This is a genomic window from Cellulosimicrobium sp. So1_17 (genome assembly GCF_055181235.1).
Map to the genome: position 1 here is coordinate 2,352,104 of NZ_CM143702.1, position 461,373 is coordinate 2,813,476.

The 461,373-nt window shown below is 74.3% G+C and carries 386 protein-coding genes, 4 tRNA genes, 1 pseudogene and 2 riboswitches (1 of these 393 running past the window's edge); of the genes and pseudogenes, 168 read left to right on the forward strand and 223 right to left on the reverse strand.

Annotated elements, in window-relative coordinates; translation table 11 throughout:
* Positions 1-19 precede the first annotated feature (19 nt).
* The 5 genes from ACZCLJ_RS10390 (at position 20) to ACZCLJ_RS10410 (ending at position 4,502) form a co-directional block, all read left to right on the forward strand.
* Complete coding sequence (locus tag ACZCLJ_RS10390) at positions 20-1,015, forward strand: EamA family transporter (protein WP_463103615.1); 996 nt, start codon at positions 20-22, stop codon at positions 1,013-1,015.
* Positions 1,016-1,136: 121 nt separating this feature from the next.
* Positions 1,137-2,603, forward strand: coding sequence for an APC family permease (locus ACZCLJ_RS10395; protein WP_251152574.1), 1,467 nt, complete (start codon positions 1,137-1,139; stop codon positions 2,601-2,603).
* Positions 2,604-2,640: 37 nt separating this feature from the next.
* Positions 2,641-3,036: a YrdB family protein gene (locus ACZCLJ_RS10400; RefSeq protein WP_463103616.1), complete on the forward strand. Its 396-nt coding sequence runs from the start codon at positions 2,641-2,643 to the stop codon at positions 3,034-3,036.
* 48 nt (positions 3,037-3,084) lie between these two features.
* Entirely contained in the window at positions 3,085-3,558 is a 474-nt protein-coding gene (locus ACZCLJ_RS10405) for an NUDIX hydrolase (RefSeq protein ID WP_463103617.1), read from the forward strand.
* Positions 3,555-4,502, forward strand: a complete 948-nt coding sequence (locus ACZCLJ_RS10410) for a DUF2599 domain-containing protein (protein ID WP_463103618.1) — start codon at positions 3,555-3,557, stop codon at positions 4,500-4,502. Before ACZCLJ_RS10405 ends, ACZCLJ_RS10410 begins: the two co-directional genes overlap by 4 nt.
* Positions 4,503-4,737: 235 nt before the next feature.
* Here the strand turns inward: ACZCLJ_RS10410 and ACZCLJ_RS10415 are convergent, their stop codons facing one another.
* Together ACZCLJ_RS10415 and ACZCLJ_RS10420 are read right to left on the reverse strand one after the other, a co-directional pair.
* On the reverse strand, positions 4,738-6,870 hold the full coding sequence (locus ACZCLJ_RS10415; RefSeq protein ID WP_463103619.1) for an acyl-CoA dehydrogenase family protein: 2,133 nt from the start codon (positions 6,868-6,870) through the stop codon (positions 4,738-4,740).
* Entirely contained in the window at positions 6,867-7,649 is a 783-nt protein-coding gene (locus ACZCLJ_RS10420) for a TetR family transcriptional regulator (RefSeq protein ID WP_463103620.1), read from the reverse strand. Before ACZCLJ_RS10420 ends, ACZCLJ_RS10415 begins: the two co-directional genes overlap by 4 nt.
* Positions 7,650-7,872: 223 nt before the next feature.
* Here ACZCLJ_RS10420 and ACZCLJ_RS10425 point away from each other — a divergent pair, with 223 nt between their 5' ends.
* From ACZCLJ_RS10425 to ACZCLJ_RS10435, 3 genes are read left to right on the forward strand one after another with little or no spacing between them, the layout of a single operon-like run.
* Positions 7,873-9,282: an acetyl-CoA C-acetyltransferase gene (locus ACZCLJ_RS10425; RefSeq protein WP_463103621.1), complete on the forward strand. Its 1,410-nt coding sequence runs from the start codon at positions 7,873-7,875 to the stop codon at positions 9,280-9,282.
* Between the two features lie 28 nt (positions 9,283-9,310).
* Positions 9,311-10,750 (forward strand): 3-oxoacyl-ACP reductase, encoded by a 1,440-nt coding sequence (locus tag ACZCLJ_RS10430; protein WP_463103622.1) that lies wholly within the window; start codon positions 9,311-9,313, stop codon positions 10,748-10,750.
* The gene (locus ACZCLJ_RS10435; protein WP_463103623.1) at positions 10,747-11,856 is read left to right on the forward strand and encodes a MaoC/PaaZ C-terminal domain-containing protein; all 1,110 of its coding nucleotides are present in this window, start codon (positions 10,747-10,749) and stop codon (positions 11,854-11,856) included. Before ACZCLJ_RS10430 ends, ACZCLJ_RS10435 begins: the two co-directional genes overlap by 4 nt.
* 76 nt (positions 11,857-11,932) lie before the next feature.
* Here ACZCLJ_RS10435 and ACZCLJ_RS10440 read toward each other — a convergent pair whose 3' ends face one another.
* Positions 11,933-12,556, reverse strand: coding sequence for a GNAT family N-acetyltransferase (locus ACZCLJ_RS10440; RefSeq protein ID WP_463103624.1), 624 nt, complete (start codon positions 12,554-12,556; stop codon positions 11,933-11,935).
* A gap of 133 nt (positions 12,557-12,689) precedes the next feature.
* Here ACZCLJ_RS10440 and ACZCLJ_RS10445 point away from each other — a divergent pair, with 133 nt between their 5' ends.
* Both ACZCLJ_RS10445 and ACZCLJ_RS10450 read left to right on the forward strand, forming a co-directional pair.
* Complete coding sequence (locus ACZCLJ_RS10445) at positions 12,690-14,600, forward strand: alkyl/aryl-sulfatase (RefSeq protein WP_463103625.1); 1,911 nt, start codon at positions 12,690-12,692, stop codon at positions 14,598-14,600.
* A 104-nt stretch (positions 14,601-14,704) separates the two neighbouring features.
* Entirely contained in the window at positions 14,705-14,875 is a 171-nt protein-coding gene (locus ACZCLJ_RS10450) for a CsbD family protein (protein WP_251152583.1), read from the forward strand.
* Positions 14,876-15,070: 195 nt separating this feature from the next.
* Here ACZCLJ_RS10450 and ACZCLJ_RS10455 read toward each other — a convergent pair whose 3' ends face one another.
* Complete coding sequence (locus tag ACZCLJ_RS10455) at positions 15,071-16,507, reverse strand: aminotransferase class V-fold PLP-dependent enzyme (protein ID WP_463103626.1); 1,437 nt, start codon at positions 16,505-16,507, stop codon at positions 15,071-15,073.
* Positions 16,508-16,541: 34 nt separating this feature from the next.
* Positions 16,542-16,657, reverse strand: a riboswitch (SAM riboswitch).
* 145 nt (positions 16,658-16,802) lie between these two features.
* Positions 16,803-16,904, forward strand: a riboswitch (SAM riboswitch).
* A 6-nt stretch (positions 16,905-16,910) separates the two neighbouring features.
* Between ACZCLJ_RS10455 and ACZCLJ_RS10460 the strand changes: the two genes are divergently transcribed.
* From ACZCLJ_RS10460 to ACZCLJ_RS10470, 3 genes are all read left to right on the forward strand, one after another.
* Positions 16,911-17,378, forward strand: a complete 468-nt coding sequence (locus tag ACZCLJ_RS10460; RefSeq protein ID WP_463103627.1) for a rhodanese-like domain-containing protein — start codon at positions 16,911-16,913, stop codon at positions 17,376-17,378.
* Positions 17,375-18,628: an O-succinylhomoserine sulfhydrylase gene (locus tag ACZCLJ_RS10465; RefSeq protein WP_463103628.1), complete on the forward strand. Its 1,254-nt coding sequence runs from the start codon at positions 17,375-17,377 to the stop codon at positions 18,626-18,628. Before ACZCLJ_RS10460 ends, ACZCLJ_RS10465 begins: the two co-directional genes overlap by 4 nt.
* 73 nt (positions 18,629-18,701) lie before the next feature.
* A complete protein-coding gene (locus ACZCLJ_RS10470; RefSeq protein WP_463103629.1) occupies positions 18,702-19,562 on the forward strand; it encodes a class I SAM-dependent methyltransferase in 861 nt (286 codons plus the stop codon).
* Here the strand turns inward: ACZCLJ_RS10470 and ACZCLJ_RS10475 are convergent.
* Complete coding sequence (locus tag ACZCLJ_RS10475; RefSeq protein ID WP_463103630.1) at positions 19,484-19,864, reverse strand: VOC family protein; 381 nt, start codon at positions 19,862-19,864, stop codon at positions 19,484-19,486. The two genes, ACZCLJ_RS10470 and ACZCLJ_RS10475, sit on opposite strands and share 79 nt — an antisense overlap.
* 168 nt (positions 19,865-20,032) lie before the next feature.
* Here ACZCLJ_RS10475 and recC point away from each other — a divergent pair, with 168 nt between their 5' ends.
* The 4 genes from recC to ACZCLJ_RS10495 all read left to right on the forward strand — a co-directional run bounded on the left by recC (position 20,033) and on the right by ACZCLJ_RS10495 (position 29,503).
* On the forward strand, positions 20,033-23,482 hold the full coding sequence (gene recC / locus ACZCLJ_RS10480) for an exodeoxyribonuclease V subunit gamma (RefSeq protein ID WP_463103631.1): 3,450 nt from the start codon (positions 20,033-20,035) through the stop codon (positions 23,480-23,482).
* On the forward strand, positions 23,479-26,991 hold the full coding sequence (locus ACZCLJ_RS10485; protein ID WP_463103632.1) for a UvrD-helicase domain-containing protein: 3,513 nt from the start codon (positions 23,479-23,481) through the stop codon (positions 26,989-26,991). Before recC ends, ACZCLJ_RS10485 begins: the two co-directional genes overlap by 4 nt.
* Positions 26,988-29,003, forward strand: a complete 2,016-nt coding sequence (recD, locus tag ACZCLJ_RS10490) for an exodeoxyribonuclease V subunit alpha (RefSeq protein WP_463103633.1) — start codon at positions 26,988-26,990, stop codon at positions 29,001-29,003. Before ACZCLJ_RS10485 ends, recD begins: the two co-directional genes overlap by 4 nt.
* A 92-nt stretch (positions 29,004-29,095) precedes the next feature.
* Positions 29,096-29,503, forward strand: coding sequence for a RidA family protein (locus tag ACZCLJ_RS10495; RefSeq protein WP_463103634.1), 408 nt, complete (start codon positions 29,096-29,098; stop codon positions 29,501-29,503).
* Positions 29,504-29,554: 51 nt separating this feature from the next.
* Here ACZCLJ_RS10495 and ACZCLJ_RS10500 read toward each other — a convergent pair whose 3' ends face one another.
* On the reverse strand, positions 29,555-29,911 hold the full coding sequence (locus ACZCLJ_RS10500; RefSeq protein WP_251152592.1) for a hypothetical protein: 357 nt from the start codon (positions 29,909-29,911) through the stop codon (positions 29,555-29,557).
* 177 nt (positions 29,912-30,088) lie between these two features.
* Between ACZCLJ_RS10500 and ACZCLJ_RS10505 the strand changes: the two genes are divergently transcribed.
* The 6 genes from ACZCLJ_RS10505 (at position 30,089) to ACZCLJ_RS10530 (ending at position 34,245) form a co-directional block, all read left to right on the forward strand.
* Complete coding sequence (locus ACZCLJ_RS10505) at positions 30,089-31,159, forward strand: LLM class flavin-dependent oxidoreductase (protein WP_463103635.1); 1,071 nt, start codon at positions 30,089-30,091, stop codon at positions 31,157-31,159.
* 10 nt (positions 31,160-31,169) lie between these two features.
* Complete coding sequence (locus ACZCLJ_RS10510) at positions 31,170-31,658, forward strand: DUF7832 domain-containing protein (protein WP_463103636.1); 489 nt, start codon at positions 31,170-31,172, stop codon at positions 31,656-31,658.
* Between the two features lie 98 nt (positions 31,659-31,756).
* Positions 31,757-31,999, forward strand: coding sequence for a type II toxin-antitoxin system Phd/YefM family antitoxin (locus ACZCLJ_RS10515; RefSeq protein WP_463103637.1), 243 nt, complete (start codon positions 31,757-31,759; stop codon positions 31,997-31,999).
* Positions 31,996-32,382, forward strand: a complete 387-nt coding sequence (locus ACZCLJ_RS10520; RefSeq protein WP_251152596.1) for a type II toxin-antitoxin system VapC family toxin — start codon at positions 31,996-31,998, stop codon at positions 32,380-32,382. Before ACZCLJ_RS10515 ends, ACZCLJ_RS10520 begins: the two co-directional genes overlap by 4 nt.
* Position 32,383: 1 nt before the next feature.
* Positions 32,384-33,334, forward strand: coding sequence for an MBL fold metallo-hydrolase (locus ACZCLJ_RS10525; RefSeq protein WP_463103638.1), 951 nt, complete (start codon positions 32,384-32,386; stop codon positions 33,332-33,334).
* 29 nt (positions 33,335-33,363) lie between these two features.
* Complete coding sequence (locus tag ACZCLJ_RS10530) at positions 33,364-34,245, forward strand: LLM class flavin-dependent oxidoreductase (protein WP_463103639.1); 882 nt, start codon at positions 33,364-33,366, stop codon at positions 34,243-34,245.
* Positions 34,246-34,258: 13 nt separating this feature from the next.
* Here ACZCLJ_RS10530 and ACZCLJ_RS10535 read toward each other — a convergent pair whose 3' ends face one another.
* The 4 genes from ACZCLJ_RS10535 to purS all read right to left on the reverse strand — a co-directional run bounded on the left by ACZCLJ_RS10535 (position 34,259) and on the right by purS (position 36,815).
* Positions 34,259-34,552, reverse strand: coding sequence for a hypothetical protein (locus ACZCLJ_RS10535; protein WP_251152599.1), 294 nt, complete (start codon positions 34,550-34,552; stop codon positions 34,259-34,261).
* A 90-nt stretch (positions 34,553-34,642) separates the two neighbouring features.
* Positions 34,643-35,809 carry a GNAT family N-acetyltransferase gene (locus ACZCLJ_RS10540; RefSeq protein WP_463103640.1) on the reverse strand — a complete coding sequence of 389 codons (1,167 nt, stop codon included), beginning with the start codon at positions 35,807-35,809 and terminating at the stop codon, positions 34,643-34,645.
* Positions 35,806-36,528 carry a phosphoribosylformylglycinamidine synthase subunit PurQ gene (gene purQ, locus ACZCLJ_RS10545; protein WP_251152601.1) on the reverse strand — a complete coding sequence of 241 codons (723 nt, stop codon included), beginning with the start codon at positions 36,526-36,528 and terminating at the stop codon, positions 35,806-35,808. Before purQ ends, ACZCLJ_RS10540 begins: the two co-directional genes overlap by 4 nt.
* A complete protein-coding gene (gene purS / locus ACZCLJ_RS10550; protein WP_251152602.1) occupies positions 36,528-36,815 on the reverse strand; it encodes a phosphoribosylformylglycinamidine synthase subunit PurS in 288 nt (95 codons plus the stop codon). Before purS ends, purQ begins: the two co-directional genes overlap by 1 nt.
* Before the next feature lie 396 nt (positions 36,816-37,211).
* On the opposite strand from purS, the gene ACZCLJ_RS10555 reads away from it, so the two are divergent.
* The gene (locus ACZCLJ_RS10555) at positions 37,212-37,544 is read left to right on the forward strand and encodes an HNH endonuclease signature motif containing protein (RefSeq protein ID WP_463103641.1); all 333 of its coding nucleotides are present in this window, start codon (positions 37,212-37,214) and stop codon (positions 37,542-37,544) included.
* Between the two features lie 5 nt (positions 37,545-37,549).
* Here ACZCLJ_RS10555 and ACZCLJ_RS10560 read toward each other — a convergent pair whose 3' ends face one another.
* Positions 37,550-38,542: a phosphoribosylaminoimidazolesuccinocarboxamide synthase gene (locus ACZCLJ_RS10560; RefSeq protein ID WP_463103642.1), complete on the reverse strand. Its 993-nt coding sequence runs from the start codon at positions 38,540-38,542 to the stop codon at positions 37,550-37,552.
* 18 nt (positions 38,543-38,560) lie between these two features.
* Between ACZCLJ_RS10560 and ACZCLJ_RS10565 the strand changes: the two genes are divergently transcribed.
* Positions 38,561-40,027 (forward strand): AAA family ATPase, encoded by a 1,467-nt coding sequence (locus tag ACZCLJ_RS10565; protein WP_463103643.1) that lies wholly within the window; start codon positions 38,561-38,563, stop codon positions 40,025-40,027.
* 24 nt (positions 40,028-40,051) lie between these two features.
* On the opposite strand, the gene purD is transcribed toward ACZCLJ_RS10565, so the two are convergent.
* Positions 40,052-41,374, reverse strand: a complete 1,323-nt coding sequence (gene purD / locus ACZCLJ_RS10570) for a phosphoribosylamine--glycine ligase (protein WP_463103644.1) — start codon at positions 41,372-41,374, stop codon at positions 40,052-40,054.
* 109 nt (positions 41,375-41,483) lie between these two features.
* Complete coding sequence (locus ACZCLJ_RS10575) at positions 41,484-42,770, reverse strand: adenylosuccinate synthase (protein ID WP_251152608.1); 1,287 nt, start codon at positions 42,768-42,770, stop codon at positions 41,484-41,486.
* 253 nt (positions 42,771-43,023) lie between these two features.
* On the opposite strand from ACZCLJ_RS10575, the gene ACZCLJ_RS10580 reads away from it, so the two are divergent.
* Positions 43,024-43,458: a DUF3151 domain-containing protein gene (locus ACZCLJ_RS10580; protein ID WP_251152609.1), complete on the forward strand. Its 435-nt coding sequence runs from the start codon at positions 43,024-43,026 to the stop codon at positions 43,456-43,458.
* 83 nt (positions 43,459-43,541) lie between these two features.
* Positions 43,542-43,904 (forward strand): STAS domain-containing protein, encoded by a 363-nt coding sequence (locus ACZCLJ_RS10585; RefSeq protein ID WP_251152610.1) that lies wholly within the window; start codon positions 43,542-43,544, stop codon positions 43,902-43,904.
* Positions 43,905-43,975: 71 nt separating this feature from the next.
* Here the strand turns inward: ACZCLJ_RS10585 and ACZCLJ_RS10590 are convergent, their stop codons facing one another.
* On the reverse strand, positions 43,976-46,210 hold the full coding sequence (locus ACZCLJ_RS10590; RefSeq protein ID WP_463103645.1) for a SpoIIE family protein phosphatase: 2,235 nt from the start codon (positions 46,208-46,210) through the stop codon (positions 43,976-43,978).
* A gap of 178 nt (positions 46,211-46,388) precedes the next feature.
* Here ACZCLJ_RS10590 and ACZCLJ_RS10595 point away from each other — a divergent pair, with 178 nt between their 5' ends.
* Positions 46,389-46,814, forward strand: a complete 426-nt coding sequence (locus tag ACZCLJ_RS10595; RefSeq protein ID WP_463103646.1) for an STAS domain-containing protein — start codon at positions 46,389-46,391, stop codon at positions 46,812-46,814.
* Positions 46,815-46,920: 106 nt separating this feature from the next.
* Here ACZCLJ_RS10595 and fbaA read toward each other — a convergent pair whose 3' ends face one another.
* From fbaA to ACZCLJ_RS10610, 3 genes are all read right to left on the reverse strand, one after another.
* On the reverse strand, positions 46,921-47,943 hold the full coding sequence (fbaA, locus tag ACZCLJ_RS10600; protein ID WP_251152612.1) for a class II fructose-bisphosphate aldolase: 1,023 nt from the start codon (positions 47,941-47,943) through the stop codon (positions 46,921-46,923).
* Between the two features lie 70 nt (positions 47,944-48,013).
* The gene (locus ACZCLJ_RS10605) at positions 48,014-48,766 is read right to left on the reverse strand and encodes a TrmH family RNA methyltransferase (RefSeq protein WP_463103647.1); all 753 of its coding nucleotides are present in this window, start codon (positions 48,764-48,766) and stop codon (positions 48,014-48,016) included.
* Entirely contained in the window at positions 48,763-49,767 is a 1,005-nt protein-coding gene (locus tag ACZCLJ_RS10610) for a DUF368 domain-containing protein (RefSeq protein WP_463103648.1), read from the reverse strand. Before ACZCLJ_RS10610 ends, ACZCLJ_RS10605 begins: the two co-directional genes overlap by 4 nt.
* A gap of 101 nt (positions 49,768-49,868) precedes the next feature.
* Between ACZCLJ_RS10610 and ACZCLJ_RS10615 the strand changes: the two genes are divergently transcribed.
* On the forward strand, positions 49,869-50,609 hold the full coding sequence (locus ACZCLJ_RS10615; protein WP_251152670.1) for an HAD-IIA family hydrolase: 741 nt from the start codon (positions 49,869-49,871) through the stop codon (positions 50,607-50,609).
* Positions 50,610-50,707: 98 nt separating this feature from the next.
* On the opposite strand, the gene ACZCLJ_RS10620 is transcribed toward ACZCLJ_RS10615, so the two are convergent.
* The 3 genes from ACZCLJ_RS10620 to ACZCLJ_RS10630 all read right to left on the reverse strand — a co-directional run bounded on the left by ACZCLJ_RS10620 (position 50,708) and on the right by ACZCLJ_RS10630 (position 56,996).
* Positions 50,708-55,420, reverse strand: a complete 4,713-nt coding sequence (locus ACZCLJ_RS10620) for an HtaA domain-containing protein (RefSeq protein WP_463103649.1) — start codon at positions 55,418-55,420, stop codon at positions 50,708-50,710.
* Positions 55,421-55,631: 211 nt separating this feature from the next.
* Complete coding sequence (pyrE, locus tag ACZCLJ_RS10625) at positions 55,632-56,207, reverse strand: orotate phosphoribosyltransferase (RefSeq protein WP_251152616.1); 576 nt, start codon at positions 56,205-56,207, stop codon at positions 55,632-55,634.
* Between the two features lie 24 nt (positions 56,208-56,231).
* The gene (locus ACZCLJ_RS10630; RefSeq protein WP_463103650.1) at positions 56,232-56,996 is read right to left on the reverse strand and encodes an SDR family NAD(P)-dependent oxidoreductase; all 765 of its coding nucleotides are present in this window, start codon (positions 56,994-56,996) and stop codon (positions 56,232-56,234) included.
* A gap of 75 nt (positions 56,997-57,071) precedes the next feature.
* Between ACZCLJ_RS10630 and ACZCLJ_RS10635 the strand changes: the two genes are divergently transcribed.
* From ACZCLJ_RS10635 to ACZCLJ_RS10645, 3 genes are all read left to right on the forward strand, one after another.
* Positions 57,072-57,863, forward strand: coding sequence for an exodeoxyribonuclease III (locus ACZCLJ_RS10635; protein ID WP_251152618.1), 792 nt, complete (start codon positions 57,072-57,074; stop codon positions 57,861-57,863).
* 100 nt (positions 57,864-57,963) lie between these two features.
* Positions 57,964-58,602 carry a DUF4190 domain-containing protein gene (locus tag ACZCLJ_RS10640; protein ID WP_463103651.1) on the forward strand — a complete coding sequence of 213 codons (639 nt, stop codon included), beginning with the start codon at positions 57,964-57,966 and terminating at the stop codon, positions 58,600-58,602.
* 2 nt (positions 58,603-58,604) lie between these two features.
* Positions 58,605-59,426 (forward strand): DUF4190 domain-containing protein, encoded by an 822-nt coding sequence (locus ACZCLJ_RS10645; protein WP_463103652.1) that lies wholly within the window; start codon positions 58,605-58,607, stop codon positions 59,424-59,426.
* Between the two features lie 31 nt (positions 59,427-59,457).
* Here ACZCLJ_RS10645 and ACZCLJ_RS10650 read toward each other — a convergent pair whose 3' ends face one another.
* Positions 59,458-60,120: a TetR/AcrR family transcriptional regulator gene (locus ACZCLJ_RS10650; RefSeq protein ID WP_251152621.1), complete on the reverse strand. Its 663-nt coding sequence runs from the start codon at positions 60,118-60,120 to the stop codon at positions 59,458-59,460.
* A 401-nt stretch (positions 60,121-60,521) separates the two neighbouring features.
* On the opposite strand from ACZCLJ_RS10650, the gene ACZCLJ_RS10655 reads away from it, so the two are divergent.
* Positions 60,522-62,270, forward strand: coding sequence for a cellulase family glycosylhydrolase (locus tag ACZCLJ_RS10655; RefSeq protein WP_463103653.1), 1,749 nt, complete (start codon positions 60,522-60,524; stop codon positions 62,268-62,270).
* Positions 62,271-62,307: 37 nt separating this feature from the next.
* Here the strand turns inward: ACZCLJ_RS10655 and ACZCLJ_RS10660 are convergent, their stop codons facing one another.
* Positions 62,308-63,147 carry a peptidoglycan-binding domain-containing protein gene (locus tag ACZCLJ_RS10660; RefSeq protein ID WP_463103654.1) on the reverse strand — a complete coding sequence of 280 codons (840 nt, stop codon included), beginning with the start codon at positions 63,145-63,147 and terminating at the stop codon, positions 62,308-62,310.
* 291 nt (positions 63,148-63,438) lie between these two features.
* On the opposite strand from ACZCLJ_RS10660, the gene ACZCLJ_RS10665 reads away from it, so the two are divergent.
* The 4 genes from ACZCLJ_RS10665 to ACZCLJ_RS10680 all read left to right on the forward strand — a co-directional run bounded on the left by ACZCLJ_RS10665 (position 63,439) and on the right by ACZCLJ_RS10680 (position 67,146).
* Positions 63,439-64,152: an ABC transporter ATP-binding protein gene (locus tag ACZCLJ_RS10665; RefSeq protein WP_251152624.1), complete on the forward strand. Its 714-nt coding sequence runs from the start codon at positions 63,439-63,441 to the stop codon at positions 64,150-64,152.
* Positions 64,152-65,024 carry a hypothetical protein gene (locus ACZCLJ_RS10670; RefSeq protein ID WP_251152625.1) on the forward strand — a complete coding sequence of 291 codons (873 nt, stop codon included), beginning with the start codon at positions 64,152-64,154 and terminating at the stop codon, positions 65,022-65,024. The genes ACZCLJ_RS10665 and ACZCLJ_RS10670 overlap by 1 nt, the downstream gene beginning before the upstream one ends.
* A 146-nt stretch (positions 65,025-65,170) precedes the next feature.
* Positions 65,171-66,490 carry a sensor histidine kinase gene (locus ACZCLJ_RS10675; RefSeq protein WP_463103655.1) on the forward strand — a complete coding sequence of 440 codons (1,320 nt, stop codon included), beginning with the start codon at positions 65,171-65,173 and terminating at the stop codon, positions 66,488-66,490.
* The gene (locus ACZCLJ_RS10680; RefSeq protein ID WP_463103656.1) at positions 66,487-67,146 is read left to right on the forward strand and encodes a response regulator transcription factor; all 660 of its coding nucleotides are present in this window, start codon (positions 66,487-66,489) and stop codon (positions 67,144-67,146) included. Before ACZCLJ_RS10675 ends, ACZCLJ_RS10680 begins: the two co-directional genes overlap by 4 nt.
* Here the strand turns inward: ACZCLJ_RS10680 and ACZCLJ_RS10685 are convergent.
* The 5 genes from ACZCLJ_RS10685 to clpB all read right to left on the reverse strand — a co-directional run bounded on the left by ACZCLJ_RS10685 (position 67,130) and on the right by clpB (position 72,983).
* Entirely contained in the window at positions 67,130-67,870 is a 741-nt protein-coding gene (locus ACZCLJ_RS10685; RefSeq protein WP_463103657.1) for a YqjF family protein, read from the reverse strand. The two genes, ACZCLJ_RS10680 and ACZCLJ_RS10685, sit on opposite strands and share 17 nt — an antisense overlap.
* Entirely contained in the window at positions 67,867-68,616 is a 750-nt protein-coding gene (locus ACZCLJ_RS10690) for a UdgX family uracil-DNA binding protein (protein ID WP_463103658.1), read from the reverse strand. The genes ACZCLJ_RS10685 and ACZCLJ_RS10690 overlap by 4 nt, the downstream gene beginning before the upstream one ends.
* A gap of 74 nt (positions 68,617-68,690) precedes the next feature.
* Positions 68,691-69,131 (reverse strand): hypothetical protein, encoded by a 441-nt coding sequence (locus tag ACZCLJ_RS10695; protein ID WP_463103659.1) that lies wholly within the window; start codon positions 69,129-69,131, stop codon positions 68,691-68,693.
* Positions 69,132-69,210: 79 nt separating this feature from the next.
* Positions 69,211-70,200, reverse strand: coding sequence for a diacylglycerol/lipid kinase family protein (locus tag ACZCLJ_RS10700; protein ID WP_251152631.1), 990 nt, complete (start codon positions 70,198-70,200; stop codon positions 69,211-69,213).
* Positions 70,201-70,358: 158 nt separating this feature from the next.
* Positions 70,359-72,983, reverse strand: coding sequence for an ATP-dependent chaperone ClpB (clpB, locus tag ACZCLJ_RS10705; protein ID WP_251152632.1), 2,625 nt, complete (start codon positions 72,981-72,983; stop codon positions 70,359-70,361).
* A gap of 193 nt (positions 72,984-73,176) precedes the next feature.
* Here clpB and ACZCLJ_RS10710 point away from each other — a divergent pair, with 193 nt between their 5' ends.
* On the forward strand, positions 73,177-74,694 hold the full coding sequence (locus ACZCLJ_RS10710) for an LppM family (lipo)protein (RefSeq protein ID WP_463103660.1): 1,518 nt from the start codon (positions 73,177-73,179) through the stop codon (positions 74,692-74,694).
* A gap of 77 nt (positions 74,695-74,771) precedes the next feature.
* On the opposite strand, the gene ACZCLJ_RS10715 is transcribed toward ACZCLJ_RS10710, so the two are convergent.
* Positions 74,772-75,872: an enoyl-CoA hydratase/isomerase family protein gene (locus ACZCLJ_RS10715; protein ID WP_463103661.1), complete on the reverse strand. Its 1,101-nt coding sequence runs from the start codon at positions 75,870-75,872 to the stop codon at positions 74,772-74,774.
* A 22-nt stretch (positions 75,873-75,894) separates the two neighbouring features.
* Between ACZCLJ_RS10715 and ACZCLJ_RS10720 the strand changes: the two genes are divergently transcribed.
* The 3 genes from ACZCLJ_RS10720 to ACZCLJ_RS10730 all read left to right on the forward strand — a co-directional run bounded on the left by ACZCLJ_RS10720 (position 75,895) and on the right by ACZCLJ_RS10730 (position 79,222).
* Entirely contained in the window at positions 75,895-76,923 is a 1,029-nt protein-coding gene (locus tag ACZCLJ_RS10720) for an alpha/beta hydrolase (protein WP_463103662.1), read from the forward strand.
* A 65-nt stretch (positions 76,924-76,988) separates the two neighbouring features.
* Complete coding sequence (locus ACZCLJ_RS10725) at positions 76,989-78,662, forward strand: AlkA N-terminal domain-containing protein (RefSeq protein ID WP_463103663.1); 1,674 nt, start codon at positions 76,989-76,991, stop codon at positions 78,660-78,662.
* A complete protein-coding gene (locus tag ACZCLJ_RS10730) occupies positions 78,659-79,222 on the forward strand; it encodes a methylated-DNA--[protein]-cysteine S-methyltransferase (RefSeq protein ID WP_463103664.1) in 564 nt (187 codons plus the stop codon). Before ACZCLJ_RS10725 ends, ACZCLJ_RS10730 begins: the two co-directional genes overlap by 4 nt.
* A 90-nt stretch (positions 79,223-79,312) precedes the next feature.
* On the opposite strand, the gene ACZCLJ_RS10735 is transcribed toward ACZCLJ_RS10730, so the two are convergent.
* From ACZCLJ_RS10735 to dcd, 10 genes are all read right to left on the reverse strand, one after another.
* Entirely contained in the window at positions 79,313-80,278 is a 966-nt protein-coding gene (locus tag ACZCLJ_RS10735) for a CAP domain-containing protein (RefSeq protein WP_463103665.1), read from the reverse strand.
* A gap of 54 nt (positions 80,279-80,332) precedes the next feature.
* Positions 80,333-81,355, reverse strand: coding sequence for a cation diffusion facilitator family transporter (locus tag ACZCLJ_RS10740; protein WP_463103666.1), 1,023 nt, complete (start codon positions 81,353-81,355; stop codon positions 80,333-80,335).
* Positions 81,356-81,537: 182 nt separating this feature from the next.
* Entirely contained in the window at positions 81,538-82,029 is a 492-nt protein-coding gene (gene mnhG / locus ACZCLJ_RS10745) for a monovalent cation/H(+) antiporter subunit G (protein ID WP_463103667.1), read from the reverse strand.
* Positions 82,029-82,436: an MrpF/PhaF family protein gene (locus ACZCLJ_RS10750; RefSeq protein ID WP_251152640.1), complete on the reverse strand. Its 408-nt coding sequence runs from the start codon at positions 82,434-82,436 to the stop codon at positions 82,029-82,031. The genes mnhG and ACZCLJ_RS10750 overlap by 1 nt, the downstream gene beginning before the upstream one ends.
* Positions 82,433-83,110, reverse strand: a complete 678-nt coding sequence (locus ACZCLJ_RS10755) for a Na+/H+ antiporter subunit E (protein ID WP_463103668.1) — start codon at positions 83,108-83,110, stop codon at positions 82,433-82,435. The genes ACZCLJ_RS10750 and ACZCLJ_RS10755 overlap by 4 nt, the downstream gene beginning before the upstream one ends.
* Complete coding sequence (locus tag ACZCLJ_RS10760) at positions 83,107-84,675, reverse strand: Na+/H+ antiporter subunit D (RefSeq protein WP_251152642.1); 1,569 nt, start codon at positions 84,673-84,675, stop codon at positions 83,107-83,109. The genes ACZCLJ_RS10755 and ACZCLJ_RS10760 overlap by 4 nt, the downstream gene beginning before the upstream one ends.
* Positions 84,675-85,238 (reverse strand): Na(+)/H(+) antiporter subunit C, encoded by a 564-nt coding sequence (locus tag ACZCLJ_RS10765; protein ID WP_353050466.1) that lies wholly within the window; start codon positions 85,236-85,238, stop codon positions 84,675-84,677. Before ACZCLJ_RS10765 ends, ACZCLJ_RS10760 begins: the two co-directional genes overlap by 1 nt.
* Positions 85,235-88,294, reverse strand: a complete 3,060-nt coding sequence (locus tag ACZCLJ_RS10770) for a Na+/H+ antiporter subunit A (protein WP_251152643.1) — start codon at positions 88,292-88,294, stop codon at positions 85,235-85,237. The genes ACZCLJ_RS10765 and ACZCLJ_RS10770 overlap by 4 nt, the downstream gene beginning before the upstream one ends.
* 238 nt (positions 88,295-88,532) lie before the next feature.
* Positions 88,533-89,606, reverse strand: a complete 1,074-nt coding sequence (locus ACZCLJ_RS10775) for a hypothetical protein (protein ID WP_463103669.1) — start codon at positions 89,604-89,606, stop codon at positions 88,533-88,535.
* A gap of 10 nt (positions 89,607-89,616) precedes the next feature.
* A complete protein-coding gene (dcd, locus tag ACZCLJ_RS10780; protein ID WP_251152645.1) occupies positions 89,617-90,192 on the reverse strand; it encodes a dCTP deaminase in 576 nt (191 codons plus the stop codon).
* 141 nt (positions 90,193-90,333) lie between these two features.
* On the opposite strand from dcd, the gene ACZCLJ_RS10785 reads away from it, so the two are divergent.
* A complete protein-coding gene (locus ACZCLJ_RS10785) occupies positions 90,334-90,660 on the forward strand; it encodes a YtxH domain-containing protein (RefSeq protein ID WP_251152646.1) in 327 nt (108 codons plus the stop codon).
* A 9-nt stretch (positions 90,661-90,669) separates the two neighbouring features.
* On the opposite strand, the gene ACZCLJ_RS10790 is transcribed toward ACZCLJ_RS10785, so the two are convergent.
* On the reverse strand, positions 90,670-91,251 hold the full coding sequence (locus ACZCLJ_RS10790; RefSeq protein WP_463103670.1) for a TM2 domain-containing protein: 582 nt from the start codon (positions 91,249-91,251) through the stop codon (positions 90,670-90,672).
* 114 nt (positions 91,252-91,365) lie between these two features.
* On the opposite strand from ACZCLJ_RS10790, the gene ACZCLJ_RS10795 reads away from it, so the two are divergent.
* Positions 91,366-91,436 (forward strand) — tRNA-Gly (locus tag ACZCLJ_RS10795).
* A 68-nt stretch (positions 91,437-91,504) separates the two neighbouring features.
* Here the strand turns inward: ACZCLJ_RS10795 and ACZCLJ_RS10800 are convergent.
* The 12 genes from ACZCLJ_RS10800 to ACZCLJ_RS10855 all read right to left on the reverse strand — a co-directional run bounded on the left by ACZCLJ_RS10800 (position 91,505) and on the right by ACZCLJ_RS10855 (position 113,493).
* Positions 91,505-92,299, reverse strand: a complete 795-nt coding sequence (locus ACZCLJ_RS10800) for a DUF234 domain-containing protein (protein ID WP_463103671.1) — start codon at positions 92,297-92,299, stop codon at positions 91,505-91,507.
* 57 nt (positions 92,300-92,356) lie between these two features.
* On the reverse strand, positions 92,357-92,815 hold the full coding sequence (locus ACZCLJ_RS10805) for a GNAT family N-acetyltransferase (RefSeq protein WP_463103672.1): 459 nt from the start codon (positions 92,813-92,815) through the stop codon (positions 92,357-92,359).
* 126 nt (positions 92,816-92,941) lie between these two features.
* Positions 92,942-94,228 carry an AGE family epimerase/isomerase gene (locus ACZCLJ_RS10810; protein ID WP_463103673.1) on the reverse strand — a complete coding sequence of 429 codons (1,287 nt, stop codon included), beginning with the start codon at positions 94,226-94,228 and terminating at the stop codon, positions 92,942-92,944.
* 172 nt (positions 94,229-94,400) lie between these two features.
* A complete protein-coding gene (locus ACZCLJ_RS10815) occupies positions 94,401-99,821 on the reverse strand; it encodes a GH92 family glycosyl hydrolase (RefSeq protein ID WP_463103674.1) in 5,421 nt (1,806 codons plus the stop codon).
* Positions 99,822-99,991: 170 nt separating this feature from the next.
* Positions 99,992-101,191, reverse strand: a complete 1,200-nt coding sequence (locus tag ACZCLJ_RS10820; protein WP_463103675.1) for an OmpA family protein — start codon at positions 101,189-101,191, stop codon at positions 99,992-99,994.
* Positions 101,188-101,706, reverse strand: coding sequence for a hypothetical protein (locus ACZCLJ_RS10825; protein ID WP_463103676.1), 519 nt, complete (start codon positions 101,704-101,706; stop codon positions 101,188-101,190). The genes ACZCLJ_RS10820 and ACZCLJ_RS10825 overlap by 4 nt, the downstream gene beginning before the upstream one ends.
* Positions 101,707-101,819: 113 nt before the next feature.
* Complete coding sequence (locus ACZCLJ_RS10830) at positions 101,820-102,917, reverse strand: LacI family DNA-binding transcriptional regulator (RefSeq protein ID WP_463103677.1); 1,098 nt, start codon at positions 102,915-102,917, stop codon at positions 101,820-101,822.
* A gap of 3 nt (positions 102,918-102,920) precedes the next feature.
* Positions 102,921-104,141 carry a sugar ABC transporter permease gene (locus ACZCLJ_RS10835; protein WP_251152258.1) on the reverse strand — a complete coding sequence of 407 codons (1,221 nt, stop codon included), beginning with the start codon at positions 104,139-104,141 and terminating at the stop codon, positions 102,921-102,923.
* Positions 104,138-104,908 carry an ATP-binding cassette domain-containing protein gene (locus ACZCLJ_RS10840; RefSeq protein ID WP_251152257.1) on the reverse strand — a complete coding sequence of 257 codons (771 nt, stop codon included), beginning with the start codon at positions 104,906-104,908 and terminating at the stop codon, positions 104,138-104,140. The genes ACZCLJ_RS10835 and ACZCLJ_RS10840 overlap by 4 nt, the downstream gene beginning before the upstream one ends.
* A complete protein-coding gene (locus tag ACZCLJ_RS10845) occupies positions 104,905-106,029 on the reverse strand; it encodes a substrate-binding domain-containing protein (protein WP_463103678.1) in 1,125 nt (374 codons plus the stop codon). Before ACZCLJ_RS10845 ends, ACZCLJ_RS10840 begins: the two co-directional genes overlap by 4 nt.
* Positions 106,026-107,144 carry an ROK family transcriptional regulator gene (locus ACZCLJ_RS10850; RefSeq protein ID WP_251152255.1) on the reverse strand — a complete coding sequence of 373 codons (1,119 nt, stop codon included), beginning with the start codon at positions 107,142-107,144 and terminating at the stop codon, positions 106,026-106,028. The genes ACZCLJ_RS10845 and ACZCLJ_RS10850 overlap by 4 nt, the downstream gene beginning before the upstream one ends.
* A gap of 178 nt (positions 107,145-107,322) precedes the next feature.
* The gene (locus tag ACZCLJ_RS10855; protein ID WP_463103679.1) at positions 107,323-113,493 is read right to left on the reverse strand and encodes a glycoside hydrolase family 2 TIM barrel-domain containing protein; all 6,171 of its coding nucleotides are present in this window, start codon (positions 113,491-113,493) and stop codon (positions 107,323-107,325) included.
* A gap of 459 nt (positions 113,494-113,952) precedes the next feature.
* Here ACZCLJ_RS10855 and ACZCLJ_RS10860 point away from each other — a divergent pair, with 459 nt between their 5' ends.
* The 6 genes from ACZCLJ_RS10860 to ACZCLJ_RS10885 all read left to right on the forward strand — a co-directional run bounded on the left by ACZCLJ_RS10860 (position 113,953) and on the right by ACZCLJ_RS10885 (position 126,311).
* Positions 113,953-115,245: an ABC transporter substrate-binding protein gene (locus ACZCLJ_RS10860; RefSeq protein ID WP_251152253.1), complete on the forward strand. Its 1,293-nt coding sequence runs from the start codon at positions 113,953-113,955 to the stop codon at positions 115,243-115,245.
* Positions 115,246-115,394: 149 nt separating this feature from the next.
* A complete protein-coding gene (locus ACZCLJ_RS10865; protein WP_251152252.1) occupies positions 115,395-116,294 on the forward strand; it encodes a carbohydrate ABC transporter permease in 900 nt (299 codons plus the stop codon).
* The gene (locus ACZCLJ_RS10870) at positions 116,294-117,196 is read left to right on the forward strand and encodes a carbohydrate ABC transporter permease (RefSeq protein WP_251152251.1); all 903 of its coding nucleotides are present in this window, start codon (positions 116,294-116,296) and stop codon (positions 117,194-117,196) included. Before ACZCLJ_RS10865 ends, ACZCLJ_RS10870 begins: the two co-directional genes overlap by 1 nt.
* 216 nt (positions 117,197-117,412) lie before the next feature.
* Positions 117,413-121,135, forward strand: coding sequence for a glycoside hydrolase family 97 catalytic domain-containing protein (locus ACZCLJ_RS10875; RefSeq protein WP_463103680.1), 3,723 nt, complete (start codon positions 117,413-117,415; stop codon positions 121,133-121,135).
* A 209-nt stretch (positions 121,136-121,344) separates the two neighbouring features.
* Positions 121,345-125,313, forward strand: a complete 3,969-nt coding sequence (locus ACZCLJ_RS10880) for a discoidin domain-containing protein (RefSeq protein ID WP_463103681.1) — start codon at positions 121,345-121,347, stop codon at positions 125,311-125,313.
* A gap of 257 nt (positions 125,314-125,570) precedes the next feature.
* A complete protein-coding gene (locus tag ACZCLJ_RS10885; RefSeq protein ID WP_463103682.1) occupies positions 125,571-126,311 on the forward strand; it encodes a hypothetical protein in 741 nt (246 codons plus the stop codon).
* Between the two features lie 46 nt (positions 126,312-126,357).
* Here ACZCLJ_RS10885 and ACZCLJ_RS10890 read toward each other — a convergent pair whose 3' ends face one another.
* The 5 genes from ACZCLJ_RS10890 to ACZCLJ_RS10910 are packed head-to-tail and all read right to left on the reverse strand — an operon-like array spanning position 126,358 to position 134,753.
* A complete protein-coding gene (locus ACZCLJ_RS10890; protein WP_463103683.1) occupies positions 126,358-128,955 on the reverse strand; it encodes a phosphotransferase in 2,598 nt (865 codons plus the stop codon).
* Positions 128,948-130,849, reverse strand: coding sequence for an ABC transporter ATP-binding protein (locus tag ACZCLJ_RS10895; protein ID WP_463103684.1), 1,902 nt, complete (start codon positions 130,847-130,849; stop codon positions 128,948-128,950). Before ACZCLJ_RS10895 ends, ACZCLJ_RS10890 begins: the two co-directional genes overlap by 8 nt.
* Positions 130,842-132,035 (reverse strand): glycosyltransferase family 4 protein, encoded by a 1,194-nt coding sequence (locus ACZCLJ_RS10900; RefSeq protein ID WP_463103685.1) that lies wholly within the window; start codon positions 132,033-132,035, stop codon positions 130,842-130,844. Before ACZCLJ_RS10900 ends, ACZCLJ_RS10895 begins: the two co-directional genes overlap by 8 nt.
* The gene (locus tag ACZCLJ_RS10905) at positions 132,032-133,363 is read right to left on the reverse strand and encodes a glycosyltransferase family 4 protein (RefSeq protein ID WP_463103686.1); all 1,332 of its coding nucleotides are present in this window, start codon (positions 133,361-133,363) and stop codon (positions 132,032-132,034) included. Before ACZCLJ_RS10905 ends, ACZCLJ_RS10900 begins: the two co-directional genes overlap by 4 nt.
* Entirely contained in the window at positions 133,350-134,753 is a 1,404-nt protein-coding gene (locus ACZCLJ_RS10910; protein ID WP_463103687.1) for a glycosyltransferase family protein, read from the reverse strand. Before ACZCLJ_RS10910 ends, ACZCLJ_RS10905 begins: the two co-directional genes overlap by 14 nt.
* A gap of 198 nt (positions 134,754-134,951) precedes the next feature.
* Between ACZCLJ_RS10910 and ACZCLJ_RS10915 the strand changes: the two genes are divergently transcribed.
* Both ACZCLJ_RS10915 and ACZCLJ_RS10920 read left to right on the forward strand, forming a co-directional pair.
* Positions 134,952-136,811 (forward strand): ribonucleoside triphosphate reductase, encoded by a 1,860-nt coding sequence (locus tag ACZCLJ_RS10915; RefSeq protein WP_463103688.1) that lies wholly within the window; start codon positions 134,952-134,954, stop codon positions 136,809-136,811.
* Positions 136,798-137,511 carry an anaerobic ribonucleoside-triphosphate reductase activating protein gene (locus ACZCLJ_RS10920; RefSeq protein ID WP_463103689.1) on the forward strand — a complete coding sequence of 238 codons (714 nt, stop codon included), beginning with the start codon at positions 136,798-136,800 and terminating at the stop codon, positions 137,509-137,511. Before ACZCLJ_RS10915 ends, ACZCLJ_RS10920 begins: the two co-directional genes overlap by 14 nt.
* Positions 137,512-137,595: 84 nt before the next feature.
* Here the strand turns inward: ACZCLJ_RS10920 and ACZCLJ_RS10925 are convergent, their stop codons facing one another.
* From ACZCLJ_RS10925 to ACZCLJ_RS10960, 8 genes are all read right to left on the reverse strand, one after another.
* Positions 137,596-138,237 carry a GyrI-like domain-containing protein gene (locus tag ACZCLJ_RS10925; RefSeq protein ID WP_463103690.1) on the reverse strand — a complete coding sequence of 214 codons (642 nt, stop codon included), beginning with the start codon at positions 138,235-138,237 and terminating at the stop codon, positions 137,596-137,598.
* Positions 138,238-138,247: 10 nt separating this feature from the next.
* Positions 138,248-139,309 carry an alpha/beta fold hydrolase gene (locus ACZCLJ_RS10930; protein ID WP_463103691.1) on the reverse strand — a complete coding sequence of 354 codons (1,062 nt, stop codon included), beginning with the start codon at positions 139,307-139,309 and terminating at the stop codon, positions 138,248-138,250.
* 119 nt (positions 139,310-139,428) lie between these two features.
* Positions 139,429-140,028 (reverse strand): TetR/AcrR family transcriptional regulator, encoded by a 600-nt coding sequence (locus ACZCLJ_RS10935; RefSeq protein WP_463103692.1) that lies wholly within the window; start codon positions 140,026-140,028, stop codon positions 139,429-139,431.
* A gap of 150 nt (positions 140,029-140,178) precedes the next feature.
* Entirely contained in the window at positions 140,179-140,580 is a 402-nt protein-coding gene (locus ACZCLJ_RS10940; RefSeq protein WP_463103693.1) for an ectoine synthase, read from the reverse strand.
* A gap of 83 nt (positions 140,581-140,663) precedes the next feature.
* The gene (ectB, locus tag ACZCLJ_RS10945) at positions 140,664-141,962 is read right to left on the reverse strand and encodes a diaminobutyrate--2-oxoglutarate transaminase (protein ID WP_463103694.1); all 1,299 of its coding nucleotides are present in this window, start codon (positions 141,960-141,962) and stop codon (positions 140,664-140,666) included.
* 98 nt (positions 141,963-142,060) lie between these two features.
* A complete protein-coding gene (gene ectA, locus ACZCLJ_RS10950; protein WP_463103695.1) occupies positions 142,061-142,672 on the reverse strand; it encodes a diaminobutyrate acetyltransferase in 612 nt (203 codons plus the stop codon).
* A gap of 174 nt (positions 142,673-142,846) precedes the next feature.
* Positions 142,847-143,455, reverse strand: a complete 609-nt coding sequence (locus tag ACZCLJ_RS10955) for a GDSL-type esterase/lipase family protein (protein WP_463103696.1) — start codon at positions 143,453-143,455, stop codon at positions 142,847-142,849.
* A 96-nt stretch (positions 143,456-143,551) separates the two neighbouring features.
* Positions 143,552-143,624, reverse strand: a tRNA-Arg gene (locus ACZCLJ_RS10960).
* Positions 143,625-143,893: 269 nt separating this feature from the next.
* Between ACZCLJ_RS10960 and ACZCLJ_RS10965 the strand changes: the two genes are divergently transcribed.
* Positions 143,894-144,694, forward strand: a complete 801-nt coding sequence (locus tag ACZCLJ_RS10965) for an ABC transporter ATP-binding protein (protein ID WP_463103697.1) — start codon at positions 143,894-143,896, stop codon at positions 144,692-144,694.
* On the forward strand, positions 144,691-146,061 hold the full coding sequence (locus ACZCLJ_RS10970) for an FtsX-like permease family protein (protein WP_463103698.1): 1,371 nt from the start codon (positions 144,691-144,693) through the stop codon (positions 146,059-146,061). The genes ACZCLJ_RS10965 and ACZCLJ_RS10970 overlap by 4 nt, the downstream gene beginning before the upstream one ends.
* A 239-nt stretch (positions 146,062-146,300) precedes the next feature.
* Here the strand turns inward: ACZCLJ_RS10970 and ACZCLJ_RS10975 are convergent.
* From ACZCLJ_RS10975 to ACZCLJ_RS11010, 8 genes are all read right to left on the reverse strand, one after another.
* Positions 146,301-146,392: transfer RNA gene (locus tag ACZCLJ_RS10975), tRNA-Ser, on the reverse strand.
* Between the two features lie 175 nt (positions 146,393-146,567).
* Positions 146,568-147,851, reverse strand: a complete 1,284-nt coding sequence (locus ACZCLJ_RS10980) for a threonine/serine exporter family protein (protein ID WP_463103699.1) — start codon at positions 147,849-147,851, stop codon at positions 146,568-146,570.
* Between the two features lie 100 nt (positions 147,852-147,951).
* Positions 147,952-148,641: a hypothetical protein gene (locus ACZCLJ_RS10985; RefSeq protein ID WP_463103700.1), complete on the reverse strand. Its 690-nt coding sequence runs from the start codon at positions 148,639-148,641 to the stop codon at positions 147,952-147,954.
* A 10-nt stretch (positions 148,642-148,651) separates the two neighbouring features.
* A tRNA-Ser gene (locus tag ACZCLJ_RS10990) sits at positions 148,652-148,736 on the reverse strand.
* A 115-nt stretch (positions 148,737-148,851) separates the two neighbouring features.
* Entirely contained in the window at positions 148,852-149,451 is a 600-nt protein-coding gene (locus tag ACZCLJ_RS10995) for a GTP-binding protein (protein WP_251152294.1), read from the reverse strand.
* A gap of 403 nt (positions 149,452-149,854) precedes the next feature.
* Complete coding sequence (locus tag ACZCLJ_RS11000; protein ID WP_251152230.1) at positions 149,855-150,268, reverse strand: DUF742 domain-containing protein; 414 nt, start codon at positions 150,266-150,268, stop codon at positions 149,855-149,857.
* A 10-nt stretch (positions 150,269-150,278) separates the two neighbouring features.
* Positions 150,279-150,728: a roadblock/LC7 domain-containing protein gene (locus tag ACZCLJ_RS11005; RefSeq protein ID WP_251152229.1), complete on the reverse strand. Its 450-nt coding sequence runs from the start codon at positions 150,726-150,728 to the stop codon at positions 150,279-150,281.
* A 36-nt stretch (positions 150,729-150,764) separates the two neighbouring features.
* The gene (locus tag ACZCLJ_RS11010) at positions 150,765-154,610 is read right to left on the reverse strand and encodes a sensor histidine kinase (RefSeq protein WP_463103701.1); all 3,846 of its coding nucleotides are present in this window, start codon (positions 154,608-154,610) and stop codon (positions 150,765-150,767) included.
* Positions 154,611-154,828: 218 nt separating this feature from the next.
* Between ACZCLJ_RS11010 and ACZCLJ_RS11015 the strand changes: the two genes are divergently transcribed.
* Positions 154,829-155,806 carry an NAD(P)H-quinone oxidoreductase gene (locus tag ACZCLJ_RS11015; protein WP_463103702.1) on the forward strand — a complete coding sequence of 326 codons (978 nt, stop codon included), beginning with the start codon at positions 154,829-154,831 and terminating at the stop codon, positions 155,804-155,806.
* A gap of 112 nt (positions 155,807-155,918) precedes the next feature.
* Positions 155,919-156,530: a bacterial proteasome activator family protein gene (locus tag ACZCLJ_RS11020; RefSeq protein WP_251152226.1), complete on the forward strand. Its 612-nt coding sequence runs from the start codon at positions 155,919-155,921 to the stop codon at positions 156,528-156,530.
* Here the strand turns inward: ACZCLJ_RS11020 and ACZCLJ_RS11025 are convergent.
* The 5 genes from ACZCLJ_RS11025 to ACZCLJ_RS11045 form a co-directional block, all read right to left on the reverse strand.
* Positions 156,527-157,396, reverse strand: a complete 870-nt coding sequence (locus tag ACZCLJ_RS11025) for an EamA family transporter (protein ID WP_463103703.1) — start codon at positions 157,394-157,396, stop codon at positions 156,527-156,529. The genes ACZCLJ_RS11020 and ACZCLJ_RS11025 overlap by 4 nt on opposite strands.
* A 72-nt stretch (positions 157,397-157,468) precedes the next feature.
* Complete coding sequence (locus ACZCLJ_RS11030; RefSeq protein ID WP_463103704.1) at positions 157,469-158,425, reverse strand: carbohydrate ABC transporter permease; 957 nt, start codon at positions 158,423-158,425, stop codon at positions 157,469-157,471.
* On the reverse strand, positions 158,422-159,411 hold the full coding sequence (locus ACZCLJ_RS11035; RefSeq protein ID WP_251152224.1) for a carbohydrate ABC transporter permease: 990 nt from the start codon (positions 159,409-159,411) through the stop codon (positions 158,422-158,424). The genes ACZCLJ_RS11030 and ACZCLJ_RS11035 overlap by 4 nt, the downstream gene beginning before the upstream one ends.
* 128 nt (positions 159,412-159,539) lie before the next feature.
* Entirely contained in the window at positions 159,540-160,937 is a 1,398-nt protein-coding gene (locus tag ACZCLJ_RS11040; protein ID WP_463103705.1) for an ABC transporter substrate-binding protein, read from the reverse strand.
* 254 nt (positions 160,938-161,191) lie between these two features.
* Positions 161,192-162,217: a LacI family DNA-binding transcriptional regulator gene (locus ACZCLJ_RS11045; protein ID WP_463103706.1), complete on the reverse strand. Its 1,026-nt coding sequence runs from the start codon at positions 162,215-162,217 to the stop codon at positions 161,192-161,194.
* 173 nt (positions 162,218-162,390) lie between these two features.
* Between ACZCLJ_RS11045 and map the strand changes: the two genes are divergently transcribed.
* On the forward strand, positions 162,391-163,182 hold the full coding sequence (gene map, locus ACZCLJ_RS11050; RefSeq protein WP_251152221.1) for a type I methionyl aminopeptidase: 792 nt from the start codon (positions 162,391-162,393) through the stop codon (positions 163,180-163,182).
* A gap of 244 nt (positions 163,183-163,426) precedes the next feature.
* Here the strand turns inward: map and ACZCLJ_RS11055 are convergent, their stop codons facing one another.
* The 3 genes from ACZCLJ_RS11055 to serS all read right to left on the reverse strand — a co-directional run bounded on the left by ACZCLJ_RS11055 (position 163,427) and on the right by serS (position 166,095).
* The gene (locus ACZCLJ_RS11055) at positions 163,427-163,906 is read right to left on the reverse strand and encodes a GNAT family N-acetyltransferase (RefSeq protein ID WP_463103707.1); all 480 of its coding nucleotides are present in this window, start codon (positions 163,904-163,906) and stop codon (positions 163,427-163,429) included.
* A 102-nt stretch (positions 163,907-164,008) separates the two neighbouring features.
* A complete protein-coding gene (locus tag ACZCLJ_RS11060; RefSeq protein WP_251152219.1) occupies positions 164,009-164,812 on the reverse strand; it encodes an HAD family hydrolase in 804 nt (267 codons plus the stop codon).
* Between the two features lie 2 nt (positions 164,813-164,814).
* Positions 164,815-166,095 carry a serine--tRNA ligase gene (gene serS / locus ACZCLJ_RS11065; protein WP_251152218.1) on the reverse strand — a complete coding sequence of 427 codons (1,281 nt, stop codon included), beginning with the start codon at positions 166,093-166,095 and terminating at the stop codon, positions 164,815-164,817.
* Positions 166,096-166,193: 98 nt separating this feature from the next.
* Between serS and ACZCLJ_RS11070 the strand changes: the two genes are divergently transcribed.
* On the forward strand, positions 166,194-167,345 hold the full coding sequence (locus tag ACZCLJ_RS11070) for a diacylglycerol/lipid kinase family protein (protein WP_463103708.1): 1,152 nt from the start codon (positions 166,194-166,196) through the stop codon (positions 167,343-167,345).
* A 98-nt stretch (positions 167,346-167,443) separates the two neighbouring features.
* A complete protein-coding gene (locus ACZCLJ_RS11075) occupies positions 167,444-172,030 on the forward strand; it encodes a hypothetical protein (protein ID WP_463103709.1) in 4,587 nt (1,528 codons plus the stop codon).
* A 55-nt stretch (positions 172,031-172,085) separates the two neighbouring features.
* Here ACZCLJ_RS11075 and ACZCLJ_RS11080 read toward each other — a convergent pair whose 3' ends face one another.
* The 5 genes from ACZCLJ_RS11080 to ACZCLJ_RS11100 all read right to left on the reverse strand — a co-directional run bounded on the left by ACZCLJ_RS11080 (position 172,086) and on the right by ACZCLJ_RS11100 (position 177,692).
* Complete coding sequence (locus ACZCLJ_RS11080; protein WP_463103710.1) at positions 172,086-172,973, reverse strand: glycosyltransferase family 2 protein; 888 nt, start codon at positions 172,971-172,973, stop codon at positions 172,086-172,088.
* A gap of 275 nt (positions 172,974-173,248) precedes the next feature.
* Positions 173,249-174,073, reverse strand: coding sequence for a DUF5926 family protein (locus ACZCLJ_RS11085; protein ID WP_463103711.1), 825 nt, complete (start codon positions 174,071-174,073; stop codon positions 173,249-173,251).
* Positions 174,074-174,187: 114 nt separating this feature from the next.
* Positions 174,188-175,348 (reverse strand): pirin family protein, encoded by a 1,161-nt coding sequence (locus ACZCLJ_RS11090; protein ID WP_463103712.1) that lies wholly within the window; start codon positions 175,346-175,348, stop codon positions 174,188-174,190.
* A 665-nt stretch (positions 175,349-176,013) separates the two neighbouring features.
* Positions 176,014-177,024, reverse strand: coding sequence for a hypothetical protein (locus ACZCLJ_RS11095; RefSeq protein ID WP_463103713.1), 1,011 nt, complete (start codon positions 177,022-177,024; stop codon positions 176,014-176,016).
* Positions 177,025-177,110: 86 nt separating this feature from the next.
* Positions 177,111-177,692 carry a DinB family protein gene (locus tag ACZCLJ_RS11100; protein ID WP_463103714.1) on the reverse strand — a complete coding sequence of 194 codons (582 nt, stop codon included), beginning with the start codon at positions 177,690-177,692 and terminating at the stop codon, positions 177,111-177,113.
* Positions 177,693-177,766: 74 nt separating this feature from the next.
* Here ACZCLJ_RS11100 and ACZCLJ_RS11105 point away from each other — a divergent pair, with 74 nt between their 5' ends.
* The 7 genes from ACZCLJ_RS11105 (at position 177,767) to ACZCLJ_RS11135 (ending at position 184,655) form a co-directional block, all read left to right on the forward strand.
* Positions 177,767-178,384, forward strand: coding sequence for a TetR/AcrR family transcriptional regulator (locus ACZCLJ_RS11105; protein WP_463103715.1), 618 nt, complete (start codon positions 177,767-177,769; stop codon positions 178,382-178,384).
* A 127-nt stretch (positions 178,385-178,511) separates the two neighbouring features.
* Complete coding sequence (locus tag ACZCLJ_RS11110) at positions 178,512-179,801, forward strand: MFS transporter (protein ID WP_463103716.1); 1,290 nt, start codon at positions 178,512-178,514, stop codon at positions 179,799-179,801.
* A 93-nt stretch (positions 179,802-179,894) separates the two neighbouring features.
* Positions 179,895-180,563, forward strand: a complete 669-nt coding sequence (locus tag ACZCLJ_RS11115) for a biliverdin-producing heme oxygenase (protein WP_463103717.1) — start codon at positions 179,895-179,897, stop codon at positions 180,561-180,563.
* Between the two features lie 257 nt (positions 180,564-180,820).
* Entirely contained in the window at positions 180,821-181,999 is a 1,179-nt protein-coding gene (locus tag ACZCLJ_RS11120) for a heme/hemin ABC transporter substrate-binding protein (protein WP_251152208.1), read from the forward strand.
* Positions 182,000-182,142: 143 nt separating this feature from the next.
* The gene (locus tag ACZCLJ_RS11125; protein ID WP_463106395.1) at positions 182,143-183,153 is read left to right on the forward strand and encodes a FecCD family ABC transporter permease; all 1,011 of its coding nucleotides are present in this window, start codon (positions 182,143-182,145) and stop codon (positions 183,151-183,153) included.
* Complete coding sequence (locus ACZCLJ_RS11130) at positions 183,150-184,022, forward strand: heme ABC transporter ATP-binding protein (protein WP_251152207.1); 873 nt, start codon at positions 183,150-183,152, stop codon at positions 184,020-184,022. The genes ACZCLJ_RS11125 and ACZCLJ_RS11130 overlap by 4 nt, the downstream gene beginning before the upstream one ends.
* Positions 184,023-184,112: 90 nt before the next feature.
* Positions 184,113-184,655, forward strand: coding sequence for a hypothetical protein (locus ACZCLJ_RS11135; RefSeq protein ID WP_251152206.1), 543 nt, complete (start codon positions 184,113-184,115; stop codon positions 184,653-184,655).
* A gap of 146 nt (positions 184,656-184,801) precedes the next feature.
* Here the strand turns inward: ACZCLJ_RS11135 and ACZCLJ_RS11140 are convergent, their stop codons facing one another.
* Positions 184,802-186,877, reverse strand: coding sequence for an elongation factor G (locus tag ACZCLJ_RS11140; RefSeq protein WP_463103718.1), 2,076 nt, complete (start codon positions 186,875-186,877; stop codon positions 184,802-184,804).
* A 165-nt stretch (positions 186,878-187,042) separates the two neighbouring features.
* Here ACZCLJ_RS11140 and ACZCLJ_RS11145 point away from each other — a divergent pair, with 165 nt between their 5' ends.
* Positions 187,043-187,750, forward strand: coding sequence for a VOC family protein (locus ACZCLJ_RS11145; protein WP_463103719.1), 708 nt, complete (start codon positions 187,043-187,045; stop codon positions 187,748-187,750).
* Between the two features lie 18 nt (positions 187,751-187,768).
* Here ACZCLJ_RS11145 and ACZCLJ_RS11150 read toward each other — a convergent pair whose 3' ends face one another.
* Together ACZCLJ_RS11150 and ACZCLJ_RS11155 are read right to left on the reverse strand one after the other, a co-directional pair.
* Entirely contained in the window at positions 187,769-188,623 is an 855-nt protein-coding gene (locus ACZCLJ_RS11150) for an endo alpha-1,4 polygalactosaminidase (protein ID WP_463103720.1), read from the reverse strand.
* Positions 188,624-188,672: 49 nt separating this feature from the next.
* Positions 188,673-189,488, reverse strand: coding sequence for a MerR family transcriptional regulator (locus ACZCLJ_RS11155; RefSeq protein WP_463103721.1), 816 nt, complete (start codon positions 189,486-189,488; stop codon positions 188,673-188,675).
* Positions 189,489-189,654: 166 nt separating this feature from the next.
* On the opposite strand from ACZCLJ_RS11155, the gene ACZCLJ_RS11160 reads away from it, so the two are divergent.
* The gene (locus ACZCLJ_RS11160; protein WP_463103722.1) at positions 189,655-190,464 is read left to right on the forward strand and encodes an SAM-dependent methyltransferase; all 810 of its coding nucleotides are present in this window, start codon (positions 189,655-189,657) and stop codon (positions 190,462-190,464) included.
* Positions 190,465-190,511: 47 nt separating this feature from the next.
* Here ACZCLJ_RS11160 and ACZCLJ_RS11165 read toward each other — a convergent pair whose 3' ends face one another.
* The 3 genes from ACZCLJ_RS11165 to ACZCLJ_RS11175 all read right to left on the reverse strand — a co-directional run bounded on the left by ACZCLJ_RS11165 (position 190,512) and on the right by ACZCLJ_RS11175 (position 192,310).
* Positions 190,512-191,219: an HAD hydrolase-like protein gene (locus tag ACZCLJ_RS11165; RefSeq protein ID WP_463103723.1), complete on the reverse strand. Its 708-nt coding sequence runs from the start codon at positions 191,217-191,219 to the stop codon at positions 190,512-190,514.
* A gap of 174 nt (positions 191,220-191,393) precedes the next feature.
* Complete coding sequence (locus tag ACZCLJ_RS11170) at positions 191,394-191,924, reverse strand: DinB family protein (protein ID WP_463103724.1); 531 nt, start codon at positions 191,922-191,924, stop codon at positions 191,394-191,396.
* Positions 191,925-191,953: 29 nt separating this feature from the next.
* Positions 191,954-192,310 carry a MazG nucleotide pyrophosphohydrolase domain-containing protein gene (locus ACZCLJ_RS11175; protein ID WP_463103725.1) on the reverse strand — a complete coding sequence of 119 codons (357 nt, stop codon included), beginning with the start codon at positions 192,308-192,310 and terminating at the stop codon, positions 191,954-191,956.
* Positions 192,311-192,444: 134 nt separating this feature from the next.
* Here ACZCLJ_RS11175 and helR point away from each other — a divergent pair, with 134 nt between their 5' ends.
* Positions 192,445-194,631, forward strand: coding sequence for an RNA polymerase recycling motor ATPase HelR (gene helR, locus ACZCLJ_RS11180; RefSeq protein WP_463103726.1), 2,187 nt, complete (start codon positions 192,445-192,447; stop codon positions 194,629-194,631).
* 4 nt (positions 194,632-194,635) lie between these two features.
* Here the strand turns inward: helR and ACZCLJ_RS11185 are convergent, their stop codons facing one another.
* Together ACZCLJ_RS11185 and ACZCLJ_RS11190 are read right to left on the reverse strand one after the other, a co-directional pair.
* A complete protein-coding gene (locus tag ACZCLJ_RS11185) occupies positions 194,636-195,493 on the reverse strand; it encodes an ABC transporter permease (RefSeq protein WP_463103727.1) in 858 nt (285 codons plus the stop codon).
* On the reverse strand, positions 195,493-196,515 hold the full coding sequence (locus ACZCLJ_RS11190; protein WP_463103728.1) for an ABC transporter ATP-binding protein: 1,023 nt from the start codon (positions 196,513-196,515) through the stop codon (positions 195,493-195,495). The genes ACZCLJ_RS11185 and ACZCLJ_RS11190 overlap by 1 nt, the downstream gene beginning before the upstream one ends.
* Positions 196,516-196,649: 134 nt before the next feature.
* Here ACZCLJ_RS11190 and ACZCLJ_RS11195 point away from each other — a divergent pair, with 134 nt between their 5' ends.
* Both ACZCLJ_RS11195 and pgm read left to right on the forward strand, forming a co-directional pair.
* Positions 196,650-197,597: a TetR/AcrR family transcriptional regulator gene (locus tag ACZCLJ_RS11195; protein ID WP_463103729.1), complete on the forward strand. Its 948-nt coding sequence runs from the start codon at positions 196,650-196,652 to the stop codon at positions 197,595-197,597.
* 55 nt (positions 197,598-197,652) lie between these two features.
* Entirely contained in the window at positions 197,653-199,335 is a 1,683-nt protein-coding gene (pgm, locus tag ACZCLJ_RS11200; protein WP_463103730.1) for a phosphoglucomutase (alpha-D-glucose-1,6-bisphosphate-dependent), read from the forward strand.
* 94 nt (positions 199,336-199,429) lie between these two features.
* Here the strand turns inward: pgm and ACZCLJ_RS11205 are convergent, their stop codons facing one another.
* Complete coding sequence (locus ACZCLJ_RS11205) at positions 199,430-200,272, reverse strand: 2Fe-2S iron-sulfur cluster-binding protein (protein ID WP_463103731.1); 843 nt, start codon at positions 200,270-200,272, stop codon at positions 199,430-199,432.
* The gene (locus ACZCLJ_RS11210) at positions 200,269-202,218 is read right to left on the reverse strand and encodes an FAD-binding protein (protein ID WP_463103732.1); all 1,950 of its coding nucleotides are present in this window, start codon (positions 202,216-202,218) and stop codon (positions 200,269-200,271) included. The genes ACZCLJ_RS11205 and ACZCLJ_RS11210 overlap by 4 nt, the downstream gene beginning before the upstream one ends.
* Before the next feature lie 218 nt (positions 202,219-202,436).
* On the opposite strand from ACZCLJ_RS11210, the gene ACZCLJ_RS11215 reads away from it, so the two are divergent.
* Positions 202,437-203,165: a hypothetical protein gene (locus ACZCLJ_RS11215; protein WP_463103733.1), complete on the forward strand. Its 729-nt coding sequence runs from the start codon at positions 202,437-202,439 to the stop codon at positions 203,163-203,165.
* Between the two features lie 96 nt (positions 203,166-203,261).
* On the opposite strand, the gene ACZCLJ_RS11220 is transcribed toward ACZCLJ_RS11215, so the two are convergent.
* Positions 203,262-203,561: a GNAT family N-acetyltransferase gene (locus ACZCLJ_RS11220; RefSeq protein WP_463103734.1), complete on the reverse strand. Its 300-nt coding sequence runs from the start codon at positions 203,559-203,561 to the stop codon at positions 203,262-203,264.
* A gap of 46 nt (positions 203,562-203,607) precedes the next feature.
* Here ACZCLJ_RS11220 and ACZCLJ_RS11225 point away from each other — a divergent pair, with 46 nt between their 5' ends.
* Positions 203,608-204,912, forward strand: coding sequence for an MFS transporter (locus tag ACZCLJ_RS11225; RefSeq protein WP_353050455.1), 1,305 nt, complete (start codon positions 203,608-203,610; stop codon positions 204,910-204,912).
* A gap of 160 nt (positions 204,913-205,072) precedes the next feature.
* On the opposite strand, the gene ACZCLJ_RS11230 is transcribed toward ACZCLJ_RS11225, so the two are convergent.
* Entirely contained in the window at positions 205,073-205,666 is a 594-nt protein-coding gene (locus ACZCLJ_RS11230) for a helix-turn-helix domain-containing protein (protein ID WP_463103735.1), read from the reverse strand.
* Between the two features lie 47 nt (positions 205,667-205,713).
* On the opposite strand from ACZCLJ_RS11230, the gene ACZCLJ_RS11235 reads away from it, so the two are divergent.
* The 5 genes from ACZCLJ_RS11235 to ACZCLJ_RS11255 all read left to right on the forward strand — a co-directional run bounded on the left by ACZCLJ_RS11235 (position 205,714) and on the right by ACZCLJ_RS11255 (position 212,959).
* A complete protein-coding gene (locus ACZCLJ_RS11235) occupies positions 205,714-206,622 on the forward strand; it encodes a class I SAM-dependent methyltransferase (protein ID WP_463103736.1) in 909 nt (302 codons plus the stop codon).
* Between the two features lie 24 nt (positions 206,623-206,646).
* Positions 206,647-207,789, forward strand: coding sequence for an NAD(P)/FAD-dependent oxidoreductase (locus ACZCLJ_RS11240; protein ID WP_463103737.1), 1,143 nt, complete (start codon positions 206,647-206,649; stop codon positions 207,787-207,789).
* A 119-nt stretch (positions 207,790-207,908) separates the two neighbouring features.
* Complete coding sequence (locus tag ACZCLJ_RS11245; RefSeq protein WP_463103738.1) at positions 207,909-209,318, forward strand: MFS transporter; 1,410 nt, start codon at positions 207,909-207,911, stop codon at positions 209,316-209,318.
* 138 nt (positions 209,319-209,456) lie between these two features.
* A complete protein-coding gene (locus tag ACZCLJ_RS11250) occupies positions 209,457-211,265 on the forward strand; it encodes a pyruvate dehydrogenase (protein ID WP_463103739.1) in 1,809 nt (602 codons plus the stop codon).
* Complete coding sequence (locus tag ACZCLJ_RS11255; RefSeq protein WP_463103740.1) at positions 211,262-212,959, forward strand: RecQ family ATP-dependent DNA helicase; 1,698 nt, start codon at positions 211,262-211,264, stop codon at positions 212,957-212,959. The genes ACZCLJ_RS11250 and ACZCLJ_RS11255 overlap by 4 nt, the downstream gene beginning before the upstream one ends.
* 15 nt (positions 212,960-212,974) lie before the next feature.
* Here ACZCLJ_RS11255 and ACZCLJ_RS11260 read toward each other — a convergent pair whose 3' ends face one another.
* Entirely contained in the window at positions 212,975-213,817 is an 843-nt protein-coding gene (locus tag ACZCLJ_RS11260; RefSeq protein WP_251152182.1) for an ABC transporter permease, read from the reverse strand.
* Positions 213,814-214,731, reverse strand: coding sequence for an ABC transporter ATP-binding protein (locus tag ACZCLJ_RS11265; protein ID WP_251152181.1), 918 nt, complete (start codon positions 214,729-214,731; stop codon positions 213,814-213,816). Before ACZCLJ_RS11265 ends, ACZCLJ_RS11260 begins: the two co-directional genes overlap by 4 nt.
* Positions 214,732-214,926: 195 nt before the next feature.
* Here ACZCLJ_RS11265 and ACZCLJ_RS11270 point away from each other — a divergent pair, with 195 nt between their 5' ends.
* The 3 genes from ACZCLJ_RS11270 to ACZCLJ_RS11280 all read left to right on the forward strand — a co-directional run bounded on the left by ACZCLJ_RS11270 (position 214,927) and on the right by ACZCLJ_RS11280 (position 219,030).
* Positions 214,927-215,397, forward strand: a complete 471-nt coding sequence (locus tag ACZCLJ_RS11270) for an NfeD family protein (protein WP_463103741.1) — start codon at positions 214,927-214,929, stop codon at positions 215,395-215,397.
* Between the two features lie 123 nt (positions 215,398-215,520).
* On the forward strand, positions 215,521-217,002 hold the full coding sequence (locus ACZCLJ_RS11275) for a flotillin family protein (RefSeq protein WP_463103742.1): 1,482 nt from the start codon (positions 215,521-215,523) through the stop codon (positions 217,000-217,002).
* Between the two features lie 243 nt (positions 217,003-217,245).
* The gene (locus ACZCLJ_RS11280; RefSeq protein ID WP_463103743.1) at positions 217,246-219,030 is read left to right on the forward strand and encodes a collagen-binding domain-containing protein; all 1,785 of its coding nucleotides are present in this window, start codon (positions 217,246-217,248) and stop codon (positions 219,028-219,030) included.
* A 99-nt stretch (positions 219,031-219,129) separates the two neighbouring features.
* Here ACZCLJ_RS11280 and ACZCLJ_RS11285 read toward each other — a convergent pair whose 3' ends face one another.
* Positions 219,130-219,960: a GAP family protein gene (locus tag ACZCLJ_RS11285; protein WP_463103744.1), complete on the reverse strand. Its 831-nt coding sequence runs from the start codon at positions 219,958-219,960 to the stop codon at positions 219,130-219,132.
* 139 nt (positions 219,961-220,099) lie between these two features.
* Between ACZCLJ_RS11285 and ACZCLJ_RS11290 the strand changes: the two genes are divergently transcribed.
* The 3 genes from ACZCLJ_RS11290 (at position 220,100) to ACZCLJ_RS11300 (ending at position 224,520) form a co-directional block, all read left to right on the forward strand.
* Complete coding sequence (locus ACZCLJ_RS11290) at positions 220,100-221,446, forward strand: sensor histidine kinase (RefSeq protein ID WP_463103745.1); 1,347 nt, start codon at positions 220,100-220,102, stop codon at positions 221,444-221,446.
* Complete coding sequence (locus tag ACZCLJ_RS11295) at positions 221,446-222,153, forward strand: response regulator (protein WP_463106396.1); 708 nt, start codon at positions 221,446-221,448, stop codon at positions 222,151-222,153. The genes ACZCLJ_RS11290 and ACZCLJ_RS11295 overlap by 1 nt, the downstream gene beginning before the upstream one ends.
* A 69-nt stretch (positions 222,154-222,222) precedes the next feature.
* Entirely contained in the window at positions 222,223-224,520 is a 2,298-nt protein-coding gene (locus tag ACZCLJ_RS11300; RefSeq protein WP_463103746.1) for a glycoside hydrolase family 65 protein, read from the forward strand.
* A 52-nt stretch (positions 224,521-224,572) separates the two neighbouring features.
* Here ACZCLJ_RS11300 and ACZCLJ_RS11305 read toward each other — a convergent pair whose 3' ends face one another.
* Positions 224,573-225,166, reverse strand: a complete 594-nt coding sequence (locus tag ACZCLJ_RS11305; protein WP_463103747.1) for a TetR/AcrR family transcriptional regulator — start codon at positions 225,164-225,166, stop codon at positions 224,573-224,575.
* Positions 225,167-225,257: 91 nt separating this feature from the next.
* Here ACZCLJ_RS11305 and ACZCLJ_RS11310 point away from each other — a divergent pair, with 91 nt between their 5' ends.
* On the forward strand, positions 225,258-226,337 hold the full coding sequence (locus tag ACZCLJ_RS11310) for an ABC transporter permease (protein WP_463103748.1): 1,080 nt from the start codon (positions 225,258-225,260) through the stop codon (positions 226,335-226,337).
* Positions 226,338-226,397: 60 nt separating this feature from the next.
* Here ACZCLJ_RS11310 and ACZCLJ_RS11315 read toward each other — a convergent pair whose 3' ends face one another.
* The 3 genes from ACZCLJ_RS11315 to ACZCLJ_RS11325 are packed head-to-tail and all read right to left on the reverse strand — an operon-like array spanning position 226,398 to position 229,175.
* Entirely contained in the window at positions 226,398-227,312 is a 915-nt protein-coding gene (locus ACZCLJ_RS11315) for a carbohydrate kinase family protein (protein ID WP_251152172.1), read from the reverse strand.
* Positions 227,313-227,322: 10 nt separating this feature from the next.
* Complete coding sequence (locus tag ACZCLJ_RS11320) at positions 227,323-228,237, reverse strand: NAD(P)-dependent oxidoreductase (RefSeq protein ID WP_463103749.1); 915 nt, start codon at positions 228,235-228,237, stop codon at positions 227,323-227,325.
* Positions 228,234-229,175, reverse strand: coding sequence for an NAD(P)-dependent oxidoreductase (locus ACZCLJ_RS11325; protein ID WP_463103750.1), 942 nt, complete (start codon positions 229,173-229,175; stop codon positions 228,234-228,236). Before ACZCLJ_RS11325 ends, ACZCLJ_RS11320 begins: the two co-directional genes overlap by 4 nt.
* 225 nt (positions 229,176-229,400) lie before the next feature.
* Here ACZCLJ_RS11325 and ACZCLJ_RS11330 point away from each other — a divergent pair, with 225 nt between their 5' ends.
* Positions 229,401-229,811: a winged helix-turn-helix transcriptional regulator gene (locus tag ACZCLJ_RS11330; protein ID WP_463103751.1), complete on the forward strand. Its 411-nt coding sequence runs from the start codon at positions 229,401-229,403 to the stop codon at positions 229,809-229,811.
* A 53-nt stretch (positions 229,812-229,864) separates the two neighbouring features.
* Here the strand turns inward: ACZCLJ_RS11330 and ACZCLJ_RS11335 are convergent, their stop codons facing one another.
* The gene (locus ACZCLJ_RS11335) at positions 229,865-231,265 is read right to left on the reverse strand and encodes an MFS transporter (RefSeq protein ID WP_463103752.1); all 1,401 of its coding nucleotides are present in this window, start codon (positions 231,263-231,265) and stop codon (positions 229,865-229,867) included.
* A 74-nt stretch (positions 231,266-231,339) separates the two neighbouring features.
* Between ACZCLJ_RS11335 and ACZCLJ_RS11340 the strand changes: the two genes are divergently transcribed.
* Together ACZCLJ_RS11340 and ACZCLJ_RS11345 are read left to right on the forward strand one after the other, a co-directional pair.
* Positions 231,340-232,062: a class I SAM-dependent methyltransferase gene (locus ACZCLJ_RS11340; protein ID WP_463103753.1), complete on the forward strand. Its 723-nt coding sequence runs from the start codon at positions 231,340-231,342 to the stop codon at positions 232,060-232,062.
* 167 nt (positions 232,063-232,229) lie between these two features.
* Positions 232,230-233,693 (forward strand): ThuA domain-containing protein, encoded by a 1,464-nt coding sequence (locus ACZCLJ_RS11345; protein WP_463103754.1) that lies wholly within the window; start codon positions 232,230-232,232, stop codon positions 233,691-233,693.
* Positions 233,694-233,820: 127 nt separating this feature from the next.
* Here the strand turns inward: ACZCLJ_RS11345 and ACZCLJ_RS11350 are convergent, their stop codons facing one another.
* On the reverse strand, positions 233,821-234,705 hold the full coding sequence (locus ACZCLJ_RS11350; protein ID WP_251152165.1) for a sugar phosphate isomerase/epimerase family protein: 885 nt from the start codon (positions 234,703-234,705) through the stop codon (positions 233,821-233,823).
* Positions 234,706-234,816: 111 nt separating this feature from the next.
* Here ACZCLJ_RS11350 and ACZCLJ_RS11355 point away from each other — a divergent pair, with 111 nt between their 5' ends.
* A complete protein-coding gene (locus tag ACZCLJ_RS11355) occupies positions 234,817-235,086 on the forward strand; it encodes an HPr family phosphocarrier protein (protein WP_251152164.1) in 270 nt (89 codons plus the stop codon).
* A gap of 1 nt (position 235,087) precedes the next feature.
* Here the strand turns inward: ACZCLJ_RS11355 and ptsP are convergent, their stop codons facing one another.
* Together ptsP and ACZCLJ_RS11365 are read right to left on the reverse strand one after the other, a co-directional pair.
* Positions 235,088-236,794 (reverse strand): phosphoenolpyruvate--protein phosphotransferase, encoded by a 1,707-nt coding sequence (gene ptsP, locus ACZCLJ_RS11360; RefSeq protein ID WP_463103755.1) that lies wholly within the window; start codon positions 236,792-236,794, stop codon positions 235,088-235,090.
* Positions 236,791-238,224 (reverse strand): PTS transporter subunit EIIC, encoded by a 1,434-nt coding sequence (locus ACZCLJ_RS11365; protein ID WP_463103756.1) that lies wholly within the window; start codon positions 238,222-238,224, stop codon positions 236,791-236,793. Before ACZCLJ_RS11365 ends, ptsP begins: the two co-directional genes overlap by 4 nt.
* Positions 238,225-238,491: 267 nt before the next feature.
* Here ACZCLJ_RS11365 and ACZCLJ_RS11370 point away from each other — a divergent pair, with 267 nt between their 5' ends.
* From ACZCLJ_RS11370 to ACZCLJ_RS11385, 4 genes are all read left to right on the forward strand, one after another.
* The gene (locus ACZCLJ_RS11370; RefSeq protein WP_251152162.1) at positions 238,492-239,307 is read left to right on the forward strand and encodes a GntR family transcriptional regulator; all 816 of its coding nucleotides are present in this window, start codon (positions 238,492-238,494) and stop codon (positions 239,305-239,307) included.
* A gap of 12 nt (positions 239,308-239,319) precedes the next feature.
* Positions 239,320-239,565: a glucose PTS transporter subunit EIIB gene (locus ACZCLJ_RS11375; protein ID WP_251152161.1), complete on the forward strand. Its 246-nt coding sequence runs from the start codon at positions 239,320-239,322 to the stop codon at positions 239,563-239,565.
* 77 nt (positions 239,566-239,642) lie between these two features.
* Entirely contained in the window at positions 239,643-239,873 is a 231-nt protein-coding gene (locus tag ACZCLJ_RS11380) for a glucose PTS transporter subunit EIIB (protein WP_251152160.1), read from the forward strand.
* Positions 239,873-240,337 (forward strand): PTS sugar transporter subunit IIA, encoded by a 465-nt coding sequence (locus ACZCLJ_RS11385; RefSeq protein ID WP_463103757.1) that lies wholly within the window; start codon positions 239,873-239,875, stop codon positions 240,335-240,337. The genes ACZCLJ_RS11380 and ACZCLJ_RS11385 overlap by 1 nt, the downstream gene beginning before the upstream one ends.
* A gap of 115 nt (positions 240,338-240,452) precedes the next feature.
* On the opposite strand, the gene ACZCLJ_RS11390 is transcribed toward ACZCLJ_RS11385, so the two are convergent.
* Positions 240,453-242,540: an NHL domain-containing thioredoxin family protein gene (locus tag ACZCLJ_RS11390; protein WP_463103758.1), complete on the reverse strand. Its 2,088-nt coding sequence runs from the start codon at positions 242,538-242,540 to the stop codon at positions 240,453-240,455.
* A gap of 78 nt (positions 242,541-242,618) precedes the next feature.
* Between ACZCLJ_RS11390 and ACZCLJ_RS11395 the strand changes: the two genes are divergently transcribed.
* Positions 242,619-243,845, forward strand: a complete 1,227-nt coding sequence (locus tag ACZCLJ_RS11395) for an alpha/beta hydrolase family protein (RefSeq protein ID WP_463103759.1) — start codon at positions 242,619-242,621, stop codon at positions 243,843-243,845.
* 20 nt (positions 243,846-243,865) lie between these two features.
* Here ACZCLJ_RS11395 and ACZCLJ_RS11400 read toward each other — a convergent pair whose 3' ends face one another.
* The 4 genes from ACZCLJ_RS11400 to ACZCLJ_RS11415 form a co-directional block, all read right to left on the reverse strand.
* Positions 243,866-244,132: a hypothetical protein gene (locus tag ACZCLJ_RS11400; RefSeq protein WP_463103760.1), complete on the reverse strand. Its 267-nt coding sequence runs from the start codon at positions 244,130-244,132 to the stop codon at positions 243,866-243,868.
* Positions 244,133-244,210: 78 nt separating this feature from the next.
* Positions 244,211-245,269: a chymotrypsin family serine protease gene (locus tag ACZCLJ_RS11405; RefSeq protein ID WP_463103761.1), complete on the reverse strand. Its 1,059-nt coding sequence runs from the start codon at positions 245,267-245,269 to the stop codon at positions 244,211-244,213.
* A 77-nt stretch (positions 245,270-245,346) separates the two neighbouring features.
* Complete coding sequence (locus tag ACZCLJ_RS11410) at positions 245,347-247,476, reverse strand: YhgE/Pip family protein (protein WP_463103762.1); 2,130 nt, start codon at positions 247,474-247,476, stop codon at positions 245,347-245,349.
* The gene (locus ACZCLJ_RS11415; protein WP_463103763.1) at positions 247,473-250,385 is read right to left on the reverse strand and encodes an MMPL family transporter; all 2,913 of its coding nucleotides are present in this window, start codon (positions 250,383-250,385) and stop codon (positions 247,473-247,475) included. The genes ACZCLJ_RS11410 and ACZCLJ_RS11415 overlap by 4 nt, the downstream gene beginning before the upstream one ends.
* A 211-nt stretch (positions 250,386-250,596) precedes the next feature.
* Here ACZCLJ_RS11415 and ACZCLJ_RS11420 point away from each other — a divergent pair, with 211 nt between their 5' ends.
* The 4 genes from ACZCLJ_RS11420 (at position 250,597) to ACZCLJ_RS11435 (ending at position 255,311) form a co-directional block, all read left to right on the forward strand.
* Positions 250,597-251,685: a hypothetical protein gene (locus tag ACZCLJ_RS11420; RefSeq protein ID WP_463103764.1), complete on the forward strand. Its 1,089-nt coding sequence runs from the start codon at positions 250,597-250,599 to the stop codon at positions 251,683-251,685.
* A 67-nt stretch (positions 251,686-251,752) separates the two neighbouring features.
* The gene (locus ACZCLJ_RS11425; protein ID WP_463103765.1) at positions 251,753-252,982 is read left to right on the forward strand and encodes a glycosyltransferase; all 1,230 of its coding nucleotides are present in this window, start codon (positions 251,753-251,755) and stop codon (positions 252,980-252,982) included.
* Positions 252,983-252,993: 11 nt separating this feature from the next.
* Complete coding sequence (locus ACZCLJ_RS11430; protein ID WP_463103766.1) at positions 252,994-254,022, forward strand: glycosyltransferase family 2 protein; 1,029 nt, start codon at positions 252,994-252,996, stop codon at positions 254,020-254,022.
* Positions 254,010-255,311, forward strand: a complete 1,302-nt coding sequence (locus tag ACZCLJ_RS11435) for a hypothetical protein (RefSeq protein ID WP_463103767.1) — start codon at positions 254,010-254,012, stop codon at positions 255,309-255,311. The genes ACZCLJ_RS11430 and ACZCLJ_RS11435 overlap by 13 nt, the downstream gene beginning before the upstream one ends.
* On the opposite strand, the gene ACZCLJ_RS11440 is transcribed toward ACZCLJ_RS11435, so the two are convergent.
* On the reverse strand, positions 255,230-256,081 hold the full coding sequence (locus ACZCLJ_RS11440; RefSeq protein ID WP_463103768.1) for a helix-turn-helix transcriptional regulator: 852 nt from the start codon (positions 256,079-256,081) through the stop codon (positions 255,230-255,232). The genes ACZCLJ_RS11435 and ACZCLJ_RS11440 overlap by 82 nt on opposite strands.
* An 81-nt stretch (positions 256,082-256,162) precedes the next feature.
* Here ACZCLJ_RS11440 and ACZCLJ_RS11445 point away from each other — a divergent pair, with 81 nt between their 5' ends.
* A complete protein-coding gene (locus tag ACZCLJ_RS11445; RefSeq protein WP_251152144.1) occupies positions 256,163-256,939 on the forward strand; it encodes an alpha/beta fold hydrolase in 777 nt (258 codons plus the stop codon).
* 104 nt (positions 256,940-257,043) lie between these two features.
* Entirely contained in the window at positions 257,044-257,250 is a 207-nt protein-coding gene (locus tag ACZCLJ_RS11450) for a hypothetical protein (RefSeq protein ID WP_463103769.1), read from the forward strand.
* Positions 257,251-257,425: 175 nt separating this feature from the next.
* Here the strand turns inward: ACZCLJ_RS11450 and ACZCLJ_RS11455 are convergent, their stop codons facing one another.
* Positions 257,426-259,780 carry a S9 family peptidase gene (locus ACZCLJ_RS11455; protein ID WP_463103770.1) on the reverse strand — a complete coding sequence of 785 codons (2,355 nt, stop codon included), beginning with the start codon at positions 259,778-259,780 and terminating at the stop codon, positions 257,426-257,428.
* 315 nt (positions 259,781-260,095) lie between these two features.
* Here ACZCLJ_RS11455 and ACZCLJ_RS11460 point away from each other — a divergent pair, with 315 nt between their 5' ends.
* Positions 260,096-261,103: a type IV toxin-antitoxin system AbiEi family antitoxin domain-containing protein gene (locus ACZCLJ_RS11460; RefSeq protein WP_463103771.1), complete on the forward strand. Its 1,008-nt coding sequence runs from the start codon at positions 260,096-260,098 to the stop codon at positions 261,101-261,103.
* Between the two features lie 34 nt (positions 261,104-261,137).
* Here the strand turns inward: ACZCLJ_RS11460 and ACZCLJ_RS11465 are convergent, their stop codons facing one another.
* Together ACZCLJ_RS11465 and ACZCLJ_RS11470 are read right to left on the reverse strand one after the other, a co-directional pair.
* The gene (locus ACZCLJ_RS11465; protein WP_463103772.1) at positions 261,138-263,309 is read right to left on the reverse strand and encodes a cytochrome c oxidase assembly protein; all 2,172 of its coding nucleotides are present in this window, start codon (positions 263,307-263,309) and stop codon (positions 261,138-261,140) included.
* Positions 263,310-263,399: 90 nt separating this feature from the next.
* Positions 263,400-263,864, reverse strand: a complete 465-nt coding sequence (locus tag ACZCLJ_RS11470) for a PPOX class F420-dependent oxidoreductase (RefSeq protein WP_463103773.1) — start codon at positions 263,862-263,864, stop codon at positions 263,400-263,402.
* A gap of 253 nt (positions 263,865-264,117) precedes the next feature.
* On the opposite strand from ACZCLJ_RS11470, the gene ACZCLJ_RS11475 reads away from it, so the two are divergent.
* The 6 genes from ACZCLJ_RS11475 to ACZCLJ_RS11500 are packed head-to-tail and all read left to right on the forward strand — an operon-like array spanning position 264,118 to position 269,774.
* The gene (locus ACZCLJ_RS11475) at positions 264,118-265,116 is read left to right on the forward strand and encodes an AAA family ATPase (RefSeq protein ID WP_251152139.1); all 999 of its coding nucleotides are present in this window, start codon (positions 264,118-264,120) and stop codon (positions 265,114-265,116) included.
* Between the two features lie 29 nt (positions 265,117-265,145).
* Complete coding sequence (locus ACZCLJ_RS11480) at positions 265,146-266,048, forward strand: DUF58 domain-containing protein (RefSeq protein ID WP_463103774.1); 903 nt, start codon at positions 265,146-265,148, stop codon at positions 266,046-266,048.
* The gene (locus tag ACZCLJ_RS11485) at positions 266,035-266,538 is read left to right on the forward strand and encodes a hypothetical protein (protein WP_251152137.1); all 504 of its coding nucleotides are present in this window, start codon (positions 266,035-266,037) and stop codon (positions 266,536-266,538) included. Before ACZCLJ_RS11480 ends, ACZCLJ_RS11485 begins: the two co-directional genes overlap by 14 nt.
* Positions 266,535-267,596 (forward strand): vWA domain-containing protein, encoded by a 1,062-nt coding sequence (locus ACZCLJ_RS11490; RefSeq protein WP_463103775.1) that lies wholly within the window; start codon positions 266,535-266,537, stop codon positions 267,594-267,596. Before ACZCLJ_RS11485 ends, ACZCLJ_RS11490 begins: the two co-directional genes overlap by 4 nt.
* 28 nt (positions 267,597-267,624) lie before the next feature.
* Complete coding sequence (locus ACZCLJ_RS11495) at positions 267,625-268,701, forward strand: vWA domain-containing protein (RefSeq protein ID WP_463103776.1); 1,077 nt, start codon at positions 267,625-267,627, stop codon at positions 268,699-268,701.
* Positions 268,698-269,774 (forward strand): hypothetical protein, encoded by a 1,077-nt coding sequence (locus ACZCLJ_RS11500; protein WP_463103777.1) that lies wholly within the window; start codon positions 268,698-268,700, stop codon positions 269,772-269,774. Before ACZCLJ_RS11495 ends, ACZCLJ_RS11500 begins: the two co-directional genes overlap by 4 nt.
* Positions 269,775-269,805: 31 nt before the next feature.
* On the opposite strand, the gene soxR is transcribed toward ACZCLJ_RS11500, so the two are convergent.
* A complete protein-coding gene (gene soxR, locus ACZCLJ_RS11505; RefSeq protein WP_463103778.1) occupies positions 269,806-270,321 on the reverse strand; it encodes a redox-sensitive transcriptional activator SoxR in 516 nt (171 codons plus the stop codon).
* A 68-nt stretch (positions 270,322-270,389) separates the two neighbouring features.
* Here soxR and ACZCLJ_RS11510 point away from each other — a divergent pair, with 68 nt between their 5' ends.
* Positions 270,390-271,541, forward strand: a complete 1,152-nt coding sequence (locus ACZCLJ_RS11510; protein WP_463103779.1) for an alcohol dehydrogenase catalytic domain-containing protein — start codon at positions 270,390-270,392, stop codon at positions 271,539-271,541.
* Entirely contained in the window at positions 271,538-273,058 is a 1,521-nt protein-coding gene (locus ACZCLJ_RS11515; RefSeq protein ID WP_463103780.1) for an MFS transporter, read from the forward strand. The genes ACZCLJ_RS11510 and ACZCLJ_RS11515 overlap by 4 nt, the downstream gene beginning before the upstream one ends.
* 83 nt (positions 273,059-273,141) lie before the next feature.
* Here the strand turns inward: ACZCLJ_RS11515 and ACZCLJ_RS11520 are convergent, their stop codons facing one another.
* Positions 273,142-273,696, reverse strand: a complete 555-nt coding sequence (locus ACZCLJ_RS11520) for a TetR/AcrR family transcriptional regulator (protein WP_463103781.1) — start codon at positions 273,694-273,696, stop codon at positions 273,142-273,144.
* Positions 273,697-273,753: 57 nt separating this feature from the next.
* On the opposite strand from ACZCLJ_RS11520, the gene ACZCLJ_RS11525 reads away from it, so the two are divergent.
* On the forward strand, positions 273,754-274,638 hold the full coding sequence (locus tag ACZCLJ_RS11525) for an alpha/beta fold hydrolase (protein WP_463103782.1): 885 nt from the start codon (positions 273,754-273,756) through the stop codon (positions 274,636-274,638).
* A 148-nt stretch (positions 274,639-274,786) separates the two neighbouring features.
* Here the strand turns inward: ACZCLJ_RS11525 and ACZCLJ_RS11530 are convergent, their stop codons facing one another.
* From ACZCLJ_RS11530 to ACZCLJ_RS11585, 12 genes are all read right to left on the reverse strand, one after another.
* Positions 274,787-275,617: a sirohydrochlorin chelatase gene (locus ACZCLJ_RS11530; RefSeq protein ID WP_463103783.1), complete on the reverse strand. Its 831-nt coding sequence runs from the start codon at positions 275,615-275,617 to the stop codon at positions 274,787-274,789.
* On the reverse strand, positions 275,614-276,705 hold the full coding sequence (locus ACZCLJ_RS11535) for a uroporphyrinogen-III synthase (protein WP_463106397.1): 1,092 nt from the start codon (positions 276,703-276,705) through the stop codon (positions 275,614-275,616). Before ACZCLJ_RS11535 ends, ACZCLJ_RS11530 begins: the two co-directional genes overlap by 4 nt.
* Before the next feature lie 41 nt (positions 276,706-276,746).
* Positions 276,747-278,078 carry a uroporphyrinogen-III C-methyltransferase gene (gene cobA / locus ACZCLJ_RS11540; RefSeq protein ID WP_463103784.1) on the reverse strand — a complete coding sequence of 444 codons (1,332 nt, stop codon included), beginning with the start codon at positions 278,076-278,078 and terminating at the stop codon, positions 276,747-276,749.
* A complete protein-coding gene (nirD, locus tag ACZCLJ_RS11545) occupies positions 278,075-278,479 on the reverse strand; it encodes a nitrite reductase small subunit NirD (protein WP_463103785.1) in 405 nt (134 codons plus the stop codon). Before nirD ends, cobA begins: the two co-directional genes overlap by 4 nt.
* Positions 278,476-281,145 carry a nitrite reductase large subunit NirB gene (nirB, locus tag ACZCLJ_RS11550; RefSeq protein WP_463106398.1) on the reverse strand — a complete coding sequence of 890 codons (2,670 nt, stop codon included), beginning with the start codon at positions 281,143-281,145 and terminating at the stop codon, positions 278,476-278,478. Before nirB ends, nirD begins: the two co-directional genes overlap by 4 nt.
* Positions 281,146-281,412: 267 nt before the next feature.
* A complete protein-coding gene (locus ACZCLJ_RS11555) occupies positions 281,413-283,326 on the reverse strand; it encodes an FAD-dependent oxidoreductase (protein WP_463103786.1) in 1,914 nt (637 codons plus the stop codon).
* Positions 283,323-285,713 carry a molybdopterin oxidoreductase family protein gene (locus ACZCLJ_RS11560; protein ID WP_463103787.1) on the reverse strand — a complete coding sequence of 797 codons (2,391 nt, stop codon included), beginning with the start codon at positions 285,711-285,713 and terminating at the stop codon, positions 283,323-283,325. The genes ACZCLJ_RS11555 and ACZCLJ_RS11560 overlap by 4 nt, the downstream gene beginning before the upstream one ends.
* A gap of 20 nt (positions 285,714-285,733) precedes the next feature.
* Positions 285,734-287,215 (reverse strand): MFS transporter, encoded by a 1,482-nt coding sequence (locus tag ACZCLJ_RS11565; RefSeq protein WP_463103788.1) that lies wholly within the window; start codon positions 287,213-287,215, stop codon positions 285,734-285,736.
* A 141-nt stretch (positions 287,216-287,356) separates the two neighbouring features.
* Positions 287,357-288,064, reverse strand: a complete 708-nt coding sequence (locus ACZCLJ_RS11570) for a DUF6766 family protein (RefSeq protein WP_463103789.1) — start codon at positions 288,062-288,064, stop codon at positions 287,357-287,359.
* Between the two features lie 85 nt (positions 288,065-288,149).
* A complete protein-coding gene (locus ACZCLJ_RS11575; RefSeq protein ID WP_251152121.1) occupies positions 288,150-288,602 on the reverse strand; it encodes a hypothetical protein in 453 nt (150 codons plus the stop codon).
* 94 nt (positions 288,603-288,696) lie between these two features.
* A complete protein-coding gene (locus ACZCLJ_RS11580) occupies positions 288,697-289,359 on the reverse strand; it encodes a LysE family transporter (protein ID WP_463103790.1) in 663 nt (220 codons plus the stop codon).
* Positions 289,356-290,276: a helix-turn-helix transcriptional regulator gene (locus tag ACZCLJ_RS11585; protein ID WP_463103791.1), complete on the reverse strand. Its 921-nt coding sequence runs from the start codon at positions 290,274-290,276 to the stop codon at positions 289,356-289,358. Before ACZCLJ_RS11585 ends, ACZCLJ_RS11580 begins: the two co-directional genes overlap by 4 nt.
* A gap of 191 nt (positions 290,277-290,467) precedes the next feature.
* On the opposite strand from ACZCLJ_RS11585, the gene ACZCLJ_RS11590 reads away from it, so the two are divergent.
* Together ACZCLJ_RS11590 and ACZCLJ_RS11595 are read left to right on the forward strand one after the other, a co-directional pair.
* Positions 290,468-293,155 (forward strand): glycoside hydrolase family 3 C-terminal domain-containing protein, encoded by a 2,688-nt coding sequence (locus ACZCLJ_RS11590; protein WP_463103792.1) that lies wholly within the window; start codon positions 290,468-290,470, stop codon positions 293,153-293,155.
* Between the two features lie 70 nt (positions 293,156-293,225).
* Positions 293,226-295,163 carry an adenylyl cyclase gene (locus ACZCLJ_RS11595; protein WP_463103793.1) on the forward strand — a complete coding sequence of 646 codons (1,938 nt, stop codon included), beginning with the start codon at positions 293,226-293,228 and terminating at the stop codon, positions 295,161-295,163.
* Between the two features lie 57 nt (positions 295,164-295,220).
* Here ACZCLJ_RS11595 and ACZCLJ_RS11600 read toward each other — a convergent pair whose 3' ends face one another.
* The 4 genes from ACZCLJ_RS11600 to ACZCLJ_RS11615 all read right to left on the reverse strand — a co-directional run bounded on the left by ACZCLJ_RS11600 (position 295,221) and on the right by ACZCLJ_RS11615 (position 299,406).
* Positions 295,221-296,666 carry a dihydrolipoamide acetyltransferase family protein gene (locus ACZCLJ_RS11600; protein WP_463103794.1) on the reverse strand — a complete coding sequence of 482 codons (1,446 nt, stop codon included), beginning with the start codon at positions 296,664-296,666 and terminating at the stop codon, positions 295,221-295,223.
* Positions 296,667-296,704: 38 nt separating this feature from the next.
* The gene (locus tag ACZCLJ_RS11605) at positions 296,705-297,703 is read right to left on the reverse strand and encodes an alpha-ketoacid dehydrogenase subunit beta (protein WP_463103795.1); all 999 of its coding nucleotides are present in this window, start codon (positions 297,701-297,703) and stop codon (positions 296,705-296,707) included.
* Positions 297,700-298,854 carry a pyruvate dehydrogenase (acetyl-transferring) E1 component subunit alpha gene (pdhA, locus tag ACZCLJ_RS11610; RefSeq protein WP_251152284.1) on the reverse strand — a complete coding sequence of 385 codons (1,155 nt, stop codon included), beginning with the start codon at positions 298,852-298,854 and terminating at the stop codon, positions 297,700-297,702. The genes ACZCLJ_RS11605 and pdhA overlap by 4 nt, the downstream gene beginning before the upstream one ends.
* Before the next feature lie 285 nt (positions 298,855-299,139).
* A complete protein-coding gene (locus tag ACZCLJ_RS11615) occupies positions 299,140-299,406 on the reverse strand; it encodes a DUF805 domain-containing protein (protein ID WP_251152115.1) in 267 nt (88 codons plus the stop codon).
* Positions 299,407-299,494: 88 nt separating this feature from the next.
* On the opposite strand from ACZCLJ_RS11615, the gene ACZCLJ_RS11620 reads away from it, so the two are divergent.
* Positions 299,495-299,773 (forward strand): type II toxin-antitoxin system Phd/YefM family antitoxin, encoded by a 279-nt coding sequence (locus ACZCLJ_RS11620; RefSeq protein WP_463103796.1) that lies wholly within the window; start codon positions 299,495-299,497, stop codon positions 299,771-299,773.
* The gene (locus ACZCLJ_RS11625; protein WP_463103797.1) at positions 299,770-300,093 is read left to right on the forward strand and encodes a PIN domain-containing protein; all 324 of its coding nucleotides are present in this window, start codon (positions 299,770-299,772) and stop codon (positions 300,091-300,093) included. The genes ACZCLJ_RS11620 and ACZCLJ_RS11625 overlap by 4 nt, the downstream gene beginning before the upstream one ends.
* 81 nt (positions 300,094-300,174) lie before the next feature.
* Here ACZCLJ_RS11625 and hisC read toward each other — a convergent pair whose 3' ends face one another.
* A complete protein-coding gene (gene hisC, locus ACZCLJ_RS11630; RefSeq protein ID WP_463103798.1) occupies positions 300,175-301,254 on the reverse strand; it encodes a histidinol-phosphate transaminase in 1,080 nt (359 codons plus the stop codon).
* 184 nt (positions 301,255-301,438) lie between these two features.
* On the opposite strand from hisC, the gene ACZCLJ_RS11635 reads away from it, so the two are divergent.
* A complete protein-coding gene (locus tag ACZCLJ_RS11635; protein WP_463103799.1) occupies positions 301,439-304,474 on the forward strand; it encodes a BTAD domain-containing putative transcriptional regulator in 3,036 nt (1,011 codons plus the stop codon).
* Here the strand turns inward: ACZCLJ_RS11635 and ACZCLJ_RS11640 are convergent.
* From ACZCLJ_RS11640 to ACZCLJ_RS11675, 8 genes are all read right to left on the reverse strand, one after another.
* A complete protein-coding gene (locus tag ACZCLJ_RS11640; protein ID WP_463103800.1) occupies positions 304,395-305,201 on the reverse strand; it encodes an NADase-type glycan-binding domain-containing protein in 807 nt (268 codons plus the stop codon). The two genes, ACZCLJ_RS11635 and ACZCLJ_RS11640, sit on opposite strands and share 80 nt — an antisense overlap.
* A 347-nt stretch (positions 305,202-305,548) precedes the next feature.
* The gene (locus ACZCLJ_RS11645; RefSeq protein ID WP_251152111.1) at positions 305,549-306,109 is read right to left on the reverse strand and encodes a phage tail protein; all 561 of its coding nucleotides are present in this window, start codon (positions 306,107-306,109) and stop codon (positions 305,549-305,551) included.
* The gene (locus tag ACZCLJ_RS11650) at positions 306,106-308,052 is read right to left on the reverse strand and encodes a putative baseplate assembly protein (protein ID WP_463103801.1); all 1,947 of its coding nucleotides are present in this window, start codon (positions 308,050-308,052) and stop codon (positions 306,106-306,108) included. The genes ACZCLJ_RS11645 and ACZCLJ_RS11650 overlap by 4 nt, the downstream gene beginning before the upstream one ends.
* A 1-nt stretch (position 308,053) precedes the next feature.
* Positions 308,054-308,476: a GPW/gp25 family protein gene (locus tag ACZCLJ_RS11655; protein WP_463103802.1), complete on the reverse strand. Its 423-nt coding sequence runs from the start codon at positions 308,474-308,476 to the stop codon at positions 308,054-308,056.
* A gap of 15 nt (positions 308,477-308,491) precedes the next feature.
* Positions 308,492-310,348: a VgrG-related protein gene (locus ACZCLJ_RS11660; protein ID WP_463103803.1), complete on the reverse strand. Its 1,857-nt coding sequence runs from the start codon at positions 310,346-310,348 to the stop codon at positions 308,492-308,494.
* Positions 310,338-311,123 (reverse strand): CIS tube protein, encoded by a 786-nt coding sequence (locus tag ACZCLJ_RS11665; RefSeq protein WP_463103804.1) that lies wholly within the window; start codon positions 311,121-311,123, stop codon positions 310,338-310,340. Before ACZCLJ_RS11665 ends, ACZCLJ_RS11660 begins: the two co-directional genes overlap by 11 nt.
* Before the next feature lie 6 nt (positions 311,124-311,129).
* On the reverse strand, positions 311,130-311,579 hold the full coding sequence (locus ACZCLJ_RS11670; protein ID WP_251152106.1) for a phage tail protein: 450 nt from the start codon (positions 311,577-311,579) through the stop codon (positions 311,130-311,132).
* Positions 311,576-312,520, reverse strand: a complete 945-nt coding sequence (locus ACZCLJ_RS11675; protein ID WP_463103805.1) for a hypothetical protein — start codon at positions 312,518-312,520, stop codon at positions 311,576-311,578. Before ACZCLJ_RS11675 ends, ACZCLJ_RS11670 begins: the two co-directional genes overlap by 4 nt.
* 559 nt (positions 312,521-313,079) lie before the next feature.
* Between ACZCLJ_RS11675 and ACZCLJ_RS11680 the strand changes: the two genes are divergently transcribed.
* A complete protein-coding gene (locus tag ACZCLJ_RS11680; RefSeq protein WP_463103806.1) occupies positions 313,080-313,295 on the forward strand; it encodes a hypothetical protein in 216 nt (71 codons plus the stop codon).
* Positions 313,296-314,979: 1,684 nt separating this feature from the next.
* Here the strand turns inward: ACZCLJ_RS11680 and ACZCLJ_RS11685 are convergent.
* The 4 genes from ACZCLJ_RS11685 to ACZCLJ_RS11700 form a co-directional block, all read right to left on the reverse strand.
* On the reverse strand, positions 314,980-315,138 hold the full coding sequence (locus ACZCLJ_RS11685) for a DUF6760 family protein (protein ID WP_251152103.1): 159 nt from the start codon (positions 315,136-315,138) through the stop codon (positions 314,980-314,982).
* On the reverse strand, positions 315,135-315,599 hold the full coding sequence (locus ACZCLJ_RS11690; protein WP_251152102.1) for a hypothetical protein: 465 nt from the start codon (positions 315,597-315,599) through the stop codon (positions 315,135-315,137). Before ACZCLJ_RS11690 ends, ACZCLJ_RS11685 begins: the two co-directional genes overlap by 4 nt.
* A complete protein-coding gene (locus ACZCLJ_RS11695) occupies positions 315,599-316,045 on the reverse strand; it encodes a phage tail protein (RefSeq protein WP_251152101.1) in 447 nt (148 codons plus the stop codon). The genes ACZCLJ_RS11690 and ACZCLJ_RS11695 overlap by 1 nt, the downstream gene beginning before the upstream one ends.
* Positions 316,046-316,114: 69 nt before the next feature.
* Entirely contained in the window at positions 316,115-317,680 is a 1,566-nt protein-coding gene (locus ACZCLJ_RS11700) for a phage tail sheath family protein (RefSeq protein WP_463103807.1), read from the reverse strand.
* A gap of 321 nt (positions 317,681-318,001) precedes the next feature.
* Here ACZCLJ_RS11700 and ACZCLJ_RS11705 point away from each other — a divergent pair, with 321 nt between their 5' ends.
* Positions 318,002-321,142 carry an alkaline phosphatase D family protein gene (locus ACZCLJ_RS11705; RefSeq protein WP_463103808.1) on the forward strand — a complete coding sequence of 1,047 codons (3,141 nt, stop codon included), beginning with the start codon at positions 318,002-318,004 and terminating at the stop codon, positions 321,140-321,142.
* Between the two features lie 117 nt (positions 321,143-321,259).
* Here the strand turns inward: ACZCLJ_RS11705 and ACZCLJ_RS11710 are convergent, their stop codons facing one another.
* From ACZCLJ_RS11710 to ACZCLJ_RS11740, 7 genes are all read right to left on the reverse strand, one after another.
* On the reverse strand, positions 321,260-323,185 hold the full coding sequence (locus ACZCLJ_RS11710) for an alpha/beta hydrolase domain-containing protein (RefSeq protein ID WP_463103809.1): 1,926 nt from the start codon (positions 323,183-323,185) through the stop codon (positions 321,260-321,262).
* A gap of 208 nt (positions 323,186-323,393) precedes the next feature.
* A complete protein-coding gene (locus ACZCLJ_RS11715) occupies positions 323,394-325,067 on the reverse strand; it encodes an eCIS core domain-containing protein (protein ID WP_463103810.1) in 1,674 nt (557 codons plus the stop codon).
* Positions 325,064-326,173: a hypothetical protein gene (locus ACZCLJ_RS11720; protein WP_463103811.1), complete on the reverse strand. Its 1,110-nt coding sequence runs from the start codon at positions 326,171-326,173 to the stop codon at positions 325,064-325,066. The genes ACZCLJ_RS11715 and ACZCLJ_RS11720 overlap by 4 nt, the downstream gene beginning before the upstream one ends.
* Positions 326,173-328,212 (reverse strand): ATP-binding protein, encoded by a 2,040-nt coding sequence (locus ACZCLJ_RS11725; RefSeq protein WP_463103812.1) that lies wholly within the window; start codon positions 328,210-328,212, stop codon positions 326,173-326,175. The genes ACZCLJ_RS11720 and ACZCLJ_RS11725 overlap by 1 nt, the downstream gene beginning before the upstream one ends.
* A complete protein-coding gene (locus ACZCLJ_RS11730; protein ID WP_463103813.1) occupies positions 328,209-328,916 on the reverse strand; it encodes a Pvc16 family protein in 708 nt (235 codons plus the stop codon). The genes ACZCLJ_RS11725 and ACZCLJ_RS11730 overlap by 4 nt, the downstream gene beginning before the upstream one ends.
* A gap of 4 nt (positions 328,917-328,920) precedes the next feature.
* Positions 328,921-332,592, reverse strand: a complete 3,672-nt coding sequence (locus ACZCLJ_RS11735) for a hypothetical protein (protein ID WP_463103814.1) — start codon at positions 332,590-332,592, stop codon at positions 328,921-328,923.
* A 132-nt stretch (positions 332,593-332,724) separates the two neighbouring features.
* On the reverse strand, positions 332,725-333,351 hold the full coding sequence (locus ACZCLJ_RS11740) for a helix-turn-helix transcriptional regulator (protein WP_463103815.1): 627 nt from the start codon (positions 333,349-333,351) through the stop codon (positions 332,725-332,727).
* A 179-nt stretch (positions 333,352-333,530) separates the two neighbouring features.
* Between ACZCLJ_RS11740 and ACZCLJ_RS11745 the strand changes: the two genes are divergently transcribed.
* From ACZCLJ_RS11745 to ACZCLJ_RS11755, 3 genes are all read left to right on the forward strand, one after another.
* Complete coding sequence (locus ACZCLJ_RS11745) at positions 333,531-334,898, forward strand: COG1470 family protein (protein WP_251152090.1); 1,368 nt, start codon at positions 333,531-333,533, stop codon at positions 334,896-334,898.
* 1 nt (position 334,899) lies between these two features.
* The gene (locus ACZCLJ_RS11750) at positions 334,900-335,208 is read left to right on the forward strand and encodes a PAAR domain-containing protein (protein ID WP_435738056.1); all 309 of its coding nucleotides are present in this window, start codon (positions 334,900-334,902) and stop codon (positions 335,206-335,208) included.
* 90 nt (positions 335,209-335,298) lie between these two features.
* Positions 335,299-335,688 carry a phage holin family protein gene (locus ACZCLJ_RS11755; RefSeq protein ID WP_251152088.1) on the forward strand — a complete coding sequence of 130 codons (390 nt, stop codon included), beginning with the start codon at positions 335,299-335,301 and terminating at the stop codon, positions 335,686-335,688.
* 10 nt (positions 335,689-335,698) lie between these two features.
* Here ACZCLJ_RS11755 and ACZCLJ_RS11760 read toward each other — a convergent pair whose 3' ends face one another.
* Both ACZCLJ_RS11760 and ACZCLJ_RS11765 read right to left on the reverse strand, forming a co-directional pair.
* Positions 335,699-337,399, reverse strand: coding sequence for a hypothetical protein (locus tag ACZCLJ_RS11760; RefSeq protein ID WP_463103816.1), 1,701 nt, complete (start codon positions 337,397-337,399; stop codon positions 335,699-335,701).
* Positions 337,396-337,707, reverse strand: a complete 312-nt coding sequence (locus tag ACZCLJ_RS11765) for a hypothetical protein (RefSeq protein WP_463103817.1) — start codon at positions 337,705-337,707, stop codon at positions 337,396-337,398. Before ACZCLJ_RS11765 ends, ACZCLJ_RS11760 begins: the two co-directional genes overlap by 4 nt.
* Before the next feature lie 214 nt (positions 337,708-337,921).
* Between ACZCLJ_RS11765 and purB the strand changes: the two genes are divergently transcribed.
* The 4 genes from purB (at position 337,922) to ACZCLJ_RS11785 (ending at position 344,341) form a co-directional block, all read left to right on the forward strand.
* Positions 337,922-339,400, forward strand: coding sequence for an adenylosuccinate lyase (gene purB, locus ACZCLJ_RS11770; protein ID WP_463103818.1), 1,479 nt, complete (start codon positions 337,922-337,924; stop codon positions 339,398-339,400).
* A gap of 198 nt (positions 339,401-339,598) precedes the next feature.
* Positions 339,599-340,969: a glycoside hydrolase family 6 protein gene (locus ACZCLJ_RS11775; protein WP_463103819.1), complete on the forward strand. Its 1,371-nt coding sequence runs from the start codon at positions 339,599-339,601 to the stop codon at positions 340,967-340,969.
* A 100-nt stretch (positions 340,970-341,069) separates the two neighbouring features.
* A complete protein-coding gene (locus ACZCLJ_RS11780; RefSeq protein WP_463103820.1) occupies positions 341,070-342,626 on the forward strand; it encodes an arylsulfotransferase family protein in 1,557 nt (518 codons plus the stop codon).
* A 74-nt stretch (positions 342,627-342,700) separates the two neighbouring features.
* The gene (locus tag ACZCLJ_RS11785; protein WP_463103821.1) at positions 342,701-344,341 is read left to right on the forward strand and encodes a glycoside hydrolase family 10 protein; all 1,641 of its coding nucleotides are present in this window, start codon (positions 342,701-342,703) and stop codon (positions 344,339-344,341) included.
* 116 nt (positions 344,342-344,457) lie between these two features.
* Here ACZCLJ_RS11785 and ACZCLJ_RS11790 read toward each other — a convergent pair whose 3' ends face one another.
* Positions 344,458-345,696: an SH3 domain-containing protein gene (locus ACZCLJ_RS11790; RefSeq protein WP_463103822.1), complete on the reverse strand. Its 1,239-nt coding sequence runs from the start codon at positions 345,694-345,696 to the stop codon at positions 344,458-344,460.
* 155 nt (positions 345,697-345,851) lie between these two features.
* On the opposite strand from ACZCLJ_RS11790, the gene ACZCLJ_RS11795 reads away from it, so the two are divergent.
* Positions 345,852-347,204 (forward strand): CoA transferase, encoded by a 1,353-nt coding sequence (locus tag ACZCLJ_RS11795; RefSeq protein ID WP_463103823.1) that lies wholly within the window; start codon positions 345,852-345,854, stop codon positions 347,202-347,204.
* Between the two features lie 6 nt (positions 347,205-347,210).
* Here the strand turns inward: ACZCLJ_RS11795 and ACZCLJ_RS11800 are convergent, their stop codons facing one another.
* Entirely contained in the window at positions 347,211-348,167 is a 957-nt protein-coding gene (locus ACZCLJ_RS11800) for a Ppx/GppA family phosphatase (protein ID WP_463103824.1), read from the reverse strand.
* A 115-nt stretch (positions 348,168-348,282) separates the two neighbouring features.
* Between ACZCLJ_RS11800 and ggt the strand changes: the two genes are divergently transcribed.
* Entirely contained in the window at positions 348,283-350,223 is a 1,941-nt protein-coding gene (gene ggt, locus ACZCLJ_RS11805; protein ID WP_463103825.1) for a gamma-glutamyltransferase, read from the forward strand.
* Positions 350,224-350,244: 21 nt separating this feature from the next.
* Here the strand turns inward: ggt and ACZCLJ_RS11810 are convergent, their stop codons facing one another.
* A complete protein-coding gene (locus tag ACZCLJ_RS11810; RefSeq protein ID WP_463103826.1) occupies positions 350,245-351,609 on the reverse strand; it encodes a glutamyl-tRNA reductase in 1,365 nt (454 codons plus the stop codon).
* Positions 351,610-351,659: 50 nt separating this feature from the next.
* Between ACZCLJ_RS11810 and hemE the strand changes: the two genes are divergently transcribed.
* From hemE to hemL, 6 genes are all read left to right on the forward strand, one after another.
* Positions 351,660-352,802, forward strand: coding sequence for a uroporphyrinogen decarboxylase (gene hemE, locus ACZCLJ_RS11815; RefSeq protein WP_251152074.1), 1,143 nt, complete (start codon positions 351,660-351,662; stop codon positions 352,800-352,802).
* Positions 352,799-354,256, forward strand: a complete 1,458-nt coding sequence (locus tag ACZCLJ_RS11820; protein ID WP_463103827.1) for a protoporphyrinogen/coproporphyrinogen oxidase — start codon at positions 352,799-352,801, stop codon at positions 354,254-354,256. Before hemE ends, ACZCLJ_RS11820 begins: the two co-directional genes overlap by 4 nt.
* 167 nt (positions 354,257-354,423) lie before the next feature.
* Complete coding sequence (hemC, locus tag ACZCLJ_RS11825; protein ID WP_463103828.1) at positions 354,424-355,560, forward strand: hydroxymethylbilane synthase; 1,137 nt, start codon at positions 354,424-354,426, stop codon at positions 355,558-355,560.
* Positions 355,557-356,543, forward strand: coding sequence for a uroporphyrinogen-III synthase (locus ACZCLJ_RS11830; protein WP_463103829.1), 987 nt, complete (start codon positions 355,557-355,559; stop codon positions 356,541-356,543). Before hemC ends, ACZCLJ_RS11830 begins: the two co-directional genes overlap by 4 nt.
* Positions 356,544-356,628: 85 nt before the next feature.
* Complete coding sequence (hemB, locus tag ACZCLJ_RS11835; protein ID WP_463103830.1) at positions 356,629-357,687, forward strand: porphobilinogen synthase; 1,059 nt, start codon at positions 356,629-356,631, stop codon at positions 357,685-357,687.
* Positions 357,687-359,090, forward strand: a complete 1,404-nt coding sequence (gene hemL / locus ACZCLJ_RS11840; RefSeq protein ID WP_463103831.1) for a glutamate-1-semialdehyde 2,1-aminomutase — start codon at positions 357,687-357,689, stop codon at positions 359,088-359,090. The genes hemB and hemL overlap by 1 nt, the downstream gene beginning before the upstream one ends.
* A gap of 210 nt (positions 359,091-359,300) precedes the next feature.
* Here hemL and ACZCLJ_RS11845 read toward each other — a convergent pair whose 3' ends face one another.
* From ACZCLJ_RS11845 to ACZCLJ_RS11855, 3 genes are all read right to left on the reverse strand, one after another.
* Positions 359,301-359,900: an HdeD family acid-resistance protein gene (locus ACZCLJ_RS11845; protein WP_251152070.1), complete on the reverse strand. Its 600-nt coding sequence runs from the start codon at positions 359,898-359,900 to the stop codon at positions 359,301-359,303.
* A 157-nt stretch (positions 359,901-360,057) separates the two neighbouring features.
* Positions 360,058-361,173, reverse strand: a complete 1,116-nt coding sequence (locus tag ACZCLJ_RS11850; protein WP_463103832.1) for a DUF2330 domain-containing protein — start codon at positions 361,171-361,173, stop codon at positions 360,058-360,060.
* A gap of 76 nt (positions 361,174-361,249) precedes the next feature.
* Positions 361,250-361,732: a hypothetical protein gene (locus ACZCLJ_RS11855; RefSeq protein WP_251152068.1), complete on the reverse strand. Its 483-nt coding sequence runs from the start codon at positions 361,730-361,732 to the stop codon at positions 361,250-361,252.
* Between the two features lie 178 nt (positions 361,733-361,910).
* Between ACZCLJ_RS11855 and ACZCLJ_RS11860 the strand changes: the two genes are divergently transcribed.
* The 3 genes from ACZCLJ_RS11860 to ACZCLJ_RS11870 all read left to right on the forward strand — a co-directional run bounded on the left by ACZCLJ_RS11860 (position 361,911) and on the right by ACZCLJ_RS11870 (position 365,969).
* Entirely contained in the window at positions 361,911-362,252 is a 342-nt protein-coding gene (locus ACZCLJ_RS11860) for a metal-sensitive transcriptional regulator (protein WP_285821129.1), read from the forward strand.
* A 108-nt stretch (positions 362,253-362,360) separates the two neighbouring features.
* Positions 362,361-362,723 (forward strand): heavy-metal-associated domain-containing protein, encoded by a 363-nt coding sequence (locus tag ACZCLJ_RS11865; protein ID WP_251152067.1) that lies wholly within the window; start codon positions 362,361-362,363, stop codon positions 362,721-362,723.
* A 279-nt stretch (positions 362,724-363,002) separates the two neighbouring features.
* Positions 363,003-365,969 (forward strand): heavy metal translocating P-type ATPase, encoded by a 2,967-nt coding sequence (locus ACZCLJ_RS11870; RefSeq protein WP_463103833.1) that lies wholly within the window; start codon positions 363,003-363,005, stop codon positions 365,967-365,969.
* A 53-nt stretch (positions 365,970-366,022) separates the two neighbouring features.
* Here the strand turns inward: ACZCLJ_RS11870 and ACZCLJ_RS11875 are convergent, their stop codons facing one another.
* The 4 genes from ACZCLJ_RS11875 to ACZCLJ_RS11890 are packed head-to-tail and all read right to left on the reverse strand — an operon-like array spanning position 366,023 to position 368,901.
* Entirely contained in the window at positions 366,023-366,850 is an 828-nt protein-coding gene (locus ACZCLJ_RS11875; protein WP_463103834.1) for an ABC transporter permease, read from the reverse strand.
* Positions 366,847-367,890 (reverse strand): ABC transporter ATP-binding protein, encoded by a 1,044-nt coding sequence (locus ACZCLJ_RS11880; protein WP_463103835.1) that lies wholly within the window; start codon positions 367,888-367,890, stop codon positions 366,847-366,849. Before ACZCLJ_RS11880 ends, ACZCLJ_RS11875 begins: the two co-directional genes overlap by 4 nt.
* Positions 367,887-368,192, reverse strand: a complete 306-nt coding sequence (locus ACZCLJ_RS11885) for a transcriptional regulator (protein ID WP_251152064.1) — start codon at positions 368,190-368,192, stop codon at positions 367,887-367,889. The genes ACZCLJ_RS11880 and ACZCLJ_RS11885 overlap by 4 nt, the downstream gene beginning before the upstream one ends.
* The gene (locus ACZCLJ_RS11890) at positions 368,185-368,901 is read right to left on the reverse strand and encodes a hypothetical protein (RefSeq protein ID WP_463103836.1); all 717 of its coding nucleotides are present in this window, start codon (positions 368,899-368,901) and stop codon (positions 368,185-368,187) included. Before ACZCLJ_RS11890 ends, ACZCLJ_RS11885 begins: the two co-directional genes overlap by 8 nt.
* A gap of 215 nt (positions 368,902-369,116) precedes the next feature.
* Here ACZCLJ_RS11890 and ACZCLJ_RS11895 point away from each other — a divergent pair, with 215 nt between their 5' ends.
* From ACZCLJ_RS11895 to ACZCLJ_RS11905, 3 genes are all read left to right on the forward strand, one after another.
* Complete coding sequence (locus ACZCLJ_RS11895) at positions 369,117-370,085, forward strand: SPFH domain-containing protein (RefSeq protein ID WP_463103837.1); 969 nt, start codon at positions 369,117-369,119, stop codon at positions 370,083-370,085.
* Positions 370,082-370,372, forward strand: a complete 291-nt coding sequence (locus ACZCLJ_RS11900; protein WP_463103838.1) for a type II toxin-antitoxin system antitoxin — start codon at positions 370,082-370,084, stop codon at positions 370,370-370,372. The genes ACZCLJ_RS11895 and ACZCLJ_RS11900 overlap by 4 nt, the downstream gene beginning before the upstream one ends.
* An 85-nt stretch (positions 370,373-370,457) precedes the next feature.
* Positions 370,458-371,306: a CPBP family intramembrane glutamic endopeptidase gene (locus ACZCLJ_RS11905; protein ID WP_463103839.1), complete on the forward strand. Its 849-nt coding sequence runs from the start codon at positions 370,458-370,460 to the stop codon at positions 371,304-371,306.
* Positions 371,307-371,381: 75 nt separating this feature from the next.
* Here ACZCLJ_RS11905 and ACZCLJ_RS11910 read toward each other — a convergent pair whose 3' ends face one another.
* The 7 genes from ACZCLJ_RS11910 to ACZCLJ_RS11940 all read right to left on the reverse strand — a co-directional run bounded on the left by ACZCLJ_RS11910 (position 371,382) and on the right by ACZCLJ_RS11940 (position 380,109).
* Positions 371,382-371,963 carry a DUF6993 domain-containing protein gene (locus ACZCLJ_RS11910; protein ID WP_463103840.1) on the reverse strand — a complete coding sequence of 194 codons (582 nt, stop codon included), beginning with the start codon at positions 371,961-371,963 and terminating at the stop codon, positions 371,382-371,384.
* Between the two features lie 146 nt (positions 371,964-372,109).
* Positions 372,110-373,090 (reverse strand): class A beta-lactamase, encoded by a 981-nt coding sequence (gene bla / locus ACZCLJ_RS11915; RefSeq protein WP_463103841.1) that lies wholly within the window; start codon positions 373,088-373,090, stop codon positions 372,110-372,112.
* Positions 373,087-374,817: a dipeptide ABC transporter ATP-binding protein gene (locus ACZCLJ_RS11920; protein ID WP_463103842.1), complete on the reverse strand. Its 1,731-nt coding sequence runs from the start codon at positions 374,815-374,817 to the stop codon at positions 373,087-373,089. Before ACZCLJ_RS11920 ends, bla begins: the two co-directional genes overlap by 4 nt.
* Positions 374,814-375,848, reverse strand: coding sequence for an ABC transporter permease (locus tag ACZCLJ_RS11925; RefSeq protein WP_463106399.1), 1,035 nt, complete (start codon positions 375,846-375,848; stop codon positions 374,814-374,816). Before ACZCLJ_RS11925 ends, ACZCLJ_RS11920 begins: the two co-directional genes overlap by 4 nt.
* Positions 375,849-376,005: 157 nt before the next feature.
* On the reverse strand, positions 376,006-377,109 hold the full coding sequence (locus tag ACZCLJ_RS11930; RefSeq protein WP_251152056.1) for an ABC transporter permease: 1,104 nt from the start codon (positions 377,107-377,109) through the stop codon (positions 376,006-376,008).
* Positions 377,110-377,193: 84 nt separating this feature from the next.
* Entirely contained in the window at positions 377,194-378,837 is a 1,644-nt protein-coding gene (locus tag ACZCLJ_RS11935; RefSeq protein WP_463103843.1) for an ABC transporter substrate-binding protein, read from the reverse strand.
* 297 nt (positions 378,838-379,134) lie between these two features.
* A complete protein-coding gene (locus tag ACZCLJ_RS11940; RefSeq protein WP_463103844.1) occupies positions 379,135-380,109 on the reverse strand; it encodes an HdeD family acid-resistance protein in 975 nt (324 codons plus the stop codon).
* A gap of 198 nt (positions 380,110-380,307) precedes the next feature.
* Here ACZCLJ_RS11940 and ACZCLJ_RS11945 point away from each other — a divergent pair, with 198 nt between their 5' ends.
* Positions 380,308-383,115: a flippase-like domain-containing protein gene (locus ACZCLJ_RS11945; protein WP_463103845.1), complete on the forward strand. Its 2,808-nt coding sequence runs from the start codon at positions 380,308-380,310 to the stop codon at positions 383,113-383,115.
* Between the two features lie 7 nt (positions 383,116-383,122).
* Here the strand turns inward: ACZCLJ_RS11945 and ACZCLJ_RS11950 are convergent, their stop codons facing one another.
* Positions 383,123-383,461 (reverse strand): hypothetical protein, encoded by a 339-nt coding sequence (locus tag ACZCLJ_RS11950; RefSeq protein WP_463103846.1) that lies wholly within the window; start codon positions 383,459-383,461, stop codon positions 383,123-383,125.
* Positions 383,462-383,695: 234 nt separating this feature from the next.
* Between ACZCLJ_RS11950 and ACZCLJ_RS11955 the strand changes: the two genes are divergently transcribed.
* Both ACZCLJ_RS11955 and pntB read left to right on the forward strand, forming a co-directional pair.
* Positions 383,696-385,351 carry a Re/Si-specific NAD(P)(+) transhydrogenase subunit alpha gene (locus ACZCLJ_RS11955; RefSeq protein ID WP_463103847.1) on the forward strand — a complete coding sequence of 552 codons (1,656 nt, stop codon included), beginning with the start codon at positions 383,696-383,698 and terminating at the stop codon, positions 385,349-385,351.
* Positions 385,348-386,754 carry a Re/Si-specific NAD(P)(+) transhydrogenase subunit beta gene (gene pntB / locus ACZCLJ_RS11960; protein ID WP_251152050.1) on the forward strand — a complete coding sequence of 469 codons (1,407 nt, stop codon included), beginning with the start codon at positions 385,348-385,350 and terminating at the stop codon, positions 386,752-386,754. Before ACZCLJ_RS11955 ends, pntB begins: the two co-directional genes overlap by 4 nt.
* Positions 386,755-386,775: 21 nt before the next feature.
* Here pntB and ACZCLJ_RS11965 read toward each other — a convergent pair whose 3' ends face one another.
* The 9 genes from ACZCLJ_RS11965 to ACZCLJ_RS12005 form a co-directional block, all read right to left on the reverse strand.
* Entirely contained in the window at positions 386,776-389,019 is a 2,244-nt protein-coding gene (locus ACZCLJ_RS11965) for an immunity protein Imm33 domain-containing protein (RefSeq protein WP_463103848.1), read from the reverse strand.
* A 168-nt stretch (positions 389,020-389,187) separates the two neighbouring features.
* Positions 389,188-390,087, reverse strand: a complete 900-nt coding sequence (locus ACZCLJ_RS11970; RefSeq protein WP_463103849.1) for an HpcH/HpaI aldolase/citrate lyase family protein — start codon at positions 390,085-390,087, stop codon at positions 389,188-389,190.
* Positions 390,081-390,644, reverse strand: coding sequence for a MaoC family dehydratase (locus ACZCLJ_RS11975; RefSeq protein ID WP_463103850.1), 564 nt, complete (start codon positions 390,642-390,644; stop codon positions 390,081-390,083). Before ACZCLJ_RS11975 ends, ACZCLJ_RS11970 begins: the two co-directional genes overlap by 7 nt.
* 127 nt (positions 390,645-390,771) lie before the next feature.
* Entirely contained in the window at positions 390,772-391,947 is a 1,176-nt protein-coding gene (locus tag ACZCLJ_RS11980) for an acyl-CoA dehydrogenase family protein (RefSeq protein ID WP_251152047.1), read from the reverse strand.
* On the reverse strand, positions 391,944-394,409 hold the full coding sequence (locus ACZCLJ_RS11985) for an acetyl/propionyl/methylcrotonyl-CoA carboxylase subunit alpha (RefSeq protein WP_463103851.1): 2,466 nt from the start codon (positions 394,407-394,409) through the stop codon (positions 391,944-391,946). Before ACZCLJ_RS11985 ends, ACZCLJ_RS11980 begins: the two co-directional genes overlap by 4 nt.
* A 5-nt stretch (positions 394,410-394,414) precedes the next feature.
* Entirely contained in the window at positions 394,415-396,115 is a 1,701-nt protein-coding gene (locus ACZCLJ_RS11990; protein ID WP_463103852.1) for a carboxyl transferase domain-containing protein, read from the reverse strand.
* Positions 396,112-397,815: a dihydrolipoamide acetyltransferase family protein gene (locus tag ACZCLJ_RS11995; RefSeq protein WP_463103853.1), complete on the reverse strand. Its 1,704-nt coding sequence runs from the start codon at positions 397,813-397,815 to the stop codon at positions 396,112-396,114. Before ACZCLJ_RS11995 ends, ACZCLJ_RS11990 begins: the two co-directional genes overlap by 4 nt.
* The gene (locus tag ACZCLJ_RS12000; protein WP_251152043.1) at positions 397,815-398,891 is read right to left on the reverse strand and encodes an alpha-ketoacid dehydrogenase subunit beta; all 1,077 of its coding nucleotides are present in this window, start codon (positions 398,889-398,891) and stop codon (positions 397,815-397,817) included. The genes ACZCLJ_RS11995 and ACZCLJ_RS12000 overlap by 1 nt, the downstream gene beginning before the upstream one ends.
* Positions 398,888-400,249, reverse strand: coding sequence for a thiamine pyrophosphate-dependent dehydrogenase E1 component subunit alpha (locus ACZCLJ_RS12005; protein ID WP_463103854.1), 1,362 nt, complete (start codon positions 400,247-400,249; stop codon positions 398,888-398,890). Before ACZCLJ_RS12005 ends, ACZCLJ_RS12000 begins: the two co-directional genes overlap by 4 nt.
* A 148-nt stretch (positions 400,250-400,397) precedes the next feature.
* Between ACZCLJ_RS12005 and ACZCLJ_RS12010 the strand changes: the two genes are divergently transcribed.
* Together ACZCLJ_RS12010 and ACZCLJ_RS12015 are read left to right on the forward strand one after the other, a co-directional pair.
* On the forward strand, positions 400,398-400,886 hold the full coding sequence (locus tag ACZCLJ_RS12010) for an Lrp/AsnC family transcriptional regulator (RefSeq protein WP_251152275.1): 489 nt from the start codon (positions 400,398-400,400) through the stop codon (positions 400,884-400,886).
* A 49-nt stretch (positions 400,887-400,935) separates the two neighbouring features.
* Positions 400,936-401,787, forward strand: coding sequence for a YrhB domain-containing protein (locus ACZCLJ_RS12015; RefSeq protein WP_463103855.1), 852 nt, complete (start codon positions 400,936-400,938; stop codon positions 401,785-401,787).
* Positions 401,788-401,792: 5 nt separating this feature from the next.
* Here the strand turns inward: ACZCLJ_RS12015 and ACZCLJ_RS12020 are convergent, their stop codons facing one another.
* The 4 genes from ACZCLJ_RS12020 to rpmF all read right to left on the reverse strand — a co-directional run bounded on the left by ACZCLJ_RS12020 (position 401,793) and on the right by rpmF (position 409,973).
* A complete protein-coding gene (locus ACZCLJ_RS12020; RefSeq protein WP_463103856.1) occupies positions 401,793-404,189 on the reverse strand; it encodes a glycoside hydrolase family 95 protein in 2,397 nt (798 codons plus the stop codon).
* A gap of 57 nt (positions 404,190-404,246) precedes the next feature.
* Positions 404,247-408,212, reverse strand: a complete 3,966-nt coding sequence (locus ACZCLJ_RS12025) for an SCO7613 C-terminal domain-containing membrane protein (RefSeq protein WP_463103857.1) — start codon at positions 408,210-408,212, stop codon at positions 404,247-404,249.
* Between the two features lie 197 nt (positions 408,213-408,409).
* A complete protein-coding gene (locus ACZCLJ_RS12030; protein WP_463103858.1) occupies positions 408,410-409,705 on the reverse strand; it encodes a YibE/F family protein in 1,296 nt (431 codons plus the stop codon).
* 97 nt (positions 409,706-409,802) lie between these two features.
* Positions 409,803-409,973 carry a 50S ribosomal protein L32 gene (gene rpmF / locus ACZCLJ_RS12035; protein ID WP_251152039.1) on the reverse strand — a complete coding sequence of 57 codons (171 nt, stop codon included), beginning with the start codon at positions 409,971-409,973 and terminating at the stop codon, positions 409,803-409,805.
* Between the two features lie 161 nt (positions 409,974-410,134).
* Here rpmF and ACZCLJ_RS12040 point away from each other — a divergent pair, with 161 nt between their 5' ends.
* Entirely contained in the window at positions 410,135-410,506 is a 372-nt protein-coding gene (locus tag ACZCLJ_RS12040; protein WP_251152038.1) for a hypothetical protein, read from the forward strand.
* An 87-nt stretch (positions 410,507-410,593) separates the two neighbouring features.
* Here the strand turns inward: ACZCLJ_RS12040 and ACZCLJ_RS12045 are convergent, their stop codons facing one another.
* The 4 genes from ACZCLJ_RS12045 to aztD all read right to left on the reverse strand — a co-directional run bounded on the left by ACZCLJ_RS12045 (position 410,594) and on the right by aztD (position 413,954).
* Positions 410,594-410,875, reverse strand: coding sequence for an HU family DNA-binding protein (locus tag ACZCLJ_RS12045; protein WP_021482680.1), 282 nt, complete (start codon positions 410,873-410,875; stop codon positions 410,594-410,596).
* Positions 410,876-411,007: 132 nt separating this feature from the next.
* Entirely contained in the window at positions 411,008-411,400 is a 393-nt protein-coding gene (locus tag ACZCLJ_RS12050; protein WP_251152274.1) for a Fur family transcriptional regulator, read from the reverse strand.
* Between the two features lie 74 nt (positions 411,401-411,474).
* Positions 411,475-412,419 carry a metal ABC transporter substrate-binding protein gene (locus tag ACZCLJ_RS12055; RefSeq protein ID WP_463103859.1) on the reverse strand — a complete coding sequence of 315 codons (945 nt, stop codon included), beginning with the start codon at positions 412,417-412,419 and terminating at the stop codon, positions 411,475-411,477.
* 122 nt (positions 412,420-412,541) lie between these two features.
* Complete coding sequence (gene aztD / locus ACZCLJ_RS12060) at positions 412,542-413,954, reverse strand: zinc metallochaperone AztD (protein ID WP_463103860.1); 1,413 nt, start codon at positions 413,952-413,954, stop codon at positions 412,542-412,544.
* Between the two features lie 387 nt (positions 413,955-414,341).
* On the opposite strand from aztD, the gene ACZCLJ_RS12065 reads away from it, so the two are divergent.
* The 4 genes and pseudogenes from ACZCLJ_RS12065 (at position 414,342) to ACZCLJ_RS12080 (ending at position 416,620) form a co-directional block, all read left to right on the forward strand.
* Positions 414,342-414,686: an Imm10 family immunity protein gene (locus ACZCLJ_RS12065; RefSeq protein WP_463103861.1), complete on the forward strand. Its 345-nt coding sequence runs from the start codon at positions 414,342-414,344 to the stop codon at positions 414,684-414,686.
* 167 nt (positions 414,687-414,853) lie between these two features.
* Positions 414,854-415,849, forward strand: coding sequence for an IS481 family transposase (locus tag ACZCLJ_RS12070; RefSeq protein WP_463106400.1), 996 nt, complete (start codon positions 414,854-414,856; stop codon positions 415,847-415,849).
* Positions 415,850-416,099: 250 nt separating this feature from the next.
* A pseudogene (locus ACZCLJ_RS12075) lies at positions 416,100-416,162 on the forward strand (hypothetical protein); the annotation flags it as partial.
* 116 nt (positions 416,163-416,278) lie between these two features.
* A complete protein-coding gene (locus tag ACZCLJ_RS12080) occupies positions 416,279-416,620 on the forward strand; it encodes a PDDEXK nuclease domain-containing protein (RefSeq protein WP_463106401.1) in 342 nt (113 codons plus the stop codon).
* A gap of 6 nt (positions 416,621-416,626) precedes the next feature.
* Here the strand turns inward: ACZCLJ_RS12080 and ACZCLJ_RS12085 are convergent, their stop codons facing one another.
* Both ACZCLJ_RS12085 and ACZCLJ_RS12090 read right to left on the reverse strand, forming a co-directional pair.
* Positions 416,627-418,345 carry an ATP-dependent nuclease gene (locus tag ACZCLJ_RS12085; RefSeq protein ID WP_463103862.1) on the reverse strand — a complete coding sequence of 573 codons (1,719 nt, stop codon included), beginning with the start codon at positions 418,343-418,345 and terminating at the stop codon, positions 416,627-416,629.
* 132 nt (positions 418,346-418,477) lie between these two features.
* Positions 418,478-419,119 carry an Abi family protein gene (locus ACZCLJ_RS12090; RefSeq protein ID WP_463103863.1) on the reverse strand — a complete coding sequence of 214 codons (642 nt, stop codon included), beginning with the start codon at positions 419,117-419,119 and terminating at the stop codon, positions 418,478-418,480.
* Positions 419,120-419,180: 61 nt separating this feature from the next.
* Between ACZCLJ_RS12090 and ACZCLJ_RS12095 the strand changes: the two genes are divergently transcribed.
* Positions 419,181-419,612, forward strand: a complete 432-nt coding sequence (locus ACZCLJ_RS12095) for a barstar family protein (RefSeq protein WP_463103864.1) — start codon at positions 419,181-419,183, stop codon at positions 419,610-419,612.
* A gap of 71 nt (positions 419,613-419,683) precedes the next feature.
* On the opposite strand, the gene ACZCLJ_RS12100 is transcribed toward ACZCLJ_RS12095, so the two are convergent.
* Complete coding sequence (locus ACZCLJ_RS12100) at positions 419,684-420,028, reverse strand: Imm10 family immunity protein (RefSeq protein WP_463103865.1); 345 nt, start codon at positions 420,026-420,028, stop codon at positions 419,684-419,686.
* Positions 420,029-420,087: 59 nt separating this feature from the next.
* Positions 420,088-420,528, reverse strand: a complete 441-nt coding sequence (locus ACZCLJ_RS12105) for a MarR family winged helix-turn-helix transcriptional regulator (protein WP_251152030.1) — start codon at positions 420,526-420,528, stop codon at positions 420,088-420,090.
* Positions 420,529-420,617: 89 nt separating this feature from the next.
* Between ACZCLJ_RS12105 and ACZCLJ_RS12110 the strand changes: the two genes are divergently transcribed.
* The 6 genes from ACZCLJ_RS12110 to ACZCLJ_RS12135 all read left to right on the forward strand — a co-directional run bounded on the left by ACZCLJ_RS12110 (position 420,618) and on the right by ACZCLJ_RS12135 (position 425,577).
* On the forward strand, positions 420,618-421,295 hold the full coding sequence (locus ACZCLJ_RS12110; protein ID WP_463103866.1) for a maleylpyruvate isomerase family mycothiol-dependent enzyme: 678 nt from the start codon (positions 420,618-420,620) through the stop codon (positions 421,293-421,295).
* On the forward strand, positions 421,292-421,669 hold the full coding sequence (locus tag ACZCLJ_RS12115; RefSeq protein ID WP_463103867.1) for a DUF1304 family protein: 378 nt from the start codon (positions 421,292-421,294) through the stop codon (positions 421,667-421,669). Before ACZCLJ_RS12110 ends, ACZCLJ_RS12115 begins: the two co-directional genes overlap by 4 nt.
* Before the next feature lie 209 nt (positions 421,670-421,878).
* On the forward strand, positions 421,879-422,619 hold the full coding sequence (locus ACZCLJ_RS12120) for an Atu4866 domain-containing protein (RefSeq protein ID WP_463103868.1): 741 nt from the start codon (positions 421,879-421,881) through the stop codon (positions 422,617-422,619).
* Positions 422,616-424,007, forward strand: coding sequence for an amidohydrolase family protein (locus ACZCLJ_RS12125; protein ID WP_463103869.1), 1,392 nt, complete (start codon positions 422,616-422,618; stop codon positions 424,005-424,007). Before ACZCLJ_RS12120 ends, ACZCLJ_RS12125 begins: the two co-directional genes overlap by 4 nt.
* Complete coding sequence (locus ACZCLJ_RS12130) at positions 424,004-424,642, forward strand: Atu4866 domain-containing protein (protein WP_251152025.1); 639 nt, start codon at positions 424,004-424,006, stop codon at positions 424,640-424,642. The genes ACZCLJ_RS12125 and ACZCLJ_RS12130 overlap by 4 nt, the downstream gene beginning before the upstream one ends.
* Before the next feature lie 101 nt (positions 424,643-424,743).
* Positions 424,744-425,577 (forward strand): helix-turn-helix domain-containing protein, encoded by an 834-nt coding sequence (locus ACZCLJ_RS12135; RefSeq protein ID WP_463103870.1) that lies wholly within the window; start codon positions 424,744-424,746, stop codon positions 425,575-425,577.
* Positions 425,578-425,880: 303 nt separating this feature from the next.
* Here the strand turns inward: ACZCLJ_RS12135 and ykgO are convergent, their stop codons facing one another.
* From ykgO to rpmB, 5 genes are read right to left on the reverse strand one after another with little or no spacing between them, the layout of a single operon-like run.
* Positions 425,881-426,003 (reverse strand): type B 50S ribosomal protein L36, encoded by a 123-nt coding sequence (ykgO, locus tag ACZCLJ_RS12140; protein WP_251152023.1) that lies wholly within the window; start codon positions 426,001-426,003, stop codon positions 425,881-425,883.
* Complete coding sequence (locus ACZCLJ_RS12145; protein WP_463103871.1) at positions 426,000-426,293, reverse strand: type B 50S ribosomal protein L31; 294 nt, start codon at positions 426,291-426,293, stop codon at positions 426,000-426,002. The genes ykgO and ACZCLJ_RS12145 overlap by 4 nt, the downstream gene beginning before the upstream one ends.
* 37 nt (positions 426,294-426,330) lie before the next feature.
* On the reverse strand, positions 426,331-426,636 hold the full coding sequence (rpsN, locus tag ACZCLJ_RS12150; RefSeq protein WP_251152021.1) for a 30S ribosomal protein S14: 306 nt from the start codon (positions 426,634-426,636) through the stop codon (positions 426,331-426,333).
* Positions 426,636-426,803 carry a 50S ribosomal protein L33 gene (rpmG, locus tag ACZCLJ_RS12155; protein WP_463103872.1) on the reverse strand — a complete coding sequence of 56 codons (168 nt, stop codon included), beginning with the start codon at positions 426,801-426,803 and terminating at the stop codon, positions 426,636-426,638. Before rpmG ends, rpsN begins: the two co-directional genes overlap by 1 nt.
* Positions 426,803-427,039: a 50S ribosomal protein L28 gene (gene rpmB, locus ACZCLJ_RS12160; protein WP_463103873.1), complete on the reverse strand. Its 237-nt coding sequence runs from the start codon at positions 427,037-427,039 to the stop codon at positions 426,803-426,805. The genes rpmG and rpmB overlap by 1 nt, the downstream gene beginning before the upstream one ends.
* Positions 427,040-427,155: 116 nt before the next feature.
* On the opposite strand from rpmB, the gene ACZCLJ_RS12165 reads away from it, so the two are divergent.
* A complete protein-coding gene (locus tag ACZCLJ_RS12165; RefSeq protein WP_463103874.1) occupies positions 427,156-428,334 on the forward strand; it encodes a CobW family GTP-binding protein in 1,179 nt (392 codons plus the stop codon).
* Positions 428,335-428,556: 222 nt separating this feature from the next.
* Here ACZCLJ_RS12165 and ACZCLJ_RS12170 read toward each other — a convergent pair whose 3' ends face one another.
* The 7 genes from ACZCLJ_RS12170 to ACZCLJ_RS12200 form a co-directional block, all read right to left on the reverse strand.
* The gene (locus tag ACZCLJ_RS12170; protein WP_463103875.1) at positions 428,557-429,174 is read right to left on the reverse strand and encodes a DUF1775 domain-containing protein; all 618 of its coding nucleotides are present in this window, start codon (positions 429,172-429,174) and stop codon (positions 428,557-428,559) included.
* Positions 429,171-430,919 (reverse strand): copper resistance CopC/CopD family protein, encoded by a 1,749-nt coding sequence (locus ACZCLJ_RS12175; RefSeq protein ID WP_463103876.1) that lies wholly within the window; start codon positions 430,917-430,919, stop codon positions 429,171-429,173. Before ACZCLJ_RS12175 ends, ACZCLJ_RS12170 begins: the two co-directional genes overlap by 4 nt.
* 7 nt (positions 430,920-430,926) lie before the next feature.
* Positions 430,927-431,655, reverse strand: coding sequence for a DUF1775 domain-containing protein (locus tag ACZCLJ_RS12180; protein ID WP_463103877.1), 729 nt, complete (start codon positions 431,653-431,655; stop codon positions 430,927-430,929).
* Between the two features lie 98 nt (positions 431,656-431,753).
* Positions 431,754-432,302, reverse strand: coding sequence for a hypothetical protein (locus tag ACZCLJ_RS12185; protein WP_463103878.1), 549 nt, complete (start codon positions 432,300-432,302; stop codon positions 431,754-431,756).
* A 207-nt stretch (positions 432,303-432,509) separates the two neighbouring features.
* Positions 432,510-433,229 (reverse strand): copper resistance CopC family protein, encoded by a 720-nt coding sequence (locus ACZCLJ_RS12190; protein WP_463103879.1) that lies wholly within the window; start codon positions 433,227-433,229, stop codon positions 432,510-432,512.
* A 110-nt stretch (positions 433,230-433,339) separates the two neighbouring features.
* On the reverse strand, positions 433,340-434,017 hold the full coding sequence (locus ACZCLJ_RS12195; protein WP_463103880.1) for a hypothetical protein: 678 nt from the start codon (positions 434,015-434,017) through the stop codon (positions 433,340-433,342).
* A 22-nt stretch (positions 434,018-434,039) separates the two neighbouring features.
* Positions 434,040-434,801, reverse strand: a complete 762-nt coding sequence (locus tag ACZCLJ_RS12200) for a Pr6Pr family membrane protein (protein WP_463103881.1) — start codon at positions 434,799-434,801, stop codon at positions 434,040-434,042.
* 158 nt (positions 434,802-434,959) lie between these two features.
* Here ACZCLJ_RS12200 and ACZCLJ_RS12205 point away from each other — a divergent pair, with 158 nt between their 5' ends.
* Positions 434,960-436,231 (forward strand): amidohydrolase, encoded by a 1,272-nt coding sequence (locus tag ACZCLJ_RS12205; RefSeq protein ID WP_463103882.1) that lies wholly within the window; start codon positions 434,960-434,962, stop codon positions 436,229-436,231.
* 60 nt (positions 436,232-436,291) lie between these two features.
* A complete protein-coding gene (locus ACZCLJ_RS12210) occupies positions 436,292-436,696 on the forward strand; it encodes a hypothetical protein (RefSeq protein WP_251152009.1) in 405 nt (134 codons plus the stop codon).
* A gap of 52 nt (positions 436,697-436,748) precedes the next feature.
* Here the strand turns inward: ACZCLJ_RS12210 and ACZCLJ_RS12215 are convergent, their stop codons facing one another.
* On the reverse strand, positions 436,749-437,105 hold the full coding sequence (locus ACZCLJ_RS12215; protein WP_463103883.1) for a TraR/DksA family transcriptional regulator: 357 nt from the start codon (positions 437,103-437,105) through the stop codon (positions 436,749-436,751).
* 144 nt (positions 437,106-437,249) lie between these two features.
* Here ACZCLJ_RS12215 and ACZCLJ_RS12220 point away from each other — a divergent pair, with 144 nt between their 5' ends.
* The 7 genes from ACZCLJ_RS12220 to ACZCLJ_RS12250 all read left to right on the forward strand — a co-directional run bounded on the left by ACZCLJ_RS12220 (position 437,250) and on the right by ACZCLJ_RS12250 (position 441,378).
* Positions 437,250-437,801, forward strand: a complete 552-nt coding sequence (locus ACZCLJ_RS12220; protein ID WP_463103884.1) for a universal stress protein — start codon at positions 437,250-437,252, stop codon at positions 437,799-437,801.
* The gene (locus ACZCLJ_RS12225) at positions 437,789-438,211 is read left to right on the forward strand and encodes a fluoride efflux transporter FluC (RefSeq protein ID WP_463103885.1); all 423 of its coding nucleotides are present in this window, start codon (positions 437,789-437,791) and stop codon (positions 438,209-438,211) included. Before ACZCLJ_RS12220 ends, ACZCLJ_RS12225 begins: the two co-directional genes overlap by 13 nt.
* Entirely contained in the window at positions 438,208-438,588 is a 381-nt protein-coding gene (locus ACZCLJ_RS12230; protein WP_463103886.1) for a fluoride efflux transporter FluC, read from the forward strand. Before ACZCLJ_RS12225 ends, ACZCLJ_RS12230 begins: the two co-directional genes overlap by 4 nt.
* A gap of 128 nt (positions 438,589-438,716) precedes the next feature.
* Complete coding sequence (locus ACZCLJ_RS12235; RefSeq protein ID WP_463103887.1) at positions 438,717-439,664, forward strand: quinone oxidoreductase family protein; 948 nt, start codon at positions 438,717-438,719, stop codon at positions 439,662-439,664.
* Between the two features lie 136 nt (positions 439,665-439,800).
* On the forward strand, positions 439,801-440,265 hold the full coding sequence (locus ACZCLJ_RS12240) for a hypothetical protein (protein WP_463103888.1): 465 nt from the start codon (positions 439,801-439,803) through the stop codon (positions 440,263-440,265).
* 92 nt (positions 440,266-440,357) lie between these two features.
* Positions 440,358-440,777, forward strand: a complete 420-nt coding sequence (locus tag ACZCLJ_RS12245; RefSeq protein ID WP_463103889.1) for an MmcQ/YjbR family DNA-binding protein — start codon at positions 440,358-440,360, stop codon at positions 440,775-440,777.
* A 121-nt stretch (positions 440,778-440,898) separates the two neighbouring features.
* Positions 440,899-441,378: an SRPBCC family protein gene (locus tag ACZCLJ_RS12250; protein WP_463103890.1), complete on the forward strand. Its 480-nt coding sequence runs from the start codon at positions 440,899-440,901 to the stop codon at positions 441,376-441,378.
* A gap of 152 nt (positions 441,379-441,530) precedes the next feature.
* Here ACZCLJ_RS12250 and ACZCLJ_RS12255 read toward each other — a convergent pair whose 3' ends face one another.
* The gene (locus ACZCLJ_RS12255) at positions 441,531-442,922 is read right to left on the reverse strand and encodes a dicarboxylate/amino acid:cation symporter (RefSeq protein WP_463106402.1); all 1,392 of its coding nucleotides are present in this window, start codon (positions 442,920-442,922) and stop codon (positions 441,531-441,533) included.
* A 642-nt stretch (positions 442,923-443,564) separates the two neighbouring features.
* Between ACZCLJ_RS12255 and ACZCLJ_RS12260 the strand changes: the two genes are divergently transcribed.
* A complete protein-coding gene (locus ACZCLJ_RS12260) occupies positions 443,565-443,864 on the forward strand; it encodes a hypothetical protein (RefSeq protein ID WP_463103891.1) in 300 nt (99 codons plus the stop codon).
* A 64-nt stretch (positions 443,865-443,928) separates the two neighbouring features.
* Here ACZCLJ_RS12260 and ACZCLJ_RS12265 read toward each other — a convergent pair whose 3' ends face one another.
* The 9 genes from ACZCLJ_RS12265 to ACZCLJ_RS12305 all read right to left on the reverse strand — a co-directional run bounded on the left by ACZCLJ_RS12265 (position 443,929) and on the right by ACZCLJ_RS12305 (position 455,644).
* Positions 443,929-444,651, reverse strand: a complete 723-nt coding sequence (locus ACZCLJ_RS12265) for a helix-turn-helix domain-containing protein (protein WP_463103892.1) — start codon at positions 444,649-444,651, stop codon at positions 443,929-443,931.
* A 44-nt stretch (positions 444,652-444,695) separates the two neighbouring features.
* Positions 444,696-446,291: an alpha/beta hydrolase gene (locus ACZCLJ_RS12270; protein ID WP_463103893.1), complete on the reverse strand. Its 1,596-nt coding sequence runs from the start codon at positions 446,289-446,291 to the stop codon at positions 444,696-444,698.
* Between the two features lie 146 nt (positions 446,292-446,437).
* The gene (locus tag ACZCLJ_RS12275; protein ID WP_463103894.1) at positions 446,438-448,348 is read right to left on the reverse strand and encodes a penicillin-binding transpeptidase domain-containing protein; all 1,911 of its coding nucleotides are present in this window, start codon (positions 448,346-448,348) and stop codon (positions 446,438-446,440) included.
* Positions 448,349-448,581: 233 nt separating this feature from the next.
* Positions 448,582-449,235 (reverse strand): hypothetical protein, encoded by a 654-nt coding sequence (locus ACZCLJ_RS12280; RefSeq protein WP_251151996.1) that lies wholly within the window; start codon positions 449,233-449,235, stop codon positions 448,582-448,584.
* Positions 449,232-450,731, reverse strand: coding sequence for a WXG100 family type VII secretion target (locus ACZCLJ_RS12285; RefSeq protein WP_463103895.1), 1,500 nt, complete (start codon positions 450,729-450,731; stop codon positions 449,232-449,234). Before ACZCLJ_RS12285 ends, ACZCLJ_RS12280 begins: the two co-directional genes overlap by 4 nt.
* Positions 450,732-450,904: 173 nt before the next feature.
* Positions 450,905-452,155 carry a MalY/PatB family protein gene (locus ACZCLJ_RS12290; protein WP_463103896.1) on the reverse strand — a complete coding sequence of 417 codons (1,251 nt, stop codon included), beginning with the start codon at positions 452,153-452,155 and terminating at the stop codon, positions 450,905-450,907.
* 110 nt (positions 452,156-452,265) lie between these two features.
* Positions 452,266-453,117, reverse strand: a complete 852-nt coding sequence (locus tag ACZCLJ_RS12295; protein ID WP_251151993.1) for a hypothetical protein — start codon at positions 453,115-453,117, stop codon at positions 452,266-452,268.
* Positions 453,114-454,802, reverse strand: a complete 1,689-nt coding sequence (locus ACZCLJ_RS12300) for a bifunctional lysylphosphatidylglycerol flippase/synthetase MprF (protein WP_463103897.1) — start codon at positions 454,800-454,802, stop codon at positions 453,114-453,116. Before ACZCLJ_RS12300 ends, ACZCLJ_RS12295 begins: the two co-directional genes overlap by 4 nt.
* Positions 454,803-454,897: 95 nt before the next feature.
* Positions 454,898-455,644, reverse strand: coding sequence for a DedA family protein (locus ACZCLJ_RS12305; RefSeq protein WP_463103898.1), 747 nt, complete (start codon positions 455,642-455,644; stop codon positions 454,898-454,900).
* 109 nt (positions 455,645-455,753) lie between these two features.
* Here ACZCLJ_RS12305 and ACZCLJ_RS12310 point away from each other — a divergent pair, with 109 nt between their 5' ends.
* On the forward strand, positions 455,754-456,185 hold the full coding sequence (locus ACZCLJ_RS12310) for a DUF1905 domain-containing protein (RefSeq protein WP_463103899.1): 432 nt from the start codon (positions 455,754-455,756) through the stop codon (positions 456,183-456,185).
* 13 nt (positions 456,186-456,198) lie between these two features.
* On the opposite strand, the gene ACZCLJ_RS12315 is transcribed toward ACZCLJ_RS12310, so the two are convergent.
* Positions 456,199-457,374, reverse strand: a complete 1,176-nt coding sequence (locus ACZCLJ_RS12315; protein WP_251151989.1) for a serine hydrolase domain-containing protein — start codon at positions 457,372-457,374, stop codon at positions 456,199-456,201.
* A gap of 252 nt (positions 457,375-457,626) precedes the next feature.
* Between ACZCLJ_RS12315 and ACZCLJ_RS12320 the strand changes: the two genes are divergently transcribed.
* Both ACZCLJ_RS12320 and ACZCLJ_RS12325 read left to right on the forward strand, forming a co-directional pair.
* A complete protein-coding gene (locus tag ACZCLJ_RS12320; protein WP_463103900.1) occupies positions 457,627-458,061 on the forward strand; it encodes a VOC family protein in 435 nt (144 codons plus the stop codon).
* 25 nt (positions 458,062-458,086) lie between these two features.
* Complete coding sequence (locus ACZCLJ_RS12325; RefSeq protein ID WP_463103901.1) at positions 458,087-459,133, forward strand: LLM class flavin-dependent oxidoreductase; 1,047 nt, start codon at positions 458,087-458,089, stop codon at positions 459,131-459,133.
* A gap of 25 nt (positions 459,134-459,158) precedes the next feature.
* Here the strand turns inward: ACZCLJ_RS12325 and ACZCLJ_RS12330 are convergent, their stop codons facing one another.
* The 3 genes from ACZCLJ_RS12330 to ACZCLJ_RS12340 form a co-directional block, all read right to left on the reverse strand.
* Positions 459,159-460,787: a polyamine aminopropyltransferase gene (locus ACZCLJ_RS12330; protein ID WP_463103902.1), complete on the reverse strand. Its 1,629-nt coding sequence runs from the start codon at positions 460,785-460,787 to the stop codon at positions 459,159-459,161.
* Between the two features lie 2 nt (positions 460,788-460,789).
* Positions 460,790-461,014: a DUF350 domain-containing protein gene (locus ACZCLJ_RS12335; RefSeq protein ID WP_251151985.1), complete on the reverse strand. Its 225-nt coding sequence runs from the start codon at positions 461,012-461,014 to the stop codon at positions 460,790-460,792.
* 71 nt (positions 461,015-461,085) lie between these two features.
* Positions 461,086-461,373, reverse strand: the 3' end of a protein-coding gene (locus ACZCLJ_RS12340; RefSeq protein WP_463103903.1) for a DUF4178 domain-containing protein. It continues 474 nt past the right edge of the window; 288 of the gene's 762 nt are visible here — the last part of the coding sequence; its start codon lies beyond the right edge, outside the window; it ends in the stop codon at positions 461,086-461,088.

Sequence of the window (461,373 nt, forward strand, 5' to 3'; positions counted from 1 at the left end):
GACCGGTCAGGCTGGCCCCATGCCCCTGCGCCCGTCCCTCCTCGCGGTCCTCGTCGCCGTCATCTGGGGAGCGAACTTCGTCGTCATCGACCTCGGTCTCGGCGACCTGCCGCCCACGCTGTTCGTCGCGCTGCGGTTCGTCGCGGTGCTCGTGCCGGCGATCTTCCTCGTCCCCCGCCCGGCCGCCCGGTGGCGCGACGTCCTGCTCGTCGGCTTCTTCATGAGCCTGTGCCAGTTCGGCCTGCTCTACACGGCCCTCTCGCTGGGGATGCCGCCGGGGCTCGCGTCGCTCGTCCTCCAGGCCCAGGTGGGCCTCACGGTCCTGTTCGCGGCGCTCGCGCTGCGCGAGGTGCCGACGCGCTGGCAGCTCGTCGGCGTCGTGGTCGGCGCGGCGGGGCTCGTCGTCGTCGGGCTGGGCCGCAGCGCGTCGACGCCGGCGCTCGCGTTCGTCGTCACGCTCGCCGCGGCGGCGTCGTGGGCGGTCGGCAACGTCGTCCAGCGGCGTTCGGGCAGCCGCGCCGCCGCCCAGGCGGACCGGGGTACCACCTCACGGCGACGCCCCGCTCCCGCGTGGGCCGACGGGCTGTCGATGACGGTGTGGTCGGCGCTCGTCGTCCCGGTCCCCCTGCTCGGGCTGGCGCTGTGGACCGACGGGCCGGACGCCGTCGGGCACGCGCTGACCCACCTGACTCTCGCCCCGCTGCTGTCGACCGCGTACACCGCGTGGCTCGCGAGCCTCGTCGGGTACGGGATCTGGAACGGCCTCCTCGCGCGCTACCCGGCGTCCGCCGTCGTGCCGTTCACGATGCTCGTCCCCGTGGTGGGGATGCTCGCGGCGTGGCTCGTCCTCGACGAGGTGCCCAACGTCGCGGAGGCGACGGGCGGCGTCGTGCTGCTGCTGGGCGTCGCGATCACGACGGGCGTCCTGCGCCGACGCCGGCCGGCCCGACTCGTCCCAGGTGCCGAGCCCACCCCCACCGCCGAACCCCGGGTCGTGCGCCGATCCGCGGGCTGATCGCCGCACAACCCCGGGCTCGGCGAGGAGAGCGACGCGACACGCCCCCTCTCGCGCTGACATCCCGCCTCCGCCGCGGTCGAATGGAGGTCAAGGACGCCGAGACGCGAGGGAGCCTCTCATGAGCCAGACCGCAGGGCAGACGGAGGCAGCGCGCGAGCAGCCGGAGCTGCGGCGGGTCATGGGGCCCAAGCTGCTGCTCCTGTTCATCGTCGGCGACATCCTCGGCACGGGCGTGTACGCCCTGACGGGACAGGTCGCGGGCGAGGTCGGCGGAGCTGCGTGGCTGCCGTTCGCCCTCGCGTTCGTCGTCGCGACGATCACCGCGTTCTCCTACCTGGAGCTCGTCACGAAGTACCCGAGCGCTGCCGGCGCGGCGCTCTACACGCACAAGGCGTTCGGCATCCACCTGCTGACGTTCGTCGTCGCGTTCATGGTCATGAGCTCGGGCATCACGTCGGCGTCGACGGCGTCCAACGCGTTCGCCGGGTTCGTCTCCGACGGCTTCGGGCTGGGTCTGGAGACGGGCGGTGCAGGTCGCCTGTGGATCGCGCTCGGCTTCATGGCGCTCGTCGCGCTCGTCAACTTCCGCGGCGTCGCGGAGAGTGTGCGGACGAACGTCGTCCTGTCGCTCGTCGAGCTCTCGGGCCTGCTGCTCGTGATCTTCGTCGGGCTGTGGGCGACGACGCAGGGCCGCGCCGACTTCTCGCGCGTCGTCGTGTTCGAGAGCGCCGACGACAAGAGCGTCTTCCTCGCCGTGACCGCCGCGACGACGCTCGCGTTCTTCGCGATGGTCGGCTTCGAGGACTCGGTGAACATGGCGGAGGAGTGCAAGAACCCCGTGCGCGACTTCCCGCGCATGATGCTCACCGGCCTGTCGGTCACCGGCGTCATCTACGTGCTCGTCGCGATCACCGCGGTCGCGCTCGTCCCCGTCGGCGACCTCGTCGACGAGTCGAGGGGTTCCGCGCTCACGCAGGTCGTCGCGGCGGGTGCGCCGAACCTGCCGTTCGACACGATCTTCCCGTTCATCGGCATGTTCGCCGTCGCGAACTCGGCGCTCATCAACATGCTCATGGCGTCGCGCCTGCTCTACGGGATGGCGAACCAGGGCGTCCTGCCGCGCGCGTTCGGGCAGGTCCACCCCTTCCGCCGCACGCCGTGGGTGTCGATCCTCGTGACGACGGCCATCGCGTTCGCGCTGATCACCTACGTCGTGCTCCAGTCCGCGACCGAGGGCGGGGCGAACGCGATCGCGCTGCTCGGCGGGACGACGTCCCTCCTCCTGCTCGTCGTCTTCACGATCGTCAACATCGCGCTCCTCGTGCTGCGTCGCGACCACGTGGACCACGCGCACTTCCGGACGCGGACCTGGCTCGCGGTCCTCGGCGCGCTGACGTGCGCGTACCTCGCCGGTCCGTGGGCGCGCAGCGCCGAGCAGCAGGAGCAGTACGTGATCGCCGGGGCGCTCGTGGCCCTGGGCATCGTGCTGTCGTTCGTCACCTGGCTCTACAACCGCGCGGTGCGCCACCGGCAGATCCAGTTCTCCGACGTCTCGCGGCTCGAGGACGACATCGACGAGAAGTGAGCCGCCGCCGCCGCCCGGACCGCCTATCGTTCGCGACATGGCGCGACGAACGGACGACGCGGAACCGGGTGCCCCCCGCGTGCAGCACGTCGGCCCCACCGACGTCCTCGCGTTCCTCTGCGAGATCGCGCTGGTCGTCCTGCTCGCCGTCGCCGGCTGGCGCCTCGGGACGTCGACCGGTCTCGCGTCGCCGCTCCCCGTGCTGCTCGGCGTGCTCCTCGCGCTCGCCCTCCCCGCGGCGGCGATCGCCGTGTGGGGCCGCTGGCTCGCGCCGCGCGCCGCGCGTCGCCTGTCCCAGCCGTGGAGGCTCGACGCCCAGATCGCCGTCTTCGTCGCGTCCGGTCTCGTCGTCGCCGCGGCAGGGCTCGTCTGGTGGGGCGTGGGCCTCGCGCTCGTCGGCACGACCGCGTTCGCCCTCACCCGGGCCCGTTGAGCCCGGCCGAGGCGCGCTGTCGCGCACCGGCCGGGCAGGATGGGGTCCATGCAGATCCGCGTCGCCGCCTACGCCGTGATCGTCCGTGACGACGGGAGGCTGCTCCTGCCGCACTGGACCGAGGGCGGTCACGACGGCTGGACCCTTCCCGGCGGCGGGATCGACCCCGGCGAGCATCCCGAGGACGCGGCCGTTCGCGAGGTGCGTGAGGAGACCGGGTACGACGTCGAGCTCGACGGGCTGCTCGGCGTCGACAGCATCGTCGTCGGCGCCCCCGACCGGCTGCGGCCCGAGGACCGGGACCACGCGATGCAGGGGATCCGGATCGTGTACCGCGCGCACGTCGTCGGCGGCGAGCTGACCGTCGAGCAGGACGGGAGCACCGACGACGCCCGCTGGTTCACGCCGGACGAGGTCGACGCGCTCGACCGGGTCGAGCTCGTCGACGTCGCCCGTCGCTGGGCAGGGCTCGTGCCCGACCCGGCCGTGCCGCACCCGTCGTCGACGCCGCGGAACCCGTGAGACGGTCGTCCCCGCGCGCCCGACGCGCGGGGCTCCTCCTCGTCGGCGGCCTCGCCCTGGGCGCGGCGAGCGCGTGCACGACCGACGCTCCCGCGGCACCGGCCCCCGCGACGACGCAGGCCGGCACGTCCGCGCCCGACACCGACGACGAGAGCCCGGAGGAGCAGCCGTCCACGACCGTCGCCGCGGCGCGCGTGTCCTCGGGTGACGTGGCCCTGGACGTCGAGGTACCCCGCCCCGCCGAGGCGACCCCGGCCACGGAGGACGGTGGCCCGGGAGCCGTCGAGGTCGGCACGGACGACGACGGTGCGGCGACCCTGACGGTCGCGGCCGTCACGGGGCCCGTCGCGCTCGTGCTCGCGACGCCCGGGACGTTCGCCGCCAACGCCGACGGGACGGTCACCGTCCTGGCCGCGGACGGCACGCCCGTCGGCGGCCTGACCCGGCCGACCGCCACCCCCGCAGGGTCGGCAGCGGGACCGGCCGGCGGTGCCGACGGACCGGCGGGCAGCGGCGACGGGCTGGGGACCGCACCGCGTGCCCGGTTCGCCGTGGCCGGGCCGACCCGGGTCGAGCTGACGGTCGACGCGGCGGAGGCTGCGGTCGACGCGGCGGAGGCTGCGGCGTCGGGCGCCCCGGGCGCCGCCGTGACGACGACGCTCGGCACCGACGCCCTGCGCACCGCAGACTGGGGCGAGCGCGAGGGCGGGCGGTCGCTCGCCGTCGACCCGACGGCCTGGGGGCGCACCGGCGGGACGGCGGCGCAGGACGTCCTGTGGGCGGCGCTCGTCGCCGCCGAGCCCGAGGCGGACACGCCCGGCATGCACGACCAGCTCGCCTGTCACGCGCTGGGCGCACCGGACAAGGCGACGTGGAACCTCGAGCCCTGGCGGCCCGACGTCGGGCTCGTCGCCGTGCTCGCGGCCCGCTGCAACCCGACCTGACCGTCGCGAACGCGCTCGCGCGCCGTCGAGCACGACCTGAGGGACGTCTACGGCCCCGGAACGACCGCCAGGTCGTGATCGGCACAGCAGGAGGCCCGGGCGTCGCGACGGCTGGTGGTCGTCACGACGCCCGGGCCGGGCCCCGACAGGCGGTACCGCTCCGCCGTGCACGTCGGGGCAGGTGGCGCGCCGGACCCACGCGTCCGGGTCGACGCGGTGGCCCGGTGGCGCGGCGTCAGTGGCGGGTGGCCACCGACGAACCCTTCGCGGCCTTCTCCGCCTTGCGGAGCGACTTCTCGCTGAGCGGCTGGTCGCCGCTCGCGCGCAGGCGCCGGTAGTAGTCGCGCGCCTCGTCCTGGCGCTCCTTCTCCGCGCCCGACGCGATCTTCGCCCGCAGGTGCTCGGGGCCATAGCCCCATGCGTCGACCAGGTCCTGCGCGTGCGGGCGCAGGCGGTCGATGAGGCGGTCGAGGTAGCTCGTCACGGTGCGCGCGCGCTGCGTCGAGAGGCGCCCGTTGAGCAGGTACCACGCGAGGTGGCGCTCGACGAGGCTCAGCCCGTACAGGTCCCGGACCGTCGTGAGCACCTCGCGCGTGCCCTCGTCCTCGACCGTCGGCAGCGCCTGCGTGAACGCCTCCCAGCGCAGCAGCTCGGCGTGCGCGCGGGCGGCCTCGACCAGCTCCACCTGGTGCGCGTTGAAGAGGTTCGCCGCGGTCTCGGGGTCGGCCTTCTGCGCGGGGCGCAGCGCCTGCGCGACCTCGGCGACCATCGTCTCGACGCGGTCGGTCAGGAGCGCGCGCTGCGTCTCGGCGTCGCGCAGGTGCCCGGCCGCGCGACGGGGGTCGCCGACGTCCGCGAGCGCCTGCGCGGCGCGCTTGAGCGGCGTGCGGTGCAGCGCCATGTCGCCCGCGCGCTCGACGACGACGCGCGCCATCTGCCCGGGCGTGATGCCCTTGAACTGCTTGCCGTAGTCGGCGAGCAGGCGCTTGGCGACGAGCTGGAGGAGCACGGTGTTGTCGCCCTCGAACGTCGCGTAGACGTCGAGGTCGGCGTGCAGGCTCGTGATGCGGTTCTCGGTGAGGAAGCCCGCGCCACCGCAGGCCTCGCGCGTCTCCTGCAGCGTGTCGAGCGCGAACCGGGTGCTCGTCGCCTTGAGCGCGGCGGCCGTGGTCTCGAGGTCCTCGCGCTGCTCGGGTGTGTCCTCCTCGCCGGAGAACACCGAGTGGAAGAGGTCCAGGAGGCGGTCGTGCGCGAAGTGCCCGGCGTACGCCTCGGCGATCGGGACGACCAGGCGGCGCTTGTGCGTGCCGTAGTCGAGGAGCACGACCTCGTCCGTCGCGGACCCGCCCGTGAACTGACGGCGCTCGTTCGCGTACCGCACGGCGATCGCGAGGCCGAGCTTGGCCGCGGTGACGGCGGCGCCGTCGAGCGACACGCGACCCTGCACGAGCGAGCCGAGCATCGTGAAGAAGCGGCGACCGGGGCTGTCGATGGAGCTCGAGTACGTGCCGTCGGCGGCGACCGACCCGTAGCGCGCGAGCAGGTCGGCGCGCGGGATGCGCACGTGGTCGAAGTGCAGGCGGCCGTTGTCGATGCCGTTCAGGCCGCCCTTCTGGCCGTCGTCCTCGCCGCCGACACCCGGCAGGAAGGGCAGGCGGCCGAGCTCGTCGCGCTCGCCCTGCGGGTCGCGGATCGGCACGTAGAACGCGTGCACGCCGTGGTCGACGTTCTTGGTGACGAGCTGCGCGAAGACCACCGCCGCGGTCGCGTGGACCGCCGCGTTGCCGAGGTAGTCCTTCCACGCCCCGCGGAACGGGGTGTGGACGACGAACTCCTCGGTCCCGGGGTCGTAGGTGGCCGTCGTGCCGATGCTCGCGACGTCGGACCCGTGGCCCGTCTCCGTCATCGCGAACGCGCCGGGGACCGACAGGTCCATCGCGCCGGGCAGGAGGCGGTCCTGCTGCTCGGGCGTGCCGAGGTGGAGGATCGCCGACCCGAACAGGCCCCACTGGACGCCCGCCTTGATCTGCAGCGACGGGTCCGCGGCCACGAGCTCCTCGAAGCCGGCGAGGTTGCCGCCCGGGTCGTCGGCGCCACCGAGACGCTCCGGGTACCCCCGCCACACCTGCCGCTTGTCGACGAGGAGGCGCATCTGCTCGAGCACGTGCTCGCGGTGGACCTCCTTGCTCTGGCCCTCGACCCGCCAGAAGGCGGACTCGCCCGCGGTGGCGCGCGCCGCGGCGCGCAGCTCGGACCACCGACCGAGCAGGAGCCGCTCGAGGCCCGGGACGTCGACGCGCGCGTCCGAGCCGGTCGTGAGGGAGCCGTCCACGGGGCTGAGAGCGGGACGGTCGGACGTGGCGGTCATCGGGACTCCTTGGGTGCTGAGGACGACGTCGGAGGACGGTGCGAGCCGCCGGGGTTCTGGGAGAGGACGCCCACCGGCCCGGCCCACAGCCAGGCGGCGACGCGCTCGGTGAGCTGATCGCGGTCGGGGGTGCCGGGACGACCGCGGTGCGCGAGCCACCACTCGCCCGCGCCCCGGACGAAGCCGACCGCGCCGGCCGCCCACGCCGCGGCGTCGGCGGGCGGGACGTCGGTGGCGCGGGCGAAGGGCTCGGCCACGAGCTCGATGACGGAGTCGAGGAACGCGGCGAGCGGGGCCTGCGACCCGGTGGCGACGTGTCCGGCGGCGAGCGCGACGCCCGCAGCCTCCTCGGTCCCGGCGACGGCGCTCGTGCGCGTCACGAAGTAGTAGACGTTGGGCGAGCTCTCGATCATCTCGAGATAGACGCCGACCATCGCGCGCAGCGCGCGCCGCGGCGTCTCGGCGGCCTCGGCCGCCTGGGTCAGCGCGTCGTGCATCTGCCCGACGACGGCGGCGCCGAGCGCGACCTGGAGGCCCGTCTTGTCGTCGAAGTAGCGGTAGATGATCGACTTCGACGTGCCGGACGCCGCGGCGATCTCGTCCATGGAGACCCCCGGGCCGCCACGGTGCACGGCCTTGCTGGCGGCCCGGATGAGCTCGGCGCGGCGCGCGGCGCGGTGCTCGTCCCAGCGGGTGGAACGCCCGTCGGTCGACGGGCCGGGCTGACCCCGTCCTCGGGTCCCGGCGGCGGTGCCGATGCCGCCCACGCTTGTGTTCACGCTGTCCTCCGTCGCGACGTCTGTGTCGTCATGGGTCGTGATGGGTCGTGATGGTTCGTGATGGGTCGTCGCGAGCCCTTCGCGGCACTCACCGCCGGTGCCGTCGGTCGAGGGCAGGGCGGATCGTGTGACCCGACTCACGATACTGACAGTATCAGGTACTGTAGGTCTTGGACACCCGAGCAACGCAGCGCAGCGAGTGCGGACGAGGAAGTGAGACGCAGTGGCCATCAGGAAGACACCGGCGACCAGGTCGACGCAGGCGGGCACCGAGCAGGGCGCAGGCGGTGGGTCCGGTCGCGAGACCCCCGGGCTGCGCGACGCCTACGTGATCGGCGGCAACCGGATCCCGTTCGCCCGCGCGGGCGGCAAGTACTCCCGCGCGAGCAACCAGGAGATGTTCACCGCGGCCCTCGAAGGGCTCGTCGCGCGCTTCGGCCTCCAGGGCGAACGGATCGGCGAGGTCGTCGGCGGTGCGGTGCTCAAGCACTCGCGCGACTTCAACCTCGTGCGCGAGTCCGTGCTCGGCTCGTCGCTCTCGCCGCAGACCCCGGCGTACGACCTCCAGCAGGCGTGCGCGACCGGGCTCGAGGCGACGATCGCCGTGGCGAACAAGATCCGGCTCGGGCAGGTCGAGTCCGCGATCGCGGGCGGCAGCGACACCGTCTCCGACGCACCGATCGCCGTGAGCGAGGGGCTGCGGCGGGCGCTCCTCGACGCCTCGCACGCCAAGACCTTCCAGGCGCGGGTGAAGGCGTTCGCGAAGGTCCGCCCCTCCGACCTCGCTCCGCTCACACCCGCGACCGACGAGCCCCGCACCGGCCTCTCGATGGGTGAGCACCAGGCCGTCACGACGGCGCGCTGGGGCATCACGCGCGAGGCGCAGGACGAGCTCGCGCTCGCCTCGCACGAGCACCTCGCCGCGGCCTGGGACGCCGGGTTCTTCGACGACCTCGTCACGCCGTTCCGCGGCCTCGTGCGCGACCAGAACCTGCGCGCCGACTCGTCGCTCGAGAAGCTCGCGGCGCTCAAGCCGGTCTACGGCAAGCGGCTCGGCGGCGCGTCCGAGGGCGTCGAGCCCACGATGACCGCGGGGAACTCGACGCCGCTCACCGACGGTGCGTCGACCGTGCTCCTCGGCTCGCGCGAGTGGGCCGCCGAGCGCGACCTGCCCCTGCTCGCGCGCGTCGTCGACGCCGAGACCGCCGCCGTCGACTTCGTGCACGGTCACGAGGGCCTGCTCATGGCGCCCGCGCACGCCGTCCCCCGCCTGCTCGCGCGGAACGGCCTCGCGCTCGGCGACTTCGACCTCTACGAGATCCACGAGGCGTTCGCGTCGACCGTCCTCACCACGCTCAAGGCCTGGGAGGACGACGACTACTGCCGGACCCAGCTCGGCCTCGACGGCCCGCTCGGCTCGATCGACCGCTCGCGCCTCAACGTGAACGGCTCCTCGCTCGCCGCGGGGCACCCGTTCGCCGCGACCGGCGGACGCATCGTCGCGACGGCGGCGAAGCTCCTCGCGGCGAAGGCCGCGGAGACGGGCCGCCCCGCCCGCGCGCTGATCTCCGTGTGCGCGGCCGGCGGTCTCGGCGTCGCCGCGATCCTCGAGTCCGTCCCCGCCACCGCGTGACCGCCCCGACGACCGAGAGGACCACCCCGTGACCGACTCCTACGTCCAGGCCGTCAACTCCGGCTTCACCAAGACCCTCGCGAAGAAGCTCGGCCTGCCCCGCCCCGCGGTCCTGCGCCGCCACCGCGCGGGCGACCCGCTGACCGTCGGGCCCGTCCTCGTGCTCGGCGGCAACCCCGGCGTCCACGACGACGCCGACCGGGTCGCCTCCGCGCTGCTCGACACGTTCGGGCTCGATGTGCGGCAGAACACCGACGACCAGACCCGCTGGGGCGCGATCGTCGTCGTGCTCACGCGGGCCGAGCGGCCGCAGGACGTCTCCGGCACCGTCATGGCGCTGTCGGCGAGCCTGCGCGGCCTCGCGCCGAACGGCCGCGTCGTGACGATCTCCCGTGCCCCGGACGACGGCGACTCCCCTGAGCTCGCCGCGACCCGCGAGGGCGTCGAGGGCTTCCTCCGCTCCGTCGCCAAGGAGCTCCGCAACGGCGCGACCGGCAACGGCGTCCAGCTCACCGACGACGCGCCCGTCGACAGCGCGAGCGCCCTCGCCACGCTGCGCTTCTTCCTCTCCGCGAGGTCCGCGTTCGTCGACGGCCAGGTCCTGCGCGTCGGCGCCTCGACCGCGGCGGACCGGGGTACTACCTCGGCCCTGCGTGAGCCGAGCTCCGGGGCGGGGGTGGTGGCCTCCCCCGCCGCAGCCGACCCGAGCATCACGATCGACCGGCCGCTGCAGGGCAAGGTCGCCGTCGTCACGGGCGCGGCACGGGGCATCGGCGCCGAGGTCGCCCGCACGCTCGCGCGCGACGGCGCGAAGGTCGTCGTCGTGGACGTCCCGGCGGCGGGCGAGCAGCTCGCCAAGGTCGCCAACGAGATCGGGGGCACGGCCCTCCAGCTCGACGTCACCGCCGACGACGCGGGCGCGCGCATCCTCGAGCACGCCCGGGCACGGCACGGCGGCCTCGACGTCCTCGTCCACAACGCCGGCATCCTGCGCGACAAGCTGCTCGCGAACATGTCCGCCGACAAGTGGGACGCCGTGGTCGCGGTGAACCTCGCCGCGCAGCTGCGCATCACGGAGTACCTGCTCGGCGCCAACGGGTTCTCGGGCGAGCCGCGCATCGTGTCGCTCGCGTCGACGAGCGGCATCGCCGGCAACCGTGGCCAGGCGAACTACGCGTTCTCGAAGGCGGGCGTCATCGGGCACACGCGGGCCTTCGCGCGTCTGCTCGGCGGGCCGGCGGGACCCGGCGGCACGGCGAACGCCGTCGCGCCGGGGTTCATCGAGACCGAGATGACCGCGTCGATCCCGTTCGTCACGCGCGAGGTCGCGCGCCGCGTCTCGTCGCTGCAGCAGGGCGGGCAGCCGGTCGACGTCGCGGAGGCGATCGCGTTCCTGGCCTCGCCCGGGGCGGCGGGCGTCAACGGGCAGGTCCTGCGCGTGTGCGGACAGAGCCTGGTGGGCCGGTGACGGCGGCTCAGGACACCGGGCCGGAGCAGGTGCCGGACCCGGTGGCGGACTCGGTGCCCGAGCGCGTCGAGACCCTGGCCGCGATCCCCGGTCTCGGCGGTCTCTACGCCCGCGGGGTCGTGGCGTCGGCCCGTCTGGCCGCCGCGAGCCGCCTGCCGGGCCGGGGCAGCGGCGACCTCGATCTTCCCCAGGTCGTGTATCGCGTCGCCGGCGTCCCGACGGGTGACGCCGCCGGCCCCGGCGCGGTCGGCAGCACCCAGCACCTCGCGCGGTACGACGACGTCGTGGGCGAGGCGCCGTCGGACGTGCTGCCTGCCGGCTACCTGCACGTGCTCGGCTTCCCGCTCGCGACGGCGCTCATGGTGCGCGGCGACTTCCCGCTGCCCCTGCTGGGCATGGTGCACCTCGCGAACTCGGTGTCGCTCGTGCGGCCCGTGCGTCTCGGCGACTCGCTCGAGGTCCGGGCGTGGGCGCGCGACCTGCGGCCGCACCGGCGGGGCGTCCAGGTGGACCTCGTCACGGAGATCTCGGTCGAGCGCACCGACGCGGAGCGTGCTGCGGGCTCCGGGCTGCCCGCGACGGCGCTCGCGTACCGCGGCGTGTCGACCTACCTCGCGAAGGGCGTGCGCCACCCCGACGAGTCCGGCCGGCAGGACACCCCGGTGACCTCGGGCCCTGACACGTTCGTGCCACCGCTGCCCACGGCGCGCTGGTCGCTCCGGCCCGGGACCGGACGTGCCTACGCCGCGGTGTCCGGGGACCGCAACCCGATCCACACGTCCGCGCTCGGCGCGAAGGCCTTCGGGTTCCCGCGGGCGATCGCGCACGGCATGTACACCGCCGCGCGCGCCCTCGCCGAGGCAGGCCCGACGCGGGGCGAGACCTACGACTGGACCGTCACGTTCGCGAAGCCGGTGCTCCTGCCGAGCACGGTCGACGTCGCCATCCGCCCGGCCGGGGGCGTCCCGGCCGAGGTGCGGGCCGCCGTCGGGCAGGTCGCACCCGCCGTGCCCGACGGCGCAGCCGACCCGGGCTCCGGTCTCACCTACCTCGCGTGGAACCGCACCGGCCGGCTGCACCTGTCGGGGTCGGTCGTCCCGCGCTGACCGGCCTGCGACGTCGTCGCGACCGGGCGACGGAACGGCCCGGGCAGACCACGTCCCGGGTGCAGCACGCTCCCTGTCAGGAGGTCTGCAGACGGGCGAGGAGCCCGTCGCGGACGGTCGGCCACTCGTCGAGGAGGACCGAGAAGTACGCGGTGTCCTGGCGTGAGCCGTCCGGGGCGACGCGGTGGCTGCGGAGCACACCCTCGGGCACGGCACCGATCCGGGTGATCGCCCCGATCGACCGGGAGTTGCGCGCGTCGGCGCGGAGAGCGACGCGCGCCACACCGAGCTCGTCGAACGCGTGCCGCAGGAGCAGGTACTTGCAGGCCGGGTTCGTCACGCCGCCCCACCACTGCCGGGCGTAGAACGTCGAGCCGAGCTCCACCCTCCCCTGCGCCGGGACCCACTCGTAGAGCGAGGTGCTCCCCCGGACCGTCCACGCGGCGTCAGGCGCGGCGTCCTCGTGCAGGCCGGGAGCCGGGTCCGGCCCGAGGACCGCGAACGCGAGCCGACCGGGCGCGGCGACGGCGTCGCGCACGTACGCGGTCATGGCCTCGTCGCCCCGCGGCGTCGGGCTCGACATCCCTGCCCAGATGCCGTCGTCGACGAGCGCGCCGAGGGCAGGCGCGTGGTGCTCGGCGAGGGGGACGAGGCGGATGCCGAAGCCGTCGAGGGTCGTCTGGTGCTCCACGGAGGACATCTGACCACGATCCCTGGCCGTGGCGAGGGCGGCGCGGACGAGTTGCGGCACGGAGGACCGCGCGAGAACGTCAGCGGGGGCGGTACGGATCGACGCCCTCCACCGCCGTCACCAGCCTGTCGAGGGAGCCACCGTGCCGTACACCCCGAAGGACGCCACCGCCACGACCGCCGCCGCGAACCGGGACGACCGGGCGCTCTACGCTCTCGACGACGTCGAGGACTTCGAGACCGCCCGGCAGGGGAAGATCGCCGACATCCCGGACGGCAAGGTCCGGCTCGCCGACGGGAGCGTCGCCTACGACCGGACCGCCCTGTCGTTCCTCGACGACGACGGCGCACCCAACCCGGACACGGTGAACCCGAGCCTGTGGCGGCAGTCCCAGGTGATCCACGAGCCCGGCCTGTACAAGGTCGTCGACCGCCTCTACCAGGTGCGCAACAACGACATCGGCAACCTCACCATCGTCGAGGGCGACGACGGCCTCGTCGTCATCGACTGCACGACCGGCGTGGAGATCGCGCAACAAGGGCTGGCGCTGTTCCGCGAGCACGTCGCGGACAAGCCCGTCGTCGCGGTGATCTACACCCACACGCACATCGACCACTACGGCGGGGTCAAGGGCGTCGTCGACGAGGCCGACGTCGCCTCGGGCAAGGTGCCCGTCATCGCGCCGGGCACGATCGCGAGCTTCGACAAGTTCGCGATCGGGGAGAACGTCGTCGCGGGCAACGCGATGAGCCGCCGCGCGGCCTACGCGTTCGGCAACCTCCTGGACAACGACCCGCACCAGATGATCACCAACGGCATCGCGTCCGTCGGCGGCCACGGGATCACGGTGTCGTACATCTCGCCCACGGACCCGATCACCGAGACCGGCACGACGCGGAGCCTCGCCGGCCTCACGTTCGAGTTCCTCTACGCGCCGGACACCGAGGCGCCGGAGGAGATGCACGTCTGGATCCCCGAGCTCAAGGCCCTCACGTGCGCCGAGAACGCGAACCACTCGCTGCACAACATCCAGACCTTGCGCGGCGCGCGCACGCGCGACGCCCGCAACTTCGCCCGCTACCTCGACGAGACGCTCGTGCGGTGGGGCGACGAGGTCGAGGTCCACTACGGCCCGCACACGTGGCCCGTGTGGGGCAACGCGAAGGTCGTCGCGTTCCTCGAGTCGCAGCGCGACACGTACAAGTACATCCACGACCAGGCGCTGCGCCTGGCCAACAAGGGGTACACGCCGCTCGAGGCCGCGGAGGTGGTCGAGCTGCCCGAGGTGCTGCGCCGCCGGTGGTTCAACCGCGGCTACCACGGCACCCTGCACCACAACGTGCGGGCGGTGTTCACCAAGGAGCTCGGCATGTGGGACGGCGACCCGGTATCGCTGCACCCGCACACCCCTGTGGACACCGCGAGCCGCTACGTGACCGCGTTCGGCCGCGACACGATCCTCGCCGAGGGCCGCCGGGCGTTCGAGGAGGGCGACTACCGGTGGGCCGCGCAGGTCCTGCACCACCTCGTGTTCGCCGACCCGGACGACCGCGAGGCCAAGGATCTCCAGGCCGACGCGTACGAACAGCTCGGCTACCAGGTCGAGGGCCCGCAGTGGCGCGGCATCTACCTCACGGCCGCACGCGAGCTGCGTGAGGGCGTCATCCCCGCACGGTTCGCGAGCGGGAGCCCGGACACCATCGCCGGGATGCCCGTGGACATCCTCTTCGACTACGCCGCCGTGCACGTGATCGGTGAGAAGGCGGCCGAGGTGGACGTGCGGTTCGACGTGGACTTCACCGACCGCGGCGAGACCTGGACGGCCTGGGTCGCGAACGGCGTCCTCAACGCCCGCCCCGGCGCGTCGACCGACGCCCTCCTCACCGTCCGCGCACCCAAGGCACTGGCCGCCGCGGTGCTCCTGCAACCAGCAGCGGCGGGGAAGCTCGCGGCGGCCGGGAAGGTCACGCTCGACGGTGACCCCGCCGTCCTCGACGCCTACGCCTCGGTCCTCGACGAGTTCGACCCGAACTTCGCCATCGTCACACCGTGACTCCCGCCCTCGTCGCATGCGGTCCGCTCACCCCCGGTCGCCCAGCGCGTGCGAACGCGCGCAGCCGTGCTTACGGTCGGAAGGACCGACGAGAGGAGACCCCCATGGGACTCGGTGACAAGATCGAGCACGCTGCCGAAGAGGCCAAGGGCAAGATCAAGGAGACCACCGGCAAGGCGAAGGACGACGAGCGCCTCGAGGCCGAGGGCAAGGCCGAGCAGTCCAAGGCCAACGTCAAGCAGGCCGGTGACGACGTCCGCGACGCCTTCAAGTAGTCGGACCCCGCGGTCCTCGTGACCGCGGCTGCGCATCCCGAGGGCCCCGTCGTGAGGCGGGGCCCTCGTCGCGTCCGGGACCATCGCGCAGAGGACCTGATGTCAGGAGGCGACGCGCAGCGCGTCGCGGAGACGGTGCCGGCGAGCGGCTCACCACGCTCCGGGGCCAGCAGCTCCCGGGCGAGAGCACCGACGTCAGTCGGCGGGACCGCACCCCGCGGCGTCGGCGAGGAATCCTGCCGCGGCGGTCGCGAAGAGCCCTTCGAGACCGGAGCCCGCGGGGACGGGACGCGGGTCGTCGACGACGGTCCAGCACCCGTCGACCACGGCGTACCGGACCTGCGGCCCCTCCTCCACGTACGCGCGCACGGCGTCGACGAGGCGCGCGACCTCCGCGCCCGACGTCCCGACGCCGACCGACGCGCGGATGGCACCGGCGTCGAGCCCGAGCCGGGCGAGCAGCGGGTGCGCGCAGAACCGGCCGTCGCGGACACCGATGCCGTGCTCTGCCGACAGGTACGCGGCGACGAGGCCCGGGTCGTGCCCGGTCACGGAGAACGTCACGACGCCCACCGGGTCGACGGCGTCCGGCCACACGCTCACGACCTGCACGCCGTCGACAGCGGACAGCCCGGCGACGAGCCCGGCACGCAGCGCCGCCTCGTGCTCGTGCAGTGCTGCCGGGTCGAGGCCCGCGAGCGTGTCGCACGCCGCGGCGAGGGCGACGGCGCCGACCACGTTGGGCGAGCCGGCCTCGTGGCGCGCGGGGGCCGGCTGCCAGTCGGTGCCGTCGACGCGCACCTGGCGCACCGCCCCACCGCCCGCGAGGTACGGGGTGCCCGCGTCGAGCCAGTCGCGGCGACCGACGAGGGTGCCCGCGCCGAACGGCGCGTAGGTCTTGTGCCCCGAGAAGGCGACGTAGTCGACGCCCGTCTTCGCGAGCGAGAAGCCGCGGTGCGGGACGAGCTGGGCGCCGTCGAGCACGACCCGCGCCCCGGCGTCGTGCGCGATCCGCACGACGTCCGCGACGGGCAGCGACTCACCCGTGACGTTGGAGGCCCCCGTGACCGCGAGGAGCGCGTAGTCGAAGCGCGCGAGCTCCGCGCGCAGCCCGGACAGCGTCTCGGCGACGCTCACGCCGCCCGCGAGGACCGTCGCGCCGCCCGTCCGCTGCCACGGCAGGAGGTTCGCGTGGTGCTCGACGTCGAGGACGAGCACGCGGCCGGGCGACCCGTCGGGGTTCGCCGGCACGCAGCCCGCGAGGAGGTTGAGCGAGTCGGTCGTGTTGCGCGTGACGACGGTGACGTCCTCCTCGCGCGCGCCGACGAACGACCCGATCGTGCGGCGCGAGGCCTCGTAGAGCGCCGTCGACACCTGGGAGAGGTAGCCCGCGCCGCGGTGCACGCTCGCGTACAGCGGCAGGACCTCGGTGACGCGGTCGGCGACCGCGCGGAGCGCCGGTGCCGACGCGGCGACGTCGAGGTTCGCGTACGGGACGGTGCGGCCGTCCACGAGCGGGACCAGCGTGTCGGCGCCGACCACGGGGAGCAGGGCCGGCAGCGCGGCGAGGTCCTCCGTCCGAGCGCCCGTCGCGGCGGCCGTCGGACAGGAGAGTTCGGCGAGAGCGGTCATGGCACGGTCCTCCGAGGTCGTGTCGGGGAGGTGCTCCCCGCGCTTGCCGCGCGCCGGTCGGCGTGCGGCCCGGTCGTCACCCGGGGCACCCCGCCGCGAGAGGAGGGTTGCCGGCCAGCAAACCGGGGTTTCACGCTGGCACTCATGACCTGTCACCCAGGATGTGCGCGGGGTGCTCGTCGTGTCAACCGGTGGTCAGCAGGTCTCGCATCGCGGGACGACGCACTGCCGCCCGGCCCTTCCACGACGCGAGACGCACGTTCCGGCCACGGGGCACCGTGACGTACGATCCGAGCAACCATCCGGAGCGGCCGAGTGACGTGGCACGTCGACGCCGCAGCAACCCCCCGACCCGAGAGGGCACGGGCGAGGGTGCTACTGCCACGATCGATGGAGGAGAACCATGAGCGAACTGACTCCCCGACCCGCCGTCGGCTACGCGGGCGACATCACGCCGCAGGAGGCGTGGGACCTGCTCGTCGCGGACGAGCGCGCCGTCCTCGTGGACGTCCGCACCGAGGGCGAGTGGCGCACCGTCGGCGTGCCCGACGTCGCGGGGCTCGGCCGCGAGGTCGTCTTCGACGAGTGGGTGACGCCCTTCGGGCCCAACCCCGCTTTCGTGGACCGGCTCGCCCAGGCAGGCCTCGCCCCGGGCGACGACCGCCCCGTCGTGTTCCTGTGCCGTTCCGGCCAGCGCTCGATCGGCGCCGCGCGCGCCGCGACCGCCGCCGGGCTCGGCCCCGCCTACAACGTCCTCGAAGGCTTCGAGGGCGCGCCCGGCTTCTCCGGCGTGCGCGACGCGGAGGGCTGGAAGGTCCGTGGTCTGCCCACCACCACCTACGCCGATGCCGAGGGCGAGGCCGGTCGGTGAGCGCGGGAGACGGCGTCGGGCAGGTCCCGGGCGGCTCCGGCCGCAAGCCGCTGCCGGCGAGCGCCCGTCCCGCGACGCTCGCCGTGCGGGGCGGCAACGCGCGCACCGAGTTCCAGGAGACGTCCGAGGCGCTGTTCCTCACGCAGGGCTACACGTACGACCGCGCGTCCGACGCCGAGGCGGCCTTCAAGGGCGAGCTCGACCGGTTCGTGTACTCGCGGTACGGCAACCCGACCGTGCACACGTTCGAGGAGCGGCTGCGCCTGATCGAGGGCGCGGAGGCCTGCTACGCGACGGCGTCGGGCATGTCGGCCGTGTTCACGTCGCTCGCGGCGCTCGTGCAGTCGGGGTCGCGGATCGTCGCGGCGCGCGCGCTGTTCGGGTCGAGCGTCGTGATCTTCGACGAGATCTTCGCCAAGTGGGGCGTGCGGACCGACTACGTCGACGGTCACGTGCTCTCCCAGTGGGAGGAGGCGCTGTCGACGCCCGCGGACGTCGTGTTCTTCGAGACGCCGTCGAACCCCATGCAGGACATCGTCGACGCGCGCCGCGTGGCCGACCTCGCGCACGCGGCCGGCGCCGTCGTGGTGCTCGACAACGTGTTCGCGACGCCGCTCATGCAGAAGCCGCTCGAGCTCGGCGCGGACGTCGTCGTGTACTCCGCGACGAAGCACATCGACGGCCAGGGGCGCGTGCTGGGCGGCGCGATCCTCGGGACCGAGGAGTACATCGGCGGGCCGGTGCAGACGTTCATCCGCAACACGGGCCCGACCCTCTCGGCGTTCAACGCGTGGGTCCTGCTCAAGGGCCTGGAGACGATGCCCGTGCGCGTGGCCGCCCAGAACGCCGGGGCCGAGCGGATCGCCCGGGTGCTCGAGGGCCTGCCGGGGATCGCGCGGGTGCGCTACCCGTTCCTCGAGTCCCACCCGCAGGTCGAGCTCGCGCGCTCGCAGCAGACGGGTGGCGGGACGGTCGTGACGTTCGACCTCGCGGTGCCCGAGGGGACGGATCCGGAGACCGCGAAGAAGCGCGCGTTCACGTTCCTCGACGCGCTGCAGGTCGTGGACATCTCCAACAACCTGGGCGACGCGAAGTCCATGGTCACGCACCCGGCGACGACGACGCACCGCAAGCTCGGACCCGAGGGTCGCGCGGCGGTCGGGATCGCCGAGACGACGGTCCGGCTGTCGGTGGGGCTCGAGGACCCGCTCGACGTGATCGAGGACGTCGAGCAGGCGCTGCACGCCTGACCGCGCCCCCGGAGCGTGGTCGACACCGACATTGCCGTGGACGACGGCGGGGTGCGCGCCTAGCGTCGCGGTCGTGCCCGACGCGATCTTCGACGACCCGACCCTCGCCGCGCTGTACGACCCGCTCGACCCGGACCGCTCCGACCTCGACGCGTACGTGGCGATCGTCGACGAGCTGGGCGCGCGGTCGGTCCTGGACGTGGGCTGCGGCACCGGCACGTTCGCGTGCCTCCTGGCGCTGCGGGGCATCGAGGTCGTGGGGGTCGACCCTGCCGGCGCGTCGCTCGACGTCGCGCGCCGCAAGCCCGGCGCAGACCGCGTGCGCTGGCTCCACGGCGACGCAGCCACGCTGCCGCCGCGCCCGCGGCTGCAGGTCGACCTCGCGACCATGACGGCGAACGTCGCGCAGGTGTTCCTCACCGACGACGCGTGGACCGCGACGCTGCGCGGCGTGCACGCGGCCCTCGCCCCGGGCGGTCACGTGGTCCTCGAGACCCGGGTGCCCGCGCGCCGGGCGTGGGAGGGGTGGGTGCGCGACGAGACGTTCGTGCGGGTCGACGTCCCCGGTCTCGGGATCGTCGAGAGCTGGACCGATCTGGCGGAGGTCGCCCTCCCCCTCGTGTCCTTCCACGACACGACCGTCCTGCCCGACGGGCGCGTGCTCCGCTCGGACTCGACGCTGCGGTTCCGCTCGCGCGAGGAGGTCGAGGCGTCGCTCGCCGCGTGCGGGTTCGTGGTCGAGGACGTCCGTGACGCCCCGGACCGCCCCGGCTGCGAGTGGGTCTTCGTCGCACGCGCGGCCGACACGGGTGACGGGGGCGAGACGCACCGCCACCGCCGCGTCGTCCGGCCTGGTCAGGCGTCGCCCCACACGCCGAGCTCGTTGCCGCTCGGGTCGAGGAAGTGGAACCGGCGACCACCGGGGAACTCGTAGGGACCGTTGACGACGGTGCCGCCGGCGGCCTTCACCTGGTCCAGGGTGCCGTCGAGGTCGTCGCTGTAGAGGAGGACGAGCGGGCCGCCTCGGCTGACGGACTCGGCGAGCAGCAGCCCACCGGCCTCCTCGGACTCGCTCTCGGACTCCGCGGCCGTGCGGATGCCCGAGTACTCGTCCCCGTACGAGGTGAACGACCAGCCGAAGGCCGCGCCGTAGAAGTCCTGTGCCGCGCGCATGTCGGTGACGGAGAGCTCGATGTAGTCGATGGTGAGCGGGATGGAGTGCTTGTGCCGAGCCATGCGGACACGTTCCCGCACGCCACCCACAGCGGCGGTGGCCGGAGCGCCTGCTGTGGACGGCGGTTCGACGGTGTCGGTCGCACCTCGTAGCCTCCTCGTAGCGCCCGGCGGTCCGGCCGGCGCGGCGGCCCACCGGCCGGTCGTGGACAGAGTCGAGGGGGCAGCTCCGTGTTGCACGTGCACCGCTCCGAGCGTGCCGACGCGCTCGTCGAGCCGCTCGCGCGCCTCCTGGCCGACCCGCTGGACGACCCGTTCGCGGCCGACGTCGTCGCCGTCCCCACCCGTGGTGTGGAGCGCTGGCTCGCGCAGCGGCTGTCCCACCACCTCGGCGTACCGGCCGACGGGTCCCCCGGCGCGCCCGACGGCACGTCCGGGGTGTGCGCGAACGTCGACTTCCGGGGGCCGCGACGGCTCGTCGAGCAGGTGGTCGCCGACCTCACCGGCGTGGAGCCCGAGGACGACCCGTGGCGGCCCGACCGCCTCGCCTGGTCGGTGCTCGAGGTGCTCGACGCCCATCTCGGCGAGCCGTGGGCGGCGCCGCTCGCACGCTACGTCGGCGATCCCGGCGACGAGGTCCGCAGGGGCCGTCGCCTCACGCTCGCGCGTCGCGTGGCAGACCTCCTCGTCGACTACGCGCGGCAGCGTCCCGACGTCGTGCTCGCGTGGTCGGCGGGCGTCGACGCGCCGGCCCCCGGACCGCGGAGGACGCGGGCCGTGGACGTGCCCGACGACCTCGCGTGGCAGCCCGAGCTGTGGCGGCGTCTGCTCGCCCGCGTGCCCGGCACGGACCCGGCCCGCCGTGTCGAGGACGCGGTCGTCGCGCTGCACGCCGACCCGGCGGCGGTCGACATGCCGCCGCGACTGTCCGTCTTCGGCCCCACGCGGCTGCCGGAGGACGAGCTGCGGGTGCTGCGCGCCCTCGCCGAGCACCGCGACGTCCACCTGTGGCTCGTGCACCCCTCCCCCGCCCTGTGGGAGAAGGTCGCCGGCCACGACGACGGCGGGACCCTGCGCGCCGACGTGCCGACGTTCGCCCGGCACCCGCTGCTCGCGTCCACCGCGCGCGACGCCGTGGAGCTGCAGCTTCGCCTGGCCGGCGCGGAAGCGACCCACCACACGACGACCTCGCCCCCGCGCACCCTGCTCGGCGCCCTGCAGTCGGCCCTCCGCGCGGACTCCCCGGACGGTGCGCACGTCCTGGACCCCGCCGACCGGTCGGTGCAGGTGCTGTCGTGCCACGGCCGCGCGCGGCAGGTCGAGGTCCTGCGGGAGACGCTCGTCGGGCTCTTCGCCGCCGACCCCACGCTGCAGGCGCGCGACGTCATCGTGCTCTGCCCCGACGTGGAGACGTTCGCCCCGCTCGTCACCGCGACGTTCGGCGCGGTGCCGGAGCTCGGCGACGACGCCCACCCGGGCCAGCGCCTGCGCGTCAGCCTCGCGGACCGGGGTGCGGGCACGACGAACCCGGCCCTCGCGCTGCTCGCGACGCTGCTGCGCCTCGCGGACGGGCGCGTCACGGCGTCGGAGGTGCTCGACCTCGCGGCGAGCGACCCGGTGCGCCGCCGCTTCCGGTTCTCGGACGACGACGTCGACCGGCTGCGCCAGTGGGCCGTCGAGGCGGGCGTGCACTGGGGCGAGGACGGCGAGCGTCGCGCGCGCTTCGGGATCGACCCGCACGTGCGGCAGGGCACGTGGGACGCCGCGCTCGACCGCATCCTGCTCGGCGCCGCGATGGCGGACGAGGGCGCCCGGTTCGTCGGTCCGGCGCTTCCGCTCGACGACGTCGGCTCGACCGACGTGGACCTGGCCGGGCGCCTCGCCGAGCTCGTCGCCCGGGTGACCCACGTCCTGGACGGCCTCGACGGCGTCCACCCGCTCGGGCACTGGCTCGACACGCTCGACCGGGCGCTGACGCTGCTCGCGGAAGCGCCACCGACGGAGACGTGGCAGATCGGCGCGGCCCGTCGCGCTCTCGGCGACGTGCGCGCCGCCGGGTCGGACCACGGCGACGTCCCGCTGCGGCTCGCGGATGTGCGCGCGGTGCTCGCCGACCGGCTCGCGGGACGACCCACCCGGGCCGGCTTCCGGACCGGAGCGCTCACGGTGTGCTCGCTCGAGCCGATGCGCTCCGTGCCGCACCGCGTCGTGTGCCTGCTCGGCCTGGACGACGGCGCGTTCCCCCGCGTCGGCGCCGCCGCGGGCGACGACCTGCTGGCGCGCCACCCCGAGATCGGTGAGCGCGACCCGCGCAGCGAGGACCGGCAGATCTTCCTCGACGCCGTCGCTGCGGCGGGCGACCACCTCGTCGTCGTGCACACCGGCGCCGACGAGCGCACGGGCGCTCCGCGGCCGCCGGCCGTCCCGGTCGCGGAGCTCCTCGACGCCCTCGGCCGCGTGGCGACGACACCCGGCGGCGGACCGGTGCGCGAGCACGTCGTGGTCCGGCACCCGCTGCAGACCGTCGACGCGCGCAACTTCACGCCCGGCGCGCTCGGCGTGCCCAGGGCGTTCAGCCACGACCGCGCGGCGTTCGCCGGCGCGCGCACCGCGCGGGGCGAGCGTCAGACGGTCGGAACGCTGGTCAGCGTGCCGCTCGCCCTCCCCTCCGCGGACCGCGGTGCGCCGGGCGACGTGGCGCCGGGTGCTCGCGACGTCGAGCTCGACGACCTCGTGCGCCTGCTCGAGAACGCGCCGCGGTGGTTCGCCCAGACGACGCTCGACGTGGGGCTCGTCGTGGACGAGGACGACGTCGACGACCGCCTGCCGCTCGCGCTCACGGGGTTGTCCGGATGGGGCGTCGGCGACCGCGTGCTGCGTGCCGCGCTGGCGGGAGTCGAACCCGGCCGGGCCATGCAGGCCGAGTGGCGGCGTGGCCAGGTCCCGCCGCGCGAGCTCGGCCGCACCGCGCTGCAGGAGGTGGCACAGGCCGTCGGCCCGCTGCGGCTGGTCTCCGTCGAGGCCGCGCGCGAGGCGGACGCGGCGGCAGGGCGTCCCCCGAGCCCGGACGTGCTGCGGTCCGGCGAGACGGTGGACGTCCGTGCCGTGCTGCCGGACGGCCGCACTCTCGTCGGGACCGTGCCCGGGGTGCACGGCCGCCGCGTGGTCCGCACCGAGTACTCGCGGCTCGGCCCCAAGCACCGCCTGCGCGCCTGGGTGCAGGCCCTCGCCCTCGCGGCGAGCAGCCCCGGGCACGCGTGGGACGCCGTGACGGTCGGGCGGTCGCCCCGCGGTCCCGGGGTCGCCTGGTCCACCATCACCCCTCCGGAGGCGGACGCCGCGGCGACGCTCCTCGGCGAGCTCGTCGCGCTGCGCGACGAGGCGGCCCGCGAGCCCCTGCCGCTGCTGCCCGAGGTGTCGTTGAAGTACGCCGAGGAGCGGCGCACCACCGACGCGCGCGACGCCCTGATGCGCGCCGGCTGGCTGTGGAACAAGGGGTTCGAGCGCAAGGACCCGTACGTCGTGCTCGCCTGGGGTCGCGACCCGCAGCTGGCCGACGTCGCCGGTCAGGCGTCGACGGCGGACCTGGGCAGGTTCCCCGACGACCCGTCCCGGCTCGGCGCCCTGTCACGCCGCGTGTGGGAGCCCTTGCTGGAGAACGAGCTGCGAGGTGCCCGATGATCGGCCCGACGTCCGCCCCGCTGCCGACGACGCCATCGACGACACCGCCCACGCCCGTGACCACGAGCGCGACGAGGTCCGGCGGCGCGCCCCGACGCTTCGACCCCTTCGCCAGCCTCCCCGACGGGACCGTCGTCCTCGAGGCGAGCGCCGGCACGGGGAAGACGCACACCATCGCGACCCTCACGACGCGGTACGTCGCCGAGGGCGTCGCGACGCTGCCCGAGATCATGCTCGTCACGTTCGGCCGTGCGGCGACGTCCGAGCTCCGTGACCGCGTCCGCGAGCGCCTCGTCGCCACGGAGCGCGCCCTGCGCGAACCGGACCCGGCGAAGGACCCGGACCCGCTCGTGGGGTTCCTCGGGGCGGTCGACCCCGCCGAGCTCGACCGTCGCCGCGACCGCCTGCGCGTCGCGCTGTCCCAGCTCGACGCCGCGACCATCACGACCACCCACGGGTTCTGCCAGCAGATGCTGTCCGCCCTCGGCACGGCCGCGGACGTCGACCTCGCCACGGGCTTCCTCCCCGACGTCTCCGACCTCGTCGAGGAGGTCACGGACGACCTGTACGTGCGGCTCTTCGCCGACCAGGCCGAGCCACCGCTCGCCCCGCGGGGCGTGTCCGACGTCGCGCGCGCCGCGGTGAGCGACCACGGCGCCGTCCTCGCCCCGGGCGACGCCGCCACGGGCTCGGTGGCGGCCGTGCGGTACGAGGTCGCCGTCGCCGCGCGGCGTGAGGTCGAGGCGCGCAAGCGCGCGATGCACCTGCTCGACTACGACGACCTCCTCGTGCTCCTGCGCCGCGCGCTGACGGACCCCGAGCACGGCGAGACGGCGGCCGAGCGAGTCCGCAGCCGGTACCGCGTCGTCATGGTCGACGAGTTCCAGGACACGGACCCCGACCAGTGGGAGATCCTGCGCACCGCGTTCCACGGGCACCGCACGCTCGTGCTCATCGGGGACCCGAAGCAGGCGATCTACGCGTTCCGTGGGGCGGACGTCGTGACGTACCTGAGCGCCGTCGAGGTCGCGGAGGACGTCGCGACCCTGAGCACGAGCTGGCGCAGCGACGGTCCGCTCCTCGCCGGGCTCCACGCCCTCCTGGGCGAGACCGCGCTGGGTGACCCGCGCATCGTCGTGCGGCCGGTCGACGCCGCGAACCCGCAGGCCCGCCTCGCCGGCGGCGCGCCGGTCCGGCTGCGGCAGGTCACCCGCCGCGCCTACCGGCTCGGCGGGTCGTCCGCGCCGTCCGCCCCCGACGCGCGGTCCCTCCTCGCGAAGGACGTGGCGGCCGACGTCGCGGGGCGGCTCGGGACCGCGACCGGAGGTGACCGTGTGCTCGACGGCGTCGATCCTTCCGACGGTTCCGAGCACTGGCGCGGGCTCGAGCCGCGCGACGTCGCGGTGCTCACGAGGACGAACGCGCAGGCGGAGGCGGTCCGGTCCGCGCTCGTGGCGCTCGGGGTCCCCGCCGTCGTGTCCGGGCCGTCGAGCGTGTTCGGCTCCGCGGCGGCCCAGGACTGGCTCACGCTGCTCGCCGCCCTCGAGCAGCCAGGTCTGCACCGCCGCGCGACGGCGCTCGCGCTCACGCCCTTCGTCGGCTGGGACGCGCAACGGCTCGCGACGGCCGACGACACCGACCACGACGAGCTCGGCGACACGGTGCGCGCGTGGGCGCGGTTGCTCGCCGACCGCGGGGTGGCCGCCGTCGCGGAGGTCGCCGCGCGGCGGGGAACGACGCAGCGGGTCATGGCCCGTACCGACGGCGAGCGCTACCTCACGGACCTGCGGCACGTCACGCAGGCGCTGCACGAGGCCGCCACCACCGAGGGCCTGGGGACGGCGGCGCTCACCGCGTGGCTGCGCAGCAGGATCGCCGAGGTCGGCACGGTGTTCACCGACGAGCGGACCCGGCGCCTCGAGACGGACGCCGCCGCCGTCCAGGTCGTCACCGTGCACGCCGCCAAGGGCCTCGAGTTCGGCGTGGTCTACGTCCCGTTCGGCTGGGAGCGGTTCGAGCCCGACGACCAGGAGCTCTTCGCGTTCCACGACGACCACGGTCAGCGCGTGCTGCACGTGGGCGGCATCGGTTCGCCCGGGTTCGTGGACGCCCGGACGCGCTCGCGCGACGAGGAGCTGGGCGAGGATCTGCGCCTGCTCTACGTCGCGCTCACGCGGGCGCGCCACCAGGTGGTGGTGCACTGGACGCCGTCGAAGCGCAGCACCGGCTCCGGCCCGCTGACGCGCCTGCTGCTCGCCGACCGGCTGCTCGGTGGCGAGCCGGGTCGTCACGCGCGGCCCGACGCGATGCGCGACGACGCGGTGCGCGCCGCGTTCGAGGCCGTCGCCGCGCGCTCGGGCGGGACGGTCGTCGTCGAGCAGGTGGACTCGCGCCCGAAGGGCCGGCCGTGGTCGCCGGCGCAACGCCCCGAGACGGAGCTGGAGGTCGCGACGGCCGGTCACCTGCCCGACCGTGAGTGGCGGCGCGCGTCCTACTCCGCGCTCACCGCCGCCGCGCACCACGGTCCTGTCGGTGGGGTCGAGTCGGAGCCGGAGGACCCCGGGGTGCAGGACGAGCCGGAGGACGTCCCCGACGACGACGCGCAGGACGCCGCTCCGGCCGCGACACCCGATGCCGCGCCGGGTGCCGACGTCCCGTCACCGTTCGAGGGCCAGCCCGGCGGGACCGCGTTCGGCACTCTCGTGCACGAGATCCTCGAGTACGTGGACACCGCGGCCGACGACCTGGACGCGGAGGTGCTGGCCCGGTGCGCCCAGGCGGCGACCGTCCGCGTGCCAGGGGTCGAGCCCGTCGCGCTCGCCACGGCGCTCGGGCTCGCTCTGCGCACCCCGCTCGGGCCGCTCGCCGGGGGGCTCACGCTCGCCGAGGTGCATCCGCGCGACCGCCTGCCCGAGCTCGAGTTCGAGCTGCCGCTCGCGGGGGGCGACCTCACGGAGGGCATCCGCCCGTCGACGCTGCGCGACCTCGCCGCCGTCCTGCGCGCCCACCTCGCCCCGGACGACCCGTTCGTCCGCTACCCCGACCTGCTGGCCGCGCTCGCCGACGAGTCCGGGACGGTGTCCGACGGCGTGCCGCTGCGCGGCTACCTCACGGGCTCGATCGACGCGGTGCTCCGCGTGCCGGGACCGGACGGGCGGCTCCGCTACCTCGTCGTCGACTACAAGACGAACCGCGTCGGCCCGCCCGGTCTGCCGCTCACCGTCGCCGACTACCGGCCCGAGGCGACGCGCGACGCGATGCTCGCCTCGCACTACCCGCTCCAGCTCGTGCTCTACCTCGTGGCGCTCCACCGCTACCTGCGCTGGCGGCTGCCCGGCTACGACCCGGACCAGGACCTCGCGGGCGGTGCCTACCTGTTCGTGCGCGGCATGGCCGGGCCGGGAACGCCGACAGGTCCCGACGGCGCCCCGTACGGGGTCGTCGCGTGGACGCCGCCGCCCGGGCTCGTCGTCGCCCTGTCCGCCCTGCTCGACGGAGTCCGCGCATGACCGCTACCGCAACGCCGGTCCCGCTGCCGGACGAGGGCGACCCGCGCCTCGCCGTCGGCGTCCCGGCCTGGCTCGCGCGGTTCAACGCGGCCCGTGTGGTCTCGGCGACCGACCTGCGCGTCGCGCTACGGCTCGGCCGCCTGACGGGCGAGCACGACGACCAGGTGCTGCTCGCCGTCGCGCTCGCCGTGCGCGCGGTCCGCAACGGGTCGGTGTGCGTGCGCCTCGACGACCCGTCCCTCCGGCTCCCCGAGGACGAGGAGGCGGCGGGAGCCGAGGCCGCGCACCTGCCGTGGCCCGACGACGCGGCCTGGGCCGAGGCGGTCGCGCGCAGCCCGCTCGTCGCAGCGGGGGTGGGCGCGCCCGACGACCGTCCGGCGCGCTGGGTCGGCGGGCTGCTCTACCTCGACCGGTACTGGCGCGACGAGCTCGCGGTGCGCCGCGACGTCGACGGCCGGCTGGCCGCGGACGACCTCCCCGTGGACGACGCCCGCCTGGACGTCGCCCTGGCCCGCCTGTTCCCGTCGGGACGCGACGCCCGCCAGCGCCTCGCCGCGGCGCACGCCGCCCACCGCCGTCTCACCGTCCTGACGGGTGGTCCCGGCACCGGCAAGACGACGACCGTCGCACGCCTTCTCGCCGTCCTGCACGACGCCGCCGTCCCGGCCGGACAGCCGGCCGACGGCCAACCGGCCGGACAGCAGGCCGGTGGTCCGGTGGACGGGTCGGTCGGCGGGCCGACCGAGAGCACCGTGCTCCGGGTCGCGCTCGCCGCCCCGACGGGCAAGGCCGCCGCCCGCCTGCAGGAGGCGGTGCGCGACGTCGTGTCCCGCTTCGACGACCCGGTCGACCGCGAGCGCGTCGGGTCACCGGTCGCCTCGACGCTGCACCGCCTGCTCGGCTACCGGCCGGGCAGCACCACGCGGTTCCGGCACGACGCGCACCACCACCTGCCGCACGACGTGGTCGTCGTCGACGAGACGTCGATGGTCGCGCTGCCGCTCATGGCGCGGCTGCTCGAGGCGCTGCGGCCCGACGCGCGGCTCGTCCTCGTCGGTGACCCGGACCAGCTCGCGTCCGTGGAGGCGGGTGCGGTGCTCGGCGACCTGGTGAACCGGCCACAGGTCGCCGCCCACCCCGCCGCCGCAGCGGTCCGCGCCGTCGCCGACGACGCCCTCGCCGACGCTCCTGCGCCCGCCGAGGGCGAGGTGGACGACCGCTCGGCCCTGGGCAACGGTGTCGTCCGCCTGCGCACCGTCCACCGGCAGGAGAGCGGCTCGGCGATCCTTCCGCTCGCCGAGGCGATCCGGCGCGGGGAGGCGGACACGGTCCTCGAGCTGCTGCGCGCGGGCGACGCCTCCGTGGAGTTCTTCGAGTCTTCCGACGGCGAGCCGGACGACGCCGCGCTCTCCGCCGTCCGGGCCGACGCCGTCGCCGCCGGCACACGGCTGGTCGCCGCGGCGCGCGACGGCGACCCCACCGGTGCCCTCTCGGCTCTCGCGCAGCACCGCGTCATGGTCGCGCACCGCCGGGGACCCGCCGGCCGCACCCGCTGGGCGGCGCAGGTCGAGGCGTGGGTCGAGGAGGCCACCGAGCGCCCCGCGACGGACACGCCGTGGGTCGCCGGCCGGCCGCTGCTCGTCACGACCAACGCCCCGGACGTCGGCCTCTACAACGGCGACACCGGCGTCCTCGTCGCCGACGGGGACGGCGTCGTGGCGGTGTTCGGCGACCCGGGCGCCCCCGTGCGCGTCCGCACCCATCGCCTGCCCCCGGTCGAGAGCGTGCACGCGATGACCGTCCACCGCGCGCAGGGCAGCCAGTTCCGCCGCGTCACGCTCCTCCTGCCTCCCGAGACCTCTCCGCTGCTCACGCGCGAGCTGCTCTACACGGCGGTCACCCGCGCCCAGGACGCCGTGCGCGTGGTGGGGAGCGAGGCTGCGGTGCGCGCCGCCGTCGGGCACGCGGTGCGCCGGGCGAGCGGGCTGCGGGAGCCGCTCGGGACCGGCTGAAAGCCCTGGAGCGTGGGTGGCGGGCGTGCGACGATACGGCGTCGTCCGAGGACGGGCCCGTCCCTGACCCTCGGCTCCCACCTGGAGGTCCCGTGCCGAAGAACGTCACCCTCATCCGTTCACGCGAACTGTCCGACGTCGCCGAGTACGCCTACGCCGCCACCGTCGCGGCCGACGCGAGGCTGGTCTTCCTCGCCGGCTCGTGCCCGCTCGACGCGGACGGACGGACCGTCGCGCCCGGCGACCACGCCGGCCAGGCCGCGCGCTGCGTCGAGAACATGGTCGTCGCGCTCGCGGCGGCCGGCGCCACCCTCCAGGACGTCGTGAGCACGCGGGTCCTCGTCGCGTCGTCGCGACAGGCCGACCTCGTCGCCGCGTGGGAGGTCGTGCGCGACGCGTTCGGCGACCACGACGTCCCGAGCACGCTGCTCGGCGTCACGGTGCTCGGCTACGACGACCAGCTCGTCGAGGTCGAGGCGGTCGCGGCCGTCCGGGACTGACGCACGCGGACGTCCGCCGGCATCATCGAGGCGCGAGACCGGGCCACCTCGTCACACGAAGCCCGGGTACTCCCACGGCTCGACGTCGAACAGCGCACGCGACGCCGGGTTGCCCTGGACGAGCGCGTCCACCACGTGCTGGTGCAGCACCTCGGCGCCGCTGCGCGTGAACGACGAGCTGAACAGGCCACCGGGCTCGACGCGCGTCGAGTACATGAGCGGCATGCGGCCCTCGGAGCGGTCGTAGCCGACCCAGCGCGTGAACACCGACCAGCCCGCGACCACGTCCAGCCCGACGACCGACCGGTCGTCCCCGCGCAGCTCGTGCCAGGTCTGCTCGTCGATCGGCATGCCGTCGAAGTCGTAGTACAGCACCACGTCGGCGTGGAAGTTGATCTCGTCGTCCACGGCCGCTCCCCTCGCCCCAGGGTCGTCGTCCCCCAATGCGGTCGCCACGTCGTCGCGACCACCGCACCGCCTTGTGCAGCCGATGATGCCGCTCCCGGTCCGATACCGCCATCCGGCGCGCGCACGGCCCGAGGACGGCGGGAATGCGCGTCCGGTGCGCCGGGGTTGTCCCTCGTGATGAGCACCTCGCCCGACGCCGCGGCGTCCCCCAGCCCTCGCCTGTCCGTCCTCGACCTCGTGCCCGTGCGCACGGGCCAGACGAGCCCCCAGGCGGTCCACGCCTCGCTCGACCTCGTCCGTCTCGCGGACCGGCTCGGGCTCGAGCGCTACTGGTTCGCCGAGCACCACAACATGGCCGCGGTCGCTGCGTCGACTCCCCCGGTGATGATCGCGGCGGCCGCGTCGGCGACGGAGCGGATCCGGGTCGGCTCGGGCGGCGTCATGCTGCCGAACCACGCGCCGCTCGTCGTCGCGGAGCAGTTCGCGGCGCTCGAGGCGATCGCCCCGGGGCGCGTGGACCTGGGGCTCGGGCGCGCGCCGGGCTCGGACCCCGTGGTGACCCAGCTCCTGCGCATCACCGGACCGACGGCCGACGTCGACCGCTTCCCGCAGCACGTGACGGACATCCTCGCCCTCATGAGCCCGCAGGGCGCGCAGCTCCGGCTCACGAGCGGCCAGGTGTACGACGTCCACGCGACCCCGGCCGCCGAGAGCACGCCCACCGTCTGGCTCCTCGGGTCGAGCGACTACTCCGCCCGGCTCGCCGCCGAGCTCGGCCTGCCGTACGTGTTCGCGAACCACTTCTCGGGTCAGGGGATCGACGAGGTCCTCGCGCTCTACCGCGAGGGCTACCGCGCGAGCGAGGCCCACCCGGAGCCGCGCACGTTCCTCACCGCGAACGTCGTCGTCGCCGAGACTGCGGAGGAGGCCCACGCCCGCGCGCTGCCGCAGCTGCGGATGATGGCGCGCCTGCGGTCCGGTCAGGCGCTCTCGGCGCTGGAGACCGTCGAGGAGGCGCTCGCGACGCCGCTCGACGCGCTGTCCGAGCAGACCATCGAGGCGATGCGGTCGCGCTGGATCATCGGGACGCCCGACGACGCGGCGGCGGAGCTCCGCCGGCTCGCCGACCGTCACGGCGTGGACGAGGTCATGGTCGTCCCCGTCGCGGCGTCGCGCGCGGACGAGCCGCTCGACGCGACCCCGGGCCGCACCCGCACGCTCGAGCTCCTCGTCGGTGCCCTCGGGTAGCGTCGCCGCCATGACGACGAAGCTCGACGACGCGTCCTGGCACTCCGACGGCGAGGGGTTCCCGCCCGAGACCGGCCCCGAGGCGGGAGCCACGCACATCGGGGTGTTCCTCGCGTGGGCCGTGCTCGGCGGGCACGTCTCCGACGACCTGGAGGAAGAGGCCGCCGAGGAGCTCGCCGCGCTGCGCGCCCGCGAGCTCACCGGTGGCCGGTTCGTCCACGAGTCGTGCGACGGGAAGCTCGTCACCGACGACCTCGCCCCCGACGCCGCCGCGTTCGCCCTCGCGTACTACGCCGGGGACGACGAGGACGAGGACGACGGCGGCCTCTACCTCGAGGACTACGTGGACTCCGTCAGCCCGGGCGACGGCGAGCCCGAGGACGTCTACCGCGTGCCGGACACGTGGGAGACGTACGACCTCGTCGGCCCGCTGATCGAGGCGCGGTTCTCGCAGTGGCAGGACGAGGGCCGGCCCGCTGTCCTGCGTCAGCGCGCCTGACCGGGCGTCGTCATGATGCAGCCCTTCCTCGCCGACCGGTGATGGACTAGACTGACTTAGTCCGCCTGGTCCAGTCTCGTTCTCGGCGCGGAGGCACCATGAAGACCGTCAACGTCCACGAGGCGAAGACCCACCTGTCGCGCCTGCTCGCCGAGGTCGAGGCAGGCGAGGAGATCGTCATCGCCCGCGCCGGGAAGCCGGTGGCTCGCCTCACGGCGGCTTCGCCCGCCACACCTGCGGAACGGCGGCTCGGGTTCTTCCGGGGCCGCACCACGGTCCCTGACGACTTCGCCACGTGGGGGCAGGACGAGATCGTCGCGATGTTCGAGGGGACCGAGTGAGGATCCTGCTGGACACGCATCTGCTGCTGTGGGCGGGCGACGAGGTAGACCGCCTGCCACGCGGGGCTCGCGACCTTCTGGCCGACCCGGACGTCGAGCCGTGGTTCAGCGCGGCCAGCATCTGGGAGATCAGCATCAAGCACGCCCGGAGACGGGCGGACTTCAGCGTCGAGCCCGGCCCATTCCGTCAGGCACTCCTCGGAGCAGGCTTCGTCGAGCTCGCCGTGACGGGTGCCCACGCCGCCGCCGTCGCCGCACTCCCACCGGTCCACCGCGACCCGATCGACCGGTTGCTCGTCGCACAGGCGGTCAGCGAAGGCGTCCAGCTCCTGACGCACGACGCCGTTCTCGGCCGTTACCCCGGCCCGATCCGGGTCGTCTGAGATGACCGCACACCGACCCGTCACCCGGATCGCCTCCGCCGTGCGCGCCGACAACCCTGGACCCATGACGCTCGACGGCACGCGCTCGTACGTCCTGCGCGCGCCCGGTGCCGACGCGTGCGTCGTCGTGGACCCTGGGCCCGACGACGCGGCGCACCTCGACGCGCTCGTCGCGGCCGGGCCGGTGGCCCTCGTCCTCGTGACCCACCGCCACGCCGACCACACCGCGGGATCGGCCCGTCTGCACGCCCTGACGGGCGCACCCGTCCGGGCAGCCGATCCCGTGCACTGCCACGGCGGCCCGCCGCTCGTGGACGGCGAGACGATCGACGTCGCCGGTGTGCGCATCGCCGTGCTCGCCACGCCGGGCCACACCGCAGACTCCGTCTGCCTGGTCCTGCCCGACGACGGCCCGGTCATCACCGAGGCCGAGGCACCCGGGCACGACGCACGCGGGCACGACGCACGCGCGGACGCGGCCACCGAGGCCGGGGCACCGTCGGGCACGGTGCTCACGGGTGCCACGGTCCTCACGGGTGACACGATCCTCGGGCAGGGCACGACCGTCATCGCCGAGCCGGACGGGTCGCTCGGCCGCTACCTCGCGAGCCTGGACCGGCTGGGCGCGCTCGTCGTGGACCGGCGCGTCATCGGGCTCCCGGGTCACGGCCCGGTGATCGACGACCTCGGTGAGCGGGTGCGCGCGTACCGGGCCCACCGGCTCGAACGGCTCGCGCAGGTGCGGGCCGCGCTCGCGACGCTCGGCCTCGCGCCGGGCGACGAGTTCGCGGCCGAGCGCGTGACCGCGCACGTCTACGCGGACGTCGACCCGTCCGTGCTCGGAGCGGCCCGGCAGAGCGTCCTGGCGCAGCTCGCGTTCCTCGCCGAGGTGGACCGGCGCGCACGCCCACCGCGCCGCGGGCCGTCGGGAGTGCGGCAGCGCGACACCTGAGTGTCCGAGGCGCGAGGCACGATGGGGGCATGACGACACCTCGGCTCGGCATCGCCTACGTCCCCACCCACCCTCCGGAGACGCTGCGCGCGCTCGCGACGGGCGCGGAGGCCGCCGGCCTCGACGACCTGTGGGTGTGGGAGGACTGCTTCAAGCAGAGCGGTCTCGCGTCCGCGGCGGCGACGCTCGCCTGGACGGACCGCGTGCGCGTCGGGCTCGGGCTCATGCCCGCGCCGCTGCGGAGCACGGCGATCACCGCGATGGAGGTCGCGAACCTCGGGCGCATGTTCCCCGGCCGCTTCGTCGCGGGGGTCGGGCACGGCGTCCAGGAGTGGATGGGGCAGGCGGGCGTCCGGGTGTCGTCGCCGCTGACGCTCCTGCGCGAGCACACCGTCGCCCTGCGCGCCCTGCTCGCGGGCGAGGAGGTCACGACGTCGGGCCGGTACGTGACGCTGGACCGCGTGCGTCTCGACTGGCCGCCGACCGAGCCGGTCCCGCTGTGGCTCGGCGGAGTCGGTCCGCGGTCGGTCGCGCTCGCGGGCGAGCTCGGCGACGGACTGATCCTCGCCAACGCGTTCACGCCCGCCGAGGTCCGCGAGACGGTGGACGCCGTCCGGGCTGCGGCGCGAGACGCGGGGCGCCCGGACCCTGACGTGCACGCGACCCTCATCGCGGCGACGGGCCCCGGCGCGCAGGAGCGGGTCGACCGCGAGGTGCCGACGTGGGGCCGGGAGGCAGGGATCGGCATCGGGGCGGGCGGCGACGCGCGCGCGATCGCCGACGGCGTGCTCGCCCTCGCGGGCGCCGGGGCGACCGCCGTCGCGGTGCAGCCCACCGCCGACGAACCGGACCTCGACGCGTTCGTCCGGTTCCTCGGCGAGGAGGTCCGGCCGCTCGTCGTCGCGGGCTGAGGACCGGCTGGCCTCAGCGCCCGGTGTGCGCCAGTGCCCGACGCCGCTCGCGCACCCCGTGCACGACGGCGGCCGTCGCGCACACGAGCGCCACCAGGGCGACGGCGAGGAGGAGACGCGAGGGGAAGGCGGCGTAGAGGTCGGTCACCTCGGCCACCGGGATGCCCCAGTCCGTCACGATCTCCCGGGCCTCGGTCGCGAGACCCCCGACACGACCCGGCACGAGCGCGACGGCTCCGAGGACCCAGCCAAGCAGCTCCCCGAGCAGTGCGGGCACGGAGTAGGCACTGGTCAGAGAGGGGATCACGCGGACCACCCTATCGGCTCGCCGGAGGACGAACCAGGGCAAAGCTCAGCCCGCACGCGCCCGGTCGCGACGGACTTCACGGGCGGACGATCAGTGCAGCGTCATGGCGAAGCACAGCGCGATGCCGTTGTCACCGCGGTCGAACGGCGGGTAGGGCAGCACGGCGCGGAAGCCGAGGGATCGGTAGAGCGTGATCGCGCTCGGCTGCCGGATGCCGGTCTCCAGGAGCAGCGCCGTCGCACCACGACGGCGCGCCTCGCGCTCGACCTCCGCCATGAGCAGCCGGGCGACACCGGCACCACGAGCCGTCTCGCGGACGAAGACCTTCTTCACCTCGAGCGCCTCCGCGTGGCGGTCGGGCGCACCGGCCGTCGCGCGCTGCAGCGACGCGCAGCCGAGCGGTTCGTCGCCGCGCCAGGCGACGAACGTCGCGACGGAAGCGGCGCCGAGACGGGCGTCCACGGCGTCGAACCCGCCCGCGGCCTCCAGCCCGGCGAACAGCTCCGGGTTGAGGACCGCCGACGACGTGTCGTGCATCTCGCGGCGCAGCGCGGACGCGTCGGGGTCGTCCCACGGCACCGCTCGCACCTCGATCCCGGCGCGCTCATCCGGGCGGGCAGCACGTCGGTCGTACCCACGGGTACCGAGGCCTCGCGGCCCGAGCGTTCCGGTGCGCGCGACGTCACCAGACGATCGCCGTCGCGCCGTGGCCCGGTCACCGTCCGGCGCTCCGTCGAGGTCGAGCGCGAAGCACCGGGAGAGCGGGTCACCGGCGTAGTGGCCGTAGGACTCGGTGGGGAGGTAGCCGAGGTCGAGGTAGAGGTCGATCGACTCCGGCTGCCGCGTGCCGGTCTCGAGCACGAGGCGCCGCAGGCCGAGCGCGGCGGCGCGCTCGTGCATCGCATCCATCGCGGTCCGTGCGTGCCCGCGCCCCCGGTGCTGGGGCAGGACGAAGAGGCGCTTCACCTCGCCGGTCGACGGCGCGTGGTGGCCGCCGCGACCATCGGGCGCCCCGGAGACGTCGCGCAGCGCGACGCACGCCACGGGCTCCGTCCCGTCACGCACGACGAGCGCCGCGAGGAGCTCCGCTGCGTCGAAGGCACCGCTGTCGGGCTCGCCGTAGCGTTCCGCGAGCTCGGCCTGCTGGCGCGCGAACAGGGCGAGCGCGTCGGCGTCGTCCCCGGGTACCGGGACCACGGTGACGCCCGCCGACCCGACGGCCGACGCGCCGTCGGCCGTGCGAGCGACGACGCTCACGCGTGGACGAGCGCGCTCAGCACCGAGGTGAAGAAGCCGAGCCCGTCCGTGCCCGCGCGCGGGCCGGCCTCCGAGGCCGGACCGAAGCCGGCCTCGACGGCGTGCTCCGGGTGCGGCATGAGACCCACCACGTTGCCTGCGGCGTTCGAGATGCCCGCGATGTTGCGGCGCGAACCGTTCGGGTTCCAGCCGTCGTAGCGGAACACGACGCGACCCTCGGCCTCGAGCTCGTCGAGCGTGCGGTCGTCGGCGACGAACTGCCCGTCCTGGTTCTTCAGCGGGATCGTGATGCGCTGGCCGGCGGAGTAGTCGCGCGTCCACGCGGTGTCCGCGTTCTCGACGACGAGGACCTGCTCGCGGCAGACGAAGTGCAGGTGGTCGTTCTTGATCATCGAACCCGGCAGCAGGTGGGCCTCGGTGAGGACCTGGAAGCCGTTGCAGATGCCGAGCACCGGGAGCCCGCCCTGCGCGGCGTCCACGAGGGTCTCCATCACGGGCGCGAAGCGGCTGATCGCCCCGGCACGCAGGTAGTCGCCGTAGGAGAAGCCGCCCGGGAGGACGACCGCGTCGACGTCGTGCAGGTCGGCGTCCGCGTGCCAGAGCGCGACGGGCTCGCCGCCGGCGAGGCGGACGGCGCGCGCCGCGTCGCGGTCGTCGAGCGTGCCGGGGAAGGTGACGACGCCGACCCGCGCCGTCGCGAGGGAGGTGGCCCCGGTCATCAGGCGAGCCCCTCGGAGGCGATCGTGCCGGCCGCGTCGGTCGCGGCGTCGGCAACGCGGACGACGTCCTCGATCACGGGGTTGGAGAGCACCGTCGCGGCGGCCTCCTGCGCGGCGGCGAGGACCTCGGGCGTGACGTCGCCCTCGACCTCGAGCTCGAACCGCTTGCCCTGACGGACCGACGTGAACTGGGTGAAGCCGAGGCGCGGCAGCGCCCCGACGACGGCCTTGCCTTGCGGGTCCAGGATCTCGGGCTTGGGCATGACCTCGACGACGACGCGTCCCACGGGTGCTCCTTGGCGAAGAGTTCGGGAGGGCCGGGGCTCCGGGATCCCGGTCACGGGCGCGTGCTGCACGTGGCGGCACGTCACGGCGTGAGCGAGCGGGAGCCGACGGCGGGATTCCGCGGTCAGTCTACCCGCGCGCCGGGCGCGACCAGGTCGCCGTCCACGGTCACGGGAAGACGTCCAGGGCCGACCGACGCAAGCCGCACGGCGACCCGTGTCGGCCACGGCCGCGTCGGCGGACCGCCACCGCGACGGCGCCCGGCGAGGCGTTGTCAGAGGCTGCCGCTAGCATCGAACACGTGTTCGAGACGCACGCTCGACCACGCGTGCGAGGGCGGGGTCCTGCCCCTTCCCCGCCTTCGCACGCCTCACGACGCCAGCGGACGGAGACCGGTCATGGCCGCACCACCACTCCCCCCGACCAGCGACCTCGCGACGACGGGCCGCCCCTCGGTGCGGACGGTCGCCGCGGTCCTCGCACGGGACGTCACGTGCACGTTCCCGGGGTGCGCCGTGCCGGCGTTCCGGTGCGACCTCGACCACGTGGTCGCCCCACGGCCCGGCGACGAGTCCGCGCACGCGGCGGACAACCTCGTCGCGCTGTGCCGGCACCACCACGTGGTGCGTGCCCGCGACGGGTGGCGTCCCACCCTCCTCCACGACGGCACGGTCCGGTGGACGGCGCCGAGCGGGCACACCTACGTCCGCGCGGGAGCACGGACGGCGTGAACGCCTCAGGCCAGCGACGAGCCCGTGAGCCGCTCGTAGGCCTCGAGGTACCGGTCGCGAGTGCGGGCCACGACGTCCGCGGGCAGCGGCGGGGGCGGCGCGTCGGCCGAGCGGTCCCAGCCAGACTCCGGCGAGGTGAGCCAGTCGCGCACGTACTGCTTGTCGAAGCTGGGCTGGGCACGGCCGGGCTCCCACTGGTCCGCGGGCCAGAACCGCGACGAGTCGGGCGTGAGCACCTCGTCGCCGAGCACGGTCGCGCCCGTGGTCGGGTCCACCCCGAACTCCAGCTTGGTGTCCGCGAGGATCACACCGCGCTCGCGCGCGATCTCGTCCGCCCGCGCGTACACCGCGAGGGTGAGGCCGCGCAGCCGCGTCGCGTCCTCGACGCCGATCTGCTCCGCGACCACCTCGAACGACACGTTCTCGTCGTGCTCCCCGACGGCGGCCTTCGTAGCGGGGGTGAAGATCGGCTCGGGCAGGCGCGAGCCGTCGACCAGGCCGTCGGGCAGCGGCACACCGCACACGGCGCTGCCGGCTCGGTACTCGACGAGGCCCGAGCCCGTGAGGTAGCCACGCGCGACGCACTCCACCGGGAACATGTCGAGCCGGCGGCAGATCATCGCGCGGCCAGCGACGACGTCGGGCACGAGCCCGTCGCCCGGCTCGGCCGACACCTCGGTCGACACGACGTGGTTCGGCACGAGGTCGGCCAGCTGCTCGAACCACCACAGGCTGAGCTGCGTGAGCACGACGCCCTTGTCCGGGATGCCCGGCGACAGCACGTGGTCGTACGCGCTGACCCGGTCGCTCGCCACGACGAGGACCACGTCGCCGAGCGGGTGCACCCCGCCGACGGCGGGCAGGTCCGGCTCGTAGAGGTCCCGGACCTTGCCCGAGTAGACGTGGCGCCAGCCCGGCAGCTCGAGCGTGGCGGTGTCGAACGCGTCGGCCTCGCCGAGCGAGAGCGGCGGCGTGTGGTCCCGTGGCGTGTCAGTCACGGGCCCTAGTTTCGCACCATGCACTTCACGCCCTCCGCCGCGTCCGCGCCCGAGCCTGCCGACGACCTCGCCGGCGACGAGCGGACCGCCGACTTCCTGGACACGTTCTCGACGTTCATGGCCGTGGTGAACGAGCGCAGCCAGCGACAGCAGGCCGGATCCGCTCCCTCGGTCGCGTCCGTGCTGCGCGAGCACCTCGGTGCCGACCCGCGCGGCCTGGCCGTGGTCTCCGAGACCGTCTCCTCGCTCCGCCAGGTCGACGCGGACGTGGCGCTCGAGGTCGTGATGGCCCGGCACGGCGGCGGACGGCTCGTCGGCGTCGGTGGTGGCGAGCAGCGCATGCACATGTCGTTCTCGGAGATCGTCGAGCACTCGGCTCTGTGGCAGCAGTTCCCCGTCGGAGCGGTCGACTACGCGCGCGCGGCGACCGGACCGGACTCCGACCGGCGGACCGTCGCCTTCGGCCTGCACCTCTTCACGCACGCGAGCACCCCGGTCGCCGTGCTCCAGCGTGCGGGCAGCCCTCGGCACGGGAACGAGGCAGCCCTGGAGGTCATGTGCCAGGGCGAGGACGCGGCGCTCGAGCTCCTCGCCGAACTGCGTACCGCCATGGTGGAGCACAGCGTGCTGCGCGGGCAGGTCGTCACCTTCACGACGTCCGACTTCGGCCCCACGGCAGGGGGTCTCACGTTCCTGCGACGCGACCGGGTCCCCGCGTCGGACGTCGTGCTCCCCGAGGGCACGCTCGGCCGCATCGAGCGTCAGGTCGTCGGGGTCGCCCGTCACCGGGAGGCGCTGCGGGCGGCAGGTCAGCACCTCAAGCGGGGCGTCCTGCTGTACGGACCGCCCGGCACCGGCAAGACGCACACCGTGCGCCACCTCGTCGGCGAGAGCCCCGGCACCACCGTGCTGCTGCTCGCCGGAGGGGCGCTGCAGCTCGTGCGGCTCGCCGCCGAGACCGCGCGCGCGATGCAGCCCGCGATCATCGTCCTCGAGGACTGCGACCTCATCGCGGAGGACCGGTCGTTCCACGGCGGACCCCAGCCGTTGCTCTTCGAGGTGCTCGACGCGATGGACGGCCTCGGGAACGACGCCGACGTCGCGTTCCTGCTCACCACCAACCGCGCCGACCTCCTCGAGCGCGCCCTCGCGCAACGCCCCGGGCGCGTGGACCTCGCCGTCGAGATCCCGCTCCCGGACCAGGACGCGCGACGACGTCTCTTCGAGCTCTACCGAGGAGGGTTGCCGTTCGCGCCCGCGACCCTCGACGCCGCGGCGGAAGGCACCGACGGCGTCACCGCCTCGTTCGTCAAGGAGGTGATCCGGCGCGCGGTGCTCCGTGCGGCCGAGGCGGGCCGCGGCCCGACGGACGACGATCTCCTGACCGCCGTCCACGAGATGACCGAGGACGAGGAGCGCATCACCCGGTCGCTCCTCGGCTCGTCGCCCGACGCCGAGCAGTGGCCCGACGTCGACGAGGAGTGACGTCCCTCGGGATCAGGCGGGGGCTCAGCCCGCGGTCGCGACGCCCCCGGCGGCAGCCGTCGCCGCGATGTCGGTCCGGTGGTGCGAGCCGGGCAGCACGATGCGGTCGACCGCGGCGTACGCGCGACGTCTCGCCTCGGCGAGGTCAGCGCCCTGCGCGACCACCGAGAGGACGCGGCCGCCCGACGCGACCAGCCCGCCGTCGTCGTCGCGCGACGTCCCGGCGTGCAGCACGTGCACCCCCTCGACGTCCTCGGCCGCGTCGATGCCCGTGATCGGGTCGCCGCCGCGGACCGTACCGGGGTAGCCGTGCGCGGCGACGACCACGGTGACCGACGCGTCGTCGGACCACGAGAGCCGGGGCTGCTCGGCGAGCCGGCCCTGTGCCGCGGCGAGCATGAGCGCGGACAGCGGGGTGAGGAGCCGTGCGAGCACCGACTGGGTCTCCGGGTCGCCGAACCGTGCATTGAACTCGACGACCCGCGTCCCGCGGCTCGTCAGCGCGAGGCCGACGTAGAGCACCCCGACGAACGGGGTCCCGCGTCGCGCCATCTCGTCGATCGTCGGCTGCGCGACGCGCGCGACGACCTCGTCCACCAGCCCGTCCGGCGCCCACGGCAGCGGGCTGTACGCGCCCATGCCGCCCGTGTTCGGGCCGGCGTCCCCGTCGAACGCGCGCTTGAAGTCCTGGGCGGGCTGCAGCGGCACGACGGTCGCGCCGTCGGACAGGCAGAACAGCGACACCTCGGGTCCGTCGAGGTACTCCTCGACGACGACGCGCGGGTCCTCGGGCGTCCCGTCCGCGGCTGTCCGTGGGGACGAGAAGCACGCCGCCGCGTGCTCGAGCGCCGCCTGCCGGTCCTCCGTGACGACGACGCCCTTGCCCGCGGCGAGGCCGTCGTCCTTGATGACGTAGGGGGGGCCGAACGCGTCGACTGCCGCAGCGACCTCGTCGACGTCCGTGCACACGTGCGCGAGCGCCGTCGGCACGGACGCGGCGGCCATGACCTCTTTGGCGAAGGCCTTGGAGCCCTCGAGCCGCGCGGCCTCCGCGGAGGGGCCGAACACCGGGATCCCGGCGGCGCGCACGGCGTCGCCCACGCCGGCGACGAGGGGCGCCTCCGGGCCGACCACGACGAGGTCCGCGCCGAGCTCCGTCGCGAGCGCGGCGACCGCAGCACCGTCGAGCTGGTCGACGCGGTGCAGCGTCGCCTCGGCGGCGATCCCCGGGTTGCCGGGCGCCGCGTGGATCTCGTGCGGCGCGGTGCCGAGGCGGTCGGCCTCGCGCGCGAGGGCGTGGACGATGGCGTGCTCGCGGGCACCGGTCCCGACGACGAGGATCTTCACGGGCGCCGAGTCTACCGAGGACGTCCCCGCGGCCTGTCGGCGTCCCACCGGGCGGAAGACCCGAGGGACGCCGACAGGCCGGGGAACCGCGGCCCTCCGACGACGGGGCTCAGTGGATGAGGTCGTGCCGCGGGATGATCGCGTCGCGGCTCGGGCCGACGCCGATCGCCGACATCCGCGTCCCGGACATCTCCTCGAGCGCGAGCACGTAGCGCTGCGCGTTGACCGGCAGGTCCTCGAACGTGCGGGCGCCGGAGATGTCCTCCCACCAGCCGTCGAGCTCCTCGTAGATCGGCGTCGCGTGGTGGAACGCCGTCTGGTCGAGGGGCATCTCGTCGTGGCGGACGCCGTCGACGTCGTACGCGACGCAGACCGGGACCTTCTCGAAGCCCGTGAGGATGTCGAGCTTGGTGAGCACCATGTCGGTGATCCCGTTGACGCGCGTCGCGTAGCGCGCGATGACCGAGTCGTACCAGCCGCAGCGCCGCGCGCGACCCGTCGTCACGCCGTACTCGCCGCCCTGCTTGAGCAGGTACTCGCCGTTCGCGTCGAAGAGCTCGGTGGGGAACGGCCCCTCGCCCACGCGCGTCGTGTACGCCTTGATGACGCCGATGACCGAGCCGATGCGCGTCGGACCGACGCCCGACCCCGTGAGCGCGCCGCCCGCCGTCGCGTTCGACGACGTGACGAACGGGTAGGTGCCGTGGTCGACGTCGAGCATGGTCGCCTGGCCACCCTCGAAGAGGACGTTCTTGCCCTCGTCGAGCGCCTTGTTCAGCACGAGCGACGTGTCGGCGACCATCGGCTTGATGCGCTCCGCGTACTGCAGGAGCTCCGCGAGCGTCTCGTCGACGGTGATCGCGCGGCGGTTGTAGACCTTGACCAGCAGGTGGTTCTTCTGGTCGAGCGAGCCCTCGATCTTCTCCGCGAGGATCTTCTCGTCGAACAGGTCCCACATCCGGATGCCGACGCGGTTGATCTTGTCCGCGTACGCCGGGCCGATGCCGCGGCCGGTCGTGCCGATGCGGCGCTTGCCGAGGAATCGCTCGCTCACCTTGTCGATCGTGCGGTGGTAGCCCGCGATGATCTGCGCCGACCCCGAGACGAGCAGCTTCGAGACGTCGACGCCGCGCGCGACGAGGTCGTCGAGCTCCTGGAACAGGACCTCGATGTCCACGACGACACCGTTCGCGATGACGGGCGTGACGCCGGGCGACAGGATGCCCGACGGGAGCAGGTGCAGCGCGTACTTCTCGTCGCCGATGACGACGGTGTGGCCGGCGTTGTTGCCGCCGTTGAACTTCACCACGTAGTCGACGCGCGACCCGAGGAGGTCTGTCGCCTTGCCCTTGCCTTCGTCGCCCCACTGGGCACCGATGAGCACCACGCCTGGCATGGATTCCCCACTTTCGACTGCCTGTTCCTCGGGCCGGTCATGTCGTGCGCGCGTCGATCGCGCGACAGGTGCCGGTCGTGCCCGACGGCGCGGCTCCCGCGGGGCCCGAGGCGTCCCGCGGGCGGCAGTCACCCGGGGACCGCGACGAGTTTACCGGTCGTTGACCTTCGGGGTGCAGGCCGTCCACGGCGCGCCGCCCGCGGGCTGCCGAACCCCGGGAGCCGCACGACCCCGGGTTCGGCACAATGGGCCCATGAGCGACTCCCACCAGAACCTCCTCGACGGACCGGCACCGGTCCGTCTCCCCGACGACTTCGCCGCCGTGCGCGACGGCCTCGACGCCGGGGGCGACCCGTACGAGATCGCGGCGCGCGAGCCCGCGTCGTCGCTCGCGTGGGCGTTCCTCGCCGAGGACTACCTCCACGAGAACGGCTCGAAGGGCGCCGTGACCGCGTACGCGTTCGCCCGCACGGGCTACCACCGCGGTCTCGACGCGCTGCGCCGCGCGGGCTGGCGGGGCCAGGGACCCATCCCCGCCGACCACGTCCCCAACCAGGGCTTCCTGCGCGCGCTGCTCGCGCTCGCCGAGTGCGCCGCGTACATCGGCGAGGTCGACGAGGCCGAGCGCTGCGAGCAGTTCCTGCGCGCGTCCGGCACGTCCGCCGACGAGGTGCGCGCCCTGCGCTGAGCGGGCGCCGCCGGGCTCGTCGGTCGGCGCAGCCGCAGAGCCGTGGGGTGCAGGTGCTCCGGGCCGCGTCTACAGTCGACAGCATGATCGAGATCGCCACCTCCCCCGCGACGACGACGCTCGTCATCACCGGGGACCTCGATCTCGCCGAGCGTGACCAGTTCCCGGAGATCGCGGCGCGCGTCGTCGGGCTGCGGCGCCAGCTCCTCGTCATCGACATGTGCCGCGTGACGTTCATGGACTCGACGGGCGCGGCGTTCCTCATCTCGCTCGCCGACTCCGGCCGCAAGCGCGGCGGTGCGACGGTCCTGCGCGGCTGCGACGACCGTGACCTCTTCGTCCTGGAGGTCTGCGGCGCGCTCGAGCTGTTCCGCATCGACGCGGACCACCGCTGCGAGCCCGCGACGCCGCCGTCGGGGTTCGCCAAGGTCGAGCCCCAGGCCTAGCACCCGCTCCCCGCGTGCGCCGGGAGCAGGTGTTCCCGGCGACGCATACCTGCGCGACGCCTACCTGCCGGTCAGGTCTGACGCGCGGCCGACTGGGGCCGCAGGGTCGCCCAGACGAGCTTGCCGGACGCCGTCGGACGCCAGCCCCAGTCCGCGAGCCGCTCGACGATCTGCATGCCGAACCCGCCCATGCGGTTGGCGTGGCCGTCCGTCGGGACGGGCGGCGCGGGGTTGGAGTCCTCGACCTCGACCCGGATCCCGTCGCCCGTGTCGAACAGCCGCAGCGCGAGGTGGCCCCAGCCGTGGAGCACGCCGTTCGCGACGAGCTCCGACACGACCAGCTCGGCGTTCGCGCTGTCCTTGACCCCCCACGCCTGGCACGTGCGCACGACGGCGTGCCGCGCCCGGCCGATCGACGCCGGCTCGCTCGGCAGGAGCCACCGGCGGCTGCGCGGGCTGAGCACGACGGCCGTCGCGTCGCCCACCGGGTCGGGGATGCGCACGACGACGAGCGCGACGTCGTCCTCCGGGGCGTCCGCGAGCCGCGAGAGGAGCTCCTCGCCGACCCCTGCGGCGTCCACGGCGGTGACGGCGGCGGACGCGGCGACGAGCGCGTCGAGCCCGACGCGCAGCGCGCGGTCCCGTCGTTCGATGAGGCCGTCGGTGTAGAAGACGAGCGTGTCCCCGGGGCGCAGCGACACCTCCCCGGTGGACCGGGTCCGCCCGCCGAACCCGACGAGCGCGCCGCCGGCGTCGTCGAGCTGGGTGACCGTGCCCTCGCGCAGGAGCAGCGGGGGCAGGTGGCCGGCACGCGAGTACTCGATGCGCCACGCGTCCTCGGTGTCCGTCGCGTCGGGGCGCGTGAGCGCGGCGTAGACGAGGCTCGCCGAGCGCGGGATGCGCATGCCCTGGACGAGCTGGTCGACCCGGTCGAGGACCGGTCCCGGGGTGGTGAGCTCGTAGGCGTAGGAGCGCACGACGGACCGCAGCTGGCCCATCGCGGCAGCCGCCTCGACGTCGTGCCCCACGACGTCGCCGATGACCAGGCCCACGACGTCCGGGGTGATCTGCAGGACGTCGTACCAGTCGCCGCCGACCTGGGCGTGCTCGGAGTTCGGCGCGTAGTACGTCCAGACGTCGAGACCCGTGACGTCCGCCTGCTCCGGCAGCATGGCCCGCTGCAGCGTCTCCGCGAGGCGGTGCTCGCGCGCGTAGAGCCGGACGTTGTCGATCGCGGTGCCCGCGCGCCGGGCGATGACCTGCAGCAGCGTGCGGACGCTCTCGCGAGCCTCCGTGTCGACGCCGCGCGGACCCGTGGTGTCCTCGTCGCCGCACGACACGAGGAGCCCCAGGATGCGCCGACGGCCCGGGACGGCGGTGACCGTCACGGCGCGAGGCCGGCGCGCGAGGCGCGAGAGCCGGTGCTCGAGGTCGCGCCGGAGCCAGCCCGAGGCGGACCACTGGGGGAACTCGGCGGTCAGGTCGAGCTCGACCGGGCCCTCGATCCGGCCGTCGAGCAGGTCCTGGACGCGGTCGGGGACGTCGACGAGGCGGGGCCGCGGGGACGACTCGTCGGTGACGGCCGCGTCACCGAGCGCGTCGGTCTCGGCGATGCCCGGACGCCCCAGCGCCCCCACCCCCGGCGTGTAGCGACCGTGGCGCTGCCCGCGTCCGCTGGGCGGGGCCGACGTGTCGACGCCGTCCGCGAAGCGCAGCCCGTCGTCGTTGAGGTAGAAGCCGGCCCAGTCCACGACATACCCGGCGAGGAGGCTCGTGATGTCGCGCAGGGCGTACGGCTGGTCGAGGTCGGCGAGCAGGTCCGAACTGCGCGCGACGACGTCGAGCACCGCCCGCTCGCGCCGCTCGAGCGCGAGCGACGCGACCTGGGCCGCGTACCGCTCGAGGTGGTCCGACACGTCGACCTGGACGCCGACCCAGTGCGTGACCTCACCCTCGGGGCCGAGGATCGGGGAGAGCGAGAGCTGGGCCCACACCGGCTGGCCGTCGCGCCGTCGCGCACGGACGGTGTGGGTGATCTCACGCCCGGCGAGGATCGCGGCCCGGAGCTCGTCCACCTCGACCGGCTCGGCGAGCAGGGCCTCGAGCGCGCGCGGGCTGCGCCCGACGACGTCCTGCGCGGCGAACCCCGTGTCCCGCTCGAACGCCCGGTTGACCCAGACGAGAGGCATGCCCGCAGACCGTGGGCCCGTGACGAACATCGCGACGCCCGCGCTGTCCATCGCGCGGGTGCACAGCTCGAGGACGTGTGCGGGCAGGTCGGTGCCGAGTCCCAGCGGTCCGCCCATCCTCACCTCCGACGGTCTGCTCTGCGCGTGAGCCATCGTCAGGCACCGTCCTGTGGACGCCTGACGGTCGCATCTGGCTGCACACGCTCCGGTCGCGTTACTGTCCCGACTGGACATTCAACCGTAGATTGGTGCTTCCCGAGACCGGAACGGTCCTGGAGCCGCTGAAAGGAGCGCCGTGCGCGAAGGTACCTCCTCGTCCGCCGACCGGCCGGTCGGCGTCGCCGGTGACCCTGCACGGTCGGGCGACCCGGCGAGCGTGCACGTCATCGTGGGCACCACGCGTGCCCGCATCGTCCTGTCGGGTGAGATCGACGCCGACCTGGGCGCGGACCTCCAGGAGGCGACCGCGGCCGCCGAGGACTCGGGGCTGCCCGTCGAGATCGACGCGCACCACGTGACCTTCATGGACTCGTCCGGCGTCGCGTTCCTCGCCCGTCTGGCGTCGCGCGGCCCGCACCGCGTCCGCGTGCTCCGCGCACCGCCGACCGTCCGGTTCCTCCTCGAGGTGACACGCATCGGCGAGCTGCTCGACATCGTCGACACGGATCCGGGCTTCGACCTCGAGGAGCCTGCCGACGGACCGGAAGCGCCCGGCTCCTGACCGGCACCCGACCACCACCACGACACGAGAAGGCCCCCGGTCCGCGGACCGGGGGCCTTCTCGTGCGGCGCAGGTCCTGACGCAGGGCGTCAGGACACCGTGTGCGTCAGCGGAGCTTGTTGCCCGCCGAGCGCAGCTGCTGCGCGGCCTCGACGATGCGGGCGGCCATGCCGGCCTCGGCCAGCTTGCCCCAGGCGCGCGGGTCGTAGGCCTTCTTGTTGCCCACCTCGCCGTCGACCTTGAGGACGCCGTCGTAGTTGCCGAACATGTGGCCGACGACGGGACGCGTGAACGCGTACTGCGTGTCCGTGTCGATGTTCATCTTGATCACGCCGTGGTCGACCGCCTCGGAGATCTCCTCGGCCGTGGAGCCCGAGCCGCCGTGGAACACGAGGTCGAACGGGTTCTCCTTGCCGATCTCCGCGCCTACGGTCTTCTGGATCTCGGCGAGGATCGACGGGCGCAGCTTGACGGCACCCGGCTTGTAGACGCCGTGCACGTTGCCGAACGTGAGGGCCGTCAGGTAGCGGCCCTTCTCGCCGGCGCCGAGCGCGCGGACCGTCGCCAGGCCGTCCTCGGCGGTCGTGTAGAGCTTCTCGTTGATCTCGGCCTCGTGGCCGTCCTCCTCGCCGCCGACGACGCCGACCTCGATCTCGAGGATCGTGCGGGCCGCCTGCGAGAGCTCGAGGAGCTCCGCGGCGATGACGAGGTTCTCGTCGAGCGGGATGTCCGAGCCGTCGAACATGTGCGACTGGAACGTCGGCAGGCCGCCGTTCCTCACCTGCTCGGCCTCGATCTGCAGGAGCGGGCGGACCCAGGAGTCGAGGTTCTTCTTGACGCAGTGGTCCGTGTGGATCGCGATCTGCACGGGGTAGCTCTTCGCGACCTCGGCGGCGTACGCGGCGAGCGCGAGCGAGCCGGAGATGCGGTCCTTGACCGTCGAGCCCGACGCGTACTCGGCGCCACCCACCGAGACCTGGATGATGCCGTCGGACTCCGCCTCGGCGAAGCCCTGGAGCGCGGCGGTGACGGTCTGCGACGACGTGATGTTGACGGCCGGGTAGGCGAACTTGCCTGCCTTCGCCCGGTCGATCATGTCGGCGTAGACCTCGGGGGTTGCGATGGGCATGCGGAGCTCCTGGGGAGTCGTGCTGGGTGGTGTTGTCGGTCAAAGTCTGGCACGGATGGCTGCGGGGCCGTCAGGGCCGTTCGACCTGTGGTCCCCCGACGTCCGCGTGCTGCACGACCCACGCGTGCATCGCGATCGCGGCGGCCGCGCCGGCGTTGAGCGAGCGCGTCGAGCCGAGCTGCGTGATGTGCAGGACGGCCTCGCTCGCCGCGACGGCCTCGGGCGTGAGGCCCGAGGACTCCTGGCCGAGCAGCAGAACGCACGCGCGCGGGAGCGCGAAGCCCTCGATCGGCACCGAGCCCGGCACGTTGTCGACGCCGAGCACGGGAAGCCCTTCGGTCTCCGCCCACGCCGCGAGGTCCTCGACCGTGGCGTGGTGGTGCACGTGCAGGTAGCGGTCGGTGACCATCGCGCCGCGCCGGTTCCAGCGCCGTCGGCCGACGACGTGCACGCCCGCCGCGCTGAACGCGTTCGCCGTGCGCACGACCGAGCCGATGTTGAGGTCGTGCGCCCAGTTCTCGATCGCGACGTGGAAGAACCGGTCCGCGGGCCGTCGTGCGTCCAGGTCCGCGACGACCGCGTCCACCGTCCAGTACCGGTAGGCGTCGACGACGTTGCGCCGGTCGCCGTGCTCGAGCAGCTCGGGGTCGTACCGCGGGTCGAGCGGGTCCTGCGGGTCGGTCGACGGCGCGCCCGCGGGATCGACCCGGGGCCACGCCGTCGGCCCGCCCGGCCACGGACCGACGCCGACCTCGCGCTCCTCCGCGGGACGCCTCGAAGCGTCGTCCGACGCCCCGGACGACGCCCCGGACGCCGCGGTCACGCGTCCGCGGCCCGGCGCGCGACGCGCGCCTCCCAGACCATCGCGCCGGCGACGACGGCCGCGCCGGCGAGAGCGAGCAGCACCGGCACGACGACGGACCCGGTCGGGGCGAGGAGGCTCCCGTCCTCCTCCTGCCAGGGCCACAGCGCGCGCAGCGACCCGATCATCAGGCCCGCGAGCACCGCCATGGTCGTCTGACGGCGGTGGTGCAGCAGCCACTGCAGCAGCTTGACGAACGACGCGAGGCCGACCGCGGCCCCGAGCACGAACGCCCCGACGAACGCGAGGTCGCGGTCGGACAACGCCTGCTGGACGGGCACGTACAGCCCCATGGCGAGGAGGACGAACGAGCCGGAGACGCCGGGGAGGACGAGCGCGTTGATCGCGATGGCGGCACCGAGGAACACGAACCACAGCGAGGGGTCGTCGACCTGCCCGGGCGGCAGGCTCGTGAGGAGGAAGCCCACCACCGCGGCGACGACGAGCAGCGCGCCGTCGAGAGCGCGGAAGCGGCCGGGCATGAGTCGCAGCGGGACCGCCACGGAGACGACGATCATGCCGAAGAACACCGACCGGACGGGGACGGGGTGCGACTCGAGCAGCGGCGCGATGAGGCGCAGGGACAGGAGCAGCACGACGAGCATGCCGAGGAGGACGGGGACGAGCAGCGGCCAGTCCACGGCACGGAGCGCGGCCACCGCCGGTGCGACGCCACGGCGCCGGACCACTCCGACGACGAGCTCCCGGGCGGCGTGCAGCAGCTCGCTCGCGGCGTCGATGAGGTCGTCGTACAGGCCGACGACGAGGGCGATAGTGCCGCCGGAGATGCCGGGGACGGACTCCGCGGCACCGACGAGGCCTCCGCGGACCGCGGAGGCGGGCGCCGAGCGCCACGAGGTCCGCCGACGCGCGAGGTGCGCGGGGTGCTCGTCGTGCTCGGGCCGGTCGAGCTGGTCCAGCCGCTCACCGAGGTCGGCGGGTTCGTCGCGAGGGGTCGTCACCCGCGAAGGGTAGCCCGGACGCCCAGTACCCTGGCGGTGGCACCACCGGCGAAGGAGAGCGCAACGTGACACACCGGACGATCGAGTCGTGGCTCACGGACATGGACGGGGTCCTCGTCCACGAGGGCCACGCGATCCCCGGCGCGCCCGAGTTCGTCCGGGCCCTGCGGGACAAGGGCCGGCCGTTCCTCATCCTCACGAACAACTCGATCTTCACGGCGCGCGACCTGCGGGCGCGGCTCGCGACGTCGGGCATCGAGGTGCCCGAGGAGGCGATCTGGACCTCGGCGCTCGCCACGGCGCAGTTCCTGCACGACCAGATCCCGGGCGGCAGCGCGTACGCCGTGGGCGAGGCGGGGCTCACGACGGCGCTCTACGAGGCGGGGTACACGCTCACCGAGTCGGACCCGGACTACGTGGTGCTCGGCGAGACGCGCACCTACTCGTTCGAGGCGATCACTAAGGCGATCCGGCTCGTGCTCGGTGGCGCACGCTTCATCTGCACCAACCCGGACACGACCGGACCCTCGCAGGAGGGTCCCCTGCCGGCGACCGGCGCCGTCGCGGCGATGATCACGTCGGCGACGGGACGCAAGCCGTACTTCGTCGGCAAGCCGAACCCGATGATGTTCCGGTCCGCGCTCAACCGCATCGACGCGCACTCGGAGAAGACCGCGATGATCGGCGACCGCATGGACACCGACGTCGTCGCGGGCATCGAGGCGGGCCTGTACACCTACCTCGTCATGACGGGCTCGACCCGCATGTCCGAGGTCGACCGCTTCCCGTTCCGGCCGAGCAAGGTCGTCGACTCGGTCGCGGACCTCGTCGACCTGGTCTGAGCCGAGCCGCCCGCGGGCGTCACCTCGCGGGCCAGCGCGGACAGCACGACGACGCCCGGTCACCGAGGTGACCGGGCGCCGTCGTTCTCCCTGTGCCGTCAGGCGGTCACACGCGCCCGAGTCCGACGACGCGTGGTGGCGCCCACGAGGACCGTGCCCGTGAGGAGCAGGACGAGGGCCGTCAGCGCCACGTCCGCCCCGTCCGAGCCGGTGGCCGCGAGGCCCGAGTACACGTCGCACTCGACGTCGCCGCCGACGGGGAACGAGAACGTCACCGGCGAGAGCGCGGTGCCCGCGTCGTAGAACCCGGCGAACGCCGCCGCCCCGGCCGCGGTGAGCGTCGCGGGCGCGCCGCTCCACGTGACGGTCGAGCCCGACGTCGACCTCGCGCCCGACAGGTCCAGGCTCGCGAACGCGACGCCGTTCGACGAGGACTTGGCGCCCTCCATGTCGCTGCTCCGGACGTCGACCACGAGCGTCCCCGTCGAGCCGTCCACCACGACGCGCGGGTTCGAGATCTGCAGGTCGAGGATGCCGTCGTGGCCCGAGAAGGAGACCGTGCCGCCGTAGCTCGCGCGTCCCTTGCCGAGGTCGGTGTTGAAGGACCCCTTGCCGCCGCTCCACGTGAACGTCGTGCCGTTGTCGCGCACCCCGCTCGTCGAGACGGCGCCCTGGGCGATCGGGCCCGTGACGTAGGCGCGGAAGCGGTCGCTCACGCCCCACGTCAGCGTGGCGCCGTTCACGCCCTGCGCGAAGCACTTCTCCTCCGCAGCACCCTGCCCGGAGCCCGAGCCCGTCGTCGTGCCGCTCCCGACGATCGTGATCGGTGCCGTCGCCTCGTGGCTCGCGCCGACGAGCGCGAGCGTGTGCTCACCCGGCGCGACGTCCGCCGGGATCGTGACCGTCGTGCTCGCGGCACCGCCCGCGTTCGCGACGACGTCCGTCGCGAGGGTCTGCGGCGTGGACCGGATCTCGGAGCGGATGCCGGCCTCGTTCGCGCCGAACCCGACACCGCTGATCGTCACCTCGTCGCCCGGGGCGGCCTGGGAGACCGAGAGCGTCGCCCTCGCCGGGTCGACCGAGCCGCCCGTCGACCCGTCGCCGGGGGTGCCGATCTGGCCGCCGCCGCCGGGAAGCGTCGCCGCGGCGCCGATCGTGAAGGTGACGTCGTCGAGCGCCGTCCCCGCCGGGTAGAAGCCCGCGAACGCGGCGGAGCCGTCGGCCGTGAGCGTCGCGCGCGCGCCGCGGTACGTGACCGCGCCGTCGGCTCCCGTGGTGGGCGTGCCGAGCGCGAGCGTCGCGAACACGACGCCGTCCCGGTCGAACGAGGAGCCGTCGAGGCCCGTCGACGTCGCGTCCACGAGGAGGCGAGCCGTGCCGGCCCCGGTGATGTCGACGACCGGGTTCGTCAGCGCGAGGTCGAGCAGGCCGTCGTGGCCGGTGAACCGGACCGCCCCGGCGTACTCGACCGTCCCGCGACCCGCGCTCGACGACCACGTGCCGCCCTCGGCCTGGCCGAAGCGGAAGAGCCCGTCGACGACGGCCGCACCGGCCGTGGCGCTGGCACCGCCGTGCGCGATCGGCCCGACGATGTAGCTCCGGAACGACTCCTTGACGCCCCACGTGAGGCTGCCCGCCGTGCTCGGGCCGGTCGGCTTCGCCGAGACCTTCACGGAGACCGCGTCCGACGTGGAGCCGAGGAAGGCCGCGCCGTCGGCGGGAACGAACGTCGCGGTCACGGCGTGCGTGCCCACAGCGAGGGTCTTCGCCTCGACCGTCGCGGCGCCGTCGACGACGGTCGCCGTCCGGAGCACCGCGCTCCCGGCGACGAACCGGACCGTGCCGGCGGCCCGCGGCGAGACCGTGGCCGTCAGCGTGACCGCGGAGCCCTCGACCAGGCTCGACGACGACGCCTTCAGCGACGTCGTGGTCGGCTGCGCCTCGGGAGCCGGCTGCGCGATCCCCAGCGGGGTGAACGTGTCCAGACGACGGTCGGTCGCCGACAGGCCGTGCGCCGCCGACGTCGCGACCACGTACTCCACCTCGGGGTCGAACGATCCCGCCGGCACCGTGAACGTCGTGGTGAACGCGCCGTCCACGATCTGCCGCGGCTGCACCCACCCGAGGTTCAGCCACCCCGACGCGACGAGCGGGCCGGAACCGTCCCAGATCGACGCGTCGCCCAGCACCACGTACGCGCCGTACTGCGCGGCGTCACCGACGAAGCCGGTCCCGGACACCGTGAACGTGTTCTCCACCGCGGGATCGATCCCCGACGACGGCGTGACCGTCACCTTCGGGTCCGCCACGAGCGGCGCCCTCACCGTGAGGGTCGTGCTGCCCGAGACCCCGAGCGCCGACGTCACGGTGACCGTGACGTCGCCGTCGACGGCGTCGTCGGGGATCGTCAGCACGACCGTGCCGCCCTCGCGGGTGTGCGTCGCCGCCTTGCCGCCGAACGTGACGTCCTTGACGGTGTCGTCCGCGGAGAGGCCCCCGACGGTCAGGGCGACCGTGGTGCCCGGCTCGACCGTCGACGACGCGGGCGTCACCGTGAGCGGTGCCGGGGCGTCGTACGCGACCGGGACGTAGAGCTCCTGGTCGGCGTTCGTCACGCCGCCCGCGCCGTAGGTGTAGACGCCGTGGCGTCCCCCCTCGATCGCTGCGGGGTTCTTCACGACGAGCGTGGCCTCGAACGTGCCGTCCTCGGCGATGTCCGCCCACTGCGCCCTGATCGCGGACTGGAACTGCGCGGGCACCTGGTCGAGGACCGGCTCCGCGAGGCCCCACACCTGCGAGCCGACCTTGCGGTTCGCGGACGGGGCGCCCTCGGACGGGCGCCACTGCTCGGCGAAGCTGCCGAACACGACGTAGGTGCCCTGGGGAAGGTGCGCCGGGACGGGCACGCCCCGCCCGCCGACGTTCGCCGCCGGGTCGAAGCCCGAGCCCTTGACGACGACCGTGTCGCCGACCGTCACCTCGGTGTCGCCGAGCGGGGTCGAGCCGTCCGCCGCGAAGACCTCGACGGCGGGCTCCCAGACGGGTGCCGGCGGCTCGGTGGTGAAGGCGACCGGCGCGTAGAGCTCCTGGTCGGCGTTGGTGACGCCGCCGGCACCGTAGGTGTAGACGCCGTAGCGCCCCTCGGCGTCGGACGCGTCGACCGTGAGCGTCGCCTCGAAGGTGCCGTCGGGCGTGATCTGCGCCCACTGGTCCCGGATCGTCTGCTGGAACGCCGCCGGGACCTGGTCGAGCACGTCCTCCGCCAGCGCCCACCTCTGCGACACGACCTTGCGGGCCGAGGACGCGACGCCCTCCGACGGGCGCCACTGCTCGGCGAACTTCCCGAGCACGACGTACGTACCCTGCGGCAGGGTCGCCGGGATCGGCATGCCGCGGCCGCCGACGTTCGCCTCCGGGTCGAACCCGGAGCCCTTGACGACGATCTCGTCACCCGCCCGCACGGCGGTGTCGCCGAGAGGCGTCACGCCGTCCGCGGCGTAGACGGTGATCGACGGCTCCCAGACGGGCTCCTGCGGCTCGGCGCCCTGGACGGCGACCGGCGTGAAGGTGTCCAGGCGGCGGTCGGTCGCCGACAGGCCGTGCGCCGCCGACGTCGCGACCACGTACTGCACCTCGGGGTCGAACGACCCCGCCGGCACCGTGAACGTCGTCGTGAACGCGCCGTCCACGATCTGCCGCGGCTGCACCCACCCCAGGTTCAGCCACCCCGACGCCACCAGCGGACCCGAACCGTCCCAGATCGACGCGTCGCCCAGCACCACGTACGCGCCGTACTGCGCGGCGTCACCGACGAAGCCGGTCCCGGACACCGTGAACGTGTTCTCCACCGCGGGGTCGACCGGTGCGGAGGGTGTGACCGTCACCTTCGGGTCCGCGACGGGCTCGGGCTCCGGCTCGACGGCGGTGACCGCGTGGCCGACGGCGGCCGACGTCGAGCCGGCGAACGCCGCGGGGTCCGCGGGGGTGAAGACCGCGGAGAGAGCGTGGTCGCCGACGGCGAGGTCGCTCTTCTCGAGGCGAGCGACGCCCTCCGCCGTCTCGGCGGTGCCGAGGACCGAGCCACCGTCACGGAACTCGACCACACCGGCCGCAGCGGGCGAGACGGTCGCGCTGAGCGTCACGGCGTCGCCCTCGGCCGAGGTGCCCGACGGCGAGACGGCGAGCGTCGTCGACGTCCCCACCGCCGGCGCGACGGGCTCCGGCGCCGTGAACGTCGCGGTCAGCGGCGCGATCGCCCGCCCGGAGTACATCGAGAAGTAGCTCGACACGCCCGCGAGCGAGGCGCCGACCGTCCCGTTCGCGGTGAGGGTGACGTCGTCGCCCACCCGGGTCGCCGCGACCGTCACCTCGGCGACCGTGGCGTCGTTCCCGGCGCCCTCGGTGACCGTGCCCGAGAAGTCGGCGCGCAGCACACCGGTCGTCGGGCCGGTGAGCTCGAGCGTGAGGTCCGAGATCGTCACGTCGAGGGCGCCGTGATGACCCTCGTAGCGCGTGGAGCCGGCGAGGTGCACGGTGCCGGTGCCCGTCTGGCTGTCGTAGGTGCCCGACGCGGGCGCGTACACCGAGCCCCCAGGCCCTGGCGCCGGCGTGATGGTGCCCTGCGCGATGGGACCCGTGACGTAGCTCGACCACGAGTCCACGAAGTTCCAGGTCGCGGAACCACCCTCGACGGCGGGCGCCGCCGCGTGGGCGGGGGCCACGACGCCCCCGACGGTGAGACCGGCGACCAGTGCGCCGGTGAGGAACGTGGCGAGGGCGCGACTGAGGCGTCCTGGCAGGGATGTGCGCACAAGGTCTCCGGTGCTGGATCTTCGCGGCCGCCTCGGCAGGGCTGCGGGCGGGACGGACGGCGAGGTGACACGCCGTCGCGTCGTGACCATATAAGGCAATCCTCACCAAGGCAAGGTTAGCCTTGCCTGGTTCCCGTGGTGTGACCGACCGCACGACGACGCCCCACGGCCGAGGGCCGCAGGGCGTCGCGAGCAGAGGGCCCGGCCGGGCTCAGGCCAGGCCGAGGTCCTCCAGGCTGAAGAGGAAGTGGTACGGCACGCCGAGCGCCTCGATCTTCTCGCCCGCGCCCGTCGCGCGGTCCACGATCGTCGCGACGCCCACGACCTCGCCACCGGCCGCGCGGACGGCCTCGATCGCGGCGATGGGCGACCCGCCCGTGGTCGTCGTGTCCTCCACGACGACGACGCGGCGACCCGTGACGTCGGGCCCCTCGATCTGACGCTGCATCCCGTGCGCCTTCGCGGCCTTCCGCACGACGAACGCGTCGAGGTCCTGGCCGCGGGACGCCGCGGCGTGCAGGAGCGCCGTCGCGATGGGGTCGGCACCCAGCGTCAGCCCGCCGACGGCGTCGACCTCGGCCGTCCCGAGGCCCTGCTCCTCGAGGAGGTCCAGCATCTGGTGCCCGATGAGCGGCGCGGCGCGGTGGTGCAGCGTGACGCGTCGCAGGTCGACGTAGTAGTCCGCCTCCTTGCCCGAGGAGAGCGTGACCTTGCCGTGCACGACGGCGAGCTCGCGGATGAGGTCGAGCAGCTGCTCGCGCGGGGTCGAGGAGAGGTCGGTAGTCACGACCGCCAGGGTAGTCGCCGCGGTCTACCGGTACTTGCCGATCGCCCGTACGGCCGAGCGAGGCATCGCGCGCAGCGCCGCGGAGGCGAGCCGGTACCGCGTCGACGGCGTCGAGATGACGACGCCGCGCCGCACGTCCGCGAGCGCCGTGGCGACGACGCGGTCGGCGTCGAGCCAGGCGACGTCGGGCAGGCCGGACATGTCGATGCCGGCGCGGTCGTGGAACTCGGTGTACGTGAAGCCCGGGCACAGGACCGTCGCGCTCACGCCCGAGCCGGCGAGCTCGACGGCGAGGCCCTCGGTGAACGTGCGGACCCACGCCTTCGCGGCGGCGTACGTGCCGCCGGCGGTGAGCGCGGCGACCGAGGCGACGTTGAGGATCGCGCCGCGTCCCCGGGCGGTCATCTGGCCGGCGGCGGCGTGCGACAGGACGAGGACGGCCCGGACCATGACGTCGAGGGCGCCGATCTCGACGTCGATGTCGCCGCCCACGAACCGCTGGTGCGTCGCGAAGCCGGCGTTGTTGACGAGGAGGCCGACCGGGCGCTGCTCGCCGTCGCCGGACGCGGCGAGGCGCTCGGCGACCCGCGCCACGTCGTCGGGCGCGGCGAGGTCTGCCGGCAGCACCTGGACGTGGACGCCCGCGGCGGCCCGGATCTGCCCGGCGACCTCGTCGAGACGGTCCTCGTCGCGCGCGACGAGGACGAGGTCGTGCCGCGCCGTGGCGAGCTGCCACGCGAACTCCAGGCCCAGGCCGGCGCTCGCGCCGGTGATGAGTGCTGTCGCCATGGCCACAGCCTACGGTCGCGGCGACGGCCGGGCGTGCGGACGTGCGGGCAGGGGTACGGACCTACGCTGGTCCTCGTGCGCCTCGCGACCTGGAACATCAACTCGATCCGTGCCCGCGTCGACCGGGCGGTCGCATTCCTCGAGAGGTCGGGCACGGACGTCCTGGCGCTCCAGGAGACCAAGTGCACCGACGCGCAGTTCCCCGTCGGGCCGTTCGAGGACGCGGGCTACGAGGTGGCGCACGTCGGGGTGAACCAGTGGAACGGCGTCGCGGTCGTCTCACGCGTCGGCCTGGACGACGTCGAGACCTCCTTCCCCGGTCAGCCCGCCTTCGGGGACCCTGCCCGGGTCGAGGCGCGCGCGCTCGGCGCGACGTGCGGCGGCGTGCGCGTGTGGAGCCTGTACGTCCCGCACGGGCGCGAGGTCGGCGACCCCCACTACGAGTACAAGCTGCGCTGGCTCGACGAGCTGCGCGACCGGGCCGCCGGCTGGCTCGCGGACGACCCGTCGGCACAGGTGGCGCTGGTGGGCGACTGGAACGTCGCACCGCTCGACACCGACGTGTGGGACGTCGCGAAGTTCGCGGGCAAGACGCACGTGACACCCGCCGAGCGCGACGCATTCGCGGCCTTCGGCGCGGCCGGGTACACCGAGGTCACGCGCGAGGCGATCCCCGCGGAGCGCACCTACACGTACTGGGACTACCAGCGCCTGCGCTTCCCCCGCAACGAGGGCATGCGCATCGACTTCGCGTACCTGTCCCCCGCGGCGCGCGCCCGGGCGACCGGCGTCGTGATCGACCGGGACGAGCGCAAGGGGAAGGGCGCGTCCGACCACGTGCCCGTCGTCGTCGACCTCGCCGGCTGACCGCAGACCGACCGCCGACCGGACGCCGACCCACCCCTTCCTTCCACGACCCTGTGGGCGCCCATCGGGGCTGACCGCCCGGACGACTTACGGTGTGTCCATGACGACGCCGCCCGTCCCGCCGTACGGCTCCCCGGACGACCCCTCGGACCCGTACGCGCCCCGTCGCCCGCAGCAGCAGCCGTGGTCGCCGTACGACCTGCCGGCCGAGGACGACGCCGTCGCCCCGGCCGCACCTCCGGCCGGCAGCACGGCCCCGGGGACCGGGGACGACGGGTTCGCACCGCCGTCGGGAGCCGTGGGCACGCCGTCCGGACCGGCGGCGTCGCCGTACGGCCCGGCGTCACCGGTGCCGTACGGGACACCGCCCGGCACGACGCCGTACCCCGGGTCGGTCGACCCTGCCGCCGGGTACCCCCCACCGGGCTACCCGCCACCGGGCTACCCGCCACCCGGCTACGGCCCCGTGCACCCGGGCGCGTACGGGCAGCCGTACGCCCCCGTGACACCGATGAACGGGCTCGCGGTCGCGTCGATGGTGGTCTCGGTCGCGAGCCTCCTCCTGTGCCTCGGTCTCACGGGCGTCGTCGGGCTGGTCCTGGGCATCGTCGCGCTGAACCAGGTGATGCGTGACGGCAAGCGCGGCAAGGGCTTCGCGGTCGCCGGGATCGCCGTCGGGGCGGTGGGGACGGTCGCGCTGGGGCTCGTGCTCCTCGGACTGGTCACGGGCGGGGTCTGACCATGGCCGACGACCTCTTCGCCTCGCCCGACGACCGGCCGCGCCCCCCGGGGCCGCCACCGGCTCCCACGGGCGGCCCACCCGACGCGTCGCCGTCCGGCGTTCCCGCGGCCGCACCGTCGGCGCGGCCGGCGCCGCCTCCCCAACCCTCCGGCGACCGTGCCGCCACGGAGGGCTACCCGGCGACGGGCGGCTTCGCGCCCGAGACGTACTACGCGCCCGGCTGGGCGCCGCCTCCCCCGCGCACGGAGCCGCTCGCCGTGGCGAGCGTGCCCGCAGGGCTCCTCCTCGGTCCGGTCGGGATCGGCCTGGGCGGCGCCGCGCTGTCCCGGGTGCGCGCGTACCGCACCCGCGGGCGCGGGCTCGCGCTGACCGGGATGGTCGTCGGCGCAGCCGTCACGCTCGGGTGGGTCGTCGGCGGTCTCGCCTGGTGGCAGGGCGAGCAGGCGCGGACGCCCCTCGCGGGCGACGTCGACGAGCCCGCGACCGTGCACGCCCGCCAGCTCGTGCTCGGCAGCTGCCTCGACGAGCTGCCGCCCGACGGCGAGGTCACGCGCGTCCGCGTGGTCCCGTGCGTGGACGAGCACCGAGCCCAGGTCGTCGCGCGCACCGACTTCGGCGCCGACGAGGCGTGGCCCGGGCAGACCGCCGCCGACCGCCGGGTCGCCCGCGTGTGCGGACCGGAGTCGCTCGGCGGCGCGGCGCCCGAGGGCGTCGAGCGCGTCGTGTGGGTACCGACCGAGGCGTCGTGGCGCGACGGCGACCGGACCGGGCTGTGCCTCGCCGCGAGCGACGCGCCGCTGCCGGCGGACCTCCTCGGCTGAGGGCGACCGGGGCCCGCCTCGGCGGCGCGCCTCAGACGGTGAGGATCAGCCGGAGGTACGCCCGGAGGTCCGACGCCATGTCGACGTGTCCCGCGTCGTCGCGGTCGAGCGAGAGCAACCACTGGACCTGCAGTCCGTCCATGAGCGCGACGAGGTGACGCGCCGCGACGGCGACGTCGACCCCGTCGCGCAGCCGTCCGGCGTCGGCGTAGCGCTGCAGCCCGTCCTGCATGGCCGCGACGGTCGTGGCGTACCGCCGGACGAAGTACTCGTGCGCCGGGTGGTCCGGCGAGGTCGCCTCCGCAGCGAGCGCCGTGAACAGCTCGACGACGACCCGCTTCCTGCTGTTGCGCTCGACGAGCGCGACGAGCGCGTCGAGGTAGTCGACGCCCTGCTCGATCTCCTCGCCGAGATCCGACCGGTCGACGACGTCACGGTGCTCGAGCACGGCCTCGAGCAGCGCCACCTTCGTCGGGAAGTGGTGGAGGAGCCCGGGATGGGACATCCCCACCCGCGAGGCGAGCTCGCGCAGCGACGCCGAGTGGTACCCGACCTCGCCGAAGAGCTGGATCGCCGCCTGGAGGATCTGCTCGCGCTTCGCCCGCCCTTTCGCGTACCCGCGGCCAGGGTCCGCGGGATCGGTCCGACGGCGTGCGCCGCCGGCTTGTCCCGTCCCGATCGTCGCGCTCGTCATCGCGTTCTCCCGTCCGTCGTCCCGACTTGAACCTTACCGACCGGAAAGCGGGTCTCCCGACGACACCGTGCTCCTCGTCGCGTGGCGGTACCGCGGGGTCCCGTCCCGTGCGGGCGAAGCGGTTCGCCTTCAGCGCGGCAGTGTCCGGACGCCGTGACAGGGGTGCGGGACACCGTGACCCCTCCGGCTACGCCCTGCTTCTCGCTGCACGGGCCGCCCGCCGGACCGTGCGGCCCCTTGCCGGACCGTGCGTCGTCCCCTACCGTGACGGTCGAAGCGCTTCGACCGCACAGTCGCGGTGAGGCGTACCAGACCGGGGGCGACGGACCCGTCCCCCCGACGGACCGCTCGCCGGAGAGCACCCCGACGGGCGACGGACCTGCGCGACGAAGGGCATCCCCGTGACACCATCCCGACCCACCCGTCTCCTGGCGCTCGCCGCGACCGTCGCGGTGGCGGCGTCCCTCGCGGCTCCTGCGACCGCGAGCACCGGTACCGCCGCGGACCTCGGCGCGAAGCGACCGGCCCCCACGCCGTCGGCGAGCCAGGTCGTCGCCGCGATGCAGCCCGGCTGGAACCTCGGCAACTCGCTCGACGCCGTCGGCGCGGACGAGACGGCCTGGGGCAACCCCGCGATCACGCGGGCGCTCCTCGACGAGGTCGAGGACCAGGGCTTCGAGAGCGTCCGCATCCCGGTGACGTGGGGCCAGCACCAGGGTCCCGCGCCCGAGTTCACGATCGACCCGGCCGTGCTGGACAGGGTCGAGCAGGTGGTGGACTGGGCGGTCGACGAGGACCTCTCGGTGCTCCTCGACGTCCACCACGACTCGTGGATGTGGACCCATCGGATGGGCACCGACCACGACGCCGTGCTCGCGCAGTTCACCGCGACGTGGGAGCAGCTCGCGGAGCGGTTCCGCGACCAGCCCCGCACGGTGCTCTTCGAGAGCATCAACGAGCCGCAGTTCGCGGACGTCGACGACGCGACCGCCTACGCGCTGCTCGACGAGCTCAACACCGTGTTCCACGACGTCGTCCGCGCGTCCGGTGGCCGCAACGCCGACCGCGTGCTCGTGCTGCCCACGCTACACACCAACGCCGACCAGGGTCGGCTGGACGCGCTCGTCGAGACCTTCGACGCGCTCGACGACCCGAACCTCGCGGCGACGTTCCACTACTACGGCTACTGGCCGTTCAGCGTGAACGTCGCGGGCGGCACACGCTTCGACGACGTGGCCCGGGCCGACATGGACGGGACGTTCGCGCGCGTCCACGACACGTTCGTCGCGCGGGGCGTCCCCGTGATCCTCGGCGAGTACGGGCTCCTCGGGTTCGACCGGCACACCGGCACGATCGAGCAGGGCGAGAAGCTCAAGTTCTTCGAGCGGCTCGGCCACCAGGCCCGGACGACGGGCATCACGACCATGCTGTGGGACAACGGCCAGCACCTCGACCGGACGGCGCTCACCTGGCGTGACCCCGAGCTCTTCGACCACGTCTCGACGAGCTGGACGCGGCGCTCCGGGACGGCCTCCACGGACCAGGTGTTCGTCCGGGCCGGCGCGGTGACCGCGCAGACCGTCGTCCTCGAGCCGAACGGCACGCGGTTCCGCGACCTGTACGACGGGAAGAAGAAGCTCAAGGAGGGACGCGACTACACGCTGGTCGGCAACGACCTGACGCTCTCGGCCGGGCTCCTCGACCGCCTCGCGGGCGACGGGACCCTGGGCACGCGGACGGAGCTGCGCGTGAAGTACGCCGGCGGGCTGCCCTGGTGGATCGAGGTCGTCGGCGCCGACGTCCCCGTCCTGGGCGGGGCCACCGGCACGACGGACGACTTCGCCGTCCCGACGCAGTTCCGCGGCGACCGCCTCGCGACGATGGAGGCCCGCTACGCCGACGGGACGAACGCCGGTCCGCACGCGTGGACGTCGTTCAAGGAGTTCGACGTGACGTTCGCACCGGACGCGACGGCCGAGGAGATCGTCCTGCGTCCCGCCTTCTTCGCCGAGGTGACCGACGGCGCGCCCGTGACCCTCACGTTCCACTTCTGGAGCGGCGAGGTCGTCGAGTACACGGTCCAGCGCGACGGTGCGACGGTGACCGGCACCGCGGTCACGGGCACCGCGGTCACCGGGACAGCGGGCTGACCCGACCTGCGCCGGGGCCGACCGACGGGGACGTCCGTCAGTCGGTCCCGTCGCCGGCGGTGGACGGCGTGGACTGCACGGACGGCGCAGCGCCCTCGCCGTTCGTCGTGGAGCCGGGAGAGGTCGGCTCGGTGGGCGTCGTCGGCTCCGTCGGCGGTGTCGTGGGCGGCGGGGTCGGGTTCGTCTCCTCGCCACCTCCGGACTCCTCCGGCGCGGCGGCGAGCGCCGCGCGCGTCTGCGTCCCGACCCGGCCGTCGGCCGTCAGGCCGTGCGCCTCCTGGAAGTCGCGCAGAGCCGCGACGGTCGGGGCGTCCATCGTCCCGGTGACCTCGACGTCGACCCCGTGGACCTGCAGGCGCTCCTGGACCCACGTGGCCGAGGGTGCGTCGGGCTCCGTGGTGGGGTCGGGGGCCGGTGTCGCCGTGGGCGTCGGGCTCGGGGCCGGTGCCGCGCTCGGGGTCGGTGCGGGAGCCGGTTCTGCGAGGGGCGGTGCCGGAGGCGTCACGGCGGGCCGGTCAGGGGTCGACGACGGGCGCGGCGCCGGCTCCTCGTCCTCGGGAGGCGGGATCCGGGTGACGACGGGTCGCGGCTCGTCCGGGCGCGGCACGACCACCGGGTCCGCCCCGGCGTCCCAGTCCTCGGCGGCGCTCGCCGGGACGACGACGGGCGGCGACCCACCGGTCGCGGCGCCGACCATGCCTGCCGCCGCGACGACGATCGTCACCGCACCGGCACCCGCGACGACGGCACCCCACGGCAGGGACGACCGCGCACGCCGGCGGACGTCGCGACGGCTCGCGGAGGGCGCTCCGGTGGCGTCGGGGCTGTCCGGGGAGCCCGGTCGGGGCTCGTCGATCAGGTCGGGACGGCGGTGCACATCGCCTCCTTCCAGCGCGGTCGGGACCGGTGGACGGCGCAGCAGGCAGCCCGCCGAGCGGTCGTGTCGGGCTCACCAGACTGCCCCATGCCCACCCGCCCTGTCACGCTCGCCGCCGTGACCTGCGCCGACACCGGCACGGTCACCCGGCGGCCGGGCGTCGAGCCCCTCCGGGTCCGCCGGAGGTCGCAAGCAGGGTTCCCCCACGCGGCCCAAGACGCGGGACGGCCGTCCCCACGAGCCTGGTGTGACCGCACGGAGAGCCCGTGCGGTCCACCGGAAGGGGACGCTGTGCCTGCTGTCCAGATCACCGGGTTGCGCAAGTCCTTCGGCCCGTTCGACGCCGTCCACGACGTGACCTTCGCGGTCGAGCCGGGACGCGTCGTCGGGCTGCTCGGGCCGAACGGCGCCGGCAAGACCACCACCCTGCACGTGCTGCTCGGGCTGGCGTCGGCGACCGCCGGCACCGCGACGGTCCACGGGCGCGCGTTCCACGAGCTGTCCGACCCGGCCCGCACGGTCGGCGCCCTCCTCGACGCCGGCGGCCTGCACCCCGGCCGCACCGGCCGTGACCACCTGCGCGTGCTCGCCGCGGCGGGCCGGCTCCCGGCGCGCCGCGTCGACGAGGTGCTCGCGCTCGTCGGCATGACGCCCGCTGCCGACCGCCGCGTGCGCACCTACTCGCTCGGCATGCGTCAGCGCCTCGGCCTCGCGGCGGCGCTGCTCGGCGAACCGCGGGTGCTCGTGCTCGACGAGCCCGCCAACGGCCTCGACCCCGCGGGGATGCGCTGGCTGCGCGACCTGCTGCGCGGGTTCGCCGACGACGGCGGCGCCGTGCTGCTCGCGAGCCACGTGCTGTCCGAGGTGCGCCAGGTCGCCGACGACCTCGTCGTGATCGGCCAGGGGCGCGTCGTCGCCGACGGCCCGCTCGACGCCCTCGTGAGCGACCGCTCCCTCGAGGACTACTACCTCGACCTCACCGCGACGACCGAAGGAGTCCGCTGATGTACCGCGCCGAGATCCTCAAGCTCCGCACCACGCGCGCCGCGTGGGTGATCGGGGGCGTCGCCCTCGCGGGCATGCTGCTCGTCCAGGGTTTCCTCGTGGCCCTCCCCCACGTGCTCGGGAGCCTCGGGTCGCTGGGCGGGACGACCCCCGGTCTTCCGGCCGACCTCGAGCCCGACCTCTCGTCGCTCGCCGACCCGACGCAGGCCGCGTTCCAGCGGACCGTCCTCGACGTGCTCGCCACCGGCGGCGGGAGCGGCGGGTCGACCGGGATCACCGCGGTCTGCATGCTGCTGCTCGGCGTCCTCGCCGTGACCACGGACTTCCGCACCGGCGGCATCGTGCCCACCGCGCTCGTGCAGCCGTCCCGGCTCCGTGTCCTCGCCGGCAAGGCAGGAGCGACGGCGACCGTCGCGCTCGTCGTCGGCGTCGCGCTCGCCGTCGTGAGCGCCGCCGGGCTCCTCGTCGCGATCGCGACGACGCCGGGCGCACGCCTCGAGCTGTCGCCGGGCGAGGTCCTCGGCATCTGGGGCCGCGGCCTCGCCGTCCTCGTGCTGCTCTCCTGGTTCGGCCTCGCGGTCGGCACGCTCGTGCGCCACCAGGTGGCGGCGGTCGTCACCGTCGGGGCGCTCGCGCTCGTCGAGCCGCTCGTCCAGGCGGTCGTGACGCTGCTCTCGGGCGGACAGTCGGCCGCGGCGTCGTGGCTCCCGCTCGGCCTCGCGTCGCTCGCCACGACGGGGCAGGGCGCGGCCGAGCTGCTCGGCGGGAGCGCGCCGTTCGGCGTGACCGTCGCGCTCGCGGGGCTGTGCGCGTGGGTCGTCGTGCTGCTCGGCAGCGGTGCCCTGACGTTCCGGCGGCGCGACCTCGTGTGAGCGCATCGGACGCCGCACCGAGATCGGCCGGTCGGCGTGACGTCGGTCGTCTCCCGGACCGATCTCACGCCGGGCGACCGATCTCGCAGCACGCCACCTAGGGTGAGCGCATCACCCTCCCCCGCCCCCCGACCCTGGAGACCCGTGTGACCCTGACTCTGCGCCGGTGGCTCGCCGCCCTCGGAGTGCGCACCGAGACGGGACGCGACGCCGTCCTCGCCGGTGTCGTCGCGCTCGTGAGCGTCGCGCTCTTCCTCGGCGTCGAGCGGGTCGTCGTGTCCGACGCCGGGAGCGCGTTCGGCGCCGGCCCGGGCGCCGTCGTCGTCACGACGGGCGAGCGCGTCGCCGTGCTCGTGGTGCTCGTCGCGCAGGCGGCATGCCTCGTGGTCCGGCGCCGGTTCCCGGTCACGTGCCTCGCGCTCACCGTCGCCGGGCAGGTCGCGCTCCTCGCGATCCTGCCGTCGTACCTGTCGTTCCAGGCCCCGGCGACGCTCGTCTCCGCATACTCAGCGGGCGCCTACGCGCCGCGGCGGCGCGGGCTCGTCGCCGCGGCCGCGGCGGCCGCAGGGCAGGCGCTGCTCCTGTTCGCGCTCGGCGGGGTGGGCACGCTCGGCACGAGCGGCGCCGCCTATGCGGCGCAGGCGTCCGGGGCGCTCCTCAACGCGCTCGCGACCTACCTCGTCGCCGCGCTCGTCGGGGAGTACGTCGCGACGCGGCGCTCGCTGCTCACCGAGCTCCGCGACCGGGTGCGCCGTGCGGAGCGTGAGCGCGAGGCCCTGGCCGCGAGCGCCGTCCTCGAGGAGCGGGGACGCATGGCGCGCGAGCTGCACGACGTCGCGGCCCACCACCTCTCCGGCATCGTCGTCCAGGCCGCCGCCGCCGAGCGGCTCGTCGACCGCGACCCCGAGCAGGCCAAGGAGTCGATGCGCCGCATCCGCGCGCAGGGCCGCGAGACGCTCGACAACCTGCGCCTCGTCGTCGGCCTGCTGCGCGGGTCCGGCACCGCCGAGCCCGCGCCGCAGCCGACCCTCGACGACGTGCCCGCCCTGCTCGACGACGCGCGCGCGGCGGGCGCGGTCGTGCGCGACGAGGTGCGGGGCGACCCCTGGGACCTGCCGCCCGCCGTGCAGCTCACCGTGTTCCGGGTGCTCCAGGAGGCCCTCTCGAACGCGCGCCGGCACGGCCCCGGCCGTCCCGTCGACGTGCTCCGCGAGTACGGTCCGACCGACCTCGTCCTCACGGTCCGCAACGCGGTCCCCGCGGGCGCCCCGGGGTCGGCCGACGGACCACCGGGGCACGGCGTCATCGGCATGGGCGAGCGGGCCGCGATGGTCGGCGGCACGCTCGCCGCGGGACTCCTGCCCGACGGCGCGTGGCGCGTCCGCCTGACCGTCCCCCGGTCCGCCCCGCCCGACCGCCGCGCGGCGCCCGCGCACCCGTCCACGACCGGCAAGGAGACCCCGTGACCCGCGTGGTGCTCGTCGACGACCAGGCCGTCGTGCGCGCCGGCTTCACCGTGATCCTCGAGAGCGAGGGCCTGGAGGTGGTCGGTGAGGCGTCCAACGGCGCGGACGCCGTGCGCGTCGCCCGCCGCGAGCGGCCCGACGTCGTGTGCATGGACGTGCGCATGCCCGGCGGGGACGGGATCACGGCGACGCGCGCGCTCGCCGGGCCGGACGTCGCCGACCCCGTGCCCGTGCTCGTCGTGAGCACGTTCGACCTCGACGACTACGTGTTCGGCGCGCTCGAGGCGGGCGCGAGCGGGTTCCTCCTCAAGGACGCGGAGCCCGAGGTGCTCGTCGAGGCCGTGCGGCGCGTCGCGTCCGGGGACGGGCTCGTCGACCAGTCGCTCACGCGCCGCGTCATCGACGAGTTCGCGCGGCGCCGCTCCCCGGCGACCCGGGACGAGGACGCGGCCGGGCTGCTCACCGCTCGCGAGCACGACATCGTCGCGCTGCTGTGCCGGGGGTCGTCGAACGCGGAGATCGCGGCGGCGCTCTTCCTCGAGCCGAGCACCGTCAAGTCGCACCTGAGCCGGGTCATGACGAAGACGGGCGCGCGCGACCGCGTGCAGCTCGTCGTGTGGGCGTACGAGCACGGGCTCGTCACGCCCGGGGCGTGACCTCCGGGCGCCCGGCGGGCCGCGGGAACCCGAGGCGCGCGTCGACCGGCCGGGCCGCGACGTGGACGAGCGGCGCTCCGGCGGCCGAGAACCCGTGGCGCTTGAGCGCGTCGGTCGCGAGGTGCTCGACGCTGCCGCAGCGCAGGGTCCAGGGCTCGTGCTCGACCGGGATCCGCCACGTCCGCCCCGCCCGCACGGCGTACGCGGCCCAGCGCGCGGTGAGCCAGCGCTCGAGGCCCGACGACGCGTCCACCTCGCCGAGCGCCCGCACCTGGGCGTCGAACCGCACGGGCGCGGAGCGCGACGTCGAGGCGAACCGGTACCGCAGGACGTCGCCCGCGTCGTCGCGCACCGCCGCACGGCACCGGTGGTACGGCACCCCTGCGGCGCGCGTCGCCGCGACGAACGCGGCGCGCTCGCACCAGAGCGCGAGGAACCACACGCCCTCTCCGCCCGCGACGTCCCGGACGTAGACGCGCAGGTTGAGCTCACCGAACGTCGACCACCCCGGGACCACGGGCAGCGGCCCGAGCCGTACGTCCTCCATGCGGAACGGCACGAGGCCGACGTACGTCGCGCCGTCGTACGTCTGGACACTCAGGTCGCGGGGCAGCAGCCGCTGCACGGCGGCGGCGTCGACCGGCCAGTGGAGGAAGGTCAGCGCCGCCCACCGCTGCGTCGTGACGGGGAGCCGGACGGCCGCGTCGGGGACGGCGGGCGTCACGCGTCGCGCGTCCCGAGTCCCGCCGCCTCGGCGGCGACGCGCAGGTCGGCGGCGAGCGCGGCGAAGGCCTCGTCCCAGCCCGAGCGGTCGCGCAGACGCAGGAGCGCCGAGGGGTGGGTGGTGACGACCACGAGGGGCGACGCCCCCGTCGTGCCGCCGTGGGAATCGTGGGCGCCGTCCTGCGGCCCGCCACGACGGGACTCCTCCGAACCGTCGTCCTGGTCGAGGACGCGCCCCCGCTCGGCGGTGACCCGGGCCGGTCGGCCGAGCACGGCGCGCGCGGCGGTGGCGCCGAGCGCGACGACGACACGCGGCCGGACCGCGGCGACCTCCGCCTCGAGCCAGGGCAGGCAGGCGCGGACGTGCGCGACGTCGGGAGTCTTGTGCAGCCGGCGCTTCCCCCGCTGTTCGAAGCGGAAGTGCTTGACCGCGTTCGTGAGGTACACGCGCTCGGGGTCGATCCCGGCGGCCTCGATCGCGTCGGCGAGGACGCGACCTGCCGGCCCGACGAACGGCTCTCCCTCGCGGTCCTCGCGATCGCCCGGCTGCTCGCCCACGAGGACGAGCGGAGCGTCGTCGGCTCCCCGAGAGAACACCGCCTGCGTCGCGTCCGCCCACAGCTCGCACCCTCGGCAGCCCTGGACGGCCCCGGCGAGCGCGTCGACGTCGCGGGCCGCTGCGCCGTCGGGGACCCACTTCTGCGCGCCGGGTCGGCGTGGTGCGGTCGCAGCACGGGACGGGCTCATCGCCCCACCGTGCGCCCGACGGCGGCGCCTCGCACCCGTACGTCATCGTGGACGCCGGCCGGCGACGGAGCGGTTCAGAAGGTCCGCAGGATCACGCCCTGGAGGAGACCCAGCACGACGCTCACGAGAGCCGCCGCCCCGAGCGCCGTGCCCGCGGCCGCGAAGCCGGTCCCGGGCGCGCGCCGCACGAGCACGACGAGCCCTGTGACCACGGCGACGAGAGCGAGGACCACGGACAGGATGCCGTGCCCGGCCTGCAGGACGACGTACGACGTCGAGGTGAAGCTCATCGACCGGATCACGACGGGCAGCGCGAGCGTGTAGACGGCGCCGACGAGCACCGTCGCGACGCCCGCCCAGAACGACACGAGGGCGAGGCCCGACCGGAGCGTGGGCTTCGTCGGCCCTGCCGGGGACGGAGCGCCCGGCTGCGCGCCGGGCGGGTAGGCGTCGCCGTACGGGTGGGGCGCCGCGCCGTACGGCGAGGCGGGTGGCGGGGTCTCCGGGGCGCTCATGGCAGTCATCCTGCCGGAGTCCTCCGTGGCCAGGGCGGCGACCCGCCGCCGGCGGCCGCCGCCGCGAGGTCAGGGAGAGTCAGGAGCCCTTCGGCCCGCCCTCGGCGAGGTCGTCGGACTCCTCGGGCTGGTAGACGCACACCACGAGCGCGTCCGGGCGGACACTCACGTCGAGCCGTTCGGACGGCTCGATGACGTCGCCGTCGAGCTGTCGCGGCTGGGGCCGGTCGGAGACGACGGAGATCTCCCGGCCCCGCACGACCTCGCGGCTCGGCACCCGGCTCTTGCCGCGCACGACCCCCCACAGCAGCTGGACCCAGTGCTTGACGTTGCGCGGTGCGATGATCGCGACCTCGAGCTGGCCGTTGTCGGGCTCCGCGTCGGGGAGGAGGTTCGTCCCGGCCTGGAGCCGGCCGACGTTCCCCACGACGACGGTGCGAGCGCGGCGGCGACGGGTCGCGCCGTCGACGGTCACCTCGAGGTGCATCTCGTCGTCCGCCAGGTGCTTGAGGGCGGAGAACACGTACGCGATCGACCCGGCGCGCGCCTTGAGCGCCGTGGGGGCGTCGTCCATCATCGCGGCGTCGAGGCCCATCCCGGCCATGACGGCGAAAGCCTGGCCGTCGACCTCGCCGACGTCGATCGTCCGACGCCCCCCTTCGAGCGCGATCCGGATGCCGTCGACGGAACGCGTCGGGATGCCGAGGTTGGTCGCGAGCAGGTTGCCGGTGCCCCCGGGGAGGATCGCGAGCGCGGCGCCCGTGCCCGCGAGCCCTTCGATGCAGGCGCGCACCGTGCCGTCGCCCCCGGCGACGAAGACGACCTCGGCGCCGCCCTCGACAGCGCTGCGCGCCTGGCCCGTCCCCGGGTCCTCGGCGGTCGTGTCGAACCAGGCCGGCTCGGGCCAGCCCGCGTCCGCGAGCGCGTCGGCGATCTCCTCGCGGAGCTCGTCGAGCCCCTCGACGCGGTTCGGGTTGACGATCACCGCCGAGCGCAGCGGGCGGCGGTCGTCCTCCCGCTGCTCGACGGCGGGCTGGGCGGTCTCGGGGGCCTGCGGGTCGTTGGGCACACCTGAGTATGGCGAGGTCGGCGCCTCCGCGCGCCCCGGCGGGGGTCCGGCGGCGCACGACGACGGTTCGGGAGCCCGGACGCGCCTCGGCGGCCCGGGCCGTGCTCGGCAGCGCGAGCTGCCGAGGACGCGACCGGGCCGCCGAACCGTCACCGCCCTCAGGCGGTCAGCACCTCCGTGGCCAGGGTGAGGCCCCCGCCGTCGGGATCGCGGTCCACGCGCACGACGTCTCCGTCCGCGACGTCGCCCGCGAGGAGCATTCGCGCGAGGCGGTCGCCGATCTCGCGCTGCACGAGGCGGCGCAGCGGGCGCGCGCCGTAGGCGGGGTCGAAGCCCTCGAGCGCGAGCCACTCGCGCGCGGCGGGCGACACGTCGAGCGTGATCCGGCGGTCGGCGAGGCGCGCCGCGAGGTGCGCCACGCTGAGGTCCACGATCCGGCCGAGCTCCTCAAGGTTCAGCGGGTCGAACACGATGACGTCGTCGAGGCGGTTGAGGAACTCCGGCTTGAAGCTGGCCCGGACGGCGCTCATGACGGCCTCGTGCTTGGCGGAGTCCTCGAGCAGCGGGTCCACGAGGAACTGCGAGCCCAGGTTCGACGTGAGCACGAGGATGACGTTGCGGAAGTCGACGGTGCGGCCCTGGCCGTCGGTGAGACGGCCGTCGTCGAGCACCTGGAGCAGGATGTCGAAGACCTCGGGGTGCGCCTTCTCGACCTCGTCGAGCAGCACGACCGAGTACGGCCGACGGCGCACGGCCTCGGTGAGCTGGCCACCCTCCTCGTAGCCGACGTAGCCCGGGGGCGCGCCGACCAGGCGGGCGACGCTGTGCTTCTCGGAGTACTCCGACATGTCGATGCGCACCATGGCGCGCTCGTCGTCGAACAGGAAGTCCGCGAGCGACTTCGCGAGCTCGGTCTTGCCGACGCCCGTGGGGCCGAGGAAGAGGAACGAGCCCGTGGGACGGTCCGGGTCGGCGACGCCCGCACGCGCGCGCCGGACGGCGTCGGACACCGCGGACACCGCGGAGCGCTGCCCGATGAGGCGCTCGCCGATGACCTCCTCCATGTGGAGGAGCTTCTCGGACTCGCCCTGGAGCATGCGGCCCGCCGGGATGCCGGTCCACGCCGAGACCACCTCGGCGATCTCGTCCGCACCGACCTTGTCCGCGATCATCGGCGCGGTGTCCGCTCCGCCGACCGCGTCGGCCGCGCCCTCGGCGGCCTCGGCGCGCTCCGCCTCGTCCACCTCGCGCTGCACCTGCGGGATCTCGCCGTACTGCAGGCGCCCGGCGGTCTCGAGGTCGCCCTCGCGGATCGCGCGCTCGACCTGGACGCGCAGCTCGTCGAGCTTCGCGCGCAGGTCGCCGACGCGGTTGTGCCCGGCCTTCTCGGCCTCCCACCGCGCGGTGAGCGACGCGAGCTCCTCCCGGCGGTCGGCGAGGTCGGCACGCAGCCGCTCGAGGCGCTCGAGGCTCGCGGGGTCGGTCGACTCGGAGAGCACGACCTCCTCCATCTCGAGACGTGTCACCGCGCGCTGCAGCTCGTCGACCTCGACGGGCGACGAGTCGAGCTCCATGCGCAGGCGCGACGCGGCCTCGTCGACGAGGTCGATCGCCTTGTCGGGGAGCTGGCGGCCGGGGATGTACCGGTCGGACAACGATGCGGCGGCGACGAGCGCGGAGTCCGCGATCGTCACCTTGTGGTGCGCCTCGTACCGCTCCTTGAGGCCGCGCAGGATCGCGACCGTGTCCTCGACGGACGGCTCGCCGACGAAGACCTGCTGGAAACGGCGCTCGAGCGCCGGGTCCTTCTCGACGTGCTCGCGGTACTCGTCGAGCGTCGTGGCGCCGACGAGCCGCAGCTCGCCGCGGGCGAGCATGGGCTTGAGCATGTTGCCCGCGTCCATCGCGCCCTCTCCACCTGCGCCGGCGCCCACGACGGTGTGCAGCTCGTCGATGAAGGTGACGACCTCGCCGTCGGACGAGCGGATCTCCTCGAGCACGGCCTTGAGCCGCTCCTCGAACTCACCGCGGTACTTCGCGCCCGCGACCATGCTCGCGAGGTCCAGGGAGATGAGCCGCTTGCCCTGCAGGGACGTGGGGACGTCGCCGGCGACGATGCGCTGCGCGAGGCCCTCGACGACGGCCGTCTTGCCGACGCCGGGCTCCCCGATGAGGACGGGGTTGTTCTTCGTGCGGCGCGACAGCACCTGGACCACGCGGCGGATCTCGGAGTCGCGGCCGATGACGGGGTCGAGCCTGCCGTCGGCGGCCGCGGCCGTGAGGTCGGTGCCGTACTGCTCGAGCGCCTTGTAGGTGCCCTCGGGGTTGGGGCTCGTGACACGTGCGCTCCCCCGGACCGCGGGCAGCGCGGAGCGCAGCGCGTCCGCCGGGGCGCCGGCCTGCTGGAGGATCGTCGCGGCCTGCGACGAGCCCGCGGCCAGACCGATGAGCAGGTGCTCGGTCGAGACGTACTCGTCGCCGAGCCCCTGCGCCTCCTTCGAGGCGTTCTCGAGCACGGCCGAGGTCGCCCGCGACGGCTGGGGCTGCGCGACGGCGGAGCCGCTCACCGTGGGCAGCGCGACGAGCGCGGCGCGCAGCCGCTGGCCGATCGCCTGCTTGTCCGCGCCGACGGCGTCGAGCAGCCCGACGGCGACGCCGCCGTCCTGGGCGAGCAGCGCCGCCAGGAGGTGGGTCGGCTCGAGCTGGGGGTTGCCCGCAGCGGTGGCGGTCTGGATCGCGTCGCCGATCGCCTGCTGCGACATCGTGGTGAACTTCGTCTCCATCGGGGCTCCGGTGGTTGATCAGGGAACAGGGTCTGACCAGTGGAACGGTCCTCAAGTTGAGTGTATTCCGCTCAACTTGGCTCGCCCGCCATGCGCACGGCCCTGCGGGCCGGGACGGATGAAGTCTCCGGACGTTCGTCTCAAATCGGCATCGACCCTCGCCCCCGCCGCGGATCCGCGACATGCTGGACAGGTGAACCCCTCGCCACTGCGCAAGCGACTCGGACTCGGCGCCCTCCTCGCCACCCTTGCACTGTTCCTCGCCGGGTGCATGAGGATCGACATGGACCTCACGCTCAACGAGGACGACACGGCCGACGGCACGATCGTCATGGCGATCTCCGACGAGACGGCCGAGGCGCTCGGCCAGGACCCGCAGGCGCTGTGGGACCAGATGGGCTCGGAGATGGAGGGCGAGCTCCCGCCCGGTGCGACCCAGGAGCCCTACGCCGAGGACGGCTACACCGGCACGCGGATGACCTACACCGGTCAGCCGATCTCCGACATGTCGACGGGCGCCACGGACGAGCTCTCCATCACGCGCGAGGGCGACGAGTTCGTGGTGAGCGGCTCGATGGACATGTCCGACGAGGAGATGGGCATGGACGGGACCGATCCGGAGTCGGACGAGATGACCCGCCAGATGATGGAGGGCTTCGAGGTCAGCATCTCCATCACGTTCCCCGGTGAGGTCGCGGAGACCAATGGCGAGGTCGACGGCAACACCGTGACCTGGACCCCCGTGATCGGCGAGGTCACCGAGCTCTCGGCCCGCGGGTCGGCCGTTGCCGGGGGCGCCGCGGCGGACCCGGGCGACGGGACCACGGACGGCTCGACCGACGGCTCCGACGACGGCACGGACGACGGCACCACGGGCTCGTCCGCGGACTCGGACGGCGACGAGGGCTCCGGCTTCCCCTGGTGGGTCCTCGGCCTGGTCGGCGGGCTCCTCCTGCTCGCGATCATCGGCCTCGTGCTCTGGCTGGTGCTGCGCAAGAAGCCGGACGCGCAGGACGGTGACGCGGGACTCGCCCAGGGCGGCTACCCGGGTCAGCCCGGCGCGCCGCAGGGTCAGTACCCGGGCCAGTACCCGGGCCAGCCGGGTCCCCCGCAGGGCCAGTACCCCGGTCAGCCCGGCCAGTACGCCGGTCAGCCGGGTCAGTACCCCGGTCAGCCGGGCCAGTACCCCGGCCAGCCGGGTCAGCAGCCGCCCGCCGCCTACCCCGGGCAGCAGGGCCAGCCTGGCCAGTACCCCCCGCAGCAGGGCGGCTACCCCGGTCAGCAGGGCCAACCCGGCCAGTACCCGCCGCAGCAGGGCGGATATCCCGGCCAGCAGCCCGGCCCGCAGGGTCAGCAGCCCGGCCCGCAGGGGCAGCAGCCCGGCCCGCAGGGGCAGTACCCGCCCGCGCCGGGCCAGCAGCCCGGCCGTCCGGGTACCCCGCAGGGCCCGTACGCGCCGCCGCAGGGCCAGCAGCCCGGATACCCCGGCGCACCCGGGCACCCGCAGCAGGCACCGACGACTCCGTACCAGCAGGGCCCGGCCACCACGCAGCCGCTGCCTCCGCAGCCCGGACCGGTGCCGCCCGCCCCGACCCAGCCGCTCCCGCCGCAGCCGGGCGCCGCGGCGTCGGACCCCGGTCGCACGGGGCCCGGCAACGACGACGGTGACGACGAGATCGACGACGCGACGCGGCTCCGCCCGCCGACCTGACGCCTAGCCTGTTCCGCGAGGTAGTACGGCAGGTCGCGAGGTAGAACCCGGCGGGTTCTACCTCGCGACCTGCCGTACTACTTCGCGACCCTGCCGGCCGAGCCCCAGAGGGGTTCTGCCGGTTCGTAGGCGAGCGCGACGGCGCCGAGCCCGGGGTCGACGTCGGCCAGCGAGCCCGGCGACCACGAGGGGTCGCGGTCCTTGTCGACGACCTGGGCGCGGATCCCCTCGACGAGGTCCGGCTGCGTGTCGACGAACCAGGCGACGAGGCGGTACTCCTGCTCGAGGGCGGACCGCAGGTCGGTGAGCCCACGAGCGCTGCGGACCGCTGCGAGCGTGACGGTCACGGCGGTCGGGGACAGCACCTCGAGCTCGTCGGCCTCGGCACCGGACTCCTCGTCGCCCGCGTCGGCCTCCGCACGCAGCGCGGCGACGATCCCGGGCACGCCCTCCTCGCCGTAGCAGCGGTCGACGCGGTCCTGCCGGGCCGCGAGCGCCGACGGGGGCGGCACGATCGCGTGCCGCAGCGCCACGGCGTGGACGGCCTGCGGGTCCAGCGGGTCGACGCCGGAGGTCGCGAGCGCGACGAGGTCCTCGTGCAGCAGCCCGAGCCGTTCGGTCGGCACGTAGTGGTCGGCGAGGCCCGCGTGGATCGCGTCGGCGCCGTCCATCGTCACGGCGCCGAGGGCGAGGTGCTCGCCGAGCCTCCCGGGCGCCCGCGCGAGCAGCCACGAGCCCCCGACGTCGGGCGTGAAGCCGATGCGCGTCTCGGGCATCGCGACCCGCGAGCGCTCCGTGACCACGCGCACGGTCGCGTGCCCGGCCAGGCCGACCCCGCCGCCCATGGTGACGCCGTCCATGATCGCGACGACGGGCACCGGGCTCTCGGCGAGCGCGGCGTCCACGGCGTACTCCCGACGGAAGTACCGCCGTGCGTCGGCCGTCCGTCCCGCGACGATCGACGCGTGCAGCTCCCGGATGTCGCCGCCCGCGCAGAGTCCGCGGTCGCCGGCGCCGTCGAGCAGGAGCACGCGGACCGTCGGGTCGTCGCGCCACGCGTCGAGGACGGCGGCGATCTCGCCGAGCATGTCGTAGCCGAGCGCGTTGAGCGCACGGGGACGGTCGAGGGTCAGGTGGCCGACGGCGTCGTCGGCGCGCGCGATGATCTGGCTCGTCATCCGTGTCACGGTACCGTCGGGCATGGCTTCCGCGACGGACGACTGGCGACCCGACGTCCTGGGCGACGACTGGGTCGCCCGCGACCTCCCCCTGCCCGACGGCGCGGTGGCGACCCTCGTGCGGCGGGTGCGCCCCGGCGTCGGGCACCCGGCGGAACCGGCCGACGGCGAGGCCGCGGACGGCGAGGCCGCCGCCGTCCGGCCCGCCGACCACCCGGCCGTGCTGTACGTGCACGGGTACATCGACTACTTCTTCCAGACCCACGTCGCCGCGGCGTTCGAGGCCCGCGGCTACCGGTTCTACGCGCTCGACCTGCGCGGGTACGGCCGGTCCGTCGGTCGCGGCTCGGGCGCGCCGTCGCGGCCCGACGACGACCCGAACTTCGTCACCGACCTCGCCGTGTACGCGCAGGACCTCGATGCCGCCGCGCGCGCGATCCGCGCTGAGGGTCACGACCGCCTCGTCGTCCTCGGCCACTCGACGGGCGGCCTCGTCGCGAGCCTGTGGGCCGACGCGCGGCCAGGACTGCTCGCGGCGCTCGTCCTCAACAGCCCGTGGTTCGAGCTCAACAGGCCGTGGATCTACCGCGGCCCGGTCACGTGGGCGATCGACGTGGTCGGGCGGTTCGCGCCGCGGCTCGTCGTCGGGCACCTGGACGAGAGCTGGCCGCGAGCGCTGCACGTGAGCACGGGCGGCGAGTGGGACTTCGACCTCGCCTGGAAGCCGCTCGAGGGGTTCCCGGCGCGGGCCGGCTTCGTGCGCAGCGTGCGCCGGTCGCAGTCGCGCCTCGCCCGAGGCCTGGCGATCGACTGCCCTGTGCTCGTGCTCTCGTCGGCGCGGAGCGGCCCCGCCGCCGGATGGCACGAGGAGCTGCTCACGACGGACTCCGTGCTGGACGTCGAGCACATCACGACGCGTGCGCGGCACCTCGGAGACGACGTGACGGTCGTGACCGTGGAGGGCGGCGCGCACGACCTCGCGCTCTCCCCCGAGCCTGCCCGGACAACGTACCTCCGCGGGAGCCTCGACTGGCTCGACCAGCACGTCTGACGGCCGCCTCCGCCATGTCCGATTCCCGCTAGCCAGCGACGCCTGCCGCGCGCGAGGATCGGGTCATGACCACGACGCACCCGACCTCGACGCCCACCGACGCGCCGACGACGGCGAGCGACGACCCGGTGTTCGCCGAGCGCTACCGCGCCATCGCGTCGCGTGACCGCCGGTTCGACGGGCAGTTCATCACCGCCGTGCGGACGACGGGCATCTACTGCCGCCCGTCGTGCCCCGCCCGTACGCCGCGGCCCGAGAACGTCACGTTCTACCGCACGTCCGCCGCTGCGCACGAGGCCGGCTACCGCGCCTGCAAGCGGTGCCTGCCCGAGGCGGTCCCCGGGACGCCCAGCTGGGACCTGGGGCACGACCTCGCGGCGCGCGCGATGCGGCTCGTCGGCGACGGCGTGGTGGACCGCGAAGGTGTCGACGGCCTCGCCGCGCGCCTCGGCTACTCGCCGCGCCACCTGCACCGCGTCCTGCTGGCCGAGCTCGGCGCGGGGCCCATCGCGCTCGCCCGCGCGCTGCGCGCCCAGACGGCGCGGTCCCTGATCACGGGGACCGACCTCCCTCTGGCCGACGTCGCGTTCGCCGCGGGCTTCGGCAGCATCCGCCAGTTCAACGACACCGTCACCGAGGTGTTCGCGACGACGCCGAGCGAGCTGCGCCGTCGGGCACGGCCCCGCACCACGCCGGCCCCCCACCGCCCCCCGGTCGACGCCGCGGTCGACGCCTCGGTCACCGCGAGCACCGTCGACGGTCCGCCCGACGCGCCGACCGCCGCAACCACCACGGCGACGCTGGCGCTCACGCTGCCGCTGCGCGAGCCGTACGACGCCCGCGGGGTCTTCGGCTTCCTCGCCGCCCGCGCGGTGGGCGGCGTGGAGGTCGTCGGTCCGCTCGACGCACCCCACCTCACGTACGCGCGCACGATCGCCCTGCCCCACGGGCCCGGGGCGTTCCGCGCGTCCTACGGCCCGGTGCCGGGCGAGTCACGGTTCCACGTCGAGCTCGAGCTCACGTCCGTCGCCGACCTGCCCGCTGCCGTCGCGCGCGTCCGCCGCCTGTTCGACCTCGACGCGGACCCGCAGGCCGTCGACGCCGCGCTCGCCGTCGACCCGGCTCTGGCGGGCTCCGTCCGCGCGACCCCGGGCGTCCGGGTCCCCGGCGCGGTCGACCCGGTCGAGATCCTCGTGCGCGCGCTCGTCGGTCAGCAGATCTCCGTCGCGGCCGCGCGCACGCACCTGACCCGCCTCGCGGGCGCGCTCGGCACGCCCTTCGCGTCCCGGTTCGGGCCGACGCGCCTCTTCCCGACGGCGGCGGCGATCGCCTCCGAGGGCGCCCACCACCTGCGCGGGCCGGCGCGCCGGACCGCCGCGATCCTCGGCGTGGCCCGCGCGCTGGTCGACGGCGGCCTCAGCCTGTCCACGGCCGACGAGCCGGTCGCGATGCGGTCCGCGCTCGAGGCGCTGCCCGGCGTCGGGCCGTGGACCTCCGGCTACGTCGCGATGCGGGTCCTGCACGACCCGGACGTCCTGCTCGACGGCGACCTCGCCCTGCGGGCCGGCGCCCGCGCGCTCGGCCTGCCCGCCGACCGCCGCGCCCTGGCCGACCACGCCGAGCGCTGGGCCCCCTGGCGCTCCTACGCGGCGATGCACCTGTGGCGCGCCGCCGCGACGTCGCCCGCGGCCCCGATGACGACACCGCCCACCACGACCCTCCTGGAGGAGACCCCGTGACCCCCACCGCCACCGCCACCACCACCGCCACGACGACCACGGTCGCCACGCCCGACGGGCCCTTCACGGTCGTCGCCGCGCCCGACGGCGCCGTGCTCGCCTCCGGGTGGACGGACGACGTCGACGCGCTCGTCGCGCTCGTCCACCCCGACCTGCGGCCGTCCGACGTCACGCCCGTGCCGGACGACGCCACCCCTGTCGCGGCCGCCGTCGTCGCGGTCCTCGCCTACTACGCGGGCGACGTGCACGCCATCGACGGTGTCCCCGTCCGGCAGGTCTCCGGACCGTTCCGCGCCCACGCGTGGGACGTGCTGCGCACGGTCGAGCCCGGCGCGCCCGTGACCTACACCGGGTACGCCGAGCTGTCGGGCCGGCCCGCCGCCGTGCGCGCCGCGGCGGGGGCGTGCGCCATGAACGCCGCGGCGCTGTTCGTGCCGTGCCACCGCGTCCTGCGGACCGACGGCAGCCTCGGCGGGTACCGCTACGGCCTCGAGATCAAGCGCAGCCTGCTCGACCGGGAGCGCGCCGTCGCCGGCGCCGTCGGGACCCTTGCCGTGTGAGACGCCCGGCCGCCACCGCCGGGCCGCCGGCCCGCAGTGCGGTGTCCCCGCGGAGGACGGCACGGAGGATGCAGCTGGGCGGTGGCTTGCTCAGCCCCGACCGAAGAGCTGCGTCCAGACGCGCTCGGCGTGCCCGACGCCGATCTCCCGCAGGTCGCAGTCCAGGATGTTCGCGCGGTGCCCCGGCGAGTCCATCCAGGCCCGCACGACCTCCTCGGCCGTGGCCTGCCCCTTCGCGATGTTCTCGGCGCCCGGGTTCTCGTAGCCCTGCGCCTCGGCCCGGTCCCACGGTGAACGCCCGTCGAGGCTCGTGTGGTCGAAGTAGTCCTGCGCGAGCATGTCCTCGCTGTGGAGCTGGGCCGCGGCGGTGAGCCGCTCGTCGACGGCGAGCGGCTCGCACCCCGCGGCGGCACGCTCGGCGTTCGTCAGCTCGACCACCGCCGCTCCCTCCGCCGAGAGCACGTCCGGTCCGGGTGCGGCGGCGACGGTCGGCGCCGCGGCGGGCGGTGACGCGCTCGGCGGGGCGGGTTCCACCGTCGCGTCCGGCGCGGCCGTGGGCGCGGGTGACGGCTCGGGCTGCGGAGCGGCCTCCGCGGCCGGCGGCGCGGCGTCGGTGGTCGGCGTGTCCGCGGCCGGGGATCCCGAGGCCGCGGTGCTCGTCCCCGGGGTGCCCGACGGCGCGGCGGGTCCGGCGCCGTCGACGTCGTACCGCTGGGGCAGCGTCCGGGAGGCGGCGTACCGCTCGCGCTCCGCGAGCAGGTCGCCGGGCACCGCACCGGGAGACCAGGGCAGGGCGGCGACGACAGGCCCCAGGCGGCCGGCGTGCTCAGGGCGCAGCTCGCCGGTCATCGTCGCCGCGGTCAGCCCGGCCGACGGCCCGAGGACCAGCACCGCCGTGACACCGGCGGTGACGGCTCCCACCGCACCGGGCGTCGACCGCAGGTGGCGCGCGGGGGCGCCCGAGCGCCGTCGGGCACCGGACGGCGGCGCTGCTGCGGGCGCCGGTACCGGGACCGGACCGCCGCGGAGGTGCCGGGGCGTGCGGGGCGGGGCCATCGCACGACCCTAGCGAGGTTCGTCCGATCTGTGCACGCGAGCCCCTCCGGCGCCTCAGAGCAACGAGGGCTCCTCCGGCGTGGACACGGTGAACACGGCGCCCGCGACGAGCGTCGACGCCGTCGCCGCCCGCTCGAGCTCGTCGAGGCGGCGGGCGACGGACGTCTCGGCCTCGTCGCCCGTGAGGTCGACGCTCGCGACGAGGTAGAGCGAGCGCGGCCCCACGTACTCGAGGCGCAGGTAGGTGACGCGCTCGACCTGCGGCATCGCCGCGATCGCGCGGAGCACCGCGTCGCGCGTCGCGGGCAGGGCCGCCTCGCCGACGAGGAACCGCCGGTTGCGGTCGATGAGCACGACCGACACGACGGCCAGCACGACGCCGACGACGATCGACCCGATCGCGTCGGGCACCGGCGAGCCCGTGAGCTGGTGGGCGAGCACGCCGCCGAACGCGACGACGAGCCCGACGAGCGCCGCCGCGTCCTCGGCGAAGACCGCGCGCAGGGTCGGGTCGGAGGTCACGAGGACGTGGTGCAGGGTGTCGTGCTGCGCGCGCCGCGCCTCGGCTCGCACCTGCCGGCGCGCCTGGAGGAACGAGATCCCCTCGAGCACGAACGCGAGTCCGAGCACCGCGTAGGCGACGCCGAAGCTGCCTGCCGGCTCAGGATGCACGAGCTCCTGGATGCCGTGCGTGATCGAGACGCCCGCGCCGACGGCGAACAGGCCGATCGCCGCGAACATCGACCACACGTACGCCTCGCGGCCGAAACCGATCGGGTGCGCGGCGTCGGCCGGGCGTCGCGAGCGCCGGTTCGCGACGAGGAGGAACACCTCGTTCCCGGTGTCGGCCCACGAGTGGACCGCCTCCGCGAGCATCGAGGCCGACCCGGTCACGACGGCGGCGAAGGACTTGGCGACGGCGATGAGCGCGTTGGCGCAGAACGCGACCACCACCGTGAGCGTGCTCTCCCCGCCGCCGTCGCCCTGCACGACACGCGGGCTCGTCCCGGGGAACGGGGCGGCCGACGCCGCGGCCGGCGCCGGGCGGTGGTCGGACGGCATGTCGCTCGCTGGCACGGGTCCGGTCTACCACGCGCCCGCCCGCCCGGCACGAGGACTCCTCGGCTACCGCGCCCGCGTCCCGCACTCCCCCGGTACCACCCTCACGACAGCCGTACCACCTCGCGTGACAGCCGCACTACCTCGCGTGACAGCCGTACTACCTCGCAACAGCCGTACTACCTCGCGTGGCAGCCGTCCTACCTCGCGCGACCGCCCTCCTCCTTCGGTGGGGCGGGGTCCGCCCTCCCGTGGTCGGCCGCGTCGCCCGTGCCGGCCAGGTCTGCCGCGGGCCGGCGTCCTGCCGGGAGGTCGTGCTCGCCGACGTCCTCGCGGTCGGCAGCGTCCTGGTCGCGCGTCAGCTCGTCGACCACGAGGTGGGACGTGTCGACCTTGCCCGTGCGGTACCCCGCACGGCCGACCATGTGCGCCGCGACCGGCGAGGTGAGGAGCTGGAAGACGACGACGAGGGCGAGCGTCGCGAGGGCTCCCCAGGACCGCAGGCGCAGGCTCAGCCCGAGCAGCACGAGGATGAGACCGAGCACCTGCGGCTTCGTCGCCGCGTGCATGCGGGCGAGCAGGTCGGGGAAGCGCGCGACGCCGACGCCGGCGGCGAACGCGAGGAACGCACCCAGCAGCAGGAGCACGGCGGACACGATGTCGGCGACACCGTCCCAGAACGCGGTGTCCATCAGCGCACCTCCCCCTCGGGCGTGGTGCCGTGGTGGTCGGCGTCGATCGCGGCGTCGCGCTCGTCCTCCTCGGCGGCGCGGCGCTCGGCGTCCTCGCGCGCCACCTCCTCGGGGGTGCGGATGCGGCCCTCGCCCTCGGGCTCGACGGACGCGAACCGGGCGATCGTCACCGACCCGATGAAGCCGACGAGCGAGAGCACGACGAGCAGCGGGATCGTGTCGGTGCGGCGCGAGAACGCAGCCTCGAGCGCGATCGCACCGACGAGCGTCGTCGTGAAGACGTCGAGCGCGATGGTGCGGTCGAGCATCGACGGACCGCGCTCGGCCCGGACGACGGCGAGCGTCGCGGCCGCCCCGAGCAGCACCGCCGCCGCGATCACGACGACGAGGTAGACGGTGTCGGTCACGGCTCGCTCCTCTCCCCGGTGGCCGGTCCTCGGGCCGCGCCCGTCTCGTGGCCGGGCCGCCCGCCGCCCTCGCCCGGGTCGTCGGGCGCTGGCGTCCCCCCGGTGCCGTGGTAGAGCCCGGCCGCGCGCAGGTCCTCGTTCGACGCGAACGCGTGCAGGATGCGCGCCTCGAGCGCGAGCGTGTCGGCGCGCACCTGCTCGACGCCGCCCACCTGGTCGACGTCGAGCACGTGCAGGTAGAGCATCCCCGTGAGCCGGTGCGCCTCGACGACGAGCGACCCGGGGACGAGCGAGCTGAGCTCTGCCGTCATGGTCATGTACAGGTCGGACGGGTTCCGCAGGCGCACCCCGACGACGGCCCCGTGCGGCGTCCGCCGCGGGTCGAGCGCGAGGAGGCTCACCTGGAACGACGCGGTGACGAGGTCGGCCACGAACCTCGCGAGCAGCACGAGGAGCGGCCACGGGCGGACGCGGCCGCTGGTCGCGACCGACGGCAGCGGGAACATCACGAGCACCACGGCGCCCAGCACCGCACCCGCGACGACGTTGCCCCACGACAGGTCGCCCCAGAGCATGACCCACACGAGGGTCAGCCAGAGGACCGTGCGCCACTGCGTGGTGACGCGGCGGAACCACCCGACGGCCAGGTTGCTGCGGCGGCGGTGCAGGCTCATGACCCGTCACCGTCCTCGGCGACGTCGCTCGAGACACCCTGCCCGCGCTCGGAGCCGCCGACGAACACCGCGTCGACGTAGGTGTGGCCGTCGAGCAGGGTCGCGGCCGCGCGTTCCGTGTAGGAGTAGAGCGGGCCGGCGACCACGGTGAGCGCGAGGCCGAACGCCACGAGCGCCGCCGCGGGCCCCACCATGCCGCGCGGCATGGTGACGCCCTGCGGGATCTCGACGGGCGGCGTCTGCCAGAACGCCTTGTTCCAGGCCTTGACGATCGCGTAGAGCGTGAGGAGCGACGTCACGACGGAACCGACGACGAGCGCCCACGTGAGCGGCGTGCCCTGCGCGACACCCTCCTCGAGCAGCCCGAGCTTGCCGAGGAAGCCCGAGAGCGGCGGGATGCCCGCGAGGTTCATCGCCGGGACGAAGAACAGGATCGCCAGGCCCGGCGCGAGCTTGGCGAGACCACCGAGGCGGTCGAGCGACGTCGACCCGCCGCGACGTTCCACGAGGCCCACGACGAGGAACAGCGTGGTCTGCACCGTGATGTGGTGCACGACGTAGAAGATGGCCGCCGCCATGCCCGGCTCGGACGCGAGCGCGATGCCGAAGATCATGAAGCCGATGTGGCTCACGAGCGTGAAGGACAGCAGCCGCTTGATGTCGTTCTGCGCGACGGCGCCGAGGATCCCGACGACCATCGTCAGCAGGGCGAGCCACAGGAGCAGGTCGTCGACGCGGTCGTCCTGCGGGAACAGCAGCGTCTGGGTGCGGATGATCGCGTACACGCCGACCTTGGTGAGCAGGCCCGCGAACACCGCGGTGACCGGTGCGGGCGCCGTCGGGTAGGAGTCCGGGAGCCAGGACGACAGGGGGAACAACGCGGCCTTGATCCCGAACGCGAGCAGCAGCAGGAGCTGGATCGTCAGCCGCACGCCGGGGTCGATCTCGGCGAACCGCTCGGAGAGCTGCGCGAGGTTGACCGTGCCCGTCGACGCATAGGTGAGCGCGATCGCGACGAGGAAGATGATCGACGACAGCAGCGCGACGACGACGTAGATCGATCCCGCCCGGATCCGCTCGCCCGTCCCGCCGAGCGTGAGCAGCACGTAGCTCGCCGCGAGGAAGATCTCGAACCCGACGTAGAGGTTGAACAGGTCGCCGGAGAGGAACGCGTTGAACACGCCCGCCGCGAGGACCATGAACGTCGGGTGGTAGATCGCGACCGGCGCCTCCTCGTCCCCGTCGGCCACGCCCTGGGCCAGCGAGTACAGCAGGACGCACAGCATGACGAAGCTCGACACCGTGAGCATGAGGGCCGAGAGCCGGTCCGCCACGAGGTCGATGCCGACCGGGGCGGCCCACTCGCCCACGTCGACCACGATGGGGCCGGAGTCCGCGGCGACGAGCAGCACGACGGACGTGACGAGCACGAGGGAGAGCGCCGCCGTCGCGATGATCCGCTGGGCGCGCGCGTGGCGCCACAGCGCCAGGGTGAGCCCGGCCGCGATGAGCGGCAGCACGACGGGCAGGGGGACGACGGTGCGTGCGACCTCGGTCAGGTCCATCAGCGCTCCTCCCCCTCGTCGTCGTCCGTGCCGTGCGGCCGGGACCGCTTGCGGCCGAGCCGCGCGTCGGTGATCCCGTCGCGGTCCGCGTCGGTCTCGTCGTGCACCTCGGCCGCCTCGTCGTCCAGCGTCTGACCGCTCTCCTCCGTGTCGAGGTCCTCGAACGCGGGTGCGTTGCGCGCCGCGTGGCGCGCGACGCGGCGGTCCTCGAGGTCGTCCTGGACCTCGTCGTGGCCGTGGAGCTGCCACGAGCGGTACGCCATGGCGAGGACGAACGCCGTGAGCCCGAGGGTGATGACGATCGCGGTGAGGACCATCGCCTGGACGAGCGGGTCGCTCATCTCGTCGTCGGGCGTGGTCCCGACGATCGGTGCCCCGCCCGCCCGGCCGCCGGCGACGAGGAAGAGCAGGTTCGCGCCGTTCCCCATGAGGATGAAGCCGAGCAGCACCCGGGTGAGGCTGCGCTCGAGGAGCAGGTACACGCCGGTGGCGAAGCACACGCCGATCGCCAGCACGAGGACGATGCTCGGGGTCATGTCGATCACGCCCGCGGGCCCGTTCATCGTCGACCACCGCCGATCGCGTCCGGCTCCATCGCCTCGAGCGGACCGGTGTCCTCGCCGGGCTCGCGCCCGGCGGCGGCACGTTCGGTCTGCCGGTCGATCTCCGCGCCGAGCGTGCGCAGGATGTCGAGGACGAGGCCGACGACGACGAGGAACACGCCCACGTCGAAGAACAGCGTCGTGACGAACTTGACGTCCCCGAACACGGGGACGGTCACCTCGAGGATCGCGCTCTGGAGCACCGAGCCGCCGAAGAAGAGAGGGACGAGCCCGGCCCCGGCGGAGAGGAACAGGCCGAGACCCAGGAGCAGGCCGGGGTGCACCGGCGCGGCCTCGCCCAGCTCGTACCGCCCGCCCGCGAGGTACCGCACGACCAGCGCGATGCCGACGACGAGGCCCGCCGCGAAACCGCCGCCGGGGTTGTTGTGGCCCGAGAACAGCAGGAACAGCGCGAAGACAATCATCGAGTGGAAGAGGACCCGGGTGACGACCTCGAAGATCACCGAACGTCGTTGCGGCGCGAGCGTGCGGCCCGCGTTGAGCCACACGGACATGCGCGGCTGCGCCGCGTCGTCCACGCCGCGCCGCCGCAGCGCCGCACCCGGGTCGGGCTCGCCGCCCCAGACGCCCGTGCCCTTGCCGTCGGGCTTGCCCGTGACGACCCGGGCGTTCGCGATCCGCAGCACCTCGCCGCTGCGCGTGCGCAGGAAGACGAGCGACGCGACGCCGGTCGCCGCGGCGAGGAGCACCGAGATCTCGCCCATGGTGTCCCACGCGCGGATGTCGACGAGCGTCACGTTGACGATGTTCTTGCCGCCGCCCCACTCGTACGCCTCCTCCGGGAAGTCGACGGAGACCGGGATCGCGACGCGCGCCAGCGGCACGACGACCGCGAACCCCATCATCACGACGCCCACCGCGACGGCGACGCCGAGGCGCACCCACCGGCTGGACGCGAGCGGGCGGTCGGAGAAGTAGGGCGGCAGGCGGCGCAGGACGAGCACCATGACGACGAGCGTGATGGTCTCGACGAGGACCTGGGTGAGCGCGAGGTCGGGCGCGCCGTGCAGGAGGAAGAGCACGGCGTTGCCGTAGCCCGCGATGCCGATGAGGATCACGGCCTTGAGCCGGCGCCGCGAGCGGGCGGCGAGGATCGAGGCGACGCAGATCGCGACGACGGCCGCGAGCTGCGCGGGGCGGTCCCACGCCTTGAGCTGCTCGGGCCAGCTCGTCTGCGCGACCATCACGAGCCCGGGCCCGAGGACCAGCACCGTGAGGATGATGCCGAGATACAGCGGGAGCGAGCCTCGCTGGGTCACCGCGGTGACGTCCGCGGCGACGTCGTCGAGCTTGCGCATGACGCGCCGGTAGGTGACGTCCGCCTCCGGGCCGGTCCACAGCGAGGCCTGGAACCGCTCGACGCGCGAGCGCTGCCAGAAGAGCAGGACGCCGACCGCCAGGACGAGCACCGTGAGGGCGAGCGCGGGAGTGAACCCGGCCCACAGCACGAGGTGGCCCGGCTCCCCCGCCGGGTACGTCTCGGCGTAGGGCTGCAGCAGGTCCTCGCCGAAGTGCGGCACGAGGGCGGCCGCGAGGCCCAGCACCGCGAGCACGACGGCGGGCGCCACGAGCAGGAACGGCAGGGGCTTGATCCGGGCCGGGTCGACGGGCGCCTCGTCCGCCTCGATGACGGGGCCCCGGCCGGGGGCGCGGAGGTCCAGGTGGTCGTTCGCGCGCGCCGGGGAGCCGTGGCGCTTGTGCGACGAGAAGGCGCCCCACCAGAACCGGAGACCGTAGGCGACCGTGAACATGGAGCCGACGACGACGGACCACAGGACGACGGCGTCGACCCACGCGGGCCCCTCGCCGTGCAGCAGCGCCTCGAGCGCCGCCTCCTTCGCGACGTAGCCGGCGAAGGGCGGCAGGCCGATCATCGACGCGGTCGCGAGCCCGCCCGCGAACGCCGTCCACGGCAGCCGCCGGCCGACGCCCGTCAGCCGGCGCAGGTCGCGCGTCCCGGTGGCCGCGTCGACGGCGCCGACGACGAGGAACAGCGACGCCTTGAACATCGCGTGCGCGCCGATCATCGCGAGCCCGGCGAGGGCGGCACCGCGCGTGCCGATCCCGACCAGGAGGATGATCAGGCCGAGCTGGCTCACCGTGCCGAACGCGAGCACGAGCTTGAGGTCGTACTGGCGCAGCGCGCGGTAGCCGCCGACGAGCAGCGTCCCGGCGCCGAGGGCGATGACGATCGAGCGCCACACCGTCGTGTCCGAGTAGGCGGGCGCGAACCGCGCGACGAGGTAGACGCCGGCCTTGACCATCGCCGCGGCGTGCAGGTAGGCGCTCACCGGCGTCGGAGCGGCCATCGCGGCGGGCAGCCAGAAGTGCAGCGGGATCAGCGCCGACTTGCTCACCGCACCCACGAGGACGCACACGACCGCGGCCGTCACCGCGCCGCCGGTGGGCGGGTCCGCGACGATCTCGGAGAGGCGGTACGTGCCCGCCTGCACCCCGAGGACGATGAGCCCGACGAGCATCGCCAGGCCGCCCGCCGTCGTCACGACGATCGCCTGCATCGCCGCACGCCGGCTCGCCTTGCGGTCGGCGTAGTGGCCGATGAGGAGGTAGGAGAAGACGGTCGTCAGCTCCCAGAAGACGAACAGCAGGAGCACGTCGTCGGCGACGACCAGGCCGACCATCGCGCCCGCGAACGCCGTGAGGACGCCGCCGAAGCGGCGCAGGCCCTGGGCCGTCGGCGAGAAGTACGCCGAGCAGTAGACGAGCACCAGCGCACCGACGCCGCCGACGAGCAGCAGCATCAGCCAGGACAGCGTGTCCATGCGGAACGCGAGCTCGAGCCCGAGGCCGGGCACCCACTCGACGACCGACGTCGGGTGGTCGCCGGCCATGACGCGGTCCGTCCACGCCAGCGCGTAGACGGCGGCGGACGCCGGCGCGAGCGCGAGGACGAGGAAGGCCCGGCGACCGAGGAGGGAGACGAGTGCAGGCGCGCCCAGTGCCATCGCGAGATGCGCGAGGAGCACGTAGAGCACGGGCCGCTCCGTCCGGGTCGGGGGCGGGTGGGCGGGTCTTGCTGACCTTGCTGGACTTGTCAGACGCCGCGGCGACCGGCCTTCCGGCGGCGCGCGCGACGAAGCAGGGCGTCGACCCCCGCGGGGACGAGGTGTCGAGCCGCCTCTACTTTACCGACTGCCGACATGTGCCCGCGGGCCGGGGGCCGGATCGTGACCGATTCCTCACCCGCTGCGCGGCCGGGACGGGCCGTCGGCGTCAGAGGTCCTCGGGCTCCACCAGGAAGTCGGACTCGTCCGCGACCTCGCCGCCCACCGCGCCGTGCAGAGCGGTCGTGATCTGCCCGACGACCTCCCCGGCGCGCTTGCGCGCGATCCGGTGCTCCATCGACGGCTGCTCCTGCTGCGACTCGAGGAGGTCGCGCGGCTCCCACCGGACCCGGTAGCTCACCGCGCCGCCCGCCGTCCACGGCAGGCCGCGCAGGAGCAGCGGGAGCTGGTCCTCGCCGCCCACCTCGACCGCGACGAGCCCGTCCAGGCCGAGGTCGACGAGCAGACCGTAGCCGTCGAGCACCGAGCCGGTCGTCAGGGCCTTGATGTCGACGTCGTCCGCGGCCGCGTGGATCGCGCGACGCAGCTCCGGGTCCATCTTCTCGCCCCGGTACAGGGGCATCTCGGTGATGCCCTTCGGGGGGCCCTGGTAGGACGCACCCTCGGTCGCGAGGATCGTGCGCGGGTGCAGGCGCGCGACGAGCGCGAGCGCGGCGTTCGGCTCGAGCCAGACGTCGGAGTACAGGCACATGTCGATCGTGACGCCCGGGTCGGGCGTGAGGACGACCCCGGGTCCGGCCGGGTTCCCGACGTCGGTGCGCACGGACCCGCCGAGCCGCCGTGCGGCCGCGACGAGCCACGCGACGACGCGCTCCTCCTCGCGCACGGGCAGGCCGCCCGGGAACGCGCGGCCGACGCCGTCGCGGTCGCTCCCGCCGGGCCAGGGCGCCTCGCCCCGCTCGCGAGGGCACACGACGTCGAACACGAGCTCCGTCCCGGGCGGCAGACCCGAGCCGGTCGCGGCGAACGGACCGGTGAGCGACGAGTGCCGTGAGGTGCGCAGCACCCCGGGCTCGCCAGGGCCTGCCGTGCGCGCGGGCGGGACGAGCGGCTCGGTGCCCGCCGGTGCGACGTCCCACCGGGCGCCCGCGAAGCGCGAGAGCGCGAGGGTCTCGACCTCGTCGACCAGCACGTCCCCCGGCAGCCCGAGCAGGTGCCGCGCCTGGTACCCCTGCGCGGCGCCGCGGCCGTCGGGGTTCGCCAGGAGGGGCAGGGTCGTCATCGGGGCCACCTCACACGTCCGTCCGGTGGAAGTTCTGGAACGAGCGCGACGCCGTCGGGCCCCGCTGGCCCTGGTACCGCGAGCCGTACTGCTGCGACCCGTACGGGTGCTCGGCGGGCGACGACAGCCGGAAGAAGCACAGCTGGCCGATCTTCATGCCCGGCCACAGCGTGATGGGCAGCGTCGCGACGTTGCTCAGCTCGAGCGTCACGTGACCGGAGAACCCGGGGTCGATGAAGCCGGCCGTCGAGTGCGTGAGCAGCCCGAGCCGCCCGAGGCTCGACTTGCCCTCGAGGCGCGCCGCGACGTCGTCGGGCAGCGTCACCGCCTCGAACGTGGACCCGAGGACGAACTCCCCCGGGTGCAGCACGAACGGCTCGGCCGGGTCGACCTCGACGAGGCGCGTGAGGTCCGGCTGGTCCTGCGCCGGGTCGATGAACGGGTACTTGTGGTTGTCGAACAACCGGAAGAACCGGTCCAGGCGCACGTCGATGCTCGACGGCTGGAGCATCGCCGGCTCGTACGGCTCGAGCTGGACGCGGCCGGCGTCGAGCTCGGCCCTGATGTCGCGGTCGGAGAGCAGCACGGGGCCACGCTAGCCGACGCCACGACCCGCGCCGACGCACGCCCACGCCTCGCCCGTACCGGCCCCGTTCCGGGCCCAGCCCGCGCGAGCAGGCACGCCACTGACTACGTTCGCCTGACCAGCCGAACGAGGAGGAACCCCATGAAGTCGAAGATCGCACTCGTCGTCGGGATCGGGATCGGGTACGTGCTCGGGACCCGCGCCGGACGCGAGCGGTTCGAGGAGATCAAGGTCAAGGCCAAGGACCTCTGGCAGTCCGAGGACGTCCAGTCGGCGGTCCACACCGCGCAGGACAAGGTGACCACGGTCGCGAAGGAGCAGGGCGCGAAGCTGGCGGACGTCGCCAAGGAGCAGGGCGGCAAGGTCGCCGGGGCCGTCAAGGACCAGGCGTCCGGACTCGGCAAGCACGGAGGGCCCGACGACGCGGCGTCGCCCGACCCGAAGGGCCGGGACGACTACCGCATCTGAGCCGTCGGCTCAGGCCCGGAGCGGGCGACCCGTCGAGTCCACCGCGTAGGAGCCCTGCTTCGCCGTGAGGTAGAGGATGCCCTCGACGAGACCCCAGACCGACACCGCGACCGGAGCGAGCCCGAACGTGGGCAGCGCGCCGATGACGGAGACGAGCAGCATCGTCAGGCCGATCCCCGTGTAGCCCAGGTAGAAGCGGTGGATGCCGAGGCTGCCGAGGAAGATGCCCAGCAGGCCCGCGGCGAGCCGCGACTTCGCGTTCGGGTCGAGGTTGGGGTCGTAGCCGCCCGGGTAGCCGTACGGCTGGCCGGGCTGGCCGGGCTGGCCGGGGTGGCCCTGCGGCGGGTACCCGTACGGCTGGCCCGGTGGCGGGTACGCCTGCTGCCCGGTGGGCTGGCCGTAGGCGGGGTCCTGCGGGGCCGCCGGGGCGGGCTGGCCGTAGCCCTGGGCGAGCGGCTGGGTGGGCGGCGTGCCCGACGTCGGCGCCGGGCTCCCGTACGCGGGCTCGCCCCGGTCCTGGCTCGCGGCGCTCGCCTCGTAGGGCGTGGGCTGCTGCGGGTCGGGCTGCTGCTGGTACGGGTTCTGGGACAAGACGCCTCCTCGGAGCGGTGCTGGCATCCCCGGCGTCGTCCGCTATGATCGGGGCGCGCGCTGGTTCGCCGAGGATCCTCCCAGAGGAGCCGGGGCGAGCGCCACCAGCGTCGCGCGGGTGTAGTTCAATGGTAGAACTTCAGCTTCCCAAGCTGATAGCGCGGGTTCGATTCCCGTCACCCGCTCAGCGCCCGAGAGCCCCGCACCACGAGGTGCGGGGCTCTCGTCGTCCACGGGTCCGCCGACGACCGGGTCACGGCCACGCGGCGAGCAGGTCGTCCGCGGTCCAGACCTGCGCGAGACGCGGGTCGTCGACCGCCCCCGCGGGGCACACGGCCACCATCGGCGTCGCGGCGCCGACGCCCGGGACCTTGATGGCGTCCGCGGCGAGCCTGCTGATCTCCCGTACGTCGACGGGTCGGTCCGCGTGCCACTTCACCGTGCCCACGAACGCGATGCTCCTCGCCGGACGTCTGTCGGCCGCGACGAGGTCGATCTCCGGGGTGTTCGACCGCGGCCACCACCCGCCGAGCTCGCGCGCGGCCGGCCACCGGTCGTCGGGAAGCAGCCGCCCGAGGGCCTCACGCACCACAGGTTCCACCGCGCGCCCTCGCCACGAGGCGAACTGCGCATCGAACCTCGCCGCCGCGAGGTCGGGCCGGCCGCGGTCGACGTCGGGGAGCACGGGGTCCACGAGAGCGAGCCAGAAGCGGAGCGCTGGGTCCGAGACCCGCCACCGGCGGCCCTTGCTCGCGTCCTTGGTCGACAGCGGTTCGTCCGCGACGATCACGCGTTTCGTGGCGAGCATGGCCAGCGCACGGTCGAGCGTCGCGGGCGAGAGCACGCCGTCAAGGGTTCGCAGGACGCCGGTGTAGGTCCGCTCTCCTCGCCCGCCGATCGCGGTGAGTACCGCTCTCGCGTGGGTCGACTCCGGGAACTCGCTGTCCAGGACGCGAGAACCGGAGACGACGAGCGCGCTGGTCGACCGCTCGAAGGACCGTCGGACGAACGTCCGGGGCGCCTCGCCGGCACGCCACTCCTGGGCCACGTCAGCCCTCCTCGACGTAACCCGCATCGAGAATAGTAAACCTTGTGAGGGTTGACGTCAGAGGGCCTTCGCGAAGTGGTGCCCCACGATGCTCAGGCGCTCGCGCAGGTAGAAGCGGTGGGCGTCGAACCGCTGCACGCCCGAGTCGAGGTCGAGCGCCGAGCACCCGGCGTCGCGCGCCCGGCGTTCGAGCTCGCCGAGAAGCGCCGCCCCGACACCGCGGGACCGCGCTCCAGGCGCCGTCACGAGGTCGTCGACGTGCAGCTTGCGCACCGCGCACGTGTTCGCGAGGACGCGCCAGCCCGCGACGCCGAGGCACGAGTCGCCGTCGAACGCCGCGAGGAAACGGGGGCCAGATATGTCGTCGGCGAGGACCTGCCGCAGGAGGTCCGCCGTGAGGTGCGGCCGCAGCGCCTGCAGCACGGGCAGCGCCGCGGCCCAGCGCGGGTCGTCGGCGCCGAGGTCGACGAGCGTCAGGCGTGCCGTTGCGGCAGGGGCGGTCGTGTCAGAGGTCACGCCGGCACCCTAGCCGTCCATCTGACCCGCCGAACCCCGGGCTGTGCCCCGATCAACCCCCTCATTGCAGCGCAACCCGGGGTTCGGCAGACCTCGTGACCCACCACCCGGGTTCGGCGGAGCGCCTCAGCCCAGGATCCGGCCCGCCGCCTTGGCCGACGCCGCGAGCGAGCCCGTGAGCGGGAGGTCCGGCAGGATCACGGCCTGTGCCGCGTGGTAGACGTCGGGCTTGCCGACCCACGTGACGCCGTCGGGCCGGTTGGCCCTGTCGAGCTCGTGGTGCCACGACCCGCGCTCGTGGTCCACGAGATACCGGTCGATCCACGCCCACCAGCCCGCTGCGGCCTCGGCGAACCGCGGGTCGCCCGTCACGCGGCCGAGCACGTCCGCCGCGGCGACGGCCTCGGCCGCGACCCAGTGGTAGCGGCGCGGCTCGACGGGCACGCCGTCCCAGCCGACGGTGTAGACGAACCCGCCGCCGTGCGCGCCGTCCCAGCCGTCGGCCACGGCGCGGTCGAACAGCGCGACGGCCGCCTCGGTCCGCGCACCGGGCGTGCCGGCGGCGACGTCGAGCTGCAGCAGCAGCCGCGCCCACTCCAGGCCGTGGCCGGGCGTCGAGCCGTACGGCTTGAACGGGTCGCGCGGACGGTCCGCGTTGTACTCCGGCAGCGGCGTCCACGACGCGTCGAAGTGCTCGGGGATGCGCCAGTCGTTCTCCGCGGCCCAGCCCACGACGCGGTCCGCGACCGACGCCGCGCGGGCGAGCCACTCGCGGTCGCCCGTCGCGTCGTGCGCGGCGAGCAGCGCCTCGACGGAGTGCATGTTGGCGTTCACGCCGCGGTAGTCGTCGAGCACGGTCCAGTCGCGCGACCACTCGTCGGCGTGCATGCGCGGGCCGGCCTCCCAGAACCGCTCGTCGAGCACGGCGAGCGCCGCCTCGAGCAGCTCGCGCGCCCCGTCGCGGCCGGCGATCGTCCCCGAGGCCGCGGCGAGCACGACGAACGCGTGCGCATAGGCGCTCTTCGTCCCGTCGACGGGCTCCTCGGCGGAGTCCACGACGTCGCCCGGCCGGGGCGCCGGTCCCCGCGACGACACCCAGCCGCCGTGCTCGGCGTCCACGAGCACCGCTCGCAATCCGTGCAGCGCGCGGTCCGCGCGCTCCCCCGCGCCCGGGACGCCGAGCAGCGACGCGAACGACTCGACGTGCGCCGTGCGGGACGTGATCCACGTGTGCACGGGGCGCGTGAGGTCGGGGCGACCGTCGTCGTCGAGCCACTGCGCCGCGCCGTCGGCGCGCAGCGTCGGCTCGGCGAAGCGCAGCAGCGCGGCGAGCTGGTCGCGACGCCAGGCGGCGAGGTCCGGGATCCGGTCCGCGGTGAGGTCCGTGGCGGGCGTGGGTCGGTCGGTGGTCATGAAGGCCCTTCGGTGTGCGGAGGTGGGCGACGCCTGCGCCCGGATTCCCTCCGGTACGGCGCGGTGCCCCGGGACGATCATCCCGGGGCACCGACGGTGGTGCGTACCCGCCTCACGACCTGGACCGTCCGAGGACGGGTGCAGGCCGTGGGGCGGGCCTCCTGCTGTGAGGCTAGCCGCAGCTGATCGCGTCGAAGCCGGCCTCGATGCTCGCGGTCACCTCCTCGTCGCCCGAGCCTCCGACGGCCTCGACCGTCACGGTCCCGGCGTCCACGGACGCCGCGCGGACGGCGAACGACTGGTACGCCGACTGACCCGGCTGCACCGCGGCGAACGCCTTGGTCCCGAACGGCGTGACGAGCCGGATCGCGAGCGGGGCGTCCTCGCCGTTGACGGCGCGGACGGCGACGTAGGCCTTGCCCGCGAGGCACCGCGTGCTCGCGGTGACCTCGACGTCGAGCGTCGGGGCCGCGTCGGTCACGGTCACGGGGACCTCGACCACGCTGCTCGTCCACCCGTCGTCGACCACGACGTACGCCGTGTACGTCCCGGCCTCGGTGTAGGCGTGCGCGCCCGTGACCTGACCGTCGGCGACGGCCCCTGCGGCGACGTCGGACCCGTCACCCCATGTGATCGCGGCGCGGAGCTCCGCGCCCTCGCGCCCGCCGGTGACGGTCGCCAGGACGGTGTCGGTCTCCTGCCCGACGGCGACGCTCACGCCGTCCGCAGCCGTCACCTCGAGCGCGGGCTGCTCCACGAAGGTCCCGTCGTGCGCGAACGCGACCACGTGGATGCGGCCGTCGCGCTCGAGCACGCCCGGCTGGTCCGGGAGCGTGATGCTCACGGGCCGCTTGCCCTCGGGGAGCGTGATCGGCGCCGTCGCGAAGAACGCGGCGGGCGTACCGGTCTGCGGGCTGCCGCCGCGCAGGCGGCTGTCCGTCACGGCCACGGGGATGTTCCCGAACACGGGGTTGCGGGCCGCGCCCGACCAGTCGCCGAAGCTCAGGTCGATGGCCTGGGTGGAGCCGTCGTCGAACGTCAGCGTGCCCGAGGCCTGCTGGTTCTTCTCCGTGCCCGTCCCGATGATCGAGAGCTGCTCCGCGTCCGCGGGGACGTCGAGCTCGATCGTCTGGCCGTCACCGGTCGCGTTGTCCGGCTCGCCCGCGGGGACCGCGGGCACGTCGAACTGCAGGTCGGTGCCGGGGACGGACCCGCGCTCACCCTGGACGAAGCCCTTGGCCGCGAGCTGCGTGCGGTCGAAGAACACGCCCTGGCCGTCGCACGAGCCGACGGTCGTGCCCGGGTCGCCGATGCAGACGTTGTCGAAGGCCCCGAGGAGCGAGCCCTCGCGCAGCAGCGAGACCGACATGGACGAGGTCGCCGTGACCGGCTCCCCGCCGTCCGGCGTCACCGTGACCGTGACCGGGTAGACGCCCGGAGCGGTCCACGTGTGCGCGGCCTGCACCGACCACGACCCGAACGCGCCCTGCACCAGCGTGGCAGCGGCGGGCTCGGAGCCGTCGCCGAACGTCACCGAGACGTCCAGGCCCTCGGCGTCGTCGACGCCCGTGAGCGTGGCGAACGTCCCCGTGACCTCGCGACCCGTGACGGCGTCGCGGTCCGCCGCGGCGTTGAGCGTGAGCTCGGTGGCCCCGGACTCGGACGGGTCGGCGAGCAGCTCGACCTCGGCGAGCGAGAGCGCGCCCTCCCCGGCCGACGCCGTGACGACGACCCGGTAGTGCGCGTACGCCGCCGGCTCGGCGACCGTGAACGGCCGCGTCTGCAGCGCCCAGCGGAACTGCTCGCCGGAACGCTCGTCGAGCGTCGTCCACGTCTCGCCGTCGTCGGAGCCCTCGAGGGCCCATGCGGACGGCGACGCCGTCCCGCTCGCGCCGGAGGTCAGCGTGTACGTGCCGACGGTCGGCCGGATGCCGTTGCCCGACCACGTGACGGTCGGGGTGGCACCGGCGAACGTCGTGCGCGTCGCCGACGTGTCGTCCACGAGCGCCGCGGCGCTCGTCGCGGCGTCACCGTCGGTGACGGTCGTCGTGCCGAGGCCCGACGCCGTCGCGTCCTTCACCGGCTCCGGTGCCTCGTCGCCCTCGGTGAGCGACGGCGGCGCGTCGTCCTCGCCCGTGCCCCACGCGGACGGCTCCGGACCCATGACGAAGTCCAGGGTCGCGCCGCCCGAGAGGTCGGCCTGCGAGAGCGACGTCGACGTGCGGGCCTCGCCGTCGACGGCGAGCGACTGCACGTAGACGTTGTCCACCGAGTTGTTCTCGGCGTTGACCACGAGGTCGCCGCCGGGCAGGTGCACGGTGGCCTTGTCGAACAGGGGCGAGCCGACCGCGTACTCGTCGGAGCCGACCTGCAGCGGGTAGAAGCCGAGGGAGGCGAAGATCCACCACGACGACATCTCGCCGTTGTCCTCGTCACCCGGGTAGCCCTGGCCGATCTCGCTGCCCACGAAGAGGCGGCGCGTGACCTCGCGGACCTTCTCCTGCGTCTTGTGCGGAGCGCCCGCGGCGTCGTAGAGCCACGGGATGTGGTGGGACACCTGGTTGCTCATGCCCCACATGCCCATGCGGACGTCGCGCGCCTCGCGCTGCTCGTGGATGCCGCCGTTGCCCGCGCCCTGCTCCGGCGTGGAGAAGAACTCGTCGAGCTTGGCCTCGAGCCCCTCCTTGCCGCCGTAGAGGTTGGCGAGACCCTGCGGGTCCTGCGGCGCGTGGAACGCGAAGTTCCAGCCGCTCGTCTCGGTGTAGCCGCCGCCCCAGGCCTCGGGGTCGTACGTCTCCGGGTCCACCGCGAACTCGCCGTCCGCGTGGCGCGGGACGAAGAAGTCGACCTCGGGGTCGAACAGCTCGACGTAGTGCGTGGCGCGCTCGAGGTAGTACGCGGACTCCTCGCGCAGCGTCTCGCGACGCTCGTCCGGCGTGGCCGGGTCCTCGGCGAGGGCCGCGGCCATGTTGCCGATGCCGAAGTCGTTGATCAGGCCCTCCAGGCCCCACGACACGGACTCGTGCGTGGACTCCGGCGTGAACCCGAGGAACGGCGACGTCTGCAGGCCCTTGCGGCCCACGGCGTTGTTCGGCGGGGAGACGGACGCGTTCTTCACCGCGGCGTCGTACGCCTCGAGCGCCACGTCGGTCGGCAGCGAGCCCTTGAGGTAGGCGTCGGCGAACGCGACGTCCGAGCTCGTGCCCGTCATGAGGTCGGCGTAGCCGGGCGAGGACCAGCGGGCGATCCAGCCGCCGTCGCGGTACTGCTCGACGAAGCCGTCGATCAGCTCGCCCGCGAGCTCCGGGTAGAGGAACGAGTACGCCGGCCAGGCCGTGCGGTACGTGTCCCAGAACCCGTTGTTGACGTAGATCTTGCCGTCCACGACCTTGGCGTTCGTCGTGGTGTCGGTCGCGCTGCCCGACGTCGGCGACACCGGGCTCGCGTACTTGTGGACCGGGGCCTCGGGCGTGCCCGTGTTCTCGAACTGCGAGTTCGGGTACAGGTTGAGGCGGTAGAGGTTCGAGTACAGCGTGACGAGCTGGTCCTCGCTCGCGCCCTCGACCTCGACGACCTCCAGGCGGTCGTTCCACGCGTCCGTCGCCGCGGCCTTGACCTCGGTGAACGACTTCCCCTCGACCTCCTGCGCCAGGTTCTTGCGGGCCTGGTCGAGGCCGATGAACGACGTCGCGACGCGCAGCTCGACGGTGTCGTCGGACGACGTGTCGAACGTGGCGTAGCGCGCGTCCGCGCGGTTCCCCGCGGCATTCCCGACCGCCGTCGGACTACGGTCGAAGGTGCCGGCGACGAACATGCGCGTGCGGCCCACGGACAGGCCCGAACCGTTCTCGACCCAGCCGGAGAGCGTGCCCGTGGCCTGGTCGAAGGACAGCTTGGAGGTGCCGTCGACCTTGTCGACGAGCACGTGCCCGACGTCGCCCGGGTAGGTGAAGCGCAGCACAGCGGCGTGGTCCGCCGGGGCCACCTCGAGGGCGCTGTCGTTGGTGAACGTCACGCCGTAGTAGTCCGGCCGCGCCGTCTCGTCGGCGTGGTCGAACTCGAGGCCGCGCTGCGCGAGCGTGCCGTTCGGCGCACCCGTCGCGGGCCCGACGGCGGGCAGGAACGCGAGCTGGTTGCGGTCGCCCATCCACGGGCTCGGCTCGTGCGAGATGCCGAGGCCCTGCAGGACCGGCTTGTTGTTCGCGTTGTTGGCCTTCTGGTACTCGTACAGCCAGCTCTGCGACGACGCGTTGGTCATCGGCACCCAGAAGTTGAAGCCGTTCGGGACCGCGGCCGCGGGGATGTTGTTGCCGCGCGAGAAGCTGCCGCTCGACAGCGTGCCGCGGCGCGTGTCCACGTAGTTGGCGAGGCTCGAGCCGTCGACCGTCTCCGGCTGCGCCGTGAGCGCGACGTCGTCGAGCCAGCCCGCGAACCGCGTGCCGGCCTCGCCGCCCGGGTTGTCGTAGCCGAGGAGCACCTGGTCGACGGTCTTGCCCTCGGCCACGTCGCCGACGTCGACGCGCACGGAGTTCCACTGGTCGGCGTAGAGGATCTTGCCCTCGCCCTGCGCGCGCGCCGTCGCGACGGTCTCGTGCGCGTCGCGCGCCTCGAGGTCGGACAGGTACGTGCCGTCGGTGAAGAGCAGGTCGACCGCGGCGTACGTCGACGGGTACTGCAGGTCGTCGAGGAGCTCGGGGAAGATCGTGTAGCTGAGGCGCGTGTCCTCGCCGATCTCGACGTCGACGTCGTCGTAGAGGACGTTCGTCGCGTTCGCCGGGCCGTCCGCGAGGTGCGAGCCGTCGTAGCGGAGCGAGGCGAGGCCGGAGAACCCGACGCCCGCCTTGTTCGTGAAGTTGACCCGCGGCCCGGTGCCGACCTTCGTCGTCATGGGCGCGGCGCTCGGACCGGCGGACATGTCGGCCGAGAGGTCCCACCCGGCGAGCTGGATGATCGGGTCGCCCGAGTTCGCGGTGACGTTCAGGCGCAGGTGCGTGTACGCCGCCGTCGGCGCGTCGAGCTCGAAGAGCCGCTGCTGCTGACGCTGCGGGAAGTCCTCCTCGGCGCGCTGGTCGAGGGGCGTCCACGTCGAGCCGTCGTTCGAGCCCTCGATGGTCCACGTCTTCGGGTCGCGGCCCGCCGCGTCGTCGGCCGACGTCAGCGCGTAGGCGCCGAACGCGACAGGCTCGGTGAACTCGTACGTGACCCAGCCGGTCGAGGCGAACGCGAGCCACTTGGTGCCGGAGCTGCCGTCGGCGAGGTTCGCGGCGCCCTCGTTGGGCAGGTTCTGCGCGCTGGCCGTGACCGTCTTGATCTTCCCGAGCACGCTGCCCGGCAGGCCGCTCGTGAAGGAGCCGACGTTGGTCTGCCAGGGGGCGCCGTCGCGCTCCGCCACGGTGGTGGCGAGCGGCGCGGGGTCGGCCTGCTCGAACGACGACGCGAAGTCGCCGGGCTCGGCGGCCGCGGCGGGCAGGGCCGTCGCGGCGCCCAGCGGGACGGCGAGGGGGACGGCCAGGGCTGCGGCGATCGCGATCCCGAGGGATCTCGACCTGCCTGAGGGTCGGTGCGCGGCGCGTGCGCGGTGGAGTGGGGTCATGACGAGCGATCTCCTTCGATCGACAGCGCTGTCAGCCTGAGCGGGTGCCCCCGACAGCGCGCAGGGGGTAGCGCTGTCAGGGGCAGGGCGAACCTATGCGCCCGTGGCACCGGTGTCAACGGGAGCGCGACCGCCCACGACGTCGTCCCGGTGCCGTCGTCCTCCCGCGCTCAGTCCCGGACGACCGGGACGTCCTCGAACGTGGGCCACGTCGGGAGGACGGACACGTACAGCGAGGAGAGCGACTCGTCGACCGGCCGCGGGAGGTACACCTCGTAGCGCACCGTTCCGCCGACCGCCGTGCTCGCGCCGAACTGGTCGGTCTCGAGCTCGAGGCCGCGGCTGGACACCGGCTCGTAGGACACGAGCCGGTACGGGTCCACGGCCCGGGGGTGGAGCTCGCCCGCGGTCATGTCGTAGACGGTGATCCGGTCCTCGTCACCACCGACCGGACCGAGGGGCGTGAGCTGCAGGCGCAGCCGCATCGTGGAGCCCCGCACGACGATCGGCTCGACGCCGACGCGGACCTGCTCGTCGCCACCGTCCTCCGACGGGACGGTCACGACCTCCTCCGCGACCGTCTCCACGTCCTCGACGAGCTCGACGCGCGGGCCGTCCCCGGCGACGAACGGCACCGTGACCGGCTCGAGGTCCTGCTCCTCGCGCTCCAGCGTCGCACCCCCGGCCGTCGAGCCCGAGTAGCGCAGCTCCACGCGGCGGTTCTGCGCACGCGCGTCCGCGACCTCGTCGCCGCTCTCCGCCACCTTGAGCCGGGACTCGCCGAGCCCCTCCGCGGCGAAGGCCACGTCGGGTCGCTCCGCGGCCGCGGCGTCGGCGACCGCCTGCGCGCGGCGCAGCGACAGGTCGTGGTTGGCGTCCTCCTCCCCCACCGAGTCGGTGTGGCCCACGACGCTCGCGACCACGTCCGCGGGCAGCTCGCTCGCCACCTCGCGCACGCGCTCGACCGCGGCCTCGGAGAGCTCGGTGGAGTCGACGTCGAACAGCACGTCCGTCTCGAGCGTGACGACGACCTCCTCCTCGAACACCTCGACGTACTCGAAGGACTTCACCGCACCCTGAAGCTCGAACGTCCTCGCGACGGCCGGGTCGAAGCGCGTCACGGCCTGGTCGAGCAGCTCGCGCGACGGCTGCCCGCCGAGGTCCTCGACCGTGACCGGGTCGATGCCGGGCAGGGACGCGGCCTCGTCGGTCGGCCCGGTCCCGGTCTGGTCGGCCTCGGTCGCACCGGCCCCGGTCGGCCCGGCCACGGTCGTCGAGGCCGCCGCCGGGGTGAGCGACGCCGCGGCCACCAGCCCGGCGGCGACCGTCGCGGCGAGCGCGGGACCGGCGACGCGGCGTCGGCGCGTCACTCGGTCGCCTCCCAGGTCACCGGCACGTCCTCGAAGGCCGGCCACGCGTCGTGCAGCCGCACGTCGACGGTCGCGGGGTCGCCCTCGGGGCGCGGGAACCACGCCTGGTAGAGCAGGGGGTGGCCGTTGGCCGTCTGCGCGTACACGACGTCCGTGGCCATGTCCTTGCCCGGGGCGGAGACGACGTCGTACCGCGTGAGCGAGCCGACGTCGAGCAGCCAGGGGTCGTGGTGGCCGCCCAGCATGTCGTACACCGAGTGCTCCTCGGGCCGGTCCGGGTCGTCCTCCGCGAAGTGCGGGGTGAGGACGACCCGCAGCTCGACCGTGGAGCCCTCGGCGACGAGCGAGACGAGCCCGACGGTCACCTCGTCCTCGGCCGAGCCGGGGACGGGCAGCCGCGTCTCGAGGATCGGCTCGTACTCGGTCGCGCCGACGACGACCGGCGTCGGCGCCTCGGCCGCGTCGTCACCCGAGCACGCTCCGAGGGCAAGTCCCAGGACGACGGCTCCTGCCACCACGGCGACCGTCCGTCGACCCCGGTGTCCCCGCGACGGGGCGGCGGGCTGCGGGCCGGAGCGTCGTGGGCGCGTCATGGCCCGGAGGGTAGCGGATGTCCCGGACGGGACCGTCAGCCGTCCGTCCCCGGGGCCGCGACCTCTCCCGTCCCCCGCACGACGAGCCGGGTCGGCACGACCACGAGCCGCGGCGGGAGGTCCGGGTTCTCCGAGCGGGACACGGCGAGCGCGGCGGCCTTGCGGCCCATCTCGACGACGTCGTAGCCGACGACCGTCACGTCGAGGAGGTCGGCGAGCGCGAAGTCGTCGAACCCCACGAGCGCGACGGGTGCCGCACCGGGACCCCCGGCGTGGTCGCGGAGCGCCTGGAGGGCGCCCACGGTGATCTTGTTGTTGGCCGTGAGCAGCGCGGTCGGCGGCTCGGGGAGCGCGAGCAGCTCGGTGACGAACGCGCGGGCGAGGTCGGCGTCGTGCGCCCCGTCGCGCACGTAGTCGTGAGGCGACTCGACGCCCGCTCCGCGCAGGGTCGCGACGAACTCGTCGCGACGCTCCTGGAACGTCCACAGCCTCGACTCGTCGCCGACGAGCGCGATGCGCCGGTGGCCGTGCGCGAGGAGGTGCGTCACGGCGTCGCGCATCCCGCCGCGGTTGTCGATGACCACGGTGTCGGCCTCGACGCCCTGCGCCGGGCGGTCGACGAAGACGACGGGGAGCCCGCCGTCGAGCTCGTGCTGCAGGGACGAGTGGTCCGTGGCCGTGGGCGTCACGACGAGCGCCCCGACGCGACGCTCGACGAGCGCCTCCGTGAGCGAGCGCTCGCGCTCCGGGTCCTCGTCGGAGCTCGTGGTGATGAGCTGGAGGCCGTGGTGGCGCAGCTCTCGCTCGATCCCGCTCGCGAGGGCGGAGTAGAACGGGTTCGCGAGGTCGCCGGTGACGAACCCGACGAGACGCGACGAACCGCCGCGCGCCAGGTCGGCCGCGACGGCGTTGCGCCGGAACCCGAGCCGCTGGGCCGCCTCCTGGACCTTCTCCCGCGTGGGCGCGGCGACGTTGGGCTCGTCGTTGAGGACGCGCGAGGCCGTCTTGAGGCTCACGCCCGCGAGCTCGGCGACGGCGGCGAGCGTCGGGCGCCGACCGCCGCGCGCACCGGGCGCGCGCCTCTCGCCGCGAGACGTCGTCGCAGCCGTTCCGGGTTCCCCCTGCAGCACCATCGTCTAGACCTCTCGTCGACCGCGGATGAGCATGTCGACGACGATAGCGAGCAGCAGGACCGCTCCCGTCACGATGTACCGCGTCGCCGTGTCGAGGTTGAGCAGCGTGAGGCCGTTCGCGATCGACTGGATGACGAGCACGCCGAGCAGCGCCGACCACGCGCTGCCACGCCCGCCGAACAGGCTCGTGCCGCCGATGACGGCCGCCGCGATGGCGGTGAGGTACGTGTCCGCGCCGCCCGTGCCCTGGTTCGCGGCGGCGAGCCGGCCGGCCGCGAGGACGCCGCCGAGCGCCGCGAACGTGGAGCACGCGACGAAGCACGACACGACCGTGCGGCGCACCGCGACGCCGGCGAGCAGCGCCGACCGCCGGTCGCCGCCGACGGCGCGCACCGACCGCCCCCAGCGCGTGCGCCGCAGGAGGACGTCGACCACGACGACGAGCGCGACGAACAGCACGACCGTGTACCCGACCCCGCGCGCCGTGCCGAGGTACGCGACCGTGCCCGCGAGCACGACGGCGAGGATCCCGGTCCGCACCGCGATGCGCGCCACCCCCGGCGCGGGGAGCTCTGCGCGCACCCGGCGCACGTGGTCGACCACCTGGACCGCGAGGTACCCGGCGACGACGACCACGACGACCGCCCAGGCGGCGGCCTGCGGCAGGAAGCCCTGCTGGACGGTGCGCACGAGCCACGACTCGAACGGGAGGTTGATCGAGCCCTTCGGCCCGAGGACGCGCAGCTGGACGCCCGCGAGGATCAGCAGCCCGGCCAGCGTGAAGACGAACGACGGCAGCCCGAGGCGCGTCGACAGCGCGCCGTACCCGAGCCCGACGACGACGCCCACCGCGAGCGCCGCGAGGATCGCGAGCGCGACGGGCCACCCGAGGCTCACCGTCCCGACGGCGAGCACGGCCGCGGCGAGACCGCTCACCGAGCCGACGGACAGGTCGATCTGCCCCACGAGCAGCACGAGGACGACGCCGAGCGCGATCATCCCGGTGGGCGCGCTCTGGAGCGTGAGGTTGACGAGGTTCTCGGCGGACAGGAACGCGGGGTTGATCGCGCCGAGCACGGCCCAGATGAGCAGGAGCGCGCCGACGATCGGGAGCATGCCGAGGTGCGCGCCGCGGACCCGCTGCACGACGGAGCCCGAGAGCGTGCCGTGACGGTCGGCCGCGCGGTCGAGGGGGACGCCCGCGGAGGGGCCGGGGACGCTCATCGCGGCACCGCCCTCGGGCCGCCGGTGCGACCGGGGCGCACGGCACCCGTCATCGCGGCGAGCAGGTCCTCGTACGACGTGTCGCCCGCGAACTCGCCGTGCACGCGCCCGAGCCGGAGCACGAGGATGCGGTCGGCGACGGCCTGCAGCTCGCCCGCCTGGTGGCTCACGAGCACGACGGCGTGGCCGCGCTCGCGCAGCTTCTCGATGAGGTTGAGGACCTCGGCGGTCTGGCGCACGCCGAGCGACGCCGTCGGCTCGTCGAGGACGAGCACGCGCGGCGCGCCGAGGAGGGCGCGCGCGACGGCGACGACCTGACGCTGCCCGCCGGACAGCGCCCGGACGGGGAGCCGCACGGACGGGACGGTCGCCGCGAGCTGGTCGAGCAGGCCCCACGCCTCGCGCTCCATCGCGACCTCGTCGAGGAACGGTCCGTGGACCGTCTCCTGCCCGAGGAAGAGGTTCTCGACGACGTCGAGGTCGTCGACGAGCGCGAGGTCCTGGAAGACGGCGGCGATCCCGAGCTCGCGAGCCGCCTTCGGGGACGAGATGGCGACGGGCTCGCCGTCGAGCAGGACCTGCCCGGTGTCGGGGCGGAACGCGCCGGCGACGACGCCCGCGAGCGTGGACTTCCCCGCGCCGTTGTCGCCGACGACGGCGAGGACCTCGTGCTCGTGCACGTCGACGTCCACGTCGACGAGCGCGCGCACGCCGCCGAAGCTCTTCGACACGCCGCGCAGGGACAGCACCGGCTGGGGCGCGCTCACGAGGCGGCCTCCAGCAGTCCGACGTCGAGGCAGGCCTCGACGTAGTACGGGGTGCAGATCTCGTCGACGGTGTAGACGCCGCCGTCGACGAGGACGCGCTGCACGTCGTCGGGCCCGACGGCGCGGGGCGCCAGCAGGAGGCTCGGGACGCCGTCGATCACGGCCGTGGCGCGCGGGTCCTGCCCGCGCAGCAGCCGCACGGCGAGCTCCGCGGCGGTGCGCGCCTGCTGCGAGGTCGCCTTGTAGACCGTCATGTACTGGTCGCCCGAGATGACGCGCTGCACCGCGGCGAGCTCGCCGTCCTGGCCGGTGGTCGGCGGCACGGGGTCGAGGCCGGCGGCCTTCATCGCGGCGATGGCGCCCCCCGCGATACCGTCGCTCGCGGCGAAGACGCCGTCGACGCGGCCGGGGTACTGGGTGAGCTGCCCCTCGACCCACTCGGTGGCCTTGTCGGGGCTCCAGTCGGGGGTGTCGTACTCGGCGAGCACGTCGATGTCCTCTCCGTCGAGAGCGCGGTGGGCGCCCGCGGCGAGCGCCGCGGAGTTCGGGTCGGTCGGCGACCCCTGGACGAGCAGCACCCCCGGTCGGCCCTCCGCGGGCGGGTCCTCCTCGGCGCGGGCCTCGACCGCGCCGACCAGGGCCTCCCCCATGAGGTAGCCGATGAGCTCGTTGTCGAACGACACGTAGTAGTCCGCGTCGGCGACGAAGCGATCGTAGGCGATGACGGGCACCCCGAGGCGCCGGGCCTCCGCCACGACGCTCACGGCGGCGACCGTGTCGACGGCGTCGAGCACGAGGACGTCCGCCCCGCGCGCGAGCATCGACTCGGCCTGCTGCTGCTGGTTCGCCGCGTCCTGCGCGGCGTTGGCGTACAGCACCTCGCACGTGGGGCAGCGCCGCTCGACGACGGACACGAACGTCGGCCGGTCCGTCGTCTCGTACCGGGCCGTCTTCGCCTCGGGCAGCAGGAGCCCGATCGTGCCCTCGGTGGGGCCGGTCTGCTCCGCGCCCTGGTCGACGGCGCAGCCCGCCCCGAGCGCGAGCGTCACCGCGGCGAGCGCCGCGACGCGGAGGGCCCGACGACGCGGTGCGGGCCGCGCGGCCCCGGGTCGACGGCTCACGCCCCCACCCCCAGCGCGCCGCTGACGCGGGCCGTGTCGAGCGCGACGGCCAGCGCGCCGCGGACCTCGGCCGCGGAGCCCAGCGCGGACGCGACGACCTCGACCGGCCCGGCCGTGCTCGGCACGGTGCGCTGCTCGAGGACGGTGCGCAGCGGTCCGAGCAGGATCTCGCCCGCCTCGGCGAGCTGCCCCCCGACGACGACGATCTCGGGGTCGACGAGGTTGCACAGGTTCGCCGCGGCGACGCCGAGGTGCTGCCCGGCGTCGAACAGGACGCGTCGGCAGCCGGGGTCGCCCTCCCGGGCCCGGGCGATGACGTCGCGCAGCGTGAGGTGGCCGCGGCTCTCGGACAGCATGCCGAGCAGCACGTTCGCCCCGACGAACGTCTCGAGGCAGCCGCGGTTGCCGCACCGGCAGATCGGCCCGTTCTCGTCGATCGTCACGTGCCCGATCTCCCCCGCGACCCCACCGCGCCCGTGCACGAGGCGGCCGCCGAGCACCAGCCCCCCGCCCACGCCGTGCGAGACGCGCAGGTAGGCGACGGCGTCGTGGCCCTGGGCCGCGCCGAACCGGGTCTCGGCGAGCGCGCCGAGGTTCGCGTCGTTGTCCACGGTGACAGGTGCGCCGACCTCTGCCTCGAGCAGCTCGGGGACCACCACGCCGTCCCACCCGCGCAGCATCCCCACCGTCGCGATCCGCCCGGTGCGCACGTCCACGGGCGCTGGGACACCGACCCCGACGGCGAGCAGCTCGCCGGGCGCGGCGTCGACCGAGGCGACCATCTCCTCGACGAGCATCGCCGCGCGCTGGAGCCCCGTGTCGGCACGGTGGTCGGGCGCGAGGGGCATGCGCTGGTCGGCGAGGACCCGCATCGAGGCGTCGGCGAGCGCGACGCGCAGCGAGCGGGTGCCGAAGTGGACGCCGGCGACGAGGCCGAGGTTGCGCGCGAGCGTGACCTGCAGCGCGCGCCGGCCGCTGCGCGTCGACGGCGACGTGTGCAGGACGCCCGCGCCGGTGAGCTCCTTGACGATGTTGGAGACGGTCGCCGGGGACAGCCCCGTGACGCCGGCCAGCTCGATCTGCGTGAGGGAGCCACGCTGCTGGACGGCGCTCACGATCCGGGCTCGGTTGGCCTCACGCAGTGAAGTCTGCGAGCCCGGGGTCACCCGGTCAGCGCGCACGAGCGCCAGAATAGCTCCTTGCGTTCACTTCCTGGCCTGAACTGCGAGGCCGAGGGTGCCCCGGGTGCGCCGGTCCGACGGTCGGACGACCGGCGCACCCCGGGCGGTTCCGTCAGCCGCAGGTCGGAGCGGGGTGCTCCGGCCTGGCGACGGTCTCGCGGTCGTCGCCGGCGTCCGACGGTCGGACGGTGACCGTCACGGCGTCGGCCTGCGGGTCCGCGCCCCGCACCGCGAAGGACTGGTACGCGTTCTTCCCCGGCGCGACGCCGGTGAACGTCTTCGTCCCGTACGGGGTGGCGATCTCGACGTCCAGCGGGACGTCGTCGTCGTTGACCGCACGGACGGCGAGGTAGGGCTTGCCCGCGAGGCACCGCACGTCGGCGGTGACGGTGACCGCCACGCCCTCGGGGGCCTCGGGACGCTCGATGACGCCGTCGACGCCCTGGCCGCCCACCCGCACCGTGATCGCGTCGAGCGAGCTCGCGGCGGACCGGTAGGTGTAGTCGAGCACGCCCCGGCCGTCGGCCGTGACGAACGCGACGTGGTCCAGACCGTCCACGCCGTCCGCCGTCCCCTCGACGACGAGGACCGCACCCGGGGAGAACCCGGACCCGTGCAGCGTGACCGACTGCGTGTCCGCCGCGAAGTCCACCTCGAACGCCGTTTCGGCGCCGGGGACGACCTCGCGCAGCGCCGAGTGGGAGAAGGACTCCTCGCCGGCCGCGAGGTCCTTCGTCCAGGCACCCGCCACCGGGGCGAGCGTGCCGTCCTGGACCAGGAGGTAGGACAGCGACGCGGGCGTGGTGCCCTCCGGCAGCGAGATCGGCAGGTCGCCGTCCTGGTTGCCGTCCTCCGTGTCGAACGTGACCTCGCGGTAGCCGAGCATCCGGTTCGCGTCGTCGTACGCCACGGCGATGCTGCGGATCTTCTGCCCGGTCGGCTCCGTGCTGAGCAGGTAGCCGATCGACGCCGTCGTCCCGCTCACCTCGGACGTCAGCCGGATCATGTCGACGGGCTCGTCGAGCTCGTCGCCCACGAAGGTGACCTGCGGGTCGCCCCACACCCCCTGCGCGGGAGCCGTCGCACCCTCGACCGGGAGCATCACGAGACGCAGCGCCTCGTACGGGTGACGCTCGCCGTCCTCGCCCTCGTACGTCAGGTCGAGGTCGAACCGGTGCAGGTCACGCTGCACCTCGAGGTCGCCCGTGTACCCGGCGTTCGCCAGGACCGGAGAGGTGCCCAGCTCGTCCCAGCCCTCGGTCGGCACGTCGGCGCCCGTCGCCCCGGCGTAGAAGCCGTTCGTGAGCGCCGCGGCGTCGCGCGCACCCCACACGGCGAACCGCACGGCCGCGCCGTCGCCGCCGTCGGGCTGCATCGTCCAGTCCACGCCGACGTCCGCCGTGAAGCGCAGCGCGTCCCGGTGGGACACGTCGACGTCGAGCACCTGCGCGGCCCGGCCGGCCAGGCCGTGCTCGTACTCCCGGACGACGGCACCGGCGCCCTCGCCGCTCTCGCGCAGGCGCAGGGTCGCGTCGCCCCCGGCGCCCTCGCTGCGGTCGAGGTAGACGCCCCCGGAGCCGCTGTACGCGTACAGCAGGTTGCCGTGCAGCACCGCGGCCTGGTCCTCGCCGTCCTCGGCGATCGAGCCGGGGATCGTGACGAGGTCGCCGACGTACGCCTGCTGGCCCTCCGGGGACTCCGCGCGCTCGAACGTGACCTCGTAGGTCTCGGTGCCGACGCGGACCGTCGCAGTGCCCGGGACCTCCGTGGCCTGGGTGACGTGGACGAAGAGACCACGGTCGTGGTCGACCGAGACCGTCGGCACGTCGGCGCCGGACCCGAGCACCAGCGTGTACTCGTGCACCTCGGGGTCGAAACCGGGCAGCGTCGCGCCGTCGAGCGAGATCCCGTGCAGCTGAGGGTCCTCCGGCAGGTCGACGGCGATGCGCGGGTCGCCCCACACACCCTGGTCGTGGCCGTTGTCGCCGTTGGCGTTCATGACGAGGCGCAGCGCCTCGTAGCGGGCGGTCCCGCCGTCCGCGTCGTAGGTCAGAGGGACCTCGTCGAACGCGAAGTCGTTCCGCCCGGAGATCACCGGGCTGGCGGCGAGCTTCGTCCAGCCGTCCGTGACGACGGTCCCGGTCCCGGCGGACCCCGGGGCCATCGGGGCGTAGTAGTCGGCGGTCAGGGCGTCGACGTCCGGGTGGCCCCACACCTCGAAGACCACGCTGGATCGCGTCGCGCCCGAGCCCGACCACTTCGACGGGTCGATCCCGCCGGTGCCGGAGAACGTGGTCACCGCGTGGTCGGAGATGTCGAGGTCGACGATCTGGTGCGCGTTGCCCTGGAACCCCTTCTCGTAGGTGCCGCTCGCCGTCTGGAGGGCGGCACCCGTCCCGCTGACGTCCTCGAAGATCCGCGAGTAGCCGCTGTACGCGTAGAGCAGGTCGCCCACGCCGGGCTGCCCGCCGGTGTAGGCGCCGGACGCCGACACGGTCGGCGGGACGTCCACGAGGTCCGAGACCGCGAGCACCGGTTGCGGCTCAGGGGCCCGCGTGATGTTCACGGTGTAGTCCACCGACGACGCACCGGACGTCACGTGCAGCACGGCCGTCCCGGGGATCTCCGTCGGCTGGTCGATCGTCACCGTGGTGCCCTCGGGCGCGGTCGCCGTGACCTCCGGCAGCAACGACTCCGGGTAGTACTCGGGGAGCGTGAAGTCGTAGCCGAACGTCTCCGGCGTGAACCCCTCCAGCGGCATGCCGTCGACCGCCACGGAGTCCAGCAGCGCGAACGTCGGCGCCGGATAGATGGCCTTGGACCGCGCCATCGGGTCGGAGCCGGCCTCGAGCGGCGTCAGCGTGTACGTGTAGTCGAGCAGCGCCGCGTCGGTCTTGCGGATCATCGCCGACGGCGGCTCGGAGCCCCAGTCGAGGTTGCCGACGCCCTTCTGGTGCTCGAGCACGCGCAGCACCACGTCGTCCGTCCGCTCGGCCTCGTGCGGGTAGCGCTTCTTGGAGCTGAAGGACGACAGCGACTCCGGCGTGTGGTGGAGCGCGACCGCCTCCAGGGGGTCGCCCGAGTAGCCCTCGCCGTACGTCATGGAGGCGAGCAGGCCCGTGCCGTCGTCGTCGGTGAGCGCCATCCAGCGCACGTCCGTCTTGTTGCCGTTCTCCTGGATGCGCGGGTAGGGCACGAACTGGTCGGTGACGGTGCCGGACCACACGCCGACGTTGTTGCCCGCCTTGCGGTCCCAGTACGTCTCCGACGGCCCGCGCCCGTACCACTCGACGTTCTCGAACCGGCTCGGGAGCTGCATCATCATGCCGAACTCGCCGAGCTGGTCGGGCGCCTCGGCGGACGGCACGAGCCGCGCGCCCACGACGACCGTCCCGTCGGCGTACACCGTGTACATCGTCGTGTACGCGCTGCCGTTGCGCAGCGCCGCGTTGACGACGATCTTCGTCGTCCCGCCGTCGCCGCCCAGCGTGTTGACGGAGACGTCCTGCAGGTCCTCGCCCTGGTTCAGCCAGGCCTGGTAGCCCTCCGGCGTAGCGAGGTTGTGCGCGTTGCCGCGCACCGCGCCGTTCTGGTCGGTCTCCGCGCGGAAGAACGAGCCGACGGGGGCCTTGGTGACGAGGTCGTCGTCGCCGACCCGGTACGTGTCCAGCAGGCCCGTGGCCTTGTCGACCGCGACCGTGAAGGGCGAGCCCTCGGGCGTCGTGCCCGTGACGGTCACGGCGTCGTCGGTGGTGTCGGTGCGCGACGCGCCGAGCGCCTCCGGGTCGACGACCTGGTCGACGCCCCGGGCGTCGAGCGCGAACTGGGCGCTGCCCTGGACGTAGCCCGCCTCCGCGTAGGGCGTGGCGGCGGCGAGCCGGTACTCGACGAGGAGCTGGTACTCGGCCCCCGGCGTCGGGTCCTCGATCCCGTACGGGAGCGTCACCGTCGTCGTCGAGCCCGCGTCCACGTCACCCGTCGGCGGCGCGAGGTCCGCCTCGGCGTCGGTCAGCGTGCCGCTCTGGACGGTCGTGCCGTCCTCCTGCAAGGACCACACGACGTCGTAGTAGTTGGCGTTCTTGAACCGGTTGAGGTTCGTGATCGTGACCTGGCGCTCCGCGCGCTGCGCGTCCGTCTGGGAGAACTTGAGGTCCTGGTACTGCTTCTTGACCTCGTAGGCGCCGGGCTTCCACGTGCGGTCCGGGAACAGCACGCCGTTCATGAGGAAGTTCCCGTCGCCGGACACCTGCGGCCAGCTGCCGTCCATGCCGAAGAACAGCTCGTCCCGGGTGACCCCGTCGGACGTGTCCGCGCCCTCCTTGAGCGTGAGCGCCGACTGGTCGACGTAGTCCCAGATGAACCCGCCCTGCTGGCGGTGGCTGCCCTCCATGATCTCGACGTAGCGCGACAGCTCGCCGCCCGTGTTCCCCATGAAGTGCTGGTACTCCATCATGATGAACGGCTTCTCCGCCGTCGGGCGGTTCGCGGCGCTGTAGGCCGGGTACATCGCGCCGATCATGTCGACGCGCGGGTTGCCGTTGTCGCCCTGGTAGTGGACCAGCTTCTCGCCGTCGAGCTCCTTGATGACGTCGATCATCGTGTCGAAGTTCGGGCCGGTGCCCGCCTCGTTGCCGAGCGAGTAGATGATCACCGAGGGGTAGCCCTTGTCCCGCTCGACCATGCTGCGCATGCGCTGCTCCATCGAGACCGTGTACCGCGAGTCGTTGCCCGGGAAGTCACGGCTCGTCAGCGAGGGGTCGATGGCGTACGGCGTGTTGTTGATGCCGTCGCGCCCGTTGTGCGACTCGACGTTCACCTCGTCCATGACGTACAGGCCGTACTCGTCCGCGAGGTCGAGCAGGTGCGGGTCCGGCGGGAAGTGGCTCGTGCGGATCGCGTTCATGTTGAGCTGCTTCGCGTTGCGCACGTCGGCCACGACGTTCTCGTACGGCACGTGGTGCCCGAACGCGGGGTCGTTCTCGCCGCGGTTGACGCCGTAGAGCTCGATGTTCTGGCCGTTGATGCGCATGTTCGACGTCGAGTCCGACGTGCCCGCGTGCTCCATGTAGAACTCGCGGAAGCCCACGCGCTTGCCGAAGGTCTCGAGCGTCGTGCCGTCCGCGTCCGTCAGCTCGAGGACCAGCGTGTAGAGGTTCGGCAGCTCGGCGGACCAGAGCGCGGGGTCCTCGACGGTGGTGGTGAGGTCGGCGGTGCTTGTCTCGCCGGCGCCCACCGTCACGGACGTGCTCACGGGCTCACCGACCGGCTCGCCCTGCGCGTCGAAGAGGTGCGCCTTTACCGTGCGCTCGGCGGCCTCCGCTGACGTGTTCGCCACGTCGACCTCGACCTCGAGCTGCGAGGACGAGTAGTCGTGGTCCGTGAACGTCGTCTCGACGTCGTAGTCGTACACCGCGACGTCGGGCTGGACGGTCAGGTAGACGTCGCGGTGGATCCCGGCGAAGTTCAGCCCGTCCTGGCTCTCCAGGAAGCTGCCCGTGGTCCACCGGTACACCTGGACCGTGATGAGGTTCTCGCCCTCGTGCACGTAGTCGGTGACGTCGAACTCCGACGTGCTGAAGCTGTCCTCGCCGTACCCGACGACGGCCCCGTTCACGGAGAGGTAGAAGCCGGACTCGACGCCGAGGAACGACAGGATCAGCCGGTTGTCGGTGATGTCCTCGGCGGTCAGGTCGAGCGTGCGCATGTAGGTGCCGACCGGGTTGAACGCCGTCGGCGCCTGCGCTGCGTCGAAGTCGCCCTGGTTCGGGACACCTCCGCCGGAGGACTGGAAGGGGTAGTCCTGGTTGTTGTAGATCGGGAAGTCGGTGCCCAGGGCGCCCGCGTACCTGCCGGCCACCTGCCAGCTCGACGGGACCTCGATGTCCTGGTACCCCTCGTCGGGGATGGTCGTCACGCCGGAGACGTCGGGCTTGTCGGCCGGGGCGTCCACCTGGTTGAACTGCCACGTGCCGTTGAGCAGGCGGATGTTCTCCGACGCGCGCTGCGCCTGGTGGAGGGTCGGGTTGGCCTTGGCCTCGTCGACCGTGTCGAACGGCACCATGACCGAGCGTGACGGCGTCTGACCGACCTTCACCGCCGTCGGCGTCGTCCACTCGGTCCCGGTGACCTCCGGGTTGTCGACCGCCTGGACGGCCGGCGCGGCACCGGCCGCCGGAGCGACCAGCCCCGACACGGCGAGCCCTGCGGCGGTCGCGACCGCGACCGCCCATCGTGCGGGCCTGCTGTGGACAGGACGTCCGGGGACGTCGCTCGTGCTTCGCATCTCTCTCCTTCGAGGGCGCGGTGCTGCTCAGGGTGGCTGCGCGTCGGCGACGACGCGGACCGGAGGACTGCCAGGACGGGGGGCGACGCGCGGGTCGCACCGCAGGGGACGAGCGCTCGGGGGACCAGCGCACGCGCAGTCTACGATCACATCTCAACAAAAAACAACACGACCCATCATGACGGTGGCGCGGCCCGCCTCGCCGCCGAGCAGCCCTTGCCCACCCGCGCGCCAGGCCCGGCGCGGCAGTCCACCCCGGGTCACGCGCGCCTTGCGTCCAAGTCATGATGGGAACATCACGAAAGAGTCTCGGCTGCGTTCATTTCTTGACATCAAGCCCTGGCCGACGTTGTATGGGGCTCGGGTTCGAGGGCGCACCGATGCGCCCGGCCGACGACGTGGACCTCCCCCGTCCGCCCGCCGGCCCCCGACACCGAAGAAGGCGTAGGGATAGACACGATGCGACTCACTCGCAGGACGAGCGCGACGGTGGCCGGTGCCGCCCTCGTGGGTCTGGCACTCGCCGCGTGCAGCGGCGGCGGTTCCGGTGACGACAACACCGAAGGCGGTAGCGGCGGCGGCGACGAGGTGGAGGTCTTCACCTGGTGGGCGGCCGGCTCCGAGAAGGCGGGCCTCGACGCCCTCGTCGGCGTGTTCGACGAGCAGCACCCCGACACCGAGTTCATCAACGGCGCGGTCGCCGGCGGCGCAGGCTCCGCCGCGAAGGACCTCCTCCAGTCCCGCCTCCAGGCGCAGGACCCGCCGGACACGTTCCAGGCGCACGCCGGTGCGGAGCTCCAGGACTACATCGACGCCGCGCAGATCGAGGACGTCTCCGACCTGTACGACGAGTTCGGCCTCACCGACGTGTTCCCGGCCGACCTGGTCGACCGCGTCACGGCCGAGGACGGCGCGATCTACTCGATCCCGTCGAACGTGCACCGCGCCAACGTCGTGTGGGCCAACCCGACCGTGCTCGAGGACAACGGGATCGACCCCGCCGCCGAGTACGCCGACCTCGACGCCTGGATGGCCGACCTCGAGACGCTGAAGGCTGCCGGCGTCACGCCGCTGTCCGTCGCGACGACGTGGACCCAGGTGCACCTGCTCGAGACCGTGCTCCTCGCCGAGCTCGGCGCCGAGTCGTACACCGGTCTGTGGGACGGCTCGACCGACTGGGAGGGTGCCGAGGTCACCGGCGCGCTCGAGAAGTTCGAGACGCTCATGAGCTACACCAACACCGACCGTGACGGGCTCGACTGGCCCGAGGCGACCCAGATGGTGATCGACGGCAACGCCGCGTTCAACGTCATGGGCGACTGGGCGGTCGCGGCGTTCGAGGAGCAGGACAAGGCTCTCGGCACCGACTTCATCGCGTTCCCCGTTCCGGGCACCGACGGCGTGTTCGACTTCCTCGCCGACTCGTTCACCCTCCCGGTGGGCGCGCCGCACCCCGACGGCGCCAAGGCGTGGCTCGAGACCGTCGGCTCCCTCGAGGGCCAGGTCGCGTTCAACAAGGCCAAGGGCTCCATCCCGGCCCGCACCGACGCCGACCCCTCGGAGTTCTCCGAGTACCAGCAGACGGCGATCGAGTCGTTCGGCCAGGACACCATCGTGTCCTCGCTCGCGCACGGTGCCGCCGCGCCCGTCGCGACGCTCAACGCGGTCTCCGACGCGACGAGCAAGTTCACGTCCGGTGGGTCCGACCTCGCGACCTACCAGACCGAGCTCGCCGCCGCCGCGCAGGGCTGACCTCCGGGGTGCGGGGCCTGCGCGGGCGACGCGCAGGGCCCGCACCCGCACGCCCGGGCCGCCGCGCGTCGTCGGGCACCGCCCCGACGACGCGCGGCCGGCCCGTGCCGACCGCCTGACGCACAGTCCCCGACCCGGGAAGTCCAACCATGCTCAAGTCCCTGCGGCGAGCAGGCCCCGCGCTGCTCATGCTCGCCCCCTCGCTGATCCTCGTGGGCGTCTTCGTCTACGGGCTCATCGGCGCGAACTTCCAGACCTCGATCACCGACAACCACACCGCCGCACAGGCCACCGGCCAGCAGCCGTCGGTCGTCGTGTGGTTCCAGAACTACACCGACCTGCTGGGCAGCGAGGCGTTCCAGCACTCGCTGAAGAACCTCGTGCTGTACACGGTGGTGTTCCTCGTCGGCACGATGCTCATGGGATTCCTGTGGGCCTGGCTCCTCGACAAGCCCCTGCGGGGCGAGGGGATCTTCCGCTCGGTCTACCTGTTCCCCATGGCCGTGTCGTTCGTGGCGTCCGGCGTGGTGTGGCGCTGGCTGCTGAACTCGAACCAGGACGAGTCGGCGAGCGGGCTCAACCGCCTGTTCCAGATGGTCGGCCTGGACTTCCTGCAGAACAACTGGTGGAACAACGTCTCCTGGGGCATCACCGCGATCGCCATCCCGGCGATCTGGCAGCTCTCCGGGTACGTCATGGCCCTGTTCCTCGCCGGGTTCCGCGGTATCCCGGACGAGCTGCGCGAGGCCGCGCGCATGGACGGCGCGAGCGAGTGGAAGCTGTACCGCCACGTGCTGTTCCCGCAGCTGTCGCCCATCGCGCTCTCGGCGCTCATCATCATCGGCCACATGTCGCTCAAGGCGTTCGACCTCATCATGTCGATCTCCAAGCCGGCGAACTACCAGACCAAGGTGCCCGCCGTCGACATGTACGTGTTCAAGTCGAGCTTCGACTACGCGAGCGCCGCGGCCGTCGGCTCGATCCTCCTGGTCATCGTCGCCGTCGTCATCGTGCCGTACCTGATCCGCACCAACCGTCAGGAGAAGTGATGACGACCACCTCGACCCCGGCCGTCCCTGCTCCGGACGTCGTCGGCACGCCGACCGAGACCCGCCGCCCGCGGGGACGCGAGCGCTTCTCCCTCGGGCGCACGCTGCGCTACGCGGCCCTGATCGCCTTCCTGCTCATCGTCCTGATCCCGGTCTACGTGCTCTTCGTGACGAGCTTCAAGGGCGCCGGCGACGCGTCACCGGCACGCGCGTGGGCTCTGCCCGAGATCTGGACGCTCGACAACTGGCAGGCTGCGTGGGACTCGCTGGCGCCGGCCATCTGGCGCACGCTGCAGATGGTCGTCCCCGCCTCGATCATCGCCGCGTTCCTCGGGTCCCTCAACGGCTTCGTCCTGGCGCGGTGGTCCTTCAAGGGCGCGAACCTCGTCTTCACGCTCATCCTGTTCGGGATGTTCATCCCGTACCAGGCCGTGATCATCCCGCTCAACCAGCTCGTGCTGGGACTGGGCATCCCGAGCGGCGTCCCGACCCTGATCCTGCTGCACGTGGTCTTCGGCATCCCGATCACGACGCTCATCTTCCGCAACTACTACCAGACGATCCCGCACGAGCTCATCGAGGCCGCGCGCGTGGACGGCGCGGGCATGCTGCGCACGTACTGGTCGGTCGTGCTGCCGATCTCGGTCCCGGCGTTCGTCGTCGTGCTCATCTGGCAGTTCACCTCGGCGTGGAACGACTTCCTCTTCGCGGTGTTCTTCTCGTCCAGCCAGAACGGCCCCGTCACGCTCGCGCTGAACAACCTCGCGAACGGCGCGCTGCTGCAGAACTACGGCGTGTCGATGGCGGGAGCGCTCTTCGCGTCCCTGCCCACGCTGGTCGTCTACATCCTCCTCGGCAAGTACTTCGTCGGGGGCCTGATGTCCGGCTCGGTCAAGGGCTGACGACCGCGCACCCTCTCCCCGCACGGCAGAGCGGTCCCGCGAGGTGGTGCCCCGGTCCCTGACCAGGGCTCCACCTCGCGGCCGCGACGCCTCCGCCACCACCCGCACGACGCCGGTCGCCCCACCCAGCGCGACCGCGGCGCCGCGCGGTGCCGCGCCACCGCGCGGACCCCGCCGGCATCCGCAAGACGACGACGTCCCAAGGAGCCCCACCGCATGCATCCCACCGCCTCTCGACCCCCGTCCCCCGGGCCTCGCGCGTCCCGCTCGCACGCCGCCCGACGACTCACGGGCGTCGGTCTCGCCCTCGCCCTGCTGGCCCCCGTCGCCGCCGCGACGCCCGCCCTCGCGGCGCCGACAGCGCTGCCATCCGGGTCCCGGGCGGCGGTCCCCGCCGCCGTCCCGCAGATCACCGGGCACGACGTCGTGTCCCCCGACGGCAGCCTCGACCTCACGCTCGGCGTCGTCGACGGGCGCCTCACCTACGACGTCGTGCGCGACGGCTCGACGAGCGTCGTCGGCGCGTCCGGGCTCGGCCTCGCCCTGCGCGGCCCGGACGTCGACCTCACCACCGGCATGACGATCGAGTCGGTCGAGCGCGACGAGGTCGACGAGACCTGGACCCCCGCCTGGGGGACGCAGTCCTCCGTCCGCAACCACGCGAACGAGCTCACGGTGCACGCACGCCACGAGTCCGGTCTCGAGATCGACGTCGTCGCGCGCGTCTTCGACGACGGCGTCGGGTTCCGCTACGTCTTCCCGCAGCAGCCGGCGCTCGACGGGCCGTTCGTCGTCCTGTCGGAGTCCACCGAGCTCGCGCTCCCCGACGACCTCACGGCGTACTACCTCGAGGCCGGCAAGGACTGGCGTGCGGACGAGAAGCACTACAGGACCGCGCCGATCGGCGACGTCGCGACCGCCCAGACCCCGATCACGTTCTCGCGCGGCGGGGACCTGTTCCTCGCGGTGCACGAGGCGGACCTGACGGACTACGCGAGCATGAGCCTCAAGCGCGTCAGCGGGAGGCCCGGCACGTTCGTGAGCGAGCTGAACTCCCTGCCGGACGGGACCAAGGCGGTCCTGGACACGACCGCGGACGACTTCGCGACGCCGTGGCGGACCGTGCAGATCGGCCGCGAGGCGGGCGACCTCGCCGAGTCGCACCTGATCCAGAACCTCAACGACCCGTGCGCGATCTGCGACGTCGACTCCGACGGCGACGGCATCGACGACACGACGGACTGGATCGATCCCGCCACGTACACGGGCGTGTGGTGGGAGCTGCAGCGCCGCCACACGACCTGGAACGCGGGCCCGAAGCACGGCGCGACGACCCAGCGCATCAAGGACTACGTCGACCTCGCGGCCGACGCGGGGGCGAAGTACGTGCTCGCCGAGGGATGGAACACCAACGCGGGCGGGTCGTGGACCAACCAGGACTTCGTCACCCCGCAGGCCGACGTCGACATCGACGAGGTGCTGGCCTACGCGGAGTCGAAGGGCGTCGGGTTCGTCGCCCACAACGAGACGCGCGGCTACGTCGACTACTACGACACGCACATGGAGGAGATCTTCAGCCAGTACGAGGAGTGGGGCGTCCACGCGATCAAGACGGGCTACGCGACCCGGTTCGAGCTCGGCGGCGTGAACCGCAGCACCTTCGACCAGGAGGCGGTCGAGCACTTCCAGCGGGTCATCGACGCCGCGGCACGGCACAAGATCTCGATCAACGCGCACGAGGCGATCAAGCCCACCGGCAAGGAGCGCACCTACCCGAACATGATGACGGGCGAGGGCGTCGCGGGCATGGAGCAGCAGAACTACATGGGCTCGAACGGCAACCCGCCGGAGCAGGCCACGATCCTGCCGTTCACCCGCTGGATCGGCGGCCCGGCGGACTACACGCCGGGCGTGCTCGACGTGCTGTGGGACCCGGCGAACCTGGGCACGCGCGTGCAGACGACGACCACGACCCAGCTCGCGCTGTACACGACCTTCTACAGCCCGCTGCAGATGCTCGCCGACACCCCGGAGAACTACGCGAAGCACCCCGAGGCGTTCGAGTACCTGAAGGACATGCCGGCCACGTGGGACGAGTCGCACGTCGACGCCGAGATCGGTGACCACGTCACGACGGCACGCCGCAGCGGCGACGACTGGTACGTCGGCGTCGTCACGGACGAGAACGACCGCACGCTCGACGTCCCGCTCGACATGCTGGATGCCGACGTCACCTACGTCGCGGAGGTCTGGGCCGACGCCCAGGACGCGAGCTGGAAGGGGAACCCGACCGCGGTCGAGGTGACCCGGTCCCTCGTCACGGCGGACGACGTCCTCAGCGCGTCGCTCGTCGGTGCGGGCGGGCAGGCCGTGCGGCTGCGCCCGGCGACGGACGACGACGTCGCGACCCTCGCGCCGTACGCGCGCCCGAGCGTCGAGGCCGTCGGGTCACCGGCGACGTCGTACGACCCGGCGACGCGCACCGTCACGGTGACGCTCGAGGCGCACAACGCCGGCACGTCGGTCGCGGACGTGCGGCTCGTGCTCGACGGCGAGCCCGCGGACGTCCCGGCCGCGCGCATCGCGGGCGGCGGCTCGCGCGACCTCGTCTACACGCTCGCCGCCGACGACGTCCCGTACGTCGCGTCCTCCTCGCTCGCTCTCGTGGCGGGCGACGCGGACGCCGGCGAGCCCGTCGACGTCGCGCTCCTGCCGTTCCCGGACGGCGCCGCGCTGACGGCGCTGCTCGAGGACGCGCAGGCGGACGGCTCGCTGTCGTCCGCGACGGCGCGGGTCCTGCGCGACCGCGTGGACGCGCTCGTGTCCGCGGCGGCGGACGGCGACCTCGCGGGAACGGAGCAGGCGGCGCAGAGCATCCGCACCGTCGCCGTCACGCGCGGCCCGTCCGACGTCGACACCGCGACCCTCGCCGCGCTCGAGGACACGGTCTCGCCGTGGCTCGGGGACGCCGTCGGGCTGCCGGAGGTCCTGTCGGACCTGAGTGCGGCAGAGACGGACGGCGGGGTCGACCCCGCGTCGGCGACGCAGGTCCGCGAGCCCCTCGCCGCAGCGCTCCGGGCAGCGGTCCGGGGCGACGACGACGCCGTGGACCGCACGCTCGGTCGTGCGGTGGACGCCCTCCACGCCGCAGACGGCGACGCGGTCGCCGCGCTCTCCGCGAGGGTCGAGGCGCAGCGCGTCGACCTCGTCCTGGAGGCGGAGAACGGCACGCTGTCGGGCGGAGCGATCACGACGAAGGAGCACCCGGGCTACACGGGTACCGGGTTCGTGCGCACGCTGTCGAAGCTCGGAGCGGCGTTCGAGGTCGACGCCGACGTCGTCGCGGGGACGACCTACGACGTGTCGTTCCGCTACGCGAACGGCATGGTCGTCGCGCCGCTCGACCGTCAGCTCTCCCTCACGGTCGACGGCGAGAACGTCGGTCCGCAGGCGTTCCCGAACCTCGGCCAGGACGCCGACCGGTGGCGGCGCTGGGACTACTCGCCGTCGGCGCGCGTCACGTTCGACGAGGACGCCGGCACGGTCGGCCTGCTGTACGCGGCAGGCGACACGGGCAACGTCAACGTCGACCACGTGCGGCTCGTGCCGTCGCGCGGGGTCCTCGTGAGCACGCCCGAGCACGCGGTCGACGTCACCGTCGAGGCGCAGTCCCGCTGCCTCGCGGGGAAGGCGTACGTGTCCGTGCGGGCGCTCAACGCCGAGGACGTGCCCGTCGACCTCGCGCTCACCCTGCGGACCGCCGTCGGCGAGCGGACGTCCGCGTCGGTCACGCCCGGGACCAGCGCCTACCAGTCGTTCGCGACCCGGTCCGTCGCCGTCGACGCGTCCACCGCGACGGTCGTGGCGAGCGGCACGCTCGGCGGGGAGCCTCTCGCCGCCGAGGTCGCGGTCGACGTCCCGGCGGTCGACTGCGGCTGAGCCGTCGACGCACTCCCGATGCCGACCCCGGGGTTGCGCGGCACCAGAGCGGTCTGGTGCCGCGCAACCCCGGGTTCGGCAGTACCGCCCGCTGTCCGAGCACCGTATGCTGATAGCGCTGTCACCTCAGTGAGCCGGTTGCCCCGAACGGCGACACGCCCCCGGATCTCCTACCCGTCGTCGACGACGGGACCGACGAGAGGATGTCGATGACGACACCGACCACGCGCCCGCCGCGCGCCCGACGGACGGGTGCGCTGCTCGCGGCCGTCCTGACCGGGACCCTGCTGGTGCCCGCGTCCGCGGCGCACGGCGAGACCACCGCCGACGCCGCCGTCGACCACGGCGCACCCGACCCGATCGCCGCCGACTACTACGAGGCCCTGCTGCGGCACACCAACTGGGTCGAGACCGTCTGGGACGACGCCGCCGGCGTCTACCAGGCGAAGGACATGAACTTCGCCGTCGTCCTCGGCAACGCGGTGCTCCTCACGCACGGCGAGTACGACGCCGACATCGCCGGCGTCCCCGAGGCCGAGCTGCGCGCGCAGACGATCGCGACGATCGAGCACTACGCGGCGACGAACCGCTTCGTCGACCCCGCAGGGACGTGGGGCAAGAAGCTGTTCTGGGACTCGACGTTCCAGTCGTACTTCCTCGACGCGGGGACGCTGATGTGGGACGAGCTCGACGAGGCGACGCGGGCGAACCTCACGACGATCGCCGTCGAGCAGTCGCGCTACACGGCCGACCTGGACTTCGGCAAGGACCCGTTGTCGGGGAGCTGGACCGCGGACTGGCCGACCGGCAAGCACGTCGGCGACACCGCGCAGGAGGAGGCCGGCGTCTACACGCAGGCCCTCGCGCCGGGTCTCGCGTGGGCACCCGACGACCCCGACGCCGCCCGCTGGGACGAGCAGCTCGGCGACTGGGGGCGCAACGCCGCCGGCCAGCCGACCGCCGACCGCAACAACCCGGCCGTCGTGGCCGGGAAGCCGGTGTCTTCCAACACGATGCAGACGATCTACGACACGTACCTCGTCGAGAACCACGGCTCGTTCGGGCCGCACTACCAGTCGGACATCTGGCGGTCGGGCGCGCGCAACGCGATCCACTTCCTCCTGCACGACGAGCCCCTGCCCGAGATCCTCACGCGGCAGCCGAACTCGGCGGAGCTGTGGGAGGCGATCAAGCTCGTCATGTCCGAGCAGGGCGAGCCGTTCATGCCCATGGTGAACGACCGCGAGTTCCTCTACGGGCGCGACGTGCTGCCCATGGCCTTCCTCGGCCAGGTGCTGCGCGACCCCGACGCCGCCCGGGCGGAGGCCGGTCTCGCCGCCGCGCTCGAGGACTACCAGGGCTACGCGCCCGAGTACCGTCTCACCAAGTTCTCCGGCGAGCCGAAGTACGAGCCGGAGGCGCGCGCCGAGATCGCCATCTCCTACCTCCTGCACGTCGAGGCGGCGGAGCACGAGGACGGCCCCGTCGTGCCCACCCCGGAGGGCGAGCTCTTCGACCGCCTCGCGGGCGTCCGCGACTTCGGCGCAGGTCCGGGCCTCACGGTCCAGCAGACCGGCGCCGCGTGGGCCGCGGCCGGGAGCCGCAAGGGCTTCCTCAAGTTCCCGTGGGTGCCCGGGCACGACTCGTGGCTCTTCCACGTCTCGGGCTCGACCCCGTTCCTCTACCCGACGCCGGGCGCGACGGTCGACGACCGCGCCGTCACGACGTACACCGAGCCGCGCGACGGCTTCGAGGGCACGTCGTCCGTGTTCCGGATCGGTGCCGGCTACGCGGGCCAGGTCACGCTCCCGACGGGCTCGGCGCTCTACGCCTCGACCGGCGCAGGGGCCGACGACGCGAGCCTGTCCGTGCGCAACCTCGACATGGACGGCTACTCCGGTCTCGACGGCTCGCGCACCTACACGACCGCCGAGGGCGAGACGACGGCGTCGCTCCCGGTGACCCGGCCGGCCGACCCCGCGGACGCCCGGGCCGCGCGGGTCGACGACCTCACGTTCGAGCCGGTCACCGCCCGCTACGTGCGGATGCTCGGGCAGCAGGGCAACGCGCAGTACGGGTACTCCATGCACGCGTTCCACGCCTACGGCGCCGACGACGCGTCCCCCGTCGACCTCGCGGCCGGCCGGCCGGCCACGGCGTCCAGCCAGGACGCCGCGAACGGCCGCACCGCCGCCCGCGTGACCGACGGCAACCCGACCACGCGCTGGGCCGTCGCCGTCGCCGAGCGCGCCCGACCCGACTCGTGGATCCAGGTCGACCTCGGCGAGCAGACCACGGTCGGCGGCGTCCGGCTCGCGTGGGAGGCGAGCGCCGGGGCCAGGTACCTCGTCCAGACCTCGACCGACGGCGTCACCTGGACGACGGCGACCGCCTACGGCAAGGCACCCGCCGACGTGAACGTCGCGCGGCTCGACACCGTGGACCTCGTCCCCGAGGGCGCGACGGAGCCGGCCCCGGTCTCCGCCCGCTACGTGCGCATGCAGGGCGTGCGGGGCAACCCCGAGTACGGCTACTCGCTCTACCACCTGCGCGCGTTCTCGCCCGCGGGCACGGACGTCGCGGCGGGCCGTCCGGCGAGCGCGTCGAGCGCCGACGGCAGCAACGGCGCGGGTGCCGTCACCGACGGCAGCGCGACGACCCGGTGGGCCGTGTCGCGGGAAGACCGCACGCGTCCTGACTCGTGGGTCCAGGTCGACCTCGGCGCGGCCGTGGACGTCGCACAGGTCCAGCTCGGCTGGGAGTCCGCGGCCGGCCAGGAGTACCGGGTCCAGACCTCGCTCGACGGCACGACCTGGCACGACGCCGCGAGCTTCCGGTACACCGGTGACCAGGTGCTCGAGAGCGCCGGGGACTGGCTGAACGTCGAGGGCACGGCGGGCTTCGTCGTGCGGGGCTCCCAGGCGCCGATCAGCGTCTCGCGGGCGACCGACACGCGGCACGTCGTGCGCCTCGCGGACGGCGCGGACGGGCCGCGGCTCGTCGAGATGCTGCCCGGCGACGCGTCGGCGACCGCCGCGCGGGCCGCGGCGCCGCAGGCCACCGCCGACGCCGAGGACGTGCTCGTGAGCACGCTCGACGGGTACCTGACGGCGTTCAACCTCTCCGGGTCGGACGTGACGACCACCGTCACGGTCCCCCACGAGGGCTCCGACGTGGCGCTCTACGCCGGCACGCAGGTCGTCGGCGCGGACACGTCGTCCGTCGAGGTCACCGTGCCGGCGGGCTCGGCGGTCGTCCTGGCACCGCGGGCCACGCTGTCCGCCGAGCACGGGGCACCGGACGACGTGACGGGCGGCGTGACGGTGACGGTGCCCGACGCGCGGACGGTGCGTCTCTCGGTCGAGCGCAGCTCCGCGTCGGTGGAGGTGCGCAACACCGAGACGGGCGAGGCCCGCGAGACCCAGGTCTCGGCGTCGGGCACGACCGTGCGCTTCCCCGACGCGACGCCGTACCCGGTCGCCGACCACGCGCTGAGCACGCTCACGTTCCCGGCATCGGTGCTGCCCGAGGGCATGACGTCGCCGTCGCTGGCCGTCGACGGCGACCCGGCCACGGCCTGGGTCCCCGGGACGGACGGGCGGATGGTCACCGACCTCGGCGCACCGCGCGAGATCGGGTCCGTCGTCACGACCTGGGACGCCGACGGCGCACCCGACGCCGTGGTCTCGGTGAGCGACGACGGGCTGACGTTCACCGACGTGGGCACGATCGGCGGGGCCGTCGACGGCACCACCGTCCGCGGCTCGCTCGCGGTCGACCGGACCGCGCGGTACGTCGCGCTCAGCACGTCGTGGACGGACGGCGACCCCGCGCTCGCCGCGCTGCGCGTCCTGGCCCCCGGGGCGAGCGACCCGGACCTCCCGGCGCCGGTCGCGGTGACGGCGACGGCCGAGGTGCGCTGCCTGGCCGGGAAGCCGTACGTCGCCGTGCGCGTGGTGAACGACGACGACACGGCCCTCGACGTCGAGGTCACCACGCCGTTCGGTTCGCGGACGTTCACGCACGTCGTGCCCGGGAAGAACGCGTACCAGTCGTTCGCCGTCCGCGCGGCCGACGCGCCCGCGGGCGACGCGACCGTCACGGTGCGCCCGAGCGACGACGCCGACGTCCGCGAGACGGTCGTGAGCGCGTCGTACGAGAGGCCAGCCTGCGGCTGACCCGCTCCGCCGAACCGGACAGCGCCGAACCCGGGGTTGCCGGCCACCAGAGCAGTCTGGTGACCGATAGCCCCGGGTTCGGGACGTCCCGGGAAGGCCGTGCCGCTGTCGAGGACGGGGTTCTCGGACGGGACCTTCGATGGACGGTTCGGTGGCCGCACCTCGCACCGGTGGCGCGCAGCGGCAGGACGCCGCTCCCGCGCGCGGGACGAGGAGCGACGTCGCGGGCCGCGCCAGCCTCTGCGAGGGTGAGGTGCATGCGACTCACGATCCGGACGTCTGCCCTCGCCGTGTGCGCCCTCCTCCTGGCGGCCTGCTCGGCGTCGCCCGCACCCGACGGGTCGGATCTACCGTCAGCCCCTCCCGCGTCGTCCGAGGCGCCCGACGACGCGGCGAGCCCCGAGGTCTCGGAGACCGGAGCGCCGAGCGACGACGTGCCGACCGACCTGACGCCCGAGGCGCTGCTCCCGGGCTCGGCCTGGGAGGCGTCAGCCGGGCCGCGCGAGGAGTCCGACGGCGTCGTCGCCTGGCGTCTGCCCGAGGCCTGCACCGCCGGCGAGCCCACGACGGCGACGACGATGAGCACCGTCACGCAGGGCGACGGCGCCGAGGAGGCGCCCGTCGGGGTGCAGCAGGTCACGCTATTCGCCGACGCGGACGCCGCCGCGGCCGAGGCGGACCGGCTGGCCGCCGCCGTCGCCGCGTGCGCCGAGCAGGTGCCCGACGACGCGACCGGAGGCACGACGTATGTCGCCGAACCCGTCGAGGTCGGCGCCCAGGGCACCGGGCTCGCGACGGACTACTACGGCGCCGCCGAGGGCGGCGGGCTCGACGACGCGCTCGGCACCTACCTCGCCACGACGCGCCGGGGCACCGCGGTGACGCTCGTCGCGCTCGACGGGGGCGAGAGCACCGTCGGCGTCGCGCGCGAGACCGTCACCGGCAACGCCCAGGCGGCGTGGGAGCTGCTGTGCGCGTACGACTCGGTGGGCTGCTGAGCCGGGCACCGCGCGGTCGGGGCGGGCGTGGCCGTTCCGGTGCTGGTCATGATGCCTCCAGGAGGGTCGGTCGGTGGGTGCCGGCGAGGACGGCGTCGAGCAGCCGGGCCGGCACGTCACCGGGAGCCGGGCGGAACGCGTAGACCGCGACGAGGCGCGCCCGCGCGGCGGTGGTCCACGCGGGCAGGGCTGCGAGGACGTCGTCGTGCGGGGCGTAGCCGTCGAGGACCGCGGCCGCGACCGCACGCGCCCGGGTCGGCCCGCACACGCCCTGCAGCGCGCGCAGCTCGAGGTGGGCGAGCAGGTTCGCGAGGTCGAGGGCCGGGTGGGCCGTCGTCGCGAGGTCGAGGTCGAGCAGGCCGACCCGGTCGGGGTCGCGCTCGTCGACGAGGAGCTGTTTGTCGTGCAGGTCGCGGTGCGTCGGCACGGGCGGAGGATCCTCGGCGCCGCACCGCCGCAGCGCGTCCTCGACGTGCGCGAGCACCTCGTGGGCGAGCGTCGGCGTCACCGCCTCGTGCACGACCGCCCAGGACCACCAGCGCTCGACGACCGCGAGCTCGGCCGCGGCGTCGTGCCGCGCGGGAGGCACTGCGGCTCGGTGCCCGACGTCGGTCCGCGGCGCCTCCCCGGACGCGGCGCCGGGCCCCGCCTGAAGACCGCGCAGCCCGCGCCCGACGGCTCGGCCGGCCCGGGCCAGCGCCTCGTCGGGGACGCACGGGTCGGCGAGGAGCGCGTGCAGGGTGCGCCCGGGCAGGGCGCTCGTCGTGACCGCCCCGTCTCCCCGGGAGACCACCGCGGGCGTGGAGAACGCGCCGTCGGGCACGACGGGCTCCGGCACGGACCGGCCGGGACGGACGAGCTTGGTGTACGTCCCCTCGGGGTCCCGCACGACGCCGCGTCGGCCGGGCCGGTGCGCGACGAGCCGCGCCCCCGGGCGGCGGACCGCCTCCGCGAGCCCCGGCAGGTGCAGGTCCGCGCCGTCGTGGTGGACGACGACGGCGCCGCGGGCCGTCGCGACGGACGTCCCGTCCACCCCGAGCCGGTCGGCGACGCGCGCCGCACGGCCCGGGTCGGCGAACCACTGGCCGGCGAGGACGCGCGGGTCGCCACCAGATGACGAGGCCGCCGTCGGACGCGCGGGGCCCTCGGTCCCGACGAGGAGCAGGTGCTCCGCGGAGCGCGGGATCGTCGCGCGCAGCGTGCGACCGCCCTCGGCGAGGCGGACCGCGATCTCGACCGCGCGCGGCGCGTACCGCACGCGCGAGGACGCGGATCGCACCGACGGGTCACGGCGCGGCCGGTCCCGCGGGCTCTGCTCTGCCGTGCGCGTCTCACCGGTGTGCGTCGCCGAGCCGTCGAGTACCCGCGCCAGGTCGCCCCGGCCGTCGAGCACGTCGCGCGCGGCGACGAGCAGCGCGGCGCACGACCCGTCCCAGCCCGGTTCGAGGCGGCGGAAGGGTTCCGTCGCGCGGCGCAGCAGCTGGGCGGCCGTCGCGTGCCGCAGCGCGTCCGAGGCGAGCGGCCGCCCGCCCGCGGCGCGGTACCCGTCGAGCACCGCACGTGCCGCGTCGGGCGCACCGGTGGCGTCGGCGCGGACGAGCGACGCGACCAGGGACCCGAGGTCGTCGACGGCGTCGCCCGGCCCGGCGGCGTCCGCGTCGACGAGCCCCAGGACGCCGTCCGGCGCGAGCACGACCTGGTCGAGCGACAGGTCACCGTGCACGAGCACGCGCCCGCGGCCCGCCAGGCCCGGGACGGTCGCCGAGAGGCGCCGCGCGAGCCGCCGCGCGTCGTCGGCGAGCTCCGGCAGCAGCACCGCGACGGCCTCCGCCGCGGCCGGCACCGCACCGGGGCGACCGGCACCGGGGACCGGCGCACCGGCCCCGTCGGCCCGGTCGGCACGGTCGGCACGGTGGGAATGGAGCGTCGCCACCGTCTCCCCCACCCGCCGGAGCAGCGCGACGTCGCGCGGCAGCGTGTCGACCGGCGTCCCGTCGAGCCACTCCGTGACCACGAGGCCGAGCGCCTCGTCGACGGCGAGCACGGCGGGCGACGCGACCGGACCGGCCGCGAGGGCCGCGTACCCCCGGACGACGCGCGCGACGTCGTCGGGCCGGACCGCGCGGACGAGGAGCGTGCCTCCCGGGCCGTCCGCGCGGAGGACGGCGCGCCGCTCGGGGTTGTGCCGCACGAGGCGGGGCGCCCGGTCGAACGACGGGCGCAACCGTGCGGGCAGCGTCGCGGTCCACGCCGCACGACGGCCGCCGTCGGTGAGGACGCGGAGGCCCGGGACGTCCCGGTCGGCCTGCCACGTCGTGACGACGAGGCCGGCGTCGCGGTCGACGAGCAGCACGTCCGCGGGGTCGGCCTTGCGAACCGTCTTGTCGAGCTTCGGCAGCGCGTGCGGCGCGTACGCCCGCGCGACGACGCCCTCGGGCTCGCGGTCGTCCGTCGTCCACGTCGCGGCGAGGACGCAGCTCGTGCCGGGCTTGAGCCGCAGGTACGGCCGGGTGAGCGAGCCCGCCCTCCCGGTGGCCTCGGCGAGGCGACCGGCGAGGGCGTCGAGGCCCACGGCGCGCGCGGGCGCCGGCAGGCCCGGCGCAGCGGCGGGCACGGAGACGGGGACGGTGCGGGTGTCAGCCACGGCGCACCGCCTCGCGCGTGGACGGGCCATCGCCGGCCGCGGGACGTCCGGCCGCTCGACCGTCCGGATCGGTGACCTCTCGACCGTCCGGATCGCCCGCCGCGCGACCGACGGTCGCGAGGCCGCCGAGGACGTCCGCCGGCCGCCCCTGCGCGACGACGCGCCCGCCCTCGACGCGCGCGACGCGGTCGCACCCGCGCGCGGCGCCGAGGTCGTGCGTGATGACGATCGTCGTGCGCCCGGACGTCAGCCGGCCCATCGCCTCGACGACCTCGCGCTCGGTGTCCTCGTCGAGACCGGTCATCGCCTCGTCGAGCACGACGATCGGCGCGTCGAGGATCGCGGCGCGCGCGATGGCGATGCGCTGGCGCTGACCGCCCGAGAGCGTGGCCCCCCGCTCCCCCACCACGGTGTCGTACCCGTGCGGCAGCGCGAGGACGAAGTCGTGCGCCCCCGCGAGCCGCGCGGCGCGCTCGACGTCGACGTCGGTCGCGTCGTCGAGCCCGGTCGCGATGTTCTCGCGCACCGTGCCCCGGAACAGCACGCTCTCCTGCAGCACGACCGCGACCGACGAGCGCACGCTGCGCACGGTGAGCTCGCGCAGGTCGTAGCCGTCGATCCGGACGACGCCCGCGTCGGGGTCCCGCAGGCGGGACAGCAGCGCCACGAGGCTCGACTTCCCCGCGCCCGACGCCCCGACGACGGCGATCCGCTCCCCCGGCCGGACCGTGAGGTCGAGGCCGCGCAGGACCGGGTGGCCCGGCACGTAGGACAGCCACACGCCCTCGAACCGGACCGCGCCCCGGACCCGGGTGAGGGGCCGCGCCCAGGTCGCGTCCACGACGTCGGGCCGCTCCTCGAGCACGTCGACGACGCGCTCGCTCGACGCCGCCGCCTGGGCGATGCGGCCGGTGTACTTCGCGAGGTCGCGCATGGGCTTGAACGCCGCCTTGAGGTAGGTGAGGAACACGGTGAGCTCGCCCGGCGTGAGGGCGCCGTCGAGCACGCGGCGCGCGCCGACGTAGAGGACGAGCGCCGTCGCGGCGCCGACGAGCACGTCGGTCGAGCGTTCGAGCCCGGCCGACAGGCGCTTGGCCTTCACGCCCTCGCGCAGCGACGTGTCGTTCGAGCGCGCGAACCCGGCGCGCATCCGGTCCTCGAGCGAGTACGCCTGCACGACCTTGACCGCCGAGAGCGTCTCGGTCGCGAGCGAGGCGAGGTTGCCCTCGGCCTTGCGCTGGTCGCGCGAGACCGTGCGGATGCGCCGCGTGAGCCGCGTGCTCGTGAGGAGGAAGACCGGCAGCACGACGAGCATGACGAGCGCGAGCTGGAGGTCGAGCACCGCGACCACGACGACCATCCCGACGAGCGTCACGACGTTCCCGAGCATGGGGAGCATCGCCGTGACGGACACCTCCTTGAGGCGCCCGACGTCGCTCGTCACGCGCGTCACGAGGTCTCCCGTCGGTGTCCGGTCGTGGAACGCGAGCGACAGGCGCTGGAGGTGGTCGTAGAGGTCGGCGCGCACGCCCGTGAGCACGCGGTTGCCCGCGAGCGCGAAGCACACGGTGCTCGCGTACGCGGCGGCGGCGCGCAGCACGGCGATCACGAGGAGCGACAGCGCGGCGTAGAGGATGACGAGCCCGAGGTTCGCGGGCGCGGGCCCGGCGACGGTCGACCCGGTCGCCGCGACGATCCCGTCCACGACGAACTTCAGCGGCCACGGCTCGAGGAGGCGCATCACGACCTCGGCGAACAGCGCGAGGGTCCCGAGGACGAGCAGCCGGCGCTGCGGCCCGACGTGCTCGCGCAGGTGCGGCCACGAGCGGCGGAACGACCGGCCCGTCCCACGCAGCGACGTCCGGCCCGTGCGCGGGCTCCGGGTCTCAGCCACGGGACACCTCCGCCCGTGCGGCGTCGGGCAGGCCGACGCCCGCCCGGTCGAGCGCGCGCCCGACGACGACCGTCCAGTCGTGCCGCGCGACGGCGGCCTCCCGGGCCCGAGCGCCGAGCGCGGCGCGGCGCGCGGGGTCGTGCGCGAGCCCCACGAGGGCGTCGGCGAGCGCCGCGGCGTCGCCCGGCGGGACGAGCACGCCGAGCGCGCCGCCGTCCGGGCCGGCGAGCGCGGCGGGCAGCTCGCCGACCGCGCTCGCGACCACGGGCAGGCCTGCCGCGAGGTACTCGTACGCCTTGAGTGGCGAGAAGTAGAAGTCGTCGAGCGCCGGGTAGGGCGCGACGCCCACGTCCGCGCGGTGCAGGAGCGCGGGGACGTCCGACGGCGCGACGGCACCCGTGCGCTCGACCGCGGGGCCGATCCCCAGGGCGCGGGCGCGCTCGTCGACCCTGTCGGCCTGCGGGCCGTCCCCGACGACGAGGAGCCGCGCGTGCGGGACCCGGGGCAGCACGCGGGCGAACGCGTCGAGCAGCACGTCGACGCCGTGCCACGGCTTGAGCGTCCCGACGAACGCGACGGTGAAGCGGTCCGCCGGGCGCCGTGCCGGGGTGACGCGCGTCGTGTCGACGCCGTTGGGCAGCACGTGCACCCGCGCCGGGTCGACGGCGCGCTCCGCGGCCCACGCGGCCACCGGCCCGCTCACCGCGACGACCGTCCCGGCGGCGCCGATCGCGGCCCGGGCGCAGCGCTCGGCCCCCTCGGCGTCGACCAGCTCGCGGTGCCGTGCCTGCTCCTGCGGGAGGGGCGCGTTGACCTCGAGCACGCTCGGCGTCCCCGTCCTGCGCGCCCACGCGGTCGCCGCGGTCCCCCACAGCGCGTACCGCTCGTAGACGAGGTCGAGGCCGCCGCCGGCGGCGAGGTCGTCGAGCAGGGGCCCGACGCGCGCGTCCGCCTCCTGCAGCGCCCGCTCGCGCTCGGCGGTCGAGCGCGTCGCGGCCACGGGAAGGGTGTGCACGACGACGTCGCTCAGGTCGGGCGGCACGTCGTCGCCCGGGCGCGTGGTGACGAGGTGGACGGTGGCGCCGGCCCGCACGAGCACGCGCAGGACGGCCTGGACGTGGACCGACGAGCCCTTGCGCCCGAAGACCGGGACACCGGGGTCGGTGCTGACGTAGGCGATCCTCATGCCGCCCTCCCCTCGGACGTGGCGCTCGTCGGGGCGCCGGTCGTGGACCCGCGCGGGACGGCCCCGGAGGGATCTGCTGCGGACCGGAGCAGGTCGAGGAGCGCGGCCGACGTGCGCTCGACGTCGAACTCCGCCTCCACGAGAGCGCGGGCGCCGTCGGCGAGCCGGCCCGCGAGCGCCGGGTCGGCGAGGACCCGCCCGAGGGCCGCGGCGAGCGCCGGCACGTCGCGCTCGGGGACGAGCAGGCCGGTCTCGCCGTCGCGCACGGCCTCGGGGATCCCCGTGACGGGCGTCGAGACGACGGGCGTCCCGGCGGCCATGGCCTCGAGCAGCACGGTCGGCAGCCCGTCCCGGTTGCCGTCCGCGCCGAGCACGCACGGCGCGGCCAGGACCGTGGCCCGTGCCACGACGTCGCGCACACGGTCCTGGGACAGCGGCCCGTGGAAGGTCACCTGCGTGTCGAGGCCCAGCCGCGCCGCCCGGGCCCGCAGCGTCTCGTCCTCCGATCCGGTGCCGACGAGGTCCAGGTGGACGTCACGGCCGTCGCGCACGAGGAGGGCGACGGCGTCGAGCAGGTCGCCGAAGCCCTTCTTCTCGACGAGCCGCCCGACGGCGGCGATCCGGCCCGGCGTGCGGGGGTCGCGTGAACGGGCGTGCTCGACGAGGTCGAGGCCGTTGTACACGCGGCGCACGCCGTCGGCCGCGGGGCCGAACGTCGTGCGCAGGTGGGCGAGGTTGTGGTCGCTCACCGTCACGACGGCGCGCGCGTCGGCGAGCTTGCGGCGCAGGTCCTCGGCGTCGACGTCCTCGTGGAAGATGTCCTTCGCGTGCGCCGTGAACGTGAACCCGACGCCGAGCACGACCGCCGCGAGGCGCGCGACCGTGGTGGCGACGGACCCGAAGTGCGCGTGCAGGTGCGTGATCCCGGCGGCGTCGGCCGCGAGCGCGACCTCCAGGGCCTGCGTCGCGTCCTCCGGGTCGGCGGCGAGGAGCTCGTCGAGCACCGGTCCCGAGAGGGCGTCACCGAACCGGGCGTGCGCCGCGGCGAGCGCGCGCCACACGTCCGACGGCCGCGTCGTGCGCGGCACGTAGCGGACGGGCGCGCGCACGGCGGCGAGGGAAGCGTGGAAGCGCGTGTCGACGGGTGCGCGCAGCGAGAAGATGGCGATCTCCACACCGCGGCGCTCGAGGCCGCGCACCTCGTTGACGACGAACGTCTCGGAGAAGCGCGGGTACATCTTCGTGACGTACCCGACGCGCAGCGCGGCGGGCGGCACGGAGGTCGGTCCTGCGGTCGGTCCTGCGGTCGGGTTCTCAGGCGGTCGCACGGTGGTCCTCCTCGGTCGGCGCGGTCGTGGTCGGGGCGGTCTTGAGCGGTGCGGTCCGGACGCGGGCGTCCCGAGTCGCCGCGACGTCCGCCGTGACGTCCGGCGTGACGTCCGGCGTGACGTCGGCGGAGCGCGCACGCGCGACGAGCCGGGCGACGAGGGCGGGCACTCGCGCGAGCCCGTCGAGGTCGACCTCGACGGCGGACGGCGCGCGTTCGGCCCGGCGTGCTTCGCGGCCGGCGGTCCCGTCGCCCCCGGCGACCCCGCGCAGCCAGGACGCGAGCCGCTCGGGTGCGGGGTCGCCGTCGAGCACGTCGACGAGGCCGAGCTCGGCGAGGCGCCGGGCGCGCACGAGCTGCTCGGCCCGGGGTCGGGTGCGGGGCACCACGAGCGCCGGGCGGCGGCTCGCGAGCACCTCGCACACCGAGTTGTAGCCGCCCATCGTCACGACGGCGCGCGCTCCCTCGACGAGCGGGACGACGTCGCGCACGAACGCGTGCACCTCGAGGTCCGGGCGGGCGAGCGCGGCGCGGCGCAGCACCGCACGCGTGGCGGCGGGCAGGTAGGGGCCGGTCACGAGGACGCCCCGGACGCCGTCGGGCAGGGCGGTCCGGGCGAACGACCGGGCGAGCTCCGCGCCGTCCTGCCCGCCGCCGACGAGGCACAGGACGTACGGCACGTCCGGGACGGCCACGGCGCGCGCAGCGCGGTGGTCGGCGGGCGAGCCCACCCGGGCCGCCGCGACCGACCGGCCGTGGCCCAGGTACCCGGTGAAGACCGTCCGCCGCGCGACGACGTCGGGGAGCGCGTACTCGACGAGCGGGTCGTAGACGCGCGCGTCGCCGTAGACCCACACCTCGTCGTAGAAGCGGGCCACGACCGACGTGCTGCGCTGGTCGTCCCACTCGCGCACGGCGACCTCCGGGACGTCGAGCACGTCGCGGAGCCCGAGGACGCAGGCCGTGCGGCCCCGGGCACGCAGTCGCTCGAGCGCCGGGCGCAGCTCTCCGCCGACGCCGAGCGGGACCTTGTCCACGACGAGCACGTCGGGGTCGAACGCGGCGAGCGCGCCGTCGAGCACCCCGGCGCGCACGTCGACGACGCCGCCGAGGTCGCCGCCCCAGCGGCGCGGCCCGTACCCCGTGGCCAGGTCCTTCGTGATGCCCGGGAGCGTGACGACCTCGGTCCGCTCCGGGAGCGGCAGGCTGGTCGCCTCGGCCGCGCCGGAGAGGAGCAGGACGTCGACGTCCGGGTCGGCCTCGACGACGGCGCGGGCGAGGAGCGACGTGCGGCGCACGTGGCCCAGGCCCTGCGTGTCGTGCGAGTACAGCGCGATGCGCCGGCGGGTGCGGTGACCGCGACCGGCGAGGTGTTCGGGTGCCCCTGTCATGACCGCCACGATGTCGTCGCGCGGTGAGACGCCCGTGAACGTGCTGTGAGAGGACTCTCATGCCCCTGCGTCCGTCGGGGCCCCGACCGAGGAGCGCCCGTGCGGGAGCCCATGTGAAAGCCTTCACATGGGCTAGGGTGACGATGTCCCGTCGCCGGCGGGAGGTGGGCGCCTCAACTCGGCCGGAAGGAAGCGCCCATGGGTCACGTCGACGTCGCGAGCACCGTCTCGGAGTACCTCGACCGCTCGGACTGGCGGGTGAACGCCAACGCCAACCAGGGCTTCTCGCTCGGAGGGCTCGTCCTCAGCACGGCCGGCAAGGTCGTGGCGAACTACTGGCTCGACGAGGTCTACGCCCCCGACCTCGCCGTGGCGCACCGCAGCGGAGACCTGCACGTGCACGACCTCGACGTGCTCGGTGGCTACTGCGCCGGCTGGTCGCTGCGCGCGCTCCTGTCGGAAGGGCTCGGCGGGGTCCCCGGCGCGGTCGACTCCGCTCCCCCGCGGCACTTCTCCTCGGCGATCGGCCAGGTCGTCAACTTCCTGGGGATCCTCCAGAACGAGTGGGCGGGCGCGCAGGCCTTCAGCTCGTTCGACACGCTCATGGCACCGTACGTGCGCGTCGACGGCCTGACGTACGAGCAGGTGCGGCAGGGCGTCCAGGAACTCGTCCACAACCTCAACGTGCCGTCGCGCTGGGGCACGCAGACGCCGTTCACCAACCTCACGTTCGACCTCACGTGCCCGCACGACCTCGCCGACGTGCACCCGGTGGTCGGCGGCGCGACGGCCGACTTCACGTACGGCGACCTCGCGGTCGAGGCGGACATGATCAACCGCGCGTACATCGACGTCATGACGGCCGGCGACGCGACCGGGCGGGCCTTCACGTTCCCGATCCCCACGTACAACGTCACGGAGGACTTCGACTGGGACTCGCCGCTCGCGGACGCGCTCTTCGCGATGACCGCGAAGTACGGCACGCCGTACTTCCAGAACTTCGTGAACTCCGACATGGACCCGGGCGACGTCCGGTCCATGTGCTGCCGGCTCCAGCTCGACCTGCGCGAGCTGCTCAAGCGCGGCAACGGCCTGTTCGGGTCCGGCGAGCAGACGGGGTCGGTCGGCGTCGTGACGATCAACTGCGCGCGCCTGGGGCACCTCCACCGAGGAGACGTCGACGGGCTGCTCGGCGCGTTCGACCGGTTGCTCGACCTCGCGGTCGAGTCGCTCGAGACGAAGCGCGCGACGGTGCAGCGCCTCCTGGACGACGGCCTCTTCCCGTACACGCGTCGCTACCTCGGGTCGCTCGACGCGCACTTCTCGACCGTCGGGGTCAACGGCGTCAACGAGATGATCCGCAACGTCACGGGCGACGCGCACGACCTCACGAGCGAGAACGGCCACGCCCTCGCCGTGCGCCTCCTCGACCACGCGCGCGAGCGGCTCGTCGCGGTGCAGGAGACGACCGGGAACCTGTACAACCTGGAGGCGACCCCCGCCGAGGGCACGACCTACCGCTTCGCCAAGGAGGACCGCGCGCGCTTCCCGGGCATCCTCCAGGCGGGCACGGACGACAACCCGTACTACACCAACTCGACCCAGCTCCCCGTGGGCTTCACCGAGGACCCGTTCGAGGCCCTCGAACGCCAGGACGACCTCCAGACCCGGTACACCGGCGGGACCGTCCTGCACCTGTACATGGGCGAGGCCGTCTCTGGTACGCAAGCGTGCAAGGAGCTCGTGCGGCGCGCGATCACGCGGTTCCGCCTGCCCTACCTCACCGTCACCCCGACCTTCTCCGTGTGCCCCACGCACGGCTACCTCGTGGGCGAGCACCGGACGTGCCCGGCCTGCGGCGCGACCGCCGAGGTCTGGACGCGCGTCATGGGGTACTTCCGGCCGGTGTCGTCGTTCAACATCGGCAAGAAGGGCGAGTACGCCGAGCGCACACCGTTCCGGGAGGAGCCCGCAGCGGCGCACGTCGACCGCGAGCCCGAGCAGGACGTCGAGGCGCGCGGGCGCGACGTCGAGGCGGGCGACCGTGTCCCGGCCTGAGCTCGTGCTCGCCGGGATGTCCCCGCTCTCCACCGTCGACTGGCCCGGGCGGCTCGTCGCGACCGTCTTCACGCAGGGCTGCCCCTGGCGCTGCGCGTACTGCCACAACCCGGGTCTCGTGCCGGTCCCGCCACCCGGCGCAGCCGCACCCGAGGGCACTCCGCGGTGGTCGGAGGTCCTCGCGTTCCTCGAACGACGGCGCGGTCTGCTCGACGGCGTCGTGTTCTCCGGCGGCGAGCCGACGCTCCATCCCGGACTGCTGGGGGCGATCGACGACGCACGCTCGCTGGGGTTCGCCGTCGGGCTGCACACGGGCGGCGCCTGGCCCGCCCGGCTCGCGCGGATCCTGCCGTTCCTCGACTGGGTGGGGCTGGACGTCAAGCACCTGCCGTCGCGCTATCCCGCCGTGACGGGGACCGTGCCGTCCGGGCGTCGGGCGTTCGAGTCTCTCGCCGTGCTCCTGCGGTCGGGTGTCGACCACGAGGTCCGCACGACCGTGGACCCGCACGTCCACACCCGTCCCGAGCTCCTCGCGCTCGGCACGCACCTGCACCGCCTCGGCGTCCGACGCTGGGTCCTCCAGGAGGCGCGGCCCGACGGCGCGGACCCGGCCTGGGCCGCGAGGCTCGCCGGGCGACGTCTCGCCGACGTCCTCGACGAGACCGACCTGCCCTGGGCGAGCCGCCGCACCACCGCCTGACGCCGAGCACGGGGTCGGCCACCGTTTCCGCGTGGAACCGGTGGACGGTCCCGTGCTCGGCCGTCGGCAGCCCCGTGCTCGGCGCTACGCCATGGGTCGCACCGGCTGCCGCAGGACCGTCCGCAGCTTCGCCGGGTCCGTGCGGCGCGGGTCGCTGAGATAGATCTCGTGGTGCGGCCCGGCGAACGTCAGCCCGTGCTCGGGCAGGTAGACGTCGTGCAGCTCCGCGAGCACCGGTGTCTCGGCGTCGTACGACCCGACGTGCAGCGTCTGCACCGATCGACCCTCGGTGATCGCGCGCCGCTCGACGAGGTCGAGGGCCGGCAGGTCCTTCGTCGCCCGGACCGTCGACGTCACGTCGGCCACGAGGTCCGCGTCGACCCAGTCGGGTTGCAGGACGAGCATCGTCCACCGCCAGGCGTCCTTGTCCCGACGCACGAACGCGCGGGGGTCCTCGGCCGTCCACAACCCCTCCAGCGGCCCGACGACGTAGTCCCTGCCGAGCTCCCGCTTGCTCGCGAACTTCACGGCGTACGACAGCCCGAACAGCGTCTCGACAGCCTCGCGGTACGACGCCGCGGTGTTGGGGTCGCCCTCGCCGTCGACCGCGAGGTAGATCAGCGACGGGACGTCGACCTCCACGAACCGCCCGCGCGGCGGGGCGTACAGCTCGCGGTGCAGCCTCTTGAGGTCGACCTTGGGCGGGGCGTCGTCGCTGGCGGCCATGGGAGGGACGTTACGCGTCGCCGACCCCGGCCGCCCGCACGCCGACCGGCGCCAGGTAGTCGACGACCGTGCGCACCACCGTGGGGTCGCGGAGCAGCCGGTGGTGCCCGAGGCCGTCCGTGGCGAGGAGCTCGCCCTCGGGCCACGCCGCCGCGAGCGCGGCCCCGACCTCGAACGGCACCTCCTTGTCGGCGCGGTCGTGCACGACGAGCGCCGGTGGCAGCGGGTGGCTGCGCACGGTGTCGAGCACGTCCAGGTCCGAGAGCGGACGGCCGGCCACGTCGAGGATCAGCGCACGGAGCAGCGCACGCGTCGGTGCCGCGAGGCGCAGGGCATCGGCGAACCGCTCCAGCTCGCCGAGCGGGTCGGCGATCGCGGCGACGAGCACGAGGCGACCGACCTCCAGCCCGTCCCGGACGGCGAGCGTCGTCGTCGCCGTGCCGAGCGAGTGCGCGACGACGGCCGTCGGCTCGCCGTGGACGCGCGTCACCGCAGCGAGCGACTCCGCCATCTCGGGCACCGTGCTCCGGCGCGGCCCGAAGCGCCCGGGGCCGGAGTCACCGTGGCTGAGGGCGTCGAACGCCACGACGCGGTACCCGGCCGCGCGCAGCGGCTCGACGAACGCGCCGAGCTGGCCGCGCCACCCGCCCCAGCCGTGGACGAGGTAGACGGCGCCGAGGTCTGCGACGGTCCCGCCCGGCGTCGACCCGGACGACGGCGCGACCGCGGTCGACGCTCCCGTCACCAGCGCCTCCGCCGGTGCCGGGCCGGACGGCGGTGACCACGTCTCGACGACGAGGTGCGACCCTCCGTCGGTCGTCACCGAGCCGAGCGTGCCGGGCGCGGGTCTGTCGTCGCGGCGGCGGCCGGCCCCGTCGGGCGGCGTGGCCCACAGGTCCAGGGCGTGCTGCGCGGCCCGGCGCGGAGCGATGCGCTGGAGGAGCCCGAGGCGCGCGCGGACGACGGCGAGCTGCAGCGCTGCTCGCCGACGGCGGGCAGCACGGCGGCGCGCGACGCGACGATCCGACTCGGCACGAACGATCGTGCTTTTCTGAACGCCTGGCTCCGTCATGGCGACTTCCTCTCGGTGGTGGTGGGATCGGGGTGGGACGGCGAGGGTGGCGGTCGGGCGGGTCCTCGGCGGCGAGCCCGGGTCGGGCGGGTCTGGGTCGGGCGGCCTGGGCGGCGCGGTCAGCCGACCGGGGTCTGGACGCGCGCGGCGTCGAGCAGGGCCTCGAACGCGCGCCGGGCGCGGTCCTCGGCGGCGGCGTCGCCTATGAACACGTGCGCGTGGTGGAGCGCGAGCATGATCCCGTAGAGGTCCGACGCGACCTGCTGCGCGTCGACGTCGTCGCGGAACCCGTCGTCGACGCACGTGCGGTACACCTGGGCGATCGCGTCGTAGAGGTCCTGATGGTCGCGGACGAGCTGGTCGCGGACCGGGCCGGACTGCGCCGAGAGCTCCGTCGCCGCCTTGACGAACAGGCACCCGCCGGGCTGCTGGACCAGGTCGCACCACACCCAGCGCTCGAACAGGGTCCGCAGGCGCTGCTCGCCGCGCGGCGTGCGGAGCGCGGGCAGGACGACCGACTCGACGAACTCGGCGCGCGCCTGCTCCAGCACGGCCAGCTGCAGCGACTCCTTCGACCGGAAGTGCGCGTACAGCCCGCTCTTGGACATCCCCGTGCTCCGGGCCAGCTCGCCGATGGTCAGCCCGGACAGCCCGACGCGGTAGGCGGCCTCCACGCCGTGGTGCAGGATCGCCTGCCGCGTCTCGTCGCCCTTGGTCACGCTCGCGACGTTAGCACGACCGTGCTGAAACGGGGAGAGTCTCGCGCCAACCGACTCCGGACGGCCCCGAACCTGCGTGCGCCGAACCCCGGGTTGTGAGGCGATCCGGCGTCGGATCGCCTTATAACCCGGGGTTCGGCGTCGAGCCGGTCAGACCGGCGCGGGCTCCTCGGTGACGAGCGGGTACACGCCGTTCTCGTCGTGCACCTCGCGACCCGTCACCGGGGGGTTGAACACGCACACGGTGCGCATCTGCGTGCGGGGTCGCACGACGTGCTTGTCATGGTCGTCCAGCAGGTACAGCGAGCCCGGCGCGAGCTCGTGCGTCTCGCCCGTCGCGAGATCGGTGATGCTTCCTTCGCCCTCGACGACGAAGACCGCCTCGATGTGGTTCGCGTACCAGAACTCGTTCTCCGTGCCCGCGTAGAGCGTCGTCTCGTGGACGGAGAACCCGACGCCCTCCTTCGCGAGGACGATGCGCTTGCTGCGCCAGTTCTCGCTCCGCACGTCGGCGTCGGTGTCGGTGATCTCGTCGATGGTGCGCACGATCATGGGTACCTCCAGTGCTGGTTCGGCAGGTCGGTCGACGGGCGTCCCGCTCCCGAGCACGACGACGGGCCCGGGTGCGGGACGGTTCAGGGGAGGACGACGGCGATCGCCTCGTCCAGGATCGCGAGCCCTCGGCGCAGCTCGTCCTCGGTGATCGTGAGGGGCGGCAGCAGCTTGACGACCTCGCCGTCGGGGCCCGACGTCTCCATGAGCAGGCCCCGCGCGAAGGCCTCCTCGCAGACCCGGCCCGCGACCTCGCCGTCAGCCATCTGGAGGCCGCGCGCGAGACCACGGCCCTTCGAGATCAGCCCGGCGTCGGGGTGCTGCGCGACCGCCGCGTTGAAGTGCGACTCCACGAGCGCGCCCTTCGCGAGCGTGGCGCGCTCGAGCGCGTCGTCCGACCAGTAGGTGCGGATCGCCTCGGCCGCCGTCGCGAACGCGGGCGCGAAGCCGCGGAACGTGCCGTTGTGCTCGCCGGGCTCCCAGATGTCGAGCTCGGGACGCACGAGCGTGAGCGCCATGGGCAGCCCGTAGCCCGAGATCGACTTCGAGAGGCAGATGATGTCGGGGACGATCCCGGCCTCCTCGAAGCTGAAGAACCCGCCCGTGCGGCCGCAACCCATCTGGATGTCGTCGACGATGAGCAGGATCCCGTGGCGCGTGCACAGGTCCGCGAGCCCGCGCAGCCACTCGGCGCGTGCGGCGTTGATGCCGCCCTCGCCCTGCACGGTCTCGACGATCACGGCGGCCGGCTCGTTGAGACCGCTGCCCCCGTCGCCCAGCAGGCGCTCGAGGTACACGAAGTCGTCGACGTCGCCGTTGAAGTAGTCGTCGTAGGGCATCGGCGTCGCGTGGACGAGCGGGATGCCCGCGCCGCCGCGCTTCATCGAGTTCCCTGTCACCGACAGCGCGCCCAGCGTCATGCCGTGGAACGCGTTCGTGAAGTTGATGACCGACTCGCGTCCTGTCACCTTCCGCGCGAGCTTGAGCGCCGCCTCGACCGCGTTGGCGCCGCCCGGACCGGGGAACACGACCTTGTGGTCGAGCCCGCGGGGCCGCAGGATCGTCGACTCGAAGGTCTCCAGGAAGTCACGACGGGCGGTGGTCAGCATGTCGAGGCTGTGCACCATGCGGTCGTCCGCGAGGTAGTCGATCAGCACCTTCTTCAGGCGCGGCTCGTTGTGGCCGTAGTTGAGCGAGCCCGCCCCGGCGAAGAAGTCGAGGTACTCGGTGCCGTCCTCGGCGAACACCGCAGCGCCACGTGCCCGGTCGAAGACGACGGGCCAGGCGCGCGAGTAGCTGCGGACACCGGACTCCAGCGAGGTGAAGCCGAGCGGGTCGTCGGCGGTGTGCGCGGCGGCGGTCAGGACGGTCGAGGTTGTCACGAAGGAGCTCTCCTTGTGCTGGTGCGCACGGGTGCGTGGCGTGTCGGAGGCTGCGTCGTCACCCGCGCGCCGGACCGGCGCAGCCCGATGTCGTGCGGTCAGCGAGCGTGGACGCCGTCGATGACGAGCATCGGCTCGTCGCCGTGGGCGTCGGGGAAGTGGTCCGCGGTGAAGAGCGGGGTCGTGCCGATCGTCGCGCCGCGACGCGCGGCCCAGCGGACGAAGAGAGTCCGCGACGCGACGTTGTCCTCGGCGACGGTGGTCTTCACGGTCGTCAGGTCGGGCGCGCCGTCGACGAGCGCGTCGAGCAGCCGGCCCGCGACCCCGTAGCCGCGCGCCTCCTCGTCCACGGCGACCTGCCAGACGAAGAGGTGCGCGACGTCGTCGGGGAGCCGGTAGCCGGAGACGAACCCGACGACCCGCTCTCCCGTCGGGCTCGCGCCGTCCGGGACGACCGCCACACGGCAGGTCTCCGCGAAGTGCTCGGCCAGCACCAGGTACGCGTAGGACGAGTTGAGGTCGAGCTCCCCGGAGTCGCGGGCGACGCGCCACATGGCGGCGCCGTCGGCCGTGGCGGGCCGGCGGACGCGCAGGCCTGCCGGCGGACCGTCGTGGTGGGCGAGCGCTGCAGGGCTCGCGCTCCGGGCGGTGCCCGGGGTCCTGCTCGGGGTCGGAGGTGCTGTGGGCGCGGCGTTCGTCGTCGTGTCCATACCGTCGACGACCCTAGGCGCATCCGCGCCGGACCGACACCCGGAGATGGTGATCCCGTGACGAACGGCGAGCCGGATACAGGCTGGGATCCGCAACAGACCGCGGTTCGTGCCTGTCAGGTATCGATTCGATCACGGACACACCGCGTGTCTCTCCTGGTGAGACCTCTGTGCTCAGCCGACCCAGTCGAGGACCCGGGCGACCACCAGGTCGGCGAGGATCTCGTAGCCGTTCGCGCCCGGGTGGTAGCCGTCCCCCGCCACGACGGCGTGCCGCCACGCCTCGTCGCGCGACGTCGCGTCGAACACCGGGACGTACGGGATGCCGAGCCTCTCCGTCTCGACCGCCAGCGCGTCGTCGAGCCGCCCGATCCGCACGGCGTGCTCGACGTCCGCGACGGCGACCGGTCCGACCACCAGGAGGGGGACGTCCAGCTCGTCGCGGACCACGACGCGCACCCGGTCGAGCGCGGCGAGCGTCTCGTCGACGGAGAGCCGGGGCGCACCGCCGTCGAGGACCGTGTCGTTCACGCCGAACGAGACGACGACCCGCGGTTCGGTCGCCTCCCGGAGTCGCGGCGCGACCTCACCCGCGACCCGTGCCGCGACGTCCGCCGACGTGTCGCGCCGGACGCCGAGGTTGTACGACGTCAGCGGCAGCCCGCGCGTCGCGGACGCGGCGGCGACGCGCCCGACCCAGCCGAGCGCGGTCTCGTCACCGACTCCCGCGACGTAGGAGTCGCCGACGAAGCACACCCGCACGTCACGGTCCGATCGAGGCACGGCGGCAGTCTAGGGGCGCGGAGACGGCCGTGCCCGGACCTCCGGAGCCGGGAACGACGAAGCCCCGGAACCGTCACGGTTCCGGGGCTTCAGCTGTGCGCCCGAAGGGATTCGAACCCCCAACCTTCTGATCCGTAGTCAGATGCTCTATCCGTTGAGCTACGGGCGCTGGTCGTGCTCTGCTCTCGCAGGGCCGGCGATCGCTCACCGGCCGTCCAGAAGACTACCGTGTCCCGGCGGCGATCCCAAACCGATACGGCCCCGGGACGGCGGAGGTGACGGACGCCACGGCCGTCCTCCCGTCCGCTCCCGACCGCGCGGCAGTCCCGTGTCCGCCTGGCGCACCACACCCGGTCCTCCCACGGTGGGACACGCCTGGCGACACGTCCCTCCCGCAGCCCGACGCCGCGTCGGCGGTCGACGCCCGAGGATCGAACCATGACGTCCACGCACCCCGCCCCCTCCCCCGGTGGCTCGCCGCTCGTCGCGAGCGCCCTCACGAAGGTCTACGGCACCGCCGAGGCGACGACGACCGCTCTCGCCGGCGTGAGCCTCACCGTCCACCCGGGCGAGTCGCTCGCGATCATGGGCCCGTCCGGCTCCGGCAAGACCACGCTGCTGCACTGCCTCGCCGGGATCCTCACGCCGACGTCCGGCTCGGTCGCCTGGCGCGGGGAGGACGTCGCGACGCTCTCCGACGCGCGCCGCACCGTGCTGCGGCGCAACGACTTCGGCTTCGTCTTCCAGTCGGGGCAGCTCCTGCCGGAGCTTCCCGCGGTGGAGAACGCGGCGCTGCCGCTCATGCTCGCGGGCACGTCGCGCGCCGAGGCGACGGCGGTCGCGGCCCGGTGGCTCGCCCACCTCGGGCTCGCGGGGATGGAGCAGCGGCGACCGGGAGAGCTCTCGGGCGGCCAGGCGCAGCGCGTCGCCATCGCACGGGCGCTCGTCGGCTCGCCCGGCGTGGTCTTCGCGGACGAGCCCACGGGCGCGCTCGACCAGTCCACCGGTTCCGAGGTCCTCGACGTCCTCACGCGCGCGACACGTGCGTCGGGCGCCGCACTCGTGATCGTCACGCACGACGCCGGCGTGGCCCGCCACTGCTCCCGCACGGTGACGATGCGCGACGGACGCATCTCGGGCGAGTTCCGCGCCCCCGGGACGCAGGCAGCGCCGGCGAGCGCCGCCGTGCAGCACGCGGTCCCCGCCCCCCCGGCGACGAGCACGGAGGGTGCACGATGAGGACGGTCGACCTCTGGTGGCTCCTGCGCCGCCGCAGCGCCGACGACCGCGACCCGCAGCGGCTGACCACCGTCCTCGCCGTCATCGCGTTCGCGACGACGACCGCGGTGCTGCTCGTCGTGGTCGGCGGGTTCGGCGCGTTCCTCGCCCGTGGTGGAGGCCTCGAGGGGTTGCGCACGGGCATCGCCGACGGCAGCGACTACGACACCCAGTACCCGGTCCTCGCGGGGATCGCCATGCTCCTGCTGCTCATCCCGCTCGTCACCCTGGGTGGAGCGGCTGCACGCCTCGCCGTCGCGCGGCGGGACGCGCGCCTCTCCGCGCTGCGCCTCGCCGGCGCCACGACCGGCCAGGTCACCACCCTCACCGTGCTCGACGCCGCGGCGCAGGCCGTGGCCGGTGCGCTCGCCGGGACCGTCGGCTACGCGGCGCTCCTGCCGCTCGTCGCGCAGCTGCGCTTCCAGGGCCGCACCTTCGGGATCGGCGAGCTGTGGGTCGGGGTTCCCGCGCTGCTCGGCTCGGTGGCGCTCGTGGTGGTCGTCGCGCTCGTCTCGTCGCTGGCGAGCCTGCGCCGCGTCGCGATCACGCCGCTCGGCGTCGCGGCCCGCGTCACTCCCCCCGGCCTCAAGGCCGTGCGCCTGGTGTCGACGGGGGTCGCGTTCGTCGCCCTGATCGTCGTCACCAACATGTCGTTCGGGTCGGCCGCCGTCGTCATCACCGTGCTGACCGTGATCCTGCTCGTCGGGTTCGCGACGCTCAACCTCGTCGGGCCCTTCGTCATCTGGCTCGTCGGGAAGATCACGGCAGGCCGCGCGCGCCGTGTGCCGACGCTGCTCGCGGGACGTCGCATCGTCGACAGCCCCAAGACGGCGTGGCGCTCGGTGGGCGGAGTCGCGCTCGCGACCTTCATCGCCGGACTGACGAGCATCTTCGCGCTCTTCGACCCGGGCGCAGGAGCCGACTCCGCCGAGGTCCAGTTCCTCACCGACCTCAAGACGGGCGGCTTCCTGACGCTCGCGATCTCCGGGGTTCTCGCCGCCGTCTCGACGGGCGTCATGCAGGCCGGTCGTGTCATCGACCAGCGCGGCGAGTACCGGACGCTCGTGCTCGCCGGCACGGACCTGCGCACGCTCGACCAGGCACGGTTCCGCGAGACCCTCGTCCCGCTCGCGGTGAGCGTCGGCGTCGCGACCGTCGGGGCGCTGATGTTCATGGTCCCCGTGATCGGGCTCAACGCGTTCGCGAACGTGGGCGTCGTCGTCCAGTTCCTGCTCTGCGTCGCGGCCGCGTCGGGCCTCGTCCTGGCGGGGGCGGGAGCCTCACGGTTCGTCGTGCGGTCCGCGCTCGCGACGTCGGGCACGGCGTAGCCGACAGGCTCCCCCGGACCGGGTCCGCTCAAGGTTCCGGCGGGCGGACGTCCTCTGCCGAACCCCGGCTTGTGCGGCGTTCAACGCCTTGGGTGACCCACAACCCGGGGTTCGGCGAGGGCGGGTGACACACAACCCGGGGTTCGGCGTCGCGGCGCGCGGGACGCGGGGCGTGACGCGCGGTCGACCGTGCGCGGGCAACAGAAAAGGCTCCGGGCGCTGGGCTGCCGGAGCCTTCCTGGCGGAGACGGAGGGATTTGAACCCTCGAACGGGTTGCCCCGTTACCACCTTAGCAGGGTGGCGCACTAGACCTGACTATGCGACGTCTCCTCGCGGGACCTGCTCGTGCCGACGCATCGACGACGGAGCTGCACCCGCGTCGCCCAGGGTACCGGGGCCTCGGCGCACGACCAAACCGCGCCCCGCCGACGGCGCCTGGCCCGCGGAACCGCGGGCGCAAGGGCCGCGCGGGCCGCGCGGGCGTGCGACGGTCTGCGACGGCCGCCTACCGCTCGAACGTCCACCGCCGGTCGGTGAGCATGCGCGCGACGGCCAGCCCGATCGCCAGCGCCACGATGACGAGCCCGGCCTCGACGGCATAGGCGAGCGCCTGCGTCGTCGCACCGGTGTTGAACTCGTAGACCGCGCGGTACGCCGTGACGCCCGGGACCATGATCACCACGGCCGGCACCGAGACGGTGATGCGCGGCACGCGCAGCGCGGGCGCGAGCGTCGCGGCGAGGAGACCGACCAGGAGCGCCGCCCCTGCCGCCGCGGCCTGCGGCACCACGCCGCCGTCGACCAGGAAGAGCCGGCCGACGTTGGCGACGGTCCCGATCGCCGCCGCACCGAGCGCCATCGCCCAGGGGCTGTTGAACATCAGCGCGAAGCCGAGCACGCCGAGGAAGCTCGCGAGCGTGCGCAGGGCGACGAGCGCCGGCTCGTCGAGGCCCGGCGGCGGGACGGGGTCGGGAGCGAGCCCCGCGATCGCGGACACCCCCCACACGGCGAGGGCTGCGGACGCGAGGATCATCAACGCGTACGTCAGCCGGGCGACCCCTGCGGAGAAGTCGAGCTTCGCGAGGTCCAGGGCCCCGGTGACGAGCGCGAACCCCGGCACGAGGAACAGCACCGCGGAGACGTAGCCCGCCTCGTGGCTCCCGCTGACGCCGGCGAGGTCGGACAGACCGAGCACGAGGACGAGGTACGCGATGCTCGCCACCGCCGCGGCGAGCATCGTCACGCCGAACTGGTTGATCCCCCGGTGCAGCATCGCCCGGCGCACGAGCTGGCCGAGCGCCGCCGCGACGAGCACGGCACCGCACTCGACCGCTCCCCCGTTGTTGAGGAACGCGAACGCCGCGCACGCCACGCCCGCCCACGTCGCGTTGAGCAGGGCCCCGTAGAGCGGCGGCTTGCGCGCGATGCGGTCGAGCTCGGCGTCCACCGCGTCCAGGTCCGCTTCCGGTGGCAGCGCGGACGAGAACCGCTCGAGCTCGCTGAGCCTGTCGGCGTCGATCCCGACGGAGCGCACCTCCGTGAGCTCCGTGCGGAAGATCGGACCGCGGTACGACGTCGCCGTGATCTCCGTGAGCGTCACGTGCGCGGCGACCCGGTCGAGGCCGAGCGCCCGCCCGGCGCGCCACATGTGCGACTTCACGCGGTAGCTGCCCGTGCCCGCCGACAGCGCGAGCCTGCCGATGCGCAGCACGGTCCCCGACCGTCGGATGAGCTCGACCGGCTCGAGCGATGCCTCGTCGGAGGAGGGACCGGGGGGCTGGCGCGTCACTCAGCCATGATGGCGCACACGGCCGCGCGTGTCCCGTGCCGGGAGGTCGCGCAACCTGCAGCGGCTCCCGTGGGCGCGCGCGAGCGGACGACGTCCGGGCTCAGCCGCGCACGGTGACGTGGAGGTGGTCGAAGTGACCGCCCGTGACGTCCGCGGGGTCGTGCATGCCCCCGCCGCCGTACGGCCGCCACTCGGCCCCCCACCATCGCGACGACCAGATGCCGCCCTGCCAGATGACGTAGTCCACCCCGAGCACGTCGGCGTGGGTCTGCAACCAGGCCGTCATGGCCCACCCCTGCTCCAGGGCATCGCCGATCGCCGCCTCACCGAGAGCGTTGCCGTACGTCACGTCGCACGCCCGGCCGAGGGGGTGCTCGGAACGGGTCCCGGGCCGCGGCGACCAGCACGACCAGGAGGAGCCGGGGAACTCGGCCAGCGCGAGGTCCATCACCTGGGCCGTGCGCGCGGTGATCAGCCCGTCCGACGTCGGGTCGTCGAGCATCCGGTCCAGGTCGTCCACCGCCACCGTGTCGGGCCGCTCCGCGGCCAGCCCGGCCTCGATTCCCGCCACGCACTCGTCGTGGTCGCTCACCTCGCTGGGCCCGGGGACGACGTCAGCGGGGTGCAGGTCGGAGCACAGCTCGACGCTCGGGACGGACGACGGCGCCGCGCACCCCCCGAGCACCACCGCCGCGACGCACAGCGTGAGGACGGCACGACGCGCCGCCGGTGCGGCGTGCGCGCGGGGCGAGGGCACCGAGAGGCTGGAACCGGACGTGGTGGTGTTCATGGTCGTCGAGCGGAGGGCGAGGGATTCGAACCCCCGGTGCGTTGCCGCACAACGGTTTTCAAGACCGTCACATTAGGCCGCTCTGTCAGCCCTCCTCGGGCCTCGCGGGCCCGGCGTGCCATTCTGGCACGTCGTCCCCGTGCACGACGACGGCGGGTCGCCCTGTGGAGGGTGACCCGCCGTGGTCGGTGGTGATGCCGGGCGGAGCGTTCAGGCCGCGCCGCGGAGCTGCCGCATCGCGAGCTGGACCAGCGCGATGAGCGTCTGCTTGGTGGCGGCCCGCGACCGCGCGTCCGTGTAGAGCATCGGCACGTGGGCCGGGATCTGCAGCGCCTCGCGCACGTCCTCGAGCTTGTGCTTGGCCACGCCGTCGAAGCAGTTCACGCCCACGACGAACGGGATGTTGCGCGACTCGAAGTAGTCGATCGCCGGGAAGCACTGCTCGAGACGGTCGGTGTCGACGAGCACGACGGCACCGATCGCGCCGCGCACCAGGTCGTCCCACATGAAGAGGAAGCGGTCCTGGCCCGGCGTGCCGAACAGGTAGAGCCACAGGTTGCCGGGGAGCGACACACGGCCGAAGTCCATGGCGACCGTGGTCGTCGTCTTGCGGTCGGTGACGCCGCCCGCGTCGTCGACGCCCACCGAGTGCTCCGTCATGGCCGCCTCGGTGTTGAGAGGCTCCACGTCGGAGATCGAACCGATGAACGTCGTCTTGCCGACGGCGAAACCGCCCGCGACGACGATCTTCACGACCGTCGGCGCCGTGCGAGGCGCCGACGGCGCCGCACCCGCCTGGGCGGAGGCCATCGGCTGCGGTGCGGTGCGCGGCTGCTGCGGCGCTGGGGCCTGGGCGACGGGCACCTGGGCTGCCGGCACGTGCGCGGCCGGCGCCTGGGCCACGGGCTGGTGCGACGAGGTCGGTGCGACCGGTGCCACCGTCGGGCTGGGCGCGGGCTGCGCGGCCGGCGCGGACGCCTGACCCGGCACGCCGTGCTGCGCGGTCGCCGCGGCCTGGACGGGAGCCACCGACGCGGGAGCCACGGGCGAGCTCTGCGCGGGAGCGTTCTGCGCGGGGGCTGCAGGCGCCGTCGTCGACGACCCTCCCCCGGCGACGGGCGTCCACGACGGTCCGCTCGCCGCCCTCGCGCCACCGGGGACGGCGGAGATCACACCGGACGGCTGGCCGCCCTGAGGCGCGACGCCCGAGCCCTCAGAGGGTGGAAATGCCATTGAGAACACTCTCCAAGACGCTCAGGGACAGGCCCGAGTGGTTGCTTCCGTGACCCGTGTGCACGTTGAGCGGGGTCGACGTGTGCACGGTGATGTAGTTGTCCTCCTGCAGGTCCGCGACGAGCACCTTCGTCACGCCGAGGGGGAGCCGCAGCAGGGCTGAGAGCTCGGCGATCGAGACGTACGTGTGCGCGGCGTGCTGGAGGATCGAGCGCTTCTCCGGCGGCAGCCCGTAGCTGTTCACGGCGCCCGGCATGACCTCGACGAGCGCCTCGAGAGGCAGGTCCGACGTCGCCGAGCGCACACGACCGCCCGTCACGGCGTACGGACGCACCGTCGACGCCTCGTAGCCGTCGGAGTGGGCTCCGGCACGGCCGAAAGGTACGTTCGTCATCGATCAGACCTCATCCCACGGGGGCTCGGGTGGCACCGTCAACGGGGAGGCTCCCCCGCATCTCGGAGATCAGCTGCGGGGTCAGCGTAGCCTCCGTGCGCGAGACCAGGAGCGCCATCTCGTAGCCGATGAGCCCGATGTCGCACGTGGCCTCCGCGACGACCCCGAGAACGGACCCGTTCGACACGTTCATCAGGAACAGGAAGCCGTTGTCCATCTCGACGATGGCCTGCCGGACGTTGCCGCCGTTGAGCTGACGCGCGGCCCCGCGCGTCAGGCTCGACATGCCCGAGACGATGGCCGCGAGCTGGTCACCGCTCGTCCGGTCGAGCTGGTCCGACATCGCCATGAGCAGGCCGTCGGCCGACACCACGAGCGTGTGCCGGCTCCCCGGGACCGTTCGCACGAAGTTGTCGAGCAGCCACCCGAAATTCGTGGCCTCGGTGCTGAGCGCGTTCACACTTCCTCCTCGTCAGTTGCCGCAGCGGGCACGTGATCACCGCGCCTGCGGCGCTGAATCAGGGACATAATCCATGGTCTCCGGGGTCCACGTCGAGCCCGGCTCGTCCTGGCCCTCGACGCGGCCTCGTGCCGTGGCGGACTGGAAGGCCGACAGGCGGGCGCGCAGCTGCTCCGGGTCACGGTCGATGCGGGCCGTGAAGCGGTCCACGTAGCCCTCGCGGTTCTCGCCGCGCGAACGGCGGGTGAGGCCGGCCGGCGGGGCCGACTCCACCGTGAGGGGCTGGTACGTGCCGTCGTTCGGGTCCGCCAACGTCGCTTCCTGGAAGTCGGTGCTGCCCCGCAGCAGGGTGGACATCTCCTCGTACAGGACGGCCGAGGCCATCCAGTCGGAGCGCGCCTCGACCGAGTCGCTCACGTAGCCCGGCTCGAGCGGCTCGATCGCCTCGGGAACCTGGCGACGGACGAGCGGCGTCGGCGCACCGAACCCCGTGCCCGGCGCGGTCGCGACCGCGGGCCGGACCGGGTCGACCGGCGCGTACGAGTCCGTGCCGGCGACCCCGACCGGGGCGACGGTCTCCACGGCCCGAGGCGTCGCGGGCTCCGGCTGCGCGAAGACCGAGGCGCGGGCCACGGCGGGCGCAGGCTGGGGCCCCGTCACAGGAGCCGGTGCCGGTGCCGCGAACGGCGACGGTGCGGCGTCCGGCCCTGACGCGGACGACGGCGCCTGAGCCGCGAACGCCGAGGCACGGACCGGTGCCGGCGTCGGGACGTCGTCGACCAGCTCGGCGGGCGTGAGCGTCAGCGGTGCCGACGGAGCGGGCTCGGCCGGGACGGGCCCCGCAGGACGTGAGGCGAGGGCCGCCGCGGACGGACCGTCCGGGGCCACCGTCGCCCGCGGTGTGGCGGTCGTGCGCGGGCGGCGGCCGAAGAGCCCCCGCTTGCGCACCTGGCTCTCCCGCAGCGAACGTCGCGTCGGCAGGTCCGCCATGAGTTCCTCGAAGCGCGGCAACGCCTCGAAGGACAGCTCTGCCGGCACCTCCTGGTCGGCCTCGCCGTGCACGACGGGCACGTCGCTCACCGGGTCCGGGACACGTGCCGGCTCGGAGGCCGGCACCCGCTGCGCGAGCGGGGCACGAGCCACCGTCGCGTCGTCGACGGGTTCGCTCCAGCGCTCGGGTTCGGCGGGGACCGCGGGCACGACGCGCGTCGCGTCGGACGTGTCCGTGACCGGCGCCGTCGCCCGACCCGAGAGCGTCTCGTCGGACCAGGCCTGCTGGGGGGCCCACGGCTGCTCGGCCGGCGCCTGCGGCGCCCATGCCTCCTGCTGGACCACGGGCTCCTGCGGCGCCCACGGCGACTCGGCGACCGGCTCGCTCACGACGGCGTCCGCGGCGAGCGGGATGTCCGTCGCGGTGACCTCGGGTGCCGCCGGGAGGTCGACCGGGTTCTCCGTCGCAGCGCGCTCCCCGACCGGACGGAAGCTCGAGAAGAGCGCGCTGCGGGTGCTCACGTCGAGGACGGGGATCTCCTGCGAGACCGGCTCGACCGTCGGTGCCGCCTGGCGCGCGCGGCTCGGGAGGGCGTTGCCCGCGGGAGCGACCTCGGCGGGCGGGGTCCAGGCGTCCTCGCCCGCGGGCAGCTCGTCGGGCAGCGCGGGGGTCGCGAGCGGCGGCAGGACGATCGCCCCCGTCTGCGGACCGGACGCGAACGACGCGCTCGGCGCCGACGCCGCGGGGTCGACGGTGCGCGACCGACGACGCGGCATCCCGGTCTGGGTCGTGCCGTCGGTGAGGGCGGCGAGGTCGACGGGGACCGCGACGGGAGCCGCCTCGGGCTCGACGGCCGGGGTCGCGGACGTCACCGTCGGGGCGGCAGGAAGCTGCTGGACCTGCTGCGGCTGCTGCGGCGCGGGCGCCTCCACGGCCGGCACCACGCCGGTGGCGGCCAGCTGCTGGGCGGCGGCCTGCGTGCGCGTCTCCAGCGGGTCCGTCGGCTGCGGGAGCGGCACGTTGGAGTCGGGCACGAACAGCACACCCGGGAACGACACGGTGACCTCGGTCCCGTTGCCGTCGGACCCGGCGGCGAAGCGCACGCGCGCGCCCAGGCGGTCCGCGAGGCGGCCGACCACGAAGAGGCCGAGGCGCTGGGCGCCGACGACGTCGGACGCCGCGTGCGTCGCGACCTTGCGGTTCGCCTCGGCGACCTCCTCCGCGGTCATGCCGAGACCGTGGTCGCGCACCGTGATGTAGACGGAGTGCTCGTCGCGACCCGTCGTCACCTCGACCGGCGTGTGCGGCTCCGAGAACATCGTCGCGTTCTCGAGGAGCTCGGCGAGCAGGTGCGCGGCGTTGAGCGCGTTGTGCCCGAGCATGAGCGGGTCGACGACGAGGTTGAGCCGGACGCGGTCGTAGAGCTCGATCTCGGACGACGCCGTACGGATCACGTCGGACGCCGGCATGGGCTGACGCACGCGACGGCCGGAGTCGATGCCCGCGAGGACGAGGAGGGACTCCGCGTTGCGGCGCATCCGGGTCGCGAGGTGGTCGAGCCGGAACAGGTTCGACAGCGTCCCCGGGTCCTCCTCGGAGCGCTCGAGGTCGTCGAGGAACGCGAGCTGGCGGTTGAGGAGCACCTGGTCGCGACGGGCGACGTTGACGAACATCTCGGCGATGGAGCCACGCAGCGCGGCCTGCTCGCGCGCGACCTTGACGGTCGTCGAGTTCACGTCGTTGAACGCGGTCGCGAGCTGCCCGACCTCGTCCGTGGACTCCACGGTGATCGGCGTCAGGTCGATGCCCGGGCCCTGGCCGGGGACCGCGACCTGCTCGACGAGCTTCGGGAGCTGGTCACGGACGTCCTCGGCGGCGTCGGTCAGGCGGCGCAGCGGGTTGACGATCGCGCGGGCGATGAGGCCCGCGACGAGGATCGAGGCGACGACTGCGGCCAGCGTCGCGGCGATGGTCAGGATCGCGCGCGTGGTGGCGGCGGTCGCGAGCGCGGAGGCCTCGGTGATCGTCTCGGACCGCACCGCGTCACGCACGGGCGTGGTGTTCGCACGGTCCTCCGTGGACAACGTCTGCCACTCGCTCGCGGCGGTCGCGGTGACCGACGCCGGGCGGGAGCCCGCGACGTTGGCACGCAGCTGGTTGTAGACCGCGCCGGGCACGGGGAGCGCCTGGTCGAAGTCCGGCAGGAGGCGGATGGCCCGACGTGCCTCCTGGCTGAGCGTGTCACCCGTGGTCAGGAGGACCGCGGCCCGCTGGTTCGCGGTCTCGTTCTCCTGGCCTACCTGCGCCGCGGCGATCACGCTGCCCGCGACGGGGAGCTCGACGGCCTGCTGGGCGAGCAGGCGGTCCAGCACCACGTAGGCGTCGAGGTACTGCGCGAGACCACGCTGGGTCGAGGTGTCCGCGAGGCTGGCCGGCACGTCGAGCGCGTTGTTGATGAGTCCCGTGTACAGGGCCGTGCGCTGCTGCTCACCGAGGCTCGACCGGTCGATCCCGCGGCGGATCGACTCGAGCTCCTGCCGGTCGGCGATCGTCTGCTCGACCGCGTCCTGCACGCGGGTGTCCAGCGCCGAGAGGTTCAAGGCTTCGTAGGCCCGGTCACGGGTGTCGAGCGCGCGGTCGGTCTTCTCGCGCTGTGCGAGCATCTGCTCCTCGGCGCCCTCCGACCGGTAGGACTCGAGGATCGAGAGCGAGCGCTCGGCCGCGATCTCCGTCCCGGCGACGTCCTGCTTCTCGAGAGCGTCGACGAGCGCGCTCGTCTGGCTCGCCGTGCGTGCCGACGCGATCGCCTGACCGGAGATCACGGCCGCGGCGATGAACAGCACGAGGACCGGCACCGCGAGAGCCGCAAGGATCTTCCCGCGGACGCTCAACCTGCGGAGCATTCGAACCTGCCTCCATCACCCTGGTCAACCCGGATCGGCGCCCCCGACGCGTCCGTTGCGTCCCGTCTCCCCGGTCGTGCGTACTAACTATCGGTGCACTTCCCCCGGACGCCTAATCCGGACGCAAGCGCTCCCACGCCTGCTGTCGGCCCCCTCGCCCCGCGGCGGACCGGCGCCCCCGGCGGCCCACGCGTAGTCTCGACGTCGTGCGAGGCGTCACGATATCCGGCCCCGGCGGCCCTGCGAAACTAACGGTTTCCGAGCTCCCTGACCAGACCCCTGGGCCCGGGGAGCTCGTCCTGCACGTCGCTTCCGCTGGCGTGAACCGCGCTGACCTGCTACAACGCGCTGGATCCTACCCTCCGCCGCCCGGCGCACCGGACTGGCCGGGGCTCGAGGTCTCGGGCACCGTCGCCCTCCTCGGCGACGAGGTCAGCGGGTGGTCCGTCGGCGACCGGGCCGTCGCGCTGCTCGACGGCGGAGGCTACGCCGAGCAGGTCCGCGTCCGCGCGACGCAGGTCCTGCCGGTCCCGGCAGGGGTGGACCTCGTCGACGCCGCGGCGCTGCCCGAGGCGGCGTGCACCGTCTGGAGCAACCTCGTGGACGTCGGCCGGCTCGCCGCGGGCGAGTGGCTCCTCGTGCACGGTGGGTCGGGCGGCGTCGGGACGATCGCGGTGCAGGTCGGGGCCGCGCTCGGGGCACAGGTCGCCGTCACCGCCGGCGGGCGTGAGCGCGCGGACCGGTGCCTGGCGCTCGGGGCGAGCCTCGCCGTCGACCACCGCGAGGAGGACTTCGTCGCGGCGGTGCGCGAGGCGTCCTCTGGACGCGGCGCGGACGTCGTGCTCGACGTCGTGGGTGCCGCCTACCTCGACCGCAACCTCGAGGCCCTGGCGACCAACGGTCGGCTCGTCGTCATCGGCATGCAGAAGGGAGCCCGTGCCGAGCTCGACCTGGGCCGGCTCCTCGCCCGCCGCGCCACGGTCGCGGGCACGACGCTGCGCTCGCGTCCCGCGCACGAGAAGGCGCGCATCGTCCACGACGTCCTCACGCACGTCTGGCCGATGGTCGAGGACGGGCGGGTCCGACCGGTCGTCCACGCGCGCGTCCCCCTCGCCGAGGCGGCCCGGGCGCACGAGCTCCTCGAGTCCGGCGACGTGTTCGGCAAGGTCCTGCTCGTCCCGTAGCCCCTGCTCGCCCGGGTCCCGGATCTCGGGCGCCGGCCCTGGGACCGCTCCCGCGGGCGGGCCGCACCGCGTGGCCTGTGCGCGCGTGGGCGGGGCACGCAAGACTGTCCCCATGGCTGACGAGACGCGCGAACCCCGCCCCGACGAGCCCGTCCAGACCCCGGAGACCGACGACGGACCCGACCGCGTCACGGTCGTCACGCCGGACGGCGTCGGGGTGAGCGTCGTCGAGAGCGACGACTCGACGGACGCCGACCGCAACCCGGCGACCGTGATCGAGGAGCCGGCGAAGGTCATGCGCATCGGCGGCATGATCAAGAAGCTGCTCGACGAGGTGCGCGACGCGCCGCTCGACGAGGCCGCGCGCTCGCGCCTCGCGGAGATCCACGAGCGGTCGCTGACCGAGCTCGAGGAAGGCCTGTCGCCCGACCTCGTCGAGGAGCTGCACCGCATCACGCTGCCGTTCTCGGACGACTCCGTCCCCACGGACGCGGAGCTGCGCGTCGCCCAGGCCCAGCTCGTCGGGTGGCTCGAAGGGCTCTTCCACGGCATCCAGACGGCGCTCGTCGCCCAGCAGATGGCGGCGCAGTCGCAGCTCTCCCAGATGCGACGCGCCCTGCCGCCCGGGGCGATGCCCATGGGCCCGGGCGGTCCCGGCGTGCCGGGGCAGCAGGGTGGCCACGATCCGCACGACGGTCGCCCGTCGCCTGGCCAGTACCTCTAGGGCGTCCGGCGCGCCGTCATCGCGATCGCGCCGGAGACGAGCAGCAGGCCGACGAGCTCCGGCGCCGTGGGGATCTGCCGCAGGACGACGGCGCCGATCACGGCGGCGGTCGCCGGCAGCAGTGCGAGGAGCACCGAGAACGTCGCGGCGCTGACCCGCCGGAGGATGACCTGCTCGAGCGCGTACGGCACCACCGACGAGAACAGCGCGATGCCGACCACGGCGAGCGCGTACCGCCAGTCGGTCAGCACGGGGAGGGCCGAGGACGCGAGGAACGGCGCGAACACGAGCGCGCCGAGCGTCATGGCGACCGACAGCGACGTCACGCCCGACCCGGCGACCGCCACCCGCCGGCCCAGGACGATGTACGCGGCCCAGCACGCTGCCGCGACGCCGATCGCCGCGAGCCCGACGACGACGTCCTCGCGCGGCAGCCCCGACTCGACGGTGACGCCCGCGAGGAGCACGACGCCGAGCGCCGCGACCCCGATGGCGCCTCGCTCGCGCCAGCCCCGCCCCGTGACCGCCGCGACGGCGACGGGGCCGCAGAACTCGATCGCGACCGCCGTCCCGAGCGGCAGGTGGTCGACCGCGACGTAGAACGCGAGGTTCATCGTCGCGAGGGCGACGCCGAAGACCGCGACCCACGCGACGTCGTGCCGGGTCCACCGGCTGCGCCACGGACGCCGCCAGACGAGCAGGAGCGCGGCGGACGCCGCGATGCGCAACCACCCGACCTCGACGGCCCCCGCGACGGCGAACAGCCCGACGGCGATCGCCGCGCCGAGGTACTGCGTCAGGCCGGAGACGACGAAGAGGGCGGGCACGGGCACCCGCCCGAGCGCGGAGGCAGGACGGACGGGCACCCGTCGACTCTAGGCGTCCGCCCGGCCCGCACCGGTCCGGCGCGGGCGGGTGCCGCGCGCCGGACCGGACGGTCAGCCCTTGACCGACCCCGCGAGGAGGCCGCGGACGAAGTATCGCTGGAGCGCGACGAACACGACGAGCGGCACGATGATCGAGATGAACGCGCCGGCCGTGAGGATGTGCCAGTCCCCGCCGCGCGAGCCCGCCATCTCGGCGATGCGGACCGTCAGCGGGTAGGACTCGGTGTTCGCGAACGTCAGGCCGACGAGCAGGTCGTTCCAGACCCACAGGAACTGGAAGATCGCGAACGACGCGATGGCCGGGACGAGGAGCGGCAGGAGCACCTGGAAGAAGATCTTCACGTGCCCCGCACCGTCGACCCGGGCGGCCTCGACGAGGGAGCGCGGGATGTCCTTCATGAAGTTGTGCAGCAGGAAGATCGCGAGCGGGAGCGCGAAGATCGAGTGGGAGAGCCACACGGTCCAGAAGGTGCCGTTCAGCCCGACGTTCACGTAGTCGCGCAGCAGGGGGACGAGCGCCACCTGGAGCGGGACGACCTGCAGGGCGAAGATCGCGACGAAGAGGATCTCGCGCCCCCGGAAGTCGATCCACGCGAACGCGTAGGCGGCGAGCAGCGCGATGGTGATCGGGATGAACACGGCCGGCAGGGTGATGACGAACGAGTTGACGAAGTACGTCGACAGCGAGGACCCGCTGCCGTAGAGGGCCTGGTCGTAGTTGTCGAGCGTGAACTCGGCGTTCCCCGTGAAGACGGTCCACCACCCGCTGCGGCGGATGTCCAGCTCGGGGCGGAACGACGTCACGAGGAGGCCGATCGACGGGACCGTCCACAGGATGGCGATGAGGATCGCGATGAACGACGCCCAGGGCGAGCTGAGCTTGCCCTTCGCCGCGATGGCACGCTTCTCGAGCCGGCTGATCTTGCGCGGTGCCCGCGGGCCCTCGAGCTCGGCCTCGGTGGTGAGGTCCGTCGTGGAGGCGACCGGGGGGATCGGGGTGCTGGTCATCGGATCTCCTCGGCGAGACGCATCTGACGGACGTTGTACACGATGATCGGGACGACGAGGATGAAGAGGATCACCGCGAGCGCCGAGCTCAGGCCCTGGTTGTTCTGGCGGAACGCCTGCGTGTAGAACTCGTTCGCGACGACCTGCGTGCCGAACTGGCCGCCGGTCATCGTGCGGACGATGTCGAAGATCTTGAGCGTCGCCATCGCGATCGTCGTGAGGACCACGACGAGGGCCGGCCGGACGCTCGGGATCGTGATGTAGCGGAACATCCCCCAGCCCTTGAGGCCGTCGAGGCGGGCCGCCTCGACGATGTCGTCAGGGATGGCCTTGATGGCCGCCGAGAGCACCGTCATGGCGAAACCGGTCTGGATCCAGATCATGACGACGATGAGGAAGAACGTGTTCCACGGCTGACCGATGAGGAACTGCTGCGGCTGACCGCCGAGCCAGACGATGACCTGGTTGAGCAGACCGATCTGCTGGACACCGGGCTGGTCCGGGCGGAACTCGTAGACGAAGCCCCAGATGATCGACGCGCCGACCATGGAGATCGCCATGGGGAGGAACACGAGAGCCTTCGCGAACTTCTCGAACCGCGTCCTGTCGACGAGCACGGCGTAGACGACGCCGATGAGCGTCGAGAGGAGCGGCACGACGACGACCCAGATCGCGGTGTTCCGCAGGACGAGCTGGAACTGGTCCGTCGTGAACGCGGTGACGTAGTTGTCGAGGCCGACGAACTCGTTGCCCCGGCGGTCGAACAGCGAGTTCCACACCGTGATGATGGCGGGCCTCACCAGACCCCAGGCCAGGCCGATCACGGCCGGCCCGACGAACGCGAGGACGACGACCCAGCGGGGTACCCGCTTGGGCCGGTCCACCGCCAGCAGGATCGCGCCCATGACGACGACGAACAGCACGATCGCCAGGAACATCAGGCCGAACTTCTCCACGGGAGAGCTCGGGTCGGTCAACCAGTCCATGGTGGCCTCCGGTCTGCTCGCCCACGGCTCTGAGGGTCGAGCACGGTCAACGGGTGGAGCCGGTGCGGGGGGTCCGCCGGTCTCGGCGGACCCCCCGTCCGGTCATGCTCGCGGCGCGCGAGGCGTCGTCAGGACGAGGCCGGCCAGGACGCCTCGATCGTGTCGACGACCTCCTGCGTGTCGGCCCCGGTGAACCAGTTGACCATCCCGGTCCAGAACGTCCCGGCGCCCACCTCGCCCGGCATGAGGTCCGAGCCGTCGAAGCGGATGACCGCGTCGGGGTCGGCGAGGATCTCCGCGGACAGCTTGTCGAAGTCCGTGGCGAGGTTCTCCGGGTCGAGGCCGTTGTTCGCGCTGACCCAGCCACCCATGGGGGTCGTGGTCGCCTTGGTGTTCGCCCAGTCCGCCGAGGACAGGTAGGTCTGGAAGGCCTGGACCTCGGGGCGGTCGTCGAAGGCCGCGACGAACTCGCCGCCGCCGAGGACCGGCTTGATGTCGGTCTGGTCGGTCGGCAGGTAGAAGGCGTAGACGTCGCCGTCCTCGGCGACCTCCGTGCCCTCGGGCCACTGCGTCTGGTAGAAGTTCGCGGCGCGGTGCAGCCAGCAGGTGCCGTCGAGGATCGGGTAGCCCGCGTCGGTCCACGTCGTGGTCGCGATGGAGTCCACGCCGCCCAGGCCCGCGTTGACCATCGCCGGGTCCTTGAGGATCTCGCCCGCGGTGTCGAACGCCTCGACGATCTGCGGGTCGTTGAACGGGATCTCGTGGGTGACCCACTGGTCGTAGACCTCGGGCCCCGCCGTGCGCAGCACGACGTCCTCGATCCAGTCCGTGGCGGGCCAGCCGGTGGCGTCACCGGACTCGACGCCCGCGCACCACGGCATGGCGCCGTCCTCGACGATCTGGTCGCTGAGGTCCATCATCTCGGTCCACGTGGTGGGGACCTCGTAGCCGGCGTCCTCGAACATCGAGGGCGAGTACCAGACGTAGGACTTGACGTTCGAGCCGAGCGGCGCGGAGTAGAACGTGCCGTCGACGGTCCCGTACTCCTTCCACGACTCGCTGAAGAACTCGTCGACGTTCGCGACGGTTCCCTCCGGAGCAGCGACGATCTCCCCGGGGAAGTCGTTGACGATCGTGTTGAGCAGGCCCGGCTGCGGCAGGTACGCGATGTCCGGGGCGTTGCCGGCCTGGATGCGGACGAGCAGCTGCGCCTCGAACTCGCGCGAGCCCTCGTAGTTCACCGTGACGCCCGTGCACTCCTCGAACGGGTCGTAGGACGCCTCCTGCGTCTCCTGCTCGGGCTCCACGATCGAGGTGTAAACCGACACCTCGGTGCCCTCCAGGTCGCCGAACTCCTCGTAGGGCGCGCAGTCGATCTCGGCCGCCTCGGCTTCGCCCTCGCCGCCGCCGTCTCCCCCGTCGCCGCCACCGCCGCACGCGGCGAGGACGAGCGCGAGGCTCGCCCCGCCCGCCGCCACGGCCATCGCGCGCCGGCGCCCGGCGCGGGACATCGTGCTCCTGGTCATGTCAAGCCTCCACCTCGTCGTGAGTGCTGACGCAGCTCGCGCCGACCGGTCCGGTCTGGCGCGTCGCGACGTCGCGAGCGCGGGTGCGCTCTCGCCCGAGATCCATGCAAGCGTTTACATCGCCGTTCTGCAAGCACAGGGCGGCGGCCTTTGGGTAACGATTCCGTCACGGGAGCGGCGGAGGCGTCGACGGCACGGCCCTGCGGTGGCCACGCTCCCACACCCCGCGGGGAGGTGCGCGCCGGAGCGCGCCGTCAGGACGCGTGGGGCGGAGGACCGGACCGCGGCTGCGCTGTCGAGCCCCGCCGGACGAGCTCCGTCGGGTAGGTGAGGCTCGCGGGCACCGGCGCGCCGTTGATCATCTCGAGCAGGAGCGTCGCCGCGTCGGCGCCCTGCTGGTAGGCGTCCTGGGCGATCGTCGTCAGGCCCGCCACCTCTCCCAGGTCGTGGCCGTCGACCCCGATGACCGAGAGGTCCTCGGGCACCCGCAGGCCCAGGTCGCGCGCTGCGAGCAGCGCGCCCATCGCCATCTCGTCCGAGGCGGCGAAGATGCCCGTGACGTCCGGTCGACGACGCAGCAGGTCCGCCGTCGACGCGCGACCGCCCTGCACGTCGAAGTCGCCGTTCACCTCGAGGTCCGGGTCGTGCACGACCCCCGCCTCCCGGAGCGCCCGCGCGTAGCCCTGCGACCGCTCGGACGGAGGCGACCACGACGACACCAGGTCGGGGGTCCCCGTCACGTGCCCGACGACGCGGTGACCCAGGTCGAGCAGGTGCCGGGTCGCGGCGTGGCCCGTGGCGACGTCGTCGAGCCGCACCGTCACCTGGTCCACCGGACCGGACCCGACGAAGGCGAGCGGGCGGTCGAGACCCACGAGCGCGAGCACCTCGTCGTCGTCGAGCGGCAGGCCCACGACGAGCGTGCCGTCCACCCGGTGCCGCAGGACGCTGGGGTCGACACGGCGCCGCTCCTCGTCCCGGCGCACGACGAAGGTGTGCAGCAGCACGTCGTAGCCGACGTCGCGCAGCGCGCGCTCGGCCCCCTCGATGACGTTCGCGAAGAACCAGCGGCTCACCCACGGCGTGAGCAGGCCGATCGTCCGCGTGCGCCCGGTCGCGAGCGACGACGCCGACGGCGTGGGGACGTAGCCGAGCCGAGCCGCCTCCGCGTGGACCCGCCGACGGGTCGACTCCGACACGTTCGGCAGGCCGCGCAGGGCGCGCGAGACCGTCGCCGTGGACACCCCGGCGGCCCTCGCGACGTCGTCGATGCCAGCCACGAGGGCTGATTCTCCCCCGTGCGGGCACGGCTCGCGACATCCGCGCGGACGGGCCGGGTCCGGGCCGCACCCGCACCGCGTCCCCACCGCCCCCGGACGCGCCGGGCGCCCTGGCAGATATCGTGGACCGCGGTCGTGCACCCACGACCCCACCCTGCCCCGGAAGGACACCGATGATCGAGCTGAGGACGCCGCGCGAGATCGAGCAGATGCGACCCGCCGGACGGTTCGTCGCCGACGTCCTCACCACCGTCCGCGCCGCGGCGAAGGTCGGGACGAACCTGCTCGAGCTCGACGAGGTCGCGCACCGCATGATCCGCGAGCGCGGCGCCGAGTCGTGCTACATCGACTACCACCCGTCGTTCGGCGCGAGCCCGTTCGGGAAGGTGCTGTGCACCTCCGTCAACGACGCCGTGCTGCACGGGCTCCCCCACGACTACGCGCTGCGCGACGGCGACCTGCTGAGCATCGACTTCGCCGCCTCGGTCGACGGCTGGGTGTCGGACTCGGCGGTCTCGTTCGTCGTCGGGACGCCGCGCGCCGGGGCGCTCGGCGAGGCGGACGCGAAGCTCGTCCAGACGACGGAGCGCGCGCTCGAGGCCGGGATCGCGGCCGCGCAGGTGGGCAAGAAGGTCGGCGACATCTCCGCGGCGATCGCGGACGTCGCGCACGCGGCCGGGTACTCGGTGAACACCGACTTCGGCGGGCACGGCGTCGGGCGCACGATGCACGGCGAGCCGCACATCCCGAACGACGGGCGCCGCAAGCGCGGGTTCCCGCTCAAGCCGGGCCTGGTCGTCGCGATCGAGCCGTGGTTCCTCGAGACGACCGACGAGATCTACACCGACCCCGACGGCTGGACCCTGCGCTCGGCCGACGGCTCGCGCGGCGCGCACAGCGAGCACACCGTCGCGATCACCCCGGACGGCCCGATCATCCTCACCGCACGCGAGCCGCGCGACTGACTCGAAGCAGTACTGCAGGCGGCTGAAGCAGTACCGCAGCTCGGCGAAGTAGTACCGCAGTTCGGCGAAGTAGTACAACGGTCCGCGAGGTGGCACCCGGGTGGGCCGAAGTAGTACCGCGGTCTACCGAGGGGATGTACCGGGGAGGACCGCGGTACTACCTCGCGGACAGCGGTACTACCTCGCGCTCCGGGCGCCCGTCGGCCGTCGGCCGTCGGCCGTCGGCCGTCGGGACCTGTGTCGTTCACGCTCCGAGCTGCTTGCGGAAGAACGTCGCGGACGCCTCGTAGCCGAGCGCGGTGTAGAAGTCCGCGGCCCGGCGCGTCGCGAGCGACACGTAGGCGGCCCCGGACCCGGACGCCCACTCCTCGGCTGCGCCGAGCAGGAGCCGGCCGACCCCGCGGCGTCGGGCTGCGGCGTCGACCACGACCTCCCCGACCCACACCACCGGGGCGTTGGCGTAGAGCGTCCCGTGGCGGTGCGCCACGAGGTAGCCGACGACGGCGTCGCCCGCCTCCGCCACCACCACGCACGCGTCGGGCGCGGCGAGCAGGGCGGGGAACGACGCGTCGAAGGCTGCGCGCTCCGGGACGTACGACGTCGCGAGCTCCTGGACGAGCGGCCAGACCGCCGCGGCGTCGTCGGGCCGGGCACCTCGGACCCGGACGGCCGTCGCGTCGGCGCCCGTCGGCTCGGCTGCGGCTGGGTCGGCTGCGGCGTCCACGAGCGCCGACGATACCGGCCGAGGGAGTACCGCTGTCGCAACCCGCGTACTACCTCGCGCAACCCGCGTACTACCTCGCGCGACCGGGGTACTACCTCGCGGTCAGGGGAGGAGGGTGCGCAGGAGCTGGACGGCGCCGTCGTCGGCGATCGACCCGGTCACCTCGTCGGCGGCCGCCTGCACGACGTCGTCCGCATGGCCCATGGCGACGCCGCGCGCCGCCCAGCGCAGCATGTCGACGTCGTTGCGGCCGTCACCGATCGCGACCGTGCGGTGCGGCTGGACGTGCAGCGCCCGCCGCACCTGCTCCAGCGCGGTCGCCTTCGTGACGCCGAGGGGGGCGAGGTCCATCCACGCGGTCCAGCCGACGGCGTAGGTGACGTCCTCGAGGCCGAGCCGCTCGACGAGCTCGTGGAAGTCCTCGCTCGTGGACTCCGGCGCGCGCACGACGACGCGCGTCACCTCCCCCGACCACAGCTCGTCGAAGTCGACGACGCGGTGCACCCCGTCGAGCTCCCCGTCGGGGAAGAGCTCGTTCATGCGGAACCCGACACCGATGTCCTCGACCGCGTACCGGGCGTTCGGCAGGTGCTCGCGCAGGAGACGCAGCGCCGGCCCGGGGTCGAACGTCACGACGTCCTGCAGGACGTACCCCTCGGCCTGCTCGGGGTCGAGCCGCGCCGTCACCGACCCGTTCGACGCGACGAGCCAGCCGCTGTCGATCCCGAGGACCTCCGCGACGGGCGTCATGGCGACGAGGGACCGCCCCGACGCGAGGACCACGTGGTGACCCGCGGCGCGCAGGTCCGCGACGACGTCGCGCACGTCGTCCGACATCTCCTGGTCGTACGACATGAGCGTGCCGTCGACGTCGAGCGCGACGAGCAGGGCGTCCCCGTCCGCCATGCTCAGCGGACCGGCTCGAGGACCTCGAGGCCGCCGAGGTAGGGCCGCAGCCCCTCGGGCACGCGGACCGAGCCGTCGGCCTGCTGGTGGTTCTCGAGGATCGCCACGATCCAGCGCGTCGTGCCGAGCGTGCCGTTGAGCGTCGCGACGGTCCGCGTCTCCGTCCGGCCGTCGACCTCGACGCGCTCGCGCACGCCGAGGCGGCGGGCCTGGAACGTGGTGCAGTTCGACGTCGACGTGAGCTCGAGATAGCGGTTCTGCGTGGGCAGCCACGCCTCGCAGTCGAACTTCCGCGCGGCGCTCGACCCGAGGTCCCCGGCGGCGGTGTCGATGACGCGGTAGGGCAGCTCGGCCTTGCGCAGCATCTCCTCCTCCCAGCCGAGGAGGCGCTGGTGCTCGGCCTCGGCGTCGGCCGGGTCGCACCACGAGAACATCTCGACCTTGTGGAACTGGTGCACGCGGATGATGCCGCGCGTGTCCTTGCCGTACGAGCCGGCCTCGCGGCGGTAGCACGCGCTCCAGCCGGCGTAGCGCAGCGGTCCGTCCGACAGGTCGACGATCTCGTTCGCGTGGTAGCCCGCGAGGGCGACCTCGCTCGTGCCGACGAGGTAGAGGTCGTCGGCCTCGAGCCGGTAGACCTCGTCCGCGTGCGCGCCGAGGAACCCGGTGCCCTGCATGACCTCGGGCCGCACGAGGGTCGGCGTGATGACGGGCGTGAACCCCGCCGCGATCGCCTGGTCCATCGCCGCGTTGAGCAGCGCGAGCTCGAGCCGCGCCCCGACGCCGGTGAGGTAGTAGAACCGCGCGCCCGACACCTTGGCGCCGCGCTCGGTGTCGATCGCGCGCAGGCCCTCGCCGATGTCGAGGTGGTCGCGCGGCGTGAAGCCCTCCGCCGCGAAGTCGCGGATCGTGCCCTCCTCGCGCAGCACGACGTAGTCGTCCTCGCCTCCGGGAGGGGCACCCGCGATGACGTTCGAGATGCGGTACTGCAGGCCGCGGAGCTCCTCGGCCGCGGCGTCGGCGTCGGCCTGGCGGGCCTTGACGTCCTGGGCGAGCTGCTTGGTGCGCGTGAGCAGCGCCGTCTTCTCCTCGCCCTGCGCCTGGGCGACCTGCTTCCCGAGGGACTTCTGCTCCGCACGCAGCTGCTCGAACTCGGTGAGCGACGCGCGGTGGCGCGCGTCGGCGTCGAGGGCGGAGTCGACGAGCGCGGGGTCGTCACCACGGGCGACCTGGCTGGCTCGGACGAGGTCGGGGTTGTCGCGCAGGAGGCGGAGGTCGATCACCCGTGCAGCCTAACGAACGCGGAGGCCCGCGGGCCGGAGGTTCCCCGACCGGACCGGCCCGGGGCTGCGTCGAGAGGCCGGGGACTACGGTGGCGCCCATGAGATGGGAGCTGTGGCTGGCGTTCGCCGCCCTCGCGGTCGCGCTGGTCGCGCTCGTGCTCGTGCTGTCGCTGCGTGCGCAGCAGGAGCGCCAGCGCCGCGCCGTGGAGCGCGCGGCGGGCGGCGCGCCCGACGCCGAGGGGCCGGAGGACGACCCGCGCGAGCTCGTCGCGTTCGTCGCCAACCCGTCGAAGCCCGGCGTCCCCGCCCTCGAGGCCACGGTGCGCGCCACCTTCGCGGAGGCCGCGCTCCCCGCCCCGCTCTGGCTCGAGACGACGATCGAGGACCCGGGCGTCGGTCAGACGCGCGCGGCGCTCGCCAGGGGCGCGGACGTCGTCGTCGCGGTGGGCGGCGACGGGACGGTGCGTGCGGTCGCCGAGGCGATGGTCGGCAGCGGACGCCCGATGGGCCTGGTCCCCGTCGGCACGGGCAACCTCCTCGCGCGCAACCTCGACCTCCCGGTCGGCGACGCGCGTGCCGCGCTGCGGGTCGTCATCGCCGGCGCCGACCGCCCGGTGGACGTCGGGTGGGCGCGCGTCCTGCGCTGGGCGGAGAAGCCCGGCGAGGTCCCGGGCGACGAGGACCGCGTCCCCCCGGTCACGCCCCCGGACGGCCCGGGCGGCAAGGAGCACATCTTCCTCGTCATCGCCGGGCTCGGGTTCGACGCCGCGATGGTCGCCGACGCGGACGACGTCCTCAAGGCGAAGGTCGGCTGGATGGCGTACTTCGTCGCGGGGATCCGCCACCTGCACGGTCGCCGCATGCGTGCCACCATCCAGCTCGACGACCGGCCGCCGGTGGACGCGCGCCTGCGCTCGCTCATGATCGGCAACTGCGGGCGGCTGCCCGGAGGCATCACGCTCCTGCCCGACGCCGTCATCGACGACGGCGTGCTCGACGTCGCGGCGGTCGACACGCGCGGCGGGATCGTGGGGTGGGCCCAGCTGTTCGGCGAGGTCGTCATGCAGGGCTTCGGCGTGCGCAACGAGCTGCCCGCGAAGATCGGCCGGATCGACCACACCCGGGCCCGCCGGGTACGCGTCCGCGTCGAGGGCGGCGAGCAGGCGCAGGTCGACGGCGACGTGCTCGGCCAGGCGCTCGAGCTCGAGTGCCGGGTCGACCCCGGGGCGCTCGTGGTGCGCACCGCCTGAGCCGGACCCCGTGGAGGGGGCGTGAGCGTTCCGGTCGGACCCTCGCCGGGACCCCCGGGCGCCCCGACGGCACGGACCCGCCCCCGTACGCTGGTCCGGTGACCTTCCCGGCCCGCGGTGCTCGTGCCGTCCTCACCCTGCTGGCCGTGGTGCTCCTCGGCCTCCCCGCGCTCACGGCCGCGGGGGCCGAGACGGACGACGCCACGACCGTGCCGACGCACGACCCCGAGCCGGTGGTCCTCGTCGCCGTCGCCGGCCTCTACTGGAGCGACGTCTCCCCCTCGGCGACACCGTCGCTGTGGACGATGATCCGGTCCGGGTCGGTGGCGTCGATGAACGTCGGGCGCACGTGCCCCACCGACGCCTGGCTCACGCTCTCCGCCGGGCAGACGATCTCGACCGCCGAGCACGTCGCGGAGCCCGTCCCCGACGGGACAGCGGACGCCGGCTCGACGACCGCCGAGGACCCGGCGGCGACCGGGTGCCCGCCGATCCCTACGCCGGTCGGGGCCACGACACCGGCCCCCGTCGACGTCCCCGGCTGGTCGACGCTCGTCACGCCCGCCACCGAGGCGGACCCGCCGACGGCGACGCAGCACGCGCCCGGGACCCTCGCCGCGCGCCTCGCGCCCACGGGGGTCTGCACGACGGCCGTCGGACCGGGCGCGGCCCTCATGCTGGCCGACGGCACGGGCCACGTCGCCCGGTACGCGCCGACGCTGGACGCCCTGCCCGAGGGCGGGCTCGAGGCGTGCGACGTCACGGTCGTGGACCAGGGCGAGCTCGTCGACACCGCCGCGGGTCGTGGCGAGAGCCTCGACGCGCTCGACGACACGCTCGACCGCGTCATGGGCGAGGTCGCGCGGGGAACGCGCGTCCTCGTCGCGGGCATCTCGGCCGACCCCGTGGGCGAGCCGGGGCTCCAGGTCGTCGTCGACTGGCGCAAGGGCGAGGCGACGGGGCAGTGGCTGCACTCGCCGAGCACGCAGAAGGACGGCATCGTCCAGCTCGTCGACCTCACCGCGACGGTCGTCGAGGCGGCGGGCGGGAGCACCGAGGGTCTCGTCGGCGCGCCGCTCGAGCTCGGCGAGACCCGCCGCCTCGACGTGGCGCGCACGGTCGAGAACCGCCAGTACCTCAACGTCCTGACGAGCACGATCCCGACGCACTACCCGGTGCTCGTCGGCCTGCTCGTGGCGACCCTCGTCGCGACGCTCGGCGGCGCGCTGTGGGTCCGACGCTCCGCCGCCCGGCGCGGCGAGCCCGCGCGTCCCGGGCCGGCAGGGCGCCGCGTCGTCACCGCCGTGCTGATGATCGCGGCCTCGGCCCCGGTCGCCGCGTCGCTCGCGAGCCTGTCCCGCTGGTGGGTCTGGAGCTCGCCCGCCGCAGCCCTCACGCTCGCGCTCGCGGTGAGCGCCGTCGTCGTGGCCCTCGCCGCCTGGGGGGTGTCGCGGCTCCTGCCCCGGGAGCCGTGGGCGCTCCCGACGGCGCTCGCCGGGGTCACCTGGCTCGTCCTCACCGTGGACGGCGCGACCGGCACGACCCTCCAGCAGGCGTCGCTCCTCGGGACGTCGGCCGTCGTCGGCTTCACGCGGTTCTACGGCTTCAACAACGTGACGTTCGCGGTGTACGCCGTCGCGGGCCTCGTCCTCGCCGGCGGTCTCGCGACGGCGGCGATCGGCCGCGGCCGGCGACGCCTCGCGGCGTGGTGCGTCGTCGCCGTCGGCCTCGTGACGGTCGTCATCGACGGCTGGCCCGCGTTCGGCGCCGACTTCGGCGGGATCCTCGCGCTCGTCCCCGCGTTCGCGGTCCTCGCGCTGCTCGTCGCGCAGGTCCGCATCACGGGGGCGCGCGTGCTCGTCGTCGCGGCCGTGACGGTCCTCGCGGTCGCGCTCGTCGCGGTGGTCGACTGGCTCCTGCCCGGCGGCTCGTCGCACCTCGGCGGGTTCGTCCAGACGGTCGTCGACGGCGGTGCCCTCGAGGTGGTCTGGCGGAAGGCTCTCGGTGCGTGGGCGACCGTCGCGAACCCGGTCGGTGCGGTCGCAGCGGTGCTCGTCGTCCTCGTGGCCCTCGCGGTGCTGCGGCCGGACCGGGCGCGACTGCCCGAGGTCGCCCGCGCGTACGAGAGGTGGTCGCTGCTGCGCCCCCTCGTCGTGTCGCTCGTGGTCGTGGCGGGCGTCGGGTCGTTGCTCAACGACTCGGGCGTGATCATCGGCGCGATGGTGCTCGTCGTCGGCGCCGCGATGGTCGTGCCAGGGTTCACCGCGCTGCCCGCCGCGGCTCCGACGGCGGGGCGCGACCGGCCGGATCGCGCGCTGCAGGGGCGCGCACTGCCCGAGCCGGGCGTCCGCCGGATGCCGTCGATGCTGCTCGCCGTCGGCGGTGGCCTCCTGCTCGTGGTCCTGCTCGCCTCGGCGGTCCTGGGCTCGAGCGGCCTGCGCCCCGCGTCGGCGGCGGCGCGAGCGGGCGCCGAGGTCTCCCCCACCCGGGCCGACGCCGTCGCGACCGACCGACCGCTCGTCGTCGTGGGCACGACCGGCGTCACGTGGGAGGACGTCGCCGAGCTGCGCACCCCGACGCTCAACGCGCTGCTCACCGACGGCGCGGGCGCCGCGGGCGTCGCGCAGCCGACGGGCGCCGCGAGCCGGTGCACCGCGGGCGGGTGGCTCGCGCTCTCCGCCGGACAGCTCACCGAGGTCGCGTCCGGCCGGGCCGCGGACGGCACGTGGGAGTGCCCGACGGCGCAGCCCGTCCCGGCCGGCGACGGCGCCCGGGTCGACGGCTGGGACGACCTCGTCGCGCTCCAGCAGGGCTCCGGGTACCAGGCGCGCCTCGGCGTCCTGGGCGACACGTTCGCCGGGGCCGGGCGCGCGGCGTGCGCGACCGCCGTCGGACCGGGTGCCGCCCTCGCGCTCGCCGACGGGGACGGGGACGTCGCGCGCTACCGCGAGCTGGCCGATGCCACCACGGCCGACGGCGACGCGTACGACTGCCCGGTGACGGTCGTCGACGCCGGGGACGCGACGGCCCCGCCCGCCGACCCGACGCTCCCCCCGGAGGAGCGCACCGCCGTCCGCGACGCGCTGCGCGCCGAGCGGCTCGCGGCCGTCGACGCGACGGTCGACGCCGTGCTCGACCGGGTGCCCGCCAGGACCACCGTGCTCGTCGTCGACGTGACCGGGACGCCGGGCGGCCGGCCGGTGCTCGGCACCGCGCTCGTCCGGCCGTCGTCGGACGGCCCCGAGCAGGCCCGGTACCTCACGAGCGCGGCGACCCGGACGGACGGAGTCGCCCGCGTGCTCGACGTGCCCGCGACGATCCTCGACGCCGCGGCGCTCGCACCGCCGGTGCGCGTGCAGGACACGCCGCTCGCGTGGGGCACCCCGCGCCCCCCGGACGCGGCGACCACCGCGGACGCGCTCGCCGACCTCACGTCCCGGGACCACGTGCGCCGCGCCGTGTACACGTACTTCGTCGACGTCCCGTTCTACGCGGGCCTGGCGCTCGCGGGGCTGTGCCTGCTGCTCGCGCCGCGCGCACGACGGGCCACGGGCGACCGTGCCCGGCTGCGCTGGGCGCGCGCGGCCCGCTGGGCCCGCGGGGCGGCGCTCGTCGTCGCGGCGGTGCCCGCCGCCGCGTTCGTCGTGTCGCTCACCGGCTGGTGGAGGTTCGGCGAGCAGACGGTCGCGATGGTGGTCGCGACCGTGCTCTCGACCGCCGCCGTCGCGGGCCTCGGCGCGCTCGCCCCACGGCGACCCGTGTGGCTCGGCCCTGGCCTCGTCGCGGGGATCACGTTCGGCGTGCTCACGCTCGACGCGCTCGTGGGGACGCCGCTCAACCGGGCGAGCCCGCTGGGCTCCGCACCGACGTTCGGCGCGCGGTTCTACGGCTTCGGCAACCCGACGTTCTCCGTGTACGCGGTCGCGGCTCTCGTGCTCGCCGCGGCGCTCGCGCAGTGGCTCGTCCGGCGCGAGCGCCCGCGCACGGCCGCCGCGGTCGTCGCCGGGATCGGCGTCGTGACCATGGTCGTCGACGTGTGGCCGACGCTCGGTGCCGACCTCGGTGGCGGGCTCGTCGTCGTGCCGGCCTTCGCGGTGCTGGGCCTCGCGGCGTCGGGCGCGCGCGTCACGTGGCGACGGTTCCTCGTGGTGGCGGCGGCGGGCGTCGCGGCCGTGGCCGTGGTCGGCGTGCTGGACTACCTGCGCCCCGCCGACCAGCGCTCGCACCTCGGCCGCTTCGTCGAGCAGGTCGTCGACGGCTCGGCCTGGGAGACGCTTCTGCGCAAGGCGGGCTACGCGCTCCGGTCGGTGCTGGGCGGCGTGCCCGTCTGGATCACGATCCTCGTGCTCGTCGCGGCAGCCCTGCTCCTCTTCGCGCCGCGCCGGTTCACGCCGCGCTGGTTCGCGCGCACCGAGGCGGCCTGGCCGCTCCTGCGCCCGACGGTCCTGGCGCTGTGGATCGTGTGCGTGGCCGGGTCGGTCGTCAACGACTTCGGGGTGCGCATCGCTCTCATCGCCCTGATCCCGGCGGTGCCCCTGCTCACGCTCGCCGCGCTCCACGCGGCCGGGGACCCCGCGCCCGACGGCCCGGACGGCGACGTGCCCGACGGCGCGGGCGTCCGACGGAGCACGAGCGCGGGCACGGGGCAGGACGCGGTCACGGCAGGACCTGGCCGGACCACCTGAGGGCCCGCACGGCCCGCACCGCCCGCACCGCCTCGAGCGGGACGGCCGGGGAAGGCTACCTCGTGGCGGTCCGCACCTTGTCGACGGCGTAGCGCACCTTGCGCGCGTTCACGGCCACGAGCACGTCGCGGTACTGGGCGGCCCGGTGGAGCTGCCCTTTGAGGTCGTTGGTCGACGCTCGGTGCCGCAGGTCGCACGGCACCTCGACCGCCACGTACCCCTGGCGGAGCAGGTCGATGGTCATACCGGTCTCCACGCCCCAGCCGCGCGCCAGCGGCGTGGCCGCCTCGAAGGCCTCGCGCGTCAGGCAGCGCATGCCCGAGAGGGGCTGCGTGGGCGTCCACCCGGTCATCGACTGGATCGCGCGGCGTGCGGCGCCCACGACGATCCCGCGCCCGCCGGCGCCGGGCTGCGGCGGCAGGAGGGCGATCGCGACGTCGGAGTGCCCCTCCAGGACCGGCGGCACGAGAGGCGCCGTGTTGACGGCGCTCTCGCCGAGGTCGCCGTCGATGAAGAGCAGCAGGCGTGGCGGGCGGTCCGGGGCGTCGCGCATCGCGACGACCGCGGCGCCGGTCTCCATGGCCGCCGCCTTGCCGCGGTTGTGGGAGTGGCGCACGACGACGGCCCCCGCCTCGCGCGCGACGTGCTGGGTGTCGTCCTCGCTCCCGTCGTCCACGACGAGCACGAGGTCGACGTGCGGGATCGCCTTGGCCGCGCGGACCGTCGCGGCGATGCGCCGGGACTCGTCCTTCGCCGGGATGATCACCGCGACGCGCTGGCGGACGGCACGGCCGCTGCGGGCGCCGTCGTGCGTCGGTCGTGGGGTCCTCGCCCGGGTGCCGGACGCCGAGAGGTAGGTCGGGGGCTGGGGAGACGCCGCCTTCGCGGGCACGCCGCGCCCAGGCTCGCTCCTCGTCTCGGTCGACCGATGGTCCGCGTTCACGCCGCCCAGCCTAGTAGTGCAAAGAGTTGACCGCAGAATCGCCAGGAGTGTCGCCCGAGATCTGCGGCGAACCCTTCGCGGTGCGTCACGAGATCTCCCGACGCCGCCCGGGATCCTACTCGACCCCGGTCCCGACGGACAGTGCCTGCCGCACGGCCGGTCCGGTGCCGGAGCGGCACCGGACCCGCCGTGCGGCGGCCGTCGCACGGCGGGTCCGGTGCCGGAGCGGCACCGGACCCGCCGTGCGGCGGCCGTCGCGGCGGCGGTCCAGCGGGTCAGCGCAGCGTGACCTGGCGCGACACGATGCCCGCGCGGGCGCGGCGCTCGTTCGCGTCGAGCGGCTCGGTGACGGCCAGCGCCTCGGCGAGGCGCGCGTCGAGCTCGGCGACCGGGCCCTCGAGCTCGTCGGCCTCGGTGCCGCGCGGGAGCTCCCACACGGGCACGAGCAGCCCGCTCGAGCGGAACGCACCGACGAACTTCCCGTCGGCGAGGCCCGACTCGCGGCGCGCGTGCAGGCGCGAGATCGCGTCGATGAGCGAGTCCTCCGGCTCGGGCCGGGCCCAGCGCAGGAACTCGCGCGACATGCGGCACCAGTACGCGGACGGGACGGCGTCGAGCTTCACGGTCGGGACCATCGAGCCCGCCGCCTCGTCGAGCGACGCCTGCACGTCGGGCGTGACCTCCTGCGTCGGGTCGAGCCAGTACGCGAAGTCCTCGTGGACCGTCACCTCGAACGGGACGTCGAGGTCGAGGACGTCCTGCAGTCGCGGCCCCGCGCCGGGGAGGGCGCCGAGCTCGACCGAGGTGCCCGGCTCGACGTCGATCGCCTCGAGGAGCGCCGCCGCGAGGTCGCGGCTCGTGTCGCCGGAGCCGGCGAGCGTCTGGACGGCGAGCAGGACGACCCCGTCCTGACGGTGCAGCGCCGCCCAGCCGGCGGGGAGGACGGTGACGACGAGGACGTCGCGCGACCCGTGCTCGGCGGTCGTGCGGGCCGTCGCGGTGGCCGAGGGCACGACCTCGCGCATCGCGACCCAGTCGGTCTCGCCGGGCAGCCCCTCGAACGGACGCAGCACGAAGTCGGGCGTGGAGTTCTTGGCCATGCGCGGCAGTCTACCGACGGCGGTCGGCGCTCCTGGCAGGCGAGGGCCCGCCGCGAGGTAGAACCCGGCGTCGCGAGACAGAGCCCACGGAGCTCTACCTCGTGGCCTCCGGTTCTACCTCGGCGGCCGCCCCGCGGTGCTCGCAGGACGGGTGCGCGGGCGGAGGCGGACGTCGGGGAGCACGGGGGCCGGCAGCGGACCGCCGTCGTACCCGACGACCTGCCCGTACCGGCCCGACGCCGCGCCCTCGGCGTAGCGCGTCCCACCGCGCCGCGGGCTCCGGCCCGGTCCGCGGTCCGGGTTCGGGCCGTTCTCCGGTGAGCCGTCCGATCCGTCCGAGCCGTCCTCGCCGTCGACTACGAGCTGGGCCTGCCACTCCTCGCGGGCGCGGGCGACGTCGTCGTGCGAGCGGCCCACGAAGTTCCACCACATGACGATGTCCTCCCCGAACGGCTCGCCGCCGACGAGGACCGCCCGCGCCGGGCCGTCGGGGCCGGCCTCGACGGTCAGCGTCCGGCGACCGGGCGCCACGTACCCGAGGGACGCCACCGGGATCGCCTCGTGCTCGAGCCGCACCGCGCCGTCGTCCACGAGGAGCCCGTGCTCGAACGCGGCGTCGACGTCGAGCACGACGCGCGCGCCAGGCTCGAGGTCGAGCTGGGCACCCACCAGAGGCGTGTACGCCGTCGCGGGAGATCGCAGCTCGGCGCCGGCCACCGTCAGCGCGCCGAGGAAAACCTGGACCCGCGCGCCGCCGTCCGTCGCGACGGGGAGGTCGGCGTGGTGCTCGAACGCGGGCGCGTCGGCGAGGCGGTCGCCGGGGAGAGCGACCCAGAGCTGGACGCCGTGCAGCACGGGCGGGCGGACGCCGCGCGGCGTCTCCTCGGAGTGCGAGATCCCCCGGCCCGCGGTCATGAGGTTGAGCTCGCCGGGACGGACGGTCTGCAGGGAGCCGACGGAGTCGCGGTGCAGGATCTCGCCCGCGAACAGCCACGAGACGGTCTGCAGGCCGGTGTGCGGGTGCGGCGGGACCTGCATGCCGTCGGTCCCGTCACCGATCGCGGGCAGCGGGTCGGGCCCGTAGTGGTCGAGGAAGCACCACGCCCCGACGAGCGACCGCGCGCGCTGCGGGATCGTCCGGCGCACCTGCATCGCCCGCGTCCCGCCGAGAGGGACGTCGCGGTGCTCCAGGATCTCGACGGCGCCGCGGTCCGGGTCGTGCGACGCGCCCGCGGTGCACACGCGCTCTTCCGGACGGGTCTCCAGGTTGCTCATGGGTCGAGCGTAGGCACCCGCACGAGGCAGCGACAGCACAGGCCCGCCCGGCGCCTCCCGACCACGCGCGCACAGGGGCTGTGGTCGCGCGCGGCCTCGCGGGACAATGGCAGCGAGGCCCCTCGGAGCAGGATTCCGAGGGGCCTCGCCGTCGCCGCGCAACCCCGGGGCGGTCGGGCCGGGTGGCCCGCCGGGGCGCCGCTCGCGACGTGGCGGCCCGGTGCCGTCGCGGGACCAGACGGGTCCGGTCTCCTCGACGACACCGATCGCGGTCGGTCTTCCGGGTCCGGTCGGAGCCTGCGCCGTCGCGCGCAGCCCGCGGCCGAGGTCGCGGGTCGTCCACCGTTCTCCGGTCGACCGTGCCTCACGTGCGCGCCGTGGTGTCACCTGCCGGTGCCGGCGAGGTCGGGATGACCCCTGCTCTGCGTGCCGGAACACCGTCGTCCACGTGCGCCCGTCCAGGCCGATAGGCACGTTTGTAGTCCTCGGACCGGGCGAGGGCAAGGGTTCCCAGCGTTGTCATTTCCGGGCCCTCGTCGACCACAGGTTCGTCCACAGCCGCACCCGCGCGAGGGCAACGTCACCCACAGGCCTGTGGACGAATTCTGTGGACAGTCCGTCGGGCCGTCACGGCCCGTTCACCCGGTGTCGGCCGCCCGTCCTCCTCAGACCCAGAACTGCGACGTCGAGGTCGGCGCCGGCGTGAGGCGCGCGTCGAGGTCGAGGTCGCGCACCACGAAGCCGCCGTCGTCGACGACCGTGCCCGCGAGCCGGCCCTGGAGCATGGCGGCGAGCCGCGCCACGAGCACCCGGGCCCGCGAGCGCGCGATGGCGTGGAGACCGGACGGCCGCTCGACCTCGAGCTCGTAGGTGTCCACCGGGCTCCACGAGACGCGGTACGCGTACGGGCCGTACTCCCGCCAGTCGAGCGCGCCGAGCGCGAGCGGCACCTCCGGGACGCGCTGCATCCACAGCCGGACCGCGCCGTCGTACGGGGTGTCGCCGGACGCCGCGACGTCCGACGGCCCGTCGGCGCGCGGCTCGACCGCGACGAGCTGCGCCGACGGCACCACGGTCCGCAGCACGCCGAGCACGTCCTCGGGCGCCAGCACCTGGGCCGAGTAGAGCGTGAGGTCGACCCCCGAGGCCGGGTCCGGGGTGAGGACCGACCGCCCGTCGGCGACGACGGCGCCGCCCACGCGCCGCGCCACCGCGACGGCCCACCCCACGACCTGGAGCTCGGCGCCCTGCGGCAGCCCGCCGGGGAAGACCCGCGCGATCCCGTCCCGGTCGTCGGGCACGGCTGCCGGCGCCCCGCGCGGCGCGGGGTCGTCGAGCTCGAGCGCGAAGACCTCGGCCGCCCCGCTCGCGAGGTCGAGCGCCTGCGTCTGCGGGACGGTCAGCGGGAACGGCCCGACGGCGCGGGCGCCCTCGAGGAGCCGGAGCACCCCCGGTGCGGTCACCGTGTCGGCCACCACGCCGCGGAACCTGGCACCCGCCATCGGCCGCGCCGCTCCCCCGCCTCCGGGAGCCGTGGTCCACCCCGCCTCGGGGAACCAGGCGCGGGCGAGCGTGTCGACGGGGGTCCGTGCCGTACCGCGCGAGCGGGGCACCGCGAGCAGGTGGGCACCGGCGTGCGCCTCGGGCACGAGACCGGCGACGACGACGGGGTCCATGACCGGACCGTAGTACGTCCGGAATGCGACGGTGTTACAGGCGTGTCACGATTTCGGCCGTGCTGCCCGCGGTGGCGAGGTCGCGGTCAGCCCGCGCGCACGTCGTGGAGGTGGTGGACGACGTCGTGCAGGAAGTACTGGCCGAGCGTACGGACCGTGAACACGGACCCGTTCGACCGGCGACCCGGGCGCTCCCACCGGTCCGGCGTCAGGGCGTCGAAGCGCCCGGCGACCCGGTCGCCGGCGATCTCGAGCTCGCGCGCGACGACCGCCGGGTCCTGGCGCCCGTAGTCCTGCTCGACCGCCGTCGCGTCCTGGTCCCAGTTCGCGAAGAGCGGGTCGTCGCTCTCGACCATCGACTGCAGCCGGACGTCGAAGATCGAGAACACGTCGCGCACGTGCGCGGCGTACTCGAGCGGGGACCAGGTCGTCGCGTCGGGCCGCGTGCGGACGTCCGCCCGCCCGAGGACCGCGACGTAGCGTGGCACCGCGGCGCGGACGGCGGCCCCGACCTGGTCCGGCGTGACGTCGCCCGGGACGAAGCCGCACTCCGGGCAGGGCCGTTCGAGGACCCACGTCCAGTCCTTGGTGTCGGCGGGGACCGGCGGGAAGTCGGCGGGTGCGGCGTCCTGCGCGGGACCGCCGTCGGGGAACGCGCTCGTGTCCATGGCGGAAGTGTCGCAGAGCGCGGCCGTGACCTGCGGCGTTTGGCGTTCTGACACGGGATGCCTATGGTGTCAGCATGCCCAAGATCATCGGAGGTTCGCTCCACGAGCACCGCGCGCAGACCCGGCAGAAGCTGTTCGCGGCGCTCTCGAACCTCATGATGGACCGCGGCTTCGACGCCATCTCGCTCGCCGACATCGCCGCCGCGGCCGGGGTCGGCCGCACGGCCGTCTACAACCACTTCCCCGACAAGGAAGCGCTCCTCCTGGGCTTCATCACCCACGAGACGGAGCAGTACGTCGGCACGCTCGAGCGCGCGCTCGAGGAGGTGGACGACCCGGTCGAGCAGCTGCGCACCTACATCCGTCAGCAGGCCCAGCTCATGCGCGTCTTCCACCTGGCCCCGGGTCCGGACCTGCGCTCCGTGCTCTCGCGCACCACACGGCAGCGGCTGCGCGAGCACGCCGAGCTCGTCGAGGCGATCCTGCGGCGCATCGTGCGGTCGGGCATCGACGCCGGCGAGTTCCCGGCGCAGGACATCGACACCACGGTCCAGCTCGTCAACGCGTGCCTCTCCGGCCGGCTCGCCCCGGAGGACCCCGTCGCGCGCGCGCAGGCCGTCGCCGCGACCGAGGCCTTCGTCCTGCGCGCCGTCGGCGCCGACCTCGACGCCCCGGCGCTCGCCCGCGGCTGAGTCGACGGGTCGGGGCCGAGGCGACCGGCCGGAGCCGCGCGGACCCGCTTCTGCCCTCGGCAGAGGTCCTCCTCTGCCGGCACCCGGAGGTAGGTGATCGAAGCACCGGTCTCGTACCCTCGCTGCCATGCCCCTCGGACGTCGCGACCGTTCGCCGCGTCTGCCGCAGCCCCCTCGTGATCGCCTGGGGCCGGCGTTCACCAACGTCTTCACGGCGAACCTCAGCTCGAGCCTGGGCGACGGCGTCGCGCGCGTCGCCGCGCCGCTGCTCGCCGTCCGTCTCACCGACGACCCGGTCCTCGTCTCCGGCATCGCCGCCGTCGCGCTCCTGCCGTGGCTCTTCTTCGCCATCCCGGCCGGGATCCTGCTCGACCGGATCGACCGCCGGCACGCGTTGGCCCTCGCGAACGGTGTGCGGACGCTGCTCGCCCTCGGGCTCATGGCCCTCGCGTGGACGGACACGCTGACGATCTGGTCGCTGTACGCCGTCGTCTTCCTCTACGGCGCGTTCGAGACCGTGTACGACGGCGCGATCCGGGCGGTCGTCCCGTCGATCGTGCGCCCCGCCGACCTCCCGCGCGGGAACTCCCGCATCGAGGCGGGCGAGATCACGGTCCAGAACTTCCTCTCGGCGCCGCTCACGTCCGCGCTGTTCGCGATCGCCGTCGTGGTCCCGCTGGGCGTCGGCGCGCTCGGGTACGCGGTGGCGTTCGTCCTCGCGTTCTTCCTGCCCGCCGCGGCGGCGGGCGAGCACCGCACCCACGCGTCCGACGACGCCCCGGTGCGCTGGTACCGCCAGGTCGCCGACGGCTTCCGGTACATCTGGGCGCACCCGATGCTGCGCCCGCTGTGGCTGCTGTCGACCGTCGTCGGACTGTGCTTCTCCGCGGCGACCGCGACGCTCGTGCTCTTCGTGCTCGACCGCCTCGGCGTGCCCGAGGCGTGGTTCGGCGCGTTCATGCTCGTCGGCGCTGTCGGCTCGCTGCTGGGTGCGGCCGCGGCCTCGCCGCTCAAGGAGCGCTTCCGCTCCGGGCCCGTCATGGCGGTGGCGAACCTGTTCACGCCCGCGGCGCTCGTCGTCATGGGCCTCGTGCCCGTGGTGCCCGTGGCGGCGGTGCTGCTCGCGCTCTCGTTCGGTGGCACGACCGTCTGGAACATCCACGTCATGTCGCTGCGCCAGGCGGTCATCCCGAGCCGGCTGCTCGGCCGCGTGCACGGCACGTGGCGCACGCTCCTGTGGGGGGTCATGCCACTGGGCGCGTTCCTCGGCGGGCTCCTCGCCCGCATCGACCTCACCACCCCGCTCGTCGTCGGCGGCGGCCTCGCGGTCGTGGTCGGGCTGGTCGGCTTCCGCTTCCTCGCCGGTCTGCCCAACCCGGAGGACGTCGGTGCGACCCCTCGCCCCGAGAGCATGTAGGCATGCCTTACCTTATGCGGTACAGTTCCTGACGCATCGTCATGACGCCCTGTCAGGACGCGCACCCTGACCCGACGCACCGCAGGAGCTCCCATGACGGCTCTCACGCACGATCTCGCCCCCGCCGACCTCCCGGTCGCGCTCTCCCTCCGCCTGCGCGAGGGCACTCGCCCCGAGCACGAGCAGGCCGAGGGCTCGGGCTTCGTGGAGAAGCTCATGTCGGGCGGGCTCGACGTCGCGGCGTACGCCGACCTCGCGGCGCAGCAGTGGGCGATCTACGGCGCGCTCGAGGACTCGAGCGCCGCGATCCGCGACGACGCCCAGGGTGCGGCGCTCGTGTTCGACGAGCTGACGCGCACGCCGGAGATCGAGAAGGACCTCGCATTCCTCGTCGGGCCCGACTGGGCGGAGCGCATCACGATCCGCCCCGCGACCGAGCGCTACGTCGCGCGCCTGCGCGAGGTCGGCGGGTCGCTCCCCGCGTACGCCGCGCACGCCTACACGCGCTACCTCGGCGACCTCTCGGGCGGCCAGATCATCAAGCGCATGCTCGAGCGCCACTACGGCCTGTCGGTCGACGGCCTCGCGTTCTACACGTTCGTCGAGATCCCCAAGTCCAAGCCGTTCAAGGACGTCTACCGCGAGCGCCTCGACGGCCTCGACCTCTCGCCCGAGCAGGTCGACGAGACAGTCGCCGAGGCCAAGCTGGCGTTCCGCCTCAACAGCGCTCTCTTCGCCGACCTCGGCGCCGTCCACTGCTGACGAGCGAGCACCTCAGTACGCCTAAGCAGTACCGCCGTCGGGCAGGAGTGGGGACTCGACACCACCTCGCGCTACCCCGGTACTACTTCACGCGACCGCGGTACTACCTCGCGCGACCGCGGTGCTACCTCGCGCGACCGCGGTCCTCCCGCCGCCGCGGAGCGGCGTCGATGTAGGTTAGCCTTAACTCACTCGGCCTACGAGGCGGCGGCCCGACCGGCCGCGCCGGTCCGCGCCCCGCTCTTGGAGAACTCCCCATGCGTCACCCCGCCCGCTCTACGCTGCGCGCCCTGAGCGCCGTCGTCCTGCTGGGGCTCGCCGCCGCGTGCGCGCCGCTGCCCTACGAGCCGCCCGCGACGCCGGAGGCCACGGCCACCGAGGACGTCGAACCAGCGGCCGCTCCGTCCGCGGAGCCCACCGAGACGACGGCCCCGCTCTGCACGACGCTCGAGGAGTCGCGTGCCGCGGGTGGTGGCAGCGACGTCGACCCGGCCTCGTTCCCGACGGGCCCCACGACCGCGGCGTTCTCCGGGGACGCGATCCACCCCATCGCCGAGTCCCCCGCGCCGCAGCTCCCCGTGACGGTGCAGTCCGTCGACGGGCGCGAGGTCGAGGTCACCGACGTCAGCCGCATCATCCCCGTGGACCTCTACGGCACGCTCGGCGAGATCGTCTACAGCCTCGGGCTCGGCGACAACGTCGTGGGCCGCGACCTCCCGACGGGCTTCCCGGAGGCCGCGGACGTCCCGGTCGTCACGGGGGCGGGCCACGCGCTCGACGTCGAGGCGATCCTCGGCCTGGACCCGTCCGTCATCCTCACCGACGCGACGATCCTCACGGACGACGTCCGCTCGCAGCTCGAGCAGTCGGGCGTGCCCGTCGTCTACCTCGACGAGTCCCGCACGCTCGACGGTGTGGACGACCGCATCCGCGCGGTCGCGACGGCGCTCGGCGTCCCTGCGGAGGGCGAGGCGCTCGTGGAGCGCACGGACCGGCAGATCTGCGCCGCGCTCGACGCCGTCCCCACGGAGACCGGCACGCCGCGCGTCGCGTTCCTCTACCTGCGCGGCGCGAACATCAAGATGCTCTTCGGGCCCGGCTCCGGCGCCGACGACCTCGTCCGCGCGATCGGCGCCGAGGACGCCGGCACGGCGATCGGGCTCACGCAGGAGTACGCGCCCGTGACGAGCGAGGCGATCATCAGCGCCGCGCCCGACGCGTACCTCGTCATGACCGACGGTCTCGCGTCGATGGGTGGCCTGGACGCGATGATGGCGATCCCGGGCCTCGCGCAGACGCCCGCGGGTGAGTCGCAGCGGGTCGTCGACATGGACGGCTCGCGCCTGCTGACGTTCGGCCCCCGGACCGGCGCGACGATCGCCTCGCTCGTCGAGGCGTTCTACGGCGTGCCCGCGCCCGAGCTCCCGGCCTCGTGAGCGCGCCGGTCACGCGCCCGACAGGCGCACGGGAGGACGGCGTCACCGCGACCGTGCCCGACGCCGCCACGCGCCCGGGAGGCGGGCCCACCCGGGTGGGCCCCGACGTCGGGCAGCAGCGGCGCCGCGCCGCACGCTGGCTCATGGGCGGGCTCGGTGCCGCGCTGGCCGTGCTCACCGTCGTGTCGGGGATGACGGGCCAGGTGCCGGTCTCGCCCGCGGAGGTGCTCGGGTCGCTCGCGCACCACGTCGGGCTCGACTGGGGACCGATGCCGTCGCACCCGCAGGGGGAGAACGCGCTGTGGGTCGTGCGGTTCCCGCGCGTCGTCATGGCGATCGTCGTGGGGGCCGCGCTCGCGTGCTCGGGCGCGCTCATGCAGGGCGTGTTCGGGAACCCGCTCGCCGAGCCGGGCGTCATCGGGGTGTCGGCCGGAGCGGCCGTCGGCGCGTGCGCGGTCATCGTCACGGCGGGGGCGCTCGTGCCGGGGACGTGGGTCGCCGGGGCGGCGTTCGTCGGCGGGCTCGTCACGACGTTCGTCGTCTACGCGCTCGCGCGCGCCGGCGGGCGGACCGAGGTCGTCACGCTCGTCCTCACGGGCATCGCGGTGAACGCGTTCGCGGGCGGGCTGCTCGCGTTCTTCACGTTCGTCGCCGACCCGGCCGCGCGCGAGCAGGTCGTGTTCTGGCAGCTCGGCTCGCTGGGCGGCGCGACGTGGAGCTCGGTCGCCGTCGTGCTGCCCATCGCCGTCGTGGGTGTCACCGGCGCGATGCTCGTGCGGCGCAGGATGGACCTGCTCGCCCTGGGCGAGCGGGCGGCGCACCACCTCGGGGTCGACGTCGAGCGGCTGCGTCAGGTCGTCATCGTCCTCGTCGCGCTGCTGGTGTCCGCGGGCACGGCGTTCACGGGGATCGTGGCGTTCGTCGGGCTCGTCGTGCCGCACCTCGTGCGCATGGTCTGCGGGCCGAGCCACCGCACGCTCATCCCGGCCTCGGTGCTGGGCGGCGCCGTCGTGCTGCTCGCCGCCGACCTCCTCGCGCGCAGCGCCGTCGCGAACGTCGAGCTGCCGCTCGGCATGATCACGTCGCTCGTCGGCGGGCCGTTCTTCTTCTACCTCCTGCGCCGCACGCGCTCGCGCCAGGGAGGCTGGGCATGACCGACCTGCGCCACGAGGGCTCCTCGTTCCTGGGCTCGCTGCGGACCGCCGTGACCGGTGCCCGACGCCGGTCCCGCCTGCCCGAGCCCGTCTCGCCCGGCGACGTCGTCACTGCCGCGCACGCGGTGTCGCTCACGCTGGGCGGGGCGCCGATCCTGCGCGACGTGTCCGTGGACGTGCGCGCGGGCGAGGTGCGGGCGCTGCTGGGTCCCAACGGCGCGGGCAAGTCCTCGCTGCTCGGGGTGCTGACGGGCGACCTGACCCCGGAGGCGGGGGACGTCGTCGTGCACGGACGCGCGCTGGGCGACTGGTCGCCCACCGAGCTGGCGATGCGCCGGGCGGTGCTGCTCCAGCAGGTGTCGCTCAGCTTCCCGTTCACGGCCGTCGACGTCGTGCGCATGGGTCGCTCGCCCTGGCGCGGCACGCCGCTCGAGGAAGCCGATGACGATGCTGTGGCGACGGCCCTCCGAGCGACGGACGTCGAGCACCTCGCCGAGCGGCACTTCACGTCGCTGTCCGGCGGCGAGAAGGCGCGCGTCGCGCTCTCGCGCGTGCTCGCCCAGCGCACGACGCTGCTCATGCTCGACGAGCCCACCGCCGCGCTCGACCTCAAGCACCAGGAGCTGGTGCTCCGGCTCGCACGGGCGCACGCCGCCGCGGGCGGTGCGGTCGTCGTCGTCGTGCACGACCTGTCGCTCGCCGCGGCATACGCGGACCGCGTGACGCTGCTCGCGCACGGTCGTGTGGTGGCGGACGGCGGACCGCGCGAGGTGCTCACCGAGGCGCTGCTCAGCGAGGTCTACGACTATCCGGTCGAGATCGTCGAGCACCCGTGCGGCGGCGCGCCGATCGTGCTGCCGCGCCGCTGACCCCTGCCGAGGGAGTACCGCGGTCCGCCGAAAGACCTCCCGAGTCACCTAGGCTGTGCGGCGCGACGGACGGTGGGGAGCTGGTACGCGATGACGCAGCAGCGGGCATGGAAGTCGCTCGTGCTCCTGGGTGGGCTCGGACTTCTCGGGGTCCTGGTGGTGGTCGAGACCACGACCGTCCAGCCCAGCGCCCCTGAGCTGGACCTCATGACGGAGCACAGCACGCTCAGGCAGCTCGAGGACGTGGCGAGCGACGTCGTGCTCGTCGAGCCGACGGGGGCGCAGCGCACCGAGGAGATGCACGGTGCTTCGTTCGTGGTGACGCAGGTCGACGTCGTCGCGTCGGGGGCCGGGCCGCTCTCCGCGGGCGACGTCGTCGAGATCCGCCAGGAAGGCGACCGCTGGGTGAACGTCGCACCGGCACTCGAGCCCGGCCCAGGAACGCGCTACGTGGTGTATCTCCGCCCGTGGAGAGTGCTCGACGACGAAGACACCGGCCAGCACGTCGTCGCCGGCGGCCAGGCGGTGTGGCGCGCTCAGGACGCGGACGGCGAGCTCGTCACCACGAAGAGTCCGCTACCTCGTCACGTCGAGATCTCCGGACGGGGCGACGAGCTCACTGTCACGTCATAGGCGCCGCCGCAGGGCGACGACGGCCGACGCCGTCGTCGCGGGCCTCGGCGCGGCAAGCCTCAGGTATGCACCGACACGACGGGCGAGACCGGCGGGCTGCGGTACTACCTCGGCGGACAGGGGTACTACCTCGGCGGGTTGCGGTACTACCTCGTGGGGCTCGGGGCGGGGACGCCGCCCGGGAGGGTCTCGTACCGGTCGGGGCGTGCCGTGAACGACCCGCGACCGCCCGTGAGCGACCGCAGGTCGAGCACGTAGCGCACGAGCTCGGCCTCGGGGACGAGCGCCTCGACGACGACGCGCCCGTCGTCGAGCGAGCCGGTGGCGGTGATGTGTCCGCGCCGAGCCGACAGGTCGCCCATGACGTCGCCCTGCGCGTCGGGCGGGACGGTCACGGTCACGGCCGAGACCGGTTCGAGCACGACGGTCCCGGCCACGGCGAGCGCCTCGCGCAGCCCCACGGCGCCGGCGGTGCGGAACGCCATGTCGGACGAGTCGACGGAGTGCGCCTTGCCGTCGTACACCTCGACGCGCACGTCCACGACGGGGTAGCCGTGCGGACCGCCCGCGGCCATCGCCTCGGCGACGCCGCGCTCGACCGCCGGGAGGTACTGCCGCGGCACGGACCCGCCGACGACCGCGTTGGCGAACTCGAACCCCGATCCCCGAGGCAGGGGCGACACCCGCAGCTGCACGACGGCGAACTGGCCGTGCCCGCCCGACTGCTTCTTGAGCCTCCCCTCGGCCTCGGCCGGCCGCGCGATCGTCTCGCGGTACGCGACCTGGACGGGCTCGGTCGTCACGTGCACGCCGAACGTGCGCTCGAGCCGTTCGAGCGCGACGGCGAGATGCGTGTCGCCGAGGCCGCCGAGCACCGCCTGGGTTCCGGTGAGGTCCGCGTGCAGCGTCGGGTCCTCCGCGACGAGGCGTGCGAGCGCGGCGGAGAGCTTGTCGTCGTCGGACTGCGAGACGGGCCGCAGCGCGTGCGCGTAGACGGCCGGCCGGCCGGGCAGCGGTCGCGCGGACACCGGGGACCGGCGGCTCGCGAGGAGCCCGCCCGTGGACGCCGCCCCGAGCTTCGCCGCCGCGGCCACCTCCCCCGCGCCGACGCGCTCGACCGCCACGTGCTCGCGCCCGCGCAGGCGGAACAGCCCGTGCACGCGGTCCTCGGCACCCGTCGCGACGTCGACCAGGCGGTCCCCGCTCGCCACGCTGCCGGAGAGCACCTTGAACACGGACACCTGCCCCACGAACGGGTCCACCACCGTCCGGAACACCTGGACGAGCGGGTCCCCTCCGGGTGCCGCCACCACCTCCGACGTCGCGGCGTCGGGCAGGAGGACGACGGCCGGCCGGTCGGCGGGCGACGGGCCGAGCTCGCACACGAGGTCGAGCGCGCGGTCGACCCCGACGCCGGTGAGCGCGGAGGCGAGGAGCACGGGCACGGCCTCGCCGTCGCGGACCTCCTGCGCGAGCGTGCGCTCCAGGTCCGCGACGCCGGGCTCGTCACCGGCGAGGTACGCCTCGAGCTGCTCGTCGTCGTGCGTGACGATCTCCTCGACCACCTGGTCGTGGAGCGCGTGCTCCTCGGCGCGGACGTCGTCCGGGACTGCCTCGTCGTGGGACCTCCCGTCGCCGTCGTACTCCCGCGCGCGCTCGGCGAGGACGTCGGCCACGCCGTGCAGCGACTGCTCCTCGCCCAGCGGGAGCTCGAGCGGGACGAACGACGCGGTGAAGGTCGACCGCACGTCGTCGAGCACGGCGCGGAAGTCGGCGCGCGCACGGTCCTCCTGCGAGACGAGGACGAGGCGGGGGATCCCCGCCTCGTCGCACAGCCGCCACACCTCCTGGGTCCCGGAGCGGACCCCGTCGACGGCGCTCACCACCACGACCGCGAGGTCCGCGACGGCCAGCGCCGCGTCGACCGCGCCGAGGAAGTCCGGCGAGCCGGGGGTGTCGAGGAGCGTGACGCGGTAGGACTCGCCGTCGGGCGCGGTCCAGTCGAGGTGCGCGACGCCGAGCCCGACCGAGATGCCCCGCGCGATCTCCTCGGGCTCGTGGTCGCACACGGTCGTGCCCTCGGTGACCGAGCCGGGCCGCGGGATCGCGCCCGCCCGATGGAGGAACGCCTCGGCGAGCGTGGTCTTGCCCGAGCCGCTGTGCCCCACGAGGGCGACGTTGCGGACCGTGCGCGGCCCGGGGGCTGGTGACGACGTGCCCATGGCTGCCTCCCTCGGCTGCCTCGCGACGCTGTCTCGCGGCGGGCGACCGCCCACCGTCACCCCAGGCTAGTGAGGTGACGCCGATCGCGCGCGGGTCGGAGCTCACGAACCTCAGGCCGGTGATCGAGGGTCGCTGTGGCCGGAACGGGGATACGCTGCTCGTCCATGGACATGCTGAGCGGCGCACAGATCGCGGCGGCCGACCTGACGGACTGGCGCAAGCTGGCCCAAGGGCTGCATGCCCGCTATCTGGTCGACGACTTCGGCACCGGCGCACGGTTCGTCGCCGCGGTGGGCGAGGCGGGCGACGAGCTCGGCCACCACCCGAGCGTGTCGATCGGCAAGCGGTTCGTCGACCTCGAGCTGGTCAGCGACGACGCGATCTACCGCGACGACGCGGGCACCGAGCACGTCGTCGAATGGGTGACCCAGCACGACGTCGACCTCGCGCGACGGATCACCGAGATCGCCGCCGAGCACCAGCTCGGCGCCGACCCCGGCTCGGTCAGCGTCATCGAGCTCGGTCTCGACACGGCGCGCTCCGCGACGATCGCCCCCGTGTGGGCCGCGCTCCTGACCGGGAGCGCCGAGGCCCAGGGTCGCGGGACGCCGAGCGACGAGATCCGCGACGCCACGGGTCGGGTGCCGAACCTGTGGTTCGGGCCCTCCGGCGAGCACGAGACCGCGCGTCAGCGGTTCCACGTCGAGGTCTATGTCGCACCCGAGGTGGCCGCGCGACGGGTCGCCGCCGCGCTCGCCGCGGGCGGGACCGTCGTCGACGACAGCGACGCGCCCGCGCTCACCGTGATCGCGGACCAGGACGGCAACGAGGGAGTCGTCTGCGTCGACGTGTCCGCCGCGACGACGGACTGAGCCGCCCGCCTCGGCCGGTCAGCACTGCTCGCGCACGTAGCCCGCGTCGTCGGGCCCCACGAGGTCCCGGTCGCGCAGGACGGTGAGCCGCGCACGGTCGGCCCGTGCGCACACGTCCGCGAACGGAGCGGGCAGGGCGTCGTCGTACTCGACCTGGAGCACGTGGTCGCCGTACACGTCCGTGTACGCGGCGCACTCGTCGTAGACGGCGCACTCCTCGGTCACCGCGACGTCGAAGCCGAGCTCGTCGTGGGCCACGACCGCGATCTCGGCCGCGTTCTTCTGCGCGACGGCGAGCCCCGCCCCGTGCGCGAGGTCGACGTACGCCGCCGCGAGGGCGAGCGCGCCCTCCTCGTCGACGCGACCGGTCGCCGGGTCGTCGAAGCGGGTCCACGTGTCGAGGTTGTCGATCTCGACGGCGTCGAACCCGGCGACGGCGCACCCGGTGACGACCGGGCCCAGGACCTCCAGGATCCCCGTGCGCTGCGCGGCGGTCGACGGGTCGAGGACGAGCTCGTCGGGCCAGTCGGGGTCGACCACGAGCTCTCCCGACGCGTCGTGCAGCAGGAGGTCCTCGTGCTCGCCGAGCCAGCGGTCCTCCTCGCCCGGCTGCGTCTGGAAGCCGTTGACGTAGCAGACCGAGTAGGCGCCCTCGGCGGGCTCGGCCGTCGCGTCGCGCACGACGACGTCGAGCCCGCCCGGCAGGTCGTACGCGGCGCCGAGCTGGTAGTCGAACGTGCCCTCGGTCGGCGGCAGGCGGTACGCGTCCGGCGACGACGTCGAGGACGAGCAGCCCGCGAGCGCGGTCGCCGCCGCGACGGCGATCACCACGGCGGCGACCGGCTCGGCACCGGCCCGCGAGGGAGGGCTCACGCGGAGCCCTCCCTCGGGGACCGCCCGGCAGGCCGGCCGGGCGTCCGGCTCACAGGACGCGGTCGACGTAGACGCGCAGCGCGTCGCGCACGAACGTCGCGCCCTCGACGCCGCCGTAGTTGAGCGCGAACCGCGGGTCGTTCACGTACATCTCTCCCAGACCGAGGAGGTAGCCGGCCAGCGCACCCGCCTCGTGCGCGGGGTTCGCGGGGACGGCCTGCAGCCACGAGACGTGGCGTCGGGCGAGCTCCTGCGCCTCGTCCGACGCCGGGTCGGCACCGGCCTGCGCCGCCGCCGCCCAGTCGTCGTTCAGCCGTGCGGTGCGCTCCTTCCAGGCCGACCGCTCGTCGTCGGACATCCCGCGCCACCACGCGTCACCGCGCGCGTACGCGTCCTTGCCCCAGCGGTCCTCGACCTCGGCCTGGTACTGCGTGTGGTCGAACCCGTCGAACATGTCCTTCGCCATGAGCTCGCCACCTCCTTCCATCGTGGTGATCGTCCGTTCGACCGACGCGATCTGTCGCGCCAGCCGCTGCCGCTCGGCACGCAGCCACTCGAGGTGGCCGCGCAGCGCCCGCACCTGGGAGTCCTCGGCACCCGTGCCCGACGGCGCCCGGTCGCCCGGGCCGTCCAGCGCCGCCTTGATCGCGGGCAGACCCAGACCGAGGTCCCGCAGGAGGAGGATCCGCTGGAGCCGGACCAGTGCGTCCGCGTCGTAGTGGCGGTAGCCGTTCGACGCGACGCGGGTGGGTGCGAGCAGCCCGACGGCGTCGTAGTGACGCAGCGTGCGGCTCGTCGTGCCCGCGAGCCGAGCGACCTCCTGGATCGACCAGTCGGCCGTCCGAGCGGGTGCCGTGACTCCCATGACGCCTCCTCCTGTACGCAGCCCGTGCGGTGCGGCAGCGATCACCACGCTAGGAGTTGACGCTACGTCAAGGTCAACGCCGCGCTCGACAACCCCGCGCCGCCCGGGCGCGGTGTCAGGCGACGGCGTACCGTCGACGGTGGACGTGCGCCCGCCGGGACACGCGATGACAGCGGAGGCCACGATGGCCGCGAACGACCGGATCCGCGAGCACTACGCAGGGAGCGACCTCGCGGACCGCATCCTTGCCGCCGCCGGTGCCGACGACGAGAGCGGTGCCGTACCGGTCGACGCGCTCGCGCCGTACGACGAGCTGCACGCCGGGGGGCTGGCCACGACCCTCTACCTGCTGAGCCGGCTCGAGCTCGACGCCGGGACGGCCCTCCTCGACGTGGGCTGCGGTCTCGGCGGCTCGTCCCGCGTCGCCGCCGACCGCCACGGTTGCCCGGTGACCGGCGTCGACCTGAGCCCGGACTTCGTCGCCGCGGCGCGGGCCCTGACGACGCGTGTCGGCCTGTCGCACCTCCTCCGGTTCGAGGTCGGGCAGGCAGAGCAGCTCCCGTGCGACGACGCCTCCCACGACCGCGCGATGATGATCCACGTCGGGATGAACCTGCCCGACAAGGCCGCGACCTTCGCCGAGGTGCACCGCGTCCTGCGGCCCGGCGGGTTGTTCGGGCTGCACGACCAGATGCGCGTCGGCCCCGGTGACCTGCCCTACCCGCAGCCGTGGGCCGTCGACGACGAGACGTCGTTCCTCGCCTCCCCCTCCGCCTACGTGGACGCGCTCGCAGCGGCCGGCTTCGAGGTGCTGAGCGTCGAGGACCGCCGTGCGGCGCTCGCTGCGGGTCCTGGGGAACCCGCAGAGGACCGGGCCGTCGTCTTCGGTCCAGCCTTCGTCGAGCGCATGGCGAACCGGATGGCGGCGACCAGAGCCGGGATCCTCGGTCCGGTCGTCGTCCTGGCTCGCGCCTGACGGGCGACCGAACGTCGCGAAAAGATGCCCTCTCCCGTCACGTCGGATCAGCCGGCGTCGCGTCGAGCGAGCCCGAGGACCGTCGTGACGAGCTCCGCGGGCGAACCGACGACGGTGCACGCCCCCGCCGCCTCGAGCTCGCCCGGGTCGGCGTAGCCCCACGCGACACCGACGCACGCGATCCCGTGCTCGGCCGCCCCGTGCACGTCGTGCTCGCGGTCACCGACCATCACCACTGCGTCGGCCGTCAGGTCAGCGAGCCCCGCGTCCGCGCGCAGCCCGGCGAGCGCGTGCGCGATGACGTCGCCCTTCGACCGGCGCGTGCCGTCGAGCGTCGCGCCGAACACGTCGTCGAGGCCACGGTCGAGGAACGCGTCGATGCCGAGGTGCGTGGCGATCCGGCGGGCCAGGGGCTCCGGCTTCGACGTCGCGAGGGCGAGGCGCACGCCTGCGTCGCGCAGGGTCGTCAGGGACGCGGGGATGCCGGGGAAGAGTGCGTTGTCGAACAGCTTCCCCGCCGCGTACACCTCGCGGTAGGCGGCGACGGCCGCGCCGACCTGGTCGACGGGCACGCCGTGCCGCGGGAACGTGTCGTCGAGGGGTGGGCCGATGAAGCCGCGCAGGACGTCGTCCGGCGGTACCGCGAGCCCGAGCGCCGCGTAGGCGTGGCGCACGGACGCGACGATCCCGGGAGCGGAGTCGGCGAGCGTCCCGTCGAGGTCGAGCAGGACGACGTCGTACCCGGGCGCGCTCATGCCGCGCCCGCTCGCGGCGACCTGGCCGACGGTGGTCGCCGTGCTGCGCGAGGCGCGAGGCCGTCGCGGGAGGGGCGGGGCGGTGGCGCGGTCACGCCCGCCATCGTGCCGGGTGCCCGACACCGAGGCAACCGTCGTCCACGGCGGCGCGCACCGGCCGGTCCCCCACGAGGACTACTCGCCGACCGCCCCGTCGATCGACTCGCGGATGAGGTCCGCGTGGCCGTTGTGCCGCGCGTACTCCTCGATCATGTGCACGACGATCCAGCGCAGGTTCCACGGCTCGCCCGTACGCCTGTGCGTCAAGACCGAGACGCGGTCGAGGCCGCCGTCCGACAACGCCGCCTCGAGGATCTCGTCGGACGCGGCGATCGACCGGTCCAGGAGCACGCGCAGCTCGGCCGGGCTGTCCTGCGTCGCGCTGTGCCAGTCCCAGTCCGCGTCGGCGTCCCAGTCGGCGGTGTCGAACGGGGCGATGAGGGGCTTGCCGAGGAAGATCTCCGAGAACCAGTACGACTCGACGAGCGCGACGTGCTTGAGCAGGCCACCCAGGGACATGGTCGACGGCGACAGGGTCTGCGCGAGCTCAGCGGCGTCGAGGCCGGACGTCTTCCAGCGCAGCGTGTCGCGGTGGAAGTCGAGGTACCCGCGCAGGGTCGTGATCTCGTCGGCGGTGGCGGGAGGGTCGGTGCGCTGGTCGGTCACCGCGCCACCCTAGAGGCGCGGCAGACGGCTCAACCATCGAATTCCGACTCCCAGGCGAGCCACTTGCGCCGCACCGCCGCCTCGACGTCGACGCCCTGGGAGCGGGCGAGCAGCAGGAGGTGCGCGAGGACGTCGGCGACCTCGTCCGCGAGGGCCCGCCGTGCGCCGTCGGGCACGGGCTCGCCCGCTGGCCGCGGCCGGGTGCGACCCGTGACGGCGAGGAACGCCTGCACGAGCTCGCCGACCTCCTCCGTGAGCTTGAGCGCGAACCAGTCGGCGTCGCGGTCGATGCCGAACTTCCGCGCGTAGAGGGCGGAGACGTCCTCGACGCGGTCGGTGAGGCCGGGGAGGGTGAGAGGGAGGGCGAGCGGCGCGTCGTCGGGCACCGGTCCAGTGAACCACCGCGCGGACGACGTCGCGCGAACCCCTCCGTTCTCAACGTATAGCGCACGGGGGGTCTTGTGGCAAGGCCCCCCTCGGCACCCAGACTGACGGCTCACGCCACGACGCAAGGAGCCCCGTGAACCCTCTCGCCACGAGCGCCTTCGACCTTCCCGACCGCCTCTCGCACAAGGGCGACCCGGCCCTGGTCGCCGACGACGAGCAGCACCTCGCACGGATCGCGGCGACCCTCGAGGAGCAGGTCGCCGACCTCACCGTGCGCCTCGACGCCGCGCGCCGCGCCCCGGGCGGCCACGGCCAGGCGGCGCTGGACCGCGACCAGGAGGTCCACCGCCTGAGCGCGCGCCTGCGCACGCTGCGCCGGTTCGGGCTCGACCTCTGCCTCGGCCGCATGGTCCCGGCCGACGGTTCCGAGCCCGTCTACGTCGGGCGCCTCGGCCTCACCGACGGCGCGGACCGCCGGCTGCTCGTCGACTGGCGGTCGCCGGTGGCCGAGCCGTTCTTCGGGGCGACCCACGCCGACCCGATGGGCCTCGCGAGCCGCCGCCGCTACCGCTGGACCCGCGGCCGCGTGAGCGACTACTGGGACGAGGTGTTCACGCCCGACGGCCTCGAGGGGAGCGTCGCGCTCGACGACCAGTCCGCCTTCGTGGCGAGCCTCGGCAGCAGCCGGTCGCCCCGGATGCGCGACGTGCTCGGCACGATCCAGGCCGACCAGGACGCGATCGTCCGGGCGGGGTCGCGGGGCGCGCTCGTCGTCGACGGCGGCCCGGGCACAGGCAAGACCGTCGTGGCCCTGCACCGCACCGCGTACCTGCTGTACTCCGACCCGCGCCTCGGCCACCGCCGCGGTGGGGTGCTGTTCGTCGGCCCGCACCAGCCCTACCTCGCCTACGTCGCCGACGTCCTGCCCAGCCTCGGCGAGGAGGGCGTGCAGACCTGCACGCTGCGCGACCTCGTCCCCGAGGGTGCGAGCGCCGTGCCGGAGACCGACCCCGAGGTCGCTCGGCTCAAGGCCTCCGTCGAGCTCGTGCGGGCGATCGAGCCGGCCGTCGCGTTCTCCGAGCGGCCGCCCGGCGAGGGCATGGAGGTCGAGACCCCGTGGGGCGACGTCTGGGTCAGCACCGCCGACTGGGCCGAGGCCTTCGAGGCCCCCGAGCCCGGGACGCCGCACAACGAGGCGCGCGACGACGTCTGGGACGCTCTCCTCGGCATCCTCGTCGACAAGATCGGAGACGGGGACGGCGACGAGCCCGGTGACGAGTCGGCCGACGGCGGTGGCGCCGCCGCGGAACAGGTCCGCCGCGCGCTCGCGCAGGACCGCGAGCTGGGCGCGGCGTTCAACCGGGCCTGGCCGCTGATCGAGGCGACCGACCTCGTGGCCGACCTGTGGTCGGTCCCGGCCTACCTGCGGCTGTGCGCCCCGTGGCTCACGTCCGACGAGGTGCGGACGCTCCAGCGGGACGAGCCCGAGGCGTGGACCGTCTCCGACCTGCCCCTGCTCGACGCCGCCCGGCGGCGGCTCGGCGACCCCGAGGCGTCGAGACGTCGGCGTCGGCGCGAGGCGGCCGTCGTGGAGGAGCGGCGGCGCATGGCCGACGTGGTGGACGACCTCGTCGCCGCCGACGACTCCGAGCTGCTCGTCATGTCGATGCTGCGCGGGCAGGACCTGCAGGACTCGCTCGTGGACGACTCGGCTCCGCCGGCGGACCCCGGCCTGCTCGCCGGCCCGTACGCGCACGTCGTGGTCGACGAGGCGCAGGAGCTGACCGACGCGGAGTGGCGCATGCTGCTCGACCGCTGCCCGTCGCGGAGCCTGACGGTCGTCGGCGACCGGGCCCAGGCACGGCACGGGTTCGCCGGGTCGTGGGAGGAGCGCCTCGGGCGCGTCGGTCTCGACCGCGTCGAGGTGGCGTCGCTGAGCATCAACTACCGCACGCCGGAGGAGGTCATGGCGGAGGCCGCGCCGGTGATCCGCGCGGCGCTCCCGGACGCCAACGTGCCGACGTCGGTCCGGAGCACCGGGGTGCCGGTCCGGCACGCACCGGCCACGGAGCGCGACGCGATCCTCGACGGCTGGCTCGCCGAGCACGCCGAGGGCACCGCGTGCGTGATCGGCGACCCGACGTTCGTCGCGACGCCCCGCGTCCGCTCGCTCACGCCCGAGCTGGCGAAGGGGCTCGAGTTCGACCTCGTCGTCCTCGTGGACCCGGAGGCGTTCGGCTCCGGGATCGAGGGTGCCGTCGACCGCTACGTCGCCATGACGCGCGCGACCCAGCGGCTCGTGGTGCTCACGAGCCGCTGAGCGGTCAGACCGTGCGCCGCGTGCGCCGGATGCCGACCCACAGCCCGACGGCGCACGTCACCGCCGCGGCGACGAAGCCCCACAGCACGTCCGTGTCGGCGAACCGGCCGGCGAGCAGCGCGCGCTCGGCGTCGACGATGTACGTGAGGGGGTTGAACAGCGCGGCCGTGCGCATCCACGCCGGGCCGGCCTCGAGCGGCAGCATCATCCCGGAGAGGATCAGCAGCGGGAAGAGCAGCGACTGCTGCACGCCCCAGAACAGCCACTCACGGTTCTTCGCCGCGAGCGCGAGCGCGATGGACAGCGCGCCGACACCGATGCCGAACAGGCCCAGCAGCGCGAGCCCGACGAGCAGGTGCAGCGGGTACAGGGTGAACCCGAACGGCACGCACACGAGCGCGATGAGCAGCCCCTGCACGACGAGCGGCGCGAACTCCTTGAGCGCGCGGCCCACGAGGATCGCCGACCGGTCGAGCGGCGTCGCGAGGACCCGCTCGTAGGAGCCGGTCATCATCTCGTAGAGCAGGTTGGACCCGCTCATGGACGTGCCGAACAGCGAGATCATGACGATCACGCCGGGCACGAACCACTGCAGCGTGTCCGCGGTGCTCGCGCCCTCCGCTCCCCCGAACGACCCGCCGACCGCGCCGGTCAGCAGCGGCCCGAACAGCCCGAGGAAGATCAGCGGCTGCAGGAGCGAGAAGATGAGGGTGAACGGGTCGCGCAGCACGAGGAGGATCTCGCGCGTGAACACGGCCCAGGTGTCGGCGAAGAACTTCGCGGCCCCCGTCCGCAGGGTGGCGTCAGGGCCGGAGGTCACCCCGGTGGTCCGTGCTCCTGACACGTCGGTCCTGGCCGTCATCACGCCGCCTCCTCTCGCAGGCTGCGTCCGGTGAGGTTGAGGAACACGTCGTCGAGGCTCGCCTGCCGGAGCTCCGCCGACCGCACGGCGAACCCGCCGACGCGCAGCGTCTCGATCGCCTCGGGCAGCCGGTCGGCACCGTGCGTCGTGGAGATCCGCACGGCGAGACCGCCGTCCGCGCCGGGCGTCACCTCCGCCCGCTCCGCGTCCTCGGCGAGGGCCGCGCGGACCCGGGCGACGTCGTCGGGCACGCCCGCCGTGCCCGACGACGCGGGCGCACCCTGCCCCGGCCCGTCGCCCGGGAACGGGCTCACGGTGAGCGTGATGAGGTCGTCCGCGTGGTCGCGCTTGAGGTCGTCCGGGGTGGCGTCGGCGATGATGTCGCCGTGGTCGATGACGACGACGCGCTCGGCCATGTCGTCGGCCTCGTCGAGGTAGTGCGTCGTGAGGACGATCGTCATGCCGTACCGCTCGCGCATCGCCCGGATGTGCTCCCAGAGGTTGGCGCGCGCGTGCGGGTCGAGCCCCGTCGTCGGCTCGTCGAGGAACAGCAGCGGCGGGTGGTTCATGAGGCCCAGCGCGACGTCGAGGCGCCGTCGCTGACCACCGGACAGCGACTGCACGGTCCGCTTCTCGAGCCCGCCCAGGTCGAGGGCCTCGAGGAGGTCGGCCGCCCGCCGCGAGTACTCGGCGGGAGGCAGGCCGTAGAAGCGGCCCTGGTTGTGCAGCTCGTCGAGCACGCGGTAGGAGTAGCCGCCCCCGTTGCCCTGCCCGATGAAGCCGATGCGCGAGCGCACGTGCGCGGGGTGGCGCACGACGTCGAACCCGGCGACCTCGGCCGAGCCGGCGGTCGGTTCGAGGAGGCTCGTGAGCATCCTCAGGGTGGTGGACTTGCCGGCCCCGTTGGGACCGAGGAAGGCGACGAGCTCGCCCTCGCGGACGTCGACGTCGATCGCCCTGACGGCTTCGACGACCTCTTTCTTGCGGTGGAAGGTCTTGGTCAGGCCACGGGCTCGGATCACCGGAGCCACCCTTTCGTACGCCGTACCGAAATTGACCCGACCACGCTAGCATACGGTGTACGGGAAAAGGCAAGCCTTGCTTGCGGACACGTACCGAGGCGGCCCACGAGAGGAAGTCGGGGGAGGATGCGCACGTGACGACCGACCGCACCGAGGAACGCACGAGCTCCGACGCGCCGTCGAGCACCCCGCCCGTCCCGGGCAGCCCTGCCGGGCCGGCCGGGTCCGACGGGCCCGCCGAGGCCGGCGGGGACGGGACCCAGGACCGGCCGCGCGGCGTCGTCGCGGCCGCCGAGGCCGGGGTGCCGAGCGCGGTCGCCGCCGCCGAGCACGCACGCGCCGGGATCGCCGAGGTCGTGCGCACGCCCGAGGTCACGCGCCGGCTCACGCTCCTGTGGGACCCGCCCTCCCCCGCGACCCGGGGACGCAAGCCACGACTCACGCTCGACGACGTCGTGCGGGCCGGGATCGCCGTCGCGCAGGAGGGCGGGCTCGACGCGCTCTCGATGCGCCGCGTCGCGACCGAGCTGGGCGTCGGCGCGATGTCGCTCTACACGTACGTCCCCGGGCGCACGGAGCTCGTCGACCTCATGATCGACCGGGCCTACTCCGAGCTCGACCTGCCTGCCGCCGGCGACCCGTGGCGTCGGGCGCTCGCGCAGTACGCGCACGAGATGTGGCACCTCTACCTGCGCCACCCGTGGATCCTGCAGACCAACATGTGGCGCGCGCCCCTCGCCCCGCACGTGCTCGACGCCCAGGAGGCCGGTCTGCGCACGATCGTCGACACCGGCCTCGGCGAGATCCAGGTCGTGGAGACGCTCGGCCTGGTGGACAACTACGTGCAGGGGCTGGCGCGCGCGACGATCGCCGAGTCGTCCGAGCAGGACGGCAGCGACGAGTACTGGACGACGCTCAGCTCGTTCTGGGAGGACTGGTTCGACGTCGAGCGCTACCCCACCATGACGCGCGTCTACGTCGCGGGCGGGTTCGACGCCCCGCAGGGCCCGTTCGACGCGAGCCTCGACCGCCTGCTCGACGCCGTCGAGATGGCGATCGACCGGGCGAACGCCGGTCGCTGAGACGGCCTTCCCGTCCCGGCTGACGGGGGACCGCCACCCCTGGCAGGATCGACCCATGGACCCCCGCGCCGGCACCCCCGCCCAGCCCAGCGACCTCATCGACGTCGACGCCGTGGTCGGCGCCTACTACGACCTGTCCCCCGACGTCGACGACCCCGCGCAGAAGGTCGTGTTCGGCACGTCGGGCCACCGCGGGTCGAGCCTCGACCACGCGTTCAACGAGGCCCACATCGTCGCGATCACGGCGGCGATCGTGGAGTACCGGCGGTCGCAGGGCACGGACGGGCCGCTGTACATCGGCCGCGACACGCACGCCCTGTCGCTCCCCGCGTGGCAGACGGCGCTCGAGGTGCTCGTCGCCGCGGGCGTGACCACCCTCGTCGACGCGCGGGACTCCTTCACGCCCACCCCTGCCGTCTCGCAGTCGATCCTCCTGCACAACGGCGCCGGGACGTCCGAGGGCGTGCGGACCACGGGCCCCGGCCTCGCGGACGGCATCGTCGTCACGCCGTCGCACAACCCGCCGCGCGACGGCGGCTTCAAGTACAACCCGCCGCACGGCGGGCCGGCCGGCTCCGAGGCCACCGGCTGGATCGCGGACCGCGCGAACGAGATCCTGCGCACCGGCGTCGGGGCGGTCCCCCGCGTCGCGCTGACGCAGGCGCTGGAGTCGGAGCACGTCCACAAGCACGACTTCCTCACGACGTACGTCGACGACCTCGTGAACGTCCTCGACCTCGAGGCGATCCGCGCGGCGGGCGTGCGCATCGGCGCGGACCCGCTGGGCGGCGCGTCGGTCGAGTACTGGGGCGAGATCGGCGAGCGGTACGGGCTCGACCTGACCGTCGTGAACCCGCAGGTCGACCCGCGCTGGTCGTTCATGACGCTCGACTGGGACGGCAAGATCCGCATGGACTGCTCGTCGCCGTACGCGATGGCGTCGCTCGTCGCGGGGATGACGGGCACGGGCGAGGAGGCGCCGTTCGACGTCGCGACGGGCAACGACGCCGACTCCGACCGCCACGGCATCGTCACGCCCGACGCCGGTCTCATGAACCCGAACCACTACCTCGCCGTCGCGATCGAGTACCTGTACGGCGGCGCCCGGGGCGGGTGGCGCGACGACGCGGCGATCGGCAAGACGCTCGTGTCGTCGGCGCTCATCGACCGTGTGGCGGGCGGGCTCGGGCGCCGGCTGATCGAGGTGCCGGTCGGCTTCAAGTGGTTCGTGCCCGGGCTGCTCGACGGCTCGGTCGGGTTCGGCGGCGAGGAGTCCGCCGGGGCGTCGTTCCTGCGCAAGGACGGCCGCGTCTGGTCGACCGACAAGGACGGCCTGCTGCTCGCGCTGCTCGCGTCGGAGATCATCGCGACGACCGGGAAGTCGCCGTCGGAGCACCACCGCGAGCTCGTCGCGCGATACGGCGAGTCCTGGTACGCGCGCGTCGACGCGCCCGCGACGCTCGAGGAGAAGGCGACGCTCGGCAAGCTCTCGCCCGAGCAGGTCACCGCGACCGAGCTCGCGGGCGAGCAGATCACCGCGAAGCTCACGAGCGCACCGGGCAACGACGCGGCGATCGGCGGCCTCAAGGTGACGACCGAGAACGCCTGGTTCGCGGCGCGGCCGTCGGGCACGGAGAACGTCTACAAGATCTACGCCGAGTCGTTCGTGTCGGAGGAGCACCTGGCGCAGGTCCAGGCCGAGGCGAAGGACGTCGTCTCGGCCGCGCTCGGCAGCTGACTCCCGGTCGCGAGGTAGAGGCTCCGGTCGCGAGGGAGAACCCCCGGCGTCCTACCTCGCGACCGGAGCTTCTCCCTCGGCGAGGACCGGAGACCTAGCGCGGCGCCTGACGGGCGTCCCAGGTCTCGGTCGCGACACGCTGCGCGTCCCGCAGCGCGCGCGCCGGGTCCACGCCCTTCGGGCACACCTGCGTGCACGCACCCACCTGGATGCAGGGCCAGACGCCGTTCTCCGTGTCGAGGACGTCGGCGCGGTCCAGCTCGCCGCCGTCGCGCGAGTCCTCGTCCCACCGCCGGGCGGTCGCGACGACCGCCGGGCCGAGGAAGTCGGGCGCCGGCTCGAGCTGCGGGCACGCCGCGTAGCAGAGCATGCAGTCGATGCACTGCGCGAAGTCCCGGAACGCGGCGAGCGCTCCCGGCGCCTGGACGCTGCCCGACGCCGGCCCGTGCGCCCGCAGCGCGTCGTCGCCTGGGTCCGGGGCCGGGTCGTGCGCACCCGGACCCGGGTCCGCGCCCAGGGCGAGGGCCTCCCCCGCCGGGCCGGCGAGCGGGAGCCGCGTCGCGCCGTCGGGCACGAGCCAGGGCTTCACCGCGGCCAGCTTGCCGAGGAACGTGTCGGTGTCGACGACGAGGTCGCGCAGCACCTCGGCATGCGCCAGCGGCTCCACGACGAGGCCCGACGTGCGGTAGCCGCGCACGAACGTCTCGCACCCGAGCACCGGGCGGCCGTTGACCATGACGCCGCACGACCCGCAGACCGCCATCTTGCACGACCACCGGAACGTCAGCGTCGGGTCGGCGTGGTCCTTGACCCACTGCAGCGCGTCGAGCACGGACGTGCGGTCGTCGAACGGGACGTCGAACACGTCGCGCCGTGCTGCGCCGTCGGGGTCCTGACGCGCCACCTCGAGCCGCACCGTGCTCCCCGTCTCGCTCACGAGCCCGCTCCCTCTGCCGCCGAGAACGACCTGACGGTCGTTCTCGCGCTCTTTCCGTCCGTGAGGTCGTGCTCGGCGCCGGACGACGGCCGTCCACCCACGGGCGCGTGCGTGATCCGCACCCCGCCGCCGGCGTCGAGCGCCGCGAGCGAGTGGCGCGGGACGTCGTCGGTGCCGGGGAAGTCCAGGCGCTGGTGCGCGCCACGCGACTCCTCGCGCGCGAGCGCCGCCGCGACCGCGACATGGGCCACGAGCAGCGTCGCGCCGAGCTCGACCGTCGTCGCCCAGTCGGTGTTGAGCACCGCGCCCGTGTCGGCGACGCGGACGTCGTCGTAGCGTGCGCGCAGCTCCTCGACCGCCGCGAGCGCCCGCCGCAGCCCGTCGGCGTCGCGGTAGATCCCGGCGTCCGCGTCGAGCACGCGGCCCAGCTCCGCGCGGATCGCGGCAGGAGGCTCGGTGCCGCGACCCCGCATCGCGAGGTGACGGTCCGCGACCTCCGCGGCGCGGTCGACGACGTCCGCCGCGACGCTCCCGGGGCCGACCCCCGCACCGGCGGCCGCAGCACCGCCGGTCACGCGCCCGCCCGCGACGGCGCGCTCGCGCGACCACCTGAGCGCCTGCTCGCCGGCCGCGCGTCCCACGACGAGCGTCTCCACGAGCGAGTTCGACCCGAGCCGGTTGGCGCCGTGCAGCCCGGTCGACGCGCACTCCCCCGCGGCGAACAGCCCGCCGATCTCCGTCGCACCCCGCGCGTCGGTGCGGACACCGCCCATCGTGTAGTGCGCCGTCGGGCGGACGGGGACCGGCTCGAGCGCGGGGTCCACGCCCGCGAACTGCTTCGCGAGGCTCGCCACGAGCGGCAGCCGCTCGGCGATGCGCTCGCGGCCGAGGTGGCGCAGGTCGAGGAGCACGACGCCGCCGTCGGGCGAGGGGATCGTGCGACCGTCGCGGTCCGCGTGCCAGAACGCCTGCGACAGCCGGTCGCGCGGGCCGAGCTCCATCGTGCGGGGCACGGGTGACCCGACGGGCGTCTCGGGGCCGAGGCCGTAGTCGGCGAGGTACCGCTTGCCGTCGGCGTCGAGCAGCACGCCGCCCTCGCCGCGCACCGCTTCGGTGAGCAGGATGCCGCTGCCGGGCAGGCCTGTCGGGTGGAACTGGAGGAGCTCGAGGTCGCGCAGCGGGACGCCCGCGCGCAGCGCCATCGCCATGCCGTCGCCCGTGACGATCCCCGCGTTCGTGCTCGTCCCCCACGCGCGCGCCGCGCCGCCGGTCGCGAGGACCACCGCGGGCGCGGCGAGGAGCAACGGCTCGCCGCGGTGCTGGTCGTGCACGACGACGCCGCGCACCTGCGCGCCTGGCGAGCCGCCCGCGGCGGCCGGCCCGCCGTCGCCCACGACCTCACCCGTGACCACGAGGTCGAGGACGTGGTGCTCGTCGTAGCGGCGGATCGGTCCGGCGTCGCCCGAGTGGCGCAGCGACGTCTGGAAGAGCGTGTGCAGCAGGTGGAACCCGGTGCGGTCGGCGGCGAACCACGTGCGCGCGCGGCTCATCCCGCCGAACCGGCGGATCGCGACGTTCCCGTCGTCGCCGCGGCTCCAGGGCATGCCCCAGCGTTCGAGCCGCCACAGCTCGCCGGCCGCGCGCTCGACGACGAACCGCACCGCGTCCTCCTCGCACAGCCCCGCGCCGCCCGCGAGGGTGTCGGCGACGTGCTGCTCCAGCGAGTCGTCGTCCCCGACGACGCCCGCGGCGCCGCCCTCGGCCGCGACGGTGTGCGAGCGCATCGGGTACACCTTCGACACGAGTGCGACGACGGGGGTCCGGGTGGTCTCGTCGGCCGTCGCCTCGCGGGCGGCCGCCTCCGCGATCGCGAGCGCCGCGCTGAGACCGGCCGCGCCGCCGCCGACCACGACGACGTCCGCGTGCTCGACCCGCAGCCGCGTCACCGGACGGGCCCTCCGGCCCTGTCTCGCACAGCGGGCCGTCGGACCGGGGGGACGGACGTGACGTGGGTCATACCGGAAGGCTCGTGCCTCGCGGAATCTTGCGCAACAGGCGAAGGTCCTCGGTACCGCCGGGCTGGATGGGCACCGGTCCCCATCGCTGCGCGCGCCGCGTCCACGTACGGTCGCCGGGAATCCCACCCGACGAGCCCGGAGTCCTCATGCGCCCTGCCCGTACCGCCGCCCACCTCGCTGTCGCGTCCGCTCTCGTCCTCGGCCTCGCAGCCTGCTCCGACGGCGGGGACCAGCCCGCGGAGACCAGCGCCCCGGCCGTCGAGGAGTCGGCCGAGACGGAGGCCGAGCCGGCGGACGACGAGACCGAGGGGGCCGAGGAGGACGCGGCGCCCGCGAGCGACGGCGAGCAGCCCGACTGGGCGAACCCCCTCAAGAACCCGGGCGAGCAGATCTCGACCTACACCGTCGGCGACGTGCGCGTCGACGTCTACCAGGTGAGCGTCGTCCCGGCGACGAAGACCGGGAACTTCGTCGACCCGGAGAAGAACGAGCCGATCATCGCCGTGGGGGACGACATCGTCTTCGTCAACTACGTCGTGACGAACGAGGGCGAGCCGATCGACCTCGGCTCGAGCCTCGTCAACACGAGCGCGCGCTACGACGACTGGCCCTACATGCAGGGCATGGACTCCGTCACGGACTTCGACCTCACCGACGCGCAGGGCGTCAACCGGAACGGCATGGCGGACGGGGCCTACCGCGAGCCGTCGGTGTACACGCTCGGCACGGACCAGACCTACTCGTACGGCGAGAACTTCCCGTACCAGCCCGGGTCGCCGATCACGTTCGAGTCCGTCATCACACCGGTCGACGCCGAGGGCGAGCTCCTGCACGACGAGCGCCTCGAGGGCTCGGGGACCGGCACGATCTCCTGACCGTCCGACCGGGCCGTCCGCGCTGCGGCAGGCCCGGGGACGAGCGCGACGGCGCGGGTGCGGCACGACCGCACCCGCGCCGTCGTGCGTCGGGGCTCAGCGGCGCGTGAGGTCCTCGTACGCGGGGTGGCGCGCGATGTAGGCCTTGACGAACGGGCACAGCGGCACGACGCGCTCGCCCGACGCGCGGACCTGGTCGAGCGCGCCGACGACGAGCGCCGACCCGACGCCCCGGCCCTCGAACGCCGGGTCGACCTCGGTGTGCGTGAAGATCACCCGCCCCGGCTCGCGCACGTACTCGGCGAACCCGGCGACGACGCCGTCCGGGGTGCGGGCCTCGAAGCGGTCGCCGGCGTCGACGACGTCGATCGTCTGCGGGTCTGTGTCCTGGCTCATGGCGCCCATCGTCCACGATGCGAGCACCCGGTGCGACACTGGGACGGTGGTGCAGGATCCCCCGCTCTCCCCGGCCGGACCGGAGGACGACGACCCCAGTGACGAGCGCGGCGTCGCGGCCCCCGAGGCCCCGGCGTCGCGCAACCCCTACCGGGCGGTCCTGACCGTTCCCGGCGCCTGGCGCTTCTCCGCCGCCGCGCTCGTGGCGCGCCTGCCGATGTCCATGGTCGGCATCGGCACGATCCTCATGATCCAGGGGATCTACGGCGAGTACGCGCTCGCCGGCCGCGTCGCGGCGGTGCTCATCGTGGTGCAGGCGATCTTCTCGCCGCAGATCGCGCGACTTGTCGACCGCGTCGGCCAGCGGAAGGTCATGCTGCCCCTGCTGGCGGCGACGACCCTCGGGCTCGGGGGGCTCATCCTGTGCGCGGTGCTCGGCACGCCCGAGTGGACGCTCTACGTCTTCGCCGCGATCGCCGGCGGGACGCAGGGCTCGTACGGGTCGATGGTCCGTGCCCGGTGGACCGGGGTGCTCGACGACCCCCGGCGCCTGCACACCGCCTACTCCCTCGAGTCCGCGCTCGACGAGCTCGTGTTCGTCGTGGGCCCCGTGCTCGCCACGATCCTCGCGACGACCGTGTTCCCGTCCGCCGGGCTGCTCGTGCCGCTCGTCGCGGCCGTCGTGGGCGGGCTGTGGTTCCTCTCGCAGCGCGGGACGGAGCCGCCCGTCGTCGTGCCGGAGCCGGGCGTCAAGCAGCGGTCGGCCATGCGGTCGACGGGGATGGTCGTGCTCGCCGTGATCTTCGTCGCGATGGGCATCGTGTTCGGCGCCACCGACGTGTCCACGATCGCGTTCGCCGAGGAGCAGGGGCAGCAGGGCGCCGCCGGGCTGATCCTCGCGGTCTTCGCGTCCGGCTCGCTGCTGTCCGGGCTGTTCTACGGCGCCCGGCACTGGGTGTCGCCGTTGTGGCGGCGTTTCGTGCTCGGGATCGTCGGCCTCGGCGTCGGCGTGAGCCTGTTCTTCTTCGTCACGTCGCTGCCCGTGCTCGCGGCGGTGATGTTCGTGACCGGCTTCGCCATCGCGCCGACGCTCATCAACGGCAACGGGCTCGTCCAGAACCTCGTCGCCCCGAACCAGCTCACCGAGGGTCTCGCGTGGGTCGGGACGTCGCTCGGCGTGGGCGTGTCGATCGGGTCGTCCGTGGCCGGGACGCGGATCGACGCGGCAGGCGCGCACGCCGGGTTCGAGGTCGTCGTCGCGGCGGCGCTGCTCGCGGTCGTGCTGGCGCTCGCGGCAGTCCGGTCGCTGCGGCGCAGCGCCGCGCGGGAGGACGTCGCGCCGGCACCCTGACGCGCCTCGCGCCGTCGGGCCACCGGTGCGCCGTCGGTCACCGCTCCTGCCGAACCCCGGGTTGTGCGCCCTTGAACGGCCCGAACGACACAAGTCCCGGGGTTCGGCACGGGACGTTGCCGTGCAACCCCGGGTTCGGCAGGTGCCCGACGGCGGTCCCTCAGCCGGTCGGCGGCGTCGCGCCGGGCCGGTCGTCCCGCAGGTGGGCGCGCTCGCCGTCGTGGTCGAAGATCGTGAGGATCTCGACCGGGCCGTCGTGCGCGCCGAACGAGTGCGGGACCATCGTCGAGAACTCCGCGGCCTGCCCGGCCTGGACGAGCACGCGGCGCTCGCCGAGGTAGAGGCACGCGGTCCCGGAGAGCACGGTGAACCACTCGTGGCCGGGGTGCACGCGCTGGTGCTCGGGACCGACCGGCCGCTCGGGCGTGATGCGCATCTTCGCGACGGTGCTCCCCGCGCGCTCGCGCGACAGGAGCCACGTCGTGACGCCCTCGTGCCGGCTGGGCTCGGGGCGGATCACGACGTCCTCGTCGTCGACCGGCTCGACGAGCTGGTCGAGCGTCGTGCCGAGCGCGCGGGCGATGGGCACGAGCTGGTCGAGCGCGATGCGGCGACCCCCCGTCTCGATGCGGCTCAGCGTCGACGGGCTGAGGTAGCACCGGGCCGCGAGCGCGTCGAGCGTCCAGCCGCGCGCGAGGCGCAGCCCGCGGATGCGCTGCCGGACGACGGCGTCGAGGTCGACTTCTTGCGTCATGCGCAAGAGTCTATGTCTCCTGCGCAGATCCGGCCTACCGTGGTGGCATGACGTCGCACGACCACCACCACCACGACCATGCTTCAGGTCACCACGGCCATGCCCACGTCGGTGCCCATGAAGGCGCCCACGGAGGTGCCCGCCCCGACGACGACGCGTGCGCCGAGATCCTCGAGCTCGACGCCGTGGTCTTCGCGGACCTCCTCGCCGACGTCGTCGCGCGCGTCGCGGCCCTCGCGCCGTCGCCCACCCGGACCGTCGTCGACCTCGGCGCGGGCACCGGGACCGGGACGCTCGCGCTCGCGAAGGCCCTCCCGGACGCGCAGGTCGTCGCCGTCGACTCGTCGTCCGTGATGCTCGGCCGCCTGCGCGCCGCCGCCGACGGCGCGGGGGTCGGCGAGCGGGTCCGCACCGTCGAGGCCGACCTGGACGACGGGTGGCCCGCGACCGGCGAGGCCGACCTCGTGTGGGCGTCCGCGTCGATGCACCACGTCACGGACCCCGACCGCGTCCTGCGCGACGCCTACGCCGCGCTCGCCCCCGGCGGGCTGGTCGCGGTCGTCGAGATGACCGGGACGACGCCCGTCCTGCCGCGGTCCGTCGGACGCGAGGGCCTCGCCGGCCGCCTCGCCGAGGCGATGACGCACGCCGGGTGGAACCAGTACCCCGACTGGACGCCCCACCTCCAGCGCGCCGGGTTCCGGCTCGTGGAGCGCGTCGAGCTCGAGTCGTCACCGGCGACCGGACCCGACGCCACGCGCTGGGTGCGCACGGCCCTCGAGCGCCAGCGCGACCACCTCGCGCCGCACCTCCCGCCCGAGGACGTCGCCGCGATCGCCGCCTTCCTCGACCGGCCCGAGCGCACGGCGTCGGGCACCGATCCCGAGCCCCCCGGCGACGAGCCGACGGCCCGCAGCGGCCGCATCCTCTGGGCGGCGCGCCGCCCCTCCCGCTGACCCGATCCCTGCTGAGGAGACCCCATGACCACCACCTCGCTCCCCACCCACGACGTCGCGATCGTCGGTGGCGGACCCGCCGGGCTGTCCGCCGCGGTGACGCTCGCCCGCTCGCTGCGCTCCGTCGTCGTGATCGACGCGGGCGAACCCCGCAACGCGCCCGCCGAGGGCGCGCACAACCTGCTCGGGCGCGAGGGCGTCCCGCCCCGCGAGCTGCTCGCCGCCGGGCGGCGCGAGGCGGCGTCGTACGGCGCGCAGGTCCGGCCCGGCCGCGTCGTCGCCGTGCGCAGGGAGGGAGACGGGTTCGCCCTCGACGTCGCGCCGCTCGCCACTGCCGGCGCTGCCGGCGCTGCCGGCGCTGCCGGCGCGGACCGCACGGACGCGCCGGGCTCCGTCGACGGCCGGGCGCCGACGACGGTCCGCGCCCGGCGGGTGCTGCTCGCCGCCGGCCTCGTCGACGAGCTGCCCGACGTCCCGGGCGTGCGGGAGCTGTGGGGCCGGGACGTCATCCACTGCCCGTACTGCCACGGCTACGAGGTGCGCGGTCGCCGCATCGGCGTCCTCGGCACGGGGCCGAACGCGGTGCACCAGGTGCTGCTGCTGCGCCAGCTGAGCGACGACGTCACGCTCTTCCTCCACACCGCACCCGAGCCCGACGACGCGGCGTGGGAGAAGCTCGCGGCCCTCGGCGTGCGCGTGGTCGAGGGGCGGGTCGCACGCCTCGACGTGGGCGGTCCGGGTACCCGACCGGCAGGACAGGACGGCGCGGCCGGCGGCTCGCTCCGCGGCGTCGTGCTCGAGGACGGCACGACGTTCGCCGTCGACGCGGTCGCGGTCGCGCCGCGCTTCGTCGCGCGCGGAGAGCTGTTCGAGCAGCTCGGCGGCGAGCTCGAGGAGCACCCGATGGGTGGGCGGTTCGTCCCGGTCGACGCCCGCGGCGCGACGGCGGTGCCGGGCGTGTGGGCCGCGGGCAACACGAGCGACCTGTCGGCGATGGTCGGCGCGTCGGCCGCGGCCGGCGTGATGGCCGGCGCGCAGCTCAACGCCGAGCTCGTCACGGAGGACGCCGAGCGGGCCGTCGAGCGCCGTCGGTCGCCGTTCTCGGCGCACCGGGAGGCCGAGGTCGCTGCGCTCGTGGCGGGCGTCCGCGCGCACGGGCTCGCCTGAGCGGGACCGGCCGCCCGACGTCTTCGCCCGCGTCCCGATGAGTCCGGGGGCCGGCGGGCATCTACCTCTTCAGCGCCGACGCACCCACGAGGGTTCCGGCAGGCTGCCGAGGAGGCGTGATGGTGAGCGTGGGTCGCCCGAGGACGGTGACGCGGCGGTGGTGGGCGCTGGCCGTGGTGTGCATGGCCATGTTCATGGGGGTGCTCGACTCGACCAGCGTGTATGCGGCGCTACCGGTGATCGCCGTCGACCTCGGCTTCGCCCCTGCCCAGGCGCAATGGGTGGTCACCGCCTACGGGGTGGCGATCGGTGGGCTGCTGCTGCTGGGTGGGCGGCTGGCCGACCTCCTCGGACGGCGCCGGGTGTTCATGGCCTCGGTGGGCGTCTTCGCGGTGTCGTCGGTGGCGTGCGGCCTGGCCTGGTCGAGCGAGGTGCTCATCGCCGCCCGTGTGGTCCAGGGAGTGGGCGCTGCGGTGATGACGCCTGCGGGGCTGTCGATCGTGATGCAGGTCTTTCCCGACGGCCCCGACCGCAACAAGGCCCTGGGGATCTGGGGCGGGCTCGGCGGGGCCGGCGCGTCGGCCGGTCTCCTGCTGGGTGGCGTGCTGACCGACGGGCCGGGCTGGGAGTGGATCTTCCTCACCAACCTCCCCGTCTGCCTCGTGGTGCTGTCGCTCTGCCGGGTGCTGCTGCCCGAGGGCTCTGCGGGCGGGCAGCGTCCGGACGTCGCGGGTGCGGTGACGATCACCGCCGCGCTGACGCTGATGCTCCTGGCGTTGTTCCGGGTCGCCGAGGACGGGCCGGGTGTCGCCGCGGCGACGTTGGCTGCGGGTGCCGTGGTGGCGGCAGCCGCGTTCGTCGCGGTCGAGCGTCGTAGCCCGGCACCCCTGGTACCCCTGCGGGTCCTCTCCTCGCGCACCCGGGCCGGCGGCAACCTGGTCGTCGTGATCGCGGGCATCGCGGTCGACGGACTGCTGATCGTCGTGACCCTGTACGCGCAGCAGGTGCTCGGGTTCTCGGCGATCCAGTTCGGGCTGACGACGGCGACCATGACCGTCGCCTCCGTGCTCGCGGTGATGGTCGGGCAGCACCTGGTCACCCGCTCGGGGTTCCGGCTCGTGGCCACCGCGGGCCTGGGCCTGCTGGCGATCGCGTGCGTGCTGCTGAGCCGGCTCTCGCCCGCAGGCGTGCCGGTGGACCTTCTCCCGGGACTCACCGTCTTCGGGGCCGGACTGGGCGCGGCCTTCGTCGCGGGCCAGATCGCCGCGCTGGCCGGTACGGAGGAGCGCGACGCCGGACTGGCCGCAGGTCTGGAGGAGACGTCGTTCGCGATCGGGACGACGACCGGTGCGGCGCTCGCCTCGGCGGTCGCCGTGGGCTACGCGACGCGCCGGTCCGCCGGTCCGCCGTCGGACTCCGCGCTGACCGAGGGTTTCGAGCTCGCACTGCTGGCCCTGGCCGGCGTGGCGGCGCTGGGGGCCCTGCTGGCGGTGGTGCTGCTCCGCGTCGCACCGCCGGGTGCACGCTGACGTGCGGCACCGACCACGACGTCGAGCGCCGGGACACGGTCGTACCGGCCCGGGCCGACCGCCGCGGGCTCGCCCTGCGACCGACCGCCGCCCGACGCAGGATGGAGGACGACCCGTCCCCACCCGTGGAGGTACGTCATGCCGTTCGGAATCGGCCGCCCCCCGCAGGACAAGCGCGACCGCACGGTCGCGGACCTGCTCGTCGCGCAGCTCATCGAGGCGGGGGTGCGCCGGATCTACGGCATCGTCGGCGACAGCCTCAACCCCGTCGTCGACGCCGTGCACCGGTCCAACACCGGCGACAACGCGGGCAAGGGCATCGAGTGGGTGCACGTGCGGCACGAGGAGGCCGCGGCGTTCGCGGCGGCCGCCGAGGCCGAGGTCACGGGCGAGCTCGCCGTGTGCGCGGGCTCGTGCGGCCCCGGCAACCTCCACCTCATCAACGGCCTCTACGACGCCAACCGGTCGCGCGTGCCGGTGCTGGCCATCGCGAGCCACATCCCGAGCAAGCAGATCGGCACGGGCTTCTTCCAGGAGACGCACCCCGACCGGCTCTTCACCGAGTGCTCCGTGTACTCGGAGATGATCTCGAGCGCCGAGCAGGCGCCGCGCGTCATCAACTCGGCGATCCACCACGCGTTCGGCGCCCCGGGCGTCGCGGTCCTCACGCTCCCGGGAGACGTCGCCGATCTCGACGCCCCGGCCGCGGTACCGGACGTCGCATGCCGGCCCCCGCGCCCGCGCATCGTCCCGGACGTGCGGTCGGTCCAGGAGCTCGCCGACGCGATCGACGCCGCGAAGAAGGTGACGATCTTCGCCGGCGCGGGCGTGCGGGACGCGCGCGACGACGTCATCGCGCTCGCCGACAAGATCGCCGCGCCCGTGGGCCACTCGCTGCGCGGCAAGGAGTTCATCCAGTACGACAACCCGTTCGACGTCGGCATGTCGGGCCTGCTCGGCTACGGCGCCGCGTTCGACGCCATGCACGACTGCGACCTGCTGCTCCTGCTCGGCACGGACTTCCCGTACGACCAGTTCCTGCCGGCCGAGGTCCGGACCGCACAGGTCGACGTCGAGCCCACGCGGCTCGGTCGTCGCACGCGGCTCGACCTCGCGGTCGTCGGCGACGTCGGCGAGACCGTGCGGATGCTGCTCCCGCTCGTGAGGAAGGCGCGGTCGCGCACGTTCCTCGACAAGATGGTGGGCAAGCACGAGAAGGCGATGAGCGGAGTCGTCGGTGCGTACACGAAGAAGGTCGAGCGCACGACCCCCATCCACCCCGAGTACGTCGCCGACGTCCTCGACCAGGTCGCCGCGGACGACGCCGTCTTCACCGTCGACACGGGCATGTGCAACGTCTGGGCCGCCCGGTACATCACGCCGAACGGCCGACGCCGCATCGTCGGCTCGTTCCTCCACGGCTCGATGGCCAACGCGCTGCCCCACGCGATCGGCGCCGCGGCGGCGACGCGCGAGGCCGGACACGACCGGCAGGTCGTCGCGATGGCGGGCGACGGCGGTCTCTCGATGCTCCTCGGCGAGCTCGTCACGCTGCGGCAGTACGACCTGCCCGTGAAGGTCGTCCTGTTCGACAACGCCAGTCTCGGGATGGTGCGGCTCGAGATGCTCGTCGACGGCCTGCCGATGTTCGGCACCGAGTCGCCGCAGGTCGACTACGCGGCCGTGGCGAACGCGATCGGTATCCCCGCGGTCCGCGTGGAGCATCCCCGCGACCTGCGGCGCGCCCTGGAGGACGCGCTGCACCGCCCCGGTCCGGCGCTCGTCGACGTCGTCACCGACCCGCGCGCGCTGTCGATCCCCCCGAACATCACCGCGGGCCAGGTCCGCGGGTTCGCCGCCGCGATGAGCAAGGAGGTCCTCGGCGGAGGGATGGGCGAGGTCGTGTCGATGGCGCGGGCGAACCTGCGCAACGTCCCGCGCCCGTGACGGAGGGCGCCACGGCGCCGGGCGCGCCGACCCTCGCCGAGGTACGGACCACGGCGCGCGAGGTGTTCGGGTGGGAGCGGCTGCGGCCGGGCCAGGCCGAGGCGATCTCCGCGCTCCTCGACGGTCACGACGTCCTCCTCGTCCTGCCCACGGGCGCCGGGAAGTCCGCGGTCTACCAGCTGCCGGGCCTCGAGCTGCCCGGGCCGACGCTCGTCGTCTCACCCCTCATCGCCCTCCAGCATGACCAGGTGCGCTCGCTGCTCGAGCTCGGGGACGGGGAGGCGGCGGCCGCGGCGGTGAGCTCCGCCGTGCCCGCCGCCGAGCGGCGCGCCGCGCTCGAGGCGGCAGCCGCCGGGGAGCTCGACTTCCTCTTCCTGTCGCCCGAGCAGCTCGCCAACGCCGAGGTGCTCGACGCCGTCCGCGCCGCGCGACCGAGCCTCGTGGCCGTGGACGAGGCGCACTGCGTCTCCGTGTGGGGCCACGACTTCCGGCCGGAGTACCTGCGGCTCGGCGAGCGCATCGACACGCTCGACCCGCGCCCGCGCGTCCTCGCGCTCACGGCGACCGCGGCGCCACCCGTCCGCGAGGACGTCGCCGCCCGCCTGCACCTGCGCGACGCCGCGGTGATCGTCCGAGGGTTCGCCCGCCCCGGCATCGCGCTCGAGGTGGTCCGTGCGATCGACGACGCGGACAAGCGGCGCGCGGTCGTGGAGCGCGTGCGCGAGGAGGCGGAGAAGGGGATCGGCATCGTGTACGTCGCGACCCGCCGCCACACCACCGAGCTCGCCGACGCCCTCGCCGACCCGAGCACCGGCCGGGCGCTGCGCGCCGTCGCCTACCACGGCGGCATGCGCCGTGCCGAGCGCGAGGAGGCCCAGCGCCGGTTCACCGAGGACGAGGTCGACGTCGTCGTCGCGACGTCGGCGTTCGGCATGGGGATCGACAAGCCGGACGTGCGGTTCGTCGTGCACGCCGACGTGCCCGGGTCCCCGGACGGCTACTACCAGGAGGTGGGTCGCGCGGGCCGCGACGGCGAGCCCGCCGTCGCTGTCCTGTTCCACCGGCCGGAGGACCTGGGGCTGCAGCGCTACTTCCGAGTCGGCGTGCCGGACCGCGGCGACGTGCTCGAGGTGGCGCGCGCACTGCGCGGTGCGCACGACCCGGCTGGTCCCGCCGACCCGGCCCCCGGGACGAGCGCCGGTGACGCCACGTCGCCGCGCGGCCGGCTCCCGCGCCGCCTGGCGCGCCTGCGCGCGCTCGTGACCGACGCCCGCGCGCTGCTGGGCCCGGGCGCGCGACCGGCCGACGTCGCCGACGCCGCGGTCGAGCTCGCCGAGGACCGGCGCCGCGTGGACGACTCGCGCCTCGACATGATGCGCGCGTACGCCGAGACCGCGCAGTGCCGGCGCCAGTTCCTCCTCGCCTACCTCGGCGAGGAGCTCGCCGAGCCCTGCGGGCGCTGCGACACGTGCTGGGCGGGCACGGCGACGGAACGGGTCGTCGACGACACGGTGCCGTTCCCCGCAGGCTCGCAGGTGCGGCACGCCGAGTTCGGCGACGGCACGGTCATGGGGTACGACGCCGGCGAGGAGAACGGCGAGGGCGAACGCGTGACCGTGCTCTTCGCCTCGCACGGCTACCGGACGCTCAGCGTCAGCGCGGTCGTCGAGCACGGCCTGCTCGAGCCCGCCTGAGGCCGAGGCCTCTTGTCAGACGTCCCGGCGGCGCACGACGACGCAGGCAGCGGCCACCACGACCGCCGTCCAGACCACGATCGCGACGACGCTCCATGTGAGCGTCGCACCGTCGGCTCCGCTCGGGAGCTCCAGGACCGTGCCCTCCGGCCCCGGGAGCGAGCGGGCGAAGCGGCCGACGGCGTCGACCGGGATCGCCTGCAGCAGCGCGGGCACGACGTAGAGGAAGCCGAGGGTCGCGGCGATGCCGCCGGCACTGGACCGGACGACGAGCCCGAACGCGAGGGCGATCACCGCCGCGGCGGCCTGGTAGAACGCCGTGCCCGCGAGCACGCGCAGCACGACCGGGTCGGTGATCCCTCCGGCTGACCCGTGACCGAGCACGAGGGCCGCGACGAGGAACGACACCACGCCGGAGACCACCGAGGCCACGAGGGCGGCCGCGGCGACCACCACGGCCTTGGCGAGGACGACCGGCACGCGGCGCGGCACGACGGCGAACGTGGTGAGGACGGCACCGCGCTCGTACTCCGTGGTGCCCACGATCGTCCCGAGGACGACGAGGAGCAGGAGCCCGAGGTAGTTCGTGTCCGTGAACGCGCCGACCGCACCGGCGAGCGCGGTGTCGGCGTCGGTGACGTCCGACCGCTCGGTGAGCGCCGTGATCACCGCGACGAGGACCGGCACGAGCAGGGCGAGGGACAGGAGCCACCACGTCGACCGCAGGCCCCGCGCCTTGAGCGACTCGGACGCGACGAGGCCGCCGAACCCCAGTCGCGGCGCGCTCGTCGGGGGCGGGGCGGGCGACGTGGCCGGCGACGTCGTCGGGGGCGCGGGCCGTGCGGGCTGTGCGGTCATCGGGGGCCCCCGTCGGTCGAGTACTCGACGGCGTCCTTCGTCAGCTCGAAGAACGCGTCCTCCAACGAGACGTGCTGCGGGACGAGCTCCGCGAGCACCGTGCCGGTGCGCATCGCGAGCGCGCCGACCTGGTCGCTCGACAGCCCGGTCACGGTCAGCACCCGTTCCTCCGTCGACGCGACCGTGCCGCCGGACGCACGGACCTCGGCGGCCAGCGCGTCGGACGCCTCCGCGGTCCGGACACGGACGCTGCCCCCCGTTGCTGCCGCGACGATCTCCTCGACCGTCCCGCTGGCGACGAGCCGTCCGCGGCCCAGGACGACGACGTCGTCCGCCGTGAGCGCCATCTCGCTCATGAGGTGGCTCGAGACGAGGACCGTCGTGCCCTGCGCCGCGAGCGCGCGCACGAGCTCGCGGACCCAGTGCACGCCGTCAGGGTCGAGGCCGTTCACGGGCTCGTCGAGCACGAGCGTGCGCGGGCGCCCCAGGAGCGCGGCGGCGATGCCCAGGCGCTGCCCCATCCCCAGCGAGAACGTGCCGATGCGACGACCGGCCACCGCGGCCAGTCCCGTCGTCTCCAGCACCTCGTCCACGCGGGAGGAGGGCAGCCGGTGCGTGAGCGCGATCGACCGCAGGTGGGTGCGCGCGGTGCGGCCCGGGTGCACCGCGTGGGCGTCGAGCATGGCGCCGACGGCCGTGAGCGGCGCCGGGTCGTCGACGAACGGCTTCCCGTCGATCCGGACGACCCCGCTCGTCGGCCGGTGCAGGCCCAGGATCATGCGCATCGTCGTCGACTTGCCCGCGCCGTTCGGGCCGAGCAGCCCGGTCACCCGGCCCGTGCGCACCACGAAGCTCAGGTCGTCGACGGCGACCGTCTCGCCGTAGGTCTTGGTGAGGTGCTCGACCTCGATCACCGGAGCATCTCGCGTCGCGCAGGGTCTGTCCGCATGGGTGGAACTCAAACATCCGTGGTCGCCGCCCGCGAGCCGAACCGGCGCGGGGAGAGGTCCCCATGTCCGGGTGCCTGTGGACGGCCGATCTCGCGCGCGCGTCACGGTATGGTGTGCGCACGTTCACGACAACTCCACGCGTCGCTCAAGGGACCACGAATGATCGTCTTCCTCGTCATCGGCATCGCTGCGCTCGCGCTGCTCCTCCTCTCACTCCTGGTCGGGGAGATCGTCGACCTGGGTGACGGGACGCTCTCGGGTACCTCGCTGGGGGTCGGGGGCGTGGTGTTCGGGTCCGTCGGGGTCATCGTCACGGCCAACGGCCTGCCCACGTGGGTCGCGTACGTCGGCTCGCTCGTCGTCGCGGTCGTCGTCGTGCTCGTCGTCCAGCGCCTCGTCACGCACCTGCGCGACTCGGAGGACGGGACGCCCGTGTCGCTCGTCGGCGTGCAGGGCACCGCGACGACGGCCATCGACCCGTCCCGCGGCGAGGTGTCGCTCGACGCCGCGCACGAGCTCGAGCGCCGGCTGGCCTGGTCGGAGGAGCCCATCCCCGAGGGCGCGCGCGTCGTCGTCCTCGAGCAGTCCGGCAGCAAGGTGCGCGTGCGCCGGCACTTCGCGAACGACTGACGTCGTCCCGCACCTGCTGCACCGCCGCCCGGCCCGCCCGCACCGCCGCACGGGCCACCCGAACCTTCGCACGCACCGCACGCCCACCGCCCGAACGGAAGGAGACGCGCCCCGGCGCTGACCATGCTGGACGACTCGAACAACCTCATCACGACCCTGGCGATCGTCGCCCTGGTCATCGCGTTCTTCGCGGTGATCATCTTCATCAGCAAGCGCATCCGTCGCGTCCCGCCGAACGAGGCCCTCGTCATCGTGGGCCGCGGCGCGGGCCGCAAGGAGGCCACCGGCAGCGGCCAGAAGGTCATCGTCGGCGGCCGCACGTTCGTCTGGCCGATCCTCCAGCAGGGCTTCCCCATCTCGCTCGAGCAGCGTCAGATCGGGATCACCGTCGAGGGCGTGGACAAGCACCGCATCAAGATCGCCATCAAGGCGTCGATCAACTTCAAGGTCCGCGGCGACGAGGAGGGCGTGCGGCGTGCCGCCCAGCGCTTCCTGTCCCAGCAGGGCACGCTCACCGAGATCATCAAGGAGTCCCTCGAGGGCTCGCTGCGCTCCATCGTCGGCGACATGACGATCGAGCAGATCATCTCGGACCGCAAGGGCCTGTCGGACCGCGTGGTGGAGTCCACCAAGGCCGACCTGTCCGAGCAGGGCCTGCAGGTCGACCTGCTCAACATCTCCGACATCTCGACGCCGGGGTCGGACTACCTGTCCAACCTGGGCCGCGCCGAGAACGCGCGCGCCCGCCAGGTCGCCGAGGTCTCCGAGGCCGAGGCGCAGCGTGCGTCGGAGTTCGCGGTCATCGAGGCGGCGGAGCAGATCGCCGAGCGTCAGAAGGCGCTCGACCTCAAGCGCGCCGTCATCAAGGCCGACACCGACCGCGCGAACGCCGAGGCGGACGCGGCCGGCCAGCTGGCCCGCGCCGAGCAGGACCGTCTCGTCGCGCAGCAGGAGCGCGAGGCGCTCGCCGAGCAGGCCCGCGTGACGCAGGAGCGGCTCGACATCGAGATCCGCAAGCCGGCCGAGGCCAAGGCGTACGCCGAGGTCCAGGAGGCGAACGCGCGTCGTGACGCCGCGAACGCGTCCACGGAGGCCGAGGCCTACAAGCGCACCGTCATCGCCGAGGCGAACAAGACGGCGGCGATCCAGGACGCCGAGGCGTCCGCCGCCGCGGTGCGCCGCGCCGGTGAGGCCGAGCGTGACCGCCAGGTCGCCCTGGCCGCCGGTATCAAGGCCGAGGGTGAGGCTCGCGCGTCGGCGATCGAGGCCGAGGGACGCGCCGAGGCGGTCGCCACCGACGCCAAGGCCGAGGCGCTCAAGAAGTACGGTGAGGCGGCCCTCGTGCAGGAGCTCATCGAGCGCCTGCCCGAGATCGTGCGCGCCGCGGCCGAGCCGATCGGCAACATCCAGGGCATGACCGTCATCTCCACCGACGGCGCGTCCGCGATCACGAAGAACGTCGCCTCGGTCCTCGGGGAGGGCCAGGGCGTCATCAAGCAGCTCACGGGCGTCGACATCAACCAGCTCATCGCCGGCCTGGCAGGCAGCACGCTGCCCGGCACCGGCACCGGCGCCACGTCGGAGTCGAACGGCACGCGCGTCTGACCTCTCGCGCGCCCCTTCGAGTCGTGGCCCGTCCGGCCTTCCGGGCGGGCCACGGTCGTGCGTGGCCGAGGACTCGCCGGCCACGCGTCCGAGGTCCGGGACCTTCGTCCCGCGCGCCACGCCGAAGGTCGCCAGGCGGTCCGGAGCGGGAACGGGGAGACGAGCTGGACGGTTGTCCAGTTCGACAGCCCGATCACCGGCAGGACCAGCGTCGCTTCTCCGGACGACCCCCTGGAGATCGACATGACCATGCTCCCGCGACCCCGTCGCGACCGCCGCCGCGCCGCGCGACTCGTCGGCACCGCGTTCCTCGCCGGAGCCGTCGCCCTCACCCCCGCGGCGACGGCATCGGCCGCGAGCGCATCCGACCCGTCGACCTCTGCTCCGATCACCGTCAACCCGTTCGACCTCGCCGGCGGCTTCAGCGTGTACGCGCGCCAGGACGCCACTCTCGCGAACCAGGAGACGGAGGGCAGCATCGCCGTCGGCGGTGAGCTCACCGTCACGCGCAGCGGCGGAGGGACGTATGCGATCCACCACTACGTCGCCGGGACGCCGGGCTACACGATCCCGACCGTGGACGGCGACCCCACCCGCCTCCTCGTCGGCTCGTACTCCACGGACTCCGGGCTCGTCGAGATCAAGAACTCCGGGTCGGGCGGCGACCCTGCCCTCGCCGGTCACCTCAAGGTCGCGCACGACAGCACGGACTTCGCGGCCTTCGAGCGCGGTGGATGGGTCCGCTGGCGGACGGCGACGGACGACGCCCCCGCGATCGACGCGACGAACCAGCCCTGGCCTGCGGGTCAGGAGACGGTCCGGACCGAGCGCGACGACGTCGCGAGCTACGTCGAGGCAGGGGCGACCCCCGTCGAGACCGTGCAGCGGTGTCTTGCCGACCTGGGTTCGCCGACGGGGGCCGGGCACCAGGTCGGGGTCGCGGGGTCGTGGGGCGAGCGGTACGTGCTCGAGCCGCTCTCCGCCGTCGCCCCGAACGTCGTGGACTACGCCGACGTCGCGGGCGCAGGCCTGCTCCAGCTCTCCGACGGCAGTGCCGCGCCCGGCCCGACGAACCCGCTGATCGTCCGGGTACCCGCTGGCACGACCGACCTCACGGGGTTCCGGATGGATCCGCAGGGAACGCACTCGCCGTACATCCTGTGGGACCTCTCGGCCGTCACCGGGCCGGTCTCGCTCACGAGTCCGGTGCGGATCGACGGCTCCGTCTACGCGCCCGCGGCCGACCTGACGGTCTCCGCCTCGCCGCTCGACGGCCAGGTCGTCGCGCGCAACCTCGTCCTGGCGGGCGAAGGAGAGGCGCACGCGTTCCTCTTCGCAGGGACGATCCCCTGCGGTGGCGACCCGGTCCCCACGCCCACGGGCGGCTACGCGGTCACCAAGGTCGTCGACGACAGGAAGGCCGACGTCGTGCCGACCGGGACCACGTTCACCGTCGAGCAGACCCTCGACGGTCTCGCCGCCGACCCGCTGACGCTGCGCGCCGACGAGCGGCAGGTCGTCGACGGCCTGCCCGTCGGCACGCAGGTCGAGCTCACCGAGGTCGCGCTGCCGGAGATCGAGGGCGTCCGGTGGGGCGAGCCGCGCTGGACGGGAGACGGCGTGAGGGTCGGCCCGGACGGGTCGGCGACCTTCGTCGTCGGCGACGGCACCACCGTCGAGCTGGTCCTCACCAACACCGCGGACGGGACGCCTGGCCCGTGGGTCCCGACCGACCCCACCGATCCCACCGACCCGGGCACCACCGACCCGGGCACCACCGATCCAGGCACCACCGATCCAGGCACCACCGATCCAGGCACCACCGATTTCACCGACCCGAGCGACCCGAGCGACCCGGGCGCCGTCGACCCGACCGGCACCCCCGCCCCGACGGCCGCTGCACGGCGTCCGTCGACGAGCGGTGCGCTCGCGACGACGGGCGCGGCGACGGTCGCCCCCGTCGCGGTCGCGGCTGCGCTGGTCCTGGCGGGTGCGGTCGCGCTGGCGCTGCGGCGTCGAGCACGCTGACGCGCGGAGCGCCGTGCGGGCGCGGCACGGCCGGCTCTCCGGACGGGCTGCACGCACGTGCTCGGTCGTCGTGACAGGCGTGCCGACCGGTCACGACCGTCAGCCCGTCCAGCCGAGCCGCCCCATGGCGTTCAGCGCGAGCAGGACGCCGAGGATCCCGAGGACCCAGCCGGTCATCTCGGCGGCGTTCTTGGTCAGCCACCGGTCGAGCCGGTGCAGGAGCGGGTCCACCGCGCGTGCTGCGACGAGCCTGCCGAGGAGGAGCAGGAGCGCCGGAGCGATCATCACGACGCAGTACGCGGCGAGCACGCCTGCGGAGGCCGGCCACGCGACGTCGGACGTGGTGACGATCCCGATCGCGGCGAGGTACGGCAGCATCGTGCCGACCTCGATCGCGACGGCACCGAGCGCGAGACCGACGAGCGGCAGGACGGACGGCCGCGTCCGCACGGTCGCGCCAGCCTGCGCACCGCCGGCGTCGGCCCCGGACTCGATGCCGAGCGCCCGCTCGCGCCACCGGGACAACCTTCCCGGCGCGGGCGGGCGGCCGTCCGCCGCGGCACGCTCCGCGCGGCGCGCGGCGCGCTTGCCGTCGAACCGGAAGCTCAGCGCGAAGAGCCCGATGCCGAGCAGGAGCTGCACGATCGCCGCGGCCCGCGTGTCGAGAGCGTCGCCGAAGCGGTCGAGGAACGCCCCGGCGCCGAGCATGACGACGATCCCGACGGCGAGGTAGAAGCCCGCCACGGTCGCCAGGTAGGTGAGCACACGGCCGGCGCGGATCCGCCCGGGCGCGAGCAGCAGCCACACCGGGATGAGCAGCGTCCCGAAGCTCGTCGAGTCGACGAGCGCGAGCACGACGAGGATGCCGGCCATCGTGGCGAGGCCGAGCCCGGTGCCGTCGGCGCCGGCGAGGTCGAGGGGAAGGTCCATGGCCCGACCTTCCCCCCGAGCGGGCGGCCGCGTCGTCGGCCGGACGGACGATCCTCGGACCCGCCGCGGAGCGCCGCCGCGCCCCGCCTACACCCTTCGACCGATCCCACGACGACGGCCCGTGTGCTGGGATGGAGCCGTGAGCTCAGCCCGCTGGTGGTCCCGCGACGGCGCCCTGCGCCAGGTGTGGCGCCTCGAGGACTCGCGCAACGACGTCGTCACCGCCGTCATGACGTTCGCGCTCGGGTGGGTGCTCATCGAGGTCGGGCTCGTCGACCTCGTGTCGGTCGACGGCGCGACCGGGATCGTGACGCCCGAGCCGTGGTGGCGGTACGCGCTGCTCGCGGTCGGCTGCGCCCTCATCCTCGTCAAGCGCCGCCGGCCGATGCTCGCGCTGGCGGGCGGCGTCGTCGTCATGCTGGTGGACCTCTCGTGGGGCGGGTCCCTCGCGATCACCGTGGTGCTGTGGGACCTGCTGTACGCGGCGGCGACGTGGGGCAGCCCGCGGGCGCGGGCCTGGCTGTGGGGCGTCACGGTGACCGTCTCGGTGCTCGGCGCGGTCGCGGCCGGCGAGGCCGCGCGCGACGTGCGGGTGTTCGTGTACACGGGTCTGCAGCTGGGCGCCGTGCTGCTGCTGCCCCTGTGGTGGGCGACGAACGTGCGCCAGAAGAGCGAGCTCGCCGACCTGGAGCGCGACCGGGCCGACCTCGCAGCCCGCGACGCCGCGAGCGCCGCCCGCGCCGCGGAGCTCGAGCGCGAGCGCGCGAGCGACCTCGAGCGCATCGCCGAGCTCGACCGGCACGAGGCCGTCCGGGCCGAGCGCGCGGCGATGGCGCGCGACCTGCACGACGTCATCGCGTCGCACCTCTCCGCGATCGCCATCCACTCGGGTGCCGCGCTCCAGCTCCCGCCGGACGCGACGCGCGACCGGGCGGCGCTGGAGCAGGTGCGCACGAGCGCGGTCACGTCGCTGGAGGAGATGCGGTCGATGATCCTGCTCCTGCGCAGCGAGCGGCGCGGGTCCGAACCGGTGGTCGCCCCCGGTCGGCTCGCCGAGATCGGCACGCTGCTCGACGCCGCGCGCGCGACGGGGACCGAGGTGACCTTCACGGACGACCCCCGTGCCGCCGGGCTGCCCGCCGCCGTGGACCAGACGCTCTACCGGGTCGCGCAGGAGGCGTTGACGAACGCGCTCAAGCACGCGCCGGGGGCGCCGGTCGCCGTGCGGCTCGAACGGTCGGGCGACGACGTCGTGCTCACCGTCCACGACCACGGGACGCCCGCGCCCACCCCGCTGGGGGACCCGGCGCTCAGCGCAGGAACGGGTCTGCTGACGATGCGCGAGCGTGCCGAGGGGGTCGGCGGCACGCTCGACGCCGGGCCCGCGGACGGGTCGACGGGCGGTGGCGGGTGGACCGTCCGCGCGGCGGTCCCGGCGGCCGGGCCCACCGGTGGTCCGGCATCGGTGTCGGGGGCCCCTAGATGATGCGCCCGACGGTCCGCGTGATCCTTGCCGACGACCACGCCGCGATCCGCGCCGGGCTGCGCCTGCTGCTCGAGGCGGCGGACGACGTCGAGGTCGTCGGCGAGGCCGCCGACGGGACGGCGGCGATCATCAACGCGCGGGCGCTGCGCCCGGACGTCGTGCTCATGGACCTGCGCATGCCGGGCGTCGACGGGATCGAGGCGACGCGCGTCATCACGACCGAGGGGCTCGCCGACGTCCTCGTCCTCACGACGTTCGACCTCGACGAGTACGTCGACGGCGCGCTGCGCGCCGGCGCGGCGGGCTTCCTTCTCAAGACCGCGGAGCCCGCGGCGCTGCTCGACGCCGTGCGCCGCGTCGCCGACGGCGACGGCGTGCTCGCCCCGGAGGTCACCCGGCGCCTGCTGGCAGCGTTCGCCCGCGGTCCCGGGCCCGACGACGGCCCTCGCCCCGGGGAGCCGGCCCACCCGTCGGGCACGGGACGGGAACCGGGCACGGCGGGCGACTCCCGGCTCGCCGACCTCACGCCGCGCGAGGTCGACGTCCTCGCGGCGCTGGGCCGCGGGCTGTCGAACCAGGGCATCGCGACGGAGCTGTTCATCTCGGAGGCGACGGCGAAGACCCACGTCTCCCGGGTGCTCGCGAAGCTCGGGGTCACGTCGCGCATGCAGGCCGCGATCGTCGCGCGGGACACAGGGCTGGCGTAGGCCGCAGCGCCCGGGGGCACGCGTCCCTTCGACGGGTGAGCACGTACGGGTCGTGATGGTGTGGCACCCGTGACGAGCGATCTCAGCCCCTGGTCGGTCCGGGAGTCCGACCTCGACCTCGACGGCCCCCAGGCAGCGGCCTCGATCCTGTCCCTGTCGAACGGGTACGTCGGCGTGCGCGGAGTCCTCGACGAGACCCCCGCGGACGCCGACCCGGCGACGCTCCTCGCCACCGTGCTCGAGGAGTACGAGCAGACGTACGCCGAGGGCGGCTACGCCTATCCCGAGGTGGAGGAACGCCTCGTCCCGGTGGTCGACGCCTGGCGTGTCGGCTGGTCCGTGGACGGCACGCCTGTCGACGCCTCGGCCGCCGGGTCGCACGACCGCGCCCTCGACCTGCGCGCCGGCGTCCTGGACCGGGAGCTGCGGTGGACCGCGCCGTCGGGAGGGAGCACGACCCTCGTCAACCGGCGCCTCGTGTCGCTCTCGCGACCGGAGCTCGTCGCGTCCCGTTGGCACGTGCTCGCACACGACGACGTCACGGTCGCCCTGCGACCCGCACCCGACTGCTCCCACGGCGACGACGCCGACCGTGAGCGCACGGAGCCCGGGCTCGTCACGGCGTCGTGCCGGCACGACGCCGAGGGCTCGTCCGTGCACCAGCGCACCGTCCGCTCGGGCCGGGGTGTCGCCGTCGAGACGGCTCACGTCGTGGAGTGCGCGGACGGCGTGACGCCGGTGTGGCACCACCGCGCCGGGGCCGCCACGCTCACCGTGGACCTGCGTGCGGGTCAGTGGCTCACCGTGCTGGTGCTCGCGGCCCACGTGGGCGGGCCGGACGCCGACGCCCTCCCGGCGCGGGCGCACGCGGCGCTCGCCGACGCCCTGGCGGCCGGCTGGGAGCAGCTTCAGCGCGAGCAGGCGGAGCTCCTCGCCGACGTCTGGGCGCGCGGCGACGTCGAGCTCGAGGGCGACGACGAGATGCAGCAGGCCGTGCGGTACACCCTCTTCCAGACCGTGCAGGCATCGGCCTGCGTCGACGGCGTCGGCGTCCGCGCCAAGGGCCTGACGGGCACCGGGTACGGCGGGCACGCCTTCTGGGACTCGGAGACCTTCGTGCTCCCGGTCCTGGACCACGTCCTGCCCGGCGCGGCGGCCGCGCACCTGCGCTGGCGGCACACCACCCTGCCTCGGGCGCGCGAGCGCGCGGCCGAGCTGGGTCTGCCGGGCGCCGCGTTCCCGTGGCGGACGATCAGCGGTCGGGAGTCGTCGGGCTACTGGCCCGCCGGTACGGCCGCGTTCCACGTCAGCGCCGCCGTCGCGCTCGCCGCCGTGCGGCACGTCGCCGCCACGGGGGACGAGGCGTTCGCGCGGGACGTCGCCGTGGACCTGGTCGTCGAGACGGCGCGGCTGTGGGCGGGCCGCGGGCACCACACGGACGCCGGGTTCCGCATCGACGGCGTGACCGGACCGGACGAGTACACCGCGATCGTGGACAACAACACCTATACCAACCTCGTGGCGCGCCAGAACCTCCGGGCCGCCGCGGGCCTGTGCGACCGGTATCCCGAGCAGGCCCACCGCCTGGGCGTCAGCGCCGACGAGCGCGCGGCGTGGCTCCTCGCGGCCGACCGGATGATCGTGCCGTACTCCGACGAGCTGCAGGTCACCGAGCAGTCGCAGGACTTCACGCGGCACGCGCACTGGGACTTCGAGGCGCGGGGCACGGCGCGGTTCCCGCTCGACGACCACGTGCACTACTCCGAGCTCTACCGTCGGCAGGTGGTCAAGCAGGCCGACCTCGTGCTCGCGCTGCACGTCGCGCGGGAGGAGTTCACGCCCGAGCAGAGGCGTCGCGACTTCGACTACTACGAGCCCCTCACGGTCCGCGACTCGTCGCTGTCCGCTCCGGTGCAGGCGGTGGTCGCCGCGGAGATCGGCTACGTGGACCTCGCCTACGCGTATGCCCGCGAGTGCGCGCTCCTCGACCTGTGCGACCTGCGCGCGTCGACCGACGGCGGCCTGCACGTCGCGTCGCTCGCCGGGGCGTGGACCGCGATGGTCGCCGGGCTCGGCGGCGCGCGCCTCGACGACGGCGTGCTCCACCTCGCGCCCTGCCTGCCGTCTCGGTTGACCGGGTACGCGTTCCCGGTGCACGCGGCGGGCGCGAGCGCCCGCGTCGAGGTGCGCAGCGACGGGGTGACGTACCGGCTCGTGTCCGGGGAGAAGCTGCGGATCGTGCACGACGGCGACGAGCTCCGGCTCACCCCGGAGCAGCCGGCGCAGGTGCGGCCGGTCCGTCCCGGGGAGCAGAGCCCGCCGCCCGCGCAGCCGCCCGGCCGGGCGCCGCTCTTCGCCGCGTCGTAGCCCGGCGCACCGACGACGCCCGCCGTCCGGCGACGACGAGCGGGCCGGCCCGTCAGCGCGGGAGGTACCGGTCGAGCTGGTCGAGGTAGCCGTCGCGATCGAAGTCCTCGAACAGCCCGGACTGCAGGATGCAGCCCTGGCACACACCGACGAACAGCGGCGCCTGCTCGACGGCGAGCGCGGTCGCCGCGGCCCCGTCGAGGCCGTTCGCCCGCTGGTGCCACTCCGTGAGGTAGTGCTCGAACGTCGTCCGGATGCGACCGACGACGCCCGCCGCGAGGCCCCGCAGCGCGGGGTCGGTCATCGCCTCCCCCCAGAGCTGCACGAGGATTCCGGGGTCGCCGAGCTCGCGCTGCACCCCCGTCATGAGCACCCGGACGACCTGGGCCGGCGCGGGCAGCGGCTCCTGTGCGGCGAGCCTTTCGACGTCGAGCACCCGCGCCCCCACGATCCGGGTCGCCGCCGCGCGGACGATCTCGGACTTGCTGGCGAAGTACCCGTAGATCGCCCCCGCCGACAGACCCGACTCGGCGATGATGTCGGCCATCGAGGCCGCCTGGAAGCCCTTGCGCCGGAACACGCGCAACGCCGCGTCGACGATCTCGTCCCGGCGCGCGGCGCGGTACTCCTCGGTGACCCTGGGCACCGGGCCAGCCTAAACCGAACGATCGTTCTTGACAGACCTCGCGGCACAGGTGGACGCTATAGAGAACGAACATTCGTTTTGGAGGCCCGTCATGAGCACGCACCCCGCACCCGTCGCGACGCCCTGGCGTCGCGCCCTCGGGATCGCCGTCGGACTCGTCGTCGTGGTGAGCGTCGTGGTCCTGGCCTTCCTGTGGCCGTCGGTCACCGCCGAGGCGCGGGACCTCCCGGTCGCCGTCGCCGGACCGGCCGAGGCGGTCGCCCAGGTCGAGGCCGGCCTCGCGCACGGCGCCCCCGGCGCGCTCGACATCACCGCCGTCGCCGACCGCGACGCCGCCGTCGCGCTCGTCGAGTCGCGTGACGTCTACGGCGCGATCGTGCTCGGCCCGGAGCCCGAGGTCCTCACGGCGTCGGCCGCGAGCCCCGTCGTCGCGCAGCTCCTCGGTCAGCAGGCGGCCGCGCTCCAGGTGCAGGTCGACTCCGCGGCGGCCGCCCAGGGCGCACCGGCGGGCACCGCGCCCACGGTCGTCGTGACCGACGTCGTGCCGCTGTCCCCCGACGACGCGCGCGGCACGACGCTCTCCGCCGCCACGTTCCCGCTGGTCCTCGGCGGGATCGCCGGCGGTGTCGCGATCGCGCTCGCCGTCCACGGCACCGGACGACGGCTCGCCGCGCTCGGCACCTACGCGGTGACCGGAGGCCTCGCGATCACCGGGATCCTCCACGGCCTCGGCGGGCTGCACGGGGCGTTCCTCGCCGACTCCGCGGCCGTGGGGCTCACCCTCCTCGGGATCTCCGGGACGGTCGTCGGCGCCGCGGCCGTGCTCGGGCGGCCGGGGATCGCCGTCGGGCCGGTGCTCTTCCTGCTGGTCGCCAACCCGCTCTCCGCCGCAGCCGTGCCGGTCGAGATGCTGCTCGCGCCCTGGGGCGCCGTCGGGCAGTGGTTCCCGCCGGGCGCGTCCGCGACGCTCCTGCGCGACCTGTCGTACTTCCCTGCCGCGGACACGACCCTGCCGTGGCTCGTCCTCGCCGGCTGGGCCGTGCTCGGGGTCGGGCTCGTGCTCGCCGGGCACCGTCCCTCCCGGGCTCGGTCCGCTGGCGCCCCGACCACCGCACCCACGGGCGCGGGCACGACGGCCGACGACGCGCTCGTCGACTCCGGTCGCGGCTGACCGGGGCCGGCCGGCCGTGCTGAGCCCTGCCGCGCCGGGTCCGCCGAGGACCGGACGGCGTCAGCCCCGCTCGACGCCGCCGAGCGGGGCGAGACCGGGGCTGCGTACGACGCGGGCCGCGTGCGCGGCCCCGGCCCGCATCGCCGCCTCGACGGGCTCGCCGCGCAGGTGCGCGTCGAGGAACCCCGCGAAGAACGCGTCCCCGGCGCCGTTCGTGTCGACGACGTCCTCGACCGGCTGCGCGGGGACGTCGACGAACCCCTCGGCGGTGAGCGCCGTCGCCCCGCGAGCGCCGTGCGTGCACACGACCAACCGCGCGCCGGCACCGAGCCGGGCCACCATGAACGCGCGATGATCGGGCAGGCGGTCGGAGCTGAGGAACACGTGCGTCCCCGCCTCGACCCACGGGCGGTGGAAGTCCGCCGCGCCGTCGTAGTCGTGCAGGTCCACCCAGACCTCCCGCCCGCGCGCGACGGCGAGGTCGAGCACGGGCAGAGCCGGTACGGCGAGATCGACGACGACCACCGCGGCGGCGTCGAGCGCTGCGACGGCCGCGTCCCACCCCGCACCCGACGCAGCGACCTCGCCCGGGGCGCGCAGGTACACCGACACGCGGCCACCGTCACGGTCCATGAGGTTGAGGTGGCTCTCCGTCCGCCCGTCGGGCGACGGCTCGACGAGCAGCCGCACCCCGCCGGACTCGAGGACCGAGCGCACGCGCGCGCCGTCGTCGTCGGCTCCGAGCACGGTGCGCAGCGTGACCGGCCGGCCGAGAGCCGCGAGGTTGAGCGCCTTCCCGGCGGACGTCCCGCCGACGGTGTCGTAGGAGTCGCGCGCGAGCACCGCGTGCGGGGTGGGGTCCGGGAGCGCGTCGAGCTGGACGATCCGGTTCCACGATGCGGGACCGGCGACGAAGATCCCCTCCCGGTCCCGCGGCGAGGTCCCGGAGGAGGTCTCGCGCGGTGCGTCGGTCACACGCTCCACACTACCGACGCGCCGCCCGACCACCGGAGCCCACGTCGACGCCCGCTCTGATCCCCTCGAAGATCGCCGTCCAGCCGTCCCGCCCGTGCCCCGCCGCGAGCGCGCGCTCGTAGTGCGACAGGACCGCGCGCGGCAGCTCGGGGTCGACTCCCAGCTCCTCGCTCGCGCCGAGGACGTGCGCCGCGGTCGCGCCCATCATCGTCACGGTGCTGAGGGAGCCGGGGTGGACGCCGGTCTCGAACTCCACCCCCGCCGCCTCGTCGGCCCCGATCATCGCGGGCGTGGTGACGAGCGTCTGCAGCGCCTCGGGGACGAACTGCGTCGGCGGCACCCCGGCGGCCTGCGCGAGCGCCGCCGCGTGCGCGACCCCGGACAGCACCGTGAGGAACACGTCGAGCTGCGCCTGGTACATGAGCTGCGCGAGACCCGGGTCCTCACCGAGGTACCGCGGTGCGCCGAGGAGCCCGAGGGTGCGCTCGTGGGACCGGAACGCCGCCTCGGGCCCGCTGTAGTAGACGTACGCGTCCGAGGTCCCGACCATCGGCGGCGGCGCCATGACGCCGCCGACCACGAGCGTCGCGCCGTGGTCGGCAGCCCACCGGGCGGCGACGCGCGTCGCGCCCGGGGTGTCCGAGCTGAGGTTGACGACCGTCCTTCCTCGCAGCGCGTCCGGCGCCGCGCCGAGGACGTCGTACATCGCCGCGTAGTCGGTCAGGCTCAGCACGACGACGTCGCTCGCCGCCACGGCCTCGGCCGGCGACGCGACGAGAGCCGCGCCCTCCGCCACGAGCGCGTCCGCGCGCGACGGCGTGCGGTTCCACACGGTGACCGGGTGGCCCGCGGCGAGCAGCGTGCGGACCATGGCCTGGCCCATCGGGCCGAGGCCGATCACGGTGACGGGGGTGGGCGTGCTCATCGGGTTCCTCCTGCGGTGTGGGTCCGGGTGGTGCCGGTCCGGATGCTCTCGACGGCGCGTGCGAAACCGTCGGCGCCGTGCCCGGCGTCGACCTGGCGCCGGACCAGCGCCTGCACGGCCGCGACGACGTCCGTCGCGAGCCCGGCCTCCTCGCTCGCACGGACCATGTCCGAGGGGTCCGAGAACTCGAGGCTCTGCTGGCCGGGACCGCCGTAGTCGCGACGGTCGATCACGTCGGCGTAGTCGGCGAGGCCCGACGTCATCGCGACGAGCCAGGGCGCCGCGCGGCGGGCGAAGTCCGTCGCGCTCACGCCCGCCGTCCCGACCATCGCGACCCCGTGGAAGAAGCCCGCGAACATCGCGTACATGCCGGCGAGCAGCGCGAGGTCGTAGAGCGGCGCGAGGCCGGGGTCCTCGCCGAGCCACGTGCTCTCGCCCCACGTGTCGAGCACGGGACGCGCGGCGTCGAACACGGCGCGCGACCCGCTGTAGAGGACCTCCGAGCCCGGCCCGCCGATCATCGCGGGGACCGCCATGATCCCGCCGTCGAGGTAGTCGATGCCGTGGGACGTCGCCCAGGCGGCCAGCTCCCGCGACTCCTCGGGCGTCGTCGTGACGAGGTCGACCAGCGTCCGGCCGGCGAGCGCGTCCGCGACGGGGTCGAGCGTCTCGTGGACCGACGCGTGGTCGAGCAGGACGGCCACGACGAGCGGAGACGAGCCGACGGCGTCCCGCACCGAGGTCGCCTCGCGCGCTCCGGCGGCGACGAGCGCGTCAGCGCGTCCCGCCGTGCGGTTCCAGACGGTGGTCGGGTGGCCCGCCTCGGCGGTCGCGGCGGCGAGGGCGCTGCCCATCGCCCCGAGGCCGAGGACGGTCACGGGGAGCGGCGATGGTGTCGAGGGCAGGGCGGGAGCTGTGGCGGCTGACTGGTCTGGCATCGTTCCTCCGGGTCGGGTGGGAAGACCGGGCGACGTCCGACGACGCGGCGTGCCCTTCGTCGTCCACCCTCGCCGTCGTCCGGTCGTCCGGGAAGAACGCACTTCGAGGTGGGGTTCTCACCTCCAGGTGAGCGTGCAGGTCACGGGGGCAGAGCCTTCCGGACTCCTGCGGGCGACGCCCGTCGGAGGGCACGCACCCGCCGACCGGAGACGAAGGAGCGAGCGATGACGACGACACCCTCCGCGACCGTGCTGCACGACGGGCGGACGGCCCTGCCCCCGCGCCGCGGCCCCTACGTGTGCGGCCTCGACGCCGCGATGGACGTGGTGAGCGGCAAGTGGAAGTCGCTGATCCTCTGGGAGCTCGAGGACCACGGCGTGCGCCGCTACGCCGCGCTCAAGCGCGGTCTGCCGGGCGTGAGCGACAAGGTGCTCGCGCAACAGCTCCGCGAGATGGAGGCCGACGGCCTGCTCCGGCGCGAGGTGTTCCCCGAGGTCCCGCCGCGGGTCGAGTACTCGCTCACCGAGCACGGCAGCGCGCTCAACACGGCGCTCGAGTCGCTCGGCGACTGGGGGCGGGGTCGTCTCGAGCGGCTCGGCGGGCAGGTGGTGGGCGCCGTCCCCGCCGCGACGTGAGCCCCGCCCGTGACCCGGACGGTCCGGGGCGGAGGCCCACGTCTCGGCGTCCGTCAGGGCTCGGGGTGCAGCGCGTCGTAGCGCCAGAACCGGCGCTGCGCGCGGACGACCAGCCACAGCGCGACGACGCACGCGATCCCGCCGAGGACCGCCGCCCACGCCTCGCCGGTCCACGTCGACTGCGCGCCGAGCACGAGCTCGCCGAGCCGCGGTCCGCCCGCGACGACCACGATGAACACGCCCTGGAGGCGTCCGCGCATCTCGTCGGGCGCCGCGGTCTGGAGGATGGTCTGGCGGAACACGGAGCTCACGGCGTCCGACGCCCCGGCGAGCGCGAGCGCGACGCACGCCGCGACGACCCACCCGACGAGGACGGTCGACGGCGACGTCGCGCCGACCCCGAGCAGCACGAGCCCGAACAGCACGATCGATGCGCCGTACGCCGTGACCGACCAGACGATCACCCGGCCCTGCCACCGCACGCGCGACAGGCCGCCCGAGAACGCGCTCGCGAGCACCGCACCGATCGCGAAGGCCGCGGTGAGCACGCCGGTCGTGGCCTCTCCCCCGCCGAGCCAGACGACCCCTGCGGCGGGCAGCAGCACGCGTGGCGACGCGAGGACCATCGCCGCGAGGTCCACGAGGAACGTCGTGCGGATGTTCGGCTGCGTGCCGAGGTAGCGCAGCCCGTCGACGACGGACCGCCACCCGACCGCGCGACCCCGGCGGCGGCGTCGGGCCGTGTCAGGGCGAGAGGTCACCGGGGTGACCTGTGCGCCTGCCACGTCGTCACCCCCGAGCGTCGTGTCAGGGCCAGGGGTCACGGCGCTGACCTGTTGCCCTGACAGGGGCGGGATGTCCGGCAGCCGCCACACCGCCCACAGCGCCGCGGTGAACAGCACCGCGTCGATCGTGTACGCGACCTGGTAGCCCCACAGCGCCACGAGGAGGGCGCCCCCGAGCGGCCCGACCGTCAGCGCGACGTTCCACGCGAGCGTCTGGAGCGCGTTCGCGGCGGGGAGGAGCCGCGGCTCGACGAGGCGCGGGATGATCGCCGACCGCGCGGGGTTGTTGATCGCGAACGCGGCGGACTGCGCCGCGACGAGCGCATAGAGCACGCCCACCGAGTCGAGGTGGAGCCAGGCCTGGAGCGCGACGAGGCTCGTGACCACCCACAGGGCGGCCGACGCCGCGAGCGCGACCTTGCGGCGGTCGTAGGCGTCGACGAGCGCGCCGCCGTACAGCCCGAGCACGACGAGCGGCACGAGCGCGCAGATCCCGAGGACACCGACCGCGAGCGACGACCCGGTGAGCGCGTAGACCTGCAGGCCCACGGCGACGACCGTGAGCTGCGAGCCGAGGTTGGAGATCCCGAGCCCCCACCACAGGCGTCGGAACGGCGCGGAGGTACGCAGGGGCGTCGTGTCGGCGAGAAGACCGTTGACCCGGGCCACGGTCGATGAGCCTACGCGTCGCCCGGCCGTGACCGTGACGCCCGCCCGCGACGGCGTCGGGCGAGGATGGTGGCATGGACGACGTCGACGACTGGTCATCCGTCGCGATCGACTGGGCGCGGTACTGGGCTCCGGTCGCCGAACCTGCGCAGCGGGCGCTGCTCGCGGCCGCCGGCCTGGCCGCGGGGTGGCGCGTGCTCGACGTCGGCTGCGGGTCGGGCGAGCTCCTCGCCCTGCTCGACGACGCGGGTGCCGTCACCGCGGGCTGCGACCCCTCCGCGGCGATGGTCGCCCTCGCCCGCGCGCGGAGCCCGCGCAGCGACGTCCGCGTCGCCCGCGGGGAGGACCTGCCGTGGCCCGACGACGCGTTCGACCTGGTCACGCTCGTGAACGCGCTCGCGTTCACGGACGTCGAGGAGACGGTGCGCGAGTGCGCGCGCGTGGGTCTCCGGGTTGCGGTCGCGAGCTGGGCCGGGGACGACCACAACGACCTCACCGTCCTCGAGCGCGCGCTCGCGGGCGACGACCACGAGCCGAGCGACGAGACCCGCGAGCCCGGATACCTGGGCGACCTCCTCGCCTCGCACGGCCTCACGGTGCAGGCCGAGCGGTTCACCGCGACACCGATGGTGCTCCCCGACGCGACGTCGCTCGTGCACGCCCTCACCGCCGGGGCTCACCCGCAGGACCGGGCCGAGGTCGCGCCCGTGCTGCTCACCGCCGCGGCACCGTTCCGGCAGGACGACGGGCGCTACGTGCTGCGCAACGCGTTCCGCTGGGCCGTCGCGTCGCGCTGACTCCGACCACGCGATCAGCCGCCGGCACATCGCGCGCAGAAGTCATGCTCAGTTTCCTTGACTTTTGAACAACACTCGCTAAAAGTAGGCCAGGTACCGACACCGCTCCGCTGCGGTGCGGCCAGCACGGCTCTCACTGCTCACCGGCGAGACGAGGAGAAGCACGCATGCATTTGTTCAACGGAAAGACCATTCATCGGGTGGCGGCGGGACTCGTCGCCGTCCCCCTGGCCGTCACGGGTGTCGCGCTCGCCGCCCCGGCGTCGTCCAGCACCCCGGTCGCGGCCGTCGCCGCCGACGAGCCCTACAAGATCCTCGTGGTCGGCGAGACGCTCGGGTTCCGGCACTCCCACATCGACGACACGACGCGCACCCTCATCGAGCTCGGTGCGGACAACGGTTTCACCGTCGACGTGTGGGACCCGCCGAACACGTCGAGCGGCTGGTGGGGGGCCGGCTCGCCGGGCCAGCCCGAACTGACGATGGCGAGCACGCCGTTCACGAGCACCGAGGACCTGCAGCAGTACGCGACGATCGTCTTCGTCTCACCCGTCGACAACACGAACTCGCTCAACCCCGCCACACCGCGCCTGCTCGACGACGCCGAGCTCGCCGCGTTCCAGGGGTACATCCGCTCCGGCGGCGGGTTCGTCGGCCTCCACGCCGCGACCGACACGATGCACACCGTGCCCTGGTACAGCGAGCTCACCGGCGGCGGCGCGCGCTTCGCGAGCCACCCGGCGCAGCAGACCGCGACCATGCGCGTCGAGAGCCCGGCGCACCCGTCGACGGAGCACCTCCCCGCCGCCTGGGAGCGGTTCGACGAGTGGTACAACTACACGACCAACCCCCGCGAGGACGTCCACGTCCTCATCACGCTCGACGAGTCGACCTACTCGCCGGGCAACAACGCGATGGGCGAGGACCACCCGCTCGCGTGGTGCCACAACTTCGAGGGCGGGCGCTCCTGGTACGAGGGCGCCGGTCACACGGACCAGTCGTGGACCGACCCGCTGTTCCGCGAGCACGTCCTCAAGGGCGTCGAGTGGACCGCGGGCGTCGTCGAGGGCGGCGGCAACTGCGTGACCTTCGGCGAGGTCGACGGCATCGTCGAGGAGCTCGACACCACGAGCCACGGTGACGCCGAGGCCGTCGCGGGCATCACCGCACACCTCGACGACGCGGAGGCCGCCGCGGACGCCGGCGACCACGCCGCTGCGCTGGCCGCGATCGCTGCTGCCCAGGAGATCGTCGACAGCCTCTCCGACGACGCCGGCGACACGGCGCTGCTCGCCACGAAGCTCGCGGACCTCACGGACTGGCAGTCCGCGCTGGTCGGCGGTGACGTCGACCTCGCCTTCTCCGCCGAGGCGCAGCTGCGCACCCTCGGCAGCAGGGACTACGTCGCGGTGCGGGTCGTCAACGACGAGCAGACGGCGGTCGACGTCACCGTCAGCACGCCGTACGGCACGCGGACGTTCGAGGACGTCGCACCCGGCGCGTCGGCCTACCAGTCGTTCGCCACGCGGGTCGCCGACGCCCCCGCCGGCGAGGCGACCGTGACCGTCACCGCGGAGCGCGACGGCGAGCAGGTCTCGGAGGAGGCCGTCGTCGCCTACGGCTCGGACTGACCCGGACGCTCAGGGCCGGGCTCGCCTCGTCCGACGGGCGAGCCCGGCAGCGCGGGCCTGGCCGCCCGCCGGGCGGCAACGGCCCGGCATCACCTGCCCGACGACGCGCACGCGGTCGGCGCGCGCGTCACCAGGCGTCGAGGTGGCGGTGCGCGTGGCCCGGCGGCGGTTCGTAGGTCGGGTGCGGGTCCGGCGTGAGGTACGTGCGTGCGAAGAACAGCGACGCCGCGAGGTCCTCCTTGCGCTCGGCCGCGGTCCGCGCGCGACGCGTCGCGATCTCCACGACGACGTCGCCCGACCACCCGCGCCGCACGAGCTCGGCGAGCACCTTGTCGCACGGCTGGTCACCCCGGCCCGGGACGAGGTGCTCGTCCTTGATCGACGCCGACCCGTCGGCCAGGTGGACGTGCGCCAGCCGGCCGTCGAACACGTCGAGCAGCATGAGGGCGTCCTGCTGGGCGACGGCCGCGTGCGACAGGTCGAGCGTGACGTGGTCGTAGCCGTGCTCGGACGGGTCCCAGCCGGGCAGGTACGCCTGCATCTCCCGCTTGCGCCCGCGCCAGGGGTACATGTTCTCGACGGCGATCGTCACGCCCTCGGTCTCGTCGAGCTCGCGGACCAGCTCCTCGAACTCGCGCGCGTACTTGTACTGCCACCGGAACGGCGGGTGCACGACGACCGTGCTCGCCCCGACCTCCTGCGCGAGCTCGACGCTGCGCCGCAGCTTGGGCCCCGGCGGGCGCCCCCACACGCGCTGGCTCACGAGGAGCGTCGGCGCGTGGATGCTGCGGATCGGCATGCCGTGGTCGGCGGAGAGCCGGTTGAGCGCCGCGGCGTCCTGGGTGGTCTCGTCGGACCACACCATGACCTCCATGCCGTCGTACCCCAGGTCGGCGGCCGCCTCGAAGGCGTAGCCCGCGCGACGCGGGTAGACGCTGGCGGTGGAGAGCGTGACGTGGATGCGCGGCTCTCCCGGCTCGGCGGGAGGCCGCGGCGTCGTCGCGTCTGACATGCGGGCCACCCTAGACCCGTCCTCCGCGACCCACACCAGCGAACCCTTCCCCTCGCGCACCCCGACCCCTACGATGAGGTGGTCCAGACCACCTGTCGGTTGGAGAGCCCCGTGGAACGTCCCGTCGTCGTCGCCCTCGCGGAGGGCCTGCACGCCCGCCCCGCCGCGCTCTTCGTCAAGGAGGCCGCGGCGCAGCCGACCCCTGTGACGATCGCCAAGCGAGGTGGCGAGCCCGTCGAAGCGGCGAGCATCCTCGGCGTCATGACCCTCGGCGTCGACGCGGGCGACGAGGTCGTCCTGGCCACGGCGGACGACGGCGACGGCGCGACCGCGTCGCTCGACGCGCTCGCGGCGTTCCTCGAGCAGACCGCGGTCTCCTGACCTAGAGACCCAGCTCGTCGAGCACGGGGAGCCGCGCGCGCACGGCCGCGCGCGCGGCCTCGGCCGTGGGCTGCTGCAGCGCGAGGAACGCGAGCTCCTCGCACAGCTCCGACGACGTCGCGGCGAGCACCGCCGCGACGTCCGCGAGCGCGACGGGCGTCATCGACAGCGAGGTGACGCCGAACCCCACGAGCACGGGTGCGAGCACGGGGTCGGCCGCCGCCTCACCACAGACCCCGATCGGGCGGTCGTTGAGCGCCGCGCCCGAGCACGCGGCACCGACGAGCGCGAGCACCGCCGGCTGCCACGCCGTCGCGAGGCGCGCGAGGTCGGAGACCTCGCGGTCGGCCGCCATCGTGTACTGCGTGAGGTCGTTCGTCCCGATGCTCGCGAAGGTCGCGCGAGCGAGCGCCCAGCGTGCACCGAGGGCGGCCGACGGCACCTCGATCATCACGCCCGCCCGCTCGAGCCCGTGCTCGCTGCACAGCGCGACGAACGCGTCGGCCTCGTCGGGGGTCGCGATCATGGGCGCCATGACCCACACGTCGGCGTCCTCCGCCGCGGCTGCCCGCGCGATGGCGTCGAGCTGCCGGTCGAGGACCTCGGGGTGTCGCCGCGACGTCCGCAGGCCCCGGACGCCGAGGGCCGGGTTGGGCTCGGACTCCGCGGTGACGAACGGCAGCGGCTTGTCGGCGCCCGCGTCGAGCGTGCGCACGACGACCTTGCGGCCTCCGAACGCCGCGAGCACCGCGCGGTAGGCCTCGACCTGCTCGTCGACGCCCGGCTCGACGGCCCGTCCCAGGAAGCAGAACTCGGTGCGGAACAGCCCAACGCCCTCCGCCCCGGCCGCGGCCGCCGAACGGGCGTCCTCCCCGGAGGCCACGTTCGCCAGGAGCTCGACACGACGGCCGTCGGCGGTCCGGCCCGCGCCGTCGAACGTGCGCCGCTCGCGCCGCCCCGACGCGACGGCCGCGACGGTGGCTGCCGACGGGTCGCGCTCGACGGTCCCGGCCGCGCCGTCGACGACCACGGTCTCGCCGTCGCGCAGGTCGAGCGCGCCGTCGACCGCGACCACGGCCGGGATGCCGAGAGCCCGCGCGAGGATGGCGGTGTGCGACGTCGGGCCACCTCCGCGCGTGACGACCGCCAGGACCCGCTCGGGGTCGAGCTGCGCGGTGTCGGCGGGCGCGAGGTCGTCGGCGACGAGCACGAATGGGCTCCCGGGGTCAGGGACTCCCGGCACGGGGAGCCCGAGCAGCGCGGCGACGATCCGGTCGCGCACGTCGCGCACGTCGCGGGCCCGCTCGCCGAGGAGACCGCCGACCGCCTCGAGCCGCGACGCGGCGTCGGACCCCGCCTCCCATACCGCGCGCGCCGGGGCCGTGCGCCCCTCCTGGACGCGGCCGACGGCGTCCCGGGCGAGGGCGGGGTCCGCGGCCATCGCCGCGGTCACGGCGAGCACCTCGGCGGCCGTGCCCTCGGCGCGCGCGGACCGCGCGGTGAGGTCCTCCTGGACGGCGGTGACCGCGGCCAGGACCTGGGTCACCGCGAGCTCGACGTCGGCGTCCTCGGGGAGCCGTGCGCTGTCCGGCTCCGGCACGGGGGCCGGCATCGTCACGACGACGCCGACCACCCGGCCGGGGCTGACCGGCACCCCCGTCAGCCCCGAGGCCGCGTCGGCCACCCGGGCAGCGTCGGCGACCGTCACGCCGCGCCTCCGCCGCGGGCGTCGGACGTCGCGCCCGCAGCGGCGCCCGTCCGCTCCGGGTCCTTGCCTCGGCCCCGACGTCCCTGGTCGGTCGAGGCGGCGTCGGACGTCGCGGCGTCGGAGGACGCGCCGGCGGAGGGAGCGACGACGTCGGCGGGTGCGTCGGTCGTGGCGTCCGGCGTGGCGAGGCCCGGCTCGTCGTCGTCCTCGCGGCCCGGCGTGCGCAGGTTCCAGCGCGTGATGACGAACCGGAACAGGAAGTAGTAGATCACCGCGTACCCCAGGCCGATGGGGATGAGGAGCAGCGGCATCTCGGCGATCCGGAAGTTCAGCAGGTAGTCGATGACGCCCGCGGAGAAGCCGAAGCCGTCACGGATGCCGAGCGCGTTGACGAGCGCGAGGGACGTGCCCGTGAGGACGGCGTGGATGACGTAGAGCGGGTAGGCGACGTAGAGGAACGCGAACTCGAGCGGCTCGGTCACGCCCGTGACGAACGAGACGAGCGCCGCGGAGCCCATGATGCCGGCGATGACCTTGCGGTTCTTCGGCTTGGCGGTGTGGACGATCGCGAGCGCCGCGGCGGGCAGCGCGAACATCATGATCGGGAAGAAGCCCGTGAGGAACGTGCCCGCCGTGGGGTCGCCCGCGAGGAAGCGGAAGATGTCGCCGTTCGCCACGGTGCCGTCGGCGGTCTCGTAGCTGCCGAACTGGAACCACGGGAGCGAGTTGAGCAGGTGGTGCAGGCCCAGCGGGACGAGCAGACGGTTGAGGGTGCCGAAGACGAACGCGCCGAGGATCGTGGACCCGGTGACGAAGCCGCCGATCGTGTCGTTGATGAGCCAGTCGAACGCCGGGTAGATCAGCGCTCCGACGACGGCGATGAGCACCGCCGCCCCCGCGGTGACGATGGGGACGAAACGCCGGCCGCCGAAGAACGCGAGGTACGGGGGCAGCTTGATCCGGTAGTACTTCTGGTAGAGCAGCGCGGCGGTGAGACCGATGACGATGCCCCCGAGCACGCCGTAGTTGATGAGCTCCTGCGTCTCCCCCTCCGGCGCCTCTCCGAGGACGTACGGCGAGAGCGAGTCGCTGACCCCGGAGAACACGAGGTAGCCGATGAGCGCGGCGAGGCCTGTCGTCCCGTCAGCCTTCTTCGCGTACCCGACCGCGACGCCGAGCGCGAAGATGATCGGCAGGTTGCCGAAGAGCGCGTTCCCGGCCGCGCCGAGCACGTCCGCGACCGGCTGCATCCAGGCGAAGGTGCCCGCGACGCCGTCGGCGCCGAGCATGTCGGGCTGACCCAGCCGCAGGAGCAGCGCCGCTGCGGGCAGGGACGCGATGGGCAGCATGAGGGAGCGCCCGATGCGCTGGAGCTGGGCGAAGCCGGGGATCCCCCTCTTCGTCCTCGTCGGTTCCGCGACGGTGGTCATGTGGTTCTCCTCTGGGGTCGCGGCCTGGAGTCAGGCCGGGCAGGCGTCGAGCGGCGGCGGTGGCGCGACTGGTGCGGGCGTCGTTGCCGGTCCAGTTGTCTGGACCACTTGCAGGAAGAGTGGTCTAGACCTCATGATGTGTCAACCCCCGGGAGTGACGGGGGCCACACGGGCGGCGTCCGTCACCTCCGCAGGGTCTCCTGCGGCCGGCGGGACAATGCGCGGGTGCACGAGCAGACGACCGACGGACGAGGACGACGCGCGACGATGAGCAGGTCACGGGCACAGGGCGGTGAGCACAAGTACCTCGCGGTGCGTGCGTACCTCGCCGACCTCGTGACGACCGAGCTCGACGTCGGCGACGCCATCCCGTCCGAGCGCACGCTCACGGAGACCTTCAACGTCTCGCGCATGACCGTCCGGCAGGCCGTCGACGCGCTCGTGAACGAGGGCGTCCTGGAGCGCGCGCAGGGGCGGGGGACGTTCGTCGCCCCGCCGCGGGCGGACTTCGAGATGCGGCTGACGACGTTCGGCGAGGAGGCCCGACGGCGCGGCATGGAACCCGGCACCCGGGTGCTGGAGACCGGCGCCGCGCCCGCGCCGTCGTCCGTCGCCGAGGCGCTCGGCCGCCCCCAGGGCTCGCCGATGCACCACGTGGTGCGACTGCGGTCCGCGGACGGCTCCCCGATGAGCGTGGAAGAGGTCTGGATCCCGTGCGACCTCGCCCCCGACCTCCTCGACGACGGCGTGCCCCCGAGCATGTACGGGGCGCTGCGCGAGCGCGGCCTCGCGCCGACGTGGGGCGAGGACACCATCTCCGCGTCCGAGGCGACCACGCAGGAGCAGGCGCTGCTGGAGATGCGCGGGACCCGCGCCGTCCTGCGCACCGTGCGCCGGACGTTCGCCGGCGACCAGCCCCTCATGTACTCGCGATCCTGCTATCGCGGTGACCGCTACAGCGTGGTCGTCCCCCTCCGCGAGGCGCGACCCATGCTGGTGCCGCGACCCCGACCCGTACCGCTGGACGACGACGTCCCGCTCGCCACCGTGCCGACGCCGGCCGACGCCGGCCGTGCCGACTGAAGGGAAGGACCGATGACCCTGTCCGACGCCGAGCGCGCCGCGACCATCCTCGCCGGACTCGGCGGCGTGGAGAACGTCGACGAGATCGACCCGTGCACCACCCGCCTGAGATCGCTCGTCAAGGACCCGTCCCTCGTCGACCAGGCGGCGCTGCGCCGCGCCGGCGCCTTCGGCGTCATGGTCAACGGCCGTGTCGTGCAGGTCGTGGTCGGCCCCCAGGTCGACACGATCGCGTCCGACCTGGCCGACCTCATGTGACGACGCCCCACCACCCAGCCCGGCCCGCCGGGACCCGCACACCGGCCGTGGCCGGACCGGACCACGAGGAGCACCCCGTGAGCAAGGCAGAACAGATCCTCCGCGCCCTCGGCGGCGACGCGAACGTCCTCGACCTCGAACCGTGCATCACGCGGCTGCGGGTCGAGGTCGACGACCCGGCGCTCGTCGACGACGCGGCACTCACCGCAGCCGGCGCGATCGCCGTCGTGCGCTCGGGCGACGCGATCCAGGTCATCGTGGGGCCCGAGGCGGACACCTTGGCCAGCGACATCGAGGACCTCCGCTGATGGGCGCTCCGCTGACGGTCCTGGTGCCCGTGACCGGCACGGTCGTCGACGTGAGCGAGGTCGACGACCCCGTCTTCTCCGCCGGTCTCGTCGGCCCGGGGCTCGCGGTCGAGCCCGACGACGCGCAGGGCGGCGTCGCCGTCGCGCCGATCACCGGGACGGTCGTCAAGCTGCACCCGCACGCGTTCGTCGTCCAGCACGACGACGGCCGTGCCGTCCTCGTGCACCTCGGCATCGACACGGTGAAGCTCGGCGGCGAGGGCTTCACGACGCACGTCGCGCAGGGCGCCCACGTCGAGCGCGGGACCGTGCTCGTCTCGTGGGACCCCGCGGCCGTCCGCGCCGGCGGCCGGTCCGCGGTGTGCCCCGTCGTCGCGCTCGAGGCGAAGGCCGACGCCGTGACACCCCTCGCCGAGACCGGCGCGTGGGCCTCCCACGGCGAGGAGCTGCTCACCTGGGAGTGACCGTCGGCGTGGCAGGTCCCCTGCCGAACCCCGGGTTGTCGGTCGTTCCGGCCGATCTACGGCGCACAACCCGGGGTTCGGCACCGTGCGGTGCCCGACGGGTCAGGGTTCGTCGTCAGCCGCGCAGCGGAAGGGTGAGCACCGGGACGTCAGCCGGCGTGCCGTCCCCGGCGACGACACGCACCGGGACGCCCCAGTCCTGCTGCGCGAGGTGACACGCAGGGAAGACGTCCGGGTCCGGCCGGCCGTCGGGTCCGAGCGGCACGACGTCGCACGACGCAGCCCGAGCCGTCACGTGCAGCACCCCCTCGGTCACGGCGGGGTTGATCGAGAGGTCGCGGCCGAGATCGGTACCCGTGCCCGCCCCGGAGAGCAGCAGCTCCGGCGGCGTGGCGCTCACCCGGAGCTCGGTCGACGGCCCGAACCGGTCGTCGAGCTTCTGACCGGGCGCGGGCACGAACGGCACGTCGAGCCGCAGCGCCCCGGCCGCGATCTCGGTGACGGGTCGCTGCGTGCGGTGCGCGCCGCCGTCGAGCACCTCTCCCGCGAGGTCGGCGGGCAGCGCGACGCGCGTGATCCGGTGCGCCGTCGACTCGACGACGAGCAGGTGGACCTGCGCCGGCCCGTCGGCGTCCTCGACCACCTGCACGACGACGTCGCTCGGCTCGGCGAGCCCGGTCGCCAGCGTCGTGACCTCGCCCGCGAGCCGCGTCCCGGCGGCGTCGTCCCCGACGTCGGCGCCCGACGCCGCGCCGTCGAGCACGACGCGACGGATCGCGCCGTCGTACGTGTCGGCGACGACGACGCTCCCGTCGGGCAGCACCGCGACCCCCAGCGGGTGCTGGAACAGCGCCTGGTCGGTCGGCCCGTCCCGGTGCCCGAAGTCGAACAGCCCCTGCCCGACGGCCGTCCGCACCGACACTCCGTCCGGCACGACCGCGACGCCGCCACGCAGCCCGTCGACACGGCGCAGCGCCGACGTCTCCGCGTCCGCGACCCAGACGGCCCCGTCGGCAGCCACGGCCAACCCGGACGGCTGCGCGAACCACGCATCCTCGCCGCGCCCGTCCTCGAGCCCTTCGTTCATCGTCCCGGCGAGCAGCCCGATCTTCCACCCCCCGTCGAACGCCCACAGGGTGTGGTTCCCGGCCATCGCGACGACGAAACCGCCCAGCTCGCCGGACCACGCCACGTCCCACGGCGACGACAGCTTCACGTCGAGCGGCTCGTTCGTGGCACGGGGATCGAAGGGACCGAGGCGACGGTCCGGCGAGAGGTGGGAGGCGGGGGCGGCCACATCCCCACGAGCCAGCACGACGTTCTCGACCCCACCGACCATGAACTGCTCACCGGTCCCCGCGACGGTCGTCACGACGCCGTCCGCCAGCCGCACGCCCCGCAACGCATGGTTCACCGTGTCGGCGACGAGCACGTCGTACCCGAGCGACGACCGCAGCTCGTCGGGCACGAGGCACAACCCGTTCGGCTCGCTGAACCGCGCGACGTCGGACGCGCCGTCGACGAGCCCGCGCTCGCCGGTCCCGATGCGGCGGACGAGTGTCTCGGCGTCGGGCGCGAGCTCGGCGAGCGAGTGGTGACCGGCGTCCGCGACGAGCAGGTTGCCGCCCGGCAGCGTGATCGCCTTGGCGGGGAACCGCAGCGTGCCCGACGTGGGCGCTGGCGGGACGTACGGACCGGAGCCCCGGTGCAACGTCCCCTTCGCGTCGTGCTCCGCGACGAGCTCATCGACGAGCGCCGCGATCGCCGAGGCGTGGCCCTCCCCTGCCATCTGCGCGACGACGTACCCCTCGGGGTCGATGACGACGAGCGTCGGCCAGGCGCGCGCGGTGTAGGCGGACCACGTGACGAGCTCGGGGTCGTCGAGCACGGGGTGGTGCACCTCGTACCGCTCGACGGCAGCAGCCAGGGCGTCAGGGTCGGCCTCGTGCTCGAACTTCGGCGAGTGCACGCCGATGATCACGAGCTCGTCGCGGTGCGCCTCCTCGAGCTCGCGCAGCTCGTCGAGGACGTGGAGACAGTTGACGCAGCAGAAGGTCCAGAAGTCGAGGACCACGACCTTGCCGCGCAGGTCGGCGAGGGTCACGTCCTTGCCGCCGGTGTTGAGCCAGCCGCGACCGCGCAGCGCGGAGGCGCGGACACGGGGCAGGCGGGTGGTGGTCGACCGGGGAGCGCGAGATGTCACGCCTCATTGTCCCCGCTGGTCGGATCTCCCGGGGAGGAGCACCCTGGGAGACGTCCGACCCGTCGGCGAGGGGGCATCATGTCCGGTCACGACCCGTTCACGGCCGGGTTCTCCGGCAGCCACGACCTCGACTACGAGATCCGCACGGTCCTGGGCCATGCGTTCTCCGGTGCGTCCGACGTCGGCGAGGTGCTCGCCGCCGTCGGGGGCGTCAAGGAGAAGGACCACGACGCGTGGTTTGCCGCGTGGTCCGACCTGGGGGACCGCACCGCGGGCCAGGCCGACGACGCGGCACGGGCCGGCCACCGCACGAGCGCCGCCGCGGCGTCGCTGCGCGCGGCCACGTACTACGCCGTCGCCGTGAACGCGGTGGCGGCGCTGGAGTCCGACGACGCGCTGCTCCCGACGTTCCGCAAGCACCGCGCGCAGTGGGATCGGTGGGTCGACACGTCCGGCCTCGACGTCGAGCGCGTCGCGATCCCCTACGAGGGCAGGACCCTGCCGGGCTACCTGTTCCGCGCGGCAGCGGGGTCCGGGACCGACGGCCCGAGGCCGGTGGTCGTCGCCGTCAACGGCTCGGACGGTTCGCTGCCGTCGCTGTGGAGCGCGTGCGTGCACGGCGCGCTGGCCCGCGGCTACCACGCGCTGGTGTTCGACGGCCCCGGGCAGCAGTCGATGCTGTTCGAGCACGGCGTCCCGTTCCGCCCCGACTTCGAGGCCGTCCTCACGCCGGTGGTCGACGCGCTCGCCGGTCGTCCCGTCGTCGACCCGGAGCGGATCGCGGTGTACGGCATCAGCCAGGCGGGCTACTGGGTGGCGCGCGCCCTCGCGTTCGAGCACCGGCCCGTGGCGGCGGTCCTCGACCCGGGCGTCGTCGACGTCGCCGCCTCGTGGGAGGCGCAGGTGCCCAAGAGCCTGCTCAAGCTCCTCGACAAGGGCGACGACCACGCGTTCGACCGCGACATGGAGCTCGGGATGCGGCTGTCCAGGGCGACGGCCCGCACGTGGCGGTTCCGTGCCCGCCCGTACGGCGTCGAGGGCTACGCCGCGACGATGCGCGAGGTGCGCAGGTACGACGCCCGGGACGTCGCCGCACGCATCACCACGCCGCTCCTCCTCACCGACCCGGAGGACGAGCAGTTCTGGCCGGGCCAGTCCCAGGAGCTCGCGCGGCTCTCCCCGGACGTCTCGACGGTCGTGCGGTTCACGGCGGACGAGGGCGCGAACTACCACTGCCAGCCGCTCGCGCGAGCCCTCACCGAGCAGCGCATGTTCGACTGGCTCGACGAGCGCTTCGGCGACTGAGGCTCAGCCTCCCGGCACGCTCAGCCTGTCGGCGCGCTCGGCGTCACCGCGCCGACGACGCGGACCTCGACGTCCACGCCGTCCACGGACTGCGGGACGACGACGTCGCGCGACGTCACGTTGACCCGCAGGACCCAGTCGTCTCCGCCCTGCCGGACCGCGTCGGCATGCTGCCGTGCGGGGTGCGCGGCCGAGCGGGTCAGCCCGACGCCGGTCACGCCGTCCGTGCCCGCGATCTCGTCGCGCAGCATCGTCTTGGCGTCGCGTGCTCGTTCGAGGGTCGCCACGAGGCACCACCTCCTCGAACCATTGTGGACCCTGCGAGCCGCGAGGTCACGGGACGGAGGTCTTGACGGCCCCGGCCGTCACCCCAGCAGCGTCACGCCCAGCCGCTCGAGCACCGTGTCGATCGCGTTGCAGTACGTGAGGCCGGTCCCGTTCGTCCCGCCCGTCTCCGACCCGGCGAAGAGCAGCCCGAGCGCCACACCGTCCTCGCGGTACACGAGCGACCCCGAGTCGCCGCCGCGCGAGAACGGGCCGCTGCCCGTGGACTCGACCTCGATCTGGTCGTCGAAGCGGAGCGCGCCGAGCTCGTCGCCGTAGCCGACGACGACGTCGTCGAGCTCGATCGCCGTGACGCGGCCGCTCGTGACGGACGTGGTGCGCCCGATCTTGCCGACCACCTCCCCGCCCTCGGCCCGCGCCGTCGTCGTGATGCGGCCGACGGGGTACTCGAGGTCCACCTCCGGGTCGTCGAGCAGCGCGATCGCCGCGTCGACGGTCTGCGTCTCGCCCGCCACGAGCGGCACGAGCCGAGCGAGCGTGCCCACCCGGTCGCGCGGCCCGCCGCCGTCGGCCGGGCCGGGCTGCACGACGACGTCCCCGACCTCCGCCGTCGTCGAGCCCGCCAGGACGTGCCAGTTCGAGAGCGCGTAGACGGCGTCCGCGGCAGCGCCCTCGACCGGCGTCGTCGACCGGACGAACGCGCCGAGCGTCCCGGCGGTGACGTCGACGTTCGCGATCGACACACCGGGACGAAGCGGCCGCGCACGACCGGTCTCGCCCGACGCCTGCGCCGTCACGACGGGCGGGCGCAGGCCCGGTGCCGAGGGGTCCGCCGCGTCCGGTGCCGCGAGCGGGCGGATCCGCCCGGTGCGGCGCACGTCGACCGTGTCCCCGGCCTCCGACGCGACCTTTCGCGCGATGCTGCGTGCCGCGGGCACGCCGAGCCGGTACCGGACCGCGATGGCGTACCCGCCGCCGTCGCGCGGGGCGAGCCCGAGCGCGAGCGTCGGGGCGCGCACGGCGTCCACCGCGCCGTCGGGCACCCCGCTCGCCTCGATGACCGCGCCGCTGCGCTCGGCGAGCTCGCGCGCGTAGTCCGCGAGCTGCGTCTTGATCTCTCGTGCCTTCTGCTGGTCCATGTCGCACCGTCCCTCTCGCCGCCTGCCCGAGAGAGTCTGGCGTCCGCCGCCCACACGGCGGCCGCGACGCGCCGGTGTCAGGCGCGCAGGAGCTGCTCCACGCGCACGGTCCGGCGCCGGGCGACGACGAGGGTCGTCACCGCGACCGACACGAGCGCCCAGATCACCAGCGACACCACGTCGCCCGCTCCTCCGGTGGCGCCGGGGTCGACGACCGCGGTGAGCGCGCCGAGCGCGGACCCGACGGGCAGCAGGTCGCGCAGACCGGTGAGCGCCGCGGGGACCGTCGCGACGATCCCCGTCGCGACGAGGAGGACGGCGACGAGCAGGCTCAGCGCGCGTCCCACGTTGCCGAGCAGCGCGGCGAGCGCCTGGTTGAGCGCGACGAAGACGACCGACGAGAGTGCGCCGAGGGCGAGCAGCCCGAGCCACCCGCCGAGGTTCGCGTCCTCGACGGCGGCCAGCACGCCGCCGACGACGAGACCCGTCGCGACACCGATCGCGGCAGGCAGGGCGAGGGCCCGGAGCGCGAGGCGACCGGCACCGCGCGTCGAACCGAGGAGCTGCGCCGGCACGGGCGGGAAGGCGACGAACACCGCGAGCGCCCCGAGCCACAGCGCGAGCACCGCGAACAGCGGCCCGGTCGAGCCGGTGCCGAGGCCGTCCGTCCCGGGCGCCTCGACCGGGTTCGCCACGACCGACGCCAGGTGCGTGGCCTCGTCGTCGGTGTACGAGGGCACCTGGCCGACCGCCTCCCCCAGACCGTCCGCGAGGTCGGACGAGCCGTCGGCGAGCTGCCCGACGCCGCCGGCCAGGTCGGTCGCGCCCGTCGCCAGCCCCTCGGTCCCGGTGGCGAGCTGGTCCGCCCCCGTCGAGAGCTCGCCGACGCCCGCCGCGAGCCCGGACGCGCCCGCGTCGAGCTGGTCGAGCCCGGCGGCGAGGTCGTCCGCGCCGGTCGCGAGACCGGACGCCCCGGTCGCCGCCTGGGCCGCGCCGTCGGAGAGCTGCTGCGAGGCCCCGACGAGCTGCTGGACGCCCGCCGCGAGACCGTACAGGCCCGTGGACGACGCCGGGTCGCCCGCGAGCGCGGCGTTCCCGTCGGCGACCTGCTGCGCCGCGCCGGCGAGCTGCTGGAGCTGGGCGATCTGGGCGTCGAGCCGCTGGCACACGTCCGACGTCGGGTCGTCGGCGCAGCCGGCGGCGCGCTTCGCGGCGTCGAGGCCCACGACGTTCTCCTGCACGAGCCGCCCGACGCCGTCCGACACCTGCTGCGCACCGTCGGCGAGCTCCGTGGCCTGCGCGGGCAGGGGCGCGACCCCCGCCCCGAGGTCGGCGACGCCCGAGGAGAGCTGCGCGGCACCGCCGGCGACGCCCTGGACCCCGCCGGACAGAGCGCCGGCACCTTCGGCGAGCGCCGCCGCGCCGTCGGCGCTCTGCGACGTCCCGGCCGCGAGCTCGTCCGCCCCGGCGGCGAGCTCGCCCACCCCCGAGGCCAGCTCGCCCGCGCCCGTCGCGACCTGGCCGGCGCCGTCGGCGAGCTGCACCGCGCCGTCGTTCGCGTCGGACGCGCCGTCCGCGAGCTGCGTCGCGCCGTCAGCGGCCTCGCCGAGCTGCTCGTTCAGGGTCGTGAAGCCGACCAGCACGCCGTCGACGTAGTTCTCCGTCAGGGTCTGCCCGAGGACCGTCGACGCCGTGGTCGTGACGATGCGCGCGAGCGCCTCGTCCACGACACGTCCGCCGGGCGCGGTCTCGACCGAGAGCGTGGCCTGCGTCGCGGCCGACGGGTCGTCCCCGCTGAACGACGTGGCCGCAGCCGAGAAGTTCTCCGGGATGGTCACGACCGCGGCGTACGTACCGTCGGCGAGGCCCGCCGACGCGTCCGCAGAGTCGGTGACGACCCAGTCGTAGTTGGTCGTGCCGGCCGCCGGCTGGACCGCGACCGGTCCCGTGTCGGTCGACGCGGCCCCGCCGCTCACGAGACCCGCGGTGAGCTGGCGCCCGAGGGGCACGGTCTGCCCGTCGATCTCGACGGGCTCGTCGTGGTTGACGATCGCCGCCTGCACGGTGTCGAGCCGCTCCTGCGGGTCCCACAGGGCCCACAGGAGCAGGCCGAGCACGACGAGGGGCAGCGCGACGGCGGCCGCGACGGTCCAGGCCCGACGGCGCCGGGAGACGCGCGGGCCCGGGCCCGGGACGGCTGCGCTCATGCGCGCACCTCCTCGAGATCGGTCGTCGGCTGCTCCGCCGGGGCGGGCTCGGGAGGTTGCAGGTCGAGCACCTGCGATCCGGGCGGGGCCAGGTCGGACGGGAAGGCCCCGACCGACCCGAGGACGACCGCCGTCCCGGCGTCGGTCCCCCGGCCGACGGCCACCGCGAGCTCGGCGCGCTCGTCCGGCGCGGAGACCGCGTCGGTCCCGAGCACCACGACGACGCGCGGGTGCTCCGCCAGCACGGCCCCGACGGCGGCGGCCGGGTGCGTGCGGTGCGCCGCCGGGGCCGGGGCGTCGCCGGGCAGCGCAGCGGCGTCCGCGGCGAGGTCGACGACGGCGACCCGACGCCGCACGCTCGACGCGCGCTCGGGCAGCACGAGGCCCGTGACCTTGAGCGCCCCGGCCGACGGCTTGAGGCGCCCGGCGAGCGCGAGCGCCACCCCGGTCACCGCGGCGGCCGACGCGCCGTGCACGACGAGCGTGCCGCCGTCGGGCACGCGGACCGTGACGGGCGCGGCGAGCGGGCCCCGCGGACCCGCGACCTCCAGGCCGTGCGCGACGACGGGGTCCGTCGCGCCGGGCTCCGGCCAGTCGCGCAGCCTGAGCTCGCGTGCGAGCCCTTCGCCCTCGACGTCGAACGACGGCAGGACACGGTCGAGCCGGCGCGGCATCCACCACGCGCGGTCGCCGAGCAGGGCGAGCACCGCGGGGACGAGGGTCATGCGCACGAGGAACGCGTCGACGAGCACGCCGACCGCGAGCCCGAGCGCGATCGGTTTGAGGCTCATGTCGCCCTCGGGCACGAACGCGATGAAGACCGCGAACATGATGATCGCCGCCGCGGTGACGACCTTCGCGGATGCCTGGAACCCCGTCGAGATCGACCGTCGCGCCTGGCCGGAGCGGACGTAGTCCTCCCGGATGCGCGACACGAGGAACACCTCGTAGTCCATGGCGAGGCCGAACAGGACGCCCATGAGGACGATCGGCATGAAGCTGATCACCGGGCCCAGGCGCGTGACGTTGAGCGCGTCCGCCATGACGCCCTGCTCGAACACGAGGGTCACCACGCCGAACGCCGCGCCGACGGAGAAGAGGTAGCCCACCGTCGCCTTGATCGGGACCGCGATCGAGCGGAACACCATCGTCAGCAGGACGAGCGACAGCCCGACCACGACGAGCGCGAACGGCAGGAGCGCCGCCCCGAGCTTGTCCGACACGTCGATCCCGACGGCCGTGAACCCCGTGACCGACAGGTCGACGCCGTACTCGTCGAGGAAGTGGTCGTGCTGCGAGCGGATCTGCGTGACGAGGTCCTTCGTCTCCTCGGAGTCGGGAGCGCCCGTCGGGATCACCTGGACGATGCCCGTGTCCGCGCTGGGGTTCGGCGTCGCGAGCGGCACGTCGGCGACGCCGGGCAGGTCGCCGATCTCGTCGGCCAGGTCGTCCATCAGGCCGACCGGGTCCGTCGACGTGACGATCGTGCCGGTCACGATGAGCGGCCCGTTGAAGCCCGGCCCGAAGTGCTCCGAGACGAGGTCGTACGTGACGCGCGCCTGGTTGTCCTCGGGCAGGGTCCCTGCGTCGGGCAGCGCGAGCCGCAGGTCCTTCGCGGGGAGCGTCAGCAGCACGAGGCCCGCCAGCACGACGAGGATCGTCAGCAGCGGCACCCGCGTCACGGTCCGCACCCAGCCCGCGAAGAACCGGTTGTGGTGCTGGACGCCGGTCGACGCGGTCGACGTCGTGGGCGCGCTCGCGTCCGGGGCGGGCGCGCCGTCGACCCTCGCGTCGTCGGCGTCCGACGTGGACGCGTCCTGCCTCACCGACCGGGCCCGGGGCGCCTTTCCCGCCCGACGGCGTCCGCGGCGACGCGCTCGGGGAGCCTTCGGCCGGAGCCGTTCGCCGGCGAAGCCGAGCATCGCGGGCAGGAGCGTGACCGAGACGAGGACGGCGAGACCGACGCCGACGGCAGCGGCGACACCCATGACGGTGAGGAACGGGATGCCGGCGACACCGAGGCCGACGAGCGCGATCATCACGGTGAGGCCGGCGAAGATGACGGCGGAGCCGCCCGTCGCGACGGACCGCGCGGCCGCCTCGTCGACCGGGAGGCCGGTGGCCAGCTCGTCGCGGTGGCGCGAGACGATGAACAGCGCGTAGTCGATGCCGACGGCGAGCCCGAGCATCACGGCCAGCATCGGGGTGGTCGAGTTGATCTGGGCGACCGCGGTCGCGGCGAACAGCAGGCCCATGGTGACGCCGACTCCCATCGCGGCGTTGAGCAGCGGCAGGCCGGCGGCGACGAACGAGCCGAACGTGATGACGAGCACCACGAGCGCGACGAGGAGGCCGAGCGCCTCGGTCACCGTGAGCGTGGGGAACTCGGTGCTGAAGAGCTGACCGCCGAGGGACGCCTGCGCGCCGTCGGGGAGAGCGGCCTCGAGGTCGTCGACCGCGCTGCCGAGCGCGTCCTTCGTCGCGTCGGCGACCTCGCTCTCGCCCTGGTCGAGCTGGACCGTCAGGAGCGCCGCGGTCCCGTCGTCGCTGACGGACGCGGGCACGGTGTCGTCGTAGGGCGACGTGACCCCGGCGACGTGGTCGACGTCGCCGAGCGCGTCGACGGCGTCCTCGACGGGACCGCGCACGGCGTCGTCCTCGATGGTCGAGCCGTCGGGCGCGACCACGATCACCTGTGCGCTCGCCCCGCTGACCTGGGGAAACGTCGCGGCGAGCCGGTCGAGCGCCGCCTGCGACTCGGTGCCGGGGATGGTGACGGCGTCGTCGAGGCCCTGCTGGACGAGGCCGGCGAACCCGCCGACGACCACGAGGATCCCGATCCACGCCAGCAGCACGAGACGGCGGGCGTGGACGGCCCAGCGGCCGAGGGAGTAGAGCGCTGAGGACACCGCGGCCTCCGGACCGTGTCGACGGGAGAGCTCTGACGATACGCCGCTGCTCTCCGGAGGGAGCGGGCGACGTCGGCCCCGCGCCCTCGGACCCACCCGCACCGGGCGAGCGCAGGGAGCGTCCTGGACACCGATGTGTCCACCATCCGGGCAGATGTGGCAGCGCTCCCACCGTTCCCCCTAGCGTGACGCTCCTCTGGGGGGAGGACAGATGAAGGCGTCTGCCACGATGCGGGCCGCGGGCATGTCGCGACGGCTGACGGAAGCGCGCGACGTGACGATCGACCCGGGTACGTTCCTGCAGCCGCTGGACGTGGACCTGCGGCTCGACGCGCGCTCCGCGCTGCCGAGCCGGAGCATCCCGGGCTACGAGCGGCTCGGCACGGCGGCGGCGGCGGCGCGCCTCGCGGAGGTCGCCGCCCTGGGTCTGCGGGGGGTCGTGGTCCGCCTCCTCGACGACACCGTCCCGCACCTCGGTGCCTGGGCGCGGCGACGCGAGACGTGGGTGGGCACCGTGGCGGGGCTCGCCACCGCGGCCCGGGACCGCGGGCTCGAGCTCGTCGTCGACCCGTTCAGCATCGCGCTCGACCGCGCGGGCCAGTGGGGTCTGAGCGCCGACGGACAGCCCGACGGCGGCGCCACGCTGGACCTGCTGCACGACCTCGCGGCCGTCGTGCACCGTTCCGGCGGCACGGGGATCGTCACCCTCGGCCGGGTCGCGCGGGAGGTCGAGGTGACGCGCGCCGTCGCGCAGGACGGCCTCCGGGTGTACTCGTTCTCCACCAACAGCGAGACGAGCACCGCGTACGCCGGGTCGAGCACGCACCCGACGACCAACCAGAAGATCTGGCCGGGCAACCTGCGCGACATGCTCCTGTGGACGGTCCTCGACATCGACGCCGGCACCGACGTCCCGGTGACCAAGCCCGTGGAGAACTTCCACGTCGTCGTCGAGACCCGCCGCCTGCTCGACTCGGCGGACGCCCTGTCCCGGTTCCTCGACGACCCCGCGACCACGCGCCTCGCCGAGCAGGATCCCGACCTCCTCGCGGCGGTCCGCCGGGTCCGGGCCGACGTGCCCGGCTTCCTCGGGCGGGCGGCGCAGGTCGAGCTCGGCGCGTACACCGTCTCCGGCACCACGAAGCTGCTCGCGCTCCTCGCCCACGACGAGGGCGTCGCCGCGGCCCGCGCACGGCTCGAGGAGCTGTGGGTGAACGCCGTCACCGCGGCCGGGCCGCGCGGGACCGTCCTCATCGACCGGGGCGCGACCGCCTGGTTCAGGGGCGGCGTGCTCGCCTGACCGACCGTCCACCGCACCCGGCCGCGCGGAGCCACCGCCGGTCGGACCGAGCCGCGAAGGAGCGTCCGTGCGCGTCGTGATCCTGCCCTTCTACCACGGCCTCGGGCACGTGGTGCGCTCCACGCGCATCGCCACCGAGCTCATGGCGCGGGGCGCCGAGGTCGTCGTCGGGGTGGCCGCCGACGCCCGGCGCTGGCCCGAGGCGCGCGGCGTCCCGACCGCGACGCTCACCGAGCTGCCACCGCTGCCACCCGTGTCCGACGACGCGGGGTCGCCCGACGTCACGTCCTCACCCGACGGCGCGGCGTCACCCGGGCACCGCCCTGCGCCCCGCCTGCGGCTCGCGGACGAGGAGTACCTCCGCGTCGCGCTCGAGGAGGAGCGGGCGCTGGTCCGCGAGGTCGGGGCCGACGTCGTGCTCGCCGACTTCCGCGTGACGGGTCCGGTCTCGGCGCGGCTCGAGGGCGTGCGGTCGGCCACGGTCGTCAACACCGGCTTCTTCTCCTTCCCGTTCCCGGACGTGGTGCGCGACGTGACCCCGGCGCTGCACCGCCTCGGCGTCCCCCGCGACGTCGCCGGCCGGCTGCTCGGCGACGTGGTCTACGTGCCGGACCGCTCGGCGTTCGAGCCGCTCGCCGACGTCCGGGACCCGCTGTCGGTCGCGGCGCTGCGGACCGTCGACGAGATCCGACACGTCGGCCCGGTTCTCGCGTCCGACCCGCTCACGGTCCCCGACCGGGCACAGGCCCGCACGCTTCTGGGTCTGGACCCGCACGCTCCCGTCGTCCTCGTGTCGCTCGGCGGCACCGCGCAGGGGTTCGCCACCCTGCGCACCGTCGCCGGGCTGCTCGGCGACGTGCCCGCGCACACCGTCCTCGTCACCGGACCGAACGTCGACCCGGCGCTGCTCGCCGACCACCGGGCGGACCGCCTCCTGCAGCTCACCGACGAGTCGATGCTGTGGACGCGCGCCGCCGACCTCGTCGTCACCCACGGCGGGCACACGAGCGTCATGGAGGCGCTCGCGCTCGGCCGCCCGCTGCTCGCGCTCCCGGGGCAGGACGAGCAGCGGTGGAACGCGGGGCGTGCCGTCGGCCTCGGGACGGGCGAGGTCCTCGACCCGGCCGACGTCGCACCGCGCTTCGTCCCTACCGTCCGACGCCTCCTCGCCGACGACGCGCTGCGGCGTCGTGCCGAGGCCGTCGGCGCGGTCCTCGCCGCGCACGACGGCGCACGCGACCTCGCGGAGCACGTCCTCACCTCGGCCCGGCTCGCGGCGCTCGGACCCCGCGCATGAGCCCGGCGTCGGTGTCTGTCGTGACCATCTGCCGCGACGGGATCCGCGACGCGCGGCGGCTCGTACGGTCCGTCCAGGAACAGGTCGTCGACGTGCCGGTCGAGATCGTCGTCGTCGACGACGGCTCGGACGAGCCCGTCGCGGACGTCCTGCGCGACCTCGGCGGGCCCGCGGAGGTCCACGTCGTGCGCCGCGAGGGCGACGGCAACCGGGCGGCCGCACGCAACGCGGGGGCCGCCGTCGCGAGCGGAGACCTCCTCGTCCTCGTCGACGCCGACCAGGAGGCGCCGCCGGGCTGGCTCCAGGACCACGTGCGCTGGCACCGGGCCGCCCCCGGGATCCTGCTCAACGGCCACCGGCGCCACCGCTCCCCCGCCGACGGCACCGCGTGGCGCCCCGAGGTCCGCGAACGCGTCACGGCGGTGTACTCCCACAACTACGCCCGCATCGCCGCCGCGTGGTACCTGCAGTTCAGCTGCAACCTCTCCCTGCCGGTGGACGCGTACCGGGCGCTCGGAGGATTCGACGACGACTACCGGGGGTGGGGCCTGGAGGACACCGACCTCGGCTACCGCGCCCACCGGGCCGGCCTCGCGATCGCGCACAGCACGCGCGCCTGGACCTGGGACCACCACCACGTGGTCCGGTTCGACCCCGACCGGGTGCGCGAGTGGCAGCGCAACCGCGCCGTCTTCCTCGTCAAGCACCCGGAGCCGGAGGCGCAGGCGGTCCGGCTCGTCGAGAACTACCCGCAGCGCACCGACGTCCCGCGGGGCCACGCGTGGCTGGACTCCTTCCTCGCGATGGACCGGCACGTCCGCGCGCTGCGGGAGGCCGAACCGCTCGCGTCCCCCCGGACCACGCTCACGGTGCTCGACGCCGCCGACGCCGAGCACGCCCGCGCGGAGATCGCGCGCGGGTCTGCGGTACGCGTCGTCGACGCGGTCGCCGGGTCGGGGCTCGACGTCGAGGCCTTCCGTGCGGGATCGGCGGTCGAGTACGTCCCGCTCGGACCGCAGGGGGACGCATGGCGCTCCTGATCCGGTCCCGCCCCGGCCTGGCGTGGCTGCTCGTCGCGGTGATGACCGGCGTCATCACACCCGGGTACCCGCTCGCGCTGCACGCCGCCGGACTGTCGAAGGTGCAGATCGCCGTCTTCTTCGCGGTGAACTCGCTCGCGGCGTTCGCCTTCTCCGTCCTGGCCGTCCGGCACCTCGGACGGACCGGTCGTCGCGGCGTGCTCCCGGCCCTCCTCCTCGGGTCGGCCGGCGGGCTCGTGCTCGCCGCCACCGGCGCGTCGCTCCCTGCGATCCACCTCGGGGGCGTCCTGTCCATGCTCTTCGTCGCGGCCATGCCGGTGACGGTCCGCGCCATCCAGGCGGACGGTCTCGCGGCGTCGACCGACGACGCCGCGCTCTCCGCCCAGGTCCGCTCACTCTCCGTCCTGGGGTACGTGCTCGGGGTCGCGCTCTACGGCGTCGCCGTCGCGCTGCCCGGACCGCTCGACCCGGTGCTCCTCGGCGCCCTGGCCACGGTGACCGCCGCCGTGCTCACGTGGTCGGTCGGCGGGCCGACCGGGACCGGCGCGCCCGCTCCGGCGCAGGCCGGTGCGGCTGCGCCCGCCCCGACGCCGGCCGATGGCACGGGGGACGAGGCGAGGACGCGAGCCGACCCGGCCCGTCCCTGCGGTGCCGACGGGCACGCCGTCGCGCTCGGCCTGGCCGCTGTCGGCCTCGCGCTGGTGCTGCTCAAGAGCGCCGACAGCCTGCGGCTCGTCTACCTCCCTCTGCACGTGGTGGCCGGGGGGCACGCGGAGTCGTGGGTCAGCGCGCTGTTCGTCGTCACGGCGGTGACCGAGCTCCTCGTCCTGCGCCGTGTCGCGATGTCGGTGCCGAGCGGCCGTGCGCGGCACGTGCTCGTCGTCGCCGCCCTCGTCGCCGCCGCCTCGTTCGCGGCGTCGGCCGCCTGGGGCGACGGCGCCGCCCGCGGCGGTGCCGTCGCGCTCGTGCTCTCCCAGGTCGGGTACGCGGGCTTCGCGGCGCTCTTCCAGGCGCTCGGCCCGGTCCTGCTCGGGCGCTGGCTGCCGAGCGGGCTCGCCGGTGGCGTCGGCGTGTTCGGCGCCGTCCTCCAGGTGGGTGCGCTCGTGGGCGTGCTCGCCCCTCTCCTCGTGCCCGGGTACGGTGCCGCGGTGTTCTGGCTGGCGACCGTGCCCTGCGTGGTCGCCGCCGTCCTGCTCGTCGCCCTGCGTCAGCTCGACGAGCCCGCCCGGGAGACCGCGACGGCGTCGGCGGGCGGCTCGCCCACGTCCGCGACCGGTCGCGGCGCGTAGGTCTCGGCGGTCACGTCCGCGCGCACGACGCGCGACAGCCGGAACCAGCGGATCCCTTCGCGGAGACGGCACCACGCCACGAGATACCACCGGCCGTCGGTGTGCGCGAGGATCACCGGCTCCACGCGGCGCGCGGTCTCCCCTCCGCGCCCGTCGCGGTAACGGATCGCGAGGACGCGCGACGCGCCGAGCGACTGCTCGACGGCGCGCAGCACCCCGAGGTGCGTCCGCGCCCGCTCGACGACGTCCCCGCCGGACCGCCCGTCGCGCGCGGTGGCGTCGGGCGCGGCCGGCACGGCGTCGGGCGAGACCGGCGCGGCGTCGGGCGAGACCGGCGCGGCGTCGGGCGCGGAGGGGTCGAGGGCCTCGCCGGGGGACGGCCGGCGCACCCAGACGCGCGCCGCGAGCGCCTCGGCGCGTTCCCGGTCACCCGCACCGAGCGCGTCCCACACCTTGCCGCGTGCGGCGGCGGCGTCGACGGCGAACGGGCTCGCCGGCGGGAGCGTCGCGAGCGCGACGGCGACGGCGACGGCCTGCCCGGGCGTGAAGTTCACGGGCGGCAACGTCGCGCTCGGGTCGAGCACGTAGCCCCCGCCCGGGCCCGCCTGTGCCCAGATCGTCAGTCCTGCCTGCTGCAGCGCCGCGACGTCGCGCTTGATCGTCCGCTCGCTGACCTCGAGCGCCGAGGCGAGACGCGGCCCGGTGGTGCCCGTCGGGCCCGCGCGGCGCAGCTCCTCGGCGATCGCGTAGAGCCGCTCGGTCCTGTTCACGACTCGACCTCCCGGGCAGCGCCGACCTGTGGAGACAATGGTGACAGACAGGTGTCACCAGGGCGGTGCGAGAGTCGTCCCATGACCGAGACGCAGCAGGAGAAGAACTCGTCCGAGACCGCTGAGGCGACCACGGAGCAGGTCCACGTCGTCCTCGTCCCCGGCTTCTGGCTGGGCGCCTGGGCGTGGGACGACGTCGTCCCCCACCTCGAGGCAGCCGGCCTCGTCCCGCACGCCGTGACGCTTCCTGGCCTGGACCCGGCGTCGACCCCGCAGGACCGGGCCGCGATCACCCGCGACGACCACGTCGAGGCGGTCGCCGGGCTCGTCACCGGGCTCGACGGCCCGGTCGTGCTCGTCGGGCACAGCGGGGGCGGCCCCGTCGTCCAGCAGGTCGTCGACCGCGACCCGGCGCGTTTCCGGCGCGTCGTCTACGTGGACGCGGGGCCGCTCGTCGACGGGGCCGCCCTGAACTCGGCCCTGCCGGACGACGCCGCGGAGGTCCCGCTGCCGTCCTGGGACGAGCTCGCGGAGCAGGGGTCGAGCGTCGACGGCCTCGACGACGCCGCGCTGGCCCGGTTCCGCGAGCGCGCGGTGCCGACGCCCGGCCCCGTCGCGCGCGGCCCGGTCCGGGTGTCGAACCCCGACCGGCTCGGCGTGCCCGCCACGGTGGTCTGCTCTTCCATCCCGTCCGAGGTGCTGGCCCAGCTCGCGAACCCCGGCCCGCCCCTGCACACCGAGCTCGGGGAGATCCACGACGTCACCTATGTCGACGTGCCCACCGGCCACTGGCCGATGTTCTCGCGCCCGCGCGACCTCGCGGAGGCGATCGTGGCCGCCTCGCGGCGCAACTCCTGAGAAAAGTCACAGAAGCCACGTCACGGACGGCGATCTTCTCCGTCTCCTTCGGTGGAAGCGGCCGACAGGCCGCGCGACGACCACCGACGACGACGAGAAGGACCATGCACGACACCCTGCCTTCCGCCCCCGCACGCCGCGACGTCCGGGCTGCCCTCCTGTGGGCGCTCGAGAACGACCGGGTCGCCCTGCTCGAGCACCGAGAGAGCACTCAGCACTGCGCCTGGGACGCGGCTCGTGGCGCCGCCGACCGACGGCTCGTCCGGCGGTGGCGCGTCGCGACGAGCCTGGCTCCGCTCCCTGTCGGCTGACGCCCTGACCCGCGACGCCGAGACGCCCTGACGCCCTGACGCCCTGACGCCGAACACGACCTCAGGGTCGCTATGGAGCTCATAGCGACCCCGAGGTCGTGCTCGGCAGCGAGCGACGACGTGCTCGGCGGCCGGTGCACGAGGGGCTCGGTCGCCCGGCCGGGGCTCGCCGCCTTCAGCCGAGCGTCGTCGGCAGGGCCGCGTCGCCCTCGCCCGGCGTCTCGCCGAGCACGTGCTCGGCGAGGAACGCGAGGACCACCTGGTACCAGACCTTCGCGTGCTGCGGCGTGAGGATCCAGTGGTTCTCGTCCGGGAAGTAGAGGAACCGGTGGACCGTCTCCCCGTCCGGGCTCGCCGGCAGACCCGACGCGGAGAGCAGCTCGTACCAGAGGCGCAGCCCCTCCCCGATCGGTACGCGGTAGTCCTTGTCGCCGTGGACGACGAGCATCGGCGTGACGATGTCGCCGACGAACCGGTGCGGGCTGTTCTCGAGCGCCATCTCCGGCGTCATCTCGCGCTGCCAGTAGTAGGAGTGGTCGGTCGTCGGGCCGAACTGGTCCAGCGCCCACAGGCTCGCGTGCGTGACGACCGCGCGGAAGCGGTCGGTGTGGCCCGCGACCCAGTTCGCCATGTACCCGCCGAACGAGCCGCCCATCGCGGCCGTCCGGGTCGCGTCCACCTCGGGCAGCGTCTCGACGTGGTCGGTGATCGCGAGGAGGTCCGTGTACGGCGCCTGGCCCCAGCGGCCCCAGCCGCGCTGGACGAAGTCCTGCCCGTACCCGGTCGACAGCGCCGGGTCCGGGAGCAGCACCGCATAGCCCTGCGCGACCATCAGCCACGGGTTCCAGCGCCAGCTCCACGCGTTCCACGAGCCGAGCGGCCCGCCGTGGATCCACAGCAGGAGCGGCGCCGGGTCCTCCGCGCTCGCGCCGTGCGGGAGCGCGAGCCAGCCGCGCACCCGCACGTCGTCCGACGCCGCGGTCTCGACCTCGACGAGCGTGCCGGGAAGGTGGGGGGCCGCGACCGGACCCCGCAGCGGCGTCGCGGGCACAGGGGTCCGGGCGCCCGGCTCACCGCTGTCGAGGAACGCACCGAGGTCGAGGCGAACCGGCGCCGACGGCTCGAGGTAGCTCGTGCGCAGCGCGTAGGCGCTGCGGCCGTCGGGCGCGACCTGCACGTCCGTGAAGACGGCGTCGTCGCTCGTGATCCGTTCGGCCGTGCCGTGCTCACCCTTCGAGTCCGGCGCGAAGGCGACGAGGAAGACCGGGCCGCGGCCGTCGTCGTCGGCCGTGACGAGGAGCCCCGAGCCGTCCGGGAGCCAGCGCAGCGACGTCGGCCAGCGGTCCCAGTGCGGCGCGAGCGTCCGCGGCGTCGCGTGGTTCTCGGCGCGGGTCGTCGGGCCGTCGTCGTGCGACCCGTCCGCACCGGCAGGGCCGTCGGGTGCGTGGAGCGGGACGACGGCGAGCGTCTCCTCGGGCGCCTGCTGCGGCGTCGTGAGGGTCTCGCGGACGAAGGCGACGAACGCGCCGTCGGGCGAGATGCGCGGGCCATGCACCTGGGCGCCCGGCTCGTCGACGAGCGTGCGGCGCTCCCCCGTGGCCGTGTCGATCGCGACGAGCGTGCTGCGCGTCGACGCGCCCGGCCCGGGGACCTGCCACGTCGTGACGAGGGTCGTGCCGTCGGCGGACAGGTCCGCCGAGTGCTCCCACAGCGCGCGGCCCGGCGCTGCGCCCCCGTGCCCGAAGCCGCGGCTCACGTCGCGCAGGTCGAGGAGCCTCGGGTCGTGCGGTGCGCCCTCGGACGTGTCGGACCGTGCGCCGTCGCTCGGAGCGCCGGTCGCGGCGTCGTCGGTCGAACCGGTGGGCGCCGGGAGGGGCCGGGCCGGCTCGTCGGCGAGGGTCGTGAGGTCGGCGACGAACCGGTGCGCCTGACCGGGGCCGAGGTCGTGGTCCCAGTGCCGGACGGGGTACCCGGTGTGGAGGATCGCCGCGACCTTGCCGTCCTTGCGCGCCTTCCGGAGCTCGCCGTCGTGCGCGAAGTCGCGCGCGCTCGGGAGGACGTCGGCCGCGACCGAGATCACCGGCGCGTCGGCCGCGGCGAGCGGTCCGCCCACGCCCGCTGGCGCCGTCGCGACGACGCGCGCCTCGCCGCCGCCGGCAGGGAGCAGCCAGAGGGCGGCCTTCGGGTCGTCGTCGGACGTCGCGTCGGGATCCGGCCGGGCCGACGTGAACAGCACGTCGCCCGCGGCGGTGAACGTCGCGCTCGACTCGCCCTTGGTGGAGCGCGTGAGGCGACGAGCGGGGTCCTGGCCGGTCGGATCGACCTCCCACAGCGCCGTGCGGTACGCCGTGCGCTTCGCGTCGAGCGTCTGGACGGTGGTGACGAGTCGGCTCCCGTCGCGCGACAGCGCGAGCCCGCTCGTGCGCGGGATCGCGACGTACTGGTCGAGGTCGTGGAACGGTGTCGACGCGGTGGCGTCGGCGGTCGTGGGACGGTCGGGCTCGGGCGCGGCGGCGGCGTCGTTACTCACGAGTACGTCCTATCACGCCCCCTCCTTCGCCCGCCGCCCACCTCACCCTCCCCGCCGAACACGACCTGAAGGTCGCTATCGGCGCGTTATCGACCTTCAAGTCATGCTCGACGGCGAGTGGAGACGCTCTCGGCGACGGAGGCGGATGCTCGTCGTCAGGTCGCGCGTGTCGACGGCGAAGCCGTCGCCGGTCGAGGAGACCGACGCAGGCAGCGGTTGCCCTGGTCGTCCACAGGCCCAGATCCGAACAGGCTCGTCCACAGGCGGGCACCGGGCTGTCGCGGCGGGGCGACGCGGTCTGCTCCGATCCGTCCCATGCGCACGCCGACCGCCATCCCCGCCGACCTGCTCGTCGTCGCCGAGGCCCAGGAAGGGCTGCTCTCCGCGAGCCAGTGCGACGAGCACGGCGTCGGGTCCCATCGCCGGGCGCGCCTCGTCGAGAAGGGGCGGTGGTGCCGGGTCACGCACGCGGTGTTCGACACCGTCGTGACGCCCGTCCCACGCCGGACCGGCACGGGCGCCCACGACCACCGACGACGCCGCGCCGCGTGGCTCGGGCTGCTCGCCTACGGTCGGGACGCGATCGCCGTCGGGCCGTGCGCGCTGGTGCTGCTCGGTGTCGAGGGGGTCCGGGTCGATCCGGTCCCCGAGGCGACCCTTCCGGGCGCACGGGCGGCACGTTCACGCGACGGGATGCACCTCCGCCAGTTCGACGACGGCATGACCGTCACGAGCGTCGAGGGCCGATGGGTCGCGACGGCGGACTGGGCGCTGGCCCAGGCCGTGCCGGAGATGGGGCGGAGGCGGGCCGTCGCGGCGATGGACAGCGCGCGCCGGCTCGGGCTCCTGTCGGCGGCGGGTCTCGAGCGGGCGCACGACCTCGCGCGAGGTCGGCGCGGTGTCGCCCGCACGCACTCGTGGTGGGCCGAGTCGGACGCGCGCGCCGAGTCCCCGCTCGAGACGTTCGCCCGGCTCGACTGCACCGATGCCGGCATCGCCCCCGACGACCTCCAGGTCGAGGTGTTCGACGAGGGTCGGCTCCTCGGCCGCGGTGACGTCGGGTGGCGGCTGCCCGGTGGCCGATGGCTGATCGCCGAGCTCGACGGGAGGGACGTGCACTCGGAGCCCGCTGCGCTGCTCCGTGACCGCACGCGGCAGAACGACCTCGTCGGGAGCGGCGCCGTCGACCTGCTGCGGTTCACCGGGCGGGACGTGACGCCGCCCGGTGCGTCCCGGCCGGGTCGGCTCGTCGCCGACGTCCGCCGCCACCTGCGCCGAGCACGCCACCACTCGCCGTCGAGCACGACCTGGAGGACGGAATGAGCCCCAGAACGACCTTCAGGTCGTGTTCGGCGGGTCAGCGGGGGGTGCGCTCGTCGCGCTCGGCCATCTCGGCGAGCCTCGCGTTGTACTCCTGGAGCTCCGCGTCGCCGTCGCGGTCAGCCTGGCGGTCGCGACGCCTCGCCTCGCGCTCGTCGGACTTCGTCCACATCACGGCCACGACGATCGCGAGGATCAGGGTCGGCAGCTCGCCGATGCCCCACGCGACGCCCCCGCCGCGCTGCTGGTCCTCGATCGCGCTCGGGCCCCACTCGCGGCCGAGCAGCCCGAACCACTCCGGCACGAAGAGGATCTCGCCGGACGTCAGCGCGACGCCGAAGAAGGCGTGGAACGCCATGGTCGCGAACAGCAGGAGCAGCCGCTGCGGGTACGGCGGTCGGTGCGGGCCCGGGTCGATGCCGACGAGCGCGTTCGCGAACAGGTACCCCGCGAGCGTGAAGTGCAGCAGCATCGCGAGGTGCCCGGCGTACGTCGTGAGCGCGTACTCGAACGCGGGCGTGTAGTAGAAGACGATCATCGACCCGGCGAAGTTCACGGCGGCGACGATCGGGTTCGCGAAGAACTGCCCGACGCGCGACGTGACGATCCCGAGCACCCACTCGCGCGGGCCGCGCGACCCGTCCTTGCGCGGCGGCACCGCGCGGAGGAGCAGCGTCACGGGGGCGGCGAGCACGAGGAAGATCGGCACGACCATCGCGAGGACCATGTGCTGCACCATGTGCGCGCTGAACAGCACGTGGCCGTACATGGCCGGCCCGCCCGACGTCACCCAGAAGAGGACGACGATCCCGACGCACCACGAGACCGTGCGCCCCACGGGCCAGCGGTCGCCGCGCCGCGCGAGCCGGCGCACCCACCCGAGGTAGACGACGAGCGCCGCACCGCACGCGAACGCCGGCAGCAGGTCCCAGCGCCACTCGGTGAACCACAGCGCGAACGTCGGTTCCGGGGGCAACGGGTGGCCGGTGACGATCTCGGCGGCCGTCGGGTCGACGAACTCCGTCTGCGGGACGGGCGGCGCCGTCGAGCCGAGCGCGACCGCGACGCCGGAGACCGCGCCCATGATCGCGAGCTCGACCGCGACGAGCCGCCAGAACAGCCAGCGGGTCGCGTCCGCGCCCCGCTGCCCGCCCGTCGCCCCGCGCTGCCCGACGACGCCCGCGGCCTTCGCGCCGTCGCTCGCCGCTCCCGCGGCCCGGTCCGTGCTGCCCGCAGCCGTGCCGGGACCGCCGCCTCGACCGCCCGGGCGAGCGGGCGTCGTCGGGCCGGCGAGACGGCGCACGACGAGCTCGCGGTGCGCGAACCCGACGACGCCGAGCACGACGATGAGCGCGACCTTGGTGAGCAGGAGGATGCCGTAGTCGGTGGTCAGCCCGGCGAGCGTGTCGACGCGGATGGTCGCGTTCGCGACGCCCGAGACGGCGACGGCGACGTAGCACCACAGCGCGATCGCGGAGTACCGCGAGACCGCGGCGGCGAAGTCCTGGCGCCCGAGCCCGCCGCGCACCCGCACGACGGCGAGCGTCCCCAGCCCGCCGACCCACAGCGCGGCGCCGGCGAGGTGGAGGAACATCGACGACACCGCGAGCTCGTGGGACGCGGCGCCCGCGGCGTGCCCGGTGTTGGCCTGCAGCGCGATGGCGAGGAGCGCGACGAGGGCCGTCCACAGCGCCCCGGTCGCGCTGCGCACGGCGAGCGCGAGCGCCGAGGTGACCGCCGCGACGACGACCACCGCGAGGTAGTTGCGCCCGAGGCTCACCTGCGAGACGAACAGGCCGAGCTGGTCGCCGAACGTCTCGGCCGTGACGGCGGTGCCGGAGATCGACGAGTACCGCAGGACCACCTGTAGCACGGAGAGGACGGCCCAGGTCGCCGCTGCCACGCCGGAGAGGCCGAGCGCGCGACGCACCGCCTCGCCCGCGGGCAGCGCGACCGCCGCGAGCACGAGCGAGCCGAGCGTCAGCGCGACGGAGAGCTCCGTGAGCACGGTGACGACGGGCGTCCCGTAGCGCACCAGCGCGCCGGGGTCGCTGAAGCCGGGGATCGCGGCGAACGCCCCCGAGAAGCCGCCCGCGGCGAGCACGGCGAGGACCGCGACGACCACGGCGAACGGCCCCGCGAGGACGAGCCACCACGGGTTCGCGGGGCGCGCGTCGGTCGGCGCACGGCGCACGGCGGTCGAGGTCACGCGACCAGGGTAGGCGCGCCACGGCGTCGGGCGGGAACCACGGCGCCCCGCGCGACCGACGTCACTCCGCCGGACCGACGGCGCGGCGCCTCACGGGCGGGGCAGGCGAGCCATCCCGTAGACGCGTGTCGCCCGCACGCGCAGCACCTGGCGCCGCTCGGCGACCATCGCGCGCCGGAAGTCGTCCCAGTCCGGGTGCTCGACGCCGGCCGCCGCGCGGAACGTCTCGACGAGCTCGTCGACCGCGGCGTCGTGCGGGTCGGCGGCGACCGGGCTCAGCTCCGCGTCGCCCTCCACGACGGCGTAGCTCCAGAAGTCCTCGGCGCTCACGTGCAGCGACACGCGCGGGTCCCTGGCCGCGTTGCGGGTCTTGGCCCGGTCCGCGGTGACGGACACGCGCGCGACGCCGTCGTCCGGGTCCCACGCGTACAGCACGTTGGACAGCTGCGGCCGACCGTCGCGCTTGAGCGTCGTGAGGACCCCCTGGTGGCGCGCGGCGAGCAGGGCGAGGAGGGCGGGATCGGCGTCGAGGGCCGCCCGGGTGTCGGTGCTCATGCCCGTCCAACCGCGCGGCGCGCGGCCCGCATTCCCGCGCTGCGGTCCGCCGCGGACGTCCCGGCGGGCCGACGACGCGCGCCCGGGACGGGGAGTCCTCCCCACCCCGGGCTGTGGACGACACCCGCCGGGCGACAGGTCCCGCTGGCATACTGGGCCGGGTTCGCCGGGGGGTCGCGACGTCCCGGGCGCACGTCCTCGTACGGCTCGCGAGCCGCACCCAGCACCGACACCCACCCGGAGGGCGACCCACATGGCCGCAGGGCACGGCAGCATCTCGACGGCGGACCTCGATCGCGCGAGCCACCTCCTCAAGCGCATGGGTCAGGTGTTCGACCAGCGCGTCGTCGGGCAGGAGGCGCTGCGCACGGCCCTCGTGAGCTCGCTCCTCGCGGGCGGCCACATCCTCCTCGAGTCGGTGCCCGGCCTCGCCAAGACGACCGCCGCGCAGACGCTCGCCGCGGCGATCGACGGCCGCTTCCACCGCATCCAGTGCACGCCGGACCTCATGCCGAACGACATCGTCGGCACGCAGATCTACAACTACGCGACCGGCCAGTTCACGACCCAGCTCGGCCCGGTGCACGCGAACGTCGTGCTGCTCGACGAGATCAACCGCTCGTCCGCGAAGACGCAGTCGGCGATGCTCGAGGCGATGCAGGAGAAGCAGACCTCGATCGGCGGCGAGAACTACCCGCTCCCGGACCCGTTCATGGTGCTCGCGACGCAGAACCCCATCGAGGAGGAGGGCACGTACGTGCTGCCCGAGGCCCAGATGGACCGCTTCCTCATGAAGGAGGTGCTGACGTACCCGACGCCGCAGCAGGAGCTCGAGATCCTGCAGCGCGTCGCGACCGGGCAGATGAGCGAGCCGATCACCGCCCAGCCGGTCTCGCTCGACGACGTCCGCTTCCTGCGGGGCCTCGTCGACGACGTGTACGTGGACGACTCGGTGAAGCGCTACGTCGTCGACCTCATCAACACGACGCGCTTCTCCGGCCCGCGCCCGATCCCCGGCTTCGACCGGCACGTGCGCGTCGGCGCGTCGCCGCGCGGCGGGATCGCGCTCATGCGCGTGGGCCAGGCGCTCGCGATCCTCGCGGGGCGCGCGTTCGTCGTGCCCGACGACATCAAGGCCGTGCGGTACTCCGTGCTGCGCCACCGCCTCGTGCGCACGTTCGACGCGCTCGCGAACAACGTCCCGCCGGAGCAGCTCGTGGACGCCGTGTTCGACGCCGTCCCTACCCCCTGACCGTTCCCGCGCCACCCGAGAGATCACCCGTGCCCGACGTCTCCCGCCTCGCCCAGGTGCGTGCCCGGCTCGACCTGCCGGTCGCGCGCCGGGCCTCCGGCCTGCTCGAGGGTCGGCACCGGTCGGTCTTCAAGGGGCACGGCCAGGACTTCGACGACCTGCACCTGTACGCGCCGGGCGAGGACGTCGGCGACATCGACTGGAAGTCGTCGGCGCGCGCGGGGATCCCCGTCGTCCGGCGGTTCGTCCGCGAGTCGAACCTCAACCTGGTGCTCGTCGTCGACACCGGGCGCCCGATGGGGGCGACCGCCCCGAGCGGGGAGACGAAGGCCGAGGTCGCGAGCTTCTGCTGCGCGCTCGTCGCCTACCTCGCGCGGGACCGTGGCGACCGGGTCGCGCTCGTCGCGGGCGACGCCCGGCGCCTGGTGCAGCTGCCGCCGCGCGCGAGCACGCAGGACCTCGAGGTGCTGCTCAGCACGGTCGAGGGGATGTGGCGCCCGGACGCCCCGCCCAGCGACCTCGCCCGTCCGCTAGACCGCGTGCTCACGGCGTTCCGGCGCCGCTCGCTCGTGGTCGTCGTGACGGACGAGGCGCGTCCCGCCGCCGAGCACGACCAGCTCCTGCGGTCGCTCCGCGTGCGCCACGAGGTGATGGTCGTGCAGGTCGCGGACCTCTCCCCTGTCGCGGTGGGGGGCCCGGCCGCGAGCCATCGCGAGGTCGAGGACGTCGACGGCGCGCTGCGGCTCCCCGCGTTCCTGCGCGGCCGGGCAGGGCTCGCCGAGGCTGCGGCCACGGCGCGGACGCAGCGCCGCGCGGAGGTCGCCGACCGGCTGCGCCAGGTCCAGGTCGAGGCGGTGCTCGTGGACGGCACGGGCGACGTCGTGCAGCGTTTCGTCGAGCTCCTGGGGAGGCAGAAGCGTGCCCGCCGATGAGCTCGTGGACCCCGTGGGCTACCCGGGGTGGTGGACGGTCGTGGGCATCGTCGTGCTGCTCGTCGCGGCGGCGATCGTGTTCCTGGTCCTCTGGCTCACCCGTGCGCGCGCCGCGGAGAAGGCCGCGTCCGTGCCGCCGCCCCCGTCGCCCGCCGGGCCGCTCGACCCGTACGGAGCCCTGCGCTCCGAGTACGAGCGGCGGCTCGACGCCGTCGCGCAGCGCTTCCACGCGGGCGAGCTCGACGAGCGCACGCTGCACCTCGCGCTCTCGGCCGAGGTGCGCGGGTTCGCGACGGGCCGGCTCGGGCAGGACGCGTCGTCCATGACGCTGTCGGAGATCCAGCAGCTCTCGGGCGCGGACGAGCTCACGCGGCTCATCACGCGCTACTACCGGCCGTCGTTCGCGGACCACGAGAACGACCCGAAGGCCCGCACCACGGACGCCGAGGACTCGATCGCGCGCGCCCGCACCGTGGTGAGGTCCTGGTGACGCCGGGACCGCAGGGGACGTCGATCCTCTGGCCGTGGCTGTGGGCGCTCGCCGTGGTCCTCGTCGTGGCGGCCGGCGCCGCGGCGTGGTGGCTCGCGCGCCGCCGTGGGGCGCGCGACCGGGACCGCGACGTCCTGTGGGTCGCGAACTCCGAGTACCTGGCGCGCGTCCCGGCGTTCGCGGCGTGGGTGCGCCGGTACCGGCTCCTCCAGGGCGCGACGGCCCTCGGGCTCCTCGTCGCGGTCGTCGGGGCGGGCGCCGTCGCGGCGCGGCCCGTGGAGACCGACGTCGTCGTCGACCGGCTCGGCACGCGCGACATCGTCCTGTGCCTCGACGTGTCGGGCTCGATGATCGAGTACGACGGCGCGGTGCTCAAGGTCTTCCAGGAGCTCGTCGACAGCTTCGAGGGCGAACGGATCGCGCTGTCGATCTTCAACTCGTCGTCGCGCACGGTCTTCCCGCTGACGAACGACTACACGCTCGTCCAGGAGGAGCTGCAGCGCGGCATCGACGCGCTCGACAAGGACCCGGCCGACTTCGACTACACGGGCGGCTCGGACGACGCCGAGATCCTCGAGTTCGCGGAGTTCACGGCGGGCACGACGGCGAACCTCGCCGGCGCGAGCCTCATCGGCGACGGGCTCGCGACCTGCGCGCTGCAGTTCGACGCCGAGGACTCCGAGCGCTCGCGCTCGATCATCCTCGCGACGGACAACTACGTGTCGGGAGAGCCGATCTACACGCTGCCGCAGGCCGCCGACCTCGTCGCGTCGCGCGACATCACGCTGCACGGCATCTTCGGCGGGTCCCAGCGCTACGAGGGGACGCCGGAGGAGACGGAGTACCGGGAGACGGTCGAGGCCGACGGAGGTCTGTATTTCCTCGCCGACGACCCCGCCGCGGTGCAGGGCATGGTCGACGACGTCGTGGCGCAGCAGGCGGTCGAGCTCGACGCGTCACCCGAGGTCGTCGTCACCGACCGCCCGACGGGCTGGTTCCTCGTGGCCGTCGCGGGTGTCGGGCTGCTGCTCGTCCTGGCCTGGCGGGTGCGCCAGTGAACGCGCGGTCGAGGGAGGTGAGGGACCGGTGAGCCTCCAGCCGCTCGTCCCCGTGTGGGCGCTCGCGCTCGTCGTCGTGCCGCTGCTCGCGCTCACGGTGTGGCAGGCCGTCGTCGCCGGCCGGCGTGGGCCCGACGGCGCGGTCCGACCGGGTGCGCCGCGCGCGGCCTGGCTGCGCCGTACCGGGGCGGTCGTGCTGCTCGCGCTGATCGGGCTCGGTCCGTCCGTGGCCTCGACCGACCGCGACACGTCGGTGACGAACGTCGACATGTTCTTCGTCGTCGACCGCACGGGCTCGATGGCAGCCGAGGACTACGGGCCCGCCCAGGACCGGGAGCGGCTCGACGGCGTCCGGCACGACGTCGTGAGCCTCACCGAGGCGATCCCCGGCGCGCGCTACTCGGTCATCTCGTTCGACTCGCAGGCCTCGCGCCAGCTCCCGCTCACCACGGACGCGCGGGCCATCACGTCATGGGCGGACACGTTCCGTCGCGAGATCACGCGCTACTCGCAGGGGTCGCTCACCGACCGGCCCCTCGACGAGCTGAGGTCGGCCCTCGAGGGATCCGCCGAGCTGCACCCGGCGAACACGCGCCTCGTGTTCTTCCTGTCCGACGGCGAGCAGACCGCGGACGGCGAGCCGCGGTCGTTCGCGGACCTCGCGCCGCTGGTCGACGGCGGCGCCGTGCTCGGGTACGGCACGCCCGAGGGAGGGCGCATGAAGGAGTACGACCCGGACGTCGACCCCGCCGACGCGGAGTACATCGTCGACTGGTCGCAGCCCAGCGAGGACGGTGAGCCCGTGGCGGCGCTCTCGACGATCGACGAGGAGACGCTCGGCACTCTCGCCGAGCAGCTCGGCGTCCCGTACGTGCACCGCACCGAGCCGACGGAGACCGCGCCGCTCGTCGCGGGGATCGACCCCGAGCAGGTCGCCGCGGACGGCCGTCGTGACGTCACGTCCTACCGACCCGTCGTCTGGCCGCTCGCGCTCGCGCTCGTCGTCCTGCTCGGCGTCGAGGCCTGGTTCTGGGCGCGGTCGGCGTCCCGGTCGCTCGTGCGACCCGGCGAGCGAGCGCCGTCGGGCACGGGGGTGCGCCGATGAGCTGGACGCCGCCCCCGACGCCGCCCGGTCCGGGCCGCCGACCCGCCGTGCACCCGGCCGCGGCGATGCGGCGCGCACGCCTGCGCCGGCGCACGTGGTGGCTGATCGGGACGCTGCCGGTCGTGGTCGCGCTGCTCGTGCTCGGGTTCAAGCTGACGTTCCTCGCCCCGATCGCGTCGTTCGCGAAGGGCGACTACGACGACGGCGCGCACCTCGACGCCGCCGGGACCTACGGGTCGCAGCGGACCATGAACCTCGTCGAGCCGTGGAAGGCGCACTTCAACACGGGCACGGCGAACGCTCGCGCGGGCGACTCGTGGGCGACGTACGACGCGATCACGTCGCTGCAGAAGTCCTACGACCTCGCGGAGGACGAGACGCCCGAGGAACGCTGCATGATCCAGACCAACCTCTCGCTCACGTACGAGATCTCGGGCGACGACGACATGGCCTACGGCGACGGCAAGGCGGCCGAGCTGGCCGCGGTCGAGGAGGCGATCGCCGCACGCGACGCCGGCCTCCCCTACGACGAGGACGTCCTGGACCCGTACGGCGACGGCACCGAGCCGGACCCGGACGTGCTGCGCCAGGACGTCCAGGACTGGTACGAGTACGCCGAGCAGTCGTACGCGACGGCCGAGCAGATCCGCGGGTGGCCCGACTGCGGGGAGTCCGAGCAGACACCCGAGCAGCAGGAGCAGGCCGAGGCCGCGCAGCAGCGGCTCCAGGACAAGCAGCAGCAGGCCCAGGACTCCCAGCCGGAGAACCAGGGCACCGGCGACCCGCAGGAGGGCGAGGGCTCCGAGGGCGACGAGCAGAGCGAGGCATCTGGGGGCGAGGGGTCCGAGGGCGAGGGGTCCGAGGGCGAGGGCTCCGAGGGCGACCAGCAGAGCGAGGCGGAGCGCGAGGAGCAGCAGCGCCAGGAGCGCCTCGAGGAGCAGAACTCCGAGGCGCGCGGCGAGGCGGACCGTGAGGAGCAGGAGTACCGCGACCTGTACGGCGACGAGCCGGGCGGCGGGTCCGACGGCGGCGACGGCGGCGACGGCGGGAGCGGAAGCACCAAGAACTGGTGAGCCGTCGTCCGTCGTCGGGAGCCGGGAGCCGTCAGTCGTCCAGCCCCTCGACGAGCAGGGTCCGGGGACCCGGCCCCTCCTCGCCCAGCTCGTCGTGCGGGTTGACGAGCACGCAGCGGCGCAGCGACAGGCACCCGCAGCCGATGCAGTCGGTGAGGTGGTCGCGCAGCCTCGTGAGCTGCTCGATCCGGGCGTCGAGGTCGGCGTGCCACGCGACGGAGAGCCGGTGCCAGTCCTTCGCGGTCGGCGTGCGGTCGTCGGGGAGGGTCGCGAGCGCGGCGCGGATGCGGGCGAGCGGGATGCCGACCCGCTGCGAGGCCCGGACGAACGCCACGCGGCGCAGCGTCTCGCGCGGGTAGCGCCGCTGGTTGCCCGGCGTGCGCCGGCTCGTGAGGAGGCCTTCGCGCTCGTAGAAGTGCAGCGCGGAGACGGCGACGCCGCTGCGGGCAGCGAGCTGTCCGACGGTGAGCTCGTCCCCCGGTCCGGGCACGTCGTCGGGCACAGGGGACCTCTTCCTCCCGGCGGACACCGGGCTTGACCTCAACATTTGTTGAGGTTCGAGACTAGCAGGGCGCGCGACCGTCCGGTCGCGCCGGAAGCCCCTGGAGGAGCCCCGTGGACGCCATCCGCCTGCACGCGTTCGGACCACCCGAGAACCTCGCCCTCGACCAGGTCCCCGACCCCGTCCCCGGGCCGAACGAGGTGCGCGTCGCCGTGCGCGCGCACGGCGTCCACCTCCTCGACACGACCTTGCGCCGCGGCGAGGCCGGCGGCCCGCTCCCCCTCCCCGACCTCCCCACGATCCCCGGCCGCGAGATCGCCGGGGTCGTGGACGCCGTCGGCCCGGGGGTCGACGCCGCGTGGCGTGGTCGGCGCGTCGCCGCCCACCTCGGCGCGCGGCCCGACGGCGGCGGGTACGCCCGCCTCGCCGTCGTGCCCGTCGAGGCGCTGCACCGCGTCCCCGCCCACGTCACCGCGCCGGACGCGCTCGCGATGATCGGGACGGGCCGCACCGCCGTCGGGATCCTCGACCTCGCGGAGCTCACGGCGGAGGACGTCGTGGTCGTCACGGCCGCAGCGGGCGGCCTCGGCACGCTCCTCGTGCAGGCGGCCGCGGCGACGGGAGCACGCGTCGTCGGGCTCGCCGGCGGACCGGTCAAGGCCGCGCTCGTCCGCTCCCTCGCCGAGGTGTCAGGGCCCCAGGTCACCGGGGTGACCGCTCGCCCTGACACCGCGGCCGGGGCACGAGCCCTGTCAGGGCCCCCGAGCACTGGGGTGACTCCTCACCCTGACAGCGAGCGCGGCACGCTCACCGCGATCGACTACCGCGCCGACGGGTGGCTCGACGCGGCGCGCACCGCCGTCGGGCCGAGCGGTGCGACGGTGCTGCTCGACGGCGTCGGCGGCGACGCCGGGACGGACGCGGCGTCGCTCGTGCGCGACGGCGGCCGCCTGGTCCTCTACGGATGGTCCTCGGGCGCGGCGAACCGCGCGGCAGAGCGCCCGGACGACGGCGGTGCCGGCGGGGACGTCGGCCGCGACCACCGGAAATCCGGCGGACCGGCGTCGACCCACGACGTACGGTGGGCCGTGGGACCCCGGGCCCGACCCTGGGGAGACCTGTTCGCCCTGCAGGAGCGTGCCCTCGCGCTCGCGGCGGACGGGACGTGGCGCGTCATCACCCACCAGGTACCCCTCGCGGAGGCGGCGCGCGCCCACCGCGAGCTCGAGGAGCGCGCGACGACCGGAAAGGTAGTTCTCGTATGACCGCGGAACCGCGCACGCGGCCCGACGCACGGCCCGGTACGGCCGCAGGCGAGACGCCTCGCACGACCGTTCGTGCGCCCGAGCCGCTGACACCCGCGACCCAGCGCACCGTGCTGTTCGGCATGGTCGCGTTCGTGTTCCTCGGGGCGTTTGAGGCGCTCGCCGTCGCGACCGCGATGCCGACCGTCGCCGTCGAGCTCGACGGCCTCACCCTCTACACGCTCGCCTTCGCGGCATCCCTCGCGTCGAGCGTCGTCGGGATGGTCGCGTCCGGCCGGTGGAGCGACCGCGCCGGCCCGGTGACCCCCCTGTGGACGGGCATCGGCCTGTTCCTCGCCGGCCTGCTCGTCGCGGGGCTCGCGCAGGACATGCTCGTGCTCGTCGCGGGCCGCGTGCTGCAGGGCGTGGGCACCGGCCTGTACATCGTCGCGCTCTACGTGCTCGTGGCCCGGGTGTTCCCCGCCGAGAGCCGGCCACGGGTCTTCGCGGCGTTCGCCGCGGCGTGGGTCGTCCCGTCGATCGTCGGGCCGGCCATCGCGGGGCTCGTCGTCGAGCACGTCGGGTGGCGCTGGGTGTTCCTCGCCGTCCCCGTGCTCGCGGTCCCGGCACTGATCCTCATGCGCCCCGGGATGAGGGTCGCCCGGGGCTCGTCGCCCGCGAGCAGCGCACCCGACGACCTGCCCGACGACGCGCCGGCGCCCTCCGAGGGCGACTCACCCGCCGACGCTGCCGTCGACGCCGAGTCGCCGCTCGACCGCACCGCGCGCCAGGCGTCGCTCGGGTGGGCGGTCGTCGCGGCCGTCGGGATCGGGGCGCTCAACTACGCGGGCCAGCTCCGCGGCGTCGGGCTCGGAGTGCTGCTCGTGCTGTCCCTCGCGGCCGTGGTCGTCGCCGTGCCGCGCCTCCTCCCGCGCGGCACGACACGCGCCGCCCGTGGCCTGCCGAGCGTCGTCGCGATCCGCGGGCTCGTCGCCGCTGCGTTCATGGGTGCCGAGGTGCTCCTCCCGCTCCTGCTGTCGCACGAGCGCGGGCTCTCGCCCTCGCTCGCGGGTGCGGTCCTCACGTTCGGCGCGGTCGGCTGGTCGACCGGGTCGTGGCTGCGCGGACGCGCGACGTGGGGGCTCGCGCACGCGGGGTACGTGCGGCTCGGCGGGACGCTCGTCGCGCTCGGCATCGGGGGCGCGGCGCTGCTCGCCTGGACGGCGGTCCCGCCCGTCGTCGGCATGGTCGCGTGGACCCTCGCCGGCCTGGGCATGGGCATGACCCACCCGACCCTGTCGGTGCTCACGCTCGAGCTGTCGCTCGTCGCGGAGCAGGGTGCGAACAGCTCCGCGCTGCAGGTGTCCGACGCCGTGGCCGCGGCCACCGCGCTCGCCGTCACCGGGTCGCTGCTGTGGGCGCTCCACCCGACGCTCGGTCTCGCGGCGTACGTCGTGTGCTTCGGCGTGACGGTGCTGCTCGCCGTCGGCGTCGCGCTGCTCGCCCCGCGCACCCGCCCGCACGTCGGCGCGCGGTAGCGCTCCACGCTCGCCGCCGATCGCTCGCTGTCGCTGTCGCTGACGCCGCCGTCGCGGCCTCTCTCGCCGAGGCCGAGCAACGGTCACGGCCGTGCGAGGGCACGCACCTCGCGCTCGACGGCGGGGCGCACGTCGAGAGCGGGGTCGACGGTGAGCCGGTGCAGGAGCAGGCCGTCGCAGCACGCCATGAGGGCCCGGGTCGTCGGCACGGGGTCGGCGATGCCGACGGCGACCACGATCCGCTCGGTCCACCGCTCGAACTCGAGGCGCTGCCGCCGCAGCGGCTCGCCCAGCTCCGGGTCGCCCGCGAGCTCGAGGAAGAGCGCGTACCGTGCGCGGGTCCGCGCCGCGAACGGCCCGGCCTGGAGCTCGACCATGGCGCACAGGCCCTCGATCAGCTCGTCGACCCGCGTGACCGCCGGCAGCGCGGCTGGATCGAGATCGGCCCGCTCGCTCTCGGCGATCCAGTCCACCACGCCGGCGAGCAGCGCCCGGCGCGTGCGGAACCAGTTCGACGTCGATCCGGCGGGAAGACCTGCCCGGGCGTCGACCCGCGCGTGGCTCAACGCGCGCACCCCTTGCGCGCCGAGCAGCTCCACCGCCGCCTCGAGTGCACGCACTCGGGTGGTCACCGGCATGGACACCCCCTTCGATCAGGTTTACTATGAACATAGTAGTTCCCCAAGGAGGCCACCATGGCCACGCTCGCCCCGACCTGGGCACCGCCGCTCCCCGAGGCCGCGGGCTTCGAGCATCTCGTCGTCGAGACGCCCGGCCTGCGGACGCACCTCGCCACGACCGGCGAGGGCGACGCGGTCGTGCTGCTGCACGGATGCCCCCAGCACTGGTGGCAGTGGCACGCCATCGCTCCGGTGATCGCCGCACACGGATACCGCGTCTACTGCCCCGACCTGCGCGGGGCCGGCTGGACCGCGGCCGACGACCCGCGGATCGGACGGGAGACCCGGCTCCGCGACCTGCTCGCCCTCCTCGATGCCCTCGACGTCGAGCGCGCCCACCTCGTCTCCCACGACATGGGCGTCATCACCGCGATGCAGCTCACCTACGACCACCCCGAACGCGTTCGGACCGCCGTCCAGCTCGCCGTGTGGCCGGGCTTCGTGAGGTTCCACCCGAGGCTGGTCCCGGCCTTCCAGCACCTGCCCAAGTACGTCTGGCACCGCCCGGGCGCCCCGTTGCGCGGAGACTTCTCCGAGCGGTACGTGGCCCGCCCGATGTCGGAGGCGACCATCGAGGCCCATCTCGCCCCGATGCAGCGGCCCGAGGTCGACGCCGCAGTGCGTCCGCTCGCCCGTGGCATGGTCCTGCCCGAGGCCCTGCGCATCATGCGTGGCGCCTACCGCAGTCGCAGGCTCACCGTGCCGACCCTCGTCGTGTTCGGCCGCCGCGACCACCCCACGACCGAGGAGCTCATGGGGCGCATCTGCCGCGACCCCGAGCGGTACGCCGACCACGTCGAGTTCGCCTACGTGGACGACGCGGCGCACTTCATCACCGACGACGCCCCGGCCGCGGTCGCCGATCTCTCGCTCGACTGGTTCGACCGGGCCGCGAGGTAGACGCCGCGTCGTCGACCGGGTACCACCTCGCGCTACCCGCGTACTACCTCGCGCTACCCGCGTACTACCTCGCGCTACCCGCGTACTACCTCGCGCTACCCGCGTACTACCTCGCGCTACCGGGGTGCTACCTCGCGCTACCCGCGTGCTACCTCGCCAGGGTCGCGGCGGCCTCGGCGTAGCGGTCGAGGACGATCTCGGTGAGCCGGGCGTCGGGCGCGAGCGGTGCCGTCACGACGTCCGCACCTGCCTCGAGCACGCGGTCGTAGAAGAAGCCCGGCGCCAGGAGGTATGCCGCGACGACGACGCGCGGCCCCTCCCCCGCACCGGTGCCCGGCGCCGCGGGCAGCGCGGCGTGTGCGGCGGCGACCGCATCGGGGACCGACGGCGTCGCCATCGCGCCGTAGCCGACGGTCACCGGGCCGGCGTGCCGTGCGCGCAGGCCCGCGGCGAGCTCCTCGACGTCGCGGGCAGCCCCCGGCCGGCTCGATCCCGCCGCGGCGATCACGACCGCGTCGTCCGAGCGCACCCCGGCCTCGGCGAGCCGGTCGGCCAGCAGGTCCACGAGCCGCTCGTCCGGGCCCAGCGGCGTCCCCGCCGCGGCGTGACCGGCCCCGGGGCCCCGGTCAGCGACCGACTCGGCGATGTCGACGCCCACGTGGAACCCGCCCGAGAGCAGCAGCGGCACCACCACCGCGTCGCGCGGGAGGTCGTGCTCCGGCGCGACGACCGACGTCACGACGTCCGCGACCTCCGGCTGCTGCACGTCGACGAACGCCTCGCGCACGTCGAGGTCGGGGCGGGCTGCACGGACGTCGTCGAGCAGCGCCCGGACCACCTCGCGGCCGGTGAGGTCGCTCGTCCCGTGCGAGCACCCGACGAGCACCGGCGGCACCCGGTCCCCCGGCCCGCCGGCGCCGCCGGGCGCGGAACGCTCCGCCGACGCACCGGAGGGAAAGGCCAGGATCTCCACGCTCATGCGAGCTCCAATCGGTATCCGCGCTTGACGACGGTCTTCACGAGGTCGCGACGGCCGGTGGCCTCGCGCAGCCGCGCGACGGCGACCTCGGCGGCGTGGGGGTCGCGCGAGTCGCCGGGCAGCACGTCGAGCACGTCGTCGCGCGTGACGACCTCCCCGCGACGCGACGCGAGGAGGCGCAGCACCTCGAGCGTGCTGGGCGACAGCGGCAGCACCTCGCCGTCGAGCACCGCGACGCGCGAGCGGATCTGCAGGACGCCCGCGACGGTCGTGAGGGCGAGGGTCTCGGCGTGCTCGTAGTGCGCGACGAGGGTGCGCACGAGGGCGCCGAGGCGCCCCCGCTCGGGCTGGAGCGGGGTGACGCCGCGGTGCTCGAGCGGCTTCGCCGTGACGGGCCCGACGGCGGCCGCCACCATCGACCCGTCGCGGAACCGCGACACGACGAGCCTGCCGACGCCGTGCTCCTCTGCGGCGCTCAGCCAGGCCTCGGCACCCGGTGCCGACGTGAAGACGACGGCGTCGATCTCGCCGACGGCCGCCGCCTCGACGGACGCGCGCACGGCCTCCGGGTCGGGCGACGGGCCCCACCGGTACACGACGAGGCTCGCGACCTCGGCACCGGCCTCGGCGAACACGACGTCGAGCCCGTCGGCGCCCGCACCGTGGTGCTGGACGGCGATGCGCAGCCCCGCGACGCCCTCGCCGAGCAGCACGTCGGCGATCTCCGCGGACGTCTCGGACTCCGCGACCCAGTCGGCGGTCAGCCCGGCGGCCTGGATCGCGCCCCGGGCCTTGGGGCCGCGTGCGACGAGACGCGCGTCGGCGAGCACCTCGAGCAGCCGGTCGGCGAGGCCGTGCGCGTCGGCGGCCTCGACCCACGAGCGGAAGCCGATGCCCGTGGTCACGACGACGGCGTCCGGCGGTCTCTCGATGAGGGCGCGCGTCCCGGCGAGGAGCTGCTCGTCGTCGACGTGCGGGATCATGCTCAGCGCCGGCGCGTGACGCACCTCGGCGCCGCGGCGCTGGAGCGCGGCCGCGAGCTCGCTCTTGCGGCGGTCGGCCGTGACCAGCACCGTGCAGCCGGCCATGACCTGCCCGAGGGCGCGCTCGGCCGGGAGGACCTCGCCGCTCACGCGACCGTCGCCGGGTCGAGCCGTCCCTCGGCGGCCACGTCCCCGACCACGATGATCGCCGGGGCCCGGACCCCGACCTGGGCGGCGCGCTCCACCACGTCGCCCAGCGCCGCGCGCGTGACGCGCTGGCGCGGCGTCGAGCCGTTCTCGACGATCGCGACGGGCAGGCCCGGGTCGGCCCCGGCGTCGAGCGCCTGGGCCGTGATGCGGGAGAGCTGCGAGACACCCATGAGGACCACCAGCGTAGCCGCGCGGTCGCGGACACAGACGAGCGAGGCCTCGTCGAGGCCCTCGTGACCGCTCACGACGTGGAACGCGGCGACCGTACCGCGGTGCGTCACGGGGATGCCGGCGAGCGCCGGCACGCTCAGCGCGCTCGAGATCCCCGGGACCACCTCGACGGGCACGCCGGCCTCCCGGCACGCCACGACCTCCTCGCCGCCCCGCCCGTAGACGAACGGGTCTCCGCCCTTGAGGCGGACGACGACGCGCCCGCGCTGCGCCTGCTCGACGAGGATCGCGTTGATCTCGTGCTGCGGGACCGGGTGGTGCCCGGGCGTCTTGCCGACGTCGATCACCTCGACGCCCGGCGCGAGCTCCTCGAGCACGTCGACCGGGCCGAGCCGGTCCGCGACGACGACGTCCGCCTCGGCGAGCGCGCGGCGCCCGCGGACCGTCAGCAGGTCGACGGCGCCCGGCCCACCGCCCACGAGGGTGACCCGCCCGAGCCCGCCCGGAGCGGGGCGGTGCCGGCGCTGGTCGGCGCCGCCGGCGTGCAGGTGCTCGGCGACCGCGTCGCGGACGGCGCGGACCCGCCGCGGGTCGGCGGCGCGGGGCCCTCCCGTCGTCCCCGCGACCAGGGGGGAGGTCACGTCGCTCACGACGCCGACGAGCACGTCGCCGCTGCGGGTCGTCGCGGGCGTGCGCGCGCTCCCCTCGTGCGCCGCACCCGCGTTGACGCACCACGTGCGGCGCTGCGAGGCCCACTCCGCGACCGTGCGGTTGACCGCGGAGTCGTCGGTCGCGGTGAGCACGAGCCACGCGTCGTCGAGGTCGCTCTCGCGCACCTCGCGCGGGACCCAGGTGACCGTCCCGACCGGCGCGCCGAGCACGGGAGACGGGTCGTCATCGGGTCGGATCGACGACACGTGGCCGGCGCTCAGCGAGGCGACGACGTGGTCGCGGAGGTCCTCGCAGACCTGCGGCGCGACGACGCGGACGTGCGCGCCGTCGTCGGCCAGGGCGCGGGCGCGGCGGGCCGCGACCGGCCCGCCGCCCGCCACGAGCACGGTGCGGCCCGTGACGTCGAGGCCGAGCAGCGTGGTCACGGCCGGGTCCCCACGTGGACGACGCCGTCGCGCACGTCGACAGGCCAGGTCACCAGGTCCTCGGCGAGGCCGTCGACCGGCTCGAAGCCGACCTTGTCGAGGCAGCGGCCGGTCGCGAGGTCGAACACCTGCTTGTACATCGGGCCGGCAACGGTCGGTACGCCGCCGCGCGTCCCGACGATCCCGCGCGACATGACGTTCGCGCCGGAGAACGGGTCACGCTGCTGGACGGCGCGGACCGTGTCGTCCGGGAGGCGAATCAGGGCCACCTGGACCCCGCCGACGAGGGCGGCCGCGCCGCGCTCGACGAGCAGGTCGCGCACGAGGCACACGCGCTCCCAGGCGACGGGCTCGGCGGAGACCTCGGCCGGGGCGGGGACGGGCTGCGAGACGACGCTCATCGACGGACCTCCAGGGTGGCGCCGGCGATCACGACGGGGCCGGTCAGGACTGCGGGGTCGGTGTCGCCCGCGGCGCGGGCGGCCTCCAGGGCGGCGGCGCGCTCGGCGGCCGTCGCGGGGCGGATCTGGCCGCGCTCGGTGACGTAGGCGAGGTCCGGGTCGGGCTCGGCGGGCGCGTTGACGAACGAGCCGAAGCGGCGCAGCTTCTCCGGGTCCTCCAGGACCGCCCGCCACTCGTCCTCGTAGTCCCCGACGTGCCGGACCATCGCGGCGTCGAGGTCGGCACCGATGCCCAGGGAGTCCTCGATGATCACCTCGCGGATCGCCTCGAGCCCGCCCTCGTAGTCCTCGACCCACGCGGCCGTGCGCTGGAGGCGGTCGGCGGTGCGGATGTAGTACATGAGGAACCGGTCGATGGTGCGGATCAGCTCGTCCGAGGTGAGGTCCTCGGCGAGGAGCTGCGCGTGCCTCGGCGTGAAGCCGCCGTTGCCGCCGACGTACACGTTCCAGCCCTTGTCCGTCGCGATGACGCCGACGTCCTTGCCCCGGGCCTCGGCGCACTCGCGCGCGCAGCCCGAGACGCCGAGCTTGATCTTGTGCGGCGAGCGCAGACCGCGGTAGCGCAGCTCGAGCTCGACGGCCATCCCCACGGAGTCCTGGACGCCGAACCGGCACCACGTCGACCCGACGCACGACTTCACCGTGCGCAGCGACTTGCCGTACGCGTGGCCCGACTCGAAGCCGTGCTCGACGAGGCGCCGCCAGATGTGCGGGAGCTGCTCGATGCGGGCGCCGAACATGTCGATGCGCTGGCCGCCCGTGATCTTCGTGTAGAGGCCGAAGTCCTTGGCGACCTGCCCGATCACGAGCAGCCCGTCGGGCGTGATCTCGCCGCCGGGGATGCGCGGGACGACCGAGTACGTGCCGTCCTTCTGCATGTTGGCCATGACGTGGTCGTTGGTGTCCTGGAGCGTCGCCTGCTCGCCCTCGAGGATGTGCCCGTTGCCGAGCGACGCGAGGACCGACGCGACGACCGGCTTGCAGATGTCGCAGCCGCGGCCGGCGTCGCGGACCAGGCTCGCCCCCTCCGTGGCCGAGCTCTCGTCCACCGGCTCGGGCACCCGGCCGAACCGCCCGATGATCTCGCTGAACGTGTGCAGGTCCGCGACGCGCACCGCGTCGAAGAGCTGGGCCCGCGAGAGCTCGAAGTGCTCGCACAGGGCGTTGGAGACCTCGACGCCGGCCCGGGTGAGCTCGGTCGTCGTGATCTTCTTGACGAGCGGGAGGCACGACCCGCACGACGTCCCGGCCTTGGTGCACGCCTTGACGCTCGCGAGGTCGGTGCACTCGTGCTCCGTGACGGCGCCGCGGATGGTCCCGGCCGAGACGTTGTTGCACGAGCAGACCGTGGCGTCGTCGGGCAGCTCGAGCGCCGGGGCGCCGCCACCCGACCCCTCCGGGAGCAGGAACGCGCCGGGGTCGCCCGGCAGCTCCGCGCCCACCATCGGCCGCAGCGACGCGTACGGCGTCGCGTCGCCGACGAACACGCCGCCGAGGAGCGTGCGCGCGTCGTCGGACAGGACGAGCTTCTTGTAGACGCCCGCGACCGGGTCCGCGTAGACGAGCTCCATCGCGCCCTCGGTGCGGCCGAACGCGTCGCCGAAGCTCGCGACGTCGACGCCCTGGAGCTTGAGCTTGGTCGCGGTGTCCGCGCCCGGGAAGGTCGCCTCGCCGCCGAGCAGTCGGTCCGCGACGACCTCCGCCATCGCGTAGCCCGGCGCGACGAGCCCGATGCAGCGGCCCTCGATGCACGCGACCTCACCGACGGCCCAGACGTGCTCGTCCTCGGTGCGGCACGCGAGGTCGACGACGGCGCCGCCGCGCTCCCCGACCGCCAGACCCGCGGCCCTCGCGAGCTCGTCGCGCGGCCGCACGCCGGTGGCGACGACGACCACGTCGACGTCGAGCCGCCCGCCGTCGGCGAAGTCGAGCCGGCCCACGTGACCGGTCTTGCGGGAGACCTTCATCTCCTTGGTGCCGGTGTTGCAGCGGACAGCGATGCCCATGCCGTTGATGAGGCGCTTGAGGGCCTCGCCGCCGCCGAGGTCGATCTGCGCGTCCATCATGTGCGTGCCGAACTGGATGACCGTGGCCTGCGCGCCGAGCGCCTTGAGCGCTCCCGCGGCCTCGAGGCCCAGGAGGCCGCCGCCGATGACGGCACCGCGCACCGGCCGCTCCCAGCCGCCCTCGGTCGTCGTGCTGCGCCGCTTCTCCTCGACCCAGCCGCGCAGGGCCGCGACGTCGTCGATCGTGCGGTAGACGAACACGCCGGGCAGGTCGTTGCCCGGGATGGGCGGCATCGCGGCGTTGGAGCCGGTCGCGAGCACGAGCTCGTCGTAGGCGTGGACGCGGCCGAGCCGGTCGGTGACGGTCTGCGCCTCGCGGTCGACCGCCGTCACGGCGCAGTCGCGGTGCAGCGTGACGAGCTCGTCGTCCCACAGCGCCGGGTCGCCGAGCGTCAGCTCGTCGGCGTCGCGCGCCGAGAAGTAGCTCGTCAGGGCGACGCGGTCGTACGGCTTGCGCGGCTCCTCCGCGAACACCGAGATGCGCCAGGCGCCCGCGCCGTCGCGGGCGCGCAGCGCCTCGACGAGCCGCTGGGCGACCATGCCGCCACCGACGACGACGAGGTGTCGCGCGGTCGCCGCCGTGCCCGGGGCGGGGGTGGGATCGGTCTGAGGTCCGGTCACGGCGAGCTCCTGAGGGTGGGCGGGGGCGAGAGAGCCACCTTCCCGGCCGCCACAGGCCTCGAGCGTCGGCCGGGAAGGTACGGACGACGCTACGGAGCAGCGGTTTCGCGACCGTGCCCCGGTCGTTGCCCGGCCGTAACGGTCTTCTCACACCGGCGGCAGCGCCCGGGTGAGAAGACGGCACGTCTAGCGGGACGCCGTCACCCGGGCCCGCGCGGCGTCGGCCGGCTGGTCGGGGTCCGCCTTCGCGAGCCAGTCGACGAGACCGCACACGACCTCCTTGCAGCCCCCGCAGCCGGTCGTCGCCCGCGTGGCCCGCGCGACGTCGTCGACGCTGCGGGCGCCGTCGTGCCAGCAGCCGACGATGTCGCCCTTCGTCACGCCGTTGCACGTGCACACCGTCGTGCGGTCGGGCATGTGCGTCGGGGTCGACGCCGGCGCGGCCACCTGCGCGACAGGCCGCAGCAGGAGGTGGGCGGGGTCGGCGGGGACGGGCACGCGCCGCGTGTACGTGGCGGTGAGGTCGGCACCGACGTCCGGGGCGCCGACGCACGTCGCGCCGACGAGCAGGCCGTCCGCGACGACGACCTCGACGTGGCGACCCGACGCGGGGTCGCTCAGCGCGACCGTGCGGTGGGCGGGGTCGTGGGGACGCCGCACCCCGCACACGCCCATCGCCACGATCTCGAGCCCGGCGGCCTTGACCCGGACGACGTCGGTCCCGACGGCGGACCGTGCGCTGTCAGGACGAGGAGACGCCCCGGTGACCCGACGTCCTGACACGCGGGTCGGGTCCTGCGACGGGTCAGGGCGAGAGGACGCCCCGGTGACCTGAGGCCCTGACACGACGGGGCGGGCGACGACGCTCATGGCGAGGCGGAGCGCCATGCTCGGGCGGTCCTGCTCACCCCCCAGCCGCACGTGCGGGGACGCCGGGGCGGGTGGCCGGGCACCGGCGCGCCCGACGTCGCGACGTCCGTCAGGCGGCGCCGCCGTGGCTCTCGCGGTCACCATGGCGGCGAGGGCCTCCGCGAGGCGGCGCGACTGGTCCCAGCCCTGCGCGACGAGCCCCGACCCGCCCTCGGGCGGCTGCGCGCAGTCGCCGATCGCGAAGACGGCGGGGTCGTCAGGGCTCGCGAGGTCGTCGCCGACGACGACGCCCCGGTCGACCGTCAGGCCTGCGGCACGCGCGAGGCCGGTCTCGGGGACCGTGCCGCACGCGAGCACGACGAGGTCGGCCTCGATCTCGACGACGCGGGTCGCGTGGGACGGCCCGGCCGGGCCCGTCGACGAGGCAGGGCCGGTCGCCGAAGCAGGGCCGGTCGACGGGGCAGGGCCGGTCGACGAGGCGAGGCCGGTCGTCAGGGCCGCGCGGCCGTCGTCGGGCACACGGAGCGCGACGCCGCGCACGTGCCCGGACCCGACGCGCACCCGCTCGGTGCTCGCCCGCGTCCAGGTGCGCACCCCCAGCGCGGCGAGGCTGCGGGCGACGACACCGCCGGCCGCGACGTCGAGCTGGCGGTCCATGAGGCTCTCGCCGCCGTGCACGAGGCTGACCGCGACCCCTCGCCGGGCGAGGCCGCACGCGACCTCGAGGCCGAGCACCCCGGCCCCCACCACGACGGCGTGCTGCGCGTTGACCGACGCGGCGACGATCTCCCGTGCGTCGTCGAGCGTGCGCAGCGCGTGCGCACCGCGCGGCAGGTCCGGCCGCCCGGTCAGGCCGGCGACCTCCGGCACGCGTGCCGCCGCGCCGGTCGCGAGGACGACCGCGTCGTAGGGGTACGCGCCGTCGGCCGTGACGACCCGGCGCGCGGAGCGGTCGATCGCGATGGCCTCCGTGCCGCGACGCACCGTCACGCGGGGGTCGTCCGTCGCGGGCAGGCCGATCCCGGCGAGGTCGACCTTCCCGGCGACGACCTCGCTCAGCAGCACCCGGTTGTACGGCTCGTACTCCTCGGCGCCGAGCACCGTCACCTCGACCGGCGCGACGTCCGCGCCGGAGCCGACGCGCGCGACGAGGTCCTGCGCGAACCGTGCACCGACCATGCCGTTGCCGACGACGACGACGCGCGTCGTCCGCCCGTTCGTCCCGCTCATGCGAGCACCTCCTGCCGGTCGCGGACGGACGTCGTGCCGTCGCCCGCCGGGTCGTCGGGGTCGGGGGCGCGGCGCACGTCCACCGCGCACACCTTGAACTCCGGCATGCCGGAGATCGGGTCGGTCGCGTCCGTCGTCACGCGGTTGACGCTCCCGGCGCCGCTCCAGTGGAACGGCATGAAGACCGTGTCGGGCCGGATGCGGTCGGTCCAGCGCGCCGCCGCCTCGACGTGGCCGCGGCTCGACGTGAGACGCACGCGGTCACCGTCGGCGACGCCGAGCCGGACGCCCAGGAGCGGGTGCATCTCGACGAACGGGTCGGGGACGACCCGGTCGAGCTCGGGCACGCGGTGCGTCTGCGCGCCCGACTGGTAGTGCTGGAGCACGCGGCCCGTGACGAGGTAGACGGGCGCGTCGGTGCGGACGTCGTCGCTCGGCCCGACGTGGTCGACGGCGACCATCCGGGCACGGCCGTCGGGCGTGGCGAAGCGGTCGAGGAACGGGCGCGGGGTGCCGGGGTGCGGCGTCGACGTGTCAGGGCGAGGAGACGCCCCGGTGACCCGTGACCCTGACACGGCGGCGGGGACCGGCCAGAAGAGTCCCGGCCCGCTCTCGGCCTCGTCGGCGTCGAGGCGGGCGTGGCTCAGGCCCGAGTAGTCGGCGACGCCGCCCGCCGAGGCGCGAGCGAGCTCGTCGAACACGACCGCCGGGTCGGTCGGGAACGCGGCCGTGGACCCGAGCCGCCGCGCGAGCTCGGCGAGGATCCACAGCTCCGACCGGGCCTCGCCCGGGGCGTCGACCGCCCGACGACGGCGGATGACCCGCCCCTCGAGCGACGTCATGGTGCCCTCCTCCTCGGCCCACTGCGTCACGGGCAGCACGACGTCGGCGAGCAGCGCGGTCTCGGACGGGACGACGTCGCACACGACGAGCAGGTCGAGCGCGCGCAGGCCGTCGACGACCCGGTCGGCGTTCGGCGCGCTCACGACGACGTTCGACCCGTGCACGAGCAAGGCCCGCGGCCGCTCCTCCTCCCCGGAGCCCAGCGAGCGCAGGAGCCGGACCGCGGGCATGCCCGGTCCGGGGATCGTCGCGGGGTCCACGCCCCAGACCGCCGCGACGTGCGCGCGCGCCGCGGGGTCGTCGATCTTGCGGTAGCCGGGGAGCTGGTCGGCCTTCTGCCCGTGCTCGCGGCCGCCCTGACCGTTGCCCTGGCCCGTGATCGCGCCGTACCCGGACCCGACGCGGCCCGGCAGTCCGAGCGCGAGCGCGAGGTTGATCGTCGCCGTGACGGTCGCCGTCCCCTGGGAGGACTGCTCGACGCCCCGGCCCGTGAGCAGGTACGCGCCGGCCCCGCCGCGCGCCGGCGACGCCGCGGCGAGCAGCCGCGCGACGTGCCGCAGCCGCTCGGCCGGGACCCCGCACACCGTCTCTGCGCGCTCGGGCCACCACGCCATGACGGAGCGCCGCACGTCGTCGAACCCCGTGGTGCGCGCCGCGACGTACTCCTCGTCGACGAGACCCTCCACGACCACGACGTGCAGCAGCGCGAGGAGGACGACGAGGTCCGTGCCCGGGACGGGCTGCAGGTGCAGGCCCTGGTCCCCCACCGGCCCCACCGCCGCCGGGACGCCCTCCCGGGGCTCCACCTCCCCGGTCAGCGCGGCCGTCGCGCTGCGCCGCGGGTCCACGACGACGAGCCCGCCGCGCGAGCGGACCCCCGCGAGGTGCTGCACCGACGGCGGCATTGTCTCGGCGAGGTTCGACCCGAGCAGCAGGACCGCGTCCGCGCCGCCGAGGTCGGCGAGCGGGAACGGCAGCCCACGGTCCATGCCGAACGCGCGGTTCGAGCCGGCCGCGGCCGACGCCATGCAGAACCGGCCGTTGTAGTCGATGTTGGCCGTCCGCAGCACGGTCCGCGCGAACTTGCCGAGCGCGTACGCCTTCTCGTTCGTCAGTCCCCCGCCGCCGAAGATCGCGACCGCGTCCCGCCCGTGCTCCGTCTGGATCCGCGTGATCCCGCCGGTGACGACGTCGAGCGCGTCGTCCCACGTCGCGGGGTGCAGCTCGCCGTCCGCCCCCCGCAGCAACGGCGTCGTCAGCCGGTCGGTCGCGCGCAGCACCGTCGCGCTCGTCCACCCCTTCTGGCACAGCCCGCCCTTGTTCGTGGGGAAGTCGCGGGGCGCGACCGTCACGGGCGGGACCTTCGCCGGGGTGCCCGACGCCGTGGCGTCGCCTCCCGCGCCCGCGTCACCCGCGGCGTCGGGACCGCGGGAGTCGAGCGTCATGGCGCACTGGAGCGCGCAGTAGGGGCAGTGCGTGCGGGCCGGTGCCGCGCCGGGGGCCTCAGCTCTCCCCGGCGCGGCGGTCGTGGGGGTGGTCGTCATGCGCGCGCCTCGGCCGTCCGTCAGATCCGGGCGGCGGCGAGCGCCGCGCCCTTGCGCAGGTACACGGCCCACGCGACGACCGCCATGACGGCGTAGACCCCGATGAACGTCCACAGAGCGGGCACGAGCGACCCGGCGAGGCTCGTCGACGCCGCGAACCCGCGGGGGATGAGGAACCCGCCGAACGCGCCGATCGCGCCGGCGATGCCGATGCAGCCGGCGGCGGCCTTGCGTGCCCTGGCACGGGTCTCGTCGAGCGCGGCCGCGTCGACCGTGCCCGCGCCGTCGACGGCCCCGCCCGGCACGGCGCTCGCCTGGAACACCGCGGGGATCATGCGGTAGGTCGAGCCGTTGCCGATGCCGGTCGCGACGAACAGCAGCAGGAACGAGCCGAAGAACAGGCCGAAGCTGTGCGACTGCAGTGCCTGGATCGCGCCGAACGCGCCGAGCGCCATGACCCCGTACGACGCGATGGTCACGCGCGTGCCGCCGACGCGGTCGGCGATGATGCCGCCGAGCGGGCGCGTGACCGAGCCGACGAGCGCGCCGAGGAACGCGATGGACAGCGTGACCTCGGGGAACTGGCCCTTGAGCAGCATCGGGAACGCTCCGGCGTAGCCGATGAACGACCCGAACGTGCCGATGTAGAGGAACGAGATGATCCACGTGTGCTTGTTCTTCGTCGCGGCGGCGAACGAGCGGGGGTCGGCCTTCGCGGTCGACAGGTTGTCCATGGAGCGCCACGCGAGGAACGCCGCGAGCACGATGAACGGGACCATCATGAGCCCGGCCCGCTCGAGCGCGATGCCCGCGCCGGCCACGATGACCAGCGGGACGGCGAGCTGGACGGCGGCGGTCCCGAGGTTGCCGCCCGCGGCGTTGAGCCCGAGCGCCTTGCCCTTCTCCTTCTCGGGGTAGAAGAAGGAGATGTTCGCCATCGACGACGCGAAGTTGCCGCCGCCGAAGCCGGCGAGCGCCGCGGCGCCGAGCATCAGGCCGAACGGCGTCTCGGGGTTCTGCACGACGACGGCCAGCGCCGCGGTCGGCAGGAGGAGCAGGAGCGCGGACACGACCGTCCAGTTCCGGCCGCCGAAGACCGGCACCGCGAACGTGTACGGGATGCGCAGCGTGGCGCCGACGAGGCTCGGCACGGCGATGAGCCAGAACTGCTGGTCGACCGTGAGCGCGAACCCGGCGGCCGGGAGCTGCGGCACGACGATCGACCACAGCGCCCATACGGCGAACCCGAGGAACTCGGCGAAGATCGAGATCCACAGGTTCCGCGACGCGACCTTCCGGCCGCCGTCGCGCCAGAACGTCGGGTCCTCGGGGTCCCAGCGGTCGATCCACCGCCCGGAGCGGCGTCGTGCGGGCGCCTGCCCGACGGCGGTCGTCGCCTCGGGTGCGAGCGTCGCGGTGGTGGTCTCGGCCGGCTCGGCGCCGGCGGGAAGGTCTGCGGACTGCTCACCCTCGTGGGTGGTGGGGCTCGTGGGCGCGGACATGGCGGCTCCTTCAGCAGGTCCCGGTCAGTACCCAGGACGCTAGGAACACCGTGTTTCGCCGGTCGGCGCGGGTCGTTAAGCGTGTGTGAGGTCTTCCGCACAGAGCGCCGGGACGCTGTGAGAGGTGAGCTGCCGCCGCCGTCAGCCCTCGACGCCCGTGGCCTCGTGCGCGTAGCCCACCGGCTTGGACTCGGGGGACCCGCGCTCGCGCAGGTAGATCGACAGCACCACCATGCTGAGCACCGCGAGCATCTCGGACTGCCAGTTCTGCAACGTCCGGCTCCAGAAGTCGGGCAGCGTGAGGTACTCGCCCCAGGGGACGGGGTCCTGGAGCTCGCGCATCTGCTCCTCGCTGAACGCGACCGCGCCGGCGGCGGACTGCGCGAGCCACGAACCCAGGAAGATCAGCCCCATGACGAGCGACAACGAGCGCGAGTAGACCGCGAGGCGCCACCCGCGGGCCTTCGCCCAGGTGGGTGAGCCCTCGTCCGCGTGCTCGCCGACCTTCTGGTCCTCGTCGGACTCGCGCCCCGCCTTCTCGAGCTTCTTCGACTCGGGCGACCCCCGCTGGACGAACCAGACGGTCGCGGTGATGAACAGCAGGAACTGGAGGAACTCCGACTGCCAGTTCTCGGTGACGTCGACCCAGAAGGCCGACGACGCGACGTACTGGCCGAGCGTCACCGGGTCGAGACCCGCGGCGCGCTGGTCGAGGTTGAACACCGCGACGCCGCTCAGGGCCTGGCCCACGAGCGTCACGAGGAAGACGACCGCGAAGAAGATGCTCAGCGAGCTGGCGCGCAGACCGCCGAGGACACCGCCGGAGCCCCCGCCCGACCCGCCGCTCACCGGTGCACCGCCGCGAGCACGAGGGCCGTCACCAGGCCCACGGCCACCAGCACGAGCGTTGCCCAGAACATGAACCGGGGGATTCTCACGCCTCCACCTCGCAGTCGTAGGGGCGGTCGGGCCGCGCCGTGCACCCGGCTGCGGTCACGACCCAGCCGTCGCCCGAGAGGGCGAGGAACACGGTGTCGGACGCCGTGACGACCTGCGCCTGCCGACCGGCGACGTGGACGTCCTCGACGACGACGTCGTCCGCGCCGGCGACCACGTCGGCGAGCGGTCCGGACGGGTCGACGACCGCCTCCTGGCACGGTTCGCCCGCGTCCTCGGCGAGCGCCTCGGCGGCGTCCGGCAGGAGCAGGCGGCACGCCTCGGGACCGTCGCCCGCGGCGATCGCGCCGACGAAGCGCGTCACGACGTCCTCCGCGTCCGTCGCGCCCGGACCGGCGCACGCGGCGAGACCCAGGACGGTCAGTGCGAGAACCGGGACCGCCGCCAGGCCACGGTCCGCCGCCCCTGCCCGGAGCGTGCTCCGACGCACGTCATCGCCTCCTTCGAATCCCACCGGTGTGAGTACGCCGACCGCCCCCATCGTCGTCCTTCTCCGGTCCGTTGCAAGCGGGGCGGCCTCGTCCTCAGACCACCAGCACGACGACGAGCACGAGCATCACCACCGCGGAGACCAGGCCCGTCGCGAGGCGGCCGCGCGGCCCGGACAGCCACCGGCCGAGAACCGTCCCGCCGCCGGCGAGCACGAGCTGCCAGCTCGCGGACGCCACGAACGCACCGAGGACGAACAACGCGCCCGAGGCGACGTCCGCGTCCCCCGCCGCCGCCCGTGCGCCCACGACGACCGTCGCGAAGTACGCGACGGTGGCCGGGTTGACGACGGTGAGCGCGAAGAGCTGGACGTACGCCCGACCGGGGCCCGGTGGCGGCCCGGCGAGCCGTGCGCGGCGACGGTCGGGAGACGCGTCGGCGGGCACCGTGCGCGCGCGGTGCTCCCGCACGGCGACCCACGCGGTCCGCAGGGCCAGGACGACGAGCACGACCCCGGACGCGAGGCGCAGCCACGGCGCGGCGGGCGCGATGACACCTGCGAGCGCCACGCCACCGAGCGTGGCCACGAGCGCGTACAGCCCGTCCGCCGTCGCGATGCCGAGCCCGGCCGCCGCGCCCACGCGCCACGACGTGCGTGCGGTGAGGGCGACGAGGTACGTGGCGATCGCGCCCACGGGCACGGCGATGGCGTACCCCGCGAGCACCCCCGCCCAGAGGGCGGGAAGAGCATCGGTCATGGGCGCGATGGTCGCACGCGTCCGGCAGCCCGGTCAGCCGGTTTCCCGCTCGTCGCGTCATGGCGGTCGGTGCGCCGTGACTCCTCCGCCCAGTCCGCGAGCTCGTCGAGCCGCCGCTGCGAGGCCGAGCCGTGGGCCGCGGCGTGGATCACGACGTGCTGCCCCGGCGCGTCCGGGACGGTGAGCGCGTGCACCTCGAGCGTGAGCCGCCCGACGACGGGGTGTCGGATCTCGCGGGTCCCGGACGCGTCGCCGGCGACCTCGTGCGCGGCCCATCGGGTGCGGAACTCGGCGCTGCGCGCGCGGAGGTCGCGCACGAGCGCCACGAGGTCGGCGTCGAGCGGGTCGCGGCCCGAGCCGGTCCGCAGGAGCGAGGCCACGAGGTCGGCGACGACGGGCCAGTCGGACCAGAAGTCGCGCGCGGCGCGGTCGAGGAACACGAAGCGCGCGAGGTTCTCCGGCGCGCCGGGGCCGGCGTAGAGCGGGTGGTACAGCGCCCGCGCGAGGTCGTTGGCGGCGAGGAGGTCGAGCCGGTCGTCGAGCACGCAGCAGGGCAGCGCCGTCGCGTCGAGGAGCCGGCGCACGAACGGCAGCACCGCGGTGGGCGCCGGTGCCGGGTGCGCGACCACCGCCCTGCCGCGCGGCCACCGGAGCAGGTCCGCGAGATGGTCCCGTTCGGCGCCGTCGAGCTGCAGGGCACGCCCGACGCCCGTCATGACCGACGTGGACACGGAGGCGACGGCGCCCCGCTCCAGACGTCGGTAGTAACCCGCGCTGATCCCCGCGAGGTCCGCGACCTCGGCGCGGCGCAGACCGGCCACGCGGCGGGCGCCGCCCGTCTCGGGCAGCCCGGCGCGAGCCGGGGTGATGCGGGCACGTCGCGTCGTCAGGAACTCGCGCAGCTCCTCGTTGCGCATCTTCCCGATGCTAGCGACGCCTCTCCGGCTCGCGCGCGGGGCGACCGGGGGTCCCAAACTGGTCCCCCGTCCGGGGGTTGCCGCCCGGGCGGCGGGCGAGTGTCGTGGGCGTGTCCGGACCGTGGAGGACCTGCGGAGGTCATCGGCGACCTCCGCGGCCACGGATCCGTCCTCGAAGGGGAGGGCTCGTCATGGGAGTGGTCGAGATGCATCGTGCGCGCAGGAGCGGGGTGGGTGCCGTCGCGGCGTTCGCCGCCGCCGCGCTGGTCGTGACGCTGGCGCCGTCGGCGCACGCGGCGACGGCGGACCCGCCGTGGATGAACACCGCGCTGTCACCGGACCAACGGGCGGTCCTGCTGCTGCAGGCGATGACGCTCGAGGAGAAGGTCGAGCTGATGTCCGGCGACCAGGGTGCAGCGCCCGCGGCGTTCTACAACGCGCCCATCGAGCGCCTCGGCATCCCCGAGCTGAGCATGGCCGACGCCACCGCCGGCATCGCGTCGCGCGGCTGGGTGCTGCCGGAGACCGGCGACCGCGCCACGGCCATGCCCGCGACGCTCGCCCTGGCCGCGACCTGGGACCCCCAGCGAGCGCGGGACTACGCGGGTGTCGTCGGCGACGAGTCGAGGCAGACCGGGCACGAGGTGCTGCTCGGCCCCAACTTCGACCCGACGCGCAACCCCTTCTGGGGCCGGCAGGCCGAGTCGACCGGCGAGGACCCCGAGCTCGGGTCCTCGATCGTGGTGCCCTACGTCCAGGAGGTCCAGGAGCGCGGCGTCATCGCGAACCTCAAGCACTACACCGCCTACACGCAGGAGACGTACCGCGGGGGCCTGCAGAACGCGATCGTCGACGAGCGCACGCTCCGCGAGGTCCACACGGCCGGGTACGAGGCCGCCGTCCGCGACGCCGACCTGGGCTCCGTCATGTGCTCCTTCAACAAGATCAACGGGGTCTACGCGTGCGAGAGCGAGCTGGCCCTGAACGAGATCCTGCGCGAGCAGCTCGGCTTCACCGGCTTCGTCCTCACCGACTTCGGGGCCATCCACTCGACGCTGCCCTCGATCGTCGCGGGGACCGACATGGAGACCGGGACGCGGTCGTTCTACGGTGACGCGCTCCTCGCCGCCGTCAACGACGGCACCGTCCCCGTGGCGCTCGTCGACCGGGCCGTGCTGCGGATCCTGCGCACGATGTTCGCGATCGGCATCTTCGACGGCGACTACACGCCGACGGCGATCCCCGTCGAGGAGCACGGTGCCGTCGCGCGCGAGGTGCAGGAGGACGCGATCACGCTGCTGAAGAACGACGACGCGCTCCCGCTCGACGCCGCGACGTCCGTCGCCGTCGTGGGGGCGGACGCCACCATCCCCTCCGCCCTCGGCGGCTCCGCGTTCGTCCAGCCGACCTACGAGGTCTCGCTGCTCGACGCGATGCGGGACCGCGCGGAGGAGAGCGGCACCCAGGTCCGCTACGCGCAGGGCAACGACCCCGTGAGCGCGGCGAACATGATCGAGACCCGCGACATGACCGCCGTGCCGTCGTCGGTGCTGCGGCCCGAGCGCGGGATCGGTGACGGGCTCACCGCCCGCTACTTCGCGAACGCCACGTGGACGGGCGCCGTGGGTCTGACCCGCACCGAGGCGCAGGCCTCGTACGACGTCGGCTTCACCGGCGGCGGGCCGGCCTTCGCCTCGCTGTACGGCTCGCAGGTGCCCCCGACGCCCACGCTCGCGGGGCTCGGCCCGGCGCAGAACGGCGAGCAGTCGGTCCGCTGGACGGGCGAGCTCGTCGCACCCTCCACCGGGGAGTACGTGCTCGGCGCCACGGGCTGGGGCGACGCCCGGGTCTGGCTGGACGACGAGCTCGTCGTCGACATGACGGGCGAGGACGGCCGCCGGGACGTCCGCTCCGCCGGCCTGGCGCTCGAGGCGGGTCAGGCCTACGACCTGCGCGTCGAGTACTCCCAGACCCGCCCGCTGGTCGGGCTGCAGCCGGGTACCTTCCTCCTGCAGTGGGACACGCCGGACGACGCCCTGCCGCCGTCCGTCGTCGAGGCGGCCGAGGCGGCCGCGGCGTCCGACGTCGCCGTCGTCTACGTGCGCACCTACGAGACCGAGGAGCGGGACATGGTCTCGCTCAAGCTGCCGCAGAACGCCGAGCAGCTCATCCGCCAGGTCGCGGCCGCGAACCCGCGGACCGTCGTCGTCGTGGCGACCGGCTCCGGCGTCGTCATGCCGTGGGCGGACGCCGTCCCGGCGGTGCTGCAGAACTTCTACGGCGGCCAGGAGGAGGGCAACGCGCTCGCGGCGATCCTGTTCGGCGACGAGGACCCCTCCGGTCACCTCCCCGTGTCGTACCCCCGCAGCGAGGAGGAGCTGCCGCTCGCCGTGCAGAACCCCTGGCTCGACGACCCGGACGTGGAGTTCTCGGAGGGTCTGAACGTCGGCTACCGCGGATACCTCGCGGCGAACGTCGAGCCGATGTGGGCCTTCGGCCACGGCCTCTCCTACACGGAGTTCGACCTCGACCGGTTCCGGGTCGGCAACGCCATCCGGGCGACCGGCGGGAACGACACCGTCGACGTGCGGGTACGCGTGCGCAACGTCGGTGACCGGACCGGCACCGAGGTGGTCCAGGTGTACCTCGGCCCGCTGCCCGGGGTCGAGTCCCCGGAGCTCAAGCTGGCGGGCTACGCCAAGGTCGAGCTGGAGGCGGGCCGCCGCCAGCAGGTCCGCGTGGAGCTGGACCGGCGCGACTTCTCGTACTGGGACGCCGAGGCGGACGAGTGGGTCACCCCCACCGGCCAGGTGGCCGTGTACGTCGGCCGCTCGGCCGTGGACGTCGACCTCGCCGGAGCGGTGCGCGTCCGTCGCTGACGCCTCCCGTGCTGCCCCCGTTCTCCGAGCGGGGGCAGCACGGGCGTCACGGTCGCCGGAGGGAGGGCTCGTGGACCGTGTCGACGCCGCGCGCCGCCGGTTCCTCCTCGGGGCCGCGCTCGGGACCGCCGTCGGTGTCCTCGTCGGCGTGGTCGGCACGGTGCTCGTCGTGGACCGGTCCCCGGACGCCGGGACGCCCGCCGTGGGCGCCCCGGCGCCGCTCCGCGAGGTGAGCGCCACCGACCCCGACCTCGGTCCCGGCGTGGTCGTCCTGTCGCCGTCGATGTCCGTGGCCGAGATCCACGCCCTGGTCGACGGGATCACCGCCCGGCAGACGGACGACGAGATGGGTACCGGACGGTACGCCGTGCTGCTCGAGCCGGGGACGTACGGCACCGACACCGATCCGCTGCAGCTCACGGTCGGCTACTACACCGAGGTCGCCGGGCTCGGCGCGTCACCGGGGGACGTCGTGGTGAACGGGAAGATCGAGGTGTTCAACCGCTGTCTCGCGGACGACGGGACGTCGAACTGCCTCGCGCTCGTGAACTTCTGGCGCACGCTGGCCAACCTCACGATCGACGCCGACGGCGCGGGACAGGACGGGTGCCAGCAGGCGGCGAGCACCTGGGCCGTCTCCCAGGCCGTGTCGATGCGGCGGGTCGACGTGCTCGGCGGAGACGGGCGGCCCCCGCTCTCGCTCACCGACACGTGCTCGGCAGGGCCGCAGTACGGGAGCGGCGGGTTCGTCGCCGACTCGCGGGCGGGCGACGTCGTCAACGGCTCCCAGCAGCAGTGGTTCACGCGGAACAGCGTGATCGGGAGCTGGAGCAACGCCGTCTGGAACCAGGTGTTCGCAGGGGTCGAGGGGGCTCCCGACGACTCCGCCTACCCGGACCCCGCGTACACGACGCTCGAGCGGACGCCCCTCAGCCGCGAGAAGCCGTACCTCTTCGTCGACGGCGACGGCGCCCACCAGGTCCGCGTCCCGGCGGCGCAGCGCGACTCGTCGGGCATCTCCTGGGCGGACGGCCCCACACCCGGCCGCACCGTCCCGCTCACCGACTTCTTCGTCGCGCGCCCGACGGACCCCGTGGCGACGATCAACGAGGCGCTGGAGCAGGGCCGGCACCTGCTCCTCACGCCCGGTGTGTACGACGTCGGGGAGAGCATCGCCGTCGAGCGGCCCGACACGGTCGTCCTCGGGATCGGGCACCCCACGCTCACGGCGGTCGACGGCGCCATCCCCCTCACCGTGGCGGACGTCCCCGGCGTCGTCGTGGCCGGTGTCACGGTCGACGCGGGCGAGGTCCGGTCCCCCGTCCTGGTCCGGGTCGGCTCGGGAGCCGAGGACGCCGAGCGGGCCGGTGACCCGGCGAACCCGACGACGCTGAGCGACGTCTACCTGCGCGTCGGCGGGCCGCACCCCGGCAGCGCCGACGTCGCGCTGGAGGTCAACGGCGACCACGTCCTCGTCGACCACGCCTGGGTCTGGCGCGCGGACCACGGCGCGGAGGGGTTCGACGACGGGGAGCGGTGGGTCACCAACATCGGCCGTCAGGGCGTCGTGGTGCACGGCGACCACGTCACCGCGACCGGCCTGTTCGTCGAGCACTTCCAGGAGCACAACACGTTCTGGGACGGCGAGGACGGCACGACGGTCTTCTACCAGAGCGAGCTCGCGTACGACCCGCCGGACCAGGCGGCCTGGATGAAGGGCGACGTCGAGGGCTGGGCTGGCTACGCCGTCGGCGAGGACGTCCGCCGCCACGTGCTCCACGGGGGCGGCGTCTACGCCGCGAACCTCGAGGACCCCTCGATCCGCACGGCGAACGGGTTCGAGGTCCCGCAGACCCCGGGCGTCCGGCTCCACCACGTCGCGACCGTCAGCCTCGGCGCGGGCACGATCGAGCACGTCGTGAACGGCGTCGGCGAGGCGGCGGACCCGTCGAGGACGGGTCGCCCCGTCTACGTCGAGAGCTACCCCGGCACCGACGGCGACCCGTGACGCGGACGGGCGGACGGGGCACCGCGGGGCGCGGACGTGGCACAGGGTGCCGCAGCGTCAGCCCCAGACCAGGCCCCGCGCCGGGTCCTCGAGGACGCGCGCGACGTCGGACAGGAAGCGCGCGCCGAGCGCGCCGTCGACCAGCCGGTGGTCGAAGCTCAGCGCGAGCTGCGTGACCCAGCGCTTGCGGATCTTGCCCTTGTGCACCCACGGCTGCTCGCGGATCGCCCCGAACGCGAGGATCGCGGCCTCGCCCGGGTTGAGGATGGGCGTCCCCGTGTCGATGCCGAACACGCCGACGTTCGTGATGGTGATGGTGCCGTCGGACATGTCGGCCGGGCTCGTGCGTCCCGCGCGGGCGGTCGCCGTGAGGTCGGCGATCTCCGTCGCGAGCCCGTGCAGGTCGAGCCGGTGCGCGTCCTTGATGTTCGGCACCACGAGCCCGCGCGGCGTCGAGGCCGCGATGCCCAGGTTCACGTAGTGCTTGTAGACGATCTCCTGCGCGGCGTCGTCCCAGCTCGCGTTGATCTCGGGGTGGCGGCGCACCGCGAGGAGCATCGCCTTCGCCGTGACGAGCAGGGGCGTGACGCGCACATCCGCGAACTCGCGGTCCTCGCGCAGCGTGCCCACGAGCCGCATCGTGCGCGTCACATCGACCGTCTGGAACACCGTGACGTGCGGTGCGGTGAAGGCGCTCGCGACCATCGCCTCGGCCGTCCGCTTGCGCACCGACTTCACGGGCACGCGGGTCTGCCGGCCGTCGGACGTGACGGCGCCGGTCGCGAGCCACGGCTGGTCGTCGTCCGCGTACGTCGCGAGAGGCTTCGCCTTCGCCTGCTCGTGGTGGGCGACGACGTCCTCGCGCGTGACGATCCCGCCCGGGCCGGTGCCCGCGACGCTCGCGAGGTCCATCCCGAGGTCCTTCGCGAGCTTGCGCACGGGCGGCTTGGCGAGCACCGGCAGGTGCGCGTGCCCGACGGCGGGGCTCGCCGGCGCGGGGACGGGCACCGACGACGCCGGGCTGGGAGGTGCGGCCGGCACAGCGGGGGCGGGGGCGGCAGCCGGGGCGGCAGCCGGGCCTGCGACGGCCGGAGCGACGGCTGCCGGGGCGCCACGCCGCGGGCGGCGCGCGCTGCCGGGCTCGACGGTGCCGTAGCCCACGAGCACCGAGCCGGAGCCGCCGGCCTCGGGAGCGGGCGCGTCCACGCCGTCGGGCACCGTCGCGGCCGGTGCCGTGGGCGCCGGCGACGCGCCGTCCGGGTCGGTGTCGACGACGACGATCGGCACGCCGACCTCGACCGTCACGCCCTCGGGGACGAGGATCTCGCTCACCACGCCCGTGAAGGGCGACGGCAGCTCGACGAGCGACTTCGCGGTCTCGATCTCGACGATCGTCTGGTTGACCGTGACGCGGTCGCCCGCGGCCACGTGCCAGTGCACGATCTCGGCCTCGGTGAGCCCCTCGCCCGCGTCGGGAAGCTTGAACTGCTCGTACGTCGGCACTGCTGGTCCTCCTGGGTCTCGGTCCTGAGCGGCGCGCGTCAGTACGCGAACGCGCGGTCGACGGCGTCGAGCACGCGGTCGAGGCTCGGCAGGTAGTCGTGCTCGATCTTCGCGACGGGGTACGGCGTGTGGAACCCGCCGACGCGCAGCACGGGCGCCTCGAGCGAGTAGAAGCACTCCTCGGTCACCCGGGCCGCCACCTCTGCGCCGGAGCCCAGGTAGGTGGGCGCCTCGTGCACGACGACGCAGCGCCCCGTGCGGCGCACCGACTCGACGACGGTCGCGGTGTCGAGCGGCGAGATCGAGCGCAGGTCGACGACCTCGACGCTGCGGCCCTCCTGCTCGGCCGCGGCGGCGACGCGCAGCGCCGTGGCGACGGTCGGGCCGTAGGCGACGAGCGTGAGGTCGGTCCCGGCCCGCAGGACGCGCGCGCGGTCGAGCACGCCCGCGCCCTCCCCCGGACCGCCGAGCTCGACCTCGCCCTTCTCCCAGTAGCGGCCCTTCGGCTCGAAGAACAGCACCGGGTCCGGGGAGGCGACGGCCTCCTGGATCATCGTGAACGCGTCCTGGGGCGTCGAGGGCGAGACGACCCGCAGCCCGGCCGTGTGCGCGAAGAGCGCCTCCGGGCTCTCGCTGTGGTGCTCGACGGCGCCGATGCCCCCGCCGTAGGGCACGCGGACGACGACCGGCACCTGGAGCTTGCCGCCCGAGCGGTAGCGCATCTTCGCGAGCTGCGTCGTGATCTGGTCGTACGCCGGGAAGATGAACCCGTCGAACTGGATCTCGCACACCGGTCGGTAGCCGCGCAGCGCGAGGCCGATCGCGGTGCCGAGGATGCCCGACTCCGCGAGCGGCGTGTCGACCACGCGGTCCTCGCCGAAGTCCTTCTGCAGGCCGTCCGTCACGCGGAACACGCCGCCGAGCGGTCCGATGTCCTCGCCCATGAGCAGGACCTTCGGGTCGGACTCGAGCGAGCGCCGCAGGCCCTCGTTGATCGCCTTGGCGAGGGTGAGCGTCTTCGTGGTGCCCGTGCTCATCGTGCGACCTCCTGCCGGGCGGCGGGCGCGTCGTCCGCCGCGAAGGACTCCTCGTAGTCGGCGAACCACGCCTTCTCGGCCTCGACGACCGCGTGCGGCGAGCCGTAGACGTGCTCGAACATGCTCGACGACGCGGGCGCCCCGAGCGCCCGGGTCTCCGTGCGCAGGCGCTCGCCGAGCGCGTCGGCCTCCGCGGCGAGGTCGGCGGCGAACGCGTCGTCCCACGCGTCCTCGGCGCGCAGCAGCGCCTCCAGCCGGTCGATCGGGTCGCGGCGGCGCCAGTACTCCTCCTGCGCCCGGGACCGGTACTTCGTGGGGTCGTCCGACGTCGTGTGCGCCCCCATGCGGTACGTGAAGGCCTCGACGAAGGTCGGGCCGCCGCCGGACCGCGCGCGCTCGAGCGCCTCGGCCGTCACGGCGTAGCACGCGAGCACGTCGTTGCCGTCGACGCGCACGCTCGGCACGCCGAACCCGCCGCCGCGACGGTAGAGCGGCACGCGCGTCTGCTTGGTCGTGGGCTCCGAGATCGCCCACTGGTTGTTCTGGCAGAAGAGGACGATCGGGGCGTTGTTCACGGCGGCGAAGACGAGCGCCTCGCTGACGTCGCCCTGCGACGTCGCGCCGTCGCCGAAGTACGCGACGACCGCCGTGTCACGCTCCGGGTCGCCCGTGCCGACGAGGCCGTCGCGCTGGACGCCCATCGCGTAGCCCGTCGCGTGCAGCGCGTGCGACCCGATGACGAGCGTGTACAGGTGCACGTTGTGCACGGCCGGGTCCCAGCCGCCGTGGTCGACGCCGCGGAACAGCCGCAGGCGGTCGACGGTGTCGATGCCGCGCACGTGCGAGACGCCGTGCTCGCGGTACGACGGGAACACGTAGTCCTGCGGCGCGAGCGCGCGGCCCGAGCCGATCTGCGCGGCCTCCTGGCCCTTCGACTGGGCGAAGAGGCCGAGCTCGCCCTGCCGCTGCAGCGCGGTCGCCTCGTCGTCGAAGCGGCGCGTGAGGACCATGTCGCGGTACAGGCCGCGCAGCGCGGCGGCGTCGAGGTGCGCGACACGCTCGCGGTACGGGTCGGTCTCGGGGGTCGTCACCCGCGCGCCGGCCGGGGTGACGAGCTGGATCAGGGGAGCGTCGTCGGGGCCGCCCGCCATGTCGGGAAGGTCCGGGGCCGTGCTCGCTGCGTCCCGGGCAGGTTCTCTCGCCTCGTGGTCCGTCACGCGAATCTCCTTCGGTGCGGGCCGCCTGGCGACCGCCCGCTCGGGGGCAGGTGACGCCCGTCGGGGGCGCCGTCGTAACCTACGTCTCCGTAGCCTACGCAAGCGTAGGCTACGACTGCGTAGGTTCCGCTGCCGACGTGTCGCCCAACGTGTGCGGCAACCGTTTGGAGGGAACCTCCAAACCCCACCGGGCCACCCCCGCGTCGAGCGGGGACTGCCTCACCGCGGGTAGACGCCGCCCGCCCGCAGGGCGTCACGCTCGCGCAGCACGGGCCAGCGCGAGAACGCGAACACGAGGAACATCACGACGTTGAGGATCGGGACGAGGCCGACGAGGATCCACCAGCCCGAGTAGCCGGCCTTCTGGATGATCCGGACGTAGGCGATGAAGAAGATCACCGCCACGGCGACGTAGACGACCACGGCGACACCGCCGAACAGCCAGCCGTAGTCCTCGACGAACTGGTCGTACTCCACGTTGTCCATGGTCGCGAGTGTTCTCGCGGCGCGGGGTGTCGGCAACCGGAGCGGCACCGCTGTAGACCTGCGTCTACACCACGGCTTCCCTGCGATCATGGAGACCGTCGGGACGCGCGAGCTCAAGCAGAACCCCCAGGCCGTGATCCGCCGTGTGCTCACGTCCGGCCAGGAGATCGAGGTCACCGCCTACGGGAAGCCGACCGGCGTCCGCCTGGTCCCGGACCACGGCTCTCGCCGTTCTCGATGGATTCGAGGAGACGACCTCGACGGGTTGCCGACCATGGGTGGCGAGAATGCCGCGAACCTGAAGGCGGAGATCGGACGTCAGCGCGACGGCGACCTCGTCGAGAACCCGTGGGGCGACCCGGCGTGATCGTCCTGCTCGACACGAACGTCCTGGTGGACCTCGGTACCTACCCTCTCGAGCGGCAGGCGTCGTACGGCGCGAGCATCCTGTCGCGAGCGGAGCTCGAGCTCGGCATCCGCGCCGCGAGATCCTCCGACCAGGCCGCCGAGCGGCGTCGTCATCTCAACGAGCTCGACGACAGGTTCGAGTGGATCGACTTCGACCTCGACTGCACCCGGTCGTACGGGCTGCTCGCCGCTCATGCCAAGGGCCGCGTCGCGGGTTCGCGCGTACGCGGCAAGGACGCACTCATCGCGGCACAGCACATCGGCACGGTGCCGCGGTGATGACGGAGAACACCGAGGACTTCCGCCCGTTCAGCGAGCTCGTGCCGATCCTCTCTCCGCCGCCGACCGTGACCTGACGCGCTATCTCCAGGTCGCGCTCACGCGCAGGAACAGGTCGGTGGCCTCCGGCTCGCCGACGCTCACGCGCAGGCCCTCGCCCGCGAACGGGCGGACGATCGCCCCCGCGGCGCGCGCCTCCTCGGCCCGCTGGACGGTGCGGTCGCCGAGGTCGAACCACACGAAGTTGGCCTGGGTCTCCGGCAGCTCCCAGCCCTGGTCGCGCAGGCCCTCGACGAGACGCGTGCGGTCCTCGACCAGGTGCTCGACCCGGCCGAGCAGCTCGTCGCTCGCCCGCAGGGAGGCCAGCGCCGCCCCTTGCGCGACGTGCGAGACGCCGAACGGGGTCGACACGGCCCGGATCCCGGCCGCGAGCCGGGGACGCGCGACCGCGTACCCGACGCGCAGGCCCGCGAGCCCGTAGGCCTTGGAGAACGTGCGCAGCAGCACGACGTTCGGGTGCTTCGCGTACACGGCGAGGCCGTCGGGCGCCTGCGGGTCGCGCACGAACTCCAGGTACGCCTCGTCCAGCACGACGAGCACGTCCGACGGGACGGCCGCGAGGAACGCGTCGAGCTCGTCGCGGTGCACGACGGGACCGGTCGGGTTGTTGGGCGTGCACACCAGGACGACGCGCGTGCGCTCGGTGACGGCCGCAGCCATCGCCCGCAGGTCGAGCCGACCCCGGCCCTCTCCCGTCAGCAACGGCACCTGGACGGACGTGCCGCCCGCGACCGCGACGGCGATCGGGTACGCCTCGAACGAGCGCCACGGGTAGACGACCTCGTCCCCCGGCTCGACGACCGTCTGCAGCACGTGCGCGAGGACGGCGACCGACCCGTTGCCCACGACGACCTCGGCCGCCGTCACGCCCAGGCGGTCCGCGAGCGCCTCGACGAGCTCGGTCGCGTACATGTCGGGGTACCGGTTGACGTCGGCCGCGGCGTCGGCGATCGCGGCGACCACCGACGGCAGGGGCGGGTACGGGTTCTCGTTCGACGAGAGCTTGAACGCCGCGGCACCCGGGGCGACGCGGCCCCCCGGGACGTAGGCGGGCAGCGCGGCGACGGCGGGACGCAGGGGGACGCGGGGTTCGTGGGCCACGGTCGTCGATCATGCCACCCGCGCACCCGGCGAGGGTGATATCTGCCGGTCGGCCTGCGGAGCCTGCACGGGCCTCCCTATGATCGACTCCCGGTGACCGTCCGAGGACGAGGGGGCACACGACTCGATGAGCGCCGCCCGCGGAGAGGATCACGGAGCGCACCAGGCCCCGGTGCCCGGTGTCGTGGGTCTTCCGCGCCCGCGCCTCCTCGACCAGCTCGACGGGGCACGCCTCGCGCTCGTGGTCGCCCCGCAGGGATCGGGGAAGACGACGCTGCTCACCCAGGCCGCCCGGCGCGCCTCGACGGACGTGGTCTGGGTCCGTTGCGAGGCCGGGGACGCGGGAGGCGCGGACGGGCCCCGCGTGACGGTGCGGACGCCCCCGCACCTCGCCGGACGGCTCGCGCAGGGCGACGCGCCGGGGCACCTGGCGCGCCTCGGCCGCATGGCGCAGGACCCGTTGCTCGTGGTGGTCGACGACGCCCACCACCTCATCGGCAGCCCGCTCGAGGACGAGCTCTCGGCCCTGCTCGCGCACGCACCGCCGCACGTCTCGGTCCTGCTCGGCTCGCGTCGCGCACCGCCGCTCAACCTGGCGAGGGTCGAGCTCTCCGCGCCCGTCACGCTGACCGACGTCGCGCTGCGGTTCCGGTCGTGGGAGGTCGAGCGGCTGTACCGCGAGCTGTACGACGTCCCCCTCGACCCCGCGGACGTCGCGGCGCTCACATGGCACACGGACGGCTGGGCCGCCGCGCTCCACCTCTTCCACCTCTCGGTCGCTGACGACCTGCCCGGGGAGCAGCGCCGGGCCATCCGCCGGCTCGACCACCGCCAACGCTTCGCGTGGGACTACCTGCAGACGCAGGTGCTCCGCCCGCTGCCCGTGGACCTCCAGCGGCTCCTGCACAGCACGGCGACGCTCGACCTGCTCACGCCGCGCCGCTGCGACACCCTGCTCGGCGTCGCGACGTCCCGCGACGCGCTCCGTCGGCTCGCCCGGTCGACGTCGCTCGTGCGGACGGTCGGCGAGGACGGGTACCGCGTGCACCGCGTCCTGAGACGCCACCTGGTCGCCGCGGTCACGGACGAGGTGTCGGTCGCGCAGGCGCGGTCGATGCACGCCCGCGCCGCGGAGGTCCTCGAGGCCGAGGGCGCGCTGCACGAGGCGCTGCGGTCCCGCGGTCGAGCCCACGACCTCGACGGCGTGAAGCGCCTGCTGACCCGCGTCGACCCCGGTGCCCACGACCGTGGCGAGCGCGACTGGGGGTCCGCGTTCCCGCCCGACCTCGTCGAGGCGGACCCGGACGTCCTCCTGGCCCGGGCGCGCGAGCTCGTCGCCGACGGACGGGTCTCGGAGGCCGGCGTCGTCGTCGACCGCGCCGCGGCGCAGGAGGGCGCCGACGCGGTGCGCCTCGCCGCCGCCCGTCGGGTCGTCGAGGCGCTGAAGGGGACGGCCGACCGCGTCCGCACGCTCATGGACCCGCAGGGTCCGCGCCGTCCCGACTGGTTCCACCTCCTCATCGCCGCGACGGTGCGCGACCCGGGCGCGGTCGTGACGCTGGCCCCCGCGTCGGTGCGGGGCCGCGCGCTCGTCGAGGGTGTCGCGCGGCTCCTCACGGGCGACCAGCGACGTGCGCGCGAGGCGCTGCGGGACGCCGCGAACGACGTCGAGGCCGACGCCAGCATGATGCTCCTGGCCCAGCTCTTCAGGGTCGTGTTCACGCGGGGCCCGGACGACGGCACGAGCGCCGCGGCGCTCGACCGGATCCACTCCGAGGCCGAGCGTCGTGGTCTCGTCTGGCTCGCCCGCATCACGCACGGCGTCGTCCTCGCGGACGACGACGACCCTGCGGCGCGGCTGCAGGTGGCCCGGTGCGTGGCGTACTGCGAGAGCGACGGAGACCGCTGGAGCGCGCTGCTCGTGGCCGGCGCAGAGGTCGTCGCACGGTCGAGGCGCGGGACCGGGGAGCCGGAGGACTGGGAGAGGCTCGCGCTCCGGTGCCACGCGCTCGGCGCAGGGACCCTCGTGGCGTGGGCCCGCGGGGCGCTCGCGGTCGCGGCGGTGGAGGCCGGCCTGCCCGACGCCGCCGAGCTGGCCGCGCAGGCGGAGAGCCTCGCCAGGACCGCGGACGTGCCGGGCGCGCTCGCGCTCGCCTACGTCGCGCTCGCGGGGTGCAAGCCGGCCCAGCGCGACGACCTGCTCCGCCTCGCGTCGTCGACGGCGCGGTCGGCCGGTCTGGACGACCCGACCCGTCAGGCTCCGCCCGCGCCGACGGTCGCCTCTGCTGCACCCGCGCCCACCGTGCCGGCCACGCGCCGACCGCCTGCCGCGCCGGCCGCCCCCGCCCGCGCGGCGGAGGACGACGCGGAGGAGACCCGACCGACGGTCCTGCACGTCGGCGACCGGGAGCACGTGGTCGTCGTGCGGTGCTTCGGGGCCTTCGACATCTCCGTGGACGGGCGCGGCGTCGACCTCTCCGGTCTCCGCCCGCGTGCACGGCGGACCCTGCGCTACCTGTCGATGCGGGCCGGGCGTCCGGTCCACCGCGAGCAGCTCGCCCAGGCCCTGTGGGGCGAGCTGGACCTCGGGTCCGCGATGCACAACCTGCACGTCAACATCTCCGCGGTGCGCCGCGCCCTCGAGCCCCGCGGCGCCCGGCGCGAGGAAGGACTGGTGCGCCGCGACGGCGAGACCTACATGCTGCCGCTGCCTCCCGGCTCGGACTGCGACGTCGCGCGGTTCGAGCAGCGGCTGTCGCGAGCACGACGGCTCGAGCACGAGAGCCCGTCCTCGGCGGTGAACGGGTGGCAGGCCGCCGTCGACGCGTACGGCGGCGAGCTCCTCCCGGAGGAGGGCGCCGCCGAGTGGGTGCGGCCGGAGCGGGAGCGGTACGTCCTGCTCGCGGCCGGCGCCGCCGAGTCGCTCGCCGGCGCGTGCCTGCGCGCGGACGAGCCGGACCGGGCCGTGTCCGCCGCACGGCACAGCATCGAGCTGAACCGGTGGGTCGACGCCCCGTGGCGGCTGCTCGTCGAGGCGCTCACCGCGCTCGGCGACCACGCGGCCGCGCTCCACGCGCGACGCGAGTACGACGCCGTGCTCCAGGAGCTGGGCGTCCGCCGCCCGGTCGACCACACCCCCGTCAACCGCGGCCCCGGAACTCGACCTCGGCGATCGCCACCGACGTCTCTGGGGTCGCACGGAACGACGACACGATCGTGAGCCGGACGGTCGCGACGTCGTCCTCGACGACCTCGACGGTCTGCGGTCCCGGCACGTCGTCGAGGTCGACGCGGTGCTGCGCCGTCGACCCGTCCGCGCGGGTGACGGTGACGTCGAGCGCGCGCGGGCTCGAGCCCTGCAGGTACTCCTCCTGCACCGTCGAGGACCCTCCCGTGACGACGAGGTGGACCAGCCGGAACGGCTGGTCGAACGTCAGGTCGACGGTCTGCCCGGCACCGTCGCCCGGCTGCGCCGGCGACCACGCCAGGTCGTTCGTCCCGTCGACGAGGTGCGACGCGGGCCGGTCCGGGGCCTCGCTCGACGCGACGACCGTGACGGGGTTGTACACCTCGTCGCCCTGCAGCCGGTCCTGCACGGTGGTGGCACCGCCGCCGATGGTGTCGCGCAGCTGGTAGCCGGCGAACCCGATCCCGCCCACGACCAGGAGCGCGACGACCGTCTTCGTGGGGAAGCGGCGCCGTCGCCGCGGTCGGGTGCCCGCGGTCGGGGCCGGGCGGGGGTCCGGGCGCCAGAGCCGGCTCCACCACGACCTCCTCCCCTGCACCCGGGCGTCCGCGAGGCTCGTCCCGCACCGGCGGCAGAAGTGCCGGGTCGGGACGTTCCCCGCACCGCACGTCCCGCAGACGAGGTCGCCCGCCTCGGGCGGGGGCGCGTCCGGCTCGGGCGCGCGCGGCGCGGGCCGCGCGAGCGGCACGCCGGGGAGCACCGCGGCAGGCTCGCGGGCAGGCGGAAGCTCCTGGGGCACGACCGACGGGGAGTCGGTGGGGGGTGGCGGACCGGCAGGGCCGGGCGGTCGCGCACGGGTCGGCACGCCGTCGGGAGCGGGCGCACCGTCCGGATCGGAGGCGCTGTCGGGCGCGGCCCCGGCCGCGACGACCGGGGGGTGGGTCGGGTCCGGCCCGGGCTCGCCGACCGTCCGGGCCGCCGCGGGCACCGACGCGGTCGCCGGAGCGGCGGCCGGTGGCGCCGGCTCCTCCCACTCCAGGTAGCTGCCGCAGGACCCGCAGAACGAGACTCCCTGTTCGTTGGCCTGACCGCAGGCCGGGCACGTCATCATCGGTTCTCCACCACCTCGAGCGTGTAGGGGACGTGGACGGGGCGACACTGCGCGATCACCTCGTGCACGTGCCGGTCGTCGACCTCCGCGGGGTCGTCGACCAGCACGCGCACGTGGAACGAGGGCCCGGCGGTGCCAGGGAGGTCTCCGCCGGGGACGACGGACGACGCGACGCCGCCCGTGTCGCTCACGTGGACCTCACCGCCGGTCACGGTCCGCACCGCGTCGGCGACGCCGCGCGCCGTCCCGCGCAGCCGCTGGGTGCGCGCCGCGTCCGCGACGGCGACGCGGAGGCGTCCGGTCTCCCACGACGGGTCGGCGTCCACCCCGACCCACCGCCCCACCCACTCGAGGTGGTCGCGCGGCGCGAGCCACGGGTCGACGTAGCACTCGAGGGTGTCGAGCGTGAGGAAGACGGGTGCGAGGGCGTCGTCGAAGGCGCTGACGAACCGCCCGAGCAGGTCGTCGTCGAGGAAGACCCCCGGCAGCATCGACGTCACCGGGGCGGGGCTCGCGAGCCCGGCCACCGCGCCCCGCCGCGTCGGTCCGCCGGTCATGACGCCTCCACGACGCGGACCTGGTGCTGGTAGGAGAACGCCAATGCGTCACCCGCGACGTCGACGCGCTGCACCGGTTCCCCGCGGTCGCCCGTGATCGGGTCGGCCGCGAACAGCTTGACGTCCTCCACCGCCTCGACGCCCGGCACGCCCTGGAGCACCGCGAAGATCTCCCCGGCGCGCACGGCCCGGCCGAACGGCCAGCCCAGCCCGTCGAGGCCACCGCCGAGCGGGTCGACGTAGGCGTTGAGCGCACGCAGCGCGTCGCTCTCGAGCAGGGCCTGCCGGGTCCGGCGTCGCGCCGCGATCCGCGCGACGACGGTGACGCCCTGGTAGAAGGGCGGCTCGACGAGCACCTGCGTGCCGAGCATGCGGCGCGGCTCGAGGTGCTCGACGATGCGGTCGAGGACGTCCGGGTCGGGGACGAGGTCCTCGAAGCGGCGCGTGCCGTCGTCGGCGGCGGGGACCGCGGGGACGACGAGCACGCGCACCGCCTGGGGGGCGCCCGCCACGGAGAGGCAGCGCACCCGGGCGAGGTGCGGCGCCGCGTCGCGCGTCAGGTGCTCGTAGTCCTCGGCGGTGACCGCGCGGTCCCGCGTCCGCAGCGCGAGCGGTCCGCGCTCGCGCGCCTCGTCGACCGACTCGGCGTCGACGCCACCGAGCGCGGGCCGGCGGTTCTCGACCCGGTCGACGAACCCGATGGTGCCGCGCAGCACGCGGACGGCCCCGGTCGCGACGTTGCCGGCCGGCCCGCCGCCCACCTGGTACCCGGGCAGCCGCAGGAGCGCGCCCGACGGCGGCACCCTCCCGTGCAGCGTCAGCGTCCCGTCGACGTCGCGAACCGCGGGCGGGAGGTGGATCTCCCCCGCCGCCCGGTCCAGGGTGAACACGGGGTCGTCCGGACCGGACCCGGCGAACGAGCCGGTCTCCGTCCACGTCTCCCAGCCGTCCCCGGTCGCGACCTCGAGCGTCGCCGGCGCACCGCCTGCCACCACCGGGCGGCGCTCGAGCGCGAACGTCTGCCCGGGGATGCCCTCGGACGTCCCCAGCACCTCGCCCGTGACCGTCTCGGCGTGCACGGCGCCGACCGTGCCGCCGATCGTGAACGCCTCGACGTCCTTGACGACCGGGGACGAGCTGTACGAGCGGGCACCCTCCTCCGGCTCGACGACGCGGCACCGGACCCAGCCCGCTCGGAGCCCGTCCTGGACCGACGCCGCGTGGGCCGCGGGCAGGTGCAGCACGACGTCGCCCGCGCGGTTGAGCCCGCCCGTCCCGTCGGAGTCGACGTCGCAGCGCACCCAGCGCTCGCCGCCCCACGCCTCCCAGACGATCGGAGGGCGGCGGGGGTCGACCCCCACGCCCTGGACGTCGCAGTCGAACCGCAGCACCACGGCGCAGCCGGGCGCCGCGTCGTCGAGCCCGACGAGCAGGACGTCGCCCGGCGTCGGCGGCTCCCCGAAGCACGGGAACCGCTCGCCGGTCGTCACGGTCTCGGTGCGACGGACGGGCGGCGCGAGGTCCGCGCGCTGCGTGAGGAGGTGCACCCGGCGTCGCGGCGGCACGACGAGCGGGCCGGTCGTGCGGAACACGACCGCGTCGTCGTGCTCGGTCCGCGGCGTCGAGACCTCGGTCCCCTCCGGGACGGCGACGGGTTCCTCCTGCGGCGCGGACAGCCAGAACGAGACGTCGACCGTGGCCGCGGTCGCGGGGTGCAGCGTCACGCCGAGGAGCTCGAGGAACGCGACGTACAGACGGTCCGGGACGCGGTTCAGGCGGTACAGCATCTGGTCCGTCATGAACGCGAACGTCTCGATGAGGGTCACGCCCGGGTCGGACACGTTGTGGTCGGTCCACTCGGGGCAGCGCGCCTGCACCATCCGCTTCGCGTCGTCCACGAGGTCCTGGAAGCGGCGGTCGTCGAGGTTCGGGGAGGGCAGCACGTCACTCGCCGCCCTCGACCGCGGACGCGGTGTCCCGGGGGATCACGTAGAAGGGGAAGACGAGGTTGCGCGGGTCGTTCGTGCCGCGCACCGTGTACCGGACGTCGATGTACAGCACGCCCTGGTCGACGTGGTCGAACCGCACGAGCACGTCGTGCAGCTCGATCCGGGGCTCCCAGCGGTCGAGCGCGACCCGCACGGCGTAGGCGATGTCGCCCGCGGTCCCGGCGTCGGCCGGGGCGAACACGTAGTCGTGGACGGCGCAGCCGAACTCCGGGCGCATGGGCCGCTCGCCGGGCGCGGTGGCGAGGACCAGCCGGATGCTCTCCTCGATCTCCTGCGTCCGGCGCACGAGCGCGATGCGCCCGGTGCGGTCCGTCCGCAGCGGGAACGCCAGCCCGGCCCCGATGAACTCCTGCCCCACGGCTCCTCCTCGACCTCAGTTGATCTTCACGAGCGAGCCCTTGACGGTCGTCACGCCCGCGGACGTGACCTCCGCGGTCGCGCTGCCGTCGAGCGTCGCGGTCGCGCCCTGGAGCGCGAGCTGCGCGTCGGCGCTGATCGAGACCTTCGGCGCCTTGAGCTCGATCGCGCTCGTGCCCTCGATCGCGACCTGCACGCCCTTCACGGTGACCTTCCCCGTCGTCGACGTGCAGGTCACGTCCTGCTGGGCGGTCACCTCCACGGCCTTCTGCGCGGTGACCCTGACCGGCCCGGACGACGTGATCTCGATCGCCGCCTCGGGCTTCTGCACGAGCACGACCTGCTCCTTGCCGCCCTTGTCCGAGACGACGAGACGCTCCTCGCCGGGCTTCTCGACGAACTCGACGTGCATCCCGGTGCGCGACGTGATGGTCCGTCGGGTCACGGCGCCGCTGTTCTTGTCGACGTAGGGGGCCGCGGACGGCGCGGGCGGCTTGTCCGTCGTGCTGAACAGGCCACCGAGGACGTACGGCTGGTCGAGCTCGCCCTCGGCGAGCGCGACGAGGACCTCGTCCCCCACCTCGGGCAGCACGAAGGTGCCACGCATCGCCCCCGCGCCCGGCTGGACGACGCGCGCCCACCAGCTCTCCAGCGAGTCGTGCAGCAGGGGAAGCTTGACCTTGACCCGGCCGACGCCCTCGGGGTCGTCGACCGACGTCACCACCGCGGGCAGGATCCCGGCGCCCCGCGCACCCGCACCGGCGGCGGAGCGGGACCCGGCGACCGTGCCGTGGGTGGTGCGGTCGGACGCGTCCGCGACGGTGACGTGCGTCAGGTAGCCCCGCTCGCCCGAGAGCTCGTGCCGGGCACCGCTCACCACGTACTTGCCGTCGAACGGGTCACCGCACCCGACGACCGCGACGGGGCGCCCGACGGCGATCGCCGGGTTGCCGAGCACGGTCGCCTCGATCTCGGCGAACCCTCCGCCGACCCGGTCGGCCACCGACCTCGCGCTCTCCGTCGCCTGGCCCTGCGAGCCGAAGGACGTGCTCGGGACGACGAGCGGCGGCGGCGAGAAGTGCGCCCCCAGCCTCGCCGGGTCGGTCGTGGACAGCTGGGCGCTGGACGTCGACGCCTTCGCACGGGCGACGAGCGCTCGCTTGCGGAGCTGGTCCCAGCCGCGCGCCTCGACCTCCCGCACCTGGGACGCGCTCGTCACGGTCGCGCGCAGCGAGATCAGGTTCACGCCGTGCTCGACGACGGCCGGGTCCTGGCGCGCGCCGGTCGTCCCCGAGGGGGCACCTCTGGCCTCCGCGGGTCGGTGGAAGTCGAGTCGGCCGCCCGAGACGCCGACCACCCTCCCGCTGCGTGCCGCGAGGCGCTGGAGCAGGTCCCAGTCGCTGATGTTGGGCTGCCACACGTGCTCGAACACCTCGGTCGTCGCGTCGACCCTGCCGACGGGCAGGCCGTTGGCCCCCGCGACCTTGCGGACGACGTCGGACGCGGTCACGTTGACGTACGTCGCGACCCGGCGCGCGCCGACGAGCCGGTGCGCCGGGTCGAAGCCGCGCACCGTCGTCTGCCGGCCGCCCGGCCCGATCTCGGTCTCGAGCGACGTCACCTCTCCGGTGAGCAGCGGCGTCGGGCCGCCCGGCCCGCTGAGCTGGACGGACAGCTCGACCTTCGCCCCCACCCGGATCCCCGCCTTGTCCAGGACGGCGCCGTGCTCGTCGGAGAGGCGGATCACGAACAGCGCCGGCTGGTCCCGCCGGGCGTCGACGAGCACGGACGCGACCGCGGGCTCGACGTCGGCCGGCAGCTCGCGGCCGTCGACCCGGACGACGACCCGGGCGCTGTGCTCCTCACCGTGCACCGGCGACCGCCCCCGGGCGTCGTCCGACCGCGGGGTCCCGCAGGTCCTCCACGGCGGGGAGCAGCACGCGGTCGCCCGCGCGCAGCCGGAACGGGTCGTCGACCCGGTTGGCCTCGGCGACGTCCCGCCACAGCCCCGGGTCGCCGTACTCGCGGTACGCGATCCCCGCGAGGGTCTCCCCGTGCACGACGACGTGTTCGCGGTGCGGCACGAGCCCGCCCGAGGTCGGGTTCTGGCGTGGCGCCTCGCCGGCGATCTCCTCGAGGGTCACGGAGCACACCGCCCGGATCGGCAGGCCGCCGGAGGTGAACAGCGTGTACCGGACCTGGACGCTGCTGACGTACGCGAGGAAGCCCGTCAGGCTCCCCCACCGGAACAGCACCCACGGCGGGGAGTCCTTGCGCTGGTCGTGCGAGGCAGGAGTCGGGACACAGCTCGTGAAGAGCTTCTCCACGGCCTTGACCACCGCGTCGTCGTGCGCCTGTGACGCGTCGAAGAACATCTCGAGGGACAGCCGCGACGGTTCCGGGCCCTGGAACTGCGGAGGGCTCGAGCGGCGGTTGCCCGGGTTGGTCGGGCGGGTCCACGTCGCAGCCTTCTGCAGGGCCAGCTCGGTGGGGTTGAACTGGAACGCGATGCGTCCGATCTCCGGGCCCGCCTTGGCGAGCGACCCGTCCTTGGACGGCTCGAACAGCAGGAGGTACGCGTGCTCGAGCTTGGAGCCCGAGCCGGATCCCCCGGCCGCCGCGGCGTCGAGGCCTACTGCAGAGGCCATCTCACCTCACCCCGCAGCCTTCGGCGGCACGAACCCGTGGTGCGCGATCTCCACGGACTCGACCACCACGGTCGAGTCCGTCGTCGACAGCGTCGGGCCCGACCACCGCACCGGGACGATGCCCATCAGCCCGAACCGGGCCACCTCCGTGCCCTGGGCGGTCATCGCGTCGATCGTCGCCGTCCCGAACGTGTAGCCGCTCGTCACCATCGACGTGAACCACTCGCCGATCTTGGCGCTGTCCCGGTTCAGGGGGCGGGTGAGCGTGACGTTCGGGAACCGCAGCCGTGTGGGGAACTGCCACACCGACCCGTTGTTCCCGCCCTCCTCGCGCGTCTCGACGGTCACCTCCGCCCCGAGCCCGGAGCACGAGCTGAAGTGCCCGAGGTTCCAGTCGTCGAGGAAGATGCGATACCGGATCCCGACGGCGAGCGTCGTGTCCTCGTAGATCGTCACCCCTGCCACCCCCGGTCGATGCGCAGCCCCAGCCGTTCACGGTCGACGAGGACCTCGTGCCGCAGCCTGCGGAGCAACGGGTCGGTCAGCCGCCGCGCCAGGTCGTCGAGCTCCGCCTCGGTCATCGCGAACCGCCCCGCGGGGGACGACGACCTCCCGGCGTTCCCCGCGGTCGGGGGAACGGGTGCCGTCGACACCGCGGCGGGCGGGGCCGACGCCGACACCGGGGTCGGCGCGGGGGCCTGGGCTGCGGTCGGTGCTCCGGGAGTCGGCGCGAGCGCCGTCGGCGCGGGCATCGTCGGCGCGAGCATCGCGGGCGCGGGCGCGGGTGCGGTCGGGGCCGGCCTCGGCGCGAGCGCGTCAGCCGCTCCCGGTCCGGCCGACGGTGCGTGCCACGGCGTCGTCGTGGTGGACGAGGGGACGAGGACGGGCGCGGCGCCGTGCGCCGACCGGTCCTGGCCCGCCAGGGCGCGATGTCCCCCGATCGTCCCGCGCGTCCGTCGTGACGCCGACGCCCACGACCCCGTCCCGTCGAGGTCTCGCGACACCACCGGTCCAGGCGCCGGGACACCGAGGAGGGGTCGCGGCGCAACGCCGAGCGGCTGCGTTCGCGGTGCGACGTCCAGCGGCTGCGTTCGCAGCGCGACGCCGAGCGGCTGCGTTCGCGGCGCGACTCCGAGCGGTGGCGCTGGCGCGGCGCCGGTGAGCGGGTCTCCGGCGAGCCGAGCGATGACGGGGCCCTCCCCCGCCGTGCCGCCCGGCCCCGTCGACGCGCCACCCGCTGGGTCGGGCGCGCTGCGGTCGGGCGCGCTGCGGTCGGGTACGGCGCGGTCGGCATGCGGGCGGACGAGCGCGACGCGGTCGGGCGCGGCGCGGTCGGCGTGCGGGCGGGCGAGCGCGACGCGGGACACGACAGGACCGCTGTCGATGCGTCCTGACACGAGGGGACGCCCGGCGACAGGAGGCGCGGTGACAGGAGGCACGGGAGGTGCGGCGAGGGGACGTGGCCCCTCGGACGCCGCGCGAGACGGCGCGACGGTCGGCGTCGTGGCGGTCGGCGTCGTGGCGGTCGACGTCGTGGCGGTCGGCGCCGTGGCGGTCGGCGTAGTGGCTGTCGGCAGGGCGCCGTCCTGCGGCGCCGGTGGTACGGGTGGTGCGGGTGGTGCCGGCGGTGCACCGGCCGTCGGGGCGAACGTCGACACCGACGTCGCCGACCTCTGTGCGAGGATCGCGCGTTCGGCGGACGCCCTGTCTGGCGCCGCGGACGGGAGGCCCGGCCCGACGGACGAGCCCGGCGCGACGGACTGCGGCGCCGCGGCCGGCGTGCCGTGCGCAGAGGCGGCATCGTCCACCGGGACCGGCCCGCGGACCGCGCCCGCAGCTGACCGACCCGCGACGTCGGGCGTCGGCACCGGCGTCCGGGGGGCGGCGAGCGGGGCTCCGGCGGTCAGTCGTGCGACAGTCAGCGGTGCGTCTGCCGGCGGTGTCGTTGCCTGCGTCGTGGATCGTCCCGCCTCGGCCGCCGCGCTCGTGCCCGACGCCCCCGGCGAGCGCGTCGGCGACGACGGCGTGGACGGGGACAGGGACGGCGACGGCACCGTGGACGGCGCCGTGGTTCGCGAGACCGAGGTGGACGGCGCACGCGAGTCAGACGGTGCGACGGCAGGTTCCTGGGTGGCGGACGGCGACGTGGCCGGTGCGCCTGACGCGCTGTGAGCGGGCGCCGTGCCCGACACGGATGAGATCGGCAGCGCGGCCACGGCGAGGGGGATCGCGGGCCGCGACGCGGGCGACGGGGCGACGGGCTCGGACGGCTCCCGCGCGCGCTGCACGGCCGGAAGGGGTGCATCCTCCGTGCTCTTTCGCCTCGCCGGCACGGTCGACGCGGGCACGGCCGCTGAGGACGTCTCGTCCGCCCGCCCGGACATCGATGGGTCCGTGGCACGGGAGACCTGGGTGGACGCCGTCGCGTGCGGCGGTCCCGCGAGGAGCGCCACGACGGCAGGGGCTGGCTGAGTCGCCGTCTGGCCGCCCGGCTCGGGCGGATCCACCGGCCCGGGTGGCTGCGCGCCGTGCAGGGCCGCGCCCTCCGTCCCGTCCCCGACGCGTGCCGCACCGACCGGCGTCTCCGGCACGAGCTCGCCGTCGCTCGAGGACGCGCGACCCGGGATCGCGGCGGCCCGTTGCGCCGGGAGGCTCGAGCCGATCGCGGCGCGGCCGCTCGACGTCGCGCGAGAGCCCGGCGTCGGACCCGCCGGAACTACGCCCTCCGTGGTCGGTGCGCGGCCGCCGGCAGGGGGGAGATGCGCACCAGGTACCGACGGTGCGGACGCCGCGCCGGACGCGACCGAGAGGGGCGGTTCCGGACGGGCGACGGGGTTCGCCGGCACGACCGCGGCGTCGCGAGACCTCTGAGCGACCGGCGGCACTGGCGACACCGGCCACCCGTCGGACGGCACCGCCACCCGAGAGGCGCCACGGTCTGCGGCCCGAGCGGTCGGTGGCGGCACCGCGAGCGCCGGGTCCGAGCCCGGGGCTGTCGTCGGGAGAGGAGCCCCGAGCCCGAGCCGCTGCACCGGTCGCCCACCGACCTCACCGCGGGTCGCCGCACTGCTCCCGTGCGCCGTCGGCAGCGTGGGACGCGTCGGCACCGAGACATCGGCCGTGGTGGAACGCTGCACGGTCGGTGCGCGACGCACCGGGGCGTCGGCCGGGACTGCCACCGGTGCCGAGACCGCGGCGAGGGGCAGGACGGTCCCCGTCCCGTCGGAGAAGGCGGCCGCGCCGGTGGTCACCGCGCCCGTCGGTGCCGCTGACAGCGTGACGCCGGCGACGACGTCGGGCACGGCCGTGGCCCGCTGGACCACGCCCGGTCCCGCGGTCGGGGCCACGAGCGGACCGCTCCCGGTGTCCGGAGTGGCTGCGGTGCGCGCGACGACGACGGGTCTGCTGGCCGGCAGCCGGTCGGACACGGCTGCGGCGCTCGTGAACCTGCCGGACGGTGCGGCCCCTGACCACGCGGGCGCCTCAGGGACGGGAACCGGGGCGTCGTCGGGCGCGAGGAGGGTGAGCTCGACGTCGGACGACACCGCACGCTGCAGGTGGCGGGCCCCGTCGCCGTCGACGACGCCCGACGGCGCGCGGTGGTCGACGGCGTGCCCCATCGTGCCGAGGAGCCTCGGGCTCGACCAGGCGGCGAGCCCGGCGGGGAACTCTGCCGGTGAGGTCGTCAGCCGGAGGTCGCCCAGGATGCGCTGCACGGGCGGGACGAAGGCCCAGCCCACGGGCGGCGTCGTGCCCGGGCCACCGGGAGCCAGGTCCCCGGCGCGGGCGGCGGCCACGGCCCGGGGGCCGGCCGCGGTCGCCGCCCGGTCGCGGCGCTGCCACGGCCACCTCATGGTCAGCGCCCCTCGGACAGGCGCGTGTTGATCTTCGAGATCTCGCGGGCGAACCGCTGCCGCACCCCGTGCTCGAGGTCGAGGATGTCGTCCGGCGACCAGTGGAAGTGGTAGGCGACGTACGCGATCTCCTCGTACAGCCGGTCGGTCGCGTACGTCACGATTCCCCCAGGCGGCCGCCCGCGAGGTCGATCGTGAAGCGGTGCGAGCACTCGGGGCACGTGACGGCGGCCTTCGTGTGGCCCTCCGCGTTGACCCGGCGGTAGAAGTCCTGGAGGAACGCGACGTCCGAGGCGAACATGTTCTCGACGACGTTGGTCGAGATGCTCGACATCGAGCCCAGCGACGTGATGACGCGGCTCAGCAGGACGACCGTCGTGAACGCGGCGTTCTCCTGCACGCGCGAGTCGTACAGCGGGAGCAGCTCGTCCCGCGCCGTCGCGAGACGCATGGTCCCGCGCGTGTGCCGCACGCCGTCGGCGTCGACGTACCCCCGCGGGAGCTCGAAGTCGAACTCCGTGCGCAACGGCGCGGGCGTTCCCGCCGACCGCCCGGCGCCGGGCGTCTCCTGCTCGCCCGGCGCGTCGCGGTCCAGGGTCTCCAGCGCTGGACCGCGCTGCATCAGCCGACCGTCATCTCGTCGTAGGCGACCGTGAACTTCTCGGTCGCGGGCTCGGTCGCGCCGGCCTTCATCGCGGAGACCTCGACGCTCGACACCCAGCAGTTGGTGAAGTTGTACGACTGGAGGGTCGCGCCGGTGTAGTCGAGGAAGGCCACCGCCGCGGTCTTGCGCGACCCCTTGACGTCGCCCTGCGCGACGATCTTGAGCCAGTCGGAGATCGTCTTGCTGTCGGTGAGGCCGCGGGTCACGGTGAACTCGCCGGGCTTGGGCCGGCCCATGAGCTGACGGACGACGTACTTGCCGTCCTTGGTCTGCTGCTTGTGCTCGATCTTCTCGACCTCGGACTTGATGCCGCTGACCTCGATGACCTTGGGGACCTGGATCCCGTCGATCGTCACGATGAACCCGTTCGCGGCGGACGAGTCGAGGGGGTCGGCGAGAGGCATGGTGCGCTCCTTCGTTGTGCGTGCGATGTCGGTCGGGGTGTCAGGCGGGCGCCGGATGACCCCGTCGCGCTACTCGGCGACGAGGCTCGTGCCGCCCGAGAACTGGGACAGCTGGAAGATGACGAACTCCGCGGGCTTCACCGGGGCGATACCGACCTGGCACACGACCTGGCCCGCGTCGATCCCCTCGGCCGGGTTGGTCTCGTCGTCGCACTTGACGAAGAACGCCTCGTCGGGCGTGACCCCGAACAGCGCGCCCTTGCGCCACTCGTTGACGAGGAAGCTCGCGATCGTCCGGCGGATCCGCGCCCACAGCGCCGGGTCGTTGGGCTCGAACACGACCCACTGCGTCCCGACGAGGATCGACTCCTCGAGGTAGTTGAACAGCCTCCGGACGTTGATGTAGCGCCATGCCGGGTCGGAGGACAGGGTGCGCGCACCCCACACCCGCACACCGCGGCCGGGGAACGCCCGGATGCAGTTGACCCCGACGGGGTTGAGCAGGTCGTTCTCGGCGCGCGTGATGTTGGTCTGCAGCGTGATCGCGCCGCGGACGACCTCGTTCGCCGGCGCCTTGTGCACGCCGCGCTCGCCGTCGTTGCGAGCCCACAGCCCGGCCAGGTGGCCCGACGGCGGGACGAACACGTTCGTGCCCGACAGGGGGTCGAAGATCTTCACGTACGGCCAGTACAGGGTCGCGTACTTCGAGTCGTAGCCTGCGCCCGAGACCCGCCACTCCTTGACCTGCTGGGCGTTCAGACCGGGTGGCGGGTCGAGGATCGCCATGCGGTCGCCCATGAGCTCGCAGTGCGCGATCATCGCGAGCTGGACGGCCTGGAACGTCTCCAGGTCGATCGCGTCCTGCTCGAGCGCCGCGACGAGGTCGGGGATCGCGACGATGGTGACGTCGTCGACCGCCTCGAGGCCGCTGAACCCCGTCCGGTCGGCCGCGTCGCCGATGTAGTCCTCGGCGCCCAGGTCCTCGGTCGACGGCGGCTCCGGCTCCGGCTCGGGGGCCACGAGCTCGACGGCGCCCTTGTCCGGCTTCATCAGCGCGCTGCCCTGGGCGACCTCCTCGATCGTGATGATCTTCGACTCCTGCTTCACCTTCGTCGCGACGTTGTCCGCGCCGCGCTTGGTGGTGACGTTGTCGAAGGTCTCGGCCTCCTTGCCGTCGACCTTGATCACGAGCCTGAACTGGTCGTCCGGCGCGGACTCGCCGCCGGCGTCGGCCACCTCGACGGTGATCTTCTTCGGCTTGCCGGTCGTCGTGCCGTCGAGCGCGGTCAGGCGGTAGCCACCCAGGGCCGCCACCGGCGGGCCGGCGATCGCCTTCGGCGCGGCCTTGCCGCGGCCCGACGACGCGGGCGCGGCCCCGCCGATGCGCACCACGTAGCAGTTGCCGCCGCCGTTGAGGAAGTAGCCGTACACCGCGTGCGCGAGGTACGAGCCGGGTACGAAGTCGCCGAACGTCTGCGAGAACTGGGACCAGTTGGACACGAGCGTCGGCTCGTTCACCGGACCCCTGGCCGCGAGACCGACGAACGCCGCGACCGACGTGCCGACCCCCTCGATGGGCCGTGAGCCGGCCTCGACCTCTTCCACGTACACGCCGGGCGAGAGATACGTCGTCATGTCGTCGTCGCCTCCTAGGGAACACGCTGGTGAGGACCAGGGTCGTACGGCGACGCACGGGAGATCAGGGCCGGTCGGCTACCTCCCGGGGCAGACGTCGCTGCCCGATCGGGCGGCGTCGGCGTCCGACGGCGGAACGACACCGATCTGCGGCGGCAACCGTCTCCCACGGTCGCCGGGTTGGCCGGACAACCCCCGGGGGTCGTCGTCCGCATTCCCCTCTCCGTTCACCTGGCGATCGGCTGCCGGACATCCCGGGCCGGTCGGATCAGGGCCGTGCGCCTCAGCGCACGACCGCCCCCTGGATTCGGAGAGACACCCGTGAAGAAGCGCACGCCCGAGCAGGGCAGTCCGACCACCTCCGGCACGAGCCGGCGCGTGTTCCTCGGCGGGGCCGCGACGGCCGCCGCCACCGCGTGGCTCGCGGCGAACGGCACCGCTGCCGTCGCGGCGGACGACGTCCCGCTGCGCGCAGCCGTCCTGGAGCTCCGCGACCCGTGGACCGGCGCGACCGGTCTCGAGAAGCTCTTGACGAAGGCCGGTTTCGCGGTCGTCGCGCTCGACCCGGCGAAGCCCGCGACCGAGCAGGGCGTCGACGTCATCGCGTTCGGCGGGTTCACCAACAACGAGCCGACGTACGGCCGCTACATCGAGGCGCAGGCCGAGTCGCTGCGGGCCTTCGTCGCCGAGGGTGGCGTCGTCCTCGACATGGCGCAGTCCGACCAGTTCCACTCGACGGTGTCCTACCTGCCGTCGCCGATGTCGGCGAGCCGCAACGACGCCGACCACGACTCGATCTTCCCGGTCGTCGCCGACCACCCGCTGGTGTCGCACTTGCGGGTGGTCGACGGCCGGGTGTTCACGGGGCGGTCGACGCAGATCCGCGTGAGCTGGGAGTCGCTGCTCGACTGGCGTCAGATGCGGGTGCTGCTCGCGTGCAGCGCGGGCGGACGCCCGCCGGCCCTGCTCGAGGGCGCGCACGGTCGCGGCCGCTTCGTCCTGTCGAGCCTCACCATCGACAAGATCTACAACGCCGCCGGTCAGACCGTCCAGCCGAGCGAGGCCGTCGCCGACAGCGAGATGTTCTTCACGGCCTTCGCCACCTACGTGAGGATGGTCGTCGCCGGGACGGCGCCGGTGGTGACCCCGACGATGCAGGCCGTCGCCGGCCCGCTCGTCGGCGACACCGGCACGACCCACTCGCGAGTCCTCATCCGTCCGGGCAGCGACCTGCACGACCGCGAGTCGTGGACGCTCGAGTACTGGGCCGAGGGCGGGCCCCGCCGGAGCGTCGGTGCCGTCCTCTCTCCAGACAACGACTCGACCGTGCTCTTCGACATCGCCGGCCTCACGGCCGCGACGGCCTACTCCTACGCGATCGCCCCCGAGGGCGACCCCATCCCCGGGCTCGACATCTCGGGGTCGTTCACGACCGCGCCCGCCGACGACGCCGCGACGAAGCTCGTCGTCGGTCTCGGCTCGTGCGTGTGGACCGAGCAGAACCACATCTGGGACACGATCCGCGCGGAGGGGTGCGAGGCCTTCGTCTTCATGGGCGACACCCCGTACATCGACAGCACCAACCTGCAGACCGCCCGGGACAAGCACCGGGCGTTCCTCCAGGTCCCGCAGGTGCGCGAGGTCACCCGGACGATGCCGGTCTGGGGGACGTGGGACGACCACGACTTCGGCGGCAACGACGTGCACGGCGACCTGCCGGGCAAGCGCAACAACCGCACCGCGTTCGTCGACTACCGCGCGAACGCGACGTTCGGGCACACGGCGGCGGGCGAGCCCCTGCGCGAGCGCACGGTCGACGGCGAGGGCATCTACACGTCGTTCCGGCGCGGCCCCCTCGAGGTGTTCCTGATCGACCCGCGCTGGTTCAGCCGCACCGAGCAGAGCTGGGCGGACGCGACGAGGACGACGGGCATCGGCCAGGTGCAGTGGGAGTGGCTGCGGGAGAGGCTGCTCGCGAGCACGGCACCGTTCAAGCTCCTCGCGAGCGGGATGATCTGGGACGACAAGCAGAACGGCGAGGCCGACGACTGGGGCACGTACTCCTACGAGCGCGACGCGATCTTCGACCTCGTGCAGGAGCACCGCATCCCCGGGGTCTTCCTGCTCGGCGGCGACATCCACGTCTCGCGCGCGCTGAACTACGGCCCGCGCGTGGGCTACGACCTGTGGCAGTTCATCGTGAGCCCGATGCACAGCTCGGTCATCCCGAGCCTCAACGTCCCGAATCCTGCCCTCGTCCACAGCGCGGTCGAGCCACACGTCTTCCTCAAGCTCGAGATCGACTCGACGGTGGAGCCCGCGACGATGACCGCGACGTGGATCAACCGCGACGGGGAGCGCGTCTTCGAGGTCGCGACCGACGCCGCGCGCCTCACGCCGCTCCCCGTCCTCGTGGGCTTCCCGTCGGCCGCGACCGAGCTGCTCGCGGGCCGGTCGTCGACGATCACGACGAGCGTCACCAACCAGTCGGGCGACCGGCTCGACGAGGTGACGGCCGTGCTGGAGGCGCCCCTCGGCTGGCAGGTCACCGCGGCGACCGAGACGACGTTCCGCGACCTCGCCGACGGCGAGACGCGCACGACGAACTGGACGGTCGAGCCGCCCGTCGGTGCCGAGCCCGGCGACGTGGTGCTCGTCGCCCGGTCGACGTACTCGCCGGCCGGTGCCCACGGCACCGCGACGCGACAGACGACGGTCTCCGTCGTCGCGGACGGCACGGTGCCCCGCTCGCGCCTGTCGATCGCCGGGTTCAGCAGCGAGGAGCCCACGAGCGACCCGGCGGTGAACGTCATCGACGGTGCACCGCAGTCCATCTGGCACTCGCGGTGGGCCGCGCAGCCGGTCCCGGGATACCCGCACTGGATCGCCGTGGACCTCGGGGCCGATCACCTGCTCGACGGCCTCGGCTACCTGCCCCGGCAGTCCGGCACGAACGGGCTGATCAAGGACTACGAGGTCTACCTGTCGCACGACAACACCACGTGGGGCAGCGCCGTGGCGACCGGCTCCTTCCCGACCGGGACCGCGCTCGCCCGCGTCGACTTCGCCGAGACCGCTGCCCGCTACGTCAAGCTCGTGGCGCTGAGCTCGCAGAACGGCCTCCAGTTCGCGGCGGCCGCCGAGCTCACGCCCTACGGCCGGGCTGTGGAGCGTGAGCGTCCCGAGGCGGTCGTCACGGCGGAGTCCCGCACCATCGCGGACAAGGTCGTGGTCGCCGTCCGGGTCGAGAACACCGAGTCCGTGCCGGTGGACGTCAAGATCACGACCGACTTCGGCACGAAGTCGTTCCTCGGCGTCCTGCCGGGCGCCAACGCGTACCAGTCGTTCGCGACCCGCAGGTCTGCGGTCCCCGCGGGGGCGGTGACGGTCGAGCTGAGCGGCCGGATCGACCAGCTCGCGGTGCGCAACACCGTCACGGCGCTCTACGACGCCCGCGGCTGAGCGAGGGTCCACCCGCGACGACGCCGTGGATGCCGCGACCGCTGTCGGCCGGACGTCCACGGCGTCGTCCTCCGTGAGGGAGCCCGATCTCGCGGCGTCGCGAGTCCCTGCGAGAGCTCAGCCGCAGGCGATCGCGTCGTACGCGACGTCGGCGGCGAACGACCGCCCGTCACCCGACGCCGACACCTGGGCGTCGCCCGTCTCCACCGACGTCGCCCGCACGGCGAACGACTGGTACGCCGACGCCCCCGGTTCCACGTCCGTCACGGTCCTGGTCCCGAACGGCGTGGCCAGCGTGATGTCGACCGGCACCGACTCGTCGTTCGTCGCGCGGACGGCGACGTACGCCCGGCCTGCGAGGCAGCGCGCCTGGGCCTGCGTCGAGACGGCCAGGTCGTCGTGCGCCGCGGTGAGGCCGATGACGCCGCGCACGGCCAGGGTGGCGCGGACGATGCTCGCCGACGCGCCGGCGTCGTCCACCTGCGTCTCGGCGAGGTCCTGCGCCTGGGCGACCAGTGCCTCGGCCGCTCCCCAGTCGCCTGCGTCCGCAGCGTCGAGCGCCTGCTGCACGCGGTCCTGGACCTGCTCGCCGACCGCGGCGTCGACCGTCCCGGCGGCGACGCGGTCGCCCACGAGCTCGACGACGTCCGTGTACCAGGCCGGGTCCGCCGCGACCTCCGCGGGCAGGTAGCCGGCCTCCACCGCGGCACGCGTCGACGCGACGACGTCGTCCGCGTACTCCTGCGGGTCCGGGTACCAGGCGGCGAGCGTGGCGTCGTCGACGGGCGTGGACCCGCCGTCGAGGAAGCAGAAGCCCGGGCCGGCGTTGAGGCCGGAGTTGATCCGCGTCGGCACGTCCTGCTGGGCGAGGCGGATGCCGCCGAGGCCGAGGCCGAGCTCGTCGCGCACGACCGTCCGCGGGTCGTCGGTCAGCTCGATCGGCTCGGCCGACGGCGGCGCCGTTCCGTCGGCCACCCAGGCGGCGACGTGGTCGTACACCGTGCCCTGGACCATGTGCTGTGGCACGCGCGACCCCGACGGCTGCTCGCACGTCTGCGGCGTGCCCGGGTAGCCGCCCGGCGCGGAGCCGACGTCGCGGATCCGCAGGCGCCCGTAGTCCGTGATGAGCTTCCAGTCGCCGTGCGACGCGCCCGCGACCTCCCACGTGCGGAGCACGTCCGTGTCGGGCTGGCGCTGCGCCGCCCCGAGCAGGTCGATCGCGACGTCGGTCTCGCTGTTGATCTTGAACACGGGCGTCTCGAGGTCGTCCCGGACCACGCCGCCGCCGCCGTGGAGGACGACCGCGTCCACCACGCCGGCGAGCGGGTCGACCGAGTTGACGTAGGACCACAACCGGCCCGCCGACTGCGAGTGGCCGGTCGCGACGACGCGTTCGGCGTCGAGGGGGCCGAGCGGCGCGGTGCCGGCGGGGTCGCGCACCGCCTGGACCGCCTGGCTGAAGACGTCCCACGAGAGCGTGTCGTCCGTGACCGTGCCGCCGTCGGTGAGGTCGAGCGTGCCGTAGCGCTCGGGGCTCCAGGTGCGCAGACCGGTCGCGGAGTGGACGCCCGCGCGCTGGGCGGAGACGCCGACCCACGCGTAGCCCTCGCGGACGAGGTGCTCGTGCGTCTGGAACCAGTCGACCTCCTGGTCCCACTGGTTCGAGACGTTGTACCACTCGGCGATCACCGTGCCGTTGAACGCGTCCGGGTCGACGGGGCGGCGGACGACGATGCGCGTCCGGTAGTCGTGCCCGGTGCTGAGGACCGTCGCGTCGGTGGTGCCGTCGGCCTGGTACCGCGTCGCCTCGCCCTCGAGGAAGAACTCCTCCTCGACGTAGCCGTGCCCGGTGAGGTCGTAGTCGGTGGCGAGGAACGGATAGCCGTGGGCGGGGTCGCCGGGGGCGGTCGTGGCCGGGATCGGGCCGACGACCTCGGGATCGGGCACCGCCTCCGCGGCACCGGCAGGCAGCGCCAGGCCGGTCAGGAGCAGCGCTCCGGTGGCGGCGAGGGCGAGCGGGCGTCGGACGAGACGTGCAGGCATGGACGACTCCTTCGTCGGGGCCCGACCGCGCCGTCGGGTGGTCAGCAGGGTAGACAGATGCGACACCTCTGTCGACCGGTCGGCAGGTTTTGGCCGATCTCCACCAGAAGTGACCGTAGAGCACCCGACAGACTCCGGCGACCTGGTGAGGGACACTGCAACCACCGTCGACCGATGTCGTCTCGATGCTCGAACCAGTGCACGCCACCTACTTCCCCTGCTCGATGTACGCGAACTCGATGATCCGCTCCTTCAGGCGCAGTGTCACAGTCGCCAGACCGTTGATCTTCAGATCATTCCTGTGGTCGAGGAGAAGACCCATCGCCGCGATTCCGTTCTCAGTCCCCAGCAGCGCGAAGAACAAGTCCGCAGGAGGCTTCCCCGCACCCTCGCCCGGCTCGATGCCCTCTGGGCTCGCCGTGATCACCGCACTGTCGAGCACACCGCACGACCACATGAGGTGGTTGAAGACCTCGAGCCCGGACGCTGATGCAACATTCACTCGGAGGAGCTTTTTCAATGCAGCCGTCGGAAAATTCCTGCGATACTGGAGGAAGAGGATCTCAGAGTTCCCCAAGGCGGACTCGAGCGCCGGGTCGTTCCCCTTGGCGTGCGAGTTCGACATCGCGAAGATCTGCCCCTCGGAGAACTCGTTCTCGTAGACTCCCCCTGCAGTGCCGCCAAGATTCGTCTTCATCGACTTCCGGCCGATCAACTCCTCGTGCGTCGATGCGGCATCCAGCATGTTCGCCGCGCCATGAGCCACCTCGGCATCTGCATGGCCTGAGACGCGCAGCGACGTCTGGATCCTGCCGTAGCGCTCCCTCCCCTTGTCGGCCGCCTTCTTGAACTGCGCCTCCGCCTTCATGCGTTCGCTCTCCGACACGGAGACAAGACCGGGGGTCGGCGCTGGAGCTGGCGTCGGCGGTGGAGGTGGCGGAGGTCCCGCCGGCGGCCCTGCCGCGGCTCGGGGAGGTGGGGTTGACGCTGACGCGATCCTCCGCCCCGCTTCCAGTGTTGCCTCCTTGACCAGCGCCTCCTTCCCGACGAAGACGAACACCCCCGTCGAGTTGACCCAGCCTTGGATCACCTCTTTCACCGTCGGCGCGAGGCCGTCAGGCACCTCCTTGAGGACCGTGAACTCACCGCGAGCCTCGGACCGCAGGTAGACGCTGCGTTGGACCGTGGCGGTCGCGACGTCCATCGAGGACCATGACGGGCGGTGAAGCGGCAACCGCCGCGCGCTCCCGAGATCGGCTCCAGGCGTCCGCATGACGCGGACCGCTGTGGCCGCTGCTTCGCGTTCGAACCGGTCGTCCGGGTCGGAGATGCTGACGCCGTCGCCCGTCGGTGTGCCCGACACGGGGCCGCTGCGCTGCTGCACGACGTGCGTGAGCTCGTGCGCGAGCATCGTCCTGCCCGCCGTCGAGGCCGTGTCGAACTTCCCCGCACCGAACACGACGTCTCGCCCCACGGTGTAGGCGTGCGCCCCGACCGCCGCGGCGGACGATGACGCCGTCCCTCCGGTGTGGACCCGCACGTCCGAGAAGTCGGCACCGAGGCGCGCTTCCATGTCCGCGCGCACGTCGGGCACAAGCGGTGACCCGCCGCCGCGCCCGACGACGTCGAGCACGGGTGATCGACCGTCCTCGAGCGCTCGTTGCAGCACGGCGTTGCCGACGTGACGCTGCAGCGCTACGAGATCGTCGGCACCGAGCGCGGCGACGTCTCCCCCGGCGACCGCGGCAGCGCCGACCGCAGGCCCGACAGACCGGGTCGCCGAGGGCCTGTCCGGCCCCGACGCACCGGCCCGGTCTGCGGGACGCTCATGCGGACGTGCCCGCACGTCGTGGTGGCCGGTCGGCTCGCTGTCCCGTGTCATTGCGTCGTCTCCTTCGGGCTGGCGCCCACCTTCTTCTTCCGGCTCCCGCCGGTGTAGCCGAGGACGGCGGAGGAGATGAAGCCGCCGCCCTCCAGCACGTCCTCCTTGATCTTCAGCACACCGCGGAAGACGGACGCGTCCTGGAAGTAGTAGTCGACGAGCTCCAGCCCCGAGACTCCGGCCTGCCGGATCAACGCGAGGGTCTCCTGCTTGTTCGCCGTGTAATAGTCGCCCTCGCTGGGCTTCTGCAGCGCCTTGAGCACGAGCAGGGTCGTGATCTCCGTGGCCCCCTCGACGAGCGCGGGCCAGCCCGTCGCGTCACCGTCCCCCACGTGCTTGTCCCACCCGGCGCCGGACAGGATGTGCAGCGCCTCGTGGATCGCGTGGTGCGGCTTGACGACGTGCTGCCGCAGGTTGAGGTGTCGTGGGTTGCGGTTCCGCTCGGCGAAGCCGAGCGCGCGCCAGCTCCCCATGACCGTGCGCAGGACGGCGTCCACGCTTTGCGGGCCACCCGGTCCGGACCCCCACTCCAGCACGCGTCTGCGGGCGAAGTCGACCTCGTCGAGCACGCGCACCCGCCCGGCGAGGTCGGTGGCGATACGGTCCTGCGCGCTCTGCGGGAGCCACGGGACCGCCCGGAGGTCGCGAAGGAGGTCGTCCTCGACGGCCTGACGGATCGCGTCGGGTTCCGTCGCCTGCTGCATCCCCGCGAGCGCAGCCTCGACCTGCCGGTGGTGCTGGAGGTAGAACCGTGCGTCGGTGTCCAGGGTCGCGAGGTCCTTCGCCGCGTCGAGCACGTCCTTCAGCGAGATCGTGCGGGAGAGCACCGCGGACAGCACCCGCGGGAAGTCGACGACGACCGCGCGCTTGACCTCCTCCGGCAGCGTCTTCACCTCCGCGGCCGTGACGGCGCGCTGGACGACGACGCCCGCCGCAGGTGCGAGCATCCGGGACACCTGCGCGTTGCCGACGTCGCGCTGGAGCCCTGGCAGCACCAGCGGCCGTTCGCCACGGAGCGGCGCGGCTGCTGCGGTGCCCGTCCGCCCCGGACGGCCGGCGGTGTGGCGCGGCACGACCGGGCGCGGGTGTTCCTCGTGCTCCGACATCACTCCACCAGCTCCCAGTACGGTCCGAACTCGCTCGGCTGCGTGAGCCGGCCGAGCTTGCGGTGCTCGCGGTGCACCGCGGTGACGAGGTGCCGCATCTCGACCACGCCGTCGTCGGCCGCGGCGAGGTAGGCCGCGGTGACGGCCGCGGAGCGGATCCCTCCGCCTGCGAGCTCGAACGCCTTGGCGCAGAAGTCGAGGTCGAGGTCGTCCGCCCGCCGGACCACGCGCCCGAGGCACCGGTCCCACAGGAGGCGGCGCGCGGCGTCGTCGGGCACGGGGAAGTCCACGACGACGTCGAGCCGACGCGTGAACGCCTCGTCGATGTTCGCGCGCAGGTTCGTGGACAGGACGACGAGCCCGTCGAACGTCTCCATGCGCTGCAGCAGGTAGGCGCTCTCGATGTTGGCGTAGCGGTCGTGGGCGTCCTTGACCTCGGAGCGGCGGCCGAACACGGCGTCGGCCTCGTCGAACAGCAGCACGGCGTTCACCCCGGCGGCGCCGGTGAAGATCCGCTCGAGGTTCTTCTCCGTCTCGCCCACGTACTTGTCCACGACGGCCGCGAGGTCGACGACGTAGAGCTCGAGCCCGAGATCGTGCGCCACGACCTCGGCGGACATCGTCTTGCCCGTCCCCGAGCCGCCCGCGAACAGCGCCGCCACGCCGCGCCCACGTCCGCCGCCGGGGCGCATCCCCCAGTCGCCCAGCACGCGGTCGCGGTGGCGCGCGCGCTGCGACACCTCCCGCAGCGCCCGCAGCGCCGGGGTCGCGAGGACGAGGTCGTCCCACCCGACGGCGGGCGTGACGCGCCGCGCGAGGCGGTCCAGCGCCGTGCCGTTCTCGGCCCGCGCCCCGCGGCGCACGTCCTCGGCCGACACTCGTCCGTCGGGCCGCAGGACGGCCTGCGCACCGGCCGACCGCGCCGCCCGGACCACCTGCTCGGGCCGCAGCCGGAAGGGGGCGGTCACGCCCGCGACGTCGACGTCGCCTGCCACGTCCCCCAGGGCGGCGGCCCACAGCGCGGCGCGCTCGGCCGTCGTCACCTCGTCCGCGTCGACGAGCAGCGGCGTGGCACGCGACCACTCGGGGTCCCACGCGGCCTCCCCGACGAGCACCGTCACACCTGAGCCCTCCGCCAGCGCCGCGACGACCTCGGGCGACCCGCGCACCGCGTCCACGGGATCGGCGACCAGTCCCGCGTCGCGCAGCGACGCCTCCCGCACGGCCGCCCGGATCGTGCCCACCGGGTCGGCACCGAGACGCCGCAGGTCGAGCCCGACGACGTCGCGACCGGTCGCCGCGAGCGCCGCCGCAGCAGCGGATGCCGCGGAGCCTGTCCCGGGCTGCTTCAGGTACAGCAACCCGACGCCCGCGGCGAGCGCGGCCCGGACCCGGTCGGCGTCGTCCGAGTCGATCGGGACGAGGTCCACGAGGGCGTCGGCGAGCGCGGGGTCGGGGGCGTCGTCGCCCAGCAGGTGACCGACGACGCGGTCCGGGACCCGCAGCGCGCGCCCTGGCAGGGGCCGGTCGAGGTCCTCGACGTCGACGAGCCCGCCCCGCACGAGCGGCCCGTGCGTGAGCCGGTGGCGGGCGGGCGCCGACGCGAGCGGGACCCCGCACAGCGCGAACGCCGTCGCGACGGACGGCCGGTGCCGCGAGACGTCGTCGTTGAGGTAGCCGAAGAGCTGCTCGAACCGCAGGTCGACCTCGCCCGCGAGCGCCACGAGGAACAGCTCGACGTCGAGGTCCGTGAGCTCGAACGCGCGGGCGAGCGCGCGCAGCCGCACCCGCTCCCCTGACCGCTCCGCGGCGTCCGCGGCCTGCTCGACCACCGCGAGGCGCTCCGACGCCACGCCGAGGTCCGCCGCGAGCGCCGGTCCGACCAGCAGGTGGTCGACCGCGGCGTCCGTGAGGTAGAGGCCGCGGAACGGGTCGTCCGCGGTCGGGTCACCCAGGCGCCGCCGGGCCACGAGGTCGCGCACGCGCTCCTCGAGGACGCCGAGGCGCCCGCCGAGGTGGACGAGGCTCGCTTCGGTCATGACCGCCTCCGTGCGCGCGGTGCGCGGGTGCCCGACGCCGCCCCCGCCGCCGCAGCCTCTCCGTCGGTCGCGCGCGTGGCGGGGGTGGGTGCCGGCGCGGGCGCGCGGTGCCGTCGCCGTTGCGTGTCGGCGCCGTCGCCGGTCGTGTCTCGCGCGGCGAGCAGCAGCTCCTCGCGCACGGGCGGACCGACCTCGCCGCGGTCCGGGCGCAGCAGGGGTGCGGTCACGGCGACCTCGACCGAGGGCTTGAGCTCGCCGCCGAGCGAGGACCACACGTCGGTGACGCTGCGGTCCTCGGCGGGTGGCATCCCGACGGTCACGGGCACCGGCCCGCCGGCCTCCGCGAGCGACCCCACGACGTGCTCGGGAGGCAGCGCGTCGAGGCCGATGAGCGCCGCGAGCACACGGTCGAGCAGCCGGTGCTCGTCCTCGGGACGCTGCGTCCAGGCCGTGACGAGGTAGGACAGCCGGAAGTGCCGCGGCGGGTCGGCGCGGCCGACCACCGTGCCGTCGGGACGGCGGCGGTCGACCAGCCCGTGCGAGCGGCGCTTGACGTCCTCGCGGACGTCGTACAGGTACACGTCGACCGTGGGCGCGTTGCGGCGCGCGGCCCAGTCCTTCGTCGGGGCGTCGAACGCGACCTCGACGTCGCCGACCGCCTCGCGCACCAGGGCTCGGAGCGCGTCGTCGACCTCGGTGATCATCGGGTCACCTCCGTTCCTGGGTGTCGGGCACGGCGACGGTCGGCGTCACGACGAGCACGGCGCCGTCCACCTCGCACCACGCCGGACCCGGCGTGGACCTCCCCGGCGCGCGCTCGGACGGGGACGGGGTGCCCGGCGGTCCGGGGCACGGCGGCACGGGTCCGGCGGACGGGTCGGACGAGGACGCGTCGACGACCCGGGGGGTCGTCAGCGGTGGCGGGTCGCCGCTCGTGACACGCAGCCACCGCTCGCCCCGCAGGTCGTTGCGCACGATGAGGACAGGGACGCTCAGCCGACCGTCCGGACCGACCCGGTACGGGCCCGACGCGGACGTGATGCCCGCGGACCACGTGAGCACCGCGTCCTCGCCGGGCGGGAAGTCCTCGCCGTAGGCGAGCACGACGTCGCCCGGCGCGGCGACGGCGGGCAGGACCCGCAACCATGGCTGCACCACCTCGAGACCCGCGGACGTCGTCACCGACGTCGGCGCGGGCAGCGGCACCGGCGAGGTCAGCGGCGTGAACGGGTCCGGCGTGCCGGTGCGGCCCGTGACCGTCACGGTCACCGCGCCCCGCGCGGCCGGGCCGACGGGCGCGAGGGCGGACACGACCGTGACCTCGGCCCCGGGCGCCAGGTCGGCGATCGGACAGGTCCCCCACGCGCCCAGGCACTCGCCGCCTGCCGGCAGGTCGGTCGGTCCCGCGTCCGACGGCGCGGCCGTCGGCCCCGTGTCCGACGGCGACACCCCCGCGGGGTGCTCCGCAACGAGCACGACGTCCGTCGCCGTCGCCGTGCCCGTGTTGCGTACCGTCACGGTGACGTCGACCGGGCGACCGCCCACCCACGCGCGCGGGGCCGAGACGGCGACCTCGGCGAAGAGGTCGGCGTCGCCGCCGGGCACGGGATCGGGCTCGGCCACGGTGAGCGAGACGGTCCGGAGGTTGTCCTCGACGTCCGCTTCGGGGCCGGGGTTCACCACGGCGCCGACGACGTCGAGCACGCCCGACCTCTCGGCGAGCACCGGGACCGCGACCCGGGTCTCGTCGCCGGGCCCGAGGTTCCGCGTCGTGCACGTCACGACCGTCGAGCCTGTACCGGTCCCGGGCTCCGCCACGCAGCCGGGCGGCAGGTCCCCGGGCCGGAGCCCAGGGGGCAGCACCAGCACGACCGTCGGCGCCGCAGCGGTCCGACCGGTGTTCGTGACCGTCGCGGTCACCGTGGTCGACGTGCCGAGGTCGAGCCGGACGGGGTCCGCGGTCAGCCGCAGGGAGAGGTCCCCGACGGGCTGCACGTCGGGCTCCGTGAGGGCCGCAGGCAGGTCGAGGACGGTCCGCAGCCCTGTCCCGTCTGGCGCGACCACGTACAGGTCGCGGTCGTCGGGGCGGCCGGCCGGCTGACCGCTGAACACGACCTCCGTGCCGTCGGTCGACCACGCGGGTCCGTCGGACAGCGCGACGCGCGCGCGGCTCGGCGTGGGGGCGAGCGTCGGCCCGGGGTCGGGCTCGGCGGAACCCTCCCGGACGGGCGGCTGCGTCGTGCGGACCAGCGCCGAGTGGTCGAAGCCCGTCAGCGCGCGCAGACCCACGACGACAGGGACGTCGTCAGCGGAGTCACCGTCGGTCAGGTCGGCGGGCTCGACGTCCAGCACCGAGATGCCGCCGGGCGCGACCTCGACGCCACCGATCCGCAGGTCGACCACCGCGACCTGGGTCCCGTCGGGCGACCACGCCGGCTCCCGGCCCTGGACCACCTCGGAGGCGACGTCGCACAGGACGTCCTCGGTGTAGCGCCAGCAGTCCTCGACGACGTCGACGGTCAACGGGGTCCACGTGCGCGACGCGAGCTCGAGCACGCCCAGGTACCGCGTGACGTCGTCCTCGTCGTCGACCCGTCCGGCCTCGGCGACGAGCCACTCACCGTCCGGTGACCACGAGGGGTGCAGCGGTGCCCACCCCCCGCTCCCCTCGTCGCGGGTCCAGTCCTCGGCGCCCGTCCCGACGTCCACCCACCCGACGCCGATGCTCTCCTCCGACCCGCGGATGCCCGAGTACGCCACCCGGGCGCCGTCAGGAGACCAGTCCGGGTTCGCCATCCCGTACAGGCTCCCCGGCACGAGGGTGGAGAGGGCACGCGTCGTGGGATCGACCACCGCGATCTCGCGCAGGGCCGTGTCCGGGCCGTCCGGAGGCTCGCCCGGGAGAAGGGCGCTGAATGCGAGCCGTCCCCCGTCGGGTGCGTACGCCGGCCCGGCGTCGTCGAGCCGAGAGGCGGCTCCGGGGCCTCCGGTCAGCTGCCGCACCCCGGCGTCACCGGTCCCGGAGCCGGCTGCGGGCGCGTCGGCGACGACCCGCTCCTCCGACCGCTGCGTGAACCGGAGCCGTGCGCTGCCGGGGACCGTCTCCTGTTCCGGCTCCGAGCTGAAGCCGCCCTGCATCGGGCGGACCGTCACCCAGTCGGGGTGCGACCCACCCTGCCCGGAGGACGGGACGCGCCACGCCGCGTCGACCTCCAGCGCGCCGCCCTGATTTCGCAGGAGGGCGACCCACGCCGACGGCCGGCCCGAGCCCTCGTCGGTCGCCGTGTAGGCGAGCAACACCGCGGGTCCCGCGTCGTCGAGCGTCACGACCCGTGCCCTCGGCTCGCGCCCGACGGCGGGACCGTCGACGGCCCCGTCGGCCTCGGCCCAGGGGTCGGACACCACACCCGGCTCCACGGAGCCGCCAGGGCTCCAGAAGTACGGCAACGAGAACGACGCGACGGAACCGCCAGGACGGAACCGGGTGGTCGTGAACAGCACCAGCGTGCTGCCCTGCGCGTCCACGACGACGTCGGGCATCGTGTCGGCACCGGCATCGTCCGTCAGCCGGACCGGCGGTCCCGTCGCCCGCGCGACTGCCGTGGCAGCGTCCGCCGCCCTCGCAGACGTACCTCCCTGCTCGAGACCGACCGCGTACAGGTCGCCGAGCGGGTCGTCGCGCGTGCTCGAGAAGAACAGGCTCGCGTCGCCCGGGCCCCAGGACGGCCACAGGTCCTCCGCGTCGGCGTCCGGCGCCAGGGCGACGGCGTCGTCCCCGGCGCACTCCGAGCGCGCGTCCGCGACGACGATCTCGGTGTCGCCGGAGGCGTCCGTCGAGTAGGCGACGCGGGTCAGGTCCGACGCGAGCACGGGGTGGGTCTCCTGCGCGGTGTCGCACGTCACCCGGATCGTGTCCCACTCCGCCTCGGGCACGTCGTCGGTCGCGCCGGCCGGCGGGACGCGGACGTAGACGTCGGGGTCCTGCGTCGCGGCCCGGGTGCTGACGAACGCGTACGCCCGGGCCGCCTCTCCCCCGGCGTCCGAGCCGGCGGACGACGACTCGCCCTCGTGGCGGTGCCCCGCCTCGATCTCCACAGGGTCCTCGAGCACGGCGTCGTCGACGACGTACCCGGCGCTGCCGTTCAGCTCCAGCCCGAACGTCATGTCGACCGCGGCGAGGCCGTCCGCGCCGAGGGAGAAGGCGACCCGTGGCTCCGCGGCGAGCGCGTCCGGGAGGTCTCCGACCGCCGCGCGGAGGGCCGAGAGCTCTGTGGCGGCGGCGCGCGGCGCGGAGCCTGCCGCGGCGTCGGGAACGAGCGCGCCGGCACCGAGGACCCCGACGACGGCGAGCAGCGCGACGCCCGTGGCGACCTTCCCCACCGCTCACCTCCCCGGCCCGGCAACGCAGACGGTGCGGTCCACGCCCACCGTGGACCGCGACGGGCGCCGACGGCACCCGCGCCCGTCCCGCGGAACGTGCAGCGGCGCGTGCCCGATCGGGCAACGGGCTGGTCAGATCAGCCCCTCGCGCAGCGCGTACGCGACCGCGTGCACACGGTTGCGGAGCTGGAGCCGCGACGTGATGTCGTGCAGCACGTTCTTCACCGTCCGCTCCGAGTAGGCGAGGTGCCGCGCGACCTCCGCCGTGTCGAACCCGTCGGCGATGAGCCGCAGCACCTCCACCTCCCGGGTCGCGAGGCCCGCGAACGTGATGCCCCGTGGCTGCAGCACCTGGCGCTGGAGCGAGCCGACCTGACCGAGCAGCTTGCCCAGCAGGTCCGGGGGCATGCTGCCCTCCCCGCTCGCCGCGCCCCGGATCACGGTGACCAGCCGGTCGGGGGTCGCCTCGCCGCGCCGCACCATGCCGACGACGCCGGCCTCCACGGCAGCGACCACGTCCTTCTCGTCGAGCCGTCCCGCCACGAGCACGGCCCGGCCGCCACCGTTGCGCTGGACGGCCCGCACGAGGCGCACCGCCTCCTCGTCCAGCTGGTCCGCGACGACCAGTGCGACCTCCGCGTCCCGCGCGTCCTCGTCGTGACCCAGGACGCGCACCTCGGGTCGCGGGCGCAACGCGCTGACCACGCCTCCCTCGGAGATCGGGTCCTGCGCGCTCACCGACACCGTGATCCGTCCCATCGTCCTGCTCCCCTGCCCGTCGTCGCGCCGCCCTCCGGGCCGGCCGTGGCCCGGGACGACCCAGTGTCCTCAGGTCGCTCTCCGGGCACTCATCAAGGACTCAACGGGCAGTCCGCGTGCCTCATCGGCCGCCCCCGCGGCGCTGCGCGCCTGTTCCGCCGAGTCCTACGGTCGGGAGCATGGCAACGCTGGCCACCCTCGACGCGACGAGGATCGCGCTGACCCCCGGCGAGGAGGTCACGGTCCCCGTGACGGTGCGCAACACCGGCGCGATCGTCGAGGCGTACCGGATCGAGGTCCTCGGGGTCCCGGGGGACTGGACCGTCGTCGAGCCCGCGGTCATCGAGGGCCTCTACCCGGACACGGCCACGACGGCGACGCTCACGTTCCGTCCACCGCGCAGCGCCGAGGTGCCCGCCGGAGACCTCCAGTTCGGCGTCCGCGTCGTCCCGCTCGAGCACCCCGACGACACGGTCGTGCCCGAGGGCGTCGTGGAGGTGCTGCCCTTCCTCGACACGACCGCGGAGCTGGTCCCCCGCACGACGCACGGCCGGCGCGGCGCGAAGCACCAGGTGGCCGTCGACAACCGGGGCAACGCGCCGGTCTCGGTGCTCCTCGCGTGCGCCGACGGCACCGACGAGCTCCGGTTCACGGTCAAGCAGCCCCTGCTCGTCGTGGCCGCCGGGACCGCCGCGTTCACCGACGTCCGGGTCCGGCCGCGCGCGACGACCTGGCGCGGTCCCGACAAGACGCTGCCGTTCGTCGTCCAGGTCGAGGCGGACAGCACCGTGCCCGTCACGCTGGACGGCTCCCACGTCCAGACCGCGGTCCTCCCGAAGTGGTTCCTCAAGGCGCTCCTCGCCCTCCTCGCCCTCCTCGCGCTCCTCGTCGTGCTCTGGTTCACGCTGCTCAAGCCGGCGATCACCTCCGCCGCGCAGGCCGCGGTCGGCGACGACCTCACGCAGGCGCAGGAGGCGGCTGCAGCCGCGCAGGAGGCTGCCCAGGAAGCCGCCGGCGCGGCACAGCAGGCGACGGGCGCGGCGTCGGACGCCGAGGTGGCCGCGACCGAGGCCGGCACGACGCTCGCCGACACCGAGGACGCCGTCGCCGAGTTCGTCCCCCCGTCCGGCACTTCCGTGCCCGTCCGGCAGCGTCTCGAGGTCGAGCCCGCCGCCGGGGAGTCCGACGCCGTGCCCTTCGAGGTGCCCGAGGGCTCGACCCTCACGATCGACGACATCATCCTGTCGAACCCGCAGGGCGACTTCGGGCGCCTCACCGTCTCCCAGGACGACGAGGTGTTCCTCGACTTCGCCCTCGAGAACTTCCGCGACCTCGACTACCACTTCCAGTCGCCCCTCACGTTCGAGGCCGGCTCCGTCCTGACGATGGAGGTGACGTGTCGTCAGCCGGGCGCACCGCTCGGCCTGGACCCTGCTCCGACGGCGTGCGACACCTCGATGTACGTCGGCGGGACGATGTTCACCCCGGACGCCGCGGCCGCGGAGAGCCCCGCTGCCGAGAGCCCCGCCGCCGAGACGCAGCCCTGAGATGCCGACCGGACCCGCAGCCTGCGCAGGCGACCAGGTCGTGTGCCCGTTGTCCGACGGCCCCAAGCCGCACGTCGGCGGTCCCGTCACGCCGGCCGCGTGCGTGCCGACGGTGCTCGTCGGCGGGCGACCTGCGGCCGTCGCGAACGGCGCCGGCGTCGTGTGCGTGTCGCCCGCCCCGAACGGGATCGCGGTCGGCAGCCTCACGGTGCTGGTCGGGAACCTGCCCGCGGCACGCGTGGGCGACACCACCGTCCACGGCGGGAAGGTCGTGGGCCCGGGATGCCCGACCGTGATCGTCGGCGGCTGAGCGCCGCGTCGTCGTCGCTCGCCACGACGTCGCTCGCCACGGCGTCCGGCCACCTCGTGCGCGCGACGACCGGATGGCAGGATGCCGGGTATGAGCTTCGTCGTCCGCGTCCTCGTCACCGGTCTCGCCATCTGGCTCACGAGCCTGTTCATCGACGACCACTTCCAGATCGTCGGCTCCGACACCGCCGGCGGGAAGCTCGTCATCATCCTCGTCGTCGCGCTGCTGTACTCGCTCGTCAACGCGGTCATCAAGCCGATCGTGCAGATCCTGTCGATCCCGCTGTACATCCTCACGCTCGGCCTGTTCTCGCTCGTCGTCAACGCGCTCATGCTCATGCTCACCGCGTGGATCACCGAGCAGACCGACTGGGGCATCCGGATCATCGGCGGGTTCTGGTGGGCGCTGCTCGCGGCCCTGATCATCGGCCTCATCAACTTCGCCGTCTCCGCCGTCGTGCCCAAGAGCAAGGACCGCTGACCGTCCCTGCTCACCGCGCCTCCGTCGACGGTTCCGTCGGCCCCGGCGCGACGACCGTCCCGGCACCGGACCCGCCACGCCCGAGGCCGAGGACGTCCGCCGGGTCGGGCAGGAGCGTCCCGGGCGGCGTCATCCGGTCCGCCACGGCCTCGGGATCGAGCACGAGCGTGCCGCGGTAGTACGCGATCTCCTCCCGCTGCCCGTCCAACGACGCCTCGAGCGCGTCGAGGTGGGACCTCAGCCCGGGGTGCCCGATGCCCTGCGCGTCGGTCAGCGCGTCCACGTGGTGCCCGACGCCGTGCGGGATCCCCTGCGTCTCGTTCCCCGTCAGCAGGTCGAGGTCGCGCGACACGGTCACCTGGTTCGTGGTCGCCGGGTTCCCGCGCCCGTCGAGACCCGACACACCCTCCTGGCGGTTCTCGACGTGCGTCCCGAGCACCCCTGGCGGCAGCGGCATCCCGCCCACCGGCGCCCCTGCCGTCACCACGTGCGTCACGCGGTACCGCGGTGGCCCTCCGGTCTCCGGCACCGGGCCGGGTGGTCCCGGGCGCGCGGAGGTGCCGGACGGTGACGAGGCCGCCGTCGCGGCGGATCCCGCGGTCAGCGCGGCCACCGACGCGGCCACCATGCCGCCCTGGCTGTGGCCGACGAGCACCACCTCGTCGTCCGCGCCCACCTCGGCGTCCTCCAGCGCCGCGAGGACGAGGGCCGTGCTGTCGGCCGTCCGACCCCCCACGGTGCTGCCCGAGAGCTCGTCACCCTCCATGAGGTCGTAGTTGGACGTCATGGAGAACGCCGTACCGAGGCTGGACGGCCCGAGCTGCGTGCCCGGGATCGTCACGACCCAGGTCGCGCGGCCGCCGTCGTGCACGATCTTCTCCAGGGCGATCGCCGAGTGGGGCACGGGGTTGCCCTCGCCCGTGCCGTAGACCGTGTCGATGCGGCGCAGGAGGTCCTGCGCCGTGCGCGGTGGCGGCATGAGCTCGGGACCCGGTGACTGCTCCGGGCCCAGCCGCTCCACGTGGACGCGGTCGAGGAAGAGCCCCCGCCAGCCTTCCGAGAGCAGTCGCAGGACCGAGGCGCCGTGGGCGACGGTCGGACGTTCGAGGAGCCCTCGGTCGGGGTCCAGCAGCCCGAGGAGCGCACCGGTCGAGGCGACGGCCCTCTCGTGCAGCGGGCCGCCCCCGGTGACGAGACGGCCCCACGGCAGGCCGTCGCCGGTGAGGACGCCCTCGAGGAACGCGAGCTGACCCGCCAGGAGCGCGACCTCCAGACCGACGAGCGGGACGTCCGCCACCGCGCCGAGCACACGCCAGGCCTCGGCCTCGGCCCTGACGTAGGTGCCCGACGCCTTGGCCATGCGCACCCCGACGCCGTCGAGGAGACGCTCCAGCTCGCCGAGTGCCGCGTCCAGCGCGTCGACGGCTCCGAGCGCCGCGTCCCGCTCGCGGGCGCTCGTGCTGCCGGGAGCCGCGACCGGGTGCGCGCTGAGCTGCGGTCCCGCCCCGAGCCCGCCGACGGTCTCGGCCCACCGCCACGGCGCCGACCGCAGGCTCTCGCGCGCGTCGCGGCACCGTTCGCGCGCGGAGCGGACCAGGTCCGCCGCCGACCGGACCACCGTCGCCTGGCCGAGGATCTGCTCCGTGTCGACGGCCGTCACCGGCCCGCCCGTCACCACGACCGTCGCCGTGGGGTCGGTGGAGCCGCTCACCCGACGCTCCGTGCGGCGACGACGGCCTGCTCGTGCTCCAGGTCGAGCGCACGGAGGTACCGGTCGGCGGCCATGACCGCGTCGTCGACCAGCAGCCCGGCCGCGACGGCGCGAGCGACCGCGTCGTCGAGGGCCTGTCGATAGCCGTCCGCGGCAGGACCCGCCCAGTCCAGGGTCGTGGCGGCTCCCACCCGCCAGCGGGTGGACCCGACGTCCTCCCCGGCCGCGCGCAGCGCCGGGGTCGGGTCGACGAGCGGCCCGTACGGGGACACCTGGCAGGTCGGGGGTGCGTGGTCCGTGCTGTGCATGCGTCGGAGACTAGGAAGGTCGACGACACCGTCCCCACGTGTTCCGTTCCCGCTGTGGACGGGACCGTCGAGGGCCGGGCCTGTGCACGGCCAGGCGTCACCTCTCCGGCCGGTGGTGCGAGGCTTCGGACGACCGGGCCAGCCCCGCGTCGCCGGGTGACCGCCCCTCGGGAGGCGCGGGTCGCCGTCGGGCACGCGTGGGAGAATCAGGGGCGTGCCCGAGAACCCTGCCGCAGCCGCCCCTGCCCGCACGTCCCTCGCCGACGTCACGCCGCCGATCGCGCTCGGACCGCTCGACGGCCGCTACCGCGGCGCCGTCGCCCCGCTCGTCGACCACCTGAGCGAGGCCGCGCTCAACCGCGAGCGCGTCCACGTCGAGGTGGAGTGGCTGGTCACGCTGTGCAACGGCGTACCGGGCGTGACGGACGGCCCCGTGGTGCCGGGCGCCCCGCAGCTCTCCGACGCGGAGGTCGCGTACCTCCGCCGGATCCCCGCGACGTTCGGCGCGGACGAGGTCGCGGAGCTCGCCGCGATCGAGCGCGAGACGGTGCACGACGTTAAGGCCGTCGAGTACTTCGTCAAGCGCCGTCTGACCGCCGCCCCTGAGGCGCTCGGCGCGGACACCGTCCTGCCCGGCGTCGGCGAGCTCGTCCACTTCGCGTGCACGAGCGAGGACGTCAACAACCTGTCGTACGCGCTCATGGTGCGCGGCGCGGTCGTCGACGTCTGGCTGCCGGCCGCGACCGCGCTCGTCGACCAGCTCGCCGACATGGCGCGCGAGCTCGCGGCCGTGCCGCTGCTCTCCCGCACCCACGGCCAGCCCGCCACGCCGTCGACGCTCGGCAAGGAGCTGGCGGTCCTCGCACACCGCCTGCGCCGCCAGCTCCGCCGCATCGGCGCGGCCGAGTACCTCGGCAAGCTCAACGGCGCGACAGGCACCTACGGCGCGCACACTGTCGCCGTGCCGGGCGTCGACTGGCCCGCGGTCTCGCGCGCGTTCGTCGAGGGCCTGGGGCTGACCTGGAACCCGCTCACCACGCAGATCGAGTCGCACGACTGGCAGGCCGAGCTGTACGCCGACGTCGCGCGCTTCAACCGCGTCCTCCACAACCTGTCGACGGACGTGTGGACGTACATCTCGCTCGGGTTCTTCACGCAGATCCCCGTGCCGGGCGCGACCGGCTCGTCGACCATGCCGCACAAGGTCAACCCGATCCGGTTCGAGAACGCCGAGGCGAACCTCGAGATCTCGTGCGCGCTGCTCGACACGCTCGGCGCGACGCTCGTCACCTCGCGCCTGCAGCGCGACCTCACGGACTCGACGACGCAGCGCAACATCGGCCCCGCGTTCGGCCACTCGCTGCTCGCGATCGACAACGTGCGCCGCGGCCTGAAGGCCCTCGCCGCGAACGCCGACCTCATGGCGGCGGACCTCGACGAGAACTGGGAGGTGCTCGGCGAGCCGATCCAGTCGGCGATGCGCGCGGCGTCGGTCGCGGGCGTGCCCGGCATGGAGAACCCGTACGAGCGCCTCAAGGATCTCACGCGCGGCCAGCGCGTCGACGCGGCCCGGCTCCGCGAGTTCGTCGCGGGCCTCGGCCTGCCCGACGACGTCGCGCGCCGCCTCGCCGACCTCACCCCCGCGACGTACACCGGCCTCGCCGAGCAGCTGGTCGCCGACTACCTGGCCTGACCCGGCCCGGCGCCGACCGCGGGCCCCTCGCCGAACACGACCTGAGGGTCGCTATCCGTCGGATAGCGACCCTCAGGTCGTGTTCAGCAGCAGACGGGCTCCGCCTTCCCGCGATCTGAAACGTTTCGGCCCTGTGGGGGCGCGCCGCGGGTGCCTACGGTGGCGACGTCCTGACCCCGAGGCGACGGAGCCTTGATCATGAGACCCACTCTTCGCGCGACCCGCCGCGGACCGCGAACGACGACGCTCGCAGCCGTCGTCGCGACCGTCACCGCGCTCACGGCCACGGCGGCGATCGGCACCGGCCTCGCGAGCAGCGCCGCGGCCGCGCCCGGCGCGTGCGCCGTGGACTACCGCGTCACGAGCTCGTGGGGTGGCGGGTTCCAGGCCGCGGTGACGGTGACCAACCTCGGCTCCGCGCGCTCCGGGTGGGAGCTCGCGTGGGACGTCCCCGCCGGCGAAGGGATCAGCCAGCTCTGGAACGGCGCGCTCGCGCGCGACGGCGCCCAGGTCACGGTGGGTGACGTGGGCTGGAACGGGCAGCTCGCCACGGGCGGCAGCGCGTCCTTCGGCTTCGTGGGCACGGCCGTGTCGGCCCCGGTCGTGCCCACGGACTTCACGCTCGACGGCGTCGTGTGCGGCGACGACGACGGCCCGCCGCCCGACCCCGATCCCGACCTCACCGAGGAACCGACCGAGGAACCGACCGAGGAGCCCACCGAGCAGCCGGGCGACGTCACGTTCCACGTCGACGAGACGTCCCAGGCCTGGGAGGCGTGGCAGTCCGCGTCGGGTACCGACAAGGCCCTGCTCGCGAAGATCGCGCTCACGCCGCAGTCGTCGTGGGTCACGGACCCCGACGCGCAGGTGTCGCGCGCGAAGGTCGCGGCGTTCACCGGGGCGGCCGCCGCCGAGGGCGCGACGCCGCTGCTCACGATCTACGCGATCCCCGGCCGCGACTGCGGCTCGCACTCGGGCGGCGGCACCGCCGAGGCGGCGTACCGGAGCTGGGTCCAGACCGTGGCGTCGGGCATCGTCGGCGAGCCGTGGGTGGTCCTCGAGCCTGACGCGCTCGCCCAGCTCGGCGACTGCTCCGGACAGGGCGACCGGGTCGGGATGCTGCGCGACGCCGCCCGGATCCTCACCGACGCGGGCGCCCGGGTCTACGTCGACGCCGGCCACTCGGCCTGGCTCAGCGCGTCGGAGACCGCGGCACGCCTGCGGCAGGTCGGCCTCGACGACGCGGTCGGGTTCGCGCTCAACACGTCGAACTACCGCACGACGGCCGAGTCCCGGGCGTACGGCGAGCAGGTCTCGGCGCTGCTCGGGGGCGCGCCGTTCGTCGTCGACACGTCGCGCAACGGCAACGGGTCCAACGGCGAGTGGTGCAACCCGCGCGGTCGGGCGCTCGGCGAGCGGCCGACCTCGGTCCACGACGCGACGCACCTCGACGCGCTCCTGTGGGTCAAGCTCCCCGGCGAGAGCGACGGGTCGTGCAACGGCGGCCCGCCCGCCGGGCAGTGGTGGCAGGACGTCGCGCTCGAGCTCGCGCGCAACGCGGCCTGGTAGCGCTCCTCCGATCGGGCCGGCCCGCCGAGCGGGCCGCCCGACCTGACCGCACAGGACCTGCTGCCTGGCGACTCACAGGTCGGTGCGCGACGCTCGGAGGATGCACCGCAGGACCCGCCACCTCGTCACCCTGACCGCCACCGTCGCCGCGACGGCTCTCGTCGCGAGCGCCTGCACCGGCCCCGAGGAGGGCCGCGACCCGTCCCCTCCGCCGTCCGCCCCGACGGCGGAGGAGACGGCCGCCCAGGAGGCACCGCCCGCGGCGCACCGCTTCCGCTCGACCGAGCTCGTCGCGCCCGTGCTCCCGGTGACGCGCGGCCCGGCGGCGCCGGCCGAGGACGACGACGCGCTGTACGTCCTCGGGCCGAAGAAGAGCGAGGCGCCGAAGAAGGGGCCGCTGTTCGTCGACGCCCAGGGCGAGCCGGTGTGGATCGCGCCCGACGACACCGCCGCGTACGACGTCCGGGTCCAGGAGCTCGACGGCGAGCCGGTCATCACGTACTACGTCGGGCAGTCGGACTTCGTCGGGCACGGGTTCGGCGACATCGTGGTCCTCGACACGTCGTACACGGAGATCACGCGCGTGACGACAGGCGGCGACGTCGGGCCCGGCAACGCCGACATGCACGACGCGACGATCACGCCCGACGGCACGATGCTCCTGCTCGCCTACGTCGCCGAGCCCGCGGACCTCACCCCGGTGGGCGGTGACGAGGACGGCTGGGCGTGGGAGAACGTCGTGCAGGAGGTCGACGTCGAGAGCGGCGAGGTGCTGTTCGAGTGGCGCGCGTCCGACCACGTCGAGATGACGGACACCAAGGCCGCTCCCGACGCCGACCCGGACGCCCCCAAGGGCTCCGAGGACGACCCGTTCGACTGGTTCCACGTCAACAGCGCCACCCTCACCCCGGACGGCGACCTCCTGCTCTCGGCGCGCAACACGCACGCCGTCTACCGGGTCGACCGCGAGTCCGGGGACGTCGAGTGGGTCCTCGGCGGCACGTCGAGCGACTTCGCGATGGAGGGCGCCGACGACGGGACGGGCGCGCAGTTCGCGTGGCAGCACGACGCGCAGCTGCACGACGACGGCACCCTCACGCTGTTCGACAACCAGGCGAACCCGCCCGTCGGCGAGCGCTCGCGCGGCCTGCGGCTCGACGTCGACACCGACGCGATGACGGCGACGGTCGCGCAGGAGTGGCTGCCCTCCGACCCGGGGATGCTCGCCGGGAGCCAGGGCAACCTCCAGGTGCTCGCGGACGGGAACGTCGTGATCGGGTGGGGCGACGCGCAGCTCACGAGCGAGTACACGACGGACGGCACGCTCGTGCGCGAGATGCCGCTCGAGGCGGGCGAGTCGTACCGCTCGTACCGGTTCGACGACTGGGTGGGCTCGCCGACCGAGCCGCCGGCCGTGGTCGTCGAGGGCGGGACCGCGTACGCGAGCTGGAACGGCGCGACGGAGGTCGCCTCGTGGCGCCTCGTCGCCGGGTCCTCCGCGGAGGACGCCGCGACGGTCGCCGAGGCGCCGCGCGACGGCTTCGAGACGGCGCTCGCCCCGGTGCCCGACGGCGCGGCGTACGTCGCGGTCGAGGCGCTCGGGGCGGACGGGGAGGTGCTGGGCACGGGGACGGCACCGACCGGCGAGGCAGGCTGACGGAAACCTTCACAGAGTGCTGTTGTTGTGAAACTATCTTCCACACAGGCTCGTCCGACCGGAGGATCACAGCAATGACGCTCCACGCCCCCACTCCTGCACCGTCGACCCCGGGACCCACCGGCGTCGGCCGCCGCCAGTTCCTCACGCTCGCCACCGCCGGCGTCGCGGCCAGCACGCTCACCGTGACGGTCGGCTCCCTCGCCCCGGCCGCCGCGCTCACCGCACCCGCCGGCACGACCCGCACGGCGGCGTCGGGCATCCCCGCCCCGCGCAAGCGCGAGCTGCGCGCGATGTGGATCTCGAGCGTCGTGAACATCGACTGGCCGTCCGCGGCCGGGCTCTCCGCCGAGCAGCAGAGAGCCGAGTTCCTGCACTGGCTCGACGTCGCGCGCGACTTCCGCCTCAACGCCGTGTTCGTCCAGGTGCGCCCCACCGCCGACGCGTTCTGGCCGAGCCCGCACGAGCCGTGGTCGCAGTACCTCACGGGCACGCAGGGCCAGGACCCCGGCTACGACCCGCTCGCGTTCGTCGTCGAGGAGTGCCACCGGCGCAACCTCGAGATCCACGCCTGGTACAACCCGTACCGCGTCTCCATGCAGGCCGACCTGTCCCAGCTCGTGCCCGAGCACCCGGCGCGGCAGCACCCGGAGTGGGTCTGGGCCTACGGCGGCAAGCTGTACTTCGACCCGGGCCTGCCCGAGGCCCAGGAGCACATCAAGACCGCGATCCTGCACAGCGTCGAGCACTACGACATCGACGGCGTCCACTTCGACGACTACTTCTACCCGTACGCCGTCGCGGGCCAGACCATCCCCGACGCCGCGACCTTCGCCACGCACGGCAGCGGGTTCGACCGCGTCGAGGACTGGCGCCGGCACAACGTCGACGAGTTCGTCCGCAGCATCTCCGAGCGCATCAAGCAGACCAAGCCGTGGGTCAAGTTCGGCATCAGCCCGTTCGGCATCTGGCGCAACGCGTCGACCGACCCGCGCGGCTCCGAGACGGGCGGGTCCCAGTCCTACGACATGCAGTTCGCCGACACGCGCAAGTGGGTCCTCGAGGGCTGGCTCGACTACATCAACCCGCAGATCTACTGGCAGCTCGGCCTCGCCGTCGCCGACTACGCGAAGCTCGTCCCGTGGTGGGCCGAGGTCGCCGCGCAGTCCGGCACGCAGCTCTACGTCGGCGAGGCGCTGTACAAGGTGACGTCGGGCGTGTTCACGGACCCGGCCGAGCTGTCGAACCACCTGACGTTCTGCCAGGAGCAGGAGCACCCCGTGCTGGGCAACGTGTGGTTCTCCGCCAAGCACATCCCGGCGGATCCGCAGGGCTCGATGACGCGCGTGCGCGACGACCACTACCGCCACCCCGCGCTCGTCCCGGCGATGCCGCACCTGCCCGGGACTCGCGTGCGCGTTCCCGTGCTCACGACCGCACGGTGGGCGGCCGACGGCGTCCGTCTCCACTGGAACGACGCGGGGCCGCGCCGGACGGCGGCGACGTCGTTCGCCGTCTATCGTGTCGAGGGCGACGCGCGCGCGATCGACGTGGAGGACCCCGTCAACCTGGTGGCGACCGTCCGCAGCAGCGGGCACGTCGTCCAGGACTGGACCGACGGCACGGCCGTCGCGGGGACGACGTACACGTACGCGGTGACCGCGCTCGACCGCCTGTGGAACGAGTCCCGGCCGAGCCGCGTCCGCTCGGTCTGACGAGCTCCGCCCCCGGCCCGCCGGGGGCGGTTCCTCCTCGCCGGAACTGGGGCCGCGCGAGGAGGGCCTCCGACGGCGCGTGGTCGCTGGGTGCACCACGCGCCGTCGGGCAGGGGTCAGCGCGGCTTCGTCGCGGACAGGTACGCCGTCGAGACGTAACCCGTCCGCGTCCCCACCGTGACCTTGAGCCAGCCCTTCGAGGCGGTCCCCGCGTGCTTGACCGCCGTCCCCCGGGCGAGCTTCGCGACGACGGCCGAGGACGTCGTCGGCGCGGCCCGCAGGTTGAGCACCGACGCCGTCACGTACGACGTCGCCGCCTTCGGGGGCGCGGGCTTCGGCGCGCTCGCCGTCGGGGCGGTCGTCGTCGTGTACTGCGCCGAGACCCAGCCGGTCCGGCCCGCGGTCGTGACCTTGAGCCAGCTCCCGGACGTCGACAGCACGGAGAGCTTCGCCCCCTTCGCGAGCCGCGCGAGGACCGCGGAGGAGGTCGTCGCCTGCGCCCGCAGGTTGAGCGAGGTCGCCGTGACGTACCGCGTCGCAGCGGGTCGCGACACGGGGGCGGCGGCCGCCGCGGGCTTGTTCGGGCCGACGTACGCCGCCGAGACCCAGCCCGTGCGCGAGCCGTACGTGACCCTGCGCCAGGAGCCTGAGCCGTCACCGGGCTTGGCGACCACCTTCGCCGACCGCGGCACCACGGCGAGGACCGCGGCCGACCCGCTCGCCGCGGCCCGGAGGTTGACGTTCGCGTTCGCGTAATACGTGCACGACGACGGCGTCGTGCGGGTCGCGACGCGCGTCGCGCTCTTCGCGAGGTCGATCCCCCGGGCCTGCAGGAAGGGCAGCGGGTCGGCGTGCGTCGCGCCCGACCCGTAGGTCCCGTTCCACACCTCGAGGTGCAGGTGCGGCGAGGTCGACGTGCCCGTCGACCCGACGTCCGCGATCCGCTGGCCGGCGGCGACCTTCTGCCCGGCGCGCACGTACCGGTCGCCGTCGATCACGTGGCCGTAGACCGTCGACACCGGCTTCCCGGCGATCGTGTGCTTGACGACCACCCACTGCCCGAACCCGCTCACGGCACCGGCCTTGAGCACGGTCCCGGCGGCGACCGCGTTGATCCGCGTGCCCGACGCCGCCCCCATGTCCTGTCCCAGGTGCCACGTCGAGGCGTTCGCGACCGGCATGCACCGCGGCCCGTAGTACGACGACAGCGAGTACGTCCGCGCGCCCAGCGGCGACACCACCGAGCTCGCGGCGCTCGCCGCCGGCGCCACGAGGACCGAGCCGAGCCCTGTCGCGAGCGCGACAGCCATCGCGATCCGCGCCCTGCCGGCCCAGCTCCTGACGATCCTTCCCATACCTGCCCCCTGCTGAGAAATCATGACCATCCCGGCGTGTCGGATTGACACCCTCTCCAGCACGGTACGTTCGCGGGGGTGGGAGCACCACGTGGACGGCTGTCCAGGCCCCCTACCCGGGTGCCGCGGCGGGAGGCCCGTCATACGGTCGTCCCGTGGACGGGACGGCGTCGTCGGGCGCGCACGGGTTCCTCGCTGCCACGCTGCCCGTGCTCGCGCTCGCCGTGGGCTCGGTCCGCGCCGTGGGCGACGCCGTCGCGCGAGCAACCGGCGCAGCTCCGAGCGCGCCACCCGACCCGGAGCGCGTCGCCGCGGCCTTCACGAGCGACCGCCTCCTGCGGGTGGACGGGGCGCCGGTCGACGGGTTCGCCCCGATGTCCGGCTTCTTCCGGGCGTCCGACGGCTGGGTGCGCACGCACGCCAACTACCCCCACCACCGGGAGCGACTGCTCCACCTCCTCGGGCTGCCCGACGACGCGGCGCGCGACGCGCTGATCGACCGCGTCGGGCGGTGGTCAGCGCAGGACGTCGAGGACGGCGCCGCCGACGCCGGGGCGATCGCGGTGCGCGTCCGCACGGAGGCCGGCTGGCGTGCGAGCGACGGCCGGGGCGCCGGCTCGGCGACGCCCGTGCGGACGGAGGTCCGGGACGACGCCGGGCAGGGCCGCACGCTCGGGCGCGGGCCCCGCCCGCTGACCGGCGTCCGCGTGCTCGACCTGACGCGCGTCATCGCGGGACCGGTCGCGACGCGCACGCTCGCGCTGCTCGGCGCCGACGTGCTGCGCGTGGACCCTCGGGGGCTGCCGGAGATCGGCTGGCAGCACCTCGACAGCGGGCAGGGCAAGCGGTCGACGCTGCTCGACCTCCGCGACGCCGGCGACCTCGCGCGCGCCCAGGAGCTGCTCGACGGCGCGGACGTGCTCGTCACGGGCTACCGGCCGGGCGCGGTCGAGGCGCTCGGGCTCCGGCTCCCCGACGGAGCAGTCCGCGCCCGGGTCGCGGCGTGGGACGACGGTCCGTGGTCCGGGCGGAGGGGGTTCGACTCGATCGTCCAGGCCGCGAGCGGGATCGCGCTCGTCGAGGGCTCGCGCGACGGCACGGTCGGCCCGCCCGCCGACGCGGCGCCGGACGGTGTGTCGCCGGACGGCGTGTCGCCGGGCGCGCTCCCGGCCCAGGCGCTCGACCACGCGACCGGGTACCTCGTCGCGGCGGCCGTCGTCGACGCCCTCGCCGACCGGGCTGCGGACGGGCACGGCCGCGACGTCGACGGCGTGCTGGCCCGCACCGCGACGGCCCTGCTCGCGGCGCCTGGGCGCGACCCCGGGCACGGCGCGCCGCGGACGCCCGGGGCGCGGTGCGTCGTCGGGCACCGGGTGCCGCTGGACGGCCGCGAGGTCGAGCTGGTCACCGCGCGCCCCGCGACCGGCGCGATCGGTGGCGAGCGGGTCGACGACTACCCGGCACCGGCGCACGCGTGGGGGTCGGACTCACCGCGCTGGAGCGCGTGAGAGTCGTCAGATGTGGTCGAGGCGCCGCAGGATCGCGCCCTCGCGCAGCGCCCAGGGGCAGATCTCCAGCTCGTCGACGCCCAGCGCGCGCATGGTCTCGACCGCGACGACTCCTCCCGCGACGATCTGGAAGGTCCGCTCGGGCGTCACGCCCGGCAGCGCGGTCCGGCCCTCCGCCGTGAGGCGCGCGAGGCGCGGCACCCAGTCGGCGAGCTGCGAGCGCCGCATGCGCCAGCGCTCGTCGGGCCCTACGACGTCGACCTGCATGCCGGCGAGCCGCGCGAGGGACCGGAACGTCTTCGACGTCGCGACGACGTGGTCGGGGGCGGGCAGCGCCCTGAACGCGGCGACCGTCGGGGCGAGCGTCGCGCGCACGTGCTGGCGCAGCCCGTCGACGTCGTCCGGGTCCGGCGGGTCGCCGGGCAGGAACGCCATGGTCATCCGGCCCGCGCCGAGCGGGAGCGACGCCGCGAGATCCGGCTCCTCGTCCACTCCCGACGCGATCTCGAGGGAGCCACCACCGATGTCGAGGACCAGGAGCCGCCCTGCGCCCCAGCCCGCCCAGCGGCGCGCGGCGAGGAACGTGAGGCGAGACTCGTCCTCGCCCGACAGGACGCGCACGGGCTGCCCGACGCGCTCGCCGATCGCGGCGAGGATCTCGCCGCCGTTCGTCGCGTCGCGCAGCGCTGACGTCGCCATGGGCAGCATCTCGTCGACCGCAGACTTCCGGGCGAGCGCCATCGCGTCGTCGACCGCGGCGAGCATCGCGGCGACGCCCTCGTCCGAGAGCGCCCCGTCCGGCTGCAGGTAGCGCATGATCCGCACGACCGTCCGCGCTCCCGCGGCCTGGACGGGCCGAGCGGCGTAGGCCGCGTCGACCACGGCGAGGTGCACGGTGTTGGAACCGATGTCGAGGACGCCGAGGCGCGTCGTCGGGCGGCCGGTCGAGTCCGTGGTCGTCACGAGCACCGAGGCTACTCGCGCCGGACCGCCCGTGGGGGAGGGCTCAGCGCGCGAGGTCCGCCGCCCTGCGCGACGGTGGGGGATGAGGATCCCTGCTCACCGAGGGAAGACGACCATGGACCACCGCAGCTCCGTCCGTCCCGGCTCCTGTAGCTCCGGCCACCGCAGTACCGGTCGGGCTCGTCCCGGCGCCCGAGCCATCGCCGCGGTCGCCGCCGTGACGCTCGCCGCGACGACCGCCGTCGCCGGCAGCGCCTCCGCGACCACCGACGATGCCGGCCACGGCACCGACAGCCGATCGCACGGGGGGTGGCACGGCGGGTGGCATGACCGGTGGGAGAAGGTCCCGACCGCCGTCGGGTACGGGGGTGCCGTCAGCACCGTCGACCCGGAGGCCAGCCGGGTGGGTCTCGACGTGCTGCGTCGCGGCGGGAACGCCGTCGACGCCGCCGTGGCCACCGCGGCCGCCCTCGGCGTCACCGAGCCGTACAGCGCCGGGATCGGGGGCGGCGGCTTCTTCCTGCACTACGACGCGGGGACGGGCGCGGTGTCCACGATCGACGGGCGTGAGACGGCGCCGGCGGACATGCCGCGCGACGCGTTCATCGACCCGGAGACGAACGCGCCCTACCCGTTCACCCCGGAGCTCGTCACCAGCGGCGTCTCCGTCGGCACGCCCGGCACGCCGGCCACATGGGAGACCGCGCTGGACGAGTGGGGGACCTACTCGCTGGGCAAGGCGTTGCAGCCCGCCACCGCGCTCGCCCTGCGCGGCTTCGTCGTCGACGAGACGTTCCGCCAGCAGACGCTCGACAACGCCGAGCGCTTCGCCGCCTTCCCCGCGTCGGCCGAGCTGTTCCTGCCGCGCGGCGACGCCCCGCGCGTGGGGACCCGGTTCCGCAACGTCGACCTCGCGAAGACGTACACCCTGCTCGCGCTGCGCGGCACCGACGCCTTCTACGAGGGACGCCTCGCCCGCGAGATGGTCCGCGCCGTGCAGGACCCGCAGACCAGCCCGGACACCGACCTGCCCGTGCCGCCCGGATACCTCGAACTCGACGACCTCGACGACTACGAGGCCCTGGTGCAGGACCCGACCGTCTCCGACTACCGCGGGTACGACGTCTACGGCATGGCGCCACCGTCGAGCGGCGGCTCCACCGTGGGCGAGGCGCTGAACATCCTGGAGACGTTCGACCTCGCCGGCATGTCGGACAGCGCGTACCTGCACCACTACCTCGAGGCCAGCGCCCTCGCGTTCGCCGACCGCGGCGCGTACCTGGGCGACGCTGCGTTCGTCGACGTCCCGCTCGACACCCTGCTCTCCGACGAGTTCGCGGCCTCTCGCGCGTGCCTCGTCGACCCGGAGGCCGCCGCGCCCAAGCCCGTCGCGGCCGGCGACGTCGACGCGTTCGACGCCGCGTGCGGCGAGACGGCCGCTCCGCACCGCGACGACACGGAGAACGTCTCGACGACGAACCTCACCGTCGTGGACCGGTGGGGAGACGTCGTCGAGTACACGCTGACGATCGAGCAGACCGGCGGGTCCGGGATGGTCGTGCCCGGCCGCGGGTTCCTGCTCAACAACGAGCTCACCGACTTCTCGACCGTGTGGGACGCCGACGACCCGAACCGCATCGAGCCCGGCAAGCGACCGCGCTCGTCGATGGCACCGACACTCGTCCTGCGCGACGGCGAGCCCGTGCTGGCGCTCGGCTCCCCCGGCGGGTCGACCATCGTCACCACGGTGCTGCAGACGTTGACCAACCACCTCGACCGGGGCATGCCGATCGACGAGGCGCTCGCCGCGCCGCGCGCCACCCAGCGCAACACCGCGGACGTCATCGCCGAGCCGGAGTTCATCCAGACATACGGCCCGGGGCTCGAGGCGTACGGCCACACGCTCGTGCCGTCCGGCGACTCGTTCACCTCCGCCGCGGAGATCGGTGCGGCGACGGCGGTGCAGATAGGCCCGGACGGGCTGCTGACCGCCGTCGCCGAGCCGCAGCGCCGCGGTGGAGGCTCGGCGCTGGTGCTGAAGCCGGTCAGGGACTGACTCGCGTCCGCACGACGGCTGTCAGCCGACCTCGGCGTCGGCCTCCGCGATGAGGGCCTCGGCGTCGGCGACGACCCCGCGGACGGCGGCACGCGATGCCTCGACCGCCTCCGCGCGCGCGGCGACGATGGCCCGGTGGAGGTCGGCGTGCACGCGCCGGCGCACGCCGCGCGCCAGCTCCTCGACCTCGTCCTCGCCCGGGTCGTCGCCCTCGGCGCGGCGCAGCGCGACGACGTCGTCGACCTCGGCGCGGATGCGGCGCTCGGCGTCCTGCAGGAGCGCGACGACCGCGGTGTCCGCGGCCCGGCCCAGCCGGGTCTCCTCGAAGGTGCGCGCCGCGTCGTCGACGATCGACCGCGCGTGCGCGACGAGGTCGGACGCGACGGCGGGCGAGCGCGCGGCGAGCGTCGCGAGGTCGTAGAGCAGCACGCCCTCGACGTCGGCGACGTGCGGGTCGACGTCGCGGTGCAGCGCGAGGTCGAGCACGACCGTGGGCCGCGCTCCCGGCTCGTCGCCCGCCGCGACGGCGGCCCGCTCGCGCGCCCGCACGACGGACGCGGCGTCGAGCACGTGCTCGATGGCCTGCTCGCGCCGCGAACCCGCGGCCTCGGCGACGGCACGGCCTCGCGCGCCGCTGCACGAGACGACGAGGTCGGCGTCCTCGAGCGCGGCGACGAGGTCCTCGACCGGCTCGATGCCGCGCGCCGCCGCGAACTCCTCGGCGCGCCCCGACTGCGAGTAGACCCGGACGTCGTCGCACCCGAGCGCGCGCAGCGCGGCGAGGCTGGCGCCCGCGTAGGAGCCGGTGCCGATGAGGACCGTCCGGACCTGGTGCCACGGCGGCAGCTCCGCCGCGGCGAGCTCCAGGCCGAGCGCGACGACCGAGCGCCCGGCGCCCCCGAGTGCCGTCTCGGTGCTCACACGCTTCGACGTGCGCGACGCCGTCTGGAACAGCAGCTCGAGCGTCGAGGACGTCACGCCGTCGGCGTGCGCGGCCTCGAGCGCGCGCTTGACCTGGCCCGCGATCTCCCGCTCGCCGACGACCATCGAGTCGAGTCCCGCGGCGACCGCGAAGAGGTGCTCGACCACCTCGTTGCCGGCGCGCGCACGGAACGACGTCGCCGCCTCGACGGCGTCGACGCCGGAGGCCTCCGCGACGAGCCGGGCGACGTGCTCGGTCGCGTGCCGCACGCCGGGGCCGTCGAGCGGGGCGTCGACGTCGAGGTACAGCTCGAACCGGTTGCAGGTCGCCAGGACCACCGCACCGGTGATGACGTCGCAGGCCGAGACCGCGGAACCGCCGATCGACTGGGCCCCGGTGGACAGTCGTTCCAGGGCGTCGAGGTCGAGCTCGTGGTGGCTGGCCGTGAGAGAGAGAAGAGCCACAGTGCCTCCGATTTAATCATTCCCCCAGGAGAGAGGCAGAATCGGTAGCTGTGATTCCTGTCGCGCTTTCCACCGCCCACCCGCTCCACGACGGCCGCACGGCGAAATCCCCGCTCGTGCGGGCGCTGCGCGCGGGCACCACCGGGGAAAGGCCGGAAATCACACCGGTGTGGTTCATGCGCCAGGCGGGCCGGTCGCTCCCCGAGTACCGCGCGGCGCGCGAGGGCGTGAGCATGCTCGACTCCTGCCTGCGGCCCGACCTGGCGTCGGAGATCACGCTCCAGCCGGTCCGCCGCCACGGCGTCGACGCCGCCATCTTCTTCTCCGACATCGTCGTGCCGCTGCGCCTCGCAGGCGTCGAGGTCGACATCGCGCCGGGCGTCGGCCCGGTCATGGGTCAGGCGTACCGGACGCCCGACGACGTCGCGCGCCTCGTCGAGGCCGAGCTGACGCCCGAGGCCCTCGCGCCGATCACCGAGGCCGTCGGGCTGACGGTGGACGCGCTCGGCAGCACGCCGCTCATCGGCTTCGCCGGCGCGCCGTTCACGCTCGCGGCCTACCTCGTCGAGGGCCGCCCGTCGCGCGACCACCTCGCGGCGCGCGCCCTGCTGCGGTCCGACCCCGAGACGTGGCAGCGCCTCGTGGACTGGGCGGCCGACCTCGCCGGCACGTTCCTGCGCGCGCAGGTCGCCGCGGGGGCCAGCGCCGCGCAGCTCTTCGACTCGTGGGCCGGCTCCCTCTCGCTCGAGGACTACGCGCACGGCGCCGCCGGGGCCTCCACCCGCGCCCTGACGCACGTCGCGGACCTCGACGTGCCCGTCGTCCACTTCGGCACCGGGACCGGGCACCTGCTCCCCGCGATGCGCGACGCCGTCGTCGCGGCCGGCGTGCGCGACGTCGTCGTGGGCGTCGACTACCGCACGCCGCTCGACGAGGCCGCGCAGCTGCTCGGTGGCACCGTCCCCGTCCAGGGCAACATCGACCCCGCGCTGCTCGCCGCGCCGTGGGACGTCCTCGAGGCGCACGTGCTCGACGTCCTGCGGCGGGGCGCCGCGGCTCCCGGGCACGTCGCCAACCTCGGTCACGGCGTCCCGCCGGACACGGACCCGACGGTCCTGACGCGCGTCGTGGAGCTCGTCCACTCCGCGGGCGCCGCGGAGCCCGTGCAGGCCTCAGGGGTCGAGGTCCGGTGAGCGCCGCGCCGACGACTCCCCGCTCCCCCGGTCCCGCCGGTCCTCCCGGGCCCGAGGACGTGGACGCGGTCGTCGTCGGCGCCGGGATCGCCGGCCTCACCGCAGCCCGGACGCTGCGCGAGCGCGGGCTGCGCGTCGTCGTGCTGGAGGCCGCCACGACGGCGGGCGGCCCGGTGCGCGGGGCGCACCTGCCCGGCCTGGACGACCTGCGGGTCGACGTCGGCGCGGAGTCCTTCGCCGCCCGCGGCACGGCCGTCGGCGAGCTGGCCCTCGCGCTCGGGCTGAGCGTCGTGGAGCCGTCCGGCGCGTCCGCGTGGGGCTACGCGGCGGGCCGCACGTTCCCGCTCCCGCGCGCCGGGGTCCTCGGCATCCCGGCGCACCCGTGGGCCGCCGACGTGCGGCGGGCCGTGGGTGTCGCAGGCTCGCTCCGCGCCGGCCTCGACCGCGTGCTGCCGCGGCGGTTCACCGACACGGCGACGCTCGAGTCGTTCGCCCGCTCGCGCATGGGGACGCGCGTCACCGAACGGCTCGTCGCACCCGTCGCGGGCGGCGTCCACTCGGCACCGCTCGACCGGCTCGACGTCGACGCCGTCGCGCCCGGCCTGCTCGCCGCGTTCGAGCGCGAGGGGTCGCTCGCCCGCGCCGTCGCGTCGTTGCGGGCGCTCGCGCCGGCCGGCTCGGCGGTGCGCGGTATCGACGGCGGGATGCACCGCCTCGTCGAAGCCCTCGCCGCCGAGGCCGACGTGCGCGTGCGCCACGAGGTCGTGGACCTCGCCCGACGGGACGCCTCGCACCGTCTCGGCGACTGGGTCGTGCGCGCGGTCGGCCCCGACGGACCCGTCGAGCTCGTGGCTGCGCGGCTCGTCGTGACCACCCCCGCGGTCGTCGACGCGCTCGGTCCTCTCGTCGGCGGCCCGGCGGACCTGCTGCCCGACCCCGAGCCGGGCGCGGACGTCCGTCTCGTCACGCTGCTCCTGCGCGCGCCGGAGCTCGACGACGCCCCGCGCGGCACCGGGATGCTCGTCGCACCGCCGCACCGGGACGCCGGGCGCGAGGCGCGTCGCCCCGACATCGAGGCCAAGGCCATGACGCACTCGACCGCGAAGTGGCCGTGGCTGCGCGCGCGGGTGCGCGACGCCGTCGGGCCGGGTCACCACGTGGTGCGGCTCAGCTACGGACGGATGGGGGCGACGACGGAGCCCGACCTGGACCAGGTCGTCGCCGACGCGTCGCGCCTGTTCGGCGTCGACCTGCACGGCCGCGTGCTCGGCCACGTCGTGACCCGGTGGAACGGTGCGCTCCCCCCGCCGACCCCGGCGTACCGGCGCGAGGTCGCGGCGTTCACCGCCCGCGTCGCCGACGTCCCGGGGCTCGGCGTCACCGGCGGGTGGATCGCCGGGACGGGGCTCGCGGCCGTCGTCGGGCACGCACAGGAATGCGCGCGAAACGTGTGAGGCAATCCTCACCGGAATGCACCGGGAATGGGCAAGATGACACATTGTCCGCATCGTCGTGACCGGGCGTCAGGACCGCGTCACTCCGCCGTCGCGGCGGGCGGGGAAATTCTCGGTCGGCGCGGCGCGCATTTCGAGATCGTCGCCGCACGGAGGACACTGAGACCGTGAGCAGCACCCACACGCGCCCCGCGACGGGCCACGACGTGATCCGTGTCGGCACCCGCGGGAGCGCGCTCGCGACCACCCAGACGGGTCACGTCGCGCGACGCCTCGAGGAGCTGACGGGCCGGACGATCGAGACCGTCCGGATCCGCACCGACGGCGACGTGCTGACCGGGTCCCTCGCCCAGATGGGCGGCACGGGCGTCTTCGTCACCGCTCTTCGCGAGGCGCTCCTCGACGGCCGCTGCGACGTCGCGGTGCACTCGCTCAAGGACCTCCCCACGACGCCCGCTCCCGGGCTGACCGTCGTGACGCCCGAGCGCGAGGACCCGCGCGACGCCCTGTGCGCGCGCGACGGCCTGACGATCGCGACCCTCCCGCGTGGCGCGCACGTCGGCACCGGGTCCCCGCGCCGGGCGGCGCAGCTGCGGTCGGTCCGGCCCGACCTCGACGTCGTCGACATCCGCGGCAACGTCGACACGCGCCTGCGCCGGGTCCACGGGGAGGACGCCGACCTCGACGCCGTCGTGCTGGCCTACGCGGGCCTGTCCCGTCTCGGCCGGCTCGACGCCGTCACCGAGGTGATCGACACGACGGTCATGGCGCCCGCGGCCGGGCAGGGCGCGCTCGCCGTCGAGGTCCGCGCGTCCGAGCTCGACGACCCGGTCGTCGCCGAGGCTCTCCACGCCCTCGACCACGAGCCGACGCGCCTCGCCGTCCTCGCGGAGCGGGCCCTGCTCGCGCGCCTCGAGGCGGGCTGCGCGGCTCCGGTCGGCGCCCACGCGCTCGTCGACGGCGGCGAGGTCGCCCTCACGGCGGTCGTCGCGCGCGTCGACGGCGTCGAGCAGCTCACGCACTCCGCGCGGGCCCTGCTGCCCGCGACCGGCGGCGACCTGCGAGCCGCGCGCGACGACGTCGCGCTCCGGCTCGGCGAGCGCGTCGCCGACGCGCTCCTCGCCGACGGCGCCGGGCGTCTCGCGCCTCTCGGGCCGCCTGCCGACGCCGCACGGACCGCGGAGTCCTCGCTCCCCGGCGCCGGTGGCCCTGGCCGGGGCTCGGTGACGGACGCCCCCGACCCGGCGGTCGAGGCGGCGCGCGAACAGCTCCGCGACGGCGGCTACCGCGGGGAGCCCGCGTGAGCCCCGGCCGCCTGCGCGACCCGTCGCGCGGCCCCGCACCCGTCGTCCCGACGCCTCCGCTCGGCCCGTCCGCCCAGCCGCCGGCCCCGGGCCCGTCGTCCGGTCCCGGTGCCGAAACCCGGGTTGAGCGCCCCTCAGCCCCCGGATCGACGCACAACCCGGGGTTCGGCGACCAGTCGGGCCCGCTGACCGACCGGACCGTCCTCGTGCCGCGCGATCCCGAGCGGGCGGCCGCCCTCGCCTCGGCGCTGCGCGCCGCCGGCGCCCGGGTCCTCGTGAGCCCGGCCATCGAGCGCGCCCGCGTCGAGGACACCGCACCCGTGGACGACGCCGTCGCCCGCCTCGCCGACGGCGGCTTCGGCTGGGTCGTGGTCACGAGCGTCAACGCGATCGACGAGCTCGCCGCCGCCGCAGAGCGTCTCGGCACGCCCCTCGGTGACGTCGCGCGCACGGCCCGCTGGGCCGCCGTCGGGCCGGCCACGCGCCGCGCGCTCGAGGCCGCCGGCGTCACGGTCGAGCTGGAACCGGCGGAGAACTCGGCCCGCGGGCTCGTCGCCGCCTTCGAACGCCGGCGCCCAGCCGCGAGCACCGTCCTGCTGCCGCAGGGAGACCTCGCCGCGCCGACGATGGCCGACGGGCTCCGCGACCTCGGTCACGACTCGCACGTCGTCACCGTCTACCGCACGGTCGCGCACGACCTCGCCCCCGAGGCCGTCGCGGCCTGGCGCGCGGGCGAGGTCGACGCCGTCGTGCTCACCTCGGGGAGCGTCGTCCGCGAGATCGCGCGGCAGCTCGGCCCGCGCGACGACGTCGCGGCCGTCGCGATCGGCGAGCCGACGGCCCGGGCGGCGCGCGCCGTCGGGCTGCGGCTCGACGCGGTGGCCGACCGACCGACCGACGACGCGCTCGCCGCCGCGCTCACCACCGTCCTGTCAGGAGCACCGATCACTCCAGCGGCCCCTGGCCCTGACATCCCCCGCTGACCACCACCGTGTCAGGACGACAGGTCACCCCGGTGGTCCCTGACCCTGACACGACCGGCCGACCCACCGACACAGGAGACCCTTCGTGACCCTCTCCCCCGGACACCACCGGCCCCGCCGACTGCGCACGACGCCGCGCCTGCGCCGGCTCGTCGGCGAGACGCGTCTGCACCCGGCCGACCTCGTGCTGCCGCTCTTCGTCAAGGAGGGCCTCGACGCGCCGCACCCCATCTCGTCGATGCCGGGCGTCGTGCAGCACACCGAGGCGACGCTCGCCGACGCGGTGCGCGACGCGGCCCGTGCGGGGATCGGCGGCGTCATGCTCTTCGGCATCCCGGCCGAGCGCGACGCGACCGGGAGCCAGGCGGACGCCGAGGACGGGATCCTGCAGCGCGCGATCCGGCTCTCGCGAGACGTCGTGCGCGAGGTGGAGGCCGCCGACGGCGCCCGTGGTGGTTCGGGCCCTGTCGTCATGGCCGACACGTGCCTCGACGAGTTCACGGACCACGGCCACTGCGGCGTGCTCGCGAGGCGACACGACGGTACGCGCGAGGTCATGGTGGTCGACAACGACGCGACGCTCGAGCGGTACGCGTCGATGGCCGTCGCGCAGGCACGGGCGGGCGCGGACGTCGTCGCGCCGTCGGGCATGATGGACGGCCAGGTGGGCGTGATCCGCGAGGCGCTCGACGCCGCGGGGTACTCCGACGTCGGGATCCTCGCCTACTCGGCGAAGTACGCGAGCGCGTTCTACGGGCCGTTCCGCGAGGCCGTCGACTCGGCGCTGCAGGGGGACCGCCGGACGTACCAGATGGACGCGGGCAACGCGCGGGAGGGTCTGCGCGAGGCGGACCTGGACCTCGCCGAGGGCGCCGACATGGTCATGGTCAAGCCCGCGGGGTCGTACCTCGACGTGCTGGCCGCGGTCGCCGAGATGTCGCCGGTGCCGGTCGCGGCGTACCAGGTGTCGGGCGAGTACGCGATGATCGAGGCCGCCGCGGCGAACGGCTGGATCGACCGCCGCGGCGCGGTCACGGAGTCGGTGCTCGGCATCAAGCGCGCCGGCGCGGACGTGATCCTCACCTACTGGGCCACCGAGATCGCCGGCTGGCTGCGCGACGAGACGTTCGGAGGGACGCGCTGATGACGGAGTCGACCGGGTTCGGGGTCGCTGCGGCCGCACACGCGGAGACCGTGGCGCCGTCCACCACCGCGACGGACAACCACGCCGCGTTCGTGCGCGCGCAGGCCGTGCTGCCGGGCGGCGTGAGCTCGCCCGTGCGCGCGTACGGGTCGGTGGGCGGCGACCCGCGGTTCCTCGCGTCGGCGCGCGGCGCGTACGTGACCGACGTCGCGGGGCGCGAGTACGTCGACCTCGTGTGCTCCTGGGGCCCGGCGCTGCTGGGCCACGCGCACCCGGAGGTGGTCGCCGCGGTGCAGGAGGCGGCGGCACGCGGGCTGTCGTTCGGCGCACCGACGCTCGGCGAGGTCGAGCTGGGCGAGGAGATCCGTCGTCGGGTCCCCGCCGCGGAGCACGTGCGCCTCGTGTCCACGGGCACCGAGGCGACCATGACGGCGATCCGCCTCGCGCGCGGCGTCACGGGTCGCGACGTGATCGTGAAGTTCGCCGGCTGCTACCACGGGCACGTCGACGCGCTGCTCGCGGAGGCGGGCTCCGGCGTCGCCACGCTCGCGCTGCCCGGGTCGGCGGGCGTGACCGAGGCGAGCGCGGCCGAGACGCTCGTGCTCCCCTACAACGACCTCGCGGCGGTCGAGGCGGCGTTCGCGGAGCGCGGTTCGGAGATCGCGGCCGTCATCACGGAGGCGGCGCCCGCGAACATGGGCGTCGTGCCGCCGGCCGAGGGGTTCAACGAGGGTCTGCGGCGCATCACGGCCGCGCACGGGTCGCTGCTCGTCCTCGACGAGGTGCTCACCGGGTTCCGCGTCGGCCCGAGCGGTTGGTGGGGGTTGGAGAACGCGGTGCTGCGGAGCCAGGGAGCGGACGGGTACACGCCCGACCTCTTCACGTTCGGCAAGGTCGTGGGCGGCGGGATGCCCGTCGCCGCGGTCGGCGGCCCGGCGGCGGTCATGGACCAGCTCGCGCCGCTCGGCCCGGTCTACCAGGCGGGCACGCTGTCCGGGAACCCCGTCGCCGTCGCGGCGGGCCTCGCGACGCTGCGCCTGGCCGACGACGCGGTGTACGCGCGCGTGGACGGCGTCGCCTCGGTGCTCTCGAAGGCTGTCGGCGACGCCCTCGACGCCGCGGGCGTGGCGCACCGCGTCCAGCGCGCCGGGTCGCTGTTCTCGGTGTTCTTCGGCGACCTCGCGGCGAGCGCGGGCGTGCGCGACTACGCCCAGGCCCAGGCCCAGGAGTCGTTCCGGTACCGCGCGTTCTTCCACGCGATGCTCGACCAGGGCGTGAACCTGCCGCCGTCGGTGTTCGAGGCGTGGTTCGTCTCCGCCGCGCACGACGACGCGGCGGTCCAGCGGATCGTCGACGCCTTCCCGGCAGCGGCACGCGCCGCGGCGGAGGCCGCACCGGCCTGACGGGCACCGGAGGCGGCGCTGCCGGCCTGACGAGCACGGGCCCCTGGCACCGACACGGAACAGGCACCGCCACGGCACGGTCACCGCGACCGCCGAACACGACCTGGGGGTCGTTATCCGACGGATAACGACCCCCAGGTCATGCTCGGCAGCGCGTCAGGGCGTGCTCGGCAGCGCGTGCTCGTTGGCGCGTGCTCGACGGCGCGAGCGTCAGTAGCCGCGCTGCGCCGCGGTGCCGGCCTGCTTGCCGAGCGAGCGGATCTGGAACCCGAACGCGATGAGCATGACGCCCCAGAGGATGGCGAAGATCGCGAGGATCCACACGATCGAGACGAGCCCGGCGCTCACGTTGAAGAGCACGAGGACACCGAAGACGATGCCGAGGAGGCCGGCGAAGACGCCCCAGCCCCAGCCGCTGCCCGCCACCTTGCGCAGGTCGAGGCTCGCGACGAGCTGGAAGAGCCCGTAGGCCACGGCCCAGAGGCCGACGATCCATGTGAGGACCTCGGCGGTCTTGCCGGGCCAGACCAGCAGCACGATGCCGACCGCGACGCTCAGGACGCCCATCGTCACGAGGAACGCCGTGCCGTTGCCGGTACCGCGGCGACGGATGCCCTCGACGATCTCGACGATGCCGTCGACGATCGTGAAGATGCCGATCACCCAGATGATCGCGGCGGCGGTGATCTCGGGCCACGCGATGGCGACGATGCCGAAGATGATCGCGAGCACGCCGCGCAGCACGGGCCAGTACCAGACCTGCCTGGCCGTCGAGGAGAACGCGGTGAGGATAGGGTCCTGCGTCGTCATGGTGCACCTCTCACGTGGGTGGCAGCGTGGGTGGGTTCGCGTCCCGCCTCGACCTCATGAAACACCCGGGATTCGCCCGTGTCGCGCCGAACCGCGCGTTTCGCCCACAGCCCGCGGACCGGGCGGTGCGCGACGTCGACGGCCACGCTCCGGCCCCTCAGGCGCGGACGGGACGGGGTGCGCGACGGACCGTGCCGGCACGTGCCGACAGGAGTCGGCGACGGGCGGACCAGACGACGAGGGCGGACAGCGCGAGAACCCCGCCGAACGCGAGCACGGGACCGGCGAAGAAGGGACCGATCCGCTTGTCCGCGACGACGGCGTACGTCTGCGAGAACGCGACGTCGGACGCCGCCGGGACGAACGCGAAGTCGGAGACGATCTGCGCGGACGGTTCGGTGAACGTCTGCTCGTGCGCCGTCACGTAGCCGCCGGTCGTGAGGAGCGCGGCGAGCTCGTCGCTCGTCACCGACGCCGGGTCGACGCGGCCGGCGAAGCGGACCTGCGGGGCGGCCAGGTCGGCCGTCGCGTCGGCACGGTCCACGCGCCCGTCCGCGAGGACGTACGTGCGGGTGCGCTGGGTGTCCTGGGCGGCGGCCGACATCCGCATCGGGTACACGAGCGCGTCGCTCGCGAAGGTGACGCGCAGCGGCTGCAGCGTGCCGTCGAACGTGGCCGCCGCCTCGGGGGCGAGGCGCGCGACGACGAACGTCCAGCCATCGGCGACGTACGGGGCGATCGCCCCGCGGATCGACGCCGTGACCTGGAAGCCGCGCTCGGTGAGCCAGGCGTCGAGCGCCGCCCCGTCGGTGGCCGCGAGCGTCGTGACGTCGAGCGGTCCGAGCCGGACCTCGTCGAACACGTCGACGCCGGTCGCCGCGCCCGCACCGTCGGCGGGCGACCCGAACCCGAGCTCGGGCCACCAGCGATGGTCGGAGACGACCGGCCGGGGCGCGGTGATCGTGTCGAGCTCGCGGAACACCGCCGGGTCGGCGAGCGTGACCTCGGCGGGGGCGGGCGTCGGGAGGATGAGGCCGACCTCCGGTGCCTGGGACAGCGTCTCGAGCTCGAGGAGGAGCGTCTGCGTGGTCCCGTCCCACTGGAGGACGGCGGACTCGGAGCTCACCGACGAGTCGTAGGCGGGGGTGTCGACGAGACCGCCGCACGCGCACGCGGACGCGGGCGGTGCCGTCGCGACGAGACCCGCGGCGAGCGCGACCGAGGCGAGAGCCGCACGTGCCCCCCGCCGCGCCGTCGCGGATCGCGTCCCCATGCTGGGAGGCTAGGCCGCGTCGCGGGAGGGCGCCCGGCGGGGGGACGGATCGTGACCCGGCCGTGACCGGACGGCGTCAGCCCGCGGCCGCCTGCACACCGAGGTAGGCGATCGTCCCGAGCACCACGGCCCAGAGCGCCACGGCGACGACCCCCCAGACGAACACCCGCGTGCGCGGCGCGCCGAAGCCGACCATCGCCGCAGCGGTGACGTGGCTGGGCAGCAGGAGCGGCCCGAGCAGGCTGACTCCCGGCACGCCGTAGCGGTCGAAGACGCGACGCATCCGCTGCCGCTTGGGGTTGGTCTCGACCTGGCGGCCCCGGGTCAGGCCGGATCGCGCCGTGCCGATCACCCAGACGACGACCGCGAGCGCGAGGGCGTTGCCGAGCACCGCGGCCGGGATCGCGACGAGCGGGTTGATACCGGCGACGACACCCAGGACCGCGGCGCCCTCGGCCTCGACGAAGGGGACCATGGCGGCGACGAGCACCCCGACCCAGCGGAGCAGGGGCGGCAGGCCGAGCGTGAAGTCCTGCAGGGTGGTGATGATGTCGGTCATGTCGAGCCTCTCGTGTCGTGGTCCCACCACCGTCGCGCGCGGACCGGCCTCGCGGCAGTGCGGCCCGTCATCGGCCCGGGTGCGCCTGTCACGGGCTCGGGGTGACACGTGTCATGCGACATGGCGTGCACATACCCTGAGGGGGTATGATCGGGATGCCCGGCGACGAGGAGAGGCCATGACCGACACCACGACGGACCAGGACGTCCAGCACGAGGAGCACGCGAGCCACGACGGCCCGCACGGCTACGCGTCCGACAAGGAGGCCTACCTCCGGCGCATGCGCCGTATCGAGGGGCAGGTCCGCGGGATCGCCCGCATGATCGACGAGGACGTCTACTGCATCGACATCCTCACGCAGGTCTCAGCCGTAACCAAGGCCCTGCAGGCAGTGAGCATCGGGCTCGTCGAGGACCACCTCGGCCACTGCGTCGTCGACGCGGCTCGTCAGTCCGAGGACGAGGGCGCCGCGAAGGTCAAGGAGGCCGCCGACGCGATCGCCCGCCTCGTCCGCAGCTGAGGCCGCCTCTCCCGGCCACCAGCCCGGCCTGACCAGACCCGGCCAGCACCCGGCCAGCACCGCACCACCCGCACCCGCACGACCACCGCACGACCACCGAGGAGCACCATGAGCACCGTCACCACCCTGGGCGTCACCGGCATGACCTGCAGCCACTGCGTCGCGAGCGTCACGGAAGAGGTCGAGAAGGTCGCCGGCGTCGAGAACGTCAGCATCGAGCTGCACGACGGCGGCACGAGCGAGGTCAGCGTCTTCTCCGACGAGCCCCTCGACGAGAAGGCGCTGCGCGACGCCGTGGACGAGGCGGGCTACGCCGTCGAGTCCGTGGACGTCCAGCAGGACGCCCTCGCCGCCCAGTACGCCGAGCAGGCGCCCGGCAAGCAGGCCGCGCACGACGACGCGACCACGTCCGACGCCGCCGCGACGTCGTTCGCCACACGGACCGCCGACCTGCGCGACCCCTCGGTCTGACCCGGCGGGTCGTCAGCAGCACACCGGCCCCTGCACCGGTCAGGCGCTGACAGCTCGCCCCGGTGCCCGACGGCGGGCCGCACCTCACGCACGACCGTGCGCCCCGCCGTCGGGAGACCGCAGCACCACCCGCGGACCGCCTGCCGACACGTCGCCGCCGCGCGACCCAGGCCCTCCGCGCCGCGCCACCACCTCACCGGAGGCAGGCGCCCGCCGCGACGTCCGCCACCCCGGACCACGCCGGTGACACCGTCACGAACCTGTCGAGGAGTCACCCTCATGTCCCCGCAGTCCCCGCAGTCCCTGGGTGCACCAGCCGCACCCGACGCGACGGCCGCGACGGCCGCGACGGCCGGATCCTCCGCCTTCCCGCCCGCACCCCTCGCGGAGGTCGACCTCGCGATCGAGGGCATGACGTGCGCATCGTGCGTCGCGCGCGTCGAGAAGCGCCTCAACCGCGTCGACGGCGCCACGGCCACGGTCAACCTCCCTCTCGAGAACGCCCACGTCGTCCTCGCGGCCGACGTCTCCGACGCCGACCTCGTCGCGGCCGTCGAGAGGGCCGGCTACACCGCCCGCGTCACGACCCGCCGCGCCCTCGCGCACCCGGACCGCGGTACCACCTCGGCGGACCGCGGCACTACCTCGGCAGACCGCGGCACTACCTCGAAGGACCGCGGTACTACCTCGGCGGACCGCAGCACTACCTCGGGGGAGCACGGTGCTCTCTCGGCAGATCGCGAGGGTGAGCCGACCGCATCAGCCGGGCGCACGCCGTCGGGCACGACGGCCCCGGCCACCACCCGTGGCGAGACGGCGGCGGAGGCGGGGACGGGGGCGGCGTCGGAGGCGAAGGGCGTGGCGGGCCTGGCGGGAGCGACGCGAGGGACGAGCGGCGCGGATGGTAGCCCGAGCCCCGACGCCGCCCCCGTCCGCGCCGGCGGAACCACGGGGGCGGACGCGGAACCGACACGCGACCGGGGCACCGACCTGCTGCGCCGCCTGCGCGTCGCGTCGGTCCTCACGGTCCCGGTCCTCGCGCTGTCGATGATCCCGGCGCTGCAGTTCCCGGGCTGGCAGTGGGTCGTCGCGGCGCTCGCGCTGCCGGTCGTCACGTGGGCGGCGTGGCCGTTCCACCGGGCGGCGTTCCGCGCGGCGCGCCACGGCGCGTCGACGATGGACACGCTCGTGTCGCTCGGCGTGATCGCGGCGTCGCTGTGGTCCCTGTGGGCGCTGCTGCTGGGCGGCGCGGGGGAGATCGGGATGCGCATGCAGCCGACGCTGGTGCCGAGGCGCGACGAGATGGGCCCGCCGGAGCTGTACCTCGAGGTCGCCGCGGTCGTCACGACGTTCCTCCTCGCCGGGCGGTACGCCGAGCACCGGTCGCGGCGCCGCGCGGGCGACGCGCTGCGGTCGCTGCTCGAGCTGGGCGCGAAGGACGCCGAGCGCGTCCTCGTCGGCCCGGACGGCACGCCCCGCACGGGGCCGGACGGCGCGCGCCTCACCGAGCTGGTGCCCATCACGGCGCTCGGCGTCGGGGACGTGTTCGTCGTGCGGCCGGGGGACAAGGTCGCGACGGACGGCGTGGTGCTCGAGGGGTCGAGCGCGGTCGACACGTCGCTCCTCACGGGCGAGCCGGTGCCGGTCGACGTGGCGCCGGGGGACGACGTGACGGGCGCGACTGTGAACACGTCGGGGAGCCTGCTCGTGCGCGCGACGCGCGTGGGCGAGGAGACGACGCTCGCGCAGATCGGGCGGCTCGTGTCGCAGGCGCAGACGGGCAAGGCCCCGGTGCAGCGCCTCGCGGACCGCATCTCGGCGGTGTTCGTCCCGATCGTGCTCGTGCTCGCGGTCGGGACGCTCGTCGGCTGGCTGCTCGCGGGCGCCGGGACGCAGTTCGCGTTCACGGCCGCCGTGGCGGTGCTCATCATCGCGTGCCCGTGCGCGCTGGGGCTCGCGACGCCGACGGCGCTGCTCGTCGGCACGGGCCGCGGCGCGCAGCTCGGCGTGCTCATCAAGGGTCCGGAGATCCTCGAGTCGACACGGCGCGTGGACACGGTCGTGCTCGACAAGACGGGCACCGTCACCCAGGGCGCGATGGCGCTGGAGGCCGTGGTCGCGCCGTCGGGCACACTCGACCTGTCAGGGGTCCAGGACACTCCGGTGACGCAGGGCGCCGACACGGCGCAGGACGCGCTCGACGCGCTGCGTCACGCCGGCGCCGTCGAGGCGCTGAGCGAGCACCCGATCGCCCGGGCGATCGCCGCCGCGGCCCGCGACGTGTCAGGGCCACAGGTCACCGGCGTGTCCTCTCGCCCTGACACGACTCCTGCCTCGTCCGAGCTGTCCGGGCCAGAGGTCACCGGGGCGTCGCCTCGCCCTGACACGGCGGTGGGGGCCGACGGCGTCCGCATCGGCTCGCTGCAGGCGTTCGACTTCCGCAGCACGGCGGGCGGCGGCGTCGAGGCGGTCGTCCGGGCGGCGCACTCGGGCCTCTCGCTCGGGTCCGGTCCAGAGGAGGCACGGTCGGGCGCGGAAGGCTCGCTCAACGCGCGGCGCGTGCTCGTCGGCCAGCCGGCGTGGCTCGCCGGCCAGGGCGTGACGACGTCTCCCCCGCTCCAGGACGCCTTCGCGGACGCCGAGCGCACCGGGGCGAGCGCCGTCGTCGTCGCCTGGGGCGGCACGGCCCGCGCCGTGCTCGTGCTGCGCGACCCGGTGAAGCCGACGTCCGCCGAAGCGGTCGCCGAGCTGAAGGGCCTCGGGTTGCGCCCGTACCTGCTCACGGGCGACGGCGAGGGCGCGGCCCGCGAGGCGGCGCGCGCCGTCGGGATCGCGGAAACCGACGTGATCGCCCGAGTCCTCCCGGACCAGAAGGTCGACGTCGTGGCGCGCCTGCAGCGCGAGGGCCGGGTCGTCGCGATGGTGGGAGACGGCGTGAACGACGCCGCCGCGCTCGCGACCGCGGACCTGGGGCTCGCGATGGGCACGGGCACGGACGTCGCGATCGAGGCGAGCGACCTCACGCTCGTCCGCGGCGACCTGCGGACCGCGGCGACCGCCATCCGGCTCTCGCGCCGGACCCTGCGGATCATCCAGCAGAACCTGTTCTGGGCGTTCGCCTACAACGTCGCGGCCATCCCGCTCGCGGCCGCCGGCCTGCTCAACCCGATGATCGCCGGCGCCGCGATGGCGGCGAGCTCCGTGCTCGTCGTCGGCAACTCGCTGCGCCTGCGGTCGGCGGGCTGACGAGGCGCCGGAGCGGGGTGCGGGAGGGCGCGCGAGCGCCCTCCCGGGCAACGTCAGCGGAAGCGACGGCCCTCGTCGCGGCGGTATGCGCCCACGGCGAGCGCAGCGAACAGCACGGTCCACGCGATGAGGACGGGCCACGCGAGCCCGTACGCCGGCTCGCCCGTGAGCGCCTGGACGAGCAGGTCGCGGCCGGCGCGCGTCGGTGTCGCCATCGAGATGGTGTCGAGCCACGGCGGGAAGAGGAACGGCGGGAGGAACAGACCGCCGGCGAACGCGAGCGGGAAGAGGATCACCTGCACGACGGGCAGCGCCGCCTTCGCGGACAGCGAGTACCCGACCGCCATGCCGAGCAGCACGAACGGCACGGAGACGATCAGCACCGTCCCGACGCCGGCGAGGAGCTGCGACCACGTCACGCTCGCCTCGGTGAACAGCCACGCGATGAGGATCAGCGGCACGACCCCGAACAGCGAGAAGATCCCGCCGTTGAGGATGCGCGCGACCATGCGCGGAGCGGGCCCTGCGGGCAGCGACCGCACGAACGGGTCGAACGGGAGCTGGCGGTCCTCCGCGACGCCGAGCCCGTACGTGAACAGGCTCGCCGAGCAGATCGCGAACAGCCCGAGCGACGCGACGGCCGTGGTCGCCGCGAGGGGGTCCTGCGCGACGGCCTCCTGCGGCACGACGAAGAAGAACATCGCGAGCGCCGGGAACAGCAGGTTGCCGAGCACCGCGATCGGCACGCGGACCGTCTCGAGGAACTGGTAGCGCAGGTGCAGCCAGGTCAGCCGCACCGGACCGGGCAGGGCCGCGCGGCCGCCCGTCGTGCCCGACGCCGGGCCCTCGCCCGGGCGGGTCCTGCTCGCCGTCGTGCTCATCGCCGTCCTCCGTCGGTCGTGGTGGGGGCCGACGCGCCGTCGCGTGCGACCATCTGCTCGAACGCCTCCTCGAGGCTCGCGCCCCGGATCTCGAGGTCGTGGAAGTCGACGCCCGAGGTGACGAGCTCACGGACGAGCGCGTCGGCGTCGGGCGTGTACAGCTCCTGCCGGCCGTCGGCGGCACGCTCGGACCGGACCACGCCGGGCCACGCCGCGAGGTCTGTCGTCGACCGCACGACGACGCGGCGCAGCGCCACGCGCCGCAGGATCGCGTCGAGCGAGTCGTCGGCCCGGACCACGCCCTGGTCGATGACGACGACCCGCTCCGCGAGCGCCTGCACCTCCTCGAGGTAGTGGCTCGTGAGGAGGACGGTCCCGCCGTCGGCGTGGTACGCGCGGATCGCGTCCCACAGCGTCTGCCGGGCGCCGACGTCGAGGCCGGTGGTGGGCTCGTCGAGCAGGACGACGGCCGGCCGGCCGACGAGCGCGAGCGCCACCGCGAGGCGGCGCTTCTGCCCGCCGGACATCGCGCCGGTCTGGCGGCCGGCGAGGTCGGCGAGGCCGAACTGGTCGAGCAGCTCGGCCGTCGGGACGGGGTCGGGGTAGTGGCCGCCCACGAAGTCCACGACCTCGCGGACCTTGAGCGTCGCGGGCAGGCCGGTCTCCTGCGGCGTGATGCCGAGCGAGACGCGGCTCCGGGCGTCGCGGGGGTCGCCGCCGAACAGCCGCACGGTGCCCGCGTCGGGCTTGCGCTGCCCGCTGATCAGGGACAGCAGCGTCGACTTCCCGGCGCCGTTCGGGCCGAGCAGGCCGACGAGCTCGCCCGCGCCTACGGTGAGCGACACGTCGTCGAGCGCGACGACCTGCCCGAAGCGCCGCGTCACGTGGTCGGCGGCGACCACCGGTCGGTCGGCGCCGGTGCCCGACGGCGCGGCGCCGGCCGCGGTGCCGGCCGCGGTGCCGGTCTCGGTGCGGGTGTCGGCGTCGGTGCGGGTGTCGGGGCCTGCGGCCCGGTCCGTCCGGGTGCGTGAGACGTTCATGCTCCGGCTCCTCTCAGGAGGGTGTTCAGTGCCGTGGTGTAGTCCTCGAACGCGCTGCGGCCGTGGACCGTGAGCGCGAGGTACGTGGCCGGCGTGCGGCCCTCGTGGGTCTTGGTGACGCGCACGTAGCCCGCGTCCTCGAGCTTGCGCAGGTGGGTCGACAGGTTGCCGGCCGTCATGTCGAGCAGCTTCTGCAGCTTGGGGAAGGACAGCTCGTCGCCGGCGCCGAGCGCAGCGAGCGTCGCGACGACGCGCAGCCGGGCTGGGGCGTGGATGACCGAGTCGAGCTCGACGTCAGGCATCGACCGCCTCCCCCGCCCCGGACGTGGTGCCCACGCAGCGAGCGGCGACGCTCCGTCGTCGGGCACGCAGCCCGTGCTCGATCCCGGCCATCACGAGGAAGCCCCCGCCACCGAGGGCCGCCATGACGAGGTAGGTGAGCGGGAGTCCCGCGAAGGTCGCGACCGCGGCGACGAGCAGGATCCACACGCCGAGCGCGAAGAGCCGCACGTCCTGGAACGCGGCCGCTCCCCCGAGGTACAGGAGCCCCACGACGATGCACGCGAACGCGTTGCTCGCGAGCGCCATGACCTCCTCGGAGGCCCCGGCGCGACCGAGACCGCCGAGGACGAGCCCGAGCGCGAGGAACCCGAGCATCCACGACCAGCCGTACATCGCACCGGTGCGCGCGCTGACGCCGCGGGTGCCGGCCGTGCGCGTGACCGAGTGGACGATCGTGAACGCGACGGCCGAGACGATCGCGCCCGAGAAGACGAAGAACGCCCACGGCGCCGCCTGCCCGTCGGCGTCCGCGCTCAGGAACAGGCAGAGGTAGCCGACGAGCCACGCGAGGCCCCAGGCCAGGAAGAGCAGGCGGCCATCGGGCTCCGTCGCGGCGCGCGCACGGTCCTGCTGCTGCTGGATGAGCCGCAGGGTCTCGGCAGGGTCGAAGACCTGGCGGGTCTCGGCGGAGGACGGGTCGTCGCTCGGGCCGTCGTGGTCGCTCGTCATGCTCGCTGTCCGTCCTCGCAGAGTAGTTTGTGCTGCAAACCTGTTTGTAGAGTCGCACAGGTCCGCCCCGAAGACAACCCCCTGAACCCGCCGAGCACGACCTGAAGGTCGCCAACGGCCGCAGAAAGACCGCCATGTCGTGTTCGGCCGGATAATGTGATATCACTTTGCTATACATCGGCAGCGGCCGTCGGCCGCAGGAGAGGACGGCGACCGTGACCGAGAGCGCAGCCCCCCCGCAAGACTCCGTGGGCGGCGAGCCCGTGGGCCGCCCGGTGGGTCACGCCGGGACCCGGGTGGACGTCACCGAACGCCCCGCGTGGTCCCTCGGTGCGGGCGGCGCGGCCGGCGTCATCGCGCTCAGCGTCCTGCTCCTCCTCGGAGGTGTCGGCCTCGTCGTCGCCGCGGCGGCCGAGCTGGGCAGCCCGGGCGTCCTCATCACCGTCGGTGTAGTGCTGTTCCTCCTCGGGGTCTTCCTCCCGACGGGCGTCGCCGTCGTGAACCCCGGCGAGACGGTCGTGGTCCAGTTCTTCGGCCGGTACCTCGGCACGGTGCGCCGCACCGGCCTCGTCGCGACCGTCCCCTTCAGCACGCGCCGTCGCGTCTCCGTGCGCGTGCGCAACTTCGAGACGAGCGAGCTCAAGGTCAACGACGCCGACGGCAATCCCATCAACATCGCGGCGATCGTCGTCTGGCAGGTCGCGGACACCGCGAAGGCGAGCTTCGCCGTCGAGGACTACGACGACTTCGTCGTGGTGCAGTCCGAGTCCGCGCTGCGCCACGTCGCGATGTCGCACCCCTACGACGACGCCGACGCGGGCGAGGAGTCCCTGCGCGGCGCGACGGAGGTCGTCTCGGCCGAGATCGCCGCCGAGGTCGCGGAGCGCGTCGTCGTCGCGGGCGTCGAGGTCATCGAGGCGCGCATCTCCAACCTCGCGTACGCGCCCGAGATCGCCCAGGCCATGCTGCAGCGCCAGCAGGCCGGCGCGATCATCGCCGCCCGCTCGCGCATCGTCGAGGGCGCGGTCTCGATGGTCGAGGACGCGCTCTCCCGCCTGGAGGCCGACGACATCGTCACGCTCGACGACGAGCGTCGCGCCACGATGGTGTCCAACCTGCTCGTCGTGCTGTGCGGCGACAGCCGCGTGACCCCCGTCGTCAACACGGGGTCGCTGTACCGGTGACCCCTGCTCCGCCCGAGCGGCGGCCGGACGTGCCCGACGACGGCGACGGACCGTCGTCGGGCACGGGCGTGCCCGCGGAGCGGCCGCGCAGGGTGCAGCGCAAGTCGGTGCTGCTGCGGCTCGACCCTGCCGTGCACGACGCGCTCGCCCGCTGGGCCGCGGACGACCTGCGCAGCGTCAACGCGCAGATCGAGATGTTGCTGCGCCGCGCGCTGTCCGACGCCGACCGCCTCCCCCGCGACGTCCGGCCCGTCCGCCGCCCCGGGCGCCCGCCCCGCGACGTCTGACCGCACCGCCGGGGCGTGCTCGGCAGGCAGCCCGCGTCCAGCAGACGTCGAGCCCGCACCCGGGTGGCGGTGCTATAACCGGACGGTGCCAGCCCCCGACCCGACCGCCGCGCCGGTCGTGACGACGGACGACGTCGCGACGACCGCCGCTCCAGCGCGCCCCGACCGCGCGACGCGACGCCGCATCGGGGCGGAGATCTGGATCGTCCTCGGTCTGAGCCTCGGCAAGTCCGCCGTCTACGCGATCATCAACATCGTCGCGCGGCTCACCGCGGGCACGCCGCTGCGCGACCAGTCGGCGAGCCTCAACGTCAGCCAGTCGGCGCGGCCGTACCTCGACCTCACGTACCAGCTCGTCGGGATCTTCTTCGCGGTCCTGCCCGTCGCGCTCGCGCTGTACCTGCTCAGCGCGCGGGGCCGGTCCGCGGTCCGGGCGATCGGGCTCGACGGCGCCCGCCCCCTGCGTGACGTCGGCTGGGGGTTCGCGCTCGCCGCCGCCATCGGCCTCCCGGGCCTCGCGTTCTACCTCGCGGGTCGGGCGATGGGCATCACCGTCGAGGTCCAGGCAGCGGCGCTCAACGCGGCGTGGTGGACCGTTCCCGTCCTGGTCCTCGCGGCGCTGCAGAACGGCCTGCTCGAGGAGGTCATCGCCGTCGGCTACCTGTACGAGCGCACGCGCGACCTCGGGTGGGGGCGCGTGAAGTTCGTCGTCGCGAGCTCGCTGCTGCGCGGCTCGTACCACCTGTACCAGGGCATCGGGCCGTTCGTCGGCAACGTCGTCATGGGCGTCGTGTTCTCGTGGTTCTACACGAGCCGGTGGGGACGGCACCGCGTCATGCCCCTCGTGATCGCGCACACGCTCCTCGACGTCGTCGCGTTCGTCGGCTACGCGCTCCTGCCGCTCGAGTGGAAGCAGTCGCTCGGCCTGGCGTGACACGCGGCGGGCACGCGGGCGGGCGAGACACGCGCTCAGGCGTGGCCGGCGGGCCGGACGCGCCGCGACGTCCGCTCAGTGCGTCGGCATCTCCAGGCAGCCGCCGTCCGCGATCGGGCCACCCGCCTCGAGCGTGACGCCGTCCGGCCCGACCGCGCCGTAGACGCAGCCGCCCGGCACGCCGACACCGACCCCGACGTGCGTCGAGGTGTCGGAGGTGAGCACCGAGCCGCCGTGCACCTGGACGTCCTCGAACCCCGCTGCGACGAGCACCGACACCACGTCGTCCTGGTCGACCGGCTCACCGGAGGCGAGCGGTTCGAGCGCCGCCTGCACGTCCGGCACCGAGAGCGCCGCCTGCGCGTGGCTCTCGGGCGACCCGACGCGCTGGCGGTACGCCTCGTTCGAGAGGTCGAGCCCTTCCTCGGAGAAGCCCGTCCGATCAGCCGACGCGGACGGGGTCGACGCCGGGGCGGGCGTGTCGGCCCGCGTCGAGGTGTCGTACTGCTCGGCCCAGCCGCTGACGAGCATCTGGTATCCCACGACCGCCACGACGAGGACCACGAGCCCGAGCCCCACGACGCCCACGACCACCCCCGTGACGGCACGCACGACCCGCTCGGAGCGGTCGGGCCCGCCGTCCTGAGGTGTCGTCACGCGGCGAGTCTCGCGCGCGCCGGCCCGGACCGCGCGCCACGTCGCAGGACCTCACCGAGATCTCCACACGGCGCCGACGCAGGCCCGTCGCGAGCGACGACGGCCGTGACCCGGGCGTCCTGCGGACCGGCCGCACCCGGGACCCGTCAGCCCTGGTCGGCGTACGCCCCCAGCACGGTCCGTGCGACGTCGGCGAGCAGCGCGTCGTCGGGCTCCGCGTCCGGCGCGACGCGGTCCGTGAGGACGGCGAGCACGATCGGAGCGCCGTCGGGAGGCCACACCACCGCGACGTCGTTGCGCGACCCGTGGCGACCTGCGGTGCCCGTCTTGCTGCCGACCACCCAGCCGTCCGGCGCGCCGGCCCGGACCGTGCCGTCCCCCGTCGTGCTGCCCGTGAGCCAGCCGACGTACTCCTCTCGGACGCCCGGCTCGAGCTCGTCGCCCAGCGCGAACGCGGCGAGCCCGTCCGCGAGCGCGCGCGGCGTGCTGGTCCGCGCGGGCTCGCCCGGCGTGAAGCGGTTGAGCTCGGGTTCCCAGGCGTCGACGAGGGTCGTCGTGTCCCCGAGGTCGACGAGCGCGGCCTGGAGCGCCTCTGGTCCGCCGAGCCGGCGCAGCAGCGCGTTGAACGCGCCGTTGTCGCTCTCGGAGACCGCCGCCGCGCCCAGCTCGCGCACCGTCGCGTCCGTGCCCACGCGCGACTCGGTGGCGGGTGACCATCCCGCGCCGGACACGTCGTCGGGCGTCACCGGCACGGGCTCGTCGAGCACCTCGACCGACCGGCCCCGCAGGACGAACCCTGCGGCGAGCGCCTTGATCGTCGACGCGTACGCGAAGCGCTCGTCGGCCCGGTGCTCGACCAGGTCGCCCGTCGCGGTGTCGACCGCGTAGACGCCGACCCGCGCGTCGTAGGCGGTCTCGAGCTCCGCCAGGTCGGCCGCGACCACCGCGGTGAGGTCCGTCGGGGCCGGGTCCGGGGCAGGCGGGGCCGGTGCCGACGGCGTGCCGCTCGGCGCGGTCGTCGACGGCTCGCCGTCCGGGGCGGCGGGGCCGGGTCCGCACGCGGGCAGGAGCAGCACCCCCGCCGCCGCGCAGAGGGCGCCGGCCCACCGTCGCCGCCGGGCGGTCACGCGCCCCTCAGCGCCCGCAGCGCCTCGCGCCGCTCGGCCTGCGCCACCGGGTCGGGCACCGGGAGCGACGCGAGCAGCCGCCTCGTGTACTCCTCGCGCGGGTCGCCCAGGACCTCGGCGCCCGTCCCCTCCTCGACGAGCCGGCCGCGGTAGAGCACCGCGATGCGGTCCGCGAGCAGGTCGACGACCGCGAGGTCGTGGGACACGAAGAGGCTCGCGAAGCCGAGCTCGCGCTGGAGCTCCGCGAAGAGCTCGAGCACGCGCGCCTGCACGGAGACGTCGAGCGCCGACGTCGGCTCGTCCGCGACGAGCAGCTCCGGGTCGAGCGCGAGCGCCCGCGCGAGCGAGGCACGCTGGCGCTGGCCGCCCGAGAGCTCGTGCGGGAAGCGGTCGCCGTACGACCTCGGGAGCTGGACCGCCTCCAGCAGCTCCTCGACCCGGCCTCGCGCGTCCTGCGGCGACGCGACCCGGCCGTGCACGACGAGCGGCTCGGCGACGCAGTCCGCGATCGTCAGGAGCGGGTTGAAGCTCGTCGCGGGGTCCTGGAACACGAACCCGATGCGGGGCCTCATCGGCAGCAGGTCGCGCTGCCGCACGCCCAGCATCTCGACGCCGAGGACGCGCAGCGACCCACCGGTCACGGGCGTCAGGCCCGCGACGGCGCGCGCGAACGTCGTCTTGCCCGAGCCCGACTCGCCCACGAGGCCGAGCACCTCGCCGGGGCGGATGGTGAGCGACACGTCGTCGACCGCCGTGAACCCGGGCTTGCGGAGGCGGCCCGGGTACGTGACGGTCAGGCCCCGCGCCTCGACGACGGGTTCCGCGGCCTCCCAGGTCTCGGCACGGGCCGACGCGCGCGTCGCGGCCCGGGCGACGCCCTCGCCGACGCGGGGCACGGCGGCGAGCAGCGCCTTCGTGTAGTCGGCGCGCGGGTCCGCGAAGAGGTCGCGGGCGGTCGCCTGCTCGACGACCTTGCCCTGGTACATCACCGCGACGCGGTCGGCGAGGTCCGCCACCACGCCCATGTTGTGCGTGATGAGCACGATCGCCGTGCCGAACTCGTCGCGGCAGCGCCGCAGCAGGTCCAGGATCTCGGCCTGGACGGTGACGTCGAGCGCGGTCGTGGGCTCGTCGGCGACGATGAGCCCCGGGTCGAGCACGAGCGCCATCGCGATGACGACGCGCTGCTTCTGCCCACCCGAGAACTGGTGCGGGTAGTGGTCGACGCGCGTCTCCGGGTCGGGGATCCCGACGCGGCGCAGGACGTCGATCGCGCGCCGCCGCGCCTCGCGTCGACCCACCTTCCCGTGCGCCCGGATCCCCTCGGCGATCTGCCAGCCCACGGTGAAGACCGGGTTCAGCGCCGCAGAGGGCTCCTGGAACACCATCGCGACGTCCGTGCCGCGCACGGTCCGCAGGCGGTCGGCGTCGAGCGTGACGACGTCGTGCTCGTCGGTCCCGGCCTTGTTCGACAGGACGACGGCGCCGCGCGCCGTCGCGGTCGACGGCAGGAGCCCGAGGATCGTCTTCGCGGTCACGGTCTTGCCGGAGCCCGACTCGCCGACGATCGCGAGCACCTCCCCCGGGGCGACCTCGAGGTCGACGCCGTCGACGGCGCGCACCGACCCGGCGTCGGTCGCGAACGACACCGCGAGGTCGCGGATCGCGACGACGGGCCCGCCCGTGCGGTCGGTCGTGCCGGTCGTGGTGCGCGAGGTCGCGGTCATCGCCCGCCCTCCCTGTCGTCGTCGGTGCCGTCCACGAGCGGCCGCTCGAGCGGGTCGAGGTCGTCCTCGGCCGGTCCGCCGTCGGAGCGCGCTCCCCGGCCCTCCAGCCCGTCGAGCCCCCCGGGCCCGGCGGACAGCGTCCCGCCCGGGACGACGGAGGTCTCGGCGACCTCCCCGGACACCTCGGCGGCGGCTCGGCGCGAGCGCAGGCGCGGGTCGGCGAGGTCGTTCAGGCTCTCCCCGACGAGCGTGATGCCGAGCACCGCGAGGACGATCGCGAGCCCGGGGAAGAGCGCGGTCCACCAGATGCCGCTCGTCACGTCGGACACGGCCTTGTTGAGGTCGTAGCCCCACTCCGCGGCCGCCGTCGGCTCGATGCCGAAGCCGAGGAAGCCGAGGCCCGCGAGCGTGAGGATGGCCTCGGACGCGTTGAGCGTGACGATGAGCGGCAGCGTGCGCGTCGCGTTGCGCAGCACGTGCCGCAGCATGATCCGGTGGTGCGGCGTGCCGAGCACGCGCGCCGAGTCGACGAACGCCTCGCCCTTGATGCGCACCACCTCGGCCCTCGTCACGCGGAAGTACTGCGGGATGAACACGACCGTGATGGACAGCGCCGCGGCGAGGATGCCGCCCCACATGCTCGACTGGCCGCCCGAGATGACGATGGCCATGAGGATCGCGAGCAGCAGCGAGGGGAACGCGTAGACCGCGTCGGCGACCACGACGAGCAGGCGGTCGGCCCAGCCGCCGAAGTACCCGGACACGAGCCCGAGCAGCACCCCGACGACGATCGACGCGAGGATCGCCACGACGATCACGAGGATCGCGGTCTGGGCGCCCCAGATCACGCGCGACAGGACGTCGTACCCGCCGACCGTCGTGCCGAGCAGGTGCTCGGCGGACGGCGGCTGCTGTGCGCCGAACGCGCCGTCCTCCGTGCGGAGCTGGCTGTAGCCGTACGGGGCGAGCCACGGCGCGAGCGCCGCGGTGAGCGCGAACAGCGCGGTGACGACGAGCCCCGCGACGAGCATGCCGCGCTGCAGGCCGACGCTCTGGCGCAGCTGGTGCACGACGGGGAGCCGCTTCCACCACGGGGCCCGCCCGCGCTCGGGGACGGCCACGGGCGGCGGCCCGGGCGTCGCGCCCGGTGCGGCGGCGCCGGTGGTGAGTCCGGTCTCGGCGACCATGTCAGTACCTCACCCTCGGGTCGATGAGCGCGGCGACGACGTCCACGACGAAGTTCGTCACCGCCACGATGACGGCCATGAGCACGACGATGCCCTGCACGGCGACGAAGTCGCGCGCCTGCAGGTACTCGGCGAGCTGGAAGCCGAGGCCCTTCCACTCGAACGTCGTCTCGGTGAGGACGGCGCCCGCGAGGAGCATGGCGACCTGGAGGCCGATGACCGTGATGATCGGGATGAGCGCGGGCCGCCACGCGTGCGTGCGCACGAGGCGCGACTCGCGCACGCCGCGCGAGCGCGCCGCGACGACGTAGTCGGTGGACAGCGTGCCGATGACGTTGGTCCGCACGAGCCGCAGGAACACGCCTGCGGTGAGCAGACCCAGGGCGATCGCGGGCAGCACCGCGTGGGCGAGGACGTCGCCGACCACCTCGGGGTCGCCCGTGCGGAGCGCGTCGACGAGGTAGAAGCCGCTCGGGTCGTCGAGCATCTGCATCTCGATCTCCGCGCTCGTCGAGGCGCGGCCGGAGACGGGCAGCCAGCCGAGCCAGACGGAGAAGACGAGCTTGAGCAGGAGTCCCGCGAAGAAGACGGGGGTCGCGTAGGCGAGGATCGCGCCGATGCGCAGCGCGGCGTCGGACGCGCGGTCGCGGAAGTAACCCGCGGCCATGCCGAGCGGGATGCCGACGACGAACGCGACGAGGAGCGCGTAGAGCGCGAGCTCGAGCGTCGCGCTGCCGTAGGTCGCGAGGACCTCGGTCACGGGCCGGTTGTCGCTGATGGTCGTGCCGAAGTCGCCGCGCAGGATGCCGCCGAGGTACTCGAGGTACTGCACGACGATCGGCCGGTCGTACCCGGCCGCCTCGATGCGCTCGGCGAGCTGGTCGGGGGTGAGCCGCCCGCCCAGCGCGGCGGTGATCGGGTCACCCGTGGCGCGCATGACCACGAAGACCGTGGTCACGAGGATGAAGACGGTCGGGATGATGAGGAGGGCGCGCACGAGGAGGTAGGTCCCGAGCCCGCCGCCGCTGCCGCGTCGGCGGCCGAGGGCGCGGGGTGCCGCCGTCCGGCCCTCGCCGACCTGCTGGTCCGAGGTGGTGGTCGTCATGTCGTCTCTTCGTCGGGGTGCAGGGGGCGACCGGGCGACCGGCCCTCCGCGGTGTGGCGGAGGGCCGGTCGCACGTCGGGCGAGTCAGCCCTTGGACAGTGCCGCGTAGCGGAACTTGAAGGACGGGTCGAGCGTGTCCTCGGTGCCCTCGACGTCGGCTCCGACGACCGCGACCTGCGCACCCTGGAGGTACGGCAGCGTCGACAGGTCCCCGGCCACGGCCGTCTGGATCTCCTCGATGAGCGCGGTGCGCTCGTCCGCGTCGGCGGTGACGGCCTGCTCGAGGATCAGGTCGTTCACCTCCGTGTTCTCGTAGTGGTTCACGAGGAAGTTCTCCGTGAGGAAGAACGGCGTGAGGTAGTTGTCCGCGTCGGAGTAGTCCGGGAACCAGCCGAGCTGGTAGGCCGGGTAGACGTCCGCGGTGCGCTCCTCGGCGTACGTGACCCACTCGGTCGTCTGCAGGTTGACCGTGAACAGGCCGTCCTTCTCGAGCTGGTCCTTGATGAGCGCGTACTCGTCCGCCGACGACGGGCCGTAGTGGTCGTTCGAATACTGCAGGTTGAGCGTGACGGGCGTCTCGACGCCCGCGTCCGCGAGCAGCGCCTCGGCCGCGGCCGCGTCGGGCGCACCGGCGCCGTCGCCGTACATCTCCTTGAGCGGCTCGATCGCGCCGGTCAGTCCCGCCGGGACGTAGGAGTAGAGCGGCGTGTACGTGCCCTTGTAGACCTGCTCGGAGAGCTCGTCGCGGTCGATGAGCGACGCCGCGGCCTGGCGCACGGCGAGTGCCTTCGCCGGGTCGGCCTCGGGCGTCGCGGCACCGAACGGCTGGGTGTCGAAGTTGAACGTGATGTACCGGATCTCGCCGCCGGGGCCGTCGACGACCTTGACGTCGTCGTTGCCGCGCAGGTCCTCGATGTCGGTGGCGGAGAGGCTGCGCCACGCGACGTCGATCTCGCCCTGCTGGATCTCGAGCTTGAGGTTCGAGGCCTCGGCGAAGTACTTCACCGCGACCTTCTCGTTCTTCGCGGCCCCGAGCAGACCCTCGTAGCCCTCGTAGGCCTCGTAGGAGACGAGGTTGTTGAAGTCGTAGCTCGTGATCGTGTACTGGCCCGCGAACGCGTCGCCGTCCACGATCTCCTGGTCGGGCGTCAGCGCGTCGGCCGAGAACACGTCCTCGTCGACGATCGGCCCCGCCGGGCTCGAGAGGATCTGCGGGAAGACCTGGTCGTTCTCGCTCTTGAGGTGGAAGACGACGGTCGTGTCGTCCGGCGCCTCGACGCTCTCCAGGTTGTACAGCAGCGAGGACGGGCCGTTGGGGTCCGCGATCGCGAGCTGGCGGTCGAACGTGAACTTCACGTCCGAGGACGTGAGGTCGTTGCCGTTGGCCCACTTCAGGCCCGGCTTGAGCGTGACCGTGTACTCGGTCGGTGCCGTGAACTCCGCCGACTCGGCGATGTCCGGCTCGACGTCGGGGCTGCCGTACGGCGTGTTCATGAGGAACGGGAAGACCTGGTTCATCACCGCGAACGAGCCGTTGTCGTACGAGCCCGCGGGGTCGAGCGTCGTGACCTTGTCGGTCGTGCCGATGATCAGCGAGCCGCCCCCGGCCGAGCTGGCGCCGTCGCCGTCGTCGCCGGAGCTGTCGCCGCCGCACGCCGTGAGGGTGAGCGTCACCGCCGTGATGCCGGCGGCCGCGGCGAGGAGCCGCTTCTTGGACACCGCTGTCATGTGTCTACCTCTTTCTCGGAGATCTCGGGGTACGAGACACAGGTGGTGCGACGTCGCACGCACCAGGACCCCGGCCTGGTGGCGGAGTGCCGTGATTTCTAGCACAGCGCCGTGTCGAGCATGTGTCAGAAGCAGGAGAAAGCGGGACATCCTGCCGACGTTGTTACCGGGTCGTAACCCTGAGCCCGAGGCAACCGACGTGACGTGAGACACATCCCTGGGCGGCCTCGGCGCGGTGTACTGTTCCGCCCCCGCCGAGAGGTCTGGCGACGCGGAGCGTGGCGTGGCAGCGGCTCGTCACCCGCGCGCGCGAGGCGGCTCGGGAGGCTCGGCGGAGGGGCTGTCGGTCCCGGGCGTCCGCTCGTGCGCGCCCGGCTCCGGCGCGCCCGGCTCGGGCGCGGTCGGAGCGACACCGCCGGCGGGCGCGGCGCCACTGCCCGGCTCCGGCGCGGCCTGGTGCGCGGCGCCGCTGCCGGGCTCCGGCGCGGCCTGGGGCGCGGCGCTCGCGGTGGGCGGCGCGACGTCGGGACGCTCGGCGGCGGCACCCAGCACGGACCCACCCGTCACGACGACGCCCGCGGCCACCGCCTGACCGCGCAGGTCGGCGATCTCGCGCGCCACGGCGCGCACCGCGAACCCGGACACCACGTGGATCGACCCGGCGACGAACGCGTAGAGCGCGAAGACGACCGTCACGAGGCGCAGCACGTCGAACGCGTCCAGCGGTCGCGTGACGAGCAGGATCCCGAACAGCACCGACACGATCCCGAACGCGAGCATCCACGCCCACCCGAGGTCGCGGTTGCGGGCCAGCGCCGCGGCACCGGCGATCGTCGTGATGCCGAGCACGAGCACCCACACCGCGAGCACGTAGTAGAGGGCGGTCGGCGAGAGGTCCGGCCAGAACGCCACGACCACGCCGAACACGACGTTCACGCCCGCCTGCGCGAGCCACCACGCGGACCCGACCTGCTGCCGGTGGACGAAGCCCTGCACGGCGACCAGCACGCCGTCGGCCACGAGGAACGCCCCGAGGACGAGCCGGAGCGTCTCGAGCTGCTCGAGCGGCTCGATCATGAGGAGCAGCCCCAGCACCACGAGCAGGATCCCCCGCACCACGGGCAGCCACCACACCCTGCGGAACGGGTTGCGCTCCTGCGCCGCCGACTCGGCGGCGGCCACCTCGCCGTCGCGTGCCGCGCCGGGTCCTGCTGCGTCGGGTGCTGCCCCGTGACGCGTCGTCCTGTCGCGTGCCGACCTGTCGCCTGCCATGGAGACCTCCCGGTCCGAGCCCCGCCGGACGCCCTGGATCGGGCCGCGGAGTCGTCCTCATGCTAGAGAGGCCTTGCTCACACTCGCGCGCGACACGGCGCGGGCACCCCGGCACGTGCCGGACGAACCGGTCGAATCACCCGGAGGAATCGGCCAAATACCGCGCCTACGAGGACGGCCAGCCCTAGACTCGCAGCCATGCCCGTGACTCCCCACGAGACGCCCGAGGGCCGCCCGGCCACAGGTTCCGTCGTGGAGGTCGGCAGCCTCGTCGAGAGCCCGCGGCCCGAGCCCCGGCCGCAGACCGGGGCGTTCGAGGCCCTGCTCGCGCGCCCGGCCCCCGTCGACGAGGGCACGGTCCGCGTCGTCGACACCGCGGAGCAGCGCGTCCGCCACCCGAGCGACCTCGTCAACCTGGTCCTGTGCGCCGTCGGCGTGGCGCTCGTCATGCTCATGTCGGTCTTCGCACACGGCACCACCGAGGGCGTCGCGGAGGACGTGCAGAACTTCTCCGACATCCTCGCCCGCGTCCTCTTCGTCCCCGTGGCCGTGCTCGAGGGCCTCGTCACGCTGTTCGTGCCCACCGCCGTCCTCATCGAGCTCGGTGTGCGCCGGCTCGGCCGGCAGGTCGTGGAGTCCATCGTCGCCGCGGCGCTCGGGCTCCTGCTCGGCATCCTCGTGACGCTCGCCGTCATGGAGTGGGGCTCCGACGAGCTCGTCCGCGGGATGTCGATCTTCACGCAGGGCGAGTGGCGGCTCACGATCCCCGGCTACGTCGCCGCGCTCGGTGGTCTGCTCACCGCGGCCGGGACCCGGACGAGGCGCCGGACCGTCGCATGGTCGTGGAACCTCATCTTCGTCGCGATCGGCGTCGTGCTCGTCACGGGACAGGTGTCGCTGCCCGGCATCCTCGTCGCGCTCCTGCTCGGACGCGTCGCCGGCCTCGCGGTCCGGTACGTGTCCGGCGTGCGCAGCGAGCGCGCCTACGGCCCGGAGCTCGTGGCCGGCGTGCGCCGCGCCGGCTTCGCCCCCGTCGCGCTCGTCCGCGTCCGGGACGTCACCGACGACGACGAGCTCGCGGAGGCGGCCGAGGACCCGATCACGGAGGTCGACGCCGAGGGCCACATCACCTCCGAGGTCCACGTCGGCGTCCTGCGCGCACCGGGCGCGGGGCACGACACCGGGACGGTCCTCACCGCCGACGCCGCCCTCGCGCGGCGCCACCTCGGCGGGACCGCGCCCGCCGAGGAGACCGCGGGCGAGCGCCCGGGCACGGCCGGGGGCCCGGCCCGGCCGGGGGAGGCCGCACCGTCGGACCCGGCGGCGATCGCGCTGACGCGCGCGGGCGACAACCGCGTCTACGCGATGCTCGGCGAGGACGGCGGCCGCCGGGACGTCGTCGTGCTCGACGGCGACCGGCAGGTCGTCGGCTTCCTCACCCGGTTCTGGCGCTCGCTGCGGCTGCGCGGCCTCGAGGGCCGCACCGCGATCTCGCTGCGCGCCGCGGCCGAGCGGACCGCGCTCCTCACCTACGCCGCCCGCGCGGCGGGCATCCGCACCCCGCGCCTCCTCGGCGTCGCCGAGGCGGCCGACTCGATGGTGCTCGTGCAGGAGCACGCCGGGGGCGCCGTGTCCCTGCGCGACCTGCCCGCCGACCGCGTCAGCGACTCCGTGCTCAACGAGGCCTGGCGCCAGCTCACGCTCGCCCACTCCGCGGGCATCGCGCACCGGGCGCTCACGTCCGACGTCGTGCTCGTCTCGCGCGAGGCGGCCACCGGCGCCCCGGAGGTCTGGCTCACGGGGTGGGACCAGGGCGACATCGCGTCGTCGCAGCTCGCACGCCGGATGGACCTCGCGCAGATGGTCGCGCTGCTCGCGCTGCGCGTCGGCGCGCGCCGCGCCGTCGAGTCCGCGGTGAGCGTCCTGCCCGACGAGGACATCGCCGCGATCGGTCCGCTCCTGCAGTCGATCGCGCTGCCGCCGAGCACGCGCGAGGAGATGCGGCAGGACAAGGAGCTGCTCAAGGAGCTGCGCGCCGCGCTCGTCGAACGGCTGCCCGAGGCGGACGTCGAGCCGCAGCGCATCACCCGGTTCGGCGCCCGCACGGTCATCACCCTCGCGCTCGCGGTCGTCGCGGTGACCGTCGTCGTCACGAGCATCAACTTCGCCGAGATCACGGAGGCCGTCTCCCAGGCCAACCCGTGGTGGGCGGTCGTCTCGTTCGCGCTCGGTGTCCTCACGTGGGTCGGTGCGGCCCTGACGTTCGTCGCCTTCTCCCCCGTCCACCTGCCGATGATCCGCGCCACGCTCACGCAGGCCGCCGGGTCGTTCGTCGCCCTGGCGGCACCCGCGGGCATCGGCCCGGCCGCGCTGAACCTCCGCATGCTGCAGAAGCGGGGCGTCTCGACACCGGTCGCCGTCGCGACCGTCGGGCTGGTCCAGGTGTCGCAGTTCGTCGTGACGATCCTGCTGCTCGTCGTCCTGTCGATCTTCACGGGCGACGGCGGGCTCGTGCAGCTCCCGTCGACGACCGTCCTCCTCGCCATCGGCGGCGTCGCCCTCGCCGTCCTCGCGACGCTGCTCGTGCCCGCCGTCCGGAACTGGGTGCTCGCGAAGATCCGGCCCACGCTGCAGCAGGTGTGGCCGCGCCTGTCGGAGCTGCTCGGCCAGCCGGGCCGGCTCGCGCTCGGGTTCGGCGGCAACGTGGTCATGACGCTCGGGTACGTGCTCGCGTTCGACGCCGCTCTCGCCGCGTTCGGGCAGGAGCTCTCGCTCGTCGACGTCGCCGTCATCTACCTCGTCGGGAACGCGGCGGGCGCGGCCGTCCCGACCCCGGGCGGCCTCGGTACCATCGAGCTCGCGCTCACCGCGGGCCTCACCGCCGCCGGGGTGCCCGTCGCGCTCGCGACGTCGGCCACGGTGCTGTTCCGCGTGGCCACCTACTGGGGGCGCATCCCGTTCGGCTGGGCGGCGATGCGCTTCCTCCAGAAGAAGGGCGACCTGTAGCCCGCGGTCAGGCCTTGGGCTCGTCGGCGACCTTCACGTCCACGTGGTAGTCCGTCCCGTCGACCTCGGACAGCGTGACCGTCAGGTCGTAGAGCGTGCCGGTCGCGGGGTCCGTGAGCTCGCACTCGACGACCTCCCCGTCCACGAGCCCGACGCTCCCGTCGCCGCAGTCGACGTCCGCCTCACCGATCTCGGCGAGCGCCCGCTCGGCGTCGGTCGCGATCGTCGACGCGGGCACGGTGAGGTTGGCGCTGAACGAGCAGGCACCGAGGACGCCGGCGCAGAGCACGGCGGCGGGCACGAGCAGGAGCGCACGGACGGGACGGACGGGCGCGGTGCGGTACATGGATCCCCCTGGGGTCGGTCGATGTCGGCCCTGATCATGGCGGACGAGGACGACGCCAAGCCACCTCGCCCGATGGGGAGAGCTCCCCGTCCGGGCGGTCCGCGACAGGTCCGGGACGTTCGACCCGGTCGGCTCCCCTCGGCGACTCGGTAGGCTCACGGCGCACCCGTCGGCAGCGAGGCCGACGAGCTCGGTGATGCTCGGTCATGGTTCGACGATGCGAGGAGCCTGCACGTGAGGATCGGTGTCCCCCGCGAGGTGAGGGACGGGGAGCGGCTCGTCGCCGCGACCCCGAGGACGGTGGAGCGCCTGCGCGCGCTCGGGTACGAGGTCGTCGTCGAGCACGACGCCGGGGCGCGGGCCACGTTCACGGACCCGGCGTACGCGGAGGCAGGGGCGTCGGTCGTCGACGGCGCGACCGCGTGGGGCGCGGACGTCGTCGTCGCGGTGAACGCGCCGACCGACGCCCAGGTCGCGCTGCTGCGGCCCGGGTCGACGCTCGTCGCGATGCTCTACCCGGGCAGCCGGCCGGAGCTCGTCGAGCGGCTCGCCGCCGCCGGGATCACGGCTCTGGCGCTCGACGCGGTCCCGCGCATCTCGCGCGCCCAGGCGCTCGACGTGCTGAGCACGCTGTCCAACGTCGCGGGCTACCGCGCGGTCGTGGAGGCGGCCCAGGAGTACGGCGGCATGTTCGCCGGCCAGGTCACCGCCGCGGGCAAGACGCCGCCCGCGAAGGTCTTCGTCATCGGCGGCGGGGTCGCCGGGCTCGCCGCGGTCGGCACGGCGTCGAGCCTCGGCGCGCAGGTGCGCGCGTTCGACGTGCGCACGGAGGCCGCGGAGCAGATCGAGTCGCTCGGCGGCGTCGCCGTGCGCGCGCCCGAGGCGCAGCAGCACATGAACGCCGACGGCTACGCACGACCGCTCACCCCCGAGCAGGAGCAGCACGCGCTCGAGGTCTACGCGCGCGAGGCCGCGGACGCCGACGTCGTCGTCACGACGGCGCTCGTGCGGGGCGTCGCGCCGCGCACCCTCACCGCGGCGGCGGTCGCGGGCATGCGCCCCGGGAGCGTCGTCGTCGACCTCGCCGCGTCCGGCGGGGGGAACTGCGAGGTGACCGTCCCGGGCGAGCGCGTCGTGACCGACGGCGGCGTCGTCGTCCTCGGCTGGACGGACCTCCCCGGGCGGCTCCCGCAGCACACGTCGCAGCTCCTCGGGACGAACGTCGTGCACCTGCTCGAGCTGCTCACGCCCGGGAAGGACGGCATGACCGTCCTCGACCTCGACGACCCGGTGCAGCGCGGGATGACCGTCGCGCGCCAGGGCGAGGTCCTGTGGCCGCCGCCGCCCGTGGCGGTGAGCGCGGCACCACCGCCGGGGGGTGGTGACGGGGGACCGCCCGAGGATCCTGCCGTGGTCGCGGAGCGCACCGCCGCTGCGGCGGCGCAGGCGGAGCAGCGGCGCGCGCTCCGCGGTCGCCGGCGCCTCGTCGGGGCCGCGCTCGCCGCGGTGCTCGTGACGCTCGCGCTGTCGTTCGCTCCGCCGTCGCTCGTGGGGCACGTGACGGTCTTCGTCCTCGCGGTGGTCGTGGGGTACTACGTCATCTCGCACGTCACGCACTCGCTGCACACGCCGCTCATGGCGCAGACGAACGCCATCTCCGGGATCATCCTCGTCGGCGCGCTCCTGCAGATCGGCTCGGACGACTGGCTCGTCACGACCCTGGCGTGCATCGCCGCGGCCGTCGCGAGCATCAACATCTTCGGCGGGTTCCTCGTCGCGAACCGCATGATCCGCATGTTCCGGCGGGACACGGCGGTGGGTCCGGCGACCGGCCCGGCGGCGGGTCGCACGGCGGCTGCTGCGACCGGCAGCGCGGGGGAGGTCCGATGACGCCCACGTCCGTCGCCCAGGCCGTCTACGTCCTCGCGGCGCTCCTGTTCGTCCTCAGCCTCGCCGGCCTGTCCCGGCAGGAGACGGCGCGGCGCGGCAACGTCGCGGGCGCCGTCGGCATGGTCCTCGCGCTCGGCGCGACCATCGTCCTCGCGCTCGACACGAGCCGGCGACCGGCGCTCGTCACGGCGCTGCTCATCGCGAGCGTGCTCCTCGTCGGCGCGGTCGTCGGCACGTGGCGCGCGCGCCGCGTCGAGATGACGCAGATGCCCGAGCTCATCGCGATCCTGCACAGCTTCGTGGGTCTGGCCGCCGTGCTGGTCGGCTACAACTCCTACCTCGCCGTGCCTGTCGCCGAGGCCGGCGACGCTGCGCACCTCGTCGAGGTGTACCTCGGCGTGCTCGTCGGCTCCGTGACGTTCACGGGGTCCGTCGTCGCCTACCTCAAGCTCTCGGGGCGGGCGCGGTCCGCGCCGCTGCGGCTCCCCGGGCGGAACCTGCTCAACCTGTCGGCGCTCGTCGCGAGCGTCGCGCTCCTCGTGTGGTTCGTCGGGGCGCCGTCGGTCTGGCCGCTGCTGCTCATGACCGTCGTCGCGCTCGCGCTCGGCTGGCACCTCGTCGCGTCGATCGGCGGGGGCGACATGCCCGTCGTCGTCTCGATGCTCAACTCGTACTCCGGCTGGGCCGCCGCCGCCGCGGGCTTCATGCTGAGCAACGACCTGCTCATCGTCACCGGCGCGCTCGTCGGCTCCTCGGGCGCGATCCTGTCGTACATCATGTGCCGGGCCATGAACCGGTCGTTCGTCTCCGTGATCCTCGGCGGCTTCGGCACGGAGGAGGGCACGGTCTCCGCGTCCACGGGTGAGCAGGGAGAGCACCGGGAGACCCACGCCGACGACGTCGCGCGCCTCCTCGCGGACGCGCGCAGCGTGGTCATCACGCCGGGCTACGGCATGGCCGTCGCCAAGGCGCAGTACCCGGTCGCGGAGCTCGTCGAGCTGCTGCGCTCGCGCGGGGTCGACGTGCGGTTCGGTGTGCATCCCGTGGCCGGCCGCCTGCCCGGCCACATGAACGTGCTGCTCGCCGAGGCGCGCGTGCCGTACGACGTCGTGTTCGAGATGGACGAGGTCAACGACCGCTTCCCCGACACCGACGTGGTGCTCGTCATCGGGGCCAACGACACCGTGAACCCCGCCGCGCTCGACGACCCCGGCTCGCCCATCGCGGGCATGCCCGTGCTGCACGTCTGGGAGGCGCGCGACGTCGTCGTCTTCAAGCGGTCGATGGCCACCGGGTACGCCGGCGTGCAGAACCCGCTGTTCTTCCGCGAGAACACGTCCATGCTGTTCGGTGACGCGAAGGAGCGCGTCGAGGGCATCGTCGCGCACCTGCGGGTGGGCTGAGGACCGCCCGGCCGCGCTCGCTCAGGCGTCGCCGAGCGCCGTCACGACCTGGCGCTCGAGGACCTCCGGGAGCTGGGCCGCGGCGCCGGGGACGTCGAACCCCAGGTCCTGCGCCTGCTGGAGCAGCGCCGCCGCACGCCCGGGGTCGGGGAGCGTGCCGTCGCCCGTGAGCGTCATGATGCCCGCCGTGAACAGCGCCCGGCCGTTGCCCCTCTCGCCCGCCTGGACGTACAGCGCGAGCGCGCGCTGCGGGTCGCGGGGTCGGCCGTCGCCCGTGGCGTGCTGGGCGGCGACGTTGTAGAGCGCTCGCGGGTGACCTGCCGTGGCCGCCCGCTCAAGGTATTCGCGCGATCTCGCCGGGTCCGCCGCCACGCCCTGGCCCGTCGCCGTGAGCACGGAGAGCTCGAAGAGCGCGTCGGGGTTGCCCCGCTCTGCTGCCACCTCGTGGTCGCGGACCGATGCCGCGGCGTCCTTCGCATAGCCGTAGCCGTTGTACCGCATCCAGCCACGCAGCACGTGGGCCGCGCCGTCGGGGTCGTCGGCGACGAGGCGGTCGACCCGCGCCGCGACGTCGTCCGCCGGGTAGAGCTCGCGGAAGTACCTCTCGCGCGCCCACGCGAGCGCGGCCTCGCGCGCGACGTCGGGACGCCCGGTGCTCGAGCCGACCTCGTCGGCCCTCTGGTAGGCCAGGAGCATGAGCTGGGCCGCCTGCGGCGGCAGGAGCCCGATCAGGTGCTCGTTGCGGACGAAGGCGTCGCGCAGGCCCTGGGCCGCGGCCAGCAGCCGCGCGGCGTCCGGCGCCGGGTCCCGGACGGCCGCCGCCGCCACCTCGAACGCCGTCCCCCCGCTCGGTCGCTGCGCGCCCTGCGACGACGCGGCGTCGGACCCCCGTCCCGCCGGGGCGGGCTGCGCGGGCTGTGCGGGCTGGACGGGCTGGACGGGCGCCGCGGGCTGTGCGGGCTGGACGGGCGCCGCCGGGTGACCCGGGGCTGCCCCCTGGTCGCGGTCACGCGCGGCCGCGTCCCAGACCACCTCGCCGGCGGGGTTCCGGAGCGTGCTCGTCCGACCGTTCGACCAGACGGCGCGGAAGCCCTCCGGCAGCGAGAGGTAGCGCACGAGGTGCGGCGCCCTCCGGTACAGCTCGTGCGCGGGCACGGGCAGGAGTCCGCCGCGCGGCTGCTCCGCGATGGGCTTGACGACCCAGCCCGAGGCCCCGTCGCCCCGGGGGGACGTGCGCTCGACGTACATCTCCGGGGCGTCGTACACGCCGTCGTAGACGAGCACGGTCTCCGTGAACCGGGTCGGCTGCCAGCCGGTCCGGCAGAAGCTCTCGAGCTCGCGCTGCTGGCGGTGTACGTCGAGCATCGGGTCGACGTCCCACGTGAGCGTCGTGATGCCGTCCTTCGTGAGGTCCGTGGCCGCGACCCGCAGGTCGTCGCCGTCCGGCGAGAGCGCGGCCCACCACAGCCCGTACCAGGTGCCGCGGCCCGCGGCCACGTTCACGGGATCGGTGGACGCGTACCAGTCGAGCAGGCCCTTCGCCCACGGCAGCAGGACGGGCGTGGTGCGGATCCACACTCGACGCCCCTGGCGGGAGCGCGTGTCGGCGGTGACCGTCTCCGGCACCCGCGTCGGCGCGCCGTCGGCCCACCAGCGCACAGCGTCGGCCGCGGGCGGTGGCCACTCGGTGCGCGCGTTGGCGATCGAGTCGAACGCGTGGACGTGCTCGCCGTCGAACATCGCGACGTACCAGTGACCGGGGCCGTGCGCGCGGTCGACGCCGACGACCGCGAAGGCACCCTTGCCCCGGCCGCGCAGGCGCTCGGCGATCTCGTCGGGAGTCGTCTGCTCGAACGCGCCACCCATGAGGTCGGCGAGCTCGGCCTCGCTCGGACCCGTCGGCGTCGCCGTCCGGGTCTCGCCGCCGTTCAGGAACCCGACCATCGAGGCCACCGCGGACGCCGCGTGGTTGATGGGCCGCTCGGCGAGCGTCGCGTCGTTGCGGTGGCCGGCGGCGAACGCCTGCACCATCTGGCTCTGCGAGAAGCACGACTCGCGCACGTACGCCGTACCGTCGAAGCCGACGACCGCCTGCGCGCCCCCGCGGCCCGGGGTCCACACGTGGAAGCCGCCCGGGACGACCTTGCTGTGCCGCGTGGCGGTCGCGACGTCGATGCCCAGGAGCGTGGCCGCGCGCTCCACGAGGTGGGGGAACCCTTCGGTCCAGTGCTGGGACTGCTGGGGCTGCGGGTTCGCGTCGGTCACGCGGACGAGGCTACGGTCTGGCGGCGTCGTCCCGCGCCGACGCCCATGGGGAGCGCTCCCCATGCCACCGCCGCGCGCCCGGCACAGCGGCCGTCGCCGTGGAACGAGAACCCGCGCACCCGTGCGGTGAGCGTGCGCTCACACGGCGGGGTGGCGCGTACCCGCACGTCAGCGGGGCGCAGCACGGCGCAGCACGGCCTCCGCGTGGCGCAGCACCGGCCCGTCGACCATCCGGCCCTCGTGCGTGAAGACCGCGTCCGGTCCGGCGGGGTTCGCCGCGGCGGCGTCGAGCAGCGCCTGGGCAGCGGCGACCTGGTCCGGGGTCGGCGCGTGCGCGGCGCGGATGACCGGGACGTGGCTCGGGTGGATGCACGCCGTCGCGGCGAAGCCGCTCGCCGCGGCGTCCTCGGCCTCCGCGCGCAGACCGTCCAGGTCCGCGATGTCGACGTGCACGGCGTCGATGGCCGCCTTCCCCGCCGCACCTGCCGCGAGGAGCACGGTCGCGCGGGCGTGCCGCGCGACGTCGCGGTACGAGCCGTCCGCGCGCCGGCTCGACGTCCCACCGAGCGAGGCGACGAGGTCCTCCGCCCCCCACATGAGCGCGACGACCTCGTCCCGGCGCGCGAGCTCGGGCGCCGCGAGGACCCCCGCTGCGGTCTCGCACAGCGCGACCACCCGCACGCCGGGGAGCGTGCTCGCGAGGGCGGGCAGCGACGCGACGAGCTCCGGTCCGGCCTTCGCGACCATGACCGTGCGCAGCCGCGTGTCCGCGAGCGCCGCGACGTCGAGCGCGTGCTCGCGCGTGCCCACGGCGTTGACCCGCACGACCGTGCGCTCCGGGTCGAGGATCGCGGACGCCTCGACGACGGACCGGCGCGCGGCGTCCTTCGCGGCGGGGGCGACGGCGTCCTCCAGGTCGAGGATCACCGCGTCGGCGCGGTCCGCGGCCTTCGCGAACCGGTCGGGCCGGTCCGCGGGGCAGAACAGCAGTGCCGGTCCGAGCTGGAACGGCTCCCGCACGTCCGGCGGGAGCGTCTCCGCCCCGTGCCCGACGCCGTCGCTCACCACGCGCCCGCCTCGTCGCCGGAGGTGAGGCGCGGCCCGGCGGGCCCCGGCGGAGCGGCCGGCCCCGCGCCGTCGGGCACGGTGGCGGCCTCGTGGGCCGCGCGCGTCCAGAACAACGCCGTGCGGACCGCCCGGGCGACGAGCTCTCCGCGCTGGTTCAGACCCCGGTGCTCGAGCGTGACGACCCCCTGCCCGGGACGGGACGCGGAGAGCCGCTTCTCGACGACCTCCGTCTCGGCGTAGAGCGTGTCGCCGTGGAACAGCGGCCTCGGGAACTCGACCTCGCGGAACCCGAGGTTCGCGACGATCGTGCCCTGCGTGACCTGCCCGACGGAGAGCCCGACGAGCGTCGAGAGCGTCATCATCGAGTTCACGAGGCGCTGCCCGAACGGCTGCGTCGCGGCCCACGCCGCGTCGAGGTGGAGCGCCTGGTGGTTCATCGTGAGCGTGGAGAACAGGACGTCGTCGGCCTCGGTCAGAGTGCGGCCGGGACGGTGGCGGTACACCACGCCCGGCTCGAGCTCGTCGTAGTACAGGCCCCGCTGGACCACCTCGCGCATCCTGCTCCTCCCGCTCCTCCGGCCCGGCGACGTCCGCCGAGAACGACCCCGCTCGCGGTCGATCACGACCTGAAGGTCGCGAAACCGTCGATAACGTCCTTCAGGTCGTGTTCGGCGGCGAGCGGGGTCAGCCCTCCAGGCCCAGGCTCCTCGCGATGACCATGAGCTGCACCTCGGTGGTGCCCTCGCCGACCTCGAGCACCTTCGCGTCACGGTAGTGCCGCGCGACCGGGTTCTCGTTGAGGAAGCCGTAGCCGCCGAAGATCTGCGACGCGTCGCGCGCGTTCGCCATCGCGGCCTCGCCGCCGACGAGCTTCGCGACCGACGCCTCGGCCTTGAACGGCTTGCCGTGCACGAGCTTCTGCGCGGCGTCGAGCCAGGCCAGCCGCGCGGTGTGGACGCGGGCCTGCATGCGCGCGAGCGTGAACGCGACGTGCTGGTTCTCCCCGATCGACCGCCCGAACACCACGCGCTCCGTCGCGTACCGCAGCGCCTCCTCGAGGCAGCCCTGCGCGGCGCCGGTCGCGAGCGCGGCGAACGCGATGCGACCCTCGTCGAGCGCGCGCAGGAAGTTCGCGTACCCGCGTCCGCGCTCGCCGAGCAGGTTCTCCGCCGGGACCCGCACGTCGGTGAGCGTGAGCGGGTGAGTGTCGGAGGTGTGCCAGCCGACCTTGTCGTACGCCGGCCCCACCTCGAACCCCGGCGTCCCCGCGGGGACGATGATGCTCGACAGCTCCTTGCGCACGTCGCCGCCCGGTCCGCGCGTCTCCCCCGTGACGGCCGTGATCGTCACGAGGCTCGTGATCGGCGTGCCGGAGTTGGTGATGAACTGCTTGGAGCCGTCGACCACCCACTCGTCGCCGTCGAGCCGCGCGGTCGTGCGCGTCCCGCCGGCGTCCGAGCCGGCCTGCGCCTCGGTCAGGCCGAAGGCCGCGAGCGCCCTGCCCGCGAGCAGGTCCGGCAACCAGCGCTCCTGCTGCTCGCGCGTCCCGTGCCGGTAGATCGGCACGATGCCGAGCCCGACCCCCGCCTCCAGCGTCACCGCGATCGACTGGTCGGCGCGCGCGAGCGCCTCCACCGCGAGGCAGAGCGACACGTAGTCCTTGCCCTGACCGCCGACGTCGCGCGGGAACGGCAGCCCGAACAGCCCGAGCTCGCCCATCTGCGCGATGATCTCCATCGGCAGCCGACGCTCGGTGTCGTACCGGTACGCGGCCGGCGCGACGACGCCGTCGGCGAAGTCCCGCACGACCTGGTACAGCTTCGCCTGCTCGTCGGTGAGCAGGGTGTCGACCTCGATCATGGTGCTCCCTGGGTGTCGGAGGAGGTCGCCGACGCGGCGGGGTGTGCCGCGACGGCGTCGGTCCGGGTGGTGGTCGGGCTGGAGGCCGGGTCGTCCGGGTCGCTCCTGGCGTGTCCGTCCCCGGCGGGTTCCGGTGCCGGTTCGACGACCGCGACCACCTGGTCGCGGCGCACGAGGTCGCCGGGGCGCACGGTGACGCGCGCGACGCCGTCGTGCGGCGCGAGCACGGGGTGCTCCATCTTCATCGCCTCGACCGTGACGAGGACCGCGCCCGCGCTGACCGGCTCGCCGTCGGGCGCGGTCGCCACGACCGTCCCGGGCATCGCGGCGCGGACCTCCGGGTCCGTCGCGGTGGCGACGCCCCCGCGTGCCCGACGGCGCTCGGCCCGGTTCCGCGCGGCACGCTCCGTCCGGTCGGGGGCGGCGAACGCGACGACCCGGCCGTCGCGGTGGAGCCACACGACCGCGGGATCGCCGTCGGCGGCGGGCTGCCACGCGAGCCGCACCCGCTCCCGGGTGCCGTCGACGGTGAGCCACCACGCGTCGTCGTGCCGCAGATCCGGTGCGAGCGACGCCCGGACGTCGCGGGCCCTGGCACCGTCGTCGGAGGACCCGTCGGTCTCCCGCAGCTGCACGACGGCGTCGCGCACCACGCCCCGGACCCGCACCTCGTGCTCGAGCCGACCGGCAGGGCCGGTCACGTCGCGCAGCACGACGACGCGCGCCGCGGGCCGGGCGTTGAGCCGCCACCCGTCGCGGGCCGCCCACGGGCCACCCTCGATCTCGCCGAGAACGGGCTCGTCCACCACACCGGGTCCAGAACGGTGGCCAACCCCGTGCTCGGCAGCCCGGACGACGAACATCGCCGCCGCGACGAGGTCGACCGGTGACGTGACGGACGAGGTGAGGGGGTCGGGGGTGTGCGCGCCGTCGTGGTCGGGTCTGGCGGGAGCGGGCGAGGAACGAGCCCGCGGATGGTAGACGGCGCGCGCACCCCCGACCCCCTCGCCGGACCCGACCCCGCCACCAGCACCAGCACCAGCACCGAGGAACCGGTCGATCAGACCGGTGTCGAGCCGCCCCGCCCGGACGTCCTCGTCCGCGAGCAACGACCGCAGGAACCCGACGTTCGTCTCGACACCGAGCACGACGGTCCGCGCCAGCAACCCGTCGAGCCGTTCGATCGCCTCGTCGCGCGTCGGTGCCCACGCGACCGCCTTCGCCAGCATCGGGTCGTAGTCCCCGCCGACGACGGCCCCGCGCTCTACCCCGGAGTCGAGGCGCAGCGGCGACGCGTCGGGCCCGGCGTCGACCCCGCCGTCGTCGTACGCGAGGACCGTCCCCGTCGCGGGCAGGAAGCCGCGCGCCGGTGACTCGGCGTAGACGCGCGCCTCCACCGCGTGGCCACGGAGCACGACGTCGTCCTGCGCGAGCGGCAACGGCTCCCCCGCCGCGACGCGCAGCTGGAGCTCGACGAGGTCGAGCCCCGTGACCATCTCGGTGACCGGGTGCTCGACCTGCAGGCGCGTGTTCATCTCGATGAAGAAGAACTCGTCGGGCGACGCGGCGGGGACGAGGAACTCGACGGTCCCGGCGCCGACGTAGCCGACGGACCGCGCGACCTCGCACGCGGCCTCCCCCATCCGCGCGCGCTCGGCGGCGGACAGCAACGGCGACGGCGCCTCCTCGACGACCTTCTGGTGGCGCCGCTGGAGCGAGCACTCGCGCTCGCCGAGGTGGATCACGTTCCCGTGCGTGTCCGCGAGCACCTGGACCTCGACGTGGCGGGGCGCCTCGACGAGCCGCTCGAGCAGCAGCGTGTCGTCGCCGAACGACGACGTCGCGACCCGCCGCGCGGACGCGAGCGCACCGGGCAGGTCGGCGGCGGACCGCACGACGACCATCCCCTTGCCCCCGCCACCGGCGGACGGCTTGACGAGCAAGGGGAACCCGACGCCGGGTGCGGCGGCGAGCAGCGCGTCGTCGGGCATCCCCGGCTCGCCCGCCCCCGGGACCACGGGCACGCCGCGCGCCGCGACGACGCTCTTCGCCGCGAGCTTGTCGGCCATGGTCTCGAGGGCGTCGACGCCCGGGCCGACGAACGCGATCCCGGCTCGCCCGCACGCGGTCGCCAGGGCGGGGTTCTCCGACAGGAAGCCGTACCCGGGGTGGATCGCGTCGGCGCCGGTCGCGACGGCGGCGGCGAGGACGGCCTCGACGTCGAGGTACGAGCGCGCCGCAGGGGCGGGGCCGAGGCGCACCGCGACGTCGGCCTCGCGCACGTGGCGCGCCCCGGCGTCGGCGTCGGAGAACACCGCGACCGACCGGACCCCGAGTCGGCGCAGGGTCCCGATCACGCGGCACGCGATCTCGCCGCGGTTGGCGACGAGCACGGTGCCGAACGGCCGCGTCGCCGGGGGCGGGGCCGGGCGCGAGGCCAGGGAGGGGCGGTGGACGGTCACGGGCCTCACATCCGGAAGAGCCCGAACCGGGCGGTGGTCCGGTCGGCCGTGCCGAGGGGCGCGAGGGGCGTGCGGGAGCACACGCCCAGCGCGAGACCGAGCACGCGGCGCGTGTCGGCGGGGTCGATGACGCCGTCGTCCCACAGCCGGGCCGTGGCGTAGTACGGGCTGCCGTGCTCGTCGTAGTCCGCGCGGATGCCGGCCGCGAAGGCGGCCTCCTCGGCGGGGTCCCACGTCTCGCCGCGCGCGGCGAGCTGGTCGCGCTTGACCGTCGAGAGGACGGACGCGGCCTGCGGACCGCCCATGACGGAGATGCGGCTCGCGGGCCACGACCACAGGAAGCGCGGCGAGTACGCGCGCCCGCACATCGAGTAGTTCCCGGCGCCGAACGACCCGCCGACGATCACCGTGAGCTTCGGGACGCGCGTCGTCGCGACGGCCGTGACCATCTTCGCGCCGTCCTTCGCGATGCCGCCCGCCTCGGCGTCCGTGCCGACCATGAACCCGGAGATGTTCTGCAGGAACAGCAGCGGGATGCCGCGCTGGTCGCACAGCTCGATGAAGTGCGCCCCCTTGAGCGCCGACGCGCCGAACAGCACGCCGCGGTTCGCGAGGATCCCCACGGGGTGGCCGTGGATCCGCGCGAACCCGGTGACGAGCGTGTCGCCGTACTCGCGCTTGAACTCGTGGAACCGGCTGCCGTCGACGATCCGCGCGACGATCTCGCGCGGGTCGTACGGGGCTTGTACATCGGTCGGGACGGCGCTGTACAGGCTCTCGCCGAGTGCTCTGGTCTGACCCGACGCCAGGTCCTCGTCCCGCCCTGCGGGCGGCATCCCCGTGGCGGACGCCCCGACGGCGGGCGGCTCGGACGGCTCGACGTCCCACGCGGGCGCAGGGTCGGGCGGCAACGTCGCGACGATGCGGCGCACCGTGTCGAGCGCGTCGTCGTCGTCCTCGGCCAGGTGGTCGACGACACCGCTGCGCCGGGCGTGCAGCTCGCCGCCGCCCAGCTCCTCGGCCGTGACGACCTCGCCGATCGCGGCCTTCACGAGCGGCGGGCCACCGAGGAAGATCGTGCCCTGGTCGCGCACGATGACGGTCTCGTCGCTCATCGCCGGCACGTAGGCGCCGCCCGCGGTGCACGACCCCAGCACGGCGGAGATCTGCGCGATCCCCGCGGCGGACAGCTGGGCCTGGTTGAAGAAGATGCGGCCGAAGTGGTCGCGGTCGGGGAACACCTCGGCCTGTCGCGGCAGGAACGCGCCGCCCGAGTCGACGAGGTAGACGCACGGCAGCCGGTTCTCCAGCGCGATCTCCTGCGCGCGCAGGTGCTTCTTCACCGTGAGCGGGTGGTACGTCCCGCCCTTCACCGTGGCGTCGTTGCACACGACCATGACCTGACGGCCGTTCACGACGCCGATCCCGGCGACGACGCCCGCGGCCGGCCACGCGCCGTCGTCCACGCCGTGACCCGCGAGCGGCGCGATCTCGAGGAACGGGCTGCCCTCGTCGAGGAGGCGGTCGACGCGGTCGCGCGGCAGCAGCTTGCCGCGCGACACGTGGCGGTCGCGTGCCGAGGCCGGTCCACCCAGCGCGGCGGCGGCGGTGCGCTCGCGCAGGTCGGCCACGAGGGCCCGCTGCGCGGCGTCGTCGGCCCGGGCGGTCTCCGACCCCGGGTCGACGGCGGTCGTCAGGACGGTCACGCGGACGTCCCCTCTCCCTGCCGGACCCCGGGCCGAGCGGCAGGACCGGTCGGCTCTCCCGCGGAACCCCGGGTTCGGCCGTCGGTCAGCCCGCCGCCGTGGAGCAGCGCGAGCCCCGGGTCCTCGAGGAGCGCGCCGAGGTCGGCGAGGAACCGGGCACCCTGCTCGCCGTCCACGACACGATGGTCGAACGAGAGGCTGAGGGTGACCACGTCGCGCAGGGCGACCTCGCCGTCGTGCTCCCACGGCCGCCGTCGGACCGCGCCGAGACCGAGGATCGCCGCCTCGCCCGGCACGAGGATCGGCGTCCCGGCGTCGACGCCGAACACCCCGACGTTCGTGATGGTGATCGTTCCTCCGGCGAGGCGCTCGGGTGGCGTGCGGCCGGCGCGCGCCGTCGCGACGAGCTCCGCGAGCGCGTCGGCGAGCGTCGGGAGGTCGAGCGCGTCGGCGTGCGGGACGTGCGGGACCACGAGCCCACGCTCCGACGCGACGGCGATCCCCAGGTGCACGTCGCGGTGGCGCCAGATCTCGGCCGAGCCGTCGGGCAGGTCGTGCCAGGCGCTGTTGAGCGCGGGGTGCCGCGGCAGCGTGACGCACAGGGCGCGCGCGACGAGCGCGAGCACCGTGATCCGGCTGTCCCGTGCGAGCCGGTGCGTGCGCAGCCGGTCGAGCAGCTCGAGGCTGCGCGTGACGTCGACCGTGAGGAAGACCGTCGCGTGCGGGGCGGTGAACGCGCTCGACACCATCGCCGCGGCCGTGTGCTTGCGCACGCCGCGCACGGCGACGCGCTCGACGGCGGTCGCAGGACCTGGGGACGTCGACGCGGCCGCCGAGATCGGCACGTCGACGTCAGATCGGTCGCCGGACGCGAGATCGGTCGTCCGGAGGACCGGTCTCGGGCCGACGTGCCGATCTCGGTGCCCTCCCCTTCCGGGCGCCGCGGCGTGGTCCGGTGTGACGTCACGGTGGCAGCTCACCGCCGCGAGCACGTCGGCGCGCGTGATGAGACCGCCCGGCCCGGTGCCCTCGACGCGCTCGACGTGCACGCCGAGCTTCTTGGCGAGCGCGCGCACCGGCGGCGTCGACCGCGGCCGTTCGACGGCGCCGTCAGCCGTCCTGCTATCGGGCAGCGGTGTGCCGCCGAACCCTGGGTTGTGCGGCACGTGCGGGCCTGACTGCCGCGTAACGCCGGGTTCGGCAGCAGCCTCGGCGGCACGGCGACGACGGCGCGCCGGGCGGCCCGTGCTGTCCGGGCGGGCGCCGTAGCCCACGAGGTTCGGCTCGACGACGTCGCGGACGTCCGGGCGCTCGCCCTCCTCCGCGGCGTCGGACCCCGGCTCCTGCGGCACGGAGGCCTCCGGCTGCCGCACGACCCCGGGTTCGGCAGCCGGAGGTGACTCCGCGCCCGGCGTCGCGGGGTCGCCCGGCGTCGCGGGGTCGCCCGATGTCGCCGGGTCGTCGACCTCGAACGTGACGATGGGGTCGCCGACGTTCACCGTCTGGCCCTCGACGGCGTGCAGCGTCGCGACGACGCCCGCGTAGGGCGAGGGCAGGTCGACGAGCGCCTTGGCCGTCTCGACCTCGGCGATCACCTGGTTGAGCTCGACGTGGTCGCCGGCGTGGACGTGCCAGATCACGATGTCGGACTCGGTGAGCCCTTCCCCGAGGTCGGGGAGGCGGAACTCGCGCGTCGTCATCACCGGGACACCCCCTCCCCCGCGAGGACGGGCACCGTCGCCCGCCCGGCGGTGGCACCGGTCGCGGCACCCGCCGCAGCGCCACCGCTCGGCACCCGGCCGAGCACCCGGTCGACCCCGTCGAGGATGCGGTCGAGGTCCGGCAGGTAGTGGCCCTCGAGCCGCGCCGGGGGATACGGCATCCCGTGCCCCGTGACGCGCACGGGCGCGGCCTCGAGGTACTCGAAGCAGCGGTCGGTCATGGTCGCGACGACCTCGGCACCGAGCCCGGCGTGTCGCGGCGCCTCGTGGGCGACGACGAGGTGGCCGGTCCGGCGCACGGACGCGGCGACCGTGTCGTGGTCCATCGGGGACAGCGACCGCAGGTCGATCACCTCGAGGGACACGCCGTCGTCGGAGGCGGCGACGGCGGCGTCGAGCGCCGTCCCGACGAGCCCGCCCCACGTGACGAGCGTGACGTCGCGGCCCTCGCGCAGCACGTGCGCACGGTCCATCGGTGGTGCGAGCGCGAGGGGGATCTCCTCGACCTCGCCCTTGAGGTGGTAGCGCCGCTTGGGCTCGAAGAAGATCACGGGGTCGTCGCACGCGACCGCCTGCCGCAGGACCGTGAACGCGTCCTGCGGGCTCGCGACCGAGACGACGCGCAGGCCCGCGACGTGCGCGAACATCGCCTCGGGCGACTCCGAGTGGTGCTCGGCCGCGCCGATGCCGCCGCCCACGGGGATGCGGATCGTGATCGGCAGCCGGACCCGGCCACCGGTGCGCGCGTGCATCTTCGCGAGCTGGGACACGATCTGGTCGAACGCGACGAACACGAAGCCGTCGAACTGGATCTCGCACACGGGGCGGTACCCGCGCATCGCCAGCCCCACGGCCGTGCCGATGATCCCCGACTCCGCGAGCGGCGTGTCGAGCACGCGCCGCGGGCCGAACTCGGCCTGCAGGCCGTCGGTCACGCGGTAGACGCCGCCGAGCCGGCCCACGTCCTCGCCCATGACGACGACGCGGTCGTCGTCGGTCATGGCCCGGTGCAGCCCGGCGCCGAGCGCCTTCGCGAGCGTCAGGGTGGTGGTCATCGCCGTGCTCCTTCCGGCATCCCGGTGCCCGACGACGCGGCGTCGCCCTCGTCCGGAGGCCCGCCTGCCGCGTCGCTCGCCGCGTCGTCGAACGACGCGAGGTAGCGCGCGTGCTCGGCGCGCTCGCGCGCGAGGGGTGCGTGCGGCTCGGCGTACACGTGGTCGAAGAGCGACGACGGCGGCGGGTCCTCGAGCGCGACGCACCCGGCGCGCAGCTCGGCGGCGGCGGTGTCGGCGGCACGTCGGACGCGCTCGTCCTCGGCGTCGGTCAGCACGCCGACGCCGCGCAGGTACGCCGCGTAGCGCGCGACCGGGTCTCGTCCCGCCCACAGCTCGAGCTCGGCCGCGTCCCGGTAGCGCTTCGGGTCGTCGGCGGTGGTGTGCGGGCCCATGCGGTAGGTGACGGCCTCGACCAGGGTGGGGCCGCCGCCGTGCCGGGCCCGGTCGAGCGCCGCAAGGGTCACCGCGAGGACGGCGAGGACGTCGTTGCCGTCGACGCGCACGCCCGGCATGCCGAAGCCCCGCGCGCGCTCGACGAGCGGCACGCGCGACTGGAGCGCGACCGGCTCGGAGATGGCCCACTGGTTGTTCTGGCAGAGGAACACGACGGGCGAGCGGTACGTCGCCGAGAAGACGAAGGCCTCGTTGACGTCGCCCTGGCTCATCGCGCCGTCGCCGAAGTACGCGACGCCCACGGGCAGGCCGTCCGCAGGGTCGACGCGACCGGCGTCGACGTCGAGCTGCACGCCCATCGCCCAGCCCGTCGCGTGCAGGGCCTGCGCACCGATGATCACCTGCGGCGACGCCATGCCGATCGCGTACGGGTCCCAGCCGCAGACCGTGACGCCCCGCCACACGCGGACGAGGTCGACGGGCGACGCGCCGCGCACCGACGCGACGGCGTGCTCGCGGTAGGACGAGAAGACGAAGTCGTCACGGCGCAGCGCGCGGGCCGACCCGACCTGCGCCGCCTCCTGGCCGAGCAGCGGTGGCCACAGGGCCAGCTCGCCCTGGCGCTGGAGCGCCGTCGCCTCCGCGTCGAGGCGGCGCGCGACGACCATGTCCTCGTAGAGCCGCAGGAGCGTGCCCCGTGCCACGGCCCGTGCGGCGTCGTCCCCGGACGCGAGGTCGAGGTCGGTGAGCCACCGGTCGTGCTCCGCGTCCGGACGACGCGTCCCGTCCTCGGCGAGGAGGCGCACCGTGCGGCTCTCCGCGCTGCCCGGTACGGCCGGGGTCGTCGTCTCGTCGTCCTGCTCTGCTCGTGCGTCGCGCGGGGTCTCCGCCCGGTGACCGTCGTGCTCCTTCGGCAGGGTCTCCACCGTCGAGCCGGTCCGCACCGCAGGTTCGCTGGCCACCATGCCACCTCGCCTTCGAGTACTGCTGGGAGCCGGACCTCACCGTCGAGGACCGGGATAGGGCGAACGTAACCCCGGTCACGCACATGGCTCCACCGATGCCCGACACGCTGTGCAGTGTGAGCACCGTCACGTTGTTAGGGTGAGCAGCATGCACAGCGCCGACGCTGTCGACCTCGACCTCCTGCTCGCGCTCCGCGACGACCCGCGGGCCACGATCGTCGCGCTCGCCGACCGTCTGCGGCTCTCGCGCAACACCGTCGCGGCACGGCTGGCGCGGCTCGAGGCGGAGGGCGCGTTCCTCGCGCTCGACCGGCGCATCGACCCGCACGTGCTCGACCACCCGCTCACCGCGTTCGTCGAGGTGCAGCTGCGGCAGAAGGAGCTGGCGCGCATCGTCGAGGACGTCGCGCGCATCCCGGAGGTCGTGCAGGCGCACGGTCGCAGCGGGACCGCGGACCTGCGCGTCACCGTCGCGTGCCGCGACACCGACCACCTGTTCCGCATCGACGCCGCCATCCTCGCGATCGACGGCGTCGAGCGGACCGAGACCTCGCTCTCCATGGGCGAGCTCATCCCCTACCGGCTGCAGCCCCTGATCGAGAAGCAGCGCCGGGGCCGCCGGGCGGCCGGAGCGTGAGCCGGAGAGCGTCGTCGTCGGACCTGTCCACGCGGAGATCGGAGGAACCGTGCCGAACCTGTTCGTCGTGGCGAGGAGAGGCACCTACGAGGAGTTCGTGTCGGTGTACGACCCCTCCGACGCGACCGCCTCGGACAGCACGGGGTCGACGGTGCTCCACGCCGCGCTGGGCAACAAGCCGGTCGTGCGGGCCCGGATCGCCGGGCGCCTGCTCGACGACGGTGCCGACGCGGCGGCGGTCACGCCCGACGGCGTGACGACGGCGCACGTGCTGCTGGGACGCCCGCGGTTCGACGTCCCGACCGACGGACCGCTGCTGCGGCGGCTGTTCGACGGCGGGTGCGACCCGAACCGCGCGTCCGCGCGCTTCGGCACACCGCTGCTGACGCTTGCCCGCCAGCTGAAGTTCCCGGACGACGCGCTCGCCCCGCTGTACGACGTCGTGCTGAGCGTCTCAGGTCTCGACCCGCTGTCGCCGCCACCGCCCGCCCGGTCCACCCTCGAGAGCGTGAGGCTCCTCGGGGAGCGCCGGGCAGCGCTGGAGCGCCGGCTGACCGCGCTGCTGGAGGAGCGCGGTCGGGCAGCTCGCGGGGACGCGCCGCCGATCGACGCCGCGCGGGCCAGGGCCGTCGCGGAGGAGGCGCTCGTCGAGCTCGAGCGCGACCTGAGGGTCCCGCTCGCGATCTGGGAGGACGACCCGGGCGTCGAGCCGGTCGGCGACCACGGCGACGTCTGGGTCGTGATGTGGAACTCGGTGGAGTACCTCCGGAGCAAGGACTTCCTCCGGCAGGTGCTCGTCGGTCCCGTCGTCGTGCCCAAGGACGGTCGACCGTGGTTCGTCCTCCCCACCGCCTACCCGGTCGCCGTCGGGCTCGACCGCTGGCGCCGCGGCGAGCTCTGAGGGCATCACCGCGGCGACGACACGCTCTCCGTCCACCCCCCGAGCTCCCGGACCGGGAGGCCGTCGCGCGCCGGCACGATGCGCCGGTCATCGCCGTCGACCCGCACGCGCACGGGGCGCGCGTCGGGCGCGCGGTCCGCGACGACGTCGTACGACACGACCTTGCCGTCCCGCCACCGCACGCTGACCTCGTAGCCGCCGCGCGCGCGGAGGCCGGTGAACGACCCCTCTGCCGACCAGGCGGCGGGCAGCGCGGGGAGCAGGTGGAGGAATCCGTCGTGGCTCTGGAGCAGCATCTCCGCGACCGCGCCGGTGATGCCGAGGTTGCCGTCGAGCTGCATCGGCGGGTGCGTGGCCAGCAGGTTCGGCAGCGTGCTGAACCGGAGGAGCCCTCGGAGCATGGACCGCGCGCGCTCGGCGTCCCCGAGCCGCGCGAACAGCGCGGCACGCCACGGCCACGTCCACGAGCGACGGCTGTCTCCTGACACCGTCGCCTCGTCGAAGGGCACGCCGTCCCGCTCGCCGCACCTGGCCTTGAGGGAGACGAGCGCAGCGGCCCGCAGCTCGGGGGTCGCGGCAGTGACCTGCCGTCCCGGGAAGACCGCGAACAGGTGCGACGTGTGGCGGTGCAGGTCCTCGGGGTCGTCCCGGTCGGTCTGCCACTCCTGGAGCTGGCCCCAGCGGCCCACGAGGTTCGGCGCGAGCCGCGTCAGCAGCCCGGCGACGACGGCGCGGTGCTCCGGGTCGGCGTCGAGCGCCACCGCGCAGTCGAGGTAGTTCTCGAACAGGTCGCGCACGATCTGCTGGTCGTGCATCACGCCGTCCTCGCGAGGCCCGTGCTCCGGTGACCAGCCGTCGGGGGCGACGAGCGCGCCGTCGGGCCGCTCGACGAGCCGGTCCTCCCAGAACTCGCACACCTCGCGCAGCACGGGGTAGGCCGTCGCCTCGAGGAACGCGCGGTCCTGCGTGAACGCCCAGTGCTCGTACAGGTGCTGCGCGTACCAGGCGCTCGCGACGGTGTTCCACTCCCACGCGTTGCCGCCGAAGATGCTCTGCGACGTGCGCGCCGTCCACCCCCGGACGTCCGGCCCGAAGGCGTGCCGCGTCGCGACGCGGCTCGGCACCGCCACCTGCTCGACGAACGCGGCGAGCGCCTCGTGGGTCTCCGGGAGGTTCGTGGTCTCGGCGCCCCAGTAGTTCATCTGGACGTTGATGTTGGTGTGGTAGTCGCACGCCCAGGGCGGTTCGTTCTCGTCGTTCCACAGACCCTGCAGGTTCGCGGGGAGCCCTCCCGGGCGCGACGACGCGTGCAGGAGGTAGCGCCCGTAGGCGAACAGGGTCTGCTCGAGGGACGGGTCCTCGCCGCCGTCGGCGTAGCGCGCGAGCCGGCGGTCGGTCGGCAGCGCGATCACGTCCGGCGCGGACGTCCCCCAGTCCACGCGCACGCGCGACATCGCCTCGCCGACGTGCGCGACGTGCTCGGCGCGCAGCTCCTCGTACGGCCGTGCGGCCGCCGCGGCGAGCGCCGCGTCGAGGACCGGCACCGGGTCCTCGCCCCGCCAGGCGTGGGCCGCGCTCAGGCGGTAGTCGGTCCGGGCGTCGACGAGGACCGTGAGGCTCGTGGCACCGACGACGCGCAGCGCCGTCCCCTCCGACGTCACCTCGACCGCGGGTGCTCCGCCGTCGCGTCCCTCGCCGGGCCCGCCGCCGCGCCCGCCGTCGCGCGCACCGGTGCCGCTCCCCGGTCCGGTCGCGATCACCTGCACCGCTGCCGCGTGGCGCAGGCCGTTGGCGAGCACGCCGCGGAACGCGAGCCGGCGGGCCTCTCCGTCGACGGTGGTCGGGGCGTCCTCCTGGGCCGAGTCGAGCGTGATGGTGGCGGTCAGGCCCGACGGCGCGTCGGTCGTGCAGCGCAGGACGAGGACGTCGGCGACGTGGCTCGCGAACGCCTCGCGCCGGACGGTCCCCGCCGGCGTCGCGAACGTGGTGGTGTGGATGCCGACGGTCGGGTCGAGCGCGCGTCGGTAGTCGGCGGACGCCACGGCGTCCGCGACACCGACCTCGCCGTCCGCCTCCGAGCCGTCGCGACCCGTGCCCTCGAGGGCGATGCGGAGCACGCCGAACGCGCGGTACGACCCGAATCCCGTGACGCCGAGGTCGAACGCGTCGTCGGGAACGCCGGCGAGGGCGTTGTCGTAGCCGTTGGCCCCTCCCCACAGGCTGTGCTCGTTGAGCTGGACGCGCTCCTCGGAGATCCCGCCGAACAGCGTCGCGCCGAGGCGGCCGTTGCCGACCGGGAGCGACTCGGAGGACCAGTCCGTCGCGGGCGCGTCGTACCAGAGCGCGACCGGGGACCGGCCGGCGGTCGGTGCGGGCCGAGGGTGCTCAGGGGCGTGGGTCACGAGACCTCCGGGACGTCGTCGGTCGGGTGCATGGTCGTGAGCGGGGACCGGGGCCGCTCACCGCAGGTCGCGGACGTAGGCGGCGGCGCCGTCGTAGGCGGCGATCCGCCGCTCGTAGTACGTGGCGATGATGAGGAGCAGGCCGCCCGCGGCGGCGAGCGTGAGCATCCACGGCCCGGCCGAGATGCGTGTCCCGAGCTGGGAGACGAACACGACGAGGATCTCCACCGGGAGGACCGCGACCCCCAGGAGGAACGGTGCCGCGAGGTGCATGCGGGTCCCGACGAGCACCGCGGCGAGCGCGAGGACGACGACGAGCATCGCGCGCCAGGTCCGCGCGTCCGTGTAGGTCGCGAGGACCGACGGTCCGAGCGTCGCGAGGATGCCCGGGGCGAGCAGCGCCCACGACCCGGCACGACCGAGGGGCCACGTCCGGCGTCGGGCGCCGGACGTGCGACCCGTGCCGTCGACCGGGACGGCGTCCGACCCGCCCGGAGCGGCTGGCACCGACGTCGCGACGAACGCGAGGTAGCCCGCGACGAGCAGCCCCGCGCCGAGCGGCAGCGAGAACACCTCGACGCGGAGCTCACGCGGCGACCACGCGCCGATCGCCGCGACGAGCGCGAGCAGCCACGTGAACCAGGCCGGAGGCAGGTCGTCGAGACCGCGCAGGGCGCGCCGGGCACCGACGACGACGAGCACCAGGAGGACGACCTCGACCGCCCAGACCGCGGCGATCGGGCCCCACACGGGTCGCACGTTCGCGACGACGCCGACCACGACGAGCACGAGCGCAGGAGCCAGTGCCCAGCTCCGCAGCCCCGCCCGCCAGGGCCGCGGCGCGACGCGGGCGGCGACCACCCCGGCTCCGAGCGCGCACGCCCCACCCGCGAGCGCCCACGCGGACCCGAGCCCGAACAGCGCTCCCCCGCCCGGCACGTGCGCCACGTGGAGCGACTCGACGGTCCCGGCGCTCGCCGCGAGGACCGCGAGCCCGCTGAGCCGGAGCACCGCGGGACGTGCCCAACCAGGGGCGGGCCGGCGTCGCGACGCCAGTGCCGCGGCCCCGACCACGAGCAGTCCCGCGGCCGCCACCAGGCAGGTCGCGCGCACGTCCCCCGCGCCGGGCCGAGCGACGAGCACGACGAGCGACGGCGCGACGAGCAGGACCCCGCCGGCGGTCGCGAGGTCCCATCCCCGACGCCCTCGCCACGCGAGGAGCACGCCGACGACGGCCGCCGCGAGACCGGGCGGCGCCGTGTACGCCTCGACGAGGCCGACGCCCGAGGCGGCGAGCGCCGTCCACACGGCGACGGTGGTGAGGACACCGACGAGCCACCAGACCGGCGTGCGGTCGGGCGTGCGCGCGACGAGCGCCGCGCCCACCGCCAGGAGCAGCAGGACCGCCACCGCGACGTCGGGCCCGGCCGCGGGCCGCGCGTACGCGAGCCCGACGGCGATCGTCCCCGTGAGCGCGGCGCTCGCCTCGAGCACCTCCCGGACGCCGCGCGCGTCTCCCACCCTCACGTCGACGGCGTGCCCGACCCCGCGGGCACCGGCCGCGACCGTGGCGACGAGCGCCGCGACGACGGGCAGCACGACGGGCGAACCGCTGCCCGGGACGAGCATGGCGCCCGCGCTCACGACGGCGACGGACGCCGTCGGCAGGGCGAGCCCCGCGCCGACGAGCCGCAGCGCCGGAGCGGTCCCGGACCGGCGCGTGACGACGAGCACGACCTCGAGCGCGAGCATCGCGAGGCACGCGACGACGGACCACCAGCTGCGCGCGGTCGCGACGGTCGCGACCCCGACGACGAACGGCACCGCGGTGACGCCGAGGACGGCCCACCAGGTGTCCCGCCCTGCGCGCGGGACGAGCGTCGTCGCGAGCGCCACGACCGACGCCACCGCCGACACCGTGCACAGCGCCGCGACGCCGTCGAGGCCGGACCAGCCGAGCGTCACGCCGAGGACGACGAGCCCGTAGGCGTACGCGGCCGCGACGAGCGGCGCGTGCGCGGGCCGCGGCACGGCCCGACGCACCGCGAGGAGGAGCGCCACGACCGCGACCGCCCCGAGGGTCGCCGTCGGCCGCGACGACCACGAGCCGACGAGGAGGAGACCGGTCGCGGCGAAGACGCCCACGATCCCGGCGACCCGCCAGCGCGCCACCTCGCGGCCCGCCGTCGCGACGCGTCGTCGGGCGCACGCGACGAGCAGCACGGTCGCGAGCGTCGCGAGCAGCACGAGCGACGACACGCCAGCGAGCCGCGGGTCGAGCACGAGGCCGAGGGCGAGCGCGAGGGCGAACCACGGCGCGGTCGCGCGGCCGGCGGTCGTGACGGGGCTCCCGGTCGCGACCGGGCCACCGGTGACGGCGGGCCCCTGGGTGCCGAGCGGCAGCCGGCCCGCGACGAGCGCCACGACGAGCAGCGCGAGCACACCGACGTGCACCCCGGTGGCGAGCGGCCCCGCCCAGAACGTGCTCTCCGCGCCGACCGCGGACTCCGTCCACCAGGCGTCGCTGCCGAGCGGCGCCGTCCCGAGCCGCACGTCGGGTCCGGCGGCCGCGCCCGCGACCACGTCCAGAGCGCGGGCGGGCAGCCCGAGCAGCGCCCCCGTGCCGAGCAGCAGGACGGTCAGCCCACCGCCGAGCAGGAGGTCCGAGCGGGACCGGGACGCCAGGGGCGTGCCGCCACGGAGCGCCGTCGTGACGCGCGGGTCGCTCCCGGCCACGAGCGCGAGCCAGCCGAGGGCAGCGCTGGCGGGGACGAGCCCGAGCCGGAGCAGGTCGTCGCTCACGCCGAGCAGCCCGGCGGCGAGCACGGCGGTGACGCCCGTCGCCGCGAGCCACGCGCGCTCGTGCGTGACGAGCCGCAGCACGACGGCGACGACCGCGCACGCCAGCACGAGGCCTGCCGCTGCGAGACGCCCCGGTGTCCCGGGCGTGTCCAGGGCCGTCAGGGAGACCAGGACCGCCAGCGGGAAGAGGACCGCCCGCACGACCTGCGACAGGCGACGCTCGGGCGCGAGCGTGGAGCCGAGACGCGGTCCCGTGCGGCGCGCGACGACGCCCACCGCAGCGGACACGAGGCTCGCCGCGAGCAGCCCCAGCACCCAGGCCCACGCACGCAGGCCTGCCATCGCGACGAGGAGCGGCACCACGGGGGCGAGCACGACGGCGCTCGTCACCCAGGCGCGCACGCGTGCCCGGTCCCCCACGACGCCGAGCACGGCGACGACGCCGCCGAGGACCAGGGCCCGCGCGAGCGCGGGGTCGACGCCGGCGAGCAGCCCGGCCTGGAGCGCGAGCTCCGCGTCGACGAGCGCGAGCACCACCGCGAGGGCCGCGACCGCCTCCGCCGACGACCGCAGCCCGGTGCGGCGCAGCAGGACCGCCGCGCCGAGCGTCAGGACGGTGACGACCCCGGTCGCGACGGCCCGCAGGGCGAGGGCGTCGCCGAACGTGAAGAAGACGAAGACGACCACGGACACGGCGAGGAGACCGGCACCCGCCGCGGCGAGGACCGGCTGCAGACCGATGCTCGGCGCGGGCCTGGGCGCGGGCGTCGGCACGGGCGAGTACCCCGGTGCCGGCGCGTACCCGCGAGGGGGCGCGGTCCGGGGAGCCGCTCCCGCCGGCACAGGACGCGGCACCGTGGGCCGACCGGGAGCCGCACCGGGAGGAGAGGTGGAAGCGCCCACCGCCGGCACGGTGCCGGTGGGGCGGTGGGCGACGGCGCGCCGGTCGGGCGACGGTGCGTACCCCGCGCGCATCGTGCTCTCGCGAGCCCACGCCGCGGCCTCGGGCTGGGCGGCCCGCAGCGCGTCGAGAGCGTCCTGGCGCCGTCCGAGCGCGTCGGCGGCCTCGCGCGACGCGCCGTCGACCGCGAACGCGAGCGGACCGACGAGGTCGAGCCGGCAGCGGTCGCAGCGGGTGGAACGCAGGGGCGCGGCGCACGCGGGACACGAACGGGTGTCGGGCAGCCGCGCCAGCGCGACGTCGACCCACGGCTCTCTCATGCGCACATCCTGGCGAACCGGGGCGCCCGCGGGGGCGCTGTCCACAGCGGGAACCGTGGCAGTCTCGTGAAGACCGAGGCGGTAGTGCCTTCTGAGGCCCAGTGGAGCCTGCCGAACCCGCTGTTGTGCGGCGTTCGGAGGCCGATGTGCCGCACAACCCGGGGTTCGGCAACCTCACCGGTCGCCGCCCCGACGGCCTAGCCGGCCGCCGTCTCGGCAACGTCTCCGGTCGCCGTCTCGACGACCTCGGCCGGCCGAGGACCGCGGTCCACCGACGCAGAGCCCGGCACGGCGACCGCCGCGATCGCGGTCGTGATCGGGATCGCGAGGACGAGCCCGATCGACCCGACGAGCGTGCGCACGACCTCCTCCGCGATCTCTCCGGAGGTCAGGCTCGTCGCGAGCGACTGGTCGGACAGGTAGACGGCCATGAGCAGCGGCAGTGCGGCGCCGACGTAGGCGAACGCGATCGTGTAGACGGTCGAGGCGATGTGGTCGCGGCCGATGCGCATCGCGCGCGTGAAGAGCTCGGCCCGCGTGGCGAGCGGCGCGACGGCGCGCAGCTCCCACACCGCGGACGCCTGGGTGATGGTCACGTCGTTGAGCACGCCCATTCCGGCGAGGACGAGCCCGCACAGGACGACGCCCTGGATGTCGATCGCCGGTGCGTACTGCGGGATCCACAGGGACTCCTCGGACGTGAGGCCCGTGATGTTCGACGCGCCGGACCCCCACGACCCGATCAGCGCCGTGAGGGCGAGCCCGACGAGGGTTCCGAGCAGCGCCGTCGACGTCCGGGCCGTGAACCCGTGCGCGACGTACAGGACGACGAACATCACGAGCGACGACGTCACGAGCGCGACGCCGAGCGCGTCCTGCCCGGTGAGCAGGGCGGGCAGCGTGAACCAGCCGATGACGGCGAACGCGCCCGCCAGCCCGGCGAGCGCCGCGAGCCCGCGCCATCGCGCGACGGCCAGCACGACGAGCGCGTACGCCGCAGCGAGGATGCCGATCGGCAGCCCGCGCTCGAAGTCGAGGAAGACGAACGGTGTCCCACCGCCCGCCTCGGCCCCGGCGATGAACAGCACGCGCAGGCGGTCGCCCTCGTCGAAGCCGTAGGCGAGGTACTCGGGCGGCGCCTGCACGGTGATCTCGTCGCCGCCCACGTCCACACCCCCGGCGCGCGAGCCGTCGTCGAGCCGCGCGAGGACGGACGACGTCTCCTCGTCCACCGGCCCGGTGACGGTCGCCCGCAGGACGGAGCTGCCCTCGGCGGCGACGGGGATGCGGGCGGGGACGTCGTCGGCCGCCGGCCACAGCGCGACGAGCCCGGCGAGGGTCGCGAGCAGGAGCGGCACGAGCAGCGCGGTGAGCGTCAGCCGGACCCGGCGCGTGGCGGGGGCGGCGGGTCCGTGCGCGTGCCCGTGGACCGCCTCGGGTCCGCCGGGTCGTCCTGCGGCGCGGACCGCGCGGCGGGTGGTCGGTTCGGTCACCGGACGATGCTGACACGTCCGCCGGCCTGCCCGGGCGCCCCCGCGCCGTCGGGCACGCCCGCCGTCGCCTCACGGCCGGGGGGCCCCGGCCGGCACGTCACTCGGGGAGGGTGACGAGCCCGCGGCGCACGCCCGCGACGAGGCGGCGGGGCACGGCGACCTCCCGCCCGTCGACGACGACGGTCACGAGCTGCGGGACCTGCGCCTTCCACTGCGAACGACGGGCGCGGGTGTTGGAGCGGGACAGCTTGCGCTTGGGCACGGCCATGAGAGGTCCTTCCGGGGTCGGGAGGACGAGTCTACGAGGACTGATAACGGTTATCAACTGACTGCGCGGCGCGATGCGGACCGGTAGCATCCCACCCGCCGCGCGGTCGCGCGGACCCGACCGGGCGCGTCCCTGCGCCCCGCACCCGCCAGGAGCACCGCATGGCCACCGTCGACTACTTCCTCACCGGCGACCACGACGCCGCCCGTCACCAGCTCGCGACGGCGCTCCACGAGCAGGGCTTCACCGTGACCACGCAGCGCAGCGGCCAGTGGTCGGTCGAGCGCGGGAGCAGGACGAAGACGTTCTGGCTCGGCGCGTTCGCCGGCAAGCAGCAGCACCTCGTGTTCACGGTGGACTTCATGGAGCACGGCGGCGCCCTGGTCGCGCGCGTCCAGCGCCCCACCGGTCAGGGCGCGATGGCGGGCGCGGTCGGCGTCGCGCGGTCGAACAAGGCGTTCTCCGAGGCGGACCAGGCCATCGGGACCCGGCTCACGCAGGCCGGCATCCTCGCGGACGTCGTCCACGCCTGACGAGGCGCACGACGAAGGCCCGGGTCCCTCGCGGGACCCGGGCCTTCGTCACGCCGACCGGCCGGTGACGGCTCGGTCAGCGGGACGTCACTTGGCGACGGCCTTCTTGAGCAGGCTGCCGGCGCTGATCTTCACGCCGTAGCCGGCCGGGATCGAGATCTCCTCGCCCGTGCGGGGGTTGCGACCCGTGCGGGCGGCACGCTCGACGCGCTCGACGGACAGGAGGCCCGTGACCTTGACGGCCTCGCCCTTGCCCAGCGACTCGATGAGCACCTCCTGGAAGGCGTTGAGGGCCTTCTCCGCGTCCGCCTTCGACAGGTCGGCCTTGCTGGCGATGGCCGAGACGAGCTCGGACTTGTTGAGCGACATGCGAATCCCTTCCTCGGTTCACGACGCGCGGTGGTCACCACGCGTCGTCACGGTCTCAGTGTGCCAGCCGAGGGGCCGTGCACCGGGGACAACACTAGGGAACACGCGGAGTTTCGCGCGACTTCTGGCGCCTCAGCCAGCGTCGGAGGCCTCGGCACGGCACGTCGCGCACGTGCCGAAGAGCTCCACGACGTGCTCGATGTCGACGAAGCCGTGCGACGAGCCGACCGTGCGGGCCCAGCTCTCCACGCTCGGGCCGTCGATCTCCTCCGTGCGTCCGCACGAGCGGCAGACGAGGTGGTGGTGGTGCTCGGTCCGTGCGCACCGGCGGTACAGGTTCTCACCCTCCGCGGTGCGCAGGGTGTCGACGACGCCGGCCTCCGACAGCGCCTGGAGCCCGCGGTAGACGGTCGCGAGACCGACCGCGTCGCCCCGGGCGCGCAGGTCCTGATGGATGTCCTGCGCGCTGCGGAAGCCGGCCTGCGCGTCGATCGCCTCGAGCAGCACCGCGCGCTGCCGCGTCATCCTCTGCACGACGACCACCTCCTCCGTCCGTGGAACGCCCGAGCATCTCACGGGATTCCGGAGGAGCGGGGCCGTCAGCCCGCAGCCTCGCACACCAGACCCTGCCGGAGGGCGTCGAGGTTCGCGCGCATGGTCTCCAGGTAGTCGGCCTCCTCGTCGGTGTGCCCCTCGAGCGGGTCGAGCATGTCGGTGCTCACCCCGAGGTCGTCCGCCAAGGCCTGGGTGACCTTGGGGCTCACGAGCACCTCGAAGAACAGGGTCTCCACCCCCGCGTCCTCGACGACGCCGCGGACCTCGCGCAGCCGGGCGGGCGACGGCTCCGCCTCCGGGTCGATACCGGAGATGCCGACCTGGACCAGGTCGTACCGCTCGGCGAGGTAGCCGAAGGCCGCGTGCGAGACGACGAGCGTCGCGCCCGCGCACGCCGCGAGCCCCGTCGCGTACTCCTCGTCGAGAACGACGAGGTCGTCCTCGAGCGCCTGCGCGTTGGCGGCGTAGTCGTCGGCGTGGTCGGGGTCGATCGCGGAGAGCTCTTCGGCGACCTGGTGCCCGACGGTCGCGAGCCGCGTCGGGTCGAGCCAGAAGTGCGGGTCGAGGACGGAGCCCTCCGGCGCCGGGGCCGCGGAGCCGTTGGGCCCGGCCTCGAGGCCGGCGGCCTCTGCGGTGTCCAGCACGTTCTCGGGGTCCCGTGCGGCGATCGCCTCGTCGGTCGAGGGTTGCATCCCCGACAGGTAGACGACGAGGTCGGAGCTCCCGATCTGGCGCACCTGCGCCGGTGAGAGCTCGAGGTCGTGCGGCTCGGCCGCGGGCGGGGTGAGGTTGCTGACGGCGACGTGCTCGCCGCCGACGCGCTCGGCGACGTACTCCAGCGGGTAGAACGAGGCGAGGACCTCGACGCCGTCGTCGTCGGCGCCGGCGGGCGCGCAGGCGGCGACGAGCGTCAGGGCGACGAGCGCACCGCCGGCGAGGGCGAAGGAGCGGGCGGCGGCGCCGCGGGCGCGCGGGAGGGGGCGGGTCATGGGGTGCTCCGTGGGTCGGTGGTTCGGGTGCGGGCGACGGGTCCGCCGAGGGCGACGCACGACGGCCGCGGCACCCGGTCGACGGACCGGGTACCGCGGCCGTGCGTGCTGCGTGGAGGTGCTCAGCCCGCGGGAGTGGTCTCCTCGTCCGCGTGCTCGTGGTCCTCCTCGGAGTGGTCGTGCGCGTCCTCCTCGGAGTGCTCCTCCTCCGAGTGCCCGGCCTCGGCGTGCTCCTCCTCCGAGTGCCCGGCCTCGCCGTGCTCGGCCGACCCGGCCTCGACGTCGCCGGAGACCCCGTTGATCTCGTTGGGCTCGACGTCGAGCTCGACCGTGTTCCAGACCTCGCCGGTCTCGATGTCGACCGCGTGGATCGCCTGGTTCGCCGGGTCGGTGACGTAGGCGGAGCCGTCGAGCATGAAGATCGCCGGTCGCGGCGACTGCCACTCCTCGGGCTCCTCCCACGCGTCGACCACCGGGATGGAGCGGACGAGCTGCTTGGTCGCCGGGTCGACGACGTGGATCTGACCGTCCGTGCCGAGCACGAGGGCCTCTCCCGCGTCGCCCCGGGCGAGGGAGCGGAACGTGTAGCTCGACGGGAGGTCGACGAGGGTCAGCTCGCCCGTCGCGGTGTCGGTGAGCGAGACCCGCGTGGGGCGCTCCAGCTCGGCGTCGGGGTCCGACTTGTAGTCGCCGAGGACGACCGTCGACTCCTCGCTGCCGGCCTGGTTGCCGATGCGGCCGTACGCGTCAGGGCTCGCGACCTTGGTGATCTCGCCGTCCTTGACGACGAGGACGCCGTCCTCGCAGCCGATGAGCACGGCCTCGTCCGCAGCCACGGCCTCGCCGTGGACGCCGGGGCACTCGTCGGACGCGGCGATCTCGGCACCTTCGGCGTCGAGCACGCGGATGCCGGTGCGCGCGTCCTCGGTGCCCTCGGAGACGACGAGCGTGCCGTCGGACAGCTCGACGGCGACGCCGTGGTGCGCCTCCGGCGTCGTGAGCTCGCGCGCCTCGCGGGACTCGTCCGCGACGTCGCCGGAGTCGAGGACCGTGATCTCGCCGGTGCCGTCGTCGAAGAGCGCGGTGCGCCCGGCGTGCACGACGACGTGGCCCGGCTTCTCGGCGTCGAACATCACGTCCGTGAGCTCGGGGTCCGCCGTGTAGTAGTGCGAGTGGTCGCCGTGCGGCTCGGCCCAGGCCCCGCCGTCGAGCACCTGGAAGCCGCCCGTCGTCGAGACGAGGAGGTGGCGGCCGTCGCCGGCGCCGTTGAGGCGGTTGAAGCCGTCGAGCTCGAAGTCCTCCAGGACCTCGAGCGTCTGGGCGTCGAGGACCTGGATGCCGCCGTCGTAGGTGACGGCGAGGCGCGGGGTGCGGGACGAGGCCTCGCTCGGCTCGTTCGCGGTCTCCTCCGCGGCGGGCGAGCTCGGGGCCTCCTCGGCGGCGGGCTCGCCGGACGAGCAGGCGGCGATCAGCGCGAGCGGGAGGAGCATCCCGAGCGCGGCGAGCGGTCGGGTGCGGTGGCGTGTGAGGGTCATGCGTGGGTCGGGCTCCGCGTGCAGGCGTGCGGAACCCACTCCTTTCCGATGGGGACAGAGAGCCGCTGGGCGGTCTGGCGGCAGGTTAACAGAACTTAGAATCATTCTCATTCTCGTCCCGAACCATCCGCCTGCGCCACCGTGCGGTGCCGTGCACCCAGGCCGGCTCGCGACGGGCCCGGACGGCGGGATTAGGCGCATGGAGCTGCTCGCCACCTCGCCGAGCCGCGCCACCCTCGTCGTCGCCCACCGACGCGGCACCGTCGACGCCGCCCATCGGGTGGTTCGCCTCGACCGCGTCGACGACGCAGCGGGTCGGTGCGCCTAGGGCGTGTCTCTCAAGTCGGGTGACCGCGTCCCATCTCTGGACGGGGCAGAATTTCGGCTGTGATCAGGGTTGGCTTCACGCGCAGCATCCAGGACAACTACGAGGCGATCGTGGTGCTGGACGTGGAATCGGGAGACACGATCGAGTTTCAGCGTGCGCTGGCCCACGACCCGCAGAACGTGGCCCTGGGCCAGAACACCTACGCGATCGTGCGTGGTGGTGCCGCCGTGCACTACGGCGGCCTCGTGCGGGTGGACGTGCAGGACGGCGTCCTTGCGCTCGAGCTGGAACCTGAAGCAGCAGCGGTGCTCGAGTTGCCCGCCGTGGTCGAGCTCGTCTTGGACGATGCAGCAGCCGGGATCATCGAGCAGCATCTGCCTCGGATCGTGGCGCCGACCGGATGATCACGCTCTCGCAGCGGTCATGCTCTGGCCTCACTGACTAGCTGTGATGTCCAGGGAGGTTGTCCGGGTCCCGTGATGACGACACGGGGGCGGGTTACCGGATGACGAAGGCCTCCGGTTGTGAAGTGGAGCTGTCGAGGAACCACTTCCACCCGCCGGAGGCCTTCGTGTCACACGCTAACGCCCTGCTCACCCCTAGAACACGACTGCGGCTGGCGCGGCTGGTCGTCGAGTCCGGCTGGACCTACACGGCCGCGGCGAAGATGTTCATGGTCTCGGCCCGCACCGCGAGGAAGTGGGCCGAGCGGTATCGCACCGAGGGCGTGGCCGGGATGGCCGATCGCAGCTCGCGCCCGCACCACAGCCCGACCCGCACCCCGCAACATCTGGTCAAGCAGGTCGTGCGGCTGCGGTGGCGACACCGGTTGGGACCGGTCCAGATAGCCGGGCGCCTGCACATGCCCGCCTCCACGGTCCATGCGGTGCTGGTGCGGTGCCGGATCAACCGGCTCACCCGGATCGATCGGGTCACCGGCGAACCATTGCGCCGCTACGAGCATGACCATCCCGGCTCACTGATCCATGTCGACGTCACCAAGTTCGGCAATATCCCCGACGGGGGCGGGTGGCGCTACGTCGGGCGGCAACAGGGCTACCGGAACCAAGCAGCAACCGCTCTACGCACAGGCCGCACGGCCAAGGGCAACCCGAGCATCGGCACCGCCTACCTGCACACCGTGATCGACGACCACTCCCGACTCGTCTACGCCGAGATCCGGTCCGACGAGAAGGGCGCAACCGCGGTCGACGTGCTCGAACGCGCCGTGACCTGGTTCGCCGCACGCGGGGTGCACGTCGAGCAGGTGCTGTCCGACAACGGGTCGGCCTACCGCTCCCACGCCTGGCGCGACGCCTGCACAAGGCTGGGGATCAAGCACAAGCGAACCCGGCCCTACCGCCCGCAGACCAACGGCAAGATCGAACGCTTCCACCGCACGCTCGCCGACGGGTGGGCCTACGCCCGCTTCTACGCCTCAGAGACCGAACGCCGCGCCGCGCTACCCGGATGGCTCCACTTCTACAATCACCACAGGCTCCACAGCGCGATCGGCAACCAGCCACCGGTCAGCCGGCTGACCAACCTCCCTGGACATCACACCTAGCCCGACGAGGAAGCGTTCGTGCAACAAGCTGTTGCACAACTGCCCTGGGGCCACGTCACCGTCCTGCTCACCCGCCTCGACAACCTCGCCCAACGCGACTGGTACGCCGCCCAGGCCGCCGCAGCACGGCTGGTCCCGAGCCGTGCTCGAGAACCAGATCGCCTCCCACCTGCACCAGCGCATCGGCGCCGCACCCACGAACTTCACCACCCAACTCACCCCAGCAGACTCCGAGCTCGCCCAACAGCTCGTGCGCGACCCCTACGTCTTCGACCACCTCGGCCTCACCAGACGCGTCCACGAACGCGACATGGAACAAGCCCTCATGGACAAGCTCCAAGACACCCCGCTCGAGTTCGGACACGGCGTGGCCTCGTCGGCCGCCAGGTCCGCTTCACCGTCGCAGGCGACGAACTCGTCATCGACCTGCTGCTCTTCGACGTCGACCAGCTGCGCTACGTCGTCGTCGAGCTCAAGATCGGCCAGTTCGAGTCAGGACACGTCGGCCAGCTCGGCACCTACGTCGCCCTCGTCGACGACCGCCTGCGCAAGCCCGACCGCCACGCCCACACCGTCGGCATCCTCCTCGTCGCCGGCCGAAACGAAGCCGTCGTCCGCTACGCCCTCGCCGGCGCACCCGCACCCCTCGCCGTCGCCAACTACACCTACGACAGCCTGCCCCCAGACGAGCAAGCCGCACTCCCCCGCGCCGACGAGCTCACCGCCATCCTCGAAGGCCGGGCCGGCGGAGATCGCCCAAACCCGACGTAACGTACGTTATCGGTGCGAAACTGGGCTCGCGGGCGGCTGGAGATTCATGGAAGCGACGGCGAGCTCCGGGGTGAAATCCATCCAGTAGTCATTGAAGCCATCGAGTCCTGTGACCGTGATGCGGTGCCGACCAGGTTCCAGTGGTTCCACACGCAGTAAGGGTCTGGCGCCCGTCGGTGGGTGAGTCCCAGAAAGGCTGAACGCGGCGTTCTTCCGGACCTGGAGCTGGATACTGGTGGCCCAGCCGCGTACAGCTGCCGAGAGCAGTTCAAACGTGCTGCTCGTGGTGTCGAGCTGATAGGCGACCCAGTTTGCGACGGCATCGAGGGGCCCGCTCTCGTTAGCGGCCGTTGTGGTCGCTTCACGCCCCTTGTCCTCCGGTGAGAGGCCGAGCACTTGTTCGAGGTTCCCCTGGGGGTGGACCCACACCCCTTGCTCCTTCCACAGGCGAAGCAGTTTATCGCGGCGCTCGACCAGTCCGGCTCGCTCGTCGTCGTTGGTCAGGGCGGCGAGCCAGGCGGCGCGGTCCTTCGGGTTGGCCGGCACTTGGTGCTTGTTGGCAGCCTGGATCAAGGGTCTGATGACTTCCGGGGTGGTCGCCGGATCGGCGAGGAAGGCCTTGCCATAGGCGTTGCGGACGGCCTCGCACCGGTCCATCGACTGTTGTACGCGCTGCTCGAAGATGGAGTCGAGATCGTAGACCGCCCGTGCGTCGAGCCCTAGGGCCCAGCACAGGTCTAGCCACACAGGAACGACGTTGTTGGTCCCGCACTGCACGACGTCTGTCTGCACCGCTGAGGAGTGTTCCTGAGTTCGCGCGATCGCGATCTTCACGGCCAGGTGGTCTAGGGCTCCCTCGACGAGCACTGGTCTCGGGCTGAAGAGCAGGTCGCTGACCAGCGCAGGGTTTGCCCTGAGTGAGTGGGCGATCGCTTCGTCCCGGTACTCGGTCTTCACCTGTTCGCCGAGGTTCATCGGCGCGCGCCCGTGTGCGAAGTGCCAGATGGCGTGAAGGTCGGTGCGGCTGGTCGGTTGTACGAGTGACGCCTCGTGCGTGACCACGACCGCGTGGCGGTTAGTGGTTTCGCACTCCTTGACGAGTTCGGCGTACCAGAGCCGAGTCAGTGCGGAGTGCAGGTGGAGTTCCGGTTCGTCGACGACAAGCAGGTCCCAGTCGTCGCGATAGGTCGCCGCGAGCAGGATGACCAGTTCTCGCAGGCCGTGTCCTTCGTCGCGCAGGAGCGAGTACTCCAGTGTCCCGACCCTAACGACCGGGTCGAGGTACCCGTCGGTGAAGCGCGCGATGTCCACTTCCCGACCGAGGGTGGTGGCGATGAACGAGGCGACGCGTAGGGCTAGATCGGGCCGGTCGTGAAGTAGATACAACTCGTCAGCGCCCACTCCAAACGGAGCTGTCACCCCCCGAATGTTCTCGACACTTTCCGGCCTGACCATCAGCCCGAGCATCTTTCCGGGGTAACTGACGTCGAAGTACCGATCGAAAGTCTGAATGCCGGCCAGGCGGTCGCTGGACAAGAGACGCGTCCGATCGCCCTGCGATAGTGCCATCGCGGTCTTCGACTTACCGCTTCCGTTGCGCCCGACGAAGAGACTGACGGGCGCGGACCACTCCTGGACCTCCAGGTACGGCTGGTCACCGCCATCCGTGAAGACGGCACCGCTCGTGAGGTGGACAGCAGGCGAGGGCTGTGCAGGATCGGTCACGAGGCGATCGTGCCATCTACGGGCGAAGCGCTCAGGATGAGCAGGTCATCGATCGATCCAAGCACCAACTTCGGCACTACATCGTTGGTACGTCGGGTACATAGCTGTCGGGAAGTGGCTGAGCGACCGCCGTCAAGGCTTCGCGCCCAAGACCTCCGGGATTCGACTCGTGGCAGCGAGGTGGCTCTGCAGGTCAGGTGACAGGTGTCGGGCGACGAAGATGATGCTGCGGCGAACGTTCTCAGGGTTCTGTTCGAAGACCGACTCGTGGTGTGCGACACGGTTTCGGAGCTCACGAAGGTCGGTCATGGCCGTATGGAGTTTTGATCGGTCGGACCCGGGAACGAACGCGTCGTGCAGCACGGGCACCCAGAGCGTCTTCTCGTGCAGACTGTCGGTGAGGTAGGACCAGAAGCCGAACATGAGCTCGGCGATTACCTTGCCTCGCGGCACGGTGCCGGTGGCGGTGTAGCCGGCCGCCTTGCGCGCGCTCTTGATCTGGTTCCTCGGTGTCGCGTTCTTGTCCTGCTGGTTTCCCGCTCGGTCGAGGACCCAATGGGGCGGGAAGAGCGAGGTGTAGATCGGCGGCTCCAGCCAGTCACCTCCGCCAACGACGGGGTGCTGCAGGAGGGCTCTGTCGTAGGCATTGCGGATCCCGACCTCGAGGTGACTGAGGTCGCGCAGTAGCGCCGAGGCAAGGTCAACGTTCCACTCGTAGAGCGCTAGGGCGTGTCTCCCAAGAAGCCAGTTACGTAGCATCTCGTGGGTGAGCACATCCTCGTCTGGAGCGGTCCCCTCGGGAGGTCAGGCTCCTGACCAGTTGACGAGTCTCCCGGTGACGGTGTTCTCGCAGCGCTCCGTGCTCGATGAGGCCGTGGAGGAGCTCACTGCCCGAGGGTTTCAGGTAGTGATTCTTGACGCTGGTTCCTGGTCGACGGGCGCGGAAGTGCATCGCGATTTCGCAGGGTCGTTGGACTTTCCCGGCTACTACGGCCGGAATCTCGATGCACTGAACGACTGCCTGTCAGACGTTGTCGCACGGGAGTACGGCTGGCAGCCGTCGGCCGCGGGCCTGGCGCTGGTGTTCCTCGGGTTCGACCGCTTCGCCACGTCGCTGCCTGACGTCGCTCCCGCCTTGGTGGACATCCTTGTCACCCATGCGCGCGGCGCGGCCGAGGCTGGCGCCACGTTGGCGTTGCTCCTACAGAGCGACGGCCGTGAACTGGGCGGCGACCCGAGGGGCTCTTCCGGTGCTGCTGGACTGTGACAGAACCTCGAGATCGTGTCCAGGTACGAGCTAGTCAGTGAGGCCAGAGCATGACCGCTGCGAGAGCGTGATCATCCGGTCGGCGCCACGATCCGAGGCAGATGCTGCTCGATGATCCCGGCTGCTGCATTGTCCAAGACGAGCTCGACCACGGCGGGCAACTCGAGCACCGCTGCTGCTTCAGGTTCCAGCTCGAGCGCAAGGACGCCGTCCTGCACGTCCACCCGCACGAGGCCGCCGTAGTGCACGGCGGCACCACCACGCACGATCGCGTAGGTGTTCTGGCCCAGGGCCACGTTCTGCGGGTCGTGGGCCAGCGCACGCTGAAACTCGATCGTGTCTCCCGATTCCACGTCCAGCACCACGATCGCCTCGTAGTTGTCCTGGATGCTGCGCGTGAAGCCAACCCTGATCACAGCCGAAATTCTGCCCCGTCCAGAGATGGGACGCGGTCACCCGACTTGAGAGACACGCCCTAGGCCCAGGGGTCGGTGATCTCCCGCAGGCGCTCGAGCTGACGGCGCAGGGAGGCCATGCCGCGCGCGCCGAGATGGGCGGTCCACTCCGCCTCGACGCGGGCGAGCTCCGCCGCGGCGACCCGGGACGCCGCCTCGCCACGAGGCGTGACGCGCACGAGGCGCGCCCGGCGGTCGGCCGGGTCGGGGACGCGCTCCGTGTACCCGGCCGCCTCGAGCTGGTCGACGAGGAAGCCCGCGGTCTGCTTGGTGATCTCCGCCGCCTCCGCGAGCTCGGTGAGCCGCGTGCCGCGCGGCCCGATGCGCTGGAAGACCCGGAGCTGCGCGGGCGTCGCGTCGTCGAACCCGGCGTCCCGGACCGCGGTGTAGACCCGCAGCTCGAGCGCGCGGTAGGGGATGAACAGGAGCAGTCCGGTGTTGAGCTCGCCCTGTCGGCTCACGGGCGCCTCCGCGGGGTCGAGGGGTTGACCATCGTCAGTCCGACTGACTAAAGTAGTCAGATCATCGTATCAGTTCTGGAGGCGCTCCGATGAGTGCACCCGACTACTGGATGACGGAGGACGAGGTGTGGGCGGCCGTCGCGCTCGCCCGGGCCTCCTTCGTGGACCTCGTCACCGGGCTCGGCCCCGCGGACTGGGAACGCCCCAGCATGTGCGCGGGGTGGCGTGTGCACGACGTCGCCGCCCATCTCACCCTCGCCCCCACCTCGACGCGCGGCGCGCTCGTCCGCGGCCTGGTCCGTGGCCACGGGAGCTTCGACCGGATGATGGACCTCCTCACGCGCGAGGCCGGGTCGCGTCCTCGCGAGGACGTCCTCGCCACCCTGCGCGCGACCGCCGGCTCCCGCCGACTCGCGCCGGGGACGACCCCGCGCGTCGCACTCGTCGACGCGCTCGTCCACACGCAGGACGTCGCCGTCGCGCTCGGGATCGAGGTCCCCGCCCCGCAGGTCGCGGCCCGCGAGGCGGCCGAGCGCGTATGGGCCGTGTCGTTCCCCTTCCGCGCCCGGAGACGGCTGGCCGGGTTCCACCTCGTCGCCGCCGACGTGCCGTGGCACCGCGGCGAGGGCCAGCAGGTGACCGGCTCCATGACCGCGCTGCTCCTGCTGCTCACCGGGCGACCTGCAGCCCTCGCCCACCTGGACGGGGACGGCGCCCGTCGCCTGGCCCGCTCGTTCGCGCCGCAGAACCGGGAGGAGCTCCCATGAGCACGCTCGCCCAGGTCCTCGCCGTCGCCGCCGGCGTCCTGCACGTCGGCGTCGGAGTCGTCGAGGCCTTCTTCTTCCACCGGCCCTGGGCCCAGCAGTTCCTGCTGCGCAAGCAGTCGTCGCCGCCCGAGGTCACGCTGTGGGCCTTCAACGTCGCGTTCTACAACATCTTCCTCGGTGCCGGCACCGTGCTGGGCGTCGTGCTCGCCGCGCAGGGGCTCATCGACGAAGGCCGCACCCTCGTGCTGTACACCGCGGGGTTCATGACGCTGGGTGGCGTCGTCCTGTGGATCTCCGACCACCGGCTGTGGACCGGGACCCTGGGGCAGTCGGGGTTCGGGCTGGCGACGCTCGTCGCGACGCTCGCGTCCTGACGGGACCGCGGCGGTCGGCCGTCGACGGGCCCAGGTCGAGAGGTGACCACCGGCGAGCAGCCCCTCGTCCACGACCCGCTCTGGCCGCGCGCGGGCGACTGGCCGGCGCCTCCCTCAGCGCGGCCGCTGGGCTCACGTAGCCGGGGTGCGGCGCTCCCTGGGTGTGTCCCGGCCTTCTAGTCCGCGTCGGGACGCACGAGGGTGGAGCCATGCCCAACGCCTTTCCCTCCTTCACTGCCGCTGGTCTGGACGCCGTGCGCGCCGGTGCCGACCGGCCGCTGCTGCTGACCAACGCGACCGTTCACACCCTCGACCCGCTGATCGGCACCATGCACGGAGCCGACGTCCTCATCGGCGCGACGCTGATCGTCGGTGTCGGACCCGGGATCGTCACCGCAGCGGAGGACGACGGCGCCGTGGTCATCGACGCCACCGGCACCGCCGTCCTGCCGGCTCGCCTCGACGCGACCGCCACCCTCGGCGCCGGAGCGCGCGGCACCGGGGCCGGGACGCTCGCTCCCGGATCCGAGGCCAGCCTCGTCGTCGTGCCCGCCCAGCACGCTGCCGACCTGCCCGCGGCGCTGCACACCGCGTTCACCCAGCCCGAGCACCTCCTTGCCGTACTGCTCGAGGGGCGGCCCACCCACTGGGCCGGCGAGTCCTTCGGCGGTGTCCCGGCCACCTCCTCACTGCCTGGTCGGCCTGCGGTGGACCCGAGCCGTGTGGGCGTATGGGTCGACACCGACGACTTCCTCCACCAAGAGCTGACAGCCGACGGCCGCTACGACGAGACCCGCGGCGGGCGGCCGCACGCCTTCCAGGGCAGCTACTGGATCGACGGCGACCGCATCGACTACCTCGACGACCTCGGCTTCTGGGCCTTCGGCCGGTTCGCCGGCGACGCCCTGCACCACGCCGGTTACACCATGCACCGGAAGGACGCCCGATGAGCACCGGCCCCACCCTCGACGCACTGACCCGCTCCGCCACCGACCCCGACCGGATCGTCCTGCTGCGCGGCGGCACCGTCGTGACGATGGACCCCACGCTGGGGACCATCGATGCCGGCGACGTGCTGGTCCGCGGGGAACGCATCGTCGACGTCGGCCGGCACCTGCCGGACACCGGCGCGATCGTCGTCGACGCGACCGGCAGCATCGTGGCCCCCGGCATGGTGGACACCCACCGGCACGCCTGGCAGGCGCAGATGCGCCGCACCATCCCCGACGTCGACGACCTGGCCGGGTACCTGCAGTCCACGCTCATGCATGTGGCGCCCGCCTACGCGCCCGAGGACGTGTACGTCGGGACCCGCCTGGCCGCGCTGACCGCGCTGGACGGCGGCATCACCACGATGCTCGACTTCTCGCACAACTCACGCACCACCGCGCACTCGGACGCCGCGATCACCGCGCTGATCGACTCCGGCATCCGCGGCGTGCACGCCTCCATGGGCCCGCACTTCGGCGACTGGGACGGCCAGTGGCCCGCGGATCTCGCCCGGTTGCGCTCGACGTACGTCCCCACCGACGACCAGCTCGTGACGCTGCGCATGGCAGCGTTGGCCACCGGAGACATCGCCGGGCACCTCGCCTACGGTCCCGAGCTGGCCGAGGTCGCCACCGACCTGGACATCGGTGTGAGCCTGGACGTGATGTTCGGCCAGGGCGCCTCCCGGGCCGTCCTCGCCTGGCAGAGCCAGGGACTGCTCGGCCCACACCTGGAGTCCATCCACTCCACGGCGCTCACCGCGGACGCCTGGGCAGCGATGCGCGACCACGGCGTGACGGTCGCGCTGGCACCCACCTCCGACGCCCAGATCGGGCTGGAGGACGCCGTCCCGCCGGTCGACGAGGCTCTCGCCCACGGCATCCGGCCCGGGCTGTCGGTGGACGTGGAGGTCGCGCTGGCCTCCGACATGTTCACCCAGATGCGGGCGCTGCTGACCCTCCAGCGCATGCGTGCGGTCAACGCCGCCTACGGGACCGGGCGGGAGCCCACCCGCATCACCACCCGTGACGTCCTCGACTTCGCCACCCTGTCCGGAGCACGCACGCTGCGGCTCGACGACCGCACCGGCTCCATCACCCCCGGCAAGCAGGCCGACCTGATCGTCGTGGACGCCGAGGCGATCAACACCATGCCGCTGCACGACGCGATCGGGACCCTCGTGCTGGGCGCCGACCGCTCGAACATCACCTCGGTGTGGGTGGCGGGCCAGGTGCGCAAGTGGGACGGCGAGCTCGTCGGCGTGGACGTCGACGCGCTGCGCACCCAGGTGCACGACTCGCTCGCCGCGATCACCGAGCGCCTTGCCACCCCGGTGGCCGGCCGGTGACCCCGCCGAGCGCCGACGCGTTCGTCGTCACGGGCGCGCACGTCAGGGCGACCCCCGGGAGAGTGGGACGCGGCGACCTGTACGTCGTCGGGGAGCGCCTGGCCCCGGGGCCGGCCGACGCCGGGACGGAGGTGATCGGCGCCGACGGCGCCCATGCCGTCCCGCTGTCGGTCGACAGCGCGGTGGCGCAGCTGCCACCTTCCCGGCGTGGCAGGTACGACCTGGTGCCCGGCAACGCGGCCACCTTCGCCGTCGTGCGTCGACCGGTCAGCGAGGCGCAGGTGCGGACCATGCTGGTCGTCGACCCGCGTGACCTGCTGGCCGTGTGGGTCGCGGGCCACCTCGAGGCGTGGGACGGCACACCGACCCGGCCTGCCGGGCAGGACGTCGCCGACCCGACGGTGCGGGCGACGTGGGTGGGCACCTGGCACGACCCTCACCGGGACCTGCAGCAGCACCTGCGGGCGGACGGCCGCTACTCGGAGACCCGTGGCGGGCGGGCTGACGCCTACACCGGCCGCTACTGGGTCCACACCGACCGCATCACCTACCTGGACGACTCCGGCTTCTGGGCGTTCGGCCAGCTGCTCGACGGCGTGCTGCACCACGCCGGGTTCGTGATGACCCGGCGCTGAGCAGGCGGCGCGCCGGGCACGTGTCCCGCACGACGCCTCGAGCGGCTGCCAGGGGGCACCAGGTCCTGGTTGGTGGGCTGCGGTGCCTCTACGGTCGGAGCGTGAGCACCTCAGATCTCGGTCCGTTCCTCAAGGCACGCCGCGGGCAGGTCCAGCCCGACGACGTCGGGCTGCCCGGGCACACCCCTCGGCGCGTCACCGGGCTGCGTCGCGAGGAGGTGGCCCTGCTGGCCGGCGTCAGCGTGGACTACTACGCCCGGCTGGAGCAGGGACGCGAACGCAACCCGTCACCGTCGGTGCTCAACGCCATCGCCAGCGCTCTGTGCCTCGACACCGACCAGCGGGAGCACCTCTTCCGCCTCGCCGACCTGGCACCCACGGCCCTGACCGCGGTCAGCGCGACACCGCCGCAGTCGCTGCTCGACCTGCTCGACGCCTGGCCGGCCACCCCCGCGATGATCATCGACCGGCAGCTCGACGTCCTGGCGCACAACGCCCTGGCCGGGGCCCTGTACTCCGACTTCGACCGCATCGACAACCTGGCGCGCATGACGTTCCTCGACCTGGCCGGCACCAGCTTCTACGCCCACTGGGACCGGGCCGCCGAGTCCTGCGTGGCCAACCTGCGCCTGGCCTTGGGCCACGTCGACTCCGCCGACGCCGTGCGCCGGCTGGTGGTCGAGCTCTCGGCAGCCAGCGCCGCGTTCCGCCACCTGTGGGCCCAGCACGACGTGCGCGGCAAGACGCACGACTCCAAGACGTTCCGCCACCGCGACGTCGGCGACCTCGTCCTCGACTACCACGCGTTCGACGTCAAGGGCTCACCGGGCCGCCAGCTGATCGTCTACCAGGCCGCGCCCGGCACGCCCAGCTCCGAAAAGCTGCAGCTGCTGGCCTCACTGCACGCTACGCCTCCGGCGACGCCCGCCACGTGAGCCGCACTCGCCCGGTCCCACGAGTGCTCGTCGGTCGCTCTCCTGGCTTGGAGCACGGCGCGTAGACGTTCGAGGCGCCATGACACCCGGCGGCCTGTCCCGGCCGCCTCCGACCCCAGCCGGCGCCACCTGATCCACCGACTCCGGCATGTGAGGATCGCGCGGTGCACTCGCGAGGGCACATGCGCGAACTTCCGTACACATGGATGGACCGACGCATGGGAAGACAGGACCGGAGCCGCCCGTCGGCAGCTCCGGTCCTGGGTCCCGCGTGGCGGCGCGCACAGCACCACCCGGTGCGCCTCAGCCCTGACGGGCCTTCCAGCGCGGGTTCTTCGTGTTGATGACGAACGTCTTGCCGCGCCGGCGCACGACGATCGCGCCCGGCTTGTTCTTCAGCGAGCGCAGCGAGGCGCGAACCTTCATCGGGCACTCCCGCCCTGCGTGCGCGTCCCATAGCGCTGGCGGAAGCGCTCGACGCGGCCCGCGGTGTCCACGACACGCTGCGTGCCGGTGTAGAACGGGTGGCTCGCGCTCGAGATCTCGACGTCGACGACCGGGTAGGTGTTGCCGTCCTCCCAGACGATCGTCTCGCGCGGCACGCCCGGTCCACCCGGGTGGTCGCCCGCGAGCGTCGACTGCGTGAGGAACGCGAAGTCGGCCGACTTGTCGCGGTAGACGACGGGTCCGTACTGGGGGTGGATGTCCTTCTTCATGCTTGCCTCCGTACTGCTGTCGTGACGGCGGCGGCCGTCACCAGCTCGACTTCGTGACTCCGGGCAGCTCGCCGCGGTGCGCCATCTGGCGCATCCGCACGCGCGAGATCCCGAACTTGCGCAGGTAGCCGCGCGGGCGGCCGTCCCCGACGTCGCGGTTGCGCAGGCGCGTCGCGCTCGCGTCGCGCGGCTGGCGCTGCAGCTCCGCGACGGCCGCGGCCTTCTCGTCGGCCGTGGCCGTGGGCGACGCGACGACGCGCTTCAGCTCCGCGCGCCGCTCCGCGTACCGGGCGACGACGGCCGCCCGCTGATCGTTCCGCGCGATCTTCGACGTCTTGGCCATCAGCGCTCCTCGCGGAAGTCGACGTGGCGTCGCACGACGGGGTCGAACTTGCGCAGCACGAGCCGGTCCGGGTCGTTGCGGCGGTTCTTGCGGGTCACGTAGGTGAACCCGGTGCCGGCGGTGGAACGCAGCTTGATCACGGGACGCAGGTCCTGGCGGGTGGCCATCAGAGCTTCTCCCCTCTCGCGCGGATCTCCGCCACGACGACGTCGATCCCCTTGCGGTCGATGGTCTTGATGCCGCGCGTGCTCACGCGCAGCGTGACGTGGCGCCCGAGCGAGGGCACCCAGTAGCGCTTCTTCTGGATGTTGGGGTCGAAGCGACGCTTGGTCCGCACGTGGGAGTGCGAGATCGAGTGGCCGAAACCCGGCGAGGTGCCGAGCACCTGGCAGACGGCGGACATGGTGTTCCTTCCTGGACGATGCCGCGACGATAGGTACTGAGAATCGTTCTCGTCAAGGTGTAGAGTCCAACACACCCGTCCACCCGGATGTTCCCGGCCAGAACTGGAGCCTCTGCATGACCATCGACCACCCGGACCCGCTCGACACCCGCCTCCCGCTGAGCGTCCTCGCGACCGTCGACGCCGTCCTGCGCGACTCGGCCGTCTTCGGGCTCGCCGTCGGAGGGGAGGGCACCGTGGTGCTGCGCCACGACATCCTCGCGACCGACGGCGAGCTGCGGCGCGTCGTCGTCGACGCCACCGGCGTGGTGGAGGACGTCCGCGTCCCGCTCGAGCACGCGTGCCTGTCGTGCGCGGTGCGGGAGGACGCCGTCCCCACGCTGCGCCGCCTCGCCGCCGACGGCCGCTGGGACCACGTCGCCCTCGCGCTGCCCGTCGGCGCAGAGTCTCTCCCCGTCGCGAGGGCGCTCGCCGGCGCGAGCGCCCCGGGCGGCGAGCTCGAGCGCCTGCGGCTCGCGACCGTGCTGGCCGTCGTGGACGTCGAGCAGGTGGAGCACGACCTGCTCGGCGACGACCTCGTCGACGAGCGCGGGATCGCCCTGACCCCGGACGACGAGCGAGCGATCGGCGAGGTGCTCGCGGCCCAGCTCGAGCACGCCGACCTGGTCGTGACGACGGGTTCGCCCGAGGCGGCACCCACCGGCTCCGGTCTCGTCGACCGCCTGCGCGGGACCGGGACACGCCGGATCGACGGGCTGCACGCCCTCGACGCCGCGGACCTCGCCGGTGGCGTGCACGACGCCGCCGCCGCCGAGCGGCGCGCGCACCCGCTCGGCGCGCGAGGCGCGCGCCGGCCCGCGGACGGCGACCGGCGACCGGGCGACCGGAGCTGGACCCTGGAGCTGCGCTCGGCCCGGCCGTTCGACCCGGAGCGGCTCCTGCGCCGGATCGAGGACCTCGGGACCGGCCCGTTGCGCTCGCGCGGCGTCTTCCACGTCGCCAACCGGCCCGACTCGCTGTGCGCGTGGGACGGGGCCGGCGGACAGCTCTGCATCGGCGGGCTCGGCACCTGGGACGACGCGAGCACCGCGGAGGGGACGCCGGTCCGCCCGCACACGCGGATCGTCGTCGTGGGCGCCACGGACCCGGAGGCCGTCGGTGACGAGCGCGACCGGCTGCTCGACGCGTTCGGCGAGGTCCTCGCGACGCCCGACGAGCTCGCCGACGGCGGGCTGCGCTGGCTCGGGCGCGAGGACGTCCTCGCGCCGTGGCTGGGCGCGCGCAGCGAGGTCTGACCCCAGCCGCCCTCCGGGCGGACGGACCGGGAATGACGAACCGGTGGCGGTCCGCCACGTGAGCTCCCCCCAGCGGAGCTCTCGTCGCGGACCGCCACCGGTCCGGGTGTCGTCGCGTGACCCGTCGCGACGACGTCCCCCACCTGCGAACGAGGGGTGGCCGGCACGTTCGGGACACCGTGCCGACGTGACCTGCGTCACACTTCGTGCAGAACCAGCGCGTCAGACCCCCTGGCGTCGACGCGCACGGACCACCCACGCCCCGCCCGCACCCGCGAGCACGGACGCACCGACGACCCCCGCGACCAGCGGTGCGAGCGGTGTCGGTGCCTCGCTCGCCGGCAGCGGTGACGCCGCCGGCGTGCTGAGCGTGGCGGCGGTCGCGACGAAGGTGGGCGCCGGGTAGGCACCCGACGGGTCGGTGTCGCTCCAGTCGTGGAAGGCCCCCGACGGGCACTCCTGGACGGCGGGGAAGGCGAACGACTCGCCGATGTCGCCGGTGACGCGGACGTCGACGGTGAACGCCGCACGCTCGCCGTCGGCGACCGGGGCCGCCTCCCCGGACCACGCCACGCCGTCGTCGCCGACCTCGGAGGTCCAGCCGTCGGGCTGATCCGCGGCGAGCAGCTCGACGCCCTCGGGCATGACGACCCGCAGCGCGTCGGTGGGCTCGCCGTCGCACCCGTGGTCGAACGTGAACGTGATCCGCGCCGTCCCGTCACCGAGCGGCTCGACGGTCTCCAGGAGCACGTGCGCGGCCGCGGGGCTCGACGCGGCGACGACGCCCGCCGCGGCGAGGACGAGCGCGGCGGTCGCCCGGCGCAGCGGTCGACGGGTCATGACGTCACCTCCAGGGGGATCTCGACGATCGGGCTCTCGTACTTCGAGGTCCGGACCTGCACCGTGACCGTCCACGACCCCGCGAGAGGCAGGTCGAGCGGCGCCTCGTACGTCCCCGGCCCGGTGCGCACGAGCGCGTGGGCGAACGGCCCGAGCGCGGGCTCGGCGAGCGTCGTCGTGACCTCGGGGTCCGCGACGGGCTCGAGCGGCGCCCCGTCGGCGTCGAGCAGGACGAGCTCGAGCGCGTTGACCCCGACGGCGCCCGGCGTGACCCGGGCCTCGAGCGTCCCGTCGCCGAGCGGCCGGGTCTCCTCGACGGCGTCCGGCGCGGCGTCGGCCGCCGCCGGAGCGGCCGCGACCCCGTCGAACGGGCTGCGCGAGACCAGCACGCCGGTCACGGCGAGCACGACGACGAGCAGCCCCGCCTCGAGCGCGACGGTCCGGCCGAGCCGGCGCGAGGCCGGTGCGCCGGTCGCCACCCCGGGGGTGCCCGCCGCGCGGCCCGTCGTGCCGCGACCCGACCGCGCGGCGAGGGCCGGGACGAGCCGGTAGCGGTTCCACGCCGCGACGGCGACGACGCACAGCGCGACGCCGACCTTGACCAGGAGTGCCTGCCCGTACGCCGTCGACACGAGCGCCTCGACGGTGCCGACGATCCGCCAGCCCAGCACGACGCCCGTCAGCGCGAGGGCGAGCACGACCCACGCGCCGAGCGCGGAGAAGCGCGTCACGGTCACCGCGGCACGCCGCTCGTCCACCTGGGACGACCGCGCGAGCACGAGCGTCAGCCCGACGACGCCGCCGATCCACACGGCCCCGGCGACGACGTGCAGGACGTCGGCCGCGACGACGAGCACCGCCGGGCCGAAGGTGCGCGTGTGGCCGACGAGCACGAGGGCGCCGAGCGCGAGGGTCGCCCCGCCGAGCGCGACGCCCGCCGGCCAGACGGCGCGACTCTCTCGCGCCGCCCGCGGCGCGAGCAGGGCCGCGCACCCGAGGCCGGCCACTCCGAGCGCGGCCGCGAGGGCGGTGTCGGACGCCAGGCCCGTGCGCCACGTCGCGGCGTCGAGCACGGCGTCGAGGCCGCCCCCGGCCTGCCACGCCGTCGTGAGGGGCACGCTCAGCACGAGTCCCACGGCGCCGGCCGCGAGACCGACGAGCCGCGCGCGCTGGAGCCGCGACCGCAGCCGCGGCATGGCCCCGGGCGTGGCGTGCAGGACGAGCAGCTCGAAGACGAGGAGACCGGCGACGAGGAACGTGCCGAGGTAGACCGCGGCCTGGTCGGCCGCGCGTACCGCGACGAGCGCAGCGCTCGGCTCGGCGACCTGCGCCTCGACCGTCGTCGCGCTCGGCGCCCCCACGGAGAAGCTGAACGCCCCGGCGACCGGGTGCGTGTCGAGCGAGATGACGCGCCAGCTCACGACGTACGTCCCGTCGCCGAGCGTCCCGTCGGGGGTGATCACGAGCGCGTCGTCGACCGCGGAGACGTCGACCGCGACGTCCGACCCGTCGGCGGCGAGCACGGTCGTCCCGCCGTCGACGGCCCGCACGGGCTCGTTGAAGGTGATGGTGAGGGCGTCGGGCGGGGCGTCGAGCACCGCGCCGTCCTGCGGGTCCGTACCTACCAGGACGGCGTGCGCCGCGGCCGGGCCGCTCGCGAGGATCACGAGCAGGACCGCGGCCGCGGCACCGACGACCAGCACCACCACCCGGTGCAGCACCGAGAGGTGGGTCGTGCTGGTCATGGACATGTCAGTCCTGGGCGCGGCGCGAGCGCGCGAACGCGAGCGCCCCGAGGACGAGGCCCGCGGCACCCAGCGCGAGCGCGACCCAGGAGACGACGGGCGTGGCCGCGTCGTCGGAGGCCGCGTCCGCCGACGTGTCGTCCTGCGTGTCCTCCGCTGCGACCTCCTCGGCCTGGGCCTCGGTACCGTCCGCCTCGGCGGCCTCCGCCGCGGTCAGGTCGAACGACGGCGCCGGCGACTCGAGGTCGTCGCCGGTCTGGCCGTCCGCGGGGATCTCCACCCACGCGGTCTCGCCCTCCTCGCACGTCTGGACCGTGGGGAAGTCGAGCGTCTCCCCCGCGGCGTCGGGGAGCTTGAGGGACAGCTCGAACGCGTCGCGGTACCCGTTCGGGACCGGGGTCTCGGCGGTGTACACGACCTCGCTGACCCGCTCCGTGTACTCGCCGCCGTGGCCGTCGTCCACGGGCGTCTCGAGGTCCTCCATGACCTTCTCGACGTCCCACCCGGGGTGGACGGTGGGCGAGACCGCGAGGATCTGCTCGGGCATCTGGATCGCGATCTCGGTGGTCGCCGACTCCCCGCAGCCGTGCCCGAACGCGAACGTGAGGACGGTGTAGGAGCCGGCGGTCGAGGTGCTCGGTGTGACGGTCACGTGTGCGGACGCGACGCTCGCGCCCGCGACGACGAGACCGGTGGTGAGGGTGGCGGCGCCGAGGGCGCGCAGGGACTTGCGCATGGGAGTGCCTTTCGGGAGAGATGGGGGTGCGCGCGCGGGCACGACGTCGTGGCCCGCCGGGGCGCGCGGGAACGGGACGCCGCGGTGGGCGTCCGGGGTCAGGCGACGGCGGGTGGCGCACGTCCGCCGACCGCCCCCGGGACGGGAGCACGGCGGGGCGTGGGGAGGCAGCCGCGGGCGAGCGGGACCACCCTGCCGACGACGACCGGCCGCGGGCGACCAGGGACCTGTCGGCCGGAGAGCCAGGACCACAGCCGCCAGAGCAGCGCGTCCCCGTGCCGGAGCACGAGCGCGAGGACGACGGTCGCGACGGCGTGTGCCGCGAACATCGTCGCCGTCGCGACGGGGCCGTCGTGGGCGTGGGTGGACGCGGTCGCCGTCGCGGAGAGCTCCGCGGAGCGCTCGAGCACGACGTGCATCACGACCTGCCCGACGCCCAGCAGCGCGAGGAGACGCGGCAGCCCGACCTCTCGGCGCGTCAGCGGACGCACCGCGACCGCGCTGAGCGCCGCGAGGACGACCAGGGGGACGGTGCCCGGACGCGATCCGCCCGCGAGGTCGTGCGACAGGAGCGAGAGACCCACGACCACGGCAGCGAGCACGAGCCCGCGCGCGGCGCGCAACGGCCCGGACCCCGGAGACGTCACGACCGCACCCCGACGACGCGCGACACGGTCGACCGGTCGCGCTCCGTGCTCGTCGGGGTCGTCATCGACCGGTTCCCTCCGCTGGACCGTGGGGTCGCCTCGTCGCGCCTGTCGTCCTGCTTTCGCCGAAAGTACCGGCGCTTCTGGCGTGCGTCAATCAAAAGTCGCACCGGTTCGTGCCGTCGCATCGGCCGGGTCCCGCAGCGGTCAGGCCCGCGGGTCCCCGGCTCCGTCGTCACCGCCGCCACGGCGGCGCAGCACGAGGACCGTCGCGACGCCCGCGGCGGCCAGGACCGCGACGGCACCGATCACGAACGGCAGCGCGCTGCCACCGTCGTCGTCGGTCGCGGCGGCGTCGTCGGTGCCGCCCGTGTCACCGTCGTCGGCGGTGGCTGCGTCCTCGGCGGCACCCGCGTCGCCGTCCGTGGCGGGCGACGACGCGCTCTCCTCGGGCGTCGCCTCCTCGGCGGGAGAGCTCCCCGACGGCGCGGGCTCGGCCGCCGGCTGCTCCGCCACCCCGAACGAGAGCGTGCCCTCGATGGGGTGCCCGTCGGACGAGACGACGCGCCACGCGACCGAGTACGTGCCGCCGGTCAGCGCGGCCGCGTCGAGCGGGAGCGACGCGTTCGCGCCGTCGATCGTCGGGGCGCCCTCCGCGACGACCGTCCCGGCGGCGTCGGTCACGACGACCTGCGGCTCGACCGCGAGGGGCTCGGTGTTGAAGCTCAGCGTGATCGCGGCGGGCGGGGCGTCGAGCTGGGCGCCGTCCGCGGGGTCCGAGCCGACGAGACGGTCGTGCGCCTGCGCGGGCAGCGCGGAGGACGTCGCGAGCACGGCGGTGAGGGCCAGCGCCGCGAGCAGCGCGAGGAGCGCCGTGAGGAGCGCCGAGATTGGTCGGTGTGCGGTGAGGGTTCGTGCAGGGAGCATGAGGAGGTCTTTCCGTCCGAGGCGCGGCGGTGCCGCTGGCTGTACCCGGTGGTCCGGCGTGCGCCGGCACGGCCTCGTCGGGCGTCGCGCGGACGCGCGAGCGGTGGGTTCTAGGCGGAGGTCCCGACGAGCCGGACGGCGGCCGGGGGGCCACGCGTCGGCGCGGTCCCCGGGTGGCGCGTCGTCGGGCGGCGCGTGAACGCGGCGGGGACGCCGGCCTCGCGGCGCGACGCCGCCACGACGACAGGGGCGAGCAGGGACGCGAGCGGCGTCAGCCAGGCGACGAACCGCTCGAGGGCGCGCTCGCCGCGCGCGAGCACGACCGCCAGGACGAGGGTCGCGACGGCGTGGGCGACGACCATCCACACGCCGGGGACCACGGAGGCCGCCGACGACGCGAGGTGGGCCGACGACGCGAGCCCCGCTCCGGCGTCGGGCAGGCCTGCGCCCGGGGAGCACACGAGGACCGCACCGTGCCCGGTGTGACCCGCCCCCGCCGACGGACCCGCAGGCACGCACGTCGCGGCGCCGTGACCGAGCGTGTCGAGCGCGACGTGGAGCCCGAGCTGGGCGGTGCCGAGGACCGCGAGGAGCCGCGGCACGGTGAAGCGGACCCGGGCTGCGACCATCGCGCCCGCGAGCGTGAACGCGGCGAGAGCGGCGAGGACCAGCGGGTCCGGGAGGTGACCTCCGGCGACGGCGTGCGCCGCGGCGCTCAGCGCCAGGACGAGGGTCGCCACGAGCGCTGCGCGCGTCACGCGCAGCGGACCGGCGACCGGGGAGAGCACGGGGCCACCCTAGCCGCTCGCGTCAGGCGGGGGCACCGTCCCCGCGGCCCGTCGTGCGGGCGTCGGAGGCGTCCGGGCCGCCTCGCGCGGCGCCGTCGGCGGCGCCCGTGCCGTCGGCGGGACCCGTGCCGTCGGCGGCGCCGACGTCGGGGAGCACGACGGCACCCGGGTACGAGCCGATCAGAGCCCGCGCGGGCAGCATCCGGTCGAGACCGACGAGCACGAGCCCGAGCACGAGGAACCCGGCGCCGTAGAGGACGACGTTGACGAGCAGGCCCGCCCAGCCGAGCGCGTCGAGGTCGACGAACCCGTAGGGGTACTCGCTCCCCGGGCTGACGAAGCCGCGGATCGTCGTGAAGGCGAAGTAGGCGAGCGGGTACAGGAGCCACTGGGCCGCCGTGAGCCCGCGCAGGCGCCGGTGCGGGGTGAGCAGCAGGAAGTCGGCGACGACGGCCAGCGGGAGGACCTCGTGCTCGATCTGCCCGTCCGTCAGCCCGAGGAAGACCGCCGGCGCGTCGGGGTCCTCGGGCGCGAGGACGAACCACGACACGAGCCCCGTGATCGCGGCGAAGAGCGTCACCGCCCCGGTGAACCATGCCGGGGGCTGCCGGCGCCGCAGGAGGGACGCGATCCCGGCCCACGTGAAGGCGACCACGACGAGGAAGCAGGTCTGGTTGGTGAAGTAGATCAGACCCTCGACGTCGCCGTCCCGCCAGATCGTGCGCGTACCGACGAGCGCGAGGACGACGAGGAAGAGCCGGAAGATCCCGACGACGACGTGCATGCGAGCTCCTTCGCGCGCGATCCGGTCACGAGCCGGTCCGGTCGCCCCGGGCGGCCTTCCCGCACGCCGAGCCTAGTCCCGCCGTGAGCCGTCCCGGCGCACCGGCGCAGCCAGGACGAGGTGACGCTTGCCCGGGGCGACGGGGCCATGATGGACCCATGACGACCTCATCCAGCACCCGGACCACCCCCCGCACCGCGCGCGCGACCGTCGCCGTGACCAACGGCTACGTCGTGCCCGTCGCCTCCCCGCCGATCGAGGGCGGGACGGTCCTCGTCGAGGACGGCGTGATCACGGCCGTCGGCACGGACGTCGCGGTGCCCGAAGGCGCCCGCGTCCTCGACGCCCGCGGCCGGTGGGTGCTGCCCGGCTTCGTCGAGGCCCACGCGCACATGGGCGTGATGGAGGAGGCCGAGGGCTGGGCCGGCAACGACACCAACGAGATGACCGACCCGAACGGCTCCGCGCTGCGGGCGATCGACGGGATCAACGTCGAGGACGAGGGCTTCCGCGACGCGCTCGTCGGCGGCGTGACGTCCGCCGTCGTGAAGCCCGGCTCGGGGAACCCGATCGGCGGGCAGACGGTCGCGATCAAGACCTGGGGCGGGCGCACGGTCGACGAGCAGGTGATCCGCGAGGCCGTGTCCGTGAAGTCGGCGCTCGGCGAGAACCCCAAGCGGGTCTACGGCGACCAGAAGAAGACGCCCTCGACGCGCCTCGGCGTCGCGAAGGTCATCCGGTCCGCGTTCGTCGACGCGCAGAACTACGTCGCGAAGCGTGACGCCGCCGAGGCGAAGGGCGAGCCGTTCGACCGCGACCTCGGCAAGGAGACCCTCGCGCGCGTGCTCGCGGGCGAGCTGTACTGGGACCAGCACACGCACCGTGCCGACGACATCGCCACCGCCCTGCGGCTCGCCGACGAGTTCGGCTACCGGCTCGTCCTCAACCACGGCACCGACGGCGCCGCGATCGCCGACGTGCTCGCCGAGCGCGACGTCCCGGTGATCTTCGGCCCGATGTTCACGTCGCGGTCCAAGGTCGAGCTGCGCGACCGCGCGATCGCGAACCTCGGCGTGCTCGCCCGAGCGGGCGTCCGTGTCGCGATCACGACGGACCACCCCGTCGTGCCGATCAACTTCCTCGTGCACCAGGCGTCCCTCGCGGTGAAGGAGGGGCTCGACCGCGACGTCGCCCTCCAGGCGCTCACCGTGAACCCGGCGCGGTTCCTCGGCCTCGACGACCGCGTCGGCGCGCTCACGCCGGGGCTCGACGGCGACGTCGTCGTGTGGTCGGGCGACCCGCTCGACGTCACCGCGCGCGCCGAGCACGTGCTCGTCACCGGCACCGAGGTCTACACGTGGGACGGCGCGGCGAACGGCGGTCGCGGGGCGGGTCGGGTCGTCGAGCGCGCGGAGCGCTTCGCGCACTGAGGGGTCCGAGCGACCACCGTTCCTCTGGCGCCGCGTCCCCCGCAGGGGGACCATCACTCCATGCGCACAGCACACGGCGTCGCCCTGCCGGTCGCGGCGGCCGGTCTGATGGCCGCTCTCGTCAGCGGGTGCAGCGGCTCGGGACCGGGCGAGAAGGACACCACCTACGACTCCGTCGCGGACCTCCAGAGCTCGGCGACCACCGCCGGGCTCACGTGCCTGTCGTTCACGGAGACGGACTCCGGCTCGCCGGACGTCGAGACCGGCACGTGCGACGACACGGCGCTGCTCGCGGTCTTCGCCGACGGCGTGGCGGAGGACGACTTCGTCTCCATGCTGCCGCCGTCGCCCGAGATCGAGGGCGAGGCGGTGCTGGTGGGCCCGAACTGGGCGATCCAGGGTGATGTCGACGACCTCGAGGAGACGCAGGCCGGCATCGGAGGAGACATGATCTCGGACCGGTGACCGGCGCACCGAGCCTCCGCGTCCGCCGTCGTCGACGTGCGCCGAGGAGAGCTCAGGCCGACGCCGCGCACCCGACGCACGTGCGCGCCGTCGGGCGGGCCTCGAGCCGGGCGGCGGGGATCTCCTGCCCGCAGGACGAGCACGTCCCGAAGGAGCCGGCCTCCATCCGCGCGAGCGCGGCGTCGACCTCCTCGACCCGCACCGCGGCGGACCGCGCGAGGGCGTCGACCTGGGCCCGCTCGAACGCGATCGTCGCGCCGTCCGGGTCGTGCTCGTCGTCCGCGTTCGAGTCCCGCGAGGCCTCGACGATCTCCGCGACCTCGCCGCGCAGGGCACGCAGGCGGGCCAGCGCGTCGGCGCGCTCCGCGAGGAGGCGCTCGCGTGCGGTCACGAGGTCGAGGTCCGTCACGTCGTCCTCAACACCTCGGCCTCCCGGAACCGTCCCTCGCCGCGCGTCGGGACGCGTGTCCCGGCGCGCGGCTAGGGTGGTGGCCGACGGCCCCGGACCGTCCTGGCGGCGGGCGGGGCCGTGCCCGCAGGAGGTGATCGGATCGTGCGTGACCGACCTGTCCCGCAGCCCGGCGCCGAGCGCCTGACCCCCTTCGCGGGACATCCCGTCGTGGTCGGCGTCGTCCCCGGGCAGGACCCGCTCGTCGTGCTCACCGCCGCGGCCTGGGCGCGGGCCGCGGGGGCCCCGACGCTGTACCTCGCCTACGCCGACCCGTCGCGCTACGTCGTCGAGGAGCACGCCGACGGCACCGTGGCGCACGCGGCCGTCGACCCGGACGCCGACGACGGGTCGTGGGAGGGCACGGACGCCGGGCTGCGGGAGCAGGCCTCGGCGGTGCTGGGCGACGAGCCCGTGCGGTGGGAGCTGCGCTACCTCGCGGGACGGCCCGACCGCGCGCTCACGCACCTCGCTCGCGCGGTCGACGCCGCGGTCCTCGTCGTCGGGACGCGGACGCCCGGCGCCGGCGGACGCCTGCGCGAGCTCGTCGAGGGCTCCGTCGCGGCGCACCTCGCCCACCACCAGCACCGCCCGGTGCTCACCGTGCCGCTGCGCGTCGTCGACTGGTCGGAGGGCTCGGCGCCGTGGGGTCGCTGAGGTTGCGGCTCGCGGCCCTGGTCGCCCTCGGCGGCGCGGTCGGCACCTCCGCCCGGGCCGGCCTGGAGGCGGCGTTCGCCGCCGAGGCCGGGACCTGGCCGTGGACGACGTTCGCGATCAACCTCGTCGGCTCGTTCCTCCTCGGCGTGCTGCTGGAGCGGCTCGCACGCTCCGGGCCCGACGACGGGTGGCGGCGCCGGGCCCGCGTGCTCGTCGGGACCGGCGTCCTCGGCGGCTTCACCACGTACAGCACGTTCGCGCTCGAGGTGGACCGGCTGGTCGACGCCGGGCACGCGGGGCTCGGCGTGGCGTACGCGCTCGGCAGCGTGGTGCTGGGCGTCCTCGCGTCCGGTGCCGGGATCCTCCTGGCGGGCACGCTCGGACGGCGCGGCGGGGCGGGCCGCGCATGAGCGGGCTCCTCGTCGCGCTCCTCGTCGCCGCGTGCGGGGGTCTCGGTGCGGCGGCACGGTTCCTGGTCGACGGCGCCGTCGCGCGCCGCGCGCGCTCGGTCGTCCCCCTGGGGACGGTCGTCGTCAACGTCAGCGCGTGCCTCCTGCTCGGCCTCGTCACGGGATGGGTCGTGGCGCACGCCGGCCCGGACGCGCTCGCGGCTGCCGTGGGCGTCGGTCTCCTCGGTGGCTACTCGACGTTCTCGACGGCGAGCGTCGAGGGCGCACGGCTGCTGCTCGCCGGCCGCCCCGCGGCGGCCGCCGTGCACGCGCTCGGGATGCTCGGGGCGTGCCTCGCCGCGACGGCGCTCGGACTCGTCGTCGGAGGTCTGCTCTGACCGGCCGGCGCGACCGCCCGGCGTGACGCCCACCAGCGGTTCCACGCGCCGGGATGCGCATGACAGCGGCCCGCCGTGATGGAAGAGTGGCACCGCCCGGCCGAGCCGGGGTCACCAGGGGAGGACCCATGAGCACGACGTCGACCGTCGTCCGCTTCGACACCTTCGGCGGTCCCGAGGTGCTGCGCGTCGCCGACGAGGAGGTCGCCGAGCCCGGGCCGGGACAGATCCGCGTGGCGAACCGCGTCGTCGGTGTGAACCCGGCCGACGTCAAGCGGCTCGCCGGAGCGTTCGGCGGACGGGTCCCGGGCGTGCTCGGCTTCGAGGCCGCGGGCGTGGTGGACGCGGTCGGGACGGACGTCGAGGGCTTCGCGCCCGGCGACGAGGTCGTGTGGCACGGGACCGGCGCGCAGCGCGCGCTCTCCGTCGTGCGGGCCGACCACGTGCGGCGGCGACCGTCGTCGGTCCCCGCGGAGCAGGCCGCGGTCCTGCCGGTCGCGGCGGCGACGGCGTTCTCCGCGCTCGTCCAGGCCGACGTCGGCGAGGGGGACGTCCTGCTCCTCCACGGCGCGAGCGGCGGCGTCGGCTCCGCCGCGGTGCAGGTCGCGCTCGCGCTGGGTGCGCGGGTCGTCGGCACCGCCTCGCCCGCGAACCACGACTACCTGCGCGGGCTCGGCGCGACACCCGTCGCCTACGGGCCCGGCCTCGTGGACGCGGTCCGCGCGCTCGAGGACGGGCTGGCCGCGGTGAGCGTCGTCGTCGACCTCGTCGGCACCCCGGAGACCGTCGCCGCCACGGTCGAGCTGCTGGGCGAGGACCTCGCCCTGGCCGACCCCGACGAGCCGCCGCTGGCCGTCACGATCGTCGGGTCGGAGGTGTCGCGCGCTGCGGGGATCGTCGACAAGGTCGACGCCCGAGGGGCGCTCGACGAGGTGCTCGCGCTGGCGGAGGACGGGCGGCTGCACGTCGAGATCTCCCACCGGTTCCCGCTCTCCGAGGCCGCGGAGGCGCTGCGCCTCGTCGCGGACGGGCACGCGCGGGGCAAGGTCGTGCTCGAGGTGCCCGACGTCGACTGAGACCGAGACGGGCGTCCACATCCTGTGACGCTGCGCACAAGCGCGCGGCAGCACCCGCAGGATCCCGGCGATCTGCCCGCCCGGGCCGCAGCAATCTTCTTGCACCGCGACCTCCCGCCGGTGTCCAATCCTTAGCATGCGTAAGTACCTGGCCGCTACCGCGGCGCTCTCCTGTGCCCTCCTCCTGGCGTCCTGTGCGTCGACGACCGACCCGTCGAGCGACGACGCCACCGCCCCCACCGACGAGACCACGACGGCCCAGTCCGAGGTCCCCGAGCCCACGGTCATCGAGATCGTCCAGTCCTGCGCCGGGTTCTACGACGGCGCCGAGAACTCGCTCGCCACGCGCGTCGACGCGACCCTCGCGCTGACGACCGAGCCCGTCACCGACGAGAGCGGGGTCGAGATCACGACCACGCGCGACAAGATCGCCTCCGTCCAGCGCTTCGCCGACGTGGAGCTCCAGGAGAACCTCAACGGCATCAAGGCCCCGTTCGAGGCCGCCCTCACGGGCGCCACGGTCGAGACCGACGGCGTGCAGCCGGCGCTCGACGGCCTCCGCGAGCAGTGCACCGAGGCCGGGTACGCCTTCGCGTCCTGATCCCCTGCGCCGCGGTCGAACGCCCCGCCCTGGACACCGTCCGGGGGCGGGGCGTTCGCGCGTCCGTGGGTGGCGGGTGCTTGCCTGGCACCATGGCGTCCACCGTGCCCGACGACGAGCCGCACCTCTCCCGCCTGCGCACCCTGTGCCTCGCCTTCCCCGACGCGCACGAGATCGTCACCCACGGTCGCACGGCCTTCCGTGCCCGGGTCCTGTTCGCCGTCCACGGCGGCATGACGAAGCGTTCTACCGACGTCCCGGTGCGGCAGCACCCCCGGTCGGTCCTCGTGCAGGTCCCGGTCGCCGACCGCACCGCGCTCGAGCAGGACCCGCGGTTCTTCGTCCCGGCCTACTACGGCGCCGCGGGATGGCTCGGCCTCGACCTCGACGCGGCGCCGGTCGACTGGCAGGAGGTCGCGGAGCTCGTCGACGCGTCGTACCGCGAGGTCTCCGGGGCCCGGCTCGTCGCCCGGCTCGACGCGGAGGGGAGCCCGGCCGACCGGGACGCCTGAGCCCGCGGGCCGGTCGGTGCACGCGGGACGTCGGAGCGCACGGGTCGTCGTTGCGCGCGGGTCATCGGAGCGCGCGGGTCCGTCGCTGCGCGAGGGCCGCCGTCGTGCCACGATCGGGCGCATGCCCGTCGTCGAGTCCTCGCTCGTGGTCCCCGTCGACCCCGCGACCGCGTTCGCCGTCTCGCAGACGACCGGCGACGTCCGGCTGCGCTGGGACCCGTTCATCCGCAACCAGCGCTTCCTCGACGGCGCGACCGCTCCCGCCAAGGGTGTCCGGACGCTCACGCGCCACCGCACCGGGCTGACGATGGTCAGCGAGTACGTGTCGTACAACCCGCCGACGAACGTCGGCATGCGCATGGTCCGCGGGTCGTGGTTCTTCGAGAACCTGGCCGGGGGCTGGCGGTTCGCCCCCGACCCGGCGGGCGGCACGCGAGCGACGTGGCGCTACAGCTTCCGGTGCCGCCCCCGCTGGTTCGCGCCGCTCGCGGAGCGGGTCGGGTCGTGGGTGCTCGGCCGCGACATCGACCACCGCATCGCCGGGTTCGCGCGCGGCTGCACGGACCCGGTCGTGCTCGCGGCGGTGCACGAGACGGGCTGAGCGGCAGCCGCGGAGGACGAGGGCGGTGCAGGGGCGGCCGTGCCGGGTCGTGGCGGGTCTGGCGGGAGCGGCCGAGGAACGAGGCCGCGGATGGTAGACCCGCCACGGCCGCCCCGGAACCGCGCTCGTCCGGGGTGACCGCGTCGTCGGCGTCAGCGGGCGCCGGCCGCCACGGGCTCCTTGTCGGTCGCGGCGCCCGACGGCGCCCCCTCCACCGCGGGCGTCTCGCCCTCGACCGGGGCGTCGTCGTCCGCGAAGAGGTCCTCCGCCGACGCGGACTCGTACTGCTCGACGTCGAGGATGCCCTCGCGCTTGGCGACGATCGTCGGCACGAGCGCCTGGCCCGCGACGTTGACGGCCGTGCGGCCCATGTCGAGGATCGGGTCGATCGCGAGCAGCAGGCCCACGCCCGCGAGCGGCAGGCCCAGCGTCGAGAGCGTCAGCGTGAGCATGACGACGGCGCCGGTGAGCCCCGCGGTCGCGGCGGAGCCGACGACGGACACGAACGCGATGAGCAGGTAGTCGGTGATCGACAGGTCGACGTCGAAGATCTGTGCGACGAAGATCGCCGAGATCGCGGGGTAGATCGAGGCGCAGCCGTCCATCTTCGTGGTCGCGGCGAGCGGCACGGCGAACGACGCGTACTCGCTCGGCACGCCGAGGTTGCGCTCGGTGACGCGCTGCGTCACGGGCAGCGTGCCGATCGACGAGCGCGACACGAACGCGAGCTGGATCGCGGGCCACGCGCCCTTGAAGTAGCTCGTGACCTTCAGGCCGTTGGTGCGCAGCAGCACCGGGTACACGACGAACAGCACGACCGCGAGGCCGACGTAGATCGCCGCGGCGAACCAGGCGAGCGAGCTCAGCGACGTCCAGCCGTAGGTGGCGATCGCGTTCCCGATGAGGCCCAGCGTGCCCAGCGGCGCGAGGCGGATGATCCACCACAGCACCTTCTGGACGATCGCCAGGGCGGAGCGGTTGAACGCGAGGAACGGGTCGGCCTTGGAGCCGGTCTTCAGCGCCGCGATGCCGATGACGAGCGCGACGACGAGGATCTGCAGCACGTTGAAGTTGATCGACGTGCTCGCGGTCACGGCGCCGTCGGCCGCGGTCTCGACCTGCGTGCCGGCGCCGAGGCCCAGCACGTTGCCCGGGATCAGGCCCGTGAGGAAGTCGAGCCACGTGCCGGCCTTCCCCGGCTCGGCGGCGTCGTCGAGCGACACGGACGCGTGGTTGCCGGGCTGGAAGATCAGCCCGAGCCCGATGCCGACCGCGACGGAGATCGCGGCGGTGATCGCGAACCACAGGAGCGTCTGGCCGGCGAGGCGCGCGGCGTTCGTGACGGTCCGCAGGTTGGCGATCGACGCGACGATCGCGGTGAAGATCAGCGGCGGGACGATCGCCTTGAGCAGCGTGACGAACGAGCTGCCGATCGTCGCGAGCGTCGTCGTGAGTCCGTTGGGGACCTCGCCGTCGGCGTCCTGCGGGCCCATCGCGAGGGCGATGCCGCCGAGCGCGATGCCCAGCGCGAGGCCGATGAGGATCTGGGTGCTGAACGACGGGAAGCGGCGCGTGCGCTTCGCGGGGGCCGGGGTCGCGGGCGGGGCCGACGCGGCGACGTCGTCGCGGCCGGGGGAAGCCTGCTCTGCGGGCTTCGAGGGGGTCGAGGACACGGAGGGACCTTTCGGTGCTCGGGTGGCACGGACGCACGACGCGACCGCACCCGGGAGAGGGGGCGGGGGTCGTCGTCGCGAGGCGGTCCCGTGTCAGGACGAGGGATCACCCGGATGGCCGGGGGTCCTGACACGCGTGCGGGCGCGGCCGGTTGTCAGGGTCAGGCGTCAGCGGGGTGAACCAGGGACCTGACCCGAGGCGCGGCGCAGCATCGGCGCGAGGGCCGGGGAGCGTCAGCGACGACGACGGGTCAGCGACACAGAGCGCTGGCGACTCGACGGAGGTCGACGTCGCGGCGCTCGGTGAGGTACCAGGTCGGCACGCTGACGGACACGGAGGTGTCTCCCGAGGTTCGGCGGTAGGCGGTGTTCGCGCTGCGGGCACGATCGTCGCCCGCGGCACCTGATCGTACTCGTCGGTGGGCAACGCCCCGCCGTGCCGTCTCATTCCCAGGGATCGTGTGAACGTGGCCCCGGGGTGCGAGCGAGGTCGCCGCGCCTAGGGTCGAGCCCATGCGCAAGCGGGTGACGGGTGCGGCGGTGGCGGCCACCGGCACGTGGACCGACCCGGACGGCGTGCGGATGCCCGCCGGGGAGGTGCACGCCTGGGAGCGCGGCACGAACTCGACGGTGTGCGGCCTGCAGCTCAGCCGTCAGGGCCTCCTCCGGTTCCCGCACGTCACGTGGGCCGACGCCCAGCCGGCGACCGGCCGGGACGCCGACGCCGTCTCGTCGGTGTGCCGGCGCTGCTCGGCCGGCACGGGGGCGCGACGCGACGACAAGCCCTGGCGCCGCGTCGACCCGCGGCCCTGAGCCGCCGGCCCGTCCTGCGAGCACGTCCACCGGCCGCTGCACGTGGTCCGGCTGACGGTGGTCATCACGTGGGAGGGTCGAGGACGACGAGCATCGCGCGACGCAGGACGTCGCGCTGCGCCCCGTTGTAGAGGTCGGGCAGCACTCGGTGCAGCGCGTCTCGGGCCGCGGTCGCGCTCGTGGACAGGCGCGGCAGCGGATCGCTCAGCCAGGGGTGGTCGGCCAGGTGCCGGTCGAGGAGTGGCACCATCCGCTCGACCAGGTCGCGCCTCGTCGCCTCGCTCGCGTCGGGCAGGAGCGCGGTGAAGTCACGATCGATGTCCGTCGGCTCGACCTCGATCATGCGCCTGATGTCGTCCAGCGCGTCCTGGTCGTAGAACTGCGTGCAGATGGTGACCAGTGCGCGATCGGCGTCGGTCAGCCGCTCCTCGACGGAGCTGAACTCGGGCGGCACGTCGAGCGATGCACGGTCGCGGAGCACGACGGCCAGCTCGGTCCGAGCGCGCTGGAGCCGCTCGATGCTCGCGGCGAGCTCGACGTCGAGCGCCCGGAGGGTGCCGGCGGCGTCTCCCCCGGCTGCCCCGAGCGACCCGATCTCGGCGAGGGGGACACCGAGCTCGCGCAGGCGCCGGATCTGGATGACGCGAGCGAGGTGGCGGGCCCGGTACTGCTTGTACCCGTTGGCTCGTCGCTCCGGCTGCTCCAGAAGACCGACCCGGTGGTAGTGACGGACGGTGTTCACGGTCGTACCGGCCAGCTCGGCGAGCTCGGAGGTGCTCCACGCCATGCTCCTCCTTCGTCGACGGCACCGTTCTCACGGTGGCAGCGGGCTCACATCGTGCAGGTCGTGCCCTCGGCGGGGACGTCCAGGTCGATCAGGTAGGCCGCAGCGACCTCGTCGACGCACGCGTTGTTCCCGAAGGCGACGATGGTGTGTCCCTGGCCTTCCACGGTCAGCAGAGCGCTCCCGAGCGAGTCCGCCAGTCTGATCCCCCCTTCGTGGGGGGTGGTGGGGTCGCCCGTGATGGACACGACGAGGGTGGCCGGGAGCCCGTCGATGTCCTGCCCGTACGGGATCCCCAGAGTGGGTTCTGCCGGCCAGTGCTCGCAGCCGTCGCGTGCTCCCGCGGTCACGTCGACCCCCGGGTCCATGAACGGCGCGCGCTCGTACGTGGCGGTGCGCAGCTCGCCACTCTCTCGAGGGGTCAGCCGGTCCTCGTCCATGCAGTTGATGGCGTAGTTCGCCTCGCTCGTGTTCGGCCACTGCCCGGTCGCGCTGCGCGGGCTGAAGTCGTAGATGAGCTGCATCAGCTCGTCGCCACGGCCCTCGGTGACCTCGGTGATGCCGGCGATGATCCGAGGCCACGCCGCCTGGTTGTAGAGACCGGCGATGACGGCGCCGATCGCGTCGTCGAAGCCCAGCTCGGTCTCCAACGCCGGTACGGGTCGGTCCCGCAGCGGTCGGACGATCTCCTGGAACCTCGCCGTCGCCTGCTGCGGGTCCGTACCGAGCGGGCAGCTCTCCTGCGTCGCGCAGGACGCGGCCATCTCGTCGAACGCGCCCTGGAACCCGGCGTAGGCGTTCACGCGAGACTCGAACGTCCCCTCGCGGGAGTCTCGACCGCCGTCCAGGAGCATCGCCCGCACCCTCTCCGGGAACATCTCTGCGTACACGACACCCAGGCGGGTCCCGTAGCTCTGCCCGAAGTAGGTCAGCTCGTCCTGCCCGAGTGCGGAGCGCAGCACGTCCATGTCACGAGCGGTGTCGCGGGTCCCCATGTGGGTGAGCGCCTTCATCCCGCCCGACCTCTCGGCGCACTTCTCCATGATCGCCCGGGTGTCGTCCTCGGTGAACGCGACGGTCGTGCCCTGCGATCCCAGGGGCACGGTGCCGGCGTCGGCCTCCTCGTCGCTGTAGCAGTCCGCGGCGGGCCGCGTGGCGCCGACGCCACGCGGGTCGAACCCGACCACGTCGAAGGACTCGGTGATCGGGCTCTCCGCGAGCCCCGCGGCAGTGATGATCGCGCCTGTCACCCCTGAACCTCCCGGACCTCCCGGGTTGATCACCATCGGCCCTCTCGACTCGCCTCGTGCCGGTACCCGCAGCACCGCGACGGAAGCCACGTCCCCCTCAGGATCGTCGTAGTCCAGCGGCACCGAGAGGCGGGCGCACTCGGCACCGGCAACCGTCGCCATCAGCTTCTCGTCGTCGTCGGTCCCCGCATGATCGGCACCGCACTCTGTCCACACCAGCTCCTGCTCGTAGAACCGCTCGAGCGCCGCGGTCCCGGACGTGGTGGGCGTGACGTCTGCCGGCGGGGAGCACGCCCCGAGCGGGACGGAGACGGCGAGCACCGCGAGGCCCGCGACGACGCGCGGCGCCCGTCCCCGGCCGCGAAGGCTCGTGCGTGGTCGGACGTCGTCCATGTCGGTTCCTTCCTCACGCCGTCAGATGCTCCGCCAGCACACACCGTGTTCAAGGAACAGGGTCAAGCACCGGCATCCGATCCACCCTCGACGCTCGGGCACAGGACGACCGAGCATCCGACGGCGCGCTCGCGCCGGCCGGACCCTCAGCCCTGGTTCGGGGCGTCGAGGAAGGCCCGCATGAGCGGCCCGGCGGTCGCGGAACCGCCCTCCCCCGTCTCGACGAACACGGCCACGGCGAGGTCTCCCTGGGTCGCGATCATCCACGCGTGCGACTGGTTGCCGTCGCCGTACTGCGCGGTCCCCGTCTTCGCCCCGACCTCCTCGGGCAGGTCGGCGAGCATGTCCGCCGACCCGTCCGTGACGACGGCGCGCATGAGGCTGCGCAGCGTCGCCGCCTCGTCCTCGGTGAGGTCGCCCGACGGCTGCTCGGCCGAGGCGGGCTGGACGTCGGGACGCACGAGGACGGGTGCCACGCGGTGACCTGCTGCGACGCTCGCCGCGACCGTCGCCATGCCGAGCGGCGACGCGAGGATGCGCCCCTGGCCGATCATCGACGCCGCGTGGTCGGTGCCCTCGGCCTCGGCCGGGACGTCGCCCCAGAACGCCGCCGCGCCGAGGTCCGCCTCGACGCCGAGACCGAGCGACGCCGCGGCGTCGTGCAGCGCCTGCTGCGTCACCGTGTCGCGCTGGCCGATCATCGCGGTGTTGCACGAGTTCGCGAACGCCGTGCGCAGCGGCACCTCGCCGAGCGCGTCGGTCGGGTAGCCGGGAACGTTCTGGAACGTGCGGCCGTCGACGGTGATCTCGGGCGGGCAGGACACGACCGAGTCGGGCGTCAGACCGGCGCGGAGCATGGCGAGCGTCGTCGCGACCTTGAACGTCGAGCCCGGCGCGTACTGGCCGGTCGTGGCCGTGGACAGCCCGTCGCCCGCGGTGCCGCTGGCCGCGGCGAGCACCTCGCCCGTGGACGGCTTGATCGCGACGATCGCGCTGGGCGAGGTCTGCCCCGCGAGGACCTGCTCGGCGGCCACCTGCATCTCGGGTCGCAGCGTGGTGCTGAGCGGCACGCCCGCGACCGGCTCGACCGCGAAGGCCTCCGTCGACACCTCGTCCGGCGTGCTCCCGTCGGGGACGACCGTGATCGAGACCCCGGGCGTCCCGCGCAGCTGCTCGTCGTACTGGCGCTGCAGGCCGGACAGGCCGACCGTGTCCCCGGCGACGACCGCGCCGTCGGACTCCTCGACGATCTCGGCCGTCGCCTCGCCGACCCGGCCGAGGATCGGGCGGGCGAACTCGCGCGTCGGCGCGAGCGGCATCTCGTCGTCGATGACGGCGACGCCCTCGATGGCGCGCGCCGCGTCCACGTCGATGCCGGCCGTGTCCTCCGTGCGCACCGTGATCGCCTCGACGAACGCCTTCTCCCCGGCCCCCGCGACGCGCTGCGCGAACTCCTCCGGGTCGATCCCCACGACGCCCGCGAGCGCGCGCGCCGCGCCGTCCCACGCGCCCGCGGCGAGGCGTGTCTTGTCCACGCCGATGCGGTACACCGGGCGGTCCGCGACGATCGGGACGTCGTCGAGACCCAGGATCTGGGCGCGCTCCGCGCGCACGCGGTCGACGGCGAGCCGGTCGCCCTGCGCGAGGTCCGGCACGAGCACGTCGGGCTCCCACGCCGCCTCCCAGCGCCCGGGGCCGTCCACGCCCTCGGCCGGCTCGGCGAACGTCAGGTCGACGTCGGTCGTGTACTCCCAGGCGGCGTCGTCGGTGACGACCCAGCGGTAGGCGAGGGTCGCCGTCGCGCGCTCGTCGGCGTCGGAGCCCTCGTCGTCCACGACGACGCCGTCGACCTCGACCGTGTGCTCGAACGCGGCGACGGGCTCGAGGACGGCCTCGAGGTGCCCCTGCACGTTCTCCGCCCGGCCGTTGGAGAACGCCAGGCCGCTCACGTCGCCCTCGGCGATGCCCGCGGCGAGCGCCGCCGCCGCGTCCTCGGCGGTCGGCCGGTCCTCGGTGCACGCCGCGAGCGGGAGCGCGAGGGCCGGGACGAGCAGCACGGCGGCCACCCTCCGGCGGACCGACCTGGGACGAACGCGTGCGACCGTGCTCACCGGGGCTCCCCTGCTGCGACCTGACGGGACGCGAGGGACGCTACCGCACGGCACCCGCGCGAGGGACATCCCGGTCAGACCGACCCGGATCGTCCGCGGCCTCTCCACAGCGTGTCCCTGCGGGGCGTGCACCGTCGCCGTCCGGCCGCAGCCCTCCGACGGCGCGTCGACCGTCGGCGTCAGTCCTCGCCCTCGGCGGGTGTCACCGGGCTGATCGCGTACCAGAGCCGGATCGACTCGTCGCCGCCCGGGCCGGGCTCGTGGCTGATCTGGACCGACGTCACCACGTCGCCGTTGGAACCGTTGATGCCCGTGCGCGCCCGGACCCCGCCCGACCGCGACTCCACGAGCGAGGCCGGGAGCTCGTCGAGCCAGCGGTCGACCTGCGCGCGCGGGAACCCCAGCACGTCGGCGTCGGCCAGGAGCTGGTCGTGCACGGCCTCGCCGCCGGACAGCGAGCGGAACACGTTGATCGAGCTCACGTACCCGCGCCGCGGCTGGATCGTCAGCTCCTCGGCCGTCGTCGACCACGTCCCGTCGGGGAGGGTCAGCTCGACCTCGGCGCCGCCACCGGGGACGTCGACGATCGCCATCTGCTCCCCCAACCCCACCGACTCGGCGGTGATCGGGCTGCTCACGTCCCAGCGCATCGGTGCGCCCTCCTCGATGTCGTCGATCGTCGTGCCGCTCTCCGTACCGGTGCTGCCCGCGCTGCCCGACGACGTCGACCCGCCCTCGTCGTCCGGGTCGCCGAAGGTCACGGTGCAGGCGCCGACCCCCAGCCCGAGCACCAGGGCGAGGGCGGCCGCGGCGGCCGCGCGGGCGGCTGTCACTGGTCCACGTCCACGTCCCACTCGGTCAGTCTGTCAAGGATCCGACCGATCCGTCCCGGATCCGTGAGCCGGTAGTCGTCGATGCGCTGCGACACGTCCGTCCCGACGATCTGCGCGGCCTGGTCCGGGTACTGCGTGATGAGCTCCTGGTAGGCGGGCAGCGTGTCGTTGGCGATGTAGTCCCAGCGCGTGGCCTGGTCCGCGATGTTGCCGCCGGGCAGGGGCGTCTCGACCGAGATGCTCCCCTGCACGGGGTTGTCGAGCGAGATGCCGGTGAACGGGATGCCGATGTTCTCGGGACCGGGAGTCTCGACGTTCACGGTGAACGGGTCGTGCTGCGCGTACGTGCCGGCGCCCGGGATGGACGGCTCCCCGACGAGCGTCATGAGGTACGTGAACGCCTCGCCCGTGCCGGGGTGGTCGCGCATCGTCTGCCAGTCGTCCGCGATGATCTGGTTCTGCTCGCGCCACAGCAGGGCGGTGTTGCCGTCCGCGAGCGCCTGCGCGTCCCCGCCGCGACCGGCCTCGATGTCCTCCCACGCCTGGTACGCGGCGTCGTCGATGACGCCGGCCTCGAGCAGGCGCTCCATCTCGGGCAGCCCGCCGTTCAGGTAGGCCTCGTGCATGACGGCCTGGTCGACGAAGATCTCGCGCTGCATCGACAGGAACTGGTTCTCGTAGAAGGCGAGCTCGGCGTCCGTCATGCCGGCGACCGCCGCGAGCGCCGCGGGGGTGACGCCGGGCGGCAGGTGCTGCGCGCCGTCCTGCACGCCCTGCGCGAGCTCGCGCATCATGTCGAGGTCGAAGAACCCGGCGGCGAACGAGGGCCCGATCATCGCCGCCATGCCCGCCCACTGCATCCACGGCTGGTCGAGGTACAGCTCGGCGTAGTAGCTGTAGACGGCCTCGATGATCTCCCGGTTGGCGCCCGCACCGGCGGCCGGGTCCCAGTCCGCGAAGTCGAAGCCTGCCTCGGCGGCGGCGGTGCGCGTCCAGTGCGCGACGGCGAGGTCGGCGAACCCGGCCGAGTCCGGGTCGACACCCTGGGAGACCAAGCGCCCGTACAGGGCCGCGACCTGGGCGTCCGTCGCCGAGGCGAGCCAGTCGGCGCGCTCGGCCGCGTCCATCGCGAGGTACTCGGCAGGGCTCGGGGTCGGGACCGTCCCGGGCGCCCCCGGTGCGCCCGGCGGCGTCGGTCCGCCGGGACCGCCAGGCGCTCCACCGTCCGCGGCGCTCGCGGACTCCTGCTGGTCGGCGTCGCGACGCAGCGTCTCGGCCGTCCGGTCGAGGAGAGCGGCGGCGGCGAGCACCGCCGGGGCGAGCGCCGAGGACCAGTCCGAGCGGAAGGTCGAGGCGTCCGGACCGTCCCACCGCGTCGAGGACTCGACCAGCGACGCCACCTGGGCGCGGGCGCCGCGCAGCGTGTCGGCCCCGGAGAGCATGACGTCCGCGAGCGCGCGCAGGGCCGCGACATCGGCGCCCCACGATCCACTCACGACATGCTCCTCGAGGTCGTGCGCGGCGCGGGCGCGCCGACGAGGACGGTGACCCGGGACGCCCGTGAGCACGGGCGGTCGACGGTGAGGCTACGCCGTCGCAGGGTCCGCGGCGATGGGGAGGTCTGCCCATGCGCACGGCGTGCGAGCGCCGCCCCTCGGAGCACGACCGGTCAGCGCGCCAGGGACGCGCCGATCCGCACGACGGCCTCGGTGAGCACGTCGACGTTCGTCGCGAGGTTGAGCCGCACGTGGCCCTCGCCGCCCGGCCCGAAGCGCCGGCCGTCCTCGAGCGCGACGCGCGCCCGGTCGAGGAACCAGGCGCGCGGGTCCGCTGCGGGCGACCGGGCGCCGTCGGGCACGGTGCTGCCACCCGCCGGGCCGGCCAGGTCCCGGCAGTCCAGCCACGCGAGGTAGGTCGCCTCGCCCGGCCGGTACCGCACGCCCGGGAGGTGCTCGGCGAGCAGGTCGGCGAGCAGCCAGGCGTTGCGCTCGACGCCGGCGAGGACGGCGTCGAGCCAGGCGTCGCCGTGGTCGAGCGCCGCGACGTGCGCGAGGACCGCGACGTGGTGCACGCCGTGGCTCGCCTCCTCGGGGATGCGTCGCAGGTCGGCGACCGCGCCCGGGCCGCCGACCGCCGCGGCCGCCTTGATGCCCGGCAGGTTGAACGCCTTGGACGCGGACACGACCGCCACCGCGTCGTCGGACCCGGGGACGGTGAGCAGCGGCGTGTGCGTGGTGGCGGGGTGCCCCGCGAGGCCGGGCCGGGTGATCGGCGCGTGGATCTCGTCCGCGACGACGCGCACCCCGTACCGCGCGGCGAGCGCGAGGGCCGCGGCGAGCTCGTCCGGTGCGTGCGCCGTGCCGGTCGGGTTGTGGGGGTTGCACACGAGCCAGACGGCGCGGCGCCCGGACCCCGGCCCGCCGCCGTGGTCCGCGACGCCGGTCGCCTCCGCGAACGCGCGCTCGAGCGCGTCGAGGTCGAGGCGCAGGTCCGCGCCGAGCGGCGCGGTGACGACGCGACGCCCCTCGTTCCGCACGAAGCCGAAGAAGGGCGGGTAGACCGGCGGGTTCACGACGACGGCGTCGCCCGGCCCGGTGAGGACGCGCAGCACCTCGACGATCGCGACCATGACGTCGGGCAGCGTGCGGGTCGTCGACGGGTCGAACGACCAGCCCCACCGCCGCTCCGCGAACCGTGCGTACGCCTCCCCGTACACCGTGCCGTGGTCGTAGCCCGTGTCGCCGGTGCGCATCGCCGCCGTCACGGCGTCCACGACGGGCTCGCACGGCGCGACGTCCATCTCCGCGACGAACAGCGGCAGGACGTCCGGGTCGAACGCCCGCCACTTCACCGACGTCCGACGGCGCAGCTCGTCGAGGGTGGGGACGTCGAGCGGGGTGCGCAGCGAGGTTCCGGTCATGCGTCCCAGGCTAGGAGGCCCCTCGTCAGATCGGCATCCTCGCCCGAGATCGGCACCTCGACCTCGAGATCGGTCGTCTCTCGAGCCGATCTCACGCCGAGCTGCCGATCTCACGGAGCTGCCGAGCTCGATGGCGGTCCGGCTCCGAGGGGTGCTGCCGTCGGCTCCTCGGCCGCGGCGTTGGCCGGGCTCGTCGCGAGCACGACGCACCCGGCGACGGCGAGCACCGTCGCGACGGCGGCCGGCACCACCCAGCCGTCGCGGACGATGTCGCCCAGCACGAGCAGCCCCACGGCCCCGGGGAGGAGGACCTCCACGACGGAGACCGTCGCCGCGACGGAGCCGACGTTGCCCTTCTCGAGCGCCCGCAGGTAGCCCAGGACGCCTGCCGCGCCCGCGGCGACGATGGCGATCGCGAGCGGCTGCAGGGCGGTGTCGAGGAGGTCGCCCGACGCGTGCGCGCCCCGCGCGGCGATCGCCGCGACGGAGTAGCCGAGCCCGCCGAGCAGGGCGAGCAGGATCGGATGACCGCTGCGGTAGGCGAGCGCGACCCCGGCGACGAGGGCGAGGGACGCCACGATCGCCCAGGTGGTGAAGCCGGCCGGCGGCTCCGCGGCCGGCTGCTCCCCCGCCGAGAGCGCCAGCACGACGAGCGCGACGACGACCGCTCCGATCGAGACGAGGTCCGTGCGCCGCAGCGTCGCGTGCAGCACGACGCGGGCCAGGACCACGACGCCCACCAGCGACGACGCGATGATCGCCTGGACGACGAAGAGCGGCAGGTGGTCCAGCGCCAGGAGAGACAGGAGGAACGCGGCGCCGTCGAGCGCGAGACCGCCGAGGACGAGCGGGTGCCGCACCGCGGCGAGCCCGTGCGCCCGCCGCGTCGCGACGGCCTGCATGATCGTGCTCACCGCGTAGGCGAGCGCGGCACCGACCGCCGCGGCGACGGACCAGATCACGGTGCCGTCCCGACGCCGCGCAGGAACCGCCCGACGACCGGGATCTCCGTGACGCCCTCCGCGCCCGCGAGGACGAGCGCCTGCGCGGCCGTGTACTCCGCCGAGTCCAGCACCACGTACCGCGGCGTCCACCCCGGGTCGAACTTCTCGTTGAACGCGCCCAACGTCGCCATCTGGGTCCCCTTCGACAGGCGTCGCAGGACCGGTCGTGCGAGCTGGTCCACGCGGCCGTCGCGCTCGCCCTCGAGCACCTCGCGCATGACCGCGAAGTTCAGCCCGAGCCCGCGCATCCCGCGCGCCGCGACCTCGGCGATCGTCGCGACGATCGTGGCGTCGATCAGGCCGTTCGGGACGTCCTCCGCATCGGTGCGGCGGCGCATGACGTCGAGCGACCAGCCGTCGATCGCCGCCGCCGGGACCCACTGGCAGAACGCGTCGACGCGTCCGTCGGCGTTCCGGGTCACCGAGAGCACGAGCCCCGCGTCGTCGGGGTCGAACAGGCGCGAGAGCGTCATGGAGAACCCGCGCTCGTCCTCGCCCTGGCGCGACTCGTCGCTCATCGCGAGGATCTGCTCGCGCAGCACCGGGTCGAGGGTCGTGGGGTCGTGGAACGTGGTCGTGTACCCGCCGCGCGCGACGCGGTTGACCGCCTGCCGCAGCGACTTGTGGTCGTGGCCCGCGAGCGTGAACGTCGTGCAGTCGACCGTCGCCTCGTCACCGAGGTAGACGTGGCGCAGGCCGCTGCGCTCGTAGACCGGCAGCCAGTCCTCAGCCGCCGCGACGACCGCGATCGACCAGCCCGACGCCGCCGCGTGGTCGAGGAGCTCGGCCCACGTCGCCTCCCGCTCGGAGACCGGCCCGATCGGGTCCGGGGACACCAGGCAGACGCCGCCGCGCACCGAGTGCGCGACGACGCTGCGCCCGACGAAGAACCAGTCCTTGTCGTCGCGCAAGGCGAAGTAGTCGAGCGTCCCGCCCCCGTACCGCTGGACGACGGCGCGCGCCCGCTCGCGCTCCTCGCGGTGCTCCGCGGGCGCGAGCCGGCGCGCCTCGCGCGGCGAGCCGAGCCACCAGAGCACGAGCACGAGCACGACGAGGTCGACGACGGTCGACACCACGGCCACCGTCGTGACGAGGCTGCTGCTGAGCGCTTCCTCGGGGTCGTCCGCGCGCAGGACCACGACGGCGAGCGCCGCGATCGCGAGGACCCACGCACCCACGAGGAGCACGAGCAGCAGTGCGGCCCGGCGGACCGCGCGGCGGGTCGGGAGCACGGGGAACGAGCGCCACCGCGTCGCGAGCCACACCGCCGCGGCGAGGACCACGACGGACGGGATCACGTCGACCCCGCGCGCCGTGTGCGTCCCCGCCGTGAGCCCGAGCACCACGACCGTGACGAGCCAGGCGAGACGGTGCCCGCGCCGCAGCCCGCGCGCCATGAGCAGCAGCACGACGGAGTCGACGAGGAGCGTCGTCGACGCGGTGCCCGGCAGGAGCCCTGGCACGACGTCGCGGTAGAGCGTCAGGTGCGTCCAGAGGCCGCGGACCAGCACGGCGACGACGCCGAGTATCCCGAGGGCGAGGACGACGCGCGACGCGACGACCCGCACCCGCACACGACGTCGCTGCTCGTCGAGCGGTGAGCTGACGACGGGAGAAGCGGCCGGGGCCGGGGCGGGTTCCACGCACCGATCATCCGGGACCGTGTCCCGCAGCGCACGGCGTCCGGAGCTTTCCACCCGTCGGCGCACGGTGCTCGCCGGGAGGGAGGCCCCGCCCGTCAGCTCGCGGCGTCGTCCTCGGTGTCCGCCGGCGCGGCCCCGCGGCGGGCATGGGCCGGTCGTTCGTCGTCGTGCACCCAGCGCCACACGCGGGTCGAGACGAACCAGACCACGGCGAGCGCGACCACGGCGATGACGATCTTCTGGAAGACGCCGGCGTACTGCTCGACGACGTGCCAGTTCTCGCCGAGCGTGTAGCCCGCGACGACGAAGAGGGTGTTCCAGATCGCGCTGCCCGCGGTCGACAGCGCCGTGAACTTCCACAGGGGCATGCGCTCGACGCCCGCCGGGATGGAGATGAGGCTGCGGAAGATGGGGATGAAGCGGCCGAAGAACACCGTCGCGCCGCCGTGCCGCAGGAAGAACTGCTCGGTGCGGTCGACGTCCTCGACCTTGACGAGGGGCAGGCGCTCCGCGATCCACCGGGTGCGCTCGCGCCCGACGAGCGCACCGACGGCGTAGAGGGCGAGCGCCCCGACGACGGACCCGGCCGTCGTCCACAGGATCGCCTCGACCAGCCCGAAGCTCCCCTGGCTCGCGGTGAAGCCCGCGAGCGGCAGGATGATCTCGCTCGGCAGCGGCGGGAAGAGGTTCTCCAGCGCGATGGCGATCGCCGCGCCGGCCGGCCCGAGCGTCTCCATGAGGTTCACGGCCCACCCGGCGACACCGTCGAGGGCGGGCTCCTCGGCCGCGGTCGCGGCGCTCGGCAGGGCGGCCGGCAAGGCGGCGAGGAGTCCGGGGCGCATGGTCTCCCAGCCTAGGCGAGCCTCCCGAGGACACGGCACCGATGAGTTCGAGAGCCTGTGGAGGTCTCGTGGGCAGGTGGCGAGCCTGACGAGCGAGGAGAGGACCGACATGCGCATCACGACGACGGTGGAGGCGGGCGGCGGCACGACGACGGGGCTGCCGATCCCGGAGGACGTGGCCCTGTCGTTCGGGCAGGGGCGGAGGTTCCCCGTGCGCGTCACGATCGGCGGGCACACCTACCGGAGCTCGCTGACGTTCTACCGCGGCCAGTTCGTCATCTCGCTCAGCGCGGCGAGCCGCGAGGCCGCAGGCGTGAGCGCGGGGGACGAGGTGGAGATCGACGTCGAGGTCGACGACGCCCCGCGCACGGTGGACGTACCGGACGACCTCGCGACCGCGCTCAGGTCCGCCGGGGCGCGTGGTGCGTTCGACGCCCTGTCGTACTCGAGGCAGCGAGCGCTCGTCGAGCCCCTCGACGCGGCGAAGACCCCGGAGACCCGGCAGCGGCGCATCGAGAAGGCGGTCGGGTCGCTCGCCTGATCTCCCGGCCCGCTCAGCCCCGGACGAGCGCGTCGATGAACCGGACGGGCTCCCAGGCCCCGCCCTCGAGGTTGGAGACGACGGCGACCGTCACCCCCGGGCCTCCGGCGGGCGGAAGGTCCCCCGACCCGGTCGGTGCCGGGTCCGGGTAGTGGCGCAGCATCGCGCTCGACCCGGTGTTGATGCCCTCCTTGTACGCCGAGCGCACGCTCCCGTCGGCGAGGAGCTCGAACTCGAGGCCGAACCCGTAGTGCACCTCGGCGGCGCGGTCCCCAGGCGGGAGGTCCGGGCCGGTCTTCTCGTCGGTCTCCTCGGTGTCTCCGTCGTCGTGCTTCACCTGCGGCGTGAGGAAGGCGCGCGTGAGGTCGGGCGGCAGGAGCTCGCCCCCGCGGACGGCCGCGAGGAACCGGGTGAGGTCGCGCGCCGTGACGTGCGCGCCGCCGTCGGGCGAGCCCACGGGCGGGTAGGAGTAGATGTTCTGCCGCCACCCGGTGACGCGCTCGTCGTCGTCGTGCACCGGCTCCCAGCCCTCCGCGACGTCGGGCACGGCCTCGTCCATGCGGAAGAAGCCCGAGTCGGCCATGCCGGCACGCGCGAACACGTGCTCGCGGACGTGGTCGCGGTACGACGACCCCGTGACGTTCTCGAGGGCGAGGCCCGCGAGGACGAAGCCGACGTTGCAGTAGCGGCAGCCCTCGCCGGGCGGGAAGTTCGGCTCCTTGTGGACGAACCCGGGGAGGAAGTCCGCCGTGCGCGTGACGGAGTAGCTCGGGCGGTCGACCCACAGCGCCTCGTACGACTCGCCGGCCTCCTCGTCGGCGTCGTCCGCGATGCCCGACGAGTGGGTGAGCAGGTGCCGGATCGTCACCTCGCGCGGGATCGCCGTGCCGGCGAGGTCGACGTGGTCGTGGACCCGGTCGTCGAGACCGAGGCGGCCCTCGCCGACGAGCTGGAGCACCGCGACGGCGGTGAACAGCTTCGTCACCGACGCGACGTCGAACCGCGTCGTCGTGCGGACCGGGACGCCCCAGCGCCGCGACGCGACCCCGTACGCGCGCTCGAAGACCTCCTCGCCGTCGCGCTCGATCCGCACCACGCCGGAGAACTCGTCCTTCTCCGCCGCGGCGAGCAGGTGGTCGTCCAGCGCGGCAAGGCGCTCGGAGGGGAGGCTGGCGACATCGGTGACCATGTCTCGACAGTAGGCCCGCCGGTGTTCTCGACGCCCGGCTATTTCTCTGGACCCGGCACCGCGGGAAGGCTCCCGCGCCGGCGCGGGTACGTCGACCAGATGACGTGTGCGCTGTCGAGCAGGACATGCGTGAGACGTCGACCACTGCTGGCGACGACGCGACGATGAGTCGGGAGCACGGCACCGGTCCACCACTCGTGGCGCCACCTCACGGCGCGCCGTCCCCGAACCGCACCACGAGAGGACACGACCATGACCGTGCAGCTCAGCCCCTACCTGACCTTCGACGGGAACGCCCGCGAGGCGGTCGACTTCTACGCATCGGTGTTCGGCGTGACGCCCGAGGTCAGCACTTTCGACTCGGTGGGACCCGTCGACGACCCCGAGCAGGCGAAGAAGGTCATGCACTCCCAGCTCGTCGTGGAGGGCGTCGGCACCCTCATGGCGTCCGACACCGCGCCCGGGATGCCGCCGGCGGTCAGCTCGTCGGTCGCGCTCTTCGGCGAGCAGGCGGACAGCGAGCGCCTCCACGCGTGGTTCACCGCGCTGTCCGACGGCGCGCGCGACGTCATGGCGATCGAGACCGCCCCGTGGGGCGACGAGTTCGGCATGCTCACGGACCGGTTCGGCACGGTGTGGATGGTCAACGTCACGGGTGCGGCCCCGGGCGCGGGCGCTCCCGCCTGACCGGTTCGTCCCGTACGGTCACGTCATGCCCGCAGACCTCTCGACCGTCTCGTCGACGCCCGCCCCCGCACGCCGTCCCGCGCTCGGGGTGATGCTCCCCCGCACGCTGCCCGCCGACCGCATCGTGCCGTTCGCCCGGCGCGCGGAGGAGGTCGGGCTCGACGAGGTGTGGGTCGTCGAGGACCTCACCTTCCTGGGCGGGATCGCGCAGGCCGCGACGATCCTCGCGACGACGGAGCGGATCGGCGTCGGGATCGGCATCCTCCCGGCGGCGACGCGCGCGCCGTCGACCGCCGCGATGGAGGCCGCGACGCTCGCCTCGCTGCACCCGGGCCGCCTCCAGCTCGGGCTCGGTCACGGCATGCCGTCGTGGATGCGGCAGATCGGGGTGTGGCCCGCGAGCCCGCTCGCGATGCTCGAGGAGACGACGACGGCGGTGCGTGCGCTGCTGCACGGCGAGACCGTGTCGACCTCCGGGCGCTACGTGCAGGTGGACGACGTCGCGCTGCACGCCCCGCCCGCCGTGGCTCCCCCGGTGCTCCTCGGCGTGCGGGGTCCGCGCTCGCTCGAGGTGTCGGGCCAGGCGGCGGACGGCACGATCCTCGACATGCCGGTCACGCCCGAGTACCTCGCGGGGGTCCGCGCGTCGATCGACGCCGGGCGTGCGGCGGCCGGGGACGCCGTGCCGCCGGAGCACCGGATCGTCGCGTTCGCGCACGGCGTGGTGCACGACGACGCGGCGCTGGCCCGGTCGCTGGCGCGCCCGGGTCTCGCGGTCCTCGCGCTGCCCGACTGGGCCGTCCACGTCGACCCGCTGCCGTTCGCGGACGAGCTGCGCGCGCTGGCCCGCGAGAGCGCGTCGCCCGAGGCGTTCGCCGCGGCGGCACCCGCCGCGTGGGTCGACGCGCTCACCGTGACCGGGACGCCGTCGGACGTGCGCGACCGCCTCGCGCTGCTCGGCGAGCACGGCGTGTCGAGCGTCGTGATGGCGCCCGTGAGCCCCGACCCGCAGCGGCCGGACGACCCGTTCGCGGCGCTCGACGCGCTGGAGGCGGTCACCGCAGGGCGCTGAGCGCTCCGCTCAGCAGTAGCGCTGCTCAGTACCGCCAGGCCCGCATGTCCTGCTGGTAGGTGCGCTGGACGACCGGTGAGAGCAGCGTCGACGGCGGCAGGTCGCGCCGGGGGTTGTCGGCGGGCAGGCGCGTCGTCGCGGCGAGCGACGCGGCGTCGTGGAAGCGGAGCCCGTCGGGAAGCGGCGTGCGGGCGAAGAGCCCAGCGGCGTCGTCGGGCACCTGGCTGGGCACCTGGCCGGGCACCGAGAGGACGAAGCCCCACTCGCCGAACGACGGGACGTTGACGCCCAGCGGCACGACGACGCGGTCGGGTGCGGCTGCCTCGGCCGTCGCCACCACCTGCCAGAACGCGTGCGGCGTGAAGTACGTGGACGTCGCCTGCGTCGCGAACGCGCCGCCCGGGCGCAGGTGCGCGGCGACCATCGCGTAGAACTCCTGCGAGTAGAGCTTCGCGACACGCTCGCCCGACGGGTCGACGAGGTCGACGAGCACCACGTCGAACGACGCGTCCGTCTCGTCGAGCCAGCGGAACGCGTCGGCGTTGACGACGGTGACGCGCTCGTCGTCGAGCGCGTGCTCGTTGAGGTCCGCGAGGAGGCGGTTCTCGCGCGCGAGGTCGGTCACCGCGGGGTCGAGGTCGACGAGCGTGACGTCCCGCACGGACCCGTACCGCAGCACCTCGCGCGCGAGCAGGCCGTCGCCGCCGCCGAGGATCGCGACCGACGCGGGCGCCGCGACCGACGTCATCGCCGCGTGCGCGAGGGTCTCGTGGTACCGGGCCTCGTCGACGGACGAGAACTGGAGCTGGTCGTTCAGGTACAACCGCACGTCACCCCGGTAGTCGGTGACGACGAGCCGCTGGTACGCGCTCGACTCCTGCACGACGACGGGGTCGGTGTACATCCGGGCGCTGATCGACGTCTCGAGCCACGTCGAGGCACCGAACCCTCCGAGCAGCACGGCGAGCGTCACCCACGTCAGCGCCGTCCAGCGCGGCGGGTGGCCCAGACGCGCGAGCATGAACAGCGCGACGGCCACGTTGAGCACCGCGACGGCGAACGCGGTGCGCACGAGGCCGAGGTACGGCAGGAGGAGGAACGGGAACAGCAGCGACGCGGCGAGCGCGCCGAAGTAGTCGAGCGCGAGCACCTTCGACAGCAGCGACACCGACTCGTCGCGCCCGTGCTCCTTGAGGAGCGCGACGAGCAGCGGGATCTCGACCCCGATCGCCGTCCCGATCGCGAGGGACAGCAGCACGAACACCGGCCAGTACAGCTCGGTCTGCGCGTACGCCCAGAACAGCACGAGCACCGACGTGCCGCCGAGCAGGCTGAGCACGAGCTCGTTGCGGACGAAGTTCAGCCCCGCCTCGCGCTGCAGCCGCGGCGCGAGCAGCGAGCCGAGACCCATGCCGAAGAGCGTCAGGCCCGTCGCGACCGAGAACGCGACGACGGAGTCCCCGAACAGGTACGACGCCGCCGTGCCGAGGATCAGCTCGTAGACGATGCCGCCGACGGCGACGAGCAGGGCCGCCGCGAACACCGTCGGACGGTCCATGCGGCGCGTGCGCCCGGTGCGCGGGAGGTCCGCGGAGCCGCCGTCGTCCGCCGGGGCAGGGTCGAGGACGGCCGCCGGTGCGTGCTGGTCGACCATGCTCAGGAGCTGATGGTCCCCGCGATGATGAGGCCGATCGCGATGGCCAGGCCCGCGATCATCACGCCGAACGCGACGTTGTGCTCGTCGACGAGCTCGCGGTGCAGGTTCAGGCGGAAGAGCTTGTTCGCCACGACGATCGTGACCAGGAGCAGGACGATGCCGAGCACCGAGTAGAGGATCGTGGACAGGAAGGCCCACAGGAACGCGAGCGAGGCGACGGACACGGAATCTCCTGGGTGAGGGGTGGACGGTCAGGAAAAGCGGGGCGGCCAGGGCACGACGCCGGTGCGGCGCCTCACTTCCCGACACCCCCGCCGCCGTAGAGCGTGCGGCGGTAGCACGACGTCGAGGAGTCGGTCGCGACCGGGGTCGGGGCCCCGCTCGCGGGCGCGGTCGTCACGACGGACCGTGGCGTGCACGACGCGTCGTCGGCCCGGCTCGCCTGGCACGCGCCGAAGGAGAGGAGCAGCACGAACGCCCCGACCACCGCGGCGACGACTCCGCCCGAGCGCGAGCGCGGCGTGAGACGACGGCCGAACAACCGCGTCTGCTCCGCGACGTCGAGGCGCCGCCCCGCGTAGAC

Bases quoted from the DNA above. Each gene is read 5' to 3' on its own strand.
- ACZCLJ_RS10970 (WP_463103698.1), top strand. From the start codon at position 144,691: ATGAGGACGGTCGACCTCTGGTGGCTCCTGCGCCGCCGCAGCGCCGAC.
- ACZCLJ_RS11040 (WP_463103705.1), bottom strand. From the start codon at position 160,937: ATGACCAGGAGCACGATGTCCCGCGCCGGGCGCCGGCGCGCGATGGCC.
- ACZCLJ_RS11860 (WP_285821129.1), top strand. From the start codon at position 361,911: ATGACCGACACCACGACGGACCAGGACGTCCAGCACGAGGAGCACGCG.
- ACZCLJ_RS10510 (WP_463103636.1), top strand. From the start codon at position 31,170: ATGACGACGAAGCTCGACGACGCGTCCTGGCACTCCGACGGCGAGGGG.
- ACZCLJ_RS10900 (WP_463103685.1), bottom strand. From the start codon at position 132,035: ATGAGGATCGCCTACGTCAGCACCGACCCCGGTGTCCCGGTCTTCGGG.
- ACZCLJ_RS11710 (WP_463103809.1), bottom strand. From the start codon at position 323,185: ATGCCTGCACGTCTCGTCCGACGCCCGCTCGCCCTCGCCGCCACCGGA.
- ACZCLJ_RS11230 (WP_463103735.1), bottom strand. From the start codon at position 205,666: ATGACGCAAGAAGTCGACCTCGACGCCGTCGTCCGGCAGCGCATCCGC.
- ACZCLJ_RS10690 (WP_463103658.1), bottom strand. From the start codon at position 68,616: ATGAGCCCGTCCCGTGCTGCGACCGCACCACGCCGACCCGGCGCGCAG.
- ACZCLJ_RS11515 (WP_463103780.1), top strand. From the start codon at position 271,538: ATGACCGCGGAACCGCGCACGCGGCCCGACGCACGGCCCGGTACGGCC.
- ACZCLJ_RS10575 (WP_251152608.1), bottom strand. From the start codon at position 42,770: ATGCCAGGCGTGGTGCTCATCGGTGCCCAGTGGGGCGACGAAGGCAAG.
- ACZCLJ_RS10815 (WP_463103674.1), bottom strand. From the start codon at position 99,821: ATGACCCCACTCCACCGCGCACGCGCCGCGCACCGACCCTCAGGCAGG.
- ykgO (WP_251152023.1), bottom strand. From the start codon at position 426,003: ATGAAGGTTCGCGCCTCGCTGCGCTCGCTGAAGAACAAGCCGGGCGCG.
- ACZCLJ_RS11435 (WP_463103767.1), top strand. From the start codon at position 254,010: ATGGCGCTCCTGATCCGGTCCCGCCCCGGCCTGGCGTGGCTGCTCGTC.
- rpsN (WP_251152021.1), bottom strand. From the start codon at position 426,636: ATGGCCAAGACGTCGAAGATCGCGCGGAACGATCAGCGGGCGGCCGTC.
- ACZCLJ_RS11780 (WP_463103820.1), top strand. From the start codon at position 341,070: ATGCACCGCAGGACCCGCCACCTCGTCACCCTGACCGCCACCGTCGCC.
- ACZCLJ_RS11365 (WP_463103756.1), bottom strand. From the start codon at position 238,224: ATGACCACCGTCGCGGAACCGACGAGGACGAAGAGGGGGATCCCCGGC.
- ACZCLJ_RS11765 (WP_463103817.1), bottom strand. From the start codon at position 337,707: ATGCACAGCACGGACCACGCACCCCCGACCTGCCAGGTGTCCCCGTAC.
- ACZCLJ_RS11865 (WP_251152067.1), top strand. From the start codon at position 362,361: ATGAGCACCGTCACCACCCTGGGCGTCACCGGCATGACCTGCAGCCAC.
- ACZCLJ_RS12170 (WP_463103875.1), bottom strand. From the start codon at position 429,174: ATGACCCGTCGACCGCTGCGCCGGGCGACCGCCGCGCTCGTCCTCGCC.
- ACZCLJ_RS12200 (WP_463103881.1), bottom strand. From the start codon at position 434,801: ATGCACGTCGTCGTCGGGATCTTCCGGCTCTTCCTCGTCGTCCTCGCG.
- ACZCLJ_RS12120 (WP_463103868.1), top strand. From the start codon at position 421,879: ATGCCCAACGCCTTTCCCTCCTTCACTGCCGCTGGTCTGGACGCCGTG.
- ACZCLJ_RS11850 (WP_463103832.1), bottom strand. From the start codon at position 361,173: ATGGGGACGCGATCCGCGACGGCGCGGCGGGGGGCACGTGCGGCTCTC.
- ACZCLJ_RS10925 (WP_463103690.1), bottom strand. From the start codon at position 138,237: ATGGCCGCCAGCGACGACGCCCCGCCCAAGGTCGACCTCAAGAGGCTG.
- ACZCLJ_RS11350 (WP_251152165.1), bottom strand. From the start codon at position 234,705: ATGTCAGACGCGACGACGCCGCGGCCTCCCGCCGAGCCGGGAGAGCCG.
- ACZCLJ_RS10395 (WP_251152574.1), top strand. From the start codon at position 1,137: ATGAGCCAGACCGCAGGGCAGACGGAGGCAGCGCGCGAGCAGCCGGAG.
- ACZCLJ_RS12145 (WP_463103871.1), bottom strand. From the start codon at position 426,293: ATGAAGAAGGACATCCACCCCCAGTACGGACCCGTCGTCTACCGCGAC.
- ACZCLJ_RS12005 (WP_463103854.1), bottom strand. From the start codon at position 400,249: ATGGTGGCCAGCGAACCTGCGGTGCGGACCGGCTCGACGGTGGAGACC.
- ACZCLJ_RS11285 (WP_463103744.1), bottom strand. From the start codon at position 219,960: ATGGACCTTCCCCTCGACCTCGCCGGCGCCGACGGCACCGGGCTCGGC.
- ACZCLJ_RS11095 (WP_463103713.1), bottom strand. From the start codon at position 177,024: ATGGACCCCGTCGTCGTCGCCGGTCTCGTGCCCGAGGCGCACGCCGGT.
- ACZCLJ_RS11030 (WP_463103704.1), bottom strand. From the start codon at position 158,425: ATGACCAGCACCCCGATCCCCCCGGTCGCCTCCACGACGGACCTCACC.
- ACZCLJ_RS10670 (WP_251152625.1), top strand. From the start codon at position 64,152: ATGTACCGCGCCGAGATCCTCAAGCTCCGCACCACGCGCGCCGCGTGG.
- ACZCLJ_RS12310 (WP_463103899.1), top strand. From the start codon at position 455,754: ATGCGCATCACGACGACGGTGGAGGCGGGCGGCGGCACGACGACGGGG.
- ACZCLJ_RS12235 (WP_463103887.1), top strand. From the start codon at position 438,717: ATGAGCACGACGTCGACCGTCGTCCGCTTCGACACCTTCGGCGGTCCC.
- ACZCLJ_RS10995 (WP_251152294.1), bottom strand. From the start codon at position 149,451: ATGGCCTCCGCCCAGGCGGGTGCGGCGCCGTCGGCGCCTCGCACGGCG.
- ACZCLJ_RS12315 (WP_251151989.1), bottom strand. From the start codon at position 457,374: ATGGTCACCGATGTCGCCAGCCTCCCCTCCGAGCGCCTTGCCGCGCTG.
- ACZCLJ_RS11745 (WP_251152090.1), top strand. From the start codon at position 333,531: ATGGCAACGCTGGCCACCCTCGACGCGACGAGGATCGCGCTGACCCCC.
- ACZCLJ_RS11935 (WP_463103843.1), bottom strand. From the start codon at position 378,837: ATGACAGCGGTGTCCAAGAAGCGGCTCCTCGCCGCGGCCGCCGGCATC.
- ACZCLJ_RS11235 (WP_463103736.1), top strand. From the start codon at position 205,714: ATGACGTCGCACGACCACCACCACCACGACCATGCTTCAGGTCACCAC.
- ACZCLJ_RS11875 (WP_463103834.1), bottom strand. From the start codon at position 366,850: ATGAGCACGACGGCGAGCAGGACCCGCCCGGGCGAGGGCCCGGCGTCG.
- ACZCLJ_RS11730 (WP_463103813.1), bottom strand. From the start codon at position 328,916: ATGATCACCGAGGTCGACGACGCGCTCCGAGCCCTGGTGCGCGAGGCG.
- ACZCLJ_RS10910 (WP_463103687.1), bottom strand. From the start codon at position 134,753: ATGACAGGGGCACCCGAACACCTCGCCGGTCGCGGTCACCGCACCCGC.
- ACZCLJ_RS11100 (WP_463103714.1), bottom strand. From the start codon at position 177,692: ATGGACACGAGCGCGTTCCCCGACGGCGGTCCCGCGCAGGACGCCGCA.
- ACZCLJ_RS11325 (WP_463103750.1), bottom strand. From the start codon at position 229,175: ATGCCAGACCAGTCAGCCGCCACAGCTCCCGCCCTGCCCTCGACACCA.
- ACZCLJ_RS10735 (WP_463103665.1), bottom strand. From the start codon at position 80,278: ATGGCCCCGCCCCGCACGCCCCGGCACCTCCGCGGCGGTCCGGTCCCG.
- ACZCLJ_RS12230 (WP_463103886.1), top strand. From the start codon at position 438,208: ATGAGCGGGCTCCTCGTCGCGCTCCTCGTCGCCGCGTGCGGGGGTCTC.
- ACZCLJ_RS10855 (WP_463103679.1), bottom strand. From the start codon at position 113,493: ATGCGAAGCACGAGCGACGTCCCCGGACGTCCTGTCCACAGCAGGCCC.
- ACZCLJ_RS12265 (WP_463103892.1), bottom strand. From the start codon at position 444,651: ATGGCGTGGAGCACCTCCGAGCTCGCCGAGCTGGCCGGTACGACCGTG.
- ggt (WP_463103825.1), top strand. From the start codon at position 348,283: ATGGACCACCGCAGCTCCGTCCGTCCCGGCTCCTGTAGCTCCGGCCAC.
- ACZCLJ_RS11340 (WP_463103753.1), top strand. From the start codon at position 231,340: ATGGACGACGTCGACGACTGGTCATCCGTCGCGATCGACTGGGCGCGG.
- ACZCLJ_RS10455 (WP_463103626.1), bottom strand. From the start codon at position 16,507: ATGACCGCTCTCGCCGAACTCTCCTGTCCGACGGCCGCCGCGACGGGC.
- hemL (WP_463103831.1), top strand. From the start codon at position 357,687: ATGACGGAGTCGACCGGGTTCGGGGTCGCTGCGGCCGCACACGCGGAG.
- ACZCLJ_RS10515 (WP_463103637.1), top strand. From the start codon at position 31,757: ATGAAGACCGTCAACGTCCACGAGGCGAAGACCCACCTGTCGCGCCTG.
- ACZCLJ_RS11585 (WP_463103791.1), bottom strand. From the start codon at position 290,276: ATGCGCAACGAGGAGCTGCGCGAGTTCCTGACGACGCGACGTGCCCGC.
- ACZCLJ_RS10405 (WP_463103617.1), top strand. From the start codon at position 3,085: ATGCAGATCCGCGTCGCCGCCTACGCCGTGATCGTCCGTGACGACGGG.
- ACZCLJ_RS12325 (WP_463103901.1), top strand. From the start codon at position 458,087: ATGCCCGCAGACCTCTCGACCGTCTCGTCGACGCCCGCCCCCGCACGC.
- ACZCLJ_RS10590 (WP_463103645.1), bottom strand. From the start codon at position 46,210: ATGGGCGGACCGCTGGGACTCGGCACCGACCTGCCCGCACACGTCCTC.
- ACZCLJ_RS10615 (WP_251152670.1), top strand. From the start codon at position 49,869: ATGGACGGGGTCCTCGTCCACGAGGGCCACGCGATCCCCGGCGCGCCC.
- ACZCLJ_RS11740 (WP_463103815.1), bottom strand. From the start codon at position 333,351: ATGGGACGGATCACGGTGTCGGTGAGCGCGCAGGACCCGATCTCCGAG.
- ACZCLJ_RS10885 (WP_463103682.1), top strand. From the start codon at position 125,571: ATGCGACTCACGATCCGGACGTCTGCCCTCGCCGTGTGCGCCCTCCTC.
- ACZCLJ_RS10830 (WP_463103677.1), bottom strand. From the start codon at position 102,917: ATGGTGCTGCAGGGGGAACCCGGAACGGCTGCGACGACGTCTCGCGGC.
- ACZCLJ_RS11395 (WP_463103759.1), top strand. From the start codon at position 242,619: ATGTCCGGTCACGACCCGTTCACGGCCGGGTTCTCCGGCAGCCACGAC.
- ACZCLJ_RS10460 (WP_463103627.1), top strand. From the start codon at position 16,911: ATGAGCGAACTGACTCCCCGACCCGCCGTCGGCTACGCGGGCGACATC.
- ACZCLJ_RS11420 (WP_463103764.1), top strand. From the start codon at position 250,597: ATGAAGGCGTCTGCCACGATGCGGGCCGCGGGCATGTCGCGACGGCTG.
- ACZCLJ_RS11115 (WP_463103717.1), top strand. From the start codon at position 179,895: ATGACGGCTCTCACGCACGATCTCGCCCCCGCCGACCTCCCGGTCGCG.
- ACZCLJ_RS11110 (WP_463103716.1), top strand. From the start codon at position 178,512: ATGCCCCTCGGACGTCGCGACCGTTCGCCGCGTCTGCCGCAGCCCCCT.
- ACZCLJ_RS11035 (WP_251152224.1), bottom strand. From the start codon at position 159,411: ATGGACTGGTTGACCGACCCGAGCTCTCCCGTGGAGAAGTTCGGCCTG.
- ACZCLJ_RS11720 (WP_463103811.1), bottom strand. From the start codon at position 326,173: ATGTCGGAGCACGAGGAACACCCGCGCCCGGTCGTGCCGCGCCACACC.
- ACZCLJ_RS11330 (WP_463103751.1), top strand. From the start codon at position 229,401: ATGACGACGACACCCTCCGCGACCGTGCTGCACGACGGGCGGACGGCC.
- ACZCLJ_RS12205 (WP_463103882.1), top strand. From the start codon at position 434,960: ATGACGACCTCATCCAGCACCCGGACCACCCCCCGCACCGCGCGCGCG.
- ACZCLJ_RS12320 (WP_463103900.1), top strand. From the start codon at position 457,627: ATGACCGTGCAGCTCAGCCCCTACCTGACCTTCGACGGGAACGCCCGC.
- ACZCLJ_RS10400 (WP_463103616.1), top strand. From the start codon at position 2,641: ATGGCGCGACGAACGGACGACGCGGAACCGGGTGCCCCCCGCGTGCAG.
- ACZCLJ_RS11885 (WP_251152064.1), bottom strand. From the start codon at position 368,192: ATGCCTGACGTCGAGCTCGACTCGGTCATCCACGCCCCAGCCCGGCTG.
- ACZCLJ_RS11220 (WP_463103734.1), bottom strand. From the start codon at position 203,561: ATGAGCCAGGACACAGACCCGCAGACGATCGACGTCGTCGACGCCGGC.
- ACZCLJ_RS11405 (WP_463103761.1), bottom strand. From the start codon at position 245,269: ATGGACCAGCAGAAGGCACGAGAGATCAAGACGCAGCTCGCGGACTAC.
- ACZCLJ_RS10450 (WP_251152583.1), top strand. From the start codon at position 14,705: ATGGGACTCGGTGACAAGATCGAGCACGCTGCCGAAGAGGCCAAGGGC.
- ACZCLJ_RS10755 (WP_463103668.1), bottom strand. From the start codon at position 83,110: ATGAGCCTGCACCGCCGCCGCAGCAACCTGGCCGTCGGGTGGTTCCGC.
- ACZCLJ_RS11000 (WP_251152230.1), bottom strand. From the start codon at position 150,268: ATGACGAACGTACCTTTCGGCCGTGCCGGAGCCCACTCCGACGGCTAC.
- ACZCLJ_RS11345 (WP_463103754.1), top strand. From the start codon at position 232,230: ATGCATTTGTTCAACGGAAAGACCATTCATCGGGTGGCGGCGGGACTC.
- ACZCLJ_RS11565 (WP_463103788.1), bottom strand. From the start codon at position 287,215: ATGTCCGCGCCCACGAGCCCCACCACCCACGAGGGTGAGCAGTCCGCA.
- ACZCLJ_RS12050 (WP_251152274.1), bottom strand. From the start codon at position 411,400: ATGACGCGGCAGCGCGCGGTGCTGCTCGAGGCGATCGACGCGCAGGCC.
- recD (WP_463103633.1), top strand. From the start codon at position 26,988: ATGACCGCTACCGCAACGCCGGTCCCGCTGCCGGACGAGGGCGACCCG.
- ACZCLJ_RS12055 (WP_463103859.1), bottom strand. From the start codon at position 412,419: ATGACCCGCCCCCTCCCGCGCGCCCGCGGCGCCGCCGCCCGCTCCTTC.
- ACZCLJ_RS11855 (WP_251152068.1), bottom strand. From the start codon at position 361,732: ATGACCGACATCATCACCACCCTGCAGGACTTCACGCTCGGCCTGCCG.
- ACZCLJ_RS10775 (WP_463103669.1), bottom strand. From the start codon at position 89,606: ATGACGACCCTGCCCCTCCTGGCGAACCCCGACGGCCGCGGCGCCGCG.
- ACZCLJ_RS11275 (WP_463103742.1), top strand. From the start codon at position 215,521: ATGCTGGACGACTCGAACAACCTCATCACGACCCTGGCGATCGTCGCC.
- ACZCLJ_RS11790 (WP_463103822.1), bottom strand. From the start codon at position 345,696: ATGGGAAGGATCGTCAGGAGCTGGGCCGGCAGGGCGCGGATCGCGATG.
- ACZCLJ_RS11950 (WP_463103846.1), bottom strand. From the start codon at position 383,461: ATGTACCGCACCGCGCCCGTCCGTCCCGTCCGTGCGCTCCTGCTCGTG.
- pgm (WP_463103730.1), top strand. From the start codon at position 197,653: ATGGACCCCCGCGCCGGCACCCCCGCCCAGCCCAGCGACCTCATCGAC.
- ectA (WP_463103695.1), bottom strand. From the start codon at position 142,672: ATGGACACGACGACGAACGCCGCGCCCACAGCACCTCCGACCCCGAGC.
- ACZCLJ_RS11700 (WP_463103807.1), bottom strand. From the start codon at position 317,680: ATGACGACGTATCTCTCGCCCGGCGTGTACGTGGAAGAGGTCGAGGCC.
- ACZCLJ_RS10585 (WP_251152610.1), top strand. From the start codon at position 43,542: ATGATCGAGATCGCCACCTCCCCCGCGACGACGACGCTCGTCATCACC.
- ACZCLJ_RS10530 (WP_463103639.1), top strand. From the start codon at position 33,364: ATGACGACACCTCGGCTCGGCATCGCCTACGTCCCCACCCACCCTCCG.
- ACZCLJ_RS11475 (WP_251152139.1), top strand. From the start codon at position 264,118: ATGGCCGCAGGGCACGGCAGCATCTCGACGGCGGACCTCGATCGCGCG.
- ACZCLJ_RS11520 (WP_463103781.1), bottom strand. From the start codon at position 273,696: ATGCCGGTGACCACCCGAGTGCGTGCACTCGAGGCGGCGGTGGAGCTG.
- ACZCLJ_RS12245 (WP_463103889.1), top strand. From the start codon at position 440,358: ATGGCGTCCACCGTGCCCGACGACGAGCCGCACCTCTCCCGCCTGCGC.
- ACZCLJ_RS11215 (WP_463103733.1), top strand. From the start codon at position 202,437: ATGCGCCCTGCCCGTACCGCCGCCCACCTCGCTGTCGCGTCCGCTCTC.
- ACZCLJ_RS11945 (WP_463103845.1), top strand. From the start codon at position 380,308: ATGCCCGTGACTCCCCACGAGACGCCCGAGGGCCGCCCGGCCACAGGT.
- ACZCLJ_RS11385 (WP_463103757.1), top strand. From the start codon at position 239,873: ATGGGCGCTCCGCTGACGGTCCTGGTGCCCGTGACCGGCACGGTCGTC.
- ACZCLJ_RS10865 (WP_251152252.1), top strand. From the start codon at position 115,395: ATGCTCAAGTCCCTGCGGCGAGCAGGCCCCGCGCTGCTCATGCTCGCC.
- ACZCLJ_RS11250 (WP_463103739.1), top strand. From the start codon at position 209,457: ATGCCGTTCGGAATCGGCCGCCCCCCGCAGGACAAGCGCGACCGCACG.
- ACZCLJ_RS10875 (WP_463103680.1), top strand. From the start codon at position 117,413: ATGCATCCCACCGCCTCTCGACCCCCGTCCCCCGGGCCTCGCGCGTCC.
- ACZCLJ_RS10505 (WP_463103635.1), top strand. From the start codon at position 30,089: ATGAGCACCTCGCCCGACGCCGCGGCGTCCCCCAGCCCTCGCCTGTCC.
- ACZCLJ_RS11445 (WP_251152144.1), top strand. From the start codon at position 256,163: ATGACCGAGACGCAGCAGGAGAAGAACTCGTCCGAGACCGCTGAGGCG.
- ACZCLJ_RS11940 (WP_463103844.1), bottom strand. From the start codon at position 380,109: ATGGCAGGCGACAGGTCGGCACGCGACAGGACGACGCGTCACGGGGCA.
- ACZCLJ_RS11140 (WP_463103718.1), bottom strand. From the start codon at position 186,877: ATGGGCACGTCGTCACCAGCCCCCGGGCCGCGCACGGTCCGCAACGTC.
- ACZCLJ_RS11870 (WP_463103833.1), top strand. From the start codon at position 363,003: ATGTCCCCGCAGTCCCCGCAGTCCCTGGGTGCACCAGCCGCACCCGAC.
- ACZCLJ_RS11070 (WP_463103708.1), top strand. From the start codon at position 166,194: ATGAGATGGGAGCTGTGGCTGGCGTTCGCCGCCCTCGCGGTCGCGCTG.
- ACZCLJ_RS11785 (WP_463103821.1), top strand. From the start codon at position 342,701: ATGACGCTCCACGCCCCCACTCCTGCACCGTCGACCCCGGGACCCACC.
- ACZCLJ_RS10870 (WP_251152251.1), top strand. From the start codon at position 116,294: ATGACGACCACCTCGACCCCGGCCGTCCCTGCTCCGGACGTCGTCGGC.
- ACZCLJ_RS11105 (WP_463103715.1), top strand. From the start codon at position 177,767: ATGCCCAAGATCATCGGAGGTTCGCTCCACGAGCACCGCGCGCAGACC.
- ACZCLJ_RS12330 (WP_463103902.1), bottom strand. From the start codon at position 460,787: ATGGTCGACCAGCACGCACCGGCGGCCGTCCTCGACCCTGCCCCGGCG.
- ACZCLJ_RS11370 (WP_251152162.1), top strand. From the start codon at position 238,492: ATGAGCAGGTCACGGGCACAGGGCGGTGAGCACAAGTACCTCGCGGTG.
- ACZCLJ_RS12180 (WP_463103877.1), bottom strand. From the start codon at position 431,655: ATGCGCAAGTCCCTGCGCGCCCTCGGCGCCGCCACCCTCACCACCGGT.
- ACZCLJ_RS10525 (WP_463103638.1), top strand. From the start codon at position 32,384: ATGACCGCACACCGACCCGTCACCCGGATCGCCTCCGCCGTGCGCGCC.
- ACZCLJ_RS12045 (WP_021482680.1), bottom strand. From the start codon at position 410,875: ATGTCGCTCAACAAGTCCGAGCTCGTCTCGGCCATCGCCAGCAAGGCC.
- ACZCLJ_RS10485 (WP_463103632.1), top strand. From the start codon at position 23,479: ATGATCGGCCCGACGTCCGCCCCGCTGCCGACGACGCCATCGACGACA.
- ACZCLJ_RS11620 (WP_463103796.1), top strand. From the start codon at position 299,495: ATGGAGACCGTCGGGACGCGCGAGCTCAAGCAGAACCCCCAGGCCGTG.
- ACZCLJ_RS10965 (WP_463103697.1), top strand. From the start codon at position 143,894: ATGACGTCCACGCACCCCGCCCCCTCCCCCGGTGGCTCGCCGCTCGTC.
- map (WP_251152221.1), top strand. From the start codon at position 162,391: ATGATCGAGCTGAGGACGCCGCGCGAGATCGAGCAGATGCGACCCGCC.
- ACZCLJ_RS11690 (WP_251152102.1), bottom strand. From the start codon at position 315,599: ATGCAGCGCGGTCCAGCGCTGGAGACCCTGGACCGCGACGCGCCGGGC.
- ACZCLJ_RS10930 (WP_463103691.1), bottom strand. From the start codon at position 139,309: ATGACGGAGCCAGGCGTTCAGAAAAGCACGATCGTTCGTGCCGAGTCG.
- ACZCLJ_RS11120 (WP_251152208.1), top strand. From the start codon at position 180,821: ATGCGTCACCCCGCCCGCTCTACGCTGCGCGCCCTGAGCGCCGTCGTC.
- ACZCLJ_RS12110 (WP_463103866.1), top strand. From the start codon at position 420,618: ATGAGTGCACCCGACTACTGGATGACGGAGGACGAGGTGTGGGCGGCC.
- ACZCLJ_RS11590 (WP_463103792.1), top strand. From the start codon at position 290,468: ATGGGAGTGGTCGAGATGCATCGTGCGCGCAGGAGCGGGGTGGGTGCC.
- ACZCLJ_RS11125 (WP_463106395.1), top strand. From the start codon at position 182,143: ATGGGCGGGCTCGGTGCCGCGCTGGCCGTGCTCACCGTCGTGTCGGGG.
- ACZCLJ_RS10880 (WP_463103681.1), top strand. From the start codon at position 121,345: ATGACGACACCGACCACGCGCCCGCCGCGCGCCCGACGGACGGGTGCG.
- ACZCLJ_RS12305 (WP_463103898.1), bottom strand. From the start codon at position 455,644: ATGCGCCCCGGACTCCTCGCCGCCTTGCCGGCCGCCCTGCCGAGCGCC.
- ACZCLJ_RS11145 (WP_463103719.1), top strand. From the start codon at position 187,043: ATGGACATGCTGAGCGGCGCACAGATCGCGGCGGCCGACCTGACGGAC.
- ACZCLJ_RS11615 (WP_251152115.1), bottom strand. From the start codon at position 299,406: ATGGACAACGTGGAGTACGACCAGTTCGTCGAGGACTACGGCTGGCTG.
- pntB (WP_251152050.1), top strand. From the start codon at position 385,348: ATGACGCCCACGTCCGTCGCCCAGGCCGTCTACGTCCTCGCGGCGCTC.
- ACZCLJ_RS11085 (WP_463103711.1), bottom strand. From the start codon at position 174,073: ATGGCCAAGAACTCCACGCCCGACTTCGTGCTGCGTCCGTTCGAGGGG.
- ACZCLJ_RS10725 (WP_463103663.1), top strand. From the start codon at position 76,989: ATGACCACGACGCACCCGACCTCGACGCCCACCGACGCGCCGACGACG.
- ACZCLJ_RS10390 (WP_463103615.1), top strand. From the start codon at position 20: ATGCCCCTGCGCCCGTCCCTCCTCGCGGTCCTCGTCGCCGTCATCTGG.
- ACZCLJ_RS11645 (WP_251152111.1), bottom strand. From the start codon at position 306,109: ATGACCGGCGGACCGACGCGGCGGGGCGCGGTGGCCGGGCTCGCGAGC.
- ACZCLJ_RS10785 (WP_251152646.1), top strand. From the start codon at position 90,334: ATGAAGTCGAAGATCGCACTCGTCGTCGGGATCGGGATCGGGTACGTG.
- ACZCLJ_RS11410 (WP_463103762.1), bottom strand. From the start codon at position 247,476: ATGAGCGCAGCCGTCCCGGGCCCGGGCCCGCGCGTCTCCCGGCGCCGT.
- nirD (WP_463103785.1), bottom strand. From the start codon at position 278,479: ATGAGCGTCGTCTCGCAGCCCGTCCCCGCCCCGGCCGAGGTCTCCGCC.
- rpmB (WP_463103873.1), bottom strand. From the start codon at position 427,039: ATGTCCGCCGTCTGCCAGGTGCTCGGCACCTCGCCGGGTTTCGGCCAC.
- ACZCLJ_RS10985 (WP_463103700.1), bottom strand. From the start codon at position 148,641: ATGAACACCACCACGTCCGGTTCCAGCCTCTCGGTGCCCTCGCCCCGC.
- soxR (WP_463103778.1), bottom strand. From the start codon at position 270,321: ATGTTGAGGTCAAGCCCGGTGTCCGCCGGGAGGAAGAGGTCCCCTGTG.
- rpmF (WP_251152039.1), bottom strand. From the start codon at position 409,973: ATGGCCGTGCCCAAGCGCAAGCTGTCCCGCTCCAACACCCGCGCCCGT.
- ACZCLJ_RS11555 (WP_463103786.1), bottom strand. From the start codon at position 283,326: ATGAGCGGGACGAACGGGCGGACGACGCGCGTCGTCGTCGTCGGCAAC.
- ACZCLJ_RS10720 (WP_463103662.1), top strand. From the start codon at position 75,895: ATGGCTTCCGCGACGGACGACTGGCGACCCGACGTCCTGGGCGACGAC.
- ACZCLJ_RS11980 (WP_251152047.1), bottom strand. From the start codon at position 391,947: ATGATCGAGGTCGACACCCTGCTCACCGACGAGCAGGCGAAGCTGTAC.
- ACZCLJ_RS11470 (WP_463103773.1), bottom strand. From the start codon at position 263,864: ATGAGCACCGACACCCGGGCGGCCCTCGACGCCGATCCCGCCCTCCTC.
- ACZCLJ_RS12175 (WP_463103876.1), bottom strand. From the start codon at position 430,919: ATGACCAGCACGACCCACCTCTCGGTGCTGCACCGGGTGGTGGTGCTG.
- ACZCLJ_RS11750 (WP_435738056.1), top strand. From the start codon at position 334,900: ATGCCGACCGGACCCGCAGCCTGCGCAGGCGACCAGGTCGTGTGCCCG.
- ACZCLJ_RS10580 (WP_251152609.1), top strand. From the start codon at position 43,024: ATGAGCGACTCCCACCAGAACCTCCTCGACGGACCGGCACCGGTCCGT.
- ACZCLJ_RS11165 (WP_463103723.1), bottom strand. From the start codon at position 191,219: ATGAGCGCGCCCGGGTACGACGTCGTCCTGCTCGACCTCGACGGGACG.
- ACZCLJ_RS12115 (WP_463103867.1), top strand. From the start codon at position 421,292: ATGAGCACGCTCGCCCAGGTCCTCGCCGTCGCCGCCGGCGTCCTGCAC.
- ACZCLJ_RS11775 (WP_463103819.1), top strand. From the start codon at position 339,599: ATGAGACCCACTCTTCGCGCGACCCGCCGCGGACCGCGAACGACGACG.
- rpmG (WP_463103872.1), bottom strand. From the start codon at position 426,803: ATGGCCACCCGCCAGGACCTGCGTCCCGTGATCAAGCTGCGTTCCACC.
- ACZCLJ_RS12000 (WP_251152043.1), bottom strand. From the start codon at position 398,891: ATGACCACCACCCTGACGCTCGCGAAGGCGCTCGGCGCCGGGCTGCAC.
- ACZCLJ_RS11930 (WP_251152056.1), bottom strand. From the start codon at position 377,109: ATGACGACCACCACCTCGGACCAGCAGGTCGGCGAGGGCCGGACGGCG.
- ACZCLJ_RS12260 (WP_463103891.1), top strand. From the start codon at position 443,565: ATGCGCAAGCGGGTGACGGGTGCGGCGGTGGCGGCCACCGGCACGTGG.
- ACZCLJ_RS10440 (WP_463103624.1), bottom strand. From the start codon at position 12,556: ATGTCCTCCGTGGAGCACCAGACGACCCTCGACGGCTTCGGCATCCGC.
- ACZCLJ_RS10915 (WP_463103688.1), top strand. From the start codon at position 134,952: ATGGGTCACGTCGACGTCGCGAGCACCGTCTCGGAGTACCTCGACCGC.
- ACZCLJ_RS10555 (WP_463103641.1), top strand. From the start codon at position 37,212: ATGGCCGCACCACCACTCCCCCCGACCAGCGACCTCGCGACGACGGGC.
- ACZCLJ_RS10645 (WP_463103652.1), top strand. From the start codon at position 58,605: ATGGCCGACGACCTCTTCGCCTCGCCCGACGACCGGCCGCGCCCCCCG.
- ACZCLJ_RS11500 (WP_463103777.1), top strand. From the start codon at position 268,698: ATGAGCTGGACGCCGCCCCCGACGCCGCCCGGTCCGGGCCGCCGACCC.
- ACZCLJ_RS12040 (WP_251152038.1), top strand. From the start codon at position 410,135: ATGGCCACCGTCGACTACTTCCTCACCGGCGACCACGACGCCGCCCGT.
- ACZCLJ_RS10565 (WP_463103643.1), top strand. From the start codon at position 38,561: ATGCACTTCACGCCCTCCGCCGCGTCCGCGCCCGAGCCTGCCGACGAC.
- nirB (WP_463106398.1), bottom strand. From the start codon at position 281,145: ATGGTCGCCCAGCGGCTCGTCGAGGCGCTGCGCGCCCGCGACGGCGCG.
- ACZCLJ_RS11715 (WP_463103810.1), bottom strand. From the start codon at position 325,067: ATGACACGGGACAGCGAGCCGACCGGCCACCACGACGTGCGGGCACGT.
- pdhA (WP_251152284.1), bottom strand. From the start codon at position 298,854: ATGGCGGGCGGCCCCGACGACGCTCCCCTGATCCAGCTCGTCACCCCG.
- ACZCLJ_RS11530 (WP_463103783.1), bottom strand. From the start codon at position 275,617: ATGAGCGTGGAGATCCTGGCCTTTCCCTCCGGTGCGTCGGCGGAGCGT.
- mnhG (WP_463103667.1), bottom strand. From the start codon at position 82,029: ATGGACACCGCGTTCTGGGACGGTGTCGCCGACATCGTGTCCGCCGTG.
- ACZCLJ_RS11310 (WP_463103748.1), top strand. From the start codon at position 225,258: ATGAGCACGCACCCCGCACCCGTCGCGACGCCCTGGCGTCGCGCCCTC.
- ACZCLJ_RS12240 (WP_463103888.1), top strand. From the start codon at position 439,801: ATGCGTAAGTACCTGGCCGCTACCGCGGCGCTCTCCTGTGCCCTCCTC.
- ACZCLJ_RS11725 (WP_463103812.1), bottom strand. From the start codon at position 328,212: ATGACCGAAGCGAGCCTCGTCCACCTCGGCGGGCGCCTCGGCGTCCTC.
- ACZCLJ_RS10475 (WP_463103630.1), bottom strand. From the start codon at position 19,864: ATGGCTCGGCACAAGCACTCCATCCCGCTCACCATCGACTACATCGAG.
- ACZCLJ_RS10810 (WP_463103673.1), bottom strand. From the start codon at position 94,228: ATGACCACCGACCGACCCACGCCCGCCACGGACCTCACCGCGGACCGG.
- purQ (WP_251152601.1), bottom strand. From the start codon at position 36,528: ATGACCGGGGCCACCTCCCTCGCGACGGCGCGGGTCGGCGTCGTCACC.
- ACZCLJ_RS11890 (WP_463103836.1), bottom strand. From the start codon at position 368,901: ATGACGAGCGACCACGACGGCCCGAGCGACGACCCGTCCTCCGCCGAG.
- ACZCLJ_RS11605 (WP_463103795.1), bottom strand. From the start codon at position 297,703: ATGAGCACGGGCACCACGAAGACGCTCACCCTCGCCAAGGCGATCAAC.
- ACZCLJ_RS11535 (WP_463106397.1), bottom strand. From the start codon at position 276,705: ATGGCCGGCTGCACGGTGCTGGTCACGGCCGACCGCCGCAAGAGCGAG.
- ACZCLJ_RS11755 (WP_251152088.1), top strand. From the start codon at position 335,299: ATGAGCTTCGTCGTCCGCGTCCTCGTCACCGGTCTCGCCATCTGGCTC.
- ACZCLJ_RS12190 (WP_463103879.1), bottom strand. From the start codon at position 433,229: ATGCTCCCTGCACGAACCCTCACCGCACACCGACCAATCTCGGCGCTC.
- ACZCLJ_RS10760 (WP_251152642.1), bottom strand. From the start codon at position 84,675: ATGGACCTGACCGAGGTCGCACGCACCGTCGTCCCCCTGCCCGTCGTG.
- clpB (WP_251152632.1), bottom strand. From the start codon at position 72,983: ATGGAGACGAAGTTCACCACGATGTCGCAGCAGGCGATCGGCGACGCG.
- ACZCLJ_RS11375 (WP_251152161.1), top strand. From the start codon at position 239,320: ATGACCCTGTCCGACGCCGAGCGCGCCGCGACCATCCTCGCCGGACTC.
- ACZCLJ_RS10715 (WP_463103661.1), bottom strand. From the start codon at position 75,872: ATGACGAGCCAGATCATCGCGCGCGCCGACGACGCCGTCGGCCACCTG.
- ACZCLJ_RS10835 (WP_251152258.1), bottom strand. From the start codon at position 104,141: ATGAGCGTCCCCGGCCCCTCCGCGGGCGTCCCCCTCGACCGCGCGGCC.
- ACZCLJ_RS12270 (WP_463103893.1), bottom strand. From the start codon at position 446,291: ATGGACGACGTCCGACCACGCACGAGCCTTCGCGGCCGGGGACGGGCG.
- ACZCLJ_RS12010 (WP_251152275.1), top strand. From the start codon at position 400,398: ATGCACAGCGCCGACGCTGTCGACCTCGACCTCCTGCTCGCGCTCCGC.
- ACZCLJ_RS11695 (WP_251152101.1), bottom strand. From the start codon at position 316,045: ATGCCTCTCGCCGACCCCCTCGACTCGTCCGCCGCGAACGGGTTCATC.
- ACZCLJ_RS12025 (WP_463103857.1), bottom strand. From the start codon at position 408,212: ATGAGAGAGCCGTGGGTCGACGTCGCGCTGGCGCGGCTGCCCGACACC.
- ACZCLJ_RS11920 (WP_463103842.1), bottom strand. From the start codon at position 374,817: ATGACCGCGACCTCGCGCACCACGACCGGCACGACCGACCGCACGGGC.
- ACZCLJ_RS11135 (WP_251152206.1), top strand. From the start codon at position 184,113: ATGACGCAGCAGCGGGCATGGAAGTCGCTCGTGCTCCTGGGTGGGCTC.
- ACZCLJ_RS11880 (WP_463103835.1), bottom strand. From the start codon at position 367,890: ATGAACGTCTCACGCACCCGGACGGACCGGGCCGCAGGCCCCGACACC.
- ACZCLJ_RS12250 (WP_463103890.1), top strand. From the start codon at position 440,899: ATGCCCGTCGTCGAGTCCTCGCTCGTGGTCCCCGTCGACCCCGCGACC.
- ACZCLJ_RS11925 (WP_463106399.1), bottom strand. From the start codon at position 375,848: ATGCTCGTCGCGGGGCTCGTCGTCACCGCGCTGTTCGCGCTCACCGCG.
- ACZCLJ_RS11975 (WP_463103850.1), bottom strand. From the start codon at position 390,644: ATGCGCGAGGTGGTCCAGCGGGGCCTGTACTACGACGAGCTCGAGCCG.
- fbaA (WP_251152612.1), bottom strand. From the start codon at position 47,943: ATGCCCATCGCAACCCCCGAGGTCTACGCCGACATGATCGACCGGGCG.
- ACZCLJ_RS12165 (WP_463103874.1), top strand. From the start codon at position 427,156: ATGACCATCGACCACCCGGACCCGCTCGACACCCGCCTCCCGCTGAGC.
- ACZCLJ_RS10765 (WP_353050466.1), bottom strand. From the start codon at position 85,238: ATGAACGGGCCCGCGGGCGTGATCGACATGACCCCGAGCATCGTCCTC.
- ACZCLJ_RS11130 (WP_251152207.1), top strand. From the start codon at position 183,150: ATGACCGACCTGCGCCACGAGGGCTCCTCGTTCCTGGGCTCGCTGCGG.
- ACZCLJ_RS10640 (WP_463103651.1), top strand. From the start codon at position 57,964: ATGACGACGCCGCCCGTCCCGCCGTACGGCTCCCCGGACGACCCCTCG.
- ACZCLJ_RS11460 (WP_463103771.1), top strand. From the start codon at position 260,096: ATGCGCACGCCGACCGCCATCCCCGCCGACCTGCTCGTCGTCGCCGAG.
- ACZCLJ_RS11665 (WP_463103804.1), bottom strand. From the start codon at position 311,123: ATGGCCTCTGCAGTAGGCCTCGACGCCGCGGCGGCCGGGGGATCCGGC.
- ACZCLJ_RS10415 (WP_463103619.1), bottom strand. From the start codon at position 6,870: ATGACCGCCACGTCCGACCGTCCCGCTCTCAGCCCCGTGGACGGCTCC.
- ACZCLJ_RS11560 (WP_463103787.1), bottom strand. From the start codon at position 285,713: ATGACGACCACCCCCACGACCGCCGCGCCGGGGAGAGCTGAGGCCCCC.
- ACZCLJ_RS11185 (WP_463103727.1), bottom strand. From the start codon at position 195,493: ATGACGGCCAGGACCGACGTGTCAGGAGCACGGACCACCGGGGTGACC.
- ACZCLJ_RS11580 (WP_463103790.1), bottom strand. From the start codon at position 289,359: ATGACCGATGCTCTTCCCGCCCTCTGGGCGGGGGTGCTCGCGGGGTAC.
- ACZCLJ_RS11320 (WP_463103749.1), bottom strand. From the start codon at position 228,237: ATGAGCACGCCCACCCCCGTCACCGTGATCGGCCTCGGCCCGATGGGC.
- ACZCLJ_RS10860 (WP_251152253.1), top strand. From the start codon at position 113,953: ATGCGACTCACTCGCAGGACGAGCGCGACGGTGGCCGGTGCCGCCCTC.
- ACZCLJ_RS11245 (WP_463103738.1), top strand. From the start codon at position 207,909: ATGGTGAGCGTGGGTCGCCCGAGGACGGTGACGCGGCGGTGGTGGGCG.
- ACZCLJ_RS11060 (WP_251152219.1), bottom strand. From the start codon at position 164,812: ATGGCGGACGGGGACGCCCTGCTCGTCGCGCTCGACGTCGACGGCACG.
- ACZCLJ_RS11295 (WP_463106396.1), top strand. From the start codon at position 221,446: ATGCGCCCGACGGTCCGCGTGATCCTTGCCGACGACCACGCCGCGATC.
- ACZCLJ_RS12125 (WP_463103869.1), top strand. From the start codon at position 422,616: ATGAGCACCGGCCCCACCCTCGACGCACTGACCCGCTCCGCCACCGAC.
- ACZCLJ_RS11020 (WP_251152226.1), top strand. From the start codon at position 155,919: ATGGCTGACGAGACGCGCGAACCCCGCCCCGACGAGCCCGTCCAGACC.
- ACZCLJ_RS11280 (WP_463103743.1), top strand. From the start codon at position 217,246: ATGACCATGCTCCCGCGACCCCGTCGCGACCGCCGCCGCGCCGCGCGA.
- ACZCLJ_RS11995 (WP_463103853.1), bottom strand. From the start codon at position 397,815: ATGACGACGCGCGAGTTCCGCCTCCCCGACCTCGGGGAAGGGCTCACC.
- ACZCLJ_RS10630 (WP_463103650.1), bottom strand. From the start codon at position 56,996: ATGGCGACAGCACTCATCACCGGCGCGAGCGCCGGCCTGGGCCTGGAG.
- ACZCLJ_RS11240 (WP_463103737.1), top strand. From the start codon at position 206,647: ATGACCACCACCTCGCTCCCCACCCACGACGTCGCGATCGTCGGTGGC.
- aztD (WP_463103860.1), bottom strand. From the start codon at position 413,954: ATGACCCTCACACGCCACCGCACCCGACCGCTCGCCGCGCTCGGGATG.
- ACZCLJ_RS10650 (WP_251152621.1), bottom strand. From the start codon at position 60,120: ATGACGAGCGCGACGATCGGGACGGGACAAGCCGGCGGCGCACGCCGT.
- ACZCLJ_RS10695 (WP_463103659.1), bottom strand. From the start codon at position 69,131: ATGAGCGCCCCGGAGACCCCGCCACCCGCCTCGCCGTACGGCGCGGCG.
- ACZCLJ_RS10940 (WP_463103693.1), bottom strand. From the start codon at position 140,580: ATGATCGTGCGCACCATCGACGAGATCACCGACACCGACGCCGACGTG.
- ACZCLJ_RS11155 (WP_463103721.1), bottom strand. From the start codon at position 189,488: ATGGGAGTCACGGCACCCGCTCGGACGGCCGACTGGTCGATCCAGGAG.
- ACZCLJ_RS11270 (WP_463103741.1), top strand. From the start codon at position 214,927: ATGATCGTCTTCCTCGTCATCGGCATCGCTGCGCTCGCGCTGCTCCTC.
- ACZCLJ_RS11845 (WP_251152070.1), bottom strand. From the start codon at position 359,900: ATGACGACGCAGGACCCTATCCTCACCGCGTTCTCCTCGACGGCCAGG.
- ACZCLJ_RS11260 (WP_251152182.1), bottom strand. From the start codon at position 213,817: ATGACCGCACAGCCCGCACGGCCCGCGCCCCCGACGACGTCGCCGGCC.
- ACZCLJ_RS12210 (WP_251152009.1), top strand. From the start codon at position 436,292: ATGCGCACAGCACACGGCGTCGCCCTGCCGGTCGCGGCGGCCGGTCTG.
- ACZCLJ_RS12290 (WP_463103896.1), bottom strand. From the start codon at position 452,155: ATGACCGGAACCTCGCTGCGCACCCCGCTCGACGTCCCCACCCTCGAC.
- ACZCLJ_RS11090 (WP_463103712.1), bottom strand. From the start codon at position 175,348: ATGAGCAACCTGGAGACCCGTCCGGAAGAGCGCGTGTGCACCGCGGGC.
- ACZCLJ_RS11160 (WP_463103722.1), top strand. From the start codon at position 189,655: ATGACAGCGGAGGCCACGATGGCCGCGAACGACCGGATCCGCGAGCAC.
- ACZCLJ_RS11450 (WP_463103769.1), top strand. From the start codon at position 257,044: ATGCACGACACCCTGCCTTCCGCCCCCGCACGCCGCGACGTCCGGGCT.
- ACZCLJ_RS11525 (WP_463103782.1), top strand. From the start codon at position 273,754: ATGGCCACGCTCGCCCCGACCTGGGCACCGCCGCTCCCCGAGGCCGCG.